We start from the raw sequence: 345,119 nt of genomic DNA on the forward strand, positions 1-345,119 counted from the left end.
CTTACGCGCATCCGCCCAAGATTTCAGCAGCTCGCTGTAGCTCACGGTCTCCCCCTTAGGCTTCTCGTTTTCCAGTTTAGGTTTCGGTGCACCCGGTTGATCGAACCAGTACTGAGCATCGCGCTCGGGGTTCATTTTCGGTGCGCAGGTGGCTTGTGCCTTCGAACGCTCCAGGCGGGTCATGATCGCGTCCTGATCCTTGGCCAGGCCGTCGAGTGCCTGTTGCGGGGTTTTGTCGCCGCTGGCCGCTTCGGCGATGTGGCTCCACCACAACTGCGCGAGGCGAGGATAATCAGGTACGTTGGTCCCGGTCGGGGTCCATTGCACGCGGGCCGGGCTGCGGTAGAACTCCACGAGGCCACCGAGTTTCGGCGCCAGGTCGGTCATCGCTTGTGAGTTGATGTCCGATTCGCGGATAGGCGTCAGGCCGACGATGGTTTTCTTCAGCGACACGGTTTTCGAGGTCACGAACTGCGCATAGAGCCAGGCCGCCAGTTTCTGCTTCTCAGGCGTGGACTTCATGAAGGTCCAGGAACCCACGTCCTGATAGCCCAACTTCATGCCCTCTTCCCAGTACGGTCCCCGTGGTGACGGCGCCATGCGCCATTTCGGCGTGCCATCGGCGTTCATCACCGCCAGGCCTGGCTTGGTCATGTCGGCGGTGAAGGCGGTGTACCAGAAGATCTGCTGGGCGATGCTGCCCTGGGAGGGCACCGGGCCGGATTCGGAGAAGGTCATGCCCGCCGCTTCCGGTGGCGCGTACTTTTTCAACCAGTCGACGTACTTGGTGGTGGCGAACACCGCCGCCGGGCCGTTGGTGTCGCCGCCGCGGGTCACGCTGGAACCCACCGGGTGGCAGTCCTCGACACGAATGCCCCACTCGTCCACCGGCAAGCCGTTGGGGATGCCCTTGTCGCCGCCGCCGGCCATGGAGAACCAGGCATCGGTGAAACGCCAGCCCAGGGACGGGTCCTTCTTGCCGTAGTCCATGTGCCCGTAGACGCGCTTGCCGTCGATTTCCTTGACGTCTTCGCTGAAGAACTTGGCAATGTCCTCATAGGCCGACCAGTTCACCGGAACGCCCAGGTCGTAGCCGTACTTTTCCTTGAACTTGGCCTTGAGGTCCGCGCGTTCGAACCAGTCGGCACGGAACCAGTACAGGTTGGCGAACTGCTGGTCAGGCAACTGGTAGATCTTGCCGTCCGGCGCAGTGGTGAAGGAAATGCCGATGAAGTCCTTGAGGTCGAGGGTCGGCGAGGTGAAGTCCTTGCCTTCGTTCGCCATCAGGTCGGTGATCGATTCGGTCTTGCCGTACCGAAAGTGCGTACCGATCAAGTCCGAGTCGTTGACCCAGCCGTCATAGATGCTCTTGTCCGATTGCATCACGGTCTGCAGCTTTTCCACCACGTCGCCTTCCTGCAGCAGGTCGTGGGTCAGCTTGATCCCGGTGATCTCGGTGAAGGCCTTGGCCAGGACCTTGGACTCGTATTCGTGGGTAGCGATGGTTTCCGAGACCACCTTGATGTTCATTCCGCGGAAGGGTTCCGCCGCCTTGATGAACCACTTCAACTCTTCCAACTGCTGATCGGCGGTCAGTGTGGATGGCTTGAATTCACTGCCGATCCATTTTTTTGCGGCATCTTCGTAGGCATCGGCCCAGGCCGAAGCGCTCAAACCGCTGAGTGCCAGCATGGCTGCCAATGAAATGCTATGTCGCAGCTTATTGTTTTTGTCGAACATAGAGACCTCCTTATTGAGTTTCGGAGCAACAGTGCCGAGCGATTCGACTAGCCCCAACGCATCACAGCCAACAGCCACACCAGGGACAACGCGAACGCCACCCAGATGCTCCAGTCGGTGACGCCGATTACCAGCAAATGCAGGTAGGCGCTGCCGAGAAGACCGATGAACAAGCGATCGCCACGGGTGGTGGCAATCGGTAGCAAACCTCGCCGAAGCACGCTCGGCGAACGCAACTCCCAGGTGGTCATGCCCACCAGGATCAAGGCAATGACGCCGAAGAACGCCGCCGTGGGGGCGGTCCAACTCATCCATTCCATCATCAGTTCCTCATACCCGGCCCAGGGCAAAGCCCTTGGCCACGTGGTTGCGAACAAACCAGATCACCAGCATGCCCGGCAGGATGGTCAACACCCCCGCCGCTGCCAGTACACCCCAGTCGATACCGGATGCCGAGACCGTACGCGTCATCACCGCCGCGATCGGTTTCGCGTTCACCGAGGTGAGGGTTCGTGCCAGCAGCAGTTCGACCCAGGAAAACATGAAGCAGAAGAACGCTGTCACACCGATGCCGGAGCCGATCAAAGGGATGAAAATCTTCACGAAGAACTTGGGAAAACTATAGCCATCGATGTAGGCGGTTTCGTCGATTTCCTTGGGCACGCCGGACATGAAGCCCTCGAGAATCCACACCGCCAGCGGCACGTTGAACAGGCAGTGAGCCAGGGCCACGGCAATATGGGTGTCGAACAACCCGATCGACGAATACAGCTGGAAGAACGGCAACAGGAACACCGCCGGCGGCGCCATGCGGTTGGTCAGCAGCCAGAAGAACAGGTGCTTGTCGCCAAGGAAGCGATAACGCGAAAACGCATAAGCCGCCGGCAGTGCCACGGTCAGGGAAATGATCGTGTTCAGGCTCACGTAATACGCCGAGTTGATGTAGCCGGTGTACCAGCTCGGGTCGGTGAAGATCACCTTGTAGTTGGCCAGGGTGAAATCCTGTGGGAACAGCGTCAGGCCGCCGAGGATTTCGCTGTTGCTCTTGAAGGACATGTTCAGCAACCAGTAGATCGGCACCAGCAGGAACAGGATGTAGAGCAGCAGGGGTATCAGCTTTCTCTTGCTCATGGCAGGCCTCAGCGGTTGGCGTCAGAGTGAGTCATGGCGGTGTAGAACAGCCAGGACACCAACAGGATGATCAGGAAGTACACCAGCGAGAACGCCGCGGCCGGCCCTAGGTCGAATTGCCCTACGGCCATCTGCGTCAGGGTCTGGCTGAGGAAGGTCGTGGCATTGCCCGGGCCGCCGCCGGTCAGCACGAACGGCTCGGTGTAGATCATGAAACTGTCCATGAAACGCAGCATCACCGCGATCAGCAGCACGCTCTTGAGTTTGGGCAACTGAATGTGCCGGAACACCGCCCAGGCCGAGGCACGGTCGATCCGCGCCGCCTGGTAATACACATCCGGAATCGCCCGCAACCCGGAGAAACACAACAGCGCCACCAGCGAGGTCCAGTGCCAGACGTCCATCACCAGCACGGTGACCCAGGCGTCCGCTGTGTTCGCCGCATAGTTGTAGCTGATGCCCATGGCATTGAGGCTCGAACCGAGCAGGCCGATGTCGGCGCGGCCGAAGATCTGCCAGATGGTGCCGACCACGTTCCACGGGATCAGTAGCGGGATCGCCAACACGATCAGCACCACCGACGACCAGCGGCCCTTGGTCGGCATGGTCAGGGCGATGGCGATGCCCAGCGGAATTTCGATCAGCAGCACGCAGGCGGAATAGATGAACTGGCGCAACAGCGAGTCGTGCAGCCGAGGGTCGAGCAGTACCTGCTTGTACCAATCGGCACCGACGAAATAGCGGCTGGACTGGTCGAAAATGTCCTGCACCGAATAGTTGACCACGGTCATCATCGGGATCACCGCACTGAACGCCACCAGCAGGAACACCGGCAGCACCAGCCACCAAGCCTTGTTGTTCTGCACCTTGTTCATGGCTGCGCCTCCTGGTTGGCATGGGCTTCAAGCAGAAAATCATCGGCGTACACCATCAACCACTGCGCCGGAAAACTGATGTAGGCCGTGCCTTGCGGTACCGGTTTGTCTTCAGCCAGGCGCACCTTCAGGGTCGCGCCGTCGAGGTTGAGGGTCATGATCTTGTAAGTGCCCAGGTCCTCGACGTGTACGACCTGTGCCCGCAGCGCGTCATCAAAGGCTTCGTCCCAGACATGGACGAACTCCGGGCGAATGCCGACCTTCAGGGTTTTCCATTCGGATTCGGCGATGCGTTGCTGCATGGCCTCGGACAGCGGCAGGTGGGTCGAGGCGAACCCGACGCCCCCCGGTCGCGGCTGCACCTCGATCAGGTTCATCCCCGGGCTGCCGATGAAGTAGCCGACAAAGGTGTGGCTCGGGCGCTCGAACAATTCCCGCGGTGTGCCGAACTGCACGATCTGCCCGCCGTACATCACCGCAATCTTGTCAGCGAAGGTCGAGGCCTCCAGTTGATCGTGGGTGACGTAGACCATGGTGATGTTGAACTGCTCGTGGATCTGCTTGAGCTTGCGTCGCAGCTTCCACTTCAGGTGCGGGTCGATCACCGTCAGCGGTTCGTCGAACAGGATCGCCGACACATCGTCGCGCACCAGCCCGCGGCCCATGGAGACTTTCTGTTTTTCGTCGGCGGTGAGGTTGCGCGCCTTTTTGCCCAGCAGGTTCTGCAGGTCGAGGACCTCGGCGATTTCCTGCACCTTGGTATGAATTCTTGCCTCGGCCATGCCCTGGTTGCGCAGGGGGAAGGCCAGGTTGTCGAACACCGTCATGGTGTCGTAGACCACCGGGAACTGAAAAACCTGAGCAATGTTGCGCTTCTCCGGCGTCAGGTCGTTGACCGCTTTGCCGTCGAACAGCACATGGCCCTGGGACGGGCTGAGCAGCCCGGAAATAATGTTGAGCAAGGTTGATTTGCCACAGCCCGACGGACCGAGCAACGCATAGGCGCCGCCCTGCTCCCAGATGTGGTCCATCTCGCGGATCGCGTAGTCCTCGGGTCCCACCGGGGTTTTGGTGTAGCTGTGGGCGAGGTTCTGCAAACGGATTTCGGCCATCAGGCTACCCTCGCGACACGCTGGCCCGGCGCCTGCACCAGCCGGCCCTGCGTATCGAACACAAACAGTTTATGGGTCGGGATGTAGATACGGATGGGTGCATCGACGTCGTATTCGTGAACACCCGGCAAGTGCAGCACCAGCAGGAAATGCTCGTTGCGCACGTGCAGGAAGGTTTCCGAGCCACTGATTTCGGCCACCTCGACGGTCACCGCCAGTTCAAGGTCATCGTCATTGCTCGGCACCAGCGAGATATGGCTGGGTCGCACGCCGAAACGGAACTCGCCCTCGCCCACCGGGCGCAAATCGACGTTCAGCGGAAAGTGCACGAAGTTGGCGAAACTCACTTCGTTGCCGGCAATGCGCCCCGGCATCAGGTTGATCGGCGGTTCGGAGAACAGCTCCGCCGCCAGCACGGTTTGCGGCTGGTGATAGACCGAAGACGACTGGCCGCTCTGGATTACCCGGCCTTCGTGAAGAATGGTGGTGGTACCGCCCAGGGCCAGGGCCTCGTTGGGTTCGGTGGTGGCGTAGATCGCGATGGTATGGCGCGCCTTGAACAGCTCGCGCATTTCCTGGCGCAGTTCCTCGCGCAACTTGTAGTCGAGGTTGACCAGCGGCTCGTCGAACAGGATCAACTCGGCATCCTTGACCAGCGCCCGGGCCATGGCCGTGCGTTGTTGCTGGCCACCGGAAAGCTCCAGCGGATAACGCTTCAGAAATTTTTCGATGCGCAGCATCTTCGCGGTTTCCAGCACCTTGCTCTGGATCAGCTCGCTGGATACACCGGCCTGGCGCAGCGGCGAGGCGATGTTGTCGAACACCGTCATGGTCGGGTAATTGATGAACTGCTGATAGACCATCGACACATTGCGCAGGCGCACCGGCCGTTGGGTAACGTCGACGCCGTTCATCAGGATGCGGCCGCTGTCGGGCTTGTCCAGACCGGCCATCAGGCGCATCAGGCTGGTTTTGCCGGACAGGGTGCGCCCCAGCAAAACGTTGAAGGAACCGGGTTCAAAACTCAGGTTGGCATCGTCGATCCAGGTCTGGCCCTCGACGGTGCGGCTGACGTGCTCCAGGGTGAGTGACATGGCTCGGCCTTTTATTATTGGAATCAAGCGACCGGAGCGATAAAGCGACATCCGTGCCAAAAATCCCAAGCCATTGATTCAGCTAGAAATCAGTGAAAACCACAGCCCGCCGACGTTCGTTGCTGAACACAAATGAACAATCTGAAATGAACAATTGAACAGTTCACCCATTGACAGTGAACAATAGTGAACAACACTCTACGGACTGTTCACGGCCCCTGTAGGAGCGAGCTTGCTCGCGATGGACGTTAACGTTGACGAGGGCTGCCTGAGTAAACGCGGCGCTCTCACGTGCATCGCGAGCAAGCTCGCTCCTACAGGGATCGGCGCTATCCCATAAAAACAATAAAAGCTCGCCCAGAGATCGACTGCCATGCCCGCACCCGCATCGCCGCTGTCCCACGACGCCATCATCCAGGACTCCTGGTCGCGTTGCCGCGCGTTCGGACTCAGTCATCAGAGCGCGCCGGCATTCGATCAATTGCCGGCCGCGGGCATCGCGCAATTGCTGGAGAGCCAGCATTCACTGGTGCAAACCACCCATCAGGAAGTGCTGCCCTACTACGAGAACATCCTGAGCAATTCCAATTGCCTGATCATGCTCGCCGACCATCAGGGCCAGGTGCTCACATCGTGGGGCACCCAGCGCTTTATCGAGCCGAAACTGGCCCGGGGTTTCAGCGCCGGCGCCAGCTGGATGGAGCGTTGCACCGGCACCAACGCCATTGGCACCGCCCTGGCCTGTGAACAAGCCGTGCACATCGAGCACGACGAACATTTCCTCAAGGCCAACCGCTTCATGACCGGTTCCGCCGCGCCGATTTTCGATGCCGAGCGCAAGGTGATCGCGGTGCTGGACGTGTCCAGCGACAGCTACCTGCCGCCATCGCACACCCTGGGCATGGTCAAGATGATGAGCCAGACCGTGGAAAACCGGCTGATCCTCAACCTGTTCCATGGCCAGCATTTCCAGTTGACGTTCAACACCGGGTTGAACAACCTCGACAGCCAATGGGCCGGCTTGCTGATTTTCGATGAAAGCGGCCAGGTGCTGTCGGCCAATCGCCGGGCCGACAATCTGCTGGGCATCAGCCTGTCGCGGGTCAGTGTCGAGAGCCTGTTCAAGGTCTCGTTGCTGGAGCTGCTCAATCAGCCCGAAGGCCTGCCCTTTGCCTTGCAAACTTCCGGGCGCAACCGCTTCCAGTGCCTGTTGAAACGGCCGAAACAGGCATCAATTCAACCCCGAGTGTTCACCGAGCCGGTTGTAGCTACACCCGCGGCCATCAGCCTCAACTCCCTGCATTTCGGCGACAGTCGTGTGGAAAAAGCCGTGCGCCAGGCCGAGCGATTGCTGGAAAAAGACATTCCACTGCTGATCCACGGTGAAACCGGGGTCGGCAAGGAAGTGTTCGTCAAAGCCCTGCATCAGGCCAGTTCGCGCAGCAAACAAGCGCTCATCGCCGTCAACTGTGCGGCGATTCCCGCCGAACTGGTGGAGTCCGAGTTATTTGGTTATGAGAAAGGCGCGTTCACCGGCGCCAACCAGAAAGGCAGCATCGGGCTGATCCGCAAGGCTGACAAAGGCACGCTGTTTCTCGACGAAATCGGTGACATGCCACTGCCGACTCAGGCGCGACTGTTGCGGGTGTTGCAGGAGCGTTGCGTTCAGCCAGTGGGCAGCAGCGAATTGTTCCCTGTGGACTTGCGCATCATTTCAGCGACCAACCGCTCGCTGCGCGAACAAGTACAACTGGGGCGGTTTCGTGAAGACTTGTACTACCGCATCGGCGGCCTGACCCTGGAACTGCCGCCCCTGCGTGAGCGCAGCGATAAGGAAGCACTGTTCAAACGCCTGTGGGAGCAGCACCGCGAACCGACGCAATGGGCCGGTTTGAGCCAGGAAGTGATGGTTTTGTTCGGCCGCCACCCGTGGCCGGGCAACTTGCGCCAGGTCAGCAGCGTGATCCAGGTGGCCTTGGCCATGGCCGAGGAACAGCCGGTGCGGGCTGAGCACTTGCCGGATGATTTTTTTGTCGACCTGGAGATGGAACCGGTAGAGACGCCGGAGCCGCTGGGCATCGACTTGAATGATGTGGAAGCCCTGAATCGGCAGTTACAGGCGGTCGGGGGGAATATTTCGTATCTGGCGCGGCTGTTGGGGGTTAGTCGCAATACCCTGTACAAGCGGTTGCGCCAGGCTGAATGACAAGTTGCCCGAACGGGCCCCTTCGCGGGCAAGCCCGCTCCCACAGTGTCCGTGTCTTACACAAAATCTGTGCAACCCGCTGAACCTGTGGGAGCGGGCTTGCCCGCGAAGGCGTCAGCCCTGTCACTTCAAAATGAACTGCCAGCCCCTAAAACAAAAACCCGCACAAGGCGGGTTTTGCTTTACAGCGGATCAGGCAATCAGTCAGCCAGACGCCAGGTCGTGCCGCCCTTGCCGTCTTCCAGCACCACGCCCATGGCGGTGAGCTGGTCGCGGATGCGGTCAGATTCGGCCCAGTCCTTGCCGGCACGTGCCGCCAGGCGAGCAGCAATCAGTGCTTCGACTTCGGCTGCATCCACGCGCCCTTCGGCACCGGCCTGCAGGAAGTCATCGGCTTCGAGCTGCAACACACCCAGCACGCTGGCCAGTTCTTTCAGACGCGCCGCCAGGCCGGCCGCTGCATTGAGATCGCTCTCGCGCAGGCGGTTGATCTCGCGGACCATCTCGAACAGCACCGCGCAGGCTTCCGGCGTGCCGAAGTCGTCGTTCATCACCTGGGTGAAACGCTCGACAAAGGCTTCGCCGCCGGCCGGCGCCACGTTCGGCAGGCCTTTCAACGCGTGGTAGAAACGCTCCAGGGCGCCCTTGGCGTCCTTGAGGTTGTCTTCCGAATAGTTGATCGCACTGCGGTAGTGGCTCGACACCAGCAGGTAACGCACGACTTCCGGGTGGTACTTGTCGAGCACGTCGCGGATGGTGAAGAAGTTGTTCAAGGACTTGGACATCTTCTCGCCATTGATGCGGATCATGCCGCAATGCATCCACGCGTTGGCGTAGGTCTTGCCGGTGGCCGCTTCGCTCTGGGCGATTTCGTTTTCATGGTGCGGGAACTCAAGATCGCTGCCGCCGCCATGAATGTCGAAAGTCTCACCGAGGCAGCAGGTCGACATCACCGAGCACTCGATGTGCCAGCCCGGACGCCCGGCGCCCCACGGCGATTCCCAGCTCGGTTCGCCCGGCTTGGCGGCTTTCCACAGCACGAAGTCCAGCGGGTCCTGCTTGGACTCGTCGACTTCAATGCGCGCACCGATACGCAGGTCTTCGATCTTCTTGCGCGACAGCTTGCCGTAGCCCATGAACTTGCCGACGCGGTAGTACACGTCGCCATTGCCCGGGGCGTAGGCATAACCCTTGTCGATCAGGGTCTGGATCATCGCGTGCATGCCCGGGATGTGATCGGTGGCACGCGGCTCCATGTCCGGCTTCTTGATGTTCAGGCGCGCTTCGTCTTCGTGCATCGCCGCGATCATGCGCTCGGTCAAGGCTTCGAACGACTCGCCGTTCTCGTTGGCCCGGTTGATGATCTTGTCGTCGATGTCGGTGATGTTGCGCACATAAGTCAGGTCGTAGCCGCTAAAGCGCAACCAGCGGGTCACCAGGTCGAACGCAACCATGCTGCGGCCATGGCCCAGGTGGCAGTAGTCGTACACGGTCATGCCGCACACGTACATGCGCACCTTGTTGCCATCAAGCGGCTTGAAGACTTCTTTGCTCTTGGTGAGCGTGTTGTAAATCGTTAGCACGTTAACTTCCTTGAATCACTGGCCCCACGAATCACGCAGGGTCACGGTACGGTTGAATACCGGCTGACCTGGTTTCGAGTCCTTCAAATCGGCGACGAAGTAACCTTCGCGCTCGAACTGGAAACGGTCTTCCGGCTGTGCATTGCCCAGCGAGGGTTCAGCACGACAACCGGTGAGTACCTGCAGCGAGTCAGGGTTGATGTTGTCCAGGAAACTGGCGCTGTCTTCGGCCTTCTCCGGGTTCGGAGAACGGAACAGACGATCGTACAGACGCACTTCGCACTCGACGCTGGCCGCGGCCGGCACCCAGTGGATCACGCCTTTGACCTTGCGGCCTTCCGGGTTCTTGCCCAGGGTGTCCGGATCGTACGAGCAGCGCAGTTCGACGATGTTGCCATCGGCGTCCTTGATCGCTTCGTCGGCGCGGATCACGTAGCTGCCACGCAGACGCACTTCACCGGCCGGCTCCAGGCGCTTGTAGCCCTTAGGCGGCTCTTCCATGAAGTCTTCACGGTCGATGTAGATTTCACGGGCGAACGGCAAAGCGCGCACGCCCATGTCTTCTTTCGGATGACGCGGCAGTTCGAGGTTCTCGACCTGGCCTTCCGGGTAGTTGGTGATCACGACTTTCAGCGGACGCAACACGCACATGGCACGCGGGGCGCTCTGGTCGAGGTGGTCACGGATGCTGAACTCGAGCATGCCGAAGTCGACCACGCCGTCGGAACGGTTGGTGCCGATCATTTCGCAGAAGTTGCGGATCGACTTAGGCGTGTAGCCACGGCGGCGGAAACCCGACAGCGTGGACATGCGCGGGTCGTCCCAGCCGTTGACGTGCTTTTCATCGACCAGCTGCTTGAGCTTGCGCTTGCTGGTGATGGTGTAGTTCAGGTTCAGGCGGCTGAACTCGTACTGGCGCGGGTTGGCCGGCACCGGCAGATGCTCGAGGAACCACTCGTACAGCGGACGGTGGCTTTCGAACTCCAGGGTGCAGATCGAGTGGGTGATGCCTTCGATGGCGTCCGACTGACCGTGGGTGAAGTCGTAGTTCGGGTAGATGCACCACTTGTCACCGGTCTGGTGGTGGTGAGCGTGACGGATGCGATACATGATCGGATCACGCAGGTTCATGTTCGGCGAGGCCATGTCGATCTTGGCCCGCAGCACGCGTGCGCCGTCCGGGAACTCGCCGGCCTTCATGCGGGCGAACAGGTCCAGGTTCTCTTCGACACTGCGGTCGCGGAATGGGCTGTTCTTGCCAGGTTCCGTCAGGCTGCCACGGTATTCCTTGGCTTGCTCCGGAGTCAGGTCATCGACGTAGGCATTGCCGGATTTGATCAACTCCACCGCCCAGTCATGCAACTGGTCGAAATACTGCGAGGCGTAGCGCACTTCACCGGACCACTCGAAGCCCAGCCATTTGACGTCGCTTTCGATCGCGTCGATGTATTCCTGGTCTTCCTTGGCCGGGTTGGTGTCGTCGAAACGCAAGTGCGTGACGCCGCCGAACTCCTGGGCCAGGCCGAAGTTCACACAGATCGACTTGGCATGGCCGATGTGCAGGTAGCCGTTGGGCTCAGGCGGGAAACGGGTGACGATCTGCGTGTGCTTGCCCGAGTCCAGGTCTGCCTGGATGATCGGCCGCAGGAAGTTGACCGGCACGGCTGGGCCGGTCTTGGCATTCGAGGTAGGGTCGACAGTGGGCTTGCTCATAGGATCCTTGAACGTACAAGTGCGTGGCCGTAATGAAGGCCGGACAAAACAAAGCCGCTATCATAGCCGATGCCGTCAAGTGCCTGACAGAGCGCACTCTGTAAACCGTCGCATTTAATGGGCTGCAAATGAAAAAACTGCCTCGAAATTCGCGTCTGGCACGCTAAACTGCGCACCTTGGCCAAAAAGGCTGAACCGGTGGCGGGACATGCTGTTCCAACACCACGAATTCCTTAAGTGAGTAACGATCATGACCCAAGTCAAACTGACTACCAACTTCGGCGACATCGTCCTCGAACTGAACGCCGACAAAGCCCCGATCACCGTGGCCAACTTCGTCGAGTACGTTAAAGCCGGTCACTACGAAAACACCGTTTTCCACCGTGTCATCGGTAACTTCATGATCCAGGGCGGCGGTTTCGAGCCAGGCATGAAAGAAAAGAAAGACAAGCGCCCAAGCATCCAGAACGAAGCCGACAACGGTCTTTCCAACGACAAGTACACCATCGCCATGGCCCGCACCATGGAGCCGCATTCGGCTTCCGCACAGTTCTTCATCAACGTGGCGGACAACAGCTTCCTCAACCACAGCGGCAAGAACGTTCAAGGCTGGGGCTACGCGGTATTCGGTAAAGTGACCGCCGGCACCGACGTTGTCGACAAGATCAAAGGCGTGGCCACCACTTCCAAGGCCGGCCACCAGGACGTACCGGCAGACGACGTGATCATCGAGAAAGCCGAGATCATTGAGTGATATTGCTGATTTCAGATTTACATCTGGAAGAGGAGCGCCCGGACATTACCCGGGCGTTTCTGGATTTGCTCGCCGGACGCGCCCGCTCGGCGAGTGCGTTGTACATCCTCGGCGACTTTTTCGAGGTGTGGATTGGCGACGACGCCATGACGCCCTTCCAGCGTTCCATCTGCCAGGCCCTGCGCGACCTCAGCGACAGCGGCACGGCCATTTTCCTGATGCACGGCAATCGTGATTTCATGCTCGGCAAGGCCTTCTGCAAGCAAGCCGGCTGCACCCTGCTGAAAGACCCGAGTGTCGTGCAATTCAACGGCGAGCCGGTGCTGCTGATGCACGGCGACAGCCTGTGCACACGCGACGAAGGCTATATGAAGCTGCGTCGCTACCTGCGCAACCCGATCACCCTGTTCATCCTGCGCAACCTGCCCCTGCGCACCCGGCACAAGCTGGCACGCAAGCTGCGCAGTGAAAGCCGTGCCCAGGTGCGGATGAAGGCCAATGACATCGTCGACGTCACGCCCGAAGAGATTCCGCGGATCATGCAGGAGTACGGGGTGAAGACCTTGATCCACGGGCATACCCATCGTCCGGCCATCCACAAGTTGCAGCTGGGCGAGCAGGCAGCCCGGCGCATCGTGCTGGGGGATTGGGATCGCCAAGGGTGGGCGTTGCAGGTGGATGAGCAAGGGTATGCGCTGGCGCCGTTCGACTTCGCCCCGCCGCCGCAATTGGCAGCTCCCGCGAACTGAAGGCTGTAGGAGATCCCTGTGGGAGCGAGCTTGCTCGCGATAGCGGATTAACACTCAACATCTCTGTTGACTGATCCACCGCCATCGCGAGCAAGCTCGCTCCCACAGGGGTTCTGCAGTGCTTGTTAGTGCCCGGCCGAGGCCGCAGGCCCCGCCTTGGCGGTAAACGGCGGCTTGGCCAGCCACACGATCAGGATCAGCCCCATGAACATCCAGCCCAGCAAGGTGAAGTAATCCACCGTGGACATGATGTATGCCTGGCCGATCACCATCTGATCCAGTTGCGTGTAGGCCTTGGCCCCCGCCCCGCCCAGGTTGCTCAGTGCTTCGCGGGTCGCCGGGTCGAACGGGGTGATGCTTTCGGTCAGGTAGGCATGGTGCTGGTCGGCCCGGCGAATCCAGATCCAGGTAGTCAGCGACGCCGCGAAACTACCGCCCAGCGTCCGCAGGAACGTCGCCAACCCGGAGCCGTCGGCAATCTGGCTCGGCGGCAGGTCCGATAGCAGGATGGTCAGGGTCGGCATGAAGAACAACGCCACGCCGATCCCCATGAACAACTGCACCATGGCGATGTGCTGGAAATCCACTTCATTGGTGAACCCGGCGCGCATGAAGCAACTGAGGCCGATGGCCAGGAACGCCCCGCCCGCCAGTAACCGCATGTCGAATTTCGGTGCGTATTTGCCAACAAACGGCGCCAGCAACACCGGCAGGATCCCCAGCGGTGCCACGGCAAAACCGGCCCAGGTCGCGGTGTAGCCCAGACGTGTCTGCAGCCACTGCGGCAGGATCAGGTTGATCCCGAAGAACCCGGCATAGCCCAGGATCAGCACGATGGTGCCGTAGCGGAAGTTGCGGTGGGCGAACAGGCGCAGGTTGACCACCGGGTGTTCGTCGGTCATTTCCCAGACGATGAAGAAGGCCAGGGCTACCACCGAAATCACACTGCCGATCACGATGAAGCTGGATTCGAACCAGTCGGCATCGTTGCCTTTGTCGAGCACAATCTGCAGCGCGCCGACACCGATAATCAGCGCGATCAGACCGACGTAATCCATCGGCTGGCGGCTGGTGACCACCGGGCGCTTTTTCATCTGCTGGGTGACCACCCATGCCGCGAACAGGCCGATCGGCACATTGATGAAGAAAATCCACGGCCAGCTGTAGCTGTCGGTGATCCAGCCGCCGAGGATCGGCCCGGCAATCGGCGCGACCACGGTGACCATCGCCAGCAGCGCCAGGGCCAGCCCCCGTTTCGCCGGCGGATAAACCGCGATCAGCAACGTCTGGGTCATCGGGTACAGCGGCCCCGCCACCACCCCTTGCAGCACCCGGAAGCCCACCAGCTCGGGCATCGAGGTGGATATCCCGCACAGGAACGAAGCCAGCACGAACAGCAGCGTCGCCCAGACAAACAGCTTCACCTCACCAAAACGCCGGCTGAGCCAACCGGTCAGCGGCAAGGCGATGGCATTGCTCACCGCAAACGAGGTGATGACCCAGGTGCCCTGCTCCGAACTCACGCCCAGGTTGCCGGAGATCGTCGGCAGCGCCACGTTGGCGATGGTGGTGTCGAGCACCTGCATGAAGGTCGCCAGCGACAGGCCGATGGTGCTCAGTAACAGGCTTGGCGGTGTGAAAGACGCGTTATTGCTCATCGCGAATCCTTGGAAACCTGATGGGTGCCGCGTCCGTTACGGACGCAGCCAACCCTGTGGGAGCGGGCTGTGGCGAGGGGGCTTGCCCCCGTTGGGCTGCGAAGCAGCCCCAAAATTTCCGATGTATCGAAGATCTTGTGAGTGCTGCGCACTCAAACGGGGGCAAGCCCCCTCGCCACAGCCCGCTCCCACAGGGTCCAGGTAATGGCATTTCAGCGTTGCGCGGTTTTGCTGACCGCGGCGCTGTTGTCGTGGATCAACTGGGTGATCATCGCGTCGGCCTCGGCCAACTGTCGGTCGTAGACGTTGGTGCTGAACGAAGCCTTCTGCGGCGGCTGTTGTGCCAGCACCGGCCCGCTCTGGTCGTGCAGGTCCACGTCGACCATGGTCGACAGGCCGACCCGCAGCGGATGTTTGGCCAGTTCTTCGGCGTTGATGTGGACTCGCACCGGTACGCGCTGCACGATCTTGATCCAGTTGCCGGTGGCGTTCTGCGCCGGCAGCAGGGCAAAGGCGCTGCCGGTGCCGGCGCCGAGGCTGTCGATGGTGCCGCTGTATTTCACGCTGCTGCCGTACAGGTCCGTCTCGATCTCGACCGGTTGGCCAATGCGCATGTCACGCAGCTGGGTTTCCTTGAAGTTGGCGTCGATCCACAGCTGATCCAGCGGAATCACCGCCATCAGCGCGGTACCCGGTTGCACGCGTTGGCCCAGTTGCACCGAACGCTTGGCCACGTAACCGGTGACCGGTGCAATCAGGACGCTGCGTGAGTTGTTCAGGTAGGCCTGACGCAGTTGCGCGGCGGCCGCCATCACGTCCGGGTGCGAAGACACCACGGTGTCATCGACCAGCGCGCTGGTGGTCTTGAGCTTTTGTTCGGCATTGGCCAAGGCGTTTTGCGCCGAGGTCAGGTCGTCGCGGGCGTGGGACAGTTCTTCCTGGGAAATCGCCCCGCCAGCGGCGAGGTTCTTGCGCCGGCTGAAGTTGTCCTGGGCCTTTTGCACTTCGGCCTTCTGCGCATTGACCTGGGCTTTCATGCCATCTACATCGCTGTACAGGCCACGCACCTGACGCACGGTACGGGCCAGATTGGCCTGGGCGTTTTGCAGACCGATTTCGGCGTCGTTCGGGTCGAAGTTCACCAGCACCTGGCCTTCATGCACCAGATCGCCATCGTCGGCGCCGATGCTGACCACGGTGCCCGTGACCAGCGGGGTGATTTCCACCACGTTGCCGTTCACATAGGCGTCGTCGGTGCTTTCGCTCCAGCGTCCGTAGAACTCGTGATACGCCCAGACGCCCGCGCCACTCAGCACGACGGCGACAGCGAGGATCAACAACATGAACTTGCGCTTGCCCGAATTGGGGTTGCCTTGGGTGTTTTCCGGAGGTTGAGTTGTATCGGCAGTGGCCATGACAAGTACCTTGAATTAGTGGGTCAGCGTGGCTGGCGTGGCGTTGGCCGAGGCGATGGCCTCAGGCTGGAAACCGCCGCCCAGCGCCTGCATCAGTTGGATCGACAGGTCGATCTGCTCGGCATTCAGGTTGGCCAGCTGACGCTGAGCCTGGAGTAATTGCTGCTCGATGCTGAGCACGTCCAGGTAGTTGCCGATGCCGGAACCGTAACGCTGTACCACGGTGTTGTAGGACTCCTGGGCGATGTCGGTGGCGTGCTTCTGGGCAGCGATCTGCCGGCCGATATCGCGCAGCCGGTTGATGCTGTCACTGACATCCCCCAGCGCCTTCACCAGGCTTTTGTTGTACTGCGCCACTGCGAGGTCGTAGTCGGCGTCGCGCGAATCGAGGTCGGCGCGCAAGCGGCCACCGTCGAAAATCGGCACAGAAATCGTCGGTGCAATGCTGAAGAAGCGGCTGGCCGATCCAAACATCGCATCGCCCAACAAGGACTCGGCGCCGGCTGCGGCGCTGAGGTTCAAGTTGGGGTAGAACCGGGTCTTGCCGGCGTCGATACTTTTGCTCGCCGCCTCGACCCGCCAGCGCGCGGCGACCAGGTCCGGGCGACGCCCGAGCAGCTCGGCCGGCAACACCGAAGGTAGCGCTACCGCACTCGGCTGAAGAATGTTCGGCCGGGCAATTTCATTGCCGCGGTCCGGACCTTTGCCGAGCAGCACCGCGAGGGCGATCTTCGCGCTGTTCAGGCGCTTTTCAGCGTCGATCAAATTGGCCTGGGAGGTGGCTTCGAGGCTTTCGGTCTGTTGGAACTGGTACTGGCTGTCGATCCCGGCCGTCAGCCGCCGCTGGCTCAGTTCGAGCATTTGCCGGGTGCGCTTGAGGTCTTCGCTGGACAGGTCATACACGATGTGCGCCTGACCGAGATCGCTGTAGGCCCGGGCGACGTCGGCGGCCAGGGTCAGTTGCGCGGCCTGCTGGTCGACTTCGGCGGCACGGGCCTGGCCGAGGGCCGCTTCCCAGGCATCGCGCTGGCCGCCCCACAGGTCGAAGTTGTAGTTGAAGCTGGTGCTGATATTACGAATGGTGGCGTACGCGTCGCCCTGCCCGAGCGGGTCCTGGTCCCGGGCCAGGCGCGAGCGGCTGATACCGGCGCTGGCATCCAGGGTCGGCATCCGCGCGGCGTCGGCGGCGTAAGCGGCAGCACTGGCCTGATGGGCACGGGCGTCGGCGATCTGCATGTCCGGGCTATCACGCAGGGCCTCGCAGATCAGACCGTCGAGTTGCGGGTCGCCGAGGCTTTTCCACCAGTCGTTTTTCGGCCAGGCGGCCGGCGACAGGGTCACGCCGCCGAGGGATTGCCCGGCCTTGAAGTTTTTCGCGTCGAGGCTGACACCTTCGGTTTTCAGGCCGCTGTAACTGGCGCAACCGGCCAGGCTCATGGCCAACAGCATCAGGCTCAGGCCGGCACGCAAGGGTTTGTTGCTCATTTGTCACCTACCCGCAGCAGGGTAATCGCGTCACCGGCTGCTACCAAAATTTTCTTCAGAATCATCTCCAGAGTCTTCAGCTCATCTGGAGTGATGGCACCGGCCAGTTCATTCATGGCTTCGGCACCGATGTGCGGCAGGCGATCAGCCAACCTCTGCCCCTCCTCCGTGAGTACCAGCTGCACCTGACGGCGATCCGCCTCGGAGCGTTGGCGGGCGAGGAACCCCTTCTGTTCCAGACGATCGAGCATGCGCGTCATCGAGCCGCTGTCCAGGGACAGGTGACGGCACAACTCGCCCGGCGAATCGACGCCGTACTGGGCCATGATGATCAACACCTTGAACTGCGCGGCGGTGATGCCGTGGGGTTCCATGTGGGTGTCGATGATCCGGTCCTTGAGCAGCGCGGCGCGTCCGAGCAGCAGGCCAAGATGGCAATTGTGGAAATCGTCTGGAGAGAAATGTTTCATCTGACCACCGGTTAGCTGCCTAGGCAGTGAATGTATGTCGAGATGTTACTGCCTAGGCAGCGAATGTCAACGCAATAGTTAGCATGCTTGGTAAATAGTTGATAAATGGTGTCGGGATTTGTTGCGGCCTCACTGACGCCATCGCGAGCAAGCTCGCTCCCACAAGGATCGCATTGGACCTTGTGGGAGCGAGCTTGCTCGCGATGGGGGCAACTCGGTTTTAACGAAAACGCAGGCCTAGAAATCCCGCTTGTAGAAGATGTCCAACGAACTGGCCACGCCGCCGGCGGCTTCGAGGTAGACCTTTTTGCTCAGCTTGTAGCGCAAGGCAATGGTGTTGGCCGGTTCGAACACGCCGACGCCATAGCGCAGGCTGAGCTTCTCGGAAATATTGCCGCTGGCCACCACGCTGGTGGTGTTGCCGCTGCCCTGGGTGTCGAGCTGGAAGTCCTGGATGCCCAGGTTCTTGGCGATGCCGCTGGTCACACCGGAACTGCCCATCAAGCCCAACCCGAGGGCCGCCTGGGCGAGCATGTTGTTGTCTTCGCCATTGCTGCTCAGTGGACGCCCGAGCACCAGATAGGACAAGGCCTGCTCCTGGCTCATGGCCGGCTCTGAAAAGATTTGCGTGGTCGGTTGTTCGGCGCTGCCACTCAAACGGATGCCGGCGATGATGTCGTCGGTCTTGCGAATGGCTTCGATGTCCAGGTACGGCTGATCGATGGGTCCGGCAAACAGCAAGCGTGCCCGGCGCACTGAAAGCCGCTGGCCATAGGCGCGGTAACGCCCGTCGTTGAGCCACAGCTCGCCACGGGTGTCCATGTTGTCGCCGATGTGCACATGCCCCTGCACATTCGCCGTCAGGCCAAACCCGGCAAAGCTCAGCTTGTCCTCGCCGACCAGCACTTCAATGTCCATCTTCATCGCCAGCGGTGGCTTGCCCTCCTCGGTCTGCTGACCGACGATCACCGTGTCATCGGAGACCTTGACCGTCGACGGCGGCAATTCTCGAATGGTGATTTCGCCCCTGGGCACCAGCACCTTACCGGCGATGGCCAGCTCATCGCCCTTCATCGAAATCTTCAGGTCCGGCGCGACTTCAAGCTTGGCGTAAGGCTCGACGGTAACCGGCAATTGCGACCCCTTGAGTGCCAGATCCACCACCAGCGCCTGACCCCAGGCGATGTTGCCGTTCAAGCTGCCCTGCCCGGCCTTGCCGCTGTTCCAGCCACCGTTCAGTTGCACGCTTTCGCCGGCGATCAGCGCCTGAACGTGCAGGTTTTGCAGCTCCATCGGCAATTCAGGCCCGGCCACCACGCCGTCACTGAGTTGCAGACTGCCATTGACCTGCGGCGCCAAAAGCCCGCCGGAAATCGTGCCGCTGCCATTCAGGCGCCCGGCCAGCTTCTCGACCATCGGCACGAACGGTCGCGCCACCGACAGGTCCAGCCCGCTCAAGCGGAACGAGCCGCTCAATGGTTTGTTCTTCGGCAACGGATTGAGCTGCGCCTGCACCATCAGTTCGCCGAGTTTGCCGCCGACGAAATTGAGTTCGGTGTCGATACGTTTGGGCGTGAGTCTGCTGGTGAGTTTCAGGGTCTGGTACGGGAAGTCCAGCCACTGGTCCTTTTCCTTGATGCGCAACGTGCCGCCGCCGGCATCGACGCTGACCTGGCCGTTCGGGCCACTGGCCGGCAGGTCCAGTTGCAGATCGGCATTGAGCCGGCCCTGCCAGGCGAAATCCTTCGGCAACCACTGCGCGAGGCTGTCGATCGGGAACTGCTTGAGGTGATAACGCAGCTTCGGCTCGGGCATCAGCCGCGAGTCCTCCCCGCACAGGCTGGCCTGACCGGATGCCCAGCAATGGGCACCGAAGTTGATTTTGCCGTCCGCCAGGCGTTCGAGTTTCGCCGGCCCTTGCAGCTTCCAGTCCTGGCCACCGGCCTGGATATCACCGCTGGCCAGGCGTCCGCGCCAATTGCCTTTATCCAGCGCACCGTCCAGACCCAGCGCCAGTTTCAGCTTCGGCCCCTGCAGATCGAGGCTCAGCTTCTGGTTCTTGATGTCGCCCTGGCCGCTGGCGGTCAGGGTTCCCAGCGAGGTGTCACCGGCCTGGATGCCGCTGCCCTTGAGGTCGATTTTCGCCCGTTGCGCACTGTCCAGCGTGGCGTCCAGGTTCAGGCTTTGCAGGCGATTGTCCTGGAAAACCAATTGCGAGCCTTGCAGGTCAAGCTTGCCTTGGGGCGCCTTGAGCGTGCCGGCGACATCCACACGGCCATTGAGTTGACCGCGCAGCTCTGGCCAGAGCTGGGCCAGGCGCGGCAGCTTGAGATCGATCTGCCCGGCGAGTTTCTGTTGCAGGCTGCCCTTGCCGCTGATGCTGTTCTCGCCCAGGCGAACCTGCAGGGCGTTGAGGTTCCATTGCTCACCACGGCCATCGGCCTTGGCCTGGATCACCGCCGGTTGGCCGCGCAGTTTGCCCTTGAGGTCCAGGTCAGCATTGAGGCTGAGCACTTCGTTTTTCAGTTCGCCCGTGCTGCGCAATGGCCCCGCCAGCGTGCCCGGCAGCTCCGCGACCCAGTACGCCGGGTTGATCGCCGACAGATCCAGCGCGGTGTCCCAGGCAATGCCGTCGGCGAACTGCAAGTTCAGGTGTCCTTCAGCCTTGCCCTGTCCGGCCTGGAGTTGAATCTGTTGCAGGTAGATTTTCGTCAGGTCGCCAGCGAACGGACTGGCCAGGGTGAAGGCGCCGGCCGGACCATCCGCCGCGGCCTCAAAATGACCGAGGTACTTGCCGTCGGTGTAGGACACCTCACCGGTGAAGCGGTGCAACACCACCTCCGGCTCGTCGATCAATGGATAGAGACGGTGCCAGGGGAAGTCCAGCCAGTCGATTTTCGCTTCGGCGCTCAGGCCTTTGCTCCAATCCACGAGCCCTGTGAGCTTGAGGCTTTGCTTGTCGTTGGCGGTCAGGTCGAGCGCGGCGATCTGCGCGCCGTTGGCGTCGACCCTGCCTTGCAGCGCCAGGGCGACCGGCCCTTGCTCGGCGGGCAGCGTGGCCTTGCCGAGCAGCGCGTAGCCGTTCTTCAAGTCGCCGGCACCGCTGAGTTCAAGCTGATTGAGTTGCAGGGTGTCCGGCAGATCGGCACCGGGTTTGAAGCCATCGGCGGTGATCCGCACCTTGGCCGGCAGGTTGTCCACCAGGGGTTGCAGTTCGCCGGTCAGTTGCCCGTTGAGGTAACCGCTGCTGTCGGCTTTCAGGTTCAGGGTTTTCAGCAGGTCGCCGTCGACCTTCAACGCCAGCACCAAGGGTTCAGGCGTCGACAACAGGGTCAGCTTGCCTTCGGCGCCGAGCGGCCAGTTGCCGCTGGGTTGCAGCAGGCCGGACAGGTTCAGGCTCAAGTCATCGCGCTGTAACGATACCGAATCGATTTTCAAACCGGCAGCCGTCCAGTGCGCCGCCAGTTGCAAGCCCTTGAGCTCTTCGCTGCCGTTGAACAACAGGCTGCCGACCTTGATCTCCCCCAGTTCGATGGCCAAGGGTAACTTGAGCTCCGGGAGCGTGATCGGGCCGCTGTCCGGCTCTTCGCCACCCGGCGGAAACGTCAGGCTGACCTGGTCGGCCTGCAATTGCTCGATGCACAAGGTCATGCGGGTCAGGCACAACGGCGACCAAGCGAAAATCACCTGGTTCAATTCAACCCAGCTGGTGTCCTGCTGCCACAGCACCCGGTCGGCACTCCACTGCCCGCCCAGCCGGCCCTGGAAATTGTCCAGGGTCAAACCCGGTACGAAACCCAAGGCCCAGCGGCTGCCCGTCGCCGTGCCGAGCACCGTGGCCAGCGTCAAGACAACCAGCATCAACAGTGCGGCAATCGCCAGCAGCGTTACTTTCAAACCACGCTTCACAGCTCAGGCCCCATGGAAAAGTGCAGTCGAATGCCGCCATCGTCGTCCAGCGCATGGGCCAGGTCGAGCCGGATCGGCCCCACCGGCGAGACCCAGCGCACGCCGATACCGACCCCGGTCTTGAGGCTCGGCAGCTCGAGGGTGTTGAAGGCGTTGCCCTGATCGACAAAGGTCGCGATTCGCCATTTTTCGGCGACCGAATACTGATACTCCGCGCTGGCGGCCACCATGTAGCGGCCACCGATGCGGTCGCCGTCGGAGTTTTCCGGGGACAGGCTCTGATAGTCGTAGCCACGCACGCTCTGATCGCCACCGGCGAAGAAGCGCAACGATGGCGGCACCGATTTGAAGCCGTTGGTGGCACTGCCGCCGACCTGCACCCGCCCGAGGAAGCGGTGTTTATCGAACACCGTGGTCAGGCCTTTGACCAACGCTGTGCCATAGAGCAGGTTGCTATCGGAACCCAGACCTTCCTTGGCCACCTTGGATTCGAATTGCAGGCGATAGCCGTTGTGCGGATCGATGCGGTTGTCGCTTTTGAGGTACGAATAGCTCACACCAGGCATCAGCAAGGTACTGAGTCCCGAGTCATCGCCCAGTTGGTAATCCTCGCGCTGCCACTTCAGCGATACCACCCGTTGCCAGCCGCTGGGCAGTTTGCTGTGCCATTCGGGGCCGAGGGTCAGCAGCTTGCTGTGGCTTTCCTTATCGGCGATTTCTTCATTCTGGTAGCCGCCGGCAAAACGCAGTTTGTCCGTCAGCGGCGGATCCAGTGGAATGTCGTAGAACAACCCGACGTTCTGCCGAGGCGCCGAGACTTCGGCCTCCCAGCCGTAACTGTGCCCTTGCGCATTGACCCAGTGCCGGGTCCAGTTGGCCTTGGCCCGTGGGCCGACGTCGGTGGAGAAACCCAGGCCCAGGCCCATGGTCCGTGGCTTGCGGGTTTCGAGCTTGACGTCCACCGGGATCGCATTCTCTTTTGACGCCGCGGGTGCCGCGTCCACGCGCACGCCTTCGAAGTAGCCACTCGATTGCAGGTTCTGATTGAGTTCGGCAATCAGCTCCGAGTCATAGGGTGTACCGGCCTGGAATGGCACCATGCGTTGCAGCAGCTCGTCATCGAACGGCGTATCACCCTCGAAACTGACCTTGCCCAAGGTATAGCGCGGACCGCTTTCATAGATCAGTTCGATATCAGCAACGCCGGCCCGCGGGTCGACCGACAGTTTCGAACGGGTAAAGTGGCCGCTGAAAAAGCCATACCGCGAAGCCTGGTTCTGGATCAGGCGCTTGGCGTCCTCGTAATGCCCATGGTTGAGTACGGCACCGGGCTTGAGCGCGTCGCTTTTGGGGATTCGAAAGGACTTGAGGGACGCTGCGGGCCCTTCCACTCGCACCGTGACATTGCGCAAGTGCACCGGCTCGCCGGGGTCGACCTTCAACACCAGGCGCGGCTTTTCGCCGCCCGTCACTTCACTGTCGATGTGTGGCTGGTAATAACCCAAGGCCTGGGCGGCCTTGCGCGCCTGTTCCTCGGCGCCACGACTGAAGCGCTGCAAGGCTTCTTCGTCACGATCGCCGAGGCTGCCGATATAGCCCTCTATATTGGCCTTCAGTTCATCGTTGGACGGTTTGATCCGCACATCCAATTCACTTTGCGCCAGCGCCGTGCAGCTGGATAACAGCATGAGCACGCCACTGGTAAATCTTCCTGGAAACTTCATAGGCGCGGATGCTATCACGAGCATGGTTCATGAACATGGAAGCGTGATAGAGCCTGACATGCAAAGAAAGTTCGTGGGCTAAGCCGTTGCTGTTTGTAACACCTGGGGATTGGGGTGAAAAAACACGTGCTCGCGAACCGGCCCTACGGCAACTTCACCGATTTCCTCGTAGCCCTGACGTTTATAGAACTCCAGATAGCGAGGATTCCCGGTGTCGAGGATCACGCCCTGTGAGTGTTCATCCACCGCGCACCAGTTGTGCACGGCTTGCAACAGTTGTTCGCCGAAATGCTGGCCCTGGAACTGCGGGTGAACCCCCAGTAACGGCAAGACGTGCACCGAGTCGTTCGGCACGCAGGCCTCCACGGCTGCGTGATATTCGAGGTAGCGACGGGTGCAGCGAAATCCCGTGCTGAGCACCATGCGCAGGCGCCACGCCCAACTTTCGGTGACCCCAAGGCGACGTTGCGGCGGCGCGATCAGGGCGATGCCGATCAGGCGGTCGTTGACCAGCAGACCGATGGCCGGCAGGTCCTGGAGAAAATGCTGGGTCACCAGTTCGCGCACCGTGGCGCGAACCCGCTGTTCATAACCGGGGCGTTCGGCTTCGAACAGATAGCCGAAGGTCGGTTCGTGTCGATAAGCCTGGTACAGCAGCGAACGGGCTTCACGGGCGTAGCCGCTGTCGAGCATGTGAATATCGGCGATGGCGGTCGAGGTTTCGGGCATGACGGTTGATCTCCCCGGCACAGCTCGGATGGCTGCGCTTCTGTTGTTACTGTTGTTACGAGCGGATCGGCGCTGACACAGTTCCTTAAAGATCCGCAATCAGTGTAGGCAATGAAATCGCCTACGCGAGCAGGCTCGCTCCCACAAAAGCAAAGGCCGGCGCATAACCTGTGGGAGCGGGCTTGCTCGCGAAAGGGCCATCACTGCCCACACAAGACTGACAGGCAAAACCCAATCCCCTCACCCCACACTGGCCCGATTCCCCCATGTCAGCTAGCATCGCCCTTTTGCCAGGACTGCCGACCATGAAGATCGTCTCCTTCAACATCAACGGGCTGCGCGCCCGTCCCCATCAGCTGGCGGCGCTGATCGAAAAGCACCAGCCCGATGTGATCGGCTTGCAGGAAACCAAGGTCCACGATGAGCAGTTCCCGTTGGCCGAGGTGCAGGCGCTGGGCTACCACGTGTATTTCCACGGGCAAAAAGGCCATTACGGCGTCGCCCTGCTCTCGCGCCAGGAACCGCTGGCCCTGCATAAAGGGTTCGCCACCGACGAAGAAGATGCCCAGCGGCGTTTCATCTGGGGCACCTTCGCCGACGCCAACGGTGTACCGGTCACCATCATGAACGGTTATTTCCCACAGGGCGAAAGCCGCGACCACCCGACCAAATTCCCGGCCAAGGAACGCTTCTACGGCGACTTGCAGCAATTGCTGGAAAGCCAGTTCAAGAACGACCAGCCGCTGGTGGTGATGGGCGATGTGAACATTTCCCCGGAAGACTGCGACATCGGCATCGGCCCGGACAACATGAAGCGCTGGCTGAAGACCGGTAAATGCAGCTTCCTGCCGGAAGAGCGCGAGTGGATGGCCCGCCTGAAGAACTGGGGCCTGGTCGACAGTTTCCGTCACCTGAACCCGGACGTGAGCGACACCTTCAGCTGGTTCGACTACCGCAGCCGTGGTTTCGAAGACGAACCCAAGCGCGGCCTGCGCATCGACCTGATCCTCGCCTCCCACGGCTTGCTGCCGCGGGTGAAGGCCGCCGGTGTGGACTACGAACTGCGCGGCATGGAAAAACCTTCGGACCATGCGCCGATCTGGCTTGAGTTGAGCTGATTCAGGACCAACCACAATCCCCTGTGGGAGCGAGCTTGCTCGCGATGAGGGAGTGTCAGTCGACATCATTGTCACTGAACCACCGCTATCGTCGGAACGCCGCCCGGAGCAAGCTCGCTCCCACAAGGGACCATCACTGCAACCTGTCATTTTTCGGAAACCTTACTGACTTAATCTCCCGACACCTCCTTTGCTATATAAGGTGCCGGCATGATGCTGCGCGTGTTGTTGCTGTTGATGCTATGCCTCGGCTTGCCACAGCTGGCGGCTGCCGGCAATTTGCCGACATCCGGACAAGGCCCGGTGCTGCGCATTCAGGGCTCCAACACCATCGGCGCAGCCCTGGGACCGGCGCTGGTCGAGGGCCTGCTGGGCGAACAGGGCCTGCGCAGGATTCACCGCGAAACCCCGGACACCGCCAACGAACTGCACATTGTCGGCGAAACCGCTGAGGGCCATCGGGTCGTGGTGGAGGTGGCGGCCCATGGTTCCAGCACCGGTTTCACTGCACTCAAAACAGCCAGCGCCGATCTTGCCACCTCGTCGCGCCCGATCAAAGACAGCGAACTGACAAGCCTGCAATCCCTCGGTGACCTGAAAAGCCCGAGCGCCGAACAAGTCATCGCCATCGACGGCCTGGCGATCATCGTTCACCCAGACAATCCGTTGAGCCAACTCGACACCGTGCAACTGGCGCGCATATTCAGTGGCGAGGTGAAAACCTGGGAAGACATCGGCGGCCGCGACGGGCCGATTCATCTGTATGCGCGGGATGATCAGTCCGGGACCTACGACACCTTCAAGGAACTGGTCCTCAATGGCCATGGGAAAACCCTCGGCAGCGCGGCGAAACGCTTCGAGTCCAGCGAACAACTGTCTGATGCGGTCAGCGCCGACCCACAAGGCATTGGCTTTATCGGCCTGCCCTACGTGCGTCTAGCCAAAGCCGTGGCGATTGTCGATGGGCAATCACAAGCCATGCCGCCACTGAACAACCTGATTGCCACGGAAGACTATCCGCTGTCCCGCCGACTGTTTTTTTATCTGCCGCCGAGCGCAAAGAACCCTTGGGCCGATGCACTGGCGGCGTTCGCCCAAAGCAGTAAAGGACAAGCGATTGTCGCCGCCAACGGTTTCATCGCCCAGACCGTCCAGGCCATGAGCGTGACACCCAATGCGTTGATGCCCGAGGGTTATCAGGCGCTCAGCCGTCATGCTCAGCGTTTGTCGGTCAACTTTCGTTTCGAAGAAGGCAGCGCAACGCTGGACAACAAGGCGCAACAAGACTTGTCCCGGGTGCTCGACTATATAAAGCAGCACGACAAAGCCAATGGCCAGGTAACACTGGTGGGCTTTGGCGATGCCAAGAGCGACCCGGCGCGCGCCGATCTGTTGTCGAAACTGCGGGCCATGGCAGTGCGGCGGGAGTTGGTGAAAAGCGGTATGGTGTTTCGCGAGATTCGCGGGTTTGGAGCGCAGATGCCGGTGGCGGCCAATAACGCCGATGAGGGAAGGATCAAGAATCGGCGGGTTGAGGTTTGGGTGTATTAGATGTTTACGCGCTTTAAAGACGAGCAAGACTGCTAAATAGACTAACGAACTGTCAAAGTTGACAGTTGTTCGATCGATTTCGTTGAAATAGCCTCGCTATGAATGCTGACCTACAGGTGATGTCAGTGAATCAAGGCAAACTTAACGGATCAATCATGAGCACTCAAAATACATCCCCCAAAAGGCCAGGTAACCTGGACGATCAATTCGGCGACAGCGGCGTTGTCAGAGGACCTGCAGGAGCAACAACCTATTCATTGGCCTCACAACCCGACGGGAAGTTGATTTATGCCGTACACAGCGCGAATCAATATTTAATTTATCGCACAAACTCCGACGGACAGTCGGACCCAACGTTCGGTAACGACGGCAGCGGCAGCGTTAGCGGTAAATTCCTGGAAGACAAGAGCAATAAACCTACTCGATTAATCTCCAGAGACAACAAAATACTCATCATCGGCGATGCATTATCCGGAGCCGAAGGAACGCCCGCGGCAAATCGACTGAATGAAAGTGGCAGCCCGGATCTGATTTTCAAAAACGTTCTGGTCCCCCGCCCTGCCATATCGTCGAATGCTGATGCATCTGATGGAGCTCTACTTGAGGATGGCAGAATTCTGATTCTTAGCCAACGAACCAAAGATCAGAACGTGGGCCAGTTGACCTGCATGTTCCCCAATGGAACGCCCGATGGCTCTTTTGGAGATCAAGGGCATATTACTGTTGTTCTGGGTGACCAAATCAACCGAATGGTCAGCGTCGCGATTCAAACAGACGACAAGATCGTCATTGGTATGAACTACATTACATTGCCATCTGGCAGCCAACTAGTACTTTGCCGCTACACGTCACAGGGCAAGCTCGACAAGAGTTTTGGTACTGATGGCTATACTCGGCTCGGTCCTAATGGAGGGACATACGGTCTTAACAAGATGATAGCCCAACCCGATGGAAAACTGATTTGCGTAGGGACAACCGGATTCTCCAAAGCATTCATCATGCGATATAACGAGAAAGGTTCTGCAGATCCAGGGTTCAACGGCGGCAAGGAGGTGCTGATGGAAATACCTTACGGCGGTCTGTTGAGCGCCGTAGGAGTACAACCTGAGGATGGCAAGATTGTCGCTGCAGGCTGGAGTGGATCCCCTATGCGAATGTTTTGGGGACGCTTGAACGAGGATGGCACGAACGACTCCAGCTTTGGAGACGAGGGTTGGGTCAGAGAATTAGCGACAGGCATCCCCCACGACATTCTGGTTCAAGATGGCCGTTTTATTATCGCCGGGCGAACATCCGGCCCTACGGAAGCAGTGCTTTACGGCATCCAGCGTTAATGGTTGTACCTGCCAGGAAAAAGCTGTGTCAGTCCTGAGATTGCGGACGACACAGCTTTTTTTCAATTAATTCCCGCTACGCATCATTTCTTTAGGCACATACTTGCCGATTTCGAACTTGCCGATCGCCGCACGGTGCACTTCGTCCGGGCCATCGGCCAGGCGCAGGGTGCGCTGCATTGCGTACATGTAGGCCAGCGGGAAATCGTTGGAAACCCCTGCCCCGCCATGGATCTGGATCGCCCGGTCGATCACCCGCAACGCAACGTTCGGCGCGACGACCTTGATCTGTGCGATCTCGCTGCGGGCCACTTTGTTGCCAACGGTGTCCATCATGTACGCCGCCTTCAGTGTCAGCAGGCGCGCCATGTCGATCTCCATCCGCGAATCGGCGATCTTGTCGACGTTGCCGCCCAGCCGCGCCAGGGGCTTGCCGAATGCCGTACGGCTCACCGAGCGCTTACACATCAGTTCCAGTGCACGCTCGGCCATGCCGATCGAACGCATGCAGTGATGAATCCGGCCCGGGCCAAGGCGACCTTGAGCGATTTCGAAGCCGCGTCCTTCGCCCAGAAGGACGTTTTCGTACGGCACCCGGACGTTTTCAAACAGCACTTCGGCGTGACCATGAGGCGCATCGTCGTAACCGAACACCGGCAGCGGACGCACAATCTTCACGCCGGGGGTATCGACCGGCACCAGAATCATCGAGTGCTGGGCGTGGCGTGGCGCGTCCGGATTGCTCAGCCCCATGAAAATCAGGATTTTGCAGCGTGGGTCGCAAGCACCCGAGGTCCACCATTTCTTGCCGTTGATCACCCACTCGTCGCCATCGCGCACCGCACGGGCGGCCATGTTGGTGGCATCGGAGGACGCCACCTCCGGTTCGGTCATGGCGAATGCCGAGCGGATCTCGCCGCGCAGCAAAGGTTCGAGCCAGCGTTGCTTCTGCTCTTCGTTGGCGTAACGCACCAGCACTTCCATGTTGCCGGTGTCCGGTGCCGAACAGTTGAATGGCTCTGGCCCCAGCAACGAGCGGCCCATGATTTCCGCCAGCGGCGCGTATTCGAGGTTGGTCAGACCGGCACCGAGTTCAGACTCAGGCAGAAACAAATTCCACAGCCCTTCAGCCTTGGCCTTGAGTTTGAGTTCTTCCATGATCGCGGTCGGCTGCCAGCGGTCGCCCTCGGCGACCTGGCGCTCGAACACGGCTTCGGCGGGATAAACGTAGGTGTCCATGAACGCTGTTACGCGCTCACGCAGTTCCTGAACCTTGGGCGAATAAGCGAAATCCATGAGCGAGATACCTTCTTGGGGGAGGTTGTTTAGATCATGCAATCGATGCTAGAACAGCCATGAAAATTTACCTAGCCTATTCTCGGCGTGTATAAACATTCATCACCGATATATGATCGACTGATCGTCAAGGTCAGCCCGCCCACACAATAAGAGAGCCGCGTAATGAATCTGAGCAAGGTCGATCTCAACCTTTTCATCGTCTTCGACGCGATCTACACCGAAGCCAACCTGACCCGTGCCGGGCAGATTGTCGGCATCACCCAACCGGCGGTGTCGAACGCTCTGGCCCGCCTGCGTGAGACCTTCAACGATCCGCTGTTCGTACGCACGGCCCAAGGCATGGTGCCGACGCCCATGGCGCAGAACATCATCGGCCCGGTGCGCAATGCGCTCTCACTGCTGCGCGTGTCGGTGCAGGAAAGCCGCATTTTCAACCCGCAGCAAGCGGTCAAGACCTATCGCATCAGCATGACCGACCTCACCGAAGCGGTGATCCTGCCGCCGCTGTTCCAGCGTCTGCGCCGCCTGGCACCGACGGTAATCATCGAGAGTTTTCTGTCCAAACGCCGCGAGACCACCAAGGAACTGGCGGCCGGCCGCCTGGACTTTGCGGTCGATGCGCCGCTCAACACCGACCCGCAAGTGCGTCACGTCAAGTTGATGGAGGACCGCTACGTGTGCGCCATGCGCAAGGGGCATCCACTGGCGGGCAAGGAGAAACTCACGCTGGATGATTACCTCAGCCTGACCCACATCCATATTTCCAGCCGTCGCAGCGGCCTCGGCTATGTCGACCTGGCGCTTGGCAAGATGGGCATCCAGCGCAAGATCGCCCTGCGTTCCCAGCATTACCTGATGGCCTCGCAGGTGTTGCAGCAGACGGACATGGTCATGACCGTGCCGGAACGCTTCGCCCGCCGCAACGACCTGCACGCCTTTTATCTGCCGGTCAACGATGTGCCGCCAGTGGAAACCCACCTTTACTGGCACGAAAGCACTGACCAGGACCCGGCGAACCGCTGGATGCGCGAGCAGATGATCGAGCTGTGCCAGCAGGTGACGGCGCAGGAGAAGAAGCTCGAGAAGGTGTAGGGCTGGATACCGGGGTGCCTCCATCGCGAGCAAGCTCGCTCCCACATTGGATCTTCAGTGGACACAAAACTGGTGTCCGGCAAAGATCCCCTGTGGGAGCGAGCTTGCTCGCGATGAGGCCAGCAAGAACACTGAAGATTCACGCCCCTTGACGTAAACGTCAACCTGCCATTAGCTTAGCGCCATGACCTTTTGCGAGCGCTTCCATGAGCAGCCAGACCTACAGCATTTCCGACCTCGCCCGCGAGCTTGACATCACCACCCGCGCCATTCGCTTTTATGAGGAGCAAGGCCTGCTCAGCCCCGAGCGCCGTGGCCAGGAACGCATTTACTCGCCCCGCGACAAAGTCAGCCTGAAGCTGATCCTGCGGGGCAAACGCATCGGTTTCTCGCTGGCTGAATGCCGCGAGCTGATCGAGCTTTACGACCCGTCCAGCGGTAACACCAAACAGCTGCACAGCATGCTGGCGAAAATCAGCGAGCGCCGTGAGCAGCTTGAACAGCAGTTGCTGGACATCGAACAGATGAAACTGGAGCTCGATACTGCCGAAGAGCGCTGCGTACAGGCGCTGGAGCAGACCCTCAAAAGCCAGGAATCGATTCAGTAAATCCACACCGCCCCCTGTAGGAGCGAGCTGTGGCGAGGGGGCTTGCCCCCGTTTGAGTGCGCAGCACTCACAAGATCTTCGATACATCGGAAATTTTGGGGCTGCTTCGCAGCCCAACGGGGGCAAGCCCCCTCGCCACAGCTCGCTCCTACAGGGTTCTGCGAACAATCAGCACAGGTCGAACCCCATGTCCCTCCCCTCCCATGTACGCATTGTCGAAGTCGGCCCGCGCGACGGCCTGCAAAACGAAGCCCAACCCATCAGTGTTGCCGACAAGGTGCAACTGGTCGATGCACTGACCGCAGCCGGGCTCGGCTATATAGAAGTCGGCAGTTTCGTGTCGCCCAAGTGGGTGCCGCAGATGGCCGGTTCCGCCGAGGTTTTCGCGCAGATCCAACGCAAACCGGGTGTGGTCTATGGCGCGCTCGCTCCCAACCTGCGCGGTTTCGAAGATGCCCTCGCCGCCGGGGTGAAGGAAGTCGCCGTGTTCGCCGCAGCGTCCGAGGCGTTTTCCCAGCGCAATATCAATTGCTCGATCAGCGAAAGCCTGGAGCGTTTCGCGCCGATCATGGACGCCGCCAGACAACAGGGGGTGACCGTGCGCGGGTATGTGTCCTGCGTGCTGGGCTGCCCCTATGAAGGCCACATTCCCCCGGAGCAAGTCGCTTCGGTCGCTCGCGAGCTCTATGCCATGGGCTGCTATGAGGTCTCGCTGGGGGACACCATCGGTACCGGCACCGCTGGCGCGACCCGGAAAATGTTCGAAGTGGTATCAAAGGATGTCCCCCGTGAAAAGCTCGCTGGGCACTTCCACGACACCTATGGCCAGGCCGTGGCCAACATCTACGCCAGCCTGCTGGAAGGTATCTCGGTGTTCGACAGCTCCATCGCCGGTCTCGGCGGCTGCCCCTATGCCAAGGGCGCCAGCGGTAACGTCGCGACCGAAGACGTGGTTTACCTGCTGAACGGCCTGGGTATCGTCACCGGAATCGACCTCGACGCCTTGATGCTTGCCGGTCAACAGATTTGCAGCGTGTTGAGTCGCCCTACCGGTTCCCGCGTGGCCAGGGCCCGCAGCGCCCAGTGAGTGGGTTGAGTGTATCCAGGTGTTACCGCGCAGACTCAAACGTGGGCGCAAGCGAGTAACACGGAAACAAAATGTAGGGTTTTGCCTGAGACGAAAAACCCTACAAATTCTCAAATCGTTGATTTTAAAGGCTTTTAAAAAGTTGGCACGGCTCCTGCTATATCTATCGCATAACAAGAATAAAAAAATTGCGGCAACCCTAATAAAAACAAGACGTAACGACTCTGACATAACAAAAACAACACGGCAGAGACGCAGCTAACAGATTTTTTTGGAGAAGATGTGCTTTTCAGGGTGCTTTTCGAAGTGACCCGCGGCCAGACAGAGAATAATAAAACTACCTTCAGGTAGCTCCCGTACTGGTTGGATCGCTCAGCGAAAAAGCAGATCAGCGCTCAAAAAAATACGTTTGCTCTTGATCCCGGATGGGGATCGCCAAAAACAGCGGTAAAGGGCAACGGTTGCCAAAAACAAAAACAGACCGACCCTCAATAATAAAAAAAGAGCACGCGCAACGACAAATTAAAGGGGAGCTTCGGCTCCCCTTTGTGCTTCCCGGGATTCGGGTTCAGCGCCCATCGATCGAAACCCCATCCATCAGAAATCACCCAAAGCAACCTCTAACCCTGGCGGTATGCCTCCATCGTCTGCCCCACGCAAAGCGCCCGACGCGCCTCTGAATCCTGCTCGTCCGAGCTCTGCATACAGTTGCGGAAGTAGGCAACATAGCCATCGAAGTCTTTTGCCGCCTGCTCTGGAGAGACCTTTGTCAGGTGCTCGATGAAACGACGCGGTGAGACTTCGAAATGCTGATAATCAATCGGATAGTTGAAGTAACCTCCCCAATTGATAAAACCATAATTGGCAAACACATTGACTACCGGCTCAGCAAGACCAAAACGCTCCGGTTTCTCGGGCCGAAACTGCATTCGGTTGACATAGGCACGCGCGGAGACAACCGGATCAATCATCGCCTGACCCGTAGGCTGGATATTAATGTAGGGATTCTGGATCGGGTTAAGATCAATCGCGGCACCGTATGCATGAAGGGACCAACTACTACCCCCGGTAATCGCCCGCCCATTGAAAGCCGAAGTATTATTATCGGCCATGGAGGCGCCATCATTCCCCATGTAATGTTCAAGACCGCGCGCTATTTTCAATGGGAACGCCATATGATGAAGATCGTTGAAAATGCTTTGCACATAAGGGGCAAAGGCGTCCAGCACGGTTATCGAGCCTTGTTCGACCCGGCCTTCGAAATTGGTGAAATCGAAGGAAACCACGCGCAATCTGTCACAGCCAACCGGGTTTTCGTCGGTAATGACATTAGTCCTCTTCATTAACTCGCACAGCTCAGGGGTGACCGGAGAAATACTGGCCTGTGCCACCTCGCTCAGTCCCACGAGCGCTGCTGAACACAAAACCCCGGCCATTAATAAGTTTCTTACTTCCATGTCAGTTTTAACTCCTGTAATGACTCACACCACTTCATGTGGGCGTATCGAAACCTTACAGGGAATCCAGCAACAGGATCATCCGATCAAATGTATGCCAACGTAAACTTGCCCCTTAAAACGCAGACACTAAAAAGCCGATACGGGTATCGGCTTTATTCAGCACAGCTCTGAAACGCATTTTTGCCTGCGGCAACTAAACGCAGCCTACCGATTTACCTTGAGCTCTTCGATACTGATCTCGCGCATCCGGAATTTCTGGATCTTGCCGGTCACGGTCATTGGAAACTCTTCCACGAACTTGAAGTAACGCGGTGTCTTGAAGTGCGCGATGCGCTCCTTGCACCAGGCTTGCAGTTCTTGTTCGGTAGCACTGTGACCGGGGTGGAACTTGACCCAGGCGACGATCTCTTCGCCGTAGCGCGAGCATGGAATGCCGATCACCTGAACATCCGCAACGGCCGGATGCATGAAGAAAAACTCTTCCAGCTCCCGCGGGTAAATATTCTCACCGCCACGGATGATCATGTCCTTGTTGCGCCCGGCAATACACACGTAGCCCTCATCGTTCATGCTCGCCAGATCACCGGTGTGCATCCAGCCTGCCTGATCGATGGCTTCTGCGGTGCCTTCGGGATTGTTCCAGTAACCCAGCATCACGCTGTAACCGCGAGTGCACAGCTCACCGATGGTGCCTCGCGGCACCAGGTTGCCGGCTTCGTCGATGATCTTGCTTTCAAGCTGCGGCTGGGTGCGACCGACAGTGGTCACGCGCAATTCCAGGTCGTCTGAAGGACCGGTCTGCAATGACACCGGACTGGTTTCCGTCATGCCATAGGCAATCTGCACTTCGCTCATGTGCATGTCGCTGATGACCCGGCGCATCACTTCGATAGGACAGGTCGCGCCTGCCATGATCCCCGTGCGCAGGCTCGACAGATCGAATTCGGCACGTTGAGGTTGATCGAGCATGGCGATGAACATGGTCGGCACGCCGTACAGCGCCGTGGCTTTTTCGTCAGCCACAGTGCCGAGGGTCAGTAACGGATCGAACGCGTCGTTCGGATAAATCATCGTGCTGCCATGGGTGATGCAGCCGAGATTGCCCATGACCATGCCGAAGCAGTGATACAAGGGCACCGGTATCACCAGGCGATCGGCCGCCGTCAGGCCCAGGCTTTCACCGACCATGTAACCGTTGTTGAGAATGTTGTAGTGACTGAGGGTCGCGCCCTTGGGAAAACCGGTAGTGCCAGAGGTGTACTGGATATTCACCGGCTGATCGAAATGCAGGCTGTTCTGGCGCTCATGCAGTTGCTCGACCGTCACGCTGCCCGCCAGACCGGCCAGTTGCGACCACGGCAGAAATCCCGACGGAGGCTGGGCATCCAGGCTGACAACGCCACGCAACTCCGGCAACCGCTCGCTCTGCAATTTGCCTATGGATTGCTCGGCCAGCTCGGGCACCAGGCCCTGCAGCATCGCGTGATAGTTCGACGACTTGAAGGCGCCGGCACACACCAGCCATTGGCAGCCGGATTGCTTGAGTACGTATTCAAGTTCGGAACTGCGATACGCCGGATTGATATTGACCAGGATCACGCCGATTTTCGCGGTGGCAATCTGGCTGATGCACCACTGCGCGCAGTTCGGCGCCCAGATACCAAGGCGGTCCCCGGCTTGCAGCCCCAGCGCCAGCAGCGCTCTGGCGTGCAGGTCCGCGGCCTCGGCCAACTGCCGCCACGTGTAACGCAACTGTTGATGGCGCACCACCAGCGCCTCCCCGTCCGGGTACTGCGCGACCGTGTTGTCAAACGCCTGGCCGATGGTCATCGCCAGCAAGGCTTTGTCCTGGGAGCCACGGGTGTAACTGCGTTGCGGGCTTGCACTGGGTTGATCCATGACGACCCCTATTGTCTTTATTTATGGGCTACCGGCGGCCCCACAGGATGGGTCCGCGTTCTATCTTGAACTGGCTCTACTCTCGCTCAAGTTGACGTTAACGTAAAGGGTGATTGACAGCCATTCGTCACAGGCTTACGTTAACGTAAAGGTGAGAACCCATTGACAGTCCCACCAACCGACAAAAAAGCCAAAAGGTGACCCATGAGCTATCCATCCCTGAACTTCGCCCTCGGTGAAACCATCGACATGCTGCGCGATCAGGTCCAGTCCTTCGTCGCCAAAGAGATCGCCCCGCGCGCCGCTCAGATCGACATCGACAACCTGTTCCCCGCCGACCTGTGGCGCAAGTTCGGCGACATGGGCCTGCTGGGCATTACCGTGCCTGAAGAGTACGGCGGTGCTGGCCTGGGTTACCTGGCCCACGTGGTCGCGATGGAAGAAATCAGTCGTGGCTCGGCCTCGGTGGCCCTGTCCTATGGCGCTCACTCCAACCTCTGCGTCAACCAGATCAATCGCAACGGCAACCACGAACAGAAATCCAAATACCTGCCGAAGCTGATCAGCGGCGAGCACATCGGCGCACTGGCCATGAGTGAGCCGAATGCCGGTTCCGACGTGGTCTCGATGAAACTTCGCGCCGACAAGCGTGGCGACCACTACGTGCTCAACGGCAGCAAGACCTGGATCACCAACGGTCCGGACGCCAACACCTACGTGATCTACGCCAAGACCGACCTGGAAAAGGGCCCCCACGGCATCACCGCCTTCATCGTCGAGCGCGACTGGAAAGGTTTCAGCCGCAGCAACAAGTTCGACAAGCTCGGCATGCGTGGCTCGAACACCTGCGAGCTGTTCTTCGATGACGTCCAAGTGCCGGAAGAAAACATCCTCGGCGTACTCAACGGCGGCGTGAAAGTGCTGATGAGCGGCCTCGACTACGAGCGCGTCGTCCTTTCCGGTGGCCCGACCGGGATCATGCAGGCGTGCATGGACCTGATCGTTCCATACATCCACGACCGCAAGCAGTTCGGCCAAAGCATCGGCGAATTCCAGCTGATCCAGGGCAAGGTCGCCGACATGTACACCCAGCTCAACGCCAGCCGCGCCTACCTGTACGCCGTGGCCCAGGCTTGCGAGCGCGGCGAAACCACGCGCAAGGACGCCGCCGGCGTGATCCTCTACAGCGCCGAACGTGCCACGCAAATGGCCCTGGACGCGATCCAGATTCTCGGTGGCAACGGCTACATCAATGAATTCCCGGCCGGCCGCCTATTGCGTGACGCCAAGCTGTACGAAATCGGCGCGGGCACCAGTGAGATCCGTCGCATGCTGATCGGTCGCGAACTGTTCAACGAAACCCGCTAAACGGAGCTGTCCATGGCTACCCTGCACACCCAGCTCAACCCTCGTTCAGCGGAGTTCGCCACCAACAGCGCGGCGATGCTCAAGCAGGTCGACGCGTTGCACACCCTGCTCGCCCAAGTGGCGCAAGGTGGCGGCCCGAAGGCTCAGGAACGCCACACCTCACGGGGCAAACTGCTACCTCGCGAGCGCATCAACCGTTTGCTCGATCCGGGCTCGCCGTTTCTGGAAATCAGCCAACTGGCGGCGTATGAGGTGTATGGCGAAGACGTCCCCGCTGCGGGCGTGATTGCCGGGATCGGTCGTGTGGAAGGCGTCGAGTGCATGATCGTCGCCAACGACGCCACGGTGAAAGGTGGCTCGTATTACCCGCTGACCGTGAAAAAACACCTGCGCGCCCAGACCATCGCCCAGCAGAACCGTCTGCCGTGCATCTACCTGGTGGACTCCGGCGGCGCCAACCTGCCGCGTCAGGATGAAGTGTTCCCGGACCGCGAGCACTTCGGGCGGATCTTCTTCAACCAGGCCAACATGAGCGCCATGGGCATTCCGCAGATTGCCGTGGTCATGGGCTCCTGCACCGCTGGCGGCGCCTACGTGCCGGCGATGGCCGACGAAGCGATCATGGTCCGCGAGCAAGCGACGATCTTCCTCGCCGGCCCGCCGCTGGTGAAGGCCGCGACCGGTGAAGTGGTCAGCGCCGAAGACCTCGGCGGGGCCGATGTGCACTGCAAGATCTCCGGGGTGGCCGACCACTACGCCGAGAGCGATGAACACGCCCTGGCACTGGCACGCCGCAGCGTCGCCAACCTCAACTGGCGCAAGCAAGGCGAGGTTCAGCAACGCACACCAATCGCCCCGCTCTACAGCAGCGACGAGTTGTACGGCGTGGTGCCGGCCGATGCCAAGCAGCCGTTCGACGTGCGCGAAGTCATCGCGCGGTTGGTGGACGGATCGGTGTTCGACGAGTTCAAGGCGCTGTTCGGGACAACGCTGGTCTGCGGTTTTGCTTACCTGCACGGTTACCCGATCGCGATCCTCGCCAACAACGGCATTCTTTTCGCTGAAGCGGCGCAGAAAGGCGCGCACTTCATTGAACTGGCGTGCCAGCGCGGCATTCCGTTGTTGTTCCTGCAAAACATCACCGGCTTCATGGTCGGCCAGAAATACGAAGCCGGCGGCATTGCCAAGCACGGCGCGAAACTGGTGACGGCGGTGGCGTGCGCCAAGGTGCCGAAGTTCACGGTGATCATCGGCGGCAGCTTCGGTGCCGGTAACTACGGCATGTGCGGTCGCGCCTACGATCCGCGCTTCTTGTGGATGTGGCCAAACGCACGCATCGGTGTGATGGGCGCCGAACAGGCGGCCGGCGTGCTGGTGCAGGTCAAGCGCGAACAGGCCGAACGCAGCGGCCATGGTTTCAGTGCCGAGCAGGAAGCCGAGATCAAGCAACCGATCCTCGACCAGTACGAAGAGCAGGGTCACCCCTACTACTCCAGCGCGCGCCTGTGGGACGACGGTGTCATCGACCCGGCCCAGACCCGCGACGTACTGGCCCTGGCCTTGTCCGCGTCGTTGAACGCGCCAATCGAACCGAGCCGCTTCGGCGTGTTCCGGATGTGATTTTCTGTGGGAGCGGGCTTGCTCGCGAAGGATCCGCCGCGGTTCACCTGTTGCACCGCGTTATCGTTCTTCGCGAGCAAGCCCGCTCCCACAAGGACCGTGGAGACGGACAACATGAGCGACTTCAACACCCTCGAACTGCTGAGCGATCCAAGGGGTTTTGCGACTCTCTGGCTCAGCCGTGAAGAAAAGAACAACGCCTTCAACGCCGAAATGATCCGCGAACTGATCATCGCCCTCGACAAAGTCGCGAGCGATGCCAGCCTGCGCTTCCTGATCGTGCGCGGCCGTGGCAAGCATTTCAGCGCCGGCGCCGACCTTGCCTGGATGCAGCAATCGGCCGAACTCGATTACGCCACCAACCTCGATGACGCCCGGGAACTGGCGGAGTTGATGTACAACCTGGCCAAACTGAAAGTGCCGACCCTGGCCGTGGTGCAAGGCGCTGCCTTCGGCGGCGCGCTGGGCCTGATCAGTTGCTGCGACATGGCCATCGGTGCCGATGACGCGCAGTTCTGCCTGTCGGAAGTACGCATCGGCCTGGCCCCCGCAGTGATCAGCCCATTCGTTGTGCAAGCCATCGGCGAGCGCGCGACCCGGCGTTATGCCCTGACGGCCGAACGCTTTGGTGGGCAACGGGCACGGGAAATCGGCCTGTTGTCGGAGAGCTATGCCAGTGCCGAGCTGGAACAGAAAGTCGAGCAATGGATCGACAACCTGCTGCTCAACAGCCCGGCGGCCATGCGCGCCAGCAAGGATCTGTTGCGCGAAGTCGGCGACGGCTCATTGACCCCGGCATTGCGCCGCTACACCGAAAACGCCATCGCCCGCATCCGCGTCAGCCCCGAAGGGCAGGAAGGCCTGCGTGCCTTCCTGCAAAAACGTCCACCGAGCTGGCAAGCCGAAACCACCAAGGAGCCCCGTTGATGAGCGCACCTGTCCTCACCACCCTGCTGGTGGCCAACCGTGGCGAAATCGCTTGCCGGGTGATGCGCACCGCCAAGGCCCTGGGCCTGACGACCGTGGCCGTGCACAGCGCCACCGACCGTGACGCCCGGCACAGCCGCGAAGCCGACATTCGCGTTGACCTGGGTGGCAGCAAAGCCGCCGACAGCTATCTGCAGATCGACAAACTGATCGCCGCCGCCAAGGCCAGCGGCGCCCAGGCGATTCACCCCGGCTATGGTTTTCTGTCGGAGAACGCCGGATTCGCCCGCGCCATCGAAAACGCCGGTCTGATTTTCCTCGGCCCACCGGCCTCGGCCATCGACGCCATGGGCAGCAAGTCTGCGGCCAAAGCCTTGATGGAAACCGCCGGCGTGCCACTGGTGCCCGGCTATCACGGCGAAGCCCAGGACCTGGAAACCTTCCGCGATGCCTGCGAAAGTATCGGCTACCCGGTGCTGCTCAAGGCTACCGCTGGCGGCGGCGGCAAAGGCATGAAAGTGGTCGAGGACGTCAGCCAACTGGCCGAAGCCCTGGCCTCGGCCCAGCGCGAGGCGCAATCGTCGTTCGGCGATTCGCGGATGCTGGTGGAGAAATACCTGCTCAAGCCACGTCATGTGGAAATCCAGGTGTTCGCCGACCAGCACGGCAACTGCCTGTACCTCAACGAGCGTGACTGCTCGATTCAACGCCGGCACCAGAAAGTCGTCGAAGAAGCCCCGGCACCGGGCCTGAGCCCGGAACTGCGGCGCGCCATGGGTGAAGCGGCTGTGCGTTCGGCCCAGGCCATCGGCTACGTCGGTGCCGGCACCGTCGAGTTTTTGCTGGATGCACGCGGCGAATTCTTCTTCATGGAGATGAACACCCGCCTGCAAGTCGAACACCCGGTCACCGAAGCCATCACCGGTCTCGACCTGGTGGCCTGGCAGATTCGTGTGGCGCGCGGCGAAGCGTTGCCGATGACTCAGGATCAGGTGCCGCTGGTGGGCCACGCGATCGAAGTGCGGCTGTACGCCGAAGATCCGGGCAACGACTTCCTGCCGGCGACCGGTCGCCTGGAACTGTATCGCGAATCCGCCCCAGGGCCCGGGCGCCGGGTGGACAGCGGCGTTGAAGAAGGCGATGAAATTTCGCCGTTCTACGACCCGATGCTCGGCAAGCTGATTGCCTGGGGCGAGGATCGTGAACAGGCACGGTTGCGCCTGCTGAGCATGCTCGACGAGTTCGCCATCGGCGGGTTGAAGACCAACATCAATTTCCTGCGGCGCATCATCGGTCACCCGGCGTTCGCCGCTGCCGAACTCGATACCGGCTTCATTCCGCACTATCAGGAACAGTTGCTGCCGGCGCCAGCGGAACTCGGCGATGAATTCTGGCAAGCCGCCGCCCAGGCATTTACCCAGAGCCAGCCGCACGCAACCCGTGCAGACGACCCGGGTTCACCGTGGGCGGCGCCTAATGGTCTGCGTGCCGGTTTGCCGAGAGAAATCACTCTGCACTTGAGTTGTGAAGGCCAGGACCGTGCGCTGACGCTGGGCGATATCAATGCCCACAGCACGCAGCTCAGGGGTGAGCATCTGTTGACCGAGCAGGCTGGCGTGCGCCGTCAACACCGCGCTATACGCCGTGGCGAGCATGTGTATTTGCAGTGGGATGGCGAATTGCACCGCATCGAGGCCTACGACCCGATCAGCGCCGTCGAGGCCAGCCACAGCCATCAGGGCGGACTGACCGCACCGATGAACGGCAGCATCGTCCGCGTGCTGGTGGAGGCCGGGCAATCGGTCGAGGCCGGGGCGCAGTTGGTGGTACTGGAAGCGATGAAAATGGAGCACAGCATTCGCGCGCCCCATGCCGGGTTGATCAAGGCGCTGTATTGCCAGGAAGGCGAGATGGTCAGCGAAGGCAGTGCGCTGGTGGAACTGGAAGAAGCGTGAAATGAAGATCGGTCCTGCGCATTGCCAGGACCGATCCGATCAGAACCTGGCTGTTGCCTGAACCACTACACCGATGATTCGACATTCATCGGTGTACAAGGCTTTCGGATACGTTGGATTGAGCGGGACCAGATAACGCTGACCGCCCTCTTCGATCAGCTTGCGGAACGTGGCTTCGGCGCTGTCCGGCCACTGGGCGATGACCAGTTTGCCAGGCACCGCTTCCACGGCCGGGTCCACCAGAATCAGCATGCCTTCCGGGATGCTGATGCCATTGGGCGCGGTCATCGCGTCGCCCGCCACTTTCAACCAGAATGCCGGCCCCCGGGCGTGGTAATCGGACAGTTCATAGCGCTCCTTGCCGTACACCGGAACCTCGCCGTCGCGCACTTCGGCAGGCTGGTGCCAGTCACTGATCGGGTAGCGAAAGTACGGGTTGTACTTCTGGGTCAGGGGGATCTCGTCATCCGTTGACGCCTGCGGTTCCCGGATTACCAGCGCCACTTCGAGAAACTCCAGGCCCAGCGCCTGCAGCACCCGGTTCATGTCTTCGATGCCGGGTTCACGACGTTTGTTGAGCCAGTGGCCAATGCCGCCCTGGGACATCCCGAGGCGCTCGGCGAGTATCTCTTGAGTGATTTTGAGTTCACTCATCTTGGCCTTGACCAATTCAATCCATTTATCCATGTGCGGCACGATACGTGGGCGCCTCCGACCATCAAAACACAAATTGTAGTATTTAAATCCTCGTCACAAATACAGTTCGTATTAGGATCGACTCACGGATCTGAATCTAACACGGAGCTTGCCATCGCCATGAACCCACCCGCCAATGACCTGCCGGACGTGCAAATCGACACCACCCTCACCTCATCCCTGGACTCGGCGGCGGCACAACGCGCGCTGGACTATTACTTGAAACCTGCTGTTTCGGAGGAAGTGGCCGAATCGCGTTTTTTTGATGTGAACCGCAACATCAGCGGCGAAGAGGCACTGGTCCATGCCTTGGACCTGTTGCGCTGTGCTGCCGCCACCGCGTACGAATCAGCCAGTCACCTGCAAGGCGTAAACCGTGACCTGGCGTTTTCGACGGTGCACATGATCGACATGGCCAAGGCGATGGTTGATCGATCGCTGGAAAAGTATGAAAACGCTTGAAGTGGAAGGGTAAATCGAGAGGACAGGAAAGAATTTTCCTGTCGAGCAGGCAAAAACGCTTGACCTGCAAACGAGAATGATTATTATTGCAGCAACTGGTCGCGAGATCAGTCGATGGACCAGGTGACCTTAGGTCGGTCTCCTGGACTATCTCCTCATCAGGCTAATCACGGTTTTTGACCCGGCTTTTTGCCGGGTCTTTTTTTGCCAGTTTTTTCTGGCTTTGGCTTCAGGCTAATGAAGTCTTTGGGTGCCGCAAATTCGATGGCGCGGATGATATCAAAAGAACTCCAGTTGGCAAGAGAAGCCCGGCATCATGGGTTCAAACCGGCGACAGATAGCACTTGAGAATCAATTGCACAGTCTCTAAGCTGCGTCAGCGTCAAGGAGGACGCCCCCACCTCTGCACCCCGCAATTTACCTCGGTTTCGCCCCTCTCTTGCGTGTAAAGTAGCCGCGATAAAAATCATATTCAGGACCCGATTATGACCGTGGCCAAATCCTCTTTCGACATCAGTGCCAACTTCGACAGCGGCAACATCCAAGTCATCGACATCAGCGATCCGCTCAAGCCGCTTCTGGCCATTCGTCCGGACACCCGCAGTGCCCATTTCCAATGGTTCCACTTCAAGGCCAGCGGCCTGCATGTCGGCCAGGAGCACTGGTTTCGCCTGAACAATGCCAGCCAGTCCTCCTATAACAAGGCCTGGACCGGCTATCAGGCAGTGGCGTCCTACGATCACGTCAACTGGTTCCGCGTACCCACCATTTTCGAAGGCGACTGCCTGCGTTTCAGCCTCGAAGCCGAGCAGACCCACGCCTGGTTCGCCTACTTCGAACCCTACAGCCGCGGCCGCCACGACTGGCTGATCGAGCAGGCGCTGAGCAAGGCTGGAACCGAACTGCTGGCCACCGGCAAGAGCGTCGAAGGCCGTGACATCCAGTTGTTGCGCAAAGGCTCCGGGGCCGAAGGTCGACGCAAGGTGTGGATGATTGCCCAGCAACATCCGGGCGAGCACATGGCCGAGTGGTTCATGGAAGGCGTGATCGAACGCCTGGAAAAACACGACGACCCTGTGCTGAACAAACTGCTGGCCAGCGCCGACCTGTACCTGGTGCCGAACATGAACCCGGATGGCGCCTTCCACGGCCACCTGCGCACCAACGCCATGGGCCAGGACCTCAATCGTGCCTGGCAGAGCGCCAGCCAGGAAATCAGCCCGGAGGTCCTGTTCGTTCAGCAGCAGATGGAAAAGTACGGCGTCGATATGTTTCTCGACGTCCATGGTGACGAGGAAATCCCTCACGTGTTCACTGCCGGCTGCGAAGGCAATCCAGGCTACACGCCACGGATCGAAAAGCTCGAGGAACACTTCCGCAGCCATCTGAAGCACACCACCAAAGACTTCCAGACCAAGTACGGCTACACCCGCGACGAACCGGGCCAGGCCAACATGACGCTGGCCTGCAACAGCGTCGGCCAGAAGTACGACTGCCTGTCACTGACCCTGGAAATGCCGTTCAAGGATCATGACGACCATCCGACTCCTTTGACGGGCTGGTCGGGCAAGCGGTCGAAGCAGTTGGGCAAGGATGTGCTGACCACGCTTGCCGATATGGTCGATACCTTGCGCTGATCGACTACATAGTGACGTGGCCTGACAACAGGCCACGTCACTCACTTGAGCATTTATGGCCTTGCAAGAACGGAATTGCTCGGGACTGAAACCAGTCCAATAAAACTAACAGCCTTAACGTAGTAGTAAGCCGACCCTACAATATTGGTTGCGGTAAACGATGGCGCCGTACTGTCTCCAATTTTTATTGATGGAGAAGTAATTCCCCTACTGTAAATTTCATATCGAACTGCTTTGGGTGATGCCTCCCAGCTAAAAGTAATCGTGCTAGGAGCTGACCCAACTTTGGCAAAATTTTCCGGCGCTGTTGGTGGGGATTGGGGTGGAGCGTAAGAGGATAGCCGCTCAGCATTTTCGCGCCAGATACGCGCTGTGTCTGCAGTTACAGCATCCCCACGCGGCAAACCGAACTCATCGCTCAGAGCAGGTGTTGAATAGTACCCCGTTGACTCTCCACACAAAATCGTAGAAGTCTTCCCATTGTTATACCCATAATGGTATTTAGCCCCGCCATTGGGATTGCAATGAATACTTCCAGCATTGTGACCTACCTCATGCCTATACGTGTTGATGCTACGTGCCAATCCAATACCCGCACGGCCTCCTATATTCCCCCAACCTGTGGCCGTATCTTCTGGAGTCGAATCAAAAAAACCATAAATTATGTCAGGTACGTATTCGGCCATGCCTGCAGAAAAAATCGTTCTTAATTGCCCCAGGGTCCCGGTCGTTGTTGGGTAATTCTGCTCCACTACCTGAATCCCGACCAATCTAAGTGAAACATTGGAGACCTCTGAGATTCTCAAGGCTAAATTAACAGACTCTATTTGTGATAACGCATGGGCCATCACATCCCCGCCTACTCGATTTACCGCCGCACGAGAATAGCCCAATAAGACATCAACAATTTTGGGGTCCTCGCTGGTTGAATTTACCAACGCCGTGGAAACTTTTTCATCAGTACTTGGAATGCCATCCTCGACTGCCGGATCAAATTTTGGCTCTGGACTAAACGTACTCAAGCCTTGTTTGTTGACTAAAAATAGTCCGCTTTTACCTGGCTTATTGACTAACGAGACAAGACCTCCATTTGCCGAACGCACCGTCACCAGCGAGCCCTCGGACTTATCTGGCATTCGCAGCTTGCCACTCTCGACGGTATAACCATCAATGACCTTCGAACTCGAACGTTCGAAAACCGCCGGCGCAATCAAATCCGCATACAGCTCTGCTGTCGATTTACTCGCAACATTTTCGACAACCCAGCTTTTCGGTTCCCTCGAGTCAGTCGTCGGCGGATGCGCACAGGCACCGAGTATCACCGCCAAACACACTAACGACAGCCCGGAAAAAGCGCGTCGTATGGAACGCACACCTGCAGTCTTGAACATGGTTCGTCTCCCTGAATGGCACGATCAGTGCTGTCCGACTGGCCCCATTCGGAACCAACGCAGTCTTTGAGCATTGAACGTGCTTATTCAGATCAGCGAAACTGTCAGAGTTGACAGGTAAGCAGACAATCACACTGTGACAAAAGCCAAATCACAGCCCAGCAGCGGCAAGACCAACATCAGTGCATACAACAAGACATGCGAAGCCTTGGCCGCCAGCGGGGCGAAGTGGTTCGGTTGAGTGCTCATTGCCGGGTCTCCTGTTTGGCGGCGGGCAACTGGCTGACTTCGCTGGTGCGACGCAGGTAGGAATTGGCGCAACCGGAGGAACGACGGCGAGCAACGGGTCGTCGGAACCTTCGATCCCGGCAGGCAACACCAGCGGATCCACGGTGGCAGAGATACTAACAATCCTACGTTAAACAAACCAATCACTGTGCCCCACAAAGAAGGGCATAGTGATCACACACACTTCACGATCTCAATTCATACGAAACGTTAATTCCCGCTGATAGAGATTGAAACCCTGACAGGCCTAGACCAAGTCCCACCATAACTAACAGCTCGCAACCTAATCTCACCTGTATACATGCCGCTGGGAAGCTCCGGGTTATCAGACTTAAAATACTCCACAACCAACTTCATATCCCAGCCATTGGCACATGCCTGTGCGATATTCAAAGCAGTGGTCACGCATGTAGCCACGGACTTCGACCCTCGCAACTTAACCTTATGCGGATTCCCTGAGCTATCTAAAAGCGTTGCAGTCAAGCGCGACCAAGGAGGTTGGGCTCCGCTTGTCCATTCCACCGGCCCCTCATCAGCATGATAAGCAAAAACACCAGCATGTTGGTCAATTGAAGTTGGTTCCCTAATGATAATCACATTACCCCCGGCATAATTATCAATACCGGCCACAATGATACGCTCACCATCAAAGGCAGGAGCATAAGACGAAAGCCTTTCAACACTCTCGCGCCACATTCGGGCCATATCCGCGGTAGCAGGGTTACCTCGCGGAAGACCATTTTCATCTCGTATGTTGGGATTTGAATAGTAAGGGGTTTCGTCTTCACATTGAATGGTTCCGTTTCTTCCGTTCTGGAATCCGTAATTGTAACTACCCCCAGGTACGTGGCAGTGCCTACCACCTGCGTTATGTCCTATTTCGTGTCTAAATATCCAACCATCGCTAACATGCCCAAGAGCAGTCCTGCCTGCATTTGTTGCCCAACCGGCAGTCGTATCTTGAGGAGTAGGAGCAAAAACACCATACAACAAATCAGGTTCATATTTTTGCATGCCCCCAGAGAATAATTCCGGCAAATCATGCAGAGTTCCTACGATCATCGAGTAGTTCTGATCAATAATCTGTATACCTATCAACCTCATCGAAACATTCGTAACCAATGAGTTACGCAATGCCAAATTTACACTTTCCACCTGCGCCAAAGCATTGGAATGGGCATCACCGCCAGCCAAATCAACTGCTGCGCGCGAGTACCCAATCAGCATATCTATTACATAGGGACCTGCCGCTACCGTTGCCCCTGATTTGGCGGGTTTTGTTATTTCATCCCCTGGCAACGTATCCGGCAACGAATAGTCTTGAGGCGAGAGAGGTGTAAAGCGACTCTCACCTTTGCTATTAATCACAAGCGATCCTTTCTTGCCTGGCTTCTCGACAAACGCAGTCAAGCCACCATCCACAGACCTGACCGTTACCAACGATCCCACTGACTTATCCGGCATGATCAAATTACCGCTCTCAACGGTATACCCATCAATCACCTTCGAACTCGACCGCTCAAACACCCCCGGTTTGATCAGGTCCGCATACAGTTCAGCTGTGGATTTACTCGCAACATTCTCCACCTTCCAGCTTTTCGGCCCTCCCGGATCCGGCGGCGATGAATTCGCACAAGCCCCAAGCAATGCCGTCAGCGACACCATCGACAGCGCTGAAAAGACACGCCGTACGGAACCCCCACCTGCAGTCATGAACATGGTTCGTCTCCCTGAATGAAACAATCAATGCTGTTCGACTGGCCTCGTCCGGGGCCACTGCAGCCTTTGAACATTGAATGCGTCTTTTCGAGAAGGCGAAACTGTCAAAGTTGACAGGTGGATGTGACGAAACGGGTTGGCAGCTGCCGGATGCAGGCCCCGACAGCTGCTCAAAATCACCCCCGATCCTTACCCCGCAACATACTGTCCAGCACCTCATCACGCCGCACCCAACCGTGAAACAACGCCGCCGCCAGATGCAGCAACACGGTCAGAAACAGCAGGTACGCCAGATACCCGTGCGCCTTGCGCAAAAACGCAAACAGCTGCGCATTCGCCGACACAATCGACGGCAGTTGCAACGAACTGCTGAGCATCACCGGTTCGCCCGATGCCGAAATCATTGCCCAGCCCAGCAGCGGCAAGACCAGCATCAGTGCATACAACAAGACATGCGAAGCCTTGGCCGCCAGCGCTTGCCAACCCGGCAGGTCCGCCGGCAGCGGAGGCTGTGTGGTGGAGAAGCGCACCACCAGACGCACAATCACCAACAGCAAAATCGCGACCCCCAAGGGTTTGTGCAAATGGATCAGCCATTCATGCCGCTCGGACACCGAGGCGACCATCCCGGCGCCGATAAACAGCATGGCGATGATCATCAGCGCCATCAGCCAGTGCAGCAGGCGCGCCAGCGGCGCGAAGTGATTCGGTTGAGTGCTCATTGCCGGGTCTCCTGTGGGGCGGCGGGCAACTGGCTGACTTCGCTGGTGCGACGCAGGTAGGAATTGGCGTAACCGGCTGAACGCGCGGCGAGCAACGGGTCGTCGGAACCTTCGATCCCGGCAGGCAACACCAGCGGGTCGTAATTGATGTCACGGCATTCGCCGTTGAGTTGCGGCTGAGTCTTTTCAAGCACCAGCGTGCCAGCGTTCAACACCTTGCGTCCTTCGGGCCAGGCCTTGCTGGCGTCGTTCACCGGATCGCCGGGGTTGGCCAGGGTGATGTTCAACTGCCAGCGCAAGGGGCCTGCGGCGATTCGCTGGACCAGGTCTTTCTCCAGGAAATCACTGCCCTCCGGTGCCGTGGCCCCGGGTGCGTCCTGGGTAAGAGGCACCATGTTCCAGCGCACGGCCTGGCGTTGACCCGCCGCGTTGACCAGGTAGAACGCATTGACGCTGTTGTAGTTTTCGGTCACGTAACTGGCCGACGGCTTGGCGGTTTTGATCCAGGCCAGGAAGGGTGCCGCTTCCGGGTGCGAAGCAAAGAACGCGGGCACGGCCTTGGGGTCCGGCTTGCCCGTGGCCGGGTCTGGCGACTGGGCGCTTTGCAATTGATAGAACGCCTCGGGCGTGCCCACCGGGAACACCGGCATGCTGTTCATCCCGGTGCGCCACTGCTGGCCGTTGGCCTGAGTGAAGCGCAAGGCCATGCTGCGGATCGGCACAGCACTGTCCGGCGCGTAGGGGTTGCCGGCCGGCAAGGCGAAACGCCCGACCACCGGCGTCTGCGCCTCATTGAACACCTGAGCGGTGGAATAGCTGCGCGCCTCACCACTGCTTTCGAAATGCCCGATCACGCACACGCCTTTGGAATGGTTGCGGCGAAAACCGGGATGCACGCCGTTGTTGGTTTCCAGCACGTTGATCAGTTTCTTCGGGGTCAGGCGCTGTGGGTCGAAGGTGCCGTTGACGTAGGCAAACGCCCCTGCCAGTGCGGCAACGACCACGGCAATGCCTGCCAGACGCAACGTCAGGCTCGCCGCACTCAAGGGCGGCCGGGTGGGCGGTGATGATCGATCTACCATGAAAGACTCCAGGGCCATCGGCCACAAGTGAGAAGAATCAAGCAGACGAACCGCACGCAGGTTTATTCCCACGCACGGTATTTATTTTTTCTGGCGTGGAATAACCTCCAGTACCGGGCGTCTTCCTAGTCCCAAGCGTAGTGACTAGCCAGAACTTCATGAACGATATCGACGAACAACTGAGAGAAATTATTCCCAGATTGCGGCGATTTGCTGTGTCGTTGACACGCAACTCCAGCAGCGCCGACGATCTGGTGCAGGCCAGTCTGGAGCGTGCGCTGTCGAGTTGGTCTGGCAAACGCGCCGAGGGCGACTTGCGCGCCTGGCTGTTCTCGATTCTGTATCGGCAGTTTCTCGATGCGCACCGCCGCTCCCGGCGCTACGCGCGCATGCTCGATTTTTTCACCGGCCGCGACGATGCCCAGCCCTCGGTGGAGCGCACCGTCATTGCCCAATCGACCCTCAATGCCTTCGATCAACTGCCCACCGAACAACGTGCGCTGCTGCTCTGGGTCTCGGTAGAAGGCTTGAGCTACAAAGAGGTCGCCGAGATTCTCGACGTCCCCACCGGCACCGTGATGTCCCGCCTGTCCCGGGCTCGCCAGGCCCTGCGCCAACTCAGCGATGGCGAAATCAACCGCCCCTCCCTGCGGAGACTCAAATGATCAGCATGCCCCCCAGCGAGCGAGACCTGCACGCCTACGTCGACCACCAACTGAACGACGCCGACCGGCGCCTGGTGGAGACTTTTCTGGCCAGTAACCCGCCCGTGGCGGCGCAAGTGCGCGCCTGGCAGCAGGATGCGCAAACACTGCGCGCGGCCTTGAGTGGCGCCTTGCAACAACCGTCGAACCCGGACCTGGATCCGGCGGTGATACGCCAGCGCCTCAAACGCCAATCCCGTCGACACCTGGCCAGCGCAGCGGTGCTGTTGATCGCGGTCAGCGTCGGCGGTTTCAGCGGTTGGCAAGCGCGGGAGATGACACTCGCGAGCCCCCAGCTTCCAATGGCCGATGCCCTGCAGGCGTATCGCCTGATTGCCCAGCAAGGCATCCTGCCGGCGGATTACAAGGCCGGCGACAGCGGTGACATGCAAGGTTGGCTCGACCGCTACTTCACCCGGGCCAATCGCCTGCCCGACCTCTCGGGTGCCGGGTTCAAGCCGGCCAGCGGGCGTTTGCTGAGTACCGAGCAAGGCCCGGCAGCCATGGTGGTCTACGAGAATCAGGGCGGGCAGAAAATCAGTTTCTATGTGCGCCCGCCAGGACCGAAAAACTTCCTGCTGCCCCGTGGCAGCCGGAGCGATGGAGGCCTGCAGGCCGAGTACTGGTCGGGGGGTGGCTACAACTATGCGATGGTCAGCCCGGCGGACACAGCGGCGGCGCAGATGCTCAAGCAGACCGTTCAGTTCTGATCCCCCTCTGTGGGAGCAAGCTTGCTCCCACAGGGTTTGCGGTGTTCCTTCAGAACCCGGTTACGGTGGCTCGAAATATGCCGGCACAGCTGGAGGCAAATTCCCTCATCTGGTTACACTATGCCGCCGCAGCTCGGGGAGCCTGCCCGCACACCAGAGGTGACATCTCAGTGGCCGTTCGACCACCCAATCGTTCGCGAATCAAATCGCGCTGGCAATCGTTGCGTCGTCTTCTCGGCAAGGCACCGGCTGCCGGCAACGCCGAGGCAGGCGAGGCTATCCGCGACTACTTTCGTCACCAGGCCCATTCCCGGGGCTACACCCTCAGTCACAGCCAGCAACGCGTGATCGACTGCATGGCCCGGCATGCCTGCCTGTTGATGGGCACTCCAACGCAAACCCTTCCAGGCCTTTACCTGCATGGTGCCGTGGGGCGCGGCAAGAGTTGGCTGCTCGACGGTTTTTTCCGCGCCGTTCCCCTCGCGCAAAAACAACGCCTGCACTTCCATGAGTTTTTCGCCCGACTGCACCAGGGCATGTTCGAGCATCGCGAGCAGCCCGACGCCCTGGCGATCACCCTGGATGCCCTGCTCAGCGATTGCAGGGTGCTGTGTTTCGATGAGTTCCATGTGCACGACATCGGCGATGCGATGCTCATCACCCGGTTGTTCAAGGCACTGTTCCAGCGTGGCATCCTGTTGCTGGTCACCTCCAACTACCCGCCCGCAGGCCTGCTGCCCAATCCGCTGTACCACGCCCGCTTCAAACCGGTGATCGACTTGATCAATGCACGCATGCAGGTGATGGAAGTCGGCGGTCCGCACGACTATCGCAGCCAGGTCCGCAGCCACGCGCAACAGCTGTTCACCCAAGGCCAGTATGTGTGGCCGGCCAGCGCGGTGCAGCGGCGTTCGTTGAATCTGCCGGATCGCGGCGCCCCGCCCCTGATGCTTCCCGTGGGCACCCGGCATTTCCGGGCGCGCTTGTGCGATGAGCGCCGCGTCGGCTTTACTTTCGCCGACCTGTGCGACCAGCCTGTGGCCGTGATGGATTACCTGGAGCTGTGCCGCCGCTTCGATAGCTGGATCATTGATGACCTGCCGCGGCTCGGTGAGTGCTCGATTGCCGCCCAACAGCGCTTCATCAACCTCATCGACGTACTGTACGACCAGGACAAGCACCTGACACTGCTCGCACAACACGCCCTGCGCGAAAGCCTGGACGGCGATGCTATTGATCTGGCACGCACCCGCAGTCGATTGGGGCAACTGGTGGAAGTCAGCGAACCGGCCTGAGCGATATTATTTTGTTGTATTGAAGGGCCTCTTCGCGAGCAAGCCCGCTCCCACAATGGATTTTTGTCGTGGCACAGATCCAGTGTGGGAGCGGGCTTGCTCGCGAAGGCGGCCTGACAGTCGCCACATCTTTCCCGCTATCATGTCGCCCCTTTCCAGGGCCACGCGTCCTCCCCTTGGCTAATGGCGAATCTGTTCATGCATACCCTTGCTCAATTGCGTGCCGGCGAGTTGTCAGGCATCACGCGGCTGGATCTGGTCGACGACCTCACGGAATTCCCTCGGGAAATTTTCGATCTGGCGGACTCGCTGGAAGTACTCAACCTCAGCGGCAATGCCTTGAGCACCCTGCCGGAAGACTTGCATCGCCTGACCCGTCTGCGCGTGCTGTTCTGTTCCGATAACCGTTTCACCGAGTTGCCGGCCTGCCTGGGCCAATGCGCCGCACTGACGATGATCGGCTTCAAAGCCAACCGCATCGCCCATGTGCCCGCTGCGGCACTGCCCCCGCTGCTGCGCTGGCTGATCCTGACCGACAACTGCATCGAGACGCTGCCGAGCGCGTTGGGAGAGCGGCCATTCCTGCAAAAGCTCATGCTCGCCGGCAACCGTTTGCACGCGCTGCCGGAGTCGTTGCGTCAGTGCCATCGGCTGGAGCTGATTCGCATCGCCGCCAACCAGTTGACCGAGTTGCCGCATTGGTTGCTGGAATTGCCGAGCCTGACCTGGCTGGCGTACGCCGGTAACCCGCTGGAAACCGAAGCCGACGCTACGGCCCTCGACGCGACACCGCGCATTGGCTGGTCGGCATTGCGCCTGGAAAAAAAACTCGGCGAAGGGGCGTCCGGGGTGATCCATCAGGCCGTCTGGCAACCGGCTGACCAGCCGTCCATGGCCGTTGCGGTGAAGCTCTACAAGGGCGAAATGACCAGCGATGGTTCACCGCTGCACGAGATGAACGCCTGCATCACCGCCGGCCTGCACCCGAACCTGATTCGCGTCGAAGGGCGGATTATCGATCACCCGCAGCAAACCGCCGGGCTGGTGATGCAACTGATCGCACCGAGTTACCGCAACCTCGCCGCACTGCCGAGCCTGGCGTCGTGCAGCCGCGACGTCTACCCCGACGATTTGCGCTTCAGCGCGGCCGTGGCGCTGCGCATTGCCTCGGGCATTGCCTCGGTGGCCGAACACCTGCACAGCCATGGCATCACCCACGGCGACCTCTACGGGCACAATATCCTGTGGAATGAACAGGGTGATTGCTTGCTGGGGGACTTTGGCGCGGCATCGTTCCACGGGATTTCCGACAGCCTTGAAAGCCGTGCCTTGCAGCGGATCGAGGTGCGGGCGTTCGGGGTGTTGCTGGGGGAATTGCTGGCGCGGATCGACTCGGGGTTGAGCGATGAACGGCGTAGGGTGCTGGAAGATCTGGAGCGGCGTTGCTGCCAGCCGCAAGTGCTGGCGCGGCCGGGGTTTAGCGAAGTCGTGGAGCAACTGAAAAATCTGTGACCGCTGCGCGGTCATTCGTCGGATCGCCGCCCGGAGCAAGCTCGCTCCCACAGTTGACCGAGTTGCCTGGTTGGGCGCGGTCTAATGTGGGAGCGAGCTTGCTCCGGGCGGCGATCCGACGATGACGGTCTGACAGACAACAGAACCGTCATTGACACAAAGACTTAACCAGCCAACCCGACAAACATGTCCTGCACGTCATCATGGTTATCGAGGCCTTCGAGGAACGCCTCGACTTCGGCCATCTGCTCATCGCTCAGGCCGCTGACCGGGTTTTTCGGCTGGTAGCCCAGTTTGGCCGACAGCACGGTGAAGCCTTGTTCCGGCAGGGCTTTCTGTACCGCGTCGAGGTCGGTCGGTTCGGTCAGGAACAGGGTTGCACCCTCTTCACCCGGTTCGAAATCCTGCGCACCGGCTTCGATGGCGGCCATTTCCGGGTCGGCGTCCGGGGTGTCCGGCGAGGCTTCGATCATGCCGACATGGTTGAAGTCCCAGGCCACCGAACCGGAAGCGCCCAGTTGGCCCTTGCGGAACGCCACGCGGATTTCGGCAACGGTGCGGTTGATGTTGTCGGTTACGCACTCGACGATCAACGGCACCTGATGCGGGGCGAACCCTTCATAGGTCACGCGATGGTATTGCACGGTCTCGCCCAACAGGCCCGCGCCCTTCTTGATGGCGCGATCCAGTGTTTCCTTGGGCATCGAAGCTTTCTTGGCCTGTTCAACGACCAGGCGCAAGTGCGCGTTGGTCGCAACATCAGCGCCGTTGCGCGCAGCAATGGTGATTTCCTTCACCAGTTTGCCGAAGATCTTGCCCTTGGCATTGGCTGCCGCTTCTTTGTGTTTAACCTTCCACTGTGCGCCCATTTCTCACTCTCTTATCTGTGACATCTGTGGCGTCGAGACAACCATTGGCCGACGCTTTGCGCAAGTTTATACGGCCTAAAGTTGGCAATCGACCAAAAAATCCCGACTGGCATCGACATCTTCACCAGCGGTTGTAGGGGGATTCTGAAATGCCGCTTTGGCCTGTCCGCAATGCGCCGGGGTTTCGTACGCTTTGCACCCTATTCAACGGCGGCAGCGTGTTCGATGCACAACGACAAGGAAAGTCCCACCACCCTGACGCTTCTCGATGACGACCTGAGTTTCCAGGTCGTCCGGTTCAGCGGTCACGAAGCACTCAACCAGCCCTATCGATTCGACATCGAGGTTATCGGTCTGGCACCGGCCTTGAACCTTGAACAATTGCTGCACCAGCCGGCGTTCCTCGAATTCGGCCACGACCAGGGCCTGCATGGCGTGCTGCACAGCGCCGGGTGTGAACATCGAAGCGCACACCGGGTCGCTTACAAACTGGTGCTGGTGTCCCGTCTCCAGGCGCTGGAGCAGCAACGCCGCCGACGGGTTTTCCAGCGCGCCAGCGTGCCCATGATCTTGCGCCAGTTGCTCGAGGAACATGGGCTGCCCGCCAGCAGTTATCGCTTTGAACTGGCAACCGGGCACTATCCCCTGCGCCCGTTTTGCATTCAGTACGAAGAAACCGACCTGGCGTTGTTGCAACGACTGTGCGAGGAAGAAGGCATCCACTACCACTTCGAGCATCGACGCCACGGCCATGTGCTGGTATTGGCCGATGACAGCCTGAGTTTCCCCCAGGAGCCGCTGCTCATGCCGCTGCGCAGCGACGCACTCGACGATCATCACCAACCTGTGATCAGTGAATTGTACCAGCGCCATGATGCCTCGCTCCCCCCTGTGCGCCCAGGTGCGAGGAATCCTGGTGCAGCGGATATCAGCGACGGCGCAGCCAATCACTCGTTCACCACTCACGAACAGCAGCATCGCGACCAGCTCAGCCGGCGACAACTGGAACGCCTGCGGTGCCGGCACCTGCAAATACACGGTCAAAGCAACCTGGGAGCATTACGCAGCGGCCGGATCGTGCAGGTGGCCGGCCATCCTTTGGCGAATTTCAATGATCAATGGTTGGTGACCGAAACAAGCCATCAGGGGGGCCAACCATCGATTTTGCTCGACGAGTCAGCAGGCATGGCCTTGGGTTACCGCAATCAATTCAGCGCCATCCCCTGGTCCACGGTGTTCAGGCCCGCGCTTAAACAACCCAGGCCGAGCATTCCCGGGTATCAGCCCGGCCAGGTGTGCGGCCCGGTCGGACAGCCGCCGACTGTGGACGAGGATGGCCGGATTCGAGTGATCCTCTGGCCTGCCACAGATTCAGCCACAGAGTCGTTGTCCAGTGGTCTGTGGCTGCCCTTGGCGCTGACCACGGCCGAGGACTGGATCGATCCGTCCCGCTTGCCCGTGGCCGGCAGTGAAGTACAGGTGATTTTCCTCGACAGTGACCCGGATCGCCCGGTGCTCTGTACGGCGTTGGGCCCTCGGCCACAACCTCTGAACCCACCGCCCCGTGAGCCCCGGGGCGATACCCGCCTGCTGTTCGACTGGTTGCTCCACCGTCCTTGAGCATGATCGATGTCCGCAACCCGGTGTAACCGCCGCCGATGATGTACACATCGGCGACGAGGACCAGGATTCAGGTACGCAGGGGTTTGATGTTCATCGCCCGATCGGGCGCGCAGGGATGCTTGGTTTTCAGGCCGCCGGGGCGGCTGTTCCAGTGCGGGATCAGCACCAGCGCCGAGAACATCGCGCAGCCGGCGAAAACAATGAACACGGTGACCGAGTCGAAGTAACCCGGCAGCAGTCCGCCGAGCACCGCCCCGACGGAACCGCAACCGTTGACGAACCCGGCCGCCGTCGCACCGGCCTTGGCCGTGCCGAAATCGATCGCCGCCGCGCCGCTGATCATCGAGTCCGGCCCGTAGAGGGTCAGGCCCATCACGAACAAGAGCGCCACCACCAGGACCACACTGCCGGTATGCAGGGCGCCCATGAACAATGCCAGGGTCACGGTGAGTGCCAACAGACTGAGTACGCAAGCCGGCATGCGCCGGGCGCCGAACAGTTTGTCCGAGGCCAGGCCGATCATGATCGGCCCGAGCAACCCGGCCAGTTCGAACGAAGTCGGAATGATCGCCGCACCGACCTTGCCCACCGAAGGCATCTGTTCGAAGACGATCACCGGTCCCCACAGCAGGATCGCGTAGCGCGCCGGTTTCAGCATGAAGTACGCCAGCCCCAGCACCAGTACCGTGCGGTTGCGCAGGATTTCCTTGAGTGGCACCCAGATACTGATTTTGCTTTGGGCAAGGGCTTCTTCAGCGGTCAGTTCGGGCTCCGGCTCCACAGCCGGCAAGCCGACGTCTTCAGGTTTGTTGCGCTGGAAAATAAAAAACAGCACGGCGACCAGCCCAACCACCGCCGCACTGGAAATGAACGCCGCATGCCAGGTGCCGATGAGCGTATACGCCCACCAGCCGGCAAACGGCGAGGCCACGAGCCCGCCAAAGGCGTAGCAGGAACTCCACAAGCCCAATACCCGACCACGCTGTTCGGAAGGAAAAAAACTGCCCAGGTTCTTGCACAATCCCGACCAGCCGGTGGACTGCGCCAGGCCTTGTATCAGCATGCAGGTCGCAAAAATCGGTAACGTTGCGAAATTGCCCATCACCAGCGCCGCGCCAGCGGAAATCAGCAAGCCGCCGAGCACCACCACCCGCGGCCCGAAGCGGTCGGCCAGGATGCCCCAGGTGAACTGGCCGACGGCGTAGGCCGTCAGGTAGATGGCATCGAGGTTGGCCATCGCCATTTTGTCGAGCATGAAGGTCGGGTCTTCGGCGATGCCGAGTTTGGCCACCGAGAAGGCTTTGCGGGTGAAGTAGAAAGCGGCGTAGGCGAGCCAGGTGATCGCGAAGATCTGCACGCGCCAACGCTTGATGGTGCCGATGTGCTTGTTCATTGTGGTTCTGACCTCAGGGTTTGAGTGTGCCGGCAGAATTGGAAGCAAACGCCTGTTTTTTTATTGTTGAGCACTGCGATATCGCCCTGTCCCTACGGCGGATACCGGTCAGATGAGTCCTGTTTTGCACGCCCAGGCTCATGGCACCCGCTGCGGTTCGACTGACCGGTCAACGGGGCTGAGAGTGATAAAAACAATTACTGTTTAATAAGTGAAATCGATTTATCGTATTTCCAAAATAAGCTTTGCTTGTTACTGGAGATATCGATGTCGGTTTCCCACGCCCAACTCAAAGCGTTCCATGCCGTTGCGGTACATGGAAGCTTTACCAAAGCCGCCGAGCGGCTATTTCTGACGCAGCCGGCGATTTCCGACCAAGTGCGCAAACTTGAAGAGCGCTACGGCGTTTTGCTGTTTCACCGCAACAAGCGTTCGGTACGCCTGACCGATCTGGGCGAGCGCCTGCTGAGCGTCACCCAGCGGCTTTTTGTGATTGAAGCCGAAGCCCAGGAACTGCTGCAGGATTCCCAGGCCCTGCAGACCGGCAGCCTGATTCTGGCGGTGGATGCGCCGGTGCACGTGCTGCCGCAGATTGCCCGATTCTGCGAACGCTACCCGGGGATCAGTGTGAAGATCGAAACCGGCAACACCGATGAGTCGCTGTTCCGACTGTTCAACTATCAGGCCGACCTGGCGTTGCTGGGCCGTGACGTCAGTGACGAACGCCTGATCTCCCTGCCCCTGCGCAATGACCCGATGGTGGCGTTCGTATCGCGCAATCATCCGTGGGCCGACCGTGAATCCATCACCCTCGCCGACCTCGATGACACACCGCTGGTGCTGCGAGAAATCGGTTCGGTGACGCGCCAGACCCTGGAGGAGGAAATGGCCGGCGCCGGGCTCCGCATTCGTCCGGCGATCCAGGTTGAAGGCCGGGAAGCCGCTCGTGAAGCGGTGGTGGTCGGGATTGGCATCGGCGTGGTGTCGGCGGCCGAGTTCGGCGCCGACTCCCGGGTGTGCGCCTTGCCGATTACCGATTGCAAACGCCGCCTGACTGAAACGCTGGTGTGCTTGCGCGAGCAGAGTTCGCGGCGAATCGTGGCGACGTTTCTTGAGATGGTTCGCGAGAGTCTTGTGTAGGCAGGTCCGCCGCCATCGCTGGCAAGCCAGCTCCCACAGGTATTGAGTCGTACACAAAATCGGCGAACTGGCATAAATCCCTGTGGGAGCTGGCTTGCCAGCGATGGCGGCGGACCTGCCTACGGAGTGGGCGCCAACCCCAAAAAAGCCTGAATCAACCGCAAATCCCGGCGCCGTTCCATGCACCCGATCATGTGCCGGTTCACCAATCCCTCACCAATGATCGGCACCGCCGCCACTCGCGGGTCGTGGCTGACTTCCACCGACGACACCACCCCCACCCCCAGTTCGGCGGCCACCGCCTCGGTCACCGCTTCGCGGCTGTCCAGTTCCAGCAGCACCCGCGGATTGACCCTGGCCTGGGCGCAAGCCTCATCGAAGGTGCGCCGGGTAATCGAACTCGGTTCACGCAGCACCATGATCACCTGATCCAGCTCCTTGAGCTGTACGCCTTGGGTCTTCTGCGCCCAAGGGTGCCCGTCGGGCACCAGCGCACAAATCCGTGATTCGTTCAGTGCCTGTAGATGCAAGCCCTTGCGCGGCTCGACTTCGGTCAGCACCGCCACGTCGGCATGTTCAGACAGCAGCGCCGCCAGGGTTTCCTGGGCGTTGCCCAGGCGCAGGTTCACCGTGATCCCCGGATAGCGCGCGCGCAGGCTGGCAAGCATCGGCATGACCATGTGCGGACCGTCCGCCGCCACCTCCAGGCGCCCGGTCAGCAATTGCCGGTTGGCTTCGAGCATCACCTGCGCCTCTTCGGCCAGGCCGAACATCGCCCGGGTGATCGCCGCCAGCTTGGTGCCCTCCTCCGTCAGTTCCACGCGCCGGGCGGTGCGGCGCAGCAGGGTGATCTGGTAGTGCTCTTCCAGCGCCTTGATATGCCCGGTGACCGCCGGCTGGCTGATGAACAGCCGCGCCGCCGCCCGGGTAAAACTGCCTTCCCGGGCCACGGCATCGAAGGCGCGGAGCTGAAACAGGTTCATGAATAACCCTCACTGATGGCTAGCATAACAATAAACAATTTGATTGATAGCTCGGCAAATTGCAATTTAAGCCCCGTAGCTTCATCCCATCGAATGCGAGGACACGAACATGAGTGCTGCCGAACCCATCCTGCTCACCCCCGGCCCGTTGACCACTTCGGCCCGCACCCGCCAGGCGATGATGATCGACTGGGGTTCATGGGATGACCGCTTCAATCAACTGACCGCCAGTCTCTGCGAGCAATTGCTGGCGATCGTCAATGGCGCCGCCACCCACCACTGCGTGCCCTTGCAAGGCAGTGGCACCTTCGCCGTCGAGGCCGCGATCGGCACCCTGGTGCCTCGCGATGGCAAGGTTCTGGTACTGATCAACGGCGCCTACGGCAAACGCCTGGCGAAAATCTGCGAAGTGCTGGGCCGTTCCTTCAGCACCTTCGAAACCGCCGAAGACGAACCGACCACCGCTGCCGACGTCGACCGCCTGCTGCGCGCCGACGACGGCATCACCCACGTCGCCCTGATTCACTGCGAAACCAGCACTGGCATCCTAAATCCGCTGCCGGAGATCGCCCAGGTCGTCGCGGGACACGGCAAGCGCCTGATCATCGACGCCATGAGTTCCTTCGGTGCCTTGCCGGTGGACGCGCAACAAGTGCCGTTCGACGCCCTGATCGCCGCCTCGGGCAAATGCCTGGAAGGCGTGCCAGGCATGGGTTTTGTCTTCGCTCGCAAAGAATCCCTGGCCAGCGCCGCCGGCAACTCGCATTCGCTGGCGATGGACTTGCAGGACCAGCACGCCTACATGGCCAAGACCGGCCAGTGGCGCTTCACCCCGCCGACCCACGTGGTTGCGGCGCTGCACGAAGCCCTGCTGCAATACAACGAAGAAGGCGGCTTGCCGGCCCGGCACGAACGCTACGCCGCCAACTGCCAGGCACTCATGGAGGAGATGGGCAACCTGGGGTTGCGCAGCTTCCTGCCGGCGGCCATTCAGGCGCCCATCATCGCCACCTTCCACGCCCCGAAAGATCCGCGCTACCAGTTCAAGGAATTCTACGAGCGGGTCAAGGCCAAGGGTTACATCCTCTACCCCGGCAAACTGACCCAGGTCGAAACCTTCCGCGTCGGCTGCATCGGACATGTGCAACCGGCCGAGATGCGCGAAGCCGTGGCGGCGATTGGCGAGGTGTTGCGCGAGATGGAAGTGCTGGAGATCTAACCCACACCGCATTCCCCCTGTGGGAGCGGGCTTGCCCGCGATTGCGGTCTGACATTCGATGTCGACTGACAGGGCCCCATCGCGGGCAAGCCCGCTCCCACAGGTAACGCGAACTACCGAATAGCTCGTTCTCACAGGAATCCAAACACCATGAACTACTCCAACCCTAGCAAACTCCAGGCCGCCATCCTCGACTGGGCCGGCACCGTGGTCGACTTCGGCTCCTTCGCCCCGACGCAGATTTTCGTCGAGGCGTTCGCCGAGTTCGACGTCCAGGTGTCCATCGAAGAAGCCCGTGGCCCGATGGGCATGGGCAAGTGGGACCACATCCGCACCCTGTGCGATCTGCCGGAAGTTGCCGAGCGTTATCGCAAAGTCTTCGGCCGCACGCCGACCGACGACGACGTCACTGCGATTTACCAGCGTTTCATGCCGCTGCAGATCGAAAAAATCGCCGAACACTCGGCGCTGATTCCGGGCGCTCTGGAGACCATCGCCAACCTGCGCGAGCAAGGGATCAAGATCGGCTCCTGCTCCGGTTATCCGAAACAGGTCATGGACAAGGTGGTCGAACTGGCTGCCACCAACGGCTATGTGGCCGATCACGTGGTGGCCACCGACGAAGTCCCGAATGGCCGTCCATGGCCGGCCCAGGCGCTGGCCAACGTCATCGCCCTGGGCATCGACGATGTCGCCGCGTGCGTGAAGATCGACGACACCGTGCCGGGCATTCTCGAAGGTCGCCGCGCCGGCATGTGGACCGTGGCGCTGATCTGCTCGGGCAACGCCCTGGGCCTGGATTACGAAGGTTATCGCGCGTTGGGCAGCGACCAACTGGACAGCGAGCGCAAGCGCATCCATGCAATGTTCGAAGATTCGCGCCCGCACTACATGATCGACACCATCACCGATCTGCCGCAAGTGATCGCCGACATCAACAAGCGCCTGGCCAACGGCGAAATGCCGCAATCGAGCTAAAAACCGCACCGCCCTTGTAGGAGCTGCCGCAGGCTGCGATCTTTTGATTTTCGGCGTCATTGGGGACCTGAAGATCAAAAGATCGCAGCCTGCGGCAGCTCCTACAGGGGCCGATGCGTTTTTGCCGTCAATTACCTGATCCAGAGCATCCAGCGATCAATCACCTCAGGCAAACCCGGTGAAACAGGATTACAGTTAAGGCACACCGTCGAACAAGAGCGGTGGCTTTAAACCGGACCTCTGAGGAACACTGAATGCCGTGGAAAAACTCTGCCTCGCGCTACAGCACCGTATCGATCACGCTGCATTGGTTGATGCTGGTCCTGCTGGCGTTGGTTTACGCCTGTATCGAGTTTCGCGGGCTCTTTCCCAAGGGCAGTGGCGGGCGCACGCTGATCGTCGAATCACACTTCATGCTCGGCCTGACCGTATTCGTCCTGGTCTGGCTGCGATTGTTCGCACGCAGTCTTGGCCCGGCGCCGCAGGTCTTCCCCGCCTCGCCGCAGTGGCAAACGACGCTGGCCAGGCTGATGCACTGGGCGCTGTACATTTTCATGATCGTCACGCCGATTCTCGGCTGGCTGGTCACCAGCGCCAAAGGCAACCAGGTGATGTTCTACGGTTTCGACCTGCCGATGCCGATCGCGGAAAACAAGGACCTGGCCAAACAACTCCAGGACTGGCACGAGCTCGGCGGCACTATCGGCTATTGGCTGATCGGCCTGCATGCCGTGGCCGCGCTGTATCACCACTATGTGGTGGGCGATAACACCTTGCTGCGGATGATGCCCAAAGGCGAAACCCGCGATAGCTGAACTTGACGGCAACCCGAGATGTGGGAGCGAGCTTGCTCGCGATGGCGGTGTGTCAGTCGACAAATGTGCCGAATGCAATGCCCTCATCGCGAGCAAGCTCGCTCCCACATTGATTTGCGGTGCGTTTCAGGCTTGTGAATCAAACCCTCGTCGCCCCTGCAAGCCGCCGGAGTGGACGAAGATCAGCCGCGTGCCTGGAGCGAACTTGCCCGCAGTGACTTGTTGCTCGAGGGCCATGAGCGCCTTACCGGTGTACAGCGGCTCGAGGGGAATGCTGCTGGCCTGCCCGGTCTTTTCGATGAACTCAAGCAGCAGCGGATCGACCTTCGCGAAGCCGCCGCGACTGGCCTCAAACAGCTCATACGCCGCATCAACCACCCCCGCCTCCTGCACGATCCGCTCGACCAGCTGCGCCACCCCATGATCGTCAGGCACCGCCAGGGCACCGTACACCGGGTGATCCCCCGCTTCGGCGAGTACCAGGCCTGCCAGCGTCGTGCCGGTTCCGCAGGCCAGCCACCAGCCGTCGTAGTCGTTCCAGCCTAACCCAGTCAGTTGCGCACAAACCTGCGCCCGCAACTGCATGCACCCTCGTGCGCCGGGTAATCCGCCTCCACCTTCAGGCACCGGATGCAATGTCGGATACTGCGTTTGCCATGGCTGCCAAAAACCGGCCTCGTGTCGCGCCCGATAGCCGCCGTAACCCAGCCAGTGCAACTGCATGCCAAATGCCTGCAAATCCCTCACGGTCGGCGTTTCCTGAGGATGCCCGCGCAACAGGCCGACAGTGGCAAAGCCGAAACGCCTGCCCGCCGCCGCCAGGGCGTGGAGGTGATTGGAATGCGCGCCACCGAGACTGATGATGCCTTCGGCCCCCGCGCGGTCGGCGGCCTTCAGGTGCTCGATGAGCTTGAACCATTTGTTGCCGCTGATCAGCGGGTCGATCTGGTCCAGACGCAGGATGGCGACTTCGATGCCGGCATCTGTGAGCCAGTCGAGGTGGAGCGGTTCGAGGGGGGCCTGGGGTAGCCAGGTGTCGGGAGGGAGAAGCATCAATGCCGGCTCTGGGTGAAGAGCCGGCATGTTATCAGCTGACTTGTGGTGAGGGGGCTTGCCACAAGGTTTGGGAGCAGCCTGATTACGTGGATTACAACTGCGCCGCCAACCGCGAACCCTGATTGATCGCCCGCTTGGCATCCAGCTCTGCCGCGACGTCCGCGCCACCGATCAGGTGCACGCTCTGCCCCGCCGCCACCAGGCTTTCATGCAACTCGCGCAGCGGGTCCTGCCCGGCGCAAATCACGATGTTGTCGACTGGCAGTACCTGCGGCTCGCCGGTTTCGCCGATGCGGATATGCAGGCCTTCGTCGTCGATCTTCAGGTATTCAACGCTGTTGAGCATCTGCACCTGCTTGTTCTTCAGACCCGTGCGATGGATCCAGCCGGTGGTCTTGCCCAGGCCGTCGCCAACCTTGGACTTCTTGCGTTGCAGCAGGAACACCTCGCGGGCCGGCGCATGAGGTGCGGCCTTGATACCGGCAACACCACCGCGTGCTTCAAGGTGCGTATCGATGCCCCACTCCTTCCAGAACGCGGCGCGATCCTGGCTGGTAGCGACACCTTCATGAACGAGGAACTCGGACACGTCGAAACCAATACCACCGGCACCGATCACCGCGACACGCTTGCCGACCGGTTTGCGCTCCAGGATCACATCCAGGTAGCTCAGCACCTTGGCGTTTTCCACGCCAGGAATCGCCGGCACGCGCGGCGCAATGCCGGTGGCCAGGATGATCTCGTCGTAGCCGCCTTCGACCAACTGTGCCACGTCGACGCGGGTGTTCAGGCACACCTCGACGTTGGTGGTCTGCAGCTTGCGGTTGAAGTAGCGAAGGGTCTCAAAGAACTCTTCCTTGCCCGGAACGCGCTTGGCGATGTTGAACTGACCGCCGATTTCGCTGGCCGAATCGAACAGCGTCACCTGATGGCCACGCTCGGCCGCCACGGTCGCGGCGGACAAACCGGCAGGGCCGGCACCGACCACGGCGATTTTCTTCAGTTGCTGCACGGGCAGGTAATTGAGTTCGGTTTCGTGGCAGGCACGCGGGTTCACAAGGCAACTGGTCAGCTTGCCGCCAAAGGTGTGATCGAGGCAGGCCTGGTTGCAGCCGATGCAGGTGTTGATCTCATCGGCGCGACCTTCAGCGGCCTTGTTGACGAAATCCGGGTCGGCAAGGAATGGCCGCGCCATGGACACCATGTCGGCATCGCCCTCGGCGAGGATCTGCTCGGCGACTTCCGGCGTGTTGATGCGATTGGTGGTGATCAGCGGAATATTCACCGAACCCCGCAGCTTGGCCGTGACCTTGCTGAACGCCGCACGCGGCACTTTGGTGGCGATGGTCGGAATCCGCGCTTCGTGCCAGCCGATACCGGTGTTGATGATGGTCGCGCCGGCCTGCTCGATGGCCTTGGCCAGTTGAACGATCTCTTCCCAGGTACTGCCGCCTTCGACCAGGTCGAGCATCGACAGACGGAAAATGATGATGAAGTTCGGGCCGACCGCTTCACGCACGCGGCGAACGATTTCCACCGGCAGGCGCATGCGGTTTTCATAGCTGCCACCCCAACGGTCGGTACGGTGGTTGGTGTGGGCGGCGAGGAACTGGTTAATGAAATAACCTTCGGAGCCCATGATTTCCACACCGTCGTACTCGGCGGTTTGCGCCAGTACCGAGCAGGTGACGAAATCGCTGATCTGCTTCTCGATGCCTTCCTCGTCCAGTTCCTTGGGTTTGAACGGGTTGATCGGCGCTTGAATGGCGCTGGGTGCAACCTGTTTCGGGCTGTAGGCATAACGACCGGCGTGGAGGATCTGCATGCAGATCTTGCCGCCCGCGTCATGAACGGCACGGGTGACGATGCGGTGCTTGAGCGCTTCTTCTTCGGTCGTCAGCTTGGCCGCACCGGAATACACGCCACCTTCGTCGTTGGGGCCGATACCGCCGGTGACCATCAGGCCGACACCGCCACGGGCACGTTCGGCAAAGTACGCCGCCATGCGTTCGAAACCACCCGGTTTCTCCTCAAGGCCCGTGTGCATCGAACCCATCAGGGTGCGATTGCGCAGCGTGGTGAAACCCAGGTCCAGCGGAGCCAACAGGTGCGGGTATTGAGCGGCGGTCATCGGTAACTCCACATCGATCGATCACGGAAAGTGCAGGAGCTCTACGGCCCCCGTCAGTCATGTTCGACAGACTAAGAGCCGCGACGCCGTCGCTCAATGACCGTAACTGACAACTTAATGATCGAAATGTGCAGCAACAGGCGGCGACTGGGAAATAGCTGCTACACCAGCGGATGCCTGCCTGACCATCGCGAAAATGCGCAAATGTTTTCGTCGCAGAGAAGCGTGTCATGCACCTTCAGGGGGCAGTTCCGGCTCCGGAAAAATATGACCGCCTTCCATGGCCCATGAAGCGGGAATGTCGACCACTGCCACGACCACTGCATTCGCATCGGCCCCGGTGACGGCCATGTAAACGTCGGTGATTGCGCGCAGGATGGCGTGGCGCGTCGCCTGTGATCGTCCTGCACGGATCTGGCCGCGAATTATCGCGGGGGTCGCGACTTGGCCGGCGGTGAATGCGCTTCCCGCTTCAAGCTCCTTGAACAGCACGTGCACGTAGCTGGCCGGCGCGCCCGTCTCCTGGGTGTGAATGGAAGTGATGGACTCGGCCAGCGATTGGCGTTGACGCTCGCTGAGCGTTCCCTTGACGGTCTGGCATTCATAGAGGGGCATGGAAAACTCCATTGAAGACGTTATGCAACAGTCAGGTACACAGGGCTTCAGCCCTTCAACTTGATGATCAGTTCGATCAGCTTGTTGGGCTTGAGCGGTCCCTTGTCGTAGGGCGGCAGCATCATCCTGGTGGCGGCGAAGAAGCCCTGACGATAGACGGGGCGCATTTTGGAAAAGGTCTGAAAGCCTTCGTAACCGTGGTAATGGCCCATACCGCTGGCGCCGACGCCGCCGAAGGGCATGTCGTGCTGAGACACGTGCAGCAGCGCGGTGTTGATGCACACGCCGCCCGACATGATGTGGGTCACGTAGTAGTCCTGCAGGGCGCGGTCCCTGGTGAAGGGATACAGCGCCAGTGGTCTGTCGTGCTTGTTGATATAACCGGCCACTTCTTCGCGGCTGGTGTAGGTCTTGACCGGCAGCAGCGGGCCGAAGATCTCGCGCTGCATGATGACCATGTCGTCGCTGACGTCGAATACCAGGGTCAGCGGGAATTTGCGCAGGGTCTTGTCCGGCGCCTGGCCGGGGAAAAGATTGACCACGCGCGCGCCCTTGGCCACAGAGTCATCCAGCGTGGCCTGCATGCGGTCATAGGCGCGCTGGTCGATCATGGACGTGTAATCGGCATGATTGATGTCGGGGTATCGCTCGGCTATTACCCGCTGGGCTTCGCGCTCGAAGTCGGCCTCGGAGCCGGCGGGAATGAAGACGTAGTCGACGTTGGTGCAGATCTGGCCCGCGTTGAAGGCCTTGCTCCACATGATGCGATCGACGGCCAGGGTCATCGGGAAATCCGGCGCGACCACGGCGGGTGATTTTCCGCCCAACTCCAGTGTCACCGGGGTCAGGTTGCGCGCAGCGTTCGCCATCACGGCGCGGCCGGTCTGACCCGAACCCGTGAAGAACAGATGATCGAAGCGGATCGAGGAAAAAGCCGGGCCCACCGAGCCATTGGCGCCGCTGTCTTCGAAGAACTGAAGCTGTTGCGGCGGGAAGTATTTCGGTGTGATGGACATCAGAAGACGCGTCAGGTTGTTCGAGTTTTCCGACATCTTGACCATCGCCCGGTTGCCGGCGGCGAAGATGGCGGTGAGTGGCCCGAACGACAGCAGCAGCGGAAAATTCCAGGGTACGATCACGCCGACCACGCCCAGCGGTTGGGGAATGACGCGGTTGCTGGAGGTGGGGTAGACAATCAGATCGATGTGGCGTTTCTGCGGTTTCATCCACTTCTTCAGGTGCTTGATGGTGGACTTGATATCTCCCAGCACGACGAAAAACTCGGCGAACAGCGTCTCGAAGGTGGAGCGGTTGCCGTAGTCCTGGTTGATCGCTTCGATCAGTGCCTGGCGGTTGTCTTTCAGCATCCGCGCCAACTTCTTGAGGTCTTCCACGCGCTGGGCATGGCTGCGCTCGGGCGTGGCGAGGTAGGCAGCGCGTTGGTGCTCGAAGCAGGATTGCATGGCGGGGGGAGCGATGGGCTGGGCAATATTCAGGGCACTCATGCCGAGGTCCTTGTGTAGTGATTGAAAAGCGGCAAATGGGGTTGGCTACGCGTGTCGCGCAGCCGCCCCCCTCCTATTGCAAAGGATTCAATGCCTCAGGTGTGGCGCTCACGCGTCCTTGAAGTTCGGCGCTCGTTTTTCCAGGAAGGCTGCAGCGCCTTCCTTGAAGTCTTCTGCGCCGGTCAACCGGGCGACTTCACTGAGCAGTGTTGCAAGCGCCGCCTCGGGGCCTTTTTCACGGGCCAGGCGCACCGACGCAAGCGCTGCTTTAACACCGGACGGTGAGTTCTGCGCAATCAGCCGTGCGAATTCGAAAGCGCGCGTCATCAGCTGGCTCTGCGATACGACTTCTTGCACCAGCCCCATCCGGCAAGCGGACTGAGCATCGAACTCCTCCGCCGTCAGGATGTAGCGAAGCGCGTTACCGAGACCGATTTTTGCCGGCAAGAACACGGTGGCCCCCCCGAACGGGAACAACCCGACTGCCACCTCGCGTTGAATGAACGTGACATCCTGCGCGGCGATAACAATGTCCGCCGCTGCCGCCAACTCCACCCCCAGGTTCATGCACTTGCCATGAACAGCGAGTACCACCGGCTTGCTCCGACGGCGAACGGTCGGGTCGATTTCGAGCATATCCACCAACGATGGATCGCCGATACGCAACTCTCCCCGCGCGGCGAGAGGCGCAGAACTGACGATGTCCATGCCCGAAGTGAAGACCAGGCCATTGGCATGCAACACCGCACAACGCAGGCCTGGATCGTCTTCGTAGATCGCCATGGCCTTGGCCAGGCCGATGAACATGTCGCGGTCGAAGGCATTCATCTTGCGCGGACGGTCCAGGCAGATCGACAGCACATTGCCGTGGCGTGTGACTACGACCCGATCCTCAAGGCGGTCGCCGGACGCGGCATGGGTTTCGCGTTTTTCGCGCTCGCGCAGTACCAGGATCCGCCGCAGGATTTTCCCTGCCGGGTTCTTCGGAATGGCGTCGATGAACTCGATGTCGCGCAGTTTCTTGTAGGGGGTTACACGCTGCGCGACGAAGTCGATCAGTTCGGCTTCTGTCACAGGTGAGCGCAGCACAACGAAGGCTTTGGGCACCTCACCGGATTCGGTGTCAGGGCTGGGCACGACGCCGGCATCGGCCACCGCAGGGTGCATCAACAACACACTTTCGAGTTCGACCGGGCTGATCTGGAAGCCTTTGAACTTGATGAACTCTTTGGCGCGGTCGATGATTCGCAGATTGCCATGCTCATCGATCCGGCCTACATCTCCGGTTCGCAGCCAGCCCTGCGCATCGATCGTTTCGGCGGTTGCCGCCGGATTATTGAAGTAGCCGAGCATCACGTTGGGACCGCGTATCAGCAGCTCGCCATCCGCACCTGGCGCCACGTCCTGGTTGCCGCCGATTTCCACGACCCGCACCTCGATGCCATGCATCACCCGGCCGACCGAACCTTCGGCCTCTTTCGGCATGCCTGGCTCGGAAACAGCGCCGGTGGTGGTGGATTCGGTAAGGCCCCAGCCGTTGAGCACCGGTACTTTCAGCCGATCGGCGGCGCTCTTCAGCAGGTCGGCGCTGATGGGCGAGGCACCGGAGATGGCCAGGCGCAGGCTCGACAGGTCGAAGTGATCGACCAAAGGATGCTTGGCAAACTGCAAGACAACCGGAGCAACGACTGGAGCGACAGTGATTTTGTAGTCTTGAATCACGCGCAAAGTCACTTCCAGGTCGAGCGCGGGCAGCACGATCAAGCGCGCGCCCTGAGAAAGCGCCGAGCCTATGAAGCTGGTTTGTCCATAGATATGGAAGAACGGCAGCGCCGCCAGGATGGTGTCGGACTTGCGGAAAACCTGGGCGGCGGTCACCTGCTCGGTCGCCGCAACGTAGTTGCGATTGCTGAGCATCACCGCCTTGGGGAAGCCGCTGGTGCCACTGGAGAACATCAGGGCCAACAGGTCTTTTTGCAGATCACGGCAGCGCTCTTCGGCCAGAGGCTTGCCCACCAGCAACGAGGCAAACGGCGTGAGGCCCGCGGACTCACCCAGCACGAAAATCTCTTTCAACGGCAACGTGATCAAGGTGTCGCGCAGCCTTTCGAAGACTTGCGGGGTGACGATCACACGCGTGGCCCCCACCAGCTTGAGGAGTTCTCGCACGTCCTCTGGTGAGGACATGGGATTGAGTGTGGAGTACACGCCGCCGGCGAAGGCTATACCGTACAGAGCCACCGGGAACCAAATGCTGTTCGGCGCGATGATGGCGATGACCTCGCCAGGCTCCAGACCGTGCTCTATCAGGTTGGCGGCAAGCACGCGCACATGCCGGGACAGTTCGGCGTATGTCAGTTGTTCACCGCTCAGCCCGTCGATCAGCGCCGGGTTGTCTGCGTAGTGTTGGATTCGCTCCAGAAATAGCCCGGCGAAGGAACCGACGGGTACTTCCAAAGGCCTTTGCGACAGAAATGAATTCATGTATTTACCCCGCTCGTGGTATTGGTCATCGCGTGTTCCGAGGCACGTTGGTGCGCCTTAGGGGTCATCGACTCGTGAACCACAGTACGAGCGGGGTCGTGAGCTCGACAAACGACATTGGTTTTACTTGGATGACAAAATGTCACGTGAAAAGAAGATCCTCATCCCTGCGGAAAGTGTGCGACAGCTGCCCGCGCTCAATGCTTTTGAAGCCGCTGCGCGGCTGGGCTCCTTTCAAGAGGCCGCGACGTTCCTGCACCTGACGCCTTCGGCAATCAGTCACCAGGTTCGAAGGCTGGAAGGCGTATTGGGTGTGGCGCTTTTTGTTCGACGCAATCGGCAAATCGAACTGACCGAAAGCGGCCGCAAGCTGCAGCTTCACGTCAGCCGGGGGCTGGCCGAGATTTCTATCGGGCTTCAGGCCGTCAAACAAGCCAGTGACACCAGCCCTTTACGCATCAGCGTGGCGCCCAGTTTCGCGGCGACCTATCTGAGTGCGGGCATGGCGCAGTTCGAACGTGAGAATCCGGACATCACCGTGCATATGGAGTTTTCATCCAGGGTGGCCGATCTGGAAGCCCGCGAGCTGGACATCGCCATTCGCCACACCACGCAAACCCGATTCAACGTATTTTCCGAAAAACTGGCGGATGTCTCCGGTGCGCCTGTCTGTGCACCGCAAATAGCGGCAAGACTCGTTGCCGGGGAGCGTATCGAGAGTATCCCTCGCATTACGCTAGCCCAGGCACCTGGGGTCTGGACACTTTGGAATCAAGCCGCCGGACGCATGGACGTCCCGCCACAGCGTGAGCTGCTTTTTGAAAGTCTGAGTGATGGCCTGCAGGCGGCCATTGACGGTCACGGATTGATGATGGCTCCGCTGGGGCTAATCGAAAAGCACCTGAAGAATGGCCAATTGGTCCTGCCTTTCAAGGAGAAGCTTGAGCGAGTGTCGGCCTACCGCCTGCTGTGTCTCAATGGCAATGAGATGTCTCCCAAAGTCTTGCGGCTGCGGCGCTGGCTAAAGGCTGTGATTCGCAATAGCGGCCATTTCGGCGACGGTCTCGATGTCGCCAGCCATCAGGTCCCGCGCGAAGATCGATAACCTTTCATTCGAACAACTGACGACGCCTGGCTCCCGGCGACATGGAAAACCAGCGCTGGCAAGCGCGATTGAACACGCTCTGTTCGCTATAGCCGAGCAGACCGGCAACCTGGGACATCGGCATGTGCCGCTCCGCCAGATAGTGGTCGGCACGGTCACGCCGCAGGTTCTCGACGATTTCATCGAAGCTTCGCCCCTGCTCGGCCAGCCTTCGCTGCAACATACGCACGTGCATGCCCAGTTGCTCGGCAATCAATGGCAAACGGCAACGCTGTATCGGCATCATGCGCAAGACCAGGCGCTCGACCTGGCTGACAACATCCGACGTCGCTTGCAAGTCGAACTGCTGGAAATACTGTTCCAGTGCGCGATGCAGGTAAGGGGCTTGCTGTTCGATCCGCTGATTGAGTTGTTCGTCACGAAGTACCAAGGCGTTGCAGGATTGACCGGTGCACACCGCAGTTTTGAAATAGCGCCGGTACCGTGCTTGAGCCACTGAGTGATTGGCGGAAAACAGAACGGCCTGGGCAACGAAGTTGTCGCCATACAGCAGCTTCATACCGTTATGCGCCACCCCCATTGCCAGCTCCACCATTTGCCGTCGCGGGGTCGGCCCAGTCAGGCGGATGTCGATCAACAGGCGCGGCGCGTGGTTCTCGCTGAGGTCCAGATCAAGCTGGATGCCCGGGCTGTGGTAGCCGATGAAACGGATGATTTGCTCCAGCGCCTCCCCTGCCGTTGCGCACGTTCGAGCGATGACCGCAATCGGCCCCAAGACGTGCAAGTCCTGGTACTCGGCCATGCGCAAGCCAAAGTCAGGGCAGTCCAGCTCTCGTGCGGCAAACTCCAGCAGCCCGACCAGCGAACGCAACGGCACCCGTGCTTCCTCGTCCATCAGCACGTCCGGATGGATGCGGAAGCGCTCAAGCATGAGGTCAGCTTGCCCGCCGAGCTGGCTTGCCACCTCACGGAACCCGGTAAACGAGCTTGTTCGGATCAATGTAGTCATGTCGTCAAAGATCAAATAATTGGCATGAGAGGTCAATAATTTTCTACCGCCTTCAGCCAACAATCGGTCCCAGGTACCTTTGTTGCTTCCTGGTGAAGCAGCCCCTGTTCGCTCGCTCGGGATCATTGTGTGATGGAATTCGACTACGTAATCATTGGTGCCGGTTCAGCCGGCTGTGTCCTGGCCAACCGCTTGAGTGCAAATCCCGATATCACGGTATGTCTGCTGGAAGCCGGTCCGGAAGACCGCTCGCCATTGATCCATGCCCCGGTGGGCGTCGCGGCGATCCTGCCGAGTCGACACGTCAACTGGGCATTTCACACAGTACCGCAACCCGGCTTGAACGGGCGTCGCGGCTACCAGCCACGCGGCAAGGTCCTGGGCGGAAGCAGCTCGATCAACGGCATGGTGTACATCCGTGGCCACCACAGTGACTTCGACGATTGGCAGGCGCTGGGCAACCCCGGCTGGTCGTTCGCCGATGTACTGCCGTACTTTCGCAAGAGTGAGATGAGCCACCGCGGCGCATGCGACTATCACGGGGCGCAAGGCGAACTCTATGTCGGCAGGAACCCGATGCATCCCGTCACGCAAGCGTTCATCGAAGCGGGGCAGATGGCCGGACACCGCCACAATCCCGATTTCAATGGTGTCGACCAGGAAGGCGTCGGCCAGTTCGATGTGACGATCCGCGACGGTCGGCGCTGGAGCACGGCCACCGCGTTCCTCAAACCGGTTCGACACCTGCGCAAGAACCTCACGGTGCTGACGTCGGCTGCGGCCGAACGCATTGTGCTCGAAGGCAAAAAAGCCGTCGGTGTCGAGCTGCGCCTCAAGGGCAATCGCCAGACCATAAAAGCACGCCGGGAAATCCTGCTCAGTGCCGGTTGTTTCGGCAGCCCACAATTGCTGATGCTCTCGGGGATTGGCCCGCAAGAGGAACTCAAACCCCAAGGCATCACGGTGCAGCACGAACTGCCCGGTGTCGGGCAAAACCTTCAGGACCATCCGGATGTCGTGCTCAGCTACAGGAGCCAGGATACGTCATTGATGGGTGTCTCACTGCGCGGCAGTGTGAAGATGGGCAAGGCCTTGATCGACTATGCCCGTCATCGGCGCGGCCCTTTTGTGAGCAACTTCGCCGAAGGTGGCGGCTTCCTGAAAACCGATGCCAAACTTGCACGCCCGGATATCCAGCTGCATTCGGTGATCGCGATGATCGACGACCACAACCGCAAGCTGCACTGGGGTCACGGCTTCAGTTGCCACGTCTGCGTGTTACGGCCCAAGAGCACCGGCAGCGTCGGCCTGCAATCAAACGACCCGAGCGCCCCACCGCGCATCGACCCGAACATTCTCGGGCATGACGACGATGTCGAGACCCTGCTCACGGGCTACCGCATGACCCGGAACATCATTCAACAAGCGCCGATGGCGCGTTATGGCTTGAAGGATATGTTCAGCGAGGGCTTGTATGGCGATGAACAGCTGATCGAACTGTTGCGCCAGCGTACCGACACCATTTATCACCCGGTCGGTACCTGCAAGATGGGCAACGACGAACATGCGGTGGTGGACAGCCAATTGCGCGTGCATGGCATCGAGGGGCTGCGGGTGGTGGATGCCTCGATCATGCCGACGCTGGTGGGCGGCAACACCAACGCCGCTTCAATCATGATCGCCGAACGCGCGGCGGACTGGGTGTCCGCGAGCAGGTGATCCTGCTGTCGAATCGACCTTCGGCGTTGCTGCCGGAGGTCAGCGGTTTGGGTACACAGGTTCCGAACAGTGCGGCAGTGGTTTGAGGTGATTTGCTCCTGATCAGCTAAGGTAACTGGGTCAACCACCCGTTTGGGCAGATCAGCAATGAACTCATACCTCACCCTGTTCTTCGGTATGTTCACTACCCTGCTGGCAATCATCAACCCACTGGAAGCCATCCCGGTATTCCTGGGTCTGCTGCAGGGCAAAGACTCTTCCGAACAGCGCCGCGTTGCACGCAAAGCCTGTCTTTACGCATTGCTGTTGATGTTCTTCTTTTTGATCTTCGGCAACCTGCTGCTGCGTTTGTTTGAAGTTCCGCTGAGTATGATTCGGGTGGTCGGCGGGGTGATCCTGATGCGGATCGGGTTCGAGCTTTTTGCGCCCTCCCCCGACAGCAGCCTGATTCCAAGCGGGGGCAAAGGCGACGAGGACGTATCTTTCATCCCCATGGCCATGCCGATCATGTTCGGTCCCGGGGCCATTGCCACGGTGATCGGCCTGACCAGCACCATCAAGGACTCCGACCGCGCTGTACTGTCCTTTGCCGTCGTGGCGCTGGCGATCTGCGCCACCATGCTGGTCACTTACCTCTCGTTGGCCTACGCCAACAACATCCTCAAAAAGATTGGCCCGCAAGGCATCGATGCCGCGACCCGCATCGTCGGCTTCTTCGTTTCGGCGATGGGCGTGGGCCTGATCTTTCACGGGACGGTGGAGTTTCTGCAGTCCTATGGGGTACTGCTCAACGGTGTAACGAAGTAGGACTGCAAAGCTCTCATGCAAAAAAACGGGCGCCTGTTTGGGGCGCCCGCACGGCTGATCAGTCACGGTGTCAATCGTGTCCGTTATGACCGTTCTGCTTCATGGCTTTGAGGATGCCGTCCAGATTGTAGGTTTCCGGCGCCTGCATGGGCGGGAAGTCCTTGTATGACATCAGCTCCTTCTCCCAGAGCAACTGTCCGATCGGCAGCATGTTCCAGTTGTAGATATAGGCGTTACCCGGTGAGCCCAAGGCACCGCCATAGCCCGTGATGGACTTCGCGTCGGCACCGACCGTTGTTTCAAAAGGGTCGCGCTTGAGGTTGAGCAGTTGGGTCCAGTGGAAGGTGGTCGCGCCATACAACCCGCCCGTCGCGGTATCCGGCACCATGGTGTAGTACATCTTCCAGTTCTTGTAGCGCACCGCCGAAGGTTGCGAGCCGGTGTAGTAGAAGAAGGTGTCGCGCGCCGACTTGTCGGACTTGCCGGTCAGGTAGTCCGTCTGATCCACGCCATCGAGCTTGGTCTTGACGATGCCGGGGTAATTGCCCGCCATGATCTGCTCGTTCAGCTCATTGCCCTTCTTGCCGCCAGCGATACTGACCAGTGTCGGCACCCAGTCGAGCGAGGCAAAGATGTCGGTGAGGACCGTGCCTGGCTTGATCACCCCGGGCCAGCGGATGACCAACGGAGCGCGCATGCCACCCTCCCAGGTGGTCAACTTGCCGCCTTTGAACGGGGTTGTACCGCCGTCCGGGAAGGTAATGGTTTCCGCACCGTTGTCGGTGGTGAAGACGACAATGGTGTTGTCCAGTTGGCCCATGTCCTCGAGTTTCTTCAGGACATAACCAATATTGTCGTCCAGTTGCTTCATGCCTGCTTCGTTGGTGCCCCAGTCTTTTCCGCCGGGCTCACCGACCATGGCGTCATACTTGGGTGGCAGCACCGTGGTGATGTGCATGCGTGCCGGGTTGTACCAGACAAAGAAGGGTTTATTGGTCTTCTTCGGATCGTTGCGGTCGAGGAAGTCGATGACCTTGGCGGAGATTTCTTCATCCACGGACTTCGAGCGTTCCAGCGTCAGCGGCCCTTCGTCCTTGCATGTGGTGTTCTTCTGCGTACCGTCGCTGGAGACGCAAGACATGACCGGACGAGGTGGCGTCAGGCAGGTGCCTTCCCGCGGATCGATGGCGCCAGGCACATCCGGCAGCCCGTTGATCGGTGTGGCCTTACACGGTGGGGCGATGCCCTGCACCTGCGGCGTCTTGTTGATATCGACAAAGCTCACGCCCTGCATCGCATCGAGGTGATAGAGGTAACCCCAGAATTCCTGGAAGCCGTGGGATGTCGGCAGCGCTTCGAAGTTGTCGCCCAGGTGGTTCTTGCCGAACTCACCAGTGGTATAGCCCAGATCCAGCAAAAACTTGGACAGTGCAGGGGTGCCAGGGCGCAGCCATGACGGGCTGCCGGGCAATTGCGGTGGAATCATGCCGGTACGCAGCGGGTGCATCCCGGTAAAGAAAGCGTTGCGCCCCGCCGTACAACTCTGCTCGGCGTAGTAGGTCATGAATTTCGCGCCTTCCTGGGCGATGCGGTCGATATTCGGCGTTTCACCCACCGCCAGGCCCTGGTGATAGATGCTCGGCTGCATCCAGCCGATGTCATCGGCCATGATGAACACGATGTTGGGTTTCTGATTGGCCGCTTGAGTCACTGTCGGCAGGCTGGCGCCAATTGCCAGACTGCTCAACGCCAATCCCGTCAGTACAAGTTTTCGCAGTTTCATGAACTTGATCCTCGTCCAGTTGATTCACATAACTACCCGTCTCGGATACGTCGTGCTCTCATCTCTCAAGGCTCAAAAACTGCAACTGCCCCCTCCTTATACTGACGCTCAATCCGTCATTCGGTGTGGCACTTTAAATATTGAGCTTTGACCGCAATGGCTTGTGGCCCTTGTCACGTACATCCCAATCCGGCCTATACCATTAACAGAAGGTGAGTGTAGACCCGCATTTACAAAGTGCGGGCCGCAAAGGCGCGTCCTATTGGCGTCACATCATGTCAGCGCTTTGCCTGGGCGACATCGCCACAAAAGATATCGACGCTGCCGTCTTCAGGTGATGTCCGTACGACGATGGAATATTTTCCGGAAAGCAACTCTGACGTTGCGATCGGCGCATTACGGTAAAAACTCCAGCCATTGGACCCGGCTTCATTTTTTGTATTGACCTTATCGTTCATTGCAAAAGCAACAGGTCCGGGTTGCTGACAGCTGCCTTTGTTGATGAAGGTGTAAATGCGCGGTGGCAGGAGGGTTCCGGTCGGAACGCCAGTGATATAGAAATCAAAATTGGTCTGGTTGCCTTCGGCTGTCAGGGTGGCGTTGCCCGTCTGGCCCGCATTGCGGTGGGTGGCAGCCAGAGGCAGATTCATTGAGTGGTTCGAAGCCGTGCTGCAACCGAAAAGACCTGCCATGAGTAGCGCGAGTGGAACGATGCGGGTATTCATAACAACCTCCAAAAGTGGAAGAAGTGCATGGGGGAACATTGGGTATAGCTCATTAATAAATGGGCTGTACCTCAATAAATCCGCATTGGACAACTTCGCACCTGTCACCCGGCGATCAGGCAAAAAACAGAAGAAACGCTGACAGTGTCATCTGCCCCTGGCTTTCACGCCTCCATGATCTTGACCAACAGACTTTCGCGCTGACAAACGTCGGCCTCCACTGCCCTCACTTCTTTCATGAACACCCCTACCGCGGGTGGCAGCGAACGTTCCTTGAGGTAAATGAAGCCATACCGGGTACGCAGTGCGAGGTCCTGAACGGGTAACGGCGCGATTTCTCCCGCCGACAATTCGCGCTCGAACGTCGACAGATTCCCCAGCGCCAGGGCGTTGCTGTTCTCGACGAACTTCACGATTTGCATGGGCACATCAATTTCGATGGCCGGTACGAAGTCCCCGGTCAGCGCATCATAGGCACCGGCGCAGCCCAGCGTTGCCGGAAGCAAGTGGGTCGCCAATCGCAAGGGAATGCGCGAGGCCACCCAGGGGTAATCAAGTGTTTGTGCCAATGTCAGAGGACGGTCTTGCCCAAGCAGCGGATGGTCCGGGCGACAGAACAGGCGGCCTTCATGCTCCCCCAACAGCTCGAAGGTGAGTTCTTCCCGGCCTTGCAACGTACTGATTTCAGCGATGCCCAGATCCACCACGCCGCTTGTGACCTGGTGAGCCACCTCCCGCCACCCGGCCACATGGGCCGTCACCCTTATTTGTGGATGCCGGGCATGCATCCGCGCGATGCCGGCGTAGCCGCTGATGATGCTGGGGTAAGGACCGAAAGCGACTTTCAGCGCGCCGATATCCCCGCCCGCCAGCAAGGCGATGTCACGCCGCAGATCCTGCTCTGCCACTAACAGGCGCCGACTCTTCTCCTGAAGCAAATGGCCAAATGCAGTCAGTACAACACCGTCGGTGCGTCGATCGAACAACGTGACCCCGAGTTCGCGCTCCAGCAACTGGATGCTTTTACTCAGCGCCGGTTGGGAAACACCCAGAGCCTTCGCGGCCCGGCCAAAGTGTGCGTGCTCGATCAATGCCAAAAACTGACGTAGACGGTTCGGCGTCATCTCATAACCTTTATGTTATCGAAAGACTTTAAAACGGAATTTTTCGGAATTAAATCAATATGCTATTCATGGCTCGACGGGTCAAGCCGAGAACGCAGAACACTTGCGTTGCCTTGACACCCCTGGACATTTCATCTGGCGCAGGAACCTTTCATGTACAACAAGACCCTCCATCTGGCACTGGCGATCACACTTGGCGGTGGCATCAGCCCTAGCGTTTTCGCGGCCGATGCAAACGGCGCAGCTTCCGATCCGGCTCCATCGCAAAACGTGCACTTCGACAGCAAGGGCAAGGCGCCTTCGTCCTACACGGTCGACATGCAGAACACTGTGCGCAAGTCACTTCCCTTTGCAGACAAGCGCGACCTTGAAGAAGCGAAAAAAGGCTTCATCGCCGCACCGCCCTACAAGAAGATCATGGCCGACGCCGGAAACGTCGCGTGGAACATGGGCAGCTACAACTTCCTGAATGAAGGCAAGGATTACGACAGCATCAATCCGTCGCTGCAGCGGCAGGCGGTGCTCAATACGGCCTATGGCCTCTATGAAGTCGTTCCGGACAAGATTTACCAGGTGCGCGGGTTTGACTTGGCCAATATCACCTTCATCAAGGGCGACACCGGCTGGATTGTCTTCGACACGCTGCTGTCGAAGGAAACCGCCAGGGCCGCCCTGGACTTCATCAACGAAAAACTGGGCAAGCGCCCGGTCGTGGCGGTGGTGATCTCCCACTCCCATGCCGATCACTTTGGCGGAATCCGCGGCGTGGTCGACGAGGCCGATGTGCGCAGCGGCAAGATCCCGCTGATTGCGCCGCAAGGTTTCATGGAGCATGCCGTGGCTGAAAACGTCTACGCCGGCAACGCCATGAACCGGCGGGCGTTCTTGCAATATGGTTTGCTGTTGCCGCACAGCCCCTACGGTCATGTCGACATGGCCATTGGTAAAAACGCTTCCAGTGGCAACATGGGGCTGATCGAGCCCAACCGTTACATTGCCAAGGATTTCGAAACCCTGACCATCGACGGTATCGAAATGGAGTTCCAGAGTACGCCCGGCACTGAAGCGCCTGCGGAGATGAATACCTGGTTCCCACAGTTCAAGGCCTTCTGGGCAGCCGAAAACATCACCGGCACCATCCATAACATCTATACCCTGCGCGGCGCCCTCGTCCGCGACCCGCTGGTCTGGTCGAAGAACATCAACAATGCCCTGTATCGCTACGGTCAAACGGCAGACGTCATGTTCGCCTCCCACAGCTGGCCACGCTGGGGCAACGAGCGGATTCAGGATGTGATGCGCGCGCAACGCGATGCCTATGCCAACCTGAACAACGCCGTGCTGCATGCCGCCAACCAGGGCGTCACCATCAACGAGATTCAAAACGTCTACAAATTGCCCGAAAGCCTGAAAAACAACTGGGCGACCCATAGCTACCACGGTTCGGAAGAGCACAACAGTCGCGCCGTGATCAACCGCTACCTGGGTTACTGGGATGCCAATCCGGCGACGTTGATGCCGCTGTCGCCGAAAGATTCGGCGCCGCTGTATGTGGAAATGATGGGCGGCGCCGACAAGATCATGGCCAAGGGTCAATCCTTGTTCGATCAGGGCAAGTACCGCGAAGCCTATGAAATCCTCAACAAGCTGGTGTATGCCGAACCGCAGAACAGCAAGGCCAAGGACTTGCTCGCGGATGTCTATGAGCAAGTCGGTTATCAGAAAGAAAGTGCTGGCGTGCGCAATAGTTTCCTTTCGGCAGCCTATGAACTGCGCCATGGCATGCCCAAGGGTGTGCCGCCAAAAACGGGTGGTGCGGACATGATCCGCGGCATGAGCACCGAGTTATGGCTCGAATACCTCGGCATTGCCCTGGATGGCAGCAAAGTCGCGGATCAACACTTCATCTTCAATCTCAAGACGCCCGATAACGGCGAGCAGTTCGTGGTGGAGTTGAGCAACTCGACATTGACCAATATCAAGGGGCAACAAGCCAGCAATGCCGACCTCACCATCACCCTTGACCGTGTTGATCTGGAAGGCGTGATGGCCCGCAAGACCGGATTTGAACAACTCGTCGCAACCGGCAAGGCCACCTTCGAAGGCAACCGCAAACCGTTCGAACTGTTAATGGCGGCGATCACCCCATTTACCCCGACCTTTGAACTACTGCCAGGCACCCAGCAGTAATCAACAACGGCGCGCGCTTCATCCTGCCTCGGGGTGAAGCGCTTTGGCGTTCTACTTCGCGATCCTGAATAAACAATAACGCGCATGGATGGCGCTATTCATAAGTTGTTCCTTCCAATATCGAGAATATGAACTACCACTTATGTGTGACCCCACCAGGCCGTTTGAACGTAATTCAGGTTTTTCGACGTTCGTTAATTCACCCTTATTCGAAAATGCACATTTGCCGGGATCTGATCCATGCAAACCAGAACAGGTGCACTGCCTGCCTTTACACTACTTGCCTTGTGCAGCCAGCAAGCACACGCCGGCGGCATCATGCTCTACGAAATCGGCACCGATAACGCCGGCCTGGCCAATGCCGGCGCCGCTGCCCGGGCCCAGGGCCCTTCCACTATCGCCAGCAATCCGGCGGGCCTGAGTTACTTGCCGGGAACACAGATCACCGCGGGCTTGCAGGTGCTTTACGGCAACCTCAAGTTCGATCGCGATGCCGACACCAATGTGCCAGGTAGCGGCAGTGGCAACGCCCTCGACCCGATTCCCGGCGGCAGTTTTTTCATCAGCCATGAATTGGACGACCACTGGAGCGTCGGCTTCGGCCAATACGCCGACTTCGGCCTGGCGGTCAATTACGACAACGACTGGTCCGGGCGCTACTTCGCACAGAACGCCAGCCTCGGTGGCTTGTCGTTTGTGCCGAGCGTGGCTTACCGCTTCAACGAGCAATGGTCGGTGGGTCTGGGGGTCAAGGCCATGTACGGCATGCTGCAAGCCCAGACCGCGATTGACCGTTCGCCGTTCGGTTTTACAGACCGCACCGACGGCCAATTCAAGTACAAGGACCAGGATTGGGGTTTCGGTGCGAATGTCGGCGTCATCTACGCCCCGCAAGCCGGCACACGCATTGGCCTGACCTACACCAGCCAGGTCGATCTGGACTTCGAGGACCGGCTGGACGTGAATGGTGATGGCCGACTGCTCGAGCGCGTCAACAACACCAAGACCGAACTCGACATGAAGGTGCCGCAAACCATCACCCTGAGCCTTTTCCAGCAACTGGACCGGCAATGGGCCTTGCTCGCTTCGGTCAACTGGCAGGACTGGTCAGAGTTCGGCGACATCGCGGTGCAGGTCGACACCACGGCGCTCGGCGCCCGATCAACCACTGTCGACGCACATTTCAAGGACACCTGGCACCTGTCGCTCGGCGCGCAATACCAGGCGACCCCGCAATGGTTGTGGAACGTCGGCGTGGCGTACGACAGCAGCGCCGTGTCGGACAGCAACCGCACCGTGACCGTACCGATGGCCGAGTCCTGGCGCCTTGCGACAGGGGCCACCTATGCGCTGGACAAGGACACCGACGTCAACCTCAGTTGGGCCATGATCTGGATTGGCGACATGCCGGTTGACCAGACCAGAAACGTTTCGGGCAATCGAATTTCCGGTCAATTCGACAATGCCTGGATTCAAGCCGTGACCGGAAACATGACCTGGCGCTTTTGAGTGTCTTGCCACACCAAAGCGACTTCATCCGAGGAGCACACAGCATCATGAATCTGTCCCGAAACCTGCTTGTCGGTGCCGCCGTGGCCGGGCTTCTGCTCGGTGGTTGCACCTCCAAAGTCACTGAACAGGCGCAGTACTCCGGCTACTTGTCCAACTACGACAATCTGCAGGAGGTCACCACGCCCAGCGGCGGCACGGCGATGCGCTGGGTGAGCCCATCGTGGAACCCCAATGCCTATGACACGGTAGCGTTCGAGCGACTGGAACTGTATCCGGCGCCCAAACCCAATGAGCGGGTCAACCAGCAGACACTCGATGACATCCGGGACTACATGAGCAGCAGGGTCAAAGCGACGCTGGGGCAGAAATACCGGATGGTCCACCACACGAGTGCCGCGCCAAAAGGTTCGAAAACCTTGATCCTGCGCGCCGCGATTACCGGCGTGAGCGCCTCCAACGAAGGCATGAAATGGTATGAAGTGGTGCCCATCGCCGCTGTCGTCGGAGCGACACAGGCGGCCACCGGTCACCGCGATCAGGACACCGAGCTGTATATCGAGGCCGAACTCATCGACGCGAAAGACAACCAGACCGTGGCCAGGGTCGTGCGCAAGGTGTTCGGCAAGCAGTTGTCCAACGAAACCCAGAAAATCACCGCCCAGGACTTCAAGGCGGCGATCGATAAGTTGAACGTCGATCTCTGGGCATTCATCCGCAGTTGAACCCCTGATTCAACCGCCAACCGATGTTGGCGGCTGAATCGCTCCCGGAAGAGGAATGGCTGATATGGCTTCCCATGCATTGCTTCGACTCACACATTTACACAGACCTTTAATCGCCGCAGCGCTCATCGCCAGCGCGCTTGCGTTAAGCGCTTGCGCAACGGTGGATGCCCAGACGACCGCCTACGTCGGGGTCGAGCACCCTGCTCCGACCCTGCCCGCCGAAGTCCAGATATTACGCACGGAACCGAAGCGCCCCAGTGTGCGTTTGGGCGAAATCCTGATTGATGCCAGCGTCGACCCGGCACCGCCCATCACCCAGGTCGAACAGAAACTGCGTGAAGAAGGCGCCAAACTGGGTGCAGACGCGGTGGTGGTGGTTTATGACCGGATCCAACCCGTCGCTGCTTACGTGACCGGTCCTCTGTGGAACCGCGACATCGATACGATTCAGGGTCGCAAGCTCAAAGGCATTGCCATCAAATACCAATGACGAGGTGTACAGCTATGAAAGCAATCCTGTCCTGGGTGACGGTCACGTTGGCGACGGTCTTGATCAGTGCCTGTTCCGCCGTGGGGTCGAACGATGGCGGCGCCGGTGAAATGGAGATTCGCTCGGGCAAGATCGAGCAGATATCGCTGACGCAGATGCAGACCAATCACGACAGTGGCGTCGGCGCCGTACTCGGGGGCCTTGGCGGCCTCGGTATCGGCAGCCTGATCGGCAGTGGCACCGGGCGCGACGTCGCCATGGTCGCCGGCGCACTCGCCGGTGCGGTGGGCGGTAACTATGCAGAGAAGAAAAAGTATGATCAGCCGGTTGCAGCGCAACAGGTCATCGTTCGGGTGAAAAGTGGAGTGCTGGTATCGGTGACCCAGCCGATCAATCCAGCCCTGAGCAAAGGCATGAACGTCTACATCGAAGGCGCGGGGAACAATGCCCGGGTGCTGCCACAGGGTGGGTAGTGGCCACGCCTGGAACGGTAAACCGCCGTTGACCAGGCAGCCCGAGGTATCTTCGCTGGCAAGCCAGCTCCCACAAAGAACGCGGATTCACCCTCGTTTTGTGAGCGACGCAAAACCCTGTGGGAGCCGGCCTGCCGGCAAAGGCGTTTTCCGGGCCGGCACATGACGCGAGGCCGTCTTCGCTGGCAAGCCAGCTCCCACAAAGAACGCGAATTCACCCTCGTTTTGTGAACGACACAAAACCCTGTGGCAGCCGGCCTGCCGGCGAAGGCGTTTTCCAGGCCGACACATGACGCGAGGCCGTCTTCGCTGGCAAGCCAGCTCCCACAAAGAACGCGAATTCACCCTCGTTTTGTGAACGACACAAAACCCTGTGGGAGCCGGCTTGCCGGCGAAGGCGTTTTCCAGGCCGACACATGACGCGAGGCCGTCTTCGCTGGCAAGCCAGCTCCCACAAAGAACGCGAATTCACCCTCGTTTTGTGAACGACACAAAACCCTGTGGGAGCCGGCTTGCCGGCGAAGGCGTTTTCCAGGCCGACACATGACGCGAGGCCGTCTTCGCTGGCAAGCCAGCTCCCACAAAAAACGCGTATTCACCCTCGTTTTGTGAACGACACAAAACCCTGTGGGAGCCGGCTTGCTGGCGAAGGCGTTTTCCAGGCCGGTGCATGACGCGAGGCCGTCTTCGCTGGCAGGCCAGCTCCCACAAAAAACGCGTATTCACCCTCGTTTTGTGAACGACACAAAACCCTGTGGGAGCCGGCTTGCCGGCGAAGGCGTAATCCAGGCAGCGCATGACATAAGGCCGCCAACCTAATCATTACAACAAAAATGAATAAACTTACTGTTGTGTAATATTACTCAGAACGATAGATTAATTCGAAATCTATAATGACCTGGAAAGACAATGAAACCTTGCGTAAAAAGCCTGGTGCTCGAACTGCTGGTTGCTAAAAACGGCGTTCCCCTGCAGGTCAGGGAAGCCATCCTCGCCTGCGAGCTATTCGGCATCAGTGAAAACAATGTCCGGGTCACCTTGGCGCGCCTCACTATCGAAGCATTGCTGGAAGGTGCGGGCCGAGGAAGTTATCAGCTGGGGCCACAGGCCAGGGACATCTCGGCGCAGTTGTTCGAGTGGCGCAACGTGGAGCAGCATCTGCGGCCGTGGGACGGCAGTTATCTGATGGTGGCGTGCAACGCCCTGGGGCGCAGTGATCGCAACATCTTGCGCCAGCGTGAACGGGCCCTGCACATGCTGGGTTTCGCGGAGCTGGACAAAGACCTGTACGTGCGCCCGAACAATATCTCGCCTGATATCGAGTCGTTGCGTCGACGTTTGATCGAACTCGGCCTGGAACCGGCCGCACTGGTTTTCCAGGCCCAGGGCTTCGAAGAGGCGCAGGCGCAGCGAATACAAAACCTGTGGAAGGGTGAGTTGCTCGACGACAGCTACCGCCGCCATTGCGAGCAATTGGAAAGCTGGACGCTGCGCGCCGGGCAACTGAAGCCGGACATGGCCGCACGCGAGTCTTTCATCCTCGGTCGCGAAGGCATCCGCCAGATCGTCTTCGATCCCCTGCTACCGGAACCTATGGTCGATGTGGCGCTGCGCACAGAGTTCTTTGCCTGCACCCAGCGTTTCGTGGATCGCGGCCACCAGATCTGGCGCACCTTTCTGCAACAGCCCTGAAGACTCAACTGACTCATCACCCGTGCCGTTCCAGGCCCTTGATGTCGAGGATAGACATGCATAACAAAACCAAAATCAGCGATATTCTCAGCCGCGACGAAATCAAATCCTTCAGCGAACGCTCAGACCTCTGGGGTGCCTGGGCGGTGGTGTCTACCTGGGGCGTGTTGGCCTTGACCTTTACAAGCCTGGCCTGGGCCCGCGAACTCCTGCCCTGGTGGGGGTTCAGTCTCGCTCTGATCGTGGGTGTCGTGATTATTGCCGGACGCCAGTTGTGCCTTGGCATTTTGCAGCACGACGCCGCGCACGGGACATTGTTCAAGAGCAAATGGTGCAATGACGTACTGGTCGACTGGATGTGCGCCCGGCCGATCTGGAACGAGCTACGCAAATATCGTCCCTATCACCTGACTCATCACGCCAGGACCTCATCCGTCGACGATCCCGATCTCTGCCTGGTTGCCGGATTGCCTACGACGCGCCGCTCCATGATGCGCAAGTGCCTGCGTGATCTTTCAGGCATTACCGGCCTCAAGTTCCTCGCGGGACGCATACTGATGGATGCCGGCGTGCTGCAGTGGTCGCTCACCAGCGATATCCGCCGCCTGCCGCAGGCTGGTCGTCGCTGGTGGGACTACCCACGGACCTTTTTCAGAAACGCCAGCGGCATGCTGCTCACCAACGGCCTGCTCCTTGCTACATTCTGGATCAGTGGACAGGCGTGGTTGTACGGCGTGTGGGTGCTGGCCTATATCACGCCGTTCCCGTTGTTCATCCGCATTCGCTCCATGGCGGAACATGCCTGCCTGGAATCAGGCACGGACGTCCTTCGCAATACGCGAACCACACAGGCCGGTTTGATCGCCCGCGCTTGCGTGGCGCCTATCCGGGTCAACTTCCACATCGAGCACCATCTGATGGCATCGGTGCCGTATTTTCGCCTGCCGAAGTTGCATGCTCTTTTGCGACAGCGCGGCATCGTGCCGCCACCGCCCACTTACTTGCAGGTGCTCAAGCGTGTGAGCCAGCGAATTCACACCGCATGAATACTGTTCGTCCCAGACTCAAAAGCCGAAATACACAAAAGCCGTAGCTGCCGCCATACCCCAGGCGAGCAACGCCATGACCGTTGAATTTTGCGGTAACCCGGATTCGCTCAATCGCTGAAAACCGGGCCTCGCAACACCGGCCTGTACGTAATAACCCTGCCTGATTGCCCGGTAGGTTTGCCGCAGGCCGACCAACAGAAACAGGGTGATCAGGCCAAGGGCAAGTCCTCTCCTGATAGCCGGTTTAGCCAAGGCTGCAAGGTGATCCTGCTCGCAGGCAACGCTATTGAGTTGCACAACGGTAATTCGTTGATAGTCCGTCACAGAGCGCTTTTGCCCCATCTGCATCGCCGCCTGTTGCTCCAGATCCAGCACCTGATACTTCCAGAGTGTTGACGATCCTTCTCGGCAGAAGGTAAACGCGGCAGGGTTTGATACGGAGATAATGCAAGCGTCGTTGATATCCAGTTTTTCCAGCGTTTCCATGGCTGACCTGGTGAAGTCCAGGTCCAAGACCGAAGCGGCCCCGGTAGCAGAAGCCGTGACCGAAACCAGTAGGCTGCTCAAGATGCAGATGGCTGAAATGTTCACGGCCAGGTTTCCCCTTTTCCATTTTTTTGATTTCGCAGCTCGGTTCCAGCCTGCCTTGTCGAGCTCCAGTACGCTGCTGGCACCCGGAAAACCGAGTGGAAGAAGAAAGGGAGGGCATCCATTGCCCTCCCCTCCGTGGTCCACGCTCCTTGCGACAGTGCCTGTCAGAACATCAAGAGGCCAGGATGAAGTCCGAGGCCGAGATGGTGTTCGGGTCTCCCACACCTACCAGGGTGATGGAACCGGCACCGAAGGTGAGCAACGTATCCGCTCCTTGATCGAAGACGTTGACACTGCTGTTGAACGTCGCAGCCGTGATGCCGACCCCGACGAAGTTGAGCAGATCCTGGCCACCCGCCGCGTTGGCATCGAAGCCGATGATCCGATCGTTGCCGAAGGCCGCTCCGAACACGAAGACATCGTCGCCAGCGCTGGCATTCATCGTGTCGTTGCCGGCACCACCCGTCATAGCGTCGTTGCCGGCACCGCCATCGAGGATGTCGTTGCCTGCACCACCCAGCAAGGTGTCGCCGCCGTCACCGCCGGTGAGGGTGTCATTACCCACCCCGCCGGTGATGACGTTGTTCGACCCGTTGCCGTTGCCGACGAAGTTGCCGACGCCGGTGAAGATCATGTGCTCGACGTTGGCACCCAGGGTGTAGCTGTTGAGTGTCGTCTGCACGGAGTCCTCACCCTCACCCGCCGTCTCGACCAACTGGTCTCCGCTCGAATTGACATGGAATGTGTCGTTGCCGACGCCACCGACCATCCGGTCATTGCCCGCACCACCAATGGTGAAGTCGTTGCCGGATCCACCGAGCAAGGTGTCGTTGCCGTCACCGCCGTTGAGCGTGTCATTACCGGTTCCAGCGGTAATGATGTTGTTCAACGCGTTGCCGGTACCGTTGAAGTTACCGGTTCCGGTGAAGATCATGTGCTCGAGGTTGGCACCCAGTGTGTAGCTGTTGAGTGTCGTCTGTACGGAGTCCGCACCCTCACCTGCCACCTCGGTCACCAGGTCCCCGGTTGAGTCGACATTGAAGGTGTCGTTGCCGACGCCACCGACCATCCGGTCATTGCCCGCACCGCCAATGAGGAAGTCGTTGCCGACTCCACCGAGCAAGGTGTCGTTGCCGCCAGCGCCGTTGAGGGTGTCATTACCCACCCCGCCGGTGATGATGTTGCCCAGCTCGTTGCCGTTGCCGGTGAAGTTGCCGGTTCCGATGAAGATCATGTGCTCGACGTTGGCACCCAGCGTGTAGCTGTTGAGTGTCGTCTGTACGGAGTCCGCACCCTCACCCGCCGTCTCGACCACCTGGTCTCCGCTCGAATCGACGCGGAAGGTGTCGTTGCCGGCCCCACCGACCATTCGGTCATTGCCCGCACCGCCATTGAGGAAGTCGTTGCCGGTTCCACCGAGCAAGGTGTCGTTGCCGTCAGCGCCGTTGAGGGTGTCATTGGCCGTCCCACCGGTAATGATGTTGTTCAGCGCGTTGCCGTTGCCGGTGAAGTTGGCGGCGCCGAGATAGATCATGTGCTCCATGTTGGCGCCCAGTGTGAAACTGGCCAGCGAGGTCTGTACGGAGTCCGCCCCCTCACCCGTCAACTCGATCAGCACATCGCCGACTGAGTCGACGCGGTAGGTGTCGTTGCCGACACCGCCCAGCATCAGGTCATTACCCGCACCACCGTTAAGGAAGTCATTGCCTTCCTCGCCATTGAGGAAGTCGTTGCCGTCCCCGCCGCTGAGAGAGTCGTCGCCAATGCCGCCAAACAACTGGTCGACACCACCCAGGCCATTGAGCGTATCGTTCCCGCCCAAGCCAAACAGCACATCGCTACCGGCGGTACCGTTGAGGGTGTTCGCCAGGGCGTCACCCGTTTGCACCGCACCCAGCAGCACGACCGCCGCCGTCGCCGCAGAGGTCACCGACTCCAGCGTGCCGAAGCCATCGGTGTAGCGTGCGATCACCCGGATTTGCTGGTTGATCTGCGCCGCACCCGGGGTGAAGGTCGCGTTGGTCGCGCCGGCGATATTGGTGAAGGTAGTCCCGACACCTTGCTGCCACTGGAAGCTGAATGTGCCCAGCCCGTCCGGATCGACAATCCCGGCCGTCTGTGCGGTCAGCACCTGCCCTTGGGTCGGTGTGGTATCGCTGATCAGCAACGCGCCTGTCGGTGCATCGTTGACGTTGACCACCGGTGCCGTGGCATCGGACGCAACGCTTTCGGCGACACCGAAGTCATCGACGTAACTGACCACCACCCGCACCTGATTACCGACCTGAGCCTGGGTAAGCGTGAGCGTGCTACCGGTGGCCCCGGCGATGTTGACGAAAGTGACTCCGTTGGTCACCTGCCACTGAAAGGTGAACTGCGGATTGCTCAGGCCATCGACATCGATGATGGTCGACGGGTCAGCGGTCAACACCTGGTTCTGCGTCGCAAGGCCAGTAACGGTCGGCCCGGCAGTCGGTGCGTTGTTCGCCGACGAACTGACGAACTCCAGCGTACCCTTGGCATCCTGATACACCGCCCGAACACGGATGTTCAGACCGGCGACATCATCCGCCACCAGGTAGGTGGTACCGATCGCCCGCGATGCCTCGCCGGCGGCGATAAAGGTGATGTCTTCATAGATGCCCGAACCGGCAACGTTTTCGACCTGCCAGTAGTAAGACACCGCACCGGTAACCGCACCTGTAGGATTGGTCGCACTCACGCTGTCCAGATCGCGGATCGACTGATCGCTGACGCGCAACAGCTGGCCGGCGACAGGCGTATCCTCACGCGCACCGGTAGCATTATCAAGGATCGCCAGACGCCCTACAGGCCCGCTGTTCAAGGCGGTGCCAACGCCGGACGCCTGCGCCTGGTCAGCGAACTGCAGGCGCTCGATGCCCGTCAGGCGATCGACGCCATCACGGCCCGCCACTAGGTCAGTCACGATGACAGCATTGCCATCGACTGCGACGGTGTACTCCGATGCATTACCGGAGAACACTGCGGTGTCGAAGCTGTCAGTGCCGGTCAGAATCTCCCGCACGATGACCAATTGGCCCGGGTTGTAAGTGCCGTTCAGCATAAACGGCACCAGCGGCTCCATGCTGTTGAAGCTGGCGATTTCCGCGCCAGTGCCATCAGCGTTCGCCCGTACGCTGATGCGCACGTTCAGCCACTTGTCACCATCGATGATGTCGTCACCACCGCGGCCTTCGATGAGGTCGCTGCCGCTGCCACCGAGGATGATGTTGCCGCCGTCGAAGAACGTCGCTCCGACTGGCAACAGACCTGCCAGGCCGTCGATCAGGCTGATGTTGGTCAGCACACTGCCGGTTGCACCCGCCGTAGGCAACGATGTCGCATCTTCGTTGTCACCGCGCAGGAAGTCACCGTGGGACGACCCCGACAGACCTTCCATGATGTCGAAACGCACCAGCGCCGAGGCTCCTGAGCCCGGCATAGGTGGCACATCGAAGAAGCGATCGCTGTAATCGATGCTCACGCCCTGGGCGAGATCCTTGAAGGTCGCCCAGTCATAGCCTGAGCCGCCGATATAGCGGTCACCAAAGCCGAGACTGCCGACCATGATGTCGTCACCGCCTTCGCCGTTGAACTTGTCGTTCTCGTTACCGCCGACGAATACATCGTGGCCGATCACAGGGTCGTTGCCGAGCGGGTCGAAGTTGTCGCCAGGTGCACCGTCCGAAGTGCCCTTCTCGATCCAGTCGTCGCCTTCGTTACCCATGTCCTGTTCGTTGGCCTTGCTGCCCAGGATGAAGTCGTTGCCCTGGCCACCAATGGCTTCGGAGGCGTCCTCACCGGTCACGATGAAGTCGTTGCCGAACCCGCCGATGATCAGGTTGATGCCGTTGCCTCCGTGCAACACGTCGTTGCCGTCGCCACCCTGGAGGTTATCGTCGCCTCCGGTGTCGGTGATGATGTCGTCGCCGGTACCACCACGCAGTTGGTCGTTGCCGTCACCGCCATCGATGCGATCGTTACCGCCATCGCCCCAGACTGTGTCATCACCTTCACTGGAGATGAGGATGTCGTCGTTATCGGTGCCACCCAGCACGATGTGCTCATCACCTGTGTACTTGATGTAGTTGGTGTCCGCGCCCACTGTCAGCGGGTTGTCACGGAACACCACCTGCTCGCCGTTCGGGCCGAGCGGATCGACGGATAGCAGGCCTTCGTTGAACTGCCTGCCCTGGTCCACTTCCAGGTAGAACCCCGGATCCGAGAACACCAGGCCCGGCAAGTGCGTGGCCGACGTGTTGGCCATGATCAGCTTGGCGAACGAGTTGCTTTCAAGTTCGGCATTCATCGACAGGCCAGAGGTACGCTCCAGGTAGTAGAAGCGATCGCCGTCCTGCAGTTTTTCCATCTGGTTCTCGAACACGAAGTTGAAAGTCGAGCCGAGCATGCCGCCGAACGGGGTTTTCGCTTCGGCCAGGCCGCCGATCCAGAGATCGATGGCATCGACGCCTGTGATCGTGACATTTCTCAGGTCGTCCGCAGTGCCCGCTATCCCATCCCTGCCAGGCAGCGTCACGTTGGCATAGGCACCAGTGCTGTTGAGGAAGTCCAGCCGATCAGCGGGTGCACCCACACCACCAAAGACCAGCGCCAGAGCTGCTGCGCGCTTGCCATCCAGCGTGGTCGCTGCCGTGATCGTGTCATGCGTGCCGTAGGCCGCAATGAAGTTGATCAACGACTCCGGATGCTTGAGGTACTGCACCAGATCGACCCAGCTGGTGTACGGCTTGAGTTGGGTATCACCGGTTTGGCTGTAGATATCGCGGCGAATCGCGTTGAGTGAGGGAATCCCCACATCGCGGCCACGGGCGATGTTGAGCGCCGGCAGGTCGAGCGGCAGGCCGAGCAGGTTATTACGCAGCGCCTCGGTGACGAACTCGTCGATTTCGTTACCGGCTTGCCGTGTTACCCCACGTACGATCGCACTGGTCGCATCCTCTGGCGATACGCCACTGGCGGCGTACGCCAGCGGGTTGAGGAACGCCGCGATCAAGCCCATTTGCTGATCGGGATTGGCGCTGGCCGGATCGCCTATCACGTTGAAGTCGATGTCGTAGCGATCGACGGTCTCGGTCAGCATCGAGTGGCCAAACCGGTATACGGTGTGGGCAAACTCGGCGACGATCGAGGCATCGAGGTCGACGTCGTAGACCTGGGTCGGTGCGAAGAACAGGTCGACTCGGGGCTGGATGGTCCGCGCAAACTCCTCGAATACCAGGTGCTGATACTGCATTTCGGTGCCGAACTTGGCAGCCTGGAACAAGCGCTCGCCATTCCACTGCAGCGCATCGAACTCGGCTTGGGTGGCAGGCAATGCGGTCACCGGATTGAGCAGCCACTCATTGAGGAAGGCCACGTCACCCGAATCGAGCACGGTGTCCTTGGTCTGCTGGACCAGGCGGTTGTGCTCGGAGTGGAAGATCGCATGCACTGCAGTCAGGCCGATGTTCTCGTTGACCCGACCGTCGCCGGCGATGTAGTGAGCATCGAGCAGTTCGTTGTCGTAGGTCAGGTTGTTGCCGCCTGGACCAACAGGTTGCGCATTGCCGACATCGGCGTCAGCGTCCGCCTGCAGAACGCCACCGACAACGACCGGAGTGGCGTTGTGCGCGATGTCGTTAAGGAAGGCATGCCCCGTGCGCACTGCGTTCACGAGGCTGACCGGACTGGCCGGATTGCCTTCGACAAGCGTAGTGACGTCGTCGGCGGTACCGGCAATGCCGTCTACCCCGTTGTTGACCCGAATGACAATTTGCGGGAAGCCGTTCGGCCCTTTGAGGAAATTGCCATAGGCGTCAGTCGCCAGCAGCGGGCCGCTGTCGATATCGGCGTCGGTCAGATCGATACCGAGAATGTCACGGGCCTGCGCCTTGACCACCTTCCAGGTGGCCATGCCACCGATTTCAACGTCGTCAGCGGTACCAAAGGTACCATCCGCCCCAAGGTCACGGTTAGTGATCAACCGGCCTGTCGCGACAGGGCCGTCGGCGGTCAGTTCATATCCGCGCAGGAACACCTGGTGCGACGGGTGCGAGCTGTAGGTCTGGTTCTGGTCCACGAACGGCGTGGTGGTATTGGTGTGCTCATGGATGTCGTCGGCCGTACCGAGAACGCCATCAGGCCCTGGCTGGTTGGTCGCGCGGGTCAGGACCATGAAGTTGGTCGGGCTACCTGGGACAAACAGTGGATCATCCGGCTGAAGCGGAATGAAGACAGTGCCCGAGCCGCCTTTGGTCACCAGGTCCAGGCCATGGTCGAAGAACTGCCCGAAGAAGGTCATCCAGGCGTTGAACGGAGCTGACAGCCCCGCATCCGCCGCGGTGTTCTCGAACAGGTACACATCGTGATCATCGGCAGTACCGAACTGACCATCCATGCCGGGGCTGGCGACTATCTGTACGCCATCCTTGAGCACGTCGTCGTTACCCACCGCGCCGAAGTTGAGCACTCCGTCCGCACCCGGGTCGAAAGCCGTGGCATAGGCCGCCGGGTTGTTCGACGTCTGGTCGACGATCAGGTTACTGATGGTGCGCGGCTGCGAGTCAATCACAAGGCCGCCATTGCTCGCATACGTCGTTCCCCCTTCCGCCGGATTGAAGACCGGATCGGTCAGCCGCGGAAAGACGTTGTCGGCAGCACCAAACTCGGTGTGATTGTTGCCGTTGAGGTTCAGCAGGTTGTTGTTCGACCCGTCGACCGCCCGCAGGCCCAATGGCGCACGGATGTTCGGGATCAGCGAGAGGATGTCCTGACCGGACGCTTCAGCCTCGGCAATCTTGATCTGGTCAAGAATGAAGTTGAGGTCGGAGCGGACCATGTGCAGGCCTGCGCCACCGGCGGTTGCATCCACGACCGGTACTGGCGCCGTCGGTACGACCGGTGTGCCCGGAGCCACCACGGAGGTCGGCTGCGAGTACATCATTTCAGTGGTGCCATGGGCATCCTGGTAGATCGCCTTGACCCGCAACGATAGCCCGGCAAGGTCGGGAGAGACCTTGAACGAGGTGCCATCGGCACTCTGGAACGCCAGGTCACCGGCCGGCAACAGGATGATGTCCTCGAAAATGCCGCTGCCGGGAGTTGCCTCGAACTGCCAGTAGTAGGACACGGAGCTGTTGATCAAGCCCAGCGGATTACCCGCCGTGATGTTGTCGGCATCGCGCAGCCCGGCCACGCTGACAGTCAGCGTGTCGCCCACGACGATCGCGCCGCCGTTGCCATCGGTGATAGTCGGACTGCCGGTCGGTTGGGCATTGAGCCCGTCCACCAGCACTTGCTGGTTATCGGCGAACTGCAGGCGTTCGATATGCAGCAGGGTATCGGCGCCGTCACGGCCCGCTACGCTGTCTGTCACGGTATAGACGTCGTCCGCCAGATCGGCGGTACCGCGATCGTCGACGGTCACCGTGTACTCGCTCTGAAGCCCGGAGTAAATGGCAGTGTCGAAGGCCGCCCCGCCGGTCGAAGTGCCGGGCAGGATTTCCCGCACGGCCTTGAGCTGACCGGGGTTAATGGAACCGTCCAGCATGAGCGGAATCATATCGACCATGCTGTCGAAGGAGGCGATTTCGGGACCGGTATGGTTGACGTCGGCCGGATCATAAACGGCAATCCTGACGTTGATCCATTTGTCGCCGTCGATCAGGTCATCGCCACCGCGACCTTCGATCAGATCACTGCCATCGCCGCCGAGGATGATGTTGCCAGTGGCAAAGCCGGTGACCGGCAAGCCGGCATCGGCCAGGAACTGGTCCAGTCCGCGGATCAACGCCACATTGGTCAGCGCACCGCCCGTGGCACCACCGTGGTTGACGATTGTGACCGCATCAACATCATCACCTTTGAGCACATCGCCGAAACTCGAACCGGACAAACCCTCGACCTCGGCAAAACGGTCGAGAATCGAGGCCGGCGAGGCGCCGACCGGATTGAACACACCGGTGTTCTGGTTTGGCGTATTGCCGTGTGGCTGCGCCAGCGCGGCCAGGCGCAGGTCAGCGGTCACGCCGATGTTGTCGTTCTTGTAGGTGATCCAGTCGAAGCCGGACATGCCGTCCATCTTGTCCTGGGCATCGCTGCCGACAAAGATGTCGTCGCCACCCTCGCCGATCATTTCGTCGAAGCCACCACCGCCGACAAAGATGTCGTTGCCGATCACATCGTCATTGAGCAATGGCGAGAAGTTATCGCCAGGCGCACCGTCCTGGGTGCCCTTCTCGATCCAGTCATCACCTTCGTTGCCGGTTGGAGGCAGGTTGGTCTTGGCACCGAGGATGAAGTCGTCACCCTGGCCGCCGAAGGTGGTGGTGATGTCTTCGGTGGTGATGATGAAGTCCTGGCCGTCGCCACCCAGGATCAGGTTGCCAGCAACCAGCATGCTGCCGGCCACGATCACATCGTTACCGGCATTACCTTCCAGGCGGTTGTCGCCGAACGAGTCGCTGATGATGTCATCGCCATCACCGCCCAGCACCGCATCGTTCCCGGCACCGCCTTCGAGACGGTCGTTGCCGCCGTCGCCGTAAAGGGTGTCATCGCCTTCACCGGAGATGATGATGTCATTGCCGGCGGTGCCGCCCATGACGACATGGTCTTCACCGGTGTACTGCAGATAATTGGTGTCCGGACCGACAGTGTCGGGGTTGTCACGAATCACCAGCGATACGACTTCCACGCCGTTGATCATGATGCCGCCTGTCGGATCATCGCGGCCGGCTACACCCAGGCCGGTGAACTGATTGGCCTGATTCACCTCGAGGGTGAACGTCGGCGTCAGGAACACGGTGTTCGACAGGTGGGTGACATCGCTATTGAGCATGATCAGCTTGGCAAAGGAGTTGTTCTCAAGCTCAGTGCCGAAGTTCAGGCCCGCGGTACGCGACAGGTAGTAGAAGCGGTCGCCGTTCTGCAACGCTTCCATCTGGGTTTCAAACACGAAGTTGAACGTCGAGCCGAGCATGCCGCCGAACGGCATTTTCTGTTCGGCGAGGCCGCCGACCCAGAAGTCGATGTCGTCGACGCCTGTGATCGTCACACCTGTCTGGTCATCTGCAGTACCCAGAATCCCGTCCTTGCCGGCCGTCGTTACGTTGGCATAGGCACCGGTGCTGTTGAGGAAGTCCAGGCGGTCAGCCGGCGAACCCGCACCACCGAGTACCAGCGCCAAGGCTGCAGCGCGTTTGTCTGCCAGCGTGGTCGCCGCCGTGATCGTGCTATGCGTACCAAAGGCCGCGATGAAGTTGACCAGTGACTCGGGGTGCTTGAGGCTGTCCGCCAGGTCAGCCCAACTGATGTATGGCTTGAGTTGGCTGTCACCGGTTGAGGCATAGAACTCACGCCGCGCCTCATTCAAGGTGGGAATGCCAGTGTCGCGACCACGCGCCAGGTTCAGGGCCGGTAAATCGAGCGGCAGGCCAAGCAGGTTGTTGCGCAACGCTTCGGTGACGAACTCATCGATCTCGTTGCCGACCTGGCGGGTCACACCGCGAATGATCGCCCCTGCCGCCTCGTCCGCAGTCACCCCGCTACCGGCGAACGCCAGCGGGTTGAGGAAGGCCGCGATCAGCCCCATTTGCGAGTCTGGATTAGCCGGGTCAGTGAGCAGCGGATTGAACGCAGGGTCAAAGCGATCGACGGTCTCAGTCAACATCGAGTGGCCGAAGCGGTACACCACGTGGGCGAACTCGGCGAGGATTGCCGGGTTGATCGAGGTGTCATAACCGTTGGGTGCAAGGAATTCGTCAATCTGCGGCTGAACGGTCCGCGCGAACTCTTCGAACACCAGGTGCTGATACTGCATCTCGGTACCGAACTTGGCGGCCTGGAACAGGCGTTCGCCGTCCCACACCAGCGCCGCGATCTCGGCGGGTGTAGTCGGTATCGCGGTCACGTCGTCAGCCAGCCACTCATTGAGGAAGGCCAGGTCGCCGGAGGCAAGGATGGTGTCCTTGGACTGCTGGACCAGGCGGTTGTGCTCGGAGTGGAACACATGGTGCACGGTGGTCAGGCCGATGTTCTCGTTGACCCGGCCGTCGCCGGCGATGTAGTGGGCGTCGAGCAATTCGTTGTCATAGGTCAGGTTGTTGCCGGTCGGGCCAACGGGCTGCGCATTGCCGACAGCGATGTCGGCATCCGCCTGCAGAACCCCGCCGACGACGACCGGCGCGGCATTGTGGGCGATGTCGTCGAGGAAGGCATGCCCGGTGCTCACGGCGTTGGCCAGGCTGATCGGAGCAGCCCGGTTGCCTTCGACCAGTTGAGTGACGTCATCAGCCGTCCCGGCGATGCCGTCGGCACCGTTGCTGATGCGAATCACCACTTGCGGCATGCCGTTCGGACCACGGATGAAGTTGCCGTAAGCATCGGTTGCCAGCAGCGGAACATTGTGTACATCGGCGTCAGTCAGGTCGATGCCGAGCATGTCACGGGCCTGGGCCTTGACCACCTTCCAGGTCGCCATGCCATCACCGGCGCCATCATCGGCAGTGCCGAATACGCCGTCGGCGCCGAGATCGCGGTTGGTAATCAAGCGTCCTGTTGCAACAGGATCGCCTGCGGCGTTGAGCACGTACTCACGCAGGAACACCTGATGCGACGGGTGCGAGCTGTAGGTCTGGCTCTGGTCCACGAACGGCGAAGTGGTGTTGGGCTGGCCATCATCGGCCGTGCCGATTACTCCGTCCGCGCCAGCGGTACGCACCGCACGTGACAGCACCATGAAGTTGGTCGGGCTGCCCGGTACGAACAATGGATCGTCCGGCTGCAGCGGAATAAACACGACGTCGGTAGCGCTCTTGGTGACCAGGTCGAGACCGTGGTCGAAGAACTGGCCGAAGAAGGTCATCCACGAGTTGAAACTGGCGGTCAGGCCGGCGTCCGGCGACACGTTGGGCATGAAGAACACGTCCTTGTCATCGGCCGTGCCAAACACCCCATCCAGACCGGGGCTGGAGACTATCTGTACGCCATCCTTGAGTACGTCGTCATTACCCGCCGTGCCGAAGTTGAGCACACCGTCCAGGCCCGGGTCGAAAGCTGCGGCATAGGCCGCCGGGTTGTTGGCGGTCTGGTCGACGACCAGGTTACTGATAATCCGTGGTTGCGGGTCGATCACCGTCCCGGTCCCGGCGTATGCCGGCGATAGAAAGGAAGGATCAAGCAGGCGCGGGAAGGCGTTGTCCGCGGCGCCAAATTCACTCTGGCCGGTGACCAGGTTATTGAAGCTGCCATCGACGGTACGCAGGCCGAATGGCACCTGACTGTTGGGAAGCAAATCACTGAGGCTGGCGCCGTCGGCATTCGCTTCTGCGATGAAGATTTGCTTGAGGATGAACTCCAGGTCCGACTTGTTGAAATTGGCCATTTTGGATTGCCCTCGATCTGTCTGGGTAAAGGCGCGGGACGAGAAGGTCCATCCGCGCCAAGTCACGTGCTGGCTTGTGCAGTTTGTTGGTCTTGTTTTCTAGCGAGAGAGCTGGCGTTACCCGGGACCCGGGATACGCGCCTGGAATTCGCGTAGTGAATGGCTCGCCGAACGGTCAGGCAGAGCGAGTACGCGCCCTGGGCGGGCCATGGAAACAGGAGGTAAAGGCAAACTGGCTGGAAAGCCCCTTCACTCTGCAAAAGAACGCAATGATCGACATGCTCTGCTCCTTCCGGGAAATCACCGCACCTTGCGTTGCCAAAACGATGACAAGCTTCAGGCGGGCGGGCCCCCCGATAACTAAGACTAAAGTTCCATAGCAAATCTTTGTCAATATTACGTCGTTAAAACAGACGACTGGTGTTTGGTGATCACAACTAGCTGTTTTTAAAAGACATATAGAAAGTTGAGTGCAGGTATAGAGCGAAATGTTATTTCGGAGTGATTCGGCGCGACCTACGCTCCTGCATAAGGGAGCAACGCAGAGATTTCGGAAGACTCGCCATCCACAGAGCGACCAGCCTGCGCGTGCATAAGTCGTTTAAGGGACTACATTTACTGTTAGCTGTTGCGCCCCAAGGGCAACCGCCTTTTCGAAGTGGGAGGATCACCATGCCCAAACAGCCGAGCATCCGTTCCGAACTGTCCGACGCCCTTTTTCGCATGCGCCGCAGCTTTTACATGCTGGCGGCGTTCAGCGGCGTCATAAACGTCATGATGTTGACGCCAGCCGTTTATATGCTGCAGGTCTATGATCGAGCCCTGGTCAGTCGCAACGTCACGACACTGACGATGCTGACGGTGCTGGTGGTGGGTCTTTTCTTGCTGATGTCCACCCTGGAAATGGTCCGCACCAAGGTGCTGATCCGGGTCGGCAACTGCCTCGACATGGAACTCAACCGACGCATTTTCAACGCGGCATTCGAACGCAACCTGAGCCGCGCCGGGGGCAATCCGGCCCAGGCCCTGCAAGACCTCTCCCAGGTTCGCCAGTTCGTCACCGGCAATTCCCTGTTCGCGTTCTTCGATGCACCGTGGACGCCGATCTACCTGTTGGTCGCCTATCTGATCCACCCGCTGCTCGGACTGCTCACGCTGATCGGTTCCCTGATTCTGATGGGCCTGGCTTACCTCACTGAAAAGGCGACGCAGAAACCCCTGGCCGAAGCCAATCAGGCCGCCATGTCCTCCGCCCAATATGCCAACAACAACCTGCGCAATGCCGAGGTCATCGAGGCCATGGGCATGCTGCCGTCGATCAGCAAGCGCTGGTTCCAAAGCCATTTGCGCATTCTGGAAATGCAGACCCTGGCCTCCGACCGCGCCGCCTTGATCAGCAGCACCGGGCGCTTCGTGCGTATCACGCTGCAATCACTGATCCTCGGCGCCGGCGCACTGCTGGCGATCGAAGGCAAGATCACCCCGGGGATGATGATTGCCTGTTCGATCCTCACCGGCCGTGCACTGGGTCCGGTGGAACAAGTCATCGCCTCGTGGAAGCAACTGCTCGGTTGCCGCTCGGCCTGGGCCCGGCTCAACGAAATGCTGCACGACTATCCACGCCGGCCACCGAGCATGTCGCTGCAGCGGCCGCAGGGCATGCTGGCGGTGGAAAATGTGTATGCCGGTGCCCCTGGTACCACCAACACGATTCTGCGCGGTGTGGGCTTCAGCCTGGTCCCCGGTGAAAGCCTTGGCATCATCGGCCCGTCCGCCTCGGGCAAATCCACCCTCGCCCGCCTGCTGGTCGGAGTCTGGCCGGCGCAGGCCGGCAAGGTGCGCCTGGACGGCGCGGACATATTCACCTGGAACAAAGGCGAACTGGGGCCCTGGCTCGGCTACCTGCCACAGGACGTCGAGCTGTTCGAGGGCAACATCGCCGACAACATTGCGCGCTTTGGCGAAGTGGACAGCGAAGCGGTCATCCGCGCCGCCAAGATCACTGGGGTGCACGAGATGATCCTGCGTTTTCCGCAGGGTTATGACACCCGCCTGGGCACCGATGGCAGCCCGCTTTCCGGTGGACAGAAACAGCGTATTGCCTTGGCCCGCGCACTGTATGGCGAGCCCAATCTGATCGTGCTGGATGAGCCGAACGCCAACCTCGATGACATCGGCGAAAAGGCCCTGGTCGATGCGCTGGCCGAACTCAAGGGCCGTGGTGCCACCGTCGTCCTGATTTCCCACCGTCCCAACGTACTCTGCGCCGTCGACAAGGTGCTGATGCTGCGTGACGGCGGCGTGCAGATGCTTGGCACGCGCGATGAAGTATTCGCAGCGCTGCGCAAGGCCAGTGTGATGCCTGCAGGCGCGTCGACTCCGCTGGCCTCCGTCAAAGCACGGGAGTGACCGATCATGCAAATGAGCCAACACACCGAGATGATTCCTGCCGATCCCCGCAGCATGGTGGATCTGGACGTCGGCAGACCTGCGCGATGGGGCGTGTGGCTGGTGCTCGCCGGCTTCGGCGGCTTCCTCCTGTGGTCCTGGCTGGCACCGCTGGATGCCGGCGTGGTCGCGACCGGCACGGTCAAAGTCACCAACAATCGCAAAGCCGTACAGCACCTCACCGGAGGTACCGTGGAGGCCATTCTCGTTCGCGAAGGCGATTTAGTGAAAAAAGGACAGGAAGTGGTCCGCCTCGATTCGTTGCGGGCCACTGCCGAAGAAGGTGCGATCAGCGCCCAGTACATCGTCAGCAAGACCGTGGAAAACCGCCTGGAAGCGGAACGGGACGGTCGCGATGTGGTGACCTACGATCCCGAACTGCTCAAGCGCTTCAAGGGTGACTACCGCCTGGAGGCCGCCATGGACCTGCAGCAGCGCCTGCTCGACACCCGCCGCGCCGGACTCGCTGGCGAAATCAGCATCCTGCAGGAGAACCTGGCAGCATCGGCAGTGCAGCTCAAGGGCCTGCAGCAGGTCTACAGTGCACGCGCCTCGCAGATCGGTTTCCTCAACCAGGAACTGCAAGGCACCCGCGTGCTGTCGGCTGAAGGCTATGTGCCGCGCAACCGCCTGCTCGAACTGGAGCGCAGCAACGCGGACCTGTCCGCTGGCCAGGCCGAGAACCTCAACAACATCGCCCGTGTGCGTAGCCAGACTACTGAAATCAAGCTGCGCATCCTGCAGCGCCAGCACGATTACCTCAAGGAAGTCGAATCGCAGCTGACTGAAACCGCCAAGGAAAACACTACCCTGGCCGACCGCCTGCGCGCGCTCGACTATGAAGTGACCCACACGGTGATTCGCTCGCCCATCGATGGCATGGTCCAGGGCCTGAGCATTGCCACCGTCGGCGGGGTCATTCAGCCCGGCTTCAAGATCATGGAAATCGTTCCGCTCAACGAACCGCTGCAGGTCGACGCGATGATTCCCGTGCAGGCCATCGACAAGATGGTCCCCGGCCTGCCCGTGGACATTTCCTTCCCGGCCTTCAACCATGCCAGGACGCCCAACATTCCCGGCCGCGTGCTGACCATCTCCGCCGACCGCCTGATGGACGAGGAAAGCAAGCAACCCTTCTACCTGGCCCAGGTGGAAGTCACACCCGACGGCATGAACCTGCTTGGCACCAATCACATTCGCCCCGGCATGCCCGCCAGCGTCACCATCAAGACGGGCGAACGCAACTTGATGAGCTATCTTCTTAAACCAATGCTCGAACGCGTGGACAGCTCATTCAAGGAACAATGAAATGGAACGTCATTGCATGCTCTTCTGCCTGCTGGGGTTGGCCCTGCCGGCTGACGCAATGGACCTCAAGCAAGCCTGGGACCTGTTGCAGTACCAAGGGCCTATCTACCAGGCCGCCGTGCATGAAAAAGAAGCCGGCGGCGAAAACCGCGCCATCGGCAAGGCCGGCCTGCTGCCGCAGATCAATGCGTCGGCCTACGACAACAAGGTCAATGGCTCTCAAAGCCAGAGCGGCATCGAGAGGGATCTGCACTACGACTCCAAGGGTGCCAACGTGCGCCTGCGCCAGCCGCTGTTCAACAAGCAGAAGATGGCCGAGTACCGCCAGGGTCAGCAACGTGCCGACTACAGTAACGCGGTATTTGATGCCAAGAGCCAGGACGCCGCGGTGCGCCTGGCCGAAAGTTATTTCGACGTGCTCCTGGCCAGCGAAACCATCACCCTGGCCAAGTCCAAACTGAACGCCTTCGATGAACAACTCGCCTCGGCGAAACGGCGCATGGAGCTGGGCGCCGGCACCGTCACCGACATCGACGAGTCGGCCGCCCGCCGCGATCTCGCCGAAGCCGAACTGATCGAAGCACAGGACAACCTGGTCAACGCGCGCGCCAAGCTTGAGGAATACATCGGTGAAACTCCGGAATCCCTGACCACCTTGCGTCCGAGCTTCGATACACCGCCGCTGCTGCCGAGCAACCTGCAGGACTGGTTGGTCAAAGCCCAGACCGACAGCCCGCTGATCCATGCGCGCCGCTATAGCCGCGACCTTGCCGCAGAAGAAGTGAAGCGTGCCAGCGCCGGCCACTGGCCAACACTGGATTTCATTGCCGGCTACACCGCGGGTGAAAGCCAATCACTTTCCGAGCTGAACCAACGCAACCACTACGGCTCGATCGGACTGGAAGTCAATATCCCGCTGTACAGCGGTGGCGGCGTCAGCGCGTTGACACGCCAGGCCAGTGCCAATAGCGACAAGGCCCTGGATGAGCTTGACGCCGCGCGTCAGGAAGTCATCACCGGAACCACCCGTGAGTATCAAGGCATACTGAGTGGCGCCAAACGCATTCGCGCCCTGGAAAAGGCCGTAGTGTCCAACGAACGCTCACTGGTATCGACACGCAAGGGCTTCAAGGAAGGCGGCACCAGCACCAACTCGGACGTCCTCAATGCCGAAGAACTGCTCTTTGTTGCACGTCACGATCTGTTCGAGGCCAAAGTGCGCTATTTGCTGTCGCGTCTGCGTCTGGCTTCTTCGGTGGGCAGCCTGGGCGACGACGATATCGACCAGATCAACAACTACCTCGGCCCGGAACTGCTGGTCACCAAATAACGTTCACCTGCCGGCCGGTCGAGCAAAAGGGTGGCTGACCGGTGCCCCCTCCCCGCCAACTCCCTTGGCGTTTAACCCGGTCATTCATTGCCGCCTATCGATGCAGAAAAGCCGCCGACCGCAAAAAACCGTCAGCGTTGAAATTTGCCCACCTGGCCCTTGATTCCCTTTATGCTCGATCCGGTTCCAAATCAAAAGCCACGCCCGGCTCCAGGCTGTAAACTGTGTCCCCATGCGCAAACTTTTGTACCTGACATTCTCCATGGCATTGCTCGCCGCCCTCACGACCTACGCGATGTGGGCCGCAGACAGGCCGGTGGGGCATTACCTTTCGGACCTGCGGATCAACCTGGCTGTCGACCAGGGTACGCCTGCCGATCGTGGCAATCTGCTGGGCATTCAGCCCGAACTGTTTCCTACCGATTATCAAAGCCCCGAACGTTTGCACCGCAAACTCGCGGCCTATCTGCAAGCGGCCCGGGACCAGGGTTTGTTGAACGGCAAGACCGTCGTCGTGCTGCCGGAACACGTCGGCACGTGGCTGATGGTCAGCGGCGAAAAAGATGAGCTGTATCAGGCCAGCACCCTCAAGGAGGCCATGAACTGGCTGGCGGTGAGCAACCCCCTGAAGTTCGCCAAAGCGTTGATCAGCGCCGAGGGCGGCAACCGTCTGGACGATGCCCACCTGCGCATGAAAGCCAAGGCGATGGCCAGAGACTACCAGGCATTGTTCGGTGGATTGGCCAGGGAGTTCCACGTGACGCTGGTCGCGGGCTCCATCGTGCTGCCCGAACCGAGCATCATCGACGGCACCTTGAAAATCGGTCGCGGCGCGCTTTATAACAGCAGCGTGGTGTTCAACAACGATGGCCTGCCGATCGGCCAGCCCCAGCGCCAGATGCACCCGTTCTTCGCAGAACAGAACGGGATCAAGGCGAACGCCGAACACTCGCTTAATGTCGTGGATACCCCCGCAGGCAAGTTGGGCGTATTGATCGGACACGACAGCTGGTACCCGGAAAACTACCTCAAGCTCAACGACCAGCGTGTACAGCTGGTTGCGGTACCGGCCTTTGTTCCAGGCCGTGGCACCTGGGAGCAGCCGTGGCGTGGCTACAGGGGGTTATCGGAGCCGGCGTCGGTCAACCTCAAGCCCGGAGAAGTCAGCGAAGGCCTGGCCTGGCAGCGCCTGACCCTGACGACCCGGGTACCGGCCAGTCAGGCTGTCGCGGGCATGAGCGTGTTCCTGCGGGGGCAATTCTGGGATCAGGGCAGCGCCGGGCACAGTTTTCTCAGCCGCAACGGCCAGCAGTTTGCCGACGGCAACGCCCAGGGTGCGCGTTTGCTGAACCTCTGGTTGTAAGCCATGAAACCGCAGCCGATGCGCCTGGGCGATCTGTCGGTGGGCTTTGTTCATAGCCTGGCCGATGCCGTGCGCAGCCATGGCGTCGATCCGCAGCCACTGCTCGATCAATACGGCCTCGATGCAGCGCGACTGAGCGAAGCCGGTGCCCGCCTGTCAATACCGCGCTACATGCGCCTGGGCCACGGCGCCATTCAACTGACCGACAACCCGGCCCTTGGCTTGCGCATGGGTCAGCTCAGTCGCCTGAGCCAGATCGGCCTCGCAGGGGTCACCGCCGCGCAGGCGCCCACGGTACGTGAAGCCGCGCGCTGCCTGATCCGCTTCGAAGCCTTGTACGGCTCCAATTATCGCGGCCAATCAAGCTTTCACGAAGATGCCCAGGGCGCCTGGCTGCGTTTCTATTCGATCAGCCCCTACAACGCCTACAACCGCTTCGTGGTGGATTCGATCATTGCCGGCTGGTTGCAGCAATTATCCAGCGTCAGCGCCAACCCGCTACGCGCTGAACGTATCGAGATCGAATTCGACGAACCCGATTACCGCGCGGCCTATGACGCGCTGGGTGACTGTCCGATCCAGTTTGGCAGCGAACGCAACCAACTGCGCTTGAGCCTGGCAAGCCTCGCCCAGCGCAACCCCGAGCATTGCCCGAGCACCTGGCGGCATTTGCTGCAACTGTGTGAGCAGGAGCTGGAACAACTGACACGCACCCGCAGCCTGCGTGAGCGCATCATCGCGCTGCTGGGCCCCCTGCTCAATGGTGGCCGGGAGCCCGACCTGGAAGAAGTGGCGGCACGCCTGAAGCTGCCCACCTGGACCCTGCGCCGCAAACTTGCCGAGGAAGGCACGCAATTTCGCGCAATCCTCAATGAAACCCGTCGCGACCTGGCCATGACCTACATACGCGACACCGAACTGGCGTTCGGGGAAATCGCCTACCTGCTGGGCTTTGCCTCAGCCGAAGCGTTTCAACGCGCATTCAAACGCTGGAACGGGCAGACACCCGGCGAATTTCGCCGCAGTCATCGCCAGTCCGCCTGATGCCTACAGCTCGGTAGCGTCTTCCGCCGGCTCCGGCGGGTCCAGTTCGAACGCCTGGTACTCGAGCAGTTCTTCTTGATAATCGTCCATTGTTGAATCCCCCGACATGCATTGAAAACGCTTGAATAAATGACCAGCCCCTTGAGCATAAAGTGCCCGCGTGAAGGAAAAATGACGCGGACACGACACTCCGTCGCTACTGAATAAAACGTAGCAGTTGGTCAGGAATTTATCATTGGTTTTTTTCGCAGGAGGCCGCAGGAAAGCGGCCTTGTTTGACGCGGATCAATCGATGCGCTCGCTACGGGATCGTGACTCGTTGGCCGATCCCGTAGCGAGAACGATCACTGGCCGGTGACAGGCATTGCCGGAATCGCCTCGCTCGGCGGCGGCATGTCGGTCGGATTTGCCGGTGGCGTGATGGTTTCCATCGACGGTGCCGGATCCAGGTTCTGAACCGGGGTAATCGGTGCCGCTTCAGGCGGCGGCATGACCGGTTCAGAGACCGTTGGAGTGGGTTCCACTGGAGCAGGCGCCGGGGTTGACGGGGTTGGCTGTGCGGCCGGCGCAGTGGTTGCGGCAGGCGCCAGAGGAGCCGGTGCCACCTGGGCTTCAGGCATGCCCAGGTCTGTTTTCGGCTTTTCGGTGATGTGCGCAGCCTTTTTCGCTTCCGGCGGCAGGAACAGCTCGACCAGCGCAAAGAAACGCTCGTAGAACTTGGCAGACGAGACGGTTTCGCTGGCGACCTTCACCATCGAGTCGTCAGAGGAGCCGATCGGCATCGACACCGAGCCCAGCACACCCACACCAAGACTGGCGGAGTTGTTGGTTTTCTTCAGCGCATAACGATCCTGCAGGGCGTTGGCGAACATGGTCGCGTGGTGCCCCTCGCTACCGTCATCGGCACAGACCACACTGAAACTGATCTCCATGTGGTTTTCGCCGGTCTGCTGGAAGCTCTTGTGACCGCTGACCAGCTTCGGATCGTTGCTGGTGATGATGTAACCCTGGCTGAGCAAGGCGCGGCGGGCGGCTTCACAGCTCTGGATATCGGTGACCGGATAGTTACGGGAAAAGGTGCCGGAATCGTCGAAGTTCTCATGCTCGTAGATGGCAGCCTTGTTCGATGAACAACCGGCTGCAACGGCCAGCACGGCAGCCACGCCGACAATCCGCATGGGAAATGATTTAAACATTGAACATCCTGAGGAAAACGGTTCGGGGCGTATTGTGCAACAGATCGATGCTTAGCGGAGCATCGATCGTGTCTTAAAACGGTTACAGGCTGATTGACCGCGGTTTTGCGTAAAAGTCACCGCGGCAAATGACGTACGGCCAAACAAAAAGACCCCGGCGTTTCGGCCGGGGTCTCCTGTGTCGCGCCAAACCTGGTCAGGCATCAGTACTTCTTGATGTCCGCCTGGCTTTCCAGCTGCTTGCGATACGCCGCAAAGTCTTGCTGGCCGATGCGCGACGCGAGGTAGCGACGGTACTGCGCTTTCTCTTCATCGGTAGGCGCCGCGGCTTCGTTCACGCCATTGAGGCGCACGATCATCAGGCTGCCATCCGCCAGCGTCACGCTGGTGAAGGTCGGCTTATCCTTGGCCGCCGGCTTCGCCATGCGGAACAGCGCTTGCAGCACGGCAGGATCAACCCCTTCCTGAGCGCGAGTCGCCGCCTCGGTGACTTTCCACGCCTGGCCGTCGACGGCCTGATCCAGCGGGGTCTTGCCATCGCGCAGATTGGCGATCAAGGCTTCAGCCTTGGTCTTGGCATCGGCGCTGGCGTGCTCCTTGGCCAGTTGCCCGCGGATGGCCGCATCAACGCTTTCCAGCGGCAGCTGCGAAGGCTTCAGGTGCTCCTTGGCACGCACCACGACCACGGTTTCCGGATCGAGCTCGATGGCGGTGCTGTTCGCACCCTCATCCAGGACTTCCGGGCTGAACGCGGCAGTGATCACGGCGCGGTTGGCTGCAATACCCTCACCGCCTTCGCGGCCGAACGGCTTGGACGTCTGTACGGTCAGTTTCAGGTCCTGCGCCGGTTGAGCCAGATCGGACGCTTCGAACGAGGCGTCTTCCAGTTGCTTGCTCGCCTCAACGAAACGCTGCTCGACCTGCTGGGTTTTCAGAGCACGGGTCAGCTTGTCTTTCAGGCTGGCGAAGGTTGGCACTTCAGGTGCTTCCACACCCAACAGCTTGATCAGGTGGAAACCGAAGTCGGTGCGAACCGGCGCCGAAACCTGGTCCTTGGCCAACGAATACAGGGCTTTTTCGAACGCAGGATCGTAGACGCCAGGACCGGCATAACCCAGGTCACCGCCATTGTTTGCCGAACCCGGATCCTGGGAGAACTCCTTGGCCAGTGCCTCGAACTGCTCACCCTTGGCCAGACGGGCCTGGATCTCTTCGATCTTCGCCTTGGCTTGCGCCTCGGTGGTCTTGTCGTTCACTTCAATCAGAATGTGCGCAGCCCGGCGTTGCTCGGACAGGTTCGCGATTTCTTTCTGATAGGCCGCTTGCAGATCTTCGTCGTTGACGCTGACCTGGTCGAAGAAGGAAGCCTTCTTCAACTCGAGGTAATCGATGACCACCTGATCCGGCGTCATGAATTCCTTGGCGTGTTCGTCGTAATAGGCCTTGACCTCTTCGTCGGTCAGCTTCACAGCCGCCGGGTCAGCCTTGATGTTCAGCGAAGCGAAATCGCGGGTCTGTTTTTCCAGACGGGCAAATGCCAGCACCTGCGCATCGGTGACGAAACCGCTACCGGCCAGACCGGCACGCAGCTGGCCAATCAGCATTTCCTGAGCCAGCATCTGGCGGAATTGCATGCGGGTATAGCCAAGCTGGCGAATCACCTGGTCGAAACGCTCGGAGCTGAACTTGCCATCAACCTGAAATTCCGGTGTTTGCAGGATGACCTGATCAAGTGCCGCTTCGGAAAAGGCAAACTTCGATTGTTCTGCGCCTTGCAGCAGCAGCTTGCGATCGATCAGGCCCTTGAGGGCCGATTCGCGCAACATTTTTTCATCCAGCAAGGAAGCATCGAAATCCTTGCCCAGCTGTTGCATGAGCTGGCGGCGTTGCATATCGACCGCCTGGCTCAGCTCGTTCTGGCTGATTTCTTCACCATTGACCTTCGCCGCCTCATTCTTGCTCGTCGTGGCCTGAAAAATGGCGTCGAAACCGGTCAAGGCCATCAGTGCAACGATGACCCCGATAATAGTCTTGGCAATCCAGCCTTGTGAATTGTCCCTGATATTCTGCAGCATGCGTCCCCCAGAAACGGTTGAACTTCAAAATTAGGCAACCGTGGAGCGTGGGTAGAATCCGGATAGAAGAAAGGCGCATCCGAGGATGCGCCTTCTCGTAACTGGCGGAGCGGATCAAGGACTCGAACTGGCGACCCTTGGTGTCTTGAACCGGCGACCTGCAGTCAGGACTGCCGCTCCGCTGCCAAGTCAGGCATGACCCCGACCCGGATGGGTAAAAACCTGAATCGAACTTAGTTGACAGCTTCTTTCAGTGCTTTACCGGCTTTGAAACCTGGTTTTTTGGCTGCTGCGATTTCCAGCGTCTTACCGGTCTGTGGGTTACGACCGATGCGAGCTGGACGATCGGTTACGGAGAAGGTACCGAAACCAACCAGAACAACAGAGTCGCCAGCCTTGAGAGCGCCAGTGACGGATTCGATTACAGCGTCCAGCGCACGGCCAGCAGCAGCTTTCGGGATATCAGCGGATGCAGCGATAGCATCAATCAGTTCCGACTTGTTCACTCTAAGTCCCCTTATATCTATTTGAGTATGATTCTAAGTTTTTTTGGTGAAAGCAAAAACGAGTGCTGAATGGCCTACAGACACTTAAGAGCCGCTTTATAACAAGGGCTCTAAAAAACTGTCAAGGAAGCCCCCCAGGCAAATACGTACTAATGCGTGCTAATTCTTTCCTTAGAATCCGCGTCGCGTTTCTCATCCTTCGCGACTATCTCCGGAGCCACGTCCGGCAAGGGCTCCGGCGCGTATTGCAACGCAATTTGCAGGACCTCGTCAATCCATTTAACCGGTTTAATCTGTAGATCCTGCTTGATATTGTCCGGAATCTCTTTGAGATCGCGCACATTCTCTTCAGGAATGATCACGGTCTTGATCCCGCCACGATGTGCCGCCAGCAGTTTTTCTTTCAAGCCGCCAATAGCCAGCACCTGGCCGCGCAAGGTGATTTCGCCGGTCATGGCGACATCCGCCCGCACCGGAATGCCGGTCAATGCCGAAACCAGGGCCGTACACATGCCCACGCCAGCGCTAGGGCCGTCTTTCGGGGTCGCCCCTTCAGGCATATGGATGTGCGTGTCGCGCTTCTCATGGAAGTCCAGGGGAATGCCCAGGCTCTTCGCCCGACTGCGAACAACGGTCAACGCGGCCGTGATCGACTCGACCATCACATCACCCAGGGAACCGGTCTTGATCAACTGGCCCTTGCCCGGTACCACAGCGGCTTCGATGGTCAGCAGTTCGCCACCCACCTGAGTCCACGCCAACCCGGTCACCTGGCCGATCTGATCCTGCTGCTCGGCCAGGCCATAGCGGAATTTACGCACGCCCAGGAAGTGCTCCAGCATGTCTGCGGTGACCTTCACCGAGAAGCGTTTTTCCAGCGCATGTTCCTTGACGGCCTTGCGGCAAACCTTGGCAATCTGCCGCTCAAGGCCACGCACACCGGCTTCACGGGTGTAGTAGCGAATGATGTCGCGAATCGCTTCGGCGTCGAATTCCAGCTCGCCTTTTTTCAAACCGTTGGCAGTGATCTGCTTCGGCGAAAGGTACTTCACGGCGATGTTGATCTTCTCGTCTTCGGTGTAGCCCGGCAGACGGATCACTTCCATCCGGTCCAGCAGCGCCGGCGGAATGTTCATCGAGTTCGAAGTGCACAGGAACATCACATCGGACAGGTCGTAATCGACTTCCAGATAGTGATCGTTGAAGTTGTGGTTCTGCTCGGGATCGAGCACTTCCAGCAACGCCGATGCCGGATCGCCGCGCATGTCGCTGCCCATTTTGTCGATTTCATCGAGCAGGAACAGCGGGTTGCGCACGCCCACTTTTGTCATCTTTTGAATCAATCTTCCTGGCATCGAACCGATGTAAGTACGGCGATGACCACGAATTTCCGCCTCGTCACGTACGCCACCGAGGGCCATGCGTACGAACTTGCGGTTGGTGGCATGAGCAATCGACTCCGCCAGGGACGTTTTACCGACCCCCGGAGGGCCGACCAGGCACAGCACCGGACCACGAATCTTCTTCACGCGCTTTTGCACGGCGAGGTATTCGAGGATGCGCTCTTTGACTTCTTCGAGGCCATAGTGATCGGCATCCAGAATGTCTTCGGCACGCGCCAGATCCAGGCGCACCTTGCTCTGCGCCTTCCACGGCACCTGAACCAGCCAGTCGATGTACGAGCGCACCACGGTCGCTTCCGCGGACATTGGTGACATCTGCTTGAGCTTGTTCAGTTCGGCAGTCGCCTTTGCCAGCGCGTCTTTCGGCAGGCCGGCGGCATCGATACGTTTTTTCAGCTCTTCGACTTCATTGTGACCTTCATCACTGTCGCCGAGCTCTTTCTGAATGGCCTTCATCTGCTCATTCAGGTAGTACTCACGCTGGCTGCGCTCCATTTGCTTCTTGACGCGGCCGCGAATGCGTTTTTCGACTTGCAGCAGGTCGATCTCGGCATCGAGCAACGCCAGAACGTGCTCGACCCGGGCCGACAGATCGATGATTTCGAGGATTTCCTGCTTCTGCTCGATCTTCAGGGCCATGTGCGCGGCCATGGTGTCCACCAGGCGGCCAGGTTCATCGATGCTGTTGAGCGACGAGAGGACTTCAGCCGGGACTTTCTTGCCCAACTGCACGTATTGCTCGAACTGCGACAGCAGGCTACGAACGAATACCTCCGACTCGCGCTCTGGTGCGTCAACTTCGTCGATCAGGGAGACTTCGGCACGGCAGTGGCCGTCCACTTCGCTGAAGCGCTCAACGGCGCCCCGCTGCTCACCTTCGACCAGGACCTTGACCGTGCCGTCAGGCAGCTTCAGCAGCTGCAGAACGGTGGCAATCGTACCAACGCGGTACAGAGCCTCTTCACCGGGATCGTCGTCAGCCGGGTTTCTCTGGGCCAGCAGAAGAATCTGCTTGTCACCCGTCATCGCAGCCTCGAGGGCTTCGATGGATTTCTCGCGCCCCACGAACAGCGGGATAACCATGTGCGGATAAACCACGACATCACGCAATGGCAGGAGAGGCAATTCGATGGTTGTCTTCATGATTTCGCCTCTACGGCGGCCGTAAGGCCGTAAACAGATGGAAGTAAGCTTGAAACCAAGATGGGGGTTGCCTTGAAAAAAAACAAGCGGATAAAAAGTACCACTTAAAAGATTGTCCGATTGCGGCCCGCAATCTGTGGCAGCTTCAGAAAATAGTCGATTGCAAGGCTATCTTCGCGGGCAAGCCGCGCTCCCACAAAAGAAAAGGGGCCCGAAGGCCCCTTCTTTGTTCAAGCTGCGTGACGCTTAAGCGTCTGGCGCGGCCTTGGCGGTCGGCTCACTGTTTTCATAGATATACAGTGGCTTGGACTTGCCTTCTATCACGCTTTCATCGATCACTACTTTGCTCACCTCCGATTGCGAGGGGATTTCATACATAGTGTCGAGCAATACACCTTCGAGAATCGAACGCAGGCCACGGGCCCCGGTTTTACGCTCCAGGGCACGCTTGGCGACCGATTTCAGAGCGTCGGAACGGAATTCCAGGTCAACACCTTCCATCTCGAACAGCTTGGCATACTGCTTGGTCAGAGCATTTTTCGGCTCGGTGAGGATCTGCATCAACGCAGCCTCGTCAAGCTCGTCCAGCGTCGCAAGTACCGGCAGACGACCGACGAATTCCGGGATCAGACCGAACTTGACCAGATCGTCAGGCTCGACTTCACGCAGGGACTCACCGACTTTCTTGCCTTCTTCCTTGCTGCGCACTTCCGCGTTGAAACCGATACCGCCCTTGGTGGAACGGTTTTGAATAACCTTTTCCAGACCGGAGAACGCACCACCGCAGATGAACAGGATGTTACGGGTGTCGACCTGAAGGAATTCCTGCTGCGGATGCTTGCGACCACCTTGAGGCGGAACGGAAGCGACCGTGCCTTCGATCAACTTGAGCAGGGCCTGCTGCACGCCTTCACCGGAAACGTCCCGGGTGATCGACGGGTTGTCGGATTTGCGCGAAATCTTGTCGATTTCATCGATGTAGACAATGCCCATCTGGGCCTTTTCCACGTCGTAGTCGCATTTCTGCAGCAGCTTCTGAATGATGTTCTCGACATCTTCACCCACGTAACCCGCCTCGGTGAGGGTGGTTGCGTCGGCGATGGTGAACGGAACGTTCAGCAAGCGGGCCAGGGTTTCGGCAAGCAGGGTCTTACCCGAGCCTGTCGGGCCGATCAGCAGGATGTTGCTCTTGCCGAGTTCGACGTCGTCATTCTTTTTGTCACGCTGATTCAGGCGCTTGTAGTGGTTGTACACCGCTACGGCCAGAACCTTTTTCGCACGCTCCTGACCAATCACATACTGATCAAGGATGCCGCTGATTTCTTTAGGCGAAGGCAATTTATGCGCGCTGCTTTCGGCCTGTGCTTCCTGCACCTCCTCGCGGATGATGTCATTGCACAGGTCGACGCACTCGTCGCAGATAAAGACCGAGGGGCCGGCAATCAATTTGCGCACTTCATGCTGGCTTTTGCCACAGAAGGAGCAATAGAGCAGCTTGCCGTTGTCCTCGCCGTTGCGGGTGTCAGTCATTCGTTCGATCCAAATCCGATAGGCTTGCAACACAAGATGAAGGCTATTGCGGGCTTTTTCAAGCCCGCAGGTGATCGGACCCGCCGACCAACCTTATTTTGAGCTGCTTATTTTAAGCAGGGCGCTGACTGATCACTTCGTCGATCAACCCGTACTCGCGTGCGGCTTCCGCACTCATGAAATTGTCGCGGTTGGTATCGCGCTCGATTTCTTCAAGCGTGCGCCCGCTGTGTTTGGCCATCAGCGTGTTGAGACGCTCACGAATGAAGAGGATTTCCTTGGCATGGATTTCGATATCCGACGCCTGGCCCTGAAAACCACCCAGTGGCTGGTGAATCATCACACGCGAGTTCGGCAGGCAGTAACGCTTGCCCTGGGCACCGGCCGTCAGCAGGAACGCGCCCATGCTGCACGCCTGACCGATACAGGTGGTCGATACATTAGGCTTGATGAACTGCATGGTGTCGTAGATCGACATGCCCGCCGTCACCGAACCGCCCGGGGAGTTGATATAGAGATGGATGTCCTTGTCCGGGTTTTCCGCTTCAAGGAACAGCAGTTGCGCACAGATCAGGTTGGCCATGTAGTCCTCTACCGGGCCAACCAGAAAGATCACTCGCTCCTTGAGCAGGCGCGAGTAGATGTCGTAGGCGCGCTCGCCACGAGCGGACTGCTCGACAACCATCGGGACCAGGCCGCCTGCGGCCTGGATATCAGAGTTCTGCTGAATATACGAATTACGGAACATGCTCTGCAGTCACTCCCAAATAGTTATGTCTTGAATACGCATAAGCCAGCACGAAGGCTGGCTTATGGTGTTTGCTTCTTACCGCAAAAGTGATCAGTCGGCTTGTGGTGCTTCTACCGGCTTGACCGCTTCTTCGTAAGAGACCGATTTGTCGGTCACGCTAGCTTTCTGCAGAACAGTATCCACAACTTGCTCTTCCAGCACAACCGAACGAACTTCGTTCAGTTGCTGGTCGTTTTTGTAGTACCAGGACACAACTTGCTCAGGCTCCTGGTAGGCCGAAGCCATTTCCTGAATCATCTCGCGAACGCGGGTTTCGTCTGGCTTGAGGTCGAATTGCTTGACCACTTCAGCCACGATCAGGCCCAGCACTACGCGGCGCTTGGCTTGCTCTTCGAACAGCTCGGCCGGCAGTTGGTCAGGCTTGATGTTGCCGCCGAACTGCTGGACAGCCTGCACGCGCAGACGGTCAACTTCGTTGGACAGCAGAGCCTTTGGCACTTCGATCGGGTTGGTGGCCAGCAGACCGTCCATTACCTGATTCTTGACCTTGGATTTGATCGCCTGACGCAGCTCACGCTCCATGTTCTTGCGAACTTCGGCACGGAAGCCTTCCAGACCGGTTTCCTTGATGCCGAATTGAGCGAAGAACTCTTCAGTCAGTTCTGGCAGCTTTGGCTCGGAAACGGTGTTGACGGTCACGGTGAACTCGGCGGTTTTGCCAGCCAGGTCCAGGTTCTGATAGTCCTCTGGGAAAGTCAGGTTCAGAACGCGTTCTTCACCGGCCTTGGCGCCAACCAGGCCATCTTCGAAACCTGGGATCATGCGGCCGGAGCCCAGAACCAGCTGGGTACCCTTGGCGGAACCGCCAGCGAACACTTCACCGTCGACCTTGCCGACGAAATCGATGTTCAACTGGTCTTCGTTCTGGGCAGCGCGATCGGCCACTTCGAAACGGGTGTTCTGCTTGCGCAGGATTTCCAGCATCTTGTCCAGATCGGCGTCAGTCACGTCAGCGCTCAGACGCTCGACGGTGATACCGTCAAAACCGGCAACGGTGAACTCAGGGAACACTTCGAATACGGCTACGTATTCCAGGTCCTTGCCCGCTTCCAGGGATTTTGGCTCGATCGAAGGCTGACCAGCCGGGTTCAGCTTCTGCTCAACCACAGCTTCATAGAAGGAAGACTGGATCACGTCGCCTACAGCTTCCTGGCGAGCGTCAGCACCGAAACGGCGCTTGATTTCGCTCATTGGCACTTTGCCTGGACGGAAGCCAGCAATCTTGGCCTTTTGGGCGGTCTGCTGCAGACGCTTGTTGACCTGGCTCTCGATGCGCTCAGCCGGCACGGTGACGCTCATGCGGCGCTCAAGAGCAGTAGTATTTTCAACAGAAACTTGCATGGATATTCCTCGTTGCACAGACGTTAGCCGGCCGTTTCCGACCCCAGAATCAAGGGCATGCATTCTAGTGGGTCAAACTCAAGAAGTCACCCTACTGAAAACGGGTAAAAAAGCAGCAGGCAATTTATAGGTGCGAATGCACGAATGCACCTCGCCCCGATGGCAAATACAACCAATCACGCCAGGGCTCTGCGCCGACCATTCCTATATGGAAGAGGTCGCCAATCATCTCCCTGACAGCCGATCTCGCAAGCAGGACCGGCGGACAGGACAGCATCATCGAGAAACATAAATACGACGAAACGCCCCGCCCCTGCGACCCGGAACCGGCGGCCACTGAAACAAAAAAGGCGCCAGACTTTTCAATCTGGCGCCTTTCGAAATATGGGGTGGACGATGGGGATCGAACCCACGACAACGGGAGTCACAATCCCGTGCTCTACCAACTGAGCTACGCCCACCATATTGCCTGTTAAAGAAGCCAAACAACTTCTTTATGAAGTTCCAGCCAGGCCAACAGCCTGATTGAAGCTTTATTTGGTGCGGATGAAGAGACTCGAACTCTTACGCCTCGCGGCGCTGGAACCTAAATCCAGTGTGTCTACCAATTCCACCACATCCGCGGATGAAGCCGTTAAAGCAAAGGCGCCAGACTGTTAATCTGGCGCCTTTCGAAATATGGGGTGGACGATGGGGATCGAACCCACGACAACGGGAGTCACAATCCCGTGCTCTACCAACTGAGCTACGCCCACCATATCGCGTTACTTGTGCCAAAGCTGCCTAATGGCGCACCCGGCAGGACTCGAACCTGCGACCATCCGCTTAGAAGGCGGATGCTCTATCCAGCTGAGCTACGGGCGCCTTGTTAGCTGTACCCTTGGAGGACTACAAACTAAGTGCTTTCCAGTCTCGCAGAACCGTAATCCCGCTCAACCTTCTTAACCAGTGCTAGGCTGTGCCCGACAAGTGCGACGAATAGTATAGAGCCACCCGAAGGTCGTCAAATCCTTTTTAAAAAAAATTCATTTAATTAAAGGAGTTAGGGGAATTTGCAGACCAAGCGCCTTTGCCCTCACCGCATGACATGCGAGAATGCGTTCTCTTTTTTTCCCCTCTCGATGGTTAATCACGCGCAATGACTGCACAACTAATCGACGGCAAATCGATCGCCGCCAGCCTGCGCCAGCAGATCGCCCAACGTGTTACCGAGCGTCGCCAGCAAGGCCTGCGCACGCCCGGCCTCGCGGTGATCCTGGTCGGTAGCGATCCTGCCTCTCAGGTTTATGTCTCGCACAAGCGTAAAGACTGTGAAGAGGTCGGCTTTCTGTCCCAAGCTTATGACCTGCCTTCCGAAACCACTCAAGAAGCGCTGACCGAGCTGATCGATCGCCTGAACGACGATCCTGCGATCGACGGCGTTCTGCTTCAGCTTCCGCTTCCCGAACACCTGGACGCCTCCAGACTGCTGGAGCGCATTCGTCCGGACAAAGACGTCGACGGCTTCCATCCTTATAACGTCGGTCGCCTGGCCCAGCGTATCCCTCTGCTGCGCCCATGCACCCCCAAAGGCATCATGACCCTGCTGGAAAGCACCGGGGTCGATCTCTACGGGATGAATGCCGTGGTCGTCGGCGCGTCCAATATCGTTGGCCGCCCGATGGCGATGGAATTGCTGCTGGCCGGTTGCACCGTGACCGTCACCCACCGCTTTACAAAGGACCTGGCCGGGCATGTCGGCCGTGCGGACCTGGTCGTCGTCGCCGCCGGCAAGCCGGGCCTGGTCAAGGGCGAATGGATCAAGGAAGGCGCAATCGTGATCGATGTCGGCATCAACCGTCAGGACGATGGCAAGCTGGTCGGTGACGTGATCTACGAAACCGCCCTGCCCCGCGCCGGCTGGATCACTCCAGTGCCGGGCGGCGTTGGCCCGATGACCCGTGCCTGCCTGCTGGAAAACACCTTGTACGCCGCTGAAACCCTGCACAGCTGAGTTTCACAGCACACGCTGACAGCGAATCGAAGAGCCCCGCCCTTGGCGGGGTTTTTTTTGCCTGCGAAAAACGCTCGACCACCCGACGGAAAATGACATTTTTTTCATGTTTCTCAGGACTTTCGCCTGTTGTTTGAACAACCATCGACAGTTATTCAGCCATACTCCAGAATGTCGCGCTTTTTAAGAAATAGCCCGTTACAAAACGGCTTATCAACACTTTGTGAGTCTGCCAGCGTGAAAATCCGTCTTTCCATCCTGAGCCTATTTTTTGCAGTTACAGGGACTTTCCTCACGCCCATCGCCAGTGCTGACGAGACCACCGCAGCGCCACGAGATACGAAGACACTCAAGCTCGCTTCCGGCAGCTCCCTGCTGCTGGACATGCAGACCAACAAAGTCATCTATGCCAGCAACCCTGACGTGGTGGTGCCGATCGCTTCCGTCAGCAAGTTGATGACTGGCCTGGTCGTGGTTGAATCCCGACAGAACATGGACGAATACATCGACGTCAACATCAGCGACACACCGGAAATGAAAGGCGTGTACTCCCGGGTCAAGCTGCGCAGCGAACTGCCGCGCCGGGAAATGCTGCTGATTGCCCTGATGTCCTCGGAAAACCGCGCCGCCGCGACTCTGGCGCACCACTATCCGGGCGGCTATGCCGCGTTCATCGCGGCCATGAACGCCAAGGCCCGGGCACTGGGCATGACCAACACGCATTTCGTCGAACCAACCGGTCTCTCCCCGCGCAACGTGTCCACTGCTCGCGACCTGAGCAAGCTGTTGATCGCCGCGCACAAGTACCCGTTGCTGACCGAGCTGAGTACAACCAAGGAAAAGACCGTTTCGTTCCGTAAACCGAACTACAGCCTGGGTTTCCGCAACACCGACCATTTGGTCCGCAAGCCGGACTGGGACATCCTGCTGACAAAAACCGGTTTCACCAACGAAGCAGGCCACTGCCTGGTGCTGGTGACCCGAATGAGCAACCGCCCGGTGGCCCTGGTGATCCTTGACGCCTATGGCAAGTACACCCACTTTGCCGATGCCACGCGCATGCGTAACTGGGTAGAAAGCGGAAAGAGCGCGCAGGTGCCTTCCGTTGCATTGCAGTACAAGGCAGACAAGAACCTCAAGCAGCGGCAGACCGGCGTGGTTGAAGCGTCGAAGTAACCTTGCTGCAGACACATGAAAAAGCCCCGATCACTCGGGGCTTTTTTTGCCGGCTATTCAGTCGTTGGGCAGCGGCATCTGGTCATCATCCGGGATGCCGTCGCCGGTACTTGGATCTCTCCAACCTTTCGGCTTTTCAGTGGGCACCACGGTTGGTCGCGCCAGGGGATCGCGCAACGAGCTGTCCGGATCCATCACCGGATCGGTGCTTTGCTCGGGGGTCGTGGGGACGGTTTCCGGACGTTTGTCGTCGAAACTGGAATCGGTAGACATACACACCTCCATTGGACCTAAGGTTTCAGATCACCCAGTGGATCGTAGGGCTTGGCCGGAGCCTTGGGGTTGTCACCCGGCTTCACGTCCCTCGGTGCCTTGGCGGGCCCGATCGGGTCGACCTGAGGATCGGCAAGGTCCGGGGAGTCGGGATCGAAACCCAGCTCATCGCCAGAGGAATGTTCAGACGAGTGTGGACCGACGGGCGTTGTGGAGTGAGCCATGGGTGCCTCCTGATCTAGGCCCGGAACAATAATCCGGGCCCTTGAAGATCAGAGGCTGGCGGCGAGCGATGGTGCCCGCCGGGTGACCAACGGACTCAGTGTGCAGCCAAGGCCCTTTTAGCCTTCGCGGCCGCTTGTTCCTGGCCGGCCTGAGCCAGATCGTTGGCAGCCTTGAGCCAACGCTGCTGATCGACCTGAGCCGGGATCTGCGTCGGATTCTGGATCAGCACAGCCCAGCCACCGGCGTCCTTGAATGCCGACTCGAAGGCGCTGAAGCTCATCAGTTCGCGGCGATCCATCCCCGCGCGCAACAGGACCGTCTGCTTCTGGCGGTTGTAGCCGGCCAGAATGGCGTAACGCGGTTCGGCCCACATCGCCGAGCCCTCGGTGAAGCGCACCATCACCGGATAACCGGCAGCGACCTGCGTCAACAGGGCCGTAAGGTTGCTGTCGAGGGGATAAACCACCATCCCGTACTCACGGGCCAGGTTCTGCATGTTCTGTTGCAACTGCGCTTCGCCCCCCGGCAAATGCAAGGGCTTTTCGAGCAGGCCTGGAGTAATCACGATGCCCTGCTGGGACAGCATGCTGGCCAGCACCTGCGGCCCGCTTTGATACGCATCGCCCCGGTAGAATCGGCCGCTGAGTTCGACTCGCTCCGGCAAACGCTTGATCTCGGGCGCAACACTCCCGGCGCAGCCCGCCAGACTTGCCACGCAACCGGCCATCAGCATGGCCGACAAAATTCGAGAAAATACCCGCACCATCAGCTCTCTCTTGTTCAGGTTCAGACGCCAGGCAATCCCATTCCCGGCTCGGTCGTCGATCATAGGTCGCCGCGCTGCCCGGGTATAGCTCTAAACGGTAGTCGAGTGCATTCGATAGAGCGAACTGGTTGGTGACTGCCGACTTTCGGTCAATAGTCTGAAATGCATCAAGGGCTAGACTGATTGCTAAAGAGACGACAGCGAAGCGCGTGTGCCCGCAGCAGGGCAAAGAGGAGGCACAAATGAGCCTGACCATGATCATTGCGATGTTGATTGGCAGCTGGCTGGCAGTAGCCACCGCCATGCTGTGGGGCGTGCTGCGCATCACTCGCCGCCACCATCACCCTGCCCCGCCCGTCACGGTGCCAGAGGCGGACCAGACGCGAAGCCAACACGCCAACGCGCACTGACTTTCCTCACACAAACGAAAACGGCCGCCTGGGTTCAGGCGGCCGTTTCGTATTCATCTACCGTCAAGCGTCAGCGTTGACCTGCTTCTGCCGGGCCCGGCGGGACATCATGTTCAACACCTCGATCGAAGCCGAGAATGCCATGGCCGCATAGACGTAGCCTTTCGGTACATGGGCGCCGAAGCCTTCGGCAATCAGGGTCATGCCGATCATGATCAGGAAGCCCAGGGCCAGCATCACCACCGTCGGGTTGTCGTTGATGAACTTGGCCAGCGGATCAGCCGCAAACAGCATCACCAGCACCGACACCACCACCGCGATGATCATGATCGGCAAATGCTCGGTCATGCCGACAGCGGTAATGATGCTGTCGATGGAGAACACCATGTCCAGCATCAGGATCTGGCCGATCGCCGCAGCAAAGCCCAGGGTCACGGTGGATGTCTTCGACGTCGGATCATCCGGCGCCGGGTCCATGCTGTGATGGATCTCGGTGGTCGCCTTCCACAACAGGAACAGACCACCGGCGATCAGGATCATGTCTTTCCAGGAAAACGCGTGGCCGAGAATCTCGATCACCGGAGCGGTCAACTGGACGATGAACGCGATGGTGCTTAACAAGCCCAATCGCAGGATCAGCGCCATGCCGATACCGATGCGCCGCGCCTTCTGTCGGTGTTGCTCGGGCAGCTTGTTGGTCAGGATCGAGATGAAGATCAGGTTATCGATGCCGAGCACGATTTCCATCACCACCAGGGTGGCCAGGGCAACCCAGGCAGTGGGGCTGGCGGCAAGTTGTAAAAGGTAGTCCATGGGTCAGTCCTGACTCGTTGTAATACGGTTTAGATTTCCTGGGAGGAAGATTCGGTTTTTTCCGATTCTTTTTCCGGTGATTCTTTTTTGCTGAGCAACCCGCCGGTGGCATCGCTGAGCGCCTGTTCGGCGGCCTTGTGGGTATCGTCAATCGCCTGTTTGGCGCTTTCGGCGGCCTTGCCCATCAACTGTTGCGCGCTTTTCTCGGCCTGGTCGCAACCGGCCAGTACCAGTAAAGATGTGATCAACAGCGCCGTGGCTTTAATTTTCATGATGCTCCCTCGATAGAACGAACGGGACCTAAACGATGGCCCGTTGATAGCGATGCATTCTAGGGAAGCAAACACTTCAGGAAAATTCGTATTTTCAGCGGCTATACTTCGGCTTTTACGAATCCAGACCTTCTTGCTTTTATGTAGGAGCTGCCGAAGGCTGCGATCTTTAAATCAAAAGATCGCAGCCTTCGGCAGCTCCTACAGGGACTACGTACCTATGTTGAATTACCGACAACTGCATTACTTCTGGGTGGTGGCCAAGACCGGCAGCATCGTGCGCGCCTGCGAACAACTGAACCTCACACCGCAAACCATCAGCGGGCAGATTTCATTGCTGGAACAGACCTTTGGCATCGAGTTGTTTCGGCGCGTCGGACGGCAACTCGAACTGACCGAGGCCGGACGCCAGGCACTGCCCTACGCCGAGCAAATGTTCCAGCTGGGCGGTGAACTGGAATTGATGCTGCGGGCACAACCCAATGAACAGCAGATTCTGTTTCGCGTCGGCGTGGCCGACGTGGTGCCCAAGTCCATCGTCTATCGCCTGATCGCCCCGACAATGGAGCTGAGCGAACCGCTGCGCATCACCTGCCGCGAGGACAAGCTTGAACGTTTGTTGGCCGACCTGGCGATCCAGCGCCTGGACCTGGTGATCTCCGACAGCCCGATGCCGTCGCACCTGGACATCAAGGGCTACAGCCAGAAACTGGGTGAGTGCGGAATCAGCTTCTTCGCCACCCCTGAGCTGGCGGCACGTTTCGGTCAGGACTTCCCGCGCAACCTGCACGGCGCGCCGCTGCTGATTCCCGGCCCGGAAACCGTGGTGCGCAGCCGTTTGCAGCGCTGGTTCGCCGAGCAGCAGATCCAGCCGCAGATTGTCGGCGAGTTCGACGATAGCGCCCTGATGCAGGCCTTCGGCCAATCCGGCAGCGGGATCTTCATCGGCCCGAGCGTGATTGCCGATGAAGTGCAACGCCAGTATGGCGTGCAAGTGATCGGCCAGACCGACGCGGTGAGCGAGTCGTTCTATGCCATCTCAGTGGAGCGCAAGGTCAAGCACCCCGGCATTGTCGCCATTACCGAAGGTGCCCGACGCGAGCTGTTTACAGCGCTGTAACCGCTTCGCGCGGCTTGAACGTCATCAGGGCGATGGCCAGCAGGATCGAAGCCAGAATGAAAGCGGCGGCGGCAAAGCCAAGGCCTTGCAGACCGACGCTGTCGATCACCCGGCCACCGATCATCGCGCCCAGGCCGATGCCGAGGTTGGCCCCGGCGATGTTCAGCGACGCGGCAAATGCCGGCGCTTCGGGCGCGGCTTTCATCAGACGCACATGGCTGACCAGGAACAACGCCGCCTGAGTCACGCCCCAGATGCCCATCGCCGCCGCCAGACCGAGCGGCGAATGGATGTTCGGCACCAGCGCCACCAGGCCGGCAATCATGAACGCGCAGAACATCATCGACGCCATCAGCGGATGCCGATCCACCGCCCGGCCGCCCAGGGAGTTGCCGATCAACCCGACCGCACCGAAGCCCATCAGGCACCAGCCGACCACGGTGCCGTTGAAGCCGGCCAGACGCTCGAGGATGTCGGCCAGATAGGTGTAGGCCGTGAACATGCCGCTGAACACGATCACCGACAACAGCACATGACCGAGCATCAGCGGGCTGCGCAGGATCTTGAACTGCGACAGGAAGCTCACCTGATGCTGGTGCAGATTGGTCCTGGGCAAGTAGATAAACAGCAGCAACGCCTTGGCAAAGGCGATGACCGCCAGTATCGCAAAGGCACTGCGCCAGCCGAACGCATCGGAAATCAGCGTGCCCACCGGAATGCCGAACACCGTGGCGCAGACGATGCCGAAGCCGATCTTGGCAATGGCGCGACCGGCGTAATCCGGCCCGACGATGTCCACCGCCGTCTCGCTGGCCAGCGCCCAGAACACCGGCAACCCCAGCGCCGGGATCAACCGGGCAAACGCCATCACCCAGATGTTCGGCGCCAGCGCCGCCAGCGTATTGGCCAGGCCAAACAGGATCAGCACCGAGATGAACAGCTTGCGTCGCTCGAAGCGGGCGAACCAGGCCGTGAGGAACGGCCCGAACGCGGCCACGGTGAAAGCGAACAAGGTCACCAGCAAACCGGCCTGCGGGATGCTGACTTCCAGGTCCCTGGCGATCGCCGGCAACAGGCCAACGATGATGAATTCCGTGGTCAGCACCGTGAAACCGGCGGCAGACAACAGAAGAATGGGCAACAACCGCATGCACAACTCCAGAAAACGACGACACCAGCGATAGCCCGAAGGCCCACTGGCAGACATGAAAATGAGGATGGCGAATCTTAACAGAGTGTTTTCGGATGCGGTTGCACGAACCTGCAATTCGCGTTGAAGACCAGGGCGTCAGTTCGTCACAGGTCTGAAGGATCGTACCTGCGCTGTGATAAAGTCCGCGCCCTGAAAAAAGTACACCCTGTGGTTAATGCCGATTATTTAAGGGCAAAACCTGTGGGAGCGAGCTTGATCGCGATAGCGATGGATCAGTCAACATCAATGTTGAAGGTTATACCGTCATCGCGAGCAAGCTCGCTCCCACAAGAAATGCGACGTTCAACACCTTAAAAGACATTGATCCCTGTGTTTCCTTCTCGGTTTCCTGCCTGTGGCCTGCCCTGCTTGTTGCCGCAAACCTGCGAAACCATGCATTAATAAAAAATCAGAGATGCTGTTTTATGACTGCTTCATCCCCCTCTCTATTGCACCGCCTTAAACGCTTGAGCCTGGTCACGCAGATCGTGATCGGCCTGATCGCCGGTATTGCCCTGGCCCTGTTTGCCCCCGACGTGGCCAAATCCACGGCGTTCATCGGCAAAGTGTTTGTCTCCGCGCTGAAAGCCGTCGCGCCGATTCTGGTGTTCGTGCTGGTCATGGCGTCGATTGCCAACCACAAGCACGGCCAGGAAACCCACATCCGGCCGATTCTGTTCCTGTATCTGCTGGGCACTTTCGCCGCCGCCGTGGTCGCGGTGGTTGCCAGCATGACGTTCCCGTCGAGCCTTGTGCTGTCGACTCAGGACGTCGCGGTCACAGCGCCGGGCGGAATTGGCGAAGTGCTGCAAAGCCTGTTGCTGAGCGTGGTCGACAATCCGGTCAGCGCGCTGATGAACGCCAATTTCATCGGCATTCTGGCGTGGGCCATCGGCATGGGCATCGCCATCCGCCATGCCGGCGACACCACTCGTGAAGTGCTGGGCGACCTGTCCAATGGCGTGACCGTGATCGTGCGCCTGGTGATCAGCTTCGCCCCGCTGGGCATCTTCGGCCTGGTGGCCTCGACCCTGGCCACCTCCGGCTTCGGCGCCTTGATCGGCTACGCGCACCTGCTGGCCGTGCTGCTGGGCTGCATGCTGTTCGTGGCACTGGTGATGAACCCGATCATTGTCTTCTGGAAACTGCGCCGCAACCCGTACCCGCTGGTGCTGACCTGCCTGCGCGAAAGCGGCATCACCGCCTTCTTCACCCGCAGTTCGGCGGCGAACATTCCGGTCAACCTGGAACTGAGCAAGCGCCTGGGCCTGCACGAAGACACCTACTCGGTATCGATCCCGCTGGGCGCGACCATCAATATGGCGGGCGCGGCGATCACCATCACGGTGCTGACCCTGGCGGCGGTGCACACCCTGGGCATCGCCGTGGACATTCCGACCGCGATTCTGCTGAGCGTGGTTGCGGCGATCTGCGCCTGTGGCGCCTCGGGTGTGGCCGGTGGTTCGCTGTTGCTGATTCCGCTGGCGTGCAGCCTGTTCGGCATCCCGAGCGAAATCGCCATGCAGGTGGTGGCGGTCGGGTTCATCATCGGCGTGTTGCAGGACTCGGCGGAAACCGCGCTGAACTCGTCTACCGATGTGCTGTTCACCGCGGCGGCTTGCCTGGGTGAAGAGGCAAAAACAGAACGCCTGGCCTGACACAAATCCCTGTGGGAGCGAGCTTGCTCGCGATAGCGGTGGGTCAGTCAACATCAATGTTGAAGGTTACACCGCCATCGCGGGCAAGTCGAGTCGTCGCACCGCCGCTCCCACAGGGTCGGCGGTGTATTTGAAACATATGCGTGTATGAAAAAGCCCGCCAAGGCGTGAACCTTGGCGGGCTTTTTTGTACCTGGGCGGTTTAGAACGCGCCCATGTAGTCGCGCTTGCCCACTTCCACGCCATTGTGGCGCAGCAGTGCGTAAGTGGTGGTGACGTGGAAGAAGAACTGCGGCAGGCCGTAGGTCAGCAGGTAGGCTTGGCCACTGAAGCGCTTCTCTTTCGGCGTGCCCGGACGGGTGACGATCTCGATGCCTTCCTTGCCGTTGATCTGCTCCGGCGTGAACTCGCCGATGTAAGCCAGAACTTTGCTCAGCAGCGCTTGCAGTTCGGCGAAAGTGGTTTCGGTGTCGTCGTACTTCGGCACTTCAACTTCGGCCAGACGCGAAGAAACACCCTTGGCGAAATCAACGGCGATCTGCACCTGGCGCACCAGCGGGAACATGTCCGGGAACAGGCGAGCTTGCAGGAAGGCGTTAGGGTCGATGTTTTTTTCGGTGGCGTGAGCCTCGGCCTTTTTCAGTACATCGCTCAGGGCGTTGAGCATTTGCTGGAAAACAGGCACGGAAGCGTCGTACAGGGAAATGGTCATGGCAGGTCTCGTGTGATGACGGGAAGATCGCGGGAAACCTGTGGGAGCGAGCTTGCTCGCGATGGACGTGAACGATAACGCGTTCTGTCTGAATACACGCATCGCGCTGGAGTCCATCGTCGGAACGCCGCCCGGAGCAAGCTCGCTCCCACAGGGGTTCGATTTTGGCCGATTATAGCCGTGCGCCGCCCATCTGAGACCGGTCTTTTTCAGCTGCCGTACACTTTGGCCGCCGGGACCGCTTGCGTCAGCAGTTGCGCGACGGCATCGCCCATCTCGCCAACCGCCCAGCGGCCCTGCCGATCCAGTTGCGGGCCACGGCGCCAACCATCGGCGATCGACAACTTGCCGCCCTCGACTTCGAACATCTGCCCGGTCACCTCGGCGGACGCCTCGGAACCCAGCCACACCACCAACGGCGCGACGTTTTCCGGGGCGAAGTAGTCGAAGCCCTCTTCAGGCTTTTTCATGGTGTCGGCGAACACCTGCTCGGTCATCCCGTAACGACGCGGTTCAGCCGCCTGCACCAGCGTCAGCGAGGCAATACCGCCTTGGCCGCCGCATAATTGGACTGTCCAATGGAGCCCTGCAAACCTGCGCCGGAACTGGTGTTGATGATCCGCGCATCCACCTTGGCACCGCCCGTGTTAGACCATGGTGCTTTCGAACGGCGTGTGGCGGTCCCAGCCGACCACCAGGCCATCCCAGCCGCAGGCACCGAAGCCCTTCTCGGCGTTTTCCTGCACCAGCACGCGGTAATGACGCTCGTCCATTTTCAGGTACAAAAGCTCATCGTCGTCGCTAACCTTCATGCCCATTAGTACAGGTTCAAGACGCTGCGCATTGGCTCTATGATTACTGGGTAGACTTGGCTTCTCGCACTTTCTTTTGCTCTGCCAAGGCTATTTCTTTGAAATCATAGGTCGGAAAAAATTCTGTCCGGTAACTTCCCCACGCGGTGTTTTCAAGTGCGAGGTTGACCGCTGCGAGACGCGAGGCAGGCAGGCGTAGAACGATGACCTGTCCTATACCCATGGTTATATTCCAGCTGACAACCTCCACCCCGGCAGGAGGGAACACCTTGTAAAATTCCTGTTTGGCGAGTTGCTCTTTCAACTGTCCCAATGGTCGCGATTGATCGTGTTTCAGGAAAACAGTCAGCATGAGTGCATTATCTGGCGTGGCGATAGTATCTTTTGCGACCGAAGGCGTTGTCGGCTGTGCATGGGCGCCAGCGGAGTATATTCCGACCAACAGTAGCGCAGACATCAATAGCGTTCTGAACTTCATACTCATATTGCACCTTTTACTTTTTTTATGGATGCTGCTTCAGCGCGGCGTCATTTAAAGCGGGCGCTTTGAAATATCGAAATTATTACTTAATGAATGACCGCCGAAAGGCGTTTAGTGCGACATTGAGGTTTTTAAAGGTCCTCTGTAGGGCGCATGGACCACATAGATCCGGACAGGGGCATTGGTGTCTACCATGTCACGAGGCACCTCTCGTGAGTAGGTGAATTCTTCGTCACTCAACTTTTCCAGTCTTCTGATCACCGTCCTGACCGTTCCTTTATCAGGCACCAGGATATGCGTTGTTTTGTCACCGGTGACAAGAAAGTAACCGCCGCCGCCATAGTCATACTTTGATTGCCCGGTATCGGTATAAAAAAATTCATAGCGATTACGTCCGGGATCCCACATTGATATTCCAACAACACCCGGATATTTCTCCTTGACGTCTACTTCCGGGGTTCCCTCTATGTAAACCTTGGTTGTCAACCATTGAGGAGATGTGGCAAGTGCTTGAATATCAGTCTCATCCTCCATCTGCTTTCCGTGGCTGACAAGTGGACTGAGTAATCCAGCGAGGAGCAGACCTGTAAACATTGCGTTGTTTTTTTCGCATGAAACAATTCCTTGCTGAGTTTAATGGTGATGCTTGTTTGTTGTTTTTGCTCTCGTAAAAACCGATCACAGCGACCAGCTGATGAAATATAGGAGCGATATCAGCCACTCACAATACCCAGGTATATTTTTGCAACAATTGCAGCAGTAATTACCGTTAATAAAGGCCAACAAAATAATCGGCGTTTGGACCTCTTCGTCAAGCACCGAAGAATCCGAGACATCGGCAAGAAAGCCCTCGGCCGATGCGCGGATCATTTCCTGTTCGTCGCTGAATGCAAACTCCATCGCGGCGCCTTCTGCTCGTTTGGCGGGGCGCGCATGGCGCAACACCCCTTTGAGCATGAAGTCTGGCGCCAGCGGGACGCGGCAGAATCGTTAGCCTTGCCTAGTCCGAACGGGCGATGTCAAAGTGCACCCACGCAAGTGAAAAACATGAATCGGTTAAGGATGCAGAACCATGAGCACTGAGCAAGAGACGACTTTTGACGAACCACGGCTCAACAGCACGGAAATCCGCATTCTGGGTTCGTTGATCGAGAAAAAGGCCACCAGCCCGGAAACCTATCCCCTGACCCTCAATGCCCTGGTGATCGCCTGCAACCAGAAAACCAGCCGCGAACCGGTGATGAACCTGACGCCGGGCCAGGTCGGCCAGAGCCTGCGCGCGCTCGAAGGGCGTGGCTTCGCCAGGCTGGTGATGGGCAGCCGTGCCGACCGCTGGGAACACAAGGTCGACAAGGCCCTGGAACTGGTACCGGCGCAGGTGATCCTGACCGGGCTGATGTTTCTGCGCGGCCCGCAGACCGTCAATGAACTGCTGACCCGCAGCGGCCGCATGCATGAATTCGAAGACGCCGAACAGGTCGTGCATCAACTCGAACGACTGATTGCCAGGGGCCTGGCCGTGCTGATACCGCGTCAGGCCGGCCAGCGCGAAGACCGCTATACCCACGCCCTCGGTGATCCGGCAGATATCGAGGCAATCATGGCGGCCCGGCAGAACCCGTCCGAGCGCGGCAGCAGCGGTGTTTCGGTAGAACGGATCGAAGAGCTGGAAGCGCGGATTGCGGCGCTGGAAGAGCGGTTGGCACGGCTGGAATAGCCTGGATTTTTGCCTGACACAAAACCTATGGGCTGACTGACATTTGAGATTGACACAAAACCTGAGGGAGCGGGCTTGCTCGCGAAAGCGGATTGTCAGTCACATCAATGCTGGATGTGCCGACGCTTTCGCGGGCAAGCCCGCTCCCACAGTGGATCGGTGGACCGACTGGCATTTGTGATTGACACAAAACCTGTGGGAGCGGGCTTGATCGCGAAAGCAGTTTGTCAGTCACATCAATGTTGGATGTGCCGACGTTTTCGCGGGCAAGCCCGCTCCCACAGTGGATCGGTGGACCGACTGGCATTTGTGATTGACACAAAACCTGTGGGAGCGGGCTTGCTCGCGAAAGCAGTTTGTCAGTCACATCAATGCTGGATGTGCCGACGCTTTCGCGGGCAAGCCCGCTCCCACAGTGGAGCTGTGGACTGACTGGCATTTGTGATTGGCACAGAACCTGTGAGAACTTACTCCCCGTCCCAGTAATCCACCCCATCGGCCTGCCGGGCCACCGCAACAAATCCCGAAGCATTGCCCTCGGCATCGACCTTGAAGTCATCCATCACGGCATATTTGCCGGAATCCGGGTATTCGCAGATCTCCGGCGATTGCTGGGTGCTGACGGCCAGATAGCGCAACTCGCCGTTGCTGGAATTGATGATCTGATGGGCCTTTTCAGGGCCCCCAGGTGGACAGGCGATCACATCACCGGCGCGGATTGGAAAGCGTTCGGATCCCAGGCGGACCTGCCCTTCCCCGGCCACGACGTAGAACATTTCCTCATTGACCCGATGACTGTGGAACGGACTGCCGCGCATGCCCGGCTCGAGCACATACAGGCGATATCCCAGCTTTTGCGCCCCCAGTTGCTGACCGACACGGGCCAGACGCTGCTGATAGCGACCGGCGGTTTCACCGGTCGGCGCAAACGCTTCGGGCAGCGGTTCAAGCTCGACAGTGTTCAGATTGAGAATGGGCGGGTGCATGGACACCTCCTAGCTGCGGGCAAACGCCACGGCCTTCTGGAACTGCTCATCCGTCGGCCGTACACCGGTATAGAGCACAAATTGCTCCAGCGCCTGGATCGCGATCACTTCCAGCCCGGTGATGACCCGCTTGCCTTCGGCACGGGCACGCACGATAAGCGGCGTTTCCGAGGGGATCGCCACCACATCGAAGACGGTGCCTGCTTTTTCGATCACATCGCCCTCGAAGGCCAGTTGCTCGGCCTCCGGCCCTCCCGTCATGCCGATCGGGGTGACATTAACCAGCATCTGCGGGCGACGACTGCCCAACTCTGCCTGCCACTCATAGCCCAACGACTGCGCCAGAGCCTGCCCGGCGCGCTCGTTGCGGGCCACGATCAGGCCGTTCTCATAGCCGCCATCGCGCAAGGCGCTCGCCACGGCCTTGGCCATGCCGCCGCTGCCGCGCAGGGCAAAGCTCGAGTCCTTGGGCACCTGGTGTTTTTCCAGCAACTGGGCAACGGCGATGTAATCGGTGTTGTAGGCCTTGAGATGACCGTCGGTGTTGACGATGGTGTTGATCGATTGAATGGCGGCGGCAGAGGCGTCGAGTTCATCCACCAGGGCAATGCAGGCTTCCTTGAACGGCATCGACACGCCACAACCACGAATGCGCAGGGCGCGAATGCCGGCGACGGCGCCCGGCAGGTCCTGGCTGGCAAAGGCCTTGTAGTAGAAGTTCAGGCCCAGTTGTTCATACAGATGATTATGAAAACGCAGGCCAAAGTTCCCGGGGCGCCCTGAAAGGGACATGCACAGCTGGGTGTCTTTGTTAGGGTTCATCTGCATGGCAAAGCTCCTTCAAATGCACTTTTCGGATAGACGGGATTAGCCGTCCATCGGGATCTGATCGATCATGAAAGCCTGGACGCGCGGGCTTGAACAGGTCGGTAAGAAAGTCGGTACAGACCTTACACAAAATTTACCTGGCGACCGTGCTGTTTTTCGAAAAAAAGCTGTCTTAGAAGTATCCCCGCGACAATCCCTGGGTCTATTGCAGACACAGGCGCCGGGCTGAAGAAACGAGGAACTATCATGATCCGTAAAATCCCCACAGTAGCCTTGCTGATCGGCGCCCTCGCTATCGCGGGACAGGCGCAAGCCCATGGTGGTGGTAATTACTGGCAGGGTCCGGCGGTGTTTGGCGCGATCGTCGGTACTGCCATCGTAGGTTCGGCTCTGATCAACGCCAACCGCCCGGTCTATGTCGCGCCGCAACCGGTCTACGCCCCGCCGCCTCCGGTTTATTACGCGCCACCGCCCCCGGTTTACTACCAGCCGGCCCCGGTCTACGTGCAGCAACCGATCTACTACCGCCCGGCCCCGGTTTACTACGGACCACCCCGTGGTTACTACGGCCCGCCACGTGGCTACTACTACGGCCCGCGACACGGCCGCTGGTAACGAATTCATCAAGCCCCGCTGAAACAGCGGGGCTTTTTTGTGCCCGCTGATCGATACAGGTCTGGATAAATCTCGCCAAGGTCGCTATCGGGACAGTGCGCGCGGCAGAAACGGGCAAGATGGACTCGACCGGTTTTCTGCCGTGTGGCGAAAAACGGTCATATTTTTGTCATGACAGATCCGCAAGCTCGGTGCTGTCCGTCGAAAACAGGTTGATAACAACAAGGACGACCACATGCCAACGCAAAACCCGCACCGCATCGTCGGTCTGTGCACCTCCAGCAAGGTGTACAACGCACTGACCGAACTCAAGCACCTGGAAGGTCATCGCAGCGCCAAGTTTCTCTCGCTGCTGACGCAAAACCTGGTGCGCAAGGGCCTGCTCAACGAGCAGGAAGTGGTCAATATGCTCGATCAGGTGGTCAACTGACCGACCAACGGTCATTTGCCCCCGCTGGCATCAATGACCACTATCGAAAGCGTTGATTACTCCTCGAGGCACCCGGACCTTAAAGTAGCTCCACAGATTGATGGAGGTACTTTTCATGTCCCAGGTTCAGATCATGTCCGTTATCGGCAGCGCCGTCCCCGCACAGCTCAGAGAGCTGGGCATGCTCGCCTGCTGGTATCTGGTGCAGGACGGTGTGCAGATCAGCGGCCCGCTCACTTCGCTGCCCGCCGCCCGGGAGCTGTCGCAACGCATCGGCACCGGCCAGTCCGGCAGGCTCAGCGCCTAGGGCAGCTGCACCCGCGGTTTGGTTTCGATGAAAATGTCCCAGCTGGCCATGAACAGGGCCGCGATCAACGGGCCAATGACAAAGCCGTTCAGCCCGAAAATCGCCAGGCCGCCGAGGGTCGATATCAGGATCATGTAATCCGGCATCCGGGTGTCCTTGCCCACCAGAATCGGTCGAAGCACGTTATCCACCAGGCCGATCACGAAGATCCCGAACAATCCCAGCACCACGCCCTGCCAGATCGCCCCGGTGAGCAGGAAAAACGCGGCCACCGGCACCCAGACAATCCCCGCCCCCACCGCCGGCAACAGCGACAGAAACGCCATCAACACCGCCCAGAGCAATACGCTGGGAATGTCCAGGAACCAGAAAATCAGGCCACCCAGCGCGCCTTGTGTGATCGCCACCAGCAGGTTGCCCTTGACCGTAGCCCGTACCACGCGATTGAACTTGAGCTGCAAACGACGTTTCTGCTGTTCCTCCAACGGCACCGCCGCACGCACCTTGCGCGCCAGTTCCGCGCCGTCGCGCAGGAAGAAGAACAGCAGGTACAGCATGATGAAGAAACTGACGATGAACTCGAACGTGCCCTGGCCAAAAATGAAGGCCTGGGCGGCCAGTTCCTGTCCACCGGTCATCGCACTCTTGACGATTTTTTCTCGCAAACCGTTCAGCTCGCCCATGCCGAAGCGATCCAGCAGGTGCTGGAAATACGGCGGCAGGATGTGCTTGAACTGCGCCACGTACCCGGCGATGTCCAGTTCGCCGCTCTCGATGTTCTTGTAGAGCGCGGCCCCCTCCTGGATCAGGAGGATGCTGAGGACTATCACTGGCAGGATCGCAATCAACAGGCAGATGCTCAGCGTGAGCAGTGACGTGAGGTTGCGCTCCCAGCCGAACTTCAGCTGCAGCCGCCGTTGCAGCGGTGCAAAGAGGATGCCGAGAATTACCGCCCAGAACACAGCGCCGTAGAACGGCAGCAGGATCCAGATGAAGGCGATGCTCACCAGGGCCAGAAGGATCGTCAGCGATCTGTCTTTCAGGGTTTCTTCGTTCATATCCGATCCATGCCCGCCGGGACGCAACACTTGGGCCCTGATGTTTAGTCCGCGACGGCTCGCGCGAGTGCCATCTCTTTGTTGACCAGACATGGATCCAGGTCAATAAACGCTCCGTGCCGAGCGTTTATCCTGCGCGGCTTTTGCGACCGACACCGCCATGAACCTCACCGCGCCAGAACTGCTCGCCCCCGCCGGCACCCTGAAAAACATGCGTTATGCCTTCGCCTATGGCGCCGATGCCGTGTACGCCGGCCAGCCGCGCTACAGCCTGCGGGTGCGCAACAACGAATTCGACCACGCCAACCTCGCCCTCGGCATTCGCGAGGCCCAGGCACAGGGCAAGCGCTTCTACGTGGTGGTGAACATCGCGCCGCACAACGCCAAGCTCAAGACCTTCCTCAAGGACCTTGAACCGGTGATCGCCATGGCCCCCGATGCGCTGATCATGTCCGACCCTGGCTTGATCATGCTGGTGCGCCGGCACTTCCCGCAGATGCCGGTCCACCTATCGGTGCAGGCCAATACCGTGAACTGGGCCAGCGTCGAGTTCTGGCAGCAACAGGGCTTGAGCCGGATCATCCTGTCGCGGGAGCTGTCGCTGGAAGAGATCGCCGAGATCCGCGGGCAAGTGCCTGCCATGGAACTGGAAGTGTTCGTGCATGGCGCGTTGTGCATGGCCTATTCCGGGCGCTGCCTGCTGTCGGGGTACATGAACAGGCGCGACGCCAATCAGGGCTCCTGCACCAACGCCTGTCGCTGGAAATACACGGCGCAGCCGGCCACGGAAAACCAGCTGGGCGAGATCGTGCAGACTTTCGATCCCGAACCGACCCTGGGCATCGGCGCACCCACCGATCAGGTGTTCCTGTTGCAGGAAGCCAATCGTCCCGGCGAACAGATGCCCGCCTTCGAAGACGAACACGGCACGTACATCATGAACGCCAAGGATCTGCGTGCCGTGCAGCACGTCGAACGCCTGACGCAGATGGGCGTGCACTCGCTGAAAATCGAAGGCCGGACCAAATCGCACTTTTATTGCGCGCGTACTACCCAGGTTTATCGCCGGGCCATCGACGACGCAGTGGCGGGCCGGGCCTTCGACCGCGGCCTGATGAGCGACCTGGAATCCCTCGCCCAGCGCGGCTACACCGAAGGTTTTCTACGCCGGCATGTGCATGACGAATACCAGAACTACCAGAACGGCAGCTCAGTGTCGGAACGACAACAGTTTGTCGGTGAACTGACCGGGCAGCGCCGGGATCGCCTGGCCGAGGTCAAGGTGAAAAACCGTTTCGGCGTGGGCGACCACATGGAGCTGATGACGCCCAAGGGCAACTTCCACTTCGACCTGCATCAGCTGCAGAACGCCAAGGGTGGAGCGATCGACGTTGCACCGGGGGATGGGCATACGGTGTATTTGCCGATACCGGATGCGGTGGATCTGAGTTTTGGCCTGCTGATGCGGGATATCAACATGCCGTAATCCCTGTGGGAGCGGGCTTGCTCGCGAAGGCGGTGTGTCAGTCAATATTGACTTTGAATGTGCCGCCCCCTTCGCGAGCAAGCCCGCTCCCACAGGTACTGCGTCAGGCAAATTCTTCGCGGAGCATCGCCACGAACGCCTCACGCGCCGGGTGTACCCCGGCGTTTTCATGCCAGTAAAACAGGTTGTCGACGGCGGTCAGCTCAGGGAACTCAAACCCCGCGCACCCCGCGCCTTTGGCGTATTGGTCGAAGATCCCCTTGGGTACCAGCGCCACGCCGGCCCCGGCACTGACGCAACCGACAATCGCGCCATAACTGGCCAGGCTGACAATCGGCAGTGCCTGCCCCTGTCGCAGCAACCAATGCTCCAGCGCCGCCCGGTACGGACAGCCCTGGGGCCACATGAACACAGTCTGGTCCTGCAAATCGCTGATGTCGCGCAACGGCCCCAGGGATGTCGAGGCGATCAGCAGCAACTCTTCGCGGTACATCGGCGTGCGCTTGAGGTGCGAACGCTCGACGTCGACCGCGACGATGGCGCCATCAAGCTTGTGATTGAGCGTGTCATCGAGCAGTTGCCCCCAGGCGCCGGTGGTCAGCTCCAGCGCCACCTGCGGGAAACGCTTGTGGAATTTCGCCAGCAAGCGCGGTAAACGCCCGGTGGCCGACGATTCGATGGCGCCGATGCGCAACGGCCCTGAGGGTTCGGCCGAAGGGTCGACCGCCCGCTTGGCCTCGGCGGTCAGGGCGAGAATTTTCGAGGCGTAGGCCAGGAAGGTCTGCCCCGACGGGCTGATACGCAGCCCTCGGCCTTCGCGCAGGAACAGCGCGACACCCAGTTCAGCCTCGAGGGCCTTGATCCGTGCCGTGATATTGGACGGCACGCAATGCAGCAATTCGGCTGCGCGGGCAATGCTGCCGACGTCGGCCACGGTCTTGAACATGCGAATCTGTGCCAGCTCCATACATCACCCATAGTGAACGGTTAGCGCAGTATAAGTCAGTTGTGGCGAACGATAGGCTTTCTGATACTCCGTGCATCAGCCCACAGGTGCACGACCATGACGCCGCTCACACCCTCTCTCGTTTCACCCTGGAAAATCATTCTGGCCATGGCGTTTGTCGTGGCGTGCTGGGGCTACTCCCCGACCGGCATTCATATCGGCTTGCAGGCCTACGACCCCGTGCACCTGGCCCTGCTGCGCTTCCTGCTGGCCTCCGTGTTCATGGCCGTGGTCGCGGTCATCAAAGGCATCCGCCTGCCCAGCCTGCGAGACTTGCCGCTGATGTTCGGCCTGGGGTTCTTTGCCGTGAGCCTGCATCACGTGGCGATCAACTTCGGGCAGCAGGGTGTCAGCGCTGGCGCTTCGAGCGTCCTGGCCCAGACCACGCCGCTGTTCAGCACATTGATCGCGCGCTTCGTGTTCAAGGATCAGGTGAGCCTGTGGCGCTGGGGTTGTGTGCTGCTCGGGTTGTTTGGCGTGGTGATAGTGGTAGCGGGCGATCATGGCCTGGGCAGCATTGACGCCCACGGCTTGTTGATCCTGCTGGCGGCGGTGTCCTGGAGCCTCTACTTTGCCCTGCAAAAACATCACACCGGGCGTTACGACGGGCTGACGCTGGTGTGCTACACGGTGTGGTCCGGTACGGTGCTACTGCTGATTTTTCTGCCCGGCCTTGTGGATCAAGTCGCCCTGGCGCCGCTGCGCGTGCAGTGGGCAGTGATTGCCTTGGGGATATTCCCCAGTGCCCTAGCGTACCTGGCCTGGGCCTATGTGCTGGCGCATGTCGATTTGAGCCGGGCGACCATGACGTTGTATTTGACGCCGCCGACGGCGATGGCGATGGCGTCTTATGCGCTCGGCGAACGGCCGACGTTGATGATCGTGGTCGGCGGGCTGGTGGTGTTGGCGAGTGTGCTGGCGTTGAATCTGGAGCGGCGGGCTGTGGTTGTTCAGGCTGTCAGGGTCTGATTCAGGTTTTTCGCTGTCAGGTCTGGCGCTATCGCGAGCAAGCTCGCTCCCACAGGGTTTCATGGTTGCCGCGGTTCCTGAGCACGACCCAGAACCTGTGGGAGCGGGCTTGCTCGCGAAGAACGATGACTCGGTGCCACTGAAAACCAGACAAACTCAGCTAGCCGAAAACCGGTCACGACTGTTGGTCAGGTGCAACCACATCGCCGCCCGCGCCGCGTCCGGGTCCTGGCGCTTGATGGCATTGAGGATCGCCTCGTGCTCAAGATTGGCCAGCTCGCCGAGCTTGCTCAAGTCCACGGCCCCCCGCTCGGCGGCATTGACCCGGGTGCGCGGGATCATGGCGCTGCCCAGGTGCTGCATGATTTCGGTGAAGCAGACGTTGCCGGTGGCTTCGGCGATCAGCAAATGAAAACGCCGGTCCGCCTCGACACAGCTGTCGTTGTTGGCCAGCAGGCTTTGATAATCGTCCAACGCTTCACGCATCTGCGCCAGTTGCAGATCGGTGCGGCGAGTTGCCGCCAGCGCCGCCGCCTGGGTTTCCAGGCCCATGCGCAACTCCAGAATGCTGCGCACCCCCAACGCCGTGTCGACATTCAGCCGCAGCCCCTGCTCCGGCGCGCGCTCGATCACGAACGTGCCAATTCCATGCCGGGTCTCCACCAGCCCCGAGGCCTGCAACTTCGAGATCGCCTCGCGCACCACCGTGCGACTGACACCGTGCTCCTGAACGATGGTGTTTTCCGACGGCAGCTTGTCGCCGGGCAACATCTGGCCGAGCAGGATGCGCTGGGTCAGTTTCTCCACCAGGTCATGGGCCAGGTTGTGGCTGCGCTTGCGGGCGGGTGCTTCGAGGTCTTCTTGCATGAAGGTGTCCGGAAATCAGGGCTATCGAATCGTAGCACCGCGCCGGGCGGGAATCCTGAAAAATCTCGCCGAGCTTGTATGACAACATTCAACAATCAGCCCATATTGATTCGTTTTAAAGGCCACACGCCACCACTAACAGAATAAAAAACCTCTAGTAAAGCGCCATTTCATTGAACAAAGACGGTTGCAAGATCAAAAAACCTAGTTGTATGATGTCTATCAACAACGCAGCACCCAGATTCACCCCCGCATAAAAATAACGAGTGGGAGAAAACGCAGTGAATACATCCGTCTCCGGGATGCACGACGACGCCAATTCAGCGCTGAAGTCCGCCATCGCCAAAGTCAAACGTCACGTCTTGCCGCTGTTCGTCATCATGTTCATCGTCAATTACATTGATCGAGTGAACATCGGTTTCGTCCGCGCCCACATGGAACACGACCTGGGCATTGGCGCTGCCGCCTACGGCCTCGGCGCCGGTCTGTTCTTCATCGGTTATGCGCTGTTCGAAGTGCCCTCCAACATCCTCCTGCAAAAAGTCGGGGCGCGTATCTGGCTGACGCGAATCATGCTGACCTGGGGCCTGGTCGCCGCGGGCATGGCGTTCATCCAGAACGAAACCCACTTCTATATCCTTCGATTTCTGCTGGGCGTGGCCGAGGCCGGGTTCTTTCCCGGGGTGATCTACTACTTCACCCGCTGGCTACCTGGGGTGGAGCGCGGCAAGGCGATTGCGATTTTCCTCAGCGGCTCGGCGATTGCCTCGCTGATCTCCGGTCCCCTGTCCGGTTTGCTGCTGCAAATCAGCGGACTCGGCATGCATGGCTGGCAATGGATGTACTTCATCGAAGGCATGTTCTCGGTGGGTCTGTGTGTTTTTGTCTGGTTCTGGCTCGATTCCAAACCCCACGATGCCAAATGGCTGAGCCGCGACGAGCAGGACGCGCTGGTCAAGGCCATCGACGACGAACAACTGGCCCGCGAAGCCGCCACACCGATCAAGCCGTCGCTGGGCAAGCTGCTCAAGGACCGACAGATCATCCTGTTCTGCCTGATCTACTTCTTCATCCAGCTGACCATCTACGCTGCGACCTTCTGGCTGCCGAGCATCATCAAGAAGATGGGCGACCTCAGCGACTTCCAGGTCGGAATGTTCAACTCGATCCCGTGGCTGCTGTCGATTGTCGGCATGTATGCCTTCGCCTCGTTGTCGGCCAAGTGGAAGCATCAGCAAGCCTGGGTCGCCGCGGCCCTGCTGATCGCCGCTGCCGGGATGTTCATGTCCACCACCGGTGGGCCGGTCTTCGCCTTCGTCGCGATTTGCTTCGCGGCGCTGGGTTTCAAATCGGCCTCGTCGCTGTTCTGGCCGATTCCCCAGGCTTACCTGGACGCACGCATCGCCGCCGGTGTCATCGCGCTGATCAATTCGGTGGGCAACCTCGGCGGTTTCGTCGCGCCAACCACCTTCGGTCTGCTGGAGGAACGCACCGGCTCCATCCAGGGCGGACTCTATGGCTTGGCCGCGACCTCGATCATCGCCGCGATCATCGTCTTTGCCGCACGCAACAAACCCAAGGTCGCCCCCATCACCGCACCGGGCAAACCAGCGCCCCACCACGCCTGAATCATTGGTTTAAAAGGATAACAACATGACCGCACACGACATCGCCAAAGCCCCGATCATCACCAGCATGCAGGTTGTTCCGGTGGCCGGCCACGACGGCATGCTGCTCAATCTCAGCGGTGCCCACGGCCCGTTTTTCACCCGCAATATCGTGATCCTCAAGGACAACGCCGGCCACACCGGCGTCGGCGAAGTGCCGGGTGGCGAGCGCATTCGCCAGACCCTGGAAGACGCACGCAGCCTGGTGGTCGGCAGCCCGATCGGCACTTACCAGAAGATTCTCAACCAGGTACGCCAGACCTTCGCCGACCGCGATGCCGGCGGTCGAGGATTGCAGACCTTCGACCTGCGCATCACCATCCACGCCGTCACCGGCCTGGAAGCTGCGCTGCTCGATCTGCTCGGCCAGCACCTGGACGTGCCGGTCGCCGCCCTGCTCGGTGAAGGCCAGCAGCGCGATGAAGTGAAGATGCTTGGCTATCTGTTTTATGTCGGTGATCGCAACGAAACAGACCTCGCCTACCGCAGCGAGCCAGACGCCGACAACGACTGGTTCCGCGTACGTCACGAAAAAGCCATGACCGCCGAGGCGGTGGTCCGCCTGGCCGAGGCGGCGCACGCGCGTTATGGCTTCAAGGACTTCAAGCTCAAGGGCGGCGTGCTCAGCGGCGACGCCGAAATCGAAGCGGTCACGGCCCTCGCCGAACGCTTCCCCGATGCGCGCATCACCCTCGACCCGAATGGGGCCTGGTCACTGAAAGAAGCCATCCGCCTGTGCCGCGATCAGCACCGCGTGCTGGCCTACGCCGAAGACCCGTGCGGGGCGGAGAACGGTTACTCGGGACGCGAAGTCATGTCTGAATTCCGCCGGGCCACGGGGCTGAAAACCGCAACCAACATGATCGCCACCGACTGGCGGGAGATGGGCCACGCGATCCAGTTGCAGTCGGTCGACATTCCCCTGGCCGATCCGCACTTCTGGACCATGCAGGGCTCGGTGCGCGTGGCGCAGATGTGCCACGAATGGGGCCTCACCTGGGGTTCGCACTCCAACAACCACTTCGACATTTCCCTGGCGATGTTCACCCATGTCGCGGCAGCCGCGCCGGGCGAGATCACCGCCATCGACACCCACTGGATCTGGCAGGACGGCCAGCGCCTGACCAAGGCCCCACTGCAAATCGTCGACGGCTGCGTGCAGGTGCCGCAGAAACCGGGGCTGGGGGTGGAACTGGACATGGATCAGGTCGCCAAGGCTCATGAACTGTACAAAGGCATGGGCCTGGGGGCGCGGGATGACAGCGTGGCGATGCAGTTTTTGATTCCGGGCTGGACGTTCGATAACAAGCGGCCGTGCCTGGTGCGTTGAATCGCCCAGTGGGTTGAATCGCCAAGTGAGTTGATTCAAGGGTTGCGCGTGGCCGCCTGTTGGCGGCCGCTTTAAAAAGCGCTCGGAGCCTGGCGCTTAACCCCCTAAAATGGCGCGCAACTGAATCAACGACGGATGAAACCCACATGGACAGGCTGAAAACCATCGCCGCCGGCATGGCGATATTTGCCGCAGGCCAGTGCGTGGCACAGGATCAAATCGAGACGCTGGTGAACGCCGCCGTACAACCGGTGATGCAGGCCGAGGGTATCCACGGCATGGCCGTGGCGGTCACCGTCAACGGCCAAGCGCACTACTTCAACTATGGCGTCGCCTCGAAAGAAACCGGCAGCCCTGTCACAAAAGACACCCTGTTCGAAATCGGCTCGGTCAGCAAAACCTTCACCGCCACCCTCGCCGCCTACGCCCAGGCCACCGGCAAACTGTCACTGTCGGACAAGGCCAGCCAGGTCCTGCCGGCCTTGCGCGGCAGTGCTTTCGACCACATCAGCGTGCTGCAACTGGGCACCTACAGCGCCGGCGGCCTGCCGCTGCAATTTCCTGCCGAATATGATTCGGCCGACAAAATGCTCGGCTACTACAAACAATGGAAACCGCTCTACGCCCCCGGCAGCCACCGACTGTATTCGAACCCCAGCCTTGGCCTGTTCGGCTACCTCGCCGCCCACAGCATGGGACAGCCGTTTGATGAGCTGATGGAGAAAACCCTGCTGCCAAAACTGGGCCTCAAGCACACCTATGTGCATGTGCCGCAGGACCAGATGGCGCTGTACGCCCAGGGCTACAACAAGGACGACAAGCCGGTGCGGGTCACTCCGGGGGCGCTGGATTCCGAGGCGTACGGGGTGAAGACCAGCGCCGCAGACTTGCTGGCCTACGTCGACGCCAACATGAAGCCGACGTCTCTGGACAAGCCGTTGCAGCAAGCCATCGCCTTGACTCATAGCGCCTACTACAGCGTTGGCGACATGACCCAGGGCCTGGGCTGGGAGATGTATCGCTACCCGATCACACTGGATCGCTTGCTGGACGGCAACTCCACGCCGATGGCCATGCAGGCCCATGAAGTCCAGTGGCTGAACCCGCCGCAAGCGCAACCGCAGAACGTGCTGATCAACAAGACAGGCTCAACCGGTGGCTTTGGCGCTTACGTGCTGTACGTGCCATCGAAGGAGATCGGCATTGTGATGCTGGCCAACAAGAACTTCCCGAATGCGCAGCGGGTCAGGATTGCGCATCAGATTTTGAGTGCGCTTGCCCAATAAGTCTGGTTCGCGCTCCCAGAGAAAAAACTGGAGGTTGATACTGATCAGTTAACACACGAAACCTGTGGGAGCGAGCTTGCTCGCGATGGCGTCGTAACAGTCAATATAAATGTTGAATGTCAGGTCCCCATCGCGAGCAAGCTCGCTCCCACAAGTTAATTGCTTACCACCAGGATTCAGGGCCGGATCAATCATCCGGCATTTCCGGCGGCTTGGCGGGCTTGGCCGGTTTGCTGTTTTTCCCGGGCTTGGCGCCTTTGGCCGCCGGCTCGGCTTCAGCGACGGGAGCGGCCACTGTCGCGGTAAATTCTTTCTCGGCCGCCGGCAACTGATCGACTGCGCTGAAGATCTCGTCCAGCTTGATGGTGTCCGATTGTTCCAGTTTCTTTTCGCCGTCCTTGCCGACCAGAATCACCTTGGTCTTGGCGCCGGCACCCAGCTTGAGCGAGCGGATCAGCGCCGCCGTATCCTGCGGTCCGAGGTCTTTGCCGTCGCGCTGGCCCATCAGGTTGAGCACGGTGTAGAGCACCATGTTGCGGTCGGTGAAACCCTTGCGGTTGGCTGGTTCATCCAGCGACTTTTTCAGGCTGACCCAAGTCGGATCCACAGTGCTTGGAGCGATGACAATCAGTGGTCGTGCCCTGCCCTTGTCCATGTCCAGCGGTGAGTCGCCATCGGCGGCGAACGAGGTGCCGGCAATCGCCAGCAAGATAGCCATGGTCAGTGACCTGATGAGCATGCGCATCTCCTTTTTGATATCCACGCTCTAATGATTGCGCATCGCGGCGATCGTTCCGGGTGACGTACCGCAATTTTTTTCGCCTTGTCCCAAGCTTAGGTCAGGGCGGTCATTGCGCAACAACTCGGGGTCATCTCAGGATTTACAAAGTTCAAGGCAGATCAAGGATCAAGCGGGTCGCAAGGGGTGCCCGGACAGGCACCGACTGGGCATTGCACCCGCGAAGGAGGTCGGCGTAACGAATTGAATCAGAACGCCAGCTTGTAGCCGATCAGCAACAGCATGGTCGCCAGGCAAGGACGCAGCAGTTCGTCGGAGATGCGCCCGGTCAGGTGGCTGCCCAGGTAAATCCCCGGCAACGAACCCACCAGCAAGTAACCCAGGACGTGCCAGTCCATGTTGCCCATGCTGGCATGGCCGAGGCCGGCGACCAGGGTCAGCGGCACGGCGTGGGCGATTTCAGTGCCGACCAGGCGGCGGGTCGGCAGCATCGGATAGAGAATGAACAGGGCCACGGTGCCCAGTGCACCGGCGCCGATGGACGTCAGCGCGACCATGGTGCCGAGGACCAGGCCAGTGATGACCGTCAGGACATTGAGGCGCGAGCCGCTGGGGTTGTAGTGGCCGCCAGCACGTTTGTGGGCGAAATCCAGCAGACGCTTCTTGAACAGGATCGCCAGTGCCGTGGCGAACAACACAAAGCCGAGGGCCTGCTTGATGATCGCGTTCATCGCATCGGGGCTGGAGTGCAAAGTGCTCAGGAACCACAACGTCAGTGCAACCGCCGGCACGCTGCCAAGGGTCAGCCAACCGGTAATCGCCCAGTCGATGTTGTTGTTCTTTCGGTGAACCAGTACGCCGCTGGACTTGGTGATCGCCGCGTAGAGCAAATCGGTACCGACCGCCGTCGCCGGGTTGATACCGAACCACAGCAGGATCGGGGTCATGAGCGACCCGCCACCGACGCCAGTCATGCCGACAATAAAGCCAACCACCAACCCGGCCACGACCAACCCGATGTTCACTAAATCCATTGATACGTCCACAAAGATCGCAGGGGAAATCTGGCCCGCAGCATAGCGATTTTTCTTATAACCAGTTATATCGATGCGATCTATCTTTATTCCGGAACCATCATGCAACCCTGTGGGAGCGAGCTTGCTCGCGATAGCGGTGTATCAGTTGGCATCAATGGCGACTGACACACCGCTATCGCGAGCAAGCTCGCTCCCACAGGGTTCCGTGTCGTGCTCACTGCACCGGCAGGAAATTCAGGAACAGCAGGCTCTGGGCATAGTTCAGGCCGATGCGCCGGTAGCGCTCGTCGAGCATCTGGGTCAGCAGGTCCAGGCGGGCGACGATCTTGCCGAACTCGACGGCAAAGCTCAGGTTGCTGCCCTCCTCCGAGATTTCGTTGGAAAACAGCAGGGGTTGGCCTTGCTTGTCTTGTCGCTGGCTGAGGATCCAGGTGGCAATCTCGATGTTGCGTGCGGCATTGCTGACGAATACCGGGTTGATCGTATCGGTCATGTAGAACTCGGTGCGATTGCCATGGGCGGTTACCAGCATGCTGCCGATGGCATAGATGAACGCTCCGACCCGATCGCCGAGAAATTCCGGGCTCATGGCAAAACGCAGGGCCGCCAGGTCCTTTTTTCCGCCCAGGGTCGGTAATGGCTGCTGCTGTTCAATGGCCATGCGCACTTGCTTGCCGGCCGTACGGGCATCGAGGAAACCGGACTTTTTCAGCTCATCGGGGTTGCGCAGGTAGAGCTTGCCCATGAGCAGGTAAAGGCTGTCGAGGTTGTCGCGCATGGTCAGGGTGGCCATGCGGTCGACACTGGTCTGCAGGAACTCCTGGGGTTGGCCTTCGCGCATCTGGGTGATGATGTCGCCGCCCTGCTGCTGGCTGCAACCGGTGACGAAGAACATCGACAGACCTGCCAGCAGCAGGCAATGACGGCGGATTTTTGTGCTGTTCGCGGGTGAAACTCGAGCCATGGGTTCTTGAACTTGGGCATGCGCCGACGGTGGGGATCGCCGCAGGCTGCCATGGATAGAGCCGGACATTTCGAAAAAGTGCAGTATCGGGCGACACCAATCGATCACTGGCAGGGGAATGTTCATAGAAAAAACGGATCAGAACATCATGAGAACGGTCCACACTCCTTGTAGGAGCTGCCGCAGGCTGCGATCTTTTGACGTTGATTGTTCAAGATCAAAAGATCGCAGCCTGCGGCAGCTCCAACACCGTATACACACAGGAGGTTTGCATGCGCACGCTTCAATTGGCTGGCGCCCAGGTGCCCGTCATTGGCCAGGGCACCTGGCAGATGGGCGAGGACCGCTCACGGCACAGGGAAGAAGTCGCGGCACTGCGCCTGGGCATCGATCTGGGCATGACCCTGATCGACACCGCTGAAATGTACGCCGAAGGCGGCGCCGAGGAAGTGGTCCGCGAAGCCATCGCCGGCCAGCGCGACAGCGTCTTCGTGGTCAGCAAGGTGTACCCGCACAACGCCAGCCGCCAGGGCATCCCCCAGGCATGCGAGCGCAGCCTGCGCAGGCTCGGTACCGATTACATCGATCTGTATCTGCTGCATTGGCGCGGCCAGTATCCGCTGGAGGAAACCGTCGACGCCTTCGAGCGCCTGCGCGAAGCCGGCAAGATCGGGCGTTGGGGCGTGTCCAATTTTGACCTCGACGACTTGCTGGAACTGGATGCCCCGGCCTGCGCCACCAATCAGGTGCTCTACAATCTGGAGCAGCGCGGCATAGAATTTGACTTGTTACCCTGGAGCCAACAGCAGCGGCTGCCGGTCATGGCTTACTGCCCGATCGGCCAGGGTGGAAAAATGCTCGCCAATGCCACACTCAAGCAGGTGGCCGCCCGGCACGGGGTGACGCCAGCACAGGTGGCGCTGGCATGGATAGTGCGCCAGGACGGCATGATCGCCATCCCCAAAGCGGTCCGGCCCGAACATGTGCGACTCAATGCCCAAGCCGCCACGCTGCAACTTGAGCCCGGGGATCTGGAGGCGTTGGACCACGCGTTTCATGCGCCACAACGCAAACAGCGGCTGGCCATGGTCTGAGCCAACGCAGTCTGTCAGAGAGCTTCGCCATGAGAAGCACCGACCACCTGGACCCGTTCAATCTGCAACGCTTTCTCCAGGCTCAGGACCCGGTATTCGACCGGGTTCAAGACGAGCTGAACAACGGACACAAGCGCAGCCACTGGATGTGGTTCATTTTTCCGCAGTTTGCCGGGCTCGGCGGCAGCGAGATGTCGCGCCGCTTTGCCATCCGCTCGCGAGAGGAGGCCCTGGCCTACCTTGAGCATCCGTTGCTCGGCGCCCGCCTGCGCACCTGCACCCAGGAAGTGCTGAACATCCGGGAGCGCTCGGTGGCCGTGATTTTCGGTCATCCCGACGACCTGAAATTTCATTCCTCGATGACCCTGTTCGCCCAGGTCGATGCCGCCGACAGCCTTTTCCAGCAAGCCTTGAACCAATACTTCCACGGCATCCTGGATGACTGGACCTTATCGCTGATGGACTCAAAACAGGCCCAGTTGCCCCCCAATCAGGGTTGAGAAGTCGTCGTCGACAAACGGCAGTATCGCGTCCGCCACCGGTTGCAGTTGCCGGGTGATGTAGTGGTCGTAATCGATGGGCGCGCTGCGCACTTCCAGCGGTTCGGGGCCGGCGACGGTGATCACGTAGCTGATCCAGCCGCCGTTCTGGTATTGCCGCGGGCGCCCCTGGCTGTCGTTGTACTCATCGGCCAGGCGCGCCGCGCGTACGTGGGGCGGGACGTTACGCTGGTAGTCATCGAGGGTGCGGCGCAGGCGTTTGCGATAAACCAGCCGGTCATCGAACTCGCCGGCCAGGGTCTTGCGCACGTAGTCACGTACGTAATCCTGATAGGGCTTGCGCAGGAAGATCCGCGAATACAGTTCTTGCTGGAATTGCCGGGCCAGCGGCGACCAGTCGGTGCGCACGGTTTCCAGGCCCTTGTAGACCATTTCGTCGCTGCCATCGGCGCGGGTCACCAGTCCGGCGTAGCGTTTTTTGCTGCCTTCTTCGGCACCGCGAATGGTCGGCATCAAAAAGCGCTTGTAGTGGGTTTCGAACTGCAGTTCGAGAACGCTTTGCAGGCCGTATTCCTGCTGCACATGCTCGCGCCACCACTGATTGACGTGCGCCACCAGCGCCTGGCCGATCTGTGCCGCCTCCTGCTGGCCGTGGGCGCGACGTAGCCAGACGAAGGTCGAGTCGGTGTCGCCGTAGATCACCGCATGCCCCTGGGCCTCGATCAACTGGCGGGTGCGCAGCATGATCTCGTGCCCGCGCAAGGTGATGGACGACGCCAGGCGCGTATCGAAGAAGCGACAACCGCTGGAGCCGAGTACCCCATAGAACGCGTTCATGATGATTTTCAGCGCCTGGGACAGCGGTGCGTTGTGTTCGCGCTTGGCGGTTTCCCGGCCTTCGGCGACCCGCGCGACGATGGAGGGCAGGCAATGCCGGGTGCGAGAGAAGCGTGCGCCGCGAAAGCCCGGCACCGACTCGCTATCGTCCGGGTGCCTGAGCCCTTCTATCAGCCCCACGGGGTCGATCAGGAAGGTGCGGATGATCGACGGATAGAGGCTCTTGTAGTCGAGCACCAGCACCGATTCGTACAGTCCCGGTTGCGAATCCATGACGAAACCGCCCGGGCTGGCTTCAGGTGGCTTGCCACCGAGGTTCGGCGCAACGAAACCCTGACGGTGCATCAGCGGCATGTACAGGTGGGTGAATGCCGCCACCGAACCGCCCATGCGATCGGCCGGCAGTCCCGTGACGCTGGCCCGCTCCAGCAGGAAGGTGAGCAACTCGGTCTTGGCGAAGATCCGCGTGACCAGTTCGCAATCCTTGAGGTTGTATTTGGCCAGCGCCGGTTTGTCCTCGGCGAACATGCGATTGATTTCGTCCATGCGCTGGTACGGGTTGTCGATGGACTTGCCCTCGCCGAGCAGGGTTTGCGCGACGTTTTCCAGGCTGAACGAGGGAAAGCTCCAGGTCGCCGAACGCAGGGCCTCGATACCGTCGATGATCAGGCGGCCAGCGGCTGAAGCGAAGTAATGGTTGCCGTTGCCATGTTCGCGCCACTGCATTTCCTCGCCGCCACGCCCCAGTTTCAACGGCACCGCCAGGCGCCGGGCGTGTTCGTGAAGCACCCGCAAGTCGAACTGCACCACATTCCAGCCAATGATCGCGTCGGGGTCGAACCGGGCAAACCAGTCGTTGAGCTTTTTCAGCAGCAAGGTCCGCGAATCGCAGTACTCGAGCTGGAAATCCACCTGGCTATCGTCGCCATTGGGCGCGCCGAGCATGTACACCTGACGCTCGCCGCAGCCTTCCAGGGCAATCGAATACAACTCGCCCTGGGCCGTGGTCTCGATGTCCAGGGACACCAGTTTCAAGCTCGGCCGATAGTCGGGATCGGGCTTCATCTGTGCGTCGAGCAACAGGCCCTCGGCATTCGGCGTGCCACTGAAGCGCACCGGCGCGGTGATGAAGCGTTCCATCATGTAGCGTTCCGGCGGGCGCACGTCGGCTTCGAACACTTCGACGCCGGCCCGGCGCAACGCGGTTTCCAGGCGCATCAACTGGCCATGTTGCCGGCAGTAGAGTCCGAGGACCGGGCGATGGTCGAAATCCTGCAGGCTCAGGGGCTTGAGTTCGACATTCTTCTCGTCATGCAAGACGCTTTCGGCCTGCAGACGCTGCGCAGCAGGGATGAACGCCACCGAGGGCTGCAAAGGCAGGCGGATGCGCCGGGGACCGCTGTCGGTCGCCAGCCAGAACTCGACTTCCGTACCGACCGGGGTGTCGCGCCAATGCCGGGTCAGGACGAAGCCCTGCTGTAGATCCACCACTGCAAACCTCGAAACTGATTCAGAGGGTGATTCTACCCGGCATCGGCAGGGATAGCGCACTTCGCGCCGAGATCAGCGGTCAACATCAATCCTGTGGGAGCGGGCTTGCCCGCGATAGCGGACTGTCAGCCAACAAAGATGTTGAATGCTATGGCCCCTTCGCGGGCAAGCCCGCTCCCACAGGATTGATGTTGACCGGAAATAAGGGGTTTACCGAAGAAAAACCGCCGAATGACGTTTTTTGCGTGTTATCTGCCGCTTTCGCCCTTGCCCTGAGCGCTTGCGTCTACGATTCTTCAAGGACAACGACAACACCCGAGTAACCACCATGAAAACCGTCGCCCAACTGCTCAAGCTCAAAGATCAGAAGAATCAGGAAGTGCACCAGATCAAACCCGATCACATGGTGCTCGAAGCGCTGATGAAGATGGCCGAGAAAAACGTCGGCGCCTTGCTGGTGGTGGAGAATGATGAAGTGCTGGGCATCATCAGCGAACGGGACTATGCGCGCAAACTGGTGCTGCACGGCCGCTCCTCGGTGGGCACGCCCGTGCGCGACATCATGGTGTCGCCGGTGATTACCGTCGACACCCACCAAACCGTGGATACCTGCCTGGGTATCATGTCCGATAGACGCCTGCGTCACTTGCCGGTGGTCGAAGGCGGCAAATTGATCGGCCTGCTGTCGATCGGTGACCTGGTCAAGGAAGCGATTGCCGAACAGGCGGAACTGATTCGCCAGCTGGAGCAGTACATTCGCGGGGAGTAAATCCGGACACAACATTCACCCGAAAACCTGTGGGAGCGAGCTTGCTCGCGATAGCGGCCAGACATTCAACATAGATGTCGACCGACATGGCCCCATCGCGAGCAAGCTCGCTCCCACAGGGTAAGTGGTGCTTTCAGGCCGGCCAATGCCGGGCGAACACCGGTGCCAGAGCCGGGTGGCGGTCGATGCGTTCCAGCCAGGCGAAAAACCCGGGCCGCGCAATGCGCAAATGTTCCCGACTGCCCGCCCACCGCGAGATCACCGCCGTCAGCACATCCAGGGCCCCTGGTTTCTCGCTGCCCAGATACAGTTCGCCCGAAAACTGGTCGGCAAATACCTCCCAACTCCAGTGCAGGCGCCTGCGGGTTCCCTCCATGAGGTTCTGCCTGAACGACTCGTCCGCCTCGGCCAGCCAGCGCTCGGGGTAATCGATGATGCCGATGGCCGCATAGCAATTGCTGGCGATGTACGCCATGGCGCGAATGGCCTGGTCCCGCTCGGCCGGGTCCCGGGGCAACAACCTCGACGCGGGAAAGCTCAGCCCGAGATGAATCAGGATCGCCACGCTCTCGGTCAGGACAGCGCCATCGGGGAGTTGCAGGGTCGGAATCTGTTTGAGCGGATTGAGTTTCTCCAGCGCATGGGCCGCCTCCGCGGACGCCTCGACATCGATGAAGCGATAGGGAACATCACAAAGTTCAAGGGCGGCTTCGATGGCCGCGGCCCCGGAGTTCTGATGACCGTAGAGCTGGTACATAATCGTCTCCTTGCACACCGCGATCTCTGCAGTGCCTCATCAAGCGTCCCGGCAGAGGAACACGCCAGCTATCCAGTGTAGAAGCCACCACCTGCCACACAGCGACCATCCGACGATCGCACCATCAAGCTCACAAGGGGTATGGCGCAGGTCCTATCACTGCCATCGATGTTCACCATCACCTCAATGAAGTTCTCTTAAAAAATCCGCGGCGTAACATCTGCTCCATACCCACCCATAAGCACCCCCGGAGCACACCATCATGAAACGCCAAACCCTCCTCAGCATCGCTTTCTCGGTTTTCGCAGTTAACGCTTTCGCCGCAACTTCTGCTCAACCTGTGGTCGCTGAAGGCGGCTCGGATCGTCTGATTGAAAGCCGTGTGGCCGAGGGTGGTTCCGATCGCCTGATCGAGAATCGTGTGGCCGAAGGTGGTTCGGATCGCCTGCTGGAAAAACGCGTTGCCGAAGGCGGTTCCGACAAACTGCTGCAGAACCGCGTCGCTGAAGGTGGTTCCGACAAGCTGCTGCAGAACCGCGTTGCTGAAGGCGGTTCCGACAAACTGCTGCAAAACCGCGTTGCTGAAGGCGGTTCCGACAAACTGCTGCAGAACCGCGTTGCTGAAGGCGGTTCGGATCGTCTGATCGAAAGCCGCGCTGTCTGAATGCAGAGCTTTACCGCTGGACTCGACGAAAACCCGGCCTCACCCGCCGGGTTTTTTATGCTTGGAGCTTTCACTGTTTTGGAGGTCGCTTCATTTCCAGCGTGGGCGCGGTCCCTTGTGGGAGCTGGCTTGCCTGCGATGGTCGTTAACGATAACGCGTGTGATCTGGATTAACGCGGCGCACTGGAGTCCATCGCCAGCAAGCTGGCTCCTACAGTTGCCCGGAATTGTTGGAACAACCGATTACTTCCCTGCCCGCGCCATGCAGCGCTGGTAACGTTCATCGACCCGTTTGGCGAACCACGCGGTGGTCAGTTTGCGCGTGATTTTCGGGCTTTGCAGCACGATCCCAGGCAACACTTCACGGGGTAACGGCCGACCTTCGGCCCTTTCGGCCAGTTCGAAAACCCGTCGATAGAGTGTGCTGTCTTCGAACGCCAGGGTATTGCCCTCTTCCAGTTGCGCGCGGATCGCCGGATTGCGCATGTCCAGTTGCTTGCCGAGGGTGCGCACGGCCAGTTCCGTGGTGCCGGGCATGATCGAACCGTAACGCACCAGGTCGCCATCCAGCGCCAACGGAATACCGGAAGCCCGGCTCACCGCGTTCTGAAACGCGGCGTTACGGCTGGCGTACCAACCCGCGTTGAAGTCCGCAAAGCGGTACAGCGGCTGCGGATAACTCGCCGGATACCCCAGCAGGTGCGCGATGCCGAAATACATGCCGCCGCGCCGGGTGAACACTTCATGGCGGATCGAGCCCTGCACCGGATACGGGTAGCCCTTGGCCTGCTGCTCGGCAAAATCGATGCTGACCTGCATCGGTCCGCCGGTATGCACCGGGTTGAAGCCACCGAACAGGGTTTTGCCCATCGGTACCATGCCGATGAAATCGTCGAAAATGCCACTCAGCTCCTTTTCACTGCGCGCGGCATTCAGGCGGGCGCTGTAGCTTTTGCCGTTGGGCGAGTCGAGCTTCAACGCACTGTTCACCAGCAGGCCGGGAATGTGTGCCTTGGCGGCGCGACGGTCGATCTCGTCGCGGGCGATCTTGCCCAGGCCCGGTACGCTCGGATCGACCTGAAAGGTCGACTCCTGTTCGGTCACGGCCAGCACCGAGCACAGGTTTTGCGTGGTCGGCGAGATGTCTTGCGCGGTAAACGCCACCTGGATATCCGTGGCCCACCCCTGGGGATCGGCGGCTTTGGCCGGCAGCAATCGCACAATCTCGGCCTTCACCTGGTCCGGACTACGCGCCGCCGGTTCCTGGGTCCGCTGGCTGCCGCAACCGGCCAGTATCAACAAAGCGGCGATGCTGAAGATCAATCGATTGGCTTGCATGTCGTTCCATCTAGTCCTTGGGTCCGGCTTAACCATACGAGCAATGGCAGGGCAGCGGCTATGACCCTTGTCCACCGCGTGCCTCTATTTGCCACTGAAACGGCCCTGAAGCCCCATTATCCGAAATCTGCATGTGCAGAAAATGCCTGTGTGCCTTGCAGAAAACGCATTGCGCAACGCTACTGAGAACAACTACCATTTGCATCAGGAGTCGCATTTGCGCATGGAGTTCCCGCGCCGCCCCTTTTCCAATCGGCCGCGCGCCGCCCAGGACCTCATCATGACCACTCCAGCACGACTGTGCGTACCTTTTCGCCCGACGCTACTGGCCCTGTTTTGCTCCTTGTCCCTGACGGCCCATGCCGCAACGCCCGAAACAACCGAGGCCCAGGGAAAACCGCTGGTGCTGGGCGACGTCAATGTCAACGCCCAGGCCCCGGCACCGTCCGACCTGCCCCCGGTTTACGCCGGTGGTCAGGTCGCCCGCGGCGCTCAACTGGGTATCTTGGGCAACCAGGACATCATGGACGTTCCGTTTACCATGACGTCCTACACCGAAGCGTTGATCCGCGACCAGCAGGCCGAAACCGTCGGCGACGTGCTGCTCAACGATGCCTCGGTGCGTCAGGCTTCCGGTTTTTCCAACCAGGCCCAGACCTTCATGATTCGCGGCCTGCCCCTGAACGGCGATGATATTTCCTTCAACGGCCTGTACGGCATCCTGCCGCGGCAGATCATTTCCACCGATGCCCTGGAGCGCGTGGAAGTGTTCAAGGGGCCGAACGCCTTCATCAACGGTGTCACCCCGACCGGTTCCGGCATCGGTGGCGGCGTCAACCTGCAACCCAAGCGCGCCAATGACGTGCCGCTGCGACGGTTCACCACGGACATCAGCGACGACGGGCGCATCGGCGAACACCTGGACATCGGTCAGCGCTTTGGCGAGGACAACCGCTTCGGCGCTCGCCTGAACCTGTCCCAACGTGAAGGCGACACCGCCATCGACGATGAGAACCAGCGCTCCAAGCTGTTTGCCCTGGGCCTCGACTACCGCGGCGATGCGCTACGCCTGTCCGGCGATTTCGTCTATTCGAAGGAACGCATCAACGGCGGTCGCAGCTCGGTCAACCTTGGCGACGCCACGCACATCCCGGATGCGCCCTCCGCCGACACCAACTACGCGCAGAAGTGGGGCTTCAGCGAGATCGAGGACACCTTCGGCATGCTGCGCGCCGAATACGACCTGAACGACAGCTGGACCGCCTACGCCGCCGGCGGCGCCAAGCACACCCGCGAAGTCGGCAATTACGACTCAACCACCCTGGTGGGCAACGATGGCAGCTCGGTGACCAGCGGTTCATTCATTCCCCACGAAGAAGACAACACCAGCGCCATGGCCGGCCTCAATGGCCGTTTCGCCACGGGTCCGGTGACCCATAAACTGAACTTCGGCCTGGCGGGAATCTGGACTCAACAGCGCAACGCCTTCGATTTCGACCTGACCCAATACCCGAACAACATCTACCACCCGATTGACGTTCCAGCGCCAGCGGGCGGCTTCTCCGGCGGTGACCTGGGCGATCCGGGCATCACCGGCAAAACCTTCATGCGCAGCGCCGCCGTGTCCGACACCCTGGGCTTTATCGATGATCGCCTGCTGGTCACCCTGGGCGTACGCCGCCAACAGCTGGTCGTTCAAGGCTACGACTACAACACGCAAAACCGCACGTCCAACTACGACAAGTCGATCACCACGCCGGTGTACGGCATCGTGTTCAAGCCGTGGGACCACGTGTCGTTCTACGCCAACCGCATCGAGGGCCTGGCCCAGGGGCCGACGGCTCCGACGACCTCCGGCTCCAGGGTCGTGGTCAACGGCAATGAAGTGTTTGCCCCGTCGCGTTCCAAACAGGTTGAAGCCGGGGTCAAGGTCGACATGGGCACCTATGGTGCGACCCTCGGTGTGTACCGCATCGAACAACCGGCTGACGGCTACACCCAAGTCATCGACGACACCACCGCCGTGTTCATTCATGACGGTGAACAGATCAACAAGGGCGTGGAACTCAATGTCTTCGGCGAACCCATCGACGGCCTGCGCCTGCTCAGCGGCGTGACCGTGATGGACACCGAACTGAAGAACACCCAGGACGGCCTCAACGATGGCAACCGGGCCATCGGCGTGCCGAGCTTCCAGTTCAATGCCAGTGTCGACTGGGACGTGCCGGGCCTGCCGGGCGCAGCCCTGAACGGACGCATGTTGCGCACCGGCGGCCAATACGCCGACGCGGCGAACAACCTCAGCCTGCCGGCCTGGAACCGCTTCGATGCCGGCGCCCGCTACGCGTTCAGGGTCCAGGAAAAAGACGTGACCGTACGCCTGGGCGTGGAAAACGTCGCCAACAAGAGCTACTGGGAATCGGCCCAGGGGGGTTACCTGACCCAGGGCGAACCGCGTACCGCGAAGTTGTCGGGCACCATCGACTTCTGATTGAGGGCTGCCCTGCCCTGCCCTGCCCTGTACCTGTACCTGTACCTGTACCTGTACCTGTGGGAGCGAGCTTGCTCGCGATGGACGTTAACGATAACGCGTACTTTCAGGATCAACGCGGCGCTCTTTCGTCCATCGCGAGCAAGCTCGCTCCTACAGGGGACCGAGTGCCCGTATCTGTACCTGTAGGAGCGAGCCTGCTCGCGATGGACGTTAACGATAACGCGTGCTTTCAGGATTAACGCGGCGCTCTTTCGTTCATCGCGAGCAGGCTCGCTCCTACAGGGGACCGAGTCGTCCATACTTGTTCTACCCAGCGAGGAGGATGAGTTCATGCACAGAAGCGATGTGTTGATCATCGGCGCCGGCCCGACCGGGCTGGTCCTGGCGTTGTGGCTGAGCAAACTGGGCGTGCGCGTGCGGATTGTCGACAAGGCCTCGGCCCCTGGCACCACGTCCCGGGCGCTGGCTGTCCAGGCGCGGACGCTGGAACTGTATCGACAACTCGGGCTGGCCGACGCGGTTGTGCAATACGGCCATCGGGTGGCGGCCGCCAACTTCTGGGTCAAGGGTGAACCCGTGACGCACCTGCCACTGACCCAGGTCGGCGAGGGACTGACGCCCTACGCGTTCCTGGAAATTTTCCCGCAGGACGAGCACGAACGGCTGCTGATCGAGCGCCTGCAAGCCTTCGGCATCTCGGTGGAACGCAACACCGAACTGGCAAGCTTCGAGCAAACCGCCGACGGCATCACCGCCACGCTGCATCTGCCTGACGGCCAGCAGGAAATCTGTCAGGCCTGTTTCCTCGCCGGGTGCGACGGCGCCCGGTCGATTGTGCGCAAGACCCTGGATACCGGGTTTCCCGGCGGTACTTACCAGCAGATTTTCTACGTCGCCGACGTACAGGGCAGCGGCCCGACATTCAACGGTGAACTGCACGTGGACCTCGACGAGGCGGACTTCCTTGCCGTATTCCCGCTGGCGGGCAGTGGCCGCGCACGCTTGATCGGCACCGTACGCGACGAGCGCGCCGACCACGCCGAGACCCTGTGCTTCGAAGACGTCAGCAGCCGGGCCATCGAGCACATGAAGGTGCAGATCGAGCAACTGAACTGGTTCTCGACCTACCGCGTCCATCACCGGGTGGCGGATCACTTTCGCAATGGTCGGGCGTTTTTGCTCGGCGATGCGGCCCACGTGCACAGCCCGGCGGGCGGCCAGGGCATGAATACCGGGATTGGCGATGCCATCAACCTGGCCTGGAAACTGGCGGCCGTGCTGAGCGGCGCTGCCGAGGCCAGGCTGCTCGACACCTATGAAACCGAGCGCATCGCCTTTGCCCGCAAACTGGTGGCGACCACTGACCGGGTCTTCACCTTCGTTACCGCCGACGGGCCGATGGCCGATTTGCTACGTACGCGCCTGGCACCGTTCCTGATCCCGAAAATCACCTCGTTCGAAACCTCCCGCCAATTCCTGTTTCGCACGGTGTCGCAGATCACCCTGAATTATCGGGGCATGCCATTGAGCACAGGCGTTGCCGGGCACGTGCATGGCGGTGATCGCCTGCCCTGGGCCCATGACGGTGAGGGGGACAACTTTGAATCGCTCAAATGCATCACCTGGCAGGTGCATGTCTACGGCGACACCAGCGACGAGATGATCGCCTGGTGCCACGAGCACCATCTGCCGTTGCATGTGTTCGACTGGCGACCGGCGTTCGAAGCGGCGGGCCTGGGGCGCAACGGCTTTTATCTGTTGCGGCCCGATACCTATGTAGCGATTGCCGAGACGTGCGCGGACCCGAAAGTGATCGAACGGTACTTCCGTGACCACGGGATCCGCTCGTTTTTTGGCACGCCCTGAGAACACCACATCCCCCTGTGGGAGCGGGCTTGCCCGCGATGGCGGCGGCACATCCAGCATCTATATGTCTGACATACCGCTATCGCGGGCAAGCCCGCTCCCACAGGGTTATGCGTTATTTTTCAGATCCCCGCCAACGCCAGGTCCATCGCAAAATACGTAAAGATCAGGTCTGCCCCGGCACGCTTGATCGCCCCCAGGCTCTCGCGCACCACGCGGTCTTCATCAATGGCCCCGGCCTGGGCGGCAAACTTGATCATTGCGTATTCACCGCTCACCTGATACGCCGACAGCGGCAGGCGCGAGGTTTCGCGGATGTCGCGGATGATGTCCAGGTAGGCACCGGCCGGCTTGACCATCAGCGCATCGGCGCCTTCCTGTTCGTCGAGCAGCGACTCGCGCACCGCTTCGCGGCGGTTCATCGGGTTCATCTGATAGCTTTTGCGGTCGCCCTTGAGCGCACTGCCGCCCGCCTCGCGGAACGGACCATAGAGCGCCGAGGCGAATTTGGTCGAATAGGCCATGATCGCCGTTTGGGTAAACCCGGCTTCATCGAGGGCCCGGCGGATCGCCTGGACCTGCCCGTCCATGGCCGCCGACGGGGCGATCACATCGGCACCGGCTCGGGCCGCCGCGACGGCTTGCCGGCCGAGGTTGATCAGGGTCTGGTCGTTGTCGACTTCATGGTTGTGCAGCACGCCGCAATGGCCGTGGTCGGTGTACTCGCAAAAACAGGTGTCGGACATCACGATCATTTCCGGCACCGCGTCCTTGGCGATGCGCGACATGCGCGAGACCAGGCCGTCGTCGCGCCAGGTGTCGCTGCCGCTGCTGTCCAGATGATGGGACACTCCGAAGGTCATCACCGACTTGATCCCGGCACGGGCGTAGCGCTCGATCTCGCCGGCCAGCTTCGACTCGGGAATGCGCATCACGCCGGGCATGCTTTTGATCGGCACAAAGTCGTCGATTTCTTCTTCGACGAAAATCGGCAGTACCAGGTCGTTGAGGCTGAACTCGGTCTCCTGGAACAGGCTGCGCAGGCTCGCATTGCGGCGCAGACGGCGTGGGCGTGCTTCGGGGAATTGGCTGGACATGGGGATTCCTGGATATCAGAGGACAGAATGTGGGAGCGGGCTTGCTCGCGAAGGCGGAGTGTCAGACAGCATTGATATTGACTGACCCACCGCTTTCGCGGGCAAGTCGGACCGCCGCACCGCCGCTCCCACAGGTTATGCGGTGTATCAGCTGGCGACCGGGCTTGGAATCTGCAACCCGCGCACCACCGCCGGCCGCGTCAGGAAGCGCTCCAGCACCCGTGTGACGTTGGGGAAGTTCTGAATGCCCACCAGATCGCCGGCTTCATAGAAACCAATCAGGTTGCGCACCCACGGGAAGGTGGCGATGTCGGCGATGGTGTAGCGCTCGCCCATGATCCAGTCGCGCCCTTGGAGCCTGCCGTCGAGCACCTTGAGCAGGCGTTTGCTCTCTTCGACATAGCGATCACGGGGACGCTTGTCTTCGTAGTCCTTGCCGGCGAATTTGTTGAAGAACCCGAGCTGGCCGAACATCGGGCCAATGCCGCCCATCTGGAACATCAGCCATTGAATCGTTTCGTAGCGCGCGGCCGATTCCTGGGCCAGCAGTTGCCCGCTCTTGTCGGCCAGGTAGATCAGAATCGCTCCCGACTCGAACAGCGCCAGCGGCTTGTCGTCCGGACCGTGGGGGTCGAGGATCGCCGGGATTTTGTTGTTGGGGTTCAACGACAGGAATTCCGGGGACATCTGGTCATTGGTGTCGAAGCCTACCCGGTGAGGTTCATACGGCAGGCCGATCTCCTCGAGCATGATCGAAACCTTGACGCCATTGGGGGTTGGCAAGGAGTACAGCTGAATCCACTCCGGATATTGGGCAGGCCATTTGCGGGTGATGGGGAAGGCGGACAAATCGGTCATGGGCAGGATCCACGAAGACAGTGAGAGTGACGATCATAATGGAGATATCGGCTCAGCGATCCCCTTGAGCCATCAATCTCGCTGATAGAGGAGATCAAAAGAGATCACGACGGTTTCCCCACCATCAGGTGTAGCCTGTCCATAAATCCGCAACATCCTGTCGATAACCTTCACTGCAATCCGCTAAAGGTTACCGGTACATTGCTGCGCTCTTGGCCGGAATCGAACCAAACGGGTTCAGGGGACTCTGAGCACCACCCCTTTGAAAACGGACCGGCTTCAACGACATGGAACACACCCGACGCTGGAAAGTCGTGGTGTAAAGGTTTGTCAGCCTTAACCGAATTGCGCTGAAGAACCTTTTATTCATGAATCTGTTCAATTTTACCAAACGCTTTAAACATCGCGCCTACCTGCTGTTGCCCGTCTTGCTGGCGGTCAGCGCGGTGTTCCTGTTGCTGGAATCCGGCCTGAGTCGTGCCCAACCGATGGACGGCACCCAGACGCTGGTGTTCCTGCGCCACGGCGAAAAACCCGACGGCGGCCTCGGCCAGCTCAATTGCCAGGGGCTGAACCGCGCCATCGACCTGTCCACGCTGCTGCCGGAAAAGTTCGGCAAGGCTGACTACGTGTTTGCGGCGAACCCGACCCGTAACGTCGAGGAAGGCGAGTTCGACAACTCCTACAGCTACATCCGTCCCCTGATGACCATCAGCCCCAGCGCCATCAAGCTGGGCCTGCCGGTAAACATCAATTTCTCCGCCAATGACACCGGCGACCTGGCCGATGAACTGCTTCACGACAAGTATCACAACTCGGTCATCTACACCGCCTGGTCGCACGGCTACCTGCCGGAGCTGATCAACAAGGTAGCCGGCGACGCCACCGGCAAGAAAACGACCATCACCGATGACTGGGAATCCAGCGACTACGACTCGCTGTATGTGCTCACCCTGACCTGGCACAACGGCAAGGCCAGTTTGCAGAGCCATGTGTACAAGCAAGGCCTGGATAATGGTGCTGAAACCTGCCCGACCTGAGGCATGCGTTGTCTGAGCTGGCCCCTTCGCGAGCAGGCTCGCTCCCACATTGGATTTGCAGTGTGATCACTAAGGCATGAGCACCACTGAACCCTGTGGGAGCGAGCTTGCTCGCGATGGGGCCAGTAAAACCGACATCACTTTCGTTGATTCACCCGCTCGCGCAAATACTCGAGAACCGCCCCCCGCTCCCCGGCGAACTCGATCCGCGCACCTTTCTTCTCCCGCTGGAACGCGTACATCGGATCGTAATACTCGCTCAGCAACCCTTCGATCCAGCCCCGGTGCAGATCCACCGCGCCACTGCGGGCCTGCTCCACCAACGCCTCTTCCATCAAAACCAGCATGCGCCGATGACGTTCGCCACCCAGGCGCTTCTGCACATTGTTCAGGCTCGCCAGCAACCGTTCGGAAAACAGTGCGAAGCCGTCTTCGCCATGCACGTCGATGAATTCGGCGCACAAATCCACCACGTAATCGCGCAGGATCCGCTCGACCCGACCTTCCAGGCTGTCTTCCAGCCAGACCATCGGGAACTGCTGCATGCCCTGGTACAGCGGCAACGGCAACGCACAACTGCCCACTGCACGACTTTCGTCTTCCAGTACGAACTGCTCGATACCCCGGGCGCGTTTTTTCAGCACATCCACGGCCAGGCGGTTTTCGAAGTCGATGTTCGAAGGCTGGCCGGTGGCGCGCTTGCCGAAACTGGAGCCGCGGTGGTTGGCATGACCTTCAAGGTCCACGCTGTTGCCCAGTTGCGTGAGCACCTCGGTTTTGCCGGTACCGGTCATCCCGCCCAGCAGGACGAAATCGCACTGGGCAACCGCTTGATCGAGGGTGTCCAGCAGGAAGGTACGCATGGCCTTGTAGCCACCGCCCACCCGTGGATAGTCGATGCCGGCCTCGTCCTTGAGCCATTGCTGGACAATCTGCGAGCGCAAGCCGCCGCGAAAGCAATACAACAGGCCATCCGGATGCGCCCGGGCAAAATCGGCCCAGGCCTGGATGCGTTCGGCCTTCACCGCGCCCGATACCAGTTGATGCCCGAGCACGATGGCCGCCTGCTGGCCGTGCTGCTTGTAGCAGGTGCCGACCCGCTGGCGTTCATGGTCATTCATCAACGGCAGGTTGATCACACCGGGAAATGAACCCTTGTTGAATTCGACCGGTGCGCGCGCGTCCATCATGGGCCGGTCGTTGAGGAAGATGTCGCGGTAATCGGTGCAGTCGACGAACATCAAAACACCTCGACTGCGTTGCTCTGTCGCTCGACCAGTTCACCGATCGGTTCCAGGCTCAGGCCCAGTTCGGCGGCCACGGCAAGAAACTCCTCGTTGCCTTGCGGCGTTACGGCAATCAGCAGGCCGCCACTGGTCTGCGGGTCGCAGAGCACACGTTTGTGCAGCTCCTGAAGGCGTCCGAGCTTGCTGGCGTAGCTGTCGAAATTGCGCAGCGTACCGCCCGGTACGCAACCCTGTTCGAGGTAATACTCGACCCCCGGCAGACGCGGTACACGGTCATATTCAATGCGCGCCGTGAGCTGGCTGCCGTCGGCCATTTCCACCAGATGCCCGAGCAGGCCGAAACCGGTGACGTCGGTCATCGCGGTCACGCCATCGAGCTTGCCGAAACGGCTGCCGGGCTTGTTCAGGGTGCACATCCAGTCCCGGGCCAGGCCGATGTCGGCATGACGCAACTTGCCCTTTTTCTCGGCCGTCGTAAGGATGCCGATGCCCAGGGGCTTGGTGAGATAGAGCAGGCAACCGGCGGTGGCGGTGTCGTTGCGCTTCATGTGGCGCTTTTCCACCAGGCCGGTGACGGCCAGGCCAAAGATCGGCTCGGGTGCATCGATGGAGTGTCCGCCTGCCAGCGGGATGCCCGCTGCGTCACACACCGAACGCCCACCGCGGATCACTTCCCGGGCGATTTCCGGTGCCAACACGTTCACCGGCCAGCCCAGGATCGCAATCGCCATCAAGGGATCGCCACCCATGGCGTAGATGTCGCTGATGGCGTTGGTGGCGGCAATTCGGCCGAAATCGAAGGGATCGTCGACGATCGGCATGAAAAAGTCGGTGGTCGAGACCACACCGCGTTCTTCATCGATGGCATACACCGCCGCGTCGTCACGCGAGGCGTTGCCGACCCAGAGTTTCGGGTCGAGATTCTGCGCCCCGCTGCCGGCCAGGATCACTTCCAGCACCTGGGGGGAAATTTTGCAACCGCATCCGGCGCCGTGACTGTATTGGGTCAGGCGAATCGGCTCGCTCATAGGGTCACCTCTTGGAGTCTAGGTAACTAATCCTACAGCAAACGAGCCTTTTTCTTTGCAGGAGATGCGGTGGTGGATACCGGCCCCCCTGTGGGAGCGGGCTTGCTCCGGGCGGCGTTCCGACGAAGGCGTCGGCACTATCAACATCCATGTGACAGGAATACCGCCTTCGCGAGCAAGCCCGCTCCCACAGGAGGTTGGGTTATGGCAGCAGGATCACTTTGTCGCCGCTGCCCTGATTCACTTCGTCATAACGCTTGAGTCCTTCGGCCAATGGCGACTCGAACAAGCCCTGTGGCAACGGCAACAGGTCCTGGTCGAAGAACTTGCCGAACTGGTCAAGCATCGCCGCACAGGCCTGCACCCCGTACAGCAACGAATTGATCCCCACAACCGAGCCACCCTTGCGATACAACGCCAGGGCCGGCAGTTGCACGTGACCGTCCACGGGCGCTGCGATGATCGCAATACGGCCGAACGCGGCCAGGGCCGGCACCGAGGCCGGCAGCCAGAATCCGGTGGTGTCGAAAATCACCTCGGCACCGCCGGCATAGACCGCGTTGACCTGGGCGGCGAGATCCTCGGGTTTATCCAGTTGCAGGGTTTGATAGCCCTGGTCCTGCAAGTCCTTGACCTGCTCCGGACGCCGCGCGGCCGCCAGTACCCGGGCTCCGCGTACCTTGGCCAAGGCCAGCGCGGCACTGCCGACCGCCCCGCCACCGATGACCAGCAACCGGGTTTGGGCGGTGACCAGGCTGCGTTCCAGCGCATCCCACGCCGTGGTGTACGGCACACCGAGGCTGGCAGCCTGGGCAAAGCTCAGGTGCGTGGGTTTGAGCGCCACGCCATTGGCCGGCAGCTTGACGAACTGGGCATGGGAACCGTCGGCGAAAAAGCCCAGTTCGCGGCCCGTGCCCCAGACTTCCTGACCGATCAGCGCCTGCGGGCCGGCCACGACCACCCCGGCAAAATCCCGACCGGGAATCCGCGGCAAGGTGGTGTAGGGAAAACGTCCCAGCACGTTCTTCACATCGCTGGGGTTGAGACCTGCGGCCTTGATCTCGACCAGCACTTCATCGGCGCCGGGAACAGGCGTAGGCACCTCCACGTAGCGCAGGGCCGAGAGATCACCGGTTTTATCGAATTGCAGCGCTTTCATGGGCGTATCCATCGAGTCGAAAAGGGTTCAGGAGATCCAGCCAGCCACCAGCTCACGCCCCATCGGCCAGAGCTTTTCGCCGGCGAGCATGCCGAGCAGGCCCACCAGCGCGATGGCCGGGGGCGCGGGGGAACGAAAATCCAGGGCGCCGTAGAGTAGACCGACACCCAGACCAATCGTCACTGACAGGAGGTAGTTCATGGCAGATTCCGCAGCAATTGAGGTATGCGCCGAGTCTAGAGGGCGACGCCTTCGAGCATCGGCCAAGTGCTTCTGAATGTCGGCCAAAGCCTGGCGTCGGCGAATTCAGCCCTGGCGTTGCGCCACAGGAAATTGCGAAGGGGCAACCCCCAGTTCACGCCGGAACATGTCACTGAAGCTGCTCGGCGAATAGCCCAGCTCCCGGGCAATCGTGCTGACCGCAACGCCCTGGATCAACCCGGCCACCGCCGTCGCCAGTTGCACCTGGCGCCGCCACTCGGCGAAGCCCATTCCCAGACCGTCCTTGAACAGCCGCGCCAGGGTCCGCACGCTGGCACCGGCGGTATCGGCATGGTGTTCGAAAGGAATATCCAGTGAAGGCGAGGCCATGACCGCCTGACACACATTCATCAATCGCCGGTCGGAATCGTCCGGCAGCGGGATTTTCAGCAGCGAGCGCCTGGCCCGCTTGAGTTCCAGCAGCGCCAGGCCCACCAGCGCGTCGTAATACTCGGGCGCTCCGTCGCTCCCCTGCTCCACCAGCCCGACGATCAGCTCGCGCAGCAAACCGCCGACTTCGATGACTTGCACAGTGTCATCCAGGGTCGCTGCCAGGGACGGTCGCAGGTAGATATTGCGCATTTGCAGGTCAGACACCACGCGAATCCCGTGGGGCACGCCCGGCGGTAGCCACACCGCCCGCTGCGGCGGCACCACCAGCGCCTCATGCGGCGTCTCGACCCACATCACCCCGCTCATCGCATACAGCAACTGGCCCCAGACGTGCTCATGAGGCTCGATGTACAACCCGCGCGGATAGGTGCGAGCCAGCGGTTGCACCGGCACATCGGTGTCACTCAGGTCAGGCGGTGCGGCAAGGGCCATGGTCTATGTTCATTGGGGTTCGGGAAGATTCCATGGTAACGGGGCGCCGAACTTGTCGCCAGCAACCACCGGCATCCGACAATCCGAGTGAATTTTCCTGATGGCACGCGATCCTTTTATGTACAACAGGGAGGAATCGGGGCTTTATGAACAGTGCAAAATTATTCGTCATCGAGTACACACTCCATGGCACTCCGAAATCATTCATTATCCGACTGGAAAAAATGGATAACGCAGAAGCCTGGCATTGGGCGAGCTGTGACGCGGGGGTGGGGCGAATTCCCCGGTTTGGGCGCGAGAAAGTGCAAAAGACCAGCAAGCCGATGGCTGAAAAGTTCGGCGTGGAAAACGTCAAGTGGCGGCCGGCGAACTGATCACTGGCAACCGTCAGGTCCGGGGGAACCGATATGAGTGCGACATCCGTCTACAGCCCTGCACAGCTGGACTACGGCCTGGACACGCAGTCCGGCCGCATCACCAAAAGCGCGGAATGCCGGATCGGACTGGAAGCGGTCGAAAATGACCCGTTCTGCTTCGCCGTACGCGTCCCGGCGCCACTGCCGGAAGATCTGGAGCAAGCCAGGACCCTGGTACTGCGGGTCGAAGGGCGGCGCTTGCAGGGCACCGTTCGCCACAGCGAACGCCTGGAGGATGACAGCCTCAGACTGGAAGTGGAGCCGGACTAGGCTCCACTTTTCATAGCTTGTCGCGAATGCCGTCAGCCATGGGAGCACTTGCAGCCTTTATGAGCGCACTCCTCGCCGTGCTCATGGTGTTTGGCGCAGGCTTCACAGCAGTAATGCTTGCCGTGACGGGCAATCGGATGTTCACCGAGTTTGCAGGAACATTTCGGACAATCGCAGATACTTTCACGGTCAATCATGGGTCTGACTCCTCTTGTGTGGTCGCCAGTGCTCAGATGCACACCGTAAGTGTAGGAGCTGCCGCAGGCTGCGATCTTTTGTGGCAAGGGAACTTGCTCGCCACAAAAGCTTTGATCAGATACGGAACTGCCCGACCAGGCTGCCCAGGCGCTGACCGAGCTCGGCCAGGCTGCGCGAAGTTTGCGCGCCCAGCTGGGTTTCGCCGGCGACGTTGTCCACCGCCACGGCAATCTGATGCACGCTGCGGTTGATCTCTTCGGCCACGGCGGTCTGTTCTTCAGCGGCGCTGGCGATCTGCGCGTTCATCGAATTGATGGTCGCGATCAACTGGGCCATGGTGTCCAGCGAAGCCCCCGCCTCGTTGGCCTGGGCCGAGGTACCGTCGCCCGCCTCGCTGGAGCGACGCATCGCCTCCACCGCCGACTGGGTGCCGGCCTGCAGGCGGTCGATCATGCCCTGGATTTCCTGGGTGCTGATTTGCGTGCGGCTGGCCAGCGCTCGCACTTCATCGGCCACCACCGCAAAACCGCGCCCGGCCTCGCCGGCACGGGCGGCTTCGATGGCCGCGTTGAGCGCCAGCAGGTTGGTCTGATCGGCAATCGAGCGGATCACCCCCAGCACGCTGACAATCGATGACACGTCTTTTTGCAGGCTGTCGAGGGACACACCGCTGCTGCGGATGTCGTCCACCAGCGCATGGATCTTCTCGATGCTGCCAGCCACCACCCGCTTGGCCGCCTGGCCTTCTTCATCCGTCTGTTGGGCTGCCACCGCGGCGTTCTGCGCGCTCTTGGCCACTTCCTGGGCCGCCGCCGACATTTCGTTGATCGCCGTGGCCACCTGATCGGTCTCATGGCGCTGACGCTCCATGGCCTGATCCGAACGATTGGCCTGGTCGGACACCTGATTCACCAGCCCGGTCAGTTGCGTGGTCATTTCGCTGATCTGGCGTACCAGCCCGTGGATCTTGTCGACGAACCGGTTGAACGAGCCGGCCAGTTCGCCCAGTTCGTCCTGGCTGGTGATGGTCAGGCGGCGGGTCAGATCGCCCTCGCCCGCTGCGATGTCGTCGAGGTTGGCTTTCATCAAATGCAGCGGACGCAGAATGGTATTGGCCAGCAACATCCCGGCTGCCGCGATCACCAGCAACACCACGACCGCCACGCCGACGATGCTCAGCACCATGCCTTGCATGCGCTCCTGGACCTTGGCTTCGACCACCGCCACTTGTGCTTCGATGCCGTCGAGATTGACCGAGGTGCCGACCGCCATGTCCCACTTGGGCAGGTATTCGGTGTAGCCGAGCTTGGGCACCAGCACCTGGGTGTTGCCGGGCAATGGCGAGCTGTACTGCAGGTAGTGCGTACCGTCCTTGGCGACTTTCACCAGGTCGCGGTTGACGTAGACACCGTTCGGGTCGCGATTGTCCTTGAAGCTCTGGCCTACGCCTTCGGGGCTATTGGCCTTGAACAGGCGCACGGTGTTGGAGTCGTAGCCGAAGAAGTAGCCGTCCTTGCCATAGGTGATGCTCGACAGCAGCTTGATCACCTGGGCCCGCGCCGCCTCGTCGCCGGGGGTGGCCGCGTCATAAAGCGGCTTGATCGTGGTCATGGCCACGGCCACGTAGCTTTGCAGGGTCGCCTTGGCATCGCTGAGCAGGCGTTCGCGGGTCTGCTCGACTTCCTTGCGGGCCTGCTCCTGAAGAATGAACAGCGTGGTCAGGCTGATGACCAGCGCAAACAGCAGCACCGGGAGGACGGCAAGGGACAGGACTTTGGCCTTGAGGCTCATGCGCATGACGTTCACTCTTTTGTTTTTGTTGGCGTGGTTAAAAGCTTTAACGGCATGCCAGGTCAAAAGTTGAACGCGGTCATCAGGTCCGCAGAAGATCCCTGTGGGAGCGAGCTTGCTCGCGATAGCGGTCTGTCAGGCAACTTGATGCTGAATGTGCCGCCGTCATCGCGAGCAAGCTCGCTCCCACAGGGTAAGTGGTGTTTTACAACACCATCGCCGCCACCCAGCCAAACGCCAGCAGCGGCAGGTTGTAGTGCAGGAAGGTCGGGACCACGGTGTCCCAGATGTGATGGTGCTGGCCGTCGATGTTCAGGCCGGAGGTCGGGCCGAGGGTCGAGTCCGAGGCCGGTGAACCGGCATCGCCCAAGGCACCGGCCGTGCCGACGATGCACACGATCGCCAGCGGGCTGAAGCCCAGTTGCACGCACAGCGGCACGAAGATCGCCGCCAGGATCGGCACGGTGGAGAACGACGAGCCGATGCCCATGGTCACCAGCAACCCCACCAGCAACATCAGCAAGGCGCCAATGCCTTTGCTGTGATCGATGTACGACGCCGACGACTCGACCAGCGTCTGCACTTGACCGGTGGCCTTCATCACTTCGGCAAAGCCCGAGGCGGCGATCATGATGAAACCGATCATCGCCATCATTTTCATGCCTTCGGTGAACAGGTCATCGGTGTCGCGCCATTTGACGATGCCCGACACCGAGAAAATCAGGAAGCCGACCAGTGCACCGATAATCATCGAATCGAGCAACAACTGAATGATGAACGCCGCGGCGATGGCCACGCCGGCCACCATCAGGCTCAGCGGGTTGTATTGCACCGCCACTTGCTCGACTTGCTCGATTTTCGCCAGGTCGTAGACCCGCTTCTTGCGGTAGCTGACAAACGCGATCAGCAGGCCCGCTACCATGCCCAGCGCCGGAATGCCCATGGCGTGGGTCACGTTGATGCCGCTGATGTCCACACCGCTGCGGGCGACGTTGGCCAGCAGGATCTCATTGAGGAAGATATTGCCGAAGCCCACCGGCAAGAACATGTAGGGCGTGATCAGGCCGAAGGTCATGACACAGGCGATCAGTCGACGGTCCAGTTGCAGCTTGGTCAGCACATAAAGAAGCGGCGGCACCAGCAACGGAATGAACGCGATATGGATCGGCAGGATGTTCTGCGAGGCGATGGCCACGACCCAGAGCAGGCCGATCAGCAGCCATTTGACCTGGCCGCCGCCGTTGGCGTGCTGGCGATCGACCATCGCCAGCGCCTTGTCGGCCAGCGCATGGGCCATGCCGGATTTGGCAATCGCCACGGCAAAAGCCCCGAGCAAGGCGTAGGACAACGCCACCGTCGCGCCGCCACCCAGGCCGCTGTTGAAAGCCTTGAGCGTCGCCTCGATGCCCAGGCCACCGGTCAGACCACCTACCAGCGCACCGACGATCAGGGCGATCACCACATGCACGCGGGACAGGCTGAGCACCAGCATGATGCCGACCGCGGCAATGACTGCATTCATTTCGAAACCTCGTGACAAACGGAAAGAGTCCGGCCGGCAGTCTGCGTGAGCCGCCAGCGGATAACAGGAATGGGTTTTATTAGAGGGCGCGCACTTTGCCGGACCGTTGCCGCCTTGTCAAAGCCCACACAAACCCCTGTAGGAGCTGCCGCAGGCTGCGATCTTTTGATCTTGGGCGTCTTTTGCTGATGTTGAAGAGCAAAAGATCGCAGCCTGCGGCAGCTCCTACAGGGGTGATTCGATATTTGGTGGACGGTTTAAAGAAAGCCGAACGACGGCCGCTACAGTGCAAAGTCTCAGATATTTATCGAATAAGGACGCCTCCATGTCGCTCAGACAACTTTCCATTCAATGGAAAATCACCCTGCTGGCCGGGCTGTGCCTGGCGGGCATTGTGACCCTGCTGGTGGGTCTTTCGCTGTACCGCATGGAGCACAGCTCCGAGCTGGTGAAAGCCTCGAGCATGGAGATGCTGACCGAATCGGCCCAGGCCCGGATCGAGTCCCAGGGCGAGAACCAGGCACTGGGGATTCGCCAGCAGTTCATGGACGCCTATCAGTACGGCCACGGTTTCTCCCGGCAGGTGCTGTTTTTGCGCGATCAGGCCGAAAAGCGCTTCCTCGATGCCTTCGACCTGCGCGAAGACCTGACCCGCCAGGTCAAGTCGGCCCTGCAGGCCAATCCGGACCTGCTTGGCCTGTCCCTGGTGTTCGAACCCAACGGGCTGGACGGCAAGGACGAACTGTTCACCGGCCAGGCGGAACTGGGCAGCAACGACAAGGGCCGTTTCGCCCTCTATTGGTCGCAGCCGACGCCGGGCAAGCTGACGTCCATGGCGCTGCCGGAAAAGGACATGGCCGACACCAGCACCGGCCCCAGCGGCGAAGCGGCCAACGCCTGGTTCACCTGCCCGCGCACCACGCTCAAGCCGTGCGTGATCGAACCCTACTTCTATGAGATCGACGGCCAGAACGTGCTGATGACCAGCATCGTTTTCCCGCTGATGGTCAACGGCAAGGTGATCGCCTCGCTGTCGGTGGACATCAACCTCAACAGCCTGCAAGCAGTCAGCCTGGGGGCCAGCAAGAACCTCTACGACGGCCAGACCAGTGTCAGCATCATCAGCCCGGCGGGCCTGCTCGCCGGCTACAGCCCGGACGCCAGAAAACTTAGCCAGCGCCTGGATGCCGTGGACAAAGCCAGCGGTACCGAACTGCTGCGCATGCTGGCCGCCAGCAGCAAAACCGCCAGCTTGCACAGCCATCAGCAATTGAAAGTGCTGGCCCCCTTCCAGCCGATTCCCGGCGGCAAGTCCTGGGGCGTACTGCTCGACGTGCCGGAGAAAGTCCTGGTCGGCCCCGCCGAAACGTTGAAAAAGCAACTGGACGACAGCAACACCGCCGGCACACTGGTCGAGCTCGGCCTGGGCGTGCTCGCCGCGCTGCTGGGCCTGGTGCTGGTGTGGCTGATGGCCCGCAGCGTAACCAAGCCGATTCTCGGCGTGGCGCACATGCTCGAAGACATCGCCAGCGGCGAAGGTGACCTCACCCGCCGTTTGGCCTACGACAAAAAGGATGAGCTGGGCCAGTTGGCCGGCTGGTTCAACCGCTTCCTCGACAAGCTGCAACCGATCATTGCCGAAGTGAAACGCTCGGTGCAGGACGCCCGCAGCACGGCGGACCAGTCGTCCGCCATCGCCACCCAGACCAGCGCCGGCATGGAGCAGCAATACCGCCAGGTGGATCAGGTCGCGACCGCCTCCCACGAGATGAGCGCCACCGCCCAGGACGTCGCCCGCAGCGCCGCGCAAGCGGCACACGCCGCCCGCGATGCCGATCAGGCGACCCGTCAGGGCCTGACCGTGATCGACCGCACCACCGCCAGCATCGACAACCTCGCCGCCGACATGAGCGCGGCCATGGTTCAAGTCGAAGGCCTGGCAGCCAACAGCGAGAAGATCGGCACGGTGCTGGAAGTGATCCGCGCGATTGCCGAACAGACCAACCTGCTGGCCCTCAACGCGGCGATCGAAGCGGCCCGTGCCGGTGAGGCCGGACGCGGTTTTGCCGTGGTCGCCGATGAGGTGCGCAACCTGGCGCGGCGTACCCAGGAGTCTGTGGAGGAAACCCGTCTGGTGATCGAACAACTGCAAAGTGGCACCCAGGACGTGGTGGGTTCGATGAACAACAGCCATCGCCAGGCCCAGGGCAGTGTCGAGCAGGTTGGCCAGGCCGTGACCGCGCTGCGCCAGATCGGCGACGCGGTGACTGTGATCAACGACATGAACATGCAGATCGCCAGCGCTGCCGAAGAGCAAAGCGCGGTGGCCGAGGAGATCAACAACAACGTGGCGACCATTCGCGACGTGACCGAGTCGCTGTCGGGCCAGGCCAATGAGTCGGCACGGGTCAGCCAGTCGCTCAACAGCCTGGCGAACCAGCAGCAGAGTCTGATGGACCAGTTCCGCGTTTAAACCCCGCAAAATCCCCCTGTGGGAGCGAGCTTGCTCGCGATGGCGGAGTGTCAATCAACAAAGATGTTGTCTGACCCACCGCCATCGCGAGCAAGCTCGCTCCCACATTTGTTTCCCACATTTTTTCTGCGCGCTGCTGAATGAAATGATGGCAAGTGGATATCTGCCGCAAGCCGATTATTCTTCATGGAACCTTGCAGCTTTTTCTGGCGTCAACTTGAATGCAAGCCACGTAATCCGATGACTTCAGCCCCAGGGCCTGGGTACGGCAAGTGTTGGTGGGAACTCCGGCCTACAACAAGAGCAAGACGGAGAAGACTCATGGCAGCAATCGACAATGCAACCACGGGCAGCGCGCCCAACCACGGGCTCACCAAGGAGGAACGCAAGGTCATCTTCGCGTCGTCCCTGGGCACCGTGTTCGAATGGTATGACTTCTACCTGTACGGCTCCCTCGCGGCGATTATCGCCAAGCACTTCTTCGCCGGCGTCAACGAAACGACGTCCTTCATCTTCGCCCTGCTCGCCTTCGCCGCCGGCTTCGCCGTCCGGCCGTTCGGCGCCATTGTGTTCGGCCGCTTGGGCGACATGATCGGACGCAAGCACACCTTCCTCATCACCATCGTGATCATGGGTGTCTCGACGGCCGTGGTGGGCTTGCTGCCCGGCTACGCGACCATAGGCGTGGCCGCGCCGATCATCCTGATCAGCCTGCGTTTGCTGCAGGGCCTGGCGCTGGGCGGCGAGTACGGCGGCGCAGCCACCTACGTGGCCGAACATGCCCCCAAGGGCAGGCGCGGCTATTTCACCTCGTGGATTCAGACGACAGCCACCCTTGGCCTGTTTCTTTCACTGCTGGTGATCCTGGCCTGCCGTACCGCGCTGGGCACGGAAGCCTTCGAAGCCTGGGGCTGGCGGATTCCGTTCCTGCTTTCGATCCTGCTGTTGATTATCTCGGTGTACATCCGCCTGCAACTGAGCGAATCACCGGTGTTCTTGAAAATGAAGGCTGAAGGCAAGGCATCCAAGGCACCGCTGACCGAATCCTTCGCCCGCTGGGAAAACCTCAAGATCGTGATCATGGCCCTGCTCGGTGGCACCGCCGGCCAGGCCGTGGTCTGGTACACCGGGCAATTCTATGCGCTGTTCTTCCTGCTGCAGACGCTGAAGATCGACCCGCAGACCGCCAACTTGCTGATTGCCGGCTCGCTGCTGATCGGCACACCGTTCTTCGTCATATTCGGCAGCCTGTCCGACCGCATCGGCCGCAAGGGCATCATCATGGCCGGCTGCATCATCGCGGCACTGACTTACTTCCCGATCTTCCACGCGTTGACCCAATACGGTAACCCCGACGTGTTCGTTGCCCAGGAGAAGAACCCGGTCACGGTCATCGCCAATCCCGACCAGTGCTCGTTCCAGTTCGACCCGGTAGGCAAGGCCAAATTCACCAGCTCCTGCGACTTGGCCAAGACCGTGCTGGCCAAACGGGCTATCCCCTACAAGAACGTCAACGCCGAGCCGGGCGCCATTGCGCAGGTGCGCATCGGTGAGAAAGTGATCGAAAGCTTCGAGGGCACCGGCATGCCGGCCGCCGACTTCAAGGCCAAAAACGATGCCTTTACCGCCAATCTCGCCACCGCCCTCAAGGACGCCGGCTACCCCGAGAAGGCCGACCCGGCCAAGACCAACTACCCGATGGTGCTATTGCTCCTGACGATCCTGGTGATCTACGTGACCATGGTCTACGGGCCGATCGCCGCCTGGCTGGTGGAACTGTTCCCGGCGCGCATCCGCTACACCTCGATGTCGCTGCCCTACCACATCGGCAATGGCTGGTTCGGTGGCTTCCTGCCGACGGTGGCGTTCGCCATGGTGGCAGCCACGGGGGATATCTATTACGGGCTGTGGTATCCGATCGTCATCGCGGTGATGACGGCTGTGCTGGGTATATTCTTCATGCCGGAAACCAAGGATCGGGAGATTCATCACACCTGAAACTTGTCAGCCAATCAGTGAACCCCTGTGGGAGCGGGCTTGCTCGCGAAGGCGGAGTGTCAGCCGATACTGTCATCGACTGATACACCGCCTTCGCGAGCAAGCCCGCTCCCACAATGGATTTCAGTGTTTGGGTAATTCGATGACGACCTTCAACCCACCCCACTCGCTTTCCAGCAACGACAGTGTCCCACCCCAGCTATCGACGATGTCGCGCACGATGCCAAGTCCCAGGCCATGCCCATGGGTTTGTTCATCCAGCCGCGTTCCCCGGCCGAACACCTGATCGCGACGCTCTTGGGGAATGCCCGGGCCGTCATCTTCCACAGTGAGTTCAAACCCGTTCGCCAACTCGGCGACACTCACGCGAACCTCGGCATCCGCCCATTTGCAGGCGTTATCCAGCAGGTTGCCCAACAGTTCCAGCAGGTCTTCACGATCCCAGGGCAATTGCAGGCCGGCCGGAGTGCGGTAGCTCAGCGCCAGGTGTTCGCCATGGATCATGTTCAGGGTTGCCAGCAACCCGGGGAGTTCGGCATCGAAATCAAACAGCGCGCCCGGCAGCGCATCACCGGATAACCGCGCACGATTGAGCTCCCGATTGAGTCGTTGCTCGACCTGCTGCAGTTGTTCCTTGAGGGTCTTGCGCAGTTGCGGGTGCGCCTCAAGCTGCTCGCTCGAGGCCAGGCTCAACAGCACCGCCAGCGGTGTTTTCAACGCGTGGCCGAGGTTGCCCAGGGCATTGCGTGAGCGCTTGAGGCTGTCCTCTGTGTGGGCCAGCAAGTGGTTGATCTGCGCCACCAGTGGCTCCAGCTCCAGCGGTACCTGATCATCGAGTTGCGAGCGCTGGCCCTGTTGCAACTGCGCGATCTGCTCGCGGGCCTGTTCCAGTGGACGCAGGGCGCGGCGCACGGTTATCCGTTGCAGCAACAGAATCAGCAGCAGCCCGGTCAAACCCAGGCCCAACCCGAGCTGTTGCACGCGCCGGAAGCTTTCGCGTATCGGCGTGTAATCCTCGGCGACGCTGATGGAGATCGGTAACCCCAAACGTCGATAGTCCGTACGCAGCACCAGCAACTGTTGCCCCTCCGGCCCCAGTTGCAGATCGTCGTGCAGGCCGGGATGATCGAGCGCCGGCAGTTCCTGATCCCATAACGAACGGGAACGCCAATGACCATCGGTGAAATCGATGCGGAAATAATGCCCGGAAAACGGCCGCTGATAGGCCGGCGACAGACGTCGTTCATCCAGTTGCAAGCCTTGCGGCCCGCGCACCAGCGCCGCCAGCAGGCTCTCGCTGTCATTGCGCAACCCGGCTTCGAGGTAGCGCTGCAAACCCATTTCGAACAGCCACAGGCTGGTTTGCGCCAACACCAGGCCAACGACCACCATCACGCTGATCAGGCCCAGGCTCAAGCGACGCTGAATTGATCTCACCGGGCTTGCCCGCCGAACAGGTAGCCCTGGCCACGACGGGTTTCGATCACGCTTTTGCCGAGCTTGCGGCGCAAATGGTTGACGTGGACCTCCAGCACATTGGAATCGCGCTCGGTTTCACCGTCGTAGAGGTGTTCGGCGAGGTGGCTTTTGGAGAGGATCTGCTCGGGGTGCAGCATGAAATATCGCAACAGGCGAAACTCCGCGGCGGTCAGCTGAATGTCCGCACCGTCGCGGACAACGCACTGGCGACCCTCGTCCAGGTGCAGCCCGGCGGCCTGGAGCGTCGGCTGGTTGACCTGGCCATGGGAGCGGCGCAGCAATGCCTGGATGCGCAGAAACAGCTCTTCGGGATGAAAGGGTTTGGTCAGGTAATCGTCGGCGCCGGCCTTGAGGCCTTCGATGCGTTCGGCCCAGGAATCCCGGGCCGTGAGGATCAGCACCGGTGTGGCCAGCCCCGCCGCGCGCCATTGCGCCAGCACCTCAAGCCCCGGCACGCCCGGCAAGCCAAGGTCGAGGATGATCAGGTCGTAAGGTTCAGTACTGCCCTGATGCACCGCGTCGCGACCGTCGGCCAGCCAGTCCACCGCATAACCCTGGCGGTTGAGACCGGCCAGCAGTTCGTCGGCCAGGGGCACATGGTCTTCCACCAGCAGCAAACGCATGGATCAGTCTTCCTTGTCTTTCAATAATCGGCCGTCAGTCGCATCGATGTGCAGCTCACGGACCACGCCTTCGGGCGTCAGCAATTCAACATCATAAAGGTAGATGTCGTGCTTCTCTTCGAGTTCGGCTTCCAGCAGTTTTGCACCGGGGTAGCGATCCATCGCTTGCTGCAACAGCTGCTCCAGCGGCAGGATCACGCCCTGTTGACGCAGGCGCAGGGCTTCATCCTGATCCAGGTCGCGCGCCATCACTGCCGAGCAAAATGCCAGAAGCAGCAGCGCCATTCGGCGTGCGAAACATCGATTGAGTAGAAACACCTTCATTACGAATCCTGATGATCCTTGAGTCACTGCCAGCTGACCGGGTCTAATGCGAGTGGTGTGAGCTTCTCGAAAGCCGCAATGGTACCAGCGTTGCGTCGGGGGGCCAGGCGAGCCACCTTAACCCCCTGAACTTAATTGAAACTGAATTGCCATCATTGGCCACACCGCCCCCCCTGTAGGAGCGAGCCTGCTCGCGATGGACCTTGGAACGCCGCGGGGTGTCCGGTTACCAGCGTAATCGTTGACGACCATCACGAGCAGGCTCGCTCCTACAGGGGATGTGGTGTTTATAATTCCCCGCTTGCCAACATTCGAGACCGGTATGACGGCCATCCACATCAAGTTTCCTTCCCTGACCCTCAAGGCCGGTCCGCGAGCTTTTGCGCGCATCCGTGAAAGCGGCTTGAACGCCGCCGAGGTCGGCACCCTGCCCGGTGCGGCGGGCGGTCCGAAGGCGCTGGGGATTCAAGGGCTGGACCTGGCGCTGTTCGGCGAGTGGCTGCCGGCGGCACCGCGGGAGCGCTCGCTGATTGGTGCATCGGTGGGTTCCTGGCGCTTCGCCAGCGCCTGCCTGCCGGATGCTGCCGAGGGCATCCGGCGTCTCGGGCAGCTGTACACCGAGCAAAACTTTGCCAAGGGCGTGACCATGGCGCAAATCAGCCAGAGCTCACGGCGCATGCTCGATGACCTGCTCGACGGTCGTGACGCCTCGATCCTCGGCAACAGCGCCTACCGCCTGAACATCATGGTGGTCAAAAGCCACGGCCTGCTCGCCGACGATCATCGCGGCCGCCTGGGGCTGGGCCTGTCCTCGGTCATCGCCGACAACCTGCGCGGCCGGGCGCGGCTGGCCCGGCACTTCGAACGCCTGATCATCCACGACCCGCGCCTGGCGCCGCCGGTCGACGCCTTGAACGACTTCCCGTCGCGCTTCGTCGCCCTCGATGCCGGCAATTTGCGCCAGGCCCTGCTGGCTTCCGGCTCGATCCCGATGGTCATGGAAGGCGTGCGCGACCTACCGGGCGCTGGCGCCGGCACCTTCCGCGACGGCGGTCTGCTGGACTATCACCTGGACCTGCCCTACAGCGGCAATGACATCGTGCTCTACCCGCATTTCACCGACCGGGTGATTCCCGGCTGGTTCGACAAGACCCTGCCGTGGCGCCGCGCCTGCCCGGCCCGCTTGCAAAACGTGCTGCTGCTGGCACCGTCGAAGGAATACCTGGCACGCCTGCCCTACGGCAAACTGCCGGACCGTAACGACTTCAAGCGCTTCATGGGCGACGCCCCGAGCCGGCAGAAATACTGGCGCACCACCATGGAAGAAAGCCGCCGCATGGGCGACGAATTCCTCGAACTGGCCGCCAACGGTCGCCTCGGCGAGCGCTTGCTGACCCTTTAGTCAGGACAAACTGGTAAACTCGCCGCCTGCCCGAATCGCTGCGGCGAACGCCACCTGAACAGAGCTGAAAACACTGTGGAAATCTTCAAGGAATTTACTTTCGAATCCGCCCACCGCCTGCCCCACGTACCGGACGGCCACAAGTGCGGGCGCCTGCACGGTCACTCGTTCAAAGTGGCGATTCACCTGAGCGGCGATCTTGATCCGCACACCGGCTGGATCCGCGACTTCTCCGAGATCAAGGCGATCTTCAAGCCGCTGTACGAGCGTCTGGACCACAACTACCTGAACGATATTCCTGGCCTGGAAAACCCGACCAGCGAAGTGCTGGCCAAGTTTATCTGGAATGAGATGAAGCCGTTGCTGCCGGAACTCAGTGCGATTCGTATCCATGAGACTTGTACGAGTGGGTGTATTTATCGCGGGGAGTGATGTTGGATTGAAAAAACCACCGGCAATCGGTGGTTTTTATGCTACTTGATTCGAATGCCGCTGCTTCATATGTCGATTCAATTTTGCCCGAGAACCAAAGCGGCTAAAACATCCTGCAACCGGGCAAGAGTCTTTTATCTGATGGGACTCAGCATGTCGGAGTAAATTACTTCTCTGCGTAAACGACTTACCACAATTGGCTTCGCCACATAAGTACAGTTTTTCACCTAAATGCGCACGCTTGTGTTTGACAAGGACATCTTTTCGCGCAAAAGCTTTACCACAACTATTTACATCGCAAACATAAGGCTTTTCACCCGTATGAATTCGCATGTGTTTGATAAGGTCATTTTTTAGAGAGAAGGATTTATCGCAACTGACATCACTACAAATATACGGTTTCTCACCCGTATGAGTTTTTTGATGTCCGGCAAGAGCATCACTCCGTAAAAACGATTTGCCGCAATTAGGCCAATTACATTTGTAACGAAAATCTCCGGTATGGGTCCGTTGGTGTACAGCTAGAGAGTCAGCTCGCGAATAATCTTTACCACACACTGTGCAAGGAAAACGCTTTGCCGAGGCCGCTAATACCTCCGGCGCTGGACCAGCCGGAGAACTGGTGGATGGATTCGCTACAGGCAATGACGCCACACCCAGGTAAAGGTAAGCACGACCTGCCTCATCATCCGTTACCGGTGCCTCATATAAATGTGAAAATGGGTCTTGTGAGTTGAAGTTTCCTTCCTTTACGTCAGTCGGGACCTGACTGCTATCAGCTACGGTATTGCCTGACTGCAACGAAGTTTGAGATTGATCACCAAACAATGACCCCACCCGTCCATCCCGGTCCACCCTCCCCACCGGCGAGTTCCCCACAAACCCATACAAATTCAACCCATCCACCGCCCCCGCCGGATCGGGATTGATCCACCGACTCAACCACGGCGCAAAATACCGATAACCGTAGTAATACAACCCGGTCGCATCCCGCTCCTTGCCCGAATAACGAAGGGTTTTCCAGGCGCCGCTCTGGTCGCGGTGGTTCTCCCACGCCGTGCCGCCGAACGGGTAATAGGCTTCCCGGCTCTGCACGTTGGCGTGGTCGTCGAGTTCCAGCGTGCCGGAGCCCAGATGGTCGGTCAGGTGGTAGCGCAACGCGAACGTCGGCGCATGCGGCCCTTGCAGCCATTTCACCCGATTGCGTCCGGCCTCCAGATCAAGCACCTGATGCGTCGGGGTACCGTTGTGAAGGTGGATCTCCAGTCCCGGCAGGTAGCGCACTTCGCTGGTCACGGTTCGAGCATCGGTCAGGGCCGTGCGGACTTTGCGCAGGCGCTTGCCTCCGCCGCCATAGAGGTAGCGTTCGGTGTCGTCGGCTTCGTTCTCCCGTTGTACCGGTGACACGCTGGTCAGTTGGTTGCGCAAATCCCAGGTCATGGCTTGGCCACGCTGCAGGAAGCGCAGGTTGCCATTGCGGTCGAAGTGGTTGTCGAAATCCAGCGGCTGATCCTCTTCGAGCAGGCTGCGATTGCTGCTTGTGGCAACGACCCAGCTCCGGGTGAAGGGTTGCGCGCCGAGGTGCCGCAGTTCGGTCATGTTGCCGGCCGGGTCGTAGTCGTATTCCTCGCGGTAGTTCACCACGGCGTTGGGGTCGTTTCGGGTGCGGTAACGGGTCACTGGATAAGCGGCGGTTTGTTCGGCTTCCCAACCGGTTGCGCCGATCAACTGGCCGAGGCTGTCATAGTCGAAGGTGCGCAGCGCCTCTATGCGCTGGTTTTTGAAGAAGCGCACCGGCAATGCGTGGTCCTTGATGCCCACGATGTTGCCAGCTGCATCGACTTCGTAACTCAGATCCTGCACGGGCGACGCGCCAGGCAACCCGGCGGTCAAACGCAGCAAGCGGCCGTCGCTGGGGGCGTACTCGGCCTTGGTAATCACGCCGTTGCCGGCGGTTTCCCGTTCAACCTGATGGCTCGGGTTGTAGCGAATATCGTGGACCAGGCACTGGCCGGGGGCCGGGCTATTCGCCGGTTGCAGCCAGCCCTCCTTGAGCTGCCCAGCCACGGTGTAAGCGAATCGCCGACGGTGGCCGCCGGCATCGACAAGGCTCAGCAAATCCCCGGCGGGGTCATAGGCCCAGCGAGTCTCCAGCCCCACCCCGGGTTCAAGTAATGCATCACGTGCCGACTCGTCCAGCGGCCAATCGGGTGTGTCCAACTCCGTGAGAAAGTGGCTGATTTCACTTTGCGCCAGCCCCAGCAAATCGTACTCGGGCATATGCCGGGTGCCGGCCGGATCGTCGTGGCGAATCAGTCGACCACATTGATTGCCGACCTCGATATCGGCGGCGCCATACTTGAAGCGTTCAACCACCCGCCCCGCCTCACCACGTGCCTGCTCCAACACCGCCGTCGGGCGTAGCGAGGTGTCGTATTCAAAGTCCTGCCGCGAGCCTCGGCTGTCCCACCGGCTCAGGGTTTCACCGGCTTGCCCGAGCAGCGACACGCGCCAACCGGCATCAACGCTGTCCGTCGCCAAGACCTGCCCCGGCAAACTAAAGCCATTGCGCATCGCCGGCGCAGCCAACCGCGCATCCCACTGTTCAACCCCACGCCCCGCCGCATCGAATACCTGTCGCGTGACCCGCGCCTGCGGCGCTTGCCCCGCTTGTGAGCGCCAGTAGCCCACACCACGCACAACGAGCCCTCGCGAATCCATGACCGCGAGGCTGGGTGTTGCGTGATGCACACCGATATTGTCCATGGGCTCTGGATAACATCCAGAGTCTGTCAGCGTCTACTGACAGAAATGACAGTCATGAATCCCGGTGATCCCAGCGATCAAAAAAACTCGTCAACCGCCAATGCCAACCGGTCCAGACTGTGGCGAGGGCGTTTGTCGGATCGACCGCGCCGTCCGAGGCCCCAAAAAATTGGACTGCTTCGCAGCCCGGCGGGAGCAAGCTCCCTCGCCACAGGTCAATCACCCGTTTCCTGTTCGCGCGCCTACCAAAAGGAGATTCCCATGACTGACTGGCCACTGGATCAGGTCTTCGATTTCAACGGACATGCCATCCGCTATGCCATACGCGGCGATGGCCCGCCACTGGTGTTCGTGCATGGCACGCCCTTCTCCTCCTGTGTCTGGCACCGGATTGCCCCGCATTTCATCGCCACGCACCGGGTGCACTATTTCGATCTGCTGGGCTACGGGCAATCCGAGAAAGTAGATGGCGACGTGTCCCTGGGTGTGCAGAACGAGTTGCTGTCACAGTTGCTGGAGCATTGGGGCCTGGATCGCCCCGACGTGGTGGCCCACGACTTCGGCGGCGCCACCGCCCTGCGCACGCATCTGCTCAACGGCAAGGATTACCGCAGCCTGACGCTGATTGATCCGGTGGCGCTGACGCCCTGGGGTTCGCCATTCGTGCAGCATGTGCGCCAGCATGAAGCGGCGTTCAGCGGACTGCCCGATTACATCCAGCGGGCCATCGTGCCGACCTATATTCGCGGGGCCATCCAGCGCGACATCCCCGACGCCGAACTCGCCCCCTACGTTCTGCCGTGGCTGGGAGAGCGGGGCCAAGCGGCGTTCTACCGGCAGATAGCACAGATGGACGAGCGCTATACCCGTGAGGCCGAAGGTTTGTACCCGACGATTCGCTGCCCGGTGCAGATTCTCTGGGGTGAAGACGATCAGTGGATTCCCGTCGAACGCGGACGGGCCTTGCAGCAGATGATTCCTGGGTCGCAGTTCCATCCGATACCCAACGCCGGTCATCTGGTTCAGGAAGATGCGCCCGAAGCCATAGTCGCGGCGTTGCTGCGTTTTCTGCCCCTGAACCAATCTTCCTGACGGAACCAAAACCACTGTGGGAGCGGGCTTGCTCGCGAAAGCGGAGTATCAGTCGATGCATATGTCGAATGTACAGCCGCCTTCGCGAGCAAGCCCGCTCCCACATTTGGAACTGGCGGGGATCGCCACCACCGAGCTAACGTAGAGATATTGCCTACACGAATCGCTAAAAGGACTCGCCCGATGCACATCATCAACGCCCGTCTGCGCAACCAGGAAGGCCTGCATGAGTTGAACCTGGAAAACGGCCTGATCAGCAGCATCGCCCGCCAGATCGAGGCCCCGACCCTGGGCCCTGGCGACCTGGATGCCGGCGGCAACCTGGTGGTGCCGCCCTTTGTCGAGCCGCACATCCACCTCGACGCCACCCTCACCGCCGGCGAGCCGCGCTGGAACATGAGCGGTACGCTGTTCGAAGGCATCGAGTGCTGGGGCGAACGCAAGGCGACCATCACCCAGGAAGACACCAAGACCCGCGCCAAAAAAACCATCCAGGCCCTCGCCGCCCACGGCATCCAGCATGTGCGCACCCACGTCGACGTCACCGACCCGCAACTGACCGCACTCAAGGCGATGCTCGAAGTGCGCGAGGAAAGCCGGCACCTGGTCGACCTGCAAATCGTCGCGTTCCCTCAGGAAGGCATCGAGTCGTACCGCAATGGTCGCGAGTTGATGGAAGAGGCGATCCGCATGGGCGCGGACGTGGTCGGGGGCATTCCGCATTTCGAGTACACCCGCGACCAGGGTGTCAGCTCGGTGAAGTTCCTCATGGACCTGGCCGAACGCAGCGGTTGCCTGGTCGACGTGCATTGCGACGAAACCGACGACCCGCATTCACGCTTTCTCGAAGTGCTCGCCGAAGAGGCCCGCAGCCGCGACATGGGTTCGCGGGTCACGGCCAGCCACACCACGGCCATGGGCTCCTACGACAACGCCTACTGCGCCAAGCTGTTTCGCTTGCTCGGGCATTCGGGGATCAGCTTTGTCTCCTGCCCCACCGAAAGCATCCACCTGCAAGGCCGCTTCGACAGCTTCCCGAAACGCCGGGGCGTGACCCGGGTCAACGAGTTGCTGGAAGCGGGCATGAACGTGTGCTTCGGCCAGGACTCCATCGTCGATCCGTGGTACCCGCTGGGCAATGGCAACATTCTGCGGGTGCTCGAGGCCGGGCTGCACATCTGCCACATGCTCGGTTATCGCAACCTGCAAAGCGCGCTGGACCTGGTGACGGACAACAGCGCCAGGGCCATGAACCTCGGCGAGCGCTATGGCCTGGAACGCGGGCGGCCGGCGAACCTGCTGATTCTGTCGGCGGAGAGTGATTACGAAGTGATCCGCAGCCAGGGGTTGCCGTTGTACTCGGTGCGCGAGGGCAAGGTGTTGATGAAGCGGACGATGCCGGTGGTGGAGTTCAGTGGTGATTTGAGCTGAGATTTTCTGCTGAATGTGATGGCCCCTTCGCGGGCAAGCCCGCTCCCACAGTGATCTTCAGTGGACACAATATTTGTGTATGGCTGCAATCCTGTGGGAGCGGGCTTGCCCGCGATGGCGATCTGACAATCAATCCATCATTCGAGCCGTACCAAACAGACTGACCCGACTCAACTCCCCCTGCTCCTCTTCCAGCAAGATCGGCGCGGTGCCACCGGGCATCGTCACCTTCACCTCCCCGGCCCTGACCCAACCCACGCGCCAGGCCGCACAGGCCACCGCACTGGCGCTGGTCCCCGAAGACGCCGTCGGCCCCTCGCCGCGCTCGAATACCCGCGCGGCGATGTGTCCTTCGGACAAGCGCATCGCCCATTGCAGATTGATCCCCGCCGGACAGGGTTTGCCTGCACCGACCGGCATGGCGTAGGCAATTCGCATCAACCCTTCACCCAGCGCCGGTTCTCGCATCTGCTCGTTGCCCGGCAAGTCGTCGGCGTTTTCGACCAGCGTCACGCAATGCGGATTGCCGACCCGCGCGAACTGGCTACGTGACCATGCGCCATTGAGTGCCGACAGCGGTTTGACGTGGCTGAGTTCGCGGCCATTCAACAGCACCGTTTCAACACCCTCGGCACTGACCGCCGATGGCCCGAAACCAGGCTGGCCAAGGTCAAGCCAGAAACCCTGCACGTCCTCGACTTCAGCGACTTTCACCGAAGTCTGCCCCGGGGAAGGCGTGTCGGATTTATCGTGGTGAACCTTGAGCAGACAGGCTTCGTCGCGGGGTAAAAGCCCTTGGTCGCTCAACGCCTGAGAAAAAATCGTCAGCCCGTTGCCACTGCGTTCGGCCAGGGTACCGTCGGTGTTGACGATCAACAGGTCAAAGGGTGGCGAGAACTGGAACGGTCCGACCAGCAACCCGTCGCTGCGATGATCCTTGCTGCCGGCCGGTTGCGTGCCGGGTGCCCAGTTGCAGCAGGCTTCGATGGCCGCCGCAGCCCATGCCTGACGAATTTGTGCTGCCAGGCTCGCCTGAGCGGGCAAGTCGATGCCCTGGTGGCGCAATTCTTCGGGCGCTACCACGATGTAAATATTGCCCCGTGCATCGTACCTCTGCGCCATGGCGCCCTCCGTGTGTCATTGGAATGGCTCAACATATCGCGAAAAACAGCAGCGCTGTGCAAGGATGTCGCCCTGTTTGACCGTAAAACTTTCCGGGCACTGATCGAACCCTCCTCGGTCGATCACTGTCCGTTGAGGACGTGACGTTTTTTGCCAGGGATTGATATGACCAGCCTCAACAGCCAGACCACCTTCGTTCCCGGCCGCCTGGAACAGATGTCCACGCGCATCGCCTTTTTCATCGCCGGGTTCGGCATCGCCGCGTGGGCGCCGCTGGTGCCCTATGCCAAGGCCCGGGCCGGGCTGGATGAAGGCACCCTGGGTCTGTTGCTGCTGTGTCTGGGGGTCGGATCGATCCTGGCGATGCCGATGGCCGGGATCCTGGCCACGCGTTTCGGCTGCCGGCGGGTGACGACCGGCGGGACCTTGCTGATCTGTGCCGCCCTGCCGCTGCTGGCCACGGTGTCATCGATTCCGGCCTTGATCGCGGCGCTGTTCATGTTCGGCGCGGGCCTTGGCACGGTGGATTCGACGGTCAACCTGCAAGCGGTGATCGTCGAGCGCGCCAGCGGCAAAAACATGATGTCGGGTTTCCATGGCCTGTTCAGCCTCGGCGGGATTGTCGGTGCGGCAGGCGTCAGCGGCTTGCTGGGCCTGGGGATTTCACCGCTGGGGGCCACGCTGGTGGTGATCGTGATGCTGCTGATCGCCTTGGCCAAGGCCGTGCCGCACCTGTTGCCCTACGGCAGTGAGAGCTCGGGGCCGGCGTTCGCGGTGCCCCATGGCATCGTCCTGTTTATCGGTGGCATGTGCTTCATCGTGTTCCTCGCCGAAGGCGCGGCGCTGGACTGGAGCGCGGTATTCCTGGCACAGGAACGAGGCATCGACACGGCGTATGCGGGCCTCGGCTATGCGGCGTTTGCCTTGACCATGACGGCCGGGCGTTTGACCGGCGACAAAATCGTGCGGCGGTTGGGTGCAACACGAGTGATTGTGTTCGGCGGCCTGACGGCTGCCGCGGGCTTGTTTCTGGCGACGTTCGCCTCGAGTTGGGAGGCGGCGCTGGTGGGTTACGCGCTGCTGGGCGCCGGTTGCTCGAACATAGTGCCGGTGTTGTACACCGCCGTGGGCAAGCAGACGGTCATGCCCGAGAGCATCGCCGTGCCGGCCATTACCACCCTGGGTTATGCGGGAATACTCGCAGGGCCTGCGCTGATCGGCTTTGTCGCCCATGGCGCCAGCTTGAGTTTTGCCTTCGGGTTGATGGCGGTGCTGCTGGTGGCGGTGGCCGTTGGCGGGAGGGTGTTGAGGGTTTGAACAGCGAAAAGATCGCAGCCTGCGGCAGCTCCAAGGATCGTATCCCCCTGTAGGAGCTGCCGCAGGCTGCGATCTTTTGCGCATCAGGCGTTAAAACCCGACACTGGCCTGCACACTAAAACCTCAAGAAGATTTTCACAAATAAAAACCAACAACAAAAACACACTTCCATTAACAATATAAAAGTACACAACAAGATCAGCTCTAGCTCATCCTGAACCGAGGAAACCCCCAAACAAGGATGAATAAAATGAAACACGCTCAAAACATAAAATCAAAAGCCCTTTTTCTTCTGATTATCTTCAATACAAATGTCGCAATCGGCTCAATAGAGATAAAACAGGACTGGGGTGAAGGAACAGCCAACTTCTCCAACGCGCAACCCCTCAACAACAGCAATGGACAATACGATCACTGGCAATCGATTGGTCGTGTAAAAATCAATAATGGACTTACCTGTTCTGGCGCTTTGATTGATACCCGCAGCACAACAGATGAACAGGATGGACCAGCGTATGTATTGACCTCCGGACACTGCGCAAACCTGAACCCCAATACAGTGCTGGAAAACGTAGATACTACGGGGCAAGTTACTTTTAATTATTTTCAGGACACTGAGGGGGACGCCAAGTCGTACGCTGTCACAAAAATCAATTGGAGTACCATACGCGGCCAGGACATTACGATAGTTCAACTCGATCGAACCATCGGACAACTGATCAATGATGGGGTCTTCCCATTGAAACCGGCAACCCATCTGCCCGCAGAGACCGATGTATTGATTGTAGGGGCTCCCCAGAATGCGTATATACAGCGAATCGCCTGCCCACGGGAAGATCAGGCAGGCATTATTGAGAATCAATGGGCATGGCAGGATCAAATGAGCAATCGGTGCCTGGATGTGGTGGGGGGTATTTCAGGCTCACCCGTTCTCGGGCGCTATACCAATGAAATTTTTGCCATAGTGGGTACAAGCACACGAGGTTCCGGAAAATCGCGATGTAAACGCGACGCCCCCTGTGAAGTGGCCGATGGACAGGTCAGCAAAAAAGCAGATACCAATTACGCCACACAAGCTATCGGTTTACTGGAGTGTTTTAGCGAGGGTCAATTCGCTCGAATGAACGTCGCTTGCCCTCTGGGCCCGGCCTTCACTTTTACCGAGGATGAGCCTACAGACTTATACATCAAGGTTGAACGTGATCAGTCCGGACAGGTCATCCCATGGCTATGGAGCCAAACATTCTCGGTAGACCGAGATTTTTACCGATACAAGTACACTCGAACATTGGAAGAGTGCGTTGCAACAGAAAACTACAGCGCACCTGTCGCAAGCAATTCAGGTGACAAGGACAACCTGCGTCGAGAATTGCGTGATGGTGCCGGCATGTACTTGTTATGCATTATTGGGCAGGACCAAAAAGCCGCCACTCCTGGCCAATGGGATGGGCGCAATGCCAAAATTTACTGGCGGTGGATGTTGGAAGGGCCGAGCGAATTACCCCCCGAATATTCCATTACTTTATTCAAAGATGACCCGTACGTTATCAAACCAATTACCGTCTCTCCCGATCTTGCCGGCAAGTACCAATACAAAACAGGCCCACAGGTCGAAACAGACTGTCTCGACCAACGATCTTACGAAAATGTTACAGGGGGGCTTTTTGTAGTCAGCGTCAAGGAAGGCCCCATGAAGGTTTGTCTTAAAACCGAGGACCTGGCAGGTAATCCTTCCTCCGTCGTCGACTTCCAACTCCCGGAATAAATACAGAACCGGGTCCCACAGTTCGATGAGGAACTGCGGGAACTATCACGCGTTCGAAGTCCTGTTTATTAAAACCCGACACTGGCCTGCACAAAGAACGTACGTGGCGCGCCGACGTATATGCCCGAGTTGTTGTCGCTGGAGCGGGTGAAGTACTGCTTGTCGAAGATGTTTTTCACCCCGGCACCCAGTTTCAGGTTCGACACCTGCGGGCCGAAGTCATAGCCGCTACGCACGTTCCAGGTCACGTAACCCGGAATATCACCGAACTGGCCGTCGGCGGAACCTTCGGTGATGTAGTTGCCGTTGAAACTGCCGTCGGCATTCACCCCGGTGCCCGGCGAGCGCTGTTTCGACTGGGCGAACGCATCGAGGTTCCAGGTCCAGCGGTTGATGTCGTAACGCAGGCCGGCGGTGGCCACCTGACGGGAATAGAACGGTAGGTCACGGCCCTTGAAGCCCGGGATTTCACCTTCATAAGTGGCGCGGGTATAGGTGAAACCGGCGTTGGCGGTCAGGCCGTCGAGGCGTGGGTCCAGCGCCGCCAGATCGTAGTGCACCGAGGTTTCGATGCCCTGGTGCTTGGTCGCGCCGAGGTTGGTCCAGCCCACATCGTTGCTGATGTATTGCAGTTCGTCGTCGAAGTCGATGTAGAACAGCGTCACCTCAGCGCCCCACACGTCATCGTTGTAGCGCGTACCGATTTCGTAGGTCTTAGCCTTTTCCGGCTGCAGGCCGTTGGCAGGCTCATTACCGATACCGCCCTGCCCCAGCTGGAAATACTGCAGCGCGCCGAACGAGGTTTCATAGTTGGCGAACAGCTTCCAGGCCTCGGACATGTGGTACATCACGCTCAGGGCCGGCAGCGGCTCGTTGCTTTCGATGCTGCGCTTTTTCTCCGGCACCGGTTTACCGGCATTATCGAGCACTGGGCGGTCATGCCAATCGGTGTTGATGTGCTCGAAGCGAATACCCGGGGTGACGGTCCAGTTGCCCACGTCGATCTTGTTGTCGACGTAGACCGAATTGGCCTCGGTTCCACCGGTGCGGTCCTGATAGACATGGCCGTCCGCCCCCGGACGCACGACCGGCTCGTTGTTGACCAGCGCCACTCGGCTGGCCTCTTCGTGCATGGCCTCTTTCAGGTAGCGATAACCGACGCTGACTTCCTGGGTGGTCGGGCCCACATCAAACACATGGGAGACCCGCGGTTCGATACCGAAGGTGTAGTAGCTGCGCGGATAGGAGTTGAGTGTCGTCAGGTCACGGGAGGCGATGGTGCTGCCACGAAAACTGTCGGTGTAGTAAGTCAGCACTTCGGCCTGGGTGCGATCGTCGATCTGCCGCGCCCACTTGAACGACACATCCTTGCGACGGCCGCTGAAGCTGTCGTAGTCGCGCACCGACTGGAACGGGTCGGCGTCGTACTGCGCCTGGGTCAGGCCACCGGGCATGTCGGCCTTGGCGTCGTAGTAGTGGAAGTTGAGGCTGAAATCGTCGACATCGGTCGGCGCCCAATGGGTCTTGAGGATCACGTCGTCGATGTCGTTGCCGTTGTTGCTTTCACGGTAACCGTTGCCGTTCACGCCGGAGTACAACAGCGCCACGCCCATGCCGTTGTCGGCGGTGCCGCCCATGAACGCCGTGTCGATGTGTTTCCAGCCACCGTGCTGCGACGTTTCCAGGGTGGTGCCGATTTCCGCGGAGGCCTGTTCCGGGATCGCGCGGGTCACGAAGTTGATCACACCGCCGACGTTTTGCGGTCCGTAGCGCACGGAGCCGGCACCGCGTACCACGTCGATGCTGTCGAGGTTGCCGGAGGAAATCGGTGCCATGGACAGTTGTGGCTGCCCGTAGGGCGCGAACGCCGCCGGGATGCCGTCGATCAGTACGGTGGAGCGAGGCGACAGGCGCGAAGTCAGGCCCCGCACGCCGACGTTGAGGGAAATGTCGCTGCCACCGGTGCCGTTGGCGTCCTGCACCTGCACGCCGGGAACCCGTTTCAACACCTCGCCGACGTTCATCGCACCCTGCTCGACCATGGCTTCGCGGCGCACCACCGTTCGTGCGCCAGGGTGGTTCTGCACCAAGGCGGCATCGGCGTCATCGAGCCAGTCGCCCACCACCTTGATGTCAGTCACGCCCAGCTCCAGCGGGCCGTTGGCCGCCGAAGTCGGCGCCGGCATCAGGGTCACCGAACCTTCATCGATCTGGTATTGCAGGCCACTGCCTTGCAGCAACTGGCGCAGTGCGTCTTCCGGGGAAATATTGCCGTCCACCGCCGGAGCCTGTTTGCCGGCGACCAGCTCAGGGCTGAAGAACACCTGAAGCGAGGTTTGCTGGCCCAATTGGCTCAAGGCTTGTCCCAAGGGTTGCGCCGGGATGCGGATGCCGTCGGCGGCAAAGGCCTGGGGTAGCGCAATGTTGACCGCCAGGGCGAGCGCCAGCGGCAACCAGGGGAATTTGTTGTTTTTAGCGGTGGAGTTTTTCACGTCGAACGTAATCCTGTGGATCGCAAAAGTGTGCGCTTGTTAATGCAAACCAGTTGCAGTTAAACAGGAAGACGATGAACTCGAAAAAAACCTGAATTTTATTTTGAAATTATTTCCTGGCTGCCATCGCCAAGGGTGCGCACGGCCACCGGCAGAATGCTCGGCAAGGCCTTGAGCAGTGCGTCGGTGTTGTCGGACTTGAACACGCTGGTCAGGCGCAGATCGCCGACCGCTGCGCTGGCGACCTTGAGCGGTTTCTCCCGATAACGTGAGACCTGCTCGGCGACGTCGGCCAGGCGGGCATTGTTGAACACCAGTTTGCCGCTGCGCCAGGCAGTCATTTCCGCCGGGTTGACGGCGTAGGCGGCCGCGACCTTGCCCTGGGCATCGACGTGGGTGCCCAGGCCCGCTGTCAGATTGATGAAATCGTTATCGGCAGCCTCGCGCCCCTGGACCTTGACCGTGCCCTGCTCCACCACCACCCGGGTTTCGCTGGCGCCACGGCGCACGTCGAACCGGGTGCCGGTGACCGTGACCTTGCCGCTGCCCGACTCGACCACAAAGGGACGGCGGGTGTCGTGCGCGACGCTGAACATCGCTTCGCCTTCGCTCAGTTCAACGTGCCGTTGACCCTTTTCAAAACGCACCTGAATCCGGCTGCGGCTGTCCAGATCAACCGCCGAACCGTCCGGCAAGGCCACATGGCGCCGCTCATTCAGGGCCGTTGAAAACTCGGCGGTGTAAGGCGCTGGATGATTCAGGCTGCTGAACAGACCCAGGCCGAGCGCCACCGCGAGCACGCTGGCGGCTACCGCGTAACGCAGCACAGGGCGAGGTTTTTTCAGGGCTGGCGGGGTTTCACACAAGGCACGCAAACGCGCCGCCGGTAGCAAATCGGCAGCGCTCCACAAACCCTGGAGCACGTCGAATTCGTTTCGGTGTTGGGGGTGTTCGTCCAGCCAGGCCTGGAACCGGCGACGCACTTCGACATCGACGACAGGTTCCTGCAAACGTACAAACCATAGCGCCGCGTCATCGCGAACCGTTGTTTGCCCGCACGCACAATCACGAGTATCCATCATGGAAGTTCCTGTTGGGCCGGGGAAAAATCATCACACCACATCGGCTTGGCGTAGGAGCTGCCGAAGGCTGCGATCTTTTGATCTTCGGCAACGCCAAGGCCGCCAAAAGATCGCAGCCTTCGGCAGCTCCTACAGGTAGGTTCATGGCCGCAGCACATCATGACTGCAACCCGTCCAGGCGATCGCGCAGGTGCCGAAGCGTGCGGATCATATACTTTTCCACCATGTTCTTGGACAGCCCCAGGCGTTCGGCGATTTCGGCCTGGGTCAGGCCCTCGATTTTCTGCCAGACAAACACCTTGCGGCAGTTGACCGGCAACTCGGAGAGCGCCCGTTCGATGGAATCGGCCAGCTGGATCGCGTGCATGAAATGCTCCGGGTCGCCGCTCGGCGACTCACTGAGATCGATCGCCTCTGACTCCATGGCGCCCCGCCGGTCCTCACGCCGATAACCATCCACGGCAATGTTGCGCGCGGTCTGGTGCAAATATGCCCGGGGCTGTTCCACCCGCGCCGAATCGGACTCAAGCACCCGCACGAAGGTATCGTGGGCCAGGTCCTCGGCCTGCTGACGATTCCTCAGGCGACGGGTCCAGGTACCAACCAACTCTTCGTAATGCTCGAAAAAGCCGTGTCTGCGGGGCAGCTTGAGGGTCATTGCGCTGTGCTGTGGAAACGGGCGCGAATAGTAATGCTTCTTATTAAACCAAAGCAATCGCTTGCCGCCCCAAACGCGCTCCCTGTCGCCCGAAACGCAAAAAGGCCGCTGATTGCTCAGCGGCCTTTTTCACTCCGACAGGTTACTCCGTCTTGCAGATGCCATCGAAGCCGTCATTCACAGGTCGGTAATTTCCTTGTGGCGAGGCACCAGCATCTTCATCACACTCCACGCCACCAGATAGGCCAGCGCGCAGACGGCGAACATGATCATGTAGCCGGTACGGATTTCACCCACCGATTTGTAGTAGTCGAACACCCAGCCACCGACCTTGGTCAGCAAGACTCCGCCCAGCCCACCCGCCATACCGCCAATGCCGACCACGGACGCGACGGTCTTTTGCGGAAACATGTCGGACACCGTGGTGAAGATGTTGGCCGACCAGGCCTGATGCGCCGACGCACCCACACCAATGAGCAACACCGGTACCCAGACGCTGATGTGACCCAATGGCTGCGCCAGCAGCACGACCAACGGGAAAACGGCAATCACCAGCATGGCTTTCATGCGGCCGTCATACGGCTTGTCGCCACGTGCCATGAAATAGCTGGGGAACCAGCCGCCGCCAATACTGCCGACCATGGTCATGCTGTACAGCACGGCCAGTGGCACCACGATGGCTGCGCCTTTCAGGCCGTACTGCTCCGACAGGTAGGTCGGAAGCCAGAAGAGAAAGAACCACCACACACCGTCGGTCATGAACTTGCCGAAGGCGAACGCCCAGGTCTGACGGTATTTGAGCAATTGGAACCACGAAACCTTTTTGCCGACGCCCGTCTGCACAGCGGCGCTGGCGGGGGAATCACTGCGGATGTGCGCCAGTTCCTGCGCCGACAGACGCTTCTGCTGCTCTGGCTTGTCGTACAACACCAGCCATACGCCCATCCAGATAAAGCCCAGCATGCCGATCACGATGAACGCTGTCTGCCAGCCCCACAAGCCAGCGATCAGCGGCACCGAAATGGGTGCCAGGATCGCGCCGACGTTAGCCCCGGAGTTGAAGATGCCGGTGGCGAAGGAGCGTTCTTTCTTCGGGAAATACTCAGCGGTGACTTTGATTGCGGTCGGGAAGTTGGCCGATTCACCGATTGCCAGCACGGCGCGCGACAGCATGAAGCCGGCGATCGAGACCGGGATGACCGCAATACCCAGCGCGCTACAGATGGCGGCGATACCCTCGCCCATGGGTTCTGCAAAGGCGTGCATGACGGCGCCGGTCGACCAAATGCAAATCGCCACCACAAAAGCGGCCTTCGTGCCGATCTTGTCCACTACGCGGCCCGCGAACAGCATGGAAATCGCGTAGGTGAACTGGAAGACGGCGGCAATGTTGGCGTAATCGGTGTTGCTCCAGCCAAACTGCCTCGACAGATCCGGCGCCAGCAGGCTGAGCACCTGGCGGTCGAGGTAATTGACGGTGGTTGCAAAAAACAACAATGCACAAATGGTCCATCGGTATTTACCGACAGACTGGCTGACGCGTTGCGCAGTAATGGGCTCGTTCAAGTTCATGGCATCACTTTATTGTAGATTTTGGGTGATGATCTCTCGGTGTAAAACGAGATCGATTGGGCCGCCGGGCTTCACTTCAATGCATCAGTCCACGACGAAACGGGCGATATTCCGCCAACTGATTTCGGACAACTCATCAGACAACTCACAGAAAAACAGGGACTGATTGCTCAGCCTGCGTTTCTCACGCGAGTCAGTGACCGGTTGTCACCGGTAACGGGCGCAAGGGTGTGTGGACATGGAAGCCGATGGCTGAACACGGGAACTTCAGGGGCGAGAGGGAGGCGATTGGATTCATGTTGAGGTCGACACTCTTTTTATTTTTAATAGTGGACACGCATGTCATATGTCGTCGTATGACTTAAGCGATTTATAGCCAGTCCCATGGGTCACTGTCAACAAGAAAACTCCTTAGACCTGAACGGCCTGACTGCCTTAAAAATGCGACATATAATCGAATAAACCCGTAAAACAGGCTCCTGGACACAGGTACCGCGACGCGTCGCTCGCTCCTTTGTGAGTTTTGAAAGGGGTCATCGACCCCTCACCGTTGTACGACAACCGACAGAAAAACAGTCAGAATCCGCCCGACTACGCTCAATCAGGCACAGATCCAAAGGTTTTTGGCAGGATTCCCAATGCAGCCATTCACTGGCTGTAGCAAAGTGCGGGCATGGCTGTTATCGGCTTTTCCGAAGGAACCCAGAATGTTCACCTCCCTTGCATTGCGAAACAGAAAACCGCTGGCCCGCCTCGCCCTGGCTATCACGCTGGGCACGCTTGGCCTGCCTTACTGGGCGGACAATGCCCAGGCCCACGGCGGTCATGCCGACATGGTGCCGCTGCAAGAGGGTCTGGAGGCCTTTGGTGCCACGGTGAAATGGGACGACTACGCCAACCTGTTCACCATTGCCAAGGACGGGGTCTATCTCAAGGTCAAGCCCGACAGCAAAGTGGCGATGCTCAACGGCAAGCGCATCGAGCTGACGGTGCCGGTGGTGTTCAAGGACCATAAGGCGTTCATGTCCACCGACTTCATCAACCAGGTGTTCCAGTCCGGGCTGGACAAGACCTTCGTCGTCGAGACCCGCCCCAACCCGCTCAACCCCCTGAGCGCCGCCGAAATCACCACGGCCGTGGACATCGTCAAGAAATCGGACAACTACCAGCCCGGTTTCCGTTTCACCGAAGTCTCGGTCAAGGCGCCGCCAAAGGATCAGGTGTGGAACTTCGCCCTCACCGGGCAGAACGCCGCCCAGCCGCGCGAGGCCTCGATCGTGGTGCTCGACGGCAAACACGTGATCGAAGCGCTGGTGGATCTCGACACCAAGACACTCAAGTCCTGGAAGCCCATCGAAGGCGCCCACGGCATGGTCTTGCTGGACGACTTCGCAACGGTGCAATCGGCCGTCGAGACCAGCCCGGAATACGCCCAGGCCCTGGCCAAGCGCGGCATCAACGACGTGAAGAAGGTCGTGGCCACGCCACTGACCGTCGGTTACTTCGACGGCAAGGACGGCCTGGCGCAGGACAAGCGCCTGCTGAAAATCGTCAGCTACCTCAACACCGGTGACGGCAACTACTGGGCGCACCCGATCGAGGGCCTGGTGGCGATTGTCGACCTGGAACAGAAGAAACTGATCAAGATCGAAGACGACGCGCTCATTCCGGTGCCGCTGAAGCCGACGCCGTATGACGGACGCGGACGCCAGGGCGTCGCAGTCAAACCGCTGGAAATCATCGAACCCGAAGGCAAGAACTACACCATCAGCGGCAACAGCATTCACTGGCAGAACTGGGACTTCCACGTTCGCCTCGATTCGCGGGTCGGGCCGATCCTGTCCACCGTCACCTACGACGACAAGGGCAAGAAACGCAAAATCATGTACGAAGGCTCGCTGGGCGGCATGATCGTGCCTTACGGCGACCCGGACATCGGCTGGTACTTCAAGGCCTACCTCGACTCCGGCGACTACGGCATGGGCACCCTGACCTCGCCGATCGCCCGCGGCAAAGACGCCCCGCAAAACGCCGTGCTGCTGGACGCCACCATCGCCGACTACACCGGCGCACCGACCGCGATCCCCCGCGCCATGGCGGTGTTCGAACGCTACGCCGGCCCCGAGTACAAACACCAGGAAATGGGCCAGCCCAACCTCAGCACCGAGCGCCGTGAACTGGTGGTGCGCTGGATCAGCACCGTGGGCAACTATGACTACATCTTCGACTGGGTCTTCCAGCAGAACGGCACCATCGGCATCGACGCCGGCGCCACCGGCATCGAAGCGGTCAAGGGCGTGAAATCCAAAACCATGCACGAAGACACCGCCAGGGAAGACACGCGCTACGGCACCCTGCTCGATCACAACATCGTCGGCACCACGCACCAGCACATCTACAACTTCCGCCTCGACATGGACGTGGACGGCGAGCAGAACTCACTGGTGGAAGTGAACCCGGTGGTGCTGCCCAACGACCGTGGCGGCCCGCGCACCAGCACCATGCAGACCGAAACCAAAGTGGTCGGCACCGAGCAACAGGCGGCGCAGAAATTCGACCCGTCGACCGTGCGCCTGCTGACCAACTTCAGCAAGGAGAACAAGGTCGGCAACCCGGTTTCCTATCAGCTGATTCCGTACGCCGGCGGCACCCACCCGGTGGCCAAGGGCGCCAACTTCGGCAAGGACGAATGGCTCTACCACCGCCTGAGTTTCATGGACAAGCAACTGTGGGTGACCCAATACAACCCTGAGGAAAAATACCCGGAAGGCAAGTACCCGAACCGCTCGGACAAGGACTCGGGCCTGGGGCAGTTCACCCAGGATAACCACTCCATCGAGAACACCGACGACGTGGTCTGGCTGACCACCGGCACCACCCACATCGCCCGCGCCGAGGAATGGCCGATCATGCCGACCGAATGGGTGCACGTGCTGCTCAAGCCATGGAACTTCTTCGATGAAACGCCGACCTTGAACCTCAGCGCACCGAAGTAAACAGGTCGTACGCAATACCTGTGGGAGCGAGCTTGCTCGCGATGACGGAGTGTCAGTCGACAGCATTGTTATCTGACACTCCGCTATCGCGGGCAAGCCCGCTCCCACAGGGTTAATCAGAGTTCAGGTAATTCCATCAGTGTGTCAGGCATCTCCCGATCGTTGATCCTCTACCCAAGCGCATCGATCCGGTCCAGCGCCTGGTTCACCGCCAACTCCCCCAACAGGATCACTTGCGCGATGCCCAGCAGGGTATTGCGACTTGTCCCCTGCGTTCGATCCGCCAGATCCATGGTCATGACGTTGGCCGATGCCAGTGACTCGCAGGCATGGGCCAGCAGGGTTGCGGTATCGAGTTCCGGGTTGACGATGAACATCGTGCTGAGTTTGCGCGGGGTGGCCATGATGTTGGCGGCTGAGGGAATGGGGTCGGATGGGGATGTCGGATCAGTGTCCGGCGGATCCGGTGTCACTTTAACCATAAGCTGATTACTCCTGAATGGAGCCGCCAACTCTTCTCTACTAAAAAGAAGGGTGGCGGCTGTACGCAGGTTAGTAGACCGGGGAGATCAGCATTTACCGGCGCGCCGAAGCGCCCTGCGCACAGCCACCATCAAGTTCAGGGATGGGAATACCTGACTGACAGAGCCTATGCACTTTACTGATAACACCACGGGCTACTAAACCCGATCACTGACAATCAGTGACGCGGAGCAAGTTACCGAGCGGCCCCAAGGCGCACAAGCCGGCGGATTCTGGCGTACCTGTAGGCAACGACGCAAGGCGCTGTGGCTTTCACGAAGTAACCTTGAGGGCTTTTAAACGAGCAGGGTTTGCGCTCTGCAGTAGCGTTCGCCCCGAACGGTTTAACCCTGTCAAAAAGCAGCTGCGGCATTGGGCGCCGACAAGATAGCGAACGGTCCTACAGGTTAGGTGCACCAACACTCGGAAGCATCCTACGCACCCAGCAGAAGCATCCGTGGAACCTCTTCGATGAAACGCCGACGTTGAACCTCAGCACACCGAAGTAACCAGGTCGTACGCAATACCTGTGGGAGCGGGCTTGCTCGCGAAAGCGGTCTGTCATTGACATTGATGTCGACTGACACGACGCCTTCGCGAGCAAGCTCGCTCCCACAGGGTTATTCGGTGTTCATGAAAATTCATCAGGCATACCGCTTGCGATACTCCCCCGGCGCAATGCCGAAGCGCGACTTGAACGCGGTGGAGAAGTAGCTCGAATCGGAAAACCCCCACGAATACCCCAGCACCGACAACTTCTGCTCCTTGCCCGATTGGCGCAGGGATTCGGCGCACAGGTCCAGGCGACGGTTCTTGATGTAGCGCGCCACCACCAGCCCTTTCTTGGCAAACATCCGGTACAGGCCACGGGTGGACATGCCGACTTCCCGCGCCAGCCATTCCGGGCACAGGTCTTCGGAGCGAATGTTTTCGTCGATACAGGTGAGCGTCTTGCGGAAGATCCGCTCATGGGCATCGGTGCAATCGTCGGCCTGGCTGATCGCCGGGCGCAGCAGGCTGACGATCGCCTCCAGGGTCGCTTCGCTTTCCTGTCGGGTCAGGTGTTGCTGGCGGGTGGCATCGAGGATCAGCCGGTGCGAGAGCATGGCGATGGGCGAGGTCGCGGCAATCCGGTGGCCGCACTTGACCGGGTTGAAGCGCAGGGTTTGCTCGACCAGTTGATACGGCAGGATCAACGACAACTGCCGGGAGTTTTCGCCGTAGGTGAAATCGCTGGGGCGGGAGGCATCGATCAGCGTGATGTCGCCGGGGGACAGCAAGACCTTGTCGTCGCCCTGGGCCATGCCCGCCGTGCCGTCGAGCTGGAACACCGCGAAGTACTTGCCGCCCTCGCTCGCCGCGACTTCCTGGGGTGTACGGTACAACCGCGCCTGGCACACGTCGACGAAACTGAGTTTGAGCGCATCGCTCTGGTATTCGCGGATGCGCCCGGCAAATTCGCTGCCCAGGGGTTGTGCGTTGAAGGCGCCACAGATCTGGTTGATCTGATGGATCCACTGGTCGAACCCTTCATGGCGCTGTGCTGTTGTAGAAATCATGTCAGGCCTCACGCAGGCTTATTTTTATTGTCTACGTCAATCCACACGACACCGGATGCTTCGAGTCTCCTGAACCGCACCACTTCCTGAACAATGACGTGCTACTTCAGTCCGCCAAAACGCCGATAGAAGCTTTCTCCGACATCCGGCAACGGGCCGTCGGCCGTTTCCAGTGCGGCGTTCAGCCATTCTTCGGCCTTGGCGTAGATCAAACGGTAAATGTTGCGGCACAACTGGCGGGCGGCGCGGCCTTCCCAATCGCCGGGCAGCAACTCGTCCGGCAGTTGCGGGTCGCGCAGCAGCAGCTTGCGGTACTCGTGAATCAACAGCACCCGCGCCAGGAAGCAGTCGGCCGGTTGCAGGTTTTCCTGCTCGCGCAGGGCTTGCCACAGCGGCCGGAACAACTGGATGAACTCGCTGTAATGCGCGGCCAACTCCTCGATGTTCCAGCTCTCGCGTACCTGCAGGCGCAGGGCCTTGGAGGCCAGCACGTCCTGGGCGGTGGTTTCGAAGACGATGGTGTCTTCCTGGGCGCCGAGGTCGAGCAGGGTCGCGTTGACGTCGGAACGATCACTGCGCGGACAGGCCAGCACCATCGGCGAAATCGCGCCGAAGCCTTGCCATTCCAGTTCCTCGCGCACCTGTTTGCGTTTGTCCTGGGTCAGTTGCGAAAGCATCACCAGGCACCAGGAACCATCCCAGGCCGGCATCGTGGTGCTGTAGACCCGCTTGAAGGCCTTGTCGAAACGGCGACGACCGGTGCCCGTCAGGCTGTAGTAACTGCGGCGACCGACTTTCTCGGCGGTCAGCCAGCCTTCCTTGGTCAGGCGAAAAATCGAGGTGCGGATCAGCCGCTCGTTGATGCCGATGGGTTCGAGCAACTGAATCAGACTGCCCAGCCACACGGTGCCGCCATGGGGTTCGATGGCATCCCCGTACAACGTGATGATCAAGGAACTGGCGCGGATCGGCGTCTGCTCCTGGAAGCGGGTAATCAGGTGGTTCAAGGGAGTCAGGGACGACATGGGCGTTCCGTGCAAAAAAAGAAAAGGAATATACCGAAACTCCGTAGGAGCTGCCGAAGGCTGCGATCTTTTGATCTTGATTTTTAAAAAAACAAAATCAAAAGATCGCAGCCTTCGGCAGCTCCTACACGGGGATCAGCTGCTTTTCGGTCGAAGGCCACTGTCACTGATACGCGGGCGATCCGGTTCCGGTTCGCTCAGCGGTTCGCACACCTGCATCTGCTCGAGGCAACGCTGGGCCAGTTGCTGATACTCCCGGGTGCCGGCCTGTTTCCACGCCACTTCCTGATCGCTGAGGCTGCGCTTGATGCCGGCCGGTGCGCCCATGACCAGCGACTGCTCCGGGCACTCGAAGCCGGCCTTGACGAACGCCGCCGCCGACACGAATGAACGCGGGCCGATCCGGGCGTTGTCCATCACCACCGCATTCATGCCCACCAGCGCATCGGCGCCGATCCGGCACCCGTGCAGCACCGCGCCGTGGCCGATGTGGCCGTTGCGCTCCACCACCGTGTCGCTGTCGGGGAAGCCGTGCATTACGCAGGTGTCCTGCAGGTTGGCGCCCTCCTCCAGCACGATCCGCCCGAAGTCCCCGCGCAGGCTGGCCAGCGGACCGACATAACAATGCGGGCCGATGATCACGTCGCCGATCAATACGGCAGAGGGGTGCACATAAGCGCTCGGATCAACCACCGGAGTCAGGCCATCAAGGCTGTAGCAGGTCATGGCAGGTTCCTTCGCAAAGCGATGCAAATAATGGCCTATTTTGTATCACATCACTTTTACCAGCACAAAGACTAAAAACCGTATCACTTGAAACGCACCGTTTCGACGACGCTCAACGCGCCCCTTAAAACGCTACAAAACCCAATGAACTCAAGGAAAAAACCGTTATCAGCGCCCCTCGACCAGAAAGACAACAAATCGAAAACCACACAATTAAGACACATTAATTCTATTTTCATATTGCATTTTCGTATCGCATTGTAGCTATACTTGGGCAAAACCGGCCCCCTGAGGCCGATCCAATAACGAGCCGGCACCACGCCGAGCGTGCACCCTGAGGGCATCCGCCATGCCTCTGACCCTTGCCGTCGAATTGATCGAGCCTGGCGTCCGCCTGATTACCCTGCAGCGCCCGCAAGCCCTGAACGCCTTGACCACCGAATTGCTGGGCGAACTGGCCGCTGAACTGAACGCCGCGCAAGCCGACCCCGACACCCGCGCCGTGGTCCTCACCGGCAGCCGCAAGGCCTTCGCCGCCGGCGCCGACATCAAGGAAATGGCCGAACGCAACCTGGTCGGCATCCTCGACGACCCACGCCAGGCCTCGTGGCAAACCATCACCCGTTTCAGCAAACCGCTGATCGCCGCGGTCAACGGCTTCGCCCTCGGCGGTGGCTGCGAACTGGCGATGCACGCCGACATCATCATTGCCGGGGAAGACGCGCGCTTCGGCCAGCCGGAAATCAACCTCGGGATCATGCCCGGCGCCGGAGGCACCCAACGTTTGCTGCGCGCCGTGGGCAAATCCATGGCCATGCAGATGGTTCTCACCGGCGAGCCGATCGACGCCCGCCAGGCCCAGCGCGCCGGCCTGGTCAGCGAAGTGACTCAACCGGAGTTCACCGTCGACCGCGCCCTGCACATCGCCCGCGGCATTGCCGCCAAGGCGCCACTGGCCGTACGCCTGGCCAAGGAAGCGCTGCTCAAGGCCATGGACACCGACCTGGCCAGCGGCCTGCGCTTCGAGCGCCACGCTTTCACCGTGCTGGCCGGCACCCGCGACCGCGACGAAGGCATTGCGGCCTTCCAGGAAAAACGCGCGCCGACCTTCACCGGCCAGTAATCCAACGAATTCGAACGACTGCCAAGAGAACGCCCAGACCATGAACTTCGAACACATCCTGTTTTCCATCGACGCCGGCGTCGCCCTGCTCAGCCTCAACCGGCCGGAGCAGCTCAACAGCTTCAACACCCAGATGCACGGCGAAGTGAAAGAAGCTCTCAAGCAAGTGCGGCAGAACCCTGACGTGCGCGTTTTACTGCTGACCGGTGAAGGTCGCGGCTTCTGCGCCGGGCAGGACCTGAGCGACCGCAATGTCGCGCCGGGCAGCGCCGTGCCGGACCTGGGCGAATCCATCGAGAAGTTCTACAACCCGCTGATCCGCCAGTTGCGCGACCTGCCGCTGCCGGTGATCTGCGCGGTCAACGGCGTCGCCGCCGGTGCCGGCGCCAACATTCCGCTGGCCTGCGACCTGGTGCTGGCGGCGCGTTCGGCCAGTTTCATCCAGGCGTTCTGCAAGATCGGCCTGATTCCCGATTCCGGTGGCACCTGGACCTTGCCGCGCCTGGTCGGCATGGCCCGAGCCAAGGCTTTGGCCTTGCTTGGCAATCGCCTGAGCGCTGAACAGGCCGAACAATGGGGCTTGATCTACCAGTGCGTGGACGACGCCGCCCTGCGCGACGAAGCGCTGAAACTGGCCCGCCACCTCGCCACTCAACCCACCTACGGCCTGGCGCTGATCAAACGCAGCCTCAACGCCAGCCTGAGCAACAGCTTCGACGAACAGCTGGAACTGGAGCGCGACCTGCAACGCCTGGCCGGGCGCAGCGAGGACTATCGCGAAGGCGTCGGCGCCTTCATGGAAAAACGCACCCCAAGCTTCAAGGGGCGCTGAGTCATGACCGCATTGAACACCTCTGCACGCATCGCCGTGATCGGCGCCGGGGCCATGGGTGCCGGCATCGCCCAGGTCGCGGCGCAAGCCGGCCATCCGGTATTGCTGCTGGACAATCGCCCCGGTGCCGCCGCCCAGGCCATTGAAGGTATCGATCGGCAACTGGGCAAACGGGTCGAGAGCGGCAAGCTGTCCGCCGAGTCACGCAGCGCAACCATTGCCCGCCTGCAAGCGGTGGAAGCCATCGAAGCCCTGGCCGATTGCGAGCTGATCATCGAAGCCATCGTCGAGAACCTCGAGGTCAAGCGTGCACTGTTCCGTCAGCTCGAAGGCATCTGCGGCGAGCACTGCATTCTCGCCAGCAACACCTCGTCGCTATCGATCACCAGCATCGCCGCGCAGCTTGAGCATCCAGAACGCTTGCTCGGCCTGCACTTCTTCAACCCGGCGCCGGTCATGGCGTTGGTGGAAATCGTTTCCGGCCTGGCCAGCAATCCCGTCTTGGCTGAGTGCCTGTACGACACCGCCAAGGCCTGGGGCAAAAAACCGGTGCATACCCGCTCCACGCCGGGCTTCATCGTCAACCGCGTGGCCCGGCCGTTCTATGCCGAAAGCCTGCGGATGCTGCAGGAAGGCGCGGCCGACTGCCCGACACTGGATGCCCTGATGCGCGAGGCCGGCGGTTTTGCCATGGGCGCATTCGAACTGACCGATCTGATCGGCCACGACGTCAACTACGCCGTGACCTGCTCGGTGTTCGACGCTTATTACCAGGACACGCGCTTCCTGCCGTCGTTGATCCAGAAAGAACTGGTGGACGGTGGACGCCTGGGACGCAAGAGCGGCCAGGGTTTCTACCGCTACGCCCAAGGCGCGGAACGTCCGCAAGCGACTGAAATCAGCAGCGATGCGAAGGTCGAGGTCTGTGCCGTGGAAGGCGACCTCGGTATCGCTCAAGGCTTGCTCGCACGCTTGAATGAACAAGGCGTCGAGATCGTCCAGCGTGATGGTCAGGGCTTGCTGCGAGTCGGTGATGCCGTTCTGGCCTTGAGCGATGGGCGCATGGCCTGTCAGCGGGCTCGCGAAGACGGGCTGCGCAACCTGATCCTGCTGGATCTGGCGTTCGATTACAGCAAGGCCCAACGCATCGCCATCAGCTATTCGAACGGCATTGACCCGCTGGCCCTTGAACAAGGCGTGGCCCTGCTGCAACGGGCCGGCCTCAAGGTCAGCCTGCTCAGCGACAGCCCGGCCCTCGCCGTCCTGCGCACCGTGGCGATGCTCGCCAACGAAGCCGCCGACGCCCTGCTGCAAGGCGTCGCGTCGGCCGCCGACATCGATCTGGCGATGCGCGCCGGGGTCAATTATCCGCAAGGGCCGCTGGCCTGGGCCGATGCCATTGGCCTGTCGCACATTCTTCAAACGCTGGAAAACCTGCAAGCCAGTTACGGCGAAGAACGCTACCGGCCGTCGCTGTTGCTGCGCCGTCGCGTCGCCGAAGGGAGAAACTTCCATGACTAACCACGAAGCCATGACCCTGGCCAGTGAATGCGCGCAATCGCTGTTCCAGCGCGACGCCGCCAGCCAGGCCATGGGCATGCGCCTGCTCTCGGCCGCACCCGGTTGCGCGCGAGTGGGCATGACCGTGCGCGCCGACATGGTCCAGGGCCACGGCACCTGCCACGGCGGCTACCTGTTCGCCCTCGCCGATTCGGCGTTCGCCTTTGCCTGCAACAGCTACAACGAAGCCACCGTGGCCATCGGTTGCAGCATCGACTACATCGCCCCGGCCCGCCTGGGTGACACGCTCAATGCCGACTGCATCGAGCAGAGCCGTTCCGGGCGCACCGGCAACTACGACGTACGCATCGAAAACCAGCAGGGCCAGTTGATCGCCCTGTTCCATGGCAAATCCTACAAAGTGCGCGGCCCGGTGCTGACGCAGGAGAACCCGAATGAATGACGCCCTGATCATCGACGCCGTCCGCACCCCGATAGGCCGCTACGCCGGGGTCCTGAGCGGCGTGCGCGCCGACGACCTCGGTGCGGTGCCGCTGCGCGAACTGCTGCGCCGCCACCCGCAAGTCGACTGGAGTACCGTCGACGACGTGATCTACGGCTGCGCCAACCAGGCCGGCGAAGACAACCGCAACGTCGCGCGCATGTCGGCGCTGCTGGCCGGATTGCCGGTCAGCGTGCCAGGCACCACCCTCAATCGCCTGTGCGGCTCCGGACTGGACGCGGTGGGCACGGCTGCCCGGGCGATTCGCAGCGGCGAGACCGGGTTGATGCTGGTCGGCGGCGTGGAATCGATGTCCCGCGCGCCGCTGGTGATGGGCAAGGCCGAGCAGGCGTTTTCCCGTTCGGCGGAAATCTTCGACACCACCATCGGCTGGCGTTTCGTCAATCCGCTGATGAAAAAGGCCTACGGCATCGACTCCATGCCGGAAACCGCGGAGAACGTCGCCGAACAGTTCAACATCTCCCGGGCCGACCAGGACGCCTTCGCCCTGCGCAGCCAGCAGCGTGCAGCGGCCGCCCAGACCAATGGGCGCCTGGCGAAGGAAATCGTCGCCGTGGAAATCCCGCAGCGCAAAGGCCCGGCCAAAGTGGTCGAGCACGACGAACATCCACGGGGCGACACCACGCTCGAACAGCTTGCCAAACTGGGCACGCCGTTCCGCGAAGGCGGCAGCATCACCGCCGGCAATGCCTCCGGGGTCAACGACGGTGCCTGTGCGCTGTTACTGGTCAGCCCGCAAGTCGCCAAGCGCCACGGCCTGACCGCCCGTGGCCGGGTCGTGGCCATGGCCACTGCCGGCGTCGAACCACGGATCATGGGCATCGGCCCGGTGCCGGCCACGCGCAAGGTGCTGGAAGTGGCCAACCTGAGCCTGGCCGACATGGACGTGATCGAGCTCAACGAAGCGTTTGCCGCACAGGGTCTGGCGGTGCTGCGCGAGCTTGGCCTGAGCGACACCGATCCGCGGGTGAACCCCAACGGCGGTGCCATCGCCCTCGGCCACCCGTTGGGCATGAGCGGCGCGCGACTGGTGACCACCGCCCTTCATGAGCTTGAGGAACGTAACGGCCGCTACGCCCTGTGCACCATGTGCATCGGCGTCGGCCAGGGGATCGCGCTGATCATCGAGCGTCTATCCCACTAAAGATCGCGATTCCCGAGGAGCCGAGAGGTATCCTTGGGGCATGCACTCAAAGCCCTTGTGCAAAAGGGCTGGAACACAAAAACAATTCGAGTGAACACATGAACATGCCAATTGCCCAAGCCGTGCTGAACCCTGTGCTGGACCCGCTGGAAACCGCCAGCATCGACGAGTTGCGCCAGCATCAGCTGGAGCGCCTGCGCTGGAGCCTGAACCACGCCTACAACAACGTGCCGCTGTACCGTCAGCGCTTCGATGCGCTGGGCGTACACCCGGACGACATCAAGTCCCTCGACGACCTGGCGAAATTCCCTTTCACCACCAAGTCCGACCTGCGCGACAACTACCCCTACGGCATGTTTGCCGTGCCGATGAACGACATCGTGCGCCTGCACGCGTCCAGCGGCACCACCGGCAAACCGACCGTGGTCGGCTACACCCAGAACGACATCGACACCTGGGCCAACGTGGTGGCCCGCTCGATCCGCGCCGCCGGTGGCCGCCGTGGCGACAAGGTGCACATCTCCTATGGCTACGGCCTGTTCACCGGCGGCCTCGGCGCCCACTACGGCGCCGAACGCCTGGGCTGCACGGTGATCCCGATGTCCGGCGGCCAGACCGAAAAACAAGTGCAACTGATCAAGGATTTCCAGCCGGACATCATTATGGTCACGCCGTCGTACATGCTCAACATCGCCGACGAAATCGAGCGCCAGGGCATCGACCCGCACAAACTGGCCCTGCGCCTGGGCATCTTCGGCGCCGAACCCTGGACCGCCGAACTGCGCAGCGCCATCGAGGCGCGCCTGGGCATCACCGCCCTGGACATCTACGGCCTGTCGGAAATCATGGGGCCAGGTGTCGCCATGGAATGCGCCGAAACCAAGGACGGCCCGACCATCTGGGAAGACCACTTCTACCCGGAAATCATCGACCCGATCACTGGCGAAGTACTGCCGGACGGCCAGATGGGCGAACTGGTGTTCACCTCCCTGAGCAAAGAAGCCCTGCCGATGATCCGCTACCGCACCCGCGACCTGACGCGCCTGCTGCCGGGTACCGCGCGACCGATGCGCCGCATCGACAAGATCACCGGACGCAGCGACGACATGCTGATCATCCGTGGGGTCAACGTGTTTCCGACGCAGATCGAGGAACAGGTACTCAAAGTCAAACAACTCGCCGAGTGCTATGAGATCCATCTGTATCGCAATGGCAACCTGGACAGCGTTGATGTGCATGTCGAGTTGAAGGCTGAGCACCAGCACCTGAGCGAAGAACAGCAGAAGGCTGTTTGCGGGGAATTGAGCAAACACATCAAGACGTATATCGGGATCAGTTCGCGGGTTGTTTTGCAGCCGTTTCATTCGATCAAGCGGTCGGAGGGCAAGGCTTGCCACGTGGTGGATAAACGTCCTAAAGCATGACTGCTGCACCCTTTATGGCCCCGCTTATTTGCGGGGCTTTTTTTTGGCCGGGCTTTACCGACTCTGGAGCCGAGCACAATCCCTGTGGGAGCGAGCTTGCTCGCGAAGGCGGCCTGACTGCCGGCCTGTCTTTTGTTGATTGCGTACATATCCGTTTCTTCGGTAACGGCCTCCTATGGTTCCGCTCTTAGCGGGTCACTTTGAAAAGCGCAAAGTAACCAAACGCTCTTGCCCCTGACATTCGGTGCCTCGCTGTGGCTCGGCATTCCCTCGCTCCGGTCCTGCGCCGTGGGCCCGCCGCCATCGGCCATCCATGGCCGGGGGCGGCTAACCCGGCATCCATGCCGGGTTGCCCACTGCGCAGAACCTCCACTCGGCCTCACGAGGGGGCGTACACCGCAACAGCGTCCGAGGCGGCCTACCGGCCGGCCTGGTTGTTGGGTTCGTTCATCTGTGAGGTACCTGCGCCTGTCAGGCCGCCATCGCGAGCAAGCTCGCTCCCACAGGTACTCAGTACATCAGCAAGATTTCGGTCAGCTGGCAGGCCGTCTTCGCGAGCAGGCTCGCTCCCACAGTTGATCCGGGTATGCCTGCGAGAGATTGGTCGGCTGGCAGGCCGCCTTCGCGGGCAAGCCCGCTCCCACAATTTGAACGGTGGGCATCAGCAAGATCTTGGTCGGTTGTCAGGCCGCCATCGCGAGCAAGCTCGCTCCCACAGAAAAGCAAAGACAGAGCAGCCCACACCACGCCGCTCTTCACCACTCAACAGGCCGAGCGTTAGCTCGCCTGCAGCTCTTGATCTTGATCCACCCGCCCCCTCGGCAGGCTGAGCGCAGGTGTTCATCCGGGGACTGGCGCGCAGCGCCGTTCGACGCAGTCGAACTCATTGCATGTAGGTCGAAGCGAAGCCGACCGGAGGGCAATGCCCCCGGATGAATGCCGGAGCGAAGGAACCCCGAGCCTTAGCGAGGGGCCGTACGTTCGGGGCGAGCGTTTTTTTGGTTACTTTTTTTAGGCGCTTGTAAAAAAAGTGACTCGCCGTAAGGGCGAAACCGCCAGCCGCCATTACCGCAGGAATGGATATGTACGCAATCAACAAAAGACAGGTCGGCTGTCAGGCCGCCTTCGCGAGCAGGCTCGCTCCCACAGGTGGCCCGCCCCAAAAAGCGACCACCCACCCAAAGCGATACAAAAAACAAATACGACACGTCATTTTGTGTTTGATATTAAATTCTGTATCGCTTATAAAGTCCCCATGCCCCAGAACAGATTCAAGGCGGGAACTCAAAAATGTACGCACAGCTCGTAGAAACAGGCGTAAAGCGCATCAAGGACCTCTCGGAAATGTCCGACCAGGAACGCGCCTTCCAGGAAAAAATCGATTCAGAAATCAAGATCGAAGCCAAGAACTGGATGCCAGATGCCTACCGCCAGACCCTGATCCGGCAGATTTCCCAGCACGCCCACTCCGAAATCGTCGGCATGCTGCCCGAAGGCAACTGGGTCACCCGCGCGCCGTCGCTCAAACGCAAACTGCAACTGATGGCCAAGATCCAGGACGAAGCCGGCCACGGCCTGTACCTGTACAGCGCCATGGAAACCCTCGGCGCCGACCGTGATGAAGAGATCGCCAAACTGCACAGCGGCAAGGCCAAGTATTCGAGCATCTTCAATTACCCGACGCTGAACTGGGCCGACATGGGCGCGGTGGGCTGGCTGGTGGATGGCGCGGCGATCGTCAACCAGGTGGTGCTGCAGCGCACCTCCTACGGCCCGTATTCCCGGGCGATGATCCGCATCTGCAAGGAAGAGAGCTTTCACCAGCGCCAGGGCTACGAAATCCTCCTGACCATGATGCGCCACGGTAACCAGGCGCAAAAAGACATGGTCCAGGACGCGATCAACCGCCTGTGGTGGCCGTCGCTGATGATGTTTGGCCCAAGCGACGAACACTCGCCGAACAGCGCCCAGTCCATGGCCTGGAAAATCAAGCGCCAGAGCAACGACGAACTGCGCCAGCGCTTCATCGACCAGACCATCCCGCAGCTGGAACTGCTGGGCTGCACCTGCCCCGACCCGGACCTGAAGTGGAACGCCGAGCGCGGCCACTACGATTTCGGCGAAATCCAGTGGAACGAATTCTACGAGGTGCTCAAGGGCAACGGCCCGTGCAACCAGGAGCGCGTCGCCGCCCGCCGCAAGGCGATCGAAGACGGCGCCTGGGTGCGCGAAGCCGCCGTCGCCCACGCCCGCAAAAAACAAAACAAGAACGCCGCCTAAGACAACCGTACCCCCTGTAGGAGCGAGCTCGCTCGCGATGGTCGTCAACGTTAACGTTGGTTGCCTGACACCCCGCGGTGCTCACGGGTACATCGCGAGCAAGCTCGCTCCTACAGAGCCTCTATGTGGAGTAACTGAAATGTCCGAGTGGACCCTCTTCGAAGTTTTCGTGCGCAGCAAGCACGGCCTGAACCACAAGCACGTCGGCAGCGTGCATGCCGCCGACACCACCATGGCCATCGAAAACGCGCGCGAGCTCTACACCCGTCGCAGCGAAGGCGTGAGCCTGTGGGTGGTGCCTTCGGCATTGATCACCGCCTCGTCACCGGATGAAAAAGACCCGCTGTTCGACCCGTCGGACGACAAGGTCTACCGCCACGCCAGCTTCTACGAGCTGCCGGCCGAAGTCGGGCACATGTGAGGTCGACCATGGACAACAAGACTGATCTGATCGAATACCTGCTGCGCCTCGGCGACAGCGCCCTGATCCAGGGCCAGCGCCTGTGCCAGTGGTGCGGCAAGGCACCGGCACTGGAAGAAGAGCTGGCACTAATGAACGTCGGCCTCGACCTGGTAGGCCAGGCGCGCAACTGGCTGGAATACGCCGCCGAACTGCTGGACGACGGCCGTGACGCCGATCACTTGGCGTTCCGTCGTGACGAGCGCGCTTACCGCAATCTGCTGCTGGTGGAACAACCCAACGGCGACTTCGCGGTGACCATGCTCAAGCAGTTCCTCTACGACGCCTGGCACTTGCCGGTGTTGCAGAGCCTGAGCCAGTCCAGCGACGAACGCATCGCCGGGATCGCCGCCAAGGCGGTGAAGGAAGTGACCTATCACCTGCGCCGCTCCGGCGAGTGGATCGAACGTCTGGGCGACGGCACCGAGGAAAGTAATCGACGCATGCTCGCGGCCATCCCTGAAGTCTGGCGCTTCACCGTCGAACTGATCGCCGCCGACGACAGCGAGCAGCGCCTGTGCGACGCCGGCATCACCCCGGACATCGCCAGCGTGGCCGCCCAGTGGCAAGCCAAAGTCGAGCAGATCTTCGCCAGCGCCACCCTGCCCGTTCCCGCTGCGCCGAGCTATTTCTACCTGAATGCCCGCAAGGGCCTGCACAGCGAACACCTGGGCATCCTGCTGGCCGAGATGCAGTGCCTGCCACGAGCGTACCCCGATGCAACCTGGTGAGCTGATCGCCAGCGACCTCGGCGCCCGGCCGGCGGGGCCCACCGATCTGGCTGCCGCCTGGGCGATTCTGGCAGAGGTCATGGACCCGGAAGTGCCGGTGGTCAGCGTGGTTGACCTGGGCATCGTCCGCGACCTGGACTGGCAGGTCGGCCACCTTCACGTGGTGGTCACGCCAACCTACTCCGGTTGCCCGGCCACCGAAGTGATCGAGAGCGATATCCGCGAAGCCCTGGAACTCGCCGGGTTCAAGGCCCCGCAATTGGAGCGCAAGTTGACCCCGGCCTGGACCACCGACTGGATCAGCGACAGCGGCCGTGAACGCCTGCGCGCCTACGGCATCGCACCGCCCGAGGGCAGCACCAGCAAGCGCAGCCTGCTCGGCGAAAGCCCGCAGGTTGTGTGCCCGCAATGCGGCAGCGCCCACACCGAGGTGCTCAGCGAGTTCGGCTCCACTGCCTGCAAGGCGCTGTACCGCTGCGTCGATTGCCGGGAACCGTTCGACTATTTCAAGTGCATCTGAGCGGCGAATCGGCCGTCCCAGCTGGAGAACAACAATGAGCAAATTTCACAGCCTGACCATCAAGGACGTGCGCGCCGAGACCCGTGACGCGGTGTCCATCGCCTTCGAGATTCCGCAGCACCTGCAAGACAGCTTTCATTTCACCCAGGGCCAGCACCTGGTGATGCGCACCCAACTGGACGGCGAAGAAGTACGCCGCTCCTATTCGATCTGCACCGGGGTCAACGACGGTGAACTGCGTATCGCGGTCAAGCGTGTGGCCGGTGGACGCTTTTCGGCGTTTGCCAACGAACAGCTCAAGGCCGGGCACACCCTGGAAGTGATGCCGCCTGCCGGGCATTTCTGCGTCGAGCTCGACCCGGCTCGCCACGGCCACTACCTGGCCGTGGCCGCGGGCAGCGGGATCACGCCGATCCTGTCGATCATCAAGACCACCCTGGAAACCGAACCCCACAGCCGCGTCACCCTGCTGTACGGCAACCGCTCCAGCTCCGGCGCGCTGTTCCGCGAGCAGCTGGAAGACCTGAAGAACCGCTACCTGCAACGCCTGAACCTGATCTTCGTGTTCAGCCGCGAGCAGCAGGACGTCGACCTGTACAACGGCCGGATCAACGCCGAGAAGTGCGAGCAGCTGTTCACCCGCTGGCTCGACGTCAAGGCGCTCGATGCGGCGTTTATCTGCGGCCCGCAGGAAATGACCGAGACCGTGCGCGACAGCCTCAAGGCCAAGGGCATGCCACCTGAGCGCATCCATTTCGAACTGTTCGCCGCTGTCGGCAGCGAGCAAAAACGCGCCGCCCGCGAAGCCGCCCGCCAGGTCGATGCGGCGGTCAGCCAGATCACCGTGATCAGCGACGGCCGTGCCCTGGCCTTCGACTTGCCGCGCAATAGCCAGAGCATCCTCGACGCCGGTAACGAGCAAGGTGCGGAATTGCCCTACTCGTGCAAGGCCGGCGTGTGCTCGACCTGCAAGTGCAAGGTCATCGAAGGCGAAGTGGAAATGGACATCAACCACGCCCTGGAAGACTACGAAGTGGCCGCCGGCTATGTGCTGTCGTGCCAGGCGTTCCCGATCAGCGACAAGGTGGTGCTGGATTTCGATCAGCTCTGATCAGCCCGCACCGCCCCCCTGTAGGAGCGAGCTTGCTCGCGATGGTCGTGAACGATGACGCGGGTTGCCTGATACCCCGCGGCGATCTCAGGTTCATCGCGAGCAGGCTCGCTCCTACAGAGGTCGCGCCGTACTTGCTTCACCACCCAAAACAAAAACAACAAAGGAGCGCGCGTCATGACACCCCAGGAAATAGAACTCATCCGCCAGCACCCGGATTTCATCCAGCTGGTTCGTCGCAAACAGAAGCTGTACTGGTCACTGAGCCTGGCCATGCTGGTGATCTATTACGGCTTCGTGCTGCTGGTGGCTTTCTCCCCTTCTACCCTCGGCCAATCCCTGAGCGGCGGCGTGACCACCGTGGGCATGCTGGTGGGTGTCGTGATCGTCGGGCTGGCCTTCGCGCTGACCGGCTTCTATGTCTATCGCGCCAACAACGTGATCGATCCTTTGAATGAAAAACTCAAGCAGGAGTGCGCCCGATGAACCGCCTTCTCGCCTTGTTCCTGCTGCCGCTGGCGGTGGTCACTGATATCGCGGTGGCCGCCGACGGCGTCTCCCGCCCGCTGAACTGGAACGCCATCGGCATGTTCCTGGTGTTCGTCCTATTCACACTCGGCGTGACACGCTGGGCGGCACTTCGCACCCGCTCCGCCGCCGATTTCTACACCGCCGGTGGCGGCATGACCGGTTTCCAGAACGGTCTGGCGATTGCCGGCGACATGATCTCGGCCGCCTCGTTCCTCGGCATATCCGCGATGATGTTCCTCAATGGCTACGACGGACTGCTCTATGCATTGGGCGTGCTGGCCGGCTGGCCGATCATCCTGTTCCTGATTGCCGAACGCCTGCGCAACCTGGGCAAATACACCTTTGCCGACGTGGTGTCCTATCGCCTGGAACAGACCCCGGTGCGCCTGACCTCGGCCTTCGGCACCCTGACCGTGGCGCTGATGTACCTGGTGGCGCAGATGGTTGGTGCCGGCAAGCTGATCGAATTGCTGTTCGGTATCGACTACCTCTATGCGGTGATGCTGGTCGGCGTGCTGATGGTGTTCTACGTCACCTTCGGCGGCATGCTCGCCACCACCTGGGTGCAGATCATCAAGGCGGTGATGCTGTTGTTCGGCACCAGCTTCATGGCGTTCATGGTGCTCAAGCACTTCGGCTTCAGCACCGAGGCGATGTTTGCCGGCGCCACCGCCGTGCATGCCAAGGGCAACGCGATCATGGCCCCCGGCGGCTTGCTGTCCAACCCGGTCGATGCGATTTCCCTGGGGCTTGGCATGATGTTCGGCACCGCCGGCCTGCCGCATATCCTGATGCGCTTCTTCACCGTCAGCGATGCCAAGGAAGCGCGTAAAAGCGTGTTCTACGCCACCGGTTTCATCGGCTACTTCTACTTGCTGCTGATCATCGTCGGCTTCGGCGCCATCGTCATGGTCGGCACCGATCCGGCGTTCCGCGACGCCAGCGGTGCGATCATCGGCGGCGGCAACATGATCGCCGTGCACCTGGCCCAAGCGGTAGGCGGCAACCTGTTCCTCGGCTTCATCTCGGCGGTCGCCTTCGCCACCATTCTGGCGGTGGTTGCCGGGCTGGCCCTGTCCGGCGCCTCGGCGGTGTCCCATGACCTGTATGCCTGCGTGATGCGCAAGGGCCAGGCCACGGAACAGCAGGAAATGCGCGTGTCGCGAATCGCCACCCTGTGCATCGGTGTGCTGGCAATCATCCTCGGCCTGCTGTTCGAGTCGCAGAACATTGCCTTCCTCTCGGGCCTGGTACTGGCCATCGCCGCGTCGGTGAATTTCCCGGTGCTGTTCCTCTCGATGTACTGGAAAGGTCTGACCACCCGCGGCGCCGTCCTCGGCAGTCTGTCCGGCCTGGTCTCGGCGATTGTCCTTCTGGTGCTGAGCCCGGCGGTGTGGGTCAACGTGATGCATCACGACAAGGCGTTGTTCCCGTATTCCAACCCGGCGCTGTTTTCCATGAGCCTGGCGTTCTTCAGTGCATGGCTGTTTTCCGTCACCGACACCTCGCCCCGTGCAGCCCTCGAGCGCGGTCGTTATCTGGCGCAGTTCATCCGTTCGATGACCGGCATCGGTGCCACCGGCGCCAGCAAACACTGAATATTGGCTGGGAATAAAAATAATGAAGCCCGCACGTAACGCACCTCGTGAATCGCTGTTTTCGCTGGCCGCCGCATTAAGCCTGCCCATGTTCGCCCCTAGCGCCATGGCCGACTTCATCGGCGACAGCAAGGCCCGCATTGATATGCGCAACCACTACATCAACCGCGACTTCCGTCAGCACAACGCGCCGCAATCCAGGGCCGAGGAATGGGCCCAGGGTTTCACGGCGCGTGTCGAATCCGGATTTACCGACGGCACCTTCGGTTTCGGCCTCGACGCATTGGGGGAGCTGGGGCTGAAGCTCGACTCCAGCCCGGATCGCCGTGGCACCGGGCTGCTGCCGTTTGGCCCGCAGAGCCATGAGCCCGACGACGAGTACAGCGAACTGGGACTGACCGGCAAATTGAAAGTATCCAAAAGCGTGTTGAAGCTCGGCACCCTGCAACCCTTGTTGCCCGTGGCCACTTACAACGACACGCGCCTGCTGGGTTCGACCTTTGAAGGTGGCTTGCTCACCAGCCAGGAAATCGACGGCCTGACGGTGAATGCCGGACGCCTGACCAAGGCCAACCTGCGGGACTCCTCCAGCAACGATGACATCGGCTACGGCGCCGCCACCAGCGACCACTTCGATTTCGGTGGTGGCAGCTATGCGTTCAGTCCGCAACTGAACCTGAGCTACTACTACGGCAAGCTCGACCAGATCTATCGCCAGCAATTCGCCGGACTGCTGCATACGCAAGCGCTGGGCAACGGCTTCAACCTGCGCAGCGATGTGCGCTACTTCGACAGCCGGGGCGACGGTGCCGATCAGGCCGGGCGTATCGACAACCGCAACTTCAACAGCATGTTCACGCTGTCCCACGGTGCCCACAAGGTCAGTGCCGCCTACCAGCAATTGTCCGGCGACAGCGCCTTTCCGTTCCTCAACGGCGGTGACCCCTACGTGGTCAACCTGGTGACGTTCAACACCTTTACCCGCGCCGAGGAGGATTCCTGGCAGCTGCGTTACGACTATGACTTCGCGGCGCAAGGCATTCCCGGCCTGACCTTCATGACCCGCTACACCGACGGCCGCCACGTCAAGGCGGGCAGCGTCGACAACGGTCGCGAATGGGAGCGCGACACAGATATCAGCTACGTCATCCAGAGCGGTGTGCTCAAGAACGTCAGCCTGCGCTGGCGCAACGTGACCTTCCGTTCCGGCAATGGCTTGACGACCGACCTCGATGAGAACCGCTTGATCGTCGGCTACACCCTGGCGCTTTGGTAATTCCGAAAGGGCGCGGTCGCGGCCGCGCCACAACCCTTCATCACCTGGAGCAATCGTGATGCCCTCTTCACCTGCAACTCTGCAAAGCTTCATCGCCGGCCGCTGGATCGGCCAACACGGCGCACAAATCCTGCGCAGCGCCATCGACGGCCATGAAATCTTCCGTACCCATGAAGAACGCCCGGACTTCGCCGAAGCCATCGAGCACGGCCGTCGCCAGGGCATCAGCGGCTTGATGGCGCTGGACTTCCAGCAGCGCGCCCAGCGTCTCAAGGCCCTGGCCCTGTACCTGAGCGAGCGCAAGGAACAGCTCTACGCAATCTCCCACCACAGCGGCGCGACCCGTGCCGACAGCTGGATCGACATCGAAGGCGGCAACAGCACACTGTTCACCTACGCCAGCCTCGGTTCGCGGGAACTGCCGTCGGGCAACGTCGTCCACGAAGGTCCGGCGCTGCAACTGAGCAAAATGGGCACCTTCGCCGGTACCCACATCCTCGTGCCGCGCGGTGGCGTGGCCGTACATATCAATGCCTTCAACTTCCCGATCTGGGGCATGCTGGAGAAGTTCGCGCCGAGCTTCCTCGCCGGCATGCCGTGCATCGTCAAACCGGCCAGCGCCACCAGCTACCTGACCGAAGCCGTGGTGCGCCTGATGGATGAGTCCGGCCTGCTCCCGGCGGGCAGCCTGCAACTGATCATCGGCGGCACCGGCGACCTGCTCGACCGCCTGCAGGGCCAGGACGTGGTGACCTTCACCGGTTCCGCCGACACGGCGGCCAAGCTACGGGTCAACCCGAACCTGATCCGCAACTCGGTGCCGTTCACCGCCGAAGCCGACTCGCTGAACTGCGCGATCCTCGCCCCGGACGTGACCCCGGACGACGAGGAATTCGAGCTGTTCATCAAGGAAGTCGCCCGGGAAATGACCACCAAGGCCGGGCAGAAATGCACCGCCATCCGCCGCGCCATCGTGCCGGCCAAACACATCGACGCAGTCGCTACCCGTCTGCGTGATCGCCTGGCCAAAGTGGTGGTCGGCGACCCGTCGGTGGAAGGCGTGCGCATGGGCGCACTGGCCTCCCACGACCAGCAGAAAGACGTGGCCGAGCGCCTGGAAGCCCTGTTGCAGAGCAGCGACATGCTGTTCGGTGCGCGTGACGGTTTCGAACCGCGCGGTGAACATGTCGACAAAGGCGCGTTCTTCGCCCCGACCCTGTTGCAGGCCCGCGACCCGCATGCCGAGGGCGGTGCCCATGACATCGAAGCGTTCGGCCCGGTCAGCACCCTGATGGCCTACGACGATCTCGACGAAGCCCTGGCCCTGGCCGCGCGCGGCAAAGGCAGCCTGGTGGCCAGCCTGGTGACCAAGGATCCGCAGATCGCTGCCAAGGCGATTCCGGTGGCCGCAGCCTGGCACGGGCGCCTGCTGGTGCTGGATCGCCACTGCGCCGGCGAATCCACCGGTCACGGCTCGCCACTGCCACAACTCAAGCACGGCGGCCCGGGCCGTGCCGGCGGCGGTGAAGAACTCGGCGGCCTGCGCGCGGTGAAACACTACCTGCAACGCGCGGCGGTGCAAGGTTCGCCGACCATGCTGGCGGCGGTCACCGGCGAATACGTGCGCGGCGCCAAGGTCATCGAAACCGACGTGCATCCGTTCCGTCGCCATTTCCAGGACCTGCAGATCGGCGAATCGCTGCTGACTCACCGCCGCACCGTCACCGAAGCGGACCTGGTGAACTTCGGCTGCCTGTCGGGCGACCACTTCTACATGCACTTCGACGACATCGCGGCCAAGGAATCGCAATTCGGCAAGCGCATCGCCCACGGTTACTTCGTACTGTCGGCAGCGGCCGGGTTGTTCGTATCCCCCGGCGTCGGCCCGGTGCTGGCCAACTACGGCCTGGACACCCTGCGCTTCATCAACCCGGTGGGCATCGGCGACACCATCCAGGCGCGCCTGACCTGCAAACGCAAGATCGACCAGGGCAAGAAGAGCCCGCAGGGCATTCCGCAAGGGGTGGTGGCGTGGGATGTGGAGGTCACCAACCAGTTGGGTGAGCTGGTGGCCAGCTATGACATTTTGACCCTGGTGGTCAAGCGCGAAGAGTAAGGGTCAAGCGCAAAAGATCGCAGCCTTCGGCAGCTCCTACAGGGATCGGGTACATCCGGGTGTACGCCACCCCTGTAGGAGCTGCCGCAGGCTGCGATCTTTTGACTTTTGATGCGTGTCTCCCTGACGTACCACCGGCTTCTTCACTTCACCTCTCGATGGTTGATGAGATCAATTTGGGCATGATTGCGGCTGCGGCAAATGGGGTTTGCGCGCCTTTATTCGCGGCGTTTTTATGGGCAAGTTACTGCTTGTTTAAAAGGCTGCGAGGTTACTTCCCGAAAGCCACAGTGCCTTGCGTCGTTGCCTACACATACCCCAGAATCCGCCGGCTTGTGCGCCTTGGGGCCGCTCGGTAACTTGATTCGCGTCACTGATTGTCAGTGATCGGGTTTAGTCGCCCGGGCAAGGTTAAGCGGTCGCATGAGTATCATCAGTCAGGTATCAGCCTGCGCTCGATGGTGGCTGTGCGCTTGGCGTCTTCGGACGCGCCGGTTTTTGCTTTCCTTGCCGGTCGACTAACTTGCGCACAGCCGCCACCCCTACGTTTAGTCGCGAAATGGTGCGGCCCTACTATGAAAGGGAAGCATTTATGATCAAACCCACACCGAATCCGCCGAACAACTATTCGGAAACACCTTCCGAGCACATCCCCTCATTCGCCGACATACAGTCCACTCCACGCAAACTGTGCACGATGTTTTTCGTTAATCCTGAACTCGATACCGAAAGCCTCCTGACCCATGCCTGCGAATCGCTGGCTTCAGCCAATGTCATGACCATGGATCTGGCGGATCGGACGGAGGGATCGAGTCGCAATACGCTGCTGGGTATTGCGCAAGTCATCATGCTGGGGGAATTGGCGGTCAATCGGGCGTTGGATCGCGTCGATCCGTCTGAGTAGATGATCAAAAGATCGCAGCCTGCGGCAGCTCCCAAAGGGTTTCAGGGATGCCCATGAATTTGTAAGCCAACCTCGAACCACTGTGGGAGCGAGCTTGCTCCGGGCGGCGTTCCGACGATGGCGTCCTGACTGGCGACATTGATGTTGGCTGTACCGGCCTCATCGCGAGCAAGCTCGCTCCCACAGGTTATTGGGAAACCTGAAAAGTCAGTGCTTGCGCAACCACTCGATAAACAGCGCAAACAACTCCGACTGCGACCCCACCTCCAATTTCAGGTACAGATTCTTGCGGTGCATGCGCACGGTTTCCGGCGAGATGTTCATCTGGCTGGCCGTGGACTTCACCGAATGCCCGCGCAATACCATGTGCGCCACTTCCCGCTCGCGCTCGGTGAGCAATTCACAACCGAAGTTCTCGAACGCCGCCTGCACGCGATGCTTGAGATCGTCGCGCAGGCCTTGCTCGTCATCACGCTCGATCCCGGCACTGCGCAGCAGTCCACGCTGGCTGAATTCGCTGATGAATTCACGCACCAGCGGTTCGACGGCTCGCAGCAGGTTCAACTGTTCGTCGCTCAGGCATTCACCGCCGAAACCCTGATAGAGGCTGACGGAAATCTTCGTGTCGTTGCCGGTATCGACGATGTAGTAGCTGTCTTCCGAACAGCCCGCCTTCAGGTAATAGGATTTGTAGTAGTCACTGTCGAAGAAGTTGTCCGGGGCGATTTCCTCCAGGTGATAGAAGCCTTGCGCCAACCCCTGCTCCACCGCCAGGCAGAACGGGTCGAGCAAATAGCCCCCGGAAAAATAGCGTTCAAGAATCGAAACCTGATACTCCTGGGCAATCCCGCGCTGATGCAGCAGCTGTGGTGCGCGGTCCTTGCGCTCCAGGCTGATCATCATCGACTCCACGGACACCAGCTGCGCCAACGCCGACGCCAGGTACTGCAGGGCGTCAGGCTCATCGACATGGGCGAATGCCTCGCGCATTCCCCCATGCCATTTGTGCAGCGCCCCGAAGGGCATCGCGATCAGCGTATCGTCGTCTGGTTTGCTCATGCCCCGCAGTCTAGCGGGTGCGCAGGCCCTTGGTAAAAGCCTGTTTAGCGAGTTCATTGGCCGCCATACTGACCGCTGGCCTGAAGCTCAGCGGCCACTTCGACAATGCAGTCGCGCAAGGTCTCGACGATCTCATCGACCTGGGCAAACGTCAGGATCAACGGTGGCGACATCACGTTGAGGTGCATGATCGGCCGCACCAGCAAACCCCGGGCCTGCGCCCGCACGTGGATCTTCTCGCCGATGTTGATCTCGTCGGGGAACAGCGCCTTGGTGTGTTTATCGGCGACGAACTCCACGCAGGCCATGAGTTTCTGGCAGCGCACATCCCCCACCAGCGGCAAGTCCCGCAGGGTGGCCAGGCGCTCTTCCAGATAAGCGCCCACCGTGTCGACATGGGCCAGCAGGTTTTCCCGCTCGATGATTTCGATGTTCTTCAGCGCCGCCGTGCAGCACACCGGGTGGCCGCTGTAGGTGAAGCCGTGGGTGAAGCAGCGGCCCTTGCCCGGCTCGGCGATGACCTTCCAGATACGCTCGGAAAAGATGCACGCGCCCAGCGGCAGGTAGGCCGAGGTCAGGCCTTTGGCCGTGGTGATGATGTCGGGCTGCACGTCGAACACATCCCGGGAAGCGAAGAACTTGCCGAGGCGCCCGAACGAGGTCACCACTTCGTCGGCGACGAACAGGATGTCGTAGCGCTGGCAGACGTCCCACATGCGCTTGAGATAACCCCGAGGCGGAATGATCACCCCGCCCGAGCCCATGATCGGTTCGGCAAAGAAAGCGGCGACCTTGTCCGCGCCAATCGACAGGATCTTGTCTTCGAACTCCTTGACCAGGAACTCGAGGAACTGTGCCTCGTCCATGCCGTCGGGCGCGCGGTACGGGTTGGGGTTGGAGACGTGGTGGATCAGCGGGTTGGCGTAATCGAACTCCGGCACCCGGTCGGCGGCCTTGTTGCCGATCGACATGGTCAGGGTGGTGGAGCCGTGATAGGCGTTGAACCGGGCGATGACGTGTTTCTTTTCCGGCTTGCCGCGGCAGTTCTGGTAGTACTGGATCAGCCGGTACGCGGTGTCCACGGCGGTGGAGCCGCCGGTGGTCAGGAACACATGGTCGAGGTCGCCGGGGGCCAGGCTGGCGAGTTTTTCGCACAGCTGGATGGCGACGTTGTTCGACATGTCGGAAAACGGATTCGAATAGGCCAGCTGGCGCACCTGGTCGGCGATGGCCTCGGCCATTTCCTCGCGGCCCAGGCCGATGTTGGTGCACCACATGCCGCCCACCGCATCGAGAAAGCGGTTGCCCTGGGTGTCGTAGATGTAGGCGCCATCGCCGGCAACGATGTTCAACGAGCCTTGTTCGGCGTGTTCGTCGAACATGTGGTAGCCGTGCATGTGATGGGCCTTGTCGGCCTTGACCAGCCGGGACTCGTCCGCTGGGGAAAAAACGCTGTGTGTTGGCGTCGCCATAAATGAACCTCTAACCGAAATGACTCACGATCGAACAAATCAGATGCCGCTTTTCACGGTGCTCCAGACCCGGGTAATCGCCCGCATGTCCTTGGCGTCCTGGGTCTTCTGCGGGAACAGGCGCTTGCGGGTCTGTGCATCGGGGTAGATCGCCGGGTTGTCGCGTACTTCGGCGTTCAACAAGGGCGTGGCCGCCGCGTTACTGTTGGCATAGTTGATGTAGTCACTCACATCCGCCATCACCTGCGGCTGCATCAGGTATTCCAGGAATTTGTGCGCATTGGCGACGTGCGTCGCATCGGCCGGGATGTACAGGTTGTCGAACCAGATCAGCGAGCCTTCCTTGGGGATGAAGTACGCCAGGTTGATCTGCTTCTTGGCTTCTGCGGCGCGGGCCATGGCCGTGGCGTAGTCGCCGGACCAGGTCATGGCCATGCACACATCGCCGTTGGGCAGGCTGGTCAGGTAGTTGACCGAGTCGAACTTGCGCACGTAGGGCCGCACGGACAGCAGCAGGTCCTGGGCGGCTTTCAGATCCTCCGGGGCGGCGCTTGTGGGGTCGCGTCCCAGGTACGTCAAGGCCATGGGGATGACTTCGGTCGGCGCATCGAGCAGGGTCACGCCACAGTCGGCGAAGCGCGAGACGATCTTCGGATCGAAGATCATCGCCAGCGAACCGATCGGCGCGTCCGGCATGCGTTCCTTGATCTTGTCGACGTTGTAAGTCACGCCGTTGCTGCCCCAGGTGTAGGGCGCCGAGTACTGGGTGCCGGGGTCATAGCCCTGTAGATCCTCGAGGATTTGCGGGTCGAGGTTGGTCCAGCCCGGCAGCTGTTTTTTGTCCAGTGGCTGGAACACCTTGGCCTTGATCAGGGGTGGCGCGAGCGAGGCGTTCAACACGATCAGGTCATAACCGGAATGGCCGGTGAGCAACTTGGCCTGCACCGTTTCATAAGAGTCGAAGGTGTCGTAGACCACCTTGATACCGGTGGCCTTTTCGAAGTCGGCGATGGTTTTTTCACCGATGTAATCCGCCCAGTTATAGAGCCGCAACGTATTGCTCTCGTCCATTTGTGCGGCGTAGGCATGAAAGGTCAGCGGTACAACAAACAGACTGGAAATCACCTTAAGCAGTGTCTTGCCCATAGCAAATGCACCTTATAGCGAGTTCGGCTCTGGATGAGCGGATGCCTCCACTATTGGTCGATTGGCCGGGCGGAACCATACCCCGAATGGGTGTGTGTCGTTTTTGGCACACCGGCATGGCAAAAAGCGGCAGCGCAGTTGACCCGTTTTGCCATAGATCGGGATTTGTCCGGCGCTTAAAGTGGCAGCCTGAACCGACCCTGCGGAGCCTGCGATGACAGATTTGATCAAACACGAGCAACGCGACGGCGTGTTGACGCTGACCATCGACCGACCGGACAAGCTCAACGCGCTGAACAACGCCATGTACACGCAACTGGCCGAGCTGTTGCTGGCCGCCAACGAAGACCCGCAGACCGGCGTGATCATCCTCACCGGCGGCCCGGCCTGCTTCACCAGTGGCAATGACCTGGTGGATTTCCTCCAGAATCCGCCGACGCATCTGGACGCCCCGGCGTTTCGCCTGATGAAAGTCGTCACGCGCCTGCAAAAGCCGCTGATCGCGGCAGTCTGCGGGGCGGCCATCGGCATTGGTACTACGTTGCTGCTGCATTGCGACCAGGTGCTGGTCACCCGCAACGCCAAGCTGCGCATGCCGTTCGTCAATATCGGCCTGTGCCCCGAATTCGGTGCCAGCCTGTTGCTGCCACGCCTACTCGGCCACGCCCGCGCCGCGAGCCTGCTCCTGCTGGGCAACGGCCTGGACGGCAACGACGCGGTGAACTGGGGCATTGCCAACGAAGCCTTCGATGACGGCGAGCAATGCCTGGTTGCGGCCAGAAAAATCGCCCAGCGCTTTTTGGCCCTGCCCCAGGAGGCCTTGCGCCAGTCCCGGCAGTTGATGAAACAGGCGACGTTGCCAGAACTGGAAGCCACCCTGCGCGAAGAAAACACGCTGTTCATCCAGCGCCTGAATACCGACGAGGCGAAAAACGCCTTGAACGCCCTGCTCAATCGCAGTACAGACAAGAATCCACCGAAAGGAAACCAGCCATGAACACTCCAGAAATCTACGTCGTCAGCGCCGCCCGTACCGCCATCGGTACGTTCGGCGGTTCGCTCAAGGACGTGCCCCTGGCCGACCTCGCGACCACGGCCGTGAAAGCCGCCCTGGAACGAGCCGCCGTGGACCCGGCGCTCGTTGGCCATCTGGTGATGGGCAACGTGATCCCGACCGAAACCCGCGACGCCTACATCTCCCGCGTCGCCGCGATGAACGCCGGCATCCCGAAGGAAACCCCGGCCTACAACGTCAACCGCCTGTGTGGTTCGGGCCTGCAAGCGATCATCAACGCCGCCCAGACCCTGATGCTCGGCGATGCCGACATCGTCGTCGGCGCCGGTGCCGAATCCATGAGCCGTGGCCCCTACCTGATGCCTTCGGCCCGTTGGGGTTCGCGCATGGGCAACGCCCAGGTCATCGACTACATGCTCGGCATCCTGCATGACCCCTTCCATGGCATCCACATGGGCATCACCGCCGAAAACGTCGCCGCGCGCAACGGCATCACCCGCGAAATGCAGGACGCCCTGGCCCTGGAAGACCAGAAACGCGCGGCCCACGCGATTGCCAACGGCTACTTCAGCGAGCAGATCGCGACCGTGGAAATCCAGGATCGCAAAGGCGTCAAACTGTTCAGCGTCGACGAACACCCGCGCGCCACGTCCCTGGAACAGCTGGCAGCCATGAAGCCGGCGTTCAAGAAGGACGGTTCGGTCACCGCCGGCAACGCCTCGGGCCTCAACGACGGTGCCGCCGCGCTGGTCATGGCCAGCGGCAACGCGGTCCAGGCCAACAACCTGAAGCCACTGGCCCGCCTGGTCAGCTACGCCCACGCCGGCGTCGAACCGGAATTCATGGGCCTGGGCCCGATCCCGGCCACCCGCCTGGCACTCAAGCGCGCCGGCCTGACCGTCGCCGACCTGGACGTGATCGAAGCCAACATCGCCTTCGCCGCCCAGGCCTGCGCCGTCAGCCAGGAACTGGACCTCGACCCGGCCAAGGTCAACCCGAACGGTTCGGGCATCGCCCTGGGCCACCCGGTGGGCGCGACCGGCGCGATCATCGCCACCAAGGCCATCCACGAACTGCACCGCACCGGCGGCCGTTACGCGCTGGTGACCATGTGCATCGGCGGCGGCCAGGGGATTGCGGCGATTTTCGAACGCGTCTAAGCAATCGCCGCAAAAAAGGCCGGTGATCGCGCAGATCACCGGCCTTTTTCATTTCGGTAAACCAGTAGCGATCCCCTGTGGGAGCGAGCTTGCTCGCGATGGCGGCGTGTCAGGCACCATCATTGTTGACTGGACCACCGCTATCGCGAACAAGCTCGCTCCCACAATGGTTCTCTTGCGCATGCAGAATCTCCTTCTCTCTGAACAAAGCACCTGACGACCGGCAGCAAAAACCATTTGCCACAAAATATTACATGCATCATATTACAAGCATCATAATTAAACACCGCCTGACAGGTATCCCTCCATGACCAGCATGTCCGCCGTTGAACCCGACCTGGACGCCCAAGTGCAACCGGCAAAACGTCCCCTGCTCAAGCGCCTGCTTCTGCCAACAATGGGCATCGCAGCGTTGGTATTGGCCGGGATGTACGGCGCGCATTGGTGGACGGCCGGGCGTTTCATCGAAGAAACCGACGATGCCTACATCGGCGGTGATGTAACGGTGATCGGGCCAAAGGTGGCGGGTTATATCGACGAAGTGCTGGTGACCGATAACCAGAAGGTCAAGGCCGGCGATGTGCTGATCCGTCTCGATTCGCGCGACTACCGCGCCAACCTGGCCAAGGCCGAAGGCGCAGTGGCCGCCCAGGAAGCCTTGCTGGCCAACCTCGACGCCACCGAACAACTGCAACAGGCCGTCATCGGCCAGGCCCGCGCCGGCATCGACGCCGCCGGTGCCGAAGCCACCCGTTCGCGGGATGACGATGCCCGCTACAAAAAACTGGTGTCCACCAACGCCGTCTCGGTGGAAAGCGCCCAGCGCGCCAATGCCACATTCAAGCAGGCCCAGGCCCAAAGCAACCGTGCCCAGGCGGAATTACTGGCCGCTCAGCGCCAGTTGAATGTGATCGACACTCAGAAACAACAGGCCCGGGCCGCCTTGATCCAGGCCAGGGCCGAGCGCGACCTGGCGCAGTTGAATGTCGGCTACACCGAACTGAAGGCACCGGTTGACGGCGTGATCGGCAACCGTCGGGCACGGGTCGGCGCCTATGCCCAGGCCGGCTCGCAATTGCTCTCGGTGGTGCCGGCCAGCGGCCTGTGGGTCGACGCCAACTTCAAGGAAGACCAACTGGCGCACATGGTGCCGGGGCAACGGGTGGTGATCCGTGCCGACGTGCTGTCGGGGCAGGAGTTCCACGGTCACCTGGACAGCCTCGCCCCCGCCAGCGGTTCGCAGTTCAGTGTGTTGCCACCGGAAAACGCCACCGGCAACTTCACCAAGATCGTGCAGCGGGTACCGGTGCGGATTCACCTCGACCCGGCCGACAGTGTGCTCGGACACCTGCGTCCGGGGTTGTCGGTCACCGCTGAAGTGGACACGCGCAAGGCGCCTGATGCGCCAGCCGTAGCCAGCACGCCATGAGCCGCGCCCTCGCCGCCCAGGCGCAACCGTTCAATGCCGCGGACATGGCAACGGCCACCAAGGTCTTCGCCTTTGCCAGCATGTGCATCGGCATGTTCATTGCGCTGCTGGATATCCAGATTGTCTCGGCCTCGTTGCGTGACATCGGCGGCGGACTCTCCGCCGGCACCGACGAAACCGCGTGGGTGCAAACCAGTTACCTGATCGCCGAGATCATCGTGATTCCGCTGTCGGGTTGGTTGTCCCGGGTGTGTTCCACGCGCTGGCTGTTCTGCGCATCGGCGGTCGGCTTTACCCTGACCAGCCTGCTGTGCGGCGTGGCCTGGAACATCCAGAGCATGATCGCCTTCCGTGCCCTGCAAGGCTTTCTCGGCGGTTCGATGATCCCGATGGTGTTCACCACGGCCTTCGTGTTCTTCACCGGCAAGCAACGGGTGATCGCCGCCGCGACCATAGGCGCGGTGGCGTCCCTGGCACCGACCCTGGGACCGGTGATCGGTGGCTGGATCACCGACATCTCGTCCTGGCACTGGCTGTTCTACATCAACCTGGTGCCGGGGATATTCGTCGCGGTGGCCGTGCCGATGCTGGTGAAAATCGACCAGCCGGAACTGTCGCTGCTCAAAGGCGCGGATTACTTGAGCATGGTGTTTCTGGCGCTGTTCCTCGGCTGCCTGGAATACACCCTCGAAGAAGGCCCGCGCTGGAACTGGTTCAGCGACCGCACGATCCTGACCACCGCGTGGATCAGCGGCCTGGCCGGGCTGGCGTTCATTGGCCGGACCCTGCATGTCGCCAATCCGATTGTCGATCTGCGCGCCCTGAAGGATCGCAATTTTGCCCTGGGCTGCTTCTTCTCATTCGTCACCGGCATCGGCCTGTTCGCCACCATTTACCTGACGCCGCTGTTCCTCGGCCGAGTGCGTGGCTACGGTGCACTGGACATTGGTCTGGCAGTTTTCTCCACCGGGGTGTTCCAGATCATGGCGATTCCGCTGTACGCCTTTCTGGCCAACCGCGTCGACCTGCGCTGGATCATGATGACCGGCCTCGGACTGTTCGCGTTATCGATGTGGGATTTCAGCCCGATCACCCATGACTGGGGGGCCAGGGAGTTGATGTTGCCGCAAGCCTTGCGCGGGATTGCCCAGCAACTGGCGGTGCCGCCTGCGGTAACGCTGACCCTCGGCGGCCTGGCACCGGCACGGCTCAAACATGCCTCGGGGCTGTTCAACCTGATGCGTAACCTCGGCGGGGCCATCGGCATCGCCGCCTGTGCGACCATTCTCAATGACCGCACCAACCTGCATTTCACCCGGCTGGCGGAAAACCTCAACAGCACCAACGAGGCACTCAACCAATGGCTGTCCCAGGTCGGCAACAACTTCGCCGCCCTCGGCCAGAGCGGTGACGCCGGCGTCACCGCCAGCCTGCATCAACTCTGGTTGCTGACCTACCGCGAAGCCCAGACACAAACCTATGGCGACGCGTTTCTGATGATCGGGGTGTGTTTCGTCATCGCCACGGCGATGGTGCCCTTGATGCGCAAGGTGCAACCACCGGCCGCGCCGAGTGCCGATGCCCATTGAGGCATCGGCGGTTTGTGGAACATCAGGCCTGAGGTGTTTTACGGAAGCCGACCGCCAGGCGGTTCCAGCTGTTGATGGTGCTGATGGCGACTGTGAGGTCGACCATTTCCTTGGGCGTGAATTGCGCGCTGACCACTTCGTAGTCTTCGTCCGGGGCGTGGGTCAGGCTGAGCTGGGTCAGGGACTCGGTCCACAGCAGTGCCGCGCGTTCACGCTCGGTGAAAAATGGCGCCTCGCGCCAGGCCGTCACGGCGAACAGACGACGCGGGGTTTCGCCACCCTTGATCGCATCGGCGGTGTGCATGTCGATGCAGAAGGCACAGCCGTTGATCTGCGAAGCGCGAAGCTTGACCAGTTCAATCAGGTTTTTTTCCAGCGGCAGCTTCGACACTGCGGTTTCCATGGCGATCATCGCCTTGAGGGCGTCGGGGCTGGCAGTGTAGAAATCGATACGGGGTTGCATGACGTGCTCCAGGGCAAGTGGGTGTGTCGCTACGTTAGTCCCTCGGTTGGTCTGCACAAATAGCCAATATTCCAGAAGTCGAGGAGGCCATTGGCGCGGGTGTGATGGGTTTCACTCTTCACTTTTGGTGAATTCACTGCCGTCATCGCGAGCAAGCTCGCTCCCACAGGGAAATGCACTCAAATGTGGGAGCGAGCTTGCTCGCGATCCGCGCAGCGGCCATTCACCACCGAGCTCAAACCCGATTGCGCAACCACCGCAGAAAGCCCTTTTTCTCCACCGCCACCGGCAGCTCCTGAGTCAGGGTTTTCGCTTTTTGCAGCCGGTAATCGAGCAAGGCTTTCATTGCATTGTTGATGTCGTGACGGGCATCCAGGCACGGCTTGAGGTAGGACTTTTCGATGCGGTACAGGCCGCAGAATGTCTTGGCGGTGAACTGCGCAGGCAGCGCGCTGTCGGTGAGAATACCCGCCTCGCCGATCACCTCCCCCGGCCCCATGCGTCCGGATTCGAAGGGCGTTCCGTGGCGCATCAAGGTCACCGAGATCACGCCGGATTCGATAATGAACAAGTGATCGCTGACCTCCTCCGCTTCCAGGATCACCTCCCCGGCGCGAAAGGTTTGCAGGGTCATGTTCTGGCTGAACGTATCTTTCTCTTCCTGACGCAGGGTGGAGAAAATCGGCGAGCTGTTCAGCAAGGCCCGTTTGCGTGTCGAGTTGATCGGCGGGCTGGGCTCCACGCTCGACAACAAATTGACCCCGGACGCCTGCAAGTGCCGGTAGGCCAGGTCGTACAGCTGATTGCGCACCGAGCGCTTCTCGTCCATCGACGCGACAAAACCGTTGATTTCGTAGACCGCGCCGGTGTTGCTGGCACTTTTGAGACCGACGCTGGGCGACGGTGTATCCAGCAGCGCGCGGCAACCTTGCATGGCCCGCTCCAACGCGTCGATCACCGTGTTCGGCCTCGCATGGGGGCTCACTTCCAGGGAGACGGAGATACCGAACATGTCGTTCGGCCGGCTGAAATTGATGATCTTGGCCTTGGCCGCCAGGGAGTTGGGAATCACCGCCATGCAGCCCTGGGAGGTCTGCAAGCGGGTGGCGCGCCAGTCGATGTCGGTCACCTTGCCCTCCATGCCGTCGATGGAGATGTAGTCATCCAGTTGATAAGGCTTGGTGGTGTTGAGGACGATCCCGGAGAACACGTCGCTGAGGGTACTTTGCAACGCCAGACCGACGATGATCGCCAACGCGCCGGACGTCGCCAGCACGCCCTTGACCGGCAGTTCCAGCACATAGGCCAGGGCCGCAATCACCGCGATCAGGAAAATCACCGCGCCGAGCAAATCCTGGAGCAAGCGCCCGGTATGCCCGACCCGTTGCATCATCACCGCGCCGATCAGCACGGTCAGGGTCCGCGCACCGAACAACCACCAGCCGATCTGCAAGCCGGTGGCGGCCAGGTGCAGCGGCACGTTATCGGCCCAGGGCGGCGGCTCCATCGGGTTCAGGCCTTCGTTGAACAACAGGAGGCTGAACAACGAGAAAATCACCACCCGCACCAGCAGCCGCCAGGCACTGCCCGCGGCGCTGAGCAAGTACCACAACCCGAGATCGATCAGGATCAGCGCCATGGCGCAGATCAATGGGTGTTCAGTGAGCAATGACAGCATCAAGCAACTCCATCCAGGGCCAATGACGCGAAGATCGCATGGATTGGCACTAGTGTAGGAGCAATTGATTTCGCTGGATGAACACGTCTGGCAGAACACACTGAAAAACCTGTGGGAGCGGGCTTGCCCGCGAAAGCGGTATAACAGTCAACAAATAGGTTGAATGTTAAGCAGCCTTCGCGGGCAAGCCCGCTCCCACAGGGATCGTCGTGGCTGGACTATTTGCTGTTGGTCAGCGTGCTGTAGCTGGTCATCAGGTTGCGGTAGTCCGGAATATGGTTGGAGAACAGCGTGCCCAACCCTTCGATATCGTTGCGCCAGTCGCGGTGCAGTTCACAGGCCAGGCCGAACCAGGTCATCAATTGCGCGCCCTGGGCGGTCATGCGGCTCCATGCCGATTCGCGGGTCAGTTCGTTGAAGGTACCGGACGCGTCGGTGACCACGAACACATCAAAGCCTTCGGCCAGCGCCGACAGTGCCGGGAACGCCACGCAGACTTCGGTCACTACGCCGGCGATGATCAATTGCTTCTTGCCGGTGGCCTTGATTGCCTTGACGAAGTCTTCGTTGTCCCAGGCGTTGATCTGGCCAGGGCGAGCGATGTACGGCGCATCAGGGAACTGCGCCTTGAGCTCGGGCACCAGCGGGCCGTTGGGGCCGGTTTCGAAACTGGTGGTGAGGATGGTCGGCAGCTTGAAGTACTTGGCCAGGTCGGCCAGGGCCAGCACATTGTTCTTGAAGCGATCAGGATCGATGTCGCGGACCAGTGACAGCAGGCCGGTCTGATGATCCACCAGCAGAACGGCGGCGTTGTCCTTGTCCAGACGCTTGTAGGAAGTGGTCATTGCAGTAATCCTCGCAGGTTATCGATGCCGATTGGAGATCGGCGTGGGGCAGCCGGTTAGCGCTGGGAATCCAGCGCCTCGTGTTCGTTCGCCACTTGCTGGGCCTTGAGGTAGCTCTCGATCAGCAATTGATAATGCGGCATGGCCTGGGCGTAGACAGCGGCCCACTGCTCGGCATCGGGGCGGTTCCACGAGCCTTGCAGCTCGGAGAGCGTCGCCATGATGTCGATCGGCACCACCCCGGCCTGGGCCAGGCGGGCAATGGTCAGGTCAGTGGCCAGTTTCGAGTGGTTGCCGGAGGCGTCGACCACCGCAAACACCTTGTAGCCTTCATGCACGGCGGCGATGGACGGGAACGCCAGGCACACGCTGGTCAGGGTGCCGGCGATCACCAGGGTTTTCTTGCCGGTGGCTTTGACCGCCGCGTGAAACTCCGGGTTGTCCCAGGCGTTGATTTCGCCTTTGCGCGCCACGTACTGCGCATGGGGTGCGGCCTCGTGGATTTCCGGGATCAACGGCCCGTTCGGTCCTTGCGGAACGGAAGCGGTGGTGATCACTGGCATCTTCAGCAAGGTGGCGGCCTTGGCCAGGGCAATGGCGTTGGCGCGCAGTTGTGGCACGTCCATGTCCTTGACGATCTGGAACAGTCCGCTCTGGTGATCGATCAACAGCATCGCGCTGTCATTAGGATCGATGGTCGGTTTCTGGCCGTTGAAGTTGGCCGCGTAGACAGTACTCATGTGCGTTTCCTCTTTCTTTTGGGCAACAGCCATCCCTGGCCCGAAAACCGGCCTACTCATCCTGTGTAGAGTCGGGTGTTTAAGCGCTGCGAATTAAGCGTGCATCCGACCGAAGCGGCCGGACTGGAAGTCGGCGAAGGCCTGGTGGATTTCTTGCTCGGTGTTCATCACGAACGGCCCGTGACCGACGATCGGCTCGTCGATCGGCTCGCCACTGAGCAACAGCACCACCGCGTCTTCGCTGGCTTCGAGGGTCAACTGATCGCCCTTGCGATCGAACAGGGCCAGTTGCCCCTGGCGCACCGGCTCCAGGCCATTGACCTGGACCGTGCCACGCAAGACCACCAGTGCGGTGTTGCGCCCTTCATGCAGGTCCAGGGTCAGCGACTTGCCGGCATTCAATCGAATGTCCCACAGGTCGACCGGGGTAAAGGTGCGTGCCGGGCCCTTGTGGCCGTCGAACTCACCGGCGATCAGGCGCAGGCTGCCGGCGCTGTCCTTCAAGGCGATGCTCGGGATGTCAGCATCGAGAATCGTCTGGTAGCCGGGGTCGGCCATTTTGTCCCTGGCCGGCAGGTTGACCCACAGTTGCACCATTTCCAGGGTGCCGCCGCTTTTGGCGAAACCGTCGGAGTGAAACTCTTCGTGCAGGATCCCCGAGGCCGCGGTCATCCATTGCACATCGCCGGGGCCGATCTTGCCGCCGCTGCCGGTGGAATCCCGGTGCTCCAGTTCGCCCTTGTAAACGATAGTCACGGTTTCGAAGCCACGATGAGGATGCTGACCAACGCCACGTCGCTCGGTGGTCGGGGTGAATTCAGCGGGGCCGGCGTGATCGAGCAACAGGAACGGGCTGATGTGTTTGCCCAGGTTGTCGTAGGAAAACAGCGTGCGAACCGGAAAACCGTCGCCCACCCAATGGGTCCGTGGACGGGTGTAGATACCGATGATGTTTTTCATGGTGTCTCCTGATGAGGGGGTGAAGCCATGGACAAAGCTTAAAACCGTGACCTTTGCTGCGCTAGACTGCAAAAATCAGCTTTAGCGTTCTATTTGGAGAACGATGGTGGAAGACCTCAACACCCTCTACTACTTCACCCAAGTGGTGGAGCATCACGGTTTCGCCGCGGCCGGCCGGGCACTGGACATGCCCAAGTCGAAGCTCAGCCGACGCATTGCCGAGCTTGAAGAACGCCTCGGCGTGCGCCTGCTGCACCGCACCAGCCGGCATTGCTCATTGACGGAAATCGGCCAGGCGTATTACCAGCGCTGCCTGGCCATGCGGGTGGAGGCTGAAAGCGCCGCCGAACTGATCGAACGCAACCGCTCCGAGCCTCAGGGCATAGTGCGTATCAGTTGTCCGACGGCGCTGCTCAACACCTGGGTCGGGCCGATGCTGACCCGCTACATGCTCAAGTACCCGTTGGTGGAAGTGTTCATCGAGAGCACCAACCGCCGGGTCGACCTGATTCACGAAGGCTTCGACATTGCCCTGCGGGTACGCTTTCCTCCGCTGGAAAACACCGACATGGTGATGAAGGTGCTGGGCAACAGCACCCAGAGCGTGGTCGGCAGCCCGGCCTTTCTATCGCGCCTGTCGACACCGGCCTCCCCTGCCGACCTCAGCGGTCTGCCGAGCCTGCACTGGGGCGCGGCGCAGCGCGAATATCAGTGGGAACTGTTCGGCGCCGATGGCAGCACGGCGATGATCCGGCATGCCCCGCGCATGGTCACCGATGACCTGTTGGCCTTGCGCCATGCGGCGGTCGCCGGGATCGGCATCGTGCACCTGCCCAGCGTGGTGGTGCGCGATGAAATCGCTGCCGGACAACTGGTGGAACTGGTGCCCGGCTGGGCACCGAAGAGCGGTGTGATCCATGCGATCTTCCCCTCGCGTCGGGGGTTGCTGCCGTCGGTGCGCACCTTGATCGATTTTCTCGGGGAGGAATTCAGCCGCAGTGATATTGCCTGATGGCAGCGGCAAGTTGATTGGGGCGCAAGGGTAAGGTTTCAAAACCGCGGCGCCCCTTTCGCGAGCAAGCCCGCTCCCACAGGGAAATGCATTCCAAATGTGGGAGCGGGCTTGCTCGCGAAGGCGTCGGATCAGACACCCTAACCCAACCAGACTGCCGATGATTCTTGATTTACGGTAAACATTGCTTTGCCGCTCCAGCGGTTTTTCTCACGGATGCAGGCGCGGATACTGCCGCCCATTCCCACTGCAACCTCTGGAGTCATCAATGTCCATTCCCGCCTTCGGCCTGGGTACGTTTCGCCTGCAAGGCCAGGTGCTCATCGATTCGGTGAGCACCGGCCTGGCACTCGGTTACCGGGTGATCGATACCGCACAAATCTACGAGAACGAAGCCGAGGTCGGCGAGGCTATCGCCGCCAGCGGCATCGCCCGGGAAGACCTGTTCATCACCAGCAAGATCTGGGTCGCCAACCTGGCCGGCGATCGACTGATCGACAGCCTGAAGGAAAGCCTGGACAAACTGCAGACCGATTACCTGGACCTGACCCTGATCCACTGGCCGTCGCCGGACGATCAAGTGCCTGTCGCAGAGTTCATGGGCGCCCTGCTCGAAGCCAAACGCATGGGCCTGACCCGGCAGATCGGCGTGTCCAACTTCACCCTCGACCTGATGAAACAGGCGATTGCGGCCATCGGCGCCGAGCACATCGCCACGAACCAGATCGAACTGCACCCGTACCTGCAGAACCGCAAGGTCGTCGCGCTCGCGCAGAGCCAGGGCATCGGCATCACGTCCTACATGACCCTGGCGTACGGTGAAGTCCTCAAGGACCCGCTCATCCAGCAGATCGCCGAACGCCTGCAAGTGACGCCGGCTCAGGTCACCCTGGCGTGGGCCATGCAATCAGGCTACTCGGTGATCCCGTCGTCCACTCGCCGGGCCAACCTGGAAAGCAACCTGAAGGCTCGCGAACTGACCTTGAGCGAGGCCGACATGGCCTTGATCGCAACACTGGATCGCGGCCACCGTTTGACCAGCCCCAAAGGCATCGCACCGAACTGGGATTGATCCTCAGTCCTGCTCGAGACGCTGGTCCAGGCGGGCCATGGCTTGCTGCAACTGGTCGACAGCGGCGTCGATCAGTGCCGCGCGGCCGTCATTGCACGCCCGCTCCAGTTGTTCGCAACACTCGACCAGGGCAAGCGCTCGCACCATCAGCGCCCCGCCCTTGATCCGGTGTGCGAGTGTCTGCAAACCCGGGCGATTGCCGCTGGTGTGCAAGGCCAGCAAATGCACGCGGTCCTCGCGGTTGGTCAGCGCCAGATCGTGCAGCAGTTGATCGATCAGCTCACGATCCGATTCCGCATAGCGCTCCAGTCCGCTCAAGTCGAACTCGGCCAAACCTGGATCGTCATTTGCCGCCGGGGGAGCGCTGGAAAACCGCTGGGCCAGCCACGCCTGCAGATCCACCAGGCGAATGGGTTTGAACAGGCAATCGTCCATGCCCGCCGCCTGACACCGGGCTTTCTCCTCGGCCTGCGCATTGGCGGTAAAGCCCAGGATCAGCGTCGGCGACAGCCCCTGCAGCCGCTCTTGCTCACGTATCGCGCCGGCCAATTCGTAACCGCTGAGCACCGGCATGTTGCAGTCGGTAATGACCAGTTCGAAACCCTGTCCGAAACCCTGTCCGCGCCACTGTTCAAGCCCCTGCGCCCCGTTCTCCGCCAGCACCACACTGTGGCCCAGATAGCTCAGCTGCCGCGAGAGCAGCAGGCGATTGGCCGGGTAATCGTCGACCACCAGGATCGACAACGCCCGGGTCGTGAGCCGTGCCGAGTCCTGGGCCATCTCCCCCGCGGGCAACGCTGGCAGGGCGGGCAGCACCAGGCTGATGTCCACCCGAGTGCCGCGCCCAAGCTCACTGTCGAGATGCAACTGCCCGCCCATCATTTCGCACAGGGTGCGACTGATCACCAGACCCAGGCCGGACCCTTGCCGGGCAGTCTGCTGATTGTTATCGGCCTGCACGAACGGGCTGAACAGGCGTTGCTGGTCAAAAGCGCTGATGCCGATGCCGCTGTCCTCGATCCGCACGCTGACGGCGAGATGCGCCGGAGCTTGCGGCCGCACTCGCAGTGTCAGGCTCACCTGGCCCTCACGGGTGAACTTGATGGCGTTGCTCAGCAGATTGGACAGCACTTGTTTGAAGCGCACGGGATCGAGCATCACATCGCGGTCACTGTGTTCGGCGAGCTCGACCCGCCATTGCAGATTCTTCTGAATCGCCAGCCCTTCGAAAACCCGGCAGACCGACGCCACCAGCGCATGCAGGTTGACCCGCTCCGGCGCCAGCGACAAATGCCCCGATTCGATCCGGGCGACGTCCAGAATGTCGCCGATCAAATCCAGCAATTGCTGCCCGGCGTTGGACGCCACCTCGATGGCGGCGCGATCGGTCACCCCTTCATCGGCCCGCTTCAGCGCCAGTTCGAGCATGCCGATCAAGGCGTTCATCGGCGTGCGGATCTCATGGCTCATGGTGGCCAGGAACGTGGTCTTGGCCCGGTTGGCGTCGTCCGCCGCGTCCTTGGCTTCCTGCAATTGCCCGAGCAATTGCTGACGCTGGCGAATCTGCCGCCGTTGCCAGACGATCCCGGCCAACGCGAGCAACAGCAAGACACCCGCCAGCGCAAACGCCTGCACGATCGCCTGTCGGTGTCGCAGCCAGTAACTCTGCTCGACCATCGAGTCATACCGCCAGGGTTGAGTCAGCTCGTCGATTTCTTCGGGCGGAATGCTAAGCAGCGCCTTGTCCAGGATCGAATGCAGTTCAGTGGCCTCGCGACTGGTTGCCAGGGTGCTGCGGGCGGGGTCGGTGCCCACGGTACTGGTCACTTGCAGGCGATCGCGATACTGCCGGGAAATCAGATAACGGGCGCTGATCAACGAGTTGATGCCGCCGTGGGCCTTGCCCTGGGCGACCATTTCCATGGCGTCCGTCGACAGTGGCGCATCCACCATCTGGATCTGCGGGTAATGCTTGCGAAGGTACTCACCCGCAATGTTGCCTTGAGTCAGCGCCAGCGTCCTTCCCGCCATGTCATCCAGCGTCCTGGGGCTGTCCGCGGTTACGCGAGTCACCAATACCGAAGGGCTGCTCAGAAACGCCCGGGTGAACAACAGTTCATCTTCACGCTGGGAGCTGAGGCCGATACCGGCCAGCACATCGATCTGCCCGTTCGTGATGGCGGCCATCATCTCGGATACCGACTTCATGCCGCGGATGTCAAATTGCAGCCCGGTGCGCACACTGATTTTCGCCAACAGATCGACGCCGATGCCGCGAAACTTGCCTTCGCTGTCGACAAATGAAATCGGCGGGATATTTTCATTGATCGCGACCCTCACGCGCGGGTGGCGCTCGAGCCAGAGCTGTTCGGCCACGCTCAGTTGCAATGACTGGGTGCCGGGGATAGACACCCCGTTTGCCCCCCAACGACGCAGGATGTTCATTTGTTTATTGGTGGTGATGGCCGCCAGCGCCTTGTTGACGATGTGCAACAGCGAATCGTTGTCGCGGGCCATCGCAAAGGCAAAACGCCCGGGCTCCATGGGCGAGAAGTCGGTCAGTTGCACGTTGTTCAGGTAGTTTTTGCTGATCAGATAGTGGGCATTGATCGCATCGCCCAGGTAGACATCGGCCTGGCCGAAAGCCACGGCCCCCATCGCCGCCAATGTCGAGGGAAACAGCTGGACCTGCGCCCTGGAATAGAACTGTTGCACGCTGTATTCGGGCAAGTAGTGATACAGCATCACCAACCGCTTGCCGGCCAGTGTCGGGTCGAGCACCGGAGGGAAATCGGTACGCGTGACCAGCACCGGCTGATCGACCGCATACGCGCTGGACATCTGTAGCTGCGGATCTTCGGCCTCAAATCGATTGGCCGTTCCCAGCAGGTCCGCCCGCCCCTCCTTGATGGCCTGCACCGCGTCGGCTCGCGACGGATAACGTTGCACCTCTACGACGACGTTCAACAATTGTTCGAGCAACCCGGCGTAATCGGCTGTGAGGCCTTCGAACACCTTGCCCGCCGTATTGAACTCGAAGGGGGGATAGTCAGGCGCCGAGACAGCCAGCACCAATCGGCCCTTTTGCTGCAGCCAGCGCAACTCGGTGTCCGACAACCCGGCGCTCAGGCCTTCGGCACTCGAGCGTCCCAACAAGGTCAACGACTGTTGCGCACAGACAGTCGATGCCCAGAGAAGCAGGCCCGTCAGCGCCCAACCAGCCAGCCGTCGGAATACGTTCATTCAGATCAGATGATTGCGCAGGGCGAAATCCCTCAGGTGCACCGACGAGCTCATGTTGAGCTTGAGGGTGAGTCGGGTCTTGTAGGTACTGACGGTCTTGTAGCTCAGGTGCATGATCTCGGCGATTTCCAGGTTTTTCGAACCCCGGGCCAGGTACTGCAGAATGGTCAGTTCGCGATTCGAGAGCTTGTCGATCAGCTGCTTTTCACTGCGTTGCAACTCCCCCATCGCCACGGAACTCGAAGGGAGCTGGGCGAAATAGGTATAGCCGGCCATCACCGAATTCACCGCCGCCTTCAGGTCATCCAGGTCCTTGCTCTTGGAAACATAGGCCACAGCCCCGGCACGCATGCAGCGGTCCTGATAAAACTGCGCCTCCAGCGAGGTGAACACCACCACGCGGCATCGGGTGTTTTCGGCCTTGATGCGATCCATCACCTCAAGCCCCGCCACACCGGGAAGGCCCAGATCAAGCAGCACGACATCCGGTTGATGCTCCCGGATCAACGACAGGACCTCGTCACCACGGGAGGCCTCGTAAATCTGCTTGAATCCTTCGCCCTTGAGTACGAGTTTGATCATGGAGCGAACCACCGGATGATCTTCCACAATCAGTGCTGACTTCATGACAACTCCCGTGCAAAACAACACGATCGGGCAAAAATGCCCTCCAGGCACCGCAGCAGCTGGGCACAACGCTGCGCATAGACTTTTGCATGGAAGGCTGGAAAGAACTACCTGACAGAAATGACAGTTCCGACGAACGGTACCCCACAATCAATGACGCTCATCAACTGTGTAATCGACGCCAGGTCAGGCAAAGCGGCCTGGCTGAACTGGACCTTGCCCGCGATGGGCGGCACCCGCGCCTGCTGGTCATTGAAGATAAACCCGTGATGAACCTGCGGGTTGTCGGCCAGGAAACTGAGCAGGTCCAGCCCTTCGCTGGCCATCGCCCCATTGACGAGCACCAGATCCAGAGGCTCGCCAGCGTACTCCACCAGTGGGAGGAGCTCGTCGAGGCTGTGCACCGGTGCCACCCGAAAGTAGCCGAGCTGGTTGAACAGCCGCTCGATCCGCAAGCGATTGAAGTGCTGCGCATCGGCGATCAGGATGCGCAAGGATTTATCCGGCAAGGTGACCTCCAAAAGGATGTCGGTTTCAAGAGGTCGCAAAGCCTACGGAAGACCCTCCTAAGTTTATGTAGGAATATTCCTAAATAAGTGCCGGTTAGTCTGACGCTTGCCAAGGAAACCTTGGCCTTCATTCCGTAGTACTCGGACTCCAGAACGCCTGCACCACCAGGGTCGAGGTCGAAATCCGTGCCACCAGCGCATCCAGCTCATCCCCGTCGACCGAGGTGGTCGCCAGGGTGGCCTCGATTTCAATTTCATCCGTGCCGAAGGCATGCACATCGACATCGCTGGCCGGATAGTTGCTGCGCTCCAGCTCGGCTTCGAGCAAGGCCAGCACGGTTTTCTGCTGCGTACGCCGGGCGATGACATAGACGATGTTGGTGACTTCCGCCGAAATCACGTCCAGCGGTTGACGGTTGATGTTGTTGACGATCGGTCGCAGCAAGGTGTTGGCCGCGAGCACGAACAGCGTGCCGAGCAAGGCCTCGGCCAGCAGGTCGGCACCGGCACAGGCACCGACCGCCGCCGAGGTCCAGAGGGTGGCAGCCGTATTGAGGCCGCGCACATTGCCCTCCTCGCGCATGATCACCCCGGCACCGAGAAAGCCGATGCCGGAAACCACGTAGGCAACGACCCGCACGGCGCCGTCGGCACCGCCGAGCCGGTTGGCCATGTCGACGAAAATCGCCGCGCCCACCGCCACCAGCACGTTGGTGCGCAGGCCGGCGGTGCGCTGCCGGTACTGGCGCTCGAAACCGATCAGGCCACCGAGGATGAAGGCCGCGCTGAGGCTGACCAGGGTGTCGAGCAGGGAGGTCAGGTTGAGGTTGTTGATAGCTTGCATAAAAACTCCTTAAGAAACCCACGATCCCCTGTGGCGAGGGGGCTTGCCCCCGTTGGGTTGCGAAGCGACCCCAAGACTGAAAAACGCGGTGCTTCCAGTAAACCGTGCTCTCAGGTTTTGCGGTTGCTGCGCAACCGAACGGGGGCAAGCCCCCTCGCCACAAGGGTTATGCGGACACTCCTTATTGCCAGCCAAACCGCCGAATGTAGAACCCCTTCACCGCCTGGGTCAGCGCCATGTACGCCAGCAGGATCACCGGCAGGAACGCGAAGTACAGCGATGGCAATGCCTGCAGCTTGAAGTAATGCGCCAGCGGTCCCATCGGCAGGAAAATCCCCACGGCCATGATCAACCCGGTCATCACCAGCAACGGCATGGCCGCGCGGCTTTGCAGGAACGGGATCTTCGGCGTGCGGATCATGTGCACGATCAGTGTCTGGGTCAGCAGCCCGACCACGAACCAGCCGGACTGGAACAGGGTCTGGTGATCCGGGGTGTTGGCATCGAACACGTACCACATCAAGGCGAACGTGGTGATGTCGAAGATCGAACTGATCGGCCCGAAAAACAGCATGAAGCGCCCGACATCCGCCGGCTGCCAGCGCTGCGGTTGCTTGAGCATCTCGTCGTCGACGTTATCGAACGGAATGGCAATCTGCGAAATGTCATAGAGCAGGTTCTGCACCAGCAGGTGCATCGGCAGCATCGGCAGGAAGGGGATGAACGCACTGGCCACCAGCACCGAGAACACGTTGCCGAAGTTCGAACTGGCGGTCATCTTGATGTACTTGAGCATGTTGGCGAAGGTGCGGCGCCCTTCCAGCACACCCTCCTCCAGCACCATCAGGCTCTTTTCCAGCAGGATGATGTCGGCCGCCTCCTTGGCGATGTCCACGGCGCTGTCCACGGAAATACCGATGTCGGCCGTGCGCAGGGCCGGGGCGTCGTTGATCCCGTCGCCCATGAAACCGACCACATGGCCGTTGCCCTTGAGCAGTCGGACGATGCGTTCCTTGTGCGACGGCGTCAGTTTGGCGAAGACGTTGGTGGTTTCCACGGCTTTCGCCAGTTCGGTGTCGCTCATGCGTTCGATGTCGTTGCCCATCAGCAGACCCTGCTGCTCCAGGCCGACTTCGCGGCAGATCTTCGCCGTCACCAGCTCGTTGTCGCCGGTCAGCACTTTCACCGCCACGCCGTGGGCCGCCAGCGCCTTGAGGGCCGGCGCGGTGCTTTCTTTCGGCGGATCGAGAAAGGCTACGTAACCGATCAGCGTCAGGGCCTGTTCATCGGCCAGGCTGTAGGTGTCGCGACCTTCGATCATCGGCCGCGCTGCGACCGCCACCACCCGCAGGCCCTCGGCGTTGAACGTGGCCGTAACCTGACGGATTCGCGCCAGCAGTTCTTCGGTCAAGACATCATCGACTTCGCCGTGACGCACCCGCGAGCACACCGCCAGCACCTCTTCTACCGCCCCCTTGCAGATCAGCAGGTGCGGCTGATCGCGCTCGGCGACCACCACCGACATGAGCCGGCGAGTGAAGTCGAACGGAATCTCGTCGACCTTGCGAAACGCCGTGCCGACTTTCAATTCACGATGGATTTCGACGTGTTCGAGCACCGCCACATCCAGCAGGTTTTTCAAGCCGGTCTGGTAGTAGCTGTTGAGGTAGGCCATTTCCAGCACGTCATCGGAATCGTTGCCCCAGACGTCGACGTTGCGCGCCAGGAAGATCTTGTCCTGGGTCAGGGTGCCGGTCTTGTCGGTGCACAGCACGTCCATGGCGCCAAAGTTCTGGATCGCGTCGAGGCGTTTGACGATGACTTTCTTGCGCGACAGGAACACCGCGCCCTTGGCCAGGGTCGAGGTGACGATCATCGGCAGCATTTCCGGGGTCAGACCCACGGCAATCGACAGCGCGAACAGCAGCGCTTCGGTCCAGTCGCCCTTGGTGAAACCGTTGATAAACAACACCAGCGGCGCCATCACGAACATGAAGCGGATCAACAGCCAGCTGACTTTGTTGACGCCGGTCTGGAACGAAGTCGGCGCGCGATCCGTCGCACCGACCCGCTGAGCCAGGGCACCGAAATAGGTGCTGTTGCCGGTGGTGAGGATCACCGCCATGGCCGTGCCGGACACCACGTTGGTGCCCATGAACAGGATGTTGTCCAGGTCCAGCGGGTTGAGCGTGTCGCGGTCCTGCTGCCGGGAAAATTTTTCCACCGGCATCGATTCGCCGGTCATGGCCGCCTGACTGACGAACAGGTCCTTGGCGCTGAGCACCCGGCAATCGGCGGGAATCATGTCCCCGGCAGACAACACGATCAGGTCGCCCGGCACCAGTTGTTTGATCGGCAATTCGATGCGCTGCGCGCGGTGCTCCTCAAGGTCCCGGCGCATCACCGTGGCCGTGTTGCTGACCATGGCCTTGAGGGCATCGGCGGCCTGGTTGGATTTGGTTTCCTGCCAGAAACGCAGCAAGGTCGAGAGCACCACCATGGAGAAAATCACGATGGCGGCTTTCATGTCCTCGGTCAGCCAGGAGATGACCGCCAGCAGCGTCAGCAGCAGGTTGAACGGATTCTTGTAGCAGTGCCACAGGTGCGTCCACCAGGGCAGCGGTTGTTCGTGCTCGACTTCATTGAGGCCGAACTGCTCGCGCAGGGCATCGGCTTCAGGTTCGCTCAAGCCATCGGTGTGGGAGCCGAGTGTGTTGAGCAACTGGCCGGTGTCGCTGCCGGCAGCGGCCACCAGGGTTTGCGCCAGGGTGGGCGGGACTTCACGGCTGACCGTGGTGTCGGTGAAGGTTTCCAGCAACGCCAGGCGACGGAAGTGCCGGGCGATGTGGCGGTTACGCAGGAAGCCTGCGAAGAATTCCTTGAGGGTAAGTTTCATGGCTGGTGCCCCTTTGGTCAGCCGGGAAACCGTCGAGCAGGCAGGTCCACGCCTTTGCCGCCGGAACAACCGGCAAGGCAAGGCCTGGCGCGCCGGTCACGAATGACAGGCGTGTCGATAGAGCGGCGGCCACGACAAAAAAATCGAAACCACGCACTGTTCAGTGTCGATGAGAGGGTCGTCGGGACACGGCCGGGACTGGCCATGATCAGGATGCCGCTGCTCGCTTGTCGGCGAGACAACGGCACAGGAGACTGCGCGTTATCTTGCCGAGAAAATGCCGGTTACCGAGACCGGCCGACAACTGTCACTCGAACAAGTACCCACTGTGGGTCTCCGTAATGGATGAAAACGCGCGAAGCTTACGCCCCGATGTTTGGAGAGTAAACCCGTTACAAAACCTTGCAGGGGGAAACGCGGGGTTCTTCAGGAAGGGTTCAGGAAAAGCAAAAGATCGCAGCCTTCGGCAGCTCCTACAGGGTGATGTGTACACCTGTAGGAGCTGCCGCAGGCTGCGATCTTTTCAACAATCAGCTGGCCGTAGCCAACAACAGATCCACCACCGACCGCCCATGCCCGCGATGCTTGCCATGCTCATACAACGACCCGGCAATCTCATCGGCACGGATCGGCAGGATCGACAGCAAGGTGTCGCTCAGCCCGTGGCTGGCCTGGCAAAAGCCCTGCATATAGAGGCCGGCCTTGCAGCGCTCGTCGGTGATCAGTTTGTAGTTGCGGTCGACTTCAAAGTCACCGAGGTATTCCTCCAGCGGCGCCAGCAGCTTGCGGTGCATCTGCCGCTCGTAACCGGTGGCCAGGACCACGGCGTCGTAGTGACGCACCGAGACTTCACCGGTGGCGTTGTTGCGCAGCACCAGTTCGACGCCGCGTTCGTTGGCGGTGGCCTTTTCGATCGTGGTCAGGGTATGGAACGCATGACGGGCGATGCCCGAGACCTTCTGCCGGTAGAAGATGCCGTAGATGCGCTCGATCAGATCGATGTCCACCACCGAATAGTTGGTGTTGTGGTACTCGTTGACCAGGCGCTCGCGCTCGCTGTCGGGCTGCTGGAACACCAGGTCGGTGAACTCCGGCGAGAACACTTCGTTGACGAAGGGGCTGTCGTCGGCCGGCTTGAGTGCCGAGCCGCGCAGGATCATGTTCACCTGCACCGATGGGAAGCTGTCGTTCAAATCGATGAAGGCCTCGGCGGCGCTCTGCCCGCCACCGATGATCGCAATGTTCATCGGCTGGTTGTTCACGCACGGCTGCTTGGCCATCTGCGCCAGGTACTGGGAATGGTGGAACACCCGGCCGTCGTCCTTGAGCGCCTTGAACACTTCGGGAATACGCGGCGTGCCACCGGCGCTGACCACCACCGAACGGGTGGTGCGTACCTGTTGATGACCACTCGCATCGCGGGAAATCACCCGCAATGCCTCGACCTGATGGTTGTGCAGCACCGGCTCGATGGTCAGCACTTCTTCACCGTAGCGGCTTTGCGCCGCGAACTGCCCGGCAACCCAGCGCAGGTAGTCGTTGTACTCCATGCGGCACGGATAGAAGGTGCCCAGGTTGATGAAGTCCACCAGGCGCCCGTGGGCCTTGAGGTAATTGACGAACGAATAAGGACTGGTCGGATTGCGCAGGGTCACCAGGTCCTTGAGGAAGGAAATCTGCAACTCGCTCTGGGTCACCAGGGTGTTGCCGTGCCAACGGTAGTCGGCCTGCTTGTCGAGAAACAGCACATCCAGGTTGCCCTGGCTCGCCCCGCGCTCTTGCAGCGCGATGGCCAATGCCAGGTTCGACGGGCCGAAACCGACGCCGATCAGGTCGTGAACGAGGGGCGATGCAATAGCCTGTGTCATTTCCAGTGTCCTCTGGATGTTCCCCGCAACAGCGGGACATTGAACCTAAGTGACCTGACAGGCCTTGGGCCGCACAACAGGTCGTCTGTTGAGTAGGAACGAGGACAATGGAACTAAATTTAACGGGGCTTGATGAATCCCGGAGGATCAGTGGCCTTCCCACTGACGCATCCGCAGACGGCAATGCTTCATGGCATTGACGATGTGCTTTTCCACCAGCGCACGGGAAATGCCCAGTTGCCCGGCGATTTCCAGATGGGACAGGCCCTCGATCTTGCGCAGCAGAAAACTCTCGCGGCACAGCCGTGGCAGTTCCGCCAGGGCACGCTGGAGCATGTCCAGGCGCTGGCCGTGATCGAGGACCTTGTGCGGTGAAGGTATGAAGCTGCCTTCTTCGCTGTCGAGTACGTCCAGTGGCTCGGTGCGCCGCAAGGCGTTGCGCCGATGGTCATCGACGACCAGGTTGAGAGCGGTGCGATAAAGGAATGCCCGGGGCTGCTCGATCGGTGTATCGCTGGAACGCTCCAGGACCCGCAGGTAAGCGTCATGCACCACATCTTCGGCCACCTGACGGTTGCCCAGCCTGGCGTTCAGGAAACACACCAGCTCGCGATAGTAGTTTTCCAACATGACTCCCGTCCGCACGGGGGTGCGGTTGCTGTCCTTGAGCCGTCTCGGCGACCGCTGGAACACGCAGTGGCACGATAGTGGCAGTTTGAGAAGTGTAATTTATAGTAATTCTCATATAGATTTAAAGTATTGCTTCACCTCGCCCGATAAATAGCCCCCCGTAGGTGTTACGTCGTGTGTCTGGGGCTAAATTCCCGGGGGCTTTCATCGTCCTAAGGACAGCTCCCCGTCTCTGCCCGGACGGGCCGATTTCCCAAGGCCGGAACCCTGCATGAAACGCCCCCGACAGACCCGACGCGCCCTGCTTGCAGCACTTTGTCTGATCCCCGTGGTGGCCGTCGCCGCCTGGCAGTTCATCCCACCGGGCCGCGACCAGTTCACCACCGTCCAGGTCAGCCGTGCCGACATTGAAAGCAGCGTCACCGCCCTGGGCACCCTGCAACCGCGACGCTATGTCGACGTCGGCGCCCAGGCCTCCGGGCAAATCCACAAGATCCACGTGGAAGTCGGCGACCGGGTCAAGGAAGGCCAGTTGCTGGTGGAAATCGACCCGTCCACGCAACAGGCCAAACTCGATGCCGGACGCTTCTCCATCGAAAACCTCAAGGCGCAGCTGCAGGAGCAGCGGGCGCAACACGAACTGGCCCGGCAGAAATACCAGCGCCAGCAGAACCTCGCCGCTGGCGGCGCCACCCGCGAAGAAGACGTGCAGACCGCCCAGGCCGAACTGCGCGTGACCCAGGCGCGCATCGACATGTTCCAGGCGCAGATCCGCCAGGCCGAAGCCAGCCTGCGCAGCGATCAGGCGGAGCTCGGCTACACGCGGATTTATGCACCGATGGCCGGCACAGTGGTCGCGCTGGATGCCCGCGAGGGCCAGACCCTCAACGCCCAGCAGCAGACACCGCTGATCCTGCGCATCGCCAAGCTGTCGCCGATGACCGTGTGGGCCGAGGTCTCGGAGGCCGACATCGGCCACGTCAAACCCGGCATGCACGCCTGGTTCACCACCCTGAGCGGCGGCACCCGGCGCTGGACCAGCACCGTGCGGCAAATCCTCCCCGTGCCGCCCAAGCCGCTGGACCAGACCAGCCAGGGCGGCGGCAGCCCTGCCAGCACCAGCAAAAGCGGGAGTGCCCGCGTGGTGCTGTACACCGTGTTGCTGGATGTCGACAACGCCGACAACGCGCTGATGGCGGAAATGACCACCCAGGTGTTCTTCGTCGCCAACCAGGCGCAAAACGTCCTCACCGCACCCATCGCCGCCCTGCAAACCGGCGCACAGCCAGACCTGCAGACCGCGCAAGTGGTCGCCAAAAACGGCAGCATCGAACAGCGCAACGTGCGCACCGGCATCAGTGACCGCCTGCGGGTGCAGATCCTCGACGGCCTGCAAGAAGGCGATCACCTGTTGATCGGCCCGGTCGACGGGAGTGGCGGCTGAATGCAGACGCCCCTGATCGAACTTTCGGACATCCGCAAAGCCTACGGCGGTGGCGACGCGCCTGAAGTTCACGTATTGCGCGGCATCGACCTGTCGATCCATGCCGGGGAGTTCGTGGCGATTGTCGGCGCTTCCGGTTCCGGCAAGTCGACGCTGATGAACATCCTCGGCTGCCTCGACCGTCCGACCTCGGGCGAATACCGTTTCGCCGGGGAAAACGTCGCCGCCCTCGACAGCGACGAACTGGCCTGGCTGCGGCGCGAAGCCTTCGGTTTCGTGTTCCAGGGCTACCACCTGATTCCATCCGGTTCGGCCCAGGAAAACGTCGAGATGCCGGCGATCTACGCAGGCACCCCGGCCGCCGAACGCCACGCCCGCGCCGCCGCCCTGCTCGACCGCCTCGGCCTGGCTTCGCGCACCGGCAACCGCCCCCACCAGCTCTCCGGCGGCCAGCAGCAACGGGTGTCGATCGCCCGTGCGCTGATGAACGGCGGCCACATCATCCTTGCCGACGAACCCACCGGCGCCCTCGACAGCCACAGCGGCGCCGAGGTCATGAGCCTGCTCGACGAACTGGCGAGCCAGGGCCACGTGGTGATCCTCATCACCCACGACCGCGAAGTGGCGACCCGGGCCAAACGCATCATCGAGATCCGCGACGGCCTGATCATCAGCGACAGCGCCGCTGAAAACCCGACCGCGCAACATTCGGCCACCCCCGGTGCACTACAAGCCGTCGACCTGCGCAAGCGCTTGAGTGAAGGCGCCGAAGCCACCGGCGCCTGGAAGGGCGAATTGGTCGACGCCGTGCACGCGGCGTGGCGGGTGATGTGGATCAACAAGTTCCGCACCGCGCTGACCTTGCTCGGGATCATCATCGGCGTCGCCTCGGTGGTGGTCATGCTGGCCGTCGGTGAAGGCAGCAAGCGTCAAGTGATGGCGCAGATGGGCGCGTTCGGTTCCAACATCATTTACCTCAGCGGCTCGGCGCCCAATCCGCGCACGCCGATGGGCATCATCACCCTCGATGAGGTCGCGGCGATTGCCAGCCTGCCCCAGGTCACGCGGATCATGCCGGTCAACGGCCAGGAGGCCGGGGTGCGCTTCGGCAACCTGGATCACATGAGCTATGTCGGTGGCAACGACACCAACTTCCCGGCGATCTTCAACTGGCCGGTGGTCGAAGGCAGCTACTTCACCCACGCCGATGAACAGAACGCCGCGGCGGTCGCGGTGATCGGGCACAAGGTGCGGACCAAGTTGCTCAAGGACGTGGCCAACCCGATCGGCCAGTACATCCTGATCGAAAACGTACCTTTCCAGGTGGTCGGCGTGCTCGCCGAAAAAGGCGCCAGCTCCGGCGACTCCGACAGCGACGACCGCATTGCCATCCCCTACTCCGCCGCCAGTGTGCGCCTGTTCGGCACGCACAATCCCGAGTACATCGCCATCGCCGCCGCCGACGCGCGCAAGGTCAAGGACACCGAAAAAGCCATCGAGCAATTGATGCTGCGCCTGCACGACGGCAAGCACGATTTCGAACTGACCAACAACGCCGCGATGATCCAGGCCGAGGCACGCACGCAAAACACCCTGTCGCTGATGCTCGGTTCGATTGCCGCCATTTCGCTGCTGGTGGGCGGGATCGGCGTGATGAACATCATGCTCATGACCGTGCGCGAACGGACTCGTGAGATCGGTATCCGCATGGCCACCGGCGCGCGCCAGCGCGACATCCTGCGCCAGTTCCTCACCGAGGCGGTGATGCTCTCGGTGGTGGGCGGCCTCACCGGGATCGCCCTGGCGCTGATCGTCGGTGGCGTGCTGATTTTCAGTGAAGTGGCTGTCGCGTTCTCCCTGATAGCGGTACTGGGCGCCTTCGGCTGCGCCCTGGTCACCGGTGTTGTTTTCGGCTTTATGCCGGCCCGCAAAGCTGCCCGACTCGACCCGGTCACGGCCCTTACCAGTGAATGATCGATTGATGAAGCCGCCACTCAGTGTGTTAACCCTGTGCCTGTTGCTCGGTGCCTGCGGCACCCCGGCCCAGCGCCCCGACAGCGGCATCCAGCCGCCGGCCGCCTGGCAATCGCCGCACACTGCAGCCGCAGTCCATGACAACCAACAATGGTGGAATCGCTTCGGCAGTCCGCAGCTGGGTCGCCTGATCGAACAGGCGCGGCTCGGCAGTTACGATTTGGCCGCCGCCATCGCCAGAGTGCGCCAGGCCCAGGCCGATACGGTCATCGCCGGCGGCTCGCAACTGCCGGAGGTCAAGGCCGCGGCCAATGCCAATCGCCAGAAGCTGATACGGGGCAACGGCTACAGTCAGCTCGATGCCGACAGCGATAACGACGCCGTCGACTACTTCAATGCGAACCTGGTGGCCAGCTACGAAATCGATTTCTGGGGCGGCCAGCAGGCCAGCCGCGACAGTGCGCAGTTCAGTCTGAACGCCAGCGAGTTTGATCAGGCCATCGTGGAGTTGACCTTGCTCAGCGGCGTGGCCAACAGTTACGCGCAAGCCTTGTCGTTGCAGGAACAAAGCCGCATCGCCGAGTTGAACCTGGCCAATGCGCAAAGCGTGCTGAAACTGGTACAGACCCGCTTCGATTCAGGCTCGGCCACGGCCCTGGAACTGGCGCAGCAAAAAAGCCTGGTGGCGGCGCAGCAACGCCAGCTGCCGCTGGTGCGGCAACAGGCCGAGGAGGCGCGAATCAGCCTCGCCGCCCTGCTCGGCCGTCCAGTACAGGCACTGTCCCTGGGTCAGGAACGCTTCGATCAACTGACCTGGCCGGCCATCGACGCCGGGGTGCCCAGCCAGTTGCTCAGCCGCCGTCCGGACATTGCCCGGGCCGAGGCGCAACTGGCCGCCGCCCAGGCCGACGTCACCGTCGCCCGGGCCGCGATGCTACCGACCGTGACCCTCACCGCCGAAATCGGCTCCGGGGCCGACCGGGCCGACGATATCCTGCGCAGTCCCTTCTACAACCTCACCGCCGGGCTGCTTGCACCGGTGTTCAACAACGGCCGCCTCGGCGCCCAGCGCGACAAGGCCACGGCGCGCCAGCAAGAACTGCTGGAAACCTATCGCGGCGCGATCATCAATGGCTTCGCCGACGTCGAAAAAGCCCTCAACAGCATTCGCGGGCTGGATGAACAGCGCGGCTGGCAGAGTGAAGAACTGAGCCAGGCACAGACCGCGTTCAACATCGCGCAAAGCCGTTACCAGGCCGGGGCCGAGGATTTGCTGACGGTCCTGGAAACCCAACGCACGCTGTATGCGGCGCAGGATTTGAATGTGCAACTGCGCTTGTCGCGGATGCAGGCGAGTATTGCGTTGTACAAGGCGTTGGGTGGGGGGTGGCAGGCGCTCTGAGGCTGCGATCTTTTGCTTTCACGGCCGCTGCGTACGCCATCGCTGGCAAGCCAGCTCCCACAGGTTATGCGTCGTGCCCGGATCATGCGGCAAACACAAAACCTTGTGGGAGCTGGCTTGCCAGCGAAGAGGCCGGCACACCCAACATCAACTTTGCCTGCCAGTCAGCCATCGCGAACAAGCTCGCTCCCACAGGGGTGGTGGGTGCCGCATGATTCAGGCACAACACATGACCTGTGGGAGCTGGCTTGCCAGCGAAGAGGCCGGCACATCCAACATCAACTTTGCCTGCCAGTCAGCCATCGCGAGCAAGCTCGCTCCCACAGGGGGTGGTGGGTGCCGCATGATTCAGGCACAACACATGACCTGTGGGAGCTGGCTTGCCAGCGATTGAACGATAACGCGATATCAAACCTGGCTCTGTTTAGCCTTCAGATTGCGCGCATACCACGGCCGCTGCGGCACCTTGCGGAACAAATCCTTCAGCTTCTTCTCGTCCTCGCCAAAGGTGATGCGCAACGCCAGCTTCATGGTTTCCGGGTCCATTTCCACTGACTTGCCCGCCTGCAACCCCGGCGTGGTGCTGCAGCCATGGGTGACCGGGCCGAGCCACGGGTCATCGATCTCGACCCAGCGCCCCGGCGCAAACCAGGGCACGCCATTGACCTGCAGCCGACTGACCTGCCCCGGGTGGAAGCGCTCATGGGCGCGGAACCAGTCCTCCAGACGATCGTCGATCCAGCCGTGGAAATGCCAGAACACCGGGTTCACATGGGAGGAAAACGGGTCGCCGAGAAAGTCGTTTTCCGCAGCGAACCAGCGCGCGGAAAAGTCCGCCGGATCACGGGCAAACGGCACCGGCTGACCGTTGGACGGATCACGCGGTACCGAAGCCCAGCGCATGTGCAGCCAGTCGTGCAGGCCCAACTCAACCTCCGAGCCGAACTGGCCGAGGGTCAGCGTCGACAGGTAACGCGGATCACGGTAGCGCGATTCCCAGACCTGGAAATTGCTGTGATACGTCTCGCCGGTCTTGATGTCACTGACCCATTGCGTGTACTCGTCATCGTCCTCGGCCAGCCAGGTCGGCGGCAACGCGGTGCCATCGTGGTTGTCGAAGTATCGGGCGAAGCCGGGCCGGTCCCGCGCCAGTTCCGGTTGCGGCAACGGGAAGTGCGTCCAGGACGGCAAGTCCTGCATCGAACGCGCCGTGCCAAGCATGTGCCGGTGCATGAAGAAAAAGTCCACGCCCGAACCGTTGCGATCCTTGCGTACACCTCGGCCATCGCGCTCCCTGTCTCGCGGACCGGGTTGCCAACCGAGCCCGCGCAGGGCGCCGCGCTGGTCTTCGGACAGCTTGTGCCACTTGTCCCGGGAGGCATGCCAGAGCTGGTGAAACAGACGGTGCTCCGGCGATACCAGCCAGGCCAGCAGGGCCGGATTGAGGCCGGTGCGTTCGCGCGCTTCAGGGAACACCTGTTTGACGGCAATGAAACGATTGTCCTGGGCCGTCAGCATCAGCGGGCGCTTGAGGTCCAGCACGCGCCCACTGAGACTGCCGCTGCCGGCGTTACCGAAACCGGCCCAGACCTCATCCAGGGTCATGTCGAACTCGTACTCGCAACAGCCGCTGGCGCCCAGCAGTCGCCAACCGAGCTGCTTCGGGTTGGCCTCGGACAGATCGCCGAGCACCCGGTAACGGGGCTCCTCGGCGGAGCGCAAACGCTCGGCGGTGTCGAAGAAACCGACGACGCCACGACCTTTGTGACCGATGTCGAGAAAGACCTCCAGCCCCTCCAAGGGCAAGCCTTCGATACCGGCGTCACGCCCTTCGAACCGAATCTGCCAGACCCCGCGCAAGGCGTCCGCCAACCGCTGGCCGGCCACGTCCGCCACGTCGAACGAGGCTTCGTCCGGGGTGATCGTCGGGTCCGGTTTGGTCAGTTCGCGATGCCCGTAGTAGACCGCAGGCACGGCAGCACCGGTCAGCGCCAGACCCGCGAGGAACCATCGTCGAGAAATCGTCATTGCCCTACCTGTGTCAGCCATGGAGCAGGCTTTATCCAAGCTAGAACGAGTGTTGCGCCGACAAATTTAAAGGCATCGCTGGCAAGCCAGCTCCCACAGGAACTGCGATACCCCTGTGGGAGCTGGCTTGCCAGCGATGAGGCCGGCACAAACACTAAATTCCTGTCCCAGCCACTCGTTCCCCCCAGATAGCAAAGGCCCCCGCGCCTGCCCCCCGACGGCGAACCTGACTGAGACGGCAATGACAAAACCACGTTCGAAAAAGGCTCTTTTCATCGGCTTGCCGCTGGCCCTGGCGATCAGCGCGGGGGCAGGCTTCGCGGTTTGGGACTACTGGTTCAGGGACAATCCCGGCTACCCGGTGAAGGTGATGAAACAGGCCGATCAACTGCAGGAACGTATCCTCTCGTTCGACAGCCACATCACCGTACCGATGGACTTCGGCACCGCCGGCAACGAAGTCGACAAGGACGGCGAGGGCCAGTTTGACCTGGTCAAGATCGGACGCGGGCGCCTGTCCGGGGCGGCGCTGACGATTTTCGGCTGGCCGGAAATCTGGAACGGCCCCAACGCGCCCCATCGCCCGACCGCCGGTTTCGTCGACGAGGCCCGACACGAGCAGGAAACCCGCTACAAGATCATCAGCGCGATGGTGCGCGACTTCCCCCATCAAGTCGCCATCGCCTACACCCCCGACGACTTCCGTCGCCTGCACGGCGAAGGCAAGTTCGCGATTTTCATCAGCATGCTCAACGCCTACCCGCTGGGCAATGACCTCAACGCCCTGGACAAGTGGGCGGCGCGCGGCATGCGCATGTTCGGCTTCAGCTACGTGGGCAACAACGCCTGGGCCGACTCGTCGCGGCCCCTGCCGTTCTTCAATGATTCGCGGGACGCCCTCGGCGGGCTGTCGGACATCGGCAAGCAAGCGGTGCAGCGTCTCAATGACCTGGGCGTGATCATCGATGTGTCGCAGATGTCGACCAAGGCCCTGGAGCAGGTCGCGCACCTGAGCCGCACGCCGATGGTCGCCTCGCACTCGGCGCCGCGGGCCCTGGTGGACATCCCGCGCAACCTCAGCGATGCGGAAATGCAGTTGATCAAGAACAGCGGCGGCGTGGTGCAGATTGTCGGTTTCCCGACCTACATCCGCCCGCTGAGCCAGGCCACCCAGGACAAGCTCAACGCCCTGCGCGCGCGCTTCGACCTGCAACCGCTACAAGGCCTGGAGATGGCGCTGATGCCGGGTGACCCGGTGATCACCGTCTGGCCCGAGCAGCGTTTCGGCGAATACGCCAGCCAGCTCTATTCGATCCTCGACGAAGAACCCAAGGCCAGCCTCAAGGATTACGGCGACGCGATCGATTACGCCGTGAAAAAAATCGGCATCGACCACGTCGGCATCAGTTCCGACTTCAACGATGGCGGCGGCCTCGACGGCTGGAAAGACGTCAGTGAAGCCCGCAACGTGACCGCCGAACTGATCAGCCGCGGCTACAGCGAGGCCGACATCGCCAAGCTCTGGGGCGGCAATTTCCTGCGGGTCTGGGACCAGGTGCAAAAGTCCTCCCGGCCCGTGGTCCAGAACTGATTTTTCCTTTTGCCAAAGCGAACCGAATCCATGACCAACCGTCGTTCATTCCTCAAGCAGGCCGGCATTCTGGCGGCCGGCATTCCTCTGGCCTCGACCGTGAACCTGCCGGCACTGGCCGCTGCCCCGGCGCCCTTGCCCAAGGACAAATGGGACCAGTTGCGTCAGCTGTTCACGCAGGACCCGAACTACCTGCACTTCGCCAACTTCCTGGTGACCTCTCACCCGCGTCCGGTGCGTGAAGCCATCGAGATGCACCGCGCCAACCTCGATCGCAACCCCGGCCTGGCCATGGACTGGCATCGCGGCGAAACCGAACGCCGCGAAGAAGAGGTACGCGTCTGGGCCGGGCGCTATTTGAAAGCCAAACCGTCGCAGATCGCCCTGACCGGCAGCACCACCGAAGGCCTGGCGATGATCTACGCCGGCATCCACGTGCGCCCGGACCAAGAAATCCTCACCAGCGAACACGAGCACTACGCGGCCAACAGCGTGTTCGAATACCGCACCCAGAAAGACGGCACCCAGGTTCGCAAGATCAAATTGTTCGAAGACCCGTACAAGGTCTCGACCGCCGAAGTGCTGGCCGCGATTGAACGCAACATCCGCCCCGAGACCCGCGTACTGGGCATGACTTGGGTGCACTCCGGCAGCGGCGTGAAGCTGCCCATCGGCGAGATCGGCAAACTGGTGGAAGAGAAAAACCGTGGCCGCGAGGACAAGGACCGCATCCTCTACGTGATCGATGGCGTCCACGGTTTCGGTGTGGAGAACGTCGACTTCCCGGACATGCACTGCGATTTCTTCATCGCCGGCACCCACAAATGGATGTTCGGCCCACGGGGCACCGGGATCATCTGCGCCCGTTCCGACGAGCTCAAGGACGTGACCCCGACCATCCCGACGTTCTCCGAAGCCACGCAGTTTTCCACGGTGATGACCTACGGCGGCTATCACTCGTTCGAACACCGCTGGGCATTGACCGAAGCCTTCAAGTTGCACCTGGACCTGGGCAAGGCCGAGGTCGCGGCACGCATCCATGACATCAACAGCTACCTGAAAAAACGCTTGCAGCAGCACCCGTCGGTGGAGTTGGTCACACCACTGTCACCGGAGTATTCCGCCGGTTTCACCTTCTTCCGCATCAAGAACCGCGACTGCGAAGAAGTCGCCAATTACCTGATGGATCAGCGCGTGGTGTGCGATGCCGTGGACCGTGATGTCGGGCCGATCATTCGAGTGTCGCCGGGGTTGCTCAATACCGAAGCGCACATCGACAGGTTGATGGAACTGATGGCCAGCCGGCTCTGACCCACCGATTTCAAGAAGCGAGAACCTCTATGAAAAGCCCCCTCAAAAACCTCGGCGCCCTGATGCTACTGGGATTGCTCGGCAGTACCGTGCCAGGCTTGGCCCAGGCCTATACGGCGCCATTACCGGGCAAAGTGTTCAAGGATTGTCGTGACTGCCCGGAAATGGTCGTGCTGTCCGCCGGCACCTTCACCATGGGCACCCCGGACGACGAAGTCGGCCGCGAGCCTGATGAAGGCCCGATGCATGAGGTGACGTTCGACAAACCCTTCGCCATGAGCCGCTACCAGATCACCGCCGGCGAATGGAACCAATACATGAAGGAAACCGGCATCACCCTGCCCGATGGCGACACCCGCCCCGGCCGCGCGTGCAGCAACGGCAAGCCGAGTTACCCCCAGGGCCCGCGCCAGCCGGCGGTGTGCATGAACTTCGCCGAGGTCAGCGCCTACGTCGCCTGGCTGTCGATGAAAACCGGCCAGCACTACCACATCGTCAGCGAAGCCCAGCGCGAGTACGCGGCCCGTGGCGGATCGACGGGAGCATTCCCCTTCCCGTTCGACCCCGGCACCGAATACAGCATCGCCACCCACGCCAACACCTACGGCCCGACCGACGGCTACAGCTACAGTTCGCCGGTCGGCAGCTACCCAGCGAATGCCTTCGGCCTATATGACATGCACGGCAACGTCTACGAGTGGATCGCCGACTGCTACCACCCGGACTACGTCGGCGCGCCCACCGACGGCAGCGCCTGGACCGAGCCCGACTGCGACACCCTGCGCATCCGTGGCAACGACTGGGGCGAAGCACCGGTGTTTTCCCGTTCGGGCAACCGCAACGACATCGACCCGCAGACCCGTGGCGACTGGATCGGGTTTCGTGTAGTACGCGACCTGACGCCCAACCTCTGAGCCCTTCCACAATCCCTGTGGGAGCGAGCTTGCTCGCGAAGGCGTCGTGTCAGCCAACATAAAATTTTCTGACCCGCCGCTTTCGCGAGCAAGCTCGCTCCCACAGGGGGTTATGTAACTCCCCAGCCACCAGTCGCCCCGCCTATAAATTAAGCCCTCCATCAGACGTTCTACTGGGTATCTGCCTCAAGACCCAAGGAACCTTCTGCTCATGACCCAGCCAACGCGCGGTGCAATTCATGAATTGTTCAGCCTCCTGAAACCGTTCCGGCTCGTCGTCAGTCTGTCGATCCTCCTGGGCATGGTCGGCGGCCTCAGCGTCACGGTGCTGCTGGCCACCATCAACAACGCACTGCATTCGCCGGACGGCCTGACCCAGGGCGTGGTCGCGCTGTTCGGTGGCCTGTGCCTGCTGGCCCTGGGCAGTTCGATCTGCTCGGACATCGGCACCAACTACGTCGGCCAGCACATCATTGCCAAACTGCGCAAAGAGCTGGGGGAAAAAGTACTCTCGGCGCCCATCGAGCAGATCGAGCGCTACCGCAGCCACCGACTGATCCCGGTGCTGACCCACGACGTCGACACCATCAGCGACTTCGCCTTCGCCTTCGCGCCGCTCGCCATTTCCCTGACCGTGACCCTCGGCTGCATGGGTTACCTGGCGATGCTGTCGTGGCCGATGTTCCTGATGATGGTGCTGGCGATTGCCATCGGCACCGGCATCCAGTTCTACGCGCAGGGCAAGGGTATCCAGGGGTTCATGGCTGCCCGCGACGCCGAAGACGAATTGCAGAAGCACTACAACGCCATTGCCGGCGGCGCCAAGGAATTGCGCATCCACCGTCCGCGCCGCCAGCGCATGTTCGTCAAGGGCATCCAGGGCACTGCCGATTTCATCTGCGACACCCAGGTGCGTTCGATCAACACCTTCGTGATCGCCAAGACCCTCGGCTCGATGCTGTTCTTCGTGGTCATCGGCCTGGCGCTGGCCCTGCAATCCTTCTGGCCCAGCGCCGACCAAGCGGTGATGAGCGGATTCGTGCTGGTGTTGCTGTACATGAAAGGCCCGATCGAACACCTGGTCAGCACCTTACCGATCGTGAGTCGGGCGCGCATCGCCTTTCGCCGCATCGCCGAACTGTCGAGCCGGTTTTCCTCGCCGGAACCGCACCTGCTGCTCAACGACCCAGGCACCCCGCCGGCCGTGGTCAACAGCCTGCAACTGAACAACGTCAGCTACGCCTTCCCCGCCGCTCCGGGCAGCGACGCGTTTCGCTTGGGCCCGGTGAACCTGAGCATCGCGCAAGGCGACATCATTTTCATCGTCGGCGAAAACGGCTGCGGCAAGACCACGCTGATCAAGTTGCTGCTGGGCCTCTACGCCCCGCAACACGGCGAAATCCTGCTCAACGGCCAAGGCATCGACGCACACAATCGAGACGACTACCGCCAGTTGTTCACCACGATCTTTGCCGACTACTACCTGTTCGATGATGTGGTGCAGGGTGACCAGCACATCCCCGAAGATGCCAATGCCTACCTGCAACGCCTGGAAATTGCGCACAAGGTCAGCGTCAGGGACGGCAGTTTCACCACCACCGACCTGTCCACCGGCCAGCGCAAGCGCCTGGCGCTGGTCAATGCCTGGCTGGAAGAACGCCCGGTACTGGTGTTCGACGAATGGGCCGCCGACCAGGACCCGACCTTCCGCCGCATCTTCTACACCGAGCTGCTGCCGGACCTCAAACGCCTGGGCAAGACCATCATCGTCATCTCCCACGACGACCGCTATTTCGACATGGCCGATCAACTGGTGCGCATGGAGTCGGGCCGGGTCATCACCGAGCGCGCGACCGCCTGACAGCGCTGGTTGCACGCAGGTTGTTGTTTTTTGAAGTTTGTTTTCCGGTTTAGGCAAAGTGGTCCGTCTAATAATAATTATCATTAACTAAAAAACTGCACACACCCTTCTGGAGCGATTCGAGCAATGCAAAGCCTTACTCTGTCCCGCGCCCCCTTGGCATTAGCCATCGATCGGCAAAAGAAATTCCGAACGGTCGTGCCGGGCGCGCTGTTGACCCTGTTGCTGCTGGGCACTTCCCAGGTCGAGGCGGCCCCGGTGAACGTCAACGTGCCGGCCCAGTCGCTGGCCAGTGCATTGCGCGAACTGGGCCAGCAGACCAACCTGCAGATTCTCTACAGCCAGGACATGGTCAACGGCATCAAGTCCACGGCGGTGTCCGGCAACATGGAACCGGAACAGGCACTGAAAACCTTGCTGCTGGGGAGCGGCATCAATTTTCAGTTGAATGGCAACACTGTGTCGCTGGTGCCAGCGGTCGGTGACTCCAGTGCATTGCAGCTGGGTGCGACCTCCATCACCGGCGTGGCGTTGGGGCCGACCACCGAGGGCACGCACTCCTACACCAGTGATGAAGTGACCATCGGCAAAGGCAACATCAAGGTCAAGGACATCCCGCAGTCGGTGTCCGTCGTCACGCGCCAGCGCATGGACGACCAGAACATGAACAGCCTGCAGGACGCCATGCGCCAGGTCACCGGCACGACCATCAAGACCTACAACTCCGGCTCCAGCCTCAACGACGTCTACATGCGCGGCTTCCTCGTCGACCAGGTGCAGGTCGACGGCGTCTCGCAACCCACCGGCCAGGGCGACATGGCCACCAGTTTCGACCTGGCGATGTACGACCGCATCGAAGTGCTGCGCGGTCCGTCGGGCCTGTACCAGGGCGCGGGTGAACCCGGCGGTACGATCAACGTGGTGCGCAAGCGCGCCCTGGGCAAATTCGCCCTCGGTGGCGAACTGGCCGCTGGCTCCTACGATCACTACCGTTCCATGGTCGATGTCACCGGCCCGCTGAACGACCAGGGCACCGTGCGCGGCCGCTTCATCACCGCCTACGAGAACAACCAGTCCTACGTCGACTACGCGCAGAACGAACGCCCGATGGTCTACGGTCGCCTGGAGTTCGACCTCGACCCGGCCACCACCCTGTCGGTCGGCGGCGCTTACCAGAAGAACAACTCCACCCCGGCCTTCGGCTTGCCGGCCTATGCCGACGGCACCTTGCTGGACGTTCCGCGCTCGACCTTCGTCGACGCCAAGTGGAACACCCTGAACGAGAAGGTCTGGGAATCCTTTGCCGAAGTTGATCACGAACTGGACAACGGCGGTCAGTTCAAGACCACCCTGACCTACCGCGATGCCGAAACCCCGGAGCGTAACTTCACCTGGGCCGACGGCGCGGTCGATCCGGCCACCGGTGACAGCTGGGCCGTGGCCTACGACTACTACACCCACATCAAGACCATCGGCGTCGACAGCTTCGTCACCACGCCCTTCGAGTTCGCCGATCGCCGCCACGAGTTCACCCTGGGCGCCGAGTACCAGCACCTGGACAAGGACTTCACCTACGGCGGCGGCGAGTACTTCCCGATCAACGTGTGGGATCCGGGCAGCATCGACATTCCCCGCAACGACTATGCGCACGTCAACGGCAACTGGTCCAAGTCCGACCAGTACGGGGTCTATACCCGTGCCAAGTTCAACGTCACCGACTGGCTCGATGTCATCGGCGGCAGCCGCGTAACCTGGTACGAAGCCGACGCGAAGAACGCCAACGCCTTCTTCAACAACTTCGGCGAAGCCCACACCAGCATCAACCGCAAGGTCGTGCCGTACGGCGCCCTCATCGGCAAGATCACCCCGGAACTGTCGACCTACTTCAGCTACACCGGCGTATTCAAACCGCAGAGCGAAATCGGCGCGGACGGCGAGCCGGTCGGCCCGCGCGAAGGCAAGCAATACGAGATCGGCCTCAAGCGCGAATTCTACGACGGTCGCCTGAACGCCAGCATCGCGGCCTTTCGCATCTACGATGAAAACCGTGCCGAATACGACAACAACTCCGGTGCCTACATGACCGAAGGCAAGGCACGCAGCGAAGGCTGGGAAACCGAGCTGAGCGGCAACCTGACCGAAAACTGGAGCATCGTCACCGGTTACGCCTACACCTCCACCAAGTTCCTGGACGGCGACGCGGCCAACAAAGGCAATACTTTCAGCACCATCACGCCCAAGCACAACTTCAACCTGTGGACCAAGTACGAGTTCACCGACGGTCCGCTCAAGGACTTCAGCGTCGGCGGTGGCGTGCGGGCGGTCAGCGACACCTACTACCAGCGTGACGTGAAGTTCCAGCAAGGCGGCTATGCCATCACCACAGCGCAGGTCGGCTACAAGTTCAACGAAAACCTGTCGTCGACACTGACCGCCAACAACCTGTTCGACCGCAAGTACTACGATCGCGTCGATGCGTCCTGGGGCACCAACTTCTACGGCGACCCGCGCACCGTGACCCTGAGCCTGCGCGCACAGTACTGATTGCCGGTAGCTAATGCCTGTCAGCCGAGGCGCAGAACCTGTGGGAGCGAGCTTGCTCGCGATGACGATTGCACAGTCAACATCATCGTTGACTGACATTGCGCTATCGCGAGCAAGCTCGCTCCCACAGAAGTTGCAGCGGCCAAAGCCTTGCCCGGTTCTGTTTTCTGTGGCGTGTATGTGACAACTCGGCGCTCTCTGCCTATCCTGCAAGGCAGTCTTTGCCCCCCTCACAACACACCATTCATGGATCGAAAATGGCGACGCCAGCGGATGACCCCAACAGCGCCATCAATGAGCAAGGTAGCCGCGCGAAGCTGTCCAGGCCCCTGCCCATCGACCTGCGCGGACTGATTCTTTTCTTCGTCCTGCTGTCGGTCCTCGCGACGTTGTGCAACAGCCTTTACGTCGCTTACCGGGTGCAGCGTCAATCCCTGATCCATACGACGCTTGAGGCCAACGCAGCCTATGCCGCAAAAGTCGCTTCCAGCATCGGTGAGTTCCTGAATTCGGCGCACAGTCGCTTGAACTACAGCGCCAACACACTTGGCCGGCACTGGAACGACCCCGAAGTGCTGCGCAAAGAAGCCATCCGCCTGCAAGCCCAGGATGCCGACTTCAACTCCATTGCCATTGTGGATGCGGCAGGCAAAGTCCTGCAGGCCTATCCGGATACCTCGCAGATTGTCGGCGCCACGTTGACGTCGGAAGGCATCCAGCAGGCGCTCAAGGAGCGTCGTCCATCGGTCAGCGCCGCTTACGTTTCCGCGGCGGGCAACCTGGTGGTGTTCATTTCACAACCGGTTTTCAACCCGTCAGGGGCGCTCCTCGGCGTCGTCGGCGGCTCGGTCTACCTGCTCAAGCAAAGCACCTTTCATACGATCATCAGCCGTCACTTCCATCACGAAGGGACCTTTGCGTTCATCGCCGACGGTAATCGGCGGCTGCTGTATCACCCGGACCAGAAGCGCATCGGTGAGGTCCTGGGCTGGAGCCTGACGGTCGATGCGGCCTTGCGCGGCGAACGTGGCTCCCTGGAAGGCCCGAACTACAAAGGTGTGCCCATGCTCGCCGGTTTTGCCCAGGTGCCGGACGCCAACTGGGCGGTTGTCGCGCAACAACCCCGGGACCTCAGCCTGGCGCCGCTGGGACAACTCATGCGCGACATGGTCCTGGGCATGATCCCTGCCGGGCTGTTGGGCCTGGGGCTGATTTTGCTCGGGACCGCCCTGATCGCCCGCCCGTTGCGCCAGTTATCGGCAGCCGCCGACCAGTTGGCCGCCCCGCAAACGACCGAGCAACTGCGGCAAGTCCATGCCTGGTACCGCGACGCATCGGCCATTCGCCAGGCCATGCTGACCGGTGTGCAGCTGCTCCAGCAAAAGCTTGGCCAGCTCAGCCACGAAGCGCAAAGCGATCCCCTGACCGGCCTGGCCAATCGAAGGGCCATGGGCGGCGTACTGGATCTGCTGGCAAAAACCGGGCAAGCCTATTCGGTGCTGGCGCTGGATATCGATCACTTCAAAAAGGTCAACGACACCTTCGGGCATGACGCCGGTGACGTGGCCCTGAAAGAGGTCGCCGGCATACTCAAGCAGAACTCCCGGACCGGCGACCTCGCCTGCCGCTCCGGTGGTGAAGAGTTCGCGCTGATCCTTCCGGATACGCCGCTGGATACCGCCAGGGTCATTGCCGAGCGGATACGCGAGCACATCGCACAGACCGAGGTGCCGCAGGTTGGAAAGCTGACGATGTCCATCGGCGTGGCTTGCCGGAGTGCGGACACCCCGATGCCCGAAAGCGTACTGAAACTGGCCGATGAGCGTCTCTATCGGGCCAAGCAGAGCGGGCGCAACCGGGTGATGGCGTAGACGTCGCGTGATGGCCGGGAAAAACCGGTCGATTCAGGCCGTCACTGCGTGGGCTCCTTTACTTCGTCCTTCGAACCACTTGAGGTCGCGGCATCCTTTTCTGCCGCTTGCGAATCGGCGCCGGAGTTTGAGCCCGCGGCCTCCTCGCCCTTCTTGTCGGCCTTCTCGTCTTTGGATTCAGCAACCTGCGGCTGGTTGATGCCAGGAACGGCAGCAGGCGGGACAGCGGAACCCGCCGTCGCGTTCTCGGCGACCAGCGCAAAAAACCAGCCCGTCGACAGCAGACCCGCAGCCATGAGGGCGAGCATTTTCCTGTTCATTATTTGGGTCTCCCCGGTGAGGTATAAAACCTTGGAAGACCCGACATCGGGAAAGGTGCTGGCTCGCTGACGAACGGTGAGGCGCCGGGGTCAGGAACCGACCTTGTTGTCGTGAGCGGCGGCCCGTAGTTGCTCGGTATCGACGCGGACAAACGTGGAGTCCCCGACAGCGGTCAGGACGTCCCCGGCGAAAATCTCACAGATGACGCGACTTTTGCGCCCGACATCACCCTCGACTCTTGCCCGCAATGTCAGGCGTACGCCCATCGGGGTAGGCTTGATGTACTTGATGCCCAGGTTACCGGTGACGCAGGTGACGTGGGGCAAACTGCCCACTTCGCGCTGTTCGGCGCGGTAGTGATAAGCCATCGCGGCCCAGTTGGAGTGGCAATCGACCAGCATCGCGATCAAACCGCCGTAAACCAGACCCGGCCAGCCGCAATACTTGTCATCGGGCATATGCTCGGCCATGACATGCACCCCGTCTTCATGCCAGAAGCTCTTGATGTGCAGCCCGTGCGGGTTCTGGCTGCCGCAGCCATAACAAACGCCTTCAGGTGCGGCGATGTCTTGAAGCGAAATGTCCTGCGTGGTCATGGCGTGTTCATCCTAGTAGCAGGTGGTTCAAAGCGGGTCAGGTCGCACCGGATCGCAACGGCTGATCAATAAGGAGGAGACGCTTTTCTCTTTCCCGGCGGGAGTGAACGGCGGGTAGCATCGGGCCGATGTCGATATTACATAGCCGATACGCGATGCGGAAGATAGCTCGGCAACCCCCTCCGTGGCTTGAGAACTATTCCTTCAGGCGTGAGAATTGCTGAACCACAAATGCTCCTACGGTGACCGCGCAGGCTACCCACGCACACGCCACCTGCCAATGCCTGAAAGGGCCGAGTACATCCCCCATCAGAAAACCGGTCGAAAGCAAAAACATAAACAATGGAATGGCCGCCAGGATGACACGTGGAATCGCCATGCCCCACCGCCACCAGGCACCAGGTGCAAAGCGCCGCGCGCCCCAACGAGTCAACACGGTCAGCCCCGCCAGCAAAGGGGCAAAAATAATCAGCAGCAGCGGAAAGATGTAGAGCGTCAACGTGAGTTCGACTTCCCCGCCATCCTCGCCGGGCGTGTAGAAACTTTCCACCCAGATGTCCCTGCACAGGGCGGCGGTGAGATAAATGACGGCGACTGGGGCGATGGGGAATATCAGGCAACTGATGAGGTTTTTTCTAAAAGTTCGCATCGGCTATGTCACTCCACCAACGACTTCATATGCGTGGCGAAATCATCCTGTATCGGCTGGAACCCGCAGCGAAGGTAAAAGGCAGCGCCTTCGGGTGTGTCCGTGGACAGTCGCACAACGCGGAAATGCCTGGACGCCAGTTCCAGCAGTTGCTGCACCAACGCTTTGCCCACATTCTGGCCCCTTGATGCACGTGCGACGTAGACCCGCCGTAATCGCCCTACATCCGATTCGGCAAATTGGTCTGACGAAAGACCGCCTATGGCAACCAGCCGCCCGTTGCGAAACGCCCCGAAAAGACACTCACCCTGCTGATCGAATCGATTGGCACCGCTTTCCCATTCCTCGATCAACCGGGAGAGGAACCTGAAGCCCTCTGCAACGGCCTCCGTTTCCAACTCCCGGATTTGCGGCGTAATCCCTGAGATTTTAAGTATCGCCAATGGGTTCGTTGACGTGACCACTTGCAGGTTACTGCCAGACTTATCTGCGTGGTTCGCTTCGCGCCCGGCTTTCAAGACTCACTCTCGGTAGCGTTTACGGGTGTGCACAGCTCAACCAGCGTTCCGTCAGGGCATCGAACGTAAGACACGGTTTGCCCCCAGGGCTTGGTAGTCGGGGCAGCGATTTCGCTAGCGCCTGTTCGGATCGCTTTGGCATGGGCCGCGGGGACATCCTCGGTTACCAGCCCGACTTCGATGCCTAACGGTTTGAGGGATGAGTGCGCCGGGACATGACCGGTGCTGAAGTTCGATGCGGCCAGTTCATCGGCGGCGAATGCCAGCGCGGTTTCGCCGGTTTCCAGTTCGCCATAAGTGCCTGACTCATGGAGGAATCGAACGCTGAGCCCGAAGGCCGATGAGAAGAACTTGAGAGAGGCCTCTACATCCTTGACGTAGATGATCAGGTAGCCAAATTTCATGAACGAACACTCCTTGTCGTGCCAATCGGGCGATGAATTTAGCAGTTTTGAGTGAAGTGTCGAGGGACTGCTTTTTTTGGTTCTTCACGCAGTACCTGTAGGAGCAGCCGGTCGACGCTCGATTGCTGGCGATGTTCTCAAGTGCGCCGCGTTTATCCAGTTCTCACGCGTCATCGTTAACGACCATCGCTGCGATGCGGCGACCCGACAAGCCAGCTCCTACAGGTATTGCGTTATCCGTGTTAAGCGGCCTACAGGTTACTTCATGAAAGCCACAACGCCTTGCGTCGTTGCCTACAGGTACGCCAGAATCCGCCGGCTTGTGCGCCTTGGGGGTGGTCGGTAACTTGGTTCGGGTCACTGATTGTCAGTGATCGGGTTTAGTAGCCCGTGGTTACCCAGGGTGTATAGCCCATCAAATAGTCAGGTATCCATCCCTGCACTTTATGGTGGCTGTGTGCAGGGCGCCCTCGGGCGCGCCGGCTCCCTGGGTCCCCGGTCTACTAACCTGCGCACAGCTACCGCCCTTCTTATTAGTAGAGAGGCGGTGGTAGCTCACTAACAGGACCCAAATCTATGTTCAAGGTAACTCCGAATCCGCCGGACACCGACCCGGCCTCCCCACACGAAAGTCCCGAATCAAGACGAGTCCACGAAACCGCCGAATGCGCCTTCGATCCAGGCCCCAACATCATGGCCACCCCGCGCACACTCAGTACCATGTTCATCGTGAACCCCGAACTCAGTACCGAAACCCTGTTGGTGCACGCTTGTGAGTCGTTGGCGTCGGCCAATGTCATGGCCAACGATCTGGTGGATCATTTACAGGGGACAAGTCGCAATGTGCTGTTGGGGATTGCGCAGGTGATCATGCTGGGGGAACTGGCGGTGAATCGGGCGCTGGATCGGCTTGATCCGCCCTGACCACAATATCCAGATCACCGATAGACCTGTGGGAGCGAGCTTGCTCGCGATGGCGTTGGGTCAGACACATAGATGTTGAATGTACGACCGCTATCGCGAGCAAGCTCGCTCCCACAGGGGTTGTGCTTAACTGATCGACCTCAGGGCAATTCCCACAAATCAGACCAGGCTTTCGCTGATCTGCGCCGCCAGTTGCACCAGCATCCCCGGCACTTCCTGGACCATCTCGCCCATGCGCGCAAAGTCGTGAGTCATGCCGGTCTTCACCTCCAGCACCAGAGGTTGCCCTGCGGCCCGCAGTTTTTCGGCCCAGGCCAAACCTTCATCGAGCAATGGATCGTACTCGGCCAGCCACAGCACCGTCGGCGTCAGGCTTTCCACGCGCTCCGCGTACAGCGGTGAAAAACGCCAGTCGGCACGATCCGCTTCGCTGCGTTGGTATTGCTGGTAGAACCATTCCAGCGTGGTGGCTTCCAGCAGATAGCCTTCGGCGAATCGCTCAAGCGACGGTCGTTTTTTTACCGCGTCGATCACCGGGTAGAGCAACACTTGCAGGCGCGGCACCAGCGGCCATCCCAGCGGGTCCTGGGCCATGGCGATGCACAGCGATGCCACCAGGCTGCCGCCGACGCTATCCCCTGCCAGCGCAATGCGCCTCGCGTCCAGTCCCAAGGCTTGGGCACCGGTAACAGCCAGCCAACGCGTTACGTCTTCGGCATCGTTGTAAGCGGTGGGGAAACGGTGTTCCGGCGCCAGCCGATAATCCGCCGACAAGACGGCAAATTCCCCAGCCAGCGCCAGACGCCGGCACAGGGTGTCGTGGGAATCGAGGCTGCCCACCACGTAGCCGCCGCCATGGAAGTACAACAACACCGGGCGCGGCTCGTTGTGCGGTTGCGGTTTGGCGTACAGCCGCGCGTTGAGCACATGCCCGTCCCGCGCGGGCAGGCTGACCGCCGTCACAATCAATGCGCCCGTCGGGGTGGCATCGAGCAACTGCGACGTTTGTTCGAATTGTTGTCGGGCTTCGCCAGGCGTCAGCTCGTGCATGGGTTGGCTTTTGCCGCTGAGGCGGCCGAACTCGGCCAGCTCCAGAAAACCTTCGATGTCCGGGTGCAGTGCCATGGGCGGTAGTCTCCAAAAAATAAACAGGCTTGCCCTGGTAAACGAACCGGGAGGGTCGTTCATTAGGGGGAGCTCAAGAACTGCTCAAACCGAATGACAATCTGTGGCCAGGACCACTTCCCTGTGGTGAGGGGGCTTGCCTGTGGCGAGGGGGCTTGCCCCCGTTCGGCTGCGAAGCAGTCGTAAACCAGAACAATGCGGTATGCCTGAATAACCGCAGTGGCTGGTTTTGGGGCCGCTTCGCAGCCCAACGGGGGCAAGCCCCCTCGCCACAGGCAAGCCCCAAATCACAGGCAAGCCCCTGACCACAGGCAAGCCCCAGACCACAGGCAAGCCCCACATCACAGGCAAGCCCTCCACAAATTATCGGCTTAGACCTGCGGCACCACCTCCCGGCCAAGCAGCGCCACCACGGCATCCAGGCACTCATTCTGCTGCAGGATATCGAAGTGCCCGGCCGTCACCCTTTGCACCTCACGCAGCCGCGGTTGCTGGCGTTCGAGCGTGGCGCGTTCGGCTGTCGGGTTGCCATCGGCCCACCAGCAATGCAGCCCGGCTTGCGGAATCGGCAGGGTGTCGACCTGCCGTGACAGCGCCTTCAAGCGTGTGCTGACCATGAACGTCTGAGCCAGCTCATCGGCACCGAGCAGCGCATAACCACTGGCCTGATCGCTTTGGCTGTCGATCACCGCGCGGATGATCCGCGCCACGGCATCGTGGTCCCCCACCGACTCGGTACTCAACGCCCGGGCGATCACCTCGCCATCCATGCCCAAGGTTGCACCGAGGAACTCGGCCAGATCCACTCGCCACTCATCCGCACTGACAACGGCATTGGCCTGGGTCGGTACAAAGCTGTCCACCAGACCGACGAACGCCACACGCTGGCCCTGCTGTTCGAACAGCTCACTCACCAGCAACGCCAACGCCCCGCCCAGCGACCAGCCCAATACGTGGTACGGCCCCTGGGGTTGTCTGGCACGGATCGCCTCGACGTAGTCGGCGGCCATCTGCGAAAGCGAGGTGTCGTGCCATTGCCGGTCGAGCAGCATCCGGCATTGCACGCCGTACACCGTGCGCTCACCGTCCAGGCGCCGGGCCAACGGCTCGTAATCGAACACCGTGCCGAAACCGGCGTGCAGGCAGAACAATGCCGGTTGATCCGCCACCAGCTGATTGAGCAGCAACAGCGGTTGCGGACTCTGGCGCACGGGCTGCTCGTCGACACCGGACAACCCGGCAATCGTCGGTTTGGCCATCATGTCGCGCAGCTTGATCTGGAAATCCGGCTCGTTCAGCGCGCGCACTTTCGAGATTACCTTGAGGGTGCGCAGCGAATCGCCGCCCAACTCGAAGAAGTTGTCGGTGATACCGACCTTCTCGATGCCCAGCACCTGTTGCCAGATGTCCGCCAGCGCCCATTCCAGCGGCGTGCGCGGGGCCACGTAGTCGCGGCCGGTGAAGGCCGGATCCGGCAGGGCCTTGCGGTCGAGCTTGCCGTTGGGTGTCAGCGGGAAGCGTGGCAGCACCACGACCTGCGTCGGCACCATGTAGTCGGGCAGGCTTTCGCGCAATGCCGCCTGGCAACGCGGGCCGAGGCCATCGTCTTGCGCCGCCACCACATAGCCCACCAGTTGCGGCCCCTGGCCGTTGTCCCGCACGACCACCAGCGCATCGTTGACCCCGGCCTGCTCGCGCAAGCGGGCTTCGATTTCGCCCAGTTCGATGCGGAAGCCGCGCACCTTGACCTGATGGTCGATGCGCCCGACGTAGTCGAACACGCCATCTTCGCGACGGCGCACCAGGTCACCGGTACGGTACAGGCGTCCGCCTTCAGGGCTGAACGGGTCGGCGACGAAGCGCTCGGCGCTCTGCCACGGATGACGATGGTAACCGCGCGCGACACCCCGTCCGCCGATGTACAGCTCGCCGACCATGCCCACCGGCAGCGGGTTGAGGTCCATGTCCAGCACGTGCAGGCTGCGGCTGCCGACGCGTTGGCCAATCGGCGCGTACATTGCCTGGCAGTGGCCGTCGGCGGCGATCTTCCACAGCAGCGGTGTGACCACGGTTTCCGTCGGGCCGTAGCCGTTGACCAGGTATTGCGGCTTGAGTGTGTGCTTGACCCGCTCGAACGTGGCGTCCGGCACCGCATCGCCACCGAAGCAGTAGATGCGCACCGGCGGCGGATCACCGCCCTGCAGTTCGGCGTGCTCGGCCAGTTGCAGCAGGTACGCCGGGGGGAAGCAGGCGACGCTGATGCGCTGGCGGTGCAGCACGGCCAGGGTCTGCTCGGCGGTCCACAACGTATTGTCGCGAATGACCAGGGTCGAGCCGCTGATCAGCGCGGTGATCCAGCGTTCATGGGCGCCATCGAAGGCGAACGACATGAAGTGCAGTTCGCGATTGCCCGGGTCCATTTCGTACAGCTCGGCGATGGCCTGTACGTGCATGCTCAGGGGTCCGTGGGCGACGGCGACGCTCTTCGGTTTGCCGGTCGAACCGGAGGTGTAGATCAGGTAGGCCAGTTGCTCGGCGTGCACTGCACGTTGCGGTGCCGGCACCTCGACGTCGAGGTTCAATCGGTCCACCGCGACCATCGCCGTGCCCGGATTCAACTGCGCTGTGTCGCGCAGCCGTTCCTGGGTCAGCAGCAGGCGCATGTCGCTGTCGGCCATCATGTAGCGCAGGCGTTCCTGCGGGTATTGCGGGTCCAGCGGCACGTAGGCGGCGCCGCATTTCATCACTGCCAGCAACGACACCACCAGCTCCAGCGAACGCTCCATGAACACGCCGATCACGTCTTCGGCCTGCACGCCTTGTTCCAGCAGATGCACCGCCAACGCATCGGAGCGCCGGTCCAGCTCGGCGTAGCTCAGGTGCTCGGCGTCGCGCTCGGCATAACTGAGCACCAACGCCGTGTGATCCGGTTGCAGTCGCGCACGCTGACGGATCAGCTCGTGCACCGGTGTCTCGTCACCGTCCGCCACCACTTGCAGTTCGCCGTCCAGCGCCCGGCCTTCGTCCAGGGTCAGCAGGCCCAGCTCACCGACGGCACGCCCGGCGTCGTCGCACAGGCGCTGCATCAGGCTTTCCATGTGGCCGCGCAGGACTTCGACGGTCGCCAGATCGAACTGGTCGCGCTGGTGCATGTACTCGATGCGCAGCCCCTCGTCGAGGCTGACCATCAGGTCCATGGCGAAGCTGGTCAGGCCGAAATCGGACACGTCTTCAAAGCGCAGCGAGTCGCCGTTCCATTCGCGCAGGGTGCGGTCCACCGGCTGGTTTTCGAACACGATGATGCTGTCGAACAACGACTGCCCGCCCTGCCCGGCCCAGCGCTGGATATCGCTCAGCGGGGTTTGCTGGAAGTCGCGGATGTCGAGGTTGCAGGCCTGGATCTCGCGCAGCCAGTCACCGACGCGGGCCTCGGTCGGCACGCTGTTGACCACCGGCAAGGTGTTGATGAACAGCCCGAGCATGTTCTCGGAGCCGTTGAGGATTTCCGGACGCCCGGACACGGTGGCGCCGAACGTCACCGTGCGCTGGCCGGTGTAGCGCTGCAACAGCAGCAACCACGCGGCTTGCACCAGAGTGTTGAGCGTCACCTGCTGTTGCTGGGCAAACGCCTGCAAACGCGCGGTCTGCCCGGCATTCAGGTGCGTATAGATCGCGTGGTAACCCGCTTGCGGCGCCTTGACCGGCAAGGCGCGGGCCAGGTGCGTGGCGCCTTCGAGGTTGGCGAGTTGGCCTTTCCAGAACGCCTCGCTGGCCTCGGCGACTTGCTGGCCGAGCCAGTCGATGTAGTCGCGATAGGCGGCCACCGGCTCGTGCTCATCGCCGCTGTAATGGCGCAGCACTTCACCGATCAGGCGCGACACGCTCCAGCCGTCCATGAGGATGTGGTGGTAGGTCCAGATCAGGCGATAGCGGTCGTCTTCCAGACGCACCAGCAACAAGCGCAACAAGGGCGCGCGATTGAGCGAGAAGCCGCGTTCGCGCTCCTCCAGGGCCAGTTGGCGGACGCGTTCAGGCTGATCATCCAGCCCGCGCCAGTCCAGCTCGGTCAGCAGCGCAGGCGCATCGCGCCGCACCACTTGCAGCGGTTCCTTGTCGCCTTCCCAGAGGAAGGCAGTGCGCAGAATCCCGTGACGCCGGGCAGCATCGGCCCAGGCTTCGCGGAAGCGCGCGCCATCCACGCCGCGCACGCCCACTTCGATCTGGTTGACGTACAGCCCAGAATCGCCGTCCTGCACCGAGTGGAAGAGCATGCCTTGCTGCATCGGCGACAGCGGATAAACGTCCTCGACTTCGTCCGCTGTCAGTTCCAGCGCCTGATATTGCGCTTCACTCAGCTCGATTTTTGCTGCCGGTGCAACCACAGTCGGCACGGCTTGATCCGCCGCGACGGGTTGGGCGACCGTCGCCAGTTCGGCGAGGGTCGGATGGCTGAACACATGCTTGGGCGAAATGCTCAAGCCGGCCTTGCGTGCGCGGCTGACGGCCTGGATCGAGACGATGGAATCGCCGCCCAGCTCGAAGAAGTTGTCGTGCATGCCCACTTGCGGCACTTCGAACAACGCCTGCCACACCGCTTGCAGCGTCGCTTCCACGGCACTGCGCGGCGCAACGTATTCGCGTACTTGCTGGTCCGGTTGCGGCAATGCGCGGCGGTCGAGCTTGCCGTTGGGTGTCACCGGCAACTGATCGAGCAGCAACAGGTGGCTTGGCTGCATATGCTCGGGCAGCGCGTTGCGCAGGTGTTGCTTGAGTGGCTCAAGGTCCGCATGACCGACAACGTAAGCCACCAATTGCTTGGACTTGCCGACATCGAGGGCGATCACCACGGCTTCGCGCACCTGTGGATGCTCAAGCAGGCAGGCTTCGATTTCCCCCAGCTCTATGCGCAAGCCGCGGATCTTCACTTGATGGTCGATGCGGCCGACGTATTCGATCACGCCGTCTTCGCGGTAGCGCGCCAGATCGCCGGTGCGGTACAGGCGCTCGCCCTGCTCACCGAACGGGCTGGCGACGAAGCGCTCGGCGGTCAGGTCCGGACGGTTGTGGTAACCACGGGCCAGGCCGATGCCGCCCAGGTACAGCTCGCCCACACAACCCTGCACCTGCGGTTGCAGGCTGTCGTCGAGGATGTAGATCACCAGGTTGGCAATCGGATAACCGATCGGCACGCTGAACCCGCCGTCATCGACACAGGTCCAGTGGGTCACGTCGATCGCTGCTTCGGTCGGGCCGTACAGGTTGTACAGGCCGACGTCCGGCAGGACGCGAAACAGGCTGTGCTGCAGGTCTGCCGACAAGGCTTCGCCACTGCACATGATCTGCCGCAGGCTGGCGCAACGCTCGAAGCCTTCGCCCTGGACAAACGCCTGCAACATCGACGGCACGAAATGCAGGGTGCTGACCCGGTACTGCTCGATCAGGCTGACCAGTTGCGCCGGATCGCGATGAGCACCCGGTTCGGCCACGGCCAGCCGTGCGCCGGTCATCAGCGGCCAGAAGAACTCCCAGACCGACACGTCGAAACTGAACGGGGTTTTCTGCAAGACGGTGTCGCGCCCGTCCAGCGGATAGGCGCCCTGCATCCACGCCAGGCGGTTGTACAAGGCATCGTGACGGTTGGCCGCGCCCTTGGGTTTGCCGGTGGAGCCGGAGGTGTAGATCATGTAGGCCAGCGATTGCAGCTCGACCACGCAGGGCAGGTTTTCGTCGCTCAGCCCTTCGAGCAGCGGCGCCATGTCGTCCAGGCAGATCGCCGTGGTGGCGGCCGGAATCGGCAACTGCTCAAGCAGATGCCGCTGGGTCAGCAGCAGGTGCACGCCACTGTCGTCGAACATGTGTTCCAGGCGCTCGCGCGGGTAGTCAGGGTCCAGCGGCACGTAGGCACCACCAGCCTTCATGATCGCCAGCAAGCCGATCACCAGTTCCAGCGAGCGCTCGGCAGCGATGCCCACCAACACTTCGGCGCTGACGCCCTGGCTGCGCAGGTGGTGCGCCAGTTGGTTGGCCTGTTGATTGAGTTCTCGATAGCTGAGGGTCCGGCCGGCAAACACCAGGGCCGGGGTCTCCGGGGTTTGCAGTACCTGGGCTTCGAAGCACTGGTAGACCGGGCGCACATCCGCCCAGACCTGTGCGGTCCGGTTGAAGCCTTCGACCTGCTGCGCCGTTTGCGCGGCATCGAGCAGGCTCAAGCGCCCCAAGGGTTGCTGCGGCGCGCAGACCATGGCATCGAGCAACGCCACCAGCCGAGTGCTCAAACCCTTGATGGCTTCGGCACTGAACAGTGCCACGTCGTAGTTGAAACGCAGGTCCAGGCATTCGCCCAGCTCGGCGGCAATGGCCAGCGGGAAACTGGTCTGGTCGTGGTCATTGATGCCGGAGAATTTCAGCACGCTGCTGTTGCCCTCCTCCAACGCTTGCGCCACCGGGTAGTTTTCGAACACCAGCAGGGTGTCGAACAGCGCCTCGCCGGAATGACCGGCCCAGCGCTGCACGTCCGCCAGCGGCGTGTACTCGACTTCGCGCAACCTGAGGTTGAGCGCCTGGACTTCATCGACCCATTGGCTGACCGTGCGCTCGGGGTGCGGCGTGGCGATCACTGGCAAGGTGTTGATGAACAACCCGATCTGCTGCTCGATGCCTTGCAACTCACTCGGACGCCCCGACACCGTGGCGCCGAACGCCACCGTCGACTGGCCGGTGTAGCGCTGCAATATCAACAGCCAGGCGGCTTGCAGCAGGGTGTTGGGCGTGACGCGGGCCTGGCGGGCGAAACCGCTGAGGCGCTCGGTGGCCGCGCGGTCCAGGCTCAGGTGCAGGGTGCGATGACCGTCGCCCTGCCCTGCGACCGGCCCCGGCAAGGCGCCGGCCAGACGGGTCGGCTCGGTGAAGGCGTGCAATTGCTCCAGCCAGAACGCTTCGCACGCAGCGCGGTCACGGGTGCCCAGCCAGCTCATGTAATCGCGATAACGACCGACGCTCGGCGCGGGCATGATTCCGGAATACCGCTGCAGCACTTCGCCGAACAACTGCGAGGTGCTCCAGCCATCCAGCAGGATGTGGTGGTTGGTGAAGATCAGGTGATGGCTGTCATCGGCGGTCTGCACCAGGGTCAGGCGCAGCAGCGGTGCCGCCGTCAGGTCGAAACCGCGCAGGCGATCGTCCTCGGCCAGTCGCTCCAGCGCGTGCGGCAGATCAGGCCGGTCGCGCCAGTCGAGCAGGCTCATCGGCAGCGTGGCGTCGGCCAGGATCACTTGCAGTGGCCGCGAGCCGTTGCTTTCGCTGAAGAACGCCGCGCGCAGCACTTCATGACGCTGCAGCGTCTGCTGCCAGGCGTTGCGGAACGCCTCGACGTCCAGCCCCTGCACATCCACGCGCATCTGCGGCACGTAGGCACCGGCATCCGGGGCGAACAGGCTGTGGAACAACATGCCTTGCTGCATCGGCGACAGCGGCAGGATGTCTTCGATGCGGCTGGCCGCCAGCGGCAGGGCATCGAGCTGCGCCTGATCGACGCGCACCAGCGGTACGTCGTTCGGGGTCAAGCCGCCGGCACCGCTCAGGCAATGTTCGATCAGCCGTTGCAACTCCATGGCATAGGCATCGGCCAGGTGCTGCACGGTTTGCGCTTTGAACAGGTCGCTACTGAAGGTCCAGCTCAAGCGCAGTTGGCCAGCGTAGACCTGGCCGTTGATGCTCAGGCCCCGGTCCAGCTCGGCCGAGGCGCCCTGCTCGGCGCCGCCGCTTTCCTTCGCCGGACGCCACGGCGCCTGCTCGTCGAAGCTGGCGTCGAACTGGCCCATGTAGTTGAAGGTGACCTGGGGTGACGACAGCGCCTCAAGGCCAACGTCGGCCAGATAGCGTAGGATGCCGAAGCCGATGCCTTTGTCGGGCACGGCGCGCAGCTGTTCCTTGACCGCCTTGATGCTCGCGGCCAGGTCGTCGGCCGGGGTGAGCTTGACCGGGAAAATCGAGGTGAACCAGCCCAGGGTGCGGGTCAGGTCGATGTCGTCGAACAGGTCTTCACGGCCGTGGCCTTCCAGTTTGACCAGGGTCGAGGATTGACCGGTCCACTGGCCCAGTACCCGCGCCAGCGCCGTCAGCAACAGGTCGTTGACCTGGGTGCGGTAAGCCGCGGGGGCGTCTTGCAACAGTTGGCGGGTCAAGGTGCTGTCGAGCACGGTTTCTACGCTGATGGCGTGCCGGCTGGCCAGACTGCCTTGCGGGTTGTCCGCCGGCAGTTGCACCGCAACGTCCTGGTATTGGGCTTGCCAGTAAGCGGCTTGCTGCGCCAGCGCCGGGCTTTGCGCATGCAGTTGCAAACGTGCGGCCCAGGCCTGATAGGCGCTGGTCTTGGCCGGCAGGCGCAGCGGCTCGGCCCGACGTGCCTGAGCGTAGGCAGCTTGCAGGTCTTCGAGCAGCAGACGCCAGGAAACGCCGTCCACCGCCAGGTGATGCACCACCAGCAACAGGCGCTGGCCTGCCGCGCCCATGTCCACCAGCAAGGCACGCAGCAACGGGCCGTCCTGCAAATTCAGGCTCGCCTGTGCGGCGTTGCACAGTTCAAGCAGCTCATCGGCCTCGGCGGCTTGGCGCTGCCACAGTATATCGGCGCTGCTCCACTGCTCGGCTTGTGCCTGTTGCCAGACAACATCGACCTGACGCAAACGCAGGCGCAATGCATCGTGATGTTCCAGCAACGCCGCCAGCGCCTGTTGCAGGCAGCCGCTGTCCAGTGGCTCGCGCAGTTCCAGCAATACCGACTGGTTCCAGTGATGACGGGCTTCGATGGATTGTTCGAAGAACCAGTGCTGGATCGGCGTCAGCAACACGTCACCGCGCACCGGCCCCTGATCGATGACCAGCCCGGCGCTGCGCACAGCAACCTTCGCCAGGCTCTGCACGGTCTGGTGCTGGAACAGGTCGCGCGGGGTGATGCGAATCCCGGCCTGACGCGCGCGGCTGACTACCTGGATGGAGATAATCGAGTCACCGCCCAGTTCGAAGAAGTTGTCGTCGATGCCTACGCGCTCGAGCTTGAGCACGTCTTGCCATATCGCCGCCAACTCGCTTTGCAGCTCATCCATCGGCGCCGTGTAAGCCTGCTGCGCCAGCGCCGCATCAGGCTTGGGCAGTGCGTTGCGATCCAGCTTGCCGTTGCTGGTCAGCGGCCAGTGCTCGAGTCTGATCAGGTGCGCCGGCACCATGTAGTCCGGCAGACCGCCCTGCAAATGTTCGCGCAGGGACTGGCGCAAATCCTTGTCGTCGTTGGTCGCAGTGAACCACGCCACCAGTTGCTGGCTGCCGTTGACCTGCGGTGCCAGGACCAGCGCTTGCTCGATGGCCGGGTGGCTTTGCAGGCGGTCCTGGATTTCCCCCAGTTCGATGCGAAAGCCACGGATCTTCACCTGATGGTCGATACGCCCGGCGTACTCGATGCTGCCATCGGCGCAATACCGCGCCAGGTCGCCGGTGCGATACAGGCGTGCGCCCGGCTCAGCGGCGAACAGGTCCGGCACAAAGCGCGTCGCGGTCAGGTCGGCACGCTGGTGATAACCCCGGGCCAGGCCGGCACCGCCGACGTACAGCTCACCGACGCAGCCCTTGGCCACCGGGTTCAGGCGCGGGTCGAGCACGTACCAGCGCAGGTCGGCGATCGGCTCGCCCAGCGGCGAGCTGTTGGCGCCATCGAGGTCGGCGCGGGACAGCGGGCGGTAGGTCACGTGCACCGTGGTTTCAGTGATGCCGTACATGTTGATCAGCAACGGCTGCCGGTCATCGAAAGCGTCGTACCACGGCCGCAGGCTGGCCACGTCCAGCGCCTCGCCACCGAACACCACGTAACGCAGGGCCATGCCTTGCGCGTTGGCGCAGGCGAACGGCATCAACTGGCGGAAGGCCGAGGGGGTCTGGTTGAGTACCGTGACACCTTCATCACTGAGCAAGCGGGCGAAGTCTTCCGGGGAGCGGCTGACCGCGTGCGGCACGACCACCAGCTTGCCGCCGTAGAACAGCGCGCCAAAGATTTCCCATACGGAAAAGTCGAAGGCGTAGGAATGGAACAGGCTCCAGACATCGTCCGCATTGAAACCGAACCAGTGCCCGGTGGCGCTGAACAGGCGGGTCAGGTTGCTGTGGGGCAGTAGCGTGCCCTTGGGTTTGCCGGTGGAACCGGAGGTGTAGATGACGTAGGCCAGGTTCGCGGCAGCGGTCAGGTTCGGCAGGTTGTCAGTACTGACCTCATCGAGCCAGTCGCTGGCGTGATCGAGGCAGATCACTTCAATGCCTTCGTTCAACGGCAGGCGCGGCATCAGGGCCGAATCGGTCAGCAACAGGCGCGTACCGCTGTCGGCGAGCATGTAGGCCAGGCGATCCTGCGGGTAATCCGGGTCCAGCGGCACATAGGCGCCACCGGCCTTGAGGATCGCCAGCAGGCTGACGATCATCTCCAGCGAGCGCTCCAGGGCGATGCCCACCAACACGTCCGGGCCGACCCCGCGCTCGCGCAGACGATGGGCAATGCGGTTGGCGCGGCTGTTCAGTTCTGCGTAAGTGAGGGTGATGCCTTCGCAGGTCACGGCAATGTTGTGCGGGTGCGCGGCGGCCTGGGCTTCAATCAGTTGATGGGCACACAGGGCATTCGCGGTTTCAGCCGCGTTGATTTCGGCGCTGCGATTCCAGTCCAGCAAGGTGGCCTGCTGTTCGGCAGCGTCGAGCATGCTCAGGTCGGCCAAGGCCACACCTGGGTCGCTGCAGATGGCCTGCAACAGGTTCAGCCAGTGGCGGCCGAGACGCTCAATGGTCGCGGCGTCGAACAGTTCGGTGGCGTAGACGAACGATGCGTGGATGCCCTCGTCGCTTTCGACGGTGTCGAGCATCAGGTCGAACTTGGTGGTCTTTTCGTCCCAGATCAGCGGTTCGACGCTCAGGCCCGGCAAGTCCCAGCGTTGCGGGTCGCCACTGTCGCGCTGGTGGTTGAACATCACCTGGAACAGCGGCGTGTGGCTCAGGCTGCGCTCCACGCCCAGGCCATCGACCAGTTGCTCGAACGGCAGGTCCTGATGGGCCTGCGCGCCGAGCGCTGCGGCCTTGACCTCGGCCAGCAATTGCACGAACGGCTGGTCGGCCCGGGGCTGGCTGCGCAGCACCTGGGTGTTGACGAAAAAGCCCAGCAGGTTTTCCACGTCCTGGCGGGTGCGGTTGGCAATCGGCACGCCGACACGGATGTCCTGTTCGCCGCTGTAGCGATGCAACAGCGTCTGCAGCGCGGCCATCAGCAGCATGAACAGGGTGCAGCCTTCGCGGCGGGCCAGCTCGCGCAGTTGCGCGGTCAACGCAGCGGGGATTTTCAGCTCGACGCTGGCGCCCTGCTGGCTCGGGATCGCCGGGCGACGGCGGTCGGTCGGCAGGTTCAGTGGCGGGTGCTCGCTGCCCAACTGCCCGCGCCAGTAATCGAGCTGACGCTCGGCCTCGCCGGCCTCCAGCCACAGGCGCTGCCAGCGGGCGAAGTCAGCGTATTGAATGCCTGGTTCCGGTAGTTGCGCGGCCTGCCCGGCACTGAGTTGTCCATAGAGTTGGGTGAACTCCTGCAACAGGATCGGCAGCGAGCCGCCATCGGTGACGATGTGATGGAAGGTCAGCACCAGCACATGCTGCCGGGCATCGAGGCGGATCAAGCGGCAGCGCATCAACGGGCCGTGCTGCAGGTCGAACGGCTGCTCGGCGTTGAGGGCGATCTGGCGTTGCAGTTCGATGTCGTCGGCGGCAGTGACCTCGACCAGCGGGGTGTCCATCTGCGGGTGGATGTGCTGCAGCACTTGCTGTTCGTCGAAGACGAACGTGGTGCGCAACACCTCATGACGTTGCACCAGTGTCGCCAGGGTCTGCGCCAATGCATCGCGGTTCAGCTCGCCATTGAGGCGGAAGGCACCGGTCAGGTTGTAGGCCGTGGCCTGGGGTTGCATCTGCCAGAGGAACCACAAGCGCTGCTGCGCGTAGGACGCCGGCAGCGTGTCGACGGTGCGGTCCCGTGGCGGGATCGGCAGCAATTCCAGGGTCAGCCCCTGAGCGTGCATCTTTTGTTGCAACGCACGCCGGGCGTCCGCGCTCAAGCCGCAGAAACGCTGGGCCAGGGTCATCATTCTGTCCGGTGCAGCACTCATTGCGCGTGTTCCTCATCCACTTCGTCGAACAACGCTTCGAGGGCGTCTACATCGTTTTCCTGGTGTTCACTTTGCTGGCGGAACTGCTCGATCTGCGCCGCCAGGCGTTCCAGGGTGTCGCCGTCGAAAAACAGCTTGAGCGGGATCGCCAGGTTCAGTTCGTCCTGAATCCGCGCGCGAATGCGCGTGGCCAGCAACGAGTGCCCGCCGAGTTCGAAGAAGCTGTCGTGCACGCCGACGCGCTCGACATGCAGCGCCTCGGCCCAGATCGCCGCCAGGGTTTTTTCCAGGTCGTTGCGCGGCGCGACGAAGGCGCTGCGGCGCACATCGAGATCGAGCAAGGCCTGGCGATTGAGCTTGCCATTGGGCATCAGCGGGAAACCTTCCAGCACCTGCAAGCGCGCCGGCTGCATGTGCTCGGGCAGCGCCTCGGCCAGATGGCTGCGCAATTCGTTGAGGCGGATGTCGGCGGTGTCCGCCGGGGACACCACGAAGCCCAGCAGTTGCGGGCCGGTCGGGGTTTCCCGGGCGATGACGGCGGCGTCCTCGATGCCCGGTGCGTTGCGCATGGCCGCTTCGATTTCGCCCAGCTCGATGCGGAAGCCGCGGATTTTCACCTGGTGATCGACCCGGCCCAGATACTCCAGCACGCCATCGGCGCGATAGCGCGCCAGGTCACCGGTACGGTACAGGCGTTGGCCCGCCGCGTTCGCGAACAGGTCGGGGACAAAACGCTCGGCCGTCAGCGTGGCACGCTGCAGGTAACCCCGGGCAATGCCGGCACCACCGACGTAGAGTTCACCCTCGACGCCCACGGCCACCGGTTGCAGGTCCGGGCCGAGCACGTGAATACGCATGCCGGCAATCGGCCGGCCGATCGGAATGCTGTCGGCGTCCTGGCCGAGCGGCAATTCCCAGGCCGAGCACCACACGGTGCCTTCGGTGGGGCCGTATTCGTTGACCAGTGCCACCCCCGGCAATGCCTCGCGATGTCGCTGCACCAGTGCGTTGCTGCAGGCTTCGCCGGCAACGATGACGCAGGCCAGGGTCTGCTGATCGAGGTGTTCGAGAATCTGTGCGTGGTAGGACGGCAGAGTCAGGTAGTGGGAAATCTCTTCGCGCTGGATCAGCGCCGCGAGTTGCGCCGGATCCTTGTAGCTGTCCTCGTCCGGCAGGCACAGGGTCGCGCCCTGCCCCAGCGCCCAGAACACCCCGGCCACCGAGCTGTCGAAGGAGAACGACGAGAGCATCAGGAACGCGCGCAGCGGCTGGCGATAAAACCCAGTGCGCGCGAGGGTCGAGGCCACGGCGTTGGCATGGCTGATCATCACGCCCTTGGGTTTGCCGGTGGAGCCGGAGGTGTAGATGACGTAGGCCAGGTTGGCTCTGTCGCCCTGAGGCGCAGGTGCGGTTTGCTCGGCGGCCCAGACCTCGGCCCCGGGCATCAGGGAAATTATCCGCTCATGACTCAATGCGTCGGGCAGCGGCTGGCAGGCCAGCAGCTGGCGCGCGCCGGTATCGGCGAGCATGAACGCCAGGCGCTCGATCGGGTAGTTCGGGTCCAGCGGCAAGTACGCAGCGCCGGCCTTGAGCGTACCCAACAAGGCAATGACGATTTCCAGCGAGCGCTGGCCGTAGACCGCGACGATTTCATCCGCCGCCACACCTTGGGCGCGCAAGGTATTGGCCACCTGGTTGGCGCGCGCATCCAGCTCGGCATAGGTCAGGCGCTGACCGTTGATACTCAGGGCGATGCGTTGCGGATGCAGGCGCGCCTGTTCGCAGAATAATTCCTGCAGGAAACGGCACGGCAAGGCCTGCCCGGTGGCGTTCGGGTTGAAGCCCTCGATCAGGCGGGTCAGTTGTGCCGCATTGACCAGACTCGCCTGAGCCAGGGTCAGCTCGGGCGATGCCAGCAATTGACGGCTGAACTCGACAAACTGCTCCAGCCATTCGGCCAGCATCGACTCCGGCAGCGCACCGTCGAGACACGACAGCTGCAACTGCTCGCCCTGGACACGCAGGCGCAGGACTTCGGGGTTGGCGTCGTCCACCTCGATGTCGGCATCAATGGCGGCTTGATAGACAAAGCCGTAACGCAGCGGCGCGCTGCCTTCGGCGCTCAGTTCGAACTCGTTGAGGCAGTCGAGCCAGGACAGCGACTGCTCAACGCTGGCCGCAAAGGTGGCCAAGGCTTGCGCCAGTGTCTGCTGGCTACGGTGCTCGAAGGCCACCGGCAGACGCCGGGCGAACCGGCCGAGGGTGGCGGCGGTCTGCTCGTTGCGACCGTCCACTTGCCAGCCCATCAGCAGTTTTTCCTGTTGGCCGATGCGTGCAACGAATGCGGTCCACAGCAACAGCGCCAATTGCTCCGGCTCAACGCCCGCGTCAACAGCGGCCCGTTGCACGCCAGCCAACCATGGGCCGTCAATCAAGGTGGCCTGACGACGGACCAAGGTGACATCGAGCGCTTTTTCGAAGGGCAAGCGGTGGGTCACGGCGAACTGCTGTTGCAGGTTGCGCCAGAACGCGGCGCCCTGGTGACCGATGTCTTCTTCGCGCAGCTCTTGCTGCCAGGCGCTGTAGTCCAGGTATTGCAGCGCGTCCTCGTCTTCGACCAGGGCTTCGCCGCGCAACAGACTGGCGAGTTCAGCCGACAGCACCCGCAGCGAGGCCTCGTCGAAGCTGCACGCCGGGGTCAGCAGAGTGACGATGGATTGCCCTGCTTCGCCCTCGAACTGTGCCACCACCAGCACTTGATTCGAATCTTCAACCAAGACTTCACGGCTGCGGCTCAAGGCCTCGGCCACCGAAGGCTGGTCGCCCAGCACTGTCAGTGGCAGCGCCTCGCACAGGCTCTGCACCGGCCACTTCATGCCCGGCAAGCGGCGGTACACCGTGCGCAGGGTTTCGTGACGCTGGCCCAGTGTCTCCAGCGCCGCCCGCAACGCCCGGGCATCCACCGGCCTGGCGACCGGCAATGTCAGGGCGGCGAACAGCGGCTGGGCGCCCAGTTCCTGGACGCGCAAATAAAAGGCCTGCTGGGCCGAAGTCTGGAAGACGTCTACCGAAGGTTCGAGGGCGGTGGTGTTCATGTCGGGTGTCCTTATTCCTGATCCAGGTCGGCGCTTTTCTGCGCGATGGCCATGGCCGTGAGGATTTTTCTGTAGCCGGTGAATTCGTTGCGCGCATGCACGCTGAGGATGTTGTCGAGCAGGACCACGTCGCCCTTCTCCCAGGCGAACTCGACCATTACCTCGCGGTAGATGCCTTGCAGGTGACGGATCACGTCGTCGGGAATCGGCGAGCCGTCGCCGAAAAAGGTGTTCTGCGGCAGGTCTTGCGGGCCGAATTCACGCAGCAGGTTGTCGCGGATGCTGTCCGGCAGGGTCAGCGCGTTGAAGAAGGTGCCGTGGTTGAACCAGATGCGCTCGCCGGTCAGCGGGTGGCGCACGATGGCCGGACCGTTCTGCCGGGTGCGCAGGCGGTTGCCGAACTTCCACTCGGCCTGGATGCCGATCTTGGCGCAGTAGGCTTCGACCTCGGCGCGGTCCTCGCTCTGGAACACGGTCTGCCACGGCAGGCCCATGCCGTCGCCGTAGTTGCGCACGTACATGATGCGTTTACGGGCGAATTCTTCGCGCACCGCCGGGTCGATCCGCGCGAGGATCTGGCGGGTATCGCCGAAGGGTGTTTCGCCGCCGGTGGTCGATGGGGTGTCGCAGTAGAAATACAGGTGACGCGGGAACACCGGCGAATAGGAGTGTTCGTTGTGCGGGAAGATTTTCTCCGGCGCCGGGTAATCGGTGGAGCTGTAGATCTTGAACTGACCGGTGATCTGGGTGCGTGGCGAGGCGCGGAACAGGTACTCCAGCGCGCCGCCGGAAATCGCATCGACGCAGCGGTTGAACTCGCCGATATCGGCCACCTGGAAGCCACGGAACAGGATCACCGCGTGCTCCAGCAGCTTGCTTTCGATCAGCGCGCGATTCTGGCTTGCCCATTCCACCAGGTTCACGCCGGACACGGCCGGACGGCACACCAGCGGCATGCTGTGGCCTTCGAACATCGGCGCAAAACTCACCAGCCGCGTCGGATCGGTGGACAGGCTTTTGCGGGCACCACGACCCATCTTGGGAATGGACTTGGTCGTTGAAACGGTCATAAACCCCTCCAGAAAATGTTGACGGCGGCGCTATAGGGCGCCGCTGCCTGAATCAGTCCGCTGCGGTTGGCACTGTCGGCGCGCCCCGGTTCGCCGAGCGGCGCTTGATCGCCATGGCACCGCCGAGCAGGGCCTTGCGTTGCTCGTTCAAGCGCGCCTCGGCACGGCGCTGGACATCGCTGGCCAGGTTCAGCAACTCACCGACCTGCAAAGGATCAGCGCTTACCAACGCCTCGAGCACCGCCCGGATCTGTTCGAACAGACATTCCAGCGTGCTCGGCAGGTACTGGCCGGCGGGTGTCTCGAAGCTCAGGTGGATGTGCTGCGCGTCGTTGTAGAACGCAGCGACCATGCCGATCTCGGCGGCCTGACGCCCGGACGGGAAATCCTCCACGTGCAACCCATCCATCGAGGGCAAGCGACCGACGCCTTCCTGGTAAATCAGCTTGATGTCGAACAGCGGCGAACGTCCGGCCCGGCGCGGCAAGCGCAAGGCTTCCACCAGGCGCTCGAACGGCAGGTCCTGGTGGTCCGAAGCCTCCAGCACCGCCCGGCGACAGGCCTCCAGCAATTGCGCGGCCGGCTGCCCGGCATCGACTTCCACTTGCAGTACTAGTTGGTTAACGAAGAAGCCGACCATTTCTTCAAGCTCGGCTTGATTTCGGTTGGCGATATCGGTGCCGATGCGCACCCGACTGACCTCGGTACGCTGGCGCAACACCAGGGTGAAACCGGCCAGCAGCAGCATGAACAGCGACAGATCGCGCTGCTGGGCAAAGTCGCGCAACTGCTGGCTGAGTTCGGCACTGAAGGTGAAATGTGCGCTGGCACCTTCCTGCGCGGTGCGCCGGTCGCCATCGGCGGGCAACTCCAGCACCGCTTGCGGCTCGGCAAGGCGCTGCTGCCAGTAGTCGAGTTGGCGTTGCAACTCGCCGCCCTGCTCCAACCACTGTCGCTGCCATTTGGCGAAGTCGGCGTACTGCACGCTGTGCGCCGGCAGTTGCGGGGTCTGGCCACGGTTGAGGGTTGGATACAGCGCGACGAATTCATTGATCAGCACGCGGAACGACCAGTCATCGGCGACGATGTGATGCACCGTCAACAACAGCACATGCTGGTCATCCGCGACCCGCAGCACCCGCACCCGCAGCAACGGACCGTGGCGCAGGTCGAATGGCCGCGCGACTTCCTCGCGGGCCAGGTGTTGCGCCTCGACGTCCGGCGCCGGCAGATGCCGCAGGTCGCCGGCCTCGAAGCTCAACGGCAATTGCCCGTGTACCCGCTGCCAGGTCTGGCCGTCTTCTTCGTAGAAGGTGGTGCGCAACACCGCATGACGCTGTACCAGGGTTTCGAAGGTCTGGCGCAGGGCGTCGAGGTTCAGCTCGCCGCGCAGGCGCAAGGCACCCGGCATGTTGTACATCGAACTGTCCGGTTCCAGGTTCCACAGGAACCACAGGCGCTGCTGGGCAAAGGACAGCGGCTGGCGTTCGCCAGAGGTGTCCGCCACCAGCGCCGGTCGTTCACAACGGAGTTGCAATGTCTGTACCTGTGCGGCGAAATCCTCAAGGCGCGGGTGTTCGAACAGGCTGCGCAGGCTCACCGACAGGCCAATGCGCTGGCGGATCTGCGAGACGATTTGCGTCGCCAGCAACGAGTGCCCGCCCAATTCGAAGAAGCTGTTCTCGCGGTCGACGCGACTGACCTGCAACACCTGTTGCCAGATCTGCGCCAGCTGGATTTCCAGTGCCCCCTGCGGTGCGCTACCGGTTGCAGCCTCCCAGACTGGCGGGGCCGGCAACGCGGCGCGGTCGAGTTTGCCGTTGCGGTTGAGGGGCAACGCGGCCAGCACCACCAGTTGCGTCGGCAGCATGTAGTCCGGCAGGCGCTCGCCCAAGGCGCGGCGTACGGTGTCGGTGAGTTGCCGCGCATCCGCGTCCAGCCACTCATCCGCGGCGGGCACCACGTAGCCGATCAATTGCTTGCCGCCGACGCCTTCGTGCACCAGCACTGCGGCTTCGCTGATCATCGGCAGGCCTTGCAGGTGCGCCTCCAGTTCACCCAGTTCGACGCGGAATCCGCGAATTTTCACCTGATGGTCGATACGCCCCAGGTATTCCAGTGCGCCGTCCTCGCGATAGCGCGCCAGGTCGCCGCTGCGGTACAGCCGTGCCCCCGGTGTGGCGGAGAACGGATCGGCAATGAATCGCTCGGCGCTCAAACCCGAACGCTGGTGATAACGCTGGGCGAGTCCCGCATCACCACCGATGCACAACTCGCCGACGCAACCGGTCGGCAGCAGGTGGCCTTCGCTGTCCAGCACATACAACGCACGCCCCGGCAGCGCGCGACCAATCGGCACGCCAATGAGGTTGCGGGTATCGGCCAGGGTGCATTCGTGGGTACTGGAAACGACCGTGGCTTCGGTCGGCCCATAGGTATTGAGCAGGCGCACATCGCCCAGACCGGCGGCATGCCACAACTTCAGGCCTTCCAGCGACATGGCCTCGCCACCGACGTGGACCTGACGCAAGCGCCCTTTCTCGCGCTGTGGTTGCGCGGCCCACTCTTGGGCCAGCAAGAACCAGTAGGCGGCCGGCAGGTCGGCCAGGGTCACGCCGTGCGCGATGATCTGCCGATAAAGCGTGTCGGTGTCCCACAACTCATCGCCACGCATCACCAGCGCCGCGCCCACGCACAGCGGCGGGTAGCACTGCTCGACAAAGCCGTCGAAGCTGAAGGTGGCGAATTGCAGCACACGGTCTTGCGCTGTGAGTTGTGAATAGTCCGCCGCGATCACGCAAAACTCGCGCAGCGCGGCGTGGGCCAGGCACACGCCTTTCGGGCGTCCGGTGGAGCCGGAGGTGTAGATCAGGTAGGCGAGGTCTTCGGCGCTGGCGAGGTTTTCCGGGTTTTCCGTGGAGTAACCGTCAACGCTAGCCTCCAGCGCCAGGCGCGGCAAACCTTGCGGCAGCGCTACATCGGTGAGCAAGCCCGGCTGCACCACCAGCAGATCCATGCCGCTGTCTTCGATCATGTAGGCCAGACGCTCGGCCGGGTAATCCGGATCGAGCGGTACATAACCGGCGCCGGACTTGAGGATGGCCATCAGGCTGACGATCATCTGCGCATTGCGTCGCACCGACAGGCCGACCCGCTGCCCCGGCGCCACACCCAGGGCGCGCAGGCGATGGGCGAGCTGGTTGGCTTGCGCATTGAGCTGGGCGTAGGTCAGGCACTCGTCGCCCACCATCACCGCCAGTGCATCGGGCGTGCGTGCCGCCTGTTGCTCGAAACGCTGATGGGCCAGCAACGGGCTGTCGAGTGGCGGCGCAGGTGGACGCGAACCGGTCAACACCTTTGCTTGAGCCTGTGCATCCAGCAAGCCGACCGCACCCAGTGCCTGCTGTGGCTGTGCGACGAACTGCTCCAGCACCTGCAACAGGCTGGCACCCAACTGGCTGATCTGCGCCGCGCTGAACCGGCTGCGGTCGAAGCTGAAATCCAGACGCAGGGTGGCGCCGACTTCGATGCCAAGGGTCAGCGGGTAGCTGGTGATTTCATGATTGCGCAGCGCGCCGAAGGTCAGGCCCGCCGGCGCCCCTTGTTTGAGGGCTTCGGCCACCGGGAAGTTCTCGAACACCAGCAGGCTGTCGAACAGTGCCCCCTGTTGCCCGGCCCAGCCCTGGATGTCGTACAGCGGCACGTGTTCGAACTCGCGCAGGCTCAGGTTCAGTGCTTGCAGGTGGTTGAGCCACTGGGCCACCGACTGCCTTGCCGGCGGTGCGGCAATGATCGGCAAGGTGTTGATGAACAGCCCCAATTGCTGCTCGATGCCCGGCAGCGGCGCGGAGCGTCCTGCCATGGTGGCGCCGAACGCCACGCAGGATTGGCCGGTGTAGCGCTGCAACAGCAGGCCCCAGGCGCCTTGCAGCAAGGTGTTGAGGGTGATTTTCTGTTGGCGGGCGAAATCGCACAGGCGCTGTAGCGCGGCGCTCTCAAGGGTCAATTGATGCTCGCCCATGCCGCGTCCTTCGACCGGTGCCGGCAAGGCTTGCGCCAGCAGCGTCGGCGTTTCCAGTGGCGTCAGCGCTTGCTTCCAGAACTGCTCGGCAGCCAGCAGCGGCTGCTGTTGAATCCAGCCCAGATAATCGCGGTATTGCCCCAACGGCCTGGCCAGCGTCTGGCCGGCGTAATGCTGAATCACTTCGCCGAGCAATTGCGCGTTGCTCCAGCCATCCATGAGGATGTGATGGCTGGTGTAGATCAGGTGCCAGTCTTCAGGGTTTCGACGCACCAGCGCCAGGCGGAACAACGGCGCGGCGCTGAGTTCGAAGCCGCGACTGCGCTCTTCGGCGGCCAGTGCATCGAGGTCGACATCGGCCGCTTCGATGACTTGCAGTTGCAGGTCGATCTGGCGATGAATCACCTGGTGCGCAGATTCCAGTCCCAACCAATGGAAGCTGCTGCGCAGGATGTCGTGTCGGTTGATCGCCGCCTGCCAGGCCCGGCCGAATACCGCCAGTTCCAGTCCCTGGATGTCCAGGCGCAATTGATTGATGTAAGCCTCGGCCTGGGGCTCGTACAGGGTGTGGAACAGCATGCCCTGTTGCATCGGCGTCAGCGGATACAGATCCTCGATGGCCGGTGCCGGGACAGGCAAGGCATCGAGTTGCGCCTGGGTGATGCGCGCCAGCGGGAAGTCCGACGGCGTGACCTGGCCTGGCGTTGTCGCGCAGCAATGTTCGATCAGTGCCTTGAGTTCTTCGGTGTAGGCATCGGCCAGTCGCTGCACCGTGGACTCGGCGAACATGTCACGGCTGAAACCCCATTGCAGCGAGAGCTGTCCGCCATACACCTGGCCTTCCACGGTCAGCCAGTTGGCCAGCGGCGCATCATCGCCCTGGGCCTGACCAGCGCTTTCCGGGGCCGGGATGAACAGCGCAGCCTCATCGAACTGACGGTCGAACTGCCCCAGGTAATTGAAGGTGATGCGTGGTGCCGGCAGGTCTTGCAGAAGCTGGCGCTGCGCCGGTTCGCCGAGATAGCGCAGCAGCCCATAACCCAGGCCTTTGCCGGGAATGGCGCGCAGTTGTTCCTTGATCGACTTGATCGAATTCGCCGCCCCGGCCTCGGGTTGCAGGCGCACGGGAAACAGGCTGGTGAACCAGCCGACGGTGCGGCTCAGGTCGAGGTCGTCGCCCAGGTCTTCGCGGCCGTGGCCTTCGAGCTGGATCAGCGTCGAGCCCTGCCCGCTCCAGCGGCAGATGACCCGCGCCAACGCCGTGAGCAACAGGTCATTGACCTGGGTGCGATAGGCCGCTGGCGCCTGTTGCAGCAACTGGCGGGTCAGTTCGGCGTCCAGTGTCGATTCGATCTTGTGCCCGTGGCGCTGCTGCAAGCTGCCCTGCGGATGGTCACACGGCAGGTCCCGGGCATCCGCCCGTTGCGCCTGCCAGTACGGCATTTGCCCAGACAAGGTGCCGGCATGCTGTTGCAGGTGCGCGGCCCAGGCTTGATAGGCGCTGGTTTTCTCGGGCAGCGCCACTTGCCGGTAAGCCTGCTGCAAGTCTTCGAGCAACACCCGCCACGACACGCCGTCCACCGCCAGGTGATGGACCACCAGCAACAGGCGCTGGCTGCCATCGTCGAGGTTGACCAGCAAGGCGCGCAGCAGCGGCCCGTTGGCCAGATCGAGGCTGCGTTGCGCTTCATCGCACAGCGCAGTCAGGGCTTCGGCGGAAGAGGCCCGACGCAGCCACAACCCAGCGGATTCGACCTGTGGCCCATGGTGTTGCTGCCAGCCTTGGGCACCGTCGATGAAGCGCAGGCGCAAGGCGTCGTGGTGGTTGATCATGGCGACCAACGCCCTTTCCAATGCTTGCGGTTCCAGCGCTTCCCGGGGCGTCAGCAGCAGCGACTGGTTCCAGTGCCGACGCTGGGCAATGGCCTGTTCGAAGAAGTAATGCTGCGCCGGGGTCAGGACCACCTCACCGCTGACCGGGCCTTGATCGATGTTGCTGCGACTGTCCAGCGTCGCGATCAATGCCAGGCTGCGCACGGTCTGGTACTGGAACAGATCCCGCGGAGTGAGACGAATGCCGGCCTGACGGGCGCGACTGACCACCTGGATGGAAATGATCGAGTCGCCGCCGAGTTCGAAGAAGTTGTCTTCAAGGCCCACCGGTTGCGTGCCCAATACGTCCTGCCAGATCTGCGCCAGCATGGTCTGCATGGCATCTTGTGGTGCGACGAACGCCTGTTGCGGCGCGGCGTCCGGTGGTGGCAAGGCCTTGCGGTCGAGCTTGCCGTTGGCGGTCACCGGCAAGGCATCCAGCGGCATCAGGTAGGTGGGCACCATGTATTCCGGCAGGCTGCCGAGCAGCCAGGCCTTGAGGGTTTGCGGCCACTGCGCATCGGCGTCGGCGCTTTCCAGCACCAGGTATGCCACCAGATGCTTGCCGCCCTGCACCAGCACCACGGCCTCGCGCACCAGATCGTGCTGCATCAGGCGGGTTTCGATCTCCCCCAGTTCGATGCGCAGGCCGCGCAATTTGACTTGGTGGTCGAGGCGCCCGAGGTATTCGATCACGCCATCGGCGCGTTGCCGGACGCGGTCACCGGTGCGGTACAAGCGTGCGCCGTCGTGGAACGGACACGGCACGAAGCGCTCGGCGGTGAGTGCCGGACGCCGGTGATAACTGCGCGCCAGCCCGGCGCCGCCGAGGTACAGCTCCCCCGCAACGCCGGCCGGGACCGGGAGCAATTGTGCATCCAGCACATGGGTGCGCAGGTTGGCGATGGGCCGGCCGATGGGCACGCTGTCGACGCCTTCGTCGACGCAGGTCCAGTGGGTCACGTCGATGGCAGCCTCGGTCGGGCCGTACAGGTTGTACAACCCGGCACCCGGCAGCTTTTTGAACACCTGCAATTGCGCATCCAGCGGCAAGGCTTCGCCACTGCAAGCAATGCGTTTGAGGCCCGTGCACGTCTCGACCCCCGGTTCGTGGATGAACGCCTGGAGCATCGATGGCACAAAGTGCAGCGTGCTGATGCCGTGGTCGGCGATGAGGCGGATCAACTGCGCCGGTTCCCGATGTGCGCCCGGTGGCGCCACCACCAGACGCGCGCCGGTCATCAGTGGCCAGAAGAACTCCCAGACCGACACGTCGAAACTGAACGGGGTTTTCTGCAATACCGAATCGCTGCCATCGAGCCCGTAGGCCTGCTGCATCCAGCACAAGCGGTTGACCAGCGCCGCGTGACTGTTGCCGGCGCCTTTGGGCTTACCGGTGGAACCGGAGGTGTAGATCACATAGGCCAGGTTCAGCGGATGCACCTCGACCTGCGGGCAGGCGTCGCTGTAGCCGTCGAGCCAGTCGTGCTGCCGGTCCAGGGCGATGACCTTGACGCCGTCGGTGGGCAGCGCGCCGAGCAGGGTGCTCTGCGTGAGCAGCACGCCAATCGCGCTGTCGTCGATCATGTAGGCCAGGCGTTCGGCCGGGTACTCCGGGTCCAGCGGTACGTAGGCACCCCCGGCCTTGTGAATGGCCAACAGGCCTATGACCATGTCCAGCGAACGCTCGACGCAGATCCCCACCAGTACATCCGGGCCAACACCCTGCTCGCGCAGGTAATTGGCCAGTCGATTGGTGCGGGCATCGAGTTGCGCGTAGCTGAGCTGGCGCTCGCCAAACACCAGGGCCGTTGCCTCGGGCGTGCGTCGGGCCTGGGCCTGGATCAGCTGATGCATGCACTGCTCGACGGGATAGACCTCGGCGGTGCGGTTCCAGTCCTGCACCAGCACCTGTTGCTCATCGGCGCTCAGCATCGGCAACTCACCGATTTTTTGCGTCGAGTCGTCGACTAACGCCTGCAGCAGGCGCGTCCAGTGCCGGGCCATGCGTGCGATGGTGTCGGCTTCGAACAGGTCGTTGGCATAGGTCAGCGCGGCGTGCAGCTTGCCGCCCTTCTCCCAGGTGTCGAGGGTGAGGTCGAACTGGGTGGTGCGGCTTTGCCAGTCGATGCTGCCCAGCACCAGGCCGGAGGCGGTGCTGACCGACGCCATGTCGGCCACGTGCGGCTGGTGGTTGTACATCACCTGGAACAACGGTGTGTGACTGAGGCTGCGCTCCAGTTTCAACGCTTCGACCAGGCGCTCGAACGGCAGGTCCTGATGGGCCTGGGCGCCGAGGGCGGTTTCCTTGACGGCGCGCAGCAGGTCGTCGACCCGGGTCTGGCCGTCCAGTTGGGTACGCAGCACCTGGGTGTTGACGAAGAAGCCGATCAGGCCTTCGATTTCCGCACGGTTGCGGTTGGCGATGGGCACGCCGACGCGGATGTCGGTCTGCCCGGTGTAGCGATGCAGCAACGCATTGAAGGCGCCGAGCAACAGCATGAACAGGGTGATGTTGTGCTTCTGCGCGGTGCTGCGCAGTTGTTCGGCCAGTTGCGCTTCGACCGCGAATTCGTAGCGAGTGCCGCGATAGCTCGGCATGGCCGGGCGCGAATGATCCAGGGGCAATTCCAGCACCGGATGCTCATCGCCCAGTTGTGCCTGCCAGTACGCCAGCTGCCGCGCCTGCTCGCCCGCCTCCAGCCATCGGCGCTGCCACAGGGCATAGTCGCTGTACTGGATCGGCAACGCTGCCAGCTGCGGTTGGGTGCCCGCATCGAAGGCGTCGTAGCAGCGGATGAATTCGTCGATCAGCACGTTCATCGACCAGCCGTCGGAGACGATGTGGTGCAGGGTCAGCAACAGTACGTGTTCTAGTTCGGCGAGCCTGAGCAAGGTGACCCGCAGCAGCGGACCGGTCGCCAGATCGAACGGCAGCATCGATTGCTGCTCGGCGGTGTGCGCCACGGCCCGCTCGCGTTCCTCGGCGGGCAGTGCGCTGAAATCCACCTGTTCGATCAGCAACGGCGCCGTGGCCGGCACTTGCTGCAAGCTGTCATCGACCTGACGCTGGAACAGCGTACGCAGGGTTTCATGCCGCGCCACGAGGCTGGCGAACGCCTGCTCCAGCGCCGACAGGTTCAAGTGCCCGGTCAACCGCACCGCGCCCGGCAGGTTGTAGGCGCCGCTGTGCGGGTCCAGTTGCCAGAGGAACCACATGCGTTGCTGGGCGTACGACAACGCCTGGCGATCCTCGGCCTCGATGCCGGCCGGGATCGGGAAACGGGCGAAATCCACGCCCTCCTTGTGCAAGGCCGCCAGGAACATCTGACGTTTTTCCAGGGGCAACCCGATAAACCGGCGAGCAAGTTTCAAGGAGTCTTCAGCATTCATCTATCGGCATCCGCATCAGTAGGCGCAAGGGCGCGTCGTGCCTATAAAACGAATGCAGGCGGGAAAAATTAGCGGATCAGGTAAAAGGCAAAACGCGGAAAAACAGGTTGATAAATACCCCTGTGGGAGCGGGCTTGCCCGCGAAGAGGGAGTGTCAGCAACATACTTATGCTTGACACACCGCCTTCGCGGGCAAGCCCGCTCCCACAGGGGGCTGGTGAAATTCGGGAGTAGTGTTAACCCACGGCAGCCATGGAATGCCGCCGATGATGCCCCTCAAGCTGGTCCTTGATCACCCGCAGCACCTTGGCCTCCTGCTCATGGATGAAGAAGTGCCCGCCGGCCAGCATGTCCACCGAGAAACTGCCGCGGGTTTCCTGGCTCCAGCCGATCAATTGCTCGGTGGTGGCGCGGTCGGTCTTGCCGCCGAGCACGTGCACCGGGCACTTGAGCGGCGGGCGCTGGATCGGCGCGAAACGCCCGCACAACAAGAAGTCCGCACGCAGCACCGGCAGGGTCAGGCTCATCAACTCTTGATTGGCCAGGATCTCTTCGCGGGTGCCGTTGAGGGTGCGCAATTGCTCGATCAGTTCGGCATCGGTTTTCGGCTGGGCAAAACCGCGGTCGTAGTCGGCGCGCAGGGTCGGCGCGGCGGTGCCCGAGGCGAACAGCGCGACCGGTTCCGGGCAACCCAGCGAGCGGAGCGCGTGGGCCATCTCGCAGGCCAGCAACGCCCCCATGCTATGGCCGAACAACGCATACGGGGCCTTGAGCGTGGCCTTCTGTTCGTGGGCCAGTTGCAGCGCCAGGCGGCGCATGTCGGTGTGCAGCGGCTCGCCATAGCGCGCACCCCGCCCCGGCAATTCCACCGGTTGCAGCTTGAGCCATTCCGGCAGTTTGCGCCGCCAGCGGCTATAGACCATGGCACTCGCGCCCGAATAGGGCAGGCACAGCAATGTCAGCGGGGTCACCGGGATTTCCTCGAAGGTTGTCTGCTTGGAGAACGGATGAGGTGCCCAAAGAATTAGCCATATGAATAACCCTGTGGGAGCGAGCTTGCTCGCGATGGGGGCGTGTCAGACACCAATGATGCCGACTGATACTGCGCCATCGCGAGCAAGCTCGCTCCCACAGGGAAATGCCCCACAGGTCGATCTTCATTTCAGATGGCGATAGCTCGGGATCGCCGAGCCGAGCACCACCGCCCCCGCCGCAATCGCCAGCCAGAACCCGCTGCGCGCGCCGAAGGCGTCCACCAGCCAGCCGGAGCCGGCGGCGCCGATCGCTACGCCGATGCTCAGCCCGGTGACCAGCCAGGTCAGGCCTTCGGTGAGTTTGGCCGGCGGCACGATCTGCTCCACCAGGGCCATGGCGACGATCAGCGTCGGAGCAAAAAACAGCCCCGCGACAAACACCGCCAGCGACAAGCCGAGAATGTTCGCCGCCAGCAACAACGGCAAGGTGGTCACCGCCGTTGCCACGCCGCCGTACAGGAACAGGCGCGCCAGCGGTACTTTCGAACGCAGTGCGCCGAAGGCCAGCCCGGCCAGGCACGAGCCGATGGCGTACACCGACAGCACGATGCTCGCCGCCGCCGGTTGACCCTGCTGCTGGGCGAAGGCCACGCTGACCACGTCCACCACGCCGACGATGGTGCCCATGGCGACCATCAACAGCATCAGCAATTGAATGTCGCGGGAACGGATGATCGAGCCTTGATGGTGATCTTCGTGGGGATGTACCGGCGGCTCCGTGCTGCGCTGCAACACGAACGCGGTGACGCCGACGGCCAGCGCCAGCAAGGCTGCCAATGGCCCGGCCTCGGGAAACGCCACCACACACAGGCCAACGGAAAGCGGCGGCCCGACGATGAAGCAGACTTCATCCAGTACCGATTCCAGGGCGTAGGCAGTCTGCAGCTCGGGGCGACCGCGATACACCTCGGTCCAGCGCGCCCGCACCATCGCCGACATGCTCGGCATGCAACCGGCCAGCGCAGCGAAGACAAACAGCGTCCAGTGCGGCGCCTGCAACCGCGTGCACAGCAACAGCAACAACAGGGCCCCACCGCCGAGCAGCGCCGCCACCGGCAGAATCCGTCCCTGGCCATACCGATCCACCAGCCGCGAGACCTGCGGTGCGCAAAACGCCGTGGCCAGGGCGAACGTCGCCGCCACCGCGCCCGCCAGACCGTAGCCACCCTGCAACTGCGAGAGCATGGTGATCAGGCCGATGCCGGTCATGGAAATCGGCATGCGCGCGAGCATGCCGGCCAGTACGAATGCGCCGCTGCCGGGGGCTTTGAACAACTCGCGGTAGGGGTTTGCCATGGGTCAGGTCTCATCAGGGGACTGCACGTTGCCATAACGGCTGATTGCGGGGGAAGCAGCAAATTGTTGATTGAATGTGAAGGCCCATTCGCGAGCAGGCTCGCTCCCACAGTTGATCGCTGTACGCCGTCCTTTGTGGGAGCGAGCCTGCTCGCGAAGGGGCCAGTACAGACAACGCACGCCCCCGCCAAATGAACTCTCGCCCCCCCAAACCAGTCAGCTACTTAGGCCCCCAGGTTCCCGGAGTTGCGCGACAATGGCTGATCACCCCGAACGCCAAAGCCCCATCGACGCCCACGGCATCATCGGCGACATGCGCAGCGCGGCGCTGGTCAACGACAAGGGCAGCGTGGATTTTTTCTGCTGGCCGGAGTTCGACAGTCCGTCGATTTTCTGCTCACTGCTGGACACCCCCGAGGCGGGGATTTTCCAGCTGTCGCCGGACTTGCCCGACGCCCGCCGCGAACAGATTTACCTGCCCGACACCAACGTGTTGCAAACCCGTTGGCTCAGTGACCAGGCGGTGGTCGAGCTCACCGACCTGCTGCCCGTCGGCGACACCGAAGACGACCTGCCACTGCTGATGCGGCGGATCCGCGTGGTCAACGGCCGCGCCACCTTCCACATGCGTTGCGCGGTGCGCCATGACTACGCCCGCGCCAGCACCCGCGCGAGCATGGATAAGAATGACGTGATCTTCGCGGCTGCCGACCAGCCGTCCCTGCGCCTGTGCGCCGATCAAGCCATGCACATTGATGCCAATGGGGCGGTCGCGCAGTTCACCCTTGAGCAAGACCAGACCGCCCAGCTCCTGCTCGGTGCGCCTGGCGACCCACGCTTCAAGGAGGGTGCCGCCGATCTGTGCCTGGAACGCACCCTGAAGTTCTGGCGCGACTGGATCGGCCAGTCCAACTACCGCGGGCGCTGGCGCGAGAGGGTTAACCGCTCGGCCCTGGCCATGAAGCTGCTGACCTCGCGCAAGCACGGCGCCATTCTCGCCGCGGCTACTTTCGGCCTGCCGGAGAGCCCCGGTGGCGAGCGCAACTGGGACTATCGCTTCACCTGGATCCGAGACGCTTCGTTCACGGTCTATGCGTTCATGCGCCTGGGCTTCGTCGAAGAGGCCAACGCCTACATGCGCTGGTTGCGCGGGCGGGTCAGCGACTGCCGGGGCAAGCCGATGAAACTCAACATCCTGTATGCCATCGACGGTCGCCAGGAGTTGCCGGAAATCGAGCTGACGCACCTGTCCGGTCACGGTGGCGCACAACCGGTGCGCATCGGCAACCAGGCGTACCAACAGGTCCAGCTCGACATCTTTGGCGAGCTGATGGACGCGATTTACCTGGTCAACAAGTACGGCGAAGCCATCTCCCATGAAGGCTGGAAACACACGGTGGAAGTCATCGACCAGGTTTGCCAGACCTGGGAACAAAAGGACGTCGGCATCTGGGAAATGCGCGGTGAGCAGTATCACTTCCTGCATTCACGGCTGATGTGCTGGGTCGCCCTGGACCGCGCCATCCGCCTCGCGTCCAAACGCTCACTGCCCGCCCCGTTCGCCCGCTGGGACCAGACCCGCCAGGCGATCCATGCCGACATCTGGGAAAACTTCTGGAATGAGGAGCACGGGCATTTCGTCCAGCACATCGGCGGCACCGGCCTGGACGGTTCGATGCTGCTGATGCCGCTGGTGCGCTTCGTCAGCGCCCGCGACCCGCGCTGGCTGGCAACCCTGCAAGCCATCGAAAAGAGCCTGGTGCGCGACGGCATGATCTACCGCTACCGCAACGACGACAGCCGGATCGACGGCCTGCCCGGCAGCGAAGGCGCCTTCGCCGCCTGCTCGTTCTGGTACGTCGAATGCCTGGCCCGCGCCGGCCAGCTCGACAAGGCCCACCTGGAGTTCGAACAGCTGCTCAGGTACGCCAACCCGCTGGGGTTGTATGCCGAAGAGTTCGACAGCCATGGGCGGCACATGGGCAACACGCCGCAGGCGCTGACGCACTTGGCGTTGATCAGTGCGGCGTGTTTTCTGGATAGAAGGTTGAGTGGGGAGAAGGTTGTTTGGCAGCCTTGAGTACGGGTCAAACAATGCTCGAATGCAGGCAGAAGGTGACTCAAGGCACTACTGGATCTACTCCGGCACTGACCGAAAACCGCTCCCGATAAGCCTGCGGCGTCACCCCCATGGCCCGCAGGAAGCTGCGGCGCAGGGTTTCTTCGCTGCCGAAGCCGCATTGCACCGCCACCCGTTTGATCGGCACTCCGGTATCGCTGAGCAGACGCCGTGCGGTTTCGACGCGGATCAGTTCGATGGCCCGGGCCGGGGTCTGGCCGGTGTCGGCGCGGTAGTGGCGCACGAAGCTGCGTTCGCTCATGCCGGCCTGCAAGGCCAGGGTCGGGATGCCGAGGTCCTTGGTCAGGTTTTCGCTGATCCAGGCGTGAAGTTCGTCGAATCGCTGGCCTTCCTGTTGCAGGGACAAGGTCACGCTGAATTGCGACTGGCCACCCGGACGCTTGAGAAACACCACCAGTTGCCGGGCGACGTCCAGGGCCATGTTGCGCCCCAGGTCCTGTTCGACCATGGCCAGCGCGAGGTCGATGCCGGCCGTCACGCCGGCCGAGGTCCAGACCGGGCCGTCGTTGATGAAGATCGGGTTGGGTTCGACCTGCAAGCGCGGGTGCTGTTGCGCCAGTTGCTCGCAGCGGGTCCAGTGGGTGACCACCCGCCGGCCATCGAGCCAGCCGCTGGCCGCCAGCAGAAACGCACCGGTACACACCGAGGAAACCCGTCGGCAGCCACGGGCATGCTCGCGCACCCAGGCGACCAACGACGCATCTTGCGCCGCCGCGTAGACACCCCAGCCACCGGCGATGATCAGGGTGTCAGTGCCGTCATCCGGTAAGGTTTCGGCCAACAGCGCCAGGCCGGCCGACGACATCACCGCCCCGCCGCCGCTGGCAATCACCGTCGGCGCGTAGGGTGGCGGCAGGCCTTGCTGACGGGCAATGTCGTTGGCCGAGGCGAAAACCTGCAATGGCCCGGTGACGTCGAGCAATTGCACGTTGGCGAACGCGAGTACATGGATGGTTTTCGACATTTGGCGTAATTCGTGGGGATATTGGCGTATACGCCAAATCCTACGAGCCTACAGTCAACCCGTCCACCCCACTTCACGAGAAAACACCATGACGTTGCAGATCGGCTTTCTGTTGTTTCCACAGGTTCAGCAACTGGACCTGACCGGCCCTTATGACGTACTGGCCTCGCTGCCGGATGTGAAAGTGCATCTGATCTGGAAGGACCTGATGCCGGTCACTGCCAGCACCGGCCTGCTGTTGAAACCGACGACCACTTTCGAGGATTGCCCGGCGCTGGACGTGATCTGCGTACCCGGTGGCAGTGGCGTCGGGCCGTTGATGGAAGATGACCAGACCCTGGACTTCCTCAGGGCCCAGGCCGCCAACGCCCGGTACATCACGTCAGTGTGCACCGGCGCACTGGTACTGGGCGCGGCGGGATTGCTCAAGGGCAAACGCGCCACCACTCACTGGGCCTATCACGAGTTGCTCAAGCCGCTGGGCGCAATCCCGGTAAAGGATCGGGTGGTTCGCGACGGCCATCTGTTGACCGGAGGCGGGATCACCGCCGGTATCGACTTCGCCCTGACCCTGGCCGCCGAGCTGTTCGACCCGGCCACCGCCGAGTTGGTGCAGTTGCAACTGGAGTACGCTCCGGCCCCGCCGTTTACGGCGGGCAGCCCCGAGACGGCGCCGGCCAGTGTGCTGGAGGAAGCTCGCCAGCGGGCTGCCGGCTCATTGAAGCTGCGGGCGGAAATCACCGAGCGCGCAGCGGCGAAACTCGATCGTCAGTAAAAAAGTGGCGGCAGGAACACGCTTCCTGCCGCCCCGACTTTTCCTGCGGCCACAAAAAAACCCGCCGAAGCGGGTTTTTCCAAGACCATGACGACTCCTTGTCGCAGCGTTCCTTGCATATGGTCGATCATCCGTGATCCTGAGCACATCCTGTGCTTCAGTGGGTGAGGCCAGAATACGCATCGGATCCAAATTGTAACAGGCGATATCGCTACCATCGCGTGTAAGACATTCGCTATAAGCCACCTTCCGAAAACCCTTAGAGGCCTCAGGCGTCGAGCCTGGAGGCCACGAGTTTCGCGACTTCCAGCTGACTTTCGACTGCCAGGCTCTGGTCAGTCACCCTGAAGCTCGTGGGCCTTGGCCTTTTCCACAAGAAACTGTTCGATGTTGCTCATCTGCTCATCCCAACCACGGCTGTCCATCCGGAACGCCTTGAGGCGACGATGCTGGGGAATGTGGTCGAAACCCGACTCGGACACCTTGAGAAGCGTGCCGTCATCCATGTCTTCGAGCTCGAACTTCACCAGGGTGGTGGGTTCCTGGGAGTAATCGAACTCCGGCTCTATCGCATAAGGGTGCCAGCGAAACGAAAACAGCCGTTCCGGCTCGACCCGCTCCACCAGTACATTCCAGCGCAAATGCTCATAACCGGGGTAGGTAATCTGCCCCTGGGTCCACTCGCCTGCGACAAAACGCTTGCCTTCCAGTTCCACGCCAAACCACTGTCCGAACTCTTCGGCATTGGCCAGCACGCGCCAGACCTGCGAACGCTTGGCCTTGAGCAGGATTTTCCTTTCGATGCGATCAGATGCGGGGTTCATAAGTCACCTCCTGTACTTGAACAGTAGGTCAGTAAGACCACAAGACCAACCCTAAAGTTGTACCAATCGGGATGGGCAATCAACCATGCCTGAGATATTCGGTTGCATTTGCGGGGATAAGTTCTGGGGCCGGAGAAAAGTCAGAGCCTGGAAACTGCTAACGTTCTCCCTCCAGATCGCCCCACGAAAGGAGTCGTCCATGAAAAACCTGCGCGGCAGTTGCCTGTGTAAAACCATCGAATACCAACTCGATAGCCTCGACATGCCCATCAGCCACTGCCATTGCCAAACCTGCCGCAAGGCTCACGCGGCAGCGTTTGCATCGACCGCCGGGGTCATGCGCGAGCACTTTCGCTGGATCAAAGGCCAGGATCGCCTGAGCCGCTACGAATCGTCGCCGGGCAAGTTTCGATATTTCTGTTCGGTCTGCGGTTCACACCTGATGGCCGAGCGGCCGGCCCAGCCTCACGTGATTGTTCGTGTGGCGACACTGGATGATGACCCGAAAATGACCCCCCAAGCGCATATCTGGACGTCTCATGATGTGCCTTGGCTTGAATACCCATCGGTGGAAAAGCATGCGCAGTGGCAAGCGTAGCGGACTGAATCCGTCACACGGCTACACTGCACCTCAACATTCGGTCACAGCGAGTAATCCGGCATGAACCCACGCTTACTATTGGCATTGACGCCCCTGCTGTTCACCCCCATGGCGGTCGCCGTGGACTGCGACAACGCCAGCGACCAGGCGACGATGAACCAGTGCGCGGCGCAGCAGAATGCGGCCGCCGACAAGGAATTGAATGCGCTGTACCAGCAGATCACTTCGCGATTCAAGGGCAACCCGGACAACAAGAAGCTGCTGGTGGGTGCGCAGCGGGCGTGGGTGGCGTTCCGCGATGCCGAGTGCAAGTTCTCGGCGTCCGGGGTGGAAGGCGGGAGTGTGTATCCGCTGATCTACAGTAATTGCGTGACGGAATTGACCAAGGCGCGGGTGCAGACGTTCAAGAACTATCTGAAGTGCCAGGAAGGGGATATGAGTTGTCCGGTGCCGGGGGGCTGAGATTTTCAGTGTTTTTGCGGGCCTCTTCGCGGGCAAGCCCGCTCCCACAGGGTTCAGCGGTGTTCACACAATAGTGAGCACACCACCAATCCACTGTGGGAGCGGGCTTGCCCGCGAAGGCTTCAGTTCAGTCGCCGCAATTACCGGACAAATATCTGCGCCGTGGTAATCGCCATGTCCCCGCCCGGCAATTTGATGCTGCCCGTCTGTTTCAGGCTGTCGGCATCGAAGATCGCCACGTCGTTGAACGTCCCGGCCAGGTAGATCTTGCTGCCGTCCTTGTTGAAGGAAATGCAGTAGTAGGAGTGATCAAGCGTCGCCGCCTGGAGCATTTTCTTCTCCTTGATGTCGTACTTGGCCAACCGATTGAGCACGCCAAACATCAGGTTCGGGTCCTTGGGCGAGCGCATGCCGCTGAAATAGATTTCCGTCAGTGGCCCGAAGTCGGTGGTTTCGGTCTTGCCGGTTTTCAGGTCGACGCTGAACAGGCCGTACAGGTATTCGGCGGTGGCCGGGTCCTGCTTCTTGTCCTTGAATTTCGCGGCGGTGTAGAGCAGCGAGAAATCATGCCGGTACGTCTGCTGGTTCCACACGTAGAGCACGTCCGGCGCGCTGTAGTTCGGGCGTTTCCAGTGACGGCTGGGGATCAGCACGTCGAACTTGCCGGTCTGCACATTGACCTTGTAGACGTCCGCCCCGGCTACATACAAGGTGCCGTCGTCGCCACTCTGCATGATGGTCAGCTGCCTTGGCGCCGGGAAGCTGCGCACCGGCTTGGCATCCATGCCGGCGTCGGTCTTGTACACGTCGAGCCGAGGCTGCTGCACTTCGTAGCGGTCGTTCATCATCAGCGTCGGGTTGGCGATGGTGAACAGTTCCTTGCCGTCATGGCTGAGGGTGAAGGCGAACATCGACTTGGCCTTCTCCCCCGGCTTCTGGGTGATGCTGGCGTGGAACACCTGTTTGCAGCTGTCCAGTTCGACGCCGTAGACATCCGCATAGTGGTTGTTCAGCACGTAGGCGGTCTTGCGATCCGGCGACAATTGCACGGTGCCGGGGCCGAAGGCGTCAGGCATCTTGCAGGTCTTGTACAAGGTGTCGGTGGCCAGGTCGATCACGTGCAGGTTGTTGGGGTAGTTGGTGGTCAACATGTATTCGTGACCGTCCTGCAGCGCGGTGTTTTCATCGGCCAGGACACTGACCGAACAACTGCTCAGGACGGCAAACGCGGCCAGGCCGCAGGCTTTGATGCTGTGCATGCTGGAATCCTTCTTGTTATACGCTGCTTTCAAGGGCATCACTTGTCCTTGGGGAAGACAGTGCCGAGGTTGCGCCAGTTTTCGTTGGACGCCTGGGCATCCTTGTTCCAGTCCGGGTAGGTGCTCATCATGTCGGGCACCTGGGCCGGCCACCAGCACGGATCGGAGCACCCGTAGAGGTCGGCCTCCATCGGCTGGCACAGTGACGACACACCGCCGAACGCATCGATTTCCCAGCCCGGGTCGGTGGTCGAGGCACAGCCCGCCACGGAGCTCATGGCCACCACTTCCTCAATGCGGTTCTCGTCCGCGGCCTGATCCAGCTTCAACGCTTTGTTATTGATTGCCTTGAGATGTTTCATATCAGTGAGCCTTGCGCGGAGTGATGTAACTGCTGATGAACGCAGGGTTATGGGCCATGATCCGGGTGTAGACCTCGATGCCGAAATCGACCCAGTCACGCATCAGTTCGCAGTAGTGATAGGTCGGGTGCGTCGGGTCGCCGTAGCGGGCGTAGCTCTCGTGGTAGCAACCGCCGGAGCACAGGTTGCGGATCTGACAGTCTTCGCAACCGGTGTTGGTGCGATCCAGGCGCTGGGACAGGAAGTCGTTCAACTCCACCTGCTTGACGCCGCTGTGCACGTTGCCGAAGGTCGGCAGGCTCGAACCGGTAAAGCGGTGGCACAGGTTCAACTCGCCCTTGTGATCGACCGCCAGCATCTTCAGGCCCGCACCGCACGGCAGGGCCTTTTTGTGGCCTTCGTGGATGTCGGTGATCAACTGGTGCAGGTTGGAGAAACCGATGTTGCGGTGCTCCAGCGCCGCTTCCAGATAGCGCCGACCGAGTTTTTTCATGTTGGCGAAGACTTCGATCAACTCGTCGCTGGTCAGGTTGAAGCTGCTGATATCGCCGGAAGTCACCGGGGCAAAGCCGACTTCAGCAAAACCCAGCTCGTTGAACAAATGATCCCAGATGGTCTCGACATCGGTGACGCCGGTGGTCAAGGTCACCCGCGCGCCCACCGGACGGCTGTTGTAGCGCGACAGCAGCATCTCGGCCTTGCGCCGCACCACGTCATAGGTGCCCTGCCCGCCCACGGTGATGCGGTTGCGGTCGTGCACGGTTTTCGGCCCATCGATGCTCACCGACAGCCCGAAACGGTGGGCATTGAGGTAGTCCACGGTTTCTTCGGTGAGCAGCGTGGCGTTGGTGGTCATGACGAATTCGACGAACTTGCCGGCCTCGCGAAAACGCTTCTCACAGTAATCGACCATGTACTCGATCAGCTTGCGGTTGCTCAGCGGTTCGCCGCCGAAGAACACCACGGTGAAACGCTCCTCGTCCGGCGATTCGCGCAGCAGCATTTCCACCGAGGCGATGGCCGTTTCGACGTCCATCTTCTTGCCGGCCGACGGCTTGTCGAGGTCTTCCTTGTAGCAGTAGGTGCAGCTCAGGTTGCAGCCGGTGTTGACGTTCAGCACCACGGTGTTGATCGCCGTGCGCTCGACCCGTTTGGTGGCGATGTCCGGGGTCAGCGGCGAACCGTCGCTGACCAGTTCCAGGGCCATCAGTTCGCGCAGGGTCTCGGTGATTTCCTCGCCGTTGAAGCGCGCCGCCAGGCGCTGGATCAGGTCGTCCGAGGAACAGCCGGGACCGCGCAGGGTATCGATGATGGTGCCCGTCAGTTCATCGCTGGCGAACAGCGAACTGCTGGGGATGTGAAACAGCATGCGGTCGGCATCGACCTGCACTTCGTGCAGGTTGCGTTCGACCAGATTCAAGATAGCGCCCATTGCCAACCTCCTGTGCAGGCCCCGCTTGGCGGGGCCTGCGGTCATTCCAAAAAGATGTCTGAAACCGTGAGAGATCAGTCAACTCATGGAATGGGTGGATTGTTCCAGCGTTGCACGGTCACGATCATGTGGCCTTCGCCGGTCAGGGATTTCCCTGCGTCGTCGACGGCGGCGATCACCTTGAGGTTGCCGGCATTGTTGGTGGACATCTTGCGCGCCGGGTTCGGCCCGGCATCGCCCGGGGTGAACACGCCGGTGTCGGCCTGCATGGTGCCGGCGAACTTGACGTCTTCGTCTTCCTTGGCACGGTCGTCGAAGGCTTCGACCTTCCATTGCGCCGGGAACACGCCGATGCGGTACGGCTTGCCATCGGCGCCTTTGCCCCAGGCCTCGGCATCGAAACGGCCCTGGACCTTCGGCGTCGAACCGCCACCCTCGCCAATCCGTGCCACCGAGAATTCAGGCACGACCTTGACTGCGTCGATCTTGCTGTACACCGACAGGCTCGGGCCTTTCAGCGTGCCGACGGTGACTGCACGCGCGCCCGGCTGGGCATTGGCGGCGGCCTTGAGCTTGACCTTGATCTGCTCCGGACTCTGCGAGACGACTTCGACCACTTCCACGCCTTTGCCGAAGTTCGGCTTGCCGGAAAGTCCGCTGCCGATCAGGGTCACTTCGGTCTCGCTGCCGGCCTTCACGTAGCCCGGTTGCACCGCCAGCAAACGTTGGGAGCCCTGTTTGGCGGCGACGAAGTCCAGGCCGCGCTCGTCGTGTTCGGCCTCGAACATCCGGCCCTGCATGGCATTGCCTTGCGCGGCGAACACCTGGCGCATGGTCACGCCATCGATGGTCACGTTGCCGCGCCATTCGTAGCCGGTGTAGAGAATCGCGCTGCCGTCGCCGTTGAATGGCGTGCCGTCGGCATACTGGCCTTTGACGCTGACCTTGAAGGTATCGCTGCCGTCGGCGGTTACGCTCATGACACCGGCCAGCTCGCCTTTGCCCGGTAAGTGACCGCTGAAGCTCCAGTCCCCCGCCAGCGCCTCGCTTTTCGGTGCGGCGCTCTGCCATTTTTTCCAGGCCGGGTTGTCTAGCGGGTAACGCTTGGCCAGCAGCGGCACCATCTCTTTGCGGGCCAGATCGAACCAGTCGCGGTCGCGGGACAGGGCCTGGTATTCGAGTGACGGCCATTGACCGAGGTGGAAGTTCACCAGGCGCTCCCACTCCTGGGCCGGCCGCCGTTGCAGGGCCACCCGCGCACCGGAGTGGCAACGGCCGCACATCTGGCTGGTCTGGTCATCGAATTGTTCGACGGTATTGAGCCGGCGCTCCAGCGCATAACGCACGCCGTCGGTTTCGCTCGGCGCCAGGCCCTGGGTATCGGCCAGGTATTTGACCAGCGTGCGACGGTCGTCGTCGCTGATCTGCAACCCGTGCATGGTCTGCATGCGGGCAATGCTCATCAGCCAGCCTTCCGGCGTCTTGCGCTGGTGGCTGATGCGGCTCAGGCCGTTATCGGCTTCGGGGGTATGACAGCCCTGACAGGTTTCCTTGAGGATGGTCTGGGCGTCGCGGGCTGCCAGGCTATAGGGCGAATGCAGCGCTACGCAAGCCGCTACGGCCAGCAGGCTGGCGCTCATGCCTGATCGGAGTTTTCTCTTCATCAACGTCGAACCTCGCACGGTGCGTTCTTATTGTTGTGACTTAGCGTTTTTATGGTTTCTGCCGCCGGCGGTGAACCGCTGACGGAGGCAAGAGAAACGTCTGCGATGAGCAATACACGGAGCGTGCCAGCTTATGAATACCTCAATGAATCAATGATTTGCCGATAATGGCCGGTGTTTTGCCAATCGTGTCGTCGGCGTTCCGCGTTTAATTTCGCGACAACTGTTTCAGCCTGAGACAAGCATAGCTTTCTGTAGGAGCGAGCTTGCTCGCGATGGTCGTTAACGATTACGCGTGCTTACAGGCTAAACGTGGTGCTCTTTCGTCCATCGCGAGCAAGCTCGCTCCTACACAGGGTGTTGTGTTCGGGACGTCTCACGTCGTCGCAATTTGCGACGTTTATCGTTCGCAGGGTGATCCGCAGAGAATCTGTCACGCCCCGGCAGATGGGGCCTACGGGCCGAAAAAACACAACTGGCACAGCCATTGCGAAAGACCTCGCCACACGAACAAGACGAGGTTTCATCATGTCGCTCCCACACCTGCTTCCCGCCACTTCGGCGTTCATCCAGCGCGCCCCGCGCATGCTCATCGGCGGTGACTGGGTCGAGGCCGCCGACGGCCAGACCATGCCCCTGCACAACCCGGCCACCGGTGAAGTGCTGTGCGTGGTGCCACGGGCAACGCCGGAGGATGTCGACCGCGCCGTACTCGCCGCCCGCCAGGCGTTCGACGATTCCTCCTGGACCCGCACCCGCCCCCGGGAGCGGCAGAACCTGCTGTGGAAACTCGCCGACCTGATGCAACGCGACGCCGAACTGTTGGCACAGCTGGAATGCCTGAACAACGGTAAAAGCGCGGCCGTGGCCCAGGTGATGGACGTACAACTGGCCATCGACTTCCTGCGCTACATGGCCGGCTGGGCGACCAAGATCGAAGGCTCGACGGTTGACGTGTCGGCACCGCTGATGCCCAACGATCAGTTCCACAGCTTCATCCGTCGTGAAGCGGTGGGCGTGGTCGGTGCCATCGTTGCCTGGAACTTCCCGCTGCTGCTGGCCTGCTGGAAACTCGGCCCGGCCCTGGCCACCGGTTGCACGGTTGTACTCAAACCGGCCGATGAAACCCCGCTGACCGCACTGAAACTCGCCGAGCTGGTGCTGGAGGCCGGTTATCCCGAAGGCGTGTTCAACGTGGTCACCGGCACCGGCATCACCGCAGGTTCCGCCCTGACCCACAATCCGCTGGTGGACAAGCTGACCTTCACCGGCTCCACCGCGGTGGGCAAGCAGATCGGCAAGATCGCCATGGACTCCATGACCCGGGTCACCCTGGAACTGGGCGGCAAGTCGCCGACCATCGTCATGGCCGACGCCGACCTGAGAACCGCGGCGGCCGGGGCCGCCAGCGCGATTTTCTTCAATCAGGGCCAGGTCTGCTGCGCAGGTTCGCGGCTGTATGTGCAGCGCAAGCATTTCGACAATGTGGTGGCGGACATCAGCGACATCGCCAACGCGATGAAACTCGGCAACGGCCTGGACCCGAGCGTCGACATGGGACCGTTGATCTCGGCGCGCCAGCAGGAGCGCGTGTACGGGTACATCGAAAAGGGCCGGGAAAGCGGCGCGACCATCGCCTGCGGCGGCGAGCAGTTTGGCCCGGGGTTCTTCGTCAAGCCGACGGTGATTGTCGATGTCGATCAGAAGCACTCACTGGTGCAGGAAGAAATCTTCGGCCCGGTGCTGGTGGCGATTCCGTTCGACGACGAGGCCGATGCCCTGCGCATGGCCAATGACAGCCCCTACGGCCTGGGGGCGAGCATCTGGTCGAATGATCTGGCGGCGGTGCACCGGATGATTCCGCGCATCAAGTCGGGGTCGGTGTGGGTCAACTGCCACAGCGCGCTGGACCCGGCGTTGCCGTTCGGCGGCTACAAGATGTCCGGGGTCGGGCGTGAGATGGGGTATGCGGCGATCGAGCATTACACCGAGTTGAAGTCGGTGTTGATCAAACTTTGATAGTCGGCGCTCTTTAGGCCGCCATCGCGAGCAAGCTCGCTCCCACAGGGTTTTGCGTCGATCTCAGGATCATGGCTCAACACCAGTCCACTGTGGGAGCGAGCTTGCTCGCGATGAGGCCGGTCGAGACAGCCCAAATATCAGGGTTTGTATCCCTGAGCCAACAACCAGCCCCGAACCATCCTCCCCTGTTCGACGGTCAACCCGGCCAATACCTGCTCAGCCGGCTCCGCGCGCAAGCGCCGCACCAGCGGCGCCACCTCCACCCCCTGCACATGCCAGATCCCCAGCGGTTGATCCACTGTGATCACCACCTCGGCCTCATCGACAAATCCGTCGCGCAGCACCGGTGCGAGTTCGATTCTCAGCGCATTGAAATCGGCCTCGGCATGAGCGATTTCAGCATCCGGCCATTGCCGCCGGGCCTGCCAGAATGGCTGATCCAGCCAACGCTGCTCATCGGCATAAAAATCCCGGCCGATCCGCGCGAACCGCAGGAACAGCTGTTCCACACGCTGCTGGTGGAAACGCCGGGCCAGAGCCGCTCGCTCAGGTTTGCACAACAGCGTGTTGATCACCGTCGGCGCCTGCAACGCCGAGGAGAGCGATTGAAAGATGCCATTGCCCGACAACGGGTCCACGGCCATCGCCGCATCGCCGACCCGAATCCAGTTATCGCCGCACACCTGCGGGTGGAGAATCGCCGTGCTGCTGCGGGCATGCAGCTGCACATCCAGCTCCGGTTCGCCGCCGAAAAAACCACGGGCCACTGCCGACTCCCCACGTTTTTGCCGGCAGTAATCGAGCAACATGGCCTTGCCCGGCAACCCGGCACTGGCCACGTCCACCGTCCATTGCCAGTAACACTGACCGTCGGCCCGCCGCGCCATCCATGCCCAGCCGTCTGCAAGGCTTTCCACGGCGCTGGCGGTGCTGCCCGGCGTACCTTGCCAGCGATTGAGCAGGCTGACGGTCTCGGGGCCACGCAAGCCCTTGCCGATAGCGGGTGCCTGCCGTCCTCGGGCTTCCACGAGAAACGGCGCGAGCAGCGCTTCGTGTCCGTCGATTTCGATTCGGTGGCCATTGGCCGATGACTGAACCCTGAGCACCCGGCCTTCGATCAGCTCGACCCCCGCCAGGCGCAAATCCTCACGCAGGCCTCGGTCAAACAGCGGACGGTCGAGCAAGTACTCGATGTTCTGCGCATGGTGCTGGCCGTTCCAGCTCACCTGGCGTTGAGAAGGCAGCGCCGCCTCCGTCAACGCCTGATGCAGGCCCGCGCTGCGCAAGGCATCCAGAACCCGCACGGACACGCCTTCAAGCGCCGCAAACCGGCGCCATTCGCTGATCAGCGTGACGCGATGGCCAAGCCGCCGTAGCCCCAGTGCGACAGCGGCTCCAGCCGGTCCCGCGCCAAGAATGACGATGTCCGTCATGGCCCGAAGCGCCGCTCAGGGCCACGGTAACGGGCATGATCGCGCAACCACGCGATGACTTGCTCATTGCTGGCATCAGGCTGCTCGACGAGGAACCCGGCGATGTGCCCGCTCAACGCGGCGCAACCGAGGCTCGCCCCGGATTGCCCCGGGTACGTGCCATGCACACAGGCGGCGAAATCCGCCTGGGCGCTGTTGAGCCACGACCATTCCTGTTCGGCGCAGCGCGCATCGCCGGTCACCCGCAACACCTGCGGATAATTCGCCGGAAACACCCCGCCCCCCTGGGCCGGGCTCGATGCACACAGCAGCACGCCCTGCGCCACCGCCGCCGCACAAGCTGTGCGCAACAGGCTGCGATCCTGGCGCAGGCCGAGGCTCAGATTGATCAGTCGCACGTTCTGCGCCACCAGCCAGTCAATCGCCGTGGCGATCTGCAAGGCGCTGGTGACACCGCGCTGGTCGAACACCTGGGCCACGCAAAACAGCGCCGAGGGTGCACGCCGGCCAATCGCCTCGATCACCGCGCTGCCATGCCCCAGCGGATCGTCGCGCAAGTCGCCCTCGGCCAGGCCATCTTCGAGCAATGAAAAGCGCCGGCCGGCGATCACTTGCACCCGTTGCGCCGCCGAATGGCCGCTGTCCACCACACCCACGCGCAACTCAGGTTTCATGCAGCACCGTTTTCGAGATCAGCACGCCGTCGAGCAATTCGAAACGCAGATCGGCATCGGCCAGGGTTGAAGGGCGATGGCTGATCAGGATGCGCGTGCGTGCGGCAAACAAGCGGTCGATGGCGTCGATGACTTCGCGCTCGGTGGCTTCGTCCACCGCTGAGGTCGCTTCATCGAGCACCAGAATCAAAGGGTCCTGCAACAGCGCCCGGGCAATCGCGATGCGCTGCTTCTGTCCACCGGACAACTGCTGGCCGCGCTCGCCCAGCGGACTGTCGAGGCCCTCGGGCAAGGACTCGATCAGGCTGTCGAGTTGCGCCAGGCGCGCCACTTCTGCAATCGCTTCGCGACTGGCGTCCGGCACCGCATAAGCCAGGTTGTCGGCGAGGCTGCCGCGAAACAGCACGATGTCCTGGCTGACGATGGCAATGCGCCGACGCAACTGGAACAGGTCCAGCTCGCGCACATCGACGTCGCCCAGCAGGACCCGGCCCGATTGCGGATCGTGATGCCGTTGCAGCAGGTCGATCAGGGTGGATTTACCGACGCCCGAACCGCCGCTGAGGGCCACTTTCAAACCGTAGGGAATCCGCGCTTCGATACCGCGCAGGGTCGATTGGCGGCCGGGATGGGCGAAGTGCACGTTGTCGAACCAGAGATCGCCGCCATTGGGCATCGGCTGAGGTCTGGCAGGCGTCGACACGGTCGGCTGTTCGCCGCGCAACTCCATGACCCGGCCGAGGCTGACGGTCATCCGCTGTATCGCCACGTAGAGCCCGAGCAGACTCTGTACCGGCCCCACTGCCATCCCCAGGTAGGTGGAAAACGCTATCAGCGCCCCGAGCTGCCAGGTGCCTTGCACCACCCAGTATCCGCCGATCAGGAAGGCGCAGGCCCGGGACAGCGAGGTCAGCGTGCCGGGCACGGCCTGGGTGAAAAACTCGGTGACTTGCAGGCGCAGCAACTGGCTCATGTAGCCCTGCCCCAGCGTTTCGAGGCGCCGCGCTTCGCGCTGTTGCTGGCCGGCGGACTGGATGAACTTCATCACCGGCAAGGTCTCGACCATGAACGACGACATGTCCGCCGAACGCTCGCGCAACTGCCGCACATCGCGCTCGACCTTGCGCCGCATCCAGCGCAGCCAGAGGACATCGAGGGGGATCAGTACCAGGGCCAGCAACGAAAGTTTCCAGGACAGCGTCACCAGCATCGCGATGGCAACCACCAGGCCAATCACGCTCGACACCGCCGAGAACAGCGAGTCCACGGCGAACCGCTGGATCTCCGCGACGTCGCCATCGAGGCGCGACATCAGGTCACCGATGCGCCGCTGACCGTAAAAGCTCGGCGACAGGGTTTGCAGATGCCGGTACAGGTCATCGCGCAGGGCAAACAGCATGCGCCCGGACAGGCGCGTGTGCAGGTAGCGGTTGATGCCCGAAAGCGCCGTGCCCAGCAACCCGGCAACGATCATCAGCCCGGCGATCAGCACCAGCATCGGGAAGTTGCGCGCCAGCAGGCCGTCGTCGATCAACAGTTTGGTCAGCCACGGCTGCACCAGCACCAACGCCGAAGCGCAGACCGACAGGCCCAGCAGCCCGGCAATCGCCAGGCGATGGGGGCGCACGAAGCCGTACAGCCAGCGCAGCGACGCCTGCAGGGCCTCGGGGTTCTGGCTGTCGATCAGCCGAACGATCAGGCGTTGCATCAGGAGCGCAACTGTTTGAGCTTGCGATACAGGGTCGCGCGGCTGATGCCCAGGGCGTCGGCGGCGGCCGAGACGTTGCCCTGATGCGTGTCCAGGGACTGGCGGATCAGCTCCAGTTCGTTTTCCCGGATGCTGCCGGCCTGGGGGCGTTCGCTGGCGGTCAATTCGTCGAGCATGCTGTCGGGCAGGTGGTCGAGGGTCAGCACGGTTTCACCCGGTTCGCGCATGGCCAGCGCGGTGCGCAGGACCATCTCCAGCTGGCGAATGTTGCCCGGCCAGTGATAACCGCTGAGTAAGCGATCGAGATCATCGTGCAGGACCACGGCGGGTGCGCCCAGTGTCGCCAGCAGGCGGCTGACCAGCGCGGCGAAATCTTCGCGTTCGCGCAGGGCCGGGAGCATCACGCTGATGCCGTTGACCCGGTAGAACAGGTCCTCGCGAAAGTGTTTATCTTCCACCAGACGCTTGAGGTCACGGTGGGTAGCGCAAATCAGTGCGACGTCGATGTCCTGCTCTTCGCCGGCGCCCAGGGGCGCGACCTTGCGATCCTGCAACACCCGCAACAGTCGGGCCTGCAAAGCCAAAGGCATGTCGCCGATTTCATCGAGAAACAGGGTGCCGCCATGGGCCTGTTGCAGGCGGCCGACCATACCGCCCCGGCGTGAACCGGTGAATGCGCCTTCGCGGTAGCCGAACAGTTCGGACTCGATCAGGCCTTCGGGAATGGCCGCGCAGTTCACTGCCACGAAGGGTTTGTCGCAGCGCGCGCCGGCCATGTGCAGGGCGCGGGCGATCACCTCTTTACCGGTGCCGGTTTCGCCCAATAACAACACCGGCAGTTCGTTCGCCAGCCCTTGACGGGCCATGCGCAAGGCACGGGCGTAGCGCGTATTGCTGCCGGCGAGCGCTTCCAGATCCGGTTGCGCCTTGGCCGGTTTCGCGACCGTGCGCGGCGGGCTGCCGACGTTGATCGAGCGTTGCGGCGCGCGCAGGGTTTTATAGAAGAATTCACCCTTGGCGGTCTGCAGGCTGCCGGTGCCGCCCTGATGCAGGCGCGCCAACAATTGCAGACCATCGACGCCGAGAAACTCCTCGCAGCGCCGACCGACCAGGGCCGAGCGTTCGGCGTGGAGCAACTGACAAGCCTGGGCGCTGACCGCGAGGATCTGCCCGCCGAGACTCACCGCCAGCAGGCCTTGCCACGGGGATTCGAGGTATTGGCGACGGCTGTGGAAGGCAAGGACGATTTCGTCCGGATAACTGGCGTTGAACACCCGGCTTTCGATCTGGCTGACGGCCATGGCCAGCAGCGCCGTGCTGTCATGGGCACGGCCGAGCGGGCCTTCGCGGGTCAGGTCGAGGACGCCGAGGATGTCGCCCTGTGGGCAATGGATCGGCACCGAAGTGCAGGAAAAATCACTGAGGCGATCCAGATAATGTTCGCCGCAATCGATCAGGGTCGGCCGGGCTTCCACCAGTGCCGTGCCGAGGGCGTTGGTGCCGCGAACCGCTTCGCTCCAGCAGGCGCCGAGGGTGATGTCCTGCAGGACACTGCCCTTGAGGCGATCGGCGCGGCCTTCGACGGCGAGGATGGTGGCGTCGGAGTTGGCGAGGATGATCAGCCCTTCCTTGCCCTGACGCTCGGCCAGGTAATCGATGGCCGGCAACGCGGCGTCGATCAGCAGGCGATTGCTGGCCAATAACAGGTCCAGGCTGGCGCTCGATTCCAGCGCCAGCTCGTGCTTGGCATTGAAATGCACGCCATGGCTCAGGCTGCGCCGCCATGAAGCATCGATTTCCGCACGCAGGACACCATCCGGCACTTCGCCGTCCAGGTGCAGCTTTTCCCGGGCCAGCCGGGCTTCGCGATGCAGTTTGGGGGAGTTTGTTTTTATCAGCGTCATCAAGCGCTCCGGGTCGTCCGCCCTTGCGCCTTCATACGTCGGCGCCCTGCCGCAATCTTTACGTTAACGTAAGGGCTATGGCAAGTGCCGTAGGGCGTTTGTGTTCCGTCAGGTGGACCGCGTTATCGTTCTTCGCGGGCAAGCCCGCTCCCACAGGTTCAGTGCCGTCCGCAAATCTGCGGTTTTACTCGGACACTGTGGGAGCAACCGTCTTCCCCCTGCCGCTCGTCACCGCCATTCGGTGCCGTCCCGCAACAATGCGCGGGCCAAACCAGGAGCTCGATTCCAACCTGCTTTAGTGAGCTCCAGTACGCTGCTGGCCCCCCGATGCCCATTGGGCAATTGAACGTAATGAGAAAGGGAGGGCATCCAGTGCCCTCCCCTCCGTCTTCCACACGCCTTGCGACAGGACTTGTCAGGCCCTCAAGAGGCCAGGATGAAGTCCGAGGCAGTAACGGTTGTTGCGTCGGCCACACCTACCAGGGTGATGGAGTCAGCGCCGAAGTTGACCAACGTATCCGCACCGAGATCGACGACGTTGACGCTACTGCCAAAGGTCGCTGCCGTGATGTTCAACGAGGCAATATTGAACAGATCCTGGCCTCCCGCCGCGTCGGTATCGAAGCCGATGATCCGGTCGTTGCCGAAGGCCGCTGCGAACACGAAGACATCGTTGCCAGTGCTGGCAAACATCGTGTCGTTGCCGGCACCACCCGTCATAGCGTCGTTGCCGGCACCGCCATCGAGGATGTCGTTGCCTGCACCGCCCAGCAAAGTGTCGCCACCGTCAGCGCCATTGAGGGTGTCGTTACCCACCCCGCCGGTGATGACGTTGTTCGACGCGTTGCCGGTGCCGACGAAGTTGCCGACGCCGGTGAAGATCATGTGCTCGACGTTGGCACCCAGTGTGTAGCTGTTGAGTGTCGTCTGTACGGAGTCCTCCCCCTCACCCGCCGTCTCGACCAACAGGTCTCCGCTCGAGTCGACGTGGAAGGTGTCGTTGCCGACGCCACCGACCATCCGGTCATTGCCCGCACCGCCAATGAGGAAGTCGTTGCCGGTTGCACCGAGCAAGGTGTCGTTGCCGTCAGCGCCGCTGATGGTGTCATTACCCGTCCCGCCGGTGATGACGTTGTTCGACGCGTTGCCGTTGCCGACGAAGTTGCCAATTCCGGTGAAGATCATGTGCTCGACATTGGCACCCAGCGTGTAGCTGTTGAGTGTCGTTTGTATGGAGTCCGCACCCTCACCTGCCACCTCGGTCACCAGGTCTCCGGTTGAATCGACGCGGAAAGTATCGTTGCCGACGCCGCCGACCATCCGGTCATTGCCCGCACCGCCCATGATGAAGTCGTTGCCGGCTCCACCGAGCAAAGTGTCGTTGCCGTCAGCGCCGTTGAGGGTGTCATTCCCCACCCCGCCGGTGATGACGTTGTTCAGCGCGTTGCCGATACCGACGAAGTTGCCGGTTCCGGTGAAGAGCATGTGCTCGACATTGGCACCCAGCGCGTAGCTGTTCAGCGTCGTTAGTACGGAGTCGGCTCCCCCACCCGCCGCCTCGGTCACCAGGTCCCCGGCTGAGTCGACGCGGAAGGTATCGTTGCCGGCTCCGCCGACCATTGCGTCATTGCCCGCACCGCCAGTGAGGACGTCGTTACCGACACCACCGATCAATGTGTCGTTGCCGTCACCGCCGTTGAGAATGTCATTACCCACCCCACCGGTGATGACGTTGTTCAGCGCGTTGCCGTTGCCGGTGAAGTTGCCGGCGCCGAGGTAGATCAGATGCTCGACATTAGTGCCCAGTGTGTAACTGCCCAACGTGGTCTGTACCGAATCCTGACCCTCGCCCGTCAACTCGGTCACTACGTCCCCGACCGAATCGACGCGGTAGGTGTCGTTGCCGGTTCCACCCGCCATCTGGTCATTACCCGTACCGCCATTGAGGAAGTCGTTGCCCGCATCGCCATTGAGGATGTCGTTGCCGCCCAAGGCGTTCAGGATGTCGTTGCCAGCACCTCCGCTGGCCACGTCGTCGCCCGCCGTGCCGGTCCATACGTCGACACCGGCGGTACCGACAAACACATCACTGACCACTGTCGTTGCAGCCGAGGTGACTCGCTCCAGTGTGCCGAGGTCATCGGTGTAACTGGCGACGACACGCAGTTGCTGGCCGACCTGTGCCTGGTCGGGCGTGAAGGTTGCGCCCGTCGCGCCGGCGATGTCGGTAAAGATCGCGCCGCTCCCCACCTGCCACTGATGGGCAATCACCGAGGTGGTGGTCCCGTTGGCGTCGGTGAACGCATCCGTAGCGGTGAGTACCGAGCCTTTCGCCGGGGTCGTATCGCTGATCAGCACCGTTCCGACCGGCAGGACATTGACAGTGCCGGTACCGGCCGCCGCAATCGGTGCAGTCGGCGCCGAGAACACCTCTTCCAGCACGCCATTGGCGTCCCTGTAGACCGCCCTGACGCGCAGGGCCAGACCCGCTGCCACGACGAGTTCCGGGATAGCCGGTACGGCGCCGATGAGGGTCGCCGGTGGTGGGACCCTGAGTTCCGAGCCCACCGTGACAGTCGTGCCCTCTGCGCGCGCGACCTCGCCGGCAGCAAAGAAGGTGATGTCTTCGAAGACACCCGAGCCCGGGCGCGCTTCGAACTGCCAGAAGTAACTGATCGGCCCGGTGATCGCGCCACCGGTCGCGGTATTGTTGGCATCGGTGATGTCTGCCGCCGATACCGTCAGCCGCTGGCCGACGGAGGGCGTGGGATCGTCGATCCTCAGCGAACCGACTGGCTCCGCGTTCAAACCACCGAGCACGAGCGCCTGATCGGAGAACTGCAACCGCTCGATATGGCTGAGGGTGTCGGTCCCGTCCCTGCCGGCGACACTGTCGGTGACCGTAAAGGTGCCGTTGACGTTTTCCACCACGGTGTAATCCGCCAGATTGCCGGAGAACAGCGCCGTGTCGAAGTCGGGACCGGTCGCCGTCAGGATTTCGCGCACGATCTGGAGCTGGCCGGGGTTATAGGTGCCGTTCAACATGAGCGGGACCAGGGGCGTCATGCTGTCGAAGGTAGCGATTTCCGGACCGGTGCCATCGATGTTCTGCCGCACGCTGATGCGCACGTTGAGCCACTTGTCGCCGTCAATCACGTCGTCGCCGCCGCGGCCCTGGATGATGTCGCTGCCGGCGCCACCCAGGAGGATGTTGCCCCCGTCGAACTTGTCGTCGGCCGTGCCGGCGATGCCATCCGCGCCGTTACCGGCGCTGCCGACCAGGTCCCGCAGACCGCTGATGAGGTCGAAGTTGGTGAGCACGCTGCCCTTGGCGCCAGCGACGGCGAGCAAGTCGGCAGTGGAGTCATCGCCGCTGAGGAAGTCGGCATGGGCCGACCCCGACAGCCCTTCCACCAGGTCCAGCCGGGCAAGGATCGACGCGTTGGAACCAGGCACCGCCGGTTGATCGAAGAAGCGCAGCCTGGAGTTGAGGTCCATGGTCACGCCGCTCGGATCATCCTTGTAGGTCGCCCAGTCGTACCCGGAGAACCCGATGAAACGGTCTGCCTCGCTGGGGCTGCCGACCATGATGTCATCACCGCCCTCCCCGTCGAAGTTGTCCGGTCCGCCATCGCCCAGGAAGACGTCGTTGCCATTGATCGGATCGTTGCCGAAGGGGTCGAAGTTGTCACCGGCAACGCCATCGGCGGATCCGCCCTGGATCCAGTCATCGCCTTCACCGCCGCGCGCGAATTCATTCGCCTTGGTGCCGAGGATGAAGTCGTTGCCCAGGCCACCGCTGGAGTCGGCCGCGTCCTCGCCGGTGATGATGAAGTCCTGACCGGCCTGGCCGAGGATCAGGTTGAGGCCGTTACCGCCCTGGATGACGTCGTTGCCGTCCTCGCCGTGGATGACATCGTCGCCACCCATGTCGGTGATGATGTCGTCACCGGTACCACCTAAGAGTTGGTCGTTGCCGTAGCCGCCATCGATCCGGTCGTTACCGGCATCGCCGTAGACCGTGTCGTCGTCCGAGTCGCCGGCAATGAGGATGTCGTTGCCGGCCGTACCGCCCAGCACGACCGTATCGGCACCTGTGTAGTGCAGGTAGTTGGTATCCGGGCCCGTCGTGGCGGGGTTATCGCGGATCACCAGCGGCGTGAGGAAGTCAGTGCGCGGTGAGCCGATCGGGTGGTCCGACGGACCAAATGGATCGGCATTGGCCGGCAGATCGTCGACGGTGCCGACAATGCCGTCGGGTCCGGCAATCACACTGGGGTTGTACTGGTTCGCCTGGTTGACCTCCAACGTGTAGGCCGGCGTCAGGAAGACCCTGGCCGAAAGGTGTGTGGCATCGGTATTGGCCATCACCAACGAGGCGAACGTGTTGTTCTCCAGTTCGGCGCCAAAGTCCATCGAGGCGGTGCGCTCCAGATAGTAGAAGCGGTCACCGTCCTGGAGTTTCTCCATCTGGTTCTCGAAGACAAAGTTGAAGGTCGAGCCGAGCATGCCGCCAAAGGGCATCTTCTCCTCGGCCAGCCCGCCAACCCAGAAGTCGACCGCATCCAGGCCGGTGATGGTCACATCGTCTGCCGTGTGCAAAACGCCGTCCGTACCCGCGGTGCTGGTCCAGGCGCCGGTGCTGTTGAGGAAGTCGATGCGATCGGCCGGCGCACCCGCACCGCCGAGCACCAGCAGCGAGGCCGCCGCGCGCTTGTCCGCCAGCGTAATGGCATCGGTGATGCTCGAATGCGTGCCGTAGGCGGCGATGAAGTTGATCAGCGATTCCGGGTGTTTTATGTGCTGCACGAAATCAGCCCAGCTCGTGTAGGGCTTGAGCTCTGCGTCGCCGGTCGGCCCATAGAACTCCCGCCGCGCCGCGTTCAGGGACGGAACGCCGGTATCGCGGCCACGCGCCAGGTTGATGGCGGGCAGATCAAGTGGCAGGCCCAGCAGGTTGTTGCGCAGGGCTTCGGTCACGAACTCATCGATCTCGTTGCCGACCTGGCGGGTCACGCCGCGCACGATGGCACCGGCTGCCTCTTCCGGAGTGGGGCCGCTGCCCGCGAACTCGAGCGGGTTGAGGAAGGCCTGGATCAGCCCGATATCGCTCGAGGCAAAGTTCGGATCAAGCCGGTCGACCTGCTCCAGCAGCATCGAGTGCCCGAAGCGATAGACGGTGTGTGCGAACTCGGCAACGATGCTCGGATCGATCGCGGTGTCGTACACCTGGCCCGGGGCGAAGAAGGGATCGACCATCGGCTGGATGGTCCGCGCGAACTCCTCGAACACCAGGTGCTGGTACTGCATCTCGGTACCGAACTTCGCCGTCTGGAACAGGCGCTCGCCGTTCCAGTCCAGGGTCGAGGTGTCGGCCGGAACGGCAGTGACGGGCGTCAGCAGCCACTCGTTGAGGAACGACACATCGCCGCTTGCCGCTGTCGCCAGGACCACCTCCTTGGTGTGATCGACCAGGCGGTTGTGCTCATGGTGGAAGATGGAGTGGACGGTGGTCAGGCCGATGTTCTCGTTCACCCGGCCGTCGCCGGCGATGTAGTGCGCGTCCAGCAGTTCGTTGTCGTAGAAACCCGGCGCAGGTGTACCGCCAACGACATTGTCGGCATCGGGCAGGAGTGCCGCGCCGGTCTGGTCGTCCACCGGAACGGCGGTGTGCGCAATGTCGTTGAGGAAAGCATGGCCAGTGCGCGCGGCGTTGGCCAGGCTGATGGGCGCCGCCGGATTGCCTTCAACGAGCACATCGTCGGCCGTGCCGGCAATGCCGTCCACGCCCTTCATCACCACCTGCGGAAAACCGTTCGGCCCCTTGATGAAATTGCCGTAGGCGTCGGTCGCCAGCAGCGGCACGTTGTCGAAATCGGCATCCGTGAGGTTGATCCCGAGCAGATCATGGGCTTGCGCCTTGACCACCTTCCAGGTGGCCATGCCGCCGATCTGGACGTCGTCGGCAGAGCCGAACACGCCATCGGCGCCCAGATCACGATTTTCGATCAACTTGCCGGTGGCCACCGGATCGCCCGCTGCGTTGAGCTCATAGGCACGCAGGAACACCTGGTGCGAAGGATGCGAGCTGTAGGTCTGGTTCTGGTCGACAAACGGCGAGGTGGTGTTGGTGTTCTCGTGGATGTCGTCGGCCGTGCCCAGGATGCCATCGGGGCCGGGCTGATTGGTGGCGCGCGTCAGCACCATGAAGTTGGTCGGGCTACCGGGCACGAACAGCGGGTCATCCGGCTGCAGCGGAATGAACACGGTGCCCGAACCGCCCTTGGTGACGAGGTCCAGGCCATGGTCGAAGAACTGGCCGAAGAAGGTCATCCATTGGTTGAAGGGCGCGGTCAGGCCCGCGTCGGGACTCACGTTCGGGTCGAAGAAGGTCTCGAATGTCGAGCCGTCGGTGCGGGTTCCGGTCACCACCTGCGCGCCGGCCTTGAGGACATCGTCAGCCGTGCCGAGGATGCCATCCAGGCCGGGATCGAAGGTGGCCGCGACCGCCGCCGGGTTGTTGGCGGTCTGGTCGACGATAAGGTTGCTGATAGTGCGCGGTTGCGAGTCGATCACCAGGCCACTGGCCTGGGTGTAACTCGTGCCGGCGTCGGCCGGGCGGAAGTCCGGCGTGGTCAGGCGCGGGAATACGTTATCGGCGGCACCGTACTCGGGATGGAGCAGGTTGTTTTCTGTCCCTTCGACCGTGCGCAAACCGTAGGGCACGCGTATGTTCGGCAGCAGAGAAACCAGGTTCTCACCGGCCGCGTGGTGTTCGGCGATCTTGATCTGGTCAAGGATGAACGACAGGTCGGATTGCGTGTAACGAACACCGTTGCTGGGGGCACTGGTCTGCGGATCGATCAGCGAAGGCGCTGGTGCGGGAGTTGGCGCCGCGGCCACTACTGCCGTAGTCGGTGCCGAGAATACCTGCTCGGTCACGCCATGATCGTCCGCATAAATGCCTTTGACGCGCACGGCCAGGCCGGCAAGATCCGGGGTCACCGTGAGCGTGGGCGCGTCCGCCCTGGTAAATCCGATACCGATGCGGCCTGGCCCGAGGATGATGTCCTCGAACACGCCCGAACCCGGTGTCGCTTCAAACTGCCATATGTAACTGATCGAGTTGTGGATCGCCCCGCCCACGTTGTCGGCATCGCTGAGGCCTGCCGCCGACACGGTCAGCGTCTGGCCAACGGTCGGCGCGGTGTTATCCACCGTCAGCGCACCCACCGGCTCAGCGTTGAGCCCGGGTACGAGGACCATGGATTGATCGGAGAACTGCAGCCGTTCGATGTGGGTGAGACGGTCGGTTTCTTCCTTGCCGACATTGTCGGTCACGCTGACGATGTCGTCGCTGAAATCGAGCGCCGTGCCGTTATCGTTGACGGAGACGGTGTAGTTTGCCAGTGGGCCCAGGAAGTTGACGGTGTCGAAGCCACCCACGCCCGGCAGGATCTCCCGCACGGCGACGAGCTGGCCCGGGTTGTAGGTGCCGTTCAACATCAGCGGGATCATCGGCGTCATGCTGTCGAAGCTGGCGATCTCCGGCCCCGTGCCATCCAGATTCTGATGCACGCTGATGCGCACGTTGAGCCACTTGTCGCCGTCGATGAGGTCACTGCCGCCACGGCCTTCGATGATGTCGCTGCCATCGCCGCCGAGGATGATGTTGCCCGCGCCGAACTGATCGTCGGCCGTGCCCCCGACACCGTCGGCTCCGAAACCGGCGCTGCCGACAAAGTCCCGCAGGCCGCTGACGAGGTCGAAGTTGGTGAGGATGCTGCCCCTGGCCGTGATGTTGGCGATGATGGCCGCGTTTTGTTCATCGCCGCGCAGGAAGTCGGAGAAGGCCGAGCCCGACAGGCCCTCCACTTCCGCGAACCGGTCATAGACCGCATCGGGCGATTGCCCCACTGCGCCCACGATATCGCCCGCCGCATTGGGCACCGCGTGATAGGGGCTGAAGAAGGGAACGACCATGTCGACGGTCACGCCGTACTTGTCATTCTTGTAGGTGGTCCAGTCGAACCCGGACATGCCGTCCATCTTGTCCTGGGCATCGCTGGCGACGAAGGTGTCGTCGCCACCTTCACCGATCATTTCATCGAATCCGCCGGTGCCGATGAAGATGTCGTTGCCGGGCACATCGTCGGTCAGAGTCGGGCTCATGTTATCGCCAGGCGCACCGTCCTGGGTGCCGCCCTCGATCCAGTCGTCGCCTTCGTTGCCGGTCGGTGCGAGGTTGACCTTGGCGCCGAGGATGAAGTCGTCACCCGCACCGGCGAAGGTCATCGTGATGTCTTCGGTGGTGATGATGAAGTCTTTGCCAGCGCCGCCGAAGACCAGGTTATTGAGACCGAAGGTCGAGTTGCCGGCCTGGATGACGTCGTTGCCGTCCTCGCCGCGCAGGGTGTCGCTGCCACCGATGTCGGTGATGATGTCGTCACCGGCACCGCCAAAGACGTTGTCGTTGCCGTAGCCACCGTCGAGCCGATCGTTGCCGGCGTCGCCATAGACAGTGTCGTCGTCCGAGTCACCGGCAATGAGGATATCGTTGCCGGCCGTACCGCCCAACACGACCGTGTCGCCGCCGGTGTAGTGCAGGTAATTGGTATCGGGGCCCACTGTGTCGGGGTTGTCGCGGATCACCAGCGGCGTGATATGGTCAATCCGAGGTGAGCCGATCGGGTGATCCGACGGGCCAAACGGGTCGGCGTTGGCGGGCAGGTCGTCGGCCGTGCCGACGATGCCGTCCGGACCGGCCACCACACTCGGGTTGAATTGCTGCGTCTGGTCGACCTCCAGGGTGAAGGCCGGTGTCTGGAATATGTTGGCCGCCAGGTGCGTTGCGTCGCTGTTGAGCATCACCAGATTGGAGAACGAATTGTTCTCGAGTTCTGTGCCGAAGTTGAGCCCTGCTGTGCGGGCCAGATAGTACAGACGGTCGCCGTTCTGCAGGTTTTCCAACTGGGTTTCGAAGACGAAGTTGAAGCTCGAACCCAGCTGGCCGCCAAAGGGCATTTTCTCTTCGGCCAGGCCACCGATCCAGAAGTCGATGGAGTCCAGGCCGGTGGTGGTCACATCATCTGCGGTGTGCAGAATGCCGTCCGCACCGGCGTTGCTGGCCCAGACACCCGTACTGTTCAGGAAGTCCAGGCGATCTGCCGGGGCCGTGGCGCTGCCGAGCACCAGATCCGCAGCCGCGGCGCGCTTGTCCGCCAGCGTCGTAGCGCCAGTGATGGTTGAATGCGTACCGTAGGCGGCGATGAAGTTGATCAGCGATTCCGGGTGTTTCATGTGCTGCACGAAATCGGCCCAGCTCGTGTAAGGGGTCAACTGGCTGTCGCCGGTCATGTGGTAGAACTCGCGCCGCGCCGCGTTCAGCGACGGGATGCCGGTTTCGCGGCCACGCGCCAGGTTGAGCGCGGCAAGGTCGAGCGGCAGGCCGACCAGGTTGTTGCGCAGAGCGTCGGTGACAAACTCGTCGATCTCGTTGCCGACCTGCCGTGTGACACCGCGCACGATGGCGCCAGCCGCCTGCTCAGGGGTCGGGCCGCTATCAGCAAACGCGAGAGGGTTGAGGAAGGCCGCGATCAGGCCGGTCTGTTGATTGCCCGGGTCAACCGGATTGCCATCGCCGACGACGTTGAAGTTGGGGTCGAAACGATCGACCGTCTCCAGCAGCATCGAATGGCCGAAACGAAAGACCGTGTGCGCGAACTCGGCGACGATCGCCGGATTGACGGTGGTGTCGTTGCCCATGGGCGCCAGGAACACGTCCACTTGCGGCTGGATGGTGCGCGCGAACTCCTCGAACACCAGGTGCTGGTACTGCATCTCGGTGCCGAACTTGGCGGCCTGGAACAACCGCTCGCCGTTCCAGTGCAGGCCTGCGATGTCGGTCGGCGTCACGGGCAGCGCTGTCACTTGGGCGTCGGGCATCAGCCACTTGTTCAGGAAATCAAGGTCGGCGGAAGCCAGCACCGTCTCCTTGGTCTGTTCAACCAGCCGGTTGTGCTCGCTGTGGAAGATGGAGTGCACCGTGGTCAGGCCGATGTTCTCGTTAACGCGGCCATCACCGGCGATGTAGTGCTTGTCGAGCAGCTCGTTGTCGTAGGTGCCGGGGGCTTGCGGGCCGCCAATGACGGTGTCCGCATCAGCCGTCAGACCGCCGGTGGGGTCGGCGCTGTGGGCGATGTCGATAAGGAATTGGTGGCCGGTGCGAACAGCGTTCGTCAGGCTGATCGGCGCGGCCCGGTTACCCTCGACCAGCACGTCATCGGCGGTGCCGGCGATGCCGTCCACGCCCTTCATCACGACTTGAGGGAGACCGTTGGGCCCTTTGATGAAGTTGCCGTAGGCATCGGTCGCCAGCAGCGGTACGTCGAACACGTCTGCATCGGTCAAGTTGATGCCGAGCAGATCACGGGCCTGGGCCTTGACGACGGCCCAGGTGGCCATGCCGCCGATTTCGACGTCATCGGCAGTGCCGAAATGCCCATCGACGCCCAGGTCACGATTGGTGATCAGCTTGCCGGTGGCGACCGGGTCGCCGGCGGCGTTGAGCTCATAGGCACGCAGGAACACCTGGTGCGACGGATGCGAGCTGTAGGTCTGGTTCTGGTCGACAAACGGCGAGGTGGTATTGCTCTGCTCGTGGATGTCATCGGCGGTGCCCAGGATGCCGTCGGGGCCGGGCAGATTGGTGGCGCGCGTCAGCACCATGAAGTTGGTCGGGCTGCCCGGCACGAAAAGCGGATCGTCCGGCTGCAACGGAATGAACACGGTGCCACTGCCGCCCTTGGTCACGAGGTCAAGGCCATGGTCGAAGAACTGGCCAAAGAACGTCATCCACTGGTTGAACGGCGCGGTCAGGCCCGCGTCCGGCGTAATGTTGGGGATCTGGAAGACGGAAACGTCGTCGGCGGTGCCGAACAGACCATCCAGGCCTGGGCTGGTGACGACCTGCGAATCCGGATTGGCCGCTGCGGCCGCAACTGCCGCCGGGTTGTTGGCGGTCTGGTCCACGATCAGGTTGCTGATGGTGCGCGGCTGCGAGTCGAAGACGGCACCGCTGGTCTGCAGGTAGGAGGTCGGCGTGGTTCCGCCAGGGTCGGCGGGCCCGAAGAAGCCGACCGGCTGGACCTGCGCGGTATTGAACACTGGCGTCGTCATGCGCGGGAAGAAGTTGTCGGCGGCACCGAACTGGGGATTGGCCAGGTTGTTGTAGATACCGGTTACGGTGCGCAGGCCGAAGGGGACCTCTACGTTCGGCAGCATGTCAATCAGACTCTCGCCTGCCGCATGCCGTTCGGAGATGAAGATTTGTTCGAGAATGAACTCTAGATCGGACTTGATGAAGCTGGCCATGGCTGTTTCCTCGATGCTTGGCAATCAGGAAACCACACGCATAAAACACCGCTGCAAACGCGTGGTTTAGTGCTGAACCCCATAAACAAAAAATCGAAAATTGCACGACGTGACCTGGTACCACGGCCGCACCGAACCCTTGCCCGATTGCGTGCAATCAGCAGTGCTCGACTGGGGATTGATTCCCCGTGACAACCGTATCTACAGGCGGGTATTGCGTCTCAAGGAGGCGACGGCCCATGAACGCAGGTCGAATAGAAGGTGTGACTTGCTAATGGCCCCGTCACGTATCGGGGCTTTATGCATCTGTCCATGGAGCACTCTCAGGCATGGGGGGCTTGTCACAGATGCCACACATCCAGCGATCAGAGTCCGGGACTTCCTGAGGGGTGATGGCACGGTTCTGCGTCCATGCGGCTTCGTCAACAAGCCTTTTATCCATGAGAAAACTGGCATCGACTACGAATTGACTAGTATGTATGGGAGAGTGGTTGCTCACGCCTGCTGGAGGCGTCATGAAATCATTCAAACCATTGGTTTGGTTTTGATTGAGCTGAGCACTATGGGTAATAACCCCCGGTTGTTGTGGCCGGAAGTAGCGATTACCCAGTCTGTTTGAGAATCTTTTTAAAATACTCATCGCGCCTCCCGCCCTCAACCTCAAACACCAGTTTTACACTCCATTGAAAATGAGTATTGAAGGGCTACCCGGATGTGTACAGAGACGAAAGCCCAGCCAAATTCCGAGACCTTGGTCAACGAATCGGATCAGACCTTGGTCGAATCGGACACTGGCCTAAAGTCCCATGGAACAGGGCCCGGGAGACCGGGCACCGGTGCGAAACTGCGCCATTTGAGCCGCTCAACCCAGTTCGTGATCTGCGCCACAATCATCCTGGGCTTGACCATGACGTTCGTTGGCAATCTCGTAAGCCAGAGCATCGAAGATGCAACGGTTCAAACGGCGGCAGAGACGGGCGCGCGTTACATGCAGAACTTTCTCGAACCTTTCGTCCAGGGATTAACCACGACAAAGGAACTCCCCGATGAAACCATTCAGACCATTGACCACCTGCTGTCCAGCACCTCACTCAGTACGCATGTTGTCTCGGTAAAGATCTGGTTGCCAGACGGCACCATTGTCTACAGCACCGACAAATCCACGGTGCAGAAAACCTTTCCGACAGAGGAGATCTCACAGGCGCTGACCGGCAAGATCCATACAGAGTTCGACAATGATCCTGGAAGTTATGCGGTGGACGATATTGAAGATGCTTTTGAGCGAAGCCTGAATATTCCGCTCTATGAAATATTTGCTCCACTGCGCGAAGCGGGCACTGGAAAGATTATTGCGGTGGGTGAGTTCTACGAAACCGCGGAGGCGTTACAGCGCGAAATCAATAACGTTCGCAAGAAAGTGTGGACAATTGTCGGGGCAGCAACGACAGCCATGATTTTACTGTTGTTTTTTATCGTTCGGCGTGGTGACAAGATAATAAAACAGCATGAAACAGCACTTAAATGGCGAATGGATGAGCAAACCAGATTGCACTCAAACAATGCCGCCCTTCAGCGCAAAGTCACTAAAGCCAATCGCGAGTTCTCCAGAATCAATGAACTCACTCTGCGGCGGATTGGGGCAGATCTGCATGATGGTCCTGCCCAGTTGTTGGCACTTATTCTCCTTCGCCTTGAAGAGCTCGAATCTTCGGAAGGCCCCTCGGATGTAGAAGCTCTGGAAATGATCAGGCGTGCCGGCGAGGATGCTTTAAACGAAGTGCGGGAAATATCACTTGGCCTGGCACTTCCGGAAGTCAACGACCTGACCCTGCACGATGCCCTGGTATTGCTGGCCGAGCGGCACGAAGAGCGAACCGAGACGCGAGTCGAGCTGCAGCTTGATACGCTTGGGGACGATGTACCGATAGCGCTTAAAATCGGTATTTACCGCTTCGCCCAGGAAGCGTTGAACAATGCCTATGTTCACGCCGGGGGAAAAGGCCAAAAACTCAGCGCCTCGCACTCTGAAGGATTGCTGGAAGTGCAAGTCGAGGATGCGGGGATGGGTATTTCAACCGAGAAACCAAGTGTGCCAGGTCGAGGTAGAACTCGTCTGGGTCTTGTCGGCATGCGCTATCGCGTCGAATCCCTCGGCGGCGTATTCAGCATTGAATCGGCTCCCCATGCCGGAACCAAAGCCAGGGCGCAGTTCAAAACCTGATAACCCGTACCAGATTGATCGTTGCGCCCAAGTCACCGCAGCACTTATGGCTCGTTATTCGACTTCCTGTTGTCATTCCAGTCGCGCCGTTGAAGAGCACCACACAGGCTGGATATATGGTCACTCTCCCAATGCCGTATCACTGCGGCCACCGCCTGCGTCCGGTTACGAACGCGCAGCTTGTACATGACATTCGTCATGTAGTGCTTGATGGTCTTCTCGCAGAGCTCAAGCTTGATAGCCACCTCGCGGTTGGTCAGGCCCTTCGATACCTCTCGGATAACCTGTTCTTCACGATGGGTCAGCTCAACCTTTGGCTTGTCACCCGCATTCTTTCTGATATTGCTTAACAGCCTGCCGGCAAGTTTAGGGGTAATGAAAGTTTCACCCCCGGCAACATTTCTGATGGCTTGCACAAGCTCAAGGCCGCTGATGCCTTTCAACGCATATCCCTGCGCGCCCGCTTCGAGGGCGGAATAGGCGTCCTCGATGGACTCGGATACCGTCAGCATCAATATTTTAACGGCCGGTGAAGACGCCGAGATCGCTCGCACGGCGGCAAAGCTGTCGCCCGGCATATTGACATCCATCAGCAACACATCGGGAGCAAAACGAGCGGCAATTTCCATGGCATCATCGGCAGACCCACCCTGCTCGACCACCTGAAAGTCAGCTATTTTCTTCAGCGCCATTGTGACCCCATCCCTTAACAGTGGGTGATCGTCAACAATGCCAATCTTGATCGTGGGACTCATAAGAAGCTCCTCATGAGAGGCGATGGAGCTCAAAGTTGATGTCGCATGTTTCATTTTTCACCCCTCGCGTCCGGCCGAATCCGACAAGCCCTGCCGTCTCCATGATGTCCGGGACGACAGCTGTTGCGGGTGCCTGAGGTGGTGCAACAAATGAGCCATTACCCAGGGCGAAGAAAAAGCTCAGATTAATGAACAGGCTGTTTCAGAATGTTTCAAGCGAGAGAAAGCATGAGGAGGGAATATTCCTCAACTTTGGTGGTAACCGCCCAGTTGGGTGGGTGTAATGCCCCATTTATGGAGAGAGCGGCGGCCCTGTTGCACCGGCCGCTTTTGCCAAGGGCTGCTTGCCCACGCAGCCTGACGGGCTTTGCTGATCCGGCTTGATGCGATGCTACGGGACGGCATCCATGGCGGTGCCTGACGGCCTGTTGCAGACCGTCACTCTCACCGTTGGCTAATCAGGGTTTACGCGCAATGATCACCTGGCTTTTGGCTACCACCGCATCCAGCGCCTGCTTGATCTGTGTACCCCGTGGCGAAGCCAGGATCGCCTGCCAGGTGTCCGCCCAGTGGTTGAGCAACGGATGGTCCGGGTTGCTGAAGTCGACCTTGGCTTCCCAGAACAGCAGCATCCACATCGACCAGTAGAATCCATACTGGCTGTGGCTGATCACTTCCAGGCCGGCATCGCTGACCATGGCCTTGAACTGCGCTTCGCTGATGATGCGAATGTGGTTGGGCTTCTGGAAGTACTCGGCCGCCGCGATGTCTTTCTGCAGGTCTTCGGAGCTGGGGTGTGGGACGCTCAGCAGATACAACGCTCCCGGTTTACCCACTCGCACCAGTTCAGCAAGGAACTGGGCCGGATCGTCCACATGCTCGATGACCTCGGTCGACACCACCCGCGTGGCGGTCGCATCGGCAATCGGCAGCGGGTTGCAGTCGGTGACGTGGCATTCGACGTCGCGGGCCGGTGTATCGCTCAGGCGCTGGCGGGTCGCTTCGACCTTGGCCGCGTCGATATCGGCGATGATGATCTTCGCCCCGCGCATCCCGCAGAAATGCACGTTGCCGCCGTCGCCACAGCCCACATCCAGCAGTGTGTCCTCGGGAGTCACGGGGAAACCGCTGAACAGTTCGCCGGTCTGCTGATTGAACCAGCCGCTGAGCATGGCGTCATGCAGGCCGAGCATATAGGGGTCGACCTTCTCCGCCACGGGTGGCGCAGGCGCAATCTCTGGCTGCACAGGCGCGGGCGTGCCCGCCGTGAGTTTCTTCAAAAGGCTCAGCATGAGGTGGCTCCAGAGGATGAGACGGCTGTTCGGGAGGTGCCCAGGCGTTTGACCAGCGAGGCGCCGCGGTTGCGCATGGGCATTTCGATGTAGCGATAGTTGAGTTCGCTCAGCAGCACGATCAGGCCGCCAGCCATCAGCAACATCAGTATCGGATGGCCAGCCGGGCTGGGCAGCCCGGCAGCCTGCAAACGGAAAATGAATTCACGTACCAGCAAGTAGGCCGGGATATGGATCAGGTAGATCCCGTAGGAACGGCTGCCGACCCACGTCATCAGGTGCTTGAACACGCCGCGCGGCAACAGGTAATCGCGGTTGTAGGAAGCGATCCAGACCAGCACTGCGCACAGCACCGCGATCACACCGATCCGGTAATGGGTAAAGGTAAAGCGATCCGTGGCCATGTAGCTGAGCAGCAGCGACACCGTGATCAGTGCGGCAACACCCGCCCATGGACGACGCAGGAATGTGGGCTCCCAGCGCAGGTACGACGGTTGCGTACTCCACATCGCCAACAGCACGCCAAGGGCCAGCGCGTCGGTGCGCACCACCATCAGGATCGGCGTGCGCAAAGTGAACAACTGCACCGCAACCAGCGCCAGCAAAGCCCACACTAGGTGTTTGCGAAACAGCACAATCATCAGCGGGAACAGCAGATAGAACTGTTCTTCCAGCGACAGGCTCCAGTACACGAAACTGGTGCCGTACTCGTAGCGATAGAAACTGTCGGCAAAGCGGAAATTGGCGTACTGCGCGACGCCGGCCAGGGTTGCCTGAATGTTCGCGTGCAGGGTGCCGAAGGCGCCGGAGCGGTTGAGAAAAAGGCACGCCAGCAACATCAGCGCCAGCCACAACCAGGCCGACGGCAGCAATCGAAAGGCCCGGCGCAACCAGAAATTGCGCGTCTGTTGCCAATACTCCCGGCGCGTTGCGCAGCGGCGCATGGCCGGGATCAGGCTGCGGGCAATGACAAAGCCCGAGATCGCGAAAAACAGATCCACGCCCCACCACGGCTGGCAGTACAGCGTGATGGCCTGCAGCAAGGGCACAGCCGCCGCGAACAGGCTGTCCTGCAAATGATGAAACAGCACGCCAAGCACCGCGATGCCGCGCAACAGCTCGATGTCCATGATCCGTTTTTCGTTGCTCATGCGCCCTCCCGGACATGAGGTTTTCGAGCAATGATCACCTGGCTCTTGGGCATGAATCGGTCCAGCATCTGCTTGATCGCCAACCCGTCGGGCTGTGCCAGCAAGTCCTGCCAGGTTTTTGCCCAGCTCTCCATCAGCGGCGGGTACGGCGCCTGGATCCGGTCGCGAACCGCACCCCCCAGGTCGCGCCCGGCGGCCCGTTCACTGGCCCAGAAAAAAATCATGCCCATGACCCAGAAAAACCCGGTGGCCTGGCGATGTTCGATGACCAGGCCTGCGTCCTCCACCAGCGCGGCGAACCGCTCGGGGGTGAATATCTGCACATGATTGGGCGATTGAAAGTAGCTGGCCGGGGCGATGCCTTTCTGCAAATGCTCGCCCACCGGCGACGGTACGCTCAGCAGGTACTGCGCGCCGGGGCGGCCCATACGCACCAGCTCGGCCATGAAGGGTTCCGGCTGGTCGATATGCTCGAGCACTTCCATGCACACGACTTTGCTCGCGCAACCATCGGCCAATGGCAGCGGCAGGCTGTTGCTGACCAGACCGAGATTCGCTTTATCCGACTGCGCTTGCACTTGCAGCGCCAGGTCGCGGACCTTGTCGTGTTCACTGTCGGTAAAGATCACCGAAGCGCCTTGACGCACCGCAAACAAGGTCGCGACCCCTTCGCCACAGCCGACATCCAGCAAGGTGTCGTCGGCGGTGATGGCAAACCCTTTGAGCAGTTCGCCGCTGTCGCCCAGAAACCAGCCGTCGAGCAGGGCATCGTACAAACCGATGTCCCTGGGCGAGACTCGCGTTTCTGGTGGGGCGACCACCACCGGTGCGGGCCGCAACTTCGCAAGCAGGCGTCGGATCATGTGCCCGACGCTTGTGCGCAGTTTGCTTCACGCCGTTGCAGCAACTGCTCGAACACCGCCTTAAGGTGCTGCTCGGCAACGGCCTGGCTGCAGAATCCCTGCAGGCTGCGCACGGCATGGGCCGACATCCGTTGATAGCGCTCGACGTCCTGTTTGGCAACGTCATGGCTGGCGGAGAAAGCCGTACACAGCGAGTCCCAGTCCGTGACGTAGCGCAGGGTACGATAGGCTGCGCGAGGATCGTGGGGCCAGGATGTCAGCTCGTCGGTGCCTTCGACGATAAACGCGTTGTCATGGTCGATGTAGTCGGCCATCGCGGTATTCAGCGGCGCAATCGCCGGCTTGCCGCAGGACATGAACTCCATCAACGGCAGGCACTGCCCTTCGCCGTAGGAGCAGTTGACGACGTAACTGGTGGCCTCGACCAGGCGCTCGTAGTCGATATCGGCCAGATAGCCGTGGATCAACACGATGCGGCACTGGTAGGACTGGTTCTTGTAGACGTGGTGCATCATGTCGGACAGTGCGTTGGCGATGTCATGGTGCGTGAGCTTGAGCACCAGGGTCGCGTCGGGCGTATCGCGGAAGGCGCTGCAGAACGCACTGATCATGTCCTTCCAGTTCTTGCGGCCGTCGTACGGATTGAACACCGAGGTGTAGACCACGCCCTCGAGCAACAGCTCGCAGTCGCGCGGTGGTTGATCGAAGGCGATCGGCGTGCCCTCGCGCAAACGCTCGGGGCCATAGGGGCGCAAGTCCGCCGCGCGACTGTCGATCAACAGCCCGCGCAGGTTCAGGCGTGTGGGGCCCACGACCGGACGTTTGTCCAGCAGCTCACCGCGGGCGGCAAAACGGTCCCAGACGGGGGCCGCGATGGCACTGATCGGGTAATCGCGGCCCATCACATCGTGCACGGCATTCACGGTGAAGCTGGAGTGGGTGATCGCCGTCCCGCAGGTGCCCAACACCATCCGCCAGTCATGTCGCGGTTCGCCCTGCCAACTCTCGGTGGGAATGGTGCTGAACTCCCAGGCGAACACCGGAATCGTCGGGCACGCGTAGTGGACCGGCGTGCGATGCGGCGGGGAGAAGGACAGGAACACGCAGTCTTCGCCCCGGCTCAGGCAATCGAAATACAGCCGGTCGACCAGTTCGTCCGGGTTGCTGACCTCGATCACCTGCCCCAGCCGTTCGAGCACCGGGCGGAACTCCTTGAGGACGAAGTAATAGCTGTACTCGGGCCGTCCCAGGTTCTGCTGGATGTTGCTCTTGTTGGTTTCCGAATGAATGATGATCAGCACGATGCAGCCCCCGTTTCGGCACCCACCGGCACGACGTCACGGACCGATTCCTGTTTGAAGAACAGCGCCAGCCGCTGCTGCACGGGCGCGAAGCTGCAGTATTCGTGCATGCGTTCGCTGGCCGCGTCCGCCATGGCCTGCCAGACGTCCGGCCGGTTTTTTGCCATGGCGTAGCTGTTCTCGTAAGCCGTTTTCAACGAGCCCCAATCCGGACGGTGGCGCAGGGTGCGATACAGGATTCGCGCGTCTTCCGGCCAGATCGTCGGTTCCTGGCTGGACTTGACGACGAAGGCCACACGTTCGTCGATGTAGTCGCGCATCGCCGTGTGGTTCGGGGCGATCACCGGCCGGGCGCACGACATGAACTCCATCAGCGGCAGGCACAGCCCTTCGCAGCGTGAAGCGTTGACGTAGTAACTCGCCGCGCCATAGAGACGGGCGAACTGTTCGTCCTGCAGATAACCGTGCATGACCACCACGCGACAGGCGAAGGGCGAGAGCTGGGACAGCAAGGTCATGAGCTCGACGTAATAGGTCGACAGGTCGTTCTGGGTCATCTTCAACACGAGCGTGGCGTCCTCCACATCACGCAGCGCCCAGCAGAACGCGGTGATCAGGTGGTGCCAGTTCTTGCGCCCGTCATCAGGGTTGAACACGCTCACGTAGATGACGCCGTCGACCACGATTTCGACCGTTTGGCTGGTGTCGGGGAAAACCGCTTGTGGATGCTCGTCCTGCGCGCAAGCTGCGCTGATGACGGGTTCCTCCGGCACGGAGGGTGCGCTGACGACGGGTTCGATCGGCAACGGCTGAGGTCTGCGAAACCTGGCCAGCCATGGGCGAACGGCATCCGGCACCAGATCGCGAATGGCTTCGCAATACCACAGCAGCACGTAATGCCTGGTGATGAAGAGGCGTCGCCGCAGGGTCAACGGCGGCGCGGGTTGCGGTTCTGGTTGTGGTTCCGGTATTGACTCCGGCTCAACGATTTCCACGGGTGGTTGCTCGATGATCGGCGCGATCAGGCCATCGGCGGACAACCCCATCACGCGGCTGTCCAGGATGCAACCCTTGATCTGCAGCGTTGCACCGGCGTTCACCGGCGTACCGGGATACTGCTGGCGAATGTCGGCGAAGCGTTCCCACAAAGGCGTCGGCAGCACCAGCACCGGGAAGTCGTCACCCAGGGTCTGGTGGATGGCTTCGGCGGTATGGGTGGACAAGGTGATCACCCGCCCCAGACGTGCCAGTGTCCGGCTCCAGTCATGCCGTGGATCGTTGTCCCAGTGCTCGGCGGGAATGGTGTCGAATTCCCAGGCGACCACGCACACCATCGGGCATTCCAGGTCGGTGGGGGTCTTGTGCGGTGGCGCGAACGAAATGAACAGGCAGTCCTGGCCGGCCTGCTGCAACTGCCGGTACAGCGGGTCGACCTCGGCGGCCGATGACACGACGTGCACCGGTCCCAGGCTTTCGAACAGCGGCCGATACGCCTTGAGCACGAAGTAGTAACTGTACTCGGGACGGCCGAGACTCTGGCTGATGGAGCTGTCGTTGACGTCGGAGTAAAGAATGAAATTCATGGCATCCCACGGTGACGCCGCCATCCCGGCAGCCTCACGCTATGACGGGGAGGACACGGTTCGAGCCCGTGTTTACCGGCGCTCGCCCATCGTCTTCCTGCCCGTCTACGTTCTTGTTTTAGTGGTCAGTTTCTCGCAGTTTCGAAGCGACGCTGCCGAACCCCGGTAATCGTGACGAGGGGCATTCTAACCACATCCGTTGAGGATTCGTGAACCGCCCGACGAGAATAAATCGGGCTACGCTGACGAGAACTGACCAGTCACGGTTGGACCTGTTGAAATTGCCGAGCAAATGGCACAGATTGGCTACCAAACAACTACAACAAACATTTCACCCGCCATTCGAGCGATCATGTCGCTCGCAAGTTTTTCCATGGAGCCTGTGGGAAATGGATGAAATGCAAGACCAAGGGGTCGCTGTTTGAAAAAACGTCTGTTTGTCACGGGTCTGAGCGGATTCGTAGGACAACACATCCAATCGCGTTTGCAGGCTGATACCTCGGAATGGGAGCTGCTGCCTGTTCCCGACCGCTACGATCTTGCTGCGCCGCAGAGCCTCGAAGGCTTGTGGCCGCAAATGCCCGATGCGGTGATTCACCTGGCCGGCCAGACGTTCGTCCCGGAGGCCTTTCGTGATCCGGCCGGCACCCTGAACATCAATCTGTTGGGCACCCTGAACCTGCTGCAGGCCCTCAAGGCGCGCGGCTTCAGCGGCACGTTTCTGTACGTCAGCTCCGGTGATGTCTATGGCCAGGTCGCTGAAGAGCATCTGCCCATCACTGAATTGCAGCCCCCCTGCCCGCGCAATCCCTACGCCGTGAGCAAACTGTCGGCCGAGTTCCTGAGTCTGCAATGGGGCCTGAGCGAAGGCTGGCCCGTACTGGTCGCCCGCCCGTTCAACCATATCGGCAGCGGGCAGAAGGACAGCTTCGTCATCGCCAGCGCCGCCCGTCAGATCTGCCGGATCAAGCAAGGCCTGCAAGCGCCACAACTGGAGGTCGGGGACATCGACGTCACGCGCGACTTCCTCGATGTCGCGGACGTGGTCTCGGCCTACCTGGCCTTGCTGGAAAAAGGCACACCGGGGCAGGTCTACAACATTTGCTCGGGACGCGAGCAGAGCATTCGCAGTCTGATCGAACAATTGGCAGATCTTGCCCAGGTCGACCTGCAACTGGTCCAGGACCCTGCGCGACTTCGCCGCGCGGATCAGCGTCGGGTGTGTGGCAGCCCTGACAGACTGGCCCAGACCACCGGATGGAAGTCTGAAATCACAACACAACAATCCCTGCGGGCGATCCTGTCCGACTGGGAGAAGCGAGTACGACAAGTATGACTAAAAGTGCATTGATCACAGGTATCACCGGCCAGGATGGCGCCTATCTGGCCAAATTGCTGCTCGACAAGGGTTACAAAGTCCACGGCCTGGTCGCGCGTCGCAGCAGCGACTCGCGCTGGCGTCTGCGTGAGATGGGGGTCGAGGCGGACATCGTCTACCTGGATGGCGACATGGCCGATGCCTGTTCAGTGCAGCGTGCGGTGATCAAGTCGGCGCCGGACGAGGTCTACAATCTCGCCGCGCAAAGCTTTGTCGCGGCCTCCTGGGATCAACCGGTGACCACCGGCATCGTCGACGGACTGGGCGTTACCCACCTGCTCGAAGCGATCCGCCAGTTCAGTGCGCACACGCGTTTCTATCAGGCGTCCACCAGCGAGATGTTCGGCCTGATCCAGGCCGAGCAGCAGGACGAGAACACGCCGTTCTATCCGCGCAGCCCTTATGGCGTGGCCAAGCTGTATGGCCACTGGATTACCGTGAACTACCGCGAAAGCTTCAACCTGCACGCCAGCAGCGGGATTCTGTTCAACCATGAATCACCGCTGCGCGGCATCGAGTTCGTGACACGCAAAGTCACCGACGCCGCCGCCCGGATCAAACAGGGCAAACAGCAGGAACTGCGCCTGGGCAACATCGACGCCAAGCGCGACTGGGGTTTTGCCGGCGACTACGTCGAAGCCATGTGGCTGATGCTGCAACAGGACAAACCCGACGACTTCGTGGTGGCCACCGGCGTGACCACCACCGTACGCGAGATGTGCCGGATCGCCTTCGATCATGTGGGCCTGAACTACCGCGACTACGTGAAGATCGACCCGGCGTTCTTCCGCCCGGCCGAAGTGGAAGTGCTGCTCGGCAACCCGGCCAAGGCCCAGCGTGTGCTGGGCTGGAAGCCAAAAACCGACCTGGATGCCTTGATCCGCATGATGATGGAAGCGGACATGAAACGCGTTGCCAAGGAGTAGGCCATGCTGATTCCCGTGATTCTCTCCGGCGGTGCCGGGACAAGGTTGTGGCCGGTGTCGCGTGAAGGCCATCCCAAACCGTTCATGGCCTTGCCTGACGGCCAGTCGCTGCTGGGCAAGACCTATCGGCGTGCCGCCGACTTGCTCGACGGCTGGGGCGATATCGTCACGGTGACCAACCGCGAATACTACTTCCAGAGCAAGGATCACTTTCGGGACGCGCACCTTGGCCGTCATCGTGGGCACTTCCTGCTCGAGCCAACGGGGCGCAATACGGCGCCGGCCATTGCGGCGGCTGCCCTCTCCCTCCAGGCCCTGCATGGCGACGACGCGATCATGCTGGTCATGCCGGCCGACCATCTGATCGTCAATGTCGACGCACTCAAGGACGCAGTCGAGCATGCCGTGACATTGGCCAGGAGCGGTCACCTGGTGACCTTCGGTGTCGTGCCGACTGCTCCGGAAACCGGTTTTGGCTACATCGAGGCCGGCACACCACTGGACGACAAGGGCGCTGCCAGCGTGCGGCGCTTCGTCGAAAAACCCGACTTGCAAACCGCCACGCATTACGTGGAAAGCGGCAACTTCCTGTGGAACTCCGGGATGTTCTGCTTCTCGGTCGCCACCCTGCTGGCCGAACTGCAAACCCACGCGCCCGATTTGCTGGAGCAGACGCAAACCTGCATGGCCGCCAGCGCTGCGGTGGAAAACGCCGGGAGCGTGCAACAGGAACTGTCACCGGCGCTGTTTGGCGAAATCATGGACATTTCCATCGACTACGCGTTGATGGAGCGCTCCGACAAGGTGGTCGTCGTGCCCGCCCGTTTCGACTGGAGCGACATCGGCTCCTGGGGGGCGGTGGCCGCCCTGGTACCGGCGGATGCACAGAACAACCGCGCCGTCGGCGAAGCGATTTTCATCGACAGCCACAACAACTTTGTCCAGAGCGACAACCGCCTGGTAGCGACCGTGGGCGTGGATAACCTGATCATCGTCGACACCGCCGACGCGGTGCTGGTGGCCCACGCCGACCGCGCCCAGGATGTGCGCCGGGTGGCCAGGCAACTCAAGGACAAAGAGCACGAGGCCTATCGCCTGCACCGTACGGTCAGCCGGCCATGGGGCACCTACACCGTGCTCGAGGAGGGTCCGCGCTTCAAGATCAAACGTATCGTGGTCAAGCCCGGCGCCAAGCTGTCATTGCAGATGCACCACCATCGCAATGAACACTGGGTGGTGGTCGAAGGCATGGCCAAGGTCACCAACAACGGCACCGGCACGCACCTGGTGGCCAAGAACGAATCGACCTTCATTGCCGCCGGTCACAAGCATCGCCTGGAGAATCCCGGTGTGATCGACCTTGTGATCATCGAAGTGCAAAGCGGCGAATACCTGGGAGAGGACGACATCGTCCGCTTCGAAGACCAATACGGGCGGACGGTTTGAATGCTGCGTAATCTTTACCAATCGCTGTGGAGTTACCGGGGTTTTATCCTCGGCAGCGTCAAACGGGAGTTTCAGGCGCGTTATCGCAACTCGCTGTTCGGTGCCTTGTGGACCGTGCTCAATCCGCTGTCGATGATCCTGGTCTACACGGTGATCTTTTCCACCATCATGCGCGCCCGCTTGCCGGGGGTGGATGACGGGTTGGCGTACAGTGTCTACCTGTGCGCCGGCCTGCTGACCTGGGGCCTGTTCGCCGAGATCACCACGCGCAGCCAGAGCATGTTCCTGGAAAACGCCAACCTGCTGAAGAAAATCAGCTTCCCGCGCATCTGCCTGCCGGTCATCGTGCTGCTCAATGCCGGGATCAATTTCGCGATCATCCTGGGCTTGTTCCTCGGCTTCCTGCTGATCACCGGGCGGCTGCCCGGCATGGCGTTGCTGGCGCTGGTGCCATTGCTGATCCTGCAAGTGATGTTCGCCGCGGGACTGGGGATGATCCTGGGTGTGCTCAATGTGTTCTTTCGCGACGTCGGGCAGTTTTTCGGCATCTGCCTGCAATTCTGGTTCTGGCTGACGCCGATCGTTTATCCGCTGTCGATCCTGCCGACGGGCATCCAGAGCTTTATCGAACTGAACCCGATGACGGCACTGATGAACAGCTACCAGAACCTGTTTCTCTACAACCAATGGCCGAACTGGAGCTCGCTGGTCCCCTTGCTGGTGATCGGCCTGTTGTTCTGCGGCATGGCGCTGCGGCTGTTCCGCCAGCGTGTCGGTGAAATGGTGGACGAGCTCTGATGGGACATATACGTGTCAGTGGCCTGGGCAAGGCCTACAAGCAGTACCCCAATCGCTGGAGCCGGTTGTTCGAATGGCTGGTGCCCTTTTCCCCTACCCGGCATCACCTGCATTGGGTACTGCAAGGGGTCGATTTCGAGATTCAGCCGGGCGAAGCCGTGGGCATCGTCGGGGTCAACGGTGCCGGCAAAAGCACGCTGTTGAAGATGATCACCGGCACCACCCAACCGACCTGCGGCGACATCCAGCTGCAAGGTCGCGTGGCCGCGCTGCTTGAACTGGGCATGGGTTTCCACCCGGACTTCACCGGTCGGCAGAACACCTTCATGGCCGGCCAGTTGCTCGGCATGCAGGTGGAAGAAATCGAAGCGCTGATGCCGGAGATCGAGAGCTTCGCCGAAATCGGCGAGGCCATCGACCATCCGGTTCGCACCTACTCCAGCGGCATGCAGATGCGCCTGGCGTTCAGTGTCGCCACCGCGCGGCGGCCGGATATCCTGATCGTCGACGAAGCGCTGTCCGTGGGCGACGCCTACTTCCAGCACAAAAGCTTCGATCGCATCCGCAACTTCCGCAAGGCCGGCACCACGTTGCTGATCGTGTCCCATGACCGCTCCGCGATCCAGTCGATCTGCGACACCGCCATCCTCCTGGAAAACGGGCGCATGGCCATGCGCGGCAAGCCCGAAGAAGTGATGGACTACTACAACGCCATGCTCGCCCAGCGCGAGGGCCAGACGGTGCGCCAGGAAATGCTCGCCAACGGGCAGGTGCAAACCATTTCCGGGACAGGCGAAGCGGGCATTCTCAGCGTCCGCCTGCTTGACCCCAAGGGCCGTTCGGTGGAAGTGGCAGAAGTCGGCCAGGCGATGGTCCTGGAAGTACAGGTCGAGGTGCGCCAGGACATCGAGCGGCTGATTCTCGGTTTCATGATCAAGGATCGCCTCGGCCAACCCATGTACGGCATCAATACCCACCGGGTCGACAAAGCCCTCACCGACCTGAGCGCCGGCGAACGCATCACCTACCGTTTTGCCTTCGACATGCGCCTGGGCAAGGGCAATTATTCGGTGGCCCTGAGCCTGTCGCGACTGGATTCGCACCTGGATCGCAATTTCGAATGGCGAGACTACGGGCTGGTCTTCCACGTGATCAACAATCGCCAGGAAGACTTCGTGGGCTGCTCCTGGCTCGAAGCGCAGACCAGCGTGACCCGTTCCAGTGAGAATCGGGTGGAATCCATTGGGGAAACGCGATGACCAGATTGTTGGTGGAATGTACCTACGTCTTCGAACACCCGGATGCCAACTCGGGCATTCAACGGGTCGTTCGTAATGTAATTCAGCAATTGCCGGCCGCAGACACCCAACGTGAATGCATTCCGGTGGTGATGCTCAATGGCGCGTTGTTCGAGGTGAAAAGCCTGGCGCCCTTGCCGACCGTCAAAGTGGACCTGACGAGCCTGCGGGTGAAGATCGAGCAGGTCGCCAATCAGTTCTGGCTGCGCCACCGCACGCTGGAACGACGTCGTCCTTTCAGCCAATCGAAGTTTGCCCGCGGGGTGCTTTACGTCGGTTGCCGTCTCACCGCGTTCGCCTTCCTGAGCCTGCCGATTCGCCTGCTGGACCGGGTACTCAAGGGCAAGCCGGTTCCCGAGCGCTGCGTGCCATTGCAACATCGCGCTGGCGACCAGTTGGTGCTGCTGGACTCGTCCTGGCACGCCAATTTTTTCCCCCTGGCCGAGCAACTCAAGCGTGACGGGGTCGGCATCGTGTCGGTGATCTACGACCTGATTCCCCTGACCCACCCGCAGTTCTGCGACTCCGGGCTGGTGAAGGTATTCAACGAATGGTTCGACTGGATCGCCCGCACCGCCGATGGCTACGTGGCGATCTCGACCACCATCCGCGACCAGGTGCGCCAGGAGATGACCCGCAGGATCGGCACCGCGCAGGTCCAGCAACGCTGGTTCGACTACTTTCACCTCGGCTCCGAACTCGACCTGAGCGACGCCCGCTCCGCCGTCGACCCGGGGCTGCTGCAGATGTTCAAGTCGGCGGACCCTGTATTCCTGATGGTCAGCACCATCGAGCCGCGCAAGAACCATGCGTATCTGCTCGACGCGTTCGAGCGCGCCTGGGCGGCCGGGTCCAGGGCCCGGTTGTGCATCGTCGGCAAGATCGGCTGGAAGTGCGAGTCGCTGATTGAGCGTATCCGCCAGCATCCAGCGTTGAACCAGCGCCTGTTCATGTTCAACACGCTCTCGGACAAGAGCCTGGAACACGCCTATTCCCACGCAACCTCGCTGGTGTTCCCGTCCTACGTCGAAGGGTTCGGGTTGCCGCTGGTGGAAGCCATGCAGCGTGGCCTGCCGGCAATGGCCAGCGACATCCCGGTGTTTCGCGAAATCGGTGGCGAGTACATGGCGTACTTCAACCTCGCCGATCCGCAGAACCTGGCCGATCTGGTCATCGACATGGAAACGAGCGGCGCATTTCCCGCGCCCCTCAATCTGGAAAACTGGCGCTGGCTGAGCTGGCGCGAGGCGAGTGCGCAACTGGTCGATCGAATCCAGCGCAACCTCCACAGCGATGCGAAGGTGCCTGAGAGTCAGCATGCGAATTGCCCTTAACGCCCGCATCCTCCAGGCCCCGCGCACGGGCATCGGCCACTACGTCGCCGAACTGGCGACGGCCCTGGCCCGGGAACCGGACGTCGAGTTGTCGTTGTTCCACGGCTGGGGCTGGAGTTCGGTCCTGCCTGAAGCGGCGATGCCCGGTTACTCGCGCTTGACGCCATTGCTGCGACAGATCCCGGGGGCCTATCAGGCGCGGCGCTGGCTGGAACAGAAGCGCTTCGACCAGCGCCCCGCCCAGTCCATCGATCTGTATCACGAGCCGAGCCTGTGGCCGCTGTCGTTCAACGGCCCGACCATCATCACGCTGCATGACCTCACCCACCTGCACTATCCCGACACCCAACCACCGGCCCGTCTGCGCGAAATCGAGCGACGACTGGCCGACGGCGTACAACGGGCTCGGCTGATTCTGACAGACTCGCAGCACATCGCCGATGAAGCGCAGGCCTGGTTCGCCCTGCCGGCCGAGCGCTTCGTGGTGGCACCGCTGGGTGTGGCCGCACGATTCCACCCGCGTGAACCCGAGTCCATCGATCGCGTCCTCAAGACCCACGGCGTCGAGGCGCGGGAGTATTTTCTCTGCGTCGGCACCCTGGAGCCGCGCAAGAACCTGACCCAGGCCCTGCGCGCCCATGCCCGACTACCGGAAACCGTGCGCCAGCGTTTTCCCTTGCTGATCGCCGGTATGGCCGGCTGGCAGCGTCAGCAGTTCAACGACGAGTTGCGTTCGGCCCTCGCCTCAGGTCACGTGTGCCTGCTGGGTTACCTGCCCGACGAGGATCTGGCGCAATTGCTGGCCGGCGCCCGGGCGCTGGTCTTCCCTTCGTTGTACGAGGGCTTCGGCCTGCCGGTGCTGGAGGCCATGGCCAGTGGCACCCCGGTGATTCTGTCGAGCATATCGGCGATGCCGGAGGTGGCTGGCGAGGCCGGCAACTACATCGAGGCGCACGACCCTGACACCTTGCGCGATGCCATGCTGCGGTTGATCGACGACCCGGCACACTGGCAGGCCTGTCGCGAGACGGGTTTGCAGCGGGCGAAGCTTTTTTCCTGGGAGCGTTGTGCGACGGTGACCGCCCGCGCCTACCGCCAGGCTATGGAGAACTGATATGCGCGTTCTGCACTTTTACAAAACCTATTTGCCCGACTCCATGGGCGGCATCGCGCAAGTCATTTTCCAGATGAGCGAAATTGGCGTGCGCCATGGTGTCGACAGCACGGTACTGACCCTGAGCAACAACCCGGCGCCGGGCGTGTTGCAGATCCGCGAGCACCAGGTGCATCAGGCCAGGATGGCTTTTCAATTCGCCTCCACCGGTTTTTCCTACAGCGTGTTCAAGCAGTTTCGTGAGCTCGCGGCTGAGGCCGACGTGGTCAACTACCACTTCCCCTGGCCTTTCATGGACCTGGTGCATTTTGCAAGCTCCACCAAAAAGCCCAGCGTGGTGAGTTACCACTCCGACATCATTCGCCAGCGTTATTTGCTCAAGCTGTACCGTCCGCTGATGCGCCGGTTCCTGGACAGCGCGGATCGAATCACCGTGGCGTCCCCCAACTACTTTCACACCAGCGACGTGCTCAAGGACTACCGGGACAAGACCCGGGTCATCACCTACGGCCTGGACAAGTCGGGTTATCCGAAGTATGACGCGGCACGGACCGATCGTTGGCGCCAGAAGCTGGGAGACAAGTTCTTCCTGTTCGTCGGTGTCATGCGCTACTACAAGGGGTTGCACATCCTGCTCGAAGCGATGCGGGGGCTGAACTATCCCGTGGTGATCGTCGGTGCCGGCCCGCTGGAAGCAGAGCTGCATGCCCAGGCCAGGACACTGGGGCTGCAGAACCTGCACTTTCTCGGCTTCCTCGGTGATGAAGACAAGGTTGCCTTGCTCGAGTTGAGTTATGCGGTGGTGTTTCCGTCGCACCTGCGTTCCGAAGCCTTCGGCATTTCACTGCTTGAAGGCGCGATGTATGGCAAACCGATGATCTCCAGTGAGATTGGCACGGGCACCAGTTACATCAACATCCATAACGAAACCGGGCTGGTGGTGCCGCCCAGTGATCCACTGGCGTTTCGTCAGGCGATGCGCACGCTTTGGGAAAACCCGGTGCTGGCGGCACAAATGGGCGAGAAGGCGCAGGCCCGCTATCAGAATCTGTTTACGGCGGACGAAATGGGTCGCAAATGGGCGGCGTTGTATGAGGAACTGCTGGAAGAAAAAAACCTCGCCTACGCATGAGGCTTTTTTGCAGGATCCGACTTGCTTCGGCTGCGGCGTGCCAATAGCGTTACGAACTCGTGATTGTAGATTTTCCATGGCTTGCGCACGGCGCTTGCAAGCCATGGACTTTCCCCATCGCCCCCTGACTTGCAGATAAACGTCTATGCAATGCCTGCGCAATGACCGTCTGGACTGGAACCTGCTGCGCACCTTTTGGCTGATTGGCCAGGAGCTGAGCATGCAGCGGACGTCGACGCCGGATTACTCTGGCGCCTGCCGCCCCACGAAGGGATTGCCGATGTCGACATTCATTTGCTGTGGAACCGCGAACAGAAGATGAGCCCGGCCGAAACGGTGTTCCTGGAGAGCTTCCAGCACATGCTCAGCATTCGCGAGCCTGTGCTGTGAAGCCATGAGGGTTCAGACGTGAGGATCGCCCGGCGCCTTGCTCGGCGCTGCGTATTGCGGCTTCAGGTGCCCGTCCTGATCGAGTAGCCAGGCGTCCATGATCTGTCGTACGACCGGTCCGGCGACGCGGCCACCTGCCTCACCGTTTTCGATCATCACCGAAATCACGATCTTCGGGTGCTCGGCCGGGGCGAAACCGACGAACAAGGCATTGTCGCGGTTACGCTCACGGGTTTTCTCCCGGTTGTAACGTTCGCCCTGCTTGATCGCCACCACTTGCGCGGTACCACTCTTGCCGGCAATACGGTATTGCGCACCCGCCGCTGCGGCCCGGGCAATACCGCGGGCATCGTGCATCACCATCTGCATGCCATGGTTGACCTGCTCCCAGTCGCGTGGATCCTTGAGCAGAATATTGGGCATTGGATGCTCATCCACCGGCGCGACGCCGTCCACGGTTTTGGCCAGGTGCGGGCGATTCCACACGCCCTTGTTGGCAATCAGCGCCGTAGCCTGGGCCAATTGCAGCGGCGTGACTTGCATGTAGCCCTGGCCAATACCGAGAATCACCGTCTCGCCAGGAAACCAGGCCTGCCGACGCGTGGCGCGCTTCCATGCCTGGGATGGCATCAGGCCGGGGGATTCTTCGTTCATGTCCAGGGAAACTTTCTCACCCAGTCCGAACATCGCCATGTAGTCGTGCAGACGATCGATCCCCAGCTTGTGTGCGAGGTCATAGAAATAGGTGTCGTTGGAACGCATGATCGCTGCATCCATATCCACCCAGCCATCGCCGCTGTGGTTCCAGTTGCGGTACTTGTGATCGAAATCCGGCAGCTGGTAATAACCGGGGTCGAACACACGGGTCTGTGGCGTGACGACACCCGCGTCGAGGCCGGCGATTGCCACTTCCGGCTTGATGGTCGAACCCGGCGCGTAGAGGCCGCGCAGCACACGGTTGAACAGCGGTCGATCGACGGAGTCGCGTAGCGTGGAGTACTCCCTGGAACTGATGCCGGTGACGAACAGATTAGGATCGAAACTCGGGTTGCTGACCATGGCCAGCACTTCGCCGGTCGATGGATCGAGCGCAACCACCGAGCCGCGACGATCGCCCAAGGCTTGCTCGGCGGCTTCCTGCAGCTTGACATCGAGGCTCAGGACAATGTTTTCACCCGGCACCGGATCCGTGTGCTTGAGCACTCGCAGCACGCGGCCCTGGGCATTGGTTTCGACTTCCTCATAACCGACATGGCCGTGCAGTTGCGCCTCGTAGAATTTTTCGATGCCGGTCTTGCCAATGGATTGGGTGCCACGGTACTCGACCGTATCCAGGGCCTTCGACTCTTTCTCGTTGATGCGTCCGACGTAGCCGACCGAATGCGCGAAGTGCGCGCCCAACGGATAGTGCCGAACGAACTGCGGCTCGACATCGATGCCCGGCAAGCGGAACTCGTTGACGGCGAGTACGGCGATCTGTTCTTCGCTCAGTTCATAGAACAGCGTCACCGGTACGAAGGGGTGACGTGCCTGCTTCATCACCTTGTCGAATTGCGAGCGGTCTTCAGCGGACAAGTGCAGGAGATTGACCACCTCATCCAGCTCTTCGTTGACATTGGAAGCACGTTCGCGAGTGATGGTCAGGTTGAAGCTGGGGCGGTTGTCCGCAAGGAGTACACCGTTGCGGTCATAGATCAATCCGCGGGTAGGCGTAATCGGCAGAACATGTACGCGATTGTTTTCGGAGATGGTCGAGTGATAGTCGAACTCGACGACCTGCAGGACATATAGGCGTACCACCAGAGCACAGGTAATGGCGGCAACGAACAAGGCGCAGGCCAGGAGCCTCTTGTTGACCAGGCGTGTTTCTTTTTCGTGGTCCTTGATCGGTATCGGTTCAGGCACTTGTGCAGCAACTCTTTGAAAAGAATGCCGATCCGTGAGCGCAGACTCAGTCCATTAAAAATGAGCTGCACCTTACCAAACCCGGGAAGTCAGGTTTGTGTGATTTTTTTCACAATTGACCTTGAATGGGTCGTTCCCTGTTTTTTCGCGCGCAAAAACAAAACCCCAACTGCTTTCGCAATTGGGGTTTCGGAATTTAATCTTGACGATGACCTACTCTCACATGGGGAAACCCCACACTACCATCGGCGATGCATCGTTTCACTGCTGAGTTCGGGATGGGATCAGGTGGTTCCAACGCTCTATGGTCGTCAAGAAATTCGGGTACCGAGTCGTGGCCGGTTGGCCGCGCTTCAGCAAATTGGGTATGTGACAGCTGGTGTTTTGTGAGTATCTCGAACTTTCGGTTCGTTTCGTCTTCACACACCGCAATCTGGCCTTTCGACGCAAATTGCTTGGGTGTTATATGGTCAAGCCTCACGGGCAATTAGTATTGGTTAGCTCAACGCCTCACAGCGCTTACACACCCAACCTATCAACGTCGTAGTCTTCGACGGCCCTTCAGGGAACTCAAGGTTCCAGTGAGATCTCATCTTGAGGCAAGTTTCCCGCTTAGATGCTTTCAGCGGTTATCTTTTCCGAACATAGCTACCCGGCAATGCCACTGGCGTGACAACCGGAACACCAGAGGTTCGTCCACTCCGG

Annotated in this window: 253 protein-coding genes, 4 tRNA genes, 2 rRNA genes and 6 pseudogenes (1 of these 265 only partly in view); 119 read left to right on the top strand and 146 right to left on the bottom strand. The window is 61.1% G+C overall.

Annotated features, from left to right (window positions below; all coding sequences use genetic code 11):
* The 6 genes in view from KW841_RS19035 to KW841_RS19060 are tightly spaced (at most 47 nt apart) and all read right to left on the bottom strand, a layout consistent with a single transcriptional unit that may run on beyond the window.
* On the bottom strand, positions 1-1,740 hold the 5' portion of the coding sequence (locus KW841_RS19035; RefSeq protein WP_095966507.1) for an ABC transporter substrate-binding protein. The gene continues 3 nt to the left of window position 1, outside the view; only the first 1,740 of its 1,743 coding nucleotides appear in the window; it begins with the start codon at positions 1,738-1,740; the stop codon falls past the left edge of the window.
* 47 nt (positions 1,741-1,787) lie between these two features.
* A complete protein-coding gene (locus tag KW841_RS19040; protein ID WP_015094367.1) occupies positions 1,788-2,060 on the bottom strand; it encodes a DUF2160 domain-containing protein in 273 nt (90 codons plus the stop codon).
* A gap of 10 nt (positions 2,061-2,070) precedes the next feature.
* Positions 2,071-2,871: a carbohydrate ABC transporter permease gene (locus KW841_RS19045; RefSeq protein WP_007970460.1), complete on the bottom strand. Its 801-nt coding sequence runs from the start codon at positions 2,869-2,871 to the stop codon at positions 2,071-2,073.
* Positions 2,872-2,879: 8 nt separating this feature from the next.
* A complete protein-coding gene (locus tag KW841_RS19050) occupies positions 2,880-3,746 on the bottom strand; it encodes a carbohydrate ABC transporter permease (protein WP_007970461.1) in 867 nt (288 codons plus the stop codon).
* On the bottom strand, positions 3,743-4,858 hold the full coding sequence (locus KW841_RS19055) for an ABC transporter ATP-binding protein (protein WP_218479067.1): 1,116 nt from the start codon (positions 4,856-4,858) through the stop codon (positions 3,743-3,745). The genes KW841_RS19050 and KW841_RS19055 overlap by 4 nt, the downstream gene beginning before the upstream one ends.
* A complete protein-coding gene (locus tag KW841_RS19060) occupies positions 4,858-5,952 on the bottom strand; it encodes an ABC transporter ATP-binding protein (protein ID WP_015094365.1) in 1,095 nt (364 codons plus the stop codon). The genes KW841_RS19055 and KW841_RS19060 overlap by 1 nt, the downstream gene beginning before the upstream one ends.
* A gap of 373 nt (positions 5,953-6,325) precedes the next feature.
* On the opposite strand from KW841_RS19060, the gene KW841_RS19065 reads away from it, so the two are divergent.
* Positions 6,326-8,158, top strand: a complete 1,833-nt coding sequence (locus KW841_RS19065) for a sigma-54-dependent Fis family transcriptional regulator (RefSeq protein WP_218479069.1) — start codon at positions 6,326-6,328, stop codon at positions 8,156-8,158.
* Between the two features lie 200 nt (positions 8,159-8,358).
* On the opposite strand, the gene cysS is transcribed toward KW841_RS19065, so the two are convergent.
* Both cysS and KW841_RS19075 read right to left on the bottom strand, forming a co-directional pair.
* A complete protein-coding gene (gene cysS, locus KW841_RS19070; protein ID WP_007970481.1) occupies positions 8,359-9,741 on the bottom strand; it encodes a cysteine--tRNA ligase in 1,383 nt (460 codons plus the stop codon).
* 15 nt (positions 9,742-9,756) lie between these two features.
* Positions 9,757-11,454, bottom strand: a complete 1,698-nt coding sequence (locus KW841_RS19075; protein ID WP_218479071.1) for a glutamine--tRNA ligase/YqeY domain fusion protein — start codon at positions 11,452-11,454, stop codon at positions 9,757-9,759.
* A gap of 250 nt (positions 11,455-11,704) precedes the next feature.
* Between KW841_RS19075 and KW841_RS19080 the strand changes: the two genes are divergently transcribed.
* Together KW841_RS19080 and lpxH are read left to right on the top strand one after the other, a co-directional pair.
* On the top strand, positions 11,705-12,208 hold the full coding sequence (locus KW841_RS19080; RefSeq protein WP_007981235.1) for a peptidylprolyl isomerase: 504 nt from the start codon (positions 11,705-11,707) through the stop codon (positions 12,206-12,208).
* Positions 12,205-12,957 carry a UDP-2,3-diacylglucosamine diphosphatase gene (lpxH, locus tag KW841_RS19085; RefSeq protein WP_218479072.1) on the top strand — a complete coding sequence of 251 codons (753 nt, stop codon included), beginning with the start codon at positions 12,205-12,207 and terminating at the stop codon, positions 12,955-12,957. Before KW841_RS19080 ends, lpxH begins: the two co-directional genes overlap by 4 nt.
* Before the next feature lie 125 nt (positions 12,958-13,082).
* On the opposite strand, the gene KW841_RS19090 is transcribed toward lpxH, so the two are convergent.
* The 7 genes from KW841_RS19090 to KW841_RS19120 all read right to left on the bottom strand — a co-directional run bounded on the left by KW841_RS19090 (position 13,083) and on the right by KW841_RS19120 (position 24,347).
* On the bottom strand, positions 13,083-14,615 hold the full coding sequence (locus tag KW841_RS19090; protein ID WP_218479074.1) for a DHA2 family efflux MFS transporter permease subunit: 1,533 nt from the start codon (positions 14,613-14,615) through the stop codon (positions 13,083-13,085).
* 212 nt (positions 14,616-14,827) lie between these two features.
* The gene (locus tag KW841_RS19095; protein WP_218479076.1) at positions 14,828-16,030 is read right to left on the bottom strand and encodes an efflux RND transporter periplasmic adaptor subunit; all 1,203 of its coding nucleotides are present in this window, start codon (positions 16,028-16,030) and stop codon (positions 14,828-14,830) included.
* A 15-nt stretch (positions 16,031-16,045) separates the two neighbouring features.
* Positions 16,046-17,515, bottom strand: coding sequence for an efflux transporter outer membrane subunit (locus KW841_RS19100; protein ID WP_218479079.1), 1,470 nt, complete (start codon positions 17,513-17,515; stop codon positions 16,046-16,048).
* Positions 17,512-17,985 (bottom strand): MarR family winged helix-turn-helix transcriptional regulator, encoded by a 474-nt coding sequence (locus KW841_RS19105; protein WP_218479081.1) that lies wholly within the window; start codon positions 17,983-17,985, stop codon positions 17,512-17,514. Before KW841_RS19105 ends, KW841_RS19100 begins: the two co-directional genes overlap by 4 nt.
* Before the next feature lie 237 nt (positions 17,986-18,222).
* Complete coding sequence (locus KW841_RS19110) at positions 18,223-21,894, bottom strand: translocation/assembly module TamB domain-containing protein (protein WP_218479083.1); 3,672 nt, start codon at positions 21,892-21,894, stop codon at positions 18,223-18,225.
* The gene (locus KW841_RS19115; RefSeq protein ID WP_218479085.1) at positions 21,891-23,618 is read right to left on the bottom strand and encodes an autotransporter assembly complex family protein; all 1,728 of its coding nucleotides are present in this window, start codon (positions 23,616-23,618) and stop codon (positions 21,891-21,893) included. Before KW841_RS19115 ends, KW841_RS19110 begins: the two co-directional genes overlap by 4 nt.
* A 78-nt stretch (positions 23,619-23,696) precedes the next feature.
* Positions 23,697-24,347 (bottom strand): N-acetyltransferase, encoded by a 651-nt coding sequence (locus tag KW841_RS19120; RefSeq protein ID WP_095966520.1) that lies wholly within the window; start codon positions 24,345-24,347, stop codon positions 23,697-23,699.
* 305 nt (positions 24,348-24,652) lie between these two features.
* On the opposite strand from KW841_RS19120, the gene xthA reads away from it, so the two are divergent.
* The 3 genes from xthA to KW841_RS19135 all read left to right on the top strand — a co-directional run bounded on the left by xthA (position 24,653) and on the right by KW841_RS19135 (position 28,350).
* Entirely contained in the window at positions 24,653-25,465 is an 813-nt protein-coding gene (gene xthA / locus KW841_RS19125; RefSeq protein WP_056724077.1) for an exodeoxyribonuclease III, read from the top strand.
* Between the two features lie 210 nt (positions 25,466-25,675).
* Positions 25,676-27,016 (top strand): substrate-binding domain-containing protein, encoded by a 1,341-nt coding sequence (locus KW841_RS19130; RefSeq protein WP_218479087.1) that lies wholly within the window; start codon positions 25,676-25,678, stop codon positions 27,014-27,016.
* A gap of 155 nt (positions 27,017-27,171) precedes the next feature.
* On the top strand, positions 27,172-28,350 hold the full coding sequence (locus KW841_RS19135; protein ID WP_218479089.1) for a hypothetical protein: 1,179 nt from the start codon (positions 27,172-27,174) through the stop codon (positions 28,348-28,350).
* Between the two features lie 66 nt (positions 28,351-28,416).
* Here the strand turns inward: KW841_RS19135 and KW841_RS19140 are convergent, their stop codons facing one another.
* Complete coding sequence (locus tag KW841_RS19140) at positions 28,417-29,646, bottom strand: acyl-CoA dehydrogenase (protein ID WP_218479091.1); 1,230 nt, start codon at positions 29,644-29,646, stop codon at positions 28,417-28,419.
* A 165-nt stretch (positions 29,647-29,811) separates the two neighbouring features.
* On the opposite strand from KW841_RS19140, the gene KW841_RS19145 reads away from it, so the two are divergent.
* The 3 genes from KW841_RS19145 (at position 29,812) to KW841_RS19155 (ending at position 32,436) form a co-directional block, all read left to right on the top strand.
* Positions 29,812-30,741 carry a LysR family transcriptional regulator gene (locus tag KW841_RS19145; RefSeq protein ID WP_007970503.1) on the top strand — a complete coding sequence of 310 codons (930 nt, stop codon included), beginning with the start codon at positions 29,812-29,814 and terminating at the stop codon, positions 30,739-30,741.
* 206 nt (positions 30,742-30,947) lie between these two features.
* On the top strand, positions 30,948-31,349 hold the full coding sequence (locus KW841_RS19150) for a MerR family DNA-binding transcriptional regulator (protein WP_007980992.1): 402 nt from the start codon (positions 30,948-30,950) through the stop codon (positions 31,347-31,349).
* 187 nt (positions 31,350-31,536) lie between these two features.
* Complete coding sequence (locus KW841_RS19155; protein ID WP_218479094.1) at positions 31,537-32,436, top strand: hydroxymethylglutaryl-CoA lyase; 900 nt, start codon at positions 31,537-31,539, stop codon at positions 32,434-32,436.
* A 620-nt stretch (positions 32,437-33,056) separates the two neighbouring features.
* Here KW841_RS19155 and KW841_RS19160 read toward each other — a convergent pair.
* A complete protein-coding gene (locus KW841_RS19160) occupies positions 33,057-33,893 on the bottom strand; it encodes a M15 family metallopeptidase (RefSeq protein WP_218479096.1) in 837 nt (278 codons plus the stop codon).
* Positions 33,894-34,100: 207 nt separating this feature from the next.
* Positions 34,101-35,795, bottom strand: a complete 1,695-nt coding sequence (locus KW841_RS19165) for an AMP-binding protein (RefSeq protein WP_218479098.1) — start codon at positions 35,793-35,795, stop codon at positions 34,101-34,103.
* 204 nt (positions 35,796-35,999) lie between these two features.
* Between KW841_RS19165 and KW841_RS19170 the strand changes: the two genes are divergently transcribed.
* The 4 genes from KW841_RS19170 to KW841_RS19185 all read left to right on the top strand — a co-directional run bounded on the left by KW841_RS19170 (position 36,000) and on the right by KW841_RS19185 (position 41,665).
* Complete coding sequence (locus KW841_RS19170; protein WP_007981000.1) at positions 36,000-37,163, top strand: isovaleryl-CoA dehydrogenase; 1,164 nt, start codon at positions 36,000-36,002, stop codon at positions 37,161-37,163.
* Between the two features lie 12 nt (positions 37,164-37,175).
* Positions 37,176-38,783: a carboxyl transferase domain-containing protein gene (locus tag KW841_RS19175; protein WP_015094351.1), complete on the top strand. Its 1,608-nt coding sequence runs from the start codon at positions 37,176-37,178 to the stop codon at positions 38,781-38,783.
* A 114-nt stretch (positions 38,784-38,897) separates the two neighbouring features.
* The gene (locus tag KW841_RS19180; protein WP_007981004.1) at positions 38,898-39,710 is read left to right on the top strand and encodes a gamma-carboxygeranoyl-CoA hydratase; all 813 of its coding nucleotides are present in this window, start codon (positions 38,898-38,900) and stop codon (positions 39,708-39,710) included.
* Positions 39,710-41,665 carry an acetyl/propionyl/methylcrotonyl-CoA carboxylase subunit alpha gene (locus KW841_RS19185; RefSeq protein WP_218479100.1) on the top strand — a complete coding sequence of 652 codons (1,956 nt, stop codon included), beginning with the start codon at positions 39,710-39,712 and terminating at the stop codon, positions 41,663-41,665. The genes KW841_RS19180 and KW841_RS19185 overlap by 1 nt, the downstream gene beginning before the upstream one ends.
* 39 nt (positions 41,666-41,704) lie before the next feature.
* Here the strand turns inward: KW841_RS19185 and KW841_RS19190 are convergent, their stop codons facing one another.
* Positions 41,705-42,352, bottom strand: coding sequence for a LexA family transcriptional regulator (locus tag KW841_RS19190; protein WP_007981009.1), 648 nt, complete (start codon positions 42,350-42,352; stop codon positions 41,705-41,707).
* Between the two features lie 129 nt (positions 42,353-42,481).
* Between KW841_RS19190 and KW841_RS19195 the strand changes: the two genes are divergently transcribed.
* Both KW841_RS19195 and KW841_RS19200 read left to right on the top strand, forming a co-directional pair.
* Positions 42,482-42,823 (top strand): DUF6124 family protein, encoded by a 342-nt coding sequence (locus KW841_RS19195; RefSeq protein WP_007981011.1) that lies wholly within the window; start codon positions 42,482-42,484, stop codon positions 42,821-42,823.
* A gap of 485 nt (positions 42,824-43,308) precedes the next feature.
* Complete coding sequence (locus KW841_RS19200) at positions 43,309-44,460, top strand: M14-type cytosolic carboxypeptidase (RefSeq protein WP_218479102.1); 1,152 nt, start codon at positions 43,309-43,311, stop codon at positions 44,458-44,460.
* A gap of 53 nt (positions 44,461-44,513) precedes the next feature.
* Here KW841_RS19200 and KW841_RS19205 read toward each other — a convergent pair whose 3' ends face one another.
* The 5 genes and pseudogenes from KW841_RS19205 to KW841_RS19230 form a co-directional block, all read right to left on the bottom strand.
* Complete coding sequence (locus KW841_RS19205; RefSeq protein ID WP_218479104.1) at positions 44,514-45,851, bottom strand: hypothetical protein; 1,338 nt, start codon at positions 45,849-45,851, stop codon at positions 44,514-44,516.
* A gap of 245 nt (positions 45,852-46,096) precedes the next feature.
* Positions 46,097-46,239: pseudogene (locus KW841_RS19215) on the bottom strand (catalase); the annotation flags it as partial.
* A gap of 110 nt (positions 46,240-46,349) precedes the next feature.
* Complete coding sequence (locus KW841_RS19220; protein ID WP_218479106.1) at positions 46,350-47,858, bottom strand: hypothetical protein; 1,509 nt, start codon at positions 47,856-47,858, stop codon at positions 46,350-46,352.
* A 176-nt stretch (positions 47,859-48,034) separates the two neighbouring features.
* Positions 48,035-48,580 carry a cytochrome b gene (locus KW841_RS19225; protein ID WP_007976988.1) on the bottom strand — a complete coding sequence of 182 codons (546 nt, stop codon included), beginning with the start codon at positions 48,578-48,580 and terminating at the stop codon, positions 48,035-48,037.
* Positions 48,577-49,662, bottom strand: coding sequence for a catalase family peroxidase (locus KW841_RS19230; protein WP_218479108.1), 1,086 nt, complete (start codon positions 49,660-49,662; stop codon positions 48,577-48,579). The genes KW841_RS19225 and KW841_RS19230 overlap by 4 nt, the downstream gene beginning before the upstream one ends.
* Before the next feature lie 158 nt (positions 49,663-49,820).
* On the opposite strand from KW841_RS19230, the gene KW841_RS19235 reads away from it, so the two are divergent.
* The 4 genes from KW841_RS19235 to KW841_RS19250 all read left to right on the top strand — a co-directional run bounded on the left by KW841_RS19235 (position 49,821) and on the right by KW841_RS19250 (position 53,883).
* The gene (locus KW841_RS19235; protein ID WP_218479110.1) at positions 49,821-50,327 is read left to right on the top strand and encodes an RNA polymerase sigma factor; all 507 of its coding nucleotides are present in this window, start codon (positions 49,821-49,823) and stop codon (positions 50,325-50,327) included.
* Positions 50,324-51,076 carry an anti-sigma factor gene (locus KW841_RS19240; RefSeq protein WP_218479112.1) on the top strand — a complete coding sequence of 251 codons (753 nt, stop codon included), beginning with the start codon at positions 50,324-50,326 and terminating at the stop codon, positions 51,074-51,076. Before KW841_RS19235 ends, KW841_RS19240 begins: the two co-directional genes overlap by 4 nt.
* A 170-nt stretch (positions 51,077-51,246) precedes the next feature.
* Positions 51,247-52,371 carry a cell division protein ZapE gene (gene zapE, locus KW841_RS19245; RefSeq protein WP_218479114.1) on the top strand — a complete coding sequence of 375 codons (1,125 nt, stop codon included), beginning with the start codon at positions 51,247-51,249 and terminating at the stop codon, positions 52,369-52,371.
* A 198-nt stretch (positions 52,372-52,569) separates the two neighbouring features.
* Entirely contained in the window at positions 52,570-53,883 is a 1,314-nt protein-coding gene (locus KW841_RS19250; RefSeq protein WP_218479116.1) for a leucine-rich repeat-containing protein kinase family protein, read from the top strand.
* Between the two features lie 164 nt (positions 53,884-54,047).
* On the opposite strand, the gene KW841_RS19255 is transcribed toward KW841_RS19250, so the two are convergent.
* A complete protein-coding gene (locus tag KW841_RS19255; RefSeq protein ID WP_007976978.1) occupies positions 54,048-54,752 on the bottom strand; it encodes a YebC/PmpR family DNA-binding transcriptional regulator in 705 nt (234 codons plus the stop codon).
* 225 nt (positions 54,753-54,977) lie between these two features.
* Between KW841_RS19255 and KW841_RS19260 the strand changes: the two genes are divergently transcribed.
* Positions 54,978-56,372 (top strand): type VI secretion system Vgr family protein, encoded by a 1,395-nt coding sequence (locus tag KW841_RS19260; RefSeq protein WP_218479465.1) that lies wholly within the window; start codon positions 54,978-54,980, stop codon positions 56,370-56,372.
* Positions 56,373-56,442: 70 nt separating this feature from the next.
* Here KW841_RS19260 and KW841_RS19265 read toward each other — a convergent pair whose 3' ends face one another.
* Positions 56,443-57,768, bottom strand: coding sequence for an MFS transporter (locus tag KW841_RS19265; protein ID WP_218479117.1), 1,326 nt, complete (start codon positions 57,766-57,768; stop codon positions 56,443-56,445).
* Between the two features lie 267 nt (positions 57,769-58,035).
* Between KW841_RS19265 and KW841_RS19270 the strand changes: the two genes are divergently transcribed.
* The gene (locus KW841_RS19270; protein WP_218479119.1) at positions 58,036-58,908 is read left to right on the top strand and encodes a LysR family transcriptional regulator; all 873 of its coding nucleotides are present in this window, start codon (positions 58,036-58,038) and stop codon (positions 58,906-58,908) included.
* Between the two features lie 119 nt (positions 58,909-59,027).
* Here KW841_RS19270 and KW841_RS19275 read toward each other — a convergent pair whose 3' ends face one another.
* A complete protein-coding gene (locus KW841_RS19275) occupies positions 59,028-59,891 on the bottom strand; it encodes a LysR substrate-binding domain-containing protein (protein ID WP_218479121.1) in 864 nt (287 codons plus the stop codon).
* 109 nt (positions 59,892-60,000) lie between these two features.
* Here KW841_RS19275 and KW841_RS19280 point away from each other — a divergent pair, with 109 nt between their 5' ends.
* From KW841_RS19280 to KW841_RS19290, 3 genes are all read left to right on the top strand, one after another.
* Positions 60,001-61,110, top strand: a complete 1,110-nt coding sequence (locus KW841_RS19280) for a 2-aminoethylphosphonate--pyruvate transaminase (RefSeq protein ID WP_218479124.1) — start codon at positions 60,001-60,003, stop codon at positions 61,108-61,110.
* Positions 61,111-61,260: 150 nt separating this feature from the next.
* Positions 61,261-62,088: a phosphonoacetaldehyde hydrolase gene (gene phnX, locus KW841_RS19285; protein WP_007976965.1), complete on the top strand. Its 828-nt coding sequence runs from the start codon at positions 61,261-61,263 to the stop codon at positions 62,086-62,088.
* 254 nt (positions 62,089-62,342) lie between these two features.
* Positions 62,343-62,903 (top strand): cytochrome b, encoded by a 561-nt coding sequence (locus KW841_RS19290; RefSeq protein ID WP_104447826.1) that lies wholly within the window; start codon positions 62,343-62,345, stop codon positions 62,901-62,903.
* A gap of 126 nt (positions 62,904-63,029) precedes the next feature.
* Here the strand turns inward: KW841_RS19290 and KW841_RS19295 are convergent, their stop codons facing one another.
* The 5 genes from KW841_RS19295 to KW841_RS19315 all read right to left on the bottom strand — a co-directional run bounded on the left by KW841_RS19295 (position 63,030) and on the right by KW841_RS19315 (position 70,694).
* Complete coding sequence (locus tag KW841_RS19295; RefSeq protein ID WP_218479126.1) at positions 63,030-63,956, bottom strand: 1-aminocyclopropane-1-carboxylate deaminase/D-cysteine desulfhydrase; 927 nt, start codon at positions 63,954-63,956, stop codon at positions 63,030-63,032.
* Positions 63,957-64,050: 94 nt separating this feature from the next.
* On the bottom strand, positions 64,051-66,090 hold the full coding sequence (locus KW841_RS19300) for an FAD-dependent oxidoreductase (RefSeq protein WP_007976959.1): 2,040 nt from the start codon (positions 66,088-66,090) through the stop codon (positions 64,051-64,053).
* A gap of 228 nt (positions 66,091-66,318) precedes the next feature.
* Positions 66,319-66,705 carry a tautomerase family protein gene (locus KW841_RS19305; RefSeq protein WP_218479129.1) on the bottom strand — a complete coding sequence of 129 codons (387 nt, stop codon included), beginning with the start codon at positions 66,703-66,705 and terminating at the stop codon, positions 66,319-66,321.
* 47 nt (positions 66,706-66,752) lie between these two features.
* Positions 66,753-68,210 (bottom strand): coniferyl aldehyde dehydrogenase, encoded by a 1,458-nt coding sequence (locus KW841_RS19310; RefSeq protein WP_218479130.1) that lies wholly within the window; start codon positions 68,208-68,210, stop codon positions 66,753-66,755.
* 108 nt (positions 68,211-68,318) lie between these two features.
* Complete coding sequence (locus KW841_RS19315) at positions 68,319-70,694, bottom strand: crotonase/enoyl-CoA hydratase family protein (protein WP_218479132.1); 2,376 nt, start codon at positions 70,692-70,694, stop codon at positions 68,319-68,321.
* A 139-nt stretch (positions 70,695-70,833) separates the two neighbouring features.
* Between KW841_RS19315 and KW841_RS19320 the strand changes: the two genes are divergently transcribed.
* Positions 70,834-71,799 carry a LysR substrate-binding domain-containing protein gene (locus KW841_RS19320; protein WP_218479134.1) on the top strand — a complete coding sequence of 322 codons (966 nt, stop codon included), beginning with the start codon at positions 70,834-70,836 and terminating at the stop codon, positions 71,797-71,799.
* Between the two features lie 4 nt (positions 71,800-71,803).
* Here the strand turns inward: KW841_RS19320 and KW841_RS19325 are convergent, their stop codons facing one another.
* The gene (locus KW841_RS19325) at positions 71,804-72,808 is read right to left on the bottom strand and encodes an AraC family transcriptional regulator (protein WP_218479137.1); all 1,005 of its coding nucleotides are present in this window, start codon (positions 72,806-72,808) and stop codon (positions 71,804-71,806) included.
* Positions 72,809-72,940: 132 nt separating this feature from the next.
* On the opposite strand from KW841_RS19325, the gene KW841_RS19330 reads away from it, so the two are divergent.
* Both KW841_RS19330 and KW841_RS19335 read left to right on the top strand, forming a co-directional pair.
* Entirely contained in the window at positions 72,941-74,527 is a 1,587-nt protein-coding gene (locus KW841_RS19330) for a GMC family oxidoreductase (protein ID WP_218479139.1), read from the top strand.
* Between the two features lie 147 nt (positions 74,528-74,674).
* Positions 74,675-75,334, top strand: coding sequence for a MarC family protein (locus KW841_RS19335; RefSeq protein ID WP_218479141.1), 660 nt, complete (start codon positions 74,675-74,677; stop codon positions 75,332-75,334).
* 70 nt (positions 75,335-75,404) lie between these two features.
* Here KW841_RS19335 and KW841_RS19340 read toward each other — a convergent pair whose 3' ends face one another.
* From KW841_RS19340 to KW841_RS19350, 3 genes are all read right to left on the bottom strand, one after another.
* Positions 75,405-77,117 carry an arylsulfatase gene (locus tag KW841_RS19340; RefSeq protein WP_218479143.1) on the bottom strand — a complete coding sequence of 571 codons (1,713 nt, stop codon included), beginning with the start codon at positions 77,115-77,117 and terminating at the stop codon, positions 75,405-75,407.
* A gap of 278 nt (positions 77,118-77,395) precedes the next feature.
* Complete coding sequence (locus tag KW841_RS19345) at positions 77,396-77,842, bottom strand: hypothetical protein (RefSeq protein WP_007976942.1); 447 nt, start codon at positions 77,840-77,842, stop codon at positions 77,396-77,398.
* Positions 77,843-78,006: 164 nt separating this feature from the next.
* Positions 78,007-78,966, bottom strand: a complete 960-nt coding sequence (locus tag KW841_RS19350) for a LysR family transcriptional regulator (protein ID WP_218479145.1) — start codon at positions 78,964-78,966, stop codon at positions 78,007-78,009.
* A gap of 153 nt (positions 78,967-79,119) precedes the next feature.
* Between KW841_RS19350 and KW841_RS19355 the strand changes: the two genes are divergently transcribed.
* The 7 genes from KW841_RS19355 (at position 79,120) to KW841_RS19385 (ending at position 87,094) form a co-directional block, all read left to right on the top strand.
* A complete protein-coding gene (locus tag KW841_RS19355) occupies positions 79,120-81,156 on the top strand; it encodes an alkyl/aryl-sulfatase (protein WP_218479146.1) in 2,037 nt (678 codons plus the stop codon).
* 240 nt (positions 81,157-81,396) lie between these two features.
* Positions 81,397-82,665, top strand: coding sequence for an OmpP1/FadL family transporter (locus tag KW841_RS19360; RefSeq protein WP_218479149.1), 1,269 nt, complete (start codon positions 81,397-81,399; stop codon positions 82,663-82,665).
* A gap of 47 nt (positions 82,666-82,712) precedes the next feature.
* On the top strand, positions 82,713-83,390 hold the full coding sequence (locus KW841_RS19365) for a DUF3313 domain-containing protein (protein WP_218479151.1): 678 nt from the start codon (positions 82,713-82,715) through the stop codon (positions 83,388-83,390).
* Positions 83,391-83,454: 64 nt separating this feature from the next.
* Entirely contained in the window at positions 83,455-83,883 is a 429-nt protein-coding gene (locus KW841_RS19370; protein ID WP_218479468.1) for a hypothetical protein, read from the top strand.
* Between the two features lie 14 nt (positions 83,884-83,897).
* Positions 83,898-84,356, top strand: a complete 459-nt coding sequence (locus KW841_RS19375; protein WP_218479153.1) for a glycine zipper 2TM domain-containing protein — start codon at positions 83,898-83,900, stop codon at positions 84,354-84,356.
* 909 nt (positions 84,357-85,265) lie between these two features.
* Positions 85,266-86,048: a PaaX family transcriptional regulator C-terminal domain-containing protein gene (locus KW841_RS19380; protein WP_218479156.1), complete on the top strand. Its 783-nt coding sequence runs from the start codon at positions 85,266-85,268 to the stop codon at positions 86,046-86,048.
* A 56-nt stretch (positions 86,049-86,104) separates the two neighbouring features.
* Positions 86,105-87,094, top strand: coding sequence for a fatty acid desaturase family protein (locus KW841_RS19385; protein WP_218479157.1), 990 nt, complete (start codon positions 86,105-86,107; stop codon positions 87,092-87,094).
* Positions 87,095-87,112: 18 nt separating this feature from the next.
* On the opposite strand, the gene KW841_RS19390 is transcribed toward KW841_RS19385, so the two are convergent.
* Both KW841_RS19390 and KW841_RS19395 read right to left on the bottom strand, forming a co-directional pair.
* Positions 87,113-87,688: a hypothetical protein gene (locus tag KW841_RS19390; protein ID WP_218479160.1), complete on the bottom strand. Its 576-nt coding sequence runs from the start codon at positions 87,686-87,688 to the stop codon at positions 87,113-87,115.
* A 172-nt stretch (positions 87,689-87,860) separates the two neighbouring features.
* Positions 87,861-99,092, bottom strand: a complete 11,232-nt coding sequence (locus KW841_RS19395; protein WP_218479162.1) for a peroxidase family protein — start codon at positions 99,090-99,092, stop codon at positions 87,861-87,863.
* Positions 99,093-99,764: 672 nt separating this feature from the next.
* On the opposite strand from KW841_RS19395, the gene KW841_RS19400 reads away from it, so the two are divergent.
* From KW841_RS19400 to KW841_RS19420, 5 genes are all read left to right on the top strand, one after another.
* Positions 99,765-101,501, top strand: coding sequence for a type I secretion system permease/ATPase (locus tag KW841_RS19400; RefSeq protein WP_218479164.1), 1,737 nt, complete (start codon positions 99,765-99,767; stop codon positions 101,499-101,501).
* A 6-nt stretch (positions 101,502-101,507) separates the two neighbouring features.
* On the top strand, positions 101,508-102,848 hold the full coding sequence (locus KW841_RS19405) for an HlyD family type I secretion periplasmic adaptor subunit (protein ID WP_218479166.1): 1,341 nt from the start codon (positions 101,508-101,510) through the stop codon (positions 102,846-102,848).
* A gap of 1 nt (position 102,849) precedes the next feature.
* Positions 102,850-104,178, top strand: coding sequence for a TolC family outer membrane protein (locus KW841_RS19410; RefSeq protein ID WP_218479168.1), 1,329 nt, complete (start codon positions 102,850-102,852; stop codon positions 104,176-104,178).
* A gap of 232 nt (positions 104,179-104,410) precedes the next feature.
* Entirely contained in the window at positions 104,411-105,541 is a 1,131-nt protein-coding gene (locus tag KW841_RS19415; RefSeq protein WP_218479170.1) for a carbon-nitrogen hydrolase family protein, read from the top strand.
* 3 nt (positions 105,542-105,544) lie between these two features.
* A complete protein-coding gene (locus KW841_RS19420) occupies positions 105,545-106,585 on the top strand; it encodes an AraC family transcriptional regulator (RefSeq protein WP_218479185.1) in 1,041 nt (346 codons plus the stop codon).
* A 344-nt stretch (positions 106,586-106,929) separates the two neighbouring features.
* Here KW841_RS19420 and KW841_RS19425 read toward each other — a convergent pair whose 3' ends face one another.
* From KW841_RS19425 to KW841_RS19475, 11 genes are all read right to left on the bottom strand, one after another.
* On the bottom strand, positions 106,930-107,781 hold the full coding sequence (locus KW841_RS19425; protein WP_218479192.1) for a DUF2242 domain-containing protein: 852 nt from the start codon (positions 107,779-107,781) through the stop codon (positions 106,930-106,932).
* Positions 107,782-107,984: 203 nt separating this feature from the next.
* Entirely contained in the window at positions 107,985-109,856 is a 1,872-nt protein-coding gene (locus tag KW841_RS19430) for a SurA N-terminal domain-containing protein (RefSeq protein WP_007970755.1), read from the bottom strand.
* A gap of 233 nt (positions 109,857-110,089) precedes the next feature.
* Positions 110,090-110,362 (bottom strand): HU family DNA-binding protein, encoded by a 273-nt coding sequence (locus KW841_RS19435; protein WP_002552737.1) that lies wholly within the window; start codon positions 110,360-110,362, stop codon positions 110,090-110,092.
* Between the two features lie 149 nt (positions 110,363-110,511).
* Entirely contained in the window at positions 110,512-112,908 is a 2,397-nt protein-coding gene (lon, locus tag KW841_RS19440) for an endopeptidase La (RefSeq protein ID WP_015094303.1), read from the bottom strand.
* Between the two features lie 246 nt (positions 112,909-113,154).
* Positions 113,155-114,438, bottom strand: a complete 1,284-nt coding sequence (clpX, locus tag KW841_RS19445) for an ATP-dependent Clp protease ATP-binding subunit ClpX (RefSeq protein WP_007982210.1) — start codon at positions 114,436-114,438, stop codon at positions 113,155-113,157.
* Between the two features lie 112 nt (positions 114,439-114,550).
* Positions 114,551-115,186 (bottom strand): ATP-dependent Clp endopeptidase proteolytic subunit ClpP, encoded by a 636-nt coding sequence (clpP, locus tag KW841_RS19450; protein WP_007970761.1) that lies wholly within the window; start codon positions 115,184-115,186, stop codon positions 114,551-114,553.
* Positions 115,187-115,279: 93 nt separating this feature from the next.
* On the bottom strand, positions 115,280-116,590 hold the full coding sequence (gene tig / locus KW841_RS19455) for a trigger factor (RefSeq protein WP_104447854.1): 1,311 nt from the start codon (positions 116,588-116,590) through the stop codon (positions 115,280-115,282).
* Positions 116,591-116,975: 385 nt separating this feature from the next.
* A tRNA-His gene (locus KW841_RS19460) sits at positions 116,976-117,051 on the bottom strand.
* A 77-nt stretch (positions 117,052-117,128) separates the two neighbouring features.
* A tRNA-Leu gene (locus KW841_RS19465) sits at positions 117,129-117,213 on the bottom strand.
* A gap of 56 nt (positions 117,214-117,269) precedes the next feature.
* Positions 117,270-117,345 (bottom strand) — tRNA-His (locus tag KW841_RS19470).
* A 32-nt stretch (positions 117,346-117,377) separates the two neighbouring features.
* Positions 117,378-117,454: transfer RNA gene (locus tag KW841_RS19475), tRNA-Arg, on the bottom strand.
* A 274-nt stretch (positions 117,455-117,728) separates the two neighbouring features.
* Here KW841_RS19475 and folD point away from each other — a divergent pair.
* Positions 117,729-118,583, top strand: a complete 855-nt coding sequence (gene folD / locus KW841_RS19480; protein WP_008001570.1) for a bifunctional methylenetetrahydrofolate dehydrogenase/methenyltetrahydrofolate cyclohydrolase FolD — start codon at positions 117,729-117,731, stop codon at positions 118,581-118,583.
* A gap of 237 nt (positions 118,584-118,820) precedes the next feature.
* The gene (pbpG, locus tag KW841_RS19485; protein WP_218479194.1) at positions 118,821-119,759 is read left to right on the top strand and encodes a D-alanyl-D-alanine endopeptidase; all 939 of its coding nucleotides are present in this window, start codon (positions 118,821-118,823) and stop codon (positions 119,757-119,759) included.
* A gap of 57 nt (positions 119,760-119,816) precedes the next feature.
* Here pbpG and KW841_RS19490 read toward each other — a convergent pair whose 3' ends face one another.
* The 3 genes from KW841_RS19490 to KW841_RS19500 form a co-directional block, all read right to left on the bottom strand.
* On the bottom strand, positions 119,817-120,032 hold the full coding sequence (locus KW841_RS19490; protein WP_218479198.1) for a hypothetical protein: 216 nt from the start codon (positions 120,030-120,032) through the stop codon (positions 119,817-119,819).
* A gap of 17 nt (positions 120,033-120,049) precedes the next feature.
* On the bottom strand, positions 120,050-120,256 hold the full coding sequence (locus KW841_RS19495) for a DUF6021 family protein (RefSeq protein ID WP_015094297.1): 207 nt from the start codon (positions 120,254-120,256) through the stop codon (positions 120,050-120,052).
* Positions 120,257-120,351: 95 nt separating this feature from the next.
* Entirely contained in the window at positions 120,352-121,086 is a 735-nt protein-coding gene (locus KW841_RS19500) for a peptidase C39 family protein (protein WP_218479202.1), read from the bottom strand.
* A 179-nt stretch (positions 121,087-121,265) separates the two neighbouring features.
* On the opposite strand from KW841_RS19500, the gene KW841_RS19505 reads away from it, so the two are divergent.
* The gene (locus KW841_RS19505; RefSeq protein ID WP_007977134.1) at positions 121,266-121,433 is read left to right on the top strand and encodes a hypothetical protein; all 168 of its coding nucleotides are present in this window, start codon (positions 121,266-121,268) and stop codon (positions 121,431-121,433) included.
* A 63-nt stretch (positions 121,434-121,496) separates the two neighbouring features.
* Here KW841_RS19505 and KW841_RS19510 read toward each other — a convergent pair whose 3' ends face one another.
* On the bottom strand, positions 121,497-122,246 hold the full coding sequence (locus tag KW841_RS19510; RefSeq protein ID WP_007977136.1) for a TerC family protein: 750 nt from the start codon (positions 122,244-122,246) through the stop codon (positions 121,497-121,499).
* Positions 122,247-122,275: 29 nt separating this feature from the next.
* Positions 122,276-122,518, bottom strand: a complete 243-nt coding sequence (locus KW841_RS19515) for a hypothetical protein (RefSeq protein WP_218479204.1) — start codon at positions 122,516-122,518, stop codon at positions 122,276-122,278.
* Positions 122,519-122,738: 220 nt separating this feature from the next.
* On the opposite strand from KW841_RS19515, the gene nhaR reads away from it, so the two are divergent.
* Positions 122,739-123,638, top strand: coding sequence for a transcriptional activator NhaR (nhaR, locus tag KW841_RS19520; RefSeq protein WP_007977140.1), 900 nt, complete (start codon positions 122,739-122,741; stop codon positions 123,636-123,638).
* On the opposite strand, the gene KW841_RS19525 is transcribed toward nhaR, so the two are convergent.
* Positions 123,625-124,788, bottom strand: a complete 1,164-nt coding sequence (locus KW841_RS19525; RefSeq protein ID WP_104447859.1) for an MFS transporter — start codon at positions 124,786-124,788, stop codon at positions 123,625-123,627. The two genes, nhaR and KW841_RS19525, sit on opposite strands and share 14 nt — an antisense overlap.
* Before the next feature lie 467 nt (positions 124,789-125,255).
* On the opposite strand from KW841_RS19525, the gene sstT reads away from it, so the two are divergent.
* Positions 125,256-126,488, top strand: a complete 1,233-nt coding sequence (gene sstT, locus KW841_RS19530; RefSeq protein WP_218479206.1) for a serine/threonine transporter SstT — start codon at positions 125,256-125,258, stop codon at positions 126,486-126,488.
* A gap of 202 nt (positions 126,489-126,690) precedes the next feature.
* Here sstT and KW841_RS19535 read toward each other — a convergent pair whose 3' ends face one another.
* The 6 genes and pseudogenes from KW841_RS19535 to KW841_RS19560 form a co-directional block, all read right to left on the bottom strand.
* Positions 126,691-127,200, bottom strand: a complete 510-nt coding sequence (locus KW841_RS19535; RefSeq protein WP_007977144.1) for a DUF1993 family protein — start codon at positions 127,198-127,200, stop codon at positions 126,691-126,693.
* A 209-nt stretch (positions 127,201-127,409) separates the two neighbouring features.
* Positions 127,410-127,843 (bottom strand): annotated as a pseudogene (locus KW841_RS19540) (SDR family NAD(P)-dependent oxidoreductase); the annotation flags it as partial.
* A gap of 4 nt (positions 127,844-127,847) precedes the next feature.
* Complete coding sequence (locus KW841_RS19545; RefSeq protein ID WP_256357881.1) at positions 127,848-128,018, bottom strand: hypothetical protein; 171 nt, start codon at positions 128,016-128,018, stop codon at positions 127,848-127,850.
* A gap of 37 nt (positions 128,019-128,055) precedes the next feature.
* Positions 128,056-128,496 (bottom strand): hypothetical protein, encoded by a 441-nt coding sequence (locus KW841_RS19550; protein WP_371319523.1) that lies wholly within the window; start codon positions 128,494-128,496, stop codon positions 128,056-128,058.
* Between the two features lie 108 nt (positions 128,497-128,604).
* Positions 128,605-129,087, bottom strand: coding sequence for a DUF4822 domain-containing protein (locus tag KW841_RS19555; RefSeq protein ID WP_218479212.1), 483 nt, complete (start codon positions 129,085-129,087; stop codon positions 128,605-128,607).
* Positions 129,088-129,171: 84 nt separating this feature from the next.
* Positions 129,172-129,450, bottom strand: coding sequence for a hypothetical protein (locus KW841_RS19560; RefSeq protein ID WP_218479476.1), 279 nt, complete (start codon positions 129,448-129,450; stop codon positions 129,172-129,174).
* 115 nt (positions 129,451-129,565) lie between these two features.
* Here KW841_RS19560 and KW841_RS19565 point away from each other — a divergent pair, with 115 nt between their 5' ends.
* Complete coding sequence (locus tag KW841_RS19565; RefSeq protein WP_116581577.1) at positions 129,566-130,210, top strand: YceH family protein; 645 nt, start codon at positions 129,566-129,568, stop codon at positions 130,208-130,210.
* A gap of 467 nt (positions 130,211-130,677) precedes the next feature.
* On the opposite strand, the gene KW841_RS19570 is transcribed toward KW841_RS19565, so the two are convergent.
* Both KW841_RS19570 and KW841_RS19575 read right to left on the bottom strand, forming a co-directional pair.
* Positions 130,678-131,196 (bottom strand): cupin domain-containing protein, encoded by a 519-nt coding sequence (locus KW841_RS19570; RefSeq protein WP_218479214.1) that lies wholly within the window; start codon positions 131,194-131,196, stop codon positions 130,678-130,680.
* A gap of 9 nt (positions 131,197-131,205) precedes the next feature.
* Entirely contained in the window at positions 131,206-132,024 is an 819-nt protein-coding gene (locus tag KW841_RS19575; RefSeq protein ID WP_218479217.1) for a shikimate 5-dehydrogenase, read from the bottom strand.
* A 246-nt stretch (positions 132,025-132,270) separates the two neighbouring features.
* Here KW841_RS19575 and KW841_RS19580 point away from each other — a divergent pair, with 246 nt between their 5' ends.
* From KW841_RS19580 to KW841_RS19590, 3 genes are all read left to right on the top strand, one after another.
* Positions 132,271-132,639 (top strand): hypothetical protein, encoded by a 369-nt coding sequence (locus tag KW841_RS19580; RefSeq protein WP_218479219.1) that lies wholly within the window; start codon positions 132,271-132,273, stop codon positions 132,637-132,639.
* A gap of 235 nt (positions 132,640-132,874) precedes the next feature.
* Positions 132,875-133,069 carry a hypothetical protein gene (locus tag KW841_RS19585; protein WP_007976845.1) on the top strand — a complete coding sequence of 65 codons (195 nt, stop codon included), beginning with the start codon at positions 132,875-132,877 and terminating at the stop codon, positions 133,067-133,069.
* 115 nt (positions 133,070-133,184) lie between these two features.
* Positions 133,185-133,376, top strand: coding sequence for a hypothetical protein (locus tag KW841_RS19590; protein ID WP_095967442.1), 192 nt, complete (start codon positions 133,185-133,187; stop codon positions 133,374-133,376).
* Here KW841_RS19590 and KW841_RS19595 read toward each other — a convergent pair.
* On the bottom strand, positions 133,373-134,434 hold the full coding sequence (locus tag KW841_RS19595) for an AI-2E family transporter (RefSeq protein WP_007976839.1): 1,062 nt from the start codon (positions 134,432-134,434) through the stop codon (positions 133,373-133,375). The two genes, KW841_RS19590 and KW841_RS19595, sit on opposite strands and share 4 nt — an antisense overlap.
* Before the next feature lie 160 nt (positions 134,435-134,594).
* On the opposite strand from KW841_RS19595, the gene yegQ reads away from it, so the two are divergent.
* Complete coding sequence (gene yegQ / locus KW841_RS19600; RefSeq protein WP_218479221.1) at positions 134,595-135,920, top strand: tRNA 5-hydroxyuridine modification protein YegQ; 1,326 nt, start codon at positions 134,595-134,597, stop codon at positions 135,918-135,920.
* 103 nt (positions 135,921-136,023) lie between these two features.
* Here yegQ and KW841_RS19605 read toward each other — a convergent pair whose 3' ends face one another.
* The gene (locus KW841_RS19605; RefSeq protein WP_104447912.1) at positions 136,024-136,887 is read right to left on the bottom strand and encodes a LysR substrate-binding domain-containing protein; all 864 of its coding nucleotides are present in this window, start codon (positions 136,885-136,887) and stop codon (positions 136,024-136,026) included.
* A 96-nt stretch (positions 136,888-136,983) separates the two neighbouring features.
* On the opposite strand from KW841_RS19605, the gene KW841_RS19610 reads away from it, so the two are divergent.
* Positions 136,984-137,895 carry a DMT family transporter gene (locus KW841_RS19610; RefSeq protein WP_218479223.1) on the top strand — a complete coding sequence of 304 codons (912 nt, stop codon included), beginning with the start codon at positions 136,984-136,986 and terminating at the stop codon, positions 137,893-137,895.
* Between the two features lie 156 nt (positions 137,896-138,051).
* Here KW841_RS19610 and KW841_RS19615 read toward each other — a convergent pair whose 3' ends face one another.
* A complete protein-coding gene (locus KW841_RS19615; protein WP_007976831.1) occupies positions 138,052-138,762 on the bottom strand; it encodes a FadR/GntR family transcriptional regulator in 711 nt (236 codons plus the stop codon).
* 281 nt (positions 138,763-139,043) lie between these two features.
* On the opposite strand from KW841_RS19615, the gene KW841_RS19620 reads away from it, so the two are divergent.
* The 3 genes from KW841_RS19620 (at position 139,044) to ampC (ending at position 143,045) form a co-directional block, all read left to right on the top strand.
* Positions 139,044-140,390 (top strand): MFS transporter, encoded by a 1,347-nt coding sequence (locus KW841_RS19620; protein ID WP_218479225.1) that lies wholly within the window; start codon positions 139,044-139,046, stop codon positions 140,388-140,390.
* Between the two features lie 25 nt (positions 140,391-140,415).
* Positions 140,416-141,759 (top strand): glucarate dehydratase, encoded by a 1,344-nt coding sequence (gene gudD, locus KW841_RS19625; protein ID WP_218479227.1) that lies wholly within the window; start codon positions 140,416-140,418, stop codon positions 141,757-141,759.
* A 176-nt stretch (positions 141,760-141,935) separates the two neighbouring features.
* The gene (gene ampC, locus KW841_RS19630; protein ID WP_371319524.1) at positions 141,936-143,045 is read left to right on the top strand and encodes a class C beta-lactamase; all 1,110 of its coding nucleotides are present in this window, start codon (positions 141,936-141,938) and stop codon (positions 143,043-143,045) included.
* Between the two features lie 187 nt (positions 143,046-143,232).
* On the opposite strand, the gene KW841_RS19635 is transcribed toward ampC, so the two are convergent.
* The 3 genes from KW841_RS19635 to KW841_RS19645 form a co-directional block, all read right to left on the bottom strand.
* On the bottom strand, positions 143,233-143,784 hold the full coding sequence (locus tag KW841_RS19635; RefSeq protein ID WP_007976822.1) for a DUF4174 domain-containing protein: 552 nt from the start codon (positions 143,782-143,784) through the stop codon (positions 143,233-143,235).
* Between the two features lie 248 nt (positions 143,785-144,032).
* On the bottom strand, positions 144,033-144,818 hold the full coding sequence (locus KW841_RS19640; protein ID WP_218479234.1) for a sulfite exporter TauE/SafE family protein: 786 nt from the start codon (positions 144,816-144,818) through the stop codon (positions 144,033-144,035).
* Between the two features lie 217 nt (positions 144,819-145,035).
* The gene (locus KW841_RS19645) at positions 145,036-145,785 is read right to left on the bottom strand and encodes a hypothetical protein (protein WP_218479236.1); all 750 of its coding nucleotides are present in this window, start codon (positions 145,783-145,785) and stop codon (positions 145,036-145,038) included.
* Between the two features lie 272 nt (positions 145,786-146,057).
* On the opposite strand from KW841_RS19645, the gene KW841_RS19650 reads away from it, so the two are divergent.
* Positions 146,058-146,879 carry an aldo/keto reductase gene (locus KW841_RS19650; protein WP_218479238.1) on the top strand — a complete coding sequence of 274 codons (822 nt, stop codon included), beginning with the start codon at positions 146,058-146,060 and terminating at the stop codon, positions 146,877-146,879.
* Between the two features lie 29 nt (positions 146,880-146,908).
* Positions 146,909-147,379, top strand: a complete 471-nt coding sequence (locus KW841_RS19655) for a DUF1810 domain-containing protein (protein WP_218479240.1) — start codon at positions 146,909-146,911, stop codon at positions 147,377-147,379.
* Here the strand turns inward: KW841_RS19655 and KW841_RS19660 are convergent.
* Positions 147,344-149,704: a DNA polymerase II gene (locus KW841_RS19660; protein ID WP_218479242.1), complete on the bottom strand. Its 2,361-nt coding sequence runs from the start codon at positions 149,702-149,704 to the stop codon at positions 147,344-147,346. The two genes, KW841_RS19655 and KW841_RS19660, sit on opposite strands and share 36 nt — an antisense overlap.
* Positions 149,705-150,035: 331 nt before the next feature.
* Here KW841_RS19660 and KW841_RS19665 point away from each other — a divergent pair, with 331 nt between their 5' ends.
* Positions 150,036-150,476: a CBS domain-containing protein gene (locus KW841_RS19665; RefSeq protein WP_007976812.1), complete on the top strand. Its 441-nt coding sequence runs from the start codon at positions 150,036-150,038 to the stop codon at positions 150,474-150,476.
* Between the two features lie 133 nt (positions 150,477-150,609).
* On the opposite strand, the gene KW841_RS19670 is transcribed toward KW841_RS19665, so the two are convergent.
* A complete protein-coding gene (locus KW841_RS19670; protein WP_218479243.1) occupies positions 150,610-151,233 on the bottom strand; it encodes a glutathione S-transferase family protein in 624 nt (207 codons plus the stop codon).
* A gap of 262 nt (positions 151,234-151,495) precedes the next feature.
* Here KW841_RS19670 and KW841_RS19675 point away from each other — a divergent pair, with 262 nt between their 5' ends.
* Positions 151,496-151,897, top strand: a complete 402-nt coding sequence (locus tag KW841_RS19675) for a hypothetical protein (RefSeq protein WP_007996958.1) — start codon at positions 151,496-151,498, stop codon at positions 151,895-151,897.
* 243 nt (positions 151,898-152,140) lie between these two features.
* Here KW841_RS19675 and KW841_RS19680 read toward each other — a convergent pair whose 3' ends face one another.
* Complete coding sequence (locus KW841_RS19680; RefSeq protein WP_218479246.1) at positions 152,141-153,235, bottom strand: DUF1615 domain-containing protein; 1,095 nt, start codon at positions 153,233-153,235, stop codon at positions 152,141-152,143.
* Between the two features lie 280 nt (positions 153,236-153,515).
* Between KW841_RS19680 and KW841_RS19685 the strand changes: the two genes are divergently transcribed.
* Both KW841_RS19685 and KW841_RS19690 read left to right on the top strand, forming a co-directional pair.
* The gene (locus KW841_RS19685; protein ID WP_218479248.1) at positions 153,516-155,726 is read left to right on the top strand and encodes a TonB-dependent siderophore receptor; all 2,211 of its coding nucleotides are present in this window, start codon (positions 153,516-153,518) and stop codon (positions 155,724-155,726) included.
* Between the two features lie 333 nt (positions 155,727-156,059).
* Positions 156,060-157,595: an FAD-dependent oxidoreductase gene (locus KW841_RS19690; protein WP_218479251.1), complete on the top strand. Its 1,536-nt coding sequence runs from the start codon at positions 156,060-156,062 to the stop codon at positions 157,593-157,595.
* Between the two features lie 122 nt (positions 157,596-157,717).
* Here the strand turns inward: KW841_RS19690 and hemB are convergent, their stop codons facing one another.
* Both hemB and KW841_RS19700 read right to left on the bottom strand, forming a co-directional pair.
* Positions 157,718-158,692 carry a porphobilinogen synthase gene (gene hemB, locus KW841_RS19695; protein ID WP_218479254.1) on the bottom strand — a complete coding sequence of 325 codons (975 nt, stop codon included), beginning with the start codon at positions 158,690-158,692 and terminating at the stop codon, positions 157,718-157,720.
* A 147-nt stretch (positions 158,693-158,839) separates the two neighbouring features.
* Positions 158,840-159,550 (bottom strand): glutathione S-transferase family protein, encoded by a 711-nt coding sequence (locus KW841_RS19700; RefSeq protein WP_218479256.1) that lies wholly within the window; start codon positions 159,548-159,550, stop codon positions 158,840-158,842.
* Between the two features lie 368 nt (positions 159,551-159,918).
* On the opposite strand from KW841_RS19700, the gene KW841_RS19705 reads away from it, so the two are divergent.
* On the top strand, positions 159,919-160,590 hold the full coding sequence (locus KW841_RS19705; RefSeq protein WP_218479258.1) for a histidine phosphatase family protein: 672 nt from the start codon (positions 159,919-159,921) through the stop codon (positions 160,588-160,590).
* Positions 160,591-160,727: 137 nt separating this feature from the next.
* Here KW841_RS19705 and mnmH read toward each other — a convergent pair whose 3' ends face one another.
* The 5 genes from mnmH to KW841_RS19730 all read right to left on the bottom strand — a co-directional run bounded on the left by mnmH (position 160,728) and on the right by KW841_RS19730 (position 165,110).
* Positions 160,728-161,831 (bottom strand): tRNA 2-selenouridine(34) synthase MnmH, encoded by a 1,104-nt coding sequence (gene mnmH, locus KW841_RS19710; RefSeq protein WP_218479260.1) that lies wholly within the window; start codon positions 161,829-161,831, stop codon positions 160,728-160,730.
* Positions 161,831-162,865, bottom strand: coding sequence for a selenide, water dikinase SelD (selD, locus tag KW841_RS19715; protein ID WP_218479262.1), 1,035 nt, complete (start codon positions 162,863-162,865; stop codon positions 161,831-161,833). Before selD ends, mnmH begins: the two co-directional genes overlap by 1 nt.
* Before the next feature lie 202 nt (positions 162,866-163,067).
* Positions 163,068-164,024: a zinc-binding alcohol dehydrogenase family protein gene (locus KW841_RS19720; RefSeq protein ID WP_218479264.1), complete on the bottom strand. Its 957-nt coding sequence runs from the start codon at positions 164,022-164,024 to the stop codon at positions 163,068-163,070.
* Between the two features lie 27 nt (positions 164,025-164,051).
* Positions 164,052-164,225 (bottom strand): DUF1427 family protein, encoded by a 174-nt coding sequence (locus KW841_RS19725; protein WP_218479267.1) that lies wholly within the window; start codon positions 164,223-164,225, stop codon positions 164,052-164,054.
* Between the two features lie 105 nt (positions 164,226-164,330).
* The gene (locus tag KW841_RS19730) at positions 164,331-165,110 is read right to left on the bottom strand and encodes a helix-turn-helix domain-containing protein (protein ID WP_218479269.1); all 780 of its coding nucleotides are present in this window, start codon (positions 165,108-165,110) and stop codon (positions 164,331-164,333) included.
* Positions 165,111-165,256: 146 nt separating this feature from the next.
* Here KW841_RS19730 and KW841_RS19735 point away from each other — a divergent pair, with 146 nt between their 5' ends.
* Positions 165,257-165,484 (top strand): DUF6555 family protein, encoded by a 228-nt coding sequence (locus KW841_RS19735; protein ID WP_007971981.1) that lies wholly within the window; start codon positions 165,257-165,259, stop codon positions 165,482-165,484.
* 33 nt (positions 165,485-165,517) lie between these two features.
* Complete coding sequence (locus tag KW841_RS19740) at positions 165,518-165,796, top strand: hypothetical protein (RefSeq protein ID WP_218479271.1); 279 nt, start codon at positions 165,518-165,520, stop codon at positions 165,794-165,796.
* Positions 165,797-165,828: 32 nt separating this feature from the next.
* Here the strand turns inward: KW841_RS19740 and KW841_RS19745 are convergent, their stop codons facing one another.
* The 4 genes and pseudogenes from KW841_RS19745 to KW841_RS19755 all read right to left on the bottom strand — a co-directional run bounded on the left by KW841_RS19745 (position 165,829) and on the right by KW841_RS19755 (position 169,307).
* A complete protein-coding gene (locus KW841_RS19745) occupies positions 165,829-165,993 on the bottom strand; it encodes a metallothionein (RefSeq protein ID WP_015094211.1) in 165 nt (54 codons plus the stop codon).
* 115 nt (positions 165,994-166,108) lie between these two features.
* On the bottom strand, positions 166,109-166,930 hold the full coding sequence (locus KW841_RS30105) for a methyl-accepting chemotaxis protein (protein WP_371319525.1): 822 nt from the start codon (positions 166,928-166,930) through the stop codon (positions 166,109-166,111).
* Between the two features lie 36 nt (positions 166,931-166,966).
* A pseudogene (locus KW841_RS30110) lies at positions 166,967-167,791 on the bottom strand (cache domain-containing protein); the annotation flags it as partial.
* Between the two features lie 199 nt (positions 167,792-167,990).
* A complete protein-coding gene (locus tag KW841_RS19755; RefSeq protein WP_218479274.1) occupies positions 167,991-169,307 on the bottom strand; it encodes a Na+/H+ antiporter family protein in 1,317 nt (438 codons plus the stop codon).
* A 544-nt stretch (positions 169,308-169,851) separates the two neighbouring features.
* Here KW841_RS19755 and KW841_RS30115 point away from each other — a divergent pair.
* The 3 genes and pseudogenes from KW841_RS30115 to KW841_RS19765 all read left to right on the top strand — a co-directional run.
* A pseudogene (locus tag KW841_RS30115) lies at positions 169,852-170,922 on the top strand (HAMP domain-containing protein); the annotation flags it as partial.
* Between the two features lie 264 nt (positions 170,923-171,186).
* A pseudogene (locus tag KW841_RS30120) lies at positions 171,187-171,780 on the top strand (methyl-accepting chemotaxis protein); the annotation flags it as partial.
* Positions 171,781-172,101: 321 nt separating this feature from the next.
* The gene (locus KW841_RS19765) at positions 172,102-173,778 is read left to right on the top strand and encodes an MFS transporter (protein WP_218479277.1); all 1,677 of its coding nucleotides are present in this window, start codon (positions 172,102-172,104) and stop codon (positions 173,776-173,778) included.
* A 123-nt stretch (positions 173,779-173,901) separates the two neighbouring features.
* Here the strand turns inward: KW841_RS19765 and KW841_RS19770 are convergent, their stop codons facing one another.
* Genes KW841_RS19770 through KW841_RS19780 form a run of 3 tightly spaced genes read right to left on the bottom strand, consistent with a single transcriptional unit; the run spans position 173,902 to position 176,204 of the window.
* The gene (locus KW841_RS19770) at positions 173,902-175,215 is read right to left on the bottom strand and encodes a sensor histidine kinase (protein WP_218479279.1); all 1,314 of its coding nucleotides are present in this window, start codon (positions 175,213-175,215) and stop codon (positions 173,902-173,904) included.
* Positions 175,212-175,880: a response regulator transcription factor gene (locus tag KW841_RS19775; protein ID WP_218479281.1), complete on the bottom strand. Its 669-nt coding sequence runs from the start codon at positions 175,878-175,880 to the stop codon at positions 175,212-175,214. The genes KW841_RS19770 and KW841_RS19775 overlap by 4 nt, the downstream gene beginning before the upstream one ends.
* A gap of 3 nt (positions 175,881-175,883) precedes the next feature.
* Positions 175,884-176,204, bottom strand: a complete 321-nt coding sequence (locus tag KW841_RS19780; RefSeq protein ID WP_104447942.1) for a PepSY domain-containing protein — start codon at positions 176,202-176,204, stop codon at positions 175,884-175,886.
* 322 nt (positions 176,205-176,526) lie between these two features.
* Here KW841_RS19780 and KW841_RS19785 point away from each other — a divergent pair, with 322 nt between their 5' ends.
* Together KW841_RS19785 and queD are read left to right on the top strand one after the other, a co-directional pair.
* The gene (locus KW841_RS19785; RefSeq protein ID WP_217835835.1) at positions 176,527-177,606 is read left to right on the top strand and encodes a patatin-like phospholipase family protein; all 1,080 of its coding nucleotides are present in this window, start codon (positions 176,527-176,529) and stop codon (positions 177,604-177,606) included.
* Positions 177,607-177,681: 75 nt separating this feature from the next.
* A complete protein-coding gene (gene queD / locus KW841_RS19790) occupies positions 177,682-178,038 on the top strand; it encodes a 6-carboxytetrahydropterin synthase QueD (protein WP_003223505.1) in 357 nt (118 codons plus the stop codon).
* 36 nt (positions 178,039-178,074) lie between these two features.
* Here the strand turns inward: queD and KW841_RS19795 are convergent, their stop codons facing one another.
* Complete coding sequence (locus KW841_RS19795; protein ID WP_218479283.1) at positions 178,075-180,804, bottom strand: C2H2-type zinc finger protein; 2,730 nt, start codon at positions 180,802-180,804, stop codon at positions 178,075-178,077.
* A 261-nt stretch (positions 180,805-181,065) separates the two neighbouring features.
* Between KW841_RS19795 and KW841_RS19800 the strand changes: the two genes are divergently transcribed.
* The gene (locus tag KW841_RS19800) at positions 181,066-181,896 is read left to right on the top strand and encodes an alpha/beta fold hydrolase (RefSeq protein WP_218479286.1); all 831 of its coding nucleotides are present in this window, start codon (positions 181,066-181,068) and stop codon (positions 181,894-181,896) included.
* 183 nt (positions 181,897-182,079) lie between these two features.
* Positions 182,080-183,327 (top strand): cytosine deaminase, encoded by a 1,248-nt coding sequence (codA, locus tag KW841_RS19805; RefSeq protein ID WP_218479288.1) that lies wholly within the window; start codon positions 182,080-182,082, stop codon positions 183,325-183,327.
* Between the two features lie 129 nt (positions 183,328-183,456).
* Here codA and KW841_RS19810 read toward each other — a convergent pair whose 3' ends face one another.
* Positions 183,457-184,449: a diaminopimelate epimerase gene (locus KW841_RS19810; RefSeq protein WP_218479290.1), complete on the bottom strand. Its 993-nt coding sequence runs from the start codon at positions 184,447-184,449 to the stop codon at positions 183,457-183,459.
* A gap of 165 nt (positions 184,450-184,614) precedes the next feature.
* Between KW841_RS19810 and KW841_RS19815 the strand changes: the two genes are divergently transcribed.
* Together KW841_RS19815 and KW841_RS19820 are read left to right on the top strand one after the other, a co-directional pair.
* A complete protein-coding gene (locus KW841_RS19815; RefSeq protein WP_218479291.1) occupies positions 184,615-185,766 on the top strand; it encodes an MFS transporter in 1,152 nt (383 codons plus the stop codon).
* A 250-nt stretch (positions 185,767-186,016) separates the two neighbouring features.
* Positions 186,017-187,531: a serine protease gene (locus tag KW841_RS19820; protein WP_256357882.1), complete on the top strand. Its 1,515-nt coding sequence runs from the start codon at positions 186,017-186,019 to the stop codon at positions 187,529-187,531.
* A 68-nt stretch (positions 187,532-187,599) separates the two neighbouring features.
* Here the strand turns inward: KW841_RS19820 and KW841_RS19825 are convergent, their stop codons facing one another.
* The 4 genes from KW841_RS19825 to KW841_RS19840 form a co-directional block, all read right to left on the bottom strand.
* On the bottom strand, positions 187,600-190,023 hold the full coding sequence (locus KW841_RS19825) for a TonB-dependent receptor (protein WP_218479293.1): 2,424 nt from the start codon (positions 190,021-190,023) through the stop codon (positions 187,600-187,602).
* Between the two features lie 98 nt (positions 190,024-190,121).
* The gene (locus KW841_RS19830) at positions 190,122-191,105 is read right to left on the bottom strand and encodes a FecR family protein (protein ID WP_218479295.1); all 984 of its coding nucleotides are present in this window, start codon (positions 191,103-191,105) and stop codon (positions 190,122-190,124) included.
* A gap of 157 nt (positions 191,106-191,262) precedes the next feature.
* Entirely contained in the window at positions 191,263-191,763 is a 501-nt protein-coding gene (locus KW841_RS19835; RefSeq protein ID WP_007972009.1) for a sigma-70 family RNA polymerase sigma factor, read from the bottom strand.
* A 177-nt stretch (positions 191,764-191,940) separates the two neighbouring features.
* A complete protein-coding gene (locus tag KW841_RS19840) occupies positions 191,941-193,335 on the bottom strand; it encodes an MFS transporter (protein WP_218479296.1) in 1,395 nt (464 codons plus the stop codon).
* Positions 193,336-194,042: 707 nt separating this feature from the next.
* Between KW841_RS19840 and tynA the strand changes: the two genes are divergently transcribed.
* Complete coding sequence (gene tynA / locus KW841_RS19845; RefSeq protein WP_218479299.1) at positions 194,043-196,331, top strand: primary-amine oxidase; 2,289 nt, start codon at positions 194,043-194,045, stop codon at positions 196,329-196,331.
* Between the two features lie 170 nt (positions 196,332-196,501).
* Here the strand turns inward: tynA and KW841_RS19850 are convergent, their stop codons facing one another.
* The 4 genes from KW841_RS19850 to paaY form a co-directional block, all read right to left on the bottom strand.
* A complete protein-coding gene (locus KW841_RS19850; RefSeq protein WP_218479301.1) occupies positions 196,502-196,813 on the bottom strand; it encodes a DUF6124 family protein in 312 nt (103 codons plus the stop codon).
* A 684-nt stretch (positions 196,814-197,497) separates the two neighbouring features.
* Positions 197,498-198,412 carry a transcriptional regulator FeaR gene (gene feaR / locus KW841_RS19855; protein WP_218479304.1) on the bottom strand — a complete coding sequence of 305 codons (915 nt, stop codon included), beginning with the start codon at positions 198,410-198,412 and terminating at the stop codon, positions 197,498-197,500.
* A gap of 101 nt (positions 198,413-198,513) precedes the next feature.
* The gene (gene paaX / locus KW841_RS19860; protein ID WP_218479306.1) at positions 198,514-199,437 is read right to left on the bottom strand and encodes a phenylacetic acid degradation operon negative regulatory protein PaaX; all 924 of its coding nucleotides are present in this window, start codon (positions 199,435-199,437) and stop codon (positions 198,514-198,516) included.
* A gap of 135 nt (positions 199,438-199,572) precedes the next feature.
* A complete protein-coding gene (gene paaY / locus KW841_RS19865) occupies positions 199,573-200,163 on the bottom strand; it encodes a phenylacetic acid degradation protein PaaY (protein WP_218479308.1) in 591 nt (196 codons plus the stop codon).
* Positions 200,164-200,512: 349 nt separating this feature from the next.
* On the opposite strand from paaY, the gene paaF reads away from it, so the two are divergent.
* The 16 genes from paaF (at position 200,513) to KW841_RS19945 (ending at position 218,236) form a co-directional block, all read left to right on the top strand.
* The gene (gene paaF / locus KW841_RS19870) at positions 200,513-201,286 is read left to right on the top strand and encodes a 2,3-dehydroadipyl-CoA hydratase PaaF (protein ID WP_007972021.1); all 774 of its coding nucleotides are present in this window, start codon (positions 200,513-200,515) and stop codon (positions 201,284-201,286) included.
* A gap of 40 nt (positions 201,287-201,326) precedes the next feature.
* Positions 201,327-202,118, top strand: coding sequence for a 2-(1,2-epoxy-1,2-dihydrophenyl)acetyl-CoA isomerase PaaG (gene paaG, locus KW841_RS19875; protein WP_218479310.1), 792 nt, complete (start codon positions 201,327-201,329; stop codon positions 202,116-202,118).
* 3 nt (positions 202,119-202,121) lie between these two features.
* Positions 202,122-203,639, top strand: a complete 1,518-nt coding sequence (gene paaH / locus KW841_RS19880; RefSeq protein ID WP_218479311.1) for a 3-hydroxyacyl-CoA dehydrogenase PaaH — start codon at positions 202,122-202,124, stop codon at positions 203,637-203,639.
* Positions 203,632-204,081, top strand: coding sequence for a hydroxyphenylacetyl-CoA thioesterase PaaI (gene paaI / locus KW841_RS19885; protein WP_218479314.1), 450 nt, complete (start codon positions 203,632-203,634; stop codon positions 204,079-204,081). Before paaH ends, paaI begins: the two co-directional genes overlap by 8 nt.
* A complete protein-coding gene (gene pcaF / locus KW841_RS19890; RefSeq protein WP_218479316.1) occupies positions 204,074-205,285 on the top strand; it encodes a 3-oxoadipyl-CoA thiolase in 1,212 nt (403 codons plus the stop codon). Before paaI ends, pcaF begins: the two co-directional genes overlap by 8 nt.
* Before the next feature lie 98 nt (positions 205,286-205,383).
* A complete protein-coding gene (gene paaK / locus KW841_RS19895) occupies positions 205,384-206,709 on the top strand; it encodes a phenylacetate--CoA ligase PaaK (RefSeq protein WP_218479317.1) in 1,326 nt (441 codons plus the stop codon).
* A 1,290-nt stretch (positions 206,710-207,999) separates the two neighbouring features.
* On the top strand, positions 208,000-208,989 hold the full coding sequence (paaA, locus tag KW841_RS19900; RefSeq protein WP_218479320.1) for a 1,2-phenylacetyl-CoA epoxidase subunit PaaA: 990 nt from the start codon (positions 208,000-208,002) through the stop codon (positions 208,987-208,989).
* Positions 208,990-209,128: 139 nt separating this feature from the next.
* Positions 209,129-209,410 (top strand): 1,2-phenylacetyl-CoA epoxidase subunit PaaB, encoded by a 282-nt coding sequence (paaB, locus tag KW841_RS19905; RefSeq protein ID WP_007943393.1) that lies wholly within the window; start codon positions 209,129-209,131, stop codon positions 209,408-209,410.
* A gap of 8 nt (positions 209,411-209,418) precedes the next feature.
* Complete coding sequence (paaC, locus tag KW841_RS19910; RefSeq protein ID WP_218479322.1) at positions 209,419-210,180, top strand: 1,2-phenylacetyl-CoA epoxidase subunit PaaC; 762 nt, start codon at positions 209,419-209,421, stop codon at positions 210,178-210,180.
* The gene (gene paaD, locus KW841_RS19915) at positions 210,167-210,700 is read left to right on the top strand and encodes a 1,2-phenylacetyl-CoA epoxidase subunit PaaD (protein WP_218479324.1); all 534 of its coding nucleotides are present in this window, start codon (positions 210,167-210,169) and stop codon (positions 210,698-210,700) included. Before paaC ends, paaD begins: the two co-directional genes overlap by 14 nt.
* A 34-nt stretch (positions 210,701-210,734) precedes the next feature.
* Positions 210,735-211,811 (top strand): 1,2-phenylacetyl-CoA epoxidase subunit PaaE, encoded by a 1,077-nt coding sequence (gene paaE / locus KW841_RS19920; RefSeq protein ID WP_218479326.1) that lies wholly within the window; start codon positions 210,735-210,737, stop codon positions 211,809-211,811.
* A gap of 177 nt (positions 211,812-211,988) precedes the next feature.
* Positions 211,989-212,297, top strand: coding sequence for a DUF485 domain-containing protein (locus tag KW841_RS19925; protein ID WP_007978006.1), 309 nt, complete (start codon positions 211,989-211,991; stop codon positions 212,295-212,297).
* Positions 212,294-213,940: a cation acetate symporter gene (locus tag KW841_RS19930; RefSeq protein ID WP_095968042.1), complete on the top strand. Its 1,647-nt coding sequence runs from the start codon at positions 212,294-212,296 to the stop codon at positions 213,938-213,940. The genes KW841_RS19925 and KW841_RS19930 overlap by 4 nt, the downstream gene beginning before the upstream one ends.
* A 22-nt stretch (positions 213,941-213,962) precedes the next feature.
* A complete protein-coding gene (locus KW841_RS19935; protein ID WP_218479328.1) occupies positions 213,963-215,216 on the top strand; it encodes an OprD family porin in 1,254 nt (417 codons plus the stop codon).
* Positions 215,217-215,274: 58 nt separating this feature from the next.
* The gene (gene paaZ, locus KW841_RS19940) at positions 215,275-217,332 is read left to right on the top strand and encodes a phenylacetic acid degradation bifunctional protein PaaZ (protein ID WP_218479330.1); all 2,058 of its coding nucleotides are present in this window, start codon (positions 215,275-215,277) and stop codon (positions 217,330-217,332) included.
* 592 nt (positions 217,333-217,924) lie between these two features.
* The gene (locus KW841_RS19945) at positions 217,925-218,236 is read left to right on the top strand and encodes a DUF6124 family protein (protein ID WP_218479332.1); all 312 of its coding nucleotides are present in this window, start codon (positions 217,925-217,927) and stop codon (positions 218,234-218,236) included.
* A 207-nt stretch (positions 218,237-218,443) separates the two neighbouring features.
* Here KW841_RS19945 and KW841_RS19950 read toward each other — a convergent pair whose 3' ends face one another.
* Genes KW841_RS19950 through KW841_RS19960 form a run of 3 tightly spaced genes read right to left on the bottom strand, consistent with a single transcriptional unit; the run spans position 218,444 to position 221,913 of the window.
* Positions 218,444-219,352, bottom strand: coding sequence for a LuxR C-terminal-related transcriptional regulator (locus KW841_RS19950; protein WP_008049805.1), 909 nt, complete (start codon positions 219,350-219,352; stop codon positions 218,444-218,446).
* The gene (locus tag KW841_RS19955) at positions 219,349-220,767 is read right to left on the bottom strand and encodes an aminotransferase (RefSeq protein WP_218479335.1); all 1,419 of its coding nucleotides are present in this window, start codon (positions 220,765-220,767) and stop codon (positions 219,349-219,351) included. The genes KW841_RS19950 and KW841_RS19955 overlap by 4 nt, the downstream gene beginning before the upstream one ends.
* A gap of 39 nt (positions 220,768-220,806) precedes the next feature.
* Positions 220,807-221,913, bottom strand: coding sequence for a polyamine ABC transporter substrate-binding protein (locus KW841_RS19960; protein WP_218479337.1), 1,107 nt, complete (start codon positions 221,911-221,913; stop codon positions 220,807-220,809).
* A 214-nt stretch (positions 221,914-222,127) separates the two neighbouring features.
* Between KW841_RS19960 and KW841_RS19965 the strand changes: the two genes are divergently transcribed.
* From KW841_RS19965 to KW841_RS19980, 4 genes are all read left to right on the top strand, one after another.
* A complete protein-coding gene (locus KW841_RS19965) occupies positions 222,128-222,910 on the top strand; it encodes an enoyl-CoA hydratase-related protein (protein ID WP_218479339.1) in 783 nt (260 codons plus the stop codon).
* Entirely contained in the window at positions 222,907-224,088 is a 1,182-nt protein-coding gene (locus tag KW841_RS19970; RefSeq protein ID WP_008049801.1) for an acetyl-CoA C-acyltransferase family protein, read from the top strand. Before KW841_RS19965 ends, KW841_RS19970 begins: the two co-directional genes overlap by 4 nt.
* Before the next feature lie 307 nt (positions 224,089-224,395).
* A complete protein-coding gene (locus KW841_RS19975) occupies positions 224,396-225,517 on the top strand; it encodes an HlyD family secretion protein (RefSeq protein ID WP_218479340.1) in 1,122 nt (373 codons plus the stop codon).
* Positions 225,514-227,106: a DHA2 family efflux MFS transporter permease subunit gene (locus KW841_RS19980; RefSeq protein WP_218479342.1), complete on the top strand. Its 1,593-nt coding sequence runs from the start codon at positions 225,514-225,516 to the stop codon at positions 227,104-227,106. The genes KW841_RS19975 and KW841_RS19980 overlap by 4 nt, the downstream gene beginning before the upstream one ends.
* Before the next feature lie 22 nt (positions 227,107-227,128).
* Here the strand turns inward: KW841_RS19980 and KW841_RS19985 are convergent, their stop codons facing one another.
* From KW841_RS19985 to KW841_RS20005, 5 genes are all read right to left on the bottom strand, one after another.
* Positions 227,129-227,569, bottom strand: coding sequence for a carboxymuconolactone decarboxylase family protein (locus tag KW841_RS19985; protein WP_218479344.1), 441 nt, complete (start codon positions 227,567-227,569; stop codon positions 227,129-227,131).
* A 235-nt stretch (positions 227,570-227,804) separates the two neighbouring features.
* Positions 227,805-229,247, bottom strand: coding sequence for a mechanosensitive ion channel domain-containing protein (locus KW841_RS19990; RefSeq protein ID WP_218479346.1), 1,443 nt, complete (start codon positions 229,245-229,247; stop codon positions 227,805-227,807).
* A 218-nt stretch (positions 229,248-229,465) separates the two neighbouring features.
* Positions 229,466-230,092 (bottom strand): isochorismate family cysteine hydrolase YcaC, encoded by a 627-nt coding sequence (ycaC, locus tag KW841_RS19995; RefSeq protein ID WP_007977984.1) that lies wholly within the window; start codon positions 230,090-230,092, stop codon positions 229,466-229,468.
* Between the two features lie 56 nt (positions 230,093-230,148).
* On the bottom strand, positions 230,149-230,832 hold the full coding sequence (locus tag KW841_RS20000) for an isochorismatase family protein (protein ID WP_218479349.1): 684 nt from the start codon (positions 230,830-230,832) through the stop codon (positions 230,149-230,151).
* A 93-nt stretch (positions 230,833-230,925) separates the two neighbouring features.
* Complete coding sequence (locus KW841_RS20005) at positions 230,926-231,792, bottom strand: pirin family protein (protein ID WP_218479351.1); 867 nt, start codon at positions 231,790-231,792, stop codon at positions 230,926-230,928.
* 103 nt (positions 231,793-231,895) lie between these two features.
* Between KW841_RS20005 and KW841_RS20010 the strand changes: the two genes are divergently transcribed.
* Both KW841_RS20010 and dkgB read left to right on the top strand, forming a co-directional pair.
* A complete protein-coding gene (locus KW841_RS20010; RefSeq protein WP_218479353.1) occupies positions 231,896-232,804 on the top strand; it encodes a LysR family transcriptional regulator in 909 nt (302 codons plus the stop codon).
* 268 nt (positions 232,805-233,072) lie between these two features.
* Positions 233,073-233,876 carry a 2,5-didehydrogluconate reductase DkgB gene (gene dkgB / locus KW841_RS20015; RefSeq protein ID WP_218479355.1) on the top strand — a complete coding sequence of 268 codons (804 nt, stop codon included), beginning with the start codon at positions 233,073-233,075 and terminating at the stop codon, positions 233,874-233,876.
* A gap of 3 nt (positions 233,877-233,879) precedes the next feature.
* On the opposite strand, the gene KW841_RS20020 is transcribed toward dkgB, so the two are convergent.
* The 7 genes from KW841_RS20020 to KW841_RS20050 form a co-directional block, all read right to left on the bottom strand.
* Positions 233,880-237,119 carry a transporter substrate-binding domain-containing protein gene (locus KW841_RS20020; protein ID WP_218479357.1) on the bottom strand — a complete coding sequence of 1,080 codons (3,240 nt, stop codon included), beginning with the start codon at positions 237,117-237,119 and terminating at the stop codon, positions 233,880-233,882.
* A complete protein-coding gene (locus tag KW841_RS20025) occupies positions 237,120-237,746 on the bottom strand; it encodes a response regulator transcription factor (protein ID WP_218479359.1) in 627 nt (208 codons plus the stop codon). It lies immediately after the preceding gene.
* Positions 237,747-237,853: 107 nt separating this feature from the next.
* Positions 237,854-238,255: a chemotaxis protein CheY gene (locus tag KW841_RS20030; protein WP_218479361.1), complete on the bottom strand. Its 402-nt coding sequence runs from the start codon at positions 238,253-238,255 to the stop codon at positions 237,854-237,856.
* Positions 238,256-238,382: 127 nt separating this feature from the next.
* Positions 238,383-239,099 (bottom strand): MgtC/SapB family protein, encoded by a 717-nt coding sequence (locus KW841_RS20035; RefSeq protein WP_218479364.1) that lies wholly within the window; start codon positions 239,097-239,099, stop codon positions 238,383-238,385.
* Between the two features lie 181 nt (positions 239,100-239,280).
* Positions 239,281-241,995, bottom strand: coding sequence for a magnesium-translocating P-type ATPase (gene mgtA, locus KW841_RS20040; protein ID WP_218479366.1), 2,715 nt, complete (start codon positions 241,993-241,995; stop codon positions 239,281-239,283).
* Positions 241,996-242,525: 530 nt separating this feature from the next.
* Complete coding sequence (locus KW841_RS20045; RefSeq protein WP_218479368.1) at positions 242,526-243,863, bottom strand: lysine N(6)-hydroxylase/L-ornithine N(5)-oxygenase family protein; 1,338 nt, start codon at positions 243,861-243,863, stop codon at positions 242,526-242,528.
* Between the two features lie 147 nt (positions 243,864-244,010).
* Positions 244,011-244,493, bottom strand: coding sequence for a sigma-70 family RNA polymerase sigma factor (locus KW841_RS20050; protein ID WP_218479369.1), 483 nt, complete (start codon positions 244,491-244,493; stop codon positions 244,011-244,013).
* Positions 244,494-244,764: 271 nt separating this feature from the next.
* Between KW841_RS20050 and KW841_RS20055 the strand changes: the two genes are divergently transcribed.
* Genes KW841_RS20055 through KW841_RS20065 form a run of 3 tightly spaced genes read left to right on the top strand, consistent with a single transcriptional unit; the run spans position 244,765 to position 249,313 of the window.
* Positions 244,765-245,937, top strand: coding sequence for an efflux RND transporter periplasmic adaptor subunit (locus KW841_RS20055; RefSeq protein WP_095968023.1), 1,173 nt, complete (start codon positions 244,765-244,767; stop codon positions 245,935-245,937).
* Positions 245,938-247,911, top strand: coding sequence for a MacB family efflux pump subunit (locus KW841_RS20060; RefSeq protein WP_218479371.1), 1,974 nt, complete (start codon positions 245,938-245,940; stop codon positions 247,909-247,911).
* 7 nt (positions 247,912-247,918) lie between these two features.
* The gene (locus KW841_RS20065) at positions 247,919-249,313 is read left to right on the top strand and encodes an efflux transporter outer membrane subunit (protein WP_218479373.1); all 1,395 of its coding nucleotides are present in this window, start codon (positions 247,919-247,921) and stop codon (positions 249,311-249,313) included.
* Positions 249,314-249,721: 408 nt separating this feature from the next.
* Here KW841_RS20065 and KW841_RS20070 read toward each other — a convergent pair whose 3' ends face one another.
* Positions 249,722-251,341 (bottom strand): PvdJ/PvdD/PvdP-like protein, encoded by a 1,620-nt coding sequence (locus KW841_RS20070; protein ID WP_218479375.1) that lies wholly within the window; start codon positions 251,339-251,341, stop codon positions 249,722-249,724.
* 241 nt (positions 251,342-251,582) lie between these two features.
* On the opposite strand from KW841_RS20070, the gene pvdM reads away from it, so the two are divergent.
* From pvdM to KW841_RS20100, 6 genes are all read left to right on the top strand, one after another.
* A complete protein-coding gene (pvdM, locus tag KW841_RS20075; protein ID WP_218479377.1) occupies positions 251,583-252,932 on the top strand; it encodes a pyoverdine-tailoring dipeptidase-like protein PvdM in 1,350 nt (449 codons plus the stop codon).
* Positions 252,933-252,962: 30 nt separating this feature from the next.
* Positions 252,963-254,243 (top strand): aminotransferase class V-fold PLP-dependent enzyme, encoded by a 1,281-nt coding sequence (locus KW841_RS20080; protein ID WP_218479378.1) that lies wholly within the window; start codon positions 252,963-252,965, stop codon positions 254,241-254,243.
* 29 nt (positions 254,244-254,272) lie between these two features.
* Positions 254,273-255,157, top strand: coding sequence for a formylglycine-generating enzyme family protein (locus tag KW841_RS20085; RefSeq protein WP_218479380.1), 885 nt, complete (start codon positions 254,273-254,275; stop codon positions 255,155-255,157).
* Positions 255,158-255,368: 211 nt separating this feature from the next.
* Positions 255,369-257,018 carry a cyclic peptide export ABC transporter gene (locus KW841_RS20090; protein WP_218479382.1) on the top strand — a complete coding sequence of 550 codons (1,650 nt, stop codon included), beginning with the start codon at positions 255,369-255,371 and terminating at the stop codon, positions 257,016-257,018.
* 126 nt (positions 257,019-257,144) lie between these two features.
* Complete coding sequence (locus KW841_RS20095) at positions 257,145-259,562, top strand: TonB-dependent receptor (RefSeq protein ID WP_102701327.1); 2,418 nt, start codon at positions 257,145-257,147, stop codon at positions 259,560-259,562.
* A gap of 257 nt (positions 259,563-259,819) precedes the next feature.
* Entirely contained in the window at positions 259,820-261,433 is a 1,614-nt protein-coding gene (locus tag KW841_RS20100) for a diguanylate cyclase (protein WP_218479384.1), read from the top strand.
* A 41-nt stretch (positions 261,434-261,474) separates the two neighbouring features.
* Here the strand turns inward: KW841_RS20100 and KW841_RS20105 are convergent, their stop codons facing one another.
* The 5 genes from KW841_RS20105 to KW841_RS20125 all read right to left on the bottom strand — a co-directional run bounded on the left by KW841_RS20105 (position 261,475) and on the right by KW841_RS20125 (position 263,921).
* Positions 261,475-261,753 (bottom strand): hypothetical protein, encoded by a 279-nt coding sequence (locus KW841_RS20105; RefSeq protein ID WP_218479386.1) that lies wholly within the window; start codon positions 261,751-261,753, stop codon positions 261,475-261,477.
* Between the two features lie 90 nt (positions 261,754-261,843).
* A complete protein-coding gene (locus KW841_RS20110; protein WP_218479388.1) occupies positions 261,844-262,350 on the bottom strand; it encodes a PaaI family thioesterase in 507 nt (168 codons plus the stop codon).
* A gap of 196 nt (positions 262,351-262,546) precedes the next feature.
* On the bottom strand, positions 262,547-262,999 hold the full coding sequence (locus KW841_RS20115) for a hypothetical protein (protein WP_104447999.1): 453 nt from the start codon (positions 262,997-262,999) through the stop codon (positions 262,547-262,549).
* Between the two features lie 8 nt (positions 263,000-263,007).
* Entirely contained in the window at positions 263,008-263,463 is a 456-nt protein-coding gene (locus KW841_RS20120; RefSeq protein ID WP_218479474.1) for a GNAT family N-acetyltransferase, read from the bottom strand.
* A gap of 50 nt (positions 263,464-263,513) precedes the next feature.
* Positions 263,514-263,921, bottom strand: coding sequence for a VOC family protein (locus tag KW841_RS20125; protein ID WP_218479390.1), 408 nt, complete (start codon positions 263,919-263,921; stop codon positions 263,514-263,516).
* 576 nt (positions 263,922-264,497) lie between these two features.
* On the opposite strand from KW841_RS20125, the gene KW841_RS20130 reads away from it, so the two are divergent.
* Positions 264,498-264,845, top strand: coding sequence for a DUF6124 family protein (locus KW841_RS20130; protein ID WP_218479393.1), 348 nt, complete (start codon positions 264,498-264,500; stop codon positions 264,843-264,845).
* A 159-nt stretch (positions 264,846-265,004) separates the two neighbouring features.
* Here the strand turns inward: KW841_RS20130 and KW841_RS20135 are convergent, their stop codons facing one another.
* The 7 genes from KW841_RS20135 to KW841_RS20165 form a co-directional block, all read right to left on the bottom strand.
* Positions 265,005-265,970, bottom strand: a complete 966-nt coding sequence (locus KW841_RS20135) for an alpha/beta hydrolase (RefSeq protein ID WP_218479394.1) — start codon at positions 265,968-265,970, stop codon at positions 265,005-265,007.
* Positions 265,971-266,341: 371 nt separating this feature from the next.
* Positions 266,342-278,149 (bottom strand): amino acid adenylation domain-containing protein, encoded by an 11,808-nt coding sequence (locus tag KW841_RS20140; protein WP_218479396.1) that lies wholly within the window; start codon positions 278,147-278,149, stop codon positions 266,342-266,344.
* Positions 278,146-281,244 (bottom strand): non-ribosomal peptide synthetase, encoded by a 3,099-nt coding sequence (locus tag KW841_RS20145; RefSeq protein WP_218479398.1) that lies wholly within the window; start codon positions 281,242-281,244, stop codon positions 278,146-278,148. Before KW841_RS20145 ends, KW841_RS20140 begins: the two co-directional genes overlap by 4 nt.
* A gap of 11 nt (positions 281,245-281,255) precedes the next feature.
* Complete coding sequence (locus KW841_RS20150) at positions 281,256-282,314, bottom strand: TauD/TfdA family dioxygenase (protein ID WP_218479401.1); 1,059 nt, start codon at positions 282,312-282,314, stop codon at positions 281,256-281,258.
* Positions 282,315-282,366: 52 nt separating this feature from the next.
* A complete protein-coding gene (locus KW841_RS20155) occupies positions 282,367-291,600 on the bottom strand; it encodes a non-ribosomal peptide synthetase (RefSeq protein ID WP_218479403.1) in 9,234 nt (3,077 codons plus the stop codon).
* A gap of 236 nt (positions 291,601-291,836) precedes the next feature.
* Entirely contained in the window at positions 291,837-292,571 is a 735-nt protein-coding gene (locus tag KW841_RS20160; RefSeq protein ID WP_033047449.1) for a thioesterase II family protein, read from the bottom strand.
* 186 nt (positions 292,572-292,757) lie between these two features.
* Positions 292,758-293,930, bottom strand: coding sequence for an MFS transporter (locus KW841_RS20165; RefSeq protein WP_102701340.1), 1,173 nt, complete (start codon positions 293,928-293,930; stop codon positions 292,758-292,760).
* A 256-nt stretch (positions 293,931-294,186) separates the two neighbouring features.
* Here KW841_RS20165 and KW841_RS20170 point away from each other — a divergent pair, with 256 nt between their 5' ends.
* The gene (locus tag KW841_RS20170) at positions 294,187-296,010 is read left to right on the top strand and encodes a glycoside hydrolase family 15 protein (RefSeq protein WP_218479405.1); all 1,824 of its coding nucleotides are present in this window, start codon (positions 294,187-294,189) and stop codon (positions 296,008-296,010) included.
* A gap of 40 nt (positions 296,011-296,050) precedes the next feature.
* Here KW841_RS20170 and KW841_RS20175 read toward each other — a convergent pair whose 3' ends face one another.
* The gene (locus KW841_RS20175; protein WP_218479406.1) at positions 296,051-297,034 is read right to left on the bottom strand and encodes a GlxA family transcriptional regulator; all 984 of its coding nucleotides are present in this window, start codon (positions 297,032-297,034) and stop codon (positions 296,051-296,053) included.
* A gap of 88 nt (positions 297,035-297,122) precedes the next feature.
* On the opposite strand from KW841_RS20175, the gene inhA reads away from it, so the two are divergent.
* Positions 297,123-297,809, top strand: coding sequence for an isonitrile hydratase (gene inhA / locus KW841_RS20180; protein WP_218479409.1), 687 nt, complete (start codon positions 297,123-297,125; stop codon positions 297,807-297,809).
* Here inhA and KW841_RS20185 read toward each other — a convergent pair.
* Together KW841_RS20185 and KW841_RS20190 are read right to left on the bottom strand one after the other, a co-directional pair.
* Complete coding sequence (locus KW841_RS20185; protein WP_218479411.1) at positions 297,803-297,940, bottom strand: hypothetical protein; 138 nt, start codon at positions 297,938-297,940, stop codon at positions 297,803-297,805. The two genes, inhA and KW841_RS20185, sit on opposite strands and share 7 nt — an antisense overlap.
* Before the next feature lie 204 nt (positions 297,941-298,144).
* A complete protein-coding gene (locus tag KW841_RS20190; protein WP_218479414.1) occupies positions 298,145-298,633 on the bottom strand; it encodes an SRPBCC family protein in 489 nt (162 codons plus the stop codon).
* 199 nt (positions 298,634-298,832) lie between these two features.
* On the opposite strand from KW841_RS20190, the gene KW841_RS20195 reads away from it, so the two are divergent.
* Together KW841_RS20195 and KW841_RS20200 are read left to right on the top strand one after the other, a co-directional pair.
* Positions 298,833-299,231 (top strand): GFA family protein, encoded by a 399-nt coding sequence (locus KW841_RS20195; protein WP_218479416.1) that lies wholly within the window; start codon positions 298,833-298,835, stop codon positions 299,229-299,231.
* 63 nt (positions 299,232-299,294) lie between these two features.
* Entirely contained in the window at positions 299,295-299,696 is a 402-nt protein-coding gene (locus KW841_RS20200; RefSeq protein ID WP_218479418.1) for a lysozyme inhibitor LprI family protein, read from the top strand.
* 140 nt (positions 299,697-299,836) lie between these two features.
* Here KW841_RS20200 and peaD read toward each other — a convergent pair whose 3' ends face one another.
* The 4 genes from peaD to peaA form a co-directional block, all read right to left on the bottom strand.
* Positions 299,837-300,955, bottom strand: coding sequence for a quinohemoprotein amine dehydrogenase subunit beta (gene peaD / locus KW841_RS20205; protein WP_033047452.1), 1,119 nt, complete (start codon positions 300,953-300,955; stop codon positions 299,837-299,839).
* Positions 300,956-300,993: 38 nt separating this feature from the next.
* Positions 300,994-301,317, bottom strand: a complete 324-nt coding sequence (gene qhpC, locus KW841_RS20210) for a quinohemoprotein amine dehydrogenase subunit gamma (RefSeq protein ID WP_007971075.1) — start codon at positions 301,315-301,317, stop codon at positions 300,994-300,996.
* Position 301,318: 1 nt separating this feature from the next.
* Positions 301,319-302,749, bottom strand: coding sequence for a quinohemoprotein amine dehydrogenase maturation protein (gene peaB, locus KW841_RS20215; RefSeq protein ID WP_007971077.1), 1,431 nt, complete (start codon positions 302,747-302,749; stop codon positions 301,319-301,321).
* 83 nt (positions 302,750-302,832) lie between these two features.
* Complete coding sequence (gene peaA, locus KW841_RS20220) at positions 302,833-304,413, bottom strand: quinohemoprotein amine dehydrogenase subunit alpha (RefSeq protein WP_218479420.1); 1,581 nt, start codon at positions 304,411-304,413, stop codon at positions 302,833-302,835.
* A 528-nt stretch (positions 304,414-304,941) separates the two neighbouring features.
* On the opposite strand from peaA, the gene KW841_RS20225 reads away from it, so the two are divergent.
* Positions 304,942-306,432, top strand: coding sequence for an aldehyde dehydrogenase (locus KW841_RS20225; RefSeq protein ID WP_218479423.1), 1,491 nt, complete (start codon positions 304,942-304,944; stop codon positions 306,430-306,432).
* Between the two features lie 140 nt (positions 306,433-306,572).
* Here KW841_RS20225 and KW841_RS20230 read toward each other — a convergent pair whose 3' ends face one another.
* The 6 genes from KW841_RS20230 to KW841_RS20255 form a co-directional block, all read right to left on the bottom strand.
* Entirely contained in the window at positions 306,573-307,868 is a 1,296-nt protein-coding gene (locus KW841_RS20230; RefSeq protein ID WP_218479425.1) for an NAD(P)/FAD-dependent oxidoreductase, read from the bottom strand.
* On the bottom strand, positions 307,865-308,542 hold the full coding sequence (locus KW841_RS20235) for a S8 family serine peptidase (RefSeq protein ID WP_218479427.1): 678 nt from the start codon (positions 308,540-308,542) through the stop codon (positions 307,865-307,867). Before KW841_RS20235 ends, KW841_RS20230 begins: the two co-directional genes overlap by 4 nt.
* The gene (locus tag KW841_RS20240) at positions 308,532-310,250 is read right to left on the bottom strand and encodes an ABC transporter ATP-binding protein (protein WP_218479429.1); all 1,719 of its coding nucleotides are present in this window, start codon (positions 310,248-310,250) and stop codon (positions 308,532-308,534) included. The genes KW841_RS20235 and KW841_RS20240 overlap by 11 nt, the downstream gene beginning before the upstream one ends.
* On the bottom strand, positions 310,250-312,154 hold the full coding sequence (locus tag KW841_RS20245) for a sigma-54-dependent Fis family transcriptional regulator (protein WP_218479430.1): 1,905 nt from the start codon (positions 312,152-312,154) through the stop codon (positions 310,250-310,252). Before KW841_RS20245 ends, KW841_RS20240 begins: the two co-directional genes overlap by 1 nt.
* A 423-nt stretch (positions 312,155-312,577) precedes the next feature.
* Positions 312,578-323,527 carry a peroxidase family protein gene (locus KW841_RS20250; RefSeq protein ID WP_218479432.1) on the bottom strand — a complete coding sequence of 3,650 codons (10,950 nt, stop codon included), beginning with the start codon at positions 323,525-323,527 and terminating at the stop codon, positions 312,578-312,580.
* A 298-nt stretch (positions 323,528-323,825) separates the two neighbouring features.
* Positions 323,826-324,167 (bottom strand): hypothetical protein, encoded by a 342-nt coding sequence (locus KW841_RS20255; protein WP_218479434.1) that lies wholly within the window; start codon positions 324,165-324,167, stop codon positions 323,826-323,828.
* A gap of 72 nt (positions 324,168-324,239) precedes the next feature.
* Between KW841_RS20255 and KW841_RS20260 the strand changes: the two genes are divergently transcribed.
* The gene (locus KW841_RS20260) at positions 324,240-325,748 is read left to right on the top strand and encodes a sensor histidine kinase (RefSeq protein WP_218479436.1); all 1,509 of its coding nucleotides are present in this window, start codon (positions 324,240-324,242) and stop codon (positions 325,746-325,748) included.
* Between the two features lie 44 nt (positions 325,749-325,792).
* Here KW841_RS20260 and KW841_RS20265 read toward each other — a convergent pair whose 3' ends face one another.
* From KW841_RS20265 to KW841_RS20290, 6 genes are all read right to left on the bottom strand, one after another.
* Entirely contained in the window at positions 325,793-326,503 is a 711-nt protein-coding gene (locus KW841_RS20265) for a response regulator transcription factor (protein WP_218479438.1), read from the bottom strand.
* 458 nt (positions 326,504-326,961) lie between these two features.
* Positions 326,962-327,795: a class I SAM-dependent methyltransferase gene (locus KW841_RS20270; RefSeq protein WP_015094132.1), complete on the bottom strand. Its 834-nt coding sequence runs from the start codon at positions 327,793-327,795 to the stop codon at positions 326,962-326,964.
* The gene (locus tag KW841_RS20275) at positions 327,789-328,946 is read right to left on the bottom strand and encodes an acyltransferase (protein ID WP_218479440.1); all 1,158 of its coding nucleotides are present in this window, start codon (positions 328,944-328,946) and stop codon (positions 327,789-327,791) included. Before KW841_RS20275 ends, KW841_RS20270 begins: the two co-directional genes overlap by 7 nt.
* Positions 328,943-329,809, bottom strand: a complete 867-nt coding sequence (locus KW841_RS20280; protein ID WP_218479442.1) for a bifunctional 2-polyprenyl-6-hydroxyphenol methylase/3-demethylubiquinol 3-O-methyltransferase UbiG — start codon at positions 329,807-329,809, stop codon at positions 328,943-328,945. The genes KW841_RS20275 and KW841_RS20280 overlap by 4 nt, the downstream gene beginning before the upstream one ends.
* Positions 329,806-331,110 (bottom strand): glycosyltransferase, encoded by a 1,305-nt coding sequence (locus KW841_RS20285; RefSeq protein WP_218479444.1) that lies wholly within the window; start codon positions 331,108-331,110, stop codon positions 329,806-329,808. Before KW841_RS20285 ends, KW841_RS20280 begins: the two co-directional genes overlap by 4 nt.
* Positions 331,104-332,693, bottom strand: coding sequence for a glycosyltransferase (locus KW841_RS20290; protein WP_218479446.1), 1,590 nt, complete (start codon positions 332,691-332,693; stop codon positions 331,104-331,106). Before KW841_RS20290 ends, KW841_RS20285 begins: the two co-directional genes overlap by 7 nt.
* Before the next feature lie 421 nt (positions 332,694-333,114).
* Here KW841_RS20290 and KW841_RS20295 point away from each other — a divergent pair, with 421 nt between their 5' ends.
* The 9 genes and pseudogenes from KW841_RS20295 to KW841_RS20335 form a co-directional block, all read left to right on the top strand.
* A complete protein-coding gene (locus KW841_RS20295; RefSeq protein WP_218479449.1) occupies positions 333,115-334,029 on the top strand; it encodes a GDP-mannose 4,6-dehydratase in 915 nt (304 codons plus the stop codon).
* Positions 334,026-334,997, top strand: coding sequence for a GDP-mannose 4,6-dehydratase (gene gmd / locus KW841_RS20300; protein WP_218479451.1), 972 nt, complete (start codon positions 334,026-334,028; stop codon positions 334,995-334,997). The genes KW841_RS20295 and gmd overlap by 4 nt, the downstream gene beginning before the upstream one ends.
* 3 nt (positions 334,998-335,000) lie before the next feature.
* The gene (locus KW841_RS20305; protein WP_218479454.1) at positions 335,001-336,443 is read left to right on the top strand and encodes a mannose-1-phosphate guanylyltransferase/mannose-6-phosphate isomerase; all 1,443 of its coding nucleotides are present in this window, start codon (positions 335,001-335,003) and stop codon (positions 336,441-336,443) included.
* Positions 336,444-337,241: an ABC transporter permease gene (locus tag KW841_RS20310; RefSeq protein WP_218479456.1), complete on the top strand. Its 798-nt coding sequence runs from the start codon at positions 336,444-336,446 to the stop codon at positions 337,239-337,241.
* Positions 337,241-338,500, top strand: coding sequence for an ABC transporter ATP-binding protein (locus KW841_RS20315; RefSeq protein WP_218479457.1), 1,260 nt, complete (start codon positions 337,241-337,243; stop codon positions 338,498-338,500). The genes KW841_RS20310 and KW841_RS20315 overlap by 1 nt, the downstream gene beginning before the upstream one ends.
* A complete protein-coding gene (locus tag KW841_RS20320; RefSeq protein WP_218479459.1) occupies positions 338,497-339,873 on the top strand; it encodes a glycosyltransferase family 1 protein in 1,377 nt (458 codons plus the stop codon). The genes KW841_RS20315 and KW841_RS20320 overlap by 4 nt, the downstream gene beginning before the upstream one ends.
* Positions 339,857-340,987, top strand: a complete 1,131-nt coding sequence (locus tag KW841_RS20325; RefSeq protein ID WP_218479460.1) for a glycosyltransferase family 1 protein — start codon at positions 339,857-339,859, stop codon at positions 340,985-340,987. Before KW841_RS20320 ends, KW841_RS20325 begins: the two co-directional genes overlap by 17 nt.
* A gap of 1 nt (position 340,988) precedes the next feature.
* Positions 340,989-342,119: a glycosyltransferase family 4 protein gene (locus tag KW841_RS20330; protein WP_218479462.1), complete on the top strand. Its 1,131-nt coding sequence runs from the start codon at positions 340,989-340,991 to the stop codon at positions 342,117-342,119.
* A gap of 222 nt (positions 342,120-342,341) precedes the next feature.
* A pseudogene (locus KW841_RS20335) lies at positions 342,342-342,509 on the top strand (LysR family transcriptional regulator); the annotation flags it as partial.
* A gap of 12 nt (positions 342,510-342,521) precedes the next feature.
* Here KW841_RS20335 and mrdA read toward each other — a convergent pair.
* The 3 genes from mrdA to KW841_RS20350 form a co-directional block, all read right to left on the bottom strand.
* On the bottom strand, positions 342,522-344,414 hold the full coding sequence (mrdA, locus tag KW841_RS20340; protein ID WP_218479463.1) for a penicillin-binding protein 2: 1,893 nt from the start codon (positions 344,412-344,414) through the stop codon (positions 342,522-342,524).
* 200 nt (positions 344,415-344,614) lie between these two features.
* A 5S ribosomal RNA gene (gene rrf, locus KW841_RS20345) occupies positions 344,615-344,730 on the bottom strand.
* Positions 344,731-344,880: 150 nt separating this feature from the next.
* Positions 344,881-345,119 (bottom strand): 23S ribosomal RNA (locus tag KW841_RS20350); the annotation flags it as partial.

It is taken from the genome of Pseudomonas sp. PDM28 (assembly GCF_019219115.1).
GTDB lineage: Bacteria > Pseudomonadota > Gammaproteobacteria > Pseudomonadales > Pseudomonadaceae > Aquipseudomonas > Aquipseudomonas laurylsulfatiphila.

What these genes read in the sequence shown, in the direction of transcription:
- KW841_RS19040 (WP_015094367.1), bottom strand. Translation starts at nt 2,060, where the DNA reads ATGGAATGGATGAGTTGGACCGCCCCCACGGCGGCGTTCTTCGGCGTC.
- KW841_RS19045 (WP_007970460.1), bottom strand. Translation starts at nt 2,871, where the DNA reads ATGAGCAAGAGAAAGCTGATACCCCTGCTGCTCTACATCCTGTTCCTG.
- KW841_RS19050 (WP_007970461.1), bottom strand. Translation starts at nt 3,746, where the DNA reads ATGAACAAGGTGCAGAACAACAAGGCTTGGTGGCTGGTGCTGCCGGTG.
- KW841_RS19055 (WP_218479067.1), bottom strand. Translation starts at nt 4,858, where the DNA reads ATGGCCGAAATCCGTTTGCAGAACCTCGCCCACAGCTACACCAAAACC.
- KW841_RS19060 (WP_015094365.1), bottom strand. Translation starts at nt 5,952, where the DNA reads ATGTCACTCACCCTGGAGCACGTCAGCCGCACCGTCGAGGGCCAGACC.
- KW841_RS19065 (WP_218479069.1), top strand. Translation starts at nt 6,326, where the DNA reads ATGCCCGCACCCGCATCGCCGCTGTCCCACGACGCCATCATCCAGGAC.
- KW841_RS19075 (WP_218479071.1), bottom strand. Translation starts at nt 11,454, where the DNA reads ATGAGCAAGCCCACTGTCGACCCTACCTCGAATGCCAAGACCGGCCCA.
- KW841_RS19080 (WP_007981235.1), top strand. Translation starts at nt 11,705, where the DNA reads ATGACCCAAGTCAAACTGACTACCAACTTCGGCGACATCGTCCTCGAA.
- KW841_RS19090 (WP_218479074.1), bottom strand. Translation starts at nt 14,615, where the DNA reads ATGAGCAATAACGCGTCTTTCACACCGCCAAGCCTGTTACTGAGCACC.
- KW841_RS19095 (WP_218479076.1), bottom strand. Translation starts at nt 16,030, where the DNA reads ATGGCCACTGCCGATACAACTCAACCTCCGGAAAACACCCAAGGCAAC.
- KW841_RS19100 (WP_218479079.1), bottom strand. Translation starts at nt 17,515, where the DNA reads ATGAGCAACAAACCCTTGCGTGCCGGCCTGAGCCTGATGCTGTTGGCC.
- KW841_RS19105 (WP_218479081.1), bottom strand. Translation starts at nt 17,985, where the DNA reads ATGAAACATTTCTCTCCAGACGATTTCCACAATTGCCATCTTGGCCTG.
- KW841_RS19115 (WP_218479085.1), bottom strand. Translation starts at nt 23,618, where the DNA reads ATGAAGTTTCCAGGAAGATTTACCAGTGGCGTGCTCATGCTGTTATCC.
- KW841_RS19120 (WP_095966520.1), bottom strand. Translation starts at nt 24,347, where the DNA reads ATGCCCGAAACCTCGACCGCCATCGCCGATATTCACATGCTCGACAGC.
- xthA (WP_056724077.1), top strand. Translation starts at nt 24,653, where the DNA reads ATGAAGATCGTCTCCTTCAACATCAACGGGCTGCGCGCCCGTCCCCAT.
- KW841_RS19130 (WP_218479087.1), top strand. Translation starts at nt 25,676, where the DNA reads ATGATGCTGCGCGTGTTGTTGCTGTTGATGCTATGCCTCGGCTTGCCA.
- KW841_RS19135 (WP_218479089.1), top strand. Translation starts at nt 27,172, where the DNA reads ATGAGCACTCAAAATACATCCCCCAAAAGGCCAGGTAACCTGGACGAT.
- KW841_RS19140 (WP_218479091.1), bottom strand. Translation starts at nt 29,646, where the DNA reads ATGGATTTCGCTTATTCGCCCAAGGTTCAGGAACTGCGTGAGCGCGTA.
- KW841_RS19145 (WP_007970503.1), top strand. Translation starts at nt 29,812, where the DNA reads ATGAATCTGAGCAAGGTCGATCTCAACCTTTTCATCGTCTTCGACGCG.
- KW841_RS19150 (WP_007980992.1), top strand. Translation starts at nt 30,948, where the DNA reads ATGAGCAGCCAGACCTACAGCATTTCCGACCTCGCCCGCGAGCTTGAC.
- KW841_RS19155 (WP_218479094.1), top strand. Translation starts at nt 31,537, where the DNA reads ATGTCCCTCCCCTCCCATGTACGCATTGTCGAAGTCGGCCCGCGCGAC.
- KW841_RS19160 (WP_218479096.1), bottom strand. Translation starts at nt 33,893, where the DNA reads ATGGAAGTAAGAAACTTATTAATGGCCGGGGTTTTGTGTTCAGCAGCG.
- KW841_RS19165 (WP_218479098.1), bottom strand. Translation starts at nt 35,795, where the DNA reads ATGGATCAACCCAGTGCAAGCCCGCAACGCAGTTACACCCGTGGCTCC.
- KW841_RS19170 (WP_007981000.1), top strand. Translation starts at nt 36,000, where the DNA reads ATGAGCTATCCATCCCTGAACTTCGCCCTCGGTGAAACCATCGACATG.
- KW841_RS19175 (WP_015094351.1), top strand. Translation starts at nt 37,176, where the DNA reads ATGGCTACCCTGCACACCCAGCTCAACCCTCGTTCAGCGGAGTTCGCC.
- KW841_RS19180 (WP_007981004.1), top strand. Translation starts at nt 38,898, where the DNA reads ATGAGCGACTTCAACACCCTCGAACTGCTGAGCGATCCAAGGGGTTTT.
- KW841_RS19185 (WP_218479100.1), top strand. Translation starts at nt 39,710, where the DNA reads ATGAGCGCACCTGTCCTCACCACCCTGCTGGTGGCCAACCGTGGCGAA.
- KW841_RS19190 (WP_007981009.1), bottom strand. Translation starts at nt 42,352, where the DNA reads ATGGATAAATGGATTGAATTGGTCAAGGCCAAGATGAGTGAACTCAAA.
- KW841_RS19195 (WP_007981011.1), top strand. Translation starts at nt 42,482, where the DNA reads ATGAACCCACCCGCCAATGACCTGCCGGACGTGCAAATCGACACCACC.
- KW841_RS19200 (WP_218479102.1), top strand. Translation starts at nt 43,309, where the DNA reads ATGACCGTGGCCAAATCCTCTTTCGACATCAGTGCCAACTTCGACAGC.
- KW841_RS19205 (WP_218479104.1), bottom strand. Translation starts at nt 45,851, where the DNA reads ATGTTCAAGACTGCAGGTGTGCGTTCCATACGACGCGCTTTTTCCGGG.
- KW841_RS19220 (WP_218479106.1), bottom strand. Translation starts at nt 47,858, where the DNA reads ATGTTCATGACTGCAGGTGGGGGTTCCGTACGGCGTGTCTTTTCAGCG.
- KW841_RS19225 (WP_007976988.1), bottom strand. Translation starts at nt 48,580, where the DNA reads ATGAGCACTCAACCGAATCACTTCGCGCCGCTGGCGCGCCTGCTGCAC.
- KW841_RS19230 (WP_218479108.1), bottom strand. Translation starts at nt 49,662, where the DNA reads ATGGTAGATCGATCATCACCGCCCACCCGGCCGCCCTTGAGTGCGGCG.
- KW841_RS19235 (WP_218479110.1), top strand. Translation starts at nt 49,821, where the DNA reads ATGAACGATATCGACGAACAACTGAGAGAAATTATTCCCAGATTGCGG.
- KW841_RS19240 (WP_218479112.1), top strand. Translation starts at nt 50,324, where the DNA reads ATGATCAGCATGCCCCCCAGCGAGCGAGACCTGCACGCCTACGTCGAC.
- KW841_RS19250 (WP_218479116.1), top strand. Translation starts at nt 52,570, where the DNA reads ATGCATACCCTTGCTCAATTGCGTGCCGGCGAGTTGTCAGGCATCACG.
- KW841_RS19255 (WP_007976978.1), bottom strand. Translation starts at nt 54,752, where the DNA reads ATGGGCGCACAGTGGAAGGTTAAACACAAAGAAGCGGCAGCCAATGCC.
- KW841_RS19260 (WP_218479465.1), top strand. Translation starts at nt 54,978, where the DNA reads ATGCACAACGACAAGGAAAGTCCCACCACCCTGACGCTTCTCGATGAC.
- KW841_RS19265 (WP_218479117.1), bottom strand. Translation starts at nt 57,768, where the DNA reads ATGAACAAGCACATCGGCACCATCAAGCGTTGGCGCGTGCAGATCTTC.
- KW841_RS19270 (WP_218479119.1), top strand. Translation starts at nt 58,036, where the DNA reads ATGTCGGTTTCCCACGCCCAACTCAAAGCGTTCCATGCCGTTGCGGTA.
- KW841_RS19275 (WP_218479121.1), bottom strand. Translation starts at nt 59,891, where the DNA reads ATGAACCTGTTTCAGCTCCGCGCCTTCGATGCCGTGGCCCGGGAAGGC.
- KW841_RS19280 (WP_218479124.1), top strand. Translation starts at nt 60,001, where the DNA reads ATGAGTGCTGCCGAACCCATCCTGCTCACCCCCGGCCCGTTGACCACT.
- phnX (WP_007976965.1), top strand. Translation starts at nt 61,261, where the DNA reads ATGAACTACTCCAACCCTAGCAAACTCCAGGCCGCCATCCTCGACTGG.
- KW841_RS19290 (WP_104447826.1), top strand. Translation starts at nt 62,343, where the DNA reads ATGCCGTGGAAAAACTCTGCCTCGCGCTACAGCACCGTATCGATCACG.
- KW841_RS19295 (WP_218479126.1), bottom strand. Translation starts at nt 63,956, where the DNA reads ATGCTTCTCCCTCCCGACACCTGGCTACCCCAGGCCCCCCTCGAACCG.
- KW841_RS19300 (WP_007976959.1), bottom strand. Translation starts at nt 66,090, where the DNA reads ATGACCGCCGCTCAATACCCGCACCTGTTGGCTCCGCTGGACCTGGGT.
- KW841_RS19305 (WP_218479129.1), bottom strand. Translation starts at nt 66,705, where the DNA reads ATGCCCCTCTATGAATGCCAGACCGTCAAGGGAACGCTCAGCGAGCGT.
- KW841_RS19310 (WP_218479130.1), bottom strand. Translation starts at nt 68,210, where the DNA reads ATGAGTGCCCTGAATATTGCCCAGCCCATCGCTCCCCCCGCCATGCAA.
- KW841_RS19315 (WP_218479132.1), bottom strand. Translation starts at nt 70,694, where the DNA reads ATGAATTCATTTCTGTCGCAAAGGCCTTTGGAAGTACCCGTCGGTTCC.
- KW841_RS19320 (WP_218479134.1), top strand. Translation starts at nt 70,834, where the DNA reads ATGTCACGTGAAAAGAAGATCCTCATCCCTGCGGAAAGTGTGCGACAG.
- KW841_RS19325 (WP_218479137.1), bottom strand. Translation starts at nt 72,808, where the DNA reads ATGACTACATTGATCCGAACAAGCTCGTTTACCGGGTTCCGTGAGGTG.
- KW841_RS19330 (WP_218479139.1), top strand. Translation starts at nt 72,941, where the DNA reads ATGGAATTCGACTACGTAATCATTGGTGCCGGTTCAGCCGGCTGTGTC.
- KW841_RS19335 (WP_218479141.1), top strand. Translation starts at nt 74,675, where the DNA reads ATGAACTCATACCTCACCCTGTTCTTCGGTATGTTCACTACCCTGCTG.
- KW841_RS19340 (WP_218479143.1), bottom strand. Translation starts at nt 77,117, where the DNA reads ATGAAACTGCGAAAACTTGTACTGACGGGATTGGCGTTGAGCAGTCTG.
- KW841_RS19345 (WP_007976942.1), bottom strand. Translation starts at nt 77,842, where the DNA reads ATGAATACCCGCATCGTTCCACTCGCGCTACTCATGGCAGGTCTTTTC.
- KW841_RS19350 (WP_218479145.1), bottom strand. Translation starts at nt 78,966, where the DNA reads ATGACGCCGAACCGTCTACGTCAGTTTTTGGCATTGATCGAGCACGCA.
- KW841_RS19355 (WP_218479146.1), top strand. Translation starts at nt 79,120, where the DNA reads ATGTACAACAAGACCCTCCATCTGGCACTGGCGATCACACTTGGCGGT.
- KW841_RS19360 (WP_218479149.1), top strand. Translation starts at nt 81,397, where the DNA reads ATGCAAACCAGAACAGGTGCACTGCCTGCCTTTACACTACTTGCCTTG.
- KW841_RS19365 (WP_218479151.1), top strand. Translation starts at nt 82,713, where the DNA reads ATGAATCTGTCCCGAAACCTGCTTGTCGGTGCCGCCGTGGCCGGGCTT.
- KW841_RS19370 (WP_218479468.1), top strand. Translation starts at nt 83,455, where the DNA reads ATGGCTTCCCATGCATTGCTTCGACTCACACATTTACACAGACCTTTA.
- KW841_RS19375 (WP_218479153.1), top strand. Translation starts at nt 83,898, where the DNA reads ATGAAAGCAATCCTGTCCTGGGTGACGGTCACGTTGGCGACGGTCTTG.
- KW841_RS19380 (WP_218479156.1), top strand. Translation starts at nt 85,266, where the DNA reads ATGAAACCTTGCGTAAAAAGCCTGGTGCTCGAACTGCTGGTTGCTAAA.
- KW841_RS19385 (WP_218479157.1), top strand. Translation starts at nt 86,105, where the DNA reads ATGCATAACAAAACCAAAATCAGCGATATTCTCAGCCGCGACGAAATC.
- KW841_RS19395 (WP_218479162.1), bottom strand. Translation starts at nt 99,092, where the DNA reads ATGGCCAATTTCAACAAGTCGGACCTGGAGTTCATCCTCAAGCAAATC.
- KW841_RS19400 (WP_218479164.1), top strand. Translation starts at nt 99,765, where the DNA reads ATGCCCAAACAGCCGAGCATCCGTTCCGAACTGTCCGACGCCCTTTTT.
- KW841_RS19405 (WP_218479166.1), top strand. Translation starts at nt 101,508, where the DNA reads ATGCAAATGAGCCAACACACCGAGATGATTCCTGCCGATCCCCGCAGC.
- KW841_RS19410 (WP_218479168.1), top strand. Translation starts at nt 102,850, where the DNA reads ATGGAACGTCATTGCATGCTCTTCTGCCTGCTGGGGTTGGCCCTGCCG.
- KW841_RS19415 (WP_218479170.1), top strand. Translation starts at nt 104,411, where the DNA reads ATGCGCAAACTTTTGTACCTGACATTCTCCATGGCATTGCTCGCCGCC.
- KW841_RS19420 (WP_218479185.1), top strand. Translation starts at nt 105,545, where the DNA reads ATGAAACCGCAGCCGATGCGCCTGGGCGATCTGTCGGTGGGCTTTGTT.
- KW841_RS19425 (WP_218479192.1), bottom strand. Translation starts at nt 107,781, where the DNA reads ATGTTTAAATCATTTCCCATGCGGATTGTCGGCGTGGCTGCCGTGCTG.
- KW841_RS19430 (WP_007970755.1), bottom strand. Translation starts at nt 109,856, where the DNA reads ATGCTGCAGAATATCAGGGACAATTCACAAGGCTGGATTGCCAAGACT.
- lon (WP_015094303.1), bottom strand. Translation starts at nt 112,908, where the DNA reads ATGAAGACAACCATCGAATTGCCTCTCCTGCCATTGCGTGATGTCGTG.
- clpX (WP_007982210.1), bottom strand. Translation starts at nt 114,438, where the DNA reads ATGACTGACACCCGCAACGGCGAGGACAACGGCAAGCTGCTCTATTGC.
- clpP (WP_007970761.1), bottom strand. Translation starts at nt 115,186, where the DNA reads ATGTTCCGTAATTCGTATATTCAGCAGAACTCTGATATCCAGGCCGCA.
- tig (WP_104447854.1), bottom strand. Translation starts at nt 116,590, where the DNA reads ATGCAAGTTTCTGTTGAAAATACTACTGCTCTTGAGCGCCGCATGAGC.
- folD (WP_008001570.1), top strand. Translation starts at nt 117,729, where the DNA reads ATGACTGCACAACTAATCGACGGCAAATCGATCGCCGCCAGCCTGCGC.
- KW841_RS19490 (WP_218479198.1), bottom strand. Translation starts at nt 120,032, where the DNA reads ATGTCTACCGATTCCAGTTTCGACGACAAACGTCCGGAAACCGTCCCC.
- KW841_RS19495 (WP_015094297.1), bottom strand. Translation starts at nt 120,256, where the DNA reads ATGGCTCACTCCACAACGCCCGTCGGTCCACACTCGTCTGAACATTCC.
- KW841_RS19500 (WP_218479202.1), bottom strand. Translation starts at nt 121,086, where the DNA reads ATGATCGACGACCGAGCCGGGAATGGGATTGCCTGGCGTCTGAACCTG.
- KW841_RS19505 (WP_007977134.1), top strand. Translation starts at nt 121,266, where the DNA reads ATGAGCCTGACCATGATCATTGCGATGTTGATTGGCAGCTGGCTGGCA.
- KW841_RS19510 (WP_007977136.1), bottom strand. Translation starts at nt 122,246, where the DNA reads ATGGACTACCTTTTACAACTTGCCGCCAGCCCCACTGCCTGGGTTGCC.
- KW841_RS19515 (WP_218479204.1), bottom strand. Translation starts at nt 122,518, where the DNA reads ATGAAAATTAAAGCCACGGCGCTGTTGATCACATCTTTACTGGTACTG.
- nhaR (WP_007977140.1), top strand. Translation starts at nt 122,739, where the DNA reads ATGTTGAATTACCGACAACTGCATTACTTCTGGGTGGTGGCCAAGACC.
- KW841_RS19525 (WP_104447859.1), bottom strand. Translation starts at nt 124,788, where the DNA reads ATGCGGTTGTTGCCCATTCTTCTGTTGTCTGCCGCCGGTTTCACGGTG.
- sstT (WP_218479206.1), top strand. Translation starts at nt 125,256, where the DNA reads ATGACTGCTTCATCCCCCTCTCTATTGCACCGCCTTAAACGCTTGAGC.
- KW841_RS19535 (WP_007977144.1), bottom strand. Translation starts at nt 127,200, where the DNA reads ATGACCATTTCCCTGTACGACGCTTCCGTGCCTGTTTTCCAGCAAATG.
- KW841_RS19545 (WP_256357881.1), bottom strand. Translation starts at nt 128,018, where the DNA reads ATGGGCATGAAGGTTAGCGACGACGATGAGCTTTTGTACCTGAAAATG.
- KW841_RS19550 (WP_371319523.1), bottom strand. Translation starts at nt 128,496, where the DNA reads ATGAGTATGAAGTTCAGAACGCTATTGATGTCTGCGCTACTGTTGGTC.
- KW841_RS19555 (WP_218479212.1), bottom strand. Translation starts at nt 129,087, where the DNA reads ATGTTTACAGGTCTGCTCCTCGCTGGATTACTCAGTCCACTTGTCAGC.
- KW841_RS19560 (WP_218479476.1), bottom strand. Translation starts at nt 129,450, where the DNA reads ATGCTCAAAGGGGTGTTGCGCCATGCGCGCCCCGCCAAACGAGCAGAA.
- KW841_RS19565 (WP_116581577.1), top strand. Translation starts at nt 129,566, where the DNA reads ATGAGCACTGAGCAAGAGACGACTTTTGACGAACCACGGCTCAACAGC.
- KW841_RS19570 (WP_218479214.1), bottom strand. Translation starts at nt 131,196, where the DNA reads ATGCACCCGCCCATTCTCAATCTGAACACTGTCGAGCTTGAACCGCTG.
- KW841_RS19575 (WP_218479217.1), bottom strand. Translation starts at nt 132,024, where the DNA reads ATGCAGATGAACCCTAACAAAGACACCCAGCTGTGCATGTCCCTTTCA.
- KW841_RS19580 (WP_218479219.1), top strand. Translation starts at nt 132,271, where the DNA reads ATGATCCGTAAAATCCCCACAGTAGCCTTGCTGATCGGCGCCCTCGCT.
- KW841_RS19585 (WP_007976845.1), top strand. Translation starts at nt 132,875, where the DNA reads ATGCCAACGCAAAACCCGCACCGCATCGTCGGTCTGTGCACCTCCAGC.
- KW841_RS19590 (WP_095967442.1), top strand. Translation starts at nt 133,185, where the DNA reads ATGTCCCAGGTTCAGATCATGTCCGTTATCGGCAGCGCCGTCCCCGCA.
- KW841_RS19595 (WP_007976839.1), bottom strand. Translation starts at nt 134,434, where the DNA reads ATGAACGAAGAAACCCTGAAAGACAGATCGCTGACGATCCTTCTGGCC.
- yegQ (WP_218479221.1), top strand. Translation starts at nt 134,595, where the DNA reads ATGAACCTCACCGCGCCAGAACTGCTCGCCCCCGCCGGCACCCTGAAA.
- KW841_RS19605 (WP_104447912.1), bottom strand. Translation starts at nt 136,887, where the DNA reads ATGGAGCTGGCACAGATTCGCATGTTCAAGACCGTGGCCGACGTCGGC.
- KW841_RS19610 (WP_218479223.1), top strand. Translation starts at nt 136,984, where the DNA reads ATGACGCCGCTCACACCCTCTCTCGTTTCACCCTGGAAAATCATTCTG.
- KW841_RS19615 (WP_007976831.1), bottom strand. Translation starts at nt 138,762, where the DNA reads ATGCAAGAAGACCTCGAAGCACCCGCCCGCAAGCGCAGCCACAACCTG.
- gudD (WP_218479227.1), top strand. Translation starts at nt 140,416, where the DNA reads ATGACCGCACACGACATCGCCAAAGCCCCGATCATCACCAGCATGCAG.
- ampC (WP_371319524.1), top strand. Translation starts at nt 141,936, where the DNA reads ATGGCGATATTTGCCGCAGGCCAGTGCGTGGCACAGGATCAAATCGAG.
- KW841_RS19635 (WP_007976822.1), bottom strand. Translation starts at nt 143,784, where the DNA reads ATGCTCATCAGGTCACTGACCATGGCTATCTTGCTGGCGATTGCCGGC.
- KW841_RS19640 (WP_218479234.1), bottom strand. Translation starts at nt 144,818, where the DNA reads ATGGATTTAGTGAACATCGGGTTGGTCGTGGCCGGGTTGGTGGTTGGC.
- KW841_RS19645 (WP_218479236.1), bottom strand. Translation starts at nt 145,785, where the DNA reads ATGGCTCGAGTTTCACCCGCGAACAGCACAAAAATCCGCCGTCATTGC.
- KW841_RS19650 (WP_218479238.1), top strand. Translation starts at nt 146,058, where the DNA reads ATGCGCACGCTTCAATTGGCTGGCGCCCAGGTGCCCGTCATTGGCCAG.
- KW841_RS19655 (WP_218479240.1), top strand. Translation starts at nt 146,909, where the DNA reads ATGAGAAGCACCGACCACCTGGACCCGTTCAATCTGCAACGCTTTCTC.
- KW841_RS19665 (WP_007976812.1), top strand. Translation starts at nt 150,036, where the DNA reads ATGAAAACCGTCGCCCAACTGCTCAAGCTCAAAGATCAGAAGAATCAG.
- KW841_RS19670 (WP_218479243.1), bottom strand. Translation starts at nt 151,233, where the DNA reads ATGTACCAGCTCTACGGTCATCAGAACTCCGGGGCCGCGGCCATCGAA.
- KW841_RS19675 (WP_007996958.1), top strand. Translation starts at nt 151,496, where the DNA reads ATGAAACGCCAAACCCTCCTCAGCATCGCTTTCTCGGTTTTCGCAGTT.
- KW841_RS19680 (WP_218479246.1), bottom strand. Translation starts at nt 153,235, where the DNA reads ATGCAAGCCAATCGATTGATCTTCAGCATCGCCGCTTTGTTGATACTG.
- KW841_RS19685 (WP_218479248.1), top strand. Translation starts at nt 153,516, where the DNA reads ATGACCACTCCAGCACGACTGTGCGTACCTTTTCGCCCGACGCTACTG.
- KW841_RS19690 (WP_218479251.1), top strand. Translation starts at nt 156,060, where the DNA reads ATGCACAGAAGCGATGTGTTGATCATCGGCGCCGGCCCGACCGGGCTG.
- hemB (WP_218479254.1), bottom strand. Translation starts at nt 158,692, where the DNA reads ATGTCCAGCCAATTCCCCGAAGCACGCCCACGCCGTCTGCGCCGCAAT.
- KW841_RS19700 (WP_218479256.1), bottom strand. Translation starts at nt 159,550, where the DNA reads ATGACCGATTTGTCCGCCTTCCCCATCACCCGCAAATGGCCTGCCCAA.
- KW841_RS19705 (WP_218479258.1), top strand. Translation starts at nt 159,919, where the DNA reads ATGAATCTGTTCAATTTTACCAAACGCTTTAAACATCGCGCCTACCTG.
- mnmH (WP_218479260.1), bottom strand. Translation starts at nt 161,831, where the DNA reads ATGTTCGTCGACTGCACCGATTACCGCGACATCTTCCTCAACGACCGG.
- selD (WP_218479262.1), bottom strand. Translation starts at nt 162,865, where the DNA reads ATGAGCGAGCCGATTCGCCTGACCCAATACAGTCACGGCGCCGGATGC.
- KW841_RS19720 (WP_218479264.1), bottom strand. Translation starts at nt 164,024, where the DNA reads ATGAAAGCGCTGCAATTCGATAAAACCGGTGATCTCTCGGCCCTGCGC.
- KW841_RS19725 (WP_218479267.1), bottom strand. Translation starts at nt 164,225, where the DNA reads ATGAACTACCTCCTGTCAGTGACGATTGGTCTGGGTGTCGGTCTACTC.
- KW841_RS19730 (WP_218479269.1), bottom strand. Translation starts at nt 165,110, where the DNA reads ATGGCCCTTGCCGCACCGCCTGACCTGAGTGACACCGATGTGCCGGTG.
- KW841_RS19735 (WP_007971981.1), top strand. Translation starts at nt 165,257, where the DNA reads ATGAACAGTGCAAAATTATTCGTCATCGAGTACACACTCCATGGCACT.
- KW841_RS19740 (WP_218479271.1), top strand. Translation starts at nt 165,518, where the DNA reads ATGAGTGCGACATCCGTCTACAGCCCTGCACAGCTGGACTACGGCCTG.
- KW841_RS19745 (WP_015094211.1), bottom strand. Translation starts at nt 165,993, where the DNA reads ATGATTGACCGTGAAAGTATCTGCGATTGTCCGAAATGTTCCTGCAAA.
- KW841_RS30105 (WP_371319525.1), bottom strand. Translation starts at nt 166,930, where the DNA reads ATGACCACGCAACTGACCGGGCTGGTGAATCAGGTGTCCGACCAGGCC.
- KW841_RS19755 (WP_218479274.1), bottom strand. Translation starts at nt 169,307, where the DNA reads ATGAATGCAGTCATTGCCGCGGTCGGCATCATGCTGGTGCTCAGCCTG.
- KW841_RS19765 (WP_218479277.1), top strand. Translation starts at nt 172,102, where the DNA reads ATGGCAGCAATCGACAATGCAACCACGGGCAGCGCGCCCAACCACGGG.
- KW841_RS19775 (WP_218479281.1), bottom strand. Translation starts at nt 175,880, where the DNA reads ATGCGTTTGCTGCTGGTGGAAGACCATGTGCCCCTGGCCGACGAACTG.
- KW841_RS19780 (WP_104447942.1), bottom strand. Translation starts at nt 176,204, where the DNA reads ATGAAGGTGTTTCTACTCAATCGATGTTTCGCACGCCGAATGGCGCTG.
- KW841_RS19785 (WP_217835835.1), top strand. Translation starts at nt 176,527, where the DNA reads ATGACGGCCATCCACATCAAGTTTCCTTCCCTGACCCTCAAGGCCGGT.
- KW841_RS19795 (WP_218479283.1), bottom strand. Translation starts at nt 180,804, where the DNA reads ATGGACAATATCGGTGTGCATCACGCAACACCCAGCCTCGCGGTCATG.
- KW841_RS19800 (WP_218479286.1), top strand. Translation starts at nt 181,066, where the DNA reads ATGACTGACTGGCCACTGGATCAGGTCTTCGATTTCAACGGACATGCC.
- codA (WP_218479288.1), top strand. Translation starts at nt 182,080, where the DNA reads ATGCACATCATCAACGCCCGTCTGCGCAACCAGGAAGGCCTGCATGAG.
- KW841_RS19810 (WP_218479290.1), bottom strand. Translation starts at nt 184,449, where the DNA reads ATGGCGCAGAGGTACGATGCACGGGGCAATATTTACATCGTGGTAGCG.
- KW841_RS19815 (WP_218479291.1), top strand. Translation starts at nt 184,615, where the DNA reads ATGACCAGCCTCAACAGCCAGACCACCTTCGTTCCCGGCCGCCTGGAA.
- KW841_RS19820 (WP_256357882.1), top strand. Translation starts at nt 186,017, where the DNA reads ATGAAACACGCTCAAAACATAAAATCAAAAGCCCTTTTTCTTCTGATT.
- KW841_RS19830 (WP_218479295.1), bottom strand. Translation starts at nt 191,105, where the DNA reads ATGATGGATACTCGTGATTGTGCGTGCGGGCAAACAACGGTTCGCGAT.
- KW841_RS19835 (WP_007972009.1), bottom strand. Translation starts at nt 191,763, where the DNA reads ATGACCCTCAAGCTGCCCCGCAGACACGGCTTTTTCGAGCATTACGAA.
- KW841_RS19840 (WP_218479296.1), bottom strand. Translation starts at nt 193,335, where the DNA reads ATGAACTTGAACGAGCCCATTACTGCGCAACGCGTCAGCCAGTCTGTC.
- tynA (WP_218479299.1), top strand. Translation starts at nt 194,043, where the DNA reads ATGTTCACCTCCCTTGCATTGCGAAACAGAAAACCGCTGGCCCGCCTC.
- KW841_RS19850 (WP_218479301.1), bottom strand. Translation starts at nt 196,813, where the DNA reads ATGGTTAAAGTGACACCGGATCCGCCGGACACTGATCCGACATCCCCA.
- feaR (WP_218479304.1), bottom strand. Translation starts at nt 198,412, where the DNA reads ATGATTTCTACAACAGCACAGCGCCATGAAGGGTTCGACCAGTGGATC.
- paaX (WP_218479306.1), bottom strand. Translation starts at nt 199,437, where the DNA reads ATGTCGTCCCTGACTCCCTTGAACCACCTGATTACCCGCTTCCAGGAG.
- paaY (WP_218479308.1), bottom strand. Translation starts at nt 200,163, where the DNA reads ATGACCTGCTACAGCCTTGATGGCCTGACTCCGGTGGTTGATCCGAGC.
- paaF (WP_007972021.1), top strand. Translation starts at nt 200,513, where the DNA reads ATGCCTCTGACCCTTGCCGTCGAATTGATCGAGCCTGGCGTCCGCCTG.
- paaG (WP_218479310.1), top strand. Translation starts at nt 201,327, where the DNA reads ATGAACTTCGAACACATCCTGTTTTCCATCGACGCCGGCGTCGCCCTG.
- paaH (WP_218479311.1), top strand. Translation starts at nt 202,122, where the DNA reads ATGACCGCATTGAACACCTCTGCACGCATCGCCGTGATCGGCGCCGGG.
- paaI (WP_218479314.1), top strand. Translation starts at nt 203,632, where the DNA reads ATGACTAACCACGAAGCCATGACCCTGGCCAGTGAATGCGCGCAATCG.
- pcaF (WP_218479316.1), top strand. Translation starts at nt 204,074, where the DNA reads ATGAATGACGCCCTGATCATCGACGCCGTCCGCACCCCGATAGGCCGC.
- paaK (WP_218479317.1), top strand. Translation starts at nt 205,384, where the DNA reads ATGAACATGCCAATTGCCCAAGCCGTGCTGAACCCTGTGCTGGACCCG.
- paaA (WP_218479320.1), top strand. Translation starts at nt 208,000, where the DNA reads ATGTACGCACAGCTCGTAGAAACAGGCGTAAAGCGCATCAAGGACCTC.
- paaB (WP_007943393.1), top strand. Translation starts at nt 209,129, where the DNA reads ATGTCCGAGTGGACCCTCTTCGAAGTTTTCGTGCGCAGCAAGCACGGC.
- paaC (WP_218479322.1), top strand. Translation starts at nt 209,419, where the DNA reads ATGGACAACAAGACTGATCTGATCGAATACCTGCTGCGCCTCGGCGAC.
- paaD (WP_218479324.1), top strand. Translation starts at nt 210,167, where the DNA reads ATGCAACCTGGTGAGCTGATCGCCAGCGACCTCGGCGCCCGGCCGGCG.
- paaE (WP_218479326.1), top strand. Translation starts at nt 210,735, where the DNA reads ATGAGCAAATTTCACAGCCTGACCATCAAGGACGTGCGCGCCGAGACC.
- KW841_RS19925 (WP_007978006.1), top strand. Translation starts at nt 211,989, where the DNA reads ATGACACCCCAGGAAATAGAACTCATCCGCCAGCACCCGGATTTCATC.
- KW841_RS19930 (WP_095968042.1), top strand. Translation starts at nt 212,294, where the DNA reads ATGAACCGCCTTCTCGCCTTGTTCCTGCTGCCGCTGGCGGTGGTCACT.
- KW841_RS19935 (WP_218479328.1), top strand. Translation starts at nt 213,963, where the DNA reads ATGAAGCCCGCACGTAACGCACCTCGTGAATCGCTGTTTTCGCTGGCC.
- paaZ (WP_218479330.1), top strand. Translation starts at nt 215,275, where the DNA reads ATGCCCTCTTCACCTGCAACTCTGCAAAGCTTCATCGCCGGCCGCTGG.
- KW841_RS19945 (WP_218479332.1), top strand. Translation starts at nt 217,925, where the DNA reads ATGATCAAACCCACACCGAATCCGCCGAACAACTATTCGGAAACACCT.
- KW841_RS19950 (WP_008049805.1), bottom strand. Translation starts at nt 219,352, where the DNA reads ATGAACTCGCTAAACAGGCTTTTACCAAGGGCCTGCGCACCCGCTAGA.
- KW841_RS19955 (WP_218479335.1), bottom strand. Translation starts at nt 220,767, where the DNA reads ATGGCGACGCCAACACACAGCGTTTTTTCCCCAGCGGACGAGTCCCGG.
- KW841_RS19960 (WP_218479337.1), bottom strand. Translation starts at nt 221,913, where the DNA reads ATGGGCAAGACACTGCTTAAGGTGATTTCCAGTCTGTTTGTTGTACCG.
- KW841_RS19965 (WP_218479339.1), top strand. Translation starts at nt 222,128, where the DNA reads ATGACAGATTTGATCAAACACGAGCAACGCGACGGCGTGTTGACGCTG.
- KW841_RS19970 (WP_008049801.1), top strand. Translation starts at nt 222,907, where the DNA reads ATGAACACTCCAGAAATCTACGTCGTCAGCGCCGCCCGTACCGCCATC.
- KW841_RS19975 (WP_218479340.1), top strand. Translation starts at nt 224,396, where the DNA reads ATGACCAGCATGTCCGCCGTTGAACCCGACCTGGACGCCCAAGTGCAA.
- KW841_RS19980 (WP_218479342.1), top strand. Translation starts at nt 225,514, where the DNA reads ATGAGCCGCGCCCTCGCCGCCCAGGCGCAACCGTTCAATGCCGCGGAC.
- KW841_RS19985 (WP_218479344.1), bottom strand. Translation starts at nt 227,569, where the DNA reads ATGCAACCCCGTATCGATTTCTACACTGCCAGCCCCGACGCCCTCAAG.
- KW841_RS19990 (WP_218479346.1), bottom strand. Translation starts at nt 229,247, where the DNA reads ATGCTGTCATTGCTCACTGAACACCCATTGATCTGCGCCATGGCGCTG.
- ycaC (WP_007977984.1), bottom strand. Translation starts at nt 230,092, where the DNA reads ATGACCACTTCCTACAAGCGTCTGGACAAGGACAACGCCGCCGTTCTG.
- KW841_RS20000 (WP_218479349.1), bottom strand. Translation starts at nt 230,832, where the DNA reads ATGAGTACTGTCTACGCGGCCAACTTCAACGGCCAGAAACCGACCATC.
- KW841_RS20005 (WP_218479351.1), bottom strand. Translation starts at nt 231,792, where the DNA reads ATGAAAAACATCATCGGTATCTACACCCGTCCACGGACCCATTGGGTG.
- KW841_RS20010 (WP_218479353.1), top strand. Translation starts at nt 231,896, where the DNA reads ATGGTGGAAGACCTCAACACCCTCTACTACTTCACCCAAGTGGTGGAG.
- dkgB (WP_218479355.1), top strand. Translation starts at nt 233,073, where the DNA reads ATGTCCATTCCCGCCTTCGGCCTGGGTACGTTTCGCCTGCAAGGCCAG.
- KW841_RS20020 (WP_218479357.1), bottom strand. Translation starts at nt 237,119, where the DNA reads ATGAACGTATTCCGACGGCTGGCTGGTTGGGCGCTGACGGGCCTGCTT.
- KW841_RS20025 (WP_218479359.1), bottom strand. Translation starts at nt 237,746, where the DNA reads ATGAAGTCAGCACTGATTGTGGAAGATCATCCGGTGGTTCGCTCCATG.
- KW841_RS20035 (WP_218479364.1), bottom strand. Translation starts at nt 239,099, where the DNA reads ATGCAAGCTATCAACAACCTCAACCTGACCTCCCTGCTCGACACCCTG.
- mgtA (WP_218479366.1), bottom strand. Translation starts at nt 241,995, where the DNA reads ATGAAACTTACCCTCAAGGAATTCTTCGCAGGCTTCCTGCGTAACCGC.
- KW841_RS20045 (WP_218479368.1), bottom strand. Translation starts at nt 243,863, where the DNA reads ATGACACAGGCTATTGCATCGCCCCTCGTTCACGACCTGATCGGCGTC.
- KW841_RS20050 (WP_218479369.1), bottom strand. Translation starts at nt 244,493, where the DNA reads ATGTTGGAAAACTACTATCGCGAGCTGGTGTGTTTCCTGAACGCCAGG.
- KW841_RS20055 (WP_095968023.1), top strand. Translation starts at nt 244,765, where the DNA reads ATGAAACGCCCCCGACAGACCCGACGCGCCCTGCTTGCAGCACTTTGT.
- KW841_RS20060 (WP_218479371.1), top strand. Translation starts at nt 245,938, where the DNA reads ATGCAGACGCCCCTGATCGAACTTTCGGACATCCGCAAAGCCTACGGC.
- KW841_RS20065 (WP_218479373.1), top strand. Translation starts at nt 247,919, where the DNA reads ATGAAGCCGCCACTCAGTGTGTTAACCCTGTGCCTGTTGCTCGGTGCC.
- KW841_RS20070 (WP_218479375.1), bottom strand. Translation starts at nt 251,341, where the DNA reads ATGACGATTTCTCGACGATGGTTCCTCGCGGGTCTGGCGCTGACCGGT.
- pvdM (WP_218479377.1), top strand. Translation starts at nt 251,583, where the DNA reads ATGACAAAACCACGTTCGAAAAAGGCTCTTTTCATCGGCTTGCCGCTG.
- KW841_RS20080 (WP_218479378.1), top strand. Translation starts at nt 252,963, where the DNA reads ATGACCAACCGTCGTTCATTCCTCAAGCAGGCCGGCATTCTGGCGGCC.
- KW841_RS20085 (WP_218479380.1), top strand. Translation starts at nt 254,273, where the DNA reads ATGAAAAGCCCCCTCAAAAACCTCGGCGCCCTGATGCTACTGGGATTG.
- KW841_RS20090 (WP_218479382.1), top strand. Translation starts at nt 255,369, where the DNA reads ATGACCCAGCCAACGCGCGGTGCAATTCATGAATTGTTCAGCCTCCTG.
- KW841_RS20095 (WP_102701327.1), top strand. Translation starts at nt 257,145, where the DNA reads ATGCAAAGCCTTACTCTGTCCCGCGCCCCCTTGGCATTAGCCATCGAT.
- KW841_RS20100 (WP_218479384.1), top strand. Translation starts at nt 259,820, where the DNA reads ATGGCGACGCCAGCGGATGACCCCAACAGCGCCATCAATGAGCAAGGT.
- KW841_RS20105 (WP_218479386.1), bottom strand. Translation starts at nt 261,753, where the DNA reads ATGAACAGGAAAATGCTCGCCCTCATGGCTGCGGGTCTGCTGTCGACG.
- KW841_RS20110 (WP_218479388.1), bottom strand. Translation starts at nt 262,350, where the DNA reads ATGACCACGCAGGACATTTCGCTTCAAGACATCGCCGCACCTGAAGGC.
- KW841_RS20115 (WP_104447999.1), bottom strand. Translation starts at nt 262,999, where the DNA reads ATGCGAACTTTTAGAAAAAACCTCATCAGTTGCCTGATATTCCCCATC.
- KW841_RS20125 (WP_218479390.1), bottom strand. Translation starts at nt 263,921, where the DNA reads ATGAAATTTGGCTACCTGATCATCTACGTCAAGGATGTAGAGGCCTCT.
- KW841_RS20130 (WP_218479393.1), top strand. Translation starts at nt 264,498, where the DNA reads ATGTTCAAGGTAACTCCGAATCCGCCGGACACCGACCCGGCCTCCCCA.
- KW841_RS20135 (WP_218479394.1), bottom strand. Translation starts at nt 265,970, where the DNA reads ATGGCACTGCACCCGGACATCGAAGGTTTTCTGGAGCTGGCCGAGTTC.
- KW841_RS20140 (WP_218479396.1), bottom strand. Translation starts at nt 278,149, where the DNA reads ATGAGTGCTGCACCGGACAGAATGATGACCCTGGCCCAGCGTTTCTGC.
- KW841_RS20145 (WP_218479398.1), bottom strand. Translation starts at nt 281,244, where the DNA reads ATGAACACCACCGCCCTCGAACCTTCGGTAGACGTCTTCCAGACTTCG.
- KW841_RS20150 (WP_218479401.1), bottom strand. Translation starts at nt 282,314, where the DNA reads ATGACCGTTTCAACGACCAAGTCCATTCCCAAGATGGGTCGTGGTGCC.
- KW841_RS20155 (WP_218479403.1), bottom strand. Translation starts at nt 291,600, where the DNA reads ATGAATGCTGAAGACTCCTTGAAACTTGCTCGCCGGTTTATCGGGTTG.
- KW841_RS20165 (WP_102701340.1), bottom strand. Translation starts at nt 293,930, where the DNA reads ATGGCAAACCCCTACCGCGAGTTGTTCAAAGCCCCCGGCAGCGGCGCA.
- KW841_RS20170 (WP_218479405.1), top strand. Translation starts at nt 294,187, where the DNA reads ATGGCTGATCACCCCGAACGCCAAAGCCCCATCGACGCCCACGGCATC.
- KW841_RS20175 (WP_218479406.1), bottom strand. Translation starts at nt 297,034, where the DNA reads ATGTCGAAAACCATCCATGTACTCGCGTTCGCCAACGTGCAATTGCTC.
- inhA (WP_218479409.1), top strand. Translation starts at nt 297,123, where the DNA reads ATGACGTTGCAGATCGGCTTTCTGTTGTTTCCACAGGTTCAGCAACTG.
- KW841_RS20185 (WP_218479411.1), bottom strand. Translation starts at nt 297,940, where the DNA reads ATGATCGACCATATGCAAGGAACGCTGCGACAAGGAGTCGTCATGGTC.
- KW841_RS20190 (WP_218479414.1), bottom strand. Translation starts at nt 298,633, where the DNA reads ATGAACCCCGCATCTGATCGCATCGAAAGGAAAATCCTGCTCAAGGCC.
- KW841_RS20195 (WP_218479416.1), top strand. Translation starts at nt 298,833, where the DNA reads ATGAAAAACCTGCGCGGCAGTTGCCTGTGTAAAACCATCGAATACCAA.
- KW841_RS20200 (WP_218479418.1), top strand. Translation starts at nt 299,295, where the DNA reads ATGAACCCACGCTTACTATTGGCATTGACGCCCCTGCTGTTCACCCCC.
- peaD (WP_033047452.1), bottom strand. Translation starts at nt 300,955, where the DNA reads ATGCACAGCATCAAAGCCTGCGGCCTGGCCGCGTTTGCCGTCCTGAGC.
- qhpC (WP_007971075.1), bottom strand. Translation starts at nt 301,317, where the DNA reads ATGAAACATCTCAAGGCAATCAATAACAAAGCGTTGAAGCTGGATCAG.
- peaB (WP_007971077.1), bottom strand. Translation starts at nt 302,749, where the DNA reads ATGGGCGCTATCTTGAATCTGGTCGAACGCAACCTGCACGAAGTGCAG.
- peaA (WP_218479420.1), bottom strand. Translation starts at nt 304,413, where the DNA reads ATGAAGAGAAAACTCCGATCAGGCATGAGCGCCAGCCTGCTGGCCGTA.
- KW841_RS20225 (WP_218479423.1), top strand. Translation starts at nt 304,942, where the DNA reads ATGTCGCTCCCACACCTGCTTCCCGCCACTTCGGCGTTCATCCAGCGC.
- KW841_RS20230 (WP_218479425.1), bottom strand. Translation starts at nt 307,868, where the DNA reads ATGACGGACATCGTCATTCTTGGCGCGGGACCGGCTGGAGCCGCTGTC.
- KW841_RS20235 (WP_218479427.1), bottom strand. Translation starts at nt 308,542, where the DNA reads ATGAAACCTGAGTTGCGCGTGGGTGTGGTGGACAGCGGCCATTCGGCG.
- KW841_RS20240 (WP_218479429.1), bottom strand. Translation starts at nt 310,250, where the DNA reads ATGCAACGCCTGATCGTTCGGCTGATCGACAGCCAGAACCCCGAGGCC.
- KW841_RS20245 (WP_218479430.1), bottom strand. Translation starts at nt 312,154, where the DNA reads ATGACGCTGATAAAAACAAACTCCCCCAAACTGCATCGCGAAGCCCGG.
- KW841_RS20250 (WP_218479432.1), bottom strand. Translation starts at nt 323,527, where the DNA reads ATGGCCAGCTTCATCAAGTCCGATCTAGAGTTCATTCTCGAACAAATC.
- KW841_RS20255 (WP_218479434.1), bottom strand. Translation starts at nt 324,167, where the DNA reads ATGAGTATTTTAAAAAGATTCTCAAACAGACTGGGTAATCGCTACTTC.
- KW841_RS20260 (WP_218479436.1), top strand. Translation starts at nt 324,240, where the DNA reads ATGTGTACAGAGACGAAAGCCCAGCCAAATTCCGAGACCTTGGTCAAC.
- KW841_RS20265 (WP_218479438.1), bottom strand. Translation starts at nt 326,503, where the DNA reads ATGAGTCCCACGATCAAGATTGGCATTGTTGACGATCACCCACTGTTA.
- KW841_RS20270 (WP_015094132.1), bottom strand. Translation starts at nt 327,795, where the DNA reads ATGCTGAGCCTTTTGAAGAAACTCACGGCGGGCACGCCCGCGCCTGTG.
- KW841_RS20275 (WP_218479440.1), bottom strand. Translation starts at nt 328,946, where the DNA reads ATGAGCAACGAAAAACGGATCATGGACATCGAGCTGTTGCGCGGCATC.
- KW841_RS20280 (WP_218479442.1), bottom strand. Translation starts at nt 329,809, where the DNA reads ATGATCCGACGCCTGCTTGCGAAGTTGCGGCCCGCACCGGTGGTGGTC.
- KW841_RS20290 (WP_218479446.1), bottom strand. Translation starts at nt 332,693, where the DNA reads ATGAATTTCATTCTTTACTCCGACGTCAACGACAGCTCCATCAGCCAG.
- gmd (WP_218479451.1), top strand. Translation starts at nt 334,026, where the DNA reads ATGACTAAAAGTGCATTGATCACAGGTATCACCGGCCAGGATGGCGCC.
- KW841_RS20305 (WP_218479454.1), top strand. Translation starts at nt 335,001, where the DNA reads ATGCTGATTCCCGTGATTCTCTCCGGCGGTGCCGGGACAAGGTTGTGG.
- KW841_RS20310 (WP_218479456.1), top strand. Translation starts at nt 336,444, where the DNA reads ATGCTGCGTAATCTTTACCAATCGCTGTGGAGTTACCGGGGTTTTATC.
- KW841_RS20315 (WP_218479457.1), top strand. Translation starts at nt 337,241, where the DNA reads ATGGGACATATACGTGTCAGTGGCCTGGGCAAGGCCTACAAGCAGTAC.
- KW841_RS20320 (WP_218479459.1), top strand. Translation starts at nt 338,497, where the DNA reads ATGACCAGATTGTTGGTGGAATGTACCTACGTCTTCGAACACCCGGAT.
- KW841_RS20325 (WP_218479460.1), top strand. Translation starts at nt 339,857, where the DNA reads ATGCGAATTGCCCTTAACGCCCGCATCCTCCAGGCCCCGCGCACGGGC.
- KW841_RS20330 (WP_218479462.1), top strand. Translation starts at nt 340,989, where the DNA reads ATGCGCGTTCTGCACTTTTACAAAACCTATTTGCCCGACTCCATGGGC.